Raw genomic sequence first — 461373 nt, forward strand, 5'->3', positions numbered from 1 at the left:
CTGAAAACGGAGACGTGATTGACTACCTTGTAAATAAAGCATTGAAAGAGGGAAATACAGATCCAATTTACCATGCTCTTACCAGGCCGCCCGAAGTTGAAGCGGAAGCAACAGGAAGAGCCGCACATCTTACCGGGTTAGCGGAATCGCAACTGTATGTTGTACATGTTACTTGTTCTGATGCAGCAGAAAAAATTGCCGAGGCCCGCCGGAAAGGATATCAGGTGTGGGGAGAGACATGCCAGCAGTATTTGGTCCTGGATCAAAATGATTTGGCAAAGCCCCATTTTGAAGGTGCAAAATATGCTTGCTCACCCCCTCTCAGGGAGAGCCGGCATCAAGAGGAGCTTTGGAAAGCATTAAAAATGGGGCACCTGCACACGATAGGATCTGACCAATGTTCTTTTAACTTTAAGGGTCAAAAAGAACTCGGTAAAGGTGATTTTTCAAAAATCCCCAATGGAATGCCGACGATTGAAGATCGGTTTAGCATCATTTTTTCAGAAGGTGTAAAGAAAGGCCGGATTACAATAAATGAGTTCGTCGATTTAGTTTCAACCCGTGTGGCGAAGCTGTTTGGAATGTTTCCTGAAAAAGGAACGATTGCTGTAGGCAGTGACGCTGATATCGTGATTTTTGACCCGAACATTGAGCGGACCATTTCCGCAGACACACACCATATGAATGTTGATTATAATCCGTTTGAAGGACTAAAAATAACGGGAGAACCAGTTTCTGTTCTTTCCCGGGGGGAGTTTGTCATTCGCGACAAAAAATTTGTTGGAAAGCCTGGCTCCGGACAATATTTAAAAAGGCAGAGATATTACAGCCCTTTGAAAATCAAAGAAACCATTTTCAGATAAACGTATAAAAATATATTTTTAATTGGAGGCAAAACATTGGTTAGAGAAAGAACAAGAGAAACGTCAATTTATGAAACCTTTCTTCAGGAAAAGGAGAGAATCGATTTATTAATAAAAAAAGGTTATGAGATTACGGCAGTAGAAGAGAATTTAAGCGGTGCTTTTGTAGAATTTAGCCGTATAAATGAAAATAATCAAAGGGAAAGAGAAAGACTTCATCTTACAACAGCAGACGCGAGAATATATTTCTCCAACTTATTATAGCGGGCTTTACGCCGGGCAACCTGGAGCCGCGTCAGACGAACGAAATTCGGGGACAATGCTGAAAGGCGAAGAAGTTGCAGTTATCGGCCTCGAGCTTGTTCCGGTTGCAGCAAGAATGGCCGGATTGGCAAAGCCGGAGGACGCAGCAGCCAATTGGGCGCCGGATCCCCAGACGATTACGGTATCATTATTGACGCTTGGCATTACAATCGTAAGCTGGGTAACGTTGCGCGGATTTTTAAAAATTATTCCCATTCTCATCGGAATTCTATCCGGCTACCTCATTGCGCTATCCATGAACATGGTCGATTTGACTGGATTTCATGAAGCAGATTTGATTACAGTGCCGACATTTTATGCAATGAAATTCAATTGGCCGGATATTTTTCTCATTCTGCCTGCGGCACTTGTATTGGTACCGGAGCATATCGGCCATCTGATTGTAACAGGCAATATTGTAAAAAAGGACTTGGTAAAAGATCCCGGTTTGGACCGCTCATTAATGAGTAACGGGCTATCCACCATATTATCTAGCTTTGTTGGTGCCACCCCAAATACAACGTACGGTGAAAATATCGGGGTATTGGCCATTACAAGGGTCTATTCAACCTGGATTATCGGCATCGCTGCAATCATTGCTATGATTCTCTCGTTTTGCGGAAAACTGGCCGCATTGATTTCATCGATCCCTACACCGGTAATGGGCGGAATTTCCCTTCTTCTCTTCGGAATCATCGGGGTAAGTGGAATCCGGGTGCTTGTAGAGGCGAACGTTAATTACAGCACTTCACACAATATGATTTTAACATGTATCGTCCTGCCCATCGGCCTCAGCGGCGCATCCATACACATCGGTGCCGTTTCTTTGGCCGGAATGGGATTGGCGACGGTAGTGTAGTGGCCATTTTGTTGAGCCTGTTCTTTAAACTGCTGGAAAAGCTGAATTTAATGAACGATTAAAAACTTGGGCCAACGCCCGGTTTTATTTTTGTTTGGGAAAGGTTGGGATGACGGTGGAACAGGTCCGGTACCCGGCCTGAAAACTTCTATGACATATCCCTCAATCGTTTTCACTTTTTGAAAGTGTGCATGCGTTCTGTTTTTTAAGCGGGTTTTAGTAGCCTCAATATGTTATCCCGCTAATTTTTCAACTTTACTATTCGATAGAGAGGGAATAAAATCACCTTCGTCTAATTAAATATATAAGAATATAAGAGTTAACCTCCAGACCGTTCTTCAATGGCCTTATATAAAGTAAAACTTCATTCAGTAGGAGTTTTCTTCCAGCTCCTACTGAATGTTAGTTGAATCAATCGGGCATTTAGGTGCCGTCTTCTCCCACTTAGACCTTTTGTATCTACCCAGGTCTTGATGTGGGAGTATTACGGCACCTTACATGCGGGATAAAGTGAAACTTCATTCAGTAGGAGTTTTCTTCCATCTCCTACTGAATGTTAGTTGAACCAATCGGGCATTTAGGTGCCGTTTTCTCACACTTAGACCTTTTGTATCTACCCAGGTCTTGATGTGGGAGTATTACGGCACCTTACATGCGGGATAAAGTAAAACTTCATTCAGTAGGCGTTTTCTTCCATCTCCTACTGAATGTTAGTTGAACCAATCGGGCATTTAGGTGCCGTTTTCTCACACTTAGACCTTTTGTATCTACCCAGGTCTTGATGTGGGAGTATTACGGCACCTTACATGCGGGATAAAGTAAAACTTCATTCAGTAGGCGTTTTCTTCCATCTCCTACTGAATGTTAGTTGAACCAATCGGGCATTTAGGTGCCGTTTGCTCACACTTAAACCTTTTGTATCTACCCAGGTCTTGATGTGGGAGTATTACGGCACCTTACATGGGATAAAAAGGAAGGTGATAAGTTGAGAAGAACTGTTTACCGAGGAATTAGTTATAATGAGGCGCAAACGGTCATTGCCAACCAATTCTATGAAAGGAATGAAAGGAGGGATTTTCAAAACGGCATCAAAGCAAGGTCAACCTTTGGACAGGGAATTTATTTAATAAGTGATATTGAATTGGCAGCACAGTATGCCTTTTGCCATGCTGAAGTTGAAGGTGAAAAAGCGGCGGTCCTAAAGCAGGATTTAAGTTTAGCAAATCCATATATATTAAACTATCGATCTACAGAAGAACAACTAAGAATAAAAGCACTGAGCTGGAAGTTCGGAGGCACATCGGATCCAGGAACTCATTTGGGATTAAATAATGTTGAAGAAAAACAAGGGATTGGAAGTTTAATCAAAGAGTTTTTACTTGATCATGGTTTCGATGGGATTGTCTATCATATTGACGAAGAGATTATCTATTATATTTCTTATTTTCAGAAAAGACAGATTAAAAATATAAATTTAGATTTTGTTTTTAATATTGACGATTTAAAAAGGGCATCTGTTTTAATTTTACGAGAAAAATACAAAAGGCAATTCATTTAGGCCTTCACATAAAAGGCCCGATCAAACCGCCTTTTCAAAAAAACGGTTGAAGGTTTAGCAAATGAACGAAATTCCTTCCAGTATACGGAAACCTGCGAACGATTTGAACTTGTCGACTGCAATGAACGGAGAAAATATTGGCGGAAAGCCTTTAGCTGTTATCGCGGCGATGAGGGCGATAGGAGGAAAAAATGGAGGCAGTGCCATGGGAGCAGTGCCCCTTTTTTGATGTTTCACAACTTGTTGCGGAGTTTTTGAACTTCTCCTTTTTCCAGTCCGGTGACCTCAATAACATTCGACAGATACCCCCTTTGCTTAGCAATTGTGTGGCTACTTCTTTTTTTCCTTCTAACTTTCCCTCTGTATACACAATCTCCCTTCCCCTCTCTTCATACAAAATCGGGAGTTCCAATATTTCTTCCGCTTCCGGTTAGCTTTCTCACTTCCTTCATCCAGTTTTTCCTCCTCTTCTTCATGGAGCTTTAGATAGGTAAGAAAAACCGGACAAAAACCATCCTCATTCTATTTTCAATAAACAACTCTTCAGCTGCCTATCCACGCTCCTTCTCTTCATATAATCAATTGACTGCATTTCTTCTTCTTTGATTTCCAAGGAATATCTTCCCGGGCTGATCCAGCATGCATTTTTTTCTAGCTTTCTCATCTCTCATTCGATGTTTGCAGTTGTGGTTTGGCTGTGCGTTTTTCGGGGAAATTTTCTTGTAGAAGATATGTACCGTTGAACGGCAGGGAGGAGAAAATATTGTTTGAGTCGATCAAAGAAAATTTCAAAGAACCGAATGGAATCATCGGTAAAATAGCAGGTAAAATAATGGATTTGGAAAACCGTGAGCTGAATGAATGGGCTGTAAATCAACTAAATATCAAGCCGGGAGAGCGTATTCTTGAAATCGGTTATGGGCCGGGCTATGGCATTTCTTATTTATTGAACCGCCACGAAAAAGTGGTCGTAGATGGGATCGATGTGTCAGAGGATATGAAAGAATTGGCCAGCAAAAAACTGAAAGAAGAAATGGCAGAACAGAAAGTAAATCTGTTCGTTGGCGATATAGAGGAAAGAAGTCTTCCTCCCAATCGATATGATAAAGTACTGTCTGTAAATAATTATACGCTATGGGACGCACAGCTGGAGATCCTGACCAATATTCATCGGGCAATGGTAAAGGAAGGCAGAATTGTTATTACCATGCAGCCGAGGCAGGAAGATGCTCAACTTGGCAGAACAAAAAAATTCGGGGATCAGATTAAACGGGATCTTCAATCAAGTGGCTTTCGTCACATCGAATGTTCCTATAAGAATATTCCTCCTGAACTTGCGGTTACTGTCACGGCAGTTAAATAGAACTCGCCTGAAAACTCCGCGGGCCGGAGCTCCTTGGAGTTCGACTTAAGGAATTAATAAAAGTGCAAAGGCCCGTTCAATCTGTTCTCCTCCAACCAAAGTAATTGCTGCTGTTTGAATACTATAACAGATATACCAATGCAAAACGTCAATATACTAGGGAAATAGCCAATGAATCTCACAAATATCTTATAAATTCTAAGCTAAAAATAGAATGATTCGTAAACAAAGAGCATTTGGTTAGAAAAATACTCACAACCCAATTAAAATTGCACACTAAAACCGTTGAACATATGAATGCCAGTTCCGAATCTTACAAGGTCTTTTTCTTCAAGCTCTTTAACTGCATTTTTTACTTCTTGTAAAATACTTGCATCAAGACCTACTGTATTATGTCCACCAAAAATCTTTGTTACATTGGAAATGTTGGTTATTTTCTTTAATGATTGTACTAACTCCACAGGGTCAGTTGTTGGGAAAAAAGCATACACCGGAGTTTCATCATAAAGCAGATCACCAGTAAATAAATAGCCTTTACTATGGTCAAAAATGGAAATATGTCCTGGAGAATGCCCGGGAGTATGGTAAATAATCAATTTTCTGTTTCCTATCTCTATCTCATCTCTATCAGCTAACAAACCTGTGGGATGACCCTGAAAGGGTTTATATGTATCTGGATTAAATGATTTTGGCGTTGGTTTTGTAATACCTCGACTTACATCTTTCCTGATTTGTTCGATGGGTAGTTTTTTAATGCCATTTATCAGCCAGTCTGCTTCATCTTTATGTACATAAATATCTTTAAATTCACCGTGACTTCCAATATGATCCCAATGAACATGTGTTGTCAACACAATAATTGGTAAGTTGGTCAACTGGTCTGTAATCCTTCTTATATGATCAATTCCTAACCCCGTATCAATTAATGCGGCTTTCTCCTCACCAATTAATAAATAAGAATGGACTTTTTCCCAATGTCCATACTCACTAATAGCGAATGTAGTATCATCTATTTGCTGTACTGTAAACCAGGAATCTCTTAACTCAACCATTTATTAATTCCCCTTCCTAAGATCTTCTATTAAAAGTATTTCTCTGTTTGTATGCTAAAAGCCTTTTTTCTGCCCGATTGTTCAATGAATGCTGATAGCAATAGGCAAAAAGCCACGAACGGCTTCAGTTTGTTCACCTTGTCTCCTGCATATCAACAAATCGGACCAAGATTATAGATCTTCTTGCTTTTTTACCGGAAGAATGGGCACTTTCTGGCTCGAGTGGCATTGATAGCATCATGACAATTTTTGTCACTACGTTAATATAAATTTTTAGGGACATCTTTTAAATCGGACAAAAAAATGTCTTCAAATCTGCCAGTAACAAGGATTGTTTTCATTAACTTTGACTTCATCAAAAACTGGAATTATAATGTATATTGTGTGTAATGTAACCAAACTAAGGAGGATTGTTAAAAAGCTATGGGTGGAATTATTATTTTCCGTGCTTTGAACTAGTAATTTAATACGTTCAAAGGCTCTGTTTTCGCTGACAGAGTAAGCGGGATAAGTCTGCTCATTTTTAACAATCTTTATTCACATTTTCTTCTTAATTGAGTGGGAAGACTGATTATTCAATCTTTCCCTTTTATTGTTGTGAGAAAATTGATTTAGCTTTTTTGAACGAAAAAAGGCCTATTTTGTGCTGTTTCGTTGTTTACAATATCTCTATGTCTTTTTGTCTTTCTGCTAAATTAATTGATTCCGTTTACTGGAAGCCACAGACGCCCATGTCTGTGGCTTTTTTGCGATCAGAACTTGAACGGTCAATTATTGCAAGGAAAGGATTGTTAGAATCATGACAAAAAGATGGAAAAAGCATCAACATAGAAAGTTTCCCACTGGGAAACCTCCAAACTTTAGTGGGCAACATTTGATGCATAACAAACGTTTGCTGCGTGATATTGTAAACATTGCACATATATTGGAAAGTGATCTTGTATTAGAGTTGGGAGCCGGAAAAGGAGCAATTACAAATATTTTAAGTAATCGTGCAAGAAAGGTGCTCGCTGTTGAATACGATCGAACGTTTGTAAAGAAATTAAAACAACTTAAATTGAAAAACACAGTGATCATAGAGCAAGACCTATTAAACATTTCATTACCTCGAGAGCCTTATGTAGTTGTTTCAAATATTCCATATGCCATCACAACTCCAATTATGAAAATGCTTCTGAATAAACCCTCAAGCGGTTTTCAAAGAGGTGTTATTGTGATGGAAAAAGGTGCAGCTAAAAGATTTACATCAAGTATTGTGAAAGATCCATATGTGATTGCTTGGAGAATGTGGTTTGATATTCGGTATATTAAAACGATTTCGAGAGACAACTTTTCTCCACCGCCAAGTGTAGATTCCGCTATAATTACGATAAATAGAAAGGTAAGGCCCCTTGTACCCATTACCGATTATTTAATCTTTTGGGGACTGGCCAATTATGTGCTTAGAAATCCACAATCATCTATAGATATAGCACTAGGAGGTATATTTACACCACCTCAAATAAAAAATTTAAAGAGAAATCTTCGACTAAAGAACGAGATTCCAGTTGCGGCGTTATCGGAACAGGGATGGGGATTGATATTTGAAACAATGGTAAGATATGTTCCGAAATTCAGATGGCCAAAGATAAAAAAACGCGAAATGTAACCATTTTTGAAGTCTGAAAGATTTCGTTCCCCATAAAGAACAAGAAAGTGGATTACCTGAACCTTGAGCGTAAAAGTATCGACATGAAGGAATTTGACGATGACTATTGTTTCCAGGTGGAGTCAACAACTCCACCGGATTCCCTCTGTGATATATTGCCCCATTGAATGGGAATAGTGCTTTTATTCATTTCAGCTCAACTAAGACCTCAAATGGTTGCTGACATGAACGTTTGTCCAAAAGAATGAATATTTCCCCCACCTTTTCTTCATCCAAGCCAAGGGAAATATATTTTTCCTCGACAAACATAATCTCTTCTTAACAATAAATGGAGCATATCCCCCATAAAGGCTTCCCACTTATTAAATAGCTCTTTATATGAGAGATTCATACTTTCTCCTCCCAATTTTTAGCTGAACATATTGTAAGCACTTCCAGCAGTGTCAGTGAATTTTATAGAAGAATGAGAGGTCGTGGTTTTAGTCGCCCTGGGTAAAAGTGTGTCCTTACAATCTACGCTTTCCCCCATTATGGCGTATCATTCAAGCCCTCAAACATAAACATTCCGTTTATTTAAACTTTTCGTTGACATATTGAATTTAATTCAATATAATATGATGTAACATTGAGGCACTCATTGTTACAGGATTTCTATGAAGAATTTCTCAAAAGGGGGGATGTAAAAAAGTGACCTCAAACATAGATAAAGTAATCTCAATCATTGAGCCTATTATTCAATTATAGCTCACCTTCTGCTTGCATAACGTATCAATAATGAGAAGGGTCAACAAGAACAACGAAAGCCTCTACATCTAAAGTAAAAGCTTTGCAGCAAGCGCTTAAATTCCGTTAGCAGAAATGAGTTGGGGACGGATATACCTGTCTAAAAAGAGTTGTTCGGGTGCTTCAATTTATAATAAGCACCTAGCCGTGAAAAAACAAACCACTAAAGTAGCGTAACTTTTATTGACTGAATATTCAGATCATTAATGATGGGTATTTTTAGGGAGGTGATAGACACGCGTATCTGTATCGGCCAATAACCACTGTCTCGAATGTTTATTACAAAATACGATCAGGAGGATAGATGATTATGAAAATCTTAAACCGTGTCGCAAACAAACAATTAACGCCTGCCATGAGAAAACAATTTGAAATGGTGGAGCCGGCAACGATTGGCCATCATTTGCATTATGGTTTTATGGATTGCCGGATTCGATCTATGTTACAAGATGTCAAGGTCGTAGGCACCGCTTTTACGGTGAAAACGAATTCAAACGATTCAACGATGGTCCACAAAGCGGTCAGTCTTGCACAAGAAGGAGATGTGATCGTAATTGATCGGACCGGGGATACGAAGCATGCGTGTGTTGGTGAAATGGTTGTCTATGCCGCAAATACCAGGAAAGTCGCAGGAATTATTATTGATGGGCCATGTACAGACATTCAAGCGCTCCGTGAAATCGGGCTGCCTGTTTTTGCCACCGGGCTTTCTCCCATCACGACCAAGCTTTATGGAATAAGCGGTGAAATCAACACAACCATTCAGTGTGGCGGGGTTGCAGTAAAGCCTGGGGACTTCATCATAGCAGATGATAACGGAGTACTAGTACTCCCTCAGGACTTGAATTACCAAAGCATTTTGGAAAAAGCGGAATTGAGCGAAAGAAACGAACCCAAATTCAAACAGATGCTCGACGCTGGAAAGACTTTAAGCAGTATGACGAAAGCAGATCAATTAATCGCTTTATATGATGAAGAGTTCAAGGAGAATGAAAGATGAGAATAAAAGCTTTTATGATCACTTTATTATCCTTCATGATGATAATCAGTGGCTGCGGAACTGATTCAGCCTCTACTAAAGATAAAAAGGCTTCCAATAAGCCGATAAAACTAAAGCTCGGAACGAAAATGCCGGACGAATCTGTTGAAGGAAAGGGATTTAACATCTTTGCCGATCTGGTAAAAGAAAAAAGCAATGGTGAAGTCATTATCGACATATATCCGGCCGAACTACTGGGAAAAGGAAAAACACAAATTGATAATATGTTGCTTGGTACCCAGGATATGTATGCAGAGGGAGAGACCTATTTCGATGATTTTGATTCCAGAGTGCAAGTTAGCAGCATTCCCTTTCTGTTTAGGGACTTTGAACACTTCCAAAAATTTAATACGGGAGAAATGGGACAAGACATTCAAAAAAAGCTCAACTCCGAAGGGATTCGATTTTTAAATACAGAAAGGAACTTCGTGCGGGGACCTTACAGGGTTTTATTATCAAAGAAACCTATAAAATCCGTTAATGATTTAAAAGGGCTAAAAATCCGTTCCTTTGAATCGGAATTTTATTCACAAGCCTACGAGTCTGTTGGTGCCAATCCTACTGTCGTGGCATGGACAGAAACGTATTTGGCCTTGAAGCAAAATTTAGTGGAGGCAGTTGTATCGCCCATTTCCCTCGTTTGGTCGATGAAGTTTACGGAAGTGGCTCCCTATATGACGATCATTGATGAATATCCGCAGGACATTGTCATTGCCATAAGCGAAGAAAAATTCTCTAAGCTTTCCAAAGAGCATCAAGACATCCTGATTGATGCGGCAAACGAAGCCGGAGAGGAAGCTGCAAAGCTATTGGAAGATGAAGTGGAAAAACATTTGGCATTAATGAAAGAGGAACATGGAATAGAAATTTATGAAATCGACAAAGAAGAATGGGCAGAAGCCTTTTCCGGTTTTCATCAAAAAGTGGAGGAAAGCGGAGCATTTCCCAAAGGGTATATTGAACAAATCAAATCGATTGAATAGTGAAGGTGAAACACATGGGCAAAATCATTCAATTTGTGGCTAATGTGTACTTGGCCATTGCATTTCTTTGTTTATTGGCCTTGATTGGTATTCTATCTATTGAAATAGTTTGCAGATATTTCTTCAGCAGTTCCATTATTTGGTCCCAAGAATTATTTTCTATTCTCATTTGCTGGATTACCTTTCTGGGATTTGGCAAATTGGTCGTTGACCGTCAGGATATTTCAATCACATTCTTGATTGATAAACTTGATCCTTTCAAAAGAAAAATCGTCAATGTGACGAATTATATTCTTTTAATGATGACATCCATTGTGATGTTATTCTTTTCCGTGAATCTAACGATCAACCATCTGGACAAAACGACGATTATTATGAAAGCGCCGACAGCATGGTTCTATGCGCCGTTGGTCTTGTTACTGGCACTGGTTGTTTTAGTGTCCGGTTATCAAATGATGTCAGCTCTTAAAGCAGGCAAGTTGCAGGAAGGGGGATAAGTCATGATATTGGCTGTCACATTGTTCGCCGTATTTCTCATGTTGTTGGCCATCGGCTTTCCGGTTTCTTTTTCCATGGCGTTATCCACCCTGGCGGCTTTATTATTGGGCGGCTACACATTGGATGTTCTTTCATTACAGTTAGTGGAAGGAATGAAAGGCTATACCCTTCTTTCCATTCCGTTATTTATTATCGCCGGTAACTTGATGAACTCGGCAGGTATTACGCAAAGAATTTTCGATTTTTCCAATGCTCTGATTGGCCACATACGCGGCGGACTAGCTCAAGTCAATATTTTTGCCAGCGTCATTTTTGCAGGAATATCCGGAACGGCGGTTGGAGATCAAGCAGGGCTCGGGGCTATCGAAATGAAGGCAATGGCGGAAAAAGGTTATGAAAAACCTTTCAGTGCATCACTAACCCTCGCATCATCGGTAATAGGGGCCATTATACCTCCGAGCGTACCATTAATCGTATATGCTTATTTGGCGGAAGTTTCCGTTGAGAAGTTGTTTCTTGCCGGAATTATCCCCGGGCTTCTCATAGCCGTTGTACTGGCCATTTACGTATACGCAGGCGCAATCCGGGGCTCCATTGTAGCCCCGGTGCCTGAACCTTTTTCAACGAAATCACTCGTTAGTACATTTAAAAATGGATTTTTTGCGTTGCTTGCTCCAATCGTGATCCTGGGAGGTATGTTGGGGGGCGTTGTTACTCCGACAGAAGCTGGAGCCATCGCGGTTATCTATTCGCTATTTTGCTCGGTTATATACAAAGAGTTAAAATGGCAATCGTTAAAAGAAGCACTAAATGCAAGCGTTGGTTCAACAGCGCTTATCATGTTTTTAATTGGCGTCGGAACGGCGATGGGCTGGATTATATCGGCAGAGCAGCTGCCTTACTTGCTATCCGACTTTCTGCTTTCTTTAACGGAAAATAAATATATGATGCTGTTGATCATCAATCTATTGTTACTCATTCTTGGTTGTATTATGGAAGGAATCCCGATCAAATTAATCATGCTGCCCATTTTACTGCCAATTATTGATAGTTTGGGAATTGATCGCATGCATTTTGGCATTGTTATGTCATACAACCTCTTGTTGGGAATGATTACCCCTCCAGTAGGTTTGGGGCTATACGTCATTAGCCGGGTTGGTGATGTATCCATCGAAGAAGTTGTAAAAAATCTATTGCCACTGTACGTGCCATTACTCATAACACTTGTGATCCTTACTTATTTCCCCCAACTGTCTCTTTGGTTGCCGGGTATGTTGGATTCACTCTATAGTTCGTAATTCACTAATGAAAATAACGATTTTTTAGGAGGAGCTATTCATGAAGGTTGCAGTCATTCAGTTAAATTCCAAGTCGGATAAAGAAAAAAATTTACAAACCATTTCCGGTTTTATCAGTCAAGCCGCTCAAAATGGGGCTGAGCTTGTTTCTTTACCCGAGTATTGCAATTTTTTGGGAGAAGATCATGAGAAAAACACCCATGCCGAACAGATACCTGAGGGTGAAACCACAACATTGTTCATAGAATTGGCCAAACGACACCGCCTTTATATACACGTTGGCAGCATAGTCGAAAGGTGTAATGAGGAAAAATCTTATAATACCAGTTTTGTCATTGATCCCGAAGGAAAAATCCTTAATAAATATCGAAAAATTCATTTATTTGATATTGAAATCAAAGGAATATCCTCATACAAAGAATCAAACACGATTGAAAGCGGCGAAAATCCGACAATGGTTCAGCTCCCTTTCGGAAAAGCGGGATTGAGTATTTGTTACGATCTGCGCTTTCCGGAGCTTTATAGAAATTATGCATTACATGGCGCCAAAATCTTATTTATCCCGGCAGCATTTACACGATATACAGGGATGCTCCACTGGGAAGCACTTGTAAGAGCAAGGGCCATTGAAAATCAATGCTACGTCATAGCCGCCGGTCAATTCGGAAGCTACTTGCCCGGAAAGGAAAGTTATGGGAACAGCATGATCATTGATCCGTGGGGAACAGTGATTGCCCGGGCATCAGAACAAGAAGGAGTGATCATAGCAGACATCCAAGAAGATATCGTCCAGGCTGTCAGAGAAAGCATTCCTTGCTTTGGACATCGAAGGCCGGAATACTATGACAGAATGCCTGTAATGTAAGAATGTCACCTTCCGTTTAGTGAAAGCTGTCAGACTATAACCCTCTCTTTTATTGCGATCCCCGAACATTGAGGTGACCCCAATGATTAGATGGTGGCTAATTATTGGAGCAGTTCAACATCCGGGGATTTTTTTGCATTGAGGAAGCTCTACATCAAAATGGCTTGCAAATGCGTACCGTCGTGAAAAATTGTATTTTAAATCAAAGAAAAGCGACTGGGTTTAAAAATTCGGGATATTTCAACGGTGACAATTGGCGGGATGGGCATAGAAACTATATGGAAAGAAGTATGCGGAAGCCTTTTTCACCGGCAAAGGAATCGCTCGAACTCGCCGGTTAGCCATCAAAAAAGCGACTCTTCATTTGTTTGAACAGAGGGTAAAAGAAAGCGAAAATTGACAGCGTCGTTTTACAAATCCCCCGCTTCTCAGCTGTTACCTGGCATGTTACCTATATTTTTCTTAAATACAGGTTAGTTCTGATTATTGTTTAATAAAGGACGGAGAACCTCTCCTGCTTCAGCAAGCAATCCGTTAAGCGACGCTCCTTCTTCCTGCCCTTTTTGGTAAATCTGTTGCAATGCCTCTCTTAAAAGCCTTTGTTTTTTATCACTCATATCGCCCACTCCTATGAAACAATTTCTTTTATTTGGTCTTGGATGAATTGAAAGGTTGCCAAAGAACCCGGAACCATATGGTCCCGGGATATAATCATTTACTCTCTACTAAAGCCTCTACTCTATTCATCACTGCGCTCTCCAACGCTTTCAACTTCTCATGAGCCTCGCCCATCGTTTTACCCTTCACGCCAAAATAAAACTTACATTTTGGCTCAGTTCCCGATGGCCTGACACAAAACCAAGAGCCGTCACCCAATTTAAATTTTAAAACATTGGACTTGGGAAGCTGTATGAGAGCCTTCATACCGGTTTCGACATGGAAACACTCACTCTTTTCATAATCCTCTGCCTCAATGACCGTAATGCCGTTGATACTTGTTGGCGGGTCATTCCGGAATGATTCCAGGATACGGATGATTTGCTCGGCCCCATCTTTTCCCTTTAAAGTGATCGACTGGAGTGATTCCTGATAATAGCCATATTTTTTATACAGTTCTATTAAACCGTCGTACAATGATTTTCCTTGGGCTTTGTAATAAGCTGCAACTTCTGCGACAAATACAGCGGATTGAACAGCATCTTTGTCACGGACAAAGTCGCCTATTAAATAACCATAACTTTCTTCATATCCAAATAGGAAGGTGTGCTCTCTCGACTGCTCAAACTCCTTGATCTTTTCACCAATAAACTTAAAGCCTGTCAGGACATCGAGCGTTTTTACACCAAAGCTGGAGGCAATCGCCCTGCCCATTTCCGAAGTAACAATTGTTTTGATCATGATGCCATTATCGGGCAATTTGCCCACTTTTTGTTCAAGTAAATAATGCAACATTAAGGCCCCCGTCTGGTTGCCTGTAAGGACGACATACTTTCCTTCCCCATTTTTCACGGCAACGCCAAGACGATCGGCATCCGGATCAGTTCCAAGCAAGATGTCCGCCCCAACCTCTTCACCGTAACGAATGGCCCATTCAAAAGCCGCATGTTCCTCGGGATTTGGCGACGTTACTGTTGAAAAATCAGGATCCGGCAGCTCTTGCTCCTTCACGACCGTGACATGCTGGAAACCAAAAGCGGCCAATCCGTCTCTCACCGGCCAATTGGCAGTCCCATGAAGCGGGGTAAATACAATGGACAAGTCTTTCCCCGCTTTTTCAACCACATCCCGATTGACCTGAATGGAAACAAGCTGATCCAAATAAGCCCGGTCGATATTGTCGCCTATATAAGTAAGCAAACCTTTTTCCAACAAATCTTTCTCAACGGCCACTTCCAACGTCAGTTCACATTCAATTTCACGAATATAGCCGATAATTGTTTCAGACGCCTCCGGCGGCAATTGACCGCCATCTTCGCCGTAAACTTTAAAACCATTATATTCAGGCGGGTTATGACTCGCCGTGATCATGACACCCGCATAAGCATTCAAATACCGAACAGCAAATGATAGAAACGGGGTTGGGCGCAACTCATCAAACAAATAGGCCTTTACGCCATAATGTCCAACAGTTTTCGCTACTTCCAAGGCAAATTCCGGGGACATGCGCCGACAATCATAAGAGATGACCACACCACGCCCCATAGCCTCCTCTCCTTGTTGGACGATATATCGGGCAAGGCCGGCCGCCGCTTTTCGCACGGTATACATGTTCATCCGATTCGTACCAGGCCCAAGAACACCGCGCATCCCGCCCGTACCAAATTCCAATTCCTTATAAAAGCAGTCCTCAAGATGCTTTTCATCTTCGAGAAGAGAAACCAATTGGTCCCGCAAACCTTCACCTTGTGGCAGCTTCTTTAGCCAATGGTCTACCTTTGATCTCCACGCCATAAGTTCAAAATCCTTTCCAAAAAAATAAAACTCAAGATCTATGTTCCTGAGCTATTTATAACACTTGAGTGGGAATAGAGTTTTCTAAACGCTCTTCCAATTCAGCCTTTTTTTCCTCATAACCTGGCTTGCCAAGCAGTGCGAACATATTATTCTTATACATTTCCACTCCCGGCTGGTCAAACGGGTTGACACCCAATAACTTGCCACTCATCGCACATGCTTTTTGGAAAAAATAAACGAGATAGCCAAAAGAATAGGCATCCATTTCCGGAATTTCAATCACCATATTCGGAACACCGCCATCCGTATGGGCCAGCAGTGCGCCTTCAAAGGCTTTCATATTAACGTAATCCACTGAACGCCCAGCCAAATAGTTCAACCCATCCAAATCACTTTCATCCAACTCAATCATAATATCCCGCTGAGGCTCCTTGACTTTGATAACCGTCTCAAACAAGTCACGTCTGCCTTCTTGAATATACTGTCCGATAGAATGCAAATCTGTAGTAAATTGGGCCGAAGCCGGAAAAATACCCTTTCCTTCTTTCCCTTCACTCTCTCCAAACAACTGCTTCCACCATTCAGCAAAATACTTCATCCCGGGTTCATAATGCACGAGCATCTCAACCGTTTTTCCTTTGTTGTATAATATATTGCGGATGACCGCGTACTGGTAGGCGGTATTTTGCATGAGTTCGGGCTTTCCAAGATCCTCCATGGCTTGAGCCGCACCGCTCATCATCATTCTAATGTCTATCCCGCTCACAGCTATCGGAAGCAGCCCCACAGCTGTAAGGACTGAATAACGTCCCCCGATATTATCAGGAATGACAAACGTTTCATAACCTTCCGTATCTGCCAAAGCTTTGAGCGCACCTTTTTGCCGATCCGTCGTCGCATAGATCCTTTTTCGGGCTTCTTCTTTTCCGTATCTTTCCTCAAGCAGTTTCCGGAAAATCCGAAATGCAATCGCCGGCTCAGTCGTGGTACCCGATTTCGAGATCACATTGATGGAGAAATCTTTGCCTACGAGAATATCGATGACATCTGCTAGATATGCAGAGCTGATCGTATGCCCTACAAATATAATATGAGGCGCTGATCGCTTATCACTCGAGAGGATATCACGGAAACTATGGTTCAGCATCTCAATAGCTGCACGCGCCCCCAAATACGAGCCGCCAACACCAATCACGAGCAATATATCACTATCACTTTTTATTTTTTCAGCGGCCCACAAGATGCGGTCAAACTCCACCTGATCATACTGTTGTGGCAAATCTATCCAACCTAAAAAATCCTCTGTTGGAGCTGACTGTCGGTGTAATTCATCGTGGACTTGTGCTACTGACTCCTGAAATAATACCATCTCTTGTTCTTCCAAAAAAGAAAGGCTCTTCGAATAGTCAAAGTGGATATAAGACAATTCCTCACCTCCGGCTAAAAACTATGTATCGTTAGTTAATTCGAAGCGCCAAGCGTCCCTGCACATATCAATAATATACTGCTTAGTATTACAATCCTTAATTCTTCAACCCCAACCATACCATTGGGAGACCTATTTCTTATCTAAAACTAATTGATAATGATTGTTATTTTTACTATCAATAGTTTTTAATACCTTTGATTTTGGTGCCAATTCCATGCACTTTCAATAATTTGTTTTAAATTCTTCTCTGCCTTCCACCCCAGCTCCTCGTATATCTTTCGGGAAGATGCTACTAAAATTGCTGGATCCCCCTCGCGCCTATCAGTTATTTCAACATTTGCTTTTAATCCTGTTACTGTCTCACAAGTTTCAATTATTTCCTTGACCGAATAACCAAGCCCATTCCCAAGGTTGTATATTGCCGTTTTATTTGTTCCATTAAGCAAAGAATTTAATGCGTGGATATGAGCATTTGCTATATCTGTAACATGAATATAATCCCGAATACAAGTACCGTCTGGTGTGTTGTAATCTGAACCAAAAATGGAAATTTTATCTCTTTTTCCTGCCAAATGCTGAAGAATTACGGGAATTAAATGAGTTTCCGGCTCATGGCTCTCCCCTATATGTCCAGATTCATCAGCTCCTGCTGCATTAAAATACCTTAATACGATATAGTTTAGATTATATGCTTTTGAGTAATCTTGAAGAATCTGTTCAATCATTAATTTTGATCTTCCGTACGGATTTATAGGTAAAGTTTGCATAGTTTCATTTATAATATCGACATTCGGAACTCCATATGTAGCAGCTGTCGAGGAAAAAATGAAATTGTTAACATTATGATCTAGCATTACTCTTAAAAGAGTAAGTGTAGAAGAAACATTATTTTCATAATACTTCATTGGATTGATTACTGATTCCCCTACCAAACTATTTGCCGCAAAATGCATGACCGCTTTAATTGGGTAATTTGAAAACACAAACTCTAGATTTTCCTCATCTCCCAAATCACCTTGAAAAAAAACTGCTCGATGATCAACTGCCTCACGATGACCGGTTGAAAGATTATCTAAAACGATTACTTGTTCTTTTTCCACTAGTTCTTTTACTAAATGACTTCCTATATAACCCGCTCCACCGACAACTAATATCAATTAATAGACTCCTTCCAAACAAAGTAAAGCTATTCAATTACTTTTTTGCCTAAGATTAAACCAAGGCATTTTATAAACCACATTGGAAAAATACCAAGTTAGAAAAAAGGATATTAAATAGCTTATAGCTGTACCTTGAGCCGCTCCTATAGGCCCATTAAGTTTAATTAAAGCGTAGCTTATCAAAATATTAATGACAGCAGTAATAAATGTAATAGTAGCTAGCTAAATAATACGTTCTTCCATCAAAGAAAATATAGTTTGTAACTATCTTATAGATTCCGTTAAATGCATAGCCCTTGTCCAATCCAGTGTATAAAATTAGGGCTACTAAAACAATTATAACAAAAATGCATATAGGTGAATTTAACAATTTTCTCCTATAGAAAATTATTGTTTTTTAAAAAGGGAAGCGAAGCCATTTTAACGGAATTTTTTTAATAGGTATACCTATTTGTTATCCTATAGTATATAATCTTGTTTCAGAAATTCCAAATAATGCAGTTATCAAAAACCTATAATATTCATTCCTCTACTAATATTACACTAGCCCCATTCAAATTTGAAGAAATTAAAAACCATAAATTCAAAGCAAGATATAATATGGTTTGCAAAGTGAAAGGTATTGTGTGTAAAGGCTTACATTCTTTTTGCCATATATGGGAATCCTAAACAGCCTATAGTATTTAATAAAAAAATACGATTTTGGGTTTTAAAATATAAATAAATTTGGAATGAACAACTGGCAAAAAGGTATCCCGCAGAACCTTCAAGATTTATGACGAGAAAGAAGGAGGGCAATGACTGGTTCACTTATCTATCTATTGGAGACGCGTTTGAACGAAGATCAAACCTATAAACCCACTTGCCCTCTCCAAGTTTTCCTTCAATGACGATCCGTCAATGAATCCTGATATTCTACTTGTTTTTGAGAGCTGCTTCCCTGAGGATCTTAAGAGGGCCTTCCAAACGAATGCCGAGTTTTTGGCAATATTAAACGGTTGACATGACACTCCATAAAACTAATGCTTTCCTAAAGCGAACATGGCTAGAATGTAGAGGGAAAATCGGTGAGAAGGCGACTAATAAACGCTTTAGTTAGGGGATCTTCACTTTCTTTCAAATAGAACTAATTCACGTAAATGTTCTTTGTCTTCATAAATTCCGTGAACTTGGATTGCCCGTGGGAAGACTTCGTTAATCATTACCCATAAACGATCAAAATATCTATAGAAACTCGTTGAATCAAGGTATTATATTACGCGATAGCCATGCCTGAAGTGTTTCTGCTGAATTAACAGGCTAATGGGTCGTATTGCTTGGGCATGTTATATCCCCCATACCTTTCTCGTGTTGAATTTAAAATCATCATACCTTCGAAAGAGACTCTCCTTTTTGGGAAAAGGCGTTTTATAAATAAGAATAGAAGCATGGCTAACCAGCATTCCCAATACCGGCATGCAATAACAATTCTTTGGAACGATAGATGCCACCGATAAAAAGCAATAAATGCATCGGATCACCAAAGATAGGGCCACCGTCCAATCTTCAGGTTAGTGGTGATCACGATATTCATCTTGTAAGAGTCTCTTTAGCCAATGGTCCACATTTAATCTCCATACATAAATGTAAAATCATTTCTCAAAAATGCAGAAAGATACACTTAAAGTTTAAATCTATTAATATTAATAATGTTAATCATACTTTAGATTGTTGTTCGCTTTTCTAGTTCAGCCTTTCTTTCCTCATAACCTGGCTTGCCAAGCAGTGCGAACATATTATTCTTATACATTTCCACTCCCGGCTGGTCAAACGGGTTGACACCCAATAACTTGCCACTCATCGCACATGCTTTTTGGAAAAAATAAACGAGATAGCCAAAAGAATAGGCATCCATTTCCGGAATTTCAATCACCATATTCGGAACACCGCCATCCGTATGGGCCAGCAGTGCGCCTTCAAAGGCTTTCATATTAACGTAATCCACTGAACGCCCAGCCAAATAGTTCAACCCATCCAAATCACTTTCATCCAACTCAATCATAATATCCCGCTGAGGCCCCTTGACTTTGATAACCGTCTCAAACAAGTCACGTCTGCCTTCTTGAATATACTGTCCGATAGAATGCAAATCTGTAGTAAATTGGGCCGAAGCCGGAAAAATACCCTTTCCTTCTTTCCCTTCACTCTCTCCAAACAACTGCTTCCACCATTCAGCAAAATACTTCATCCCGGGTTCATAATGCACGAGCATCTCAACCGTTTTTCCTTTGTTGTATAATATATTGCGGATGACTGCATATTGATAAGCCATATTATTTTCAAGATCTAAATGACTGCAATCCTCTAGTGCATGTCCAGCACCACGCATAATCGTATGAATGTCTATACCGCTAACAGCCATAGGAAGCAATCCCACTGCAGTCAATACAGAATAACGTCCCCCGATATTATCAGGAATGACAAATGTTTCATAACCTTCCGTATCTGCCAAAGCTTTGAGCGCACCTTTTTGCCGATCCGTTGTCGCATAGATCCTTTTTCGGGCTTCTTCTTTTCCGTATCTTTCCTCAAGCAGTTTCCGGAAAATCCGAAATGCAATCGCCGGCTCAGTCGTGGTACCCGATTTCGAGATCACATTGATGGAGAAATCTTTGCCTTCGAGAATATCAATGACATCTGCTAGATATGCAGAGCTGATCGTATGCCCTACAAATACAATATGAGGCGCTGATCGTTTGTCACTCGAGAGGATATCACGAAAACTATGGTTCAGCATTTCAATAGCTGCACGCGCCCCCAAATACGAGCCGCCAACACCAATCACGAGCAATATATCACTATCACTTTTTATTTTTTCAGCGACCCACAAGATGCGGTCAAACTCCACCTGATCATACTGTTGTGGCAAATCTATCCAACCTAAAAAATCCTCTGGAGCTGATTGACGGTGTAATTCACCGTGGACTTGTGCTACTGACTCCTGAAATAATATCATCTCTTGTTCTTCCAAAATAGAAAGGGTCTTCGAATAGTCAAAGTGGATATAAGACAATCCCTCACCTCCGGCTAAAAACTATGTATCGTTAGTTAATTCGAAGCGCCAAGCGTCCCTGCATATCAATAATATACTGCTTAGTATTACAATCCTTAATTCTCCCCTAAATTTTTCAACCCCAACCATACCGTTGGGAGACCTATTTCTTATCTAAAACTAATTGAACTAATTGATAATGATTGTTATTTTTACTATCAATAGTTTTTAATACCTTTGATTTTGGTGCTAATTCCATGCACTTTCAATAATTTGTTTTAAATTCTTCTCTGCCTTCCACCCCAGCTCCTCGTATATCTTTCGGGAAGATGCTACTAAAATTGCTGGATCTCCTTCGCGCCTACCAAACTATTTGCCGCAAAATGCATGACCGCTTTAATTGGGTACTTTGAAAACACAAACTCTAAATTTTCCTCATCTCCCAAATCACCTTGAAGAAAACTGCTCGATGATCAACTGCCTCACGATGACCGGTTGAAAGATTATCTAAAACGATTACTTGTTCTTTTTCCACCAGTTCTTTTACTAAATGGCTTCCTATATAACCCGCTCCACCGACAACTAATATCAATTAATAGACTCCTTCCAAACAAAGTAAAGCTATTTAATTATTTTTTTGACTAAGATTAAACCAAGGCATTTTATATAACACATTGGAAAAATACCAAGTTAGAAAAAAGGATATTAAATAGCTTATAGCTGTACCTTGAGCCGCTCCTATAGGCCCATTAAGTTTAATTAAAGCGTAGCTTATCAAAATATTAATGACAGCAGTAATAAATGTAATAGTAGCTAAATAATACGTTCTTCCATCAAAGAAAATATAGTTTGTAACCATCTTATACATTCCGTTAAATGCATAGCCTAATCCAAGCCATAATATAAATTGACTAGCGTTTTGATAAGCTGGTCCAGCCATAATTTGTAATATGATTGGAGACAAAGCGTATAAAATTAGGGCTGCTAAAATAATTATTACAAAATATATATAAGTGAATTTAACAATTTTTATCTTTAGAAAATCATTGTTTTGTTTAAGCTTTGAAAAAAGCCAAGGAACCCACGCCTTGTTAAAGGAATCTTGCAATATCATGATAATCATACCTATTTGGTAGCCTACCGTGTATAATCCTGTTTCAGAAATTCCAACTAATGCAGTTATCAAAAACCTATCACTGGCTGTTATAACATACATCCCGACTACATGAGGAATTAAGGGTGATCCATACGATATTATATGTTTTATATCTTGTATGCTTATCTTAAATTTTAACCACTTATTTTTTAACAAAAAGAAGAAACCCAAGATTCCAAATCCAAAGAATGCAATAGTCTCTGCTAATATTGCACCAGTCCAATTTAAATTTAAAGAAATAATAAACCATAAGTTCAAAGTGAAATTTAATGTAGTTTGTAGAATTTGAAAGGCACCATAAGTAAAAGGTTTATTTTCTACTTGCCATATAACTAAAGTAGCTTGAAATATTACTTTTCCGTAGGAAACTAGAATTACAGTCCATAACCAATTGTTAGGAATATAAGTCTTATCGCTAATAAAGTCAGTAAATAACCCAAACACAAGATACATCAGTATTGAATTTATAGTAACAAGCAAAAAGGAATTAGCTATGTATCTGGCTAATTCCCCCTTGTTTTTATCATAGTATACTCTTGTTATAGCACCGTTTATCCCAATACCTATTATTGAAAATACCAGACCCGATACAACTTTAAACATTGAATAAATACCAAACTCTTCGGGGGAGAGATACCTGGTTATTACTGGCAGTAATAAAAATGGAATTGACGCATTCAAAACTTGAGTAATCATGTATATTCCCGCGGAGCCGAATAGAGATGATTTTATTCCGTTACCTTTACTCAAAAGTCCGTCCTCCATTGAGTAACAGCTGTAAAACCTCTAAATCAAATGGTTCATCAATGTCAATATCATACTTTTTATCCATAATGTAGCCAATCTTATTGTCATTCAAACTGGTTTTCGAGTTGAAATTATCATTAATTTTATTTATATAGATTGAACCATTTACTTTATAAAATTTAGGGAAATCTTGCCTTCTTAAAGTACTATTCAATTCTAGTAAATTTTTAGTCTCTCCACTTTCATTTATTGTTCTCATTAATATAGGGTGTTCCGAAACTTCTGTAATACTCACCAAACTTTCTTCCTGTTTCTGAATAATCATCTCGATTGCCTCATCAATATGTTGACTGAGCCTTAGCGGTTGTGTTGGCTGTAAAAGAACGATGTAATCATACCTAGAACCCCTTTTTTTCAACTCTTCAACAACATGTATAAGTACATCAATTGTTTTTGAAGTATCACTTGCTAGATGTGTCGGTCTTAAAAAAGGGACTTCCGCTCCACAATTAATAGATACTTCTGCAATTAAAGAATCTTCGGTAGAGACTACAATTTTATCTATATATCTAGAATTCTTTGCTGCCTCAATTGTATACTGAATCAAAGGCTTGTTATTTACTTTGATGATGTTTTTTCCTGGAATTCCCTTACTTCCACTTCTTGCCGGAATGACTGCTAAAAAAGTTTTATGATTAAACATAAGCTTTATCACCAATAATATTAATGTCAATAAAGCGCTTCTGGATATCTAAATCCCATATGTCTTCATTTTCTAAGATATTTAAAAATCGTTCATCACTTTTACCATCACCAAATGTGTAACTAAACAACCTTGATCCTTCCCGACAATTGATTGCTCTAAGAATTTCATATTTATCTTCCTCGACATGAACAATATTTTTGGAGACCTTCGGATTATATCTTCCTAACTGTCTATTGCCTATATCAATGGAAGGGATACCATAAACCCCAGCTTCTCTTATTCCGGCACTTGAATTACCGACAATAAAATCACAATGTTTTAATAAAGTTAAAAAATACTCGAATCTCATTGAAGGGAAAACTTTAAAACGATCATTGTTGTGAAGCCTATCGTATTCATTTAAAATAATATTGCTACCCTCATCATTATTTGGATAAATGACAACATAATTTTTGTTACTTTCAATAACTGCATCTACCAAGTGTTTAATATTATCACGTAGTCGATCTACTTGAGTTGTTACAGGGTGATACATTAATATAGAAAAGTTGTCAAATTCAATTTCATATCTTTCTTTAACCTTTTCGATAGTCGGCAAATCCTCTGACATCATGACATCGATATCAGGTGAACCAATAACGAAAATGTTTTTTTCTAGTTCTCCCAATTGAACAATTCTTTTTTTCGCTTCTTCATTACTAACTAAATGGATATGAGAGAATTTTGTTATGGCATGCCTAATAGATTCATCAATAGTACCAGAAACCTCTCCACCTTCTATATGAGCAACTTTTATATTATTAAAAGCCCCCACAATCGCGCCAGCCAGAGCCTCTAGCCTATCTCCATGTACAACAATCAAATCCGGATTGAATTCATGAACATAATTGCTTAAACCTAAAATAGTATTGCTTAATGCTATATCCATTTTGGAGTTTGTTTGTTGGTTCACAAACTGGTACAGATTTCGAAAGCCGTCCTTTTCGATTTCCTTCCATGTTGAGCCATATTTTGAAAGCATATGCATACCTGTAATAAATATATGAAGTTCAAGATTGGGACTACTATCTACTTTCTTCATTAAGGATTTAATTTTCCCATAATCTGCTCTAGTTCCTGTTAAAAAGAGAATTCTTTTCATATAACCGCCTCAACAATTCTAAAATTATACTTTCAACTAAGCATTCTCTAGATCAGACCATGAAAGGTGAGTATCACATTCAACAGCTTTAGTTACCTTTTTACCTATTAACGAATTATAATGCTCAGCTTTTATCTCACCAGTCCCAGGCCTTTTAACCCAAATATTATCTTTTGTTAAGACATCGCCAGCTTTTAAATTTTTAGTAGTGACGACAGTTGCAAAAGCAAATTCAATGGTTACTTTTTCCTCTAATGCTGCTTCTTTCTTTCCACCTCTCATTTCTGCAACTTCTTTACTTGCAACTATTAAATCTTTTAACTCTGTTGGATCCATAGAACATAATATATCTGGCCCAGGTCTATCTTTCCTATCAGTAAAATGTCTTTCTAATATAGATGCCCCTAACGCTGTTGCCGCTAAAGCGGCATTGTTATTAACAGTGTGATCTGAAAGGCCGATTACTGCTCGAGGAAAAGCTTTTTGTAATTCTTGCATACCACCCAGCCTCACTAAATGGGGAGGAGTCGGATATATATTTGTACAATGTAAGAGGGCATATTGTATATTTTTTCTCTCAAGTATTTCAACTGTTTTGCTAATACTATCTAGATCATTCATACCTGTTGAAACAATCATGGGCTTTCCGAAGGAAGCTATATGTTCAATTAATGGATAATTGTTACATTCGCCAGATCCAATCTTGTAAGCCAATACCCCCATTTTTTCTAACCTATCAGCAGCCGCACGCGAAAAAGGAGTACTTATAAATAACATACCCTTAGATTCCACATATTTTTTTAAGGCTATTTCGTCTTCCTCATTAAGAGCGCATCTTTCCATCACTTCATAGATAGACACATCGGTGTTTCCAGGTATTACCTTCCTAGCCTCTTGACTCATCTCATCTTCAACCACATGAGTTTGATGTTTTACCACCTCAGCTCCTGCAGAATACGCAGCATCTACCATCTGTTTAGCGACCTCGAGACTTCCCTCATGGTTAATTCCAATTTCGGCAATTACTAGTGGTCTATAATCTTCTCCAACTTTTCTATTTCCGATTTGAATATATGGCTTTGTCATTATTTTTTCCCCTCTGCAAAAAATTCTCATCAGTATTATATTTTTCCTCGGCATTTATACCAGAAATAGCACTTGTGCAGACTCCTACTGCTTTTTTGAATCCAATATCTAGCATTGAAAAAATTTCACTAGGAAAAGAACCATCTAATTCAATAATTTCATTAATTCCATAAACGGTTCTTTCACGAGGATGCTTCTTTATTACAATCTGATACTCTTTATGCGTATCGATAATATCCTTATATAACATGATCTTCTCTTTTTCTGTTATATAACCATCTTCTGACAGAGGTTGTGTAAGAATAATAATGCTGTCTTTCTGTTTAAAATCTAATAACTTGTTTGCTTTCTTTTCTTCTAAAAACACACCGATAATAAGATCCTTTTCCATATTATTCAAGTGGTTAAACATTGGCTTTAAATCCAGATACTCAAGCTTTTCAAAAAGGTGCTTAGGATATCTTTCTGGATACTGAACCATTATTTTTTTTAGTTTTTTATCTAAGTAAAAGTCTGTACTAATTCTATAAAGATATTTTTTTACAAACAAATTTAACTTGCTTGGTTCTGGGTAGAGGAATAAGTTAGCCCCATCCTCTAAAAAAATAACACTTTTAGCTTTTTTGTAGATATAATTCGATATGGTATAAAGTGAATACGGGTTCCACGGGAAAAGAAATACCGTAGAATTATTGTTTAAGTGTTTTTTCACTCTATTAAATAAAAAGCGATCCTTACATTCCTCTATTAAAAGTCGCTCCATCAATTTGCTTCTTTTCCTAATAATAACATCTTCAACTTTTTCAAGTTTATTTAATCTTTCTTTCAAAAGAACAAATAGCTGTTCCGAATTTGAATCGTGCGTTGTCAGATAAAATACTCCTTTCCTAACATCGGAGTATAAATGACAAAGACTGATGAAAATATGATAGGGCGTAGAACAAATATAAAAGTTCATATTGATTCCTCAAATTTATTACGTATTTTGGAACAACCAGAAGAAGTGTTAATGAATTCAATATAATACTGGACTTTTAATTTGATATTTTCTCCTCCTTAATTTTAATAATAAATTCACAAAAGCAATTAGAAACAAAATACAAATTACTTCTAAAGAAAAAATAGTATGAAAATCACTATTTGAAATAAACCTAACATAAGTTATATATAACTTAGATAGTAAAATTGTATTAATAAAATTTCCCTCATTAATATATTGAATTAAAGTATTTGTTAAGACTGAAAAAAGTGCTGCTATTAAAATAGTCATTAATAATAAAGTTGGGTAGTTAAAATAGTACAATATGCTTGATTGGGTAGAAAAAGCAAATCGACTATCTTGTTGTATTTTAAATTGCACAATATTTTCAGGAGCCACTAACTTCATGATTTTAAACATCCCTAGATCAAAAGCTTTTTCATTTTCATCTGCTTTTGGTTTGAAAAATAGACTTAACTCTTCCCCAGCTTCAGCCAAGTGCATTTCATGAAACTCTTTTTCTTTATACACAGCCCACCATAGCTGACCTTGCTGTGCCAACCTTTGTTGAAGATAAGCAATATTATTTTCAATTGAAAAATCACGTACCAAAACATTTTGTATAGTCACAATACCAATAAATAACGACATTACAATTCCTACTTTGACAATGTAGCCTCTTAATTTATTTGTTGGGATATATTGATAAACCGCTAATAGACCTATTTGAAATGCCATAATAAAAATAGAGAACTTATGTCCAATCCAAATAAAATATATATTGTATAAAGCGATTACTATTAACCCTAATTTCCTATACTTTATAAGTAAAAAATAAAATATCGGCATCAAATACAAAAATAGATTCCCTAATTTAGCATCAAGTGGACTTAATATATTCTGTTGGTATGCAAATCTATCGTATTCAAATATAAAATATGGCTTATCAATTACTTTTAAAAATAAATAAAAAAGAATTGCTATGGAAAACACTGCAGCCAATATAAAAAAAGTATCTGAAAAAGATTTTCTAGTAATTAAATTTGCTTGTTTATTTTTATAAATCCCATCTACAAAAAAAAGTGTCTCCAGAAAAAGTAAATGAACTATTACAATAGGTCCTAATGAGTTAGCTTTACTAGTCCATTGTCCGACTTCAAATAAATACAAATAAGTCGATTCTATAATAAAAACTCCTAAAATATTTGTTGTTACTAGAAAAACAACATAAAAATATTTTAGAATAAACTTCTTGTCTTTAATAAAAATATAGAATAAATAAATAACGAAGGAGGCAATTGCAAGTATATTTGAATGTATCAAACATGCTAAAATACTAATAACAAATATAAATACTTTTGATAATCTAATCATTTCCTCTATGCCATCCTTCTTAGTATAAATGTAATTTCTTCTATATATTCCAGTATCCAAAACTCTATTGGCCTTTGGCTCTAATCTCTATTAAAACTTTCTTTTTAAAAAGTAATAGACTTTTGATATCCAATCAATTTTCTCGAAACTATAGATTTTCATCTCTTTAATCTTAGAAATATTTTTTTCTATCCAAACATTAAACAATCTTTCACTTATAAAGCCAAAGATCCTTTTTTGATAGTCGTCATAACTTGTTATATCTATGCGTTTTTCCAATTCAAAGAGAATATCAAAAAGCCATCGACAATAACTATCGAAACTTTCTTTTTTCATAACAAACATATTATACAGATGTAGACTCTTATCTTTCATTACATGATTAAAGCTCTCGATGTATTCTGGATACTGTTCAACTAAAATCTTTTTTGTTTCTTCTAAATCATCGATATGATGAGCGTTTTTATAATGTGACCATACTGTTTCGATAAAGTAATTTCTTTTCTTTGGTAAAATGATGTCGTATTCAGATAATAATGCCTTGACTTCATTCTCTTTAAGAATTAACTCGAACTTCTTTTTATCCGAAAGTCGTTTTAATAAATTTGCACTTGTAAAATACCTTCTATAATGTGAAAGTCCAATATACTTACAATCAAGATTTTTCCATGCCCAATATAGTGCTGTTAATTCACAGTAGTTTTGGTTTTTATAAGAGATGTGGTCTCCTGTATTATCTCCTATAAAACCTAAATCTTCCTTACCCTCTTTACCTACATGGATGGGTAAATAAATGTCGCTAATAGGCATATCATATTTCTTATGTGTAGCAACAAGAATCTTTATATCACTCATTTATTAAATTCCTCTTTAACTTTAGTCAACGCTGCCCCAATAACCTGATGCATATCATAATATTTATAGTTGGCCAATCTGCCACCAAAAATCACATTTTCTTCTTGATCGGCCAATTCCTTATATTTCCTAAATAGCTGATTATTCTTTTCATTATTGATCGGATAGTATGGCTCATCACCCTTTTTCCATTCTTTTGGATATTCTCTTGTGATAACCGTTTTATCCTGTGTTCCAAATTCAAAGTGTTTATGCTCTATTACCCTTGTATAAGGCGTCTGGCTATCTGTATAGTTTACCACGGCGTTACCTTGATAATTATCAGTTTCTAATATCTTATTTTCAAACTTTAAACTTCTATACTCTAAAACCCCAAACTTAAAATTATAAAACTCATCTACCATGCCAGTATATACAATTTTGTTTGCTTCTTTCTCTAATTGCTCTCTTTCTGCAAAAAAGTCTGTTTCTAATTGAACGTCGCAATTCTCCAGCATTCTTTCTATTATGACATTATATCCACCAATTGGTATTCCTTGATATCTATCATTAAAGTAGTTATTGTCGTATGTAAACCTTACAGGTAGTCTCTTAATAATAAATGCAGGAAGTTCCGTTGCAGGCCTTCCCCATTGCTTTTCTGTATATCCCTTTATCAATTTTTCATAAATATCTGTACCAACTAAAGAAATTGCTTGTTCTTCTAAATTTCTGGGCTTTGTGATCCCTGCTTCTCTTTTTTGTTCTTCAATTTTTTCTTTAGCTTCTTTAGGTGTCACCACTCCCCACAATTTGTTAAATGTATTCATATTAAATGGCAAATTGTAAATTTCACCGTTATAATTAGCAATTGGTGAGTTAGTATATCTATTAAATTCAACAAATTGGTTCACATAATCCCAAATTTCTTTGTTGTTAGTATGAAAAATATGTGCTCCATACTTATGAACGTTAATATCTTCTATTTTTTCAGTATAGATATTTCCTCCTATATGGTCTCGTTTATCGATAACTAAACACTTTTTCCCTCTTCTAGAAGCTTCATGAGCAAAAACAGACCCAAACAGTCCCGCCCCTACTATTAAATAATCATACATAGAACAAATGCCTCCCAAAATCAAAAACCACTGGTCTCGTTGGATGCCTTAACGACTTAATGCCTAATAAGCACCTTTTTTTAAAATGACTATCCATATGGTTAAAATTAATATTTTTATATCAAATATTAAAGACTGGTTATAAACATAATGTAATTCCAAATTTACTCTTTCGGGATATCCAACACTGCTTCTTCCACATACCTGCCAATATCCCGTAATTCCTGGCTTTACAGATAAAAAATCACTAGCTTTATTATTATATTCTCTTAATTCTTCTTGAACAACCGGTCGCGGACCCACTAAGCTCATATCTCCTTTTAATACATTAATTAACTGAGGTAACTCATCCAAACTAGTTCTTCTTAAAAACCTGCCAAGCTTTGTTATTCTTGGGTCTTCTTCCGGCTCTAATTTATAGTTGTTTTTTATATACTTTTGATAAAGCTCCTTATTTTGCTTGAGCTTGTCATCGGCGTTTACTACCATTGACCTAAACTTATAAATATTAAAAAGTTCCCCACTTTTTCCATACCTTTTTTGCTTAAAGAAGATAGGGCCTTTTGCTTCACCAAATAAATACATTATGCTAACAATTAAAAATAAAGGAAATGATAACAATAGTCCTATTATAGCACCTGCAATATCAATCAAGCGCTTAATAAATAAGTACCCCTGTGATACAGAGGTACTGGTTTCATCAATTATGACTTGGGGAATATAGGAAGATGAGCTGAAGTTTGGGTCGTTTTTACTCATTTTTTCACCTCGTAACAAACATCCCATTTAACTTGTCTTTTAAATAAGTAGTTAGCTCTTCTTTAATATCTTCATTTTGAAGAGCAAATTCTAAAGTTGTTTTGACAAACCCCAACTTTTCCCCGACATCATATCGTTTCCCTTCAAAATCATAAGCAAAAACCCTTTGAATTTTGTTAAGCTGCTGAATGGCATCGGTTAATTGAATTTCTCCACCAGCACCTTTTTCTTGCTTTTCAAGAAACATAAAGATTTCAGGTGTTAATACATAACGACCCATGATGGCCAAATTGGATGGTGCTGTTCCTGGTTTCGGTTTTTCAATAAAATTACTTACTTGATATAGACGCCCAGATTGGTTAATTGGATCGATAATACCATAACGGTGTGTAACATCTTCTGAAACTTGCTGAACCCCGATAACAGAGGAGGATGTTTCTTCATACTGATCAATTAATTGGCGCAAACATGGTATCTTGCTTTGAACTATGTCATCACCGAGCAAGACTGCAAAAGGTTCATTTCCAATGAAACTGCGAGCACACCAAACAGCGTGACCCAATCCCTTCGGTTCTTTTTGGCGTATATAATGAATATCGGCCAAGTTGGAAGAGAATCTTACCTTCTCTAACAGGTCGTATTTTTCTTTTTCAATCAAGTTTTGTTCCAATTCGAAAGCATGGTCAAAATGGTCTTCGATTGCTCGCTTGCCTTTTCCGGTCACTATAATAATATCTTCGATGCCGGAAGCAACTGCTTCTTCTACAATATATTGAATAGTTGGTTTGTCGACAATTGGCAACATTTCCTTTGGCATCGCTTTTGTTGCTGGAAGAAACCTCGTTCCCAACCCTGCAGCGGGAATAATCGCTTTTCTTACTTGTTTCAATTCGCAGACAGTCCTTTCAGAAAAAATAAATATCTAATGAAAGCGCACACATTGACTTATGCCCTTTCATTAGACATTTAACATTTACATTTTCTTAACAAAAGATATATAAAGATGTGGGCATCTAACCCACCCTCACACCATGCCCCTGACGACGGGCGTCTAAGGCAGAGCTATACTCGTACCCACGGCATGGCCGAGTGCCTCCATTGATAACGGAAAGGAGACATCACCGAATAATCCTGTTAGGTTACTGTGCTAAAGGTCTAAAAAAGGCCAAATATCCTTTTCTTCCTAACCCTTTCTGGAATCTCGCGAAAAATGTCTTTACCATCCACGATTAGTTCCGAATTATCCATCAACATAAAAAGGATATCCGAGCCAAATTTGGCATTGATCACTTCAAGGGCTTCCTCCATTTTAAAAGCTCTTGTCGTTGTGTTATGCGCGTCAGAAGCGATAAAATGTGTCAAATTTGCTTGAATCAGATCTTCGGTAAATTTTTGGATTTTTTTCCCAAAGTAGCCGACAACGCTTGCTGCCGTTACTTGAGTCGCTGCGCCGTTTTTTACAAACTGATACAATTTGTCCGGCTGCTGAATCAGCTCCGCATTTCTTTCTGGATGGACAATGACCGGTGTTACACCTTTCATTTGCAGGTCAAACAACAGTTGTTCTGTATAGCGGGGAACATTTCCGGAAGGAAATTCGACAAACACATAAGTCGATACTTCCGCAAGTGTCAGAATCTCCCCTTTTTCGTAGTCTTCAACCATTTCGCCATATATTCTCGTTTCTTGCCCGGGCAAAATCTCCACTTTTACCTGCTCGGACTGTAAGTAATCATTTAACTCTTTTGTTCTATGAATGATCTCGTCTTTATAATTATCGTAACTTCCATTTCGGTGATGCGGAGTAGCGATGATCTTTTTAATCCCCTCTTTGGCTGCGGCCTTGGCCATTTCCAAACTTTCCGTAAAGTCCGCAGCCCCATCATCTATTCCTGGTAATATATGACAATGTATATCTATTATTTGGCTCACCCCTTATAAAATAGATATAATCATCTTAAGTTTATATTACTGATGCATGATTTCCAAGTAAATACGCAGATTTACCGAATGCTATTTCGTTCCATAGTAGTAATAATTATCGTTTTTATCCATTTTTTTATTATTTAATACAACACCTAGAATTTTTGCTTGTGCTGCTTCCAGCAGATCTTTCGTTTTCTGAGCCGACTCCGTTTCCGTTTTGCCGCTAGAAATGACAAGGATCGTGCCATCGCATTGATTCGACAAAATTTGAGCATCCGTCACCGCCAATACGGGAGGCGTATCGAACATAACCAAATCGTATTCGTTTAAAGCTTCTTCAAAAAACTGCTTCATTCCGCGTGAACTCAATAGTTCTGCCGGATTGGGCGGTATGGGACCAGATGTAAGTACGAAAAGCAGTTCTTCAGATGTGGATTTTACGGCCTCTTGCAACTCCATTTGCCGCGCCAACACATTCGTCAATCCGAAAGTATTCGTTACACCAAATGTATAATGGACGGTCGGCTTTCTCATATCAGCATCCACAAGCAATATACGTTTCCCCTGCTGGGCAAAAACGATGGCCAAATTAGCCACTGTCGTAGACTTCCCTTCTCCCGGGCCGGAAGAAGTAACCATCAAGGAGCGAATTTCGTCATCGATCGAAGAAAACAAAATATTCGTCCGAATTGTCCGGTATTGCTCAGAGACCGGTGACTTTGGATTTAAACTTGTAATGAGCTGTCTTCTGGCCGGTTTCCCAGCCTTTTTCTTATTTAAAGCCAACGGTTTCACTCCTTAACCTCGTATTTCTCGTTGATCTCGAGGGTCTTTTCATGTCTTGTTCCTCAAAAGTGGCTATGGCTCCCAAGACAGGAAGGCCCAATAACTGCTCTACATCCTGCTCCGTCTTTACCGTGTTGTCCAAATATTCTAGGAGGAAGGCGATTCCTACTCCCGCCATCAGGCCAACGACTAAGGCAATAGCAATATTAAGCAAAGGCTTAGGCTTAACTGGTGTTGGATTCTCGCTTACTTCAGCAGTTGTAAGAATACTGACGTTGTCTACATTCATAATACTGGCTATTTCTTTTTGAAAAACAGTTGCAATCTTATTGGCAATTTCCGCTGCGTTGTTCGGATCGGGATCTTCCACAGTTACATTTACAACCTGCGAGTCTTTCTCACTTTCAACGGTTATTTTTTCATTCAGTTGACTCACCGTCATTTGCAAATCCAAATCGTTTATAACATCTTCCAATATTGCCGGGCTTTTGATAATGACGTTATATGTATTAATTAATTGTAAATTGGTTTGAATTTCTGCGGGATTGTATACAGGCTGGTCGCTTTTTGCCTGGTTAACAAGTAATTGTGTCGAAGATTGGTAGATGGGCGTCATAACAAAATAACTGACAGCTCCACTTAGTACGACGGCCGTTAACGTGACAAGCACGATGAGATTTATCCGCTTTCGCAGTGTTGCCATCAGTTCCTTTAAGCTTATAGTTTCTTCCATAGTTTCCTCCTGGTTAAATCTGTTATATGATATATGTAAATAGTAAAGTTTTTTGTCTAAATTCACAACTATATACGATTATATGTCGTATAATGTAAAAATGCTAGGGCATATTTTGGAAAATCTTACTATTTTTTGTAGGGGGCTTAGTATGAGAAGGTTTTTTACTTTTATAGCAGTTATCATATCCATTATATTTTTATTTGCAGGGCATACATATTGGAAACATAAGACCACTTCCATAAATGTTGAGAAAACGTCCGTAAAGGACGCAGCGTCGTCTACTTCAAAAGAAAAAAAGCAAGCTGGAGAAAGCAAGACCGATGAAGAAAAACTAGCAAAAGCTGCGAACTGGCCAGAGAATACCCAAGCCGCTTTTGAAAAAGCCATGTTGAACAAACAACCATTGAAATTGGCTATTGTCGGCTCGAAAGCACTGGGCGAGGAAGCAAATGGCTGGTCTGTTCAACTGCAAGATGTATTGGCTGATACATATGGGGATACCCTTGATGTGGAAATTTTCCAACATGAAGAGCAGTCCGATCAATTTATAGCTTCCGGCCATGACAAAGAAGTCGCCAAATTCCAACCTGATATCGTTTTATTTGAACCATTCACATTAAATGATAATGGAAGCGTTAAAGCAGAAGATAGCCATGAAAACATTCGCTCCTTTATATCCGCTGTTCAAAAGGAAAAGGAAGGGGCTGTCGTTATCTTGCAGCCACCGCACCCGATCCATAACGCCACATACTATCCATTGGAAGTAGAGGCGTTGGAAAAGTTCGCCGGGGATAACAACTTGCCATTTTTGAATCACTGGGCCAAATGGCCAGCTGTGGAAAATGAACAATTGCGCTCCTATTTATTGGAGGATCAAAGCGCTCCAAATGAAAAAGGACATGAAATATGGTTTACATACTTGAAGGAATATTTTATCGCAGATGCATAGGAAAGGGAAAGCCGGGCAGATAAATTCTGACCGGCTTTTCCACATGTACGGGAACAATGGCTTGCACCTTCTGCCCACAGTCTCTTACAAAAAGGGATTGCCTTCCACTCAGATCCATCAGAAGCTTTTTATATGCTCCTTGTTGCTTTCATTGTCCCAATTGCATTTTGTTCTGCCCTTTTTCCGTTGTTCCCCATCTCCTCCGTTGGATGGCGTCGGTAATTTCTTCTAGATTTAATAGATCGATCAAATACCACATTCGCGTCAATTTTTTTCATAACGGAAATCTTAACTGGAATTCCCGCAGCCATATATTCAAACATTTTTGTGGGCAGAGTCTGAGTAATGTATTCTGATTCTGGATGAAGCACGATTTGTCCTGCTTGACTCCTTTTCTATCCAGGATAAACCATGTTTCGATCCGCCGTAGACTCACTCTTCCATTATCCATCGGAGCTTGTATCCGCATGAGTTGTCTATCGCTGCATAACATACAACATTTCCTTTTTCAAGCCACGAAGGGTTACTTTCAATTCATCCAATTTGGGAAAATAATTAGCATTGGCTCAAAGTTTTATAAAAACAATCGTGGATATGTGGTGATCGCGGCCACAATTAAGTCGATTTTTTAGCACTCTATTTTGAAACAAGCTTTGGATTTCCCGGTCATTTACCTTGAAACGGTGGCTTAAAAAGTTATTTGCGATGTTCCCAGACAAATTTTGATTAAAGACGGGCTGTAGAAGCATAACCCGCAGAAAATTCAGCTATTTTCTCCTGATCATGGTCAGAAGCGGTTTGTAGTTTTCGCCCACAAGACCAAGGGCTTCCGCAAAAATTTGCAAGGCAATGATCAAGATGCAAAGGATGACGATGGACAGCCAGGCGGTGGCCATGGAAAAAATAATTCCTGCCAGGCTGAATAGAGCCGCTATCGCATAGATCAGAAGCACTGCTTGCCGGTGGGAAAACCCTATTAGCAGCAGGCAATGGTGTAAGTGAGCTTTGTCAGGGGCGGCAATTGGTTTTTTATGAAGAATACGTCTAATAATGGCAAATAGCGTGTCAGAAATGGGCACACCCAACATGATGATCGGAATTATGAAGGAGATAAAGGTAACGCTTTTAAATCCGAGAAGGGAGAGAACAGCGATCATGTAGCCGAGAAACAAGGCGCCGGTGTCTCCCATGAACATTTTAGCCGGATAAAAATTGTACACGAGAAAGCCGAGGGTGCTGCCAATACATATCAATCCAAGAACGAGTACAAAAAAATCACCATGAAGGAATGCCATGAAGGTGATGGCTGAAAAAGCAATGGCCGATACGCCAGCAGCCAACCCGTCCAACCCGTCGATCAAATTGATGGCGTTTGTGATACCGACCACCCACAACAGAGTGATCGGAACACTAACAAAGCCGAGCACGAACTGCCCTCCAAACGGAATGTTCAATTCGGTGATCACCAATCCGCCATAAATGACAACGCCGCCTGCCGCGATCTGCCCAAGGAGTTTCATATGTGGAGGTAATTGTAGCATGTCGTCAAGGATGCCAGTCATGACAATGATGACTCCCCCAACCACGATCGTGAACACACGCTGGTCGAATGGCAAAACGAGAATGACACCTGCCAAAAAACTGGCGAAGATGGCAAGACCGCCCAAAAGCGGCATCGGCTTTTGATGAATTTTTCGCTGATTCGGCTGATCGATAGCTCCCCAATAATAGGCCAATCGTTTCACGGCCGGAGTCAAAGCGATCGAGATGATAAAACAAATCAACGGCACTACATATATCACTGGAACCTTCCTCCTCCACCTTATCATGTGTAGCTATGAGGTGAAGTACCACAAGTTTTATCATGTAAATGATGGGAGATTATACTTGTGGCAAAAGGAATTCCTTCTGTCGTTCCATGGCCTTCTCTTTGTACATTTCCTTTTCTTCCCGTGACATTTTTTTAAAATCGTTTAAAAATGTTTCGTATTTCGGGATCATTTCATCCACGGCGCCAAAACCTTTCACCATCCCGTATTCGAGCCAAAGAATTTTTTCGCAAAACTGTCTCATCTGTCCGAGTGAATGGCTAACGAAGATGAGCGTTTTTCCCCTTTTTTTAAATTCCTTCATTTTATCGAGGCTTTTTTCAGCAAACGCCCTGTCTCCAACGGAAAGTGCCTCGTCAATGAGTAAAATATCGGGATCGATATGGACAGAGATGGAAAATCCGAGACGGGATCTCATACCGCTTGAATATGACTTCACGGGTTGATCGATGAATTTTCCCAACTCCGAGAAATCGATGATTTCCGGTTCCAATGCTTTAATTTCTTCTTTCGAAAAACCGAGCATGAGCAGCTTTAATTCAATGTTGTCCCGCCCGGACAAGTCTCCTTTGAGTCCTGCCGCTACTGCGATCAATGCCGCCTGTCCGCTTAATTCCACCGTACCCGACGTTTCGGGAACAATCCCGGCGACGATGTTCGCCAACGTTGATTTCCCTGATCCGTTCATGCCCATAAACCCGACGGATTCGCCTTTTTCAACTTCAAAACTGACATTGGCCAATGCATAGAAATCCTCGCCATAATCTTTGGGAAAAATCAAATCAAACAGACGCTCTTTCGTTCCATTGTACAATTTATATTTTTTAGTGACGTTTCTGGCGATAATTGCTTTTTCCATTTCATCACGACCTGTTATAAGTAATCAATAAAATGTCTTCTGAATTTCATATGCAGCTTTGCGCCAAATAGGAGCAATATAATGGCGACCGCCCAGAAATAAAGCGAATATCTCCAGTGTTCGGCAAAATACCAGCCCGTTCCAAACAGTGCGGCCCGATATCCTTCAATTAAATAATATAGTGGATTGATTTTCATAATGGTCGGAAGCGGGTCTTCTAAAATGGTGACTTGCCATAAAACAGGCGACAAATATAGAAGCATTCTCAATGTCGCGTTCAGCAGCATATGTACATCGCGAATGATCGTCGACAACGTGGACGTAATCAACGAAATGGCGAATACCAAGAAAAAAGTCGCGAAAATAAAGTAAAAGATTTGCAAGAAATAAATCGTCACAAGATAGCCGGATACTTGAAATATCAGGATTGTAATGCCAAGTAATATCAAGTGCGTGTAAAACTGCGAGAAAATGACGATGTTCGGTATAACGCTCATCGGAAAATTCATTTTTGACAGTATGAGCAAACGTGTATAAATAGATTTTGACCCTTGAATGACGGCTTGATAAAAAAAGGTCCATAATACAAAACCGCCCAGCAACCAATAGATAAAGGGCACTTCAAACCCGGGAACCACTTCGATATTCGCCCGTTGGCGGATACTCCCGAAAACGAACCAGTATATCAAAATTTGAATGACCGGGCTGATCACTTCCCACGCCATCCCAAGGTAGTTGCTTTTATTTTTGCTTTTTAATTCATAAAGGGACAGCCTCCGGATCAAATAGAAATGCCCGATTTGCTCTTTCAAGACGTTCCATGCAGATTTCATGAAAAAAACCCTTTCACAGCGGGCGTACGTTGAACACTTCATTGACGACCCGTTCACTGGCATTCCCTTTATCCAAATAACAAAATTTGTCATAAAAAGCTTGCAATGTGTTAGCGTCGACTTGATATTTCATGCTCTTAATTTCGTGAATTAGGTCATCAGTCGTTTTAACCAAGGGACCCGGGGCCTCTTTTTCAAAATCAAAATAAAAGCCGCGTAATTTGTCCCGGTAATCTTCAATGTCATACACGAAAAAAATCATCGGCCGCTTTAAGTTGGCAAAATCAAAAAAGACGGAAGAATAATCGGTAACAAGGATGTCCGAAATGAGATACAGGTCACGAATATCTTCATGTTGGGAAAAATCGTACATAAATCCTTCATAGCCTGACAGATCAAGATGTTCCGCAACAAGATAATGGAGCCGGAATATGATGATATATTCATCGGCAAGCTCCCTTTTTAAGGCTGCAAAATCAAGCTGAATGTCAAATTTATACCGGCCTTTGCCGTAGTACTGATTATCCCGCCATGTCGGGGCATATAAAATGACCTTTTTCTCCATTGGCAAGCCGCATGACTTCTTGATTTCCGCGATTTTTTTAGTATTGTTGTTATGGATTAAAAAATCGTTCCGGGGATAGCCCGCTTCAATCATTTTTTTTCCAAAAAGAAATGTCCGCTTAAAAATCTCCGTCGAGTATGCATTCGGTGAAATTAAAACATCCCATTTTCCGGATTCTCTTACAAAGTTTCGCTTATATTTATTCGTGTTTGTCCCCGGCATGTGCACCTCTTCCATGTCAAGTCCGAGCTTTTTTAACGGCGTGCCATGCCATGTTTGGACATAAATGGTTTTCGGGGATTTGGTCATCCAAAGCGGAAATCGGCAATTCGTCACCCAATATTTCGCTCTGGTCACCGTAAAAAGCCATTCAAGAGAAAAGCGCCTGACATATGGGATACCGTGTTTGTCAAATTTCTCCGTACAACGCTTATCAACACTCCACACCATTTTATATCCCGAATGATGGTCTCTTAAAAATTCATAAATAGCCCTTGGATTACAGCTGTACTGCTTTCCCAAAAAACTTTCAAACACAATGAGGTTCTTGTTTTTCGGCAATATTAAGGCCAACCATCTAAACGTCTTTTTGTATATTTTTAAAAGCTTTTTTTTAAGTTTTTTACTCATCACCATCACCGTGCTCCATTTGGAATGCCATATTGAAAAGTATGTCCAATGAATCGGGTAATAAACCGGGGAGAACTTATAAAATGAGGGTGTAAAGCTCATAATACGGTTAACTGATACGCTTATGGGAGGATTACCATGTTTTCATTCCTGACTCGCATGTATGCCACTTTTACAAATGGAAGATCGCGGTTTGAGTATAATCCTGAAGGTTATTACGTCCATCCAGCCAACCGGAACAGGGAATTTAAAGTTTCGGTCGTCATGCCTGTATATAACGCGGAAAAAACACTGCGAAAAACAATTGATTCCGTTATCCGGCAAACGATCGGCTTTGAAAATATCGAATTTTTGATACTGGATGATAAGTCAACAGACAATTCGCGGCCGATCATTATGGAGTACGCCCGTTCTTATTCAAATATCGTTCCCGTTTTTTTTAAAAGCAATAACGGTTCTCCTGCGAAGCCGAGAAATGTCGGAATTGATTTGGCAAAAGGCAAGTATCTCATGTTTATTGATTCAGATGACTGGCTCAGTAAAAACGGAATTGAAGTCCTACACCAATTGTTAGAAAAAACGGGAGATCCTTACGGGATTGGAAGAACGATTAAAGTGGAAGATAATAAGTTTGTCATCACTGGAGAGTACAACAGTTGCGAGTATCGAGAATCGATAAATCCCTGCACGATTCCCCATATTTTTCAGCATTTGGGGCCGACGGCGAGAATGATGAGAACGGAATTTTTAAGACAACACAACTGCCGTTTTCCGCATATGAGGTTTGCGGAAGATAAACAATTTTTCATTGATGTTTTAACCAACTGTCCGAACATATCGACTACAAAAGAGGTTATTTATTACGTCAATCGTTATCGGGACAATAAAAGCCTCGTTTCCAAAACATCTATTTTTGAAAAAACGGATACGAACTTGGAAGTCATTCGGAATGTCATCAAGAAACAGTTGCCGGAAAACATTGAGCGGATGGTTTTGAACCGTTTATACGAATTTGATTGCATCACCAGGCTGTTCAACCGCCACCACTTCTTGCGATCCCTTCGAAAAGACAAGTATTACAAGAAATTTGCGGAGGTGTTGGAAACGACGAAAGGGCTGCGGTACGACTTTACCGAAAATTTTTTCGAACCTTGGCATAAAGTGCTCGTTGATCTTTTCAAGCAAAATCGCTATGACGACATTGTCAGATTAATTGAGTGGAGCCTGAAAGATACGACAAAAGAAACAGTCATTAGGCAAGGATTGCCATACTACCGACTGCCCCTTGATGAGCCGTACCAATGGGCCCGAATCAGAATGCTCGCACTGTACCATGACCAAGTCAAGGAAGCTGATCGTTTTTTATTACGAGTCAAGATTTACGGTGACTATATGGACAAACTACATTCATTTGTCATTCGCCAGCGTCATAACGAATTGAATGAAATCGAGTTGCCCATTCGCCATGCGGGCGGAGAGCTGTATGAAATTGAAATTCCATTTGAGCGCCTGGCCGAACTCTCTTCCGCGAGCCACTTCATGTTCATTCGCTACTGTGACTATCAAAAATTGCCGATCAAAATGAACGCGCGCCGAATTTTTGATTACGATAAGCGGCAAATTGATTTTTATACAACAATCGGGGATAACATTGGAGTGAATATCAAGTAGAGTTGAAAATGAGGGCAGACACGTTTGCCGGAAGTCAAAAAATTCGCGTTCCAGAAGGCGTAACAACTGGAATTGCAGAAGAGTTCCCAACAGGTTACAGGGTACCGAAGATATCTAATATAGTGGGGGGTGTCCAAAGCTTTTTGGACACCTGTTTTCTTTATGCTGTATAACCGGGAAGATACGTCCAAATACCCGCTTGAAAGAGGGAATTGAATATCACTTCGGATTAGTTGGAAACAGCCCACCCTTTTGATAGAACCTAAAAATGAGCCTGACCTTTTGAAGGAATGGAAATTTTTAACACAAGAAAAAGCAATTCGGAGAATTACCCTCCTAAATGAGACTCCACCATTTCTTACAAATACTGCTGAAATATTGTGATATAATGGATAGTATGTAAAAGTGCAGACTTAAAAACAGGAATGGCGAACCAGTTAGCCAAACCCGTGACAGGAAACAATCCAATCATGATCTTCCGCAACAAGAGTTGTGGATTGCTTTCCTAACCTGTCTAAAACAACCAAGTTTTTCCAAAACTAGACGAATTCATAAACTGGAAGTAATGCTTGCATGGTTCAACCAAAGGACAACTGTTATAATGACTAGATTTGTAGTAACCTGCACCCTAAAGACGCTCCTTTCTTTAGGTTTAGGTATTTAGATTTGCGGAAACTCATTGAAACCAAAGGACGGAGCTTTTTTTATTTAGCAGCTTAATATTACTGTCACAATTTCAGCTTATACAATCTTCGCCAAACATCTTCAAAAATAGACTTCAGTATGCTATTCTTTTGTAGAATATTAAAATGGTGCCGATGATTTGCAAAATCGCACGAAACGATTTTGCAAACAACTGAAGAGTGCGCTGCATTCATCACTACCGGTACAAGTTGTCCTTCATATTAGACAACCATTTGAGCTGTTAATTTAATTCGAAAAGAGGTACCTGTGCATGGAACAAACCAGGTTAATAAAAAAGAAGAAAAAAAGAAAGAAACTTAAAATATTTGTCTTTTTCATAATTTTACTTTTAGTAGGGGCACCTTTAACATATGGCGGCTACTTATTTTTTACAATTAAAAATGCTGCCGGGAAGTCATATACCGAACTTGAACGCGAAAAATCAGAATATAGGATAGAAGATGTAAAATTAGGTAAAGACCCTGTATCCATTCTAATCATCGGTGTGGAGGATTATTTAGAAGACGGTCCTGGCCGCTCGGATGCCTTATTGTTAGTCACACTGAATCCAGAGACGAAAGAAGTGGCCACTTTAAGCATTCCAAGGGATACAAGGACCTACATTAAAACAGAAGGCAAAAAAGATAAAATCAACCATGCCTATGCATTTGGCGGAGTACAAGCAACTATACAAGCCGTCGAAGATTTATTTGAACTTCCTGTTGATTATTATATTGAGACAAATTTCAAAGGTTTTCAAGACATTGTCAATGAGCTGGGCGGCATAACGGTTGATGTTCCGTTTGATTTCCAACAACCAGGATTAAATGGAAATTATATTTCCTTTAAGGAAGGAAAAATGAATTTAAATGGAGATGAAGCTCTGGCGTTTGTACGGATGAGAAAAGAAGATCCGCGCGGTGATTTTGGACGGCAGGAAAGGCAACAGGTCGCACTTAGAGCCATTGCCGATAAAGCTCTTTCCATCAGCTCGTTGTCCAAAATTGATAATGCCATTAATGCAGTAGGTGACACCACAAAAACAAATATTTCATTAAACGAACTGCTTGGACTCAGAAATTTTTACAACGAGATTAAAAATCAAAAGATGAACACATTAAATCTTGAAGGCGAAGACACGATGATTAACGATGTTTATTATTTTGTTCCTCATACCGAATCGATTAATGAAGTAAGGAATGAATTAAGTCAGATCCTTGAAATAAAAGATAACGATGAAACCACTGAAGAAAGTACAAATGAATAAATGAGCAAAACGAAAGGCTGCACCGTAAGGGTATGTTATCCCTTTTTGGTGCAGCCTTCTACTTTTTATTTATATACGGGTATATCATAGATCAAGCTGTACGTATCCAATAAATTATATAGTTGCTTCATGCGGAATACTTGCTTTACAGCCCAGCCAATGTCAGTTGCATATTGGTGCCACGACTGCACCGGATTCCAGCGCATTTTGTAAAGTGTATCCTGCTTAAATGTTTTATTATGGATATATTCATTAGAAATGAATTTGGCTCCACCTATAATGGCGGCTTCAGGCGTAAACCATCCACTGTCATACGCAAACTTTGCACCGCACGTTACAGGGCATCGATCACTCGCACCAACTCCGTACATATTATAAACCTTTTTGCCATTGTACATGACACCATTTGCTAACGTCGATGTACCGTTCCCCGTTTCCAATAATGAGTGGGAAATTAAATAAACATCATTGATTTTGTGTATTCTTGCAGCTTCAATAAATGCAGATGCTTTTCCGCTTAATATGCCTTTACCAGCTAAAATTTTATTATTTACTTCTGCGGCATTAAGTCCGGCAGACTCTGATAGAACTAGAAATTGAAAATAAGCATCTGAATCTCTGCTGAAGTTATTCGGATTTAAATAATACGCGACATCACTTGGACTTGCGTTTTTCCACATCCAATCATATTCAATTTCATACCAGATTGGATTATTTCGATCATTCGAGCGGACTGTTCTCAGAATTTTAACTTGTTGTCCTTTTGGAAGTTGTCCGAGTACCCAATATGATGGGGATGGGCCACCCCTTACATGTAATGAGTCCGCGATCACTCGATTATATTGATCAATATATTTGGCACTAACAAATGCATTATACTTTTTATCCGTTTGTGGGTTATGCTTCATTTGGATATTGAGCATCTCTTGCAAAGTAAGACCGTATGCTGTTTCTTTAAAACGGGGACCAAGGCTCACCCACGGAAGATAGACATAGCCAATTCGATTCCCAATAGATACCTCTAGCCAATTCTCAGATGTTTGCCTAATGATATGATAGGATTGATTTGGCTCTAATGAAGCAAACTCTACCATTGAACCCGAAGTATTATCATAAATGGGAACAGTCCTTGCGGTTCTAAATTGAACTTTGGAATTTCTTTTACCGGGATTGGCATTTTTAATAGAATTACCTTTACTTGGATAAACTAATTGGCTTCGGACATAGGCAAAACCATTTCCATATTGAAATCTAAGGAACCCTTTAGTTCTCCCCAAAATTCGGAATGCTTGTTCCTTTGACAATTTCCCAACAACCACATTCCTGCCTCGGTCATTTACGATAATATCCACATCGCTCCCCAAAGGCTGAAAATACTTGTCTGCACCTTTAAAGTAGATATGGGCATGTGGTTTATATATGTATCCAATTCTTCCGGCTAAGTTAACTTCTAGCCAATAATTAGATGAATCCCTGACAGTAATGTATTCTTGGTCAAGGTCAATACTCCCAAATTCTACTAATCTTCCGGAAGTATTGTCATACACAGGGATATTTCTTTTTGCTTTAATAGTCCATCCAGTATTAGAAAAAGGTGCTTTACTATGGTTTTTAATAGATTTGCCCTCACTTGCCGAAACATGGCCAGTTCGTACGTAAGCATATCCATTTCCATATTGAATTCGCACGAAGCCAGATATTTGTCCAAATGATTGATACTCTTGGTTTGATTTCAAATCCCCAACTTTTACTGATTTCCCGTTCCGATTCATATACACAGGAGTATTAGAATAATAAGGCTGAAAATACCGATCATTAGAATTCATTGGGACAATGACATGTGGCTTATAAATATAGCCGAGGCGCCCGCCGAAGATAACCTGAAACCAATTTTGAGATGTTTGCATAACGGTTGTATATGATTCATTTTGTTTTAGTTCACCAAAAGCAACTAATGAACCGCTGGTATTATCATATATAATAACCGGGTTTCGCTTTGTTTGAATCGCCCTGCCTTTACTTGCCGCGCCGCGATTTACATTCTTTATGGAAGAACCGTTACTTGGGACAATATCGGCAGATGTTCGAACATAAGCAACTTGCCCCCCAAAATGAATTCTCAGGAATCCCTCTATTTGGCCAACAATCACATATTCCTGCCCATTAACCAAGTTCCCAACATGGGTTGTTTTGCCGCCCCTGTTCACATATACAGGCACACTATTTCCGACAGCTTTAAAGTATTTTTGAAATTTTGGCGTCACTGTCGCTTTCGCTATAGGTAAATTTTTTGTAGGCGGTTGTATAGTCTCTTGTTTGGTATCAGGCTGCTTAATGGGATCTTCCTTTACAGAATCGGGTGCATCTGATGATGGTGATTTATTGGAATCACCAGGTGTCCCTTCGTCATCATTCCCAGCTTCATCTTCAGGGCCGGGAGTTTTAACAGGAGCCTTTTCCGAGATTTCTTCTTCGGGAACGTCCTCTTCACTGGCCGGGTCATTTTCATTACCTGATGGTTCATTTTCTTTTTCCGTTTCATTCGCCTCATCGGATACCGAATCTTTAGCAGCTTGAACCACCCTGTTGCCAATTACAAACTGGTACACATCTTCAGTTTCATTATGAATAGGATAGCTTTGTCCCGCCACCATTCGAGCTACTTCTACCCCAGGAGCATCTGCACTGTATACCGGCATTTGCTTTTCAAAAGTAACTGTCTTCGAATTCCCTTTTGAAGCAATTTGGCTGACAGCTTCGTGGGCGATGGATACTTGTCCACTCGTAACCTCGAGTAAACGATCCCCATATTGGACTAAATAACGATCTGTTTGTCCATCCTTTTTAGTCATAAAAAAGAGACTATTCTTCTTTAAAGTAGCTACAGGTTGGGCATTCTCATATAAGACTAAATCTTCATTTAACAAGTATAATTCAGCCTGTTCTTGCTCTGCTTTGGCAGAAGAAATGCCAAACATCAACAACCATAAAAACATTGCGACTGACAGCAACCACTTTCCCAGTTTAAGTGGACTAGCATGTATAGACATTTACCTCCTCCTTCCTGCAACTATTATACTATTGAAAGGAGTAAAGTAAAAGTAGAATCATAAAGCATTTGAACTATTCCATCAAAACATTATAACAACTTGAGATCTATTTATTTGTAACCGTTTCAATATAAATGCTTTCCATAGTGTCTACGTTCTTTTCCCAAGCATAATTCTCTAATACAAACTTTCTACCGGCAGCCCCCATCTGTTTGCGCAATGATTGATCATTAACAAGAATAAGGATTTTTTCCGCCAACTGTTCCACATGTTTCGGTTCTACGATAAAACCGGTAACCTCATCTATTACAACTTCCGGCAATCCCCCCACATTTGAGACAACAACAGGAGTTTCACAAGCAGATGCCTCAATTACTGCCACACCAAAGCTTTCACTAAGACTCGGTGCACAAAAAACATCCATGCGGTTCAACCACAATGGTACTTGATCATTTGGAACAGCCCCAACAAATTCAACGTGCTTTTGTATTCCTTTTTTTCCTACCATTTGTTCTAATGCTTCCCTCTCGCTCCCATCACCTACAAACAAAAGCTTAAGGTTTATTGTATTGTTCTCATCATTGTTTCCTATGTCGGTTAAGACCTTCGCAAATGCTTCAATTAAATATTTAGCTCCATAAATAGGCTCCAAAAGTTTTATCATACCGATTGTTATACTGTTATCTAGGCTTTCCTTCTGTTCGTAACGTTTAAATTTTGTCGTATCAACCCCAAATGGTGTTACCCTGATATCAGTTTCCGGCTTGAAAAACTTCTCTGTTTGGGTTTTCATACTATAACTCGTTGAAAGGATTTGATCAGCACTCTGTAAATTCCTTTTCAAGGTTTTCTCTTTGAATCGACTTTGATAAGGAAACTCAAAAACATCGCTCCCCCACACCGACAAGATCATTGGATGAAAGTTGATTAACCGTCCCAAAGTCCCATATCCACTTGCATAGTGAACATGAAATAGATCCGGCTTTATTTTGTCTAACAGCCTTTTCCCTTGCAATGCGTTCAAATAATATCCTACAGGTGCGTGGAACAACAATTTATGAACTTTGATCTTGGGATGCAATGCTTTTATATCAAGTGTATGTATTGTCAATAAATGAACTTCATATTTTTTTGCAGCAAAAGCATTTACCCATTTGATTGTATGAATGGAATTGGCCGGCGCCAAAAAACATATTCTCATGTTTATGTCTCCCTTTAGCTTTCCTTTAAAAAACGATAAAAAAACAATAAATAGTAGGACATGCCTATTATTTATTGTTTTTTTACTTATATTTTTCAGAGCTTATAATAGTTGTCCATTTTTTCTTGTTTACTCATTGCATTCCTAGTATCAAATATTGCTTTGCTTGACCGGGCTACTAAATCGTAATCAAAGGCACTATGATCCGTCAGAATTAGAGTTAAATCCGCACTTTGGATTGCTTTTTCAGTGAGAGGAACCGTTTCAACTACTTGATGATCAAGTTTAAAACTTGCTACATGTGGGTCAATTGAAATCACTTCGGCCCCTCTTTGCTTCAACATGGAAATGATGGAAAGGGATGGCGATTCTCTTACATCATCAATATCTTTCTTATACGAAACACCAAGAACTGCTACGGTTGAACCCTTTAATGCCTTTCCAAACTCATTTAATATTTCCAAGCATTTATGCACGACAAATTCAGGCATTGAATTATTGATTTCACCCGCTAATTCAATCAATCTTGTATGATAATTGTACTCCCGCGCCTTCCAGGTTAAGTAAAATGGATCGATTGGTATACAATGGCCGCCAAGGCCAGGACCGGGATAAAATGCCATAAAACCATACGGTTTTGTTTTTGCAGCATTAATCACTTCCCAAACATCAATATCCATCTTATCACATAAAATAGCCATTTCATTTGCCAATGCGATATTGATATGCCTGAATGTGTTTTCGAATATTTTTTCCATCTCTGCAACAGCGGGGCTTGAGACTTCATGAACTTCCCCATCCAGTACAGCCCGATAAAGCGCTGAAGCTACTGCTGTACAATTTGAGGTAATCCCTCCAACAACTTTGGGAGTGTTTTTTGTATTATAAAGCTTGTTACCCGGATCGACACGTTCCGGTGAATAGGCGACAAATACGTTTTCTCCGACGACAAGCCCATTAGCTTCTAAAACCGGGCTAATAATTTCTTCCGTTGTTCCGGGATATGTGGTCGATTCCAGTACAACGAGCATGCCTTCATGTGCATATTTTGCTATTTCCTTGCTTGATTGGCGTACATAAGACGTATCGGGTTGCATATGCCGATCTAACGGTGTTGGAACACAGATGGCTACAGCATCTACTTCCTGAATACGTTGATAATCAGTTGTTGCTTCCAATCTTCCCAACTTCACCATTTTTGACAAATCTTCATCCACGACATCGCCAATATAGTTATGACCTTCATTCACAAGGTTTACACGACTTTCTTGTATATCAAAGCCAATGACTTTAAAACCAGCCTTCGCTTTTTCAACAGCTAACGGCAATCCTACATAACCAAGTCCAACGACACCAATAATGGCCTCTTTCAATTCAATCTTCTTTAATAAAGTATTTACAATGGTCAAAATTGACCTCCTCCCTGCTCTTTAAGGAATTGTTATGTGATTTTATTGAGCAAGCTAATAACTTTCCCAATCTAAATAACATACGATCAATAAATTCACGTATTATCAATGATTTCACTAAGGGTAAATGAGGACACCTAGTAAATGAAATGAAAACAAGAAATTTACGCTTGATAATCAGCCTCTACTCATTTATCGTTTTCTGAATACAGTTCAAAAATTGTGTAGCCAAAACATTATATTCATGATGTTCAAGAACATAATCTTTACCATTTTTGCCCCATTCTTGTCGCTGTTCATCACTGGTACCTAGCATTTTCAATACTGCTTCAGCAATTGCCGTAGGTTCCTCAGGCTCTATGCTTATTCCGCAGCCGGCTTCTTCTACTAAATCGTTTCCGGCATCAATTCCATGGATAATTGGCTTTGCTGCCATCATATAATCTAATAATTTATTAGGGCTGACCCCAAAGCGAAACAACGATGTTCTTCTTAGCCCAATATAAAGAGCGTCCATTTTAGATAAGAAATCGGGAATTGACTTTTTTGGAATTACAGGTAAGAAGTATATGTTATTCAAATTATGCTTTCTTGCTTCATTTATCAAACGATCTCTTTCTGGTCCTTTACCAACGAGAACGAACGATATGGGATGGTCTTGAAGTAATTTTGCCGCTTCTATTAAAGAGAGTAAGGCGTTGGCCAGTCCGTGAGTCCCGGCGTAGCCAACCAAAAACTTCCCCTCGTTTTTTAATCGAGAAATAATGTGCTCATGCTCCTCTGGGATACCCTCAAAATTTTTCCAATCATCTACCACTATTCCGTTTGGCAAATAGACAAATTTGTTTGGATCCATCCCATGCTGAATCATATGTTCTTTTGCTTTAGGCAATAACGATATGACTTTATCAGACTTTCGGTAAGCATAATTTTCAGCCCGCTGCATAACAAATATAAATGGGTGGTACGGCGACATATTACTGAGTTCCATTGGAGATAACGGCCATAAATCATGTACTTCAAAGAAAAGCTTCGCATTGGCTTGACGCGCAATTTTTGCTGCTGGATAAATATCCAAAGGATAAGTTGATGACGCAATAACTGCATCAGGCCGAAATTCATTAACGATTTTATCTTTAAATTGATACAGTCGTTTTACGAATGTAAACATGTTGAATGCCCGTTTTGCCCCGTTTCCTTCATACTCTGGAGTCTTCAACCAAACATAATTTACCCCGTTTACTTCTTCATTCGTCCAAATCTCCCTAATGTCAGGCTGATTCGTCCTTACGTGGGAATACGAAGCACCTATTATTGTTACCTTATGTCCTTGTTCCATCCATGATTTCGCCATATAATAGGGACGATATTCCATCCCGTGGAACGTTGAGCCAGCATAATGGTTAATAAGAACAATGTTCATATATTTATTCTCCATTTCTGTCCATCTAAGATCATTGGCTTCCAGCCATCACTTAGTAAAAGTATTCCCGAACTTCATCATTAGAAAATCTCACAAAAAAATTCTAAACTTTATAAGCACGCTCAACCTTTTAAAATGAGAGATTCGCGCTTCATTTACGGAAATCATTATAACATAAAAAAATAAATGGAAATAGTAACTCAATCATGTTGCAGTCGGTAATACGTTTGCATATCTATGGATAACGGGCTGCATTGCCTTTTTGACAAAATAAGGGAAATAGCACTTCAAACTATTTAAAATACAATACCAGTGAATTACTTGGACAACAATTCAACAATTTTTCTAGATGCATCCGCTTCTCCAAAATATGCTTCATAGTTCGGTGAAATTGATTTATATACCGCATCCACGATCTTTTGAGTATCCGTACCAACAAGTATGTTAGCTTCCGATTCCAGTGTCTCGACCCACTCCGTTTGCTCACGCAAAGTAACACAAGGAACTTCCATGAAATATGCTTCTTTTTGAACCCCGCCTGAATCCGTTAAAATTTTCAATGCATGATTTTCTAATTTCAACATATCTAAATATCCGACTGGTTCAATAATATGCAGATCAGGTATCTTGTTAATATCCAGTCCAAAAGAATGAAGCTTCTTTTTTGTACGTGGGTGGACTGGCCAAACTTTTGGCCCTTTTATTTGAGAAAAAGCATCAATAATCCGAGTCATTTTTTCAAAATCATCGGTATTCTCTGCTCTATGAATAGTAATTAAGTAATAATCTTTACTGCTTAATTGGTGGTCCTGCAACACAGTAGAACGTTCCTCGGCAATCTCTTTATTGTATATGACTGCGTCATACATTACATCGCCCACGTTCCAAACGTTTTCTTTAATATTTTCTTTATATAAGTTTTGCACTGCAGTCTCTGTCGGACAGAACAAATAACTCGAAACATGATCCGTCATGATCCGATTAATTTCTTCCGGCATCTTTTTGTTAAAACTCCTTAAGCCGGCTTCAATATGCAACACTGGAATATGTAGTTTTGCAGCCGCAAGGGAACCCGCCAGCGTAGAGTTTGTATCCCCATATACTAATAAGTAATCTGGTTTTTCTTTCAACAAAATTTCCTCAATCGATGCCAGCATTTTCCCAGTTTGTTCTCCATGGGAACCGGAGCCGATTCCAAGATGATAGTCCGGCTTTGGTATAGAGAGTTCCTCAAAAAAGATATCAGACATATTTTGGTCATAATGCTGCCCAGTATGAACGATAAGCTCTTGAAATTCTTTTCTGATTTCTCGAGAAACCGGAGCAGCTTTAATAAATTGAGGCCTGGCACCTAAAACGGTGATAATTTTTTTCATAATAATAAAACCTTCCTTACTAATAGATTATTTGACTCGGATGATTACCCATTGCTTCAGAAGAGCTTTATTTTTTCTCTTTTGACAAGTCTGCATATACTTTAGCAACCCTCGCATACCAGGAGTGGTTTTTAAAAGCATTTTGTAGAATATTATTTTTATACTCAATATAATTATTCTCTTGGGCAATATTTAAAATAGATTGAGCCAGCTCATCAGCCGAATCTTTTGCAACTAATCCATATCCACCTTCCCTTACTATTCTTGTTTGCGCACTACAATCCGTTACGACCAGCGGCAATCCAAAAGAGAGATATTCAAACAATTTTACGGGCACTGCAAAGTCATGATATGAATTTTTTTGTATCGGTATCATTCCTATATGTGCTTTTTTGCACACCTGTAATAATTCTTCTCCTGACAAATGCTCAATTGTAATCCAATCATTATCAGCCTTTTCTTTTAATAATTTATTTTGTTCATATTCTGCTTTTCTACATATTAAATACAAATGAACTTGTTTTTTCTTTTTTTGTAATATTTCCATTGCGTCAATCAAAGTCTTTATTCCATATCTTTCACTTATCCCTCCTATATATATTAAATTCACTCTGTCATTTATATTTGGATTACTTAATACCTTCATTCTATCTATTCCCGGAGGAAGTACCTGGACTTCCCCATCCCAACCTACATATTTATTCATTTCTAATGAGGGTAAGTAAAGTACATCAACTACGTTATAAAACCTACTCAGTTCAAACTGATATATTTTACGTATTAGAGGAGTCAATACTTTTTTAACTCCTTCTAATGAATACAATTCTTTAAATTTCCAATAAATATCCCGATAAAATAATCCGATGGGCACATGATTTCTTTTTAAGTATTTCAAGAAGTAATAGTCAATAAAAGGATGTCTTGGAATATGATCCTCATCGGTTAACCAATAAGGCATTGTACTATTTTCCATATAGCAAAACAATGTTTTTTGTACTTTACCTGAATGTATAAATTCTTTTATTTGTTCTTTTCTTTTCGAACTATTTCCCGCAACAATAATAATCTCGAGGTTTTTGTCTTGGCCAAGAGCCTGAAATGCCTCAACCATTTTTTTTGGTCTGATTCCAGATCCGCTTTTGGGGTTTGCACTCAACTTAAACGGAAAATAGACAATAATATTATCCATTGTTTGCCACCTTCACATCTTTTTTATTTACTTGTGACCCTTTGTTTCAGCAGTTTGCTCAGGTGTTCTTTTAATAGCTCTTTATACAAAATGATGAAAAAGATAAAAATCGTCATTCCAATCAGCGTATCATATATGCTCCATTTAACCAGCGTACCATAAAGAGCATAAGCTGACAGCAATGTAGTCATAGTATAAAACTTGCCTAAATGGTAATTCACCTTATAAAACTTTAAAGAAATATGGGTTCTCATTATCATAAAAGTCACATAGGCAATACCTGTAGAAATAGCAGCCCCCTTCGCTCCATAACTCGGCACTAATAGAAATGTTCCGATCACGTTGACTAAACAGGCTGTCGAAGCAATGAGAGTATGCCATCTTGTCTTTTTTACAAAATTAATGCCAATAACCGTTGTTTCAGAGATTGTATACATGATTGGCATAAAAACAAGAAAGGGCATGATGACCGCTGCCGAGCGGTATTCAGGACCAAGCAAATAAACAATCACATCTTTAAACAGCAATGTCCCCAAAGCAACTAAAAACATAAGGAACGTGATCAACTCATTCATTTTCGAAAAAAAGGCTGTGTCATCAGGATTTTTATTATAACGTTCATAACTGACCGGCACCCAGAATGTAGTAAAGGAACCTTGGATTACATTTAACACAGCAACAATTTTAAACGCAGCAGTATACAGGCCTACTTCCGTATAGGTAGACCACTCTTTTAAGGCAATTCTATCAATAGATTGAAAGAGCCAAATTATGAGCGAGGTTAAAACTAAAGGACGCCCAAACTTTAGAATATCTTTGATACTGTGAGTAACAGCTTTCCTCTCTCCAAAGAAATTCCAAAATTGAATACTGAATAAAATGGCGACAACAGTGACGATAATGGAATAGAAGACTTGAGCGTAAATGATTATTTCAAAAGAAGGACCGATTAAAAAGGCGAATAACAGTATAAATCCAAACTCAAAAACTTTTATTAACACTTGTAATATGGAGTATAGCAGCCCCTTTTGTTGCATTCTGATAACAAGCAGGGAAAAGCGGTGGATGATTTGCAGGAATACGGTAACGATGAGCAACAAAATAATTTGTAGGCTGTTCTCCCCGAACAGGTAATGTGAAATTGGCCTGTAAAAAACTAATAAAAAAATGGATACCACAAAGAACGTTGCTAGTGGAACCTTTAAGCAATTAAACAGTAAAAATTTACGCGACTGTTCTTTTTCATCATAAAAAAAACGCACGAAGCTTTGATCGGCCCCAAATAAACATAAAAGCAAAAGGATATTCATAATGAGGATAAAAAATGATGCTTTACCAAATTCCTCAGGAACGAGAATCCTCGTTATGACCGGGGTACTGACAAGTCCGATTAAAAGGGAAATCCAGCTTCCTACTGAAAAAGATAAGAACTTTTGAATCAGGCCGTCCTTTTTCATCTATAACACCTTCAATGATTTGAGATCTAAAACACTTATAAATAGCGTGCGCCATGGCACGCTATTTATAAATGCTTTTTTTTATTAATTGCTGGGGATATTGGTTTTCGACGAAATTTATCAGCCCTAATATAACTCCATATAACAACCACACCGGCCAAAAATAAAACAGGCTGCTTGGACCAATAGAGCCTAAAATAAACCCTACTAAACTTAGTAGCAAAGCAAATGCGAGCGGACTGTATTTTATATTTAAAGTGTATATACACCATAGCTTTCGAACCATAAATATAAAAAAGAGGATATACAAACAAAAAATGATAAACCCAAAGTCAGTCAGCAATTCAATCCACCAATTGTGTGGATTAATATTGCCTCCTGTGTCGAACTGTGGATGAATGTGCATTTTGAAATTGCCAGGTCCAACACCGAGAAACCATGACTCCATCACCGAATACACCCCATTTAAATAGAGATTGATTCTGTGAAGATTGGAACCTGAATAAAGTGTAAGGAGTATATTTTTAAAGGCACTCCCTACATTCGTAAACATCAATAAATTAATTAGTAACAAAAGAAAGCTGCCAAAGGAAACTAAAGCATATTTTAACTTTACTTTTTTTGAGATCAACAAGTATGCAGCCCCCTGAAAAATCAAGGCTAAAAAAGCTAATTTTGCATCATTGATGAATATGATAGCTACAATTGCAAGTAAACAAACCCCGTTTAGCACAGCAATGCCATACTTTTTGCTGAACATTCTCACCATAAAAAATGGCGCAACCAATACGAGAAAGAAAGACAAATCATTTTCATTATAAAAAACGCCTGTCGCCGCTTTATAATCGGTACCTGAAAATCTGGAAGCCTCTATCACATATCTTGATGTTCCCAAATGGCGTTCAGTCATAATCTCAAAAATACAAACGAGAATCATAATGACGCCAATACCTGAAAACGACCGGCTAATCCATTTCGTTTCAAAGTTTGAACTCATCACCCTAATAATCAATACGATAAGAAAAATGAACAGGGCCAAATAGTATAGTTCTTTTATACTTCCGACCTTATCAACTGCCCATAATGTCTGTATTGTCCCATAACAAAACCACACAAAGAAAAAAAGCAGAGGGTAACCAACACTTTGGAAATAAAAGTGCTTTTTATATACCAACTGTTCAATCAGTAAGATATACATACCTCCCAACAGAACCACCCTCAGCAAGGTCATATGGACGGGTCCTACGGGAATATTAATAAACAAAAAATCAAAGAAGCAGAGAAAAAATAATATAAGATACATTAAAACTCTAATATTCATAATGCCCCTCAGTTACGTAATATACTTCGATAAACATCATTTAATTGAGATACAATAGATTTTTCACTAAATCTATTTACACAGTCCTCCCTAAGAACTTGTGGATCGTATTGATCAATATTTTTAAACATATACACCATAGCATCTCCCAAAGCATCTATATCATCTACATTAACTAATAATCCATTTTTCTCATTCACAATGATTTCAGGACCTCCGCAACTGGTAGCGATAACCGGCTTTCCACAAGCCAGAGCCTCTATATATACAACACCGAAAGTTTCGGCATGACTGGCCAAAGCAAATACATCACATTGTTGCATCTGTTGCAAAACACCTTCTCTGTCCAATTGTCCTAAAAACTTTACTTGATTGCTTACACCCAGATCCAAGGACAGCCTTTTCAAATTCTCCATTTCCGGCCCACTGCCACCGATTATCAATTCGGCTTGGCAACCTTTAAGCTCCTTGGCAAAGGCTTTTATAAGGAGGTCCATCCCCTTCCTGAGATGTAAAAAACCTAAAGAAAAAAAGCGAAATGTTTCTCTGTCTCTTGACTGTTGGGACATTTGAAACAGATCAATATCCACAATATTGGGAATGACGGTAAGTTTGCTTTGATCATGGATGTAATCAATTAATTCATTTTTTAGTCCTAACCCAACGGATATGATTTTGTCGGCCTCCGTTAATGCCTGTTTAACCATTTTTTTCTCATGTGGCTTGAACAACTTACGCGGGAATTTTGACGAATGCTCTGTAATGACTAACGGTATATTCTCCCTGCTGGCAAGCCGTGCAGCTGCAACGCCGCCCCATAAGCACGAATGTGCATGAATGATATCAGGCTTTCCTTCGGATTGAATAATCCTGTCATATAGTCTATTTAACAATAAATAAAAAACATTACCTTGTCCTGCCGAGATTCTTAAAGGGATTGGATTGTAACTGCGATAACGATATGTCTTCAAGCCATCCTCTTTCTTATAAGATAGTCCAAGAGAGTGTCGCTGCTTCCCAAACGTCCGCATGCTCCGCAACTCAGGATAAGCCACGATCACATCATGGCCATACTTTTGTAAGGCCATTGCCTGCTCTTTGAAAAAAATGCCGTTGAGCGGAGAATCTTCTGTTGGATACCATGAAGGAACAATTAATATTTTCATTATTGACACCTTTTCATCTTGAAATCTAAAAGAAAGGCGGTAAACCCAATCTTGATTTCGTTATTTTTGTTTGGCCCGGGCATCGACAATATATTTCCAGAAAATCAGCATGACCAGAGCAACTTGTAATCCTATGACAATCCCCATAAGAATATATTTTATTGAGAGTGATTCACCCTTCACATAGGTTGTTGTAACATCAACGAGTTGGGGAGATTCACTATTTGCAAGCTCTTGTTTTACTTTTAGTACTTCGTTTTTATATTTGGACAGATTTTTCTCTTGTTGCAGCACGATCTCCGCATAACTTTCTGTTGCCTTAGGAGAAATGTTTACTTGATTTAACTTATCATTATATAGTGTGATTGCTTGCTCTATACTGTCTATCTTTGCCTGAGTATCTTCCACAAACCTTTGTTTGATGCTATGTTTCTCATCATAAGCAGTTGACAAATCTTTTACAAATAACTTTGAAGCTTGTTGTAATGCTTTTTTCACTTCTTTTTCATTTGCTCCGTGCAATTGAAAGGAAACCAACCCTTCACTTTTGACAGCTACATTAAGGTTTTCTTTTAATTCCTCCGGAATCTCTTCTTTATACTTCAAACGAACCAAATCAGGATTGGATAAGATTTTACTGCTCACCTGATTTGTAAAAATCAGTGATTCGCCTTGAAAATAAGGCTTCTGATTAGATTTCAAAAAGTATAGAGCCGCAATAATTAAAATCGGGATTACAATGAACACCCAAAACTTTTTGCGAAAAAACTTTAAATAGTCATATAATACATAACGATTATTCATATTGTCACCTTTCGTCAAAGAGATCATGCCCTATTATAAAAGCGAGAAATTTTCTCAACTACATATTGTTGCTGTTCCGGCTTTAACTCTGGAAACATAGGTAATGAAATAGCTTCTTTTGACGCTTTTTCAGCCTCAGGAAAATCCCCTTCCTGATAACCGAGGTCACGAAATACTGGCTGTAAATGAAGGGGAACAGGATAATAAATCATTGTCGCAATCCCCTGATCTTTCAAATACTGCTGAAGCTCATTCCTTTTTTTCACCCGGAGGGTATATTGATGGAAAACGTGGTAATTTCCCTCTGCTTCAACAGGTGTTGAAATAAATTCTTTTAACGGCTCCAATAGTTCTGTGTACAAACTTGCCTTTTCTCTCCTGAGACTATTCCATTCAGAAAGGCGTGGGAGTTTAACATTTAATATAGCCGCTTGCATCTCGTCCAATCGACTGTTATACCCCAATACATGATGATAATATTTCGGCTTGCTTCCATGCACACGAATGACCTTCATTTTCTCGGCAAGGTCTTCATCTTTTGTCACGACCATCCCGCCATCGCCGTATCCACCCAGGTTTTTTGTCGGAAAGAAACTAAAGCAGGCTGTATGGCCTAATTCCCCAATCATTTTACTTTTATACTTTGCCCCGATTGCCTGTGCTGCATCTTCAATAATATATAAGTGATGTTTTTTAGCGATTTCTATAATGGGATCCATATCCGCAGATTGTCCATAAATATGAACAGGAATAATGGCTTTTGTTCGCTTCGTAATTGCTCCCTCTACCTTTAAAGGATCTAAATTAAAGGTCACAGGATCAATATCAACGAATACAGGTGTGGCTCCTGCCCTTACAATGGCTCCAGCAGTAGCGAAAAATGTAAATGGTGTGGTGATGACCTCATCTCCGGAAGTAACTCCACATGCCTGTAAGGAGATATGTAACGCATCGCTGCCATTGCCTACCCCTACTCCAAAATCGGCATTCACCAACGAGGCTACATCTGCTTCTAATTTTTTTACATGGTCACCCAAAATAAAGCGGGACGAAGTCATCACTTCATCTAATGTTTTTAAAATATCATTCTTTAATTCCAAATATTGTTCAGACAAATCCAGCATAGGTATATTCATAAATAACCTCTCCTCAATCAATGCCAGCTTATAAGTAAAAACATTCTTACTGCAGCAGCTTTTCGTTATTTTAAAATTGCTATGATCGTCATAAAGATAATTTTAACATCATTTATAACCGATTGCTGATCCAAATATTTCAAGTTCAAGCTCAGTTTATCTCTCATTACTTCTTCGATATACGTTTTTTCGGGGTCTTCGCTTTTCGCCAAAACTTCATTTTCGTTCCGATATTTTATTGAGGCATAATCAGTTATACCGGGTCTGATTTCAAAGATTCTTTTTTGTTCATTTGTATAATAAGCTGTGTATTTGGGCACTTCAGGCCGAGGACCTACCAGGCTCATGTCACCTATTAGAACATTGATGAGCTGCGGAAGTTCGTCCAGCTTATATTTCCGAAGAAATTGCCCTGTTTTGGTGATCCGGGAATCTTTGCCAACAGTAATTTGTTTCCCTTTTTTCTCGGCATCTACGATCATCGTTCGAAACTTGAAAATTTGAAAAGGCTCTTCATACCGGCCTACCCTCGTTTGTTTAAAGAATACCGGACCTCTTGAATCAAGCTTTATACATATACTTATAATGAACAAGAGGGGAGAGATGATCACCAGTCCCGCCAATGATAATATGACATCCATTGTCCTTTTTAACACATCATTGAGCTTGTTGCCTTTTTCGTAATAAAGCTGTTTTTCATCCACATTGCTCACCTGCCCGCTTATCTTTTATACGTTTCGGCCAGTTCAGTTACAGATTTGATGACACGATGAATTTGATCCTCGCTCATTTTCGGATATAGAGGCAATGAGATGGCTCCTTCATATGCCGCCAATGCTTGAGGATAATCTTCAATTTTATAGCCAAGCTTTTTGTAATAAGGATGCATAGGAACAGGGATAAAATGTACACTTGTTCCGATGCCTTTCTCATTTAATTTTTCAATGAACTCTCCTCGGTTTATTGTAAACCGATCCGATTCCAATCGTAACACATACAAATGCCAGGCATGGCGATTAATTTCATCACTATAAGGCGTGATCAATCCTTCTAAGTTTTGAAATGCCTCATTGTACATTTTCGCATATTTTTCCCGAGTCTGCTGCATTTTATTAAGCTTTTTCAATTGAACAATACCAAAAGAAGCCTGAATATCTGTCATGTTGTATTTAAATCCGGGATACTCCACCTCATAATACCAGGATCCTCTTTCGGCGTAACGGTTCCAAGCGTTCTTGCTCATACCGTGGAGGCTCATAACCCTTAGTTGATCGGCAGCTTCCTCATTGTTTGTCGTTACCATGCCGCCTTCTCCTGTTGCAAGATTCTTAGTTGCATAGAAACTAAAGCAAGTGTAGTCCCCGATGCTCCCGATCATCTTGCCTTTATATTGTGTATAGACCGCATGCGCAGCATCTTCTATGACAATCAGGTTATGCTTTTTGGCAATCTCCATGAGCGGCTCCATGTCACACGGATATCCTGCAAAGTGGACAGGTATAATCGCTTTGGTTCTTTCGGTAATTTTGGCTTCAATTTGATGAACATCTATATTCATCGTGACAGGGTCAATATCAACAAATACAGGCTTGGCACCTGTATGAATAATGGTATTGGCACTTGCAACAAAAGTGTAAGGTGTGGTAATGACTTCATCACCTGTACCGATTCCTGCCGCAAGCTGTGCAATGTGAAGCCCTGCCGTACATGAATTTAAGCCAATCGCATGCTTGGCATGAACATAATCGCTAAAAGCTTTTTCAAACTGAATCGTTTTCGGACCCTTACTCAGCCAGTTTGATTGTATCGTGTCAACTACTTCTTTGATCTCTTCATCTTCGATGAAAGGTAGTGCGTAAGGGATTGTTTCCATATGTCTATCCACCTCTAAAATAAGTCCAAAAGGACTTTTGTTTAATCACTCATTATGAGCAGGAACTTCTCTGCCAGCACTTTATAATCATGGGTTGCCATGACAAAATTTTCACCATTTGGCTCAGCTTTTTACATCCAAATGTCGGCAGAATGAGAGTGTAACGCCATTCGCTCCCACTCTTTTTTATAGACCGTGCAGGCCAATTATTCCATGGATATTTGATCCTGCGTAATGGTTTATGAGTAATATGTTCATAGCATCACCAATTATTGATTCCTTAACAACTGATCCTCAGGAACGTTTCGCAGCTTTCGTGCCGGCACCCCAATAACCAGCTCTTCTTTCTGGACATCTTTACTCACTACGCTTGCCGCTGCAACTGTTCCGTCTTCATGTATCACTTTTCCAGGCAAAATCGTAGCATTCGCCCCGATCCTGCCTCCTTTTTTTACCGTCACACCTTTAAAATGCTTGAGGCGCTCCTTGGAACGGGCCATATAATTATCATTTGTCGTGACGACATACGGTGCAATAAACACATGGTCTTCTAATGTGGAATAGGCCGTAATGTAACAATTCGTTTCCAATTTACAATATTTCCCCACATTACAATCATTTTCTACAGCTACTCCCCGTCCAACTATTGTTTTTTCACCGATGGACACTCGTTCTCTAATGGTAGCCAAATCGGCAATAAAAACATCATCGCCAATTTCAGCATTGGCATAAATAATCGCGGATGTTCCGATTGTTACACCATTTCCAATCACAGTAGGCGGTAGCTTCTTTACATCCGGCAAGATGGAAGTTTTGGCTCTTGTAGGTTGTTTTCCAATGACGGCATTATCTTGGATGATAATGTTGTTTCCAAGTTTTACCCCATCATATATTACTACATTATGGCCGATCGTCACATTTTCTCCAAACTTGACATTCTTGCCAATCACTGCGTTTTCTCCCATTTGAACATTTTTCATAGTTATCAATTCCTTCGGTTATTGATTTCATTCAATGTCATGCGCTTTTATAGGCATTCTCTTCTCAGCAGACTGGTAGAGCCCGGCAACCAATCGCAATGCCCTGATGCCGTCTTCACCTGTAATGATCGGTTCGCGATCATCATTAACAGCTTGAACCATGTCTTCTATAATACACTGGTGGCCAGGAATTCCGTATGGATTTTCATTTATTTTATGTTTTAATTGCGCAACCTCTTCTTCCGGCATTCCTTCCATCACCCAGTGCTCGATGAAGTTGGCCGTTCTTCCTCCGATTTTCACCGATGCCGTTTCTCCGAAAATGCTCAAAGACTCTTCAAAGTTCTTTGGATATATGGTTGTAGCAGCTTCTATGACACCCAAGGCGCCGTTTTTAAATTTCACAGTTCCTACTGATACATCTTCGGCTTCAATTTTCCGGAGTCTTGTAGCGGACATACTGTACACTTCATCGATATCTCCCATTAGCCATAAAAGGAGATCCAAATTATGTATAGCCTGATTCATTAAAACGCCGCCATCCAGTGATTTGGTTCCTCTCCAGGGTGCTTGATCATAATATTGCTGATTACGATTCCACCGAACAGTGGCATTGGCATGGCTCAGCTTTCCAAAGCGCCCCTCATCCATCATTTTTTTCAATTCCATCATTGCGGGTCGAAAACGATTCGGATGCAGCACTGATAATTTGACTTTGTTCTTCTTGCAAGCCTCTACAATGGCATCTGCGTCTTTTATAGTTAATGCTATTGGTTTCTCAACGATGACATGTTTTTTCGCTTCTGCGGCTTTTATAGCCAAAGGGGCATGGGAGCCGCTTGGCGTACAAATGTTCACAACATCTATTTTAGGATTTTTTAACATTTCATCATAATCTTGATAAGCAACGGCCTGACATTCTTGAACATACCATTCCATATTGGAAGGAATGGTATCGCACACGGCAACCAATGTTGCTCCTGGTGTATTTTTGATTCCTTCAGCATGTTTTTTGGCAATATGGCCACAGCCTACTATTGCAAAATGAACGTTTTCCATTTTTCCACCTCGTCACATGGGAGCATAAATTATCCCGATTCAAAGAAAGAACGTCAGTACGAAATATATGGACACGTACTACGTTCTTAGTTATCAATGAGCCATTGTCAGTATTTTCTTTACGGCTTCATGATTGGGACCTTTACATTCCGTCGGATTCTTTTTATTGGTTATTGTCAGAAGCGTTTTTCTAAGTTCTTCCTTATCATTGATAATTAGCTCGATCTCTTGAAGCACCTCAGTCATATTTTCTTCTGTTGCTTTTCCAATAAATATTTTCGGATATACTTGGACGGGATCTACTTCTTCTTCATTCATGATTTCTTCATATAGTTTTTCACCTGGACGGACCCCGGTAAATTTGATTTTAATCTCGTCTTCGGTGAAGCCGGAAAGTTTAATAACTTTTTTGGCAAGATCTACAATTTTTACAGGCTCACCCATATCAAGCACAAAAATTTCGCCGCCTTTTGCCAGAGCGCCTGCTTGGATAACAAGTCTTGCCGCTTCGGGAATCGTCATAAAAAAGCGTGTCATCTCTGGATGGGTAACAGTTACTGGCCCGCCATTGGCAATTTGCTTTTTAAATAACGGAACAACACTGCCTCTGCTTCCCAACACATTTCCGAACCTTACGGAAACAAATTTGGTTTGGCTAACTTTATTTAAGTTCTGGACGATGATCTCGGCAATGCGCTTAGTCGCTCCCATTACACTTGTCGGATTGACCGCCTTGTCGGTTGAAATAAGCACAAAAGTATCAACATTCGCGGCATCGGAGGCTTCAGCAACATTTTTCGTACCATAAATATTGTTTTTGACCGCCGCTTCCGGATTTCTTTCCATAAGGGGAACATGTTTATGGGCAGCTGCATGAAATACAAAAGCAGGTTTATGCTTGCCTACTATTTCAAACATCGTATGACGGTCTTGAATATCGGCAATTTCTGTTGAAAATGCGATTTTATCTTGATGTTTGGATTTTAGTTCCATGTCAATGCTATATATACTGTTTTCGCCATGCCCAAGCAGGACCATCTTTTTCGGGGAAAAGTGGCATAATTGCCTGCAAAGTTCCGAACCAATGGAACCTCCTGCCCCGGTGATGAGTATTGTTTGTCCTTTGATTTTATTGGCGATACCTTCTATATCAAGTTCTACCGGCTCTCTCCCCAGTAAGTCTTCGATGGAGACATCCCGGATCTCAGTGATCTCGACTTTTCCTGATGCTAAATCACCGATCATCGGCAGTATTTGAACATTTTTCACATATTTTTTCGCTTCAGAAACAATATCATTCAATTTTTGTTTCTTTAATGATGGGATAGCGATCACAACATGTTCAATCTTGTAGCGTTTCATCACTTTCGGCATATCTTCGATCGTACCCGCCACTGGCAGGCCGCCGATCTCCAGTTGTTGGACACTTGAATTATCATCAAGAAACGCAACTGGCTGCAGTTCTGTATTGGGATGCTCTTTGAGCTGGCGGTGCAGCATCCGTCCTGTTGATCCAGCGCCAATGATTAAAGTCCTTACTTTCTTATTTGGGCTAATCCCCCAATTTTTAATGTCGAATAAAACAGTTTGGATAAATCTCCACCAAAACCGGACCCCACCCAACAACAGTATGTGAAACATAAATGTTAGTGACAGTCCGCGAGAATATATGTTATTAAAGGCAAGCTTTTGAACAATTGCCGTAATAATAATGGATGAGGTCACGACATAAAATACACCGGCAAGCTCTTCCATACTCGCATATCTCCATACTCTTCGGTATAAGCCAAAAAAATAGGAGAAAAGATGGTGAGTGATTAACAAAGTGATCGATGTAGTAATGATCAGTTCATTAACGACATATTTATAAAATGGGTTTAATAAAAAATGCGACATGAAAATCGATAATAAAACAATCGCTGAATCAATACAGACAAGCACAAACATTCTTGTCTTGTAATTCATGAAACTTCCCTCCCGGTGCGCTTTAGAGAAAACTGCACTCTGACACATTATAACATAAAATTTTCTAGGGACGATGAACATTCTGTTGCAAAATGAACCAGATCGCTTAGCTAGGTCAAAAATTGTCAAATCGGGCAACTTGTACGCGATGGAAACTACCGTGTTTGCCTGTTAATCAGTGTCTTAAAGACTAACCGAAAAACTTACAATCGTCAATGATAGTAGAAACGTCTGGCGGCCCGTAAAAAGCCCTAAGGAACCAGGAACTTGGCCTTGATTTTTACGTTTCCCCCACTTCACAAAAAAAGCTCCCTCCTTTGGTAAAATGAGGTTTGAGAAAAACCAACAATCCAAAAAAAAGAGCACTTTTATCGTGAAGTTTATCATAATCCCCACAAATAGAAAAGCAAATTTTCATTAAGAAGTGTTACCAATATTGCAAGATTGTTGCTGCTTTATGAATAACACTTTACTGCTTTTGAATCAAAATAAGGAAAACGAGGAGGCCGCATGATCATTTTCAAAGATCAATATACCCTTGCTTAAGATGTTGTAAACTCCCACTGGGCCGATCAACACCCCTTATAAAACTGCCTTCTACCGTTCCAAACAAATCACTTTCCAGCAGCGAAGACGGGACTGCTGACAATTTTGATCAATGAATGGAGCCGACCTTATCCGGGGTGGATTTTTATACAACCACCCTATATTCCGAAAGGATCGTGCAACGAAGTGTTGCCACCGTGGCACTTATTTCACGAAAAAAGGTTTGTAGTGTCATAGATTCAGCTCTGAATCAGTTCATAAATACTTCAAAAGATGTTGGATATATTTACTTTCTTTAAAGAAGCAAAGACTGAACGATATTGTTTCCGTAGCGAAAAGAGATGTGAAAAATGTTCAAATACTTTCCTTGGGATAAATGGCAAATTCTTGACATAACATAATAACTAACGCTTACGGAGAAGTTTGCAGATGTTTAAAACAAATTGGAGGGCTCTTCAGCATGAAGAAAATCATCACGTATGGCACTTTTGATTTGCTTCATATCGGGCACATTAATATTTTGCACCGCGCGAAGGAATATGGGGACTATTTAATCGTGGCGATTTCCACTGATGAATTTAATGCTTTAAAACAAAAAAAAGCATACTACACATTTGAACAACGAAAAGCGATTATGGAAGCGATTCGCTATGTGGATCAGGTGATTCCGGAGCATAGTTGGGAGCAGAAAGTAGAAGATATAAAGAAGTATGGCATTGATGTATTCATAATGGGTGATGACTGGAAAGGGAAGTTTGATTTTTTGCTGGAATACTGTAATGTGGTTTATCTTCCGCGCACTGTTGGGATTTCAACGACTAAAATTAAAAATGATTTACAGCTTAGTAATGCTTAGAGAAGCGGCGATTATGTTATATTTACTTGTTTTTCGCGTGTTTTTCTCAATCTTTCAATTATATCCCCAACAGGCGAAAACAACTTTCGTCGCGTCTTTTGGAGATAATGTTTTATTCACATTAAACGCGCTGGAAAAGCAAGTAAACCATTCTATTGTTATTTTAAAAACTTCCCAATGCAAAATGGATTTCGAACGGCGATGTGACTGCCTTGTGTTAGCCTTTGATCCCAAGAATGTCATTGGCTGGATTCGCTCCATTTACCATCTGGCTACATCCACCCATGTTTTTGTGGATAATTACTTCGGTTTTTTGGCGGCAACTCGGTTTAAACCGAATGTGATTTGCATTCAGTTATGGCATGCAGCGGGGGCGATTAAACGGTTTGGACTTAAAGACCCTTCCATCCAGTATCGTTCCCCGCGGGCATTGAAGCGTTTTATCAAAGTATACAGCCGCTTTGATTATGTTGTGGTTGGAAGCCGGAAGATGGCGGACATTTTTCACGAAAGCTTTGGCATTGAAACTGAAAAAATGTTACGGACAGGCATTCCCCGGACAGATTTTTTCTTCCATAATAAAGCCATGGAGAAAGCGGCAGATTTTCTGAAAACAGAAATCCCAATCATTCACGGAAAAAAAGTCCTTTTATTTGCTCCTACTTACCGTGACAATGACATTCACAACTCCAGGCTCAAATTGAATATTGATCGAATGTATCAGGAATTGAATGAAGATTATGTGCTCCTTCTACGACTTCATCCGGCTATCCAAACAACATTTTGTAACATGTATCCGGACTTTATTTGTGATGTCTCGGGATATTCTGAAGTCAATCCATTATTGGTTATTACGGATATACTCATTACCGACTACTCGTCCATTCCGTTTGAATTCTCGCTTTTGCATAAACCAATGATTTTTTTCGCTTATGATTTGGACGTTTATACTTCAGCTCGCGGCTTTTGGGAGCCTTATGAACAGCTGGTTCCGGGGCCGATCGTGAAGAATACAGAAGAACTCATAAAAGAAATTCGCAACAATCGTGATGAATACCTTGAGAGGGTTCAAACATTCGCGAATGATTGGAATGAATATTCAAGGGGAGATTCAAGTGATCGGTTAATAAAATACTTATACTGACACATGATTTCCTAACAAACTGGAGGTGGTCATTCGTCCCCTTCAGTTTTTAATGTTAAGCTCCAAAAATGTCTATCGGATGAGTTTTATCGTTTTTTTAAACGTATCGCTTGCTGTAGAACCTAATATTTTTAAAACAAACAACGGTAAACATGTCATCCTTTTCCATCTGGATGGCTGATTGCATAACCGATATAGCCATTCGATTTTCCAGCTTCTCCAGATAGTTGGTGCACGTTTTACAACACCGGCTAACACATCGAAACTACCGCCCACTCCTATAAAAATGCCCTTTTCAAATACGTTTACATTCTTTTGAATCCACCTTTCCTGCCTTGGGAAACCCATCGCAACGAAAACAAGATCGGAATTTGCTTTTTTTACCATATCAGTAATACGAGGATCATTTCCTTCAAAGTAGCCGTGATGATAGCCGCCTATTTGGACATTGGGATATTCTTGCTTCACATTACGGATCATCATTTGGATTACATTGTCTTTGGAGCCGAGGAAGAATACATTCAAGCAGTCTTGATTGGCCACCGCCAATAGTTCTGTCATCAGGTCGAAACCCGCTACCCTCTCAAGAAGCGGCCTCTTTAACATCTTCGCTCCCAGCATAATCCCGACTCCATCCGGAATGATAAAATCGGCAGACTGAAGAGTATCCTTATAGTCTTGATCTCGCTGTGCTTTCATAACAATTTCTGGATTCGCAGTAACAATAAATGTTTTCTTTTTCTGTTTGATGCGAGTCTTGATCATATCAATCATTTGTTTTTGGGTCATATTATCAAATTCTATTCCCAAAACATCCACTTTTTTTGACATATTAAGCTCCATCATAACAATTCCCTTTCACATATGCTGAATGGAAGTAACTTCGAATTCATATTCTCCATTATGGTTAATGTTGCCCATGTTCAGGTACTCTAGTCTTCGGTGAAACCAATAAATCTCCACTACCAGCGTCTTAAGAGTTCGACTTTAAAATTGAATTAAATTTAAGTGTATACCGGATTCCAATGCACGCACTCAGATAGGAATCATAGGACACGCATTCAGCTTTTCTCGGATACTTCACGGACAAACTGCAAAAATGTGTCCAACGCTTTTGTTCTATAAGGAGATGATGTAACGATTGAGAATGTTCTTGTGAAAGGCAGGCCGTTTACATCAATGATTTTTAAAGTATCCATGGAGAGCTCCTTTCTGATGGCCCACTTTGAAAGCAAGCTGACACCAAGCCCGGCCTCAACGGACTCTTTAATGATTTGAAGACTTCCGAATTCCATCATTTTTTCGGGAGATATATCCAGGGAATCAAGCATCTTATCTGCCGCTGTTCTTGTTCCGGAGCCTTCTTCCCGAACAATCCATGTTTCTTGGGCCAAGTCGGCGGGTGTCACTTTTTTCAACTTGGCAAGCTTGTGGGTCGGCGCCGTGACAATATGCATAATATCTTTAGCAAAGGGCTCAATCATAAGCTGATGGTGGCGGAAATCCCCTTCCACAATGCCGACATCCAGCTGGTGTTTCAAGACGGATTCCGCAATGTCCCGGGTGTTGCCAATGGAAATGCTTGGAGTGACAAGCGGGTATTGTTCAAGCATATCGGCAATTACATAGGGCAAAATATACTCGCCGAATGTGTAGCTTGCCCCAATCGTTAACGGTCCGCTCGTCTTGTTTGTCAAATCATCGACAAGGCGTTGCATTTTCGTATAAAGACCGAGTATTTCCACCGCATGGTCGTATACGATTTCACCAGCTTTATTGAGTTTCACATATTTATTGGTCCGATCCAATAGCCTCGTTCCGATCTCCCGCTCGAACGCCTGAATGTGCTGGCTTACCGCAGGCTGAGTCATATGCAGTTCTTCAGCTGCCCGTGAAAAATTTTTCTTTTCAGCAACAGCGACAAACACTTCCAGTAGCTGATCCATCTCGCATTCCTCCTAGTATATAAAATGCTTATTATTGCTATTATAATCATTTATTTTTCTTATATATCTTTTTCATATATCCTTACATTAGGAGATCAGCCGGAAGGATGGATACACATGAGTTTTGGAAAAACGGAACATCATAAAGAGGAAGGCGAACCCCTGCAACGGCAGAAGGAAAAAAGTTCTTTTTTCGGATTATGGGCAGGAGGAGTTGCTTTTACGTTTTTCATTGCATTGCTTGGATTTTTGCTTGCAAGAATTCCGGGTTTCAGTTTGATCGGTCAAATGGCTTCTGCCATTTTAATAGCGGTCGTTTTCCGGCAAATTTTCGGCTATCCGGAAGCATTGCGGCCGGGGGTGGCTTTTTCTTCTAAAGTGTTGCTGCGGACAGCGATTGTTCTATATGGATTGAAATTGAATATTCATACCGTTTTACAAGATGGTCTTGGGTTATTGATACGGGATGCGGGCATTATTACGATTGCCATTTTGGTGACGGTATGGGTCGCGAAGCGGCTGCGGGCAAATCCAGTCATTTCGCTTCTTCTTGGTGTTGGAACTGGAGTATGCGGGGCAGCCGCAATTGCGGCGGTAGCTCCAATTATCAAAGCAAAGGATGAAGATACCGCGATCAGCGTGGGGATCATTGCTCTTGTGGGAACGGTCTTCGGTATTGTGTATACGATTTTGCGGCCGGTTTTGCCGCTGACCGGCGCTGAGTACGGAGCGTGGACCGGGATGAGTCTGCATGAAATCGCCCACGTCGTGCTGGCAGGCGCGCCAGGGGGCCAAGAGGCACTGGCCATGGCATTGCTGGCCAAATTGGGACGGGTATTCTTGCTTATACCGCTTTGTTTCATATTGGTTTATTGGGTTAAATCAAGGTCGGGAAAAGATTCGACAGGGAATGCCAAAGTAGGCTTTCCGTTATTTCTTCTCGGCTTTATTGCGATGAGCATAATCGGAACGTATGTGCTCGGAGCTGTGATCGTGGTTCCACAAGGCTTCATGGACTTTGTTTCAAGCGGAACGACGTGGCTTCTCACGGCAGCCATGGTCGGTCTTGGACTGAATGTCAGCCTACAGGATGTAAGGACAAAGGCATTGAAGCCGCTTTTGGCGATGAGCGTGGCGTCCGTCTTGATTTCGGTATTGGCATTTTTGCTTGTGTAAAAAAGAGTTGATGTTCAGATCGTCATTTTGCAGTTCCAGATCATGACCGCACGCCGCACCACTACCGTAGCGGACAGGTCACAACTATTATTAGGTTAAGGTTAAATGGGAAATAAGCTTTGAAAGCTGCTCCTCCAATTCTCCAATCGGCACAAATCTTGCTTCTCTAATCATTTCTTTTCCGTTGGCGAAGACAAGAACGGCAGGGACGGTAAAAACAGAGTATTCCCCTGCTATTTCAGGAATTTGATCGGCATTTGCGTGAATCGGAACGATTGCTGGAAATTGTGTCAGCAGCTCTTCCACCTGCGGGAGCAGTGAGTGGCATACCGAACAACTGGGTCTGGATATATAAAGGAGTGTTACCTTGTTTTCTTCAATATTTGCCTTGATTTCTTCCAAGGAATGTACATGAATCACAGCTTTCAATCCTCCATCTAGATGTGTAGTGGGCGATACAGTGAAACTTCATTCAGTAGGCGTTTTCTTCTTTTCCTACTGAATGTTAGTTGAACCAATCGGGCATTTAGGTGCCGTTTGCTCACACTTGGACCTTTTGTATCAACTCAGGTCTTGATGTGGGAGTATTACGGCACCTTACATGCGGGATAAAGTGAAACTTCATTCAGTAGGAGTTTTTTCATCTCCTACTGAATGTTAGTTGAACCAATCGGGCATTTAGGTGCCGTTTGCTCACACTTAGACTTTTTGTATCTACTCAGGTCTTGATGTGGGAGTATTACGGCACCTTACATGCGGGATAAAGTGAAACTTCATTCAGTAGGATTTTTTTCATCTCCTACTGAATGTTAGTTGAACCAATCGGGCATTTAGGTGCCGTTTGCTCACACTTAGACCTTTTGTATCTACTCAGGTCTTGATGTGGGAGTATTACGGCACCTTACATGCGGGATAAAGTGAAACTTCATTCAGTAGGCGTTTTCTTCCTTCTCCTACTGAATGTTAGTTGAACCAATCGGGCATTTAGGTGCCGTTTGCTCACACTTGGACCTTTTGTATCAACTCAGGTCTTGATGTGGGAGTATTACGGCACCTTACATGCGGGATAAAGTGAAACTTCATTCAGTAGGCGTTTTCTCCTTTTCCTACTGAATGTTAGTTGAACCAATCGGGCATTTAGGTGCCGTTTGCTCCCGCTTGAACCTTTTGTATTCACCCAAGATTTTGAAGTGGGAGGCTTACGGCACCTTACATGCGGGATACAGTGAAACTTCATTCAGTAGGCGTTTTCTTCCTTCTCCTACTGAATGTTAGTTGAACCAATCGGGCATTTAGGTGCCGTTTGCTCACACTTGGACCTTTTGTATCAACTCAGGTCTTGATGTGGGAGTATTACGGCACCTTACATGCGGGATAAAGTGAAACTTCATTCAGTAGGCGTTTTCTCCTTTTCCTACTGAATGTTAGTTGAACCAATCGGGCATTTAGGTGCCGTTTGCTCCCGCTTGAACCTTTTGTATTCACCCAAGATTTTGAAGTGGGAGGCTTACGGCACCTTACATGCGGGATACAGTGAAACTTCATTCAGTAGGCGTTTTCTTCCTTCTCCTACTGAATGTTAGTTGAACCAATCGGGCATTTAGGTGCCGTTTGCTCACACTTGGACCTTTTGTATCAACTCAGGTCTTGATGTGGGAGTATTACGGCACCTTACATGCGGGATAAAGTGAAACTTCATTCAGTAGGCGTTTTCTCCTTTTCCTACTGAATGTTAGTTGAACCAATCGGGCATTTAGGTGCCGTTTGCTCCCGCTTGAACCTTTTGTATTCACCCAAGATTTTGAAGTGGGAGGCTTACGGCACCTTACATGCGGGATAAAATCGTAGGTTCGGATTAACCGGAACGACATTCAGACGATAGGCGCTTGGGTTCATGCTCGCGAGGGTCCGCCGTATCTTTGGAATCCAAGTGGCGGACCAGCTTACTTCCTTTTTGAGCGCATTCCCTTTAATAAAGTGATGTTTTCCAAATCGAGAAATCTATTATATGCTTCACTGTTTACACCGTATAAGGCAATTTTTCCCTGTTCATCATAATGTATTCCCCAGCCATATTTTTTCACTAAGGGGGAAGCCCGAAAACAAGCCTGTGGTTTTGAAAAAAAAATGCTCTCGCATCTCTTCTGTATGATGCAATTCCATTTGATGTTTGATTAAATAGGTTTTAAATTGCACATCTTCTTCTGTATATTTGTAGGGATTATGCTTAATGAGCTCATATTGAATAGAGGCGATCGTGGGCTTGCCGTTTCTTGGAACAGGCTCTACAGCCGAATCAACCGTTGAATCCTCGGAACTTGTAATGAATGTATTTTTGTAGCTCACCGTAATCCCCCTTCGAAAAGTTTTTTCTCATCATCGTTCATTACTTTATAATTACGTACAGAAAAATGCCCATTCATCTTTACATACCTTCCGCGATAACGGAACTGTCTTAAAAAGTATATCTTTTAAAAAAGTACCATTCAAATGTTGAAATCACAACGTATTTGAAAAGAAAAGAGTGTCCAAAGAACAAAAGACGCCTAGACCCTGATTGGACACCTTCTACTTTAAGCACAATTTTGTCGATGTCTGTTTTGCGTTTACCCCCGTAAGACGGGGACGATCTCAACAACTTGATGACTAAATTCCAGGGGATTCCTCCGCTACAAAGGCTTTGTGCTCAGCAATCCCCGCGCTTTATTCATCGTTTCTTTATATTCGAGCCGCGGTACGGAGTCGTGAACGATGCCGGCGCCGGCTTGAAGGTGCGCACGTCCCTCTTTTATAACAAGGGAGCGGATGGCAAGGGCGAAGTCGACATCGCCGTTCGCATTGACGTATCCGAGTGCTCCAGAGTATACACCGCGCTTTACATCTTCGAGTTCGTTGATGATTTGCATGGCCCGTACTTTCGGGGAGCCGGATACGGTTCCCGCAGGAAGCAAAGAGATTAAGGCATCCAACCCGGAACAGCCTTCTGTCAAGATGCCTTCGACTTCCGAGACGATGTGCATGACATGGCGATAGTACTCTATTTGCATATAGCTTCTAATGTCAAAGCTTCCGGGGACGCACACTTTTTCCATGTCTTCCCGGCTTAAATCAATCAGCATGCGGTGTTCGGACAGTTCTTTTTCATCCGTGATGAGTTCCTCCGCAAGTGCACGATCCTCTTCTTCGGTATGCCCACGTCGCCTTGTACCGGCAATCGGGTTCGTTTGGATTTTGTTGCCGTTTGATTTGATGAAGCTTTCCGGAGAGGAACCGAGAACCACATATTCTTTGAAGTCCACAAAAAACATATATGGTGAAGGGTTAGAGTTTCGCAGCACCCTGTAAAAATGAAACGGATCGGCTTTCACTTCCCCGCTCATTCTTTGTGAAAGGACGACTTGCTCCACTTCTCCTTTTAAAATGTAGCCTTTTGCTTCCTCAATACGCCTGATAAATTCCTCTTTTTCCATTTGCGGTTCAAAGTCGATCTGGCATTCTCCCAATGTTTCATCTGTATGGCCGTGGAAAACTTGCTCTTCCAGCTTTATTATTCTCTCTTCCAATTGTTCATTTGTCCGGCCTCCATCCAGGCTGATGGCCAAAATATAAATGGATTGAGCTAAGTGGTCAAAAACGATGACGTCTTCGTACACCATGAAATGAATGTCCGGCATGCCTATTTCATCTTCCAGTTCCTCGCCGATTTTGTTGTACTGGCGGATGGCATCATAGCCTACGTAGCCAACTGCGCCTCCGTAAAAAGGAAAAGGAACATCCAGCTCTATTTTGGGTACCGTACGTTGCAGAATTTGAAGCGGAAAGCCCGTTTCTTTTTTTACTACTTTCCCATTTTTTGAAACGATACTCGTTTGATCTCCCTCACCGATTATTTCCATAATCGGATTTACGCCAATAAAAGAGTAGCGCCCTTGCTCGTTATGTTTCAAGGAGCTTTCAAGCAAAAACTTCTTCTTACCCTCCAATCGTAAAAATACTGTAATTGGTGTTAAAATGTCTCCGTTCAGCTTTTTCATTTTCATTCCCGGTTGGATTGTTTTGTTCATGTCGATTCTCCTTTACTATTTTTTAAAATAAAAAAGCCCCCGAACAAGCGTATCAATGCTTATTCGAGGGCGAACATTCGCCGCGGTGCCACCTCGTATTGGAAAAAGTCTTTCCATCTCGTTTCAGACACGGGAATTTGAATTTCCGATGCCCTATCCATGTAACGGTGGAATCCCCGTGTTTCCCTACTCATATTCAGAAAACAGCTCGCAAGCCCATTCCATTCGGGATTTCGCACCGGATTTCCACCAACACCGATTCTCTGTACCGAAAGTGCCCAAACGTACTCTTCTTGCTCAACGCGATTGTCATATGCTATTGTTTATCTTCCAAAAGACAAAAAGGCCCCTCATCCAAAGGACGAGGGACCGCGGTGCCACCTTTTTTAACTGTTGAAAACAGTTCTCTTCACAGCATGAGTATCTCATGCGTTCTCCCTTGTAACGACGGGATGTTTCGCCAAAGCCTACACCCCCGCAGGGTTCGGTTTGGAAGCTCGGAAGCCCATTCCCCACCGCATTCACGCCGATTTGCACCAACCACCGGCTCTCTTCAGTGTTACGGAGGGTACTATTCTTCTTCATAGCCGTGCATTATGATTGTATTTGATATTATAAAACTTTTTTTGTATTGTCAATACTTTTTTTCTCATGCAAGGTGTGTATGATAAAATAAGGCGGGAATAGGGGGAATGCGTTGATGGGAAAAGAGCAACTGCTCATTGATATTTGCCTTTTGGCGGGGCGCATGATGGCACAAGCCGGAGCGGAAACATATCGCGTGGAAGACACAATGACACGTATGGCTGCAGCGGCCGGATTTCCGAACAGCCAAAGCTTTGTAACACCGACTGTCGTCATGTTTAACCTTGAACCAATGTATACAACGCATTTTGCACGAGTGAATGAAAGAGGTACAGATTTAGAAAAAATTGCACTCGTCAACAGCATCTCCAGACAGATGGTCAAAGGCGAGATCAACCTGAACGAAGCACAGCAAATGCTCAAACAGCTTGATGAAAAAAGCTTGTCTTTTCCTGCTTGGCTGCAAGTTGTGGCCGCCGCACTGGCAAGTGGGAGTTTTTTGCTTATGTTTAAAGGTATGTGGATCGACTATCTTCCAGCGGCATTGATTGGCGGAGCCGGATTTATTATATTACTGATTGCGCATTATCTCTCAAAGGTAAAATTGTTTGCCGAATTTTTCGCGTCATTTGTTATTGGCGGGCTGGCAGTTTTATCAGTTCAGTTCGGATTCGGAAGGAATCTTGATTTGATCATTATTGCTTCCGTCATGCCGCTCGTTCCCGGGTTGCTCATTACGAATGCAATCCGTGACTTAATGGCGGGACATTTTATGGCGGGTGTTTCGAAGGGAGCCGAAGCGTTTTTGACGGCGTTCGCCATCGGCGCGGGCGTTGCGTTGGTATTTTCGTTTTTTGTATGAGGCGAGCCCATGGCCGCCAAATTTTTCCATGTTTAGGAGTGTTTCTGATGTCGTATATGTTGACACAGATAGTGATGAGTTTTATATCAGCGGCGGGTTTTGGCATTATTTTTAACGCGCCGAGAAAATCATTGGTTTCGTGTGGAATTTGCGGAACAGTCGGGTGGATATTTTTTCGGACGATGACAGATTCTGGCATCGATGCGGTGCAGGCATCATTTGTCGGCGCTTTTGCGGTGGCGCTTGCCGGCCACGGATTGGCGAAGTATTATAAGACACCGATCATTATTTTCATCGTTGCCGGCATTATCCCGCTCGTTCCCGGCGGTGCCGCCTATGAGGCGATGCGTCATATCGTGAGCAATGATTATTCAGGTGCAATTCCGCTTGCCTCCAAAGCCTTCATCATTTCCGGAGCGATTGCGATGGGCCTTGTTTTTGCCGAGGTGTTTGTCCAGCTTGTTTCAAGAATGGGAGCCAAAAAAGCATAGCCTTCTACTGTTTCTTTCGAATCCAGCGAATCGAATCGACTCCGCAATGCGGATGAATGTTTCGGTATTCTTTTTCCAATTCCGACAAGGATAGTTGTAATAGATCCTCTTTTTTCATAATCCTAATGGCCGTCAACTGAGCGATTAATTCTTTTCGTCTGCTTTTTGCCGCTTGAGCCAACTAAGATCCTCTCCTTTTCATCCTGATAGGTTTACTCTATTTTAAACCTTATAATTCCCATTTGTAAACTAACATTTAATGCTATCGTCTCCTTTATAGGTTCGTAAGAGCGCTTTTCCACCATTTTTGAAACAAAAAACACTTACAAGGCTGGAGCTTGTGAGTGTTTCTTGTGTCATGATATAGGTCAGATTGAAACTGCTTGTTTTTCCCATTATGGAAGTACTGTGAGGCGGTTGAAGCTTGGCGTCTGGATCAATGTGCATTTTTGCATTGCTGATTGCAATAGGCGCTACTCAAAATCCGGTCGCGATCAACTTGACTTTCCCCTCATATGTACAAATATTCCCTACCTTCCTTTTTGGATAGAACATTCCAAATACTTAAACAGTAATCCAACATAATCCTTTCTTTGTGTAAACCATTGTATTCTGACTTTTTCGAAAAATGTCGAAAAACCAGGTCGATTTAAGTAACTTTTTGTCAAAGAAAGTATGTTGGCAGAGGAGATACAGAGTGATCAAAATCAGAGGCCCGATCATGATAGTAGAAATCCTGCTAAGTCGAAGTTTTGGATGATATTCAAAAAATGGATGGCCAGGGAGGGGACGCAAGAAAGTCCTCCCGTAGCCAAGCTATGATGGATTATTTTGTATGTCACAGCCCTCATCCCCGCAAGCGATCCCTTCATCTCCAAGATCCTGTAAAACAGGTGCTTGTTTTTCTTCATTCCATACCTTTTGCAGGGCATTGAGGAAGGTTTGCATCGGCTGGGCACCTGAAATCCCGTACTTTTGATTCATAACGAAAAATGGCACACCACGCACACCCATTTGCTGCGCCGCCCTTTCATCATGGCGGACCTCCTCCGCGTAAGCAGTGTCATCTTTAAGTATTGCCAACGCTTCCTCTCGGTCAAGGCCCGATGCTTCAGCGATATTCGCTAAAACAGCATGATCGCCAAGGTGTTTGGATTCTGTAAAATAGGCATACAACAATTTTTCCGCCAGTTCCTGGCCTTTCCCTTTCTTTTTGGCAAAATGGGTTAACCGGTGGGCATCAAACGTGTTGGTTGGAACCAATGTATCAAATTGAAAGTCCAGCCCCTCGTCGGCTGCCTGCTGACGAATGTTTTCCCCCATTTGCTTTGCTTTCTCCACAGTCATTCCGTATTTTTCCGCCAGCCTTTCATGATTGCTTTTTTCTGTGTCCCGCGGAGCATCGGGATCGAGTTCAAAGCTTTTAAACTCTACTTGCACTTGGTCGCGATGGGCAAATTGACTTAATGCTTTTTCCAAACGGCGCTTTCCAATATAGCAAAAAGGACAGGCATAATCCGACCACACTTCAATTTTCATAAGAGCACCTCTTTTACAGTTGTTTGGAGTTGAAACTGCCCAACACCCGGACATCATGTCCATACGTTTTTAAAATGGATATGGCCTTTTGCAAATTGATTTCGTGTGCGCCCAATTGCGCTTCAACGAAAAATCGGTACGTTCCCAACTTTTTCTTCGTCGGCCGGGATTCAATCCAAGACAAGTTGATATCAAGGGAGGAAAAGACATTTAAAATGATGGCCAGCAATCCCGGGCGGTCTTGCATCGGCGTGATTAGGAGCATTGATTTGGTGGCCTCGGGCACCTCGGTATGTTCTTTCGAAATGATGATAAATCTTGTTGAATTCCCCTCGAAATCATGAACATTTTTTTTAGCGATCTCAAGGCCGAATGTTTTGGCCGCCCATTCGGATGCGATGGCACCGGCATGTTTATCGTCTGCTTTCACAAGCGATGCGGCTGCATTCGCCGTACTGCTGTAATGTTTTATTTTCGCATTCATTTTTCTGATAAAGTTCCGGCATTGCGCAAGTGCAGGGGCTATGGACCAAACTTCGCGAATGTCGTCAACATCTGCCCCTTCGACCGTCAACAGATGAAGCGCGACAGGCAAAATCGCCTCCCCTTCAATCCAAACATTGTTTGTGACCAATCCATCGGTCGTTAATGTGATCGTACCTTCAATCGCATTTTCAATCGGGACGATTCCTTTGTCCATTTCCCCTTGCGCCACAGCTTCTATCACGTCAAAGATGCTGTCGTGCATAATCAGTTCCACGCCATTTGGTGGAAAATAACGAAGGGCGGCTTCCTCCGAAAACGTTCCCTTTGGCCCTAAATAAGCTACATTCAAAATTAACTTACCCCTTTAAGTAATTGATAAATTTGTATTTTAAGAAAAGCGCAAGCGCCTGTTGAAAAACGTACACACTCGAACACTCCACAATGAGATCAGGCCAAACTTCAAACAGCGAGAGCTTTTCCGCTGATTGTTAACTGAGCTAATCGGGCTTTGACTGGCAGTTGATTCCCACTTTACGTTTTTCAGGTACCTTGATAGTAAAGGGGCGGCGTAGTACCTGGCAGATTGCTTCAAAGTTCATGCATTTGTTTCGTTGGCATAACCTTTGTGACGAGCTGACACGATTTCCTCGAAAAAGCGGACTTTGTTGGCTTATCACGCCTCTGAATTCACTCCCTCGAAAAAACAACCGCGCAGAAAAAGCGGGGCTTTTTCAAAGAAAGCGAAGTTTACGGACGCTATAGCTGGACAGCGCCAGTCGCCGGTCACCTCGCGCGAATATTCATACAAATATTATATTTCGCACCTTGTAAAGTAAACTTGCCAGCGCAAAGCCTTTAAGAGTGCCTAATGGCACTTCTACTTTGGGATACACATTTTCATTTTTTACGCTAACCATTCATCACTGATCATTTGTGAAAAGGGCTTTGACTCGCAAAGCCCTGCTGCTGTTTTAATGTGATGCCTTTTTCAATCCCGTTCCTTATTTGCTGAGTGCTTCTGTTAAAGATGGAACGATTTGTTTTTTCCGGGACACAACGCCTTTTAACACACATTGATTTTGGTCAAGTGAGACGTTAAAGGCCTGCTCAACCGATTTAGCTGCTTTTCCAGCCGCGATAGCGGTTGAGTCGTTTGTTAAAATGTCGGTCACGACAAAAAGGAAAAGGTCGAGTTCACGCTCGGCGATCACTTTTTCGAGCGCCTCTTCAATTTCAGCTTTGCGCACAAGTACGTCTTCAACACCAACGGCATTGACTTGGGCAATTTCCACTTTTGCTTGTCCCATTTGAAACTGCTTGGCATCTTGCGACAACAATTCATCAACCGATTTTCCACTCACGTCCGCACCGGCTTTAAGCATTTCCATTCCGTATGCTTCCACATCGACACCCGCTATTGCCGCCAGTTCTTTTGCGGCTTCGATATCACGTTCCGTGCATGTTGGAGATTTGAACAACAGAGAGTCGGAAATAATCGCAGATAACATGAGACCAGCGATTTTCTTTTCAATTTCCACTCCGTGTTCTTCGTACATTTTTTTCAAAATTGTTGCCGTACAGCCGACTGGTTCTGCCCGAAAATAGAGCGGGTCGCTCGTTTCAAAGTTGGCGATCCGGTGATGGTCGATCACTTCAGCAATTTGCACTTCGGTAATGTCATCCGCACTTTGTTGACGTTCATTGTGGTCAACCAAAATAACCTTTTTGGCTTCGTTGGCCACAGTGTTGACTTCACGCGGTGCCTCAACGTTGAAGTACTTGAGCGCGTATTCCGTCTCGCCATTAATTGGCCCAAGGCGAACAGCCTCAACATTTTCGCCCAATTTCGTTTTCAGATCGGCATAGACAAGTGCAGAACAGATAGAGTCGGTGTCCGGATTTTTATGTCCAAAAATGAGTGTTTTTTCCATCGCTCTTCTCCTTACTCTCTTTATATATGATTTCGTCAATACCATTTATTTTAACATATTGAATGAATTTTTCCCTGCTTTCAACCCCCTATAATGTTAAAATAACACAATAGAGGGGGCGAATGAGCGATGAAAAAATGGATCGTTATGCTGTTTGTATTAGTGGCCGGGCTCACAATGGCCGCTTGCAATAAGGGGCCACAACCTGAAGAACGGTTTGCTGCGTATATTGATGAATGGAACGACCAGGATTTTAATAAAATGTATGATTATCTTTCGGCAGATGCCAAGGAAAAAGTCTCCAAAGAGGATTTTACGAATAGATATAAAAAGATATACGAAGACTTGAACATTAAAAATGTAAAAATAACTTTTAAAAAGCCTGAAGAAGTGAAGGAAAAAGATGGTAAAGTCCAGTTTCCTTTTTCAGTCCAAATGGACAGTATTGCGGGCAAGATTTCATTTGACCATAAAGCAGTACTCACGGAAGAGGAACAGAATGACAAAAAAAGCTGGTATGTAAACTGGGATACGACGTATATTTTTCCCGAGCTTGAAGAAGGCGATAAAATCAGCCTTTCCATGACATCTGCGAAACGCGGGGATATTGTGGACAAGAATGGCGTCGGCCTTGCCGTTACAGGAAAAGTGTCGGAAGTCGGAATCATTCCTGGAAAAATGGAAGACCAAGAAGAGGAAATCATTACGAAAGTAGCTGAGTTGCTTAGATTGGAACCTGAGAACATTAAAAAAGAATTATCTGCATCATGGGTACAGCCGGAACATTTTGTACCGTTGAAAAAAATACCGGGTGATGATACGGAGTTGCTTGAAAAAGTAACAAGCATTCCTTCCGTTAGTAACCGAAGCGTGGAGGCAAGGGTTTATCCGCTCGGGGAGGCAGCGGCCCATTTGATCGGCTATGTGGGTCCGATTACGGCAGAGGAGCTGGAAAAGGCCGGTTCCGGATACCAATCATCCGACGTAATCGGAAAAAGAGGCTTGGAGCAGGTTTTTGAAAAACAACTTAAAGGAGAAAACGGTGTCCAAGTTTTGATCAAAAAAGAAGACGGCTCTGAGGCCATGCTGGCGGAAAAACCTGTAAAAGACGGAGAAAGCGTGCAATTGACAATCGATTCAGGTTTGCAACAATCCGTTTTTAACGAGTTGAAAGACCAAACGGGATCGGCCGCCGCCTTGCATCCGGTAACGGGCGAAACGCTCGCTTTAACAAGCAGCCCAAGTTTCGATCCAAATATGCTGTCTTTAGGCGCGAGTGCCGAAGAGTGGAAAGCATTACAAGAAAACGACAAAGAGCCGCTCCTCACCCGTTTTAAAGCATCTTTCGCACCAGGTTCGGTGATGAAGCCGATCACCGCGGCGACAGCCCTTGAATCAGGGGCAATCGATTGGAAAAAAACGTACGAAATTAACGGCAAGTCCTGGAAAAAAGATTCCTCTTGGGGCGGGTATTCCGTTACCAGAGTGACAGAAGCAAATGGTCCGGTCAATTTGGAAAAAGCGCTCATTTTATCGGACAACATTTATTTTGCGATGGCGGCCCTTGACCTGGGAAAAGATAAATTTACGAAGGGGTTACAAACGTTTGGGTTTGAAGAAGACATTCCTTCCTATGGATACCCGCTTGAGCAATCGAAAATCGGAGACATCGATTCTGATATTGCATTGGCAGATTCCGCGTACGGACAAGGAAAGATCCAGATGAACATTGTTCATTTGGCCGCAACATACACTCCTTTTGCGAACAAAGGGAACATGATTCAGCCAATATTGGTAAAAGGAGAAAAAACAGGAACCGTTTGGAAAGAAAAAGTGATGAGCGAACAGACAGCCACAGCTATTCAAAATGCGCTAGTGAAAGTCGTAGCAGATCCTAGTGGAACAGCACGTTCGGCGAGAATACCTAATTATCCGCTCGCGGGTAAAACAGGAACGGCCGAGTTAAAAGCAAAACAAGGGGAGAAAGGAAAAGAAAACGGCTTTTTCGTGGCATACAACCCGGAAAATCCCGAGCTGCTTATCGCCTTGATGGTCGAGGGTGTTGAAGGCCGGGGCGGTTCAGAAATTGCCGTCAACAAAGTGAAAAAGATATTTGAGGGGAAATAAAGAAAAGGGATGGCCTTTTGGGGGTCGTCCCTTTTTGAACACATATTTTTCTTTGAAACGGTAAATAAGAATGGACTGCCCGGTTGACTACCGAGCCACACCCGCTGTCTTTTTTAAGTCTGCCTACTGGTCAAACCAGTACTAAGTCTGTTTACTAGTCAAAGTATGTCCAGCACTAAGCTTTCTCTATTTCAATTCTCCAATGAATGCCCGTTCCGATGCCATATTTTTCAGCAAAAGATTGTTGATTAATGGCAATAGCCACATTATCGAGCGAATTAATATATACGAGGGGCTCCCCTTTTTTGGTGGCCGCAAACGAGCGTCCGTAAATCATGGTTTCGTTATATACTAAAATAGAATTGTGCTTAATGGCTACATTTACATGATCATTGTAGTCGATGTTCAAATCAATGAGCGCAGGTCTGCTAATATTCGTCCAAAGATTGCCGTAACGAACATCCAACACATCGATCATTCCGTATACTTTGCCGTTTTTTCGGTATGCGTCGATATAAGGCAGTGTCACAATGAGACCCAGATCCAGCTTTGGACCCACTTCCTCAAATGTCATTTTTCCCGAAGCGAGACGCGCGCCAGTATAGGCATAAATGTCCCTGCCATGAAATGTATGGGAAGCACCAGAGTTTGGAAGCCGGTTTATCTTTTCATCGATGAGTCTTAATTCCTTGATGCCGATTTCTTTATGAACGTGAGTAAGCGTGCCGTTGTCCGGTGTCACGACCCAATGATTGGAAGCCGTTCGCGCGACGACACTCCGACGGTCTGTTCCAACCCCGGGGTCCACCACCGATACGAAAACCGAATTTTCCGGCCAGTATTCAATTGTCTGCAACAGCCGGTAAGAGCCTTCCCATATATCAAAAGGAGGAATTCTATGAGTCAAATCAAATATTCTGATGGCCGGATCAACACAATTGGCCACGCCGTACATAGCGCAGACAGCACCATCTGCCAATCCAAAATCCGATTGAAAAATTAAGGGGTTACTCACCGCTTTCTTCCTCTCCCGTGATGTATTTGGGCTTAAAAAAATGTTGCGAATAATACGCTATCTTAATACACGGCAAGCCCTTTGTCAAAAGGTCTCCGCCTATTTTACACACTTTTTTCCAATTGAAAGTGCGCGAATTTATTGCGGGAGAGATGAAAGCATAGTATCCTTCATCTATTTTTGATACAGGATGACCTTTTTGAATACAAACGAGTCAAGGTTAAATGAAAAGGATAAGCCCGGACCCAACAATTTGATCAGGCCACTCTTCATACCTTGCGCAATTTCTGATTAAGTAAAGAGAATCATTTCTGGAATAATCTAAGCTAAATGAAGGGCATGAGCCCGGACCCAATAATTTGATCGGGCCACTCTTCATACTTGCGCAATTTCTGATTAAGTAGAGAGTATCATTTCTGGAATAATCTAAGCTAAATGACAAAGGGCATGAGCCCGGGACAATTCCAGGTTCATGCCCCAACAACTTACTTCACATCCGCACCATTCTGATCAAGATCGTTCCAGCATCCGATCCAGTGCCATTTTGGCATAGGTCGCTGTTTTATCGTCAACTTGAATTACATGATGTCCTTCGCCTTCCATAATTGTATCGAGGCACCAAACCAGGTGCGGGAGATCGATCCGGTTCATCGTAAGACACGGACACATGTGAGGATTAAGCGAAATGATGTGCTTGTCCGGGTGTTCCTGTATCAAGCGATTCACAAGGTTCATTTCAGTACCGATGGCCCAGGCGGACCCCGGCTCTGCTTTTTCAATCATATTGATAATGTAGGTCGTGGAGCCCGCCATGTCTGAAAGGGCAACCACTTCACGCCTGCATTCCGGATGAACGATGATGTTCATATTCGGGTAATTTCTTCGGACTTCTTCCATATTTTTCACTGTAAAATTTTCGTGAACAGAGCAATGACCTTTCCAAAGAAGTACTTTGATATTTTCCACCGGTCCATCATACTCCAGTTCATCCGTGATCGGATTCCACACCGCCATTTCATCGAGACTGATGCCCAGACTGTAAGCTGTATTTCTCCCCAAGTGCTGGTCGGGCAAAAAGAGAATCCGCTCCTTTTGTTTGAAGGCCCACTGAACCATTTTTTCAGCATTGGAAGATGTGACCGTGGCGCCACCGTTTTGACCGACGAAAGATTTAATGGCGGCTGTTGAATTAACGTATGTGAGCGGCAAAATGGTGTCGCCAAATATGTTTGTAAGCTTTTCCCATGCCCGTTCCGTCTGATAAATATCAGCCATATCCGCCATCGAGCACCCCGCCCGCATGTCCGGTAAGTACACTTTTTGATCATCAACTGTCAATATATCGGCTGTTTCCGCCATAAAATGAACCCCGCAAAATACGATATGTTCGGCATCGCGATTTTTCTCCGCCATTTGCGCAAGCTGCAACGAATCCCCTCTCGCATCGGCGAATTGGATGACTTCATCCTTTTGATAATGGTGACCGGGAATGAACAGTTTTTTTCCAAGCTGCGCTTTTATATCACGCACTCTCTCCTCCATTTCTTGTGTGGCCATATTCCGATACTTTTCCGGAAGTATATTGGACTGCTTTTCCAACGTTTCAAAAATACTCATACTCTGTCTCCTCCTAGTCTTGATAAATGATGTGATTACAACAAAAATGAGCTTGGACGACACATCCTCCCTCAGGAGGTTTCTCTCATTACACCAATGTCCACTTTTACGCTTATGTCGAACGAGGAAATCGAGTGTGTCAAAAAACCGAGGGAAATATAGTCCACTCCTGTTTCTCCGTATTCTCTGAGGTTATCCATTGTGATACCTCCGGATGCTTCCGTTATGATCCCTTCGGGAACAAGTTTCACCCAGTAGCGTATGTCTTCGGGGGTTCTATTATCAAACATGATGACATCAGCTTTTGCTTCAACAGCTTCAATCACTTGTTTTTTTGTCTCTGTTTCTACTTCAATGTTGATCATATGGCCTGCGCTTTCCCTGATAGCTTGGACCGCTTTTTTTATTGATCCGGCGAAGGCGATGTGGTTGTCTTTGACCATTGCCCCGTCGTACAGGCCATACCTATGGTTGTAACCACCACCGCAACGGACGGCATATTTTTCAAGCATTCGCAATCCGGGTGTTGTTTTCCTCGTATCGCATACTTTTGCCTTGGTTCCGCGCAGCGTTTCAACCGCTTTACCTGTTTTGGTCGCGATACCGCTCATCCGCTGAACCAAGTTCAAGATGACACGCTCACCTTTTAACAAGCTTTCGATTGGCCCGGAAGCAATGGCCAGCCGCTGTCCCCGTTCAACGTGCTTTCCGTCCTTCACGTTTAGGTCAAGCCGAATCGCCGGGTCCAATACCGCGTACCCGGTTTGAATCACATCTTCTCCGCAAAAAATCCCCTCCTCCTTTGCAATAAAAACGACTTGGCCATGCTCCCGATGTGCGAAGATTTGACTCGAGACGTCACGGTCGCCGATATCCTCCAAAAAAAATTGTTCAAGTAGCAATCGAAGCTTCAGTTTGTTCATTTTGTCCCATCCTTTTTCTGCATTGTATAATTCTTTTTCCAATCCAAACGTGATTATTTTCACAAGGAAAGTCGAGCCGAAAATGACCTCCCCTGCTTTCAGTTCTTTTTAAAGCAGAATCCGCCACGAGCCAGGCGGTAATCCCCATGAAAACCCGCTCTATCTCTTCCGGCTTCAAGTCGTCCAAACTTGCGGACAACCATTGCCTGATTCGAGCATTTTCCAACCAGTAAATGTGTTTTTGCAAGCCGCTTTCCGTCCGGGCTATACCAACGTGATCCATCATCGACCTCTGGATGTCTTGCTTTTTCGGCAAACCCTCTGGTGGACGAACAAACTTCTGCTCTGGCTCTGCATATAAAAAAGCTTCTTCTTTAATAGGATTTGCCTGTATCCATTCGGCCAGGCTTTTCCCCATAAACAGCCCCTCCAGCAACGAATTGCTTGCAAGTCGATTCGCGCCGTGAAAGCCTGTTGAAGCGACTTCCCCTATCGCGTACAGCCCGGAAACGTTCGTCCTGCCGAGCAGATCCGTTTTGATGCCGCCCATGAGAAAGTGGCTTCCCGGTGCAACCGGAATTCCGTCATGCCAATTGACGCCATTTTTTTCACAAAGAGAGGCGACTGTCGGAAACCTTTTCGAAAAACTCTCCACACACGACACATCAAGAAATACAGGATTGCTCTCCCGCAAATGGTGATATATGGTTTGCGCTACGATATGCCTTGGCGCCAAATCGCCAAGTGGATGAGCACCGTTCATGATAGGTCGGCCAGTATCATCCACGAGTCTTCCGCCTTCTCCACGGACCGCTTCCGAAATAAGGCCGCGGGTCTGCCCGTTGATATATAAAAGTGTTGGATGGAATTGAATAAATTCCATATCGGTCAATTTGGCTCCGGCCCTGTACGCAAGCGCAATACCATCGCCAGTAACGGAATATGCGTTTGATGTATGGGTATACAACTGGCCGCAGCCGCCTGTCGCGACCACTACATGCTTGGCAAAAAAATGCACGACTTTTCCGTTGACATCCTTCGCTTTTGCTCCTGTACATTTCCCGATTACCGAATCTATTATTAATTCATAAGCAAACATATTTTCAAAGACTGTGACATTGTCTGGGAGGTTGGCGACAAAGTGCTCCATAAGCGTTGCCCCGGTAGCATCTCCGCCCCCGTGAACGATTCTTTTTTTACCATGCGCACCTTCCATGCCGAGAACGGTTTCTCCTTGTTCATCCCGATCAAAAGGACAACCTTCGTTTACAAGACCACTGATAAGCTTTGGCGCCTCTTTCGTAATAGTGCGGACGACATCAGGATTGTTATGGAAACCGCCGGCTTTCATTGTGTCAGCACCATGTCTTGATGGATGATCAGTCGGACCAACCGCAGCCGCAATTCCTCCTTGAGCCAAGTTTGAATTGCCATCTTTTAGAGAGGACTTTGTGATAATGATCACATTTATATCACTGCGAATTTCCGTCGCCAGCTTTAAAGCGGCGATCCCGCTTCCTATGATTAAGACGCTCGCTTTTTTCATGATTCTCCTCCTGTTTATTTACAGGTGTCTTGACACATATATTTACATAGATTTACACTTATGACAAGTCTCTTTTTTATAAAAAGAAGTTTTTAACAAGAAAAGCGCAAGCACCCGGCCTTAAGCGGGAAGAATAAGAAAGATTACAACGACAGCCACTGTAGGAAATTGGCCGTCTGCTCCAACTTTTGAAACTGTCTCTTGAAGATTTCAAAAAATGGGAGCCTCAAGACGATAACGTCTAGCGGCCTAACATCACTTTTTTGAAAAGATTTGCGTTTTTCCTGATGATAACTCTTTTCCCGTGAGAATAAAAACATAAGCGCAAGCGGCAACCATCTCGAAAAAACTGATTTTTTCTTTCGAATGCAGATATACTAATGAGCATTCCTTTTCCTGTCATTGCACCTGCACTGTTGGACATTCTGTCCGAAACATTCTAGAAATAATGTACTTACATGTGTAGTGCTGTATTTGTAGTCAACAACAGAAAGCGGGGGGGAAATCGTGCAATATTTTGATTATGCAGCTTCTTGTCCTCTGGATGAAGAAGCGGCCAAAGCATATGTAAAAGCTTCTGCCGAATTTTATGGCAATGCAAGCAGTCTTCATGACATTGGAGACAAAGCCAGACAGCTTTTGGAACATTGCCGGGGAGAATTTGCCCGATTGCTCCGTGTTCCTAAAGATGGCATTTATTTTACAAGTGGGGGGGCCGAAGGGAACTTCCTTGCGATTCAGGCCTTGCTATCGGCTTCTCCTAAAGAAGGAAAGCACATTGTGACCGGCATGGCCGAACATTCATCGGTTGCCAATACAATGAAACTATTAAAAAAATCCGGTTACGACATCACATTTTTGCCGCTTCAACCAGATGGGAAAATCAATCTAAGTGAATTCCAGAGCGCTCTACGTGATGACACGGTGCTTGTAAGCATCCAGCATGGAAATCCGGAGATCGGCACAATCCAGCCTATCAAGGAAATGGCCGCACTTTGCCGCAACAATGGCATTCTTGTCCATAGTGACTGTGTTCAAACGTTTGGCAAAGCAGAAATGTCAACCATTTCTCCTATGGTTGACAGCTTGACGATTTCAGGACACAAGTTTTATGGACCGAAAGGGATTGGCGTTACATACGTCAATCCATCGCTGACCTGGAAATCTTTTTTTCCTGGTACAACACACGAAAGCGGATTTCGTCCGGGAACCGTCAATGTTCCTGCGGTGGCGGCCATGTCTGTTGCGGCCAAAAGAGCAGTCGAACAACAAAGAATACGGGCAGAACACTTTACCCATGTAAAAGAAGCTTTTATTCAATCACTCTCGCCTGCTGAGTCTGCTTTCATCATTTACAATTCCGATTTGCCCTCAACGGTCGGAATGCGGGTAAAAGGGCTGGAAGGCCAATTTGTCATGCTGGAATGCAACCGCCGCGGCTTTGCAATCTCCACTGGCAGCGCCTGCTCCGTACATTTACAAACACCGTCCAAAACGATGACAGCCATGGGCATTACAGGAAAAGAAGCGAAAGAATTTATCCGTATTTCTTTCGGGCGGGAAACTACTGAGGAAGATGTCATACAGCTTGGGGAGACGCTTGTAAAAATAGCCAACCAATACTAGCCGGCTTTCGGATTTTTCCGGAACCGGTCTTTTCATTGCTGGTTTCTTATACTCTATAGCTGTTTTTCTGGGATTTCAGAAACATTCGCTCTTATTTTTTGCATTTCTTCTTATAAAATCGAACGCTTCTGGCTTTCAAATAACGATTTTAAATATATCTCCGTACAGAGAGATGAAACGCTATCCGAATTGGAAGCAGCCATGACGGAATAGCAGCATTGGATTCGAGATGTAAGAGCGTTTTTCCAAACAGCGAGCCCGGTATGTGATCAAGTAAAAAGACTCTTTTTGCTGATCCTACAAAAAGCAGAGGAATATTGTGGATAAGCCAAAATCAAGAAACTTCCCGTAAAGATAAACGATTATTCGAGGAATTAGAAAGAAACTGATTTTTCCATTCCAATCATTGCTGAAAAACCTATGGTGAGTTGAATATGGCTTTTTTAAGCGTTCATCTACTGTTACCTTTTGACAGTATGCTCAAAAAAATAGTCCAAAAGAAAAATCTGCCAATTCATACAATGAAACTGGCAGATTGTTAACATTTCAATATTTTATTCATTTGTTACTCCTCTACTTTGCTTAAACACCGCTCACACTCATTAAAATAGCATTCATGCATTTCTTGCATATCTTCTCCGCATTGGCAACATTGTTTGGCTGGAATGTTCCGGTAAAATTCGATTGGCATCATTGGACGTATCCTCCCTTTTCGTTGTTAAGCATATTGTATTATAACAGATTAAAAATGTCAACATCTGTTATATATCTGTAGTGATTTTTTGTGGAGACAAATGTTCCACTTGGTATGATCCGTTTTTCAGTTATGCATCATCGTTTATTATTTGACTGCGTCAGATAATAGGCTGGTACATAAGCAAATACGAAATAGCAAGGGGGCCACTTGGAAGCTGATTCATATTCGTAAAAAATCGCGTGAATAAAACGCGTGAAATCAAGGTTTTTAAACTTGATTCCATGCGGTTTATTTCATTTTTATAAGGTTTTGCCCCGGCACCTATTTGTGTTAAAAAGATCCCTAACATCGCTACGTCAACATATTTCGCTTTCCGCGGGATCTTCAGCTCGAGCTATTCCCGCAGGAGTCTACATATTGCGATTGGTTCACAACATTAGTAGGAGCCCTACTGAATGAAGTTTCACTTTATTGTACGTTTTTTCATTAGCTGATTTAGTTGTGTCCAGCCTCTCTGTTCGCTATCTACGCAGTAGTAATGGCAGACTTTCACCCTGAAGGTACTGTAAAAACAAAGCGCAATTTCCGGGCAAACCATTTACCTCTATTCGTTACCGATAAAGCGGCTGAGCATCCTACATTCTTAGAATGAAAGCTATTTATTGATTGCCTAACAATTGAGAAGTCGATGTTGTCAGGGGATTTCCGACGCCCCCTGACCGATTAGCGGCTCTTTTCTTTTTCCTCGCTCCCTTTCTTCCAAATGTCCCAAATCGCCTTGCCGTCACTATACTGACCTTCGCCATATTCGGTCGGCAGCAGGTCAAAGAAAATATAATAAACAGAAAAATAGACAAATTGATAAAAAAACATGTGCTTCGGCAAATATCCGGCGGAAATAGCCGAATTCACCAAAATAATGGATAACAGATTAAAAATGACTCCTCCGGCCCGAACAAGCGTCTGGGTAATCCGGTTGTTCACCTTTAAACCTTCGTAATAGCTGTAGCAATCAACGAAATATAACATCCGCATCTTAAAGATTCCCAAAGATAAGAGCAATCGGCCCTGCCCCAAGACAACTTTCGCTTTCCCGCCGAAAAGTAACGCGAAAAACAAGTGGCCCGCGGAATGGATGAATGCCACGAGCGGAAGCGTCAGGAAGAATGCCCAAACGAACGTAATCATGTCATTCCAAGTAAACATGAAAGGGTCTCCCCCATAAAAATAATCCGTGCAATCATCCCCTATCACAATCGGCCCAAGATTAAACGTAAAATGCATTTTTTTACAGAAAATGTCCATATTAACAAACATAGTCCATGTTGGCTGGAGGTACGCTCATTGAACTTCTTCAAAAAAAAGCAATTAATGAAAGCTAAACAATCAAAGGATGGGACAAAAAAGGAACAAGAGCTAGAGGTTTTCTCCAATAAAATAACGGAAAACAGAAAGCGTTTTGAACAATTATTTTACTATCCAACGAATAATGCCTTGAAATTCAGGGAGCTGTACATCTCGTCCATCAACCGGCATGCTCTCATTTTATTCGTTGCCGGAGCGGTTGATACGAAGATGATCGATCAGCAAATTATAAAGCCTCTTCTTGAACCACAATCACAATCTACTGTTCGGAATGAAATCAATATCGTAACGGATATTATGCATAATGTCCTGACGACTGCAAGCGGCAAAAAAATAACGAAAATTAAAGAAGCTGTTGAAAATATGTTGAATGGCAGCACTTTGATTTTGATAGATGGGCAAAGAGACGGAATCCTAATTGATACGAACGGTTTTGAAAGCCGTTCTGTAACGGAGCCGACAGCCGAAACCGTTGTGAAGGGGCCTAAAACGGCGTTTATCGAGTCCGCGCAAGTTAACCGTTCCCTTATTCGCCGGCAATTAAAAGATCATCACTTAATAACAGAAATTGTCACTGTAGGGACGAAGTCTCCCCAGCAAGTTTCGGTGCTATACATTCAAAACATCGTGGATAAAGAGCTTGTTGCCACGGTAAAAAAACGAATAGAGGAAGTTCAGCAGGATGCTATACTGGAAATTTCCATGCTGGAAGAAGTGATCGAAGAAAGGCCCAGCTCTTTATTTCCGTCATGCATGACGACAGAACGCCCTGATCGTGCCTGTTCTTTTTTACTCGAAGGACACGTCATTTTGCTGATGGATAACTCTCCCGTCGCATTGGTGACACCCATTACGTTTTGGTCATTGTTCCAAACGGCGGAAGATCAATTTTTGCGTATGCCTTACGGCAATTTTTCACGAATCATCCGCTTAATCGCCTTATTTATCGGCTTGTTGACTCCGGCTTTTTTTCTGGCAGTCACAACTTTTCATCCGGAAATGATTCCGACAGATCTTCTCCTTGCCATGGCTGGAACAAGAGAAAGGATCCCTTTTCCAACTCTTTGGGAGATTGTGCTGATGGAAATAACATTTGAAATTTTAAGAGAGGCCGGAATCAGGGTTCCCACCCCACTAGGCGCCACCATCGGAATTGTAGGTGCCTTAATTCTTGGCCAGGCAGCCGTAGAGGCGAATATTGTCAGTCCTATTATGGTCATTATTGTGTCGATTACAGGCCTGGCCTCTTTTGCCATTCCGGATATCGGCTTGAGTGTGATCGTCCGGATTCTTCGTTTCTGCCTGCTCTTTGCCGCCAATTTTCTTGGCTTCATCGGCATTGCTTTGGCATTGACAGCTATCATGGCCTATGCCGCTTCGCTTAAAGCTTTTGGTGTGCCATTCTTTTCGCCGCTTGCCCCTTATACTCCTTCATCAAAGGACTTGTTTTTGCGCCCGGTTTTAAAGAAACAGTGGCTGAGACCGCAAAACATGTCTCCGCAAAGAAAGATTAGAGCAGCGCCGAAAGGGGAGGCGAAAGAATGATCAAAGCTACCGATGGCAAGCTGGGGACGAGAGAATTGTTTTCCATTATTTTTTTGATGCTGGCCATTAAAGTAACGGACACAACCCCAAGCATTTTCCTAAACACTGGAATAAATGCTGGTTGGATGTTACCCATTTTTTCATTTCTTTTTTTTCTCATTCCCTTCCTTTTGTTATTGGGATTGTTTCGTAAGCATCAAGTCGGGCTGATTGAAATGGCCAATAAATTGACGGGAAAATTTTTTGGGGGCGTCATCACGTTTATATTTATCAGTTTATCTATGGCAACAACTGTAATAAACACCCGCAGTTATGCGGATATTGTCATTACCATGTATTATCCGCACACTTCGGTGTTTATGATCTTGCTGGTTGCGATGGCTACGTGCCTTCTTGTCGCCATCCGCGGCTTGGAAACAATTGGGAGTACAGCCTGGCTAATCACACCAGCTATCCTTGTTTCCGCTGTGCTTCTTATCATTTTTGTAACAAAAGATCTGGAACCGGGGTTTATTTTTCCAATTGCCGGCCCGGGGATGTGGGACCTTATAAAAGGGGGAATCAGCTACAGCTCGTTTTTGGGAGGGGATATTATTATCCTTTTCCTGCTTGCTCCCTTTGTGCGCACTTATAAATCTTTTCAAAAAGCATCCATTTGGAGCTTCAGTGTGAGTTCCGCAAAAATGGTTATTTTTATGGCGGCATTTATTATGATGTTTGACTACCCGTCAGTTGAAAGTATTGCTTATCCGTACCATCACCTGACTAGGTTGGCTGCTGTTGGAGCGTTGTCTAACCATGTGGAAGCTATTTTTCTGGGATTGTGGTTTATGGGGGCGGCTGTTCGTTTTGCCATTTATATTTATATTTGTGCATTTTTACTGGGCAAGTTGATCCGCTTCAACGAATTTGAACGGCTTTTGCTGCCATTAACAGGCCTGATCATTTCGTTGGCATTAATGCCAGACAATTATTTTCAAGGATTTGAAGCAAGGAAACTGTTATTAAAGATTGGTTCAGGCTTTTTCTTTTCTCTTCCCGTGCTTTTATGGGGAATTGACCGCTTTAAGGGGAGGAAGAAAAAATGAAGCGTTTTTTTCTGCTATTGTTTAGCGCCTTTTCGATTATATTTTTGACAACGGGCTGTGGAGATAAAGAAGAACTGGAAAGGCAGGCCTTTGTCATCGCACTGGGGCTGGACAAAGATGAAAAGGATCACTTGATATCGGTCACCTTTCAGGTTGCCAATCCTCAAGTAAATACCTCAAAAGCCGCGGAAGCACAAAACGAACAGCCGTCTAATATTATATCTGTTTCAGCTCCAGATATATTTTCTGCAAAAGAGCTTACCCAGTCTTCCCTATCCAGAAAAGTTACCTTTGCCCATTTACGGACTATTATTATCGGGGAAGAGTTGGCAAAAACCGATGAATTTCGCCACATCATTGATTCTGCTGTTATTGACCCAGAACTGCGGCGGGAAAGTATTATGATCGTATCGCAAGAAAAGGCGAGTGATTATATTCATAAAAACAAGCCGGCGCTGGAAAGCAGCCCGCATAAATATTATGAATTCATGGAGGAAAGATGGGACAGTACAGGGCTTGTTTCAAAATCCAATTTAAATAACTTTTACCATCGGTCGGAAGGAGAGCTAGCCTTGATCATCTATGCCACAACCAAAAGAAATGAGACCGTTCATACAGATGAAGATACGTATAAGGCCGGGCAAGTTCCTCAAAAAGCCGGGGACCCTGTCCAGATGATCGGTTCTGCCGTCATGCAAAACAGAAAAATGATCGGTACCCTAAACGGGGAGGAGACAAGGATGGCTTTGCTAATAAAGCGGAAATCACCGATAAACTCGTTTGTTGCTTCGTTTATAGACCCTTTAAATGAGAAGTTCAGAATCTCGGCAAGGGTCATAAAGGACGGGCATACAAAAATTAACGTATCTCCTAATCAAGACCCCTTGAAAGTTGCTGTTTCTGTTCCAATCAAATTACAAGTTAGGTCCAACCCCGGGCTCACCAACTATACGACAAATGAAAAGAACCAAACCATTTTAAAAAAGTCGATAGAAAAGCAGTTGGAAAAAGATGCGCTGAAACTGATCAAAAAAACCAAAGTGGAATATAAAGGGGAACCGTTCGCTTGGCACATTAATGCAAGAAAACATTTTTGGACAATGAAAGATTTTCAAAAATATGATTGGGAGAAGCACTATCAGCATGCAAAAGTCGATGTGCGCTTTAAAGTAACGATCGAAAACTTTGGGGCGCAAATCAAGCCGATCCCGATAAAACCGTCAGAAAAGGACTGATCGCCCGTGCAATTTTTGTTCATTGGCATCCTTACCTTATTTTTAATGTATTACACATGGGGATTGACCAAGCATGCTTGGAAAGAGGGAAATAAATTTGGAGCGGCTATCATGGCAATCATGACTGCCGCTTTCCCGATCCTTTTTTATTTTAGCGGTTGGAAATAAAGTGAAACTTCATTCAGTAGGGCTCCTACTGAATGTTAGTTGAACCAATCGGGCATTTAGGTGCCGTTTTCTCACACTTGGACCTTTTGTATTTACTCAAGATTTTGATGTGGGAGGCTTACGGCACCTTACATGCGGGATAAAGTGAAACTTCATTCAGTAGGAGGTTTCTTCGATCTCCTACTGAATGTTAGTTGAACCAATCGGGCATTTAGGTGCCGTTTTCTCACACTTAGACCTTTTGTATTCACTCAAGATTTTGATGTGGGAGCCTTACGGCACCTTACATGCGGGATAAAGTGAAACTTCATTCAGTAGGAGGGTTCTTCATCTCCTACTGAATGTTAGTTGAACCAATCGGGCATTTTAGGTGCCGTTTTCTCCCATTTAGACCTTTTGTATTTACTCAAGATTTTGATGTGGGAGCCTTATGGCACCTTACATGCGGGATAAAGTGAAACTTCATTCAGTAGGAGGGTTCTTCATCTCCTACTGAATGTTAGTTGAACCAATCGGGCATTTAGGTGCCGTTTTCTCACACTTAGACCTTTTGTATTCACTCAAGATTTTGATGTGGGAGCTTACGGCACCTTACATGCGGGATAAAGTGAAACTTCATTCAGGAGGAGGGTTCTTCATCTCCTACTGAATGTTAGTTGAACCAATCGGGCATTTAGGTGCCGTTTTCTCACACTTAGACCTTTTGTATTCACTCAAGATTTTGATGTGGGAGTCTACGGCACCTTACATGCGGGATAAAAGCGAGTCCCGGCATTACTTTTTATATCGTTTATGAATATTGTTCTTTTTATATGTTGGTCTTGTGAATTCGGCTACTTCCATCGATAGAGCAAAGTATCTTTTTTCAAATAAAGCGGCGAAATGATCTTCGATAACAGCAAATAGTTTGTCACAGGCAGCAACAAGCCGCTCTTCGGAGCGGCCTCCGCCAATTTTAAGTGTGACATGTACGAAAGCATCGTTTTCGGTTCCATCCGCAACGACATAATCCTTCAGCTCGACAGCCCTTGTTCGAATCCCCCCGATCGGGAATAAACCGTCATTTTTGAGAAGAGACTGATTGATTTTTTCCAGAAGTTCGCCAATATGCCCTTCTCCTTTTATATTGTCCGTATACTCCACTATGACGTGAGGCATGAAACCCTCCTCCTTTACAGTAAAGAAAACTTGCCTAGTTGCACTTATACTTAAAGCGAGTTACGCTTTCATTCCGTAGAATAAACTTCCAGCCAATTAACGTTTTGAAAAAACTTCATCACCAACAATGTTATTGACGAGCCTGCCCAGCCCCTCAATCTCGGTTGCGACTTCATCTCCCGGAACAACATCGACGGTTCCTTTAGGCGTACCTGTCAGGATCAGATCATTTTCATCAAGTGTCATAAAGCTGCTCAAGTATTCAATTAGAAACGGAATGTCAAAAACCATGTCCTTCGTTGATCCTTCCTGTTTGAGTTCTCCGTTTACATATGTACGGAGCGCAAGGTTCATCGGGTCTGGAATGGCCGAAGCTTCGACAAACCACGGGCCAATAGGCGTGCACGTATCACGGTTTTTCACCCGTAAATTGGGACGATAATAGTTTTCCAGGTAATCACGCAAGGCATAGTCGTTCGCAATCGTATAGCCTTTGACGTATTGATAGGCATCTTCACGCTTTACATGCTTTGCTTTTTTCCCGATAATAACGACCAACTCGCACTCATAGTGCATAAACGTAACATCTTGTGGACGGCGTGTTTGAGCGTTATGGCCAACAAATGTATTCGGTCCCTTTAAAAAGACGAGCGGTTCTTCCGGAGCTTTAAAATCAAGCTCGCTGGCATGGTCGGAATAGTTCAGGCCAAGGGCAAATACAGTTCGCGGTTCAACCGGGGGCAGCCAAACAACCTCATTATGGGAAACAAGGCGGCCGTCCAATAATTCTAGCTCGCCATTTTTTTCAGCCGCTTCATGGACAGCGCCAAAGCACGCCACTCTAGCTTTCCTCATTTCGACTCTCCCCTCTGTTCCGGAGCAATGGTATTTTCCAAGGCGCCGATTCTCGAAATCTCAATGCGGACATGGTCGCCTTTTCCGACAAGTGGTGCTCCTTCCGGAACTCCGGCAAGCAATACATCTCCCCGATTCAGCGTCATAAAGTCCGTAACATCTTCGATTAATGTTGGAATCGATCTGATCATGTTTCTCGTGTTATTTTCTTGCTTTAACTCGCCATTTATATAAACACGAATGTTGAGCTGCCCGGGGTCAACAATATCATCCTTGGAAACAATCCATGGACCAATCGGGCAAAATCCATCCCGTGCTTTTTGCTTAATCGCCGGGCGATATACACTTTCATGCGGAATGCTGACATCATTAGCGATCGTGTAGCCTTCAATATAGTCCCATGCATGCTCCGCCTTGACGTGGGTCGCCGTTTTTCCGATTACAACAGCAAGCGCTGCACCCATTTCAAGGCGTTCTTCTCCGGCAGGAAGCGGAATCGGGCAGTTACATCCCGTTAATGTATTGGCAGGTTTGATATAAAGGATCGGTGCTTTTGGTGGCTGTTTGTAAGGCGGTTGATGAAATTGTTCCCGAAATTTATCGTACTGGCCTTGATAGTTTAACAAAACGCCATAAACTGTACCACTGACAGGCGGGTTCCAGGTAATGTCTGAAATCGGCTGCTGGTCACCATGTAGTTCTACCACAAATTCGTCCAAATTAGCCCGCACATCATCCCAAGCACCAAGCCCCCGAAGGCTGGCTTTTACAAGACTCATGTTCTCACTCCTCTTTTCTGGCCTTGATTATTTCCCTTAACGTTATGCCGCGCACTTTAGCGAAGTACTCATACATTAGGTAAAATACGAATCGGATTTGAAGAATACTCGCGAGAATTTACAAATACTCGCCACATCCGCAGACTACTATCCAGTTCAAACAAAATACTCGCTACTAAGAAATATCCCGTCCGTTTCCGGAACGGGCGGGATTTCCGTTATATGACTTTTTTATACTTTCCTTCAAAGAATCCGAGCGGCTCTCCGTCCTGGACGCGCAAATCCGTCACCTCGCCGATATAGAGTGTATGGTCTCCGGCGATCATCGATTGATGGACGTCGCATGTCAGATTCACCAATGCGTCCGGAATGACCGGCATATCGTTAAATGTGTCAAATGAGATCTTCCGTTCTTCTTTGATTTGGCCTGCGAAGTAGGCAGACATGTCTTGCTGACGCTCATTCAGAACACTTACGGCGAACGTTCCGGACTCTTTAATGAGGCGGTTCATGTTTGCTTTTTCGCCAATGGAAATAAGGACAAGCTTTGGATTTAGCGAAACAGACATGAAGGCATTCGCTGTCATTCCATGAACCGCTTCGCCTACCTTTGTCGTAATAACGGTCACCCCTGTCGCAAATTTCCCCATCGCTGTTCTAAACAGACGATCATCCACGTTCACTCCCCCTTTTTCTTTACTCCCATATACATCTTTTTTATATGATAAATTCAGGCTTGCGCTTTTCAAGTTTCGGCTCTTTTGTCGGCACTTCTGCTCCACTTATTACGTCCAGAACAGTTGATGCTTCGTTGAACCAACAGTCAGGCGCCGCATGTCCCCAAAATGTTTGACGCATCGGATCGTCAACATCCCAGCGAATCGGCTTGAAGTCAGGGTCACTCGTCAAATAGTCGCCGCTGTATAACTCAATGCGATGGCCATCCGGATCCCTCAAATAGAGAAAGAAGGCATTGGATAAACCGTGGCGGCCCGGGCCCCTTTCAATGCTTTTGCTATAGCCGGAAGCGGCGAGGACGTCGCAAGCATGGATGAGCGCCAACGGATCGGGAAGCCAGAAGCCGATATGATGAACACGTGGGCCAACTCCGTTCATAAATGCTTGATCGTGAACCGTTTGCTTTCTGTGAAGCCAAGTCGCCCATACTTCCCCTTTTTTCGTATCTGTATATTCGGAGCAAGCAAATCCTAGTTCGTTCATATAGAAATGTTGGGCTTTTTCGACATCTTCGACCATGCAGTTAAAATGATCAATTCGTTGAATACGAGCCCCCCTGTACAGGTCGTACCGTTGCAACAGGCGCTCGACATGATCCATCTTGGCAAAAAACTCAAGCGGAAGTCCCGATAAGTCTTGGACCCGGAGGGTGCGGCCAAGCCCAAGCTGTTTTCCTTCCGCGATCCACTTTGTTTTATATCCCTTCTCTGTAAAAAATTCGGCAATGACATCCAGTTCAGCATCTGATGCCACTTTGTAGCTTAGTGCCTCTACCGCGGGCTTCACGGCTTTTTTCAAATGGATACTGTGGTGATTATGTTCTTCAAGTCCTCGTAAATAAAGATTCTCGGAATCTGCTTCCGTTTCAATAAATCCCAATGTATCCACATAAAATTTTCTTGATGCCTCCAGATTCGTAACGTGTAAAACAACTCTTGCACAGCGAACGATATTAAAGTTCACGATGGTTCCCCCTTATGCATTTATAAAATGAGGTTTGGCCGATTTCTCTTTTTTTAGGAAGTCCGTTACAAATTCTTTATATGGTTCTTTTTCATATCCGCTAAAATAAGTCATGCCCATTCGGATGGGATCTCCAAAGAAGTAGTATTCATAGTGTGTTTGCCTTGCACCGAACGCACTCAAAGTCAAGTCCCAGGCCAGCCTGAACAATTGTACACGCTCATAGCCATTCAAGTGCTTGCCTTGAAGTCCACGATCAAGTATGGGACCAATTTCTTCATGATTGAAGTCATCTTGCGTTGGAATGCCCATCAAGCCGGAAGCCCCCAAGATACGGACAATTTCCACAAGACGCGGGTAAATGCGCGGATACCAGTTGCGTGCCGCGTCAAGAGCTGCAAAATCTGGTGTCATGACTCCCCATTTATCAATTTTGGCATTATGTTCTGCTTTGTACATATGAGAGCGCATCGTTTCAAGAACGAGCATGATTTCTGTGCCTTTATCCTGGACATGCTGGAATTGATCAATCCCGATTGCATCCATGATGCTCAATGCGACACCGAGAATGAATTCTGTTTTGACAATATTTTTAGAAACAACCTGGTGTGACATGTGAACAACGGCATTTGTTTCTTTAAATGTCCGATTGCAGATCGCGGAATTGCCGCAAACGAAGACACGATCCCAAGGTACAAATACATGTTCAAACGATACAACCGCATCTCCTTCTTCAAAACGGGATGAAAGCGGATGATCCCAAGTGCTTTTACCATAATCAAATGCTTCACGGCTAAGGAATTTCAGGCCGGGCGTATTATTCGGGATGGCGAAAGCCAGTGAGTACGGATCATCTTGGGCTCCGGATTTGTTGACTGTAGAGGGGAAGACGATAATTTCATCTGTAATGGCGCCCTGTGTCGCGAGCAATCGTATACCATCAACGATAATGCCGTCACTCTTTTTCTCCACAAGATGCAATGCGACATTTGCGTCTTTTTGCTCAGCCTGGGCTTTGGCGCGGTTCACTTGCGGATGAATGAGCGTATGCGTCAGGCTAAGGTCGTTTTCGCGGGCGTATTCATAATATTTTCTCGCATTATCGGCAAAGGCCGGGTCCCCTTCCGCAAAAAACTCGCTCGCCGCACCGGCCGCCATAACTTCGGCATTCATATAATCCGGAGAGCGGCCCATCATGCCGCCGGAAGTACGCGCCCATTCCTGGATCGCTTCCCGGCGTGCGATGATATCATCAATTGTTTCCGGCACTTTAAACGTCATGCCCACTTGATTTCCCGTTGTCGGAGATGTATAAAGCATTTTTTCAGGCTTTTCATATTGAAGATCGTACAAATAAGCCATCGATTGCACTACATTTTTAAATGCTGGATGCTCCGTCACATCATCCACTCTCTCCCCGTGAATGTATACGTTGTTGTTTGCCTTCTTCAGTCGTTCGATATATTCTTTGCCTGTTTTAGCTGGCATAGGACTTCACGCTCCTTCATTCTATTTTCCAAATTGGGGAATACGATGGTCGCCGATGGCAACATGTATTACTTTTGGTTCTGTGTAAAATTCCAGAATGGCGTAATGTCCGCCTTCACGGCCAATTCCGCTTGCTTTCATGCCGCCGAACGGAATTCTGAGATCCCGGACGTTTTGCGCATTAATCCAAAGCATTCCGGCTTCTACTGCCTGGGCGACACGGTGGCCGCGTTTTATGTCATTTGTCCACACATAACCGGCAAGTCCGTATTTAACATCGTTGGCATAGGCAATGACTTCTTCTTCTGTTTCAAACTCTATAACCGCCATAACCGGCCCGAAAATTTCTTCTTGGGCAATTTTCATGTCGTTCGTGGCATTGAGCAGTAGTGTAGCAGGCACATAATTTCCTGTTTTCAGCTCCTCTGGAACCGTTCCTTGAAAGACCTCGCAGCCTTCTTCCTTGGCAATTTCAATATAGCCTGTTACCTTTTCAAAATGGCCTTTGTCGATAAGCGGCCCCAACTGCGTGGCAGGATCCATCGGATCACCAATCTTAATATTTTGAACCCTTTCTTTTAGCGCTTTGACGAATGTATCTTTAATGTTCTTATGAAGGAACACTCTCGAATTCGCCGTACAGCGCTCACCGTTAAAGGAGAAAATGCCCCAGACGGCCGCATCCAGAGCACGGTCAACGTCAGCATCGTCAAAAACGATGAGCGGAGACTTTCCACCCAGTTCCATGGAAGTCTTTTTCAATGTATCCGCAGCGTTTTTAATAATCGCTGAGCCAGTTACCGTTTCCCCCGTAAAAGAAATCGCTTCCACATCAGGATGTGCTACGAGCGTGGCTCCCGCTGTTTCCCCGAACCCATGCACGATGTTAAAAACACCTTCCGGAAGCTCCGCCTTATGAATGATTTCTGCCAGTTTATTCGCTGTAAGCGGTGACAATTCCGCCGGTTTTAAAATAACGGTATTACCTGTTGCGAGTGCCGGCGCCACTTTCCACGTTGTGAGCATGAACGGAGCATTCCACGGAGTAATTAATCCGACTGGACCGAGCGGACTGTAAACGGTATAGTTGACAAATTCGTTGTCTTGCATATAGGCTTCGCCGTGCATTCTCGTTTGCACCATGCGCGAGTAGAATCTAAAGTTCTCTGCCGCACGCGCCGCCATATTCCTCGTCTGCGCAATGGGCAGTCCCGTATCAAGTGATTCGAGGTATGAAAGCTCTTCTGCTTCTTCGTCGATCAGGTCGGCGATTCGTTCAATATATTTCATGCGCTCGGAAACTTTCATTTTTCCCCAAGGCCCTTCTTTAAATGCTTTTTTTGCCGCAGCCACCGCCTTGTCGATCTCCATCTTGCTTCCTTTGGAAACATGGTTGATCACTTCATTCGTGAATGGACTGTGATTGACAAACCGGGCACCGCTCTCAGACTCAACAAATCTTCCATTGATATATTGTTGAATATCAGGCTGTTTTGTATGTTTTCGGATAGCTGATTGTTCCGCTGTTTTTTGTTCCAACATGTTCACCTTCCTTAATGATGATTTAAGCTTGAGGGAACTTCCCTCCCAACTTAGGCATTGATTTCGTCTTTTAGGGAAATCCCGTAGTTTTTCAACACTTGGCGAATTTCTTTTTGCAACTCTTCAGAAGGAAGGGCCATTGGCTTGCGCAACACCGGCTTGATTTTACCCATCATGCCAAGTGCCGCTTTCGCCGGAGCCGGATTCGTATCTTTGAACAGAACGTCATTTAGCTCCATCATTTCAAAGTGCATGTCTTGCGCGCGTTGAACATCGCCTGCTGTCCACGCGTTGTAAATTTCAGCGACCTGCTTCGGTGCTACGTTGGATGTGGCGCTAATGTGGCCCGCACCGCCGATGGCCAGCATTGGATAGCAAAGCAGTTCAATTCCCGAATATAAGTTAAAATGACGTCCCGCTCTTAATAAAACACGGTTAACGTGTTCAAAGTCTTTGTTTGATTCTTTAATGCCGATAATATTCGGGCAATCTTCCGCGAGGCGCGCAATTGTTTGCACTTCAAGGTTGACTGCCGTTCTGCCCGGAATGTTGTACAAAATAATTGGAATATCCACGGAATCGGCGATTGTTTTGAAATGATTATAAAGCGCCTGCTGATTCGGACGGTTGTAATATGGCACAATGACAAGCGCTCCGTCCGCCCCCATTTCCTGTGCCGCTTTTGTCAGTTTCAATGCCTCATTATGATTGACGGAACCCGTCCCCGGAACGAATGGAACCCTCCCTGCAACCGCTTTTTTTGCGGTCTCCATAACGGTCAGGCGTTCTTCCACCGTCAATGAGCTGGGCTCCCCGCTCGTTCCCGTCACGGAAATGCCGTGGCTGCCATTTTCAATCTGCCAATCAATCAAACTTTTAAACGTTTCCAAATCAAGACTTTCATCTTCATTAAACGGAGTTACGACCGGAGCCATGGAACCTCTTAATCTTAACCTCGCTTCTTCAAACGACATTTTGTCACCCTCCTGTTATGTTAATCCCTTTAAAATTTTCTGAACAATTAAATCATATATGATTTCATATATTTTGTCAATCCCCTGATCCTTCGTGTTGTTGTTAGCGCTTTCACATTCGTGCCGACAAGCTTCATTAAACCCTTTAGACGCAACCGGCTGCTTAGTTGCGCTTGTTCCTGAAACACGAGCATTTCACGACTCAAGACGAACGTGGAAAAAAAGAGCATTCCATGCTCTTTAGTTCTCACCAGTCGATTCCATCCTCAGCGAACGTCGTCTTTCGAAATCGTCCGCTGTCTTAAATTTATGTTCACGGACAAACATTTCCAATTCCTTTAAATCGGATTTTTTCTCTAATAAAAAGATGATTCTTTCATGTTCCTCGATTGACTCTTTTACCCGAACCGAATACAGTGTTGAACCAATTCCCCTAATGGAGTCGAGCTTTTTCCAAATCCCGGCAATCGTATCGTATAATATTTTGCTTTGGCATTCCCGGGTGATCAACTGGTGAAACTCTGCATTCAGCTTGGCAAATAAGTGGATATCGAAATATTCAAGCGCCTCCTTCATTCGCTCATTTAATTCTTTTAACTTCATGATTTTGGCAGCTGAAATATAGGGGGCACTTAATGCCGCAGCGTACCCTTCAAGCACGCCAAGAATCTTTAGGTTATCGTAATATTCAGACTCATTTATTGGCGCAACGACTGGACCCACATTGTGTTTGTACTCGATCAGCCCTTCCGCTTCCAGTTGACGGATCGCCTCCCTAATTGGTATGGAGCTTGTCGCAAGTTCTCTTGACAGTTGATCAATGACAATCCTTTGACCCGGCGCATACACCTTTTCCACAATTCTCGCTTTAATGATTCGATAGGCTCTTTGTTGTTTATTTTCTTTTTTCATCATACTTTTATCATATTTAAAATCATATATGATGTCAATTAGAAAGTGGAAGCACTTTGAAAACTTCCCTTTCATGTATCATGCCCTGACTATGAATTTTTACTTGAAACGTTGTGTTTATCGGAATTTCGGAATAAACAATTGATTCTCTTCCAAGTGTTACCCTTTCTCCAAGCCCCAAGGCGTCACTATTTGCGTCTTGCAAACTATCCAGCGCGTTTTTTGCCAATTCATTGAGTTCTTTTTCCCTTTTAAAGATGTGGGATGTTGTAATGATACTGTTAAAAGACGCACTTCAAATTGTAAAAGGTTCAAATATCGGACAACCATCCACGCTGACAAGGATGGCATTATCAACACTGGAAATGGGTCAAGACCCGTAAGTATCACACAGTATTTTAAAGCATGTCCCGCAAAGGATACCGCATAGGCAATTCGCCAATGGAAAACTTTCTTCGCTATTGAAACAGGAGATGTATGCAGGGGAAGCAGCCCGCACATACGAAGACTTAAAAGAGAACATTGAGACATACATCATTACCGCTATACTAAACGCCTCAAACAGAAATGGGCTGGCATGAGTCCGGCTTAGTACCGTCTTCATTCCAGCCAATAGACTGCTTACCATATCACTTTAACTTTTAGGGGTCACCTCAGTGTGACAGGCGTTTTCCCTCCGAAATCGATTAACCTTCATTCTGGTATTGCAACGTCTCCAGTTTCGGGGCATTTTCTTTCAGAACCTCGACAATTTGGATTTGATGCCCATCCAACTCTTTTACTTTAAAGCTGAATCCGTCAAAATGAAGCACTTCCCCCTCTTGCGCATCGAATTTTTGCGATAAAATCCAACCACCGAGTGTATCCACTTCTTCATCTGACAGATTTGTTCCAAGTAAGTCATTCACCTCATGAATGAGTACTTTACCATTGAATGAATAGTGGTCGTCCGCAATTTTTGTCACATCTGGAACCTCGTCTGCGTCAAATTCATCCCGGATTTCGCCGACGATCTCCTCAACGATGTCTTCGACGGTGACCAGGCCGGAAGTTCCACCATATTCATCCAGCAGAATTGCCATATGTGTGCGTTCCCGCTGCATCTTTAAGAGCAGCTCACTGATCGGGATCGTCTCAATCACAACGATTACAGGCTTTATGAACTGTGTAATATCCGCTTTCATATCTACCTTGGGATCCTTGATCTGTGCGAGCAGCATATCTTTTATGTTTATAATTCCAATAATGTTATCCTTGTCGCCTTCATAAACGGGATAACGAGTAAATTTGGCATCCTTGATGACCCCGAGCAAATCTTCCATTTGATCTTCCGTTGAAAACGAAATCATTTCCGTTCGGGGAATCATAATTTCCTTTGCAATCCGATTATCAAATTTAAATATATTGTTCACATACGTCAGTTCCGTCTGATTGATCTCACCGCTTTTAAAACTTTCAGAAAGAATGATTCGAAGCTCTTCTTCGGAGTGGGACACTTCGTGTTCAGCCACCGGCTCCAGACCAAACATCCTCACCAGCAGTCGGGCCGAGCCATTTAACGCCCAGATAAATGGAAACATGATTTTATAAAACCATTTAATCGGTTTGGCAACAAGCAGCGTGACCATCTCGGATTTTTGGATCGCAACGGTTTTGGGCGCCAGCTCCCCCACAACGACATGCAAAAAGGTAATGATGAAAAACGCAAGCGTAACCGATAAAATATGGGAGACGGAAGCTCCGACCGCCATTTTTTGAAACAACGGATCCAATAATGATTTTACAGCCGGTTCACCAAGCCAACCTATTCCCAAAGCCGTGACCGTAATGCCGAGCTGGCATGCGGATAGATATTCATCTATGTGCGTAGTAACATGCTTGGCCACCTTCGCCCCCGGTTTGCCTTCTTCGACGAGCTGATCAACTCGTGAACTCCTAATTTTAACGATGGCAAACTCCGTCGCAACGAAAAACGCGGTTAATCCAATTAAAATGACAATCAACAATAAACTGACAACGTCCAAATGGATCACCTTTCAAAGAAAGGTGTACACCTCCTGATTAAGAAATTTTTTGTCCGGCGCGTACCCGGACATTCTTTATACATATATTATACTATTAATATGAAAAACATCTGCTTTTTTAGTGATTTATTTTGTAAAATTCTTTTTCAATTATGAAACCGCAAGCGGTCAAGGCACGTGACAACAAACGTTTCACCATCCATCGGAAAGCCATTTGTTTGTATCATCCAAAAGACGGGTACCCTACGCATTTTCGACAAAGCTCTGCCATGGCAACGCCACCATTTTCTATTTTTTTAATCAATATACCACTTTTTCTTCTTTTTACATAAAGAAACCTTTGTGAACGCAGTTTTCAGAGCAGGAAGTTGCTTTATTATACGTAGAATATTCATATTTTACTACAATTGACTGTGTACGTTCCCATTTGAAAATAAAAGGGGAAACCATAAAACGGTTTCACCCTTCTTTTTGGAAAGTGATGATGACAACTCCCAGCACAATACATGCACCACCAATAAAAAAATTGGCGTTTAATTGTTCGTTTAAAAGCAGCCAGCCGAGGAAAGACCCGACAATCGGCTGGAAAAAGAAAAACAATGAGCCGACTCCCGCATCCATCAGCTCCAAGCCTTTATTCCAAAGAAAGAAGGCCCCGGCAGTCGAAACAATGCCTAAGTACAGGATGCCGAAAATAACGAGCGGGCTTTCATAAAAAATGTCATTGGCTTGAAGCTCCCACAGCATGGCCGGCGTCGTAAAGACGAGCGCAAATAAAATGGCATAGGTTGTGGTGGTCAATGACGACAGCCGTTTTGACGCAACTTTTACGTAAACCGACAATAACGCCCACGTAACGGCCGCTCCAACAAGGATCAAACTACCCCAGAAATAGTCGCCGACATGAAAATCCCATCCGATCACAATCGTGACGCCCAATGTCGCCAGCACCATGGAAATGAGTTTTCGCGGCGTAATTTTTTCCTTTAACACCCACCTCGCAAAAATGACGATAAACGCCGGCGTAGCCGAAGTAATTAAAGATCCCGTATGGGCATCGGATAATTTTGTCCCAATAAATTGGAATGAGATGGACACAAAGTAACCGATAAATCCAATCCAGACAAGCAAAAGCCAATCTGTTTTTGCCATCATCTGGCGTTGACCACTTTTTTTCTGAACGGCAAATAAAATGGCATACAAAAAAATAAACGCAATCATGTAACGCAGCCAGACAAGTGTAAACGGCGGAATAAAATCGAGTACATATTTACTGACGACATACATACCGCCCCACATACTTGCCGCCAATGATAAACAGATCGCTCCGATGATACTTTTCTTCATAGATTGCATACCTCCGTCTTTTAATAGGAAAATGTTGTAAAAGTATTTTCCCAAGACGAGGAGGCTTAAGTTGGAAAGCGCCTATTCACCCCTCGACTCAGGATGAATAGTTGCAGGCTGGTCGTTTTCAAAAAGATCAAAATATAATCTCATCTTCTTGACACCTCCCAAACATATTGTTTCCTTCATATTACTCTGTTCATCGCGAGTTTAGCAACCTTATGGACAATTTCTCATTTTACCATCATATATTTAAATATAGAATGCTATAATGAGAGAATCCGTACAGAAAGTGAGGATTTATTTCGTGAACATTTGGGATTTAATCGTTGCATTGATACTCGGCCTTGTGGAGGGGCTGACAGAGTTTGCTCCTGTTTCATCTACGGGGCATATGATTATTGTGGATGATATGTTATTAAAATCTGCTGAATTGCTGGAATCCCAAGAAGTGGCTAATACGTTTAAAGTTGTCATCCAGTTCGGTTCGGTCATGGCGGCCGTGATCGTATTTTGGGAACGGCTATTAAGTTTGATCGGTATTAACAAGCGCAGCTCATCAAAAGTTCCGATGGAAGGGAGTCGGCTCCGTTTAACACATGTGATTGTCGGGTTGATTCCCGCAATGATTTTGGGGCTGTTGTTCGAGGATTTCATCGATACATATTTGTTTTCGGTCGAAACGGTTCTGATTGGGCTTGTCGGAGGAGCGATATTAATGATTCTTGCTGACTGGAAAGTACAGCGGGAAGTCCGGACCAAAGGCTCCCATGAAGGCGTTCCGCTAGATGGCATCAATTACAAGCAAGCTTTGCTCATTGGTTTATTTCAGTGCATCGCCTTGTGGCCCGGCTTTTCTCGTTCCGGTTCAACCATTTCGGGCGGAGTGCTACTTGGCCTACAATACAGGGCAGCCGCCGATTTTACTTTTATTATGGCCGTTCCGATCATGGCCGGAGCCAGCGCCGTTTCTTTGTTAAAGAAAATGGACGTGCTGACGGCGGATGTTATTCCTTTTTTTGCGGTCGGATTTATTAGTGCGTTCATTTTTGCCTGGATTTCTATCCGCTTCTTTTTGGCGCTCATCAACCGGATCAAACTAATTCCATTTGCGATTTACCGGATCTTGCTTGCCACCGTTATCATGGTCATATATATAAGTATCAGATAAGCTATAACATACGCGCGGCTTGAAGCCGGGCGTTTCTTTCGTTATACGCGGGTATTTTTCTCTATGCGCGGGGATTTCACTCTATACGCGGGTATTTTCCTCTATACGCGGGGATTTCACTCTATACGCGGGTATTCTCCTCTATGCGCGGGTATTTCACTCTATACGCGGGGATTTCACTCTATGCGCGGGTATTCTCCCTTATACGCGGGTATTTTCCTCTATACGCGGGGATTTCACTCTATACGCGGGTATTTTCCTCTATACGCGGATATTTCACTCTATACGCGGGTATTTTCCTCTATGCGCGGGTATTTTCCTCTATACGCGGATATTTCACTCTATACGCGGGTATTTTCCTCTATGCGCGGGGATTTCACTCTATACGCGGGTATTTTCCTCTATGCGCGGGTATTTTCCTCTATACGCGGGTATTTTCCTCTATACGCGGATATTTCACTCTATACGCGGGTATTTTCCTCTATACGCGGGTATTTCACTCTATGCGCGGGTATTTTCCTCTATGCGCGGGTATGCCCACTCATTCGCAGACATTCCCACTCACCCACGAGTATTTTCGTTTTGTACTATACAGTTTTAAGCAGCCATGGTATTCTCCCTAATTGCAACGGTTCTTTTTATTCTTGCTGAGGTTTTTTCCGCATACATTATTCATATGAACTTGTTTAGGAGTGGATATGTATGATGATTCATGTCGTTGCACGAGGAGAGACGTTAAATGAGATCGCCCGCCGCTATAGGAGCACGATTTCACAAATTGCTTCGGTGAATGAGTTGCCGGACCCGAATCGGCTTGTTGTTGGCCAGGCGCTTGTAATACCAGTTGGGGCCATCCAACACATCGTCCGGCGGGGTGAGACACTTTGGCAAATCGCTCAACGGTATCTCGTTCCGCTGGATGCGATCGTACGTGCGAATCAATTGGCCGATCCTTCTGTCATCCAAGTAGGGGATGTGCTAGTGATCCCGGCGCGGGTACACACGGTACAGACCGGTGAAACGTTATGGCAGATCGCCCAGCGGTACGGTACGACGGTGCAGCAAATTGTCACGCAAAATCAAATTGAAGATCCGAACTTGATTACTGCCGGCACAGTACTGACGATCCCTTTTCCCAAACCTGTCATTGATGTGAATGCCTATATCATTAATATGGGAGAAACGGGTGCCCGGGAGGTACGGGAAGTAGGGGAACATCTTACTTATATGTGTCCTTTTGCCTATATTATGAAGGCTGACGGGGGACTTGAACCCATTAACGATGTGCCGGCCATTCAAGCTGCTGTTGAAGAACGTGTCGTCCCGATGATGTGTGTTACAAACTTTACTTTCCGTGATCCCGGAACGACATTGGCACATACGATCTTGTCAAGCACGGAACTCCAGGACCGCCTATTAACCAATATCATTCAAATCATGAATGATAAGGGATATCGCCTCCTGAACATCGACTTTGAAAATGTAAGGCAGACAGACAGGGAGTCATACAATCAATTTTTACAAAAAGCTGTAAATCGCCTGCATCCACTCGGTTATTTCGTTTCGACTGCTCTCGCTCCCAAAACGAGCGGAACGCAAAAGGGGCTTTTGTATGAAGCACACGACTATCCAGCACACGGAAGAATTGTCGACTTTGTCATCCTCATGACCTATGAATGGGGTTATCGACTGGGACCGCCGATGGCCATATCACCTCTCAATGAAATTCGCCGTGTCATAGATTATGCCGTTACGGTCATACCAAGAAATAAAATAATGATGGGCTTCCAGCTTTATGCCAGAGACTGGCTGCTCCCCCACGTTCAAGGGCAGGAAGCAGAAACGTTTGATATGCAGGAAGCCATACGCCGCGCGGTTGCACACGGAGCCTCCATTCAATACGATGAAAGGGCTCAAAGTCCGTTTTTCCGATACACAGACCAACAAGGGCGTCGGCATGAAGTTTGGTTTGAGGACGCGAGAAGTGCCCAAGCCAAATTTAACTTGGTAAAAGAATATGGTTTGCGGGGCATTAGTTACTGGGTTCTCGGCTACCCGTTTCCGCAAAACTGGCTTCTGCTTGAAGATAACTTTATCGTAAGAAAAACGTAGGTCTTTTACACATTTCTTTCCAATCTCCGCATCAGCCAACTAATGAAGTATGCGGGGGTACGAAAGCTTCTCTCGTGCGCTTTATGGATGGAGTTGGCCTTCGCATATATTTGTTAATCCTCGGGGAAAATCTGGACGTTCGGAAAGCCAGCTAGTTAACGGTTTCGCTGAACCACTTAAACGCATTCGGCTGAGAGGGCTTTATTGACTTTACGTATGAAACAGGAAACGGAGAAGCGAAAGCTTTTTGATGCCATCGCAGTAAATTTCATGCTATATCATCTGAAAAAATCACAAAAAATGATCGCCATTGATCCTAACTTGCGCCCCTTTGCGCTTATTACATCTGGAAACTGACCGTAACCTTTTTCGCCAGCTTGTAGAGAAAAAATGGGTGTTTTTTTCTACAAGCTTTTTATTGCTGTATAGGACGCCCGTCTTACCCGTCATTATATTTGAATGCCGCCGCATTGAACTAACTCAAGCACATCCTGATACAGGGCCTCTCCTACCCAAATTCATTGGCAAGAATGAATCTTGGATTGACAATAACATAAACGGAATTTATAATTTATTTATTGACTGATAAATAAAAATCGCAAAGGATGATTCTTAGTGGCTGTTCGTGAAGATAAAAAAGAGGTCATTATTGAAAATGCCGTTGGTGTTTTCTCTGAAAGGGGGTATTATAAGGCGACCACTGCGCTTGTTGCCAAGGAAGCAGGAGTCACTCAGCCGTATGTATTTCACTTTTTTAAAAACAAGGAAGAGTTATTCAAAGCTGTCATTGACCGTGCTTTTAACCGGATTTATGATTTGTTTGCTAAAGTCGAGGCCCCAGCCGATCAACTGCTCGAAGCGATGGGTTGCGCATTTGCGGAGGTGGTCGAAACTCACCGGAAAGAAGTTTTATTGGTCATGCAGGCTTATGCTATTCCGGAAAAAGGAATCCGGGAACATGTCCGCCATTTGTTTTTGAAGATGTGGGAGTCTCTTACAGTAAAGTTTAACCAGGCAGGAATTCCCGATGCCAAAAATATAGCCTCCCATTTTATCAGTACTGGGCTGTTGATCACGGTAACGGAAGTATTGGATTTACCACAAATTGTCGCGGAATTGGAGCAATAAAAATAAACATTTGCTCTTTTTTTACCAAATCATTTATTTATTGATAAATAAAACGAGAAAAGAGGGTGTTTTCATGTCCAATCATCGGCTGTTTGAAGGTGAGAAATGGCTTGTTGTCACAAGTATGATCGGCTTTTTACTGGCAGCAGCGATAGCGGTTGTCATTTTGGCAAGAGGGCCAATCGTTTGGCCTGAAGGAAACTTACAGGATGCCTTTTCCTTTAATGCGGCTATTGGTATTTTTTTCTTGTCGGTCGCCGCCATTTTGCCTTTTACAGAATATAAAGAGCGCAAAAGAAAGATTGTACGCTGGATGTTTATCGTAGGGGCTTTATATGCATATGGAGTTGAAACAGTGCAGCATTTTCGTGGAATCAACCCCCGGTTTTCACGAGAAGGCTCGGTGATTGATCTCGTCGCCGGAGCACTATTTGGCGTTGTTTCTTTATTGCTGATCCTATTAGGCCTGATACTTACAGTACGGTTTTTTCGCATCAAATCAAATTCGTTTATCTTGGCAATCCGTTATGCTTTTCTCTCCGTTTTAATAGCCAATATGGCCGGATTAGTGATGAGTTTGCTGCAAGGCAGGCTCATAGGTGATACTGGAAATCTCATCGTCCTACATGGGATTGGATATCATGCGCTACAGACATTGCTTATACCCGGTTGGCTCCTGCAACACTCTCAAGCAAGCAGCCGTTTTAAAAAAGGAGGGACTCATATCGGCGGTATCGCCTGGATGTCGGCCATTGTGCTGATCGGATTACAAACCGGGATGGGACGATCGGTATTCGAGTTGACAATTCTGCCCGTGCTGGCTGCGATTATGCTGCTCGTTTGGTTTGGTATGGCAGTTCTTTCATTTGTTGTCTTTTTAGGTAATATGAAAGAGCGGATGGATCGCAAACATCTTTTTGATTAAGAAAAAACCGAAGAGGGGGGGCAGTCTCCCCTTTGACTTATAGATTCCATGTTTCGGAATACACTTTTCTCAGCAAAACTTGTTACAATACACCTACACCGTTTTACATAGGAGGAATTTCAGTGACATTGTTTATTCTCATGAGAATACTGCATATCGTGGGAGGTTTTACGGCTTTATTTACTTTTTGGGTTCCGGTAGTGACGAAAAAAGGTGGAAAAGTTCACGTTGTTTCCGGATGGATTTATGTGATCGGCATGAGCATCGTATCTGTTTCCGCCTTTTATATGGGCGTCTTCCGCATTTTGGATCCAAGCAGTTCACCAGAACTTATTTCCTTTTCCTTGTTTTTAATTTTTATTGCGATTTTAAGCTCTTCAACAGCCTATTACGGAATTCGGGTGCTTCGTTTTAAAAGGAGGACAGAGAGGCATCGGCATTGGCTTGATGTAGGGTTTTCTGTTACGCTGTTCGTATCGGCGATTGGAATCAGCATTTACGGTTTCGTGCATGATTTTTCCTTGCTGGCTTGGTTTCCGCTGCTCGGGATTTTTCTGGCATCCATCCAATTGAGGTATTGGCTCTCTAAACCGGCCCGAAAAATGCATTGGTGGTTTGAACATCTTAGCGGCATGCTCGGCTGTTCCATTGCAACAATTACGGCATTTACCGTTTTTGGAGCACCGCGCTTATTAAATATTGAATCTGTCAGCATATTGCTGTGGTTTCTGCCTACCATTCTATTAACGCCTGTCATTATTGGCCTTTCCGCCTATTACACTAAAAAATTTAATCAACCAAAAGCAAACGTGACTGGATAGAAAAAGTTTCCGTGGCCACAGCATACGTGGCAACGGACGTTTTTGTTTACATCCCAATCTCCCATTCTTTCATTTTTCGATAGAGCGTACTTCTAGCGATCCCCAGCCGTTTCGATGCTTCCTTGACATTTTTTGTTTCACTCAGCGCTCTTTTTATCATTTCTTTCTCAATGTCCTTTAATGAAAGTGATGAAGCAGGCTTCCTTTTCATAAAGCCTTTGAGTGCAGCAGGAAAATGATCTGCTGAAAGGCGATTTTTTCTGCCACGGGCCGATAAAAACGCTCGTTCCAACACATTTCTTAGCAACGCTTGAAAACCCTCCTTATTGTGAATAATTTCTCCTTCCGAAAGACAAGTTTGATCATCATAGGTGACTTTGTAGCTTTTCCCCATAGAGATATCTAAAGCGATGACTAATCCCAATATTTTTGCCCCTCTCTTCTTGATTATTTGAAAGATCTCCACTTATTCATTTCGATTCCAATTTCCTATACACGAGCTCTATGGCCCCAACATACTTAAACCTGATTCAAAAATGAAAGTGAAGAAGCCCAGTTTATCATTCGGATTCGCAATCCCCGAGGCTTCGGTCGGACTTTCTTTCACTTCTCACTATAACTCTAAAAAGAAATATAGTGGGCAAAGTCATCCGTCGATGACCTTACCCACTAATCTTAGCCTGTTTTTCATTTTATAAAAATCTCCCCCTTGCTTGTTCATAACAACAATCCAGCCGAATATACATGGTGTATGAGCGATTACCGATTGCAAGGAAATGGGGTGCCGTATGTTTATTTATGTCGTAAAAATAGGAGATTCTTTGTTCTCTATCGCGGCAAAGTTCCGGATTACCATGGAGAGTTTGCGAATAACGAACGGCTTGAGGACGGACCGGCTTGTTCCCGGACAGGATTTATTGATTCCCTCCAATTTGTATATCGTCCAGCCGGGGGACAGCCTCTTCTCAATTGCTCAACTGGCATTCATCCCGGCGGAAACGATACGGCTATATAATGGATTGCCATCTGATCAACTAACGATAGGTATGGAGCTATACTTGCCTCCACGGGAAAAGTATTCTGAAGAAGGACTAAGTTATTTAACGCCTTCCACCCCTGAAAGAAACCGGAGGAATGTACAAACCTTCGCGCCGCTTATCTCCAACTTCGGCATTTTTGAATACCATATTTTACCAAATGGCAGTTTAAGTACCTTGAACGATGAGCAGCTTATTAGTCTTATTTGGGAAAATAAGTCAAGGCCGATCGTCGTCATCACCAATTTGACAGAAACCGGGTTCAGCCCCGAACTGACGAGAAGAGTGTTAAACGATCCCCAACTAAGACAGCGCGTCATCGACAATATATACAACCTCGTGAAAAGCAAAAGATATGCCGGGGTCAATGTCGATTTTGAAAGGATCCTTGAGAGTGAACGGGATTTATATACAGGCTTTTTGGCAGCACTCCGAGATCGCTTAAAACCGGAAGGATACCAGCTTTCCGTCGCCGTACCCGCCAAAACATCCGATGATATTCCATGGCTGCGGGGCTTTGACTATGGAGGGATCGGCGCCGCGGTGGATTTTGTCTTTATCATGGCCTATGACTTTCATGAAGCGAGCAGCCTTCCTGGTCCGGTTGCTCCCATAACAGAGGTGCGAAAAACGCTGGATTATGCACTGACTAAAATGGGACGAGATAAAATTGTGCTCGGAGTTCCACGGTACGGATATAACTGGACCATGGCCAATGGGGATGTGATAAGCGCAAGGGCTTTTTCCGTATCCAATGCCATTGCGACTGCGATGAGATACCAGGTCCCTATCCAATACTCCGCCGAATTTGAACAGCCGCACTACACTTACTGGGATGAATCAGGCAAAAGGCATGTCGTTTGGTTTGAAGATGTAAGGGCGCGCGCCGCCAAGTTTCAACTGGCAGTCCAATACCGAATCAGAGGTGTCGGCTCATGGCAGCTTGGACTTCACTTTCCACAATCCGGGTATCTTGTACGAGAATTTTTTAAAAAGAGATAAAAGCATTACCCCAAATGGCGGACGTGAAAGCCAAGACCGGAGCCACAATAGAGATTCACACATAAAAAAACACTTCAGGCGAATGAGAGGCCTGAAGTGCTTTTTGTTGAATCTAGGTATTATTTGACTCAAAATATATTCACGTTCTTTAAACGTCATTTTTGCGTTTTTGGCCTCACTTTCTCCCTTCGGAAAAAAGCGATCATCAGCAGGAGCGCCGGAATAATCACCTGAACAAAAACCGAAAAAAACGGAAATACAACAACTAAGTAATGAGTTAAATCCATCATGCTCTCCTCTGCCCAAAAAGAAAATTGCACGACAAAGATCCCCACAGGCCATATAATCGGCCGATAATCGGAAAGATTCAGCCATTGAGCTGTTCCCAATACGCCCGCATAGTAAAACACGGATATTTTAACAAATGCGCCTACAATCCATACAGCCATCACAACAGCTTCCATATTTTCGAAAAAACCGGATAATTTTGCATAGCGGACAACATTCATCAAAGGGTACACCTTGTTGGCGGTCGTAGCTCCCAGTACAAAAAGAACAAGTAAATCAACGAACACAATTGTTATCATGACGCTTAATACCGCGGTCATTCCATACTTCATTCCTTTTTTCTTATCTGATAAAAAAGGAAGCAGAAAGGCAATTAAGAAAAATTCCGCAAACCATCCAGCCGGCGCAACTGAGCCCTTAAGAGGCGGCACTATCCCTTTATCAAGAACCGGCAATATATTCCCAAATTCAAAATCCCTAGCCAAAAACAAAATGGCGGCGAAAAGGGGCACTACCAAGAGAGGGAAAAGCAGTTGGCCAGCTCTTCCCAGTACTTCCAAACCCCCGTGTATACAAAAAGCGCAAAGTAACACCATTAATGAAATCACAACGATCTGAGGTGTTTTAAACAAAAAAGAGGAAACTATAAATTCGCTGTATGATCTCGTTATCAATCCTGTACTTTGGATATAAAAGTAAAGAATAATGAAGCCGATTACTTTTCCGGGTATTCGACCGGCGATGTCTTCACAAATTTGAATGGCTGTTTTTCCGGGATATATATTATGAAGCCGGACTGCGATATACACAGTCAAAAAACCAATAAAAGACGAAATAGTAGAGGATATCCATAAATCATTCCCTGCATATTTGGCTGTAATAGCAGGCATCGAAAGGATCGCTGTGGCAAGAATGGTAGGATAAAGCAGCATGGCCATTTGTAAAGCTGAAATTTTTCCTTTTTCCATTACGTCCACTTCCCTCACCAAAATGATGAAACAGCATGCGCTTTATAAAAACTTGCCAAGCGGTTGAAATATGACGTCCACTAGTGTGACGGGACCTTTCAAATGTTGAAGATCAAACATGGATAATAGGAGTGCAATCATGAGTAGAACGATAAAAGCCGCTTTATCTTTCTTGGAATTTTGTTTCATTTTTGGCCATTGTAGGAACATGATCACCAAAACGATCATCATTGTGCCAAAAAAACTTCCCCACGCCATCATGCTTTCACCTTTCCTCTGTTTTTATCGGTTTATGAATGTATCCCGGCCTGCGAATATGTGCTTCAATGACCAGTTCCGTTTGTACATGTGGGAACACTTCTTGCCAGCGATTTTCAACTTTTTTCCACTGTTCGGGATATTTCCGGTGGAATTCCTTCCCAAAATGAACGATATCTGCTTCCAGCTTTTGTGATTCGTTTATGGCTGCTGTCACTCTCTGTTGGATCTTTTGCCGATAGGCTTGTTGGACCTTTTTTTCCGAGCTTTTATGAGCCAGGTCCAAATCTGTATTATTTTGAACGACCATACCTTCTGTTTTGATATTTACGATTATTTTCCATTTCCCGCCTTGAATTTTTGGAGTTAAATTTACTCTAGTCAATACCGGCACGATGGATACTACCCCTTGTTCATTTTTCGGTTTGACATAAACAGTGTACTCTTCAACTTCTCCTCTCAGCCATAGTAATCCTCTTGTTGTCGATTCGGAAATTATTCCAACCATACTCTCATTTTTAAATACGGCAATTCCATGTATATTTGGTAATTTTGAAACTTTCCCCGTACTTGTTTGTTCATTTTTTAATTTTAAATAAGGGAGACCGGCACCTTGATCTTCATCCGTAATCATTTTCTCCAAATCCTGAAGTGTGATGGTCAGACCATGACCTGTATCAGCCTTCTTATGAATCGTTTCCGCCGAATAGCGTTCTATGACCGCTTTTTGTTCGATTATTTTCTTTGCTTTTCCTTCACTGACAAATACAAAAGCCCGTTCCCTTGGCTGCGGATGCCGAAGAAGGAAATCCAGATAATGTTGTATCCCATCTTTTGCGGCAGCTGTGCCAAAAATAAATACTTTACAGCTGCCCCAAAAGATCCTGCGCGGCAGCTCTGCTTCCAGCTTCGACAGAGCATCGGCCATATTCTTCCCTTTGTGAGATACGACCATCGTTGTCTGTCCACCGCCGCTCTCTGCTCCGCCTCCTCCTCCTTGACTGCTTCCACTCATTGATTTTGGAATAAAGATCTCTAGGGAAATTTCCACCTGCCCGTCATCATGTTTATCAATCGCCGTTGCTGTCACAATAGATAGTTCGTCAATTTCTATCTTGTCCCAGCAGCCGCTCAATAAAACAATCATGGCCAGCAAAATGATACAAACAATTGCCTTCGTTATATATGGGCTCCTCATGCTATTTTCCTCACTTCATTCCTTAATGTTCGCCTTCCCCTCCCCTTAGCGGCCCAGGCTTTTGGTTTGGTGCTTGCCGATATTCGTTCATGTCTTTTTCGAAATGTGGGCGCTTATCCATCTCCCATATGGGCGCCCGCCACAGGACATCTTTCAATTCGTGCTTCTTCAGCGGCGCCAGCGGTGCCAAGTAAGGTTCTCCAAAAGATCTTAATGTACATAAATGTATGATAATGGCCAATATCCCCATCATGATGCCGAGCAGGCCCAGAGTCGCCGCCAGAATGATCATTGGAAAGCGAAGAAGCCGTATAGAATATCCCAGAATATAATGGGGGTACATGAAGGATGCGATTCCTGTCGTCGCCACAACGATCACCATCGGAGCCGACACCAATCCTGCCTGAACTGCCGCTTGCCCAATGACGAGGGCCCCGACTATACTGACCGCGGCGCCAATCTGATTAGGCAGCCTGACACCCGCTTCACGCAATGCTTCCAGCATCAATTCCATGATCATCACTTCTACTAATGCAGGAAAAGGAACGCTTTCTCTCGAAGCCGCAATACTGAGCAGCAAAGGGTCCGGTATCATTTCCTGATGAAAACTCGTAATAGCTACATAAAGGGAAGGAAGCACAAGTGAAATAAACAGAAATATATAACGGAGCCAACGAATAACCGTGCCGATAATGTAACGTTCGTAATAATCGTCAGGCGCCTGCAGCATTGAAAAAAACGTAATTGGCGCAATCAAAGCAAATGGAGTCCCTTCTGCCAAAATGGCTACCCGTCCTTCCAGTATATTGGAACTGACCACATCCGGACGTTCGGTTGCCATTAGTTGAGGAAAAGGGGAGAATGGATTGTCTTCAATCATCTCTTCGACATAGTTAGTGTCAATAAAGCCATCAATATCAATTCTTTTTAACCGATTTTCAACTTCTTTAATTAATGTCGGGTTTGCAATCCCGTTAATATAAGCCAACACAACGCTGGTTTTTGAATATTTGCCTAATTTGATGGATTGTATTTTAAGTGCGGGACTTTTAATAATGCGCCTCAGCATAGCCGTATTTACCTGAAGAGATTCAATAAATCCCTCACGCGGTCCCCTTAACACTTTTTCAGCCTCGGGCTCCTCTATCGCCCGGGATTCAAACTTCGTTAAGCCTAAAGAGAGGGCTTGTTTCTCCCCCTCCATCAGCAAAATGGAGCTGCCTCCCGAAATGGATTCGATGCAATCTGCCCATAGGCTCAGTTTCTTTGTCTTAGATACGGATATGTTGTTTTCAATAAACCCAATGCTTGGTTGCTGCGGCTTTGGGTCCTTTTTCTGCATCAATGGAGAAATCACATGATTATCAATTTTTTCCGTATCGGTAAGCCCCTCAATATAGATAATCATCGCTTGCACATTGCCAAACAAACGGAACTCCCGAAATACGACATCGGAACAATTGTTGTAAATCGAACGGAATAATTCAACGTTTTTGTTGAAATCTTCAAACAGAGCCTCTTGAGGCTTGGGAATTTGCACATGATTCGCCGGTTGTTTTTTGCGTTTTTTCCTTAACAACTTCTGCACATTCCGAATCAAGCCAATTCCCCTCCATTCAACCTTTCTTTTATCTTTTTACAAATGGGATTTTTTATACAGTGATAACAGAAACTGTTATGAGGATTTTTGAAAAATGAACAGAAGGCTAGTCCATCTTTAATCTTTTTCCATTCCACATCAGTGAATCCACTCCTTGCGAGAAATGAGCGATGGGAGGATCGTTGGAAACACGAATATCGAATGTGGAAAAGAGAGTATGTTGATTGATATGAACATCTACCTTTTTCAAAGGCCATGGAAGATGATGTATGTCGCCATGATAAATATCTTTTCCGTTCCGGGTTGTATAAAAGCAATATCTTTCGGTAAGCCAATGTTCAAGTGTTCCACTCTCGGCAAAATAAGTATCGTTGGCCGGGATGCAGCTTCCATCAAACGCCAACGGATTGCCCGCTTTTCGGACACTTCTATATTGGATGGCACCGTTTCTTCCAGTCCGTACTTCTATGTTTGCCGGATTGTACGGCAAGCGATACCATCTTTTCGCTATGTTGAGGGAAGCCCAGTCGTCTACATCAAGAGAGAGAAAAAAGACACCAGGTTTCCCTTTATAAGTGACGTATGTACGGACATTCACTTCGGGAAAAGGTGGAACAACAGAGAACGACAGCCCGCGAAAATAAATCCCCTTCATTGTAAACGCCACGATCCCCATCCAGGCAAAACCTTCAAAAGTATCAATCTCCAACTCAGGCGGAAGATGCGGCCTTATCAATCGGGGCTTGATGGGCCAATGGAGAAACAATACGTTCCTCCAAACTTGGCGCATAATCCACTTATTGGAAGGCAGCGGCCAAGGCCGGTGTTCGACCTTTTTATCTATGTTCATTGTATCGCTTTGCTGTATGTTGGACTTTGTAGCCGTTGCAAGTATGCCTTTTTTATATATGCCCATTTTTCGTTTCCTTCCCATCTTGATTGAGATTAATTTGCTCGAATGACCAAGCTTCTATGCCAAGCTTTCTTATAGACATAGTTTTTTCGGTTCTGAGTCATAATAAAAGGACACATCTCCTAAAACTTGCTGGAGGACTGGAACATGCCGATTATGTTGTCCTATATAACATTTGGAATCGTCGCCTTTTTATTGATGGCATTTTTATTGCTGATCATTGGCTGGCGTTGGATAATGAAACAAATCGTAAAACAGGTCGGAAAAATCATTTTCACAGACAGCTACCAAGAAAATATTATTGAATTATTGCCTGGTCTAAAACATATGGGTATTCAAAATACGCTCGAGAATAATTTGCGAGCGGAAACGGGAGATATTCTGAACAGGCCGCTTGGATCTTCAAAAAGCTGGCCCCACTTTGATCCAATTACCTTTATTCCTGCCCAAACGACACCTTTTGCGGTATCCACCGAAGAAGAAGTCGATGTAAGTGTCACCATTGGACCAAAGGCCAAAAAGCCAATGAAGATCAAAATACCTCTCATGATTGGCGGAATGGCTTATGGAGTGGGACTTAGCGAAAAAGCAAGAATCGCTTTGGCAACAGCCGCCAACAATTCTGGAACAGCGCTTAACTCAGGTGAAGGCGGCATTTTATCAGAGGAATTAAACGAAGCCGGAAAATACATTTTACAGTTTTCCAAAACCGAATGGGGAAAAGATGAGCAGATTATTAAGCGTGCAGACATGATTGAAATTAAGCTGGGGCAAGGTGCAAAATTGGGGATGGGTTCTAAAATATCACCCGAAAATCTGACGGGAAAAGCCCGCAAAATCATGGGATTGCAAGAAGATGAAGACGCCATTATCCATGAACATTTTTTCGATGACCAAACAATAAAAGACCTCAAGGAGCTTGTTGATGAACTTCGAAGTTTAACGGGCGGTGTTCCCATAGGGGTAAAAATAGGAGCCGGCGGAAAAATTGAAGAAGATATTGATCACTTGCTGGAAATGGGTGTTGATGTTATCGCGATAGACGGGGCGCAAGCCGCCACACATTCCAGCCCGCCGATTTTGTCGGATGACTTTGGCATCCCGACGTTGCACGCGGTCGTCCGGGCATCCAATCATTTAAGAAAAAGAAAAATGCAGAAGCGGGTAAGTTTAATTATCTCGGGTGGACTTTTGGTCCCCGGCCACTTTTTAAAAGTGCTTGCCCTCGGAGCCGACGCCGTTTACTTGGGATCGGCCATCCTTTTCGCGTTATCACATACGCAGGTCACCCGGGCATTGCCTTTTGAACCGCCAACTCAAGTTGTTTGGCACGAAGGCAAGTTCAACAACCAATTTAATATGGAGGAAGGCGCTAAAACGACCGAGAAATTCTTGTCAGCCAGCACCGAAGAAATCAAAATCGCCTTAAGAGCGATGGGAAAGCGATCCTTGAGCGAGCTTTCCAGAAGTGATTTGACCTCATATGATGAGTTAACCGCGAAGATGATCGGAATTCCGTATACGTTTCGGCCATGGAACGGGGGATGAAGACGGAAGGCTGTTATGTGTGTCTCCGTTACCGGCCGGACACCCGTGAAGAAGCCGATCATGGCCGTACCTTTTTATTCCGCAAAAAGACCTCCCTGACTCAAGCGGGAGGCCTAATCTTTTATACCATTACTTTACACATATTGTTTGTAAATTCTACCGGATCTTCAATCGGCAAGCCTTCAATCAGGAGTGCCTGATTATATAACAGGTTTGTGTATAATCTTGCCTTTTCGCGGTCTTGGTCAAACGCCGATTTTAACGCTTGAAATACATCGTGATCTCCGTTGATTTCCAGAATTTTGTCTGCTTTTACTTGTTCATTGTTCGGCATAGCGCTGAGGATTTTTTCCATTTCGATGGATACTTCACCATCCGCCGCCAAACAAACAGGATGGGATTTCAACCGTTTTGATATTTTCACGTCTTTCACTTTTCCGGAAAGCACTTCTTTCATATAATCAAGCAGCTTTTTGTTTTCTTTTTCTTCCGATTCCGTCTGCTTTTTATCCTGCTCCTCTTCTATGCCCAAATCGCCGCTCGCTACGCTTTTAAACCCTTTCTCTTTATAGCTCATGAGCATTTTAATCGCAAATTCATCGACATCATCAGTGAAATACAGAATTTCATACCCTTTATCTGCAACAAGCTCGGTTTGCGGCAATTTAGCGATTCTTTCGATCGATTCACCTGTCGCATAATAAATATATTTCTGATCTTCAGCCATTCTAGATACATACTCGTCTAATGTAACAAGCTTCTTTTCCTTCGACGAGTAGAACAATAACAGGTCTTGCAGCATTTCTTTATCTTGCCCAAAGTTGTTATATACACCAAACTTAAGCTGTCTGCCGAACTCCTCGAAAAATTTTTCATATTGCTCCCGATCGTCCTTCAGAAGACTTTCCAGTTCCCTTTTGATCTTATTTTTAATATTTTTCGCGATAAACTTCAATTGCCGGTCTTGCTGTAACATTTCCCTTGAAATGTTGAGCGATAAATCTTCGGAATCGACCATCCCTTTTACAAAGCTGAAGTAGTCCGGAAGCAAATCTCCGCATTTTTCCATAATGAGGACGCCATTGGAATATAACTCCAACCCTTTTTCAAACTCTTTCGTATAGTAATCAAACGGAATTTTTTCAGGGATAAATAAAATGGCGTTATACCGGACGGTTCCATCGACTTTGATATGAATATGCTTGATCGGTTTATCAAAACCGTAGTGTTTTTCATGATAAAAATTCTCGTAGTCCTCCGCGGTCAGCTCGTTTTTGTTTTTTCTCCAAATGGGGACCATGCTGTTAATCGTTTGTTCCTCGATGTAGTCTTCGTATTCGTCCTCGCTGCCTTCTTTCAGCCTGCGTTCGGTCACGTCCATTTTAATTGGGTAGCGAATGAAATCAGAGTGCTTTTTAATGATCGCTCTTAAACGATACTCTTCAAGATACTCATCATAATTTTCATCTTCCGTATTCTCTTTTATTTTTAAAATAATCTCCGTTCCGATCGATTCTTTTTCCACCGGTTCAATCGTAAATCCATCAGCCCCGGACGATTCCCATTTGTACGCCTGGTCGCTCCCCAGCGCTTTCGTAATGACCGTCACATGATCCGCCACCATAAACGCGGAATAAAAACCGACGCCAAATTGGCCGATAATATCATGGCCGTCCCGGATTTCATTTTCGTTTTTAAACGCCAACGAACCGCTCTTCGCAATCGTTCCCAAGTTTGATTCCAGCTCGTCTTTCGTCATCCCGATGCCGGTATCCGTAACCGTTAACGTGCGCTCATCTTTGTCTGCCATTACTTTGATATAATAACTGTCCTTATCAAACACCAAAGAATCATCCGTCAACGCTTTATAATAAATCTTATCAATTGCATCACTCGCGTTCGAAATCAGCTCCCGCAGAAAAATCTCCTTGTTGGAATAAACCGAATGAATCATCATTTCCAACAGCCGCTTCGATTCCGCCTTAAACGCCTGCTTCGCCATATGTATACCCCTTTCATCGATTTGATCAATGGCTAGCACTCTTATCAGGAAAGTGCTAATCATTTATGAAATACCATAGAGAGCGAAAAGTGTCAACAGAAAGGGGGCTTCTTGTTTGGAGCAATGTCAAAACAAGACGGACTTACATCTATGGTTACTGCCTTTACTTTAGCACTAGTGACTTTTTTTATTTTCACGATCAAGCCATCATTTTCTTTCCTGCCAACCACTAGTGAATGTCCAAGGAAAAAATCCGTTTTGAAAAGTATTCTTTGAAGCCTCTATGGATTCGGCTTGCAGAAGAACTGATTGCGGAGAAAAAACAACAAGACTTGGAACATACACTTCATGATATAAGAGCCTACTCAATGGTTTTAACCACTAATCTCATCATAACTATGGCGGCATCATCATCTTTGCCGTTTAGGCTTATGTCTGAGCGTCTATTGTGTTGGATAAAGCCTTCGCTTTAGTTGCCGTGAGACTTGTGACTGCTGATACTTGGACTGTGGGCGCTTTCAAGCTTATTTGATAGGCAGATGTTCAACATGTTCTTCACATTCATGGTCGGGACGCTTTTGACTTGCGATTTGGATGAGATCGGCAGGCTCTTTGAGAACTTTGGCAATAATAAGGCCAAGCAAAAAGCCAATTAAACCGGTTACAATCCATCCGGCGCCATTTGTAAATAATGGAATGAAACCAAATACTTGATTGATCGCTTCAGGCGCGATGTTTGCTTCTTTTAAAGCATCGAGAATAGCGACAAAACCGACACCGGTTATGGTGGCAACGTAAACCGACTTATATCCGCCAAATAAATTGTTTGTAAAGATTAATACAATCAAAGCAATCGCAATCGGATATAACAATAAAAGAATAGGCGAAGCAAGCGTCAAAATTTTATTTAATCCAAAGTTCGTAATGATCAAACCAACAAGCGAAAATGGGATGAGCCACTTTTTATAAGAAACGGACGGAATGATCCTTTCGAAATATTCGGAAACGGACGCTAAGCAAGCAACATTCGTTGTGATCCCAGTTAAGAAAATGACTGCCCCAATCATATATACCCCGCCTTGCCCAAACAGCACCTTGGAGCCTTGAGCCAATATTTCTCCTCCATTTTCTTTCAAGCCGATGGAATCCACACTAGAGGCGCCAATCCAGGCCATTGAGAGTTGTAATGCCACAAGTCCAATCATCGTGATCATCCCAGCCTGAATAAAAACCCGTGACACTTCTTTTTCTGATTGGATTCCTAAAGAGCTGATCGATTTAATGAAGATTCCCCCAAATACAAAGGCGGCAAGAACATCCATTGTATAATATCCTTCTGTAAACCCTTTGATAAAAACTCCGCTCAAATATTCCTCTTGAGGCTCGCCAATCTTTCCCATTGGTGTAATCAGCGACTTGGCAATTAAAGTGATTAATAATATGGAAAAGACAGGAGTGATTATTTTTCCTAAACGATCGACAAATTTGGTCGTATTCCACGAGAGCAAAATCGTCAAGACAATGAATATTGTAGAAAAAATGAACAAGTAAAGACTGGCATTTTCCTTACTGTGCACATGTGGATTAATCGCAATTTCATAGACAACAGATGTTGTCCGGGGAATGACGTAAATGGGGCCAAGCGTTAAGAACAGCAATACTGAAAATATAACAGCAAAACGGGGACCCACTCTGCCCGCAAGTCTTTCCACTGTTCCTCCGCCGCGTGTCAACGCAATAATCGCCAATAACACCAAACCGACACCAGTAATTAAAAACCCGCCCATAGCGGTCCAGACATTTCCACCTGCCTGCTGTCCTACCATTGGCGCGAATATCACGTTTCCAGCACCTAGAAACATCGAAAAAAGCATCAAACCTATTGCGAGTATTTGTAGAAAGGGCAGTTTTTTTTGCACCTCAAGTTCCTCCTCTAATGAGAAGGGGAAGAACATCCAGGAGCTTCCCCTTCTATTTTTTTCGTGAACATGTTATCCTTCAAATCTATTTTTCCTTTCCGGTCTTGCGTGTGCTGCCCGCCGGAAATGTGCCTAAAATGAAATAACCGCGACGTTCCCCAAATGAAATGATGGAAAAAAACGCAATGTTCTATTCATAATACCCGCCACTTCCTTGAAATTGCGGACTGAGTATTGGCTCCATCATTTCGCCCGATTGTTCGAGAAAGGATGAATAGATTTATCGTAAAAGAAAGCCTTCCTTGAATGGATCGCTCACATCCAATGAGAATTTATGAATGCCGGTCACCCAAGCGGACCCCGTTATTTTCGGGATAATCGCTTTATAGTTTCCAACCTCTGTATAACCGACTACCTCGCCTTTAAATTGTGATCTAATAATACTTTCCTGGATAATATATTCACCAGGCTTAAGGTTCAATGTGGAAAGCTTTGCACATGTGCCTGTCCCACACGGTGACCGATCAATTTGTCCATCGCCAAAAACCACGGTATTCCGATAATAATGTTCATCTAATTGTAAACTAAATTCTACGAGATCAATCGTATTGATCTCGGGAATGTACGGGTGGCTGACCGTCAACTGTTCGTTTGCCGCCTTTCTGATCTTCATGCCCAATGAGGTAATTTTTTCCTGTTCTTCAGTGGTTAGTTGTAGTTGAAATGGTTCTGCATCAACAATGGCAAAAAAACTGCCGCCAAAAGCGATATCCATTTCCACATGCCCCACATTTTCAACAAAAACGCTTACACCGCGTTCATATAAAAAGGCCGGAACATTGATAAATGACACTTCCTTCACTTTATCCTGCTCATAAACAAGATGACATTCGACAATTCCGGAAGGCGTATCCAAAAATACCTTGTCTTTTCTTTCAATGAGGCCACTATGGACAGCCACTGTGACAGCCGCTATCGTTCCATGGCCACACATGTTTAAATAACCGCCGCTATCCATAAATAAAACCCCAATGTCGCATGATGGCTGGCAAGGCGTGGTCAATATGGCGCCAAACATATTCAGATGCCCTCTTGGCTCATGCATTAACAATTTTCGTATATCGTCCATATTTTTCTGCACATAACGTTTTTTGTCCATCATGGATTCACCAAGAATCTCCGGAATCCCTCCGATGACAATTCTGGCCGCTTCTCCCATCACATGCGCATCAATGGTTTCTATGTAACCTTCTATCTCAATCATTTCACCATTTCACCTCGTAAATATGTTTCTATACAATAGAGATAGCAAAAATTGTGCCAACACATTTTAATAGGTATACTTGCTACAATTGCTGTTCTGTTGATCATCTATTACAATAAGAAGTGTCCAAAAATGTTACACATTTGTTTAATACAAATGGCAGATGTTACACTATTTTAACGAAGGTGTTGGTTATGAAAGAACAATACTTTAAACATTCACACTATTTCTTACAGACGTTAATACAAACAAGTGCGGATGCCATTACCATTATTAACGCATCGGGCGAAGTACAATATTGGAATCCCCAAGCAGAAAAGATCTACGGCATACCGCTTAGAGACATTGAACATAGAAAAATAAGCAAGTTTTTTAAAAGAAAAGATTTGAAATTATTGGAAATCCTAAAAACGAAACGGCCTGTCCATAACGTCTACCACCAACCCCGGCCGGATAAGCACGTAGTCATCAGCTCGGCGCCTATTTTTGATGAAAATGGAGAGTTAATCGGAGCCATTTCCATCGACCATGATATTACCAACATCGTAAAATTAAACGAAAAGCTGACCTTGCAAACAACCCAGCTCCAAAACATAAAAAGGCAATATAAAGTACAGGAACAAAATGGTCCTTTTTCGGAAATTAAAGGGAATAGCGAAGCGATTCAACTCGTAAAAGGATTGGCGCTAAAAGTGGCTAAAACGGATGCGACAGTCCTCATTCACGGAGAAAGCGGCGTTGGGAAAGAACTGTTCGCCCAAGGCATCCATGAAGCAAGCTTCAGAAGTCGGGAGCCATTTATTGCCATTAATTGCGGAGCCATTCCCGAAGCCCTGTTTGAAAGCGAATTTTTCGGTTACGAAAAAGGCGCTTTTACAGGCGCGCACCGGGATGGCAGACCGGGGAAAGTGGAAATGGCCGAAGGAGGTACTTTATTTTTGGACGAAATTGGTCTATTGCCCCTTGACATGCAAGTCAAATTACTAAGAGTCCTCCAAGAAAGAGAAGTATATCGCATTGGGGGCAACACCTCTATTAAAGTAAACATTCGCGTTGTGGCCGCCACCAACAGCGATTTAGAAGAGATGGTGAAACAAGGCACCTTTCGGGAAGATCTGTACTACCGTCTCAATGTGGTTACATTACCCATCCCTCCCCTGCGGGAAAGATTGGAAGACATCCCGCTCTTAGCCAATAACTTCATACAAGAATTTGCAATAAAATACTATAAAGAAATCCCCTCCCTTTCTGACAGCGCCTTGGAATGCTTCATGAACTATCATTGGCCCGGAAATATTCGAGAACTGAGAAATGTGGTCGAAAGAATGATCATCTTTTCAGAAAAACCGATCATCCATGCCGAAGACATCACCCAAATCTTTCCGGCCAACACCAAAAAAGCAGAAGAAAAGGCGGGACTCGCAAAAGAAAAAGCCCTGTTAGAAAAAGAGCGCATCCAAGAAGCCCTAAACAAAACCTTTGGCAACAAAAGCGCAGCCGCCACATTACTCGGAATGTCCCGAGCAAACCTATATAGAAAAATAAAGCAATACGATATCAAAACATAAAGCCATAAAGACGACCGAAACCTCATTCATGGATCGCTTAATTCAGTGCAGATATCAAAAACGGAAAGCCATGAAGACGCCCCCAAAAGGCGGATGCTCCGATGGCTGAGACTTCTTTGACAGAACATCAGCTATCGGAGCAATAAACAGAGACAAGCTCATAGGGAAGATATAAAGTGAAACTTCATTCAGAGGAGTTTTCTTCCCTCTCCTACTGAATGTTAGTTGAACCAATCGGGCATTTAGGTGCCGTTTGCTCACACATGCACCTTTTGTATTCACTCAAGATTTTGATGTGGGAGCCTTACGGCAGCTTACATCAGACTGTCTAACAAATAAAACCAAAAAAAGGTATAATATAGGTAACTTATAAGCAGAGGAGATTCTTTAGAATGGGCAATGTTCACGGTTTTTCAAGAGATCAAATAAGTTTTCAATTACTGTGTTTAGATGAAATGATTGATAAGGAAAACCCTGTTCGAGCAATTGATGCTTTCGTAGAATCACTCTGCTTGGTCGATATGGGAATTAAAGAATATAAAAAACATAATCCTGGACAACAACCTTATGAGAGAAAAGATTTATTAAAGTTGTTCATCTATGGATACTTTAACAAGATCAGATCTTCTCGTTCTTTAGAGATAGAATGTAAAAGAAATATCGAGTTAATGTGGTTAGTAAATGGAATACGTCCTGATCATGGGACTATTTCATTATTTCTAAAGGAAAACCGTAAAGGCTTTAAGAAAGTTATGCGCACTTTTACATACTTACTTAAAGGATGGGGATTAATTGATGGCAAGCTTATTGCCATTGATGGAACAAAAATACGAGCACAAAATAGTAAGAAAAATTGCATTACTTCAAATGGATTAACAAAGAAGATGAATTATATTGATGAAAAGATTGAACACTACCTCCAACAACTAGAACAAATAGCACAGGAGAATGAATTAACAGAAGAGAACGTTTCATCTATTGAATCGAAAATTGATAAATATCAAAAGAAAAAAGAATATTTAACAGAAATAAAAAAGAAAATGAATGAAGAAGAAAAGAACCAATTGACAACGACAGATCCGGAATCTAGAGCTATGAAAAATAATGGGAAAATAGATGTAGCTTACAATATGCAATCTTCTGTAGATAATAAGCATAAACTGATTGTCACTTTAGATGTGGTAAACGATGTAAATGATCAGAGTCAACTATCCTCGATGGTTTCAAAAACAAATGAAATATTATCAAAAAACACAGACAGAGTCATAGTAGCTGATACAGGATATTATAATGCAAAAGAAATAAAAGATTGTTTAGATGACGGAAACACTTTATATTTAAAACCTCAAAAAAAGAAAAGTATGTCAGGAGATCCTACTTATTCAAAAGATAATTTTCAGTATCAAAAAGAAACAGATAGTTATCGTTGTCCTCAAGGACAAGAACTTCCTTACAAGGAAAACACGTCTAAAAATGGCTTGAAGTACAAAAGGTATATTGGAGGAGATGTTTGTTTATCTTGTCCTGTATATAGTTTATGTACAAAAGCTAAAAGAGGAAGAAATATTCAACGCTGGGAACATGAAGAACTTATCGAAAAATTGAAAGAAGATACGGAAGCCAATAATGAAATTTATAAAAAACGATCACAAATTGTGGAACATCCTTTTGGAACCATTAAGCGATCCTTTGGTTATACTTTCTTTCTAGGGAAAGGGCTGGATTCTGTGAACGCGGAAGCAGCTCTAATTGGTGTTGCCTATAATTTCAAAAGGCTAACGAAAATCAAAAAAGTTTCGGAGATTGTGGAGCTATTAGTAGCTTAACCACACCGAAACTCTTTGTTAATTTCAATATTAGAAGTTTTGCAAGCAAAAAAGTACGTTTGAGTGCTGAAAATTGAACATTTGTTAGACAGTCTGACATGCGGGATAAACGAGAAAGAGATTCGGAGAGGCAGAGCGAAAATCAAAGCACGGAGAAAAGCTCATAGGGAAGAAGGCAAGGTGAATTTTATAAAGACCGCGGCGGTTGCCAGACTCATGGGAAAGTGTAAACGCTCATTGAGCAACCGGAATCAAGAACCAATTGCAAGAGTTCCTCATAGGGAAGATGTTAACCCCGCCACCTCCATCTAATTGCGGTTCTTTTTCCACGTTTCAATTCCTTATAGGTAAGATGTTAACGACAGGGGAGCAGAATACACATCAACCACAACAGGGTTTCAATTCCTCATAGGTAAGATGTTAACACTGACTGCATGGCCTAGTTCACCGCCTTTATTTTTGTTTCAATTCCTCATAGGTAAGATACAAACGGAGCGGTTCGGAATGAAAAAGGTCAGATCGTTGGAAATTTCAATTCCTCATAGGTAAGATGTTAACAATGTTTTTACATAGAAAATTATCAAAGTGAGGTAGTTTCAATTCCTCATAGGTAAGATGTTAACCTGAATCCTCTGCCACACGTTTTTCCGATACGTCCACAGTTTCAATTCCTCATAGGTAAGATGTTAACGAAATCCAAACGGAAAATATAGATGATAGTTATGATTTGTTTCAATTCCTCATAGGTAAGATGTTAACAATAGACCGGCTACCCGTAGTTTGATAGAGTACTCGGTTTCAATTCCTCATAGGTAAGATGTTAACGGTGACTACTGTTCCGGCCATTTCTTGGGCTTTTTTCTGTTTCAATTCCTCATAGGTAAGATGTTAACCACTTACTGGATCTGTCTCCGGGTTAAAACCTTCTGCGTTTCAATTCCTCATAGGTAAGATGTTAACTGATACCTGATCCCCAAATGTACGTTGTGCTGTCATCGTTTCAATTCCTCATAGGTAAGATGTTAACTTAAAAGTGTCTTGTCCTTGCCTTTTCCTTATCTTGGTTTCAATTCCTCATAGGTAAGATGTTAACTTCGACGGGTTTGTCGAAGCGTGTGTCGAAGAATATGTTTCAATTCCTCATAGGTAAGATGTTAACTCGCTTTCACCTGAGCTGTTTTCTGCACTTACTTGGGTTTCAATTCCTCATAGGTAAGATGTTAACGGACCCGGGTAGCGGCGGGGATAATTCCATTTTGGTGTTTCAATTCCTCATAGGTAAGATGTTAACGGAATGGAGAAGCTTGCACTTGCGGGATGGAAAGCGTTTCAATTCCTCATAGGTAAGATGTTAACTCAACAACAACATTGGATAGGAAATATGATGAATATGGTTTCAATTCCTCATAGGTAAGATGTTAACGCAATGAATTTAATGGGCTATTCAGCTACGTCCATCGTTTCAATTCCTCATAGGTAAGATGTTAACAACAATTGCCGACGAACTAGCTTCTACTGAAATCGGTTTCAATTCCTCATAGGTAAGATGTTAACTTCCTTGCCCTGCTTTCTCATTACGTAAGTTAGGGGGTTTCAATTCCTCATAGGTAAGATGTTAACGTGATCCGACAGCTGTAGAGGTCAGCCCAAAAACAAAGTTTCAATTCCTCATAGGTAAGATGTTAACGGAGATACTGCCGTAGAAGCTTACAAGAATGTCCGGTTTCAATTCCTCATAGGTAAGATGTTAACGCGCCGGATTGTCTTTTGTGTACTCCTGCTTAATTGGTTTCAATTCCTCATAGGTAAGATGTTAACTAGGTAGGGAGGCGGTGAAATGTACGGCATAATTAGTTTCAATTCCTCATAGGTAAGATGTTAACTTTCTTCACCATTTGGTTTTTTTGATTCCCATTTGAGAGTTTCAATTCCTCATAGGTAAGATGTTAACGAAATTGAAGCTGACATCCACTTATGAATACTACCCCGGTTTCAATTCCTCATAGGTAAGATGTTAACAACAATATCTTCTTTTATTCTCTCATACACTTCCTCGTTTCAATTCCTCATAGGTAAGATGTTAACATCAGTAAAATCATCAAACCCAAACTGCAATTCAAGGTTTCAATTCCTCATAGGTAAGATGTTAACAGCAATGAATTTAATGGGCTATTCAGCTACGTCCATCGTTTCAATTCCTCATAGGTAAGATGTTAACAGATATACCGGTTACGTTCTTCTTCGGTCATACCTTCGTTTCAATTCCTCATAGGTAAGATGTTAACGTATGGCGGAATCTACGGTTCTTGTGTAAGAACCATCAGTTTCAATTCCTCATAGGTAAGATGTTAACTCTCGTTTCACACCCATAGCATCTTCGATTCCTTTTGGGTTTCAATTCCTCATAGGTAAGATGTTAACTGATTCTTACGAGGAATTGGATGCGCGTGCTTATATTTGTTTCAATTCCTCATAGGTAAGATGTTAACGGGAAACCTATCTCGACGTAATGGAAAAACACGGAAGTTTCAATTCCTCATAGGTAAGATGTTAACCCGTTGATATATAAAAACCAAGCAAAAAAGTCAACGGTTTCAATTCCTCATAGGTAAGATGTTAACGGGGAAAACCCTGTAGCATTTAAAAGTGATTTCATTTGTTTCAATTCCTCATAGGTAAGATGTTAACGGTTTTCTGTGGTTGGGATTGTTTGCCAATATCTTTTGAGTTTCAATTCCTCATAGGTAAGATGTTAACCACTGCTAAACCTTGCAAAAGAAATTGCAGAAAAGCCGTTTCAATTCCTCATAGGTAAGATGTTAACAAAACAATCCCCTCGGCTTTGGCATCATTAGCCGGGGTTTCAATTCCTCATAGGTAAGATGTTAACCGCACAGTTTCGAAACGCCGAATCATACGCACACGTGTTTCAATTCCTCATAGGTAAGATGTTAACGCCTCACACGGTCTACAAACGATCGCACGGTCACCGTCGTTTCAATTCCTCATAGGTAAGATGTTAACAAGTTTGAAACATAGACAGTAGTCCCCTTAGGGATAGTTTCAATTCCTCATAGGTAAGATGTTAACTGCATGGTCGAGGATTATCACAATTTTACTTTATATCTGTTTCAATTCCTCATAGGTAAGATGTTAACCAAGAGGGGAGGGTACGCTTTGTCAGGGCAAACACTGTTTCAATTCCTCATAGGTAAGATGTTAACAGACAAAATGGCTTTAGTCACATTCGCCACTTCACTGGCGTTTCAATTCCTCATAGGTAAGATGTTAACCGGCAAGTGCTGATATATCGACTTATCATCGACCGGTTTCAATTCCTCATAGGTAAGATGTTAACTCAGCTGCATGGCGATTATACTGCTCGACAATGGGTGTTTCAATTCCTCATAGGTAAGATGTTAACTGTTTGATGCGGCCGTCCTTGATAGGTGGCGCATGCCTGTTTCAATTCCTCATAGGTAAGATGTTAACTCATACGGAGTTATTGTATTACCTTCTTCAACTTGGTTTCAATTCCTCATAGGTAAGATGTTAACCGAGCACATCAAACTCCGCCAGATTTGGCGTTAGTGAGTTTCAATTCCTCATAGGTAAGATGTTAACACTGCTTTTCGAATGTTTGCTCGACTACTTGGTCGAGTTTCAATTCCTCATAGGTAAGATGTTAACATGTTTTCCCCTGTTTGATCAGTTCATAATCTGCAGGTTTCAATTCCTCATAGGTAAGATGTTAACTTCGACTTATGTTCGTATTCTTGGCGGCGGGCATAAGGGTTTCAATTCCTCATAGGTAAGATGTTAACGTTGAGCCGATACGCGACGAAGATTTCATATTCGATGTTTCAATTCCTCATAGGTAAGATGTTAACCAGCATAGAAGCTAGTGAACTATCTGACCGAGTTTTGTTTCAATTCCTCATAGGTAAGATGTTAACCGACGCCACGGTTTTGTATCGTTGCTCTGCTTCATCAGGTTTCAATTCCTCATAGGTAAGATGTTAACTCCGCCTGCGTCGTTAGTATCTTCGCGGCCATCGCCGTTTCAATTCCTCATAGGTAAGATGTTAACCATACCGAGCGCACCCGCAACCGGCGCCACATATGTTTCAATTCCTCATAGGTAAGATGTTAACGAAAATAGGCACGAGGAAATACCGTTTAGCAGCGCGTGTTTCAATTCCTCATAGGTAAGATGTTAACGTAGAGCCATCGCCGTGATTTCGCCTTCCGTAGTCTCGTTTCAATTCCTCATAGGTAAGATGTTAACCCCGAAAAATTGTCCAGCGCAATTGCGGGCAGGTTAGTTTCAATTCCTCATAGGTAAGATGTTAACGTTTAACACCTCTCAAATATCCGATTTCTTTTGCGGTTTCAATTCCTCATAGGTAAGATGTTAACCGGTGATGATGTCGCCAACTTTTCGCTCCTTGTCCTGTTTCAATTCCTCATAGGTAAGATGTTAACGGTGTGGTCCACAATTTATGTCTAGTCGTACAGCAGTTTCAATTCCTCATAGGTAAGATGTTAACGGATTTTCCCGCGCCAGTCACGCATGACCTTTTTGTGTTTCAATTCCTCATAGGTAAGATGTTAACGCTCGGTGTCCGTGATAAGTCCGAAAAGCTCATCGCGGTTTCAATTCCTCATAGGTAAGATGTTAACTTACAAGCGCCGGGCTAGGTGTGTCACAGGATGGTGGGTTTCAATTCCTCATAGGTAAGATGTTAACGTCGTAGGCTTTGGAGGTTCAGGTTCATGCTCCGAGTTTCAATTCCTCATAGGTAAGATGTTAACCCCAAAAAACATTGATTCTATCACATTATTGTATATCACATATTTTATAAAAATGAAAGTTATTTTTTCCCAAACAGGCTCATACTGGTTGCATTTTCCGCTTTTTGGATGATTTTGATTTGTCGTCGATCTCCCGGGGTTGATGTCACGAGATAGATCGACGACAAATGTTACAGGATAAAATCTATGTTTCCTTTTTCTAAGCCCATGATTTCTCTTTTAGAAAATTTTTGTGATCTGAATGTGTATAAGATGATCGAGTCTTCCTCTGGATCCATGAGTAGCTCCAGCTCTTTTTTTAATTTTACAAAATTTGCTTTTGAAATTTCTCCTTCAAAAACGGAATTTTGAACCCAGTGTAAATACTTTCGGCAAATTTTCAATGCTTTTCCGACTCTTTTTTCTCCAAAGTCATATACAAGGATTAAGAACATTCTCTAAAATCCTCCTCTACCAAAGCGATTCGAACGGTTCGTATTCTTTTTCACCTAATATATGCTTTTGAATTTTGTAAAGCTCTAGTCGGTATAAGCGTCGATATGAAACACGCCTGCCAAGGTGACGGTGATTTACAGTAGTTCTCATTCGCAACTCAGTTTGCTCTAAAAAAATTCTTCTCCCTTTATCATTTAACAAAATGCCTCCTGTATGCTGCTGTTCAAAATGCTTTTTTGTAATCATTTTCTTATTAATGAGCTGAAAAATTAACCGATCCACCATAATCGGCTTAAAAATCTCCGCTACATCCAAGTTCAACGAAAACCTTCTAAAGTTTGTCGAATGCAAGAATCCTATTCTCGGATCTAAATAGGTTTTATATATTTCACTTAAAATCATTGTATAACAAATAGAATTACCAAAACTAATCAAGGCATTAAGGGCATTTAAAGGAGGCTGTTTTGTTCTTTTATCAAACACGAAATCTTTGTTTTGGATAATATCATCAAAGCAAGAGTAATATACTTCTCTTGCATGGCCTTCTGAAGCCATTAATTCCTCTATTGTTTGCGCTTGAATGAGATGTTCCTTTATCTCCGCCATCTTTTCCGCAGAATCTTTTAAATGGATATTATTATCCTTCCGACGATTTACATAGTATTTTAGAACTTGTTGCATTTGGTGAATTGACCCATTCACAAATCGGCTGGCCAAATCAAGCCTACGTTCGAAATTCAAATATACTTCACTTTGCTTTAATAATACGTGTCCTGCATTTAAATGTTCTCTTGGATAATAGGTGCCGGAATAATAACCAAAATAATTGAAAAAGTGAACGCAAATATGCTTCTGGGACAAAAAATCAAGCAGCTTCGTATTTAAGCTTACCTCTGAAAAAATAAAAATATCGTTGATGTCTTCTATCGGAATAAACGTTCTCTTTCCTTCATCATTTATAAAATATAACGTGTTGTCTTTTCTCTTGAATTCACCGCTATTTGTAATATACAATGTTTTTTTCACTCATTCTTCACCCGCCCAGCAATATTCACGATATGCACATTTTGGACAAAACTTAATTTTCTTAGGTGAAGGGGGAACCGGCATACGTGCATACTTCTGTATCTCTTTTATTACCTTTTCCAACTGTTCCTCGTTCTTTTCCGTTAATTCAACCACTTCCTTCTTCTTTTCTTCCGCAAACAGCAACTCTCCCTTGGCTTCTATTCCCATTTTCTTTAGTTCGTATAAGTAAAATAATAACTGAAAATAACTGGATTCCCTATAGCGGGAGGTTTTCTTTATTTCCTGTACAACAAGCTGATTTCCCACCTTCTTGATTCTGTCAATTTTACCGCTGCCTATATCTACTTCTTTCTTTCCTCTTTTACTGTAGTATTCGTGAAGAAAACGGCCAATATCCACGTTTTCATCTTCTTGGTCAGGGGCAATTTTACGAATCATGAGCCAAAGCTCTCTTTTGCAGATGAAATAGTACCAAATGTCCGTACCGGTCACGTTCGGCATGTACTCATTCGGCAATTCACATTCTCCTCTTATATAAAATGATGATCGATCTCATCTTCCATAAAGGCCAATCCTTTTTCTGGGCTGTAGACTCCGTCATCTTTTAACATTGGAATTCTATCAGTAAGGAAATCCTCTTTGGAAACTACTTTTAATGCCTTCTTTGCTGGTATATTTAAAACAAATTGATGAAAAAGGATGTTGAATCTCTTCTTTTCTTCGTATGGACGATTCAGCATTTTTTTCTCTTTAAAAATACAATAAATATCTTCCGGCGACGAAGCCCCAAACTCCTCCATCAATTGCTTTAAATCTTCAGAGATGAATGGTTTATATTCCTCCCACTTAAAGGGAATAAAAACGGGCAAGCGATGGTATTCGTTACCTCCGAATACTTCATGTCTGGATAAGGCTTCCCAATTCCCTTCCATTGCCTTCTTGATATCTTGCAAAACCGATTGATAATTATTTTCATGAAACATGTTTTGGTAAAACTGTTTAATAAGATTCCCTGTTTCCTCCTCCAACCATATATCTTTCTGAAAAAGTAAATCATCTGAAATGCGCCTCAAATGATGAGCATAAATAAAGCGGGTATCTTGGTCATTTCTCATCAACTTTCCTGTCTCTATAATTCCCATGTCCTTTTCGCCGTGTCTGTTCACCCTGCCAGCGGCTTGAATTAGTGAAGGAAGAATCGGTAAGGCGCGATACATATAATGGAAACTTAAATCCGCTCCTGCTTCTATCACTTGCGTCGAGATGACAAGAATGCGTTGTGAATGTTCTTTTTTACGCTGACTGTTGAGTGCATTAAAAATTTGTTTGATTTGTATGCTTTTATGAATCGGAACCATCAGTCCATGCACCAAGTATGTATTCGTATCTGTCTGTTGATCGAGTTGTTGATAAACATCAATTGCATCATGAATCGTATTCAGGATAGCTGCTCCGCTTGGCTCCCGTAATCTTGATAGTTTTTCAGCACATTCAGCAGCGTCTATTGGCTCTATCAGTTTCAACTTATATCTGTTAAGTGAGCCTTTCGACGATACGGTCAGCCTTTTGGGTTCCTCATTGAGCCCATGATGAAAAGGGGGCATTGTCGCAGAACAAAAGATCGTAACTTGATGGTAGAGTTTGGACATTGCGTTTGTTCCTTTTAAAAATAAGTTCCAAACTGCAGCATCTATAATTTGAGGTTCGTCAATGACAACAATGGCGTCTTGAAGAAAAATTCGGCGCAACGTTTCCTGGGCACGGCTTGGAAAAATAGCTTTCATCCACTGTACTAAGCTTGTACAAATAATTGGATTGGCCCAAGCCTGGACATGTATGTCACTCATTTCATCCGTTTTTTCATTTTCATCCAACAGATGTTCATTATCAATTCGTCCACGATTTTTTAAAATAGCCATTGAATGAAATTGCAAAGGCGTAAATCCGGTTATTTTCTCAATGACATCGGCATTTTGTTCGAGGATGGACAAATAAGGAGCAATATAAATAATTTTAGAAAAACCTTTTTCTTTTGCAATTTCAGAGGCCAGTTTTAAAGCTGTAATCGTTTTTCCATATCCCGTTGGCATCTCCAGTACATAGTAAGAGCTGTTTTGCTCTTCTTTCCATTGTTTAATGATAGATTTTTGGGCATTTGAACGAATGGCTGCAAGAGGATGCCCTTTTCCCTGCAGGCAAAATAGGTTAATACGATCGCCAATCTTGTTCCAATCACTCTTTTTAATTCGACGATCAGTAGCTTCTTGAATATCAAACCGATCGGCAGCAATAAAAATCGAAGTAAAATATCGCCATCGTTGGAGTACAGCCATCATTTCATCTACGTTTTTTTCATGTTGTCTGAGGTCATCATAAATCGATTCAAATACTTCGTCTAAAATATCCATATATTCACCGAACTGCCATAGATGGATATCCTCTTCATTGACCGATATATTCATGGATTCGATCTCAGGATATAAGTAATAAATCCACTTCTCAATCCCGGGCATATCTATTTTTTCAAAACAGCCAGTATCAATCTCTTCATTCTTTGCATATCCCTTTAGAACTCCATGGTGATCAGCAATATCTCGTGTTAAAAAAAGCCAAATCATTTGATAGCGTTCATTCCATAACTTACTTTCTTTCAGAAAGTGATAGGATAAATAAGAAAAAAAGAGGGCACCATAATGGGAATGATTCGGCCCACGCCTGCTTTCTCCTTTAATATACCGTTGCCATTCAAAATTTGCTTTACCGATATCATGGCTGATAGCTGCAAATTCGATTAGTTTTTTCACAGCTGGATCAATAGCTGTTGTAAAAAAGGAGCGCGCTTTATTACGCACCCCTTCCAAGTGTTCCGTTAATAGATATTGCTTGCCATTATCATCTGGGCGAGCGATGCTCACTGAAAATGGAATTATACTAGACATACAAGGTCACCCTCTATCTCAACCAACTGATACTCTTCTTGATTCAACTTTGGCTTCATAAACATTTTTTTTCCGCTTTTCTCAAAAATAAAATCAATAGATTGACTAAATGTGCGATGTCCCTCATACCTTTTCATAAAACCACTCGCTCGTTGATAATAATGACCATCTTTGGGAACGAGCTCTTTTATAGCTGAAACAGGAATGACCGATCTTGCGCTATACGTTTTGCCTGTATCCAGCACTTCGTTCAATTCCCATGTCCCTGCATAAACCGGTGTGGTGATGGCAAAAGCCGAGCCGAGATACGTTGTATAGACAAATTGCTTTTCTTTCAGGGCGATTTCCAACTCGTTGAAAAATTGCTCCCCAGCATAGTATATTCTATAGGCAGGTTCCACTAGTAACTGGATAGTTGTTGGCCGATTAAAAGACGAACCTCCATTATGGAGCAACGATAACTGTTGGCTTACCAAGCGGACACTTGAACGTAACTCAATACCAACTTTATCAGTCGTGGTAAAGTCTTCTATTCCCAATATTGCACCAACCAGCCCCTTCGCTGCAGTTGGGGGAATGAAGGGATATGTCAATTGGGTAGCAGTTGTATCCGGCCTGCGAAAGTGAGCAACTGAACTTTTCACATCAAAGGCTAAAACTTTCAACGTTTTCCCCTCCTTTACCAGGAGATCTCTTGAATATATTCCTCTAATTTTCCATCTACTTGTAAAAGAGGGTGTTTCCAGATCCGGCAACGGTCAATTTTATCTTTATACATTTCCAAAACCTTTTCTAATTCTGTCACATCTATGGAAATTTCATGAATAGAAGAAGGCCTGCTACTGTCATCTCTCCATGTTTCTTTGTCTGGAACCAATTTGATCATTTCTTCTAAGTAGCCAATACGGAAAAAAGGGTCATTATACTCAATATGAACGAGAAATAGAGGCTCCTGCTGCCCTCTTCCCCTAGCATGACGATGCTGGGTTCCTTGCCATAGTCCTCTAAGCAACAGCTCCTGGTCGTCAATTGTCATTTTCGTATGCTCAGCACTTTTGGCATTTATAACACCTGTCATGGAAAAAACAGCAAATGGAACGGTGTAGCTTGTCCATATGGTCCCTTGGGTTTTCCCTTCTCCAGTGTCTGTACTTGGCATTGTAACTGTTCCTTGAACATATTGCGTGTCAACGGGATGCATGGAATGAGCCCATGAGAATTGCACAGGTCCCGTTAAATGAAATTTTGGTTTTTCGGAATAAACGATCCCAAACGTACGGACATCAAAAGCATGATCAACTAATACGGACTCCATATCCTCCTTTGCTTCATTTTCCTTTCCGACATTTTCAGCAATTTTTAAAGCGAGGGATTTTCTGCCTAATAATTTCCCTTTATCATTAATAATTGGTTGAACAAAAATATGATTTTTTCCTCCGCCATCTGGATACAAAGCAATAACAAAGTCACGGACGTCGCGCTTTATACTCACATCGGATAGAGAAATCCGACCGTCTTCTTCCGGAAAAATTCTTCTCGCATCGCTATCATTGAGAGGGTCTCTATTTGGAATCCCGTCCTTGACTGATTTGACAAACAGTAATTCACTATTGGAAATCGACATCATTTTTTTCCTCCTTCTTTGGAAACATTAAATAGCCAGACCAAAACATGGTCATAAACTCATCTTTTTCTTTTGTTAGAAGATTATTTTTCTCCAAGCGAATCATGGCAGGCAAAATAATAGCAAGCGCTTTACTATAATTTTCCGAAATTCCAAGATCTCTTCTCTTTCTTAGTCCTTCCATTTCAATCAGCCCATTTTTCCAAACCATCTCGGGTGTCAATTTGCTTCCAAAACGCATCACGCGGGTATCCAGATACCCTTTTCCTAGTTTTCTGAAATAAGAACGCTCAAACTGTTGAACTAAACAGCCTGCGATAAATCCAACTTTTTCAGTTGAATTAACATCGTCTTCAGTCAAAATTCCATTTTTATATCGATCAATCATTTCTTTCCATTCTCTCACATCGGTTTCCCCCTTTCCTTCATGTAAAATTTGAGAAGAATACATGCGATAAAATGCTAAAAACAAGTGATAGAACAGAAGCTCAAAACGGATGTTCCAAAAATCTCTTTTGTTTGCAAGCTCTGTCATTCGCCTAGTTGCTTGTTTTGTTACTCTTTCAATACCAATCGGCCTACCGTGCAACACCTTTTCCATGCTCGTCCACAAATAGCCCGGCCCATATGCGTTACTTAACAAAGTGGGAAGATGTTTAACTTTAAAATGAGTGTAAGCTGTTTGCTCTTCCGGAATATGTAATAAATCAGCAATATATTTCAACTGACGCCTTTCGATATCTTGGATAATTTTCTGTACCTTTTGGGCAATACTTGGGACTACATCTTCAATCTGCGCGCGGAGATGGATATCGCCCCGATTCAATATGCCCGAATAGTAGATGATGGTGATTCGATAATCATCACTTACATTGCGCATTATTTTACTCTGCAAACCGCTAATAATTTCTAGTTGCAGATCATTTGGATGAGCATCTTTACTTTCATATCTCGTCTTGAGGTTTTGGAATTTCGTATATAATTCCGTGGGATCCACATTTGTTAAAGGCAAAAAGTAAGGGATGCCAAAAATAGTTTCAAAACTTGTTGGGCGCATATTTTGTTTGGCCTCTACACTGAAAGTCGGGGCAAACATTTCTTTCAACACACCAGCACGTATGGGTGTTTGAACTTGCTTTAAAAATTGGGCTCCATAGAAGTAGGCTTCGTACTCTTTTCGATTTAAACGTATCCCCTTCGTCCATTCTTTTTTCTCCCAATAAATGGACCTAGGTGCTTCCCATGTAGGGCTTAGCCATAGCCAGGATTTATTATAAGCGGAAACAACTTCTTCAGAAGACATGTTTGAAATCGTGGATATCGCATTTTTTTTCGAACCCAATTCTTTTGCTTCTTGGAAACGAGCTTCTATAATATTAGCAGTCAATTTTTGCGGATTCATAAAATAATGATCGGCCGACCTATCATGTACCTTTATCTCCAAATAACCTTGCTTTTGTTCTGTTTCAAAAAATTCCAGTGAACAATCCAATATAAAAAGCACACCAAGCTGCTTTTCTTCTCTTACAAATTTTGTCGCTTCTTCAACTAAGCAATCAGCAATGATCTTTGACTTCTTTGCCAATTCCTCTTGGTCCGTGTCAAAATAAGGAACTGTTTTAACTAATCTATCATGGACAAGCTTAAAGGTTTTTTTGTCATCGGATATTTGCTTAATATGCTTGTCGTACAAAGGATAACATGGAATTGGGTAGATCCCTTGGGCATTTAACGGGTTTCCACCTGACGGTATCGTTATCGGCATGGCAATAGCTGCATCTAGTTGAACCGGTCCGTTTTCTTCATCTTGAAAAGTCCGATAATATAAATTAGCCTCCTGCCCATCCAACACAACAACAAACACATTTCCATAAAAATTTTTAGCCTCTTCTTTCCCGACATCTGACAGCAGTTGAATTCTTTCTTGTATAGACATATTACTGTCAATCAATGGCTTTCCAATCCGGATAATATCGGACAGCAACACATCTAACCCCTCCCCTCTATATCATTACTGAAATGGTGAGATGAATCCAAATCCACTTGAATTCCGGCTGCCAAGACCGGCATTTAAAAGGAAAGACAAATATTCAGGCTTCGCTTTTATTTCATAAATCCCAGTCCACCCGGTAATCCAAATGTTTTTATACTTAGTCACTACCTTATCTCTATTGGTGACGCGTACCGGACGAATGGACAACAGCTCCTTCTCATGTTCAAGTGATTCGTTCGTAAAAGCTTCATACTTTCGTGCAAAGTTCTCCTGAATCAAATGCTCGAATACTGGATCATGTGGTGAAAAATAATGAGTAATTTTTGAACCATCCCTTTTTTCATAAGTAGAATAAACAGTTATTGGTGAATTTGCTTTTACTTGCAAAGAATTCGTTGTCACACTGTTTTGGCTGAATTGGATCGAATCTATTGTTAGTTTTTCACCGTTTAAAAGTAAATTTTCTGTCGTTAGTATTTGATTAGTCGTTTTTTCTATTAATTCTGGTAAAATAGAACTAATAGATATAGATATTCGGTCATGAAACGTGATTTTTTTAGTACTATTATCATAGACAGTCTTTTTAGCTTTTATTTTTGAAAAACAAAATAGTTTATACGTACGGTTATTGTAATGGTACCCTTGATCATGGAGATATGAAGCTTCTTGTTGAGGGAAAATCGAATAGACGAGCGCCTGAAGCAAATGTTGGTAATTTACCGGTAGCACGAGAGGTTGGTCAAGTTGGAATTTAATATGTATAGCAGGAATGCGAAATCCTCCTTTTCTTTTTGACTCAAAAAAAGTATAACAAATGAAAAAATAGGAATCAAGGGTAAATTTATCCTCGATTCCTTATTTGTTCCTTATAGGTAAGATAAGCGTCCTTTACTTTTTGACTCTTTCAAACTTCTAACGAAGTAAGGTCGCTTTCATAGGGAAAGATTCAAACAAGTAGTAATAGATATAGAAATAATCACCAGGCTAAACCAAAGTTTCATTCCTCATAGGTAAGATACAAACGATGGAAGGACTTATATATTAGAAGTAGATGGTTAATTTCAATTCCTCATAGGTAAGATACAAACTTTTGCTTTCCCCAGACAAAAATACAGATACTCTTAAGTTTCAATTCCTCATAGGTAAGATACAAACAACTAATCGAGCATTATTTAAAATCAAAAAAACACGTTTCAATTCCTCATAGGTAAGATACAAACGAGTTAGAGACTCAAAAAGAAAAGTTGACCAGAACCAGTTTCAATTCCTTATAGGTAAGATGTTAACGACAGGGGAGCAGAATACACATCAACCACAACAGGGGTTTCAATTCCTCATAGGTAAGATACAAACGACATAGAGATTTTGCGGCTTGCTTTGAGAGAGTTGTTTCAATTCCTCATAGGTAAGATACAAACAGGTCATGGTCGGGACCAGTATGGTCAGTTCTTCCCAGTTTCAATTCCTCATAGGTAAGATACAAACATCCAATACCAGCCACTATCCAACCGATAGGGCCTGTGTTTCAATTCCTCATAGGTAAGATACAAACCTTCTTCTGGTACATCGTTTTCTAACAATGTCGCAGTTTCAATTCCTCATAGGTAAGATACAAACAATGTCCAGTGTTTGATTATAAAGCTGTTTTGGCCAAGTTTCAATTCCTCATAGGTAAGATACAAACGAAGTGCGATCTACTGAATACAAGGGTGAAGAAACTCGTTTCAATTCCTCATAGGTAAGATACAAACGTCATCTGTGCCATTTGTGCCATTTGTTTCAACTGAGTTTCAATTCCTCATAGGTAAGATACAAACTCTTTTTTTCATCATCCGGAACTAGTTTATTTCCCAGTTTCAATTCCTCATAGGTAAGATACAAACTTTGAAGATGGTTGGTATTGGGTTTGTGGATGTAAGTTTCAATTCCTCATAGGTAAGATACAAACGGCGGGGGACCACGGGGTTGCGGTGTTTCCTAGCTCGTTTCAATTCCTCATAGGTAAGATACAAACTCACCCCTCCGCACTATTTGATTTAAAATGAAAATTAGTTTCAATTCCTCATAGGTAAGATACAAACAATGCGTTTTTCCAGTTCGTTTTGCGTGAGAGTGCGGTTTCAATTCCTCATAGGTAAGATACAAACTACAGTAGCTATTTCACCAGCTTTTACTGCTTTTGGTTTCAATTCCTCATAGGTAAGATACAAACAAAGTCCGCGAAGTCTGCGGGTAGTCCTTTATCAGTGTTTCAATTCCTCATAGGTAAGATACAAACGGCTTTTGTCCAGCGCGCAACAGGATCATTTGTAGAGGTTTCAATTCCTCATAGGTAAGATACAAACGTACCTGCTTCCGCACCTTTAAATCCGCGGTTTGCCAGGTTTCAATTCCTCATAGGTAAGATACAAACAGTTACTGGCGCAAGCGAGAACTCGACCATATTCGGTTTCAATTCCTCATAGGTAAGATACAAACAGTCCTACAGGTCGAGACAATCTGCGTCGTTTATATCGGTTTCAATTCCTCATAGGTAAGATACAAACAAGTAGAAGAATTGGCCCAAGGATTACGTTTTTAAGTTTCAATTCCTCATAGGTAAGATACAAACATTGTACCGTCCGTGCCGTCCTACATTGTCGATAGTGGTTTCAATTCCTCATAGGTAAGATACAAACTCCAACGCCGTTCCAAGTTGTCATTCGAATAGTTGTCGTTTCAATTCCTCATAGGTAAGATACAAACACGGCACAAGCCGGTATAACAAATGATTGCCCTTCGGTTTCAATTCCTCATAGGTAAGATACAAACAGTCCTACAGGTCGAGACAATCTGCGTCGTTTATATCGGTTTCAATTCCTCATAGGTAAGATACAAACAAGTAGAAGAATTGGCCCAAGGATTACGTTTTTAAGTTTCAATTCCTCATAGGTAAGATACAAACTCCAACGCCGTTCCAAGTTGTCATTCGAATAGTTGTCGTTTCAATTCCTCATAGGTAAGATACAAACCGGTACCGGGGATTTGGCATCATCTTTGAGGATGTCAAGTTTCAATTCCTCATAGGTAAGATACAAACAAAAATGCGGCGCTAAAACTAGATCAGGCAAACCATGGTTTCAATTCCTCATAGGTAAGATACAAACGTGTATTCCGCCTTTGTTATTACCCCGAGAAATCTGGTTTCAATTCCTCATAGGTAAGATACAAACTGACGTGACAACTGATTATCTTTTGGGAAGAACCGAGTTTCAATTCCTCATAGGTAAGATACAAACTTGGTGCAGGTTTGGCCGCAGGTTTGGCTTGTCCTTGTTTCAATTCCTCATAGGTAAGATACAAACTTAATTTCGATGATATGCGGTTTTGTGGCTAGTTGTTGTTTCAATTCCTCATAGGTAAGATACAAACAAAAAAGTTTTTTACGGGGAAATGGTCCAATTTTCGAGTTTCAATTCCTCATAGGTAAGATACAAACGCAGGAACTGGTAATGCAATGCCTATTGGACTACGTTTCAATTCCTCATAGGTAAGATACAAACGAAATTCAGTTTGCTTGGGACAGACAAGCCACTTTTCTGTTTCAATTCCTCATAGGTAAGATACAAACCAAAGGCCGCGAGGAGTGGATCAGCAACGCAAGTGGGTTTCAATTCCTCATAGGTAAGATACAAACGAGTTTGCTGCCAGAAAAATAGATAAGCATGAGTAGTTTCAATTCCTCATAGGTAAGATACAAACGATGAAGTGCATGAAAGAAGTTTAGAAATGGCATAGTTTCAATTCCTCATAGGTAAGATACAAACGAAAGACAACTCCTGCCGAAAAGACAGATGTAGATAAGTTTCAATTCCTCATAGGTAAGATACAAACATGTTTCGCTCAAATCGGGCACGTTTATATCCGGAGTTTCAATTCCTCATAGGTAAGATACAAACTCGGCGTCGACCTTACGTGGCTACAGGCGATAGTCAGTTTCAATTCCTCATAGGTAAGATACAAACCGGAAACGTACCGGGTTATCTGGCGCTGTCCTGATGGGTTTCAATTCCTCATAGGTAAGATACAAACGCTATTCCTTTGTCAACGTTATAGATGATTCTATCCAGTTTCAATTCCTCATAGGTAAGATACAAACTGCTGGGGATGGCCGATTATTGGCGCGGGCAGTTCGGGTTTCAATTCCTCATAGGTAAGATACAAACGGGAAATCGCACGGGAAGGCGCTAAAAAATTCGGAGGGTTTCAATTCCTCATAGGTAAGATACAAACTTGGCGCGGGCAGTTCGGATATATGCCGGAAGGCGGTGTTTCAATTCCTCATAGGTAAGATACAAACCACAATACGGCCTACTGTCTCTCCATCCATTTCGACGATGTTTCAATTCCTCATAGGTAAGATACAAACCCTTACGGATGCCACTACTGTTTATGTCCTCGCCATGTTTCAATTCCTCATAGGTAAGATACAAACTAAAAAAGTTTTTTACGGGGAAATGGTCCAATTTTTGAGTTTCAATTCCTCATAGGTAAGATACAAACGAAGCTAATACTCCCCCATAATTAACCCAACCATTTAAGTTTCAATTCCTCATAGGTAAGATACAAACGTTGTCACACTTCACCACCTACCTAAATCTATTTTCATGTTTCAATTCCTCATAGGTAAGATACAAACGTTCCCTTGGATTCTTTCCTTGTATGACGCCCTTGTTGTTTCAATTCCTCATAGGTAAGATACAAACATTATCATTAATATTATTTCTAGTTTCCCTATCCCAGTTTCAATTCCTCATAGGTAAGATACAAACGAGTTAGTGTGACCGGTGAAATCATCGACGATGGAATGTTTCAATTCCTCATAGGTAAGATACAAACGCATCGGGTTGGATGCCGAAGTCCGCATTGTTGACAAGTTTCAATTCCTCATAGGTAAGATACAAACCATGATGTTTTTATCTTCACCGATTTGTTGGCGAAGTTTCAATTCCTCATAGGTAAGATACAAACCCAAAATACATGAGTCTTATCATATTTACCATATAACACATATTTCATAAAAATGGAAGGTTTTTTTCCAAATTGGCTCAAAATACTGGTGTTTTCTAGCTTTTGTACTGTTTTGATTTGTCGTCGATCTCCTGGGGTTGATGTCATGAGATGGATCGACGACAAATATTACAGGATAAAATCATGTTTCCTTTTTATAAAAAAGGCACATTGACTTTTTATCATTTTCCTCAGTCACTGCATTGTCATACGAGTCCTCTTTTTCACTCAATGACTTTTGATCTCAATCAGGCGTAAACCTCTGAACAGCGCTCCCAACAATTTAAGGTTTATTATGTTGTCCACTCCATCAAATATTCTTTCTCCCCAGTGAGTTCATCTAATTGTTCCTCACGAATTTCAAAACCATTTTTGAGATAAAAACGAATTGCTTGCTCGTTTTTCTGATACACTTTTAATTGAATACGATTTCGGTTTTCCTTTACAAACTGCAGTAGTTTTTTTCCGTAGCCTTTGCCTTGGCAATCGGCCTTCACAAATAACGCCGCTACATCATTTTCGACCATAGAAATAAAACCTGTTATCTGTTTCCCTACTGAAATAACATATGTGTCCGCCATTGGCAGATATGTTTCCCTCATTGCTTTTCGTTGTGATTTCCAATACGCTTGTTCGATAAATTCATGTGCATCTATTGATGCTTCATACCATATATCAACTAATCTATCCAATTCATTCAGTTTAATTTTTCTTATTTTCAATATAAAACCCCTTTTCCTTAAAACGCTATGAGCTCAATGTTATTTTTAAGTATTTTTATTTTGTCAACCATGACTTATAGTTCACTAAAGAAATGAACAGTGACACCTTTTTGGGTTGGATGATAGGAGAATAAAAAATTCCATACAGATCAAGCATGAGTTTAAAAATAAGTTAATAGATGAAGTTCTTAAAGCTTTTAGCATCGAGCATTCCCTGAGTCCAAAAGGAACTCCAACGGTTTCAATAGATTCAAGGGGTGATTTTCATCAGCTTACCTAAATCTTTAATCTTTATACGGATCGAACTCGTTCGCACCTGCCATACATACCCCTATAGGTCTGAGTTCATGTAGTATTTCGATCGTTTCACTATGGGCGTTCAAAACAGTACGAAGCTTTTTGTATACAAATGGGCTTTCATCTGTACCAGCTCCCCGCAACTCCACTCCATAAGCTTCGATTGCTTCTTTCATTTGCTGAGGTGTAATTTTTCCTCCTCTGCGCCTTCGGGTTTTCCAATTCATTTTACCTGCCGCTTCCGTTCTGCTCATGATTCGACCGGCTCCATGAACCGTGCTATAATAGGCGTCTTTATTCTCTTGGCTATCTTTTCCTTTTACAATAACTGAAATATCGGCCATGCTGCCACCAATAAAGCCCAGTTGGCCGGGTGCCGAAGGTGTTGCTCCTTTTCTCACTACTATATATTCACGACCATTATGAACTTCCTTCCAGGCGAAATTATGGTGATTGTGTACTTCAAATGTAGATACGGCTCCCAAAATATTTAAAACTTGTGTCATAACATAATCACGTCCGGCATAAGCATACCTTCCCGCTAATGTCATAGCCCTGAAATACATATCTCCGAGCTCATTATTTAAGTCGATCAATGTTGGTGGTTGGTCCATGCTTTCTCCCGGGGCTTTGTCTGAAAATTTTCTACCGCTCGCCAAGTTTAAAAATCCACTCGCCGTTTTATGGCCGAAACCCCGACTGCCAAAATGGTTGGCAACCCAAATGTCACCGGTCTTTTCCTCTACAAATATATCTACAAAATGATTACCGCTGCCTACAGTACCCAATTGTTTTCTTGCCAACGCCTTTAGGGTGTCATGTTCATGTATTCCGATTTGCTTGTAGACGTCCCAATCCGGATCGTCAAATAACTCGTGGTCTACTCTTTCGTTATTATTGCGCCCTAAACCAAACGATATGTTTTTTACAATTTCATCCATAATGCCGGAAATATTATGTTGAACATCTTCATATTTTAAGTTCGTTCTGACCGCTTTATTCCCGCAGGCAATATCATAGCCGACTCCAGAAGGTGAAACTTGTCCATCATACACAACTACTCCGCCGACTGGCTGCGAGTATCCTTTGTGATGATCGGCCATTAACAACGTTTGCACCACATTTCCATGCTTAGAGCAAGTTATGGCTTGTGATACCGCACTTTCTAGAGGTTCTCCCCATACTCTTACATTATCTATTACTTGATACATTTTTTACTCCTTTTTGATCAATATTTTACGAATAAGTTTTTTGCCAGTGCTGCCAAACATCTGAAGCTCTCTTATTAGTTTAATATCGAACAACATCTTTTTAAAGATATGTAAGAGAGATTTGCTCATTTTTGAAATATCTACACTATTATCATACACCATCAACGTCCCTCAGTTTCAACATGTCTAGGGCAAGATGACTCTCCTCCTGCCCTATTTCGTGATAAAAACGAACCCTACGGCTTCCAATGCAAAAAAATAGCAGGAGAGAAGTCTCCCCTGTACATCTATCTATTATTCTTTTCTACAAAATCAAATAGGCTATCGGCGTTACGATTAAGATTGTAAGAATAACCCGCTCAATCCAAATAATGATCAGTTGCGGGATCGTAATCGGAATTTCGGTTGCGACGATACAGGGAACGACAGCGGAAAAGAAGATAATTCCGGAAACGGATACAACTGCAATGACGAATTTCACGATGAGCGCCGCCTCGGTGACAAACAGTCCGGGCAGGAACATTTCCGCGATGCCTAAAGAAGCGGCTTTTGCCACAAACAACGGATCAGGTAATTGTACGATAAAAGTAAATGGGTAGAAGATATAGCCGAGCCAATCAAAGACAGGAGTATATTCGGCCAAAACGAGGCCAAGCAGTCCAATCGAAAGAATCGAAGGCAGGATAGCCATGGCCATTAGTAAGCCGTCTTTCAAATTCATCCATACGTTGTCCAGTAATTTTGGCGCCTCTTGGACTGTGTTTTTTGCTTCTTTCCAGGCTGCGGCAAAACGACTTTCTTGAATTTCCACTTCGGGCTGTGGAGTCGCACCCTCATGATATTCGTTTGCCATTTTTGAAAGCGGCCAGATTCTTACCGTAATTGCGGTAACTACAAATGTCACGATGAGCGTGATCCAGAAATACGTATTCCATATGTCCATTAAGTCGAGTGTTTTTGCAACAATAACCATAAATGTGGCTGAAACAGTTGAAAAACCTGTGGCAATAATAGACGCTTCTTTCGCGGTATATTTTCCTTCTTTATAGATTCGATTTGTAATTAAGAGACCTAGAGAGTAGCTCCCAACGAAAGACGCCACGGCGTCGATGGCAGAGCGTCCGGGTGTTTTCCAAACGGGTCGCATGATTGGCCGCATGATCACTCCAATGTATTCAAGTAGGCCGTACCCGACGAGCAAAGCCAAAAAGACGGCTCCGATCGGAACAAGCAGTCCTACAGGAATGACCAATTTCTCAAACAGGAATGGTCCCATGTCCGGATGGAACAGCCAAGTTGGTCCGAATTGAAATACAAGCATGAGACCAACGAACAACCCTATTAGTTTGAAAATTGAGAAAAAAATATCTACGCTTGATTTTTTCCATGTTCCCGAAATAAAGGGATACATGGCTCCTGCAGCAATCACCATCAATCCATAGTACGGTGTAAACGTCCCTAGGTTTGTTTGAATAAAAGAGACAATATGATCCAACATGATTGAGTTTCGTTCACCTATCGTAACAGGAATGAAAAACATAAAGACGCCGATAAAACTATAAACAAAAAATTTCCACATTTGTGTATTTGAGTCCGGTTTTATAGCTGTCTCTTCCTTTCTTCTTGCTGCATCCATGTTGATTTCCTCCTATTTGTTTTATGCTCGCACCAAATTCATCTTGACCGCCGGCCCAGCCGGCGGCACAACACTTGTGGTCTTATGTCTTCCTCGCCCCCAGCACTCTCCCTGTTACAAACTGAAGCCAGGCGTAAACACCCGTTTTCACGGTTTCAGCCACGGGAGAGTCTTTTGTCGGATCGAGGCAGACAAAATCGATATAGTGAACTTCCTTCCACTTGCCGATTTCAATGAGCGAGTCAAATAGTTCAATGGTCGTCATACCACCCGGGGTGGATGCGGGAACTCCAGGGGCTTGGGTGATATCCAATACATCCATATCCACCGTGACGTAAATACGGTCCACTTTTTCAGCCAGGCGGCGCAGCGCTTCACCAACAGCGCTGGTAACGCCTTGTTCCCTCGCTTGTTTCAAAGTCACCATGTTGATCCCATGTTCTTTGGCATAGTCGATTAAAGGACGTGCGTTAAAATAGCCATGGAGGCCAATATTGTAGATATTCTCTCCTTTGACTGCACCGTCATCCACGAGTTGCCGAATCGGGGTTCCGTTTGCCGGGCCCAATTCCGCCGGGTCACGGACATCCAAATGGGTATCGAGTTGAAGAATGCCGATTGTTTCATCAGGAAATGTTTCTTTTATTCCACGAACGGCACAGGCGGTTGTGGAATGATCCCCGCCGATCATGGAAAGGGTCGAATCGGGATAATGTCGTGAAAGATATGCCGCAGCCGTTTCAATCCGTTTGTGCGATGTTACAATATCGGTTGTGTGCATGGCGACATCCCCGGCGTCCGCCACATGAAACCCTGATAAATCGACGTTTTCATCTAAATTGTATGTGGCAAAGCTTTTCCACATTTTGCGAAATTCCAGCGGATATAAAGACGCTCCCGAAACGCTGATCGAGGAGCGTGAAATGGGCGCTCCAAACAGGATCAGGCCGGGTGTCTCCCCTTCTTTAAGGGAGCGCACCCATTGGTGAACAAAATCAAGTTCGCCATCAGCCGGATTCCAAAACCATTCGGGTTTTCTCAGCCAGTTATCTTCCATTTGCTACACCACCTGAATTCCTTTTTTCCAGACTGATTTGACGTGATTTACTCCGAATAAGTATTGCAGTTTCTGATAGTTTTCAATATCCCACATGACAACATCCGCCTGCTTGCATTGTTCCAGCGAGCCGACTTTGTCTTGGCGGTTGATGGCGCAGGCAGCGTTATACGTGGCGGCCGTCAATGCTTCTGCTGGTGTCATGCGCATTAAGATGCATGCCAAGTTCATGACGAGCGGCATTGATGTGGTCGGGGATGAACCGGGATTGCAATCGGTGGAGATGGCTACGGGGACGCCAGCGTCCACCATTTTTCGGCCGGCTGCCGCCTGTTCCCTTAAGTAAAGCGCCGTAGCGGGCAGCAGACAGGCGATAACACCAGCGTCGGCCATGGCCCTGATTCCCTGATCAGACGCTTTGAGCAAATGTTCCGCTGAAATGGCGCCAACTTTGGCAGCCAACTCTGCTCCGCCGTACGGTTCGATTTCATCGGCATGGATTTTTGGAATGAGGCCATAGTCTTTTCCCGCTTCCAGTATCCGTTCGGACTGCTCCGGAGTAAACACGCCTTTTTCACAAAAAACATCATTAAATTCAGCAAGCTTTTCCTCCGCTACTACTGGAAGCATTTCTTTGATCAAATGATCCACAAATTCATCTTCCCGTTCTTTATACTCGGGTGGAACAGCATGGGCGCCCATAAAAGTCGGAACGATATCAATCGCATGGGCTTCCTGTAGCTTTTGCATGACCCGAAGCTGCTTTAACTCAGTCTCTATATTCATTCCGTAGCCGCTTTTCCCTTCTACGGTGGTGACTCCATGAGTCAAAAATGAATCCAGGCGCCGCATCGTTTGTTCCATCAATTCTTCTTCCGTCGCTTCCCGGGTCATCCGCGTTGTCGCGTGGATGCCGCCGCCCGCGTTCATGATCTCCATATATGTCGCGCCTTCCAACCTCATCTCAAACTCACGTTCACGGCTACCGCCATACACAACATGTGTGTGCGGGTCGACAAGGCCGGGGGTGACAAGACAACCGGAAGCATCGACGACTTCCGCTTCATTTTCCCGCTCCCCATATTGTTCTTCCAGTTTTGCCGTCGTTCCAACCGCCTTAATCACGCCATCTTCAAGCCACAAGCTTCCGTCTTCAATGAGACCGAGCTCCGACATTTCCTCTTTTACCCTTGGTCCTTTTCCATTCAAAGCAAGTGTCGCCAGTTGTGAAGCATGTTTGATCCAAATAGGTTTTGTCACTCTACCGTCCCCCCAAAAGCGATTTTTTCAAGTTTTGTTCGCAAGCATCGGTATTTGAACGCCTTTTTCACGCGCTGTTTTTTCCGCTAATTCGTATCCGGCATCTGCATGTCTTACGACGCCCATGCCAGGATCAGTCGTCAATACTCGCTCCAAACGGGATTCAGCTTCTTTCGTTCCATCCGCAACGATGACCATTCCGGCATGCAGGGAATAGCCCATGCCGACTCCTCCGCCATGGTGAACCGAAACCCATGTGGCTCCTCCGACCGCATTGATAAGCGCGTTTAATATCGGCCAGTCTGCCACAACATCTGAACCATCTTTCATTGCCTCAGTCTCCCTGTTTGGCGAAGCGACAGAGCCGGAATCCAAATGGTCACGGCCAATAACGATCGGCGCTTTCAACTTTCCGCTTGCCACCATGTCATTTATGATTTTTCCGAAGCGGGCGCGCTCTCCATATCCAAGCCAGCAAATACGTGAAGGTAGTCCCTGGAATTGGATTTTCTCCCGGGCCATGCGAATCCAGTTGCATAAATGTTTGTTATAGCTAAATTCACGTAAAATGACTTCATCCGTCTGATAAATATCTTCCGGGTCACCGGATAATGCCGCCCAGCGGAAAGGCCCCTTTCCTTCGCAAAATTGTGGCCGGATATAAGCAGGGACGAAGCCAGGGAAGTCGAAGGCGTTTTCGACCCCTTCGTCTTTTGCAACTTGGCGGATGTTGTTGCCATAATCAAAGGTGACCGCGCCTTTATTCATCATCTCAAGCATTGCTCTCACGTGCGCCGCCATCGCTGCTTTTGAGCGTTTTACATAATCTTCGGGATTCGTTATCCGAAGCTTAGCCGCCTCTTCCAGTGACATGCCCGAAGGAATATATCCATTTAGCGGATCATGGGCAGATGTTTGATCCGTCAACACGTCCGGAATAAAACCGCGCTCAATCATTTCAGGCAGCAACTCCGATGCGTTACCTAATAACCCAATCGAAAGAGCCCTTCCTTCTTGTTTCGCTTCTATGGCAAGCCTGATCGTTTCGTCTAAAGAAGTCGCCTTTACATCTGTGTAACGGGTTTCAATTCTCCGGTCAATCCGTTTTTCATCGACTTCAATTGCAATGCAAACTCCGCCATTCATCGTGACTGCAAGCGGCTGGGCACCTCCCATACCACCTAGTCCCGCCGTTACCGTAATCGTGCCTTTTAATGAACAGTTAAAATGCTTTTTGGCAAGTTCTGCAAAGGTTTCGTACGTTCCTTGAACGATTCCCTGGGAACCAATGTAAATCCAGCTTCCAGCCGTCATTTGACCATACATCATCAGCCCTTTTTGATCGAGCTCATGGAATGTTTCCCAGTTGGCATAAGCTGGAACGATGTTGGAGTTGGCAATTAGGACACGCGGCGCATTTTCATGGGTACGAAAAATGGCGACCGGTTTTCCTGATTGAACGAGTAATGTTTCATCGTTTTCCAATTTTTTTAATGATTTTACGAGTGCGTCAAAACAATCCCAGCTGCGAGCAGCCTTTCCGATTCCCCCATACACGACGAGTTCATCGGGATTTTCCGCCACATCCGGATCCAAATTGTTCATAAGCATACGAAGTGCCGCCTCTTGGAGCCACCCTTTCGTATGAAGCTCTGTTCCCCGATATCGGATAACACGCTCGTTTGTAATCGGTTTCAAAATAGTCAACCTCCTTTTCTATCATTATTGTAATTGTATACTGATGTCTTTCTCTTTATAAATTAATAGTATTATTATAAAATATTTCACTTTTATTCTATTATGAGCACTTATTTTTAAATGGTTTCAAAACAAAGACATAATCTGTCAACTTAAATGACCCAGGCCCATCCGATATTCTGTCGGTGTCTTCTTTTCCATTTGCTTAAATTTCGCATTAAAATAGGTCCGGTACTGATAACCTACCAAACGGGCAATTTCATCAAGCGGTAAATTTGTCTCTTTTAAAAGTCGCTTCGCTTCGCCCATTTTGATTTCATGTAATGTTTCGCGGAATGTTTTTCCCGACTCCGCCGCAAACCTCCGGCTTAATGTACTTTTATGAATCTGGAGTGTATTGGCACAGTCCTCCAAATTCCACTGCGGGTTCCAATAATTAGACTCCATCAAGCTTTTTACTCGGTCAACGAGCGTCTTAAAATCAGCATCAATACGCCCGTCCTGTTCCGTCAGCAAACGAATCGTAAATGATAAAAGATCTTGAACAATCCGATAAACAACCGGTTCCTGAATAATTTGCCGAAATACATCGTGGTAATCCCTTTCCCAATTGGGGTGCTGCAGTTGCTGTGATTTCATATAGCGGCGAATTTGTGCCAATACGCTTGTAATCCGGATTCTAACCATTTCGGGAGACGGATAGGGTTTTTTGTAATCGAGAAACGCATGCTCCATCCATTCGCGGATCGCTTGGATGTCCCTCCTTTCAAGCATTTCTATCCATTCCCGCTGTTCCAGAGGCGTTAAAAAAGGGTCCATTGATGACCAGTGGATTTGTTCTGCCTTGGCTAAAATAATGTCATACCCTTCAAAAAAGATCATTTCGGTTAACTGTTTTGTACGTTCATACATTTCTTTTATCGATAACCCTTGCCAATGGGTATTCATGATCATGGCAAGCGGTTCATCTTGTTCCTCTTTCCATTGATCGAAAAACGCATAGTATTCCTCTTGATAACGGTTCTCTGCAGGTACTTCATCCACACATAAAACCAACTGTGAAAAGGCAAAAATGAGCTTTGATTTTGGAAAAGGAAATTCCTGCAACTTTTCATAAACGACAGGAAGCTTGTTTGGATCCTTCGTTAACAACGCTGTCATGGAATGTGGTTTCCTTATTTTTGGCCCTCCAAGGAAGATACCCGAATAATCTATGACTAATTTCTCTGGTGTTTCCCCCGGATTTATTGTTGCCTTTCGCTTATCATTCCTAATTTGAAATCGTTGCCGTTGGATGCATTTCATTAGTTCATCCGGAGCAATTGGCCTGAACAGTACATCCTGCGCCCGGAAACGCAGTCCCCTGTATGCCGTTTGAAAAATGCGTTCAGAAGAAATCCCGAGCCACCGTACCGACCGTAGCCAGCTACTGGAAGAATCGTCGTCGGGCTCCCATTTATCCATGTCAATAATGTAAAGCTCCGGCTGTTCCTTTGCGAACGCTTCCAACATGTTTTCAACACGATCAAAAGGAACAAGCTTAACGCCTGTTACATGAGATTCAACAAGCCACCTTATTCCTTTTGCTTCCAGCTCATCAGTTGTAAAAAGATGAATGATCATAAGTACCACCACCTTTCTTTATTATAACGAGATTCAAACGTAGGAATAAATCATCTTCCGTTACAAATGATAAAAATATATTCATCGTGAAGAACGTGCTTTCAAAATGGAGGGATGGCCATGAGTTCAGTTATCCAGCAAGGCGGTTCAACAACAGGTAAAATACCGCGCGAAAAAGGGTTGGATCAAACCCTTGCTTTGCTGCGGGAAGGATATGACTTTATTTCAAATAGATGCGAGCTGTTTCAGTCCGATATTTTCGAGACGCGTTTAATGGGCGAGAAAGTGATATGCATGAGTGGAGAAGAAGCGGCGAGAATATTTTACAATCCTAGGCTATTTCAGAGAAAGGGAGCTGCTCCAAAGAGAGTACAAAAAACGCTGTTTGGAGAAAGTGCAATCCAAACGAAGGACGGCGCTGCCCATGAGCATAGAAAGCAGTTGTTTATGTCGTTGATGGTCCCGGAACGAATCAGTATGTTAAAGGACTTGACTCAACAATATTTTGCAATTGCCGGTTCTGAGTGGGAAGGAAAAAAAAAAGTCATTCTCTTTGACGAAATGCAGAAAATATTATGCAAAGCGGCTTGCAAGTGGGCAGGTGTCCCGTTGAACGAAGCGGAAGTGGGGAAAAGAGCGGATGATTTCGGTAAGATGGTTGATGCTTTTGGTGCCGTGGGCCCGCGGCATTGGCAGGGACGCCGGGCGCGGAACAGAGCCGAAAAATGGATCAGAAAAGTGATTGAGTACTTTCGTTCTGGCAAAATTCAAGCTCCCGAAGGCACGGCACTGCATGCCATGGCCACTTACCGGGATACGGAAGGAAAGCCGCTCAGTGTGCAGATGGCGGCTGTGGAACTGATAAACATATTAAGACCCATTGTAGCAATCGCGACGTATTTCACTTTTTGCGCCTTGGCACTTTACGAATTTCCCAAAACACGGGAGCAAATTGTGGCTGGAAATGAAGAGGATTTGTACATGTTTGTCCAGGAAGTACGCCGCTATTACCCATTTGGCCCGTTTCTGGGAGCAAGGGTTCGCAGTGGTTTTCAATGGAATGGTGCGCCCTTTAAAAAGGGGCAACTCGTCCTGCTTGATGTGTATGGAACAAACCATGACCCAAGGCTTTGGGATGATCCATTTTTATTTTGGCCTGAACGGTTTCGCAATTGGAAAGGCGGCCTGTTTGATTTGATTCCCCAAGGAGGGGGCGATTTCCATACCGGACACAGGTGTGCCGGAGAGCTTGTCACCATTGAAGTATTGAAGACGGGTTTGTCCTTTTTAACGAAGCAACTGGAATATAATGTACCAGATACACAAAATGTATCTGTCAGCTTAACAAGGATGCCGACTTTGCCGGAAAGCCGTTTTATAATTGATCAAGTCAAATTAACGCCTTAAATGTATACGGACCCAACCTATGGCGCAAATAACCGACATTTCACAAGCCTTCCTATCCGGATTTTTATATATGACATAGACTTCGCGGCTCTGTCTTTGATAAGCCCCTTGCATCATTGCTCGTATTCTTTCATGTATGATGTAGCCCATCCAGTCACAGCTTTGAACAGCGCCAGCTCATGTCACAGTATAAAAACGAAATGTCCATGCGCAATCGACATTTAAGCGAGTTCTCGAAACATTTACCCAAAGTATACAACCGGAGCGATATGGACAAAAAAGGAATAAAAACACTGGAAGGTAATTCTCATTATGTCCTCATTCTTCAAACGACTAAAGAAAAAACAAAACAGCATACACCGTGAGGCAGTCAAAGAGAAGAAAGCCATCTCCACATCATTGTCAGCCAACCTGGAACTGGTTAAACAAAGAACAGGAAACAGTTATGATATTTCGATACGGACTTTGAAAATAGGTGAAGGATCTCCCAAATGTCTGGCGATTATCTTTATTGAAGGACTTGTTGATACAAAGGCAATCAATGAGAAGATTGTTGAATCAATCATGAGAAAGTCCTTTCCTGAACATGATTCTTCCCAGCATTTAATTCAATCGCTGACAGATGAAGGGATAGCAATCGGAAGCATTAAAACGGTGAACACGCAAGAAGAACTTTTCCTTGCTTTAATGGATGGCAACACAATCATTCTTCTTGATGGAACAGATCAGGCTATCATTGCCAATACAGCAGGCGGAGAAACACGGTCGATTCAGGAGCCGGAAAGTCAAGTCTCCGTTCGCGGGCCGAGGGATGGTTTTACTGAGTCGATCCAAACGAATATCTCCCTTGTCAGACGCCGGATCAGAAACCCGGATTTATGGGTTGAATCAATGAAAATAGGCAAAAAGACAAAAACAAACGTAGCAATCATGTATTTAAATGGCAATGCCAATGAGAAAATCGTTGCTGAAGTCCGTCAGCGATTAAAAAAAATTGATATAGAAAGCATACTTGAATCCGGATATATTGAACAATTGATTGAAGACCAAGCATTTACTACCTTTCCAACCCTGTATCATACGGAAAGGCCTGATGCAGTCGCAGGTAATATTCTGGAAGGAAGAATTGCCATCTTTGTGGATGGTACACCCTATGTTCTTTTGGCTCCCGCCGTCTTTATCCAGTTTTTTCAATCGGTTGAAGATTATTACGCACGCTTTGATATTATAACAGCTCTCCGCTTTTTGAGGATATTGACTTTTTTTATATCCATTATTGCGCCTTCAGTATATATTGCAAGCACTACTTTTCACCAGGAAATGATACCGACACAGCTTGTGATTATTATTGCGGCACAGCGGGAAAACGTTCCTTTTCCGGCATTCGTCGAAGCGCTCATCATGGAAATTACATTTGAAATTTTACGAGAAGCAGGAATTCGGATGCCCAGAGCGGTAGGATCTGCCATTTCAATTGTCGGAGCGCTTGTGATAGGACAGGCAGCTGTTCAGGCAGGCATTGTTTCCCCGGCGATGGTCATTATTGTATCTATTACTGCGATCGCCAATTTTGCAACCCCATCGTTTACCATGGCGATTTCAGCAAGATTAATTCGGTTCTTATTTATGTTCTCTGCCGCCGTATTCGGACTATACGGAGTGATCTTAGGCGTGATTTTGCTTGCGGTACATTTATGCGCTTTAAGATCGTTTGGAGTTCCTTATATGACACCCCTGGCTCCAATATCTCCTGACAATGTTGGAGGCGATACACTCGTTCGCGCACCACTATGGAAAACAAGAGAAAAGGCAAACTTGATTATGAAGCAAGGTGAAAATGTATATTCAGAAGACATGGACAAGCCAAAGCCTCCCCTCGGCCGGGGAATCATCACACGGAAAAAGAAAAAAGGTGACACAGATGAAAACTAGAGGGATGATTTGCCTGTATCTTGTGATCTATGTGCTTCTTTCAGGTTGTTGGAACCAAAGGGAATTGACAGACATGGCCATTGTTTCCGCAATTGGTATTGATATAAACGAAAACGGTTTATATGTCGGGACATTTCAGATCGTGAATCCCACCGGTGTACCAGGAACACTTCAAGGAGGAGCCACAAAAGGCTCCTCTGTTGTAACGTATACTGCAACGGGAAAAAATATGGTGGAATTGAGCAGGCGTGTGTCAAACAAAGTTTCCAGAGTCATCTTTTACTCCCATGCCAACTTGGTGGTGATAGGGGAAAAGCTGGCTAGGGAAAAGGACATTTCCAATATATTGGAAGCATTGGATAGGGATATTGAATTTCGCAAAACATCAAAGGTTGTCATTGCCCACCGTTCAACAGCAGCAGAACTATTAAAAGTAACCACTCCTCTTGATAAAGTGCCGGCAAATAAACTGACTAAGACACTGGAATTTTCGGGAGAAAATTGGGGCGACACTTTTTCGTTGAATGTCCAGGAATTAATTGAATCCTTGACGACTGAAGGAAAAGAACCAGTTATACCGGGTTTTAAAATCACAGGGAATATAGAAGCAGGAAAAAAGGATGAGAATATCCAAATGATTGATCCCGATACAGTTCTCAAGGCTGTGGGAGTAGCTGTTTTTAAAGGTGGAAGACTGGTGAGTTGGCAATATGATCAGGAAGCAAGAGGCCTCGTATGGATCTTGGATAAAATCAAGCAAACGAATATCTCTGTTGATTGGGAAAACGAAAAGAACGCGATTGCCTATCAACTACTTAGGGCAAACACAAAAGTGAATGCTGAGATGGAGAATGGAAAGCCTGTGATATCCATTAAAATTAGCGCACAGGGAGACGTAGGAGAAGTCACTGTTCCCATTAACATAAAAGATCTGCATGTACGGACAGAAATAGAAAACAAGGTAGAAAAGGACATTAAGAATCTGATACAGCACTCCATTAAGCGCATACAGTCGGAACAAACAGACGTTTTTGGCTTCGGGGAAAAAATCTACCGATCATATCCAAAAAAATGGAAGAAACTTGAACATGACTGGAATGACAAACATTTCCCGACTTTAAAGGTAAACGTAAAAGTGGATGCATCGATCATTAGATCTGGTTTAAGGAATAATCCTTTTATATTGCAAATGAAAAGCAATGAGGAATAATGTCTATCGAAATGATTCCAGTTTAATTTCTGCCGCCTATCCTTTCCTGTTTTTAAAAATTGCGATCACAAGCAGTATAAAAGGAATGATCACCTGAAAAGGAAGATGCAGATAAACCGGGATCATTTCCAACCCTTCTTCAAAATGCTCGGACATGTTACTTGCAATCACAATTGAAAATATCAAAACAACGTACCCGATGGGAAAAGCAAGACGGGAAGGCTCTTTTAGATGAAACAAGTCGGCTGTACCAATCACGACTACATAAAAGAAAATACTTATTTTGAAAAATCCAAGAATAATCATGGCCAGCATAAAAAAAATATCCAGGCGCTCCAAAAATTGCGCCAATTCAATGGCTTGAACCGTAACGAGCAGAGGGAATTGAGTCCGCGAAATATACGCTGCCCCCAGCACACTTATATTGACGACTGTACTTATCGCCAGATTAATCCCGCTTAATCCGATGGCGAATATAGCCGTCGCTTTTAACTTACTCGGATGTTTCAAATAAGGAAAGATCATACAAAAAGCGACCATTTCACCAAAAGGAAAATAGATATTTTGGGTCATGGCCATTTTTACAACGGGGATGATGCCATGCTCAAGAACCGGCCTTAATTTATCGAAATTGATCAGTCCTGATAAAACGATTAAAATAAAGCCGATAATAGCCAGTAAATAAATAAAAATGAAAAATATTTCTCCTGTTCTCGCCAACACTTCGATTCCTTTTTTGATCGTATAAATAACAACTAACAATAATAATGCTTGATTGACCGCAATAGGTGTGTTGGAATAGCCCAAGATGGCAAGCATTTCACCGAAATCCCTAAGTACCCTTGCCTCTTTCTCCAGTTACTCGCGAATTTGAAAAATTATATCCACTTTTGAGCTATTACAATCCGCTTTCGTTTCAGTGAGAAGAATCCATATTGCCGTTCATTCAAATGCCGAACGTTTGATGATCACTTTTTTCAATGCAAGTCCTACAGCGATCCCCGGGATAACGCCCAACATGGGCAACCAAAGGGGGCCCAGCAAGACGCCAAACAATTTTATCTTTGCTGAAAAAACAATACCCAAAGTGACAAAGTAGGCGGTGATCGCAAAAGGAAGAAAGGAATAAGGTTCTTTTCCTCCCCCGGCATCTTTGTAAGCGTCCCACATCGCAAAAAAATATATACAAGGATAAAACATGAGCCACTGAAAATTTGCTTCACTGACCGCTTTATGAATATCACCATGGAAACTGGAAATAATGACCACATTAAAATTGGCCATGATGTTCACTAAAAGCTCCAGCAAAAGCAGTACAATTCCTTTTACATATTTGCCGTTTAAAAATTGTCCGAAACCGGGGAAGGCAATGCTCCAAAATAACGCTTCTTTCGCTCTCACAACTTTTAACCTTTCGACAACTCTTTTCGATCTGGAGCGGAAGGCGGCTTTTCAAACCATCCATTGTCAATCATGATCTGTGTCCCATCCATCACATATTCTCCGACTTCAACCATTAAACGGCTATAGGCAGTCGCTATATCTTTCCGGGGGCTTCCTGCCAAGCTTTGCCCATAAAAGCTCATTCCGTGATTGTTTAACGCATTTGTATGAAACATCAGCAGTTTGTCAGAAAATACGTGGTCTGTAGACTCAGTCACATTTAATCCCAGTGAAACAGGTGTTAATATGTTGCTTTCGGATAAAAACTTACCAAAAACAGCACTATGGTGCTTGGCGATTTCAGATCCTCTAGTCATGAATTTGCGCACTTCTTTCGTCTGGGCAATTTGTGCAAAACCTGTCAATAGAGCCCCTCCAAGGGTATTACGGAACAAATTCAAATATAAAAAAGAAATCTCTGTACTTGTTAAAGGTCTTTGGTCTCCCATCCAGCCAGCCAAAAAATGCCGTTTTTCAACGAATTCAGTTAATGTTGGATACGGAATAAAGGGCGAACGAATGAACACGCCTTTTTCCTGCAGTACATTTGCTGAACGATTAAACAAATCAGCAGAAGAATTCAGACTAGAGGTAAAATGCTGGCGTATATCCTGCCGCGCTGATTGTGCGACTGCAAGACTGTATGAACCCATTCCCATTATGCCCAAGTTGGTGACATATTGAAGGATCATGACATCATTATAAATACGCGGAGCCTTCACATTGACGTCATGCTCTGTAAATCCTACCGGAATGTGGATTCCTTCTGCTTTATAAAAAGCTCTGGCGGTCTCAACCCGCTTTTCAGATAACTCCAAGGCGTATGCAACACAAACTCTTACATCTGGATCTTCTATATGCTCCAAAAAATAAGAAGTAACACAAACCACTAACGTATCTTTCAAGTACGACATAAAAAAAACAGACAACTCACTAGCTGTTAATTGAATGTGATCATGACTCGTCATTAGAATTTAACCTCCATTTTCATCTGACAAAGGATAGTATTTCCTATATGAAAAATCTTATGTCTATAAAGATGGAGCGATCTTTCACTTCTTGACAAATGAAAGCGATTATTCTGACGTTGAAGGTTAAACAGCATTCACTGTGATGGAAATGATGATCTTCCAAAAGAATTGGCAGCACTAATTACCGCTTTTTGGCATTACAATTTTATGTATGTTAATTTATATAACGAGGCCATTGTGTGAATCACATTTGGAAAAGTGAAGCGGAGCCACTGGGAGGCTTGCTTACGAAGAGATCTGTCACATTGAACTGAGCGCCAAAATCGGCGAAAAATGGGCATGACCTAAACTGCCATTTGGAAAAGAACAGCTTGATGTTGATGCTGATGCCGTTGATCGACGAAGAGTAAACGGGGGCTCGGAGGAGAGAAAGGTGGGACGGACATTCACTGGGCGTATACACATAGATAAAAAATATGATTCATAAAAAGGAGGGAAACAATGGAGAGAATAATCGTAATTGGCGCCGGAATACTCGGAGCTTCCACTGCATACCATTTAGCCAAAAAAGGAGCGGACGTGACAGTGATCGACCGCAGGGATAAAGGACAGGCGACAGATGCGGCTGCCGGCATCGTTTGTCCTTGGCTGTCCCAACGGCGCAACAAGGCATGGTATTCACTAGCCAAAGGAGGCGCCGCCTTTTACCCAAGCCTCATTTCCAGCCTTGAAAAGGAAGGCGAAACGGACACCGGCTATGCCCGCGTGGGAGCCATCAGTGTGCGCCCCGAACACAAAACGCTGGTGGAAATTGAAAAAGTCGCCTTAAAAAGGCGGGTAGATGCACCTGAAATCGGTGACATTCAAGTTCTTGGTCCAGCGGAAGCGCAAAAGTTGTTTCCGCCGCTTTCTGAAGGATACGGGGCGGTTTATGCAAGTGGTGCCGCGCGCGTGAACGGCCGAAAACTCCGTGATGCGCTACTGCGAGCAGCTGAAAGACATGGCGCGCGTATCATTTTTGGCGATGCCGCATTTATGCTGAATGACGATCGGCTTGACGGGGTAAAAACAGAGGAGGATTTATTTAGAGCGGATACATATATTGTGACAGCGGGGGCCTGGGCAAAAGAACTTCTAAGAACGCTCGGGATCGAGTTTCGGGTCAAAGATTTGAAAGCCCAAATCATCCATATGAAGCTCCTCCATGAAAAAACGGATGAATGGCCGGTCATTATCCCGCCCGGAAACCAATATATTGTCCCGTTTGAAAATGGAAGAATAGTGGCGGGAGCAACGTACGAGAATTTTACTCATTTTGATGTTCGTGTGACCGCCGGAGGGATGCATGAAATTTTACACAAAGCGCTTGATATCGCGCCCGGACTTGCTGACAGCACCATTCTTGAAACGAGGGTCGGATTCCGGCCATATACACCCGGCTCTCTCCCTGTCATCGGGCCGCTTCCGGGTTATGGCAATGTTTTGGTCGGAAACGGACTTGGCGCAACCGGGCTTACCGCCGGACCATTATTAGGCTCCGTCCTCGCCAAAATAGCACTGGGACAACAGCCCGGCGTTGACTTGGAACTCTATCATATTGCAGGGGCGATTCAACAATAAGATCAAAGGGGCACTCCCTCCCCCTCCGTTTACCAGAATATTCCAATCAATATAATCGCGCCCAATATAAAGCCGCCAACCTGGGAAATGACTTGTGGTGTGAGAACCGGTTTCGGTGTAAAATATTTAATATCCTCTATATCTTTTTCCAATTTTTCTATCTTCGCGTTTAATGCTTTTATTTCGTTAATCAGTTGCACATTGGTATTCTCTTGATCCGCCATAGTAATATCGGCCTCCCCTCTTCTTCAATATAACATACGGTTGAACAAGAGAGTTTGTTTCATTTTTTTCACTAAGATCGTGAACGCTCTATGCTTCTTTTTTCATTGCCATAACAGTTCGCTTTGAAGCGGTGACCATAAAATAGAATGTGAGATGGTCCGGGATGCCAATGATATTTAAACCGTTTGTATTCCACTGCTTCAAGTCATTTTTGAAGTTGATGTCTAAGAGAATAATCCAATACACACGAGGATTGGTATTTTTTTCATGAGCCATTTTTGATGCCAATTGATTTTCCAGCCCAATACATGCTCCACTTTCTGTACATGATTTTAAACATGACACTATTTTAATGGTCCTCCCCCTTCGTTTTATCCTCGGCTGTTCTCCCTTTGGTAAAACCCGTCAACATAAAGAAATCTGATTTAGCGCTAAGCCATTGGGCACGAGTTGCACTTAAGGTTGCAACATGTACATATTCACTTTTTCAACAAATGATTTTTCTTTCTAAAACATGATCAAAAACGCGATAGGCTTTTGGCATCATTAAATAGTACTAGAAACATACGCAAATGTTCCGTATGATAGAATAGAAGATAAATCGAAAGAATTATTTTACTAACGGAGGGATGATGTTGAAAGCGATTGTTCATGAAGGAAAATCGGGAATGAATGGCCTTTTGCTCCGTGATATGGAAGAAGTGCAACCGGGCGCCGGCGAAGTGAAAGTTAAATTAAAAACAGCAGGGATGAATCACCGCGACCTGTTTGTGCTTCAGCGCCACAAACCGACTGATCCGCCACTTATCATCGGGTCTGATGGGGCTGGCATTGTCGATGCAGTTGGTGAAGGCGTTACCAATGTTGAAGTGGGAGAAGAGGTCATCATCAATCCGGGGTTGGGTTGGAAAAAGACGAGTGATGCACCGCCCCAAGGTTTTGAAATTGTGGGACTTCCATTCCATGGAACTTTTGCCGAATACATAGTGATTCCGGCGGAAAACGCCGTACCGAAGCCAGAATTCTTAATTTGGGAAGAGGCTGGTGTACTGTCATTGGCAGCTCTTACCGCTTATCGCGCCCTTTTTACGAGAGGAAAAGTTACACCGGAAACAACAATACTCCTTCCCGGAGTAGGGAGCGGCGTTATTACATTTATTTTACAATTTGCCAAAGCAGTGGGCGCCACCGTGTATGTCACATCACGGTCCGAAGAAAAACGCAGACAGGCCATCGATCTTGGAGCCGACAAAGCCATTGACAGCAATGACGATTGGAACGAAGCATTGGAAGGGGAAAAGGTGGACCTAGTCATTGAATCTGTCGGAGCTGCCACATTCAACAAATCGATCGCCCAACTTCGTCCCGGCGGTACAATTGTGACGTTTGGCGCATCGGCGGGCGACGAGGTGAAATTGGATCTCCGAAACTTCTTCTACGGCCAATTCAATTTGCTCGGATCCACGATGGGAAGCGCAGAGGAATTTCAAGAAATGCTCAACTTCATTGAAAAGCATCGCATTAAACCAGTCATTGACCAAATCTTTCCGTTAAGCAAATATGAAGAAGCCTTTCAGCGGTTGGCAGACGCCGAACAATTCGGCAAGATTGGCTTTTTGATAGATTAAGAAAGTGCCAAGCTTTGGGCGCTCCCTCTCCTACTCTTTTACAAATGTTGCGGTATCACCATTTTCTACTTTACCTTTTAAGGGATATATCCTTTTTGGACGTTCCTTCCTTTGAAAAAAGCCGACACCAGGCAATATTTATAATGGGCAGTGTGAGTGCCAAAGCTTGATCATTCCAAAAGAAAACAACCCGAACCGATACCCAAGCCGGTCCGGGTTGTTTCATTATTTCCTTAATAAAGACGCTCCTGCTATGCCCGGGTTCGTCATTTCATAAGGATCAAGGATTTGATCTAATTCGCTTTCTGTCAAAACACCCAACTCAAGGCAAAGCTCCCTGACGGATCGGCCCGATTGTAACGCTTCTTTGGCAATGGCCGCCGCCGCTTCATACCCGATATGCGGATTAACAGCAGTAATGATACCGATACTCGATTCAACATAGTTTTTCATTCTTTCTTCATTTGCTTCAATGCCGGAGACACATAATTCTGTAAACACTTTGAATCCATTCGTCATGACAGTGATGGATTCAAGCAAGTTGTACACAAGGACCGGTCCCATTACGTTTAATTCAAATTGCCCCGCTTCCGACGCAAGGCCCACCGTTTGGTCATTTCCGATTACTTGGAAGGCAATTTGGTTGATGAGTTCGGCCATAACGGGGTTTACTTTCCCAGGCATGATGGACGATCCGGGCTGTCGTGCCGGCAAACGGATTTCTGCAAGGCCGGTAAGCGGTCCGGACGTCATCATTCGTAGGTCGTTCGCGATTTTGGACATATTAATCATGCATATTTTTAATGCGGCAGATACTTCTGTATAAGCATCCGTATTTTGGGTCGCATCCACCAAATCGTCGGCGGCAACGAGCGGCAACCCGGAAATGTCGCGCAAATGACTGACAGCCAATTCAATATAGCGCGGATCAGCATTTAAACCGGTTCCAACAGCGGTTGCGCCCAAATTGACTACAAACAGGTTCTCACGTGTATTCTTGATTCTTTTTATGTCTCTTTCGATGACACGGCTGTATGCGCCAAATTCCTGGCCAAGGCGAATGGGAACCGCATCCTGTAAATGTGTTCTTCCCATTTTGATCATGTGGTCGAACTCTTTTTGCTTGTTGACAAAAACGTCCCGCATCTCCTCCATTGTGCACAATAATTCGTCCAATACACGCAACACGGCAACATGTATGGCGGTCGGAACCGAGTCATTCGTTGATTGGGACATATTAACATGTGAATTGGGGCTGATGACGGAGTATTCCCCCCGCTTTTTCCCCAATATTTCAAGTGCGCGGTTGGCGATCACTTCATTGGCGTTCATGTTCATCGACGTGCCAGCACCGCCTTGAATCGGATCAACAATAAATTGGTCATGGAGCTTTCCGTCAATAATTTCTTCGGCGGCTTGCACAATCGCTTCTCCCAATGAAAAAGCAAGCAACTCTACTTCCATATTCGCAAGTGCGGAAGCCTTTTTGACAATGGCGAGTGCCCTGATTAATTCTGGATGCAGCTTGTTTCCAGTGATTGGAAAGTTCTCCACCGCTCTCATCGTTTGAATTCCGTAATAAGCAGCGGCGGGGACTTCTTTTGAGCCGAGAAAATCCGACTCAATTCTCACCTCTGTTACCGTAGTTCCCATTTTTACTGTCCTCCAAATTACATATTCCAATATAAAACGCTACCCGGATCACAATTTGATCCGGGCTAAAAAATGATTTGATAGTCCTATCTTACAACGTAAATATCTTTTTGGAAATAGAAACTGCCAGAAATAAATAAAAATAATATAAATTGAGCTAGCTTGACGAAAGTTCAATCAGAAGACTGCAGTGTCACGTCCGAGCGTTTTCTTATCCCTACTTCGGGTTTAGCGGAAGTTCAGCAAGAAGACCGCCCACTTACCCGAACTTCCTACCCCATTTTACTATGGGCTTTTAGATAATATGAGCCAAATATTTTTTCCATTTCGTTCTAAAAAATTTTGACGATATTATGTTTTTGTTTTAAAAAGTTCCCGTTCCCGCCATTTTCCGTACTTATAGTAGCCGAATGCCAGCATACTGCTGATGACAAAACTCGTGCCTATGCCATAGCCGATCCCTTTTTCCGCAAAAAATTGGGCGAATAAAAATGTGAGTGGATAACGCAGCAACCAAAAAGAAATGATGTTCAGGACGAGTACTTGAAACATCGCGCCCGAAGCCCGGACAACGCCGTTCCAGACAAAATTAAATCCAAGAAAAGGGTAGAAAAAAGCGACGATTTTCACATACTCGGTGCCAAATGCAACCGCTCCCGCATCCTGAATGAACATCCTGATTCCCCAGCGGGCAAAAATAAATATGAGCAAGGCGGCCACGAGCATCGCACCCAAGTTCAAAAATGTGGCGTAAATGGTTATTTTCCTAACCCGATCCCACTTGTTCACCGCAATATTTTGGCCGGCCATGCTATTGACAGCAGTACCGAGCGCGTGTGCGGGAAGCATGATGATGCTGTCAAGCCGTTGGGCAACACCAAATCCGGCCACAACATCCCCGCCGAATCGGGTGACAACACTCATAATGGCAGCCATGCCGGCAGAGATGACGGTCATCTGCAGTCCAGCAGGAATGCCCTGCCGCAAAATGAGCAAAGCTTCTTCTTTTTCCGGAAGCGCCGGTCTGGAAAACGGAATCATTTTTCGAGAAATACTTATGAACAAACCATAGGAAAAAGCGGAGCCCTGCGCAATGATTGTAGCCAACGCCGCCCCTTCAATCCCCCACTGAAAAACATATATGAACAAAGGATCAAGAATCGTATTGAGAATAACCGCCATCATGACAAATCGAAGTGGCGTCTTACTGTTTCCCAGCGCCCGAAAAACTGTGCCAATAAAATTATAGCCGAACAAAAAAAGAATCCCGAGAAAGTTAATTCGCAAATAGCTTGCCGCCTGTTCCAGCATTGCATCCGGAGTTCCTAAAAACAGTAGAATGTTTTTCGCAAACACGAACCCCACCATACCGAGAAGCAAGGATAACCCGCCAAGAATGACAACAAAGGCATTTACAAACATGCGAAGCCTTTGCTCATCATCTTTCCCTTTTAATTGGGAAAGTATCGTTAACGTTGCATGATTGACACCAATGATAAAGGACAGTACCGTAAAAATAACCGTGCTAGAAAGCGCCACCGCACCGAGCGCATCCGCCCCCAACAAATTTCCCACCCATAAACTATCAATAAATTGATAGGAAACTTGAAGCAGATTCGTCAATAAAATCGGAAGCGAGAAAACGAGCAGCTGCTTTCCAATCGGCCCGGTTGTAAAATCATGTTGCCTCACGAAGGATTTCATTCCTTCCCAAACGATATTTATATTTGTTCTTTGATAACTCCGTTTACCAAACCTTCTGAACGATATAAGTCTACCCTGCGATTATTAATATAATCAAGCAGCCCCTTCGCCGTGTTTGTTTGGGCAAAGTCAATGTCCACCGTGGAAATCAATTCGTTATTATATGACTGGTAAATGGTTTTTCCCGTTGGATGGATTACCTCGCTCTCTCCAAAAAAGATATGGTCGTTTTCCAATCCAACCTTATTCGCCAACGCAACAAATACATGGTTTTCCATGGCTCGCGCCCGCAAAAAGACGCTTTGGTATGTCTGATACGGCACCATATTTGCAGCCAGCACCAAAATAAGGCGCGCTCCTTTTTGGGCAAAAATGCGGGATGTTTCGGGAAACTCCATATCATAGGTAATCATGACAGCTATTCTGCCGAAGGGCGTGTCAAACACCGGACAAGAATCACCAGGAGAAAACCATTGTTTCTCGAAATCAAAAAGATGGGTTTTTCTATACTTGCCAATGATATCTCCATTTTTATCAATGACGATGGCAGTATTATATATATGGTCGTCTTCCTTTTCTGGAAGACCGACGATCATTCCCGTTGAATGTTGACTGGCTATTTCTCGCATATAATTTACACTCTCGCCTTCAATCGGCTCTGCCAGGTCCGTTACATTTTCATTTAAAGTATAACCTGTCAAGTACAGTTCGGGAAATAGCACATAGTCCGCTTCTTGTTTCCCGGCTGCTTCAGCAACAGTTTGGGCAATTCTGTAAAGATTTGTTTTCTTGTCATATAAATGACTTCTTAATTGCGCAAGCGCTAAGCGCATGACTGCCATCACGCGGCCCCCTTCTATTTATGAATATTGTACATTTTAATTTTTTTGGCGACCGTGGATTGGTCCACCCCCAAAGCTTCGGCCGCCTTATAAGTCGTTTTATATTTTTTATAAGCCCTTGAAATCAGATCTCTTTCCAACAACTGCTTTGCTTCTTTAAGCGGGATCAACTCTTTTACTTCTATACTCCGCTCAGAGGGGACGGAATGGCTTTCACCAGGAAGCCATTCATCGGAATTGGTAACGACAATTCTTTCTACTACATTTTCAAGCTCCCTGATATTCCCCGGCCACTGATAATATTGCAATCTGGATATCATTTCCGCAGACAAAGAGACATTCAGCCCATACTTTTGGTTGCATTTTTTCACAAAGTGGTTTACAAGCGATGGAATTTCTTCCTTTCTCTCTCGCAAAGGCGGGATGGCGAGCGGAACAACATTCAGACGATAATACAAATCTTCACGAAATAGTTTCTGGTCAACCATCGCTTTAATATCTTTGTTCGTTGCCGCTATGATACGCAGATCCACTGTTTGGCTTTTTGTGCTTCCTACTTTTCGAATTTTATTTTCTTGAATGACATCCAACAGCTTCACTTGGACATTCATCGGCAGTTCGGCAATTTCATCAAGAAAAACCGTACCTGTATCCGATTCTTCAAACAACCCTTTTTTTCCTCCCCGTTTGCTTCCAGTAAAAGCCCCGTCCTCATAGCCGAACAATTCGGACTCGATGAGAGATTCGGGAATTGTGCCGCAATTGATGGCCATAAACGGCTTATCTGAACGGTTGCTGATCCGATGTATCATATGGGCGAGCTTTGACTTCCCAACCCCGGATTCTCCTAGTAGCAGGATCGTAGAGTTTACACCAGCGACCTGATAAATAATATCAATGATGCGCTGCATTTTTTTGGAGCCATACAAAAGCTCATCATCCTCAATTGTTTTGTGTTCTTCGTATATTTTTGTTTGCAGCGTGTTCAGACCATCAATGCCCATCATGATCATAATCCACAAGTTATTTTCTTGGAGGTATTCAAACAGCAACATAAAATGTTGGCCATTCGTTGCCGGAAGAAGCTCTAGCTTATTTCCCCCAAATGAAGGAGTCTTCATAAAAACCTGCTCCCAATTGATATCCTTTAGATAATACCCTTTCTTAAATAAATCAGGAAAATATGTTGCTATCAAACTTTTTTCCCCATACGCCTCTTTTATTTGAGTAGATTGGTCAAAAACAATGATTGCATATTGCCTCTCCACCTCTCGTAACATGTCCCTTATCGCCTCCTCATCATGAAAAAAATCATTATAATGAAAATAATCATTAAAACTAATGAATAAAGCGCTTTCTATAGGAAGAAGGATATTCCAATAAAAAAATGATGAAAATATTCATCAATATGTTATTATTATATGACAACTTTCTTGAAATACAAGACTTTTTCTCATTGGCACACTATTTGCAATAGTAATAGCCAGGAGGGATAAACTTGAAAAGTATCAAAGTATCATTAGCCCAATTAACCCCAAAGCTGGGGGATAAAAGCCATAACCTGCAACTTTTAGAGAAAGCGATTGCACAAGCCGCGGAACAAAAATCAAACATGATTGTTTTTCCGGAATTATTTTTGACCGGCTATGCGATTGGTCATCAAGTTCCATATTTGGCCGAAACAAAAAACGGCCCAAGCTTAACCAAAGTGAAAGAGTTGTGCAAAACATTCTCTATTTATACTGTAGTCGGTTTTGCAGAGATTGATAACGGTTTTTACTATATCTCCTCCGCCTTGATTGACGATCAAGGCGAATTACGAGGAGTCTATAGAAAAACCCATTTATTTGACCGGGAAAAAGAGTTTTTCACACCCGGCACCGACATTCATGTATTTCCTACATCACTTGGAAAAATTGGTATCATGATTTGTTTTGACGTGGAGTTTCCGGAACTGGCGAGAACATTAAAAATCAAAGGGGCGGAGTTGATCGCTATCACGAACGCGAACATGGAACCGTATGAAAGACACCATCACATTTATGCCAAAAGCCGCGCGATGGAAAATGAAATACCCGTCGTGATTTGCAACCGCCTCGGTGAAGAAGGATCATTAAAGTTTTGCGGGGACAGCATGGTCATTGACACTCAGGGAATCGCCTTGCTAAGCATGGAAAAGGAAGAAGGAGTAAAAACAGCGGATTTGCCGCTACTAACAACTCTTGATCCAAAACTGGGTTATATTTCCAAACGGAGACAAGATCTTTATCTAGCATCATCTAAAGAACAATTCGTATAACAGGGAGATGAGAATAATGGATAGAGAAACGAATCATGAACTGGAAGAGATCTTGGCACAAGGAGTCGAGGTGGACGACGTAACGCAAAAAGATCATATGCTGGTCATCGCAATTGGTTTTATCCCGTTTATTGCATCCTTAATATGGTATGGAGCTTACATTTCCTGAAAGTGAATCTGGATGAAGGAGGGAATTTTTGATGAAGAAGACTGGAACAAGCATTTTGCCCATTCCTATAAAAGATCGGAATGCCGGGGGCTTTTCCCTTTTTTGGCTTTGGTGCGGTGGAAACGTTTTACTCGTTACATTCATGGTCGGCAGCGACTATGCTCCGGCAATCGGTTTCATACCCACCATATTTCTGACTATTTTTGCAAACTTGGCAGCCTATACATGCATAGCGTGGTCGTCGCAAAGGTCTGCCAAATATGGCATTGATGAAATCATCGCCTTGAGGCCAACTTACGGCATCCAAGGCTCGATTTTCGGTGTCATGATTCTCGTCGGAATTAATTTTGGCTGGGTCGGCATTTTAACCGCCTTGGCCGGAAAATCCGCCAAACACGTCATGATCACCTATGCCGGTGGATTCACGTTTGCGGGAGATTACATTATTTATTCACTGATTGGCCTATCCATTCCGATCGTATTTTTATTAATTAACCCGAAGTATGGTTTCACGCTAGCAAAAATCACATTTCCATTTTTTATTGCCTTAACCATTTATATTCTATATAAATTAATTCAGCCTGAAAATTGGAGCGCAATGGCAAGTGTAAAACCTACCTTCGAAGTGGGCGGAGCTTATGTCTTTGAACTATGTGTCGCCTTCGCTGTAGCATGGCTTCCTTATCTAGGCGCCTGGAACAAATTTGCCAAATCCCAGCGCCATGCCTACTGGACATCTTATTTAGGGCTGACTGCCATGGGGATCCTTTTTGGATTGGTTGGAGGAATGGCTACGCTATTAACCGGGGAATATGAACCTCCCGCTTGGGCAGGAAAAATCGATGTAGGCTTACCGGCTTATTTAATTATCGTATTTGGAAACATTACGACGATTGCCCTTCTGACATATGGAGGTGTCATGGCTGTTTTATCTATTTTTCCAAAATTGAGATATCAGTTGGTCACACTGGCTCTTGCCTTACCGTCAACCTTGTTTATTTTTTCAACCAGCCTTCAAGATATGTTTAACTATATCTTACTTTTCGTCGGACTTTTGGCCGGTCCTTATTGGGCGGTATCAATTGCAGACTTCTACTTTTTGAGGAAAGAAAAGATAGATGTAAGAGAATGCTATAATCCCAAAGGAATTTATAAATATTTTCACGGGTTTAACCCAGTTGCGATTGGTGCCCAACTGATTGGCATGATTGTTTGGGTGTATCTCGGAGGCTGGATGAGCGGAATGAAAACCTTTTCTTATGCAAGCGGCGAAGGATTGTTCCATCTCTTGTCCGCTACATTTCCAGCTATGGTCGTTGCAGGCTTTGTATATGTAATTGCTGGCAAAGTTGTTTTTTCAAAATACCGGCAAGGAGGCTACACTTTTTCAAAACAAAAGGACAAACAGACAGATCGCGCCGCCGGTTGAAACAAACGCTTGTAAAAGCTGTTGGCATAATGAGGGCAATTCGCCATCCGGCTTTTTCAAATAAAATGCTCTATACACTTAGGAGGAAGATAAAATGGCAAACGATACTTGGAGTACCGTATTACATGCAGGATTGGCAACTTTTATGAAAAGACCATATATGGAGCCGAACCGCCAACTCATCAAAGAAGCGGGAGTAAAGGCGGGCATTCTCGGAATTCCTTTTGACGGGACGACCATTGTCCGGACAGGTTCCACAATGGGACCGAGACGTTTTCGTGATTGTTCATCCCTGTATATTCCTTACCATCTGGATTATGATGTGGATGTCGTCGAAAAGTACAATGTACACGACTTTGGAGATATCAACGTTGTCATCGGCAATGCCTTTGAAACACTTGAAAGCGGAAAACGTGATATTCTGGAACTTCTTCACGGAGGAGCCATGCCCGTCGTCATCGGCGGTGAACACCTTGTGACAGTGGCTGCCACTCGTGCATTAGAAGAATTTAACCCGAATGCAAATTATGGATTTATCTTGTTTGATGCCCATTTGGATACAGCCCCTGACGTTGGCGGCGACAAATGGAATCACTGCTGTCCAGTCCCAAGATCAATGGAATTAAGCTGTTTCAACCCGAAAAATGCTGTTATCATCGGTCCACACGGTTCCATGAACCCGAAAGAAGAACTAGAATATGTCCGGGAAAATGACATTAGTCTCTTTACAATGAGAGATATTTATAAAAACGGAATAGAAGCTGTCGTCAAACAAGCAATTGAAATTGCTTCTGATGGAACAGACGGCGTATATATTACTTTCGATATGGACTCTTTGGAAGCTTCTCAGACTCCTGGAACATGCGCTCCAACACCTGGCGGAATTACAGTCAGGGAAATGATCCAAGCAATTGATTTGCTCGGAGAAGTCAACTTGGTAGGGTTTGATGTAGTTGAAATCGCTCCTCCTTATGATCATAGTGATATTACGGCCATTACCGCTTCCAGAATGGTTGTCGATATGCTGGCTTCCAGAGCCCGGTATTTGTAAAAAAGCCTTATGACACTCCAAAGGTTAGACACAGCTTAACATTAAAAAAGGTTGTCACAGAAGCCCGTTTTCACTGACTTTCTGGACAACCTTATTTTAAAAATGGCATCAGCAATTCATACGTTTTCAAAAGGTGGAATTACGATTCATTCCCCGCTTTCACAATCTCTCCACATACGATCCGGTCTCCCGCATTTCCAGCCGGGTCGGTTTTGTAGTCATCGGCTTTTTCATGAATGACAAGGGCGCTGCCGTCAGCATCCAAAAGGGAATTCGGCTTCCCGGTTTCTAACGTCACATCGGCTGTTTGTAACACAACATCAATCTTGCCGCTTTGCGGAACTTCAATATTGGGCAAATCCCCGGCATGATACCCTTTCGGATTGTGAAATCCATGCTGCTTGCCGAAAGGATTAAAATGGGCGCCGGCCGATTTAAAATCGGGCGGTGTGCATTTTCCCGTTTCGTGAATGTGGATGGCTTTTGTTCCAGGCTCGAGCCCTTCCGCCATGACGCGGATTACCACGCCTTTATCCGTTTCAACAAGCTCCGCTTCGCCTGTTTTCTCCCCTTCCCGGTTGATCAATGAAATATTGATCGGGGATTTACTGCTCGTCGGCACTGCCTCGTCTTTTTTATCAATTGTCTGATTATCGTCTCCACTACATCCAACCAAGGCCAAAGCCGATGTCAGCCATAACAGTAACAAAGTATTTTTCATCGCGATGGATACCTCCATATGTAAACAAGTTTTTAGCATCATTAACTTAAATATCATCATTTATACTTTTTGACCGTTTTTCTCCAGTTCGTGAAGCTTTACTTATAAACTGTCTTTCGTTAAGATAAAGGCAATATTTGAGACTTTTCGCTTCGTAAGCGTTTCACCTTTAGGAGTTGATGAAATGTATGATACTTGGGGATTGTTAAGCTCCGGCTTTAACGATGCTGCGGTAAATATGGCGATGGATGAAGCATTGTTGAATTGGCATAGCGAAGGAAAAATCCCTCCCATTCTGCGTTTTTATGGCTGGTCAAAACCTACGCTTTCCGTCGGCCACTTTCAAAGAATAGAACGGACAATCGACCTGGATGGAGTTAAGCGCCATGGCTGCGAGTTTGTCAGAAGACAAACAGGCGGCAGCGCCGTCTTGCATGATGATGAGCTGACCTACAGCGTCGTAGTCTCCGAAAAGAAGGACTATATCCCGCCTTCCATTCGGGAAGCATATTACGAGCTATCTAAAGGGATTATGGCGGGTTTCAACAATCTGGGCATCAACGCCGAATATTCCATTCCGAAAGAACGTTTTCGCGACCGTACGGCAGTATGTTTTGAAAGGCCGTCCGACTACGAAATGCTTGTGAATGGAAAAAAAATTTCCGGACACGCACAAACGAGGAAAAAAGGGGTGCTTCTCCAACACGGATCCATCCCGCTTACCATGAACAAACAATTATTGTTTGACCTTTTTCAATTTCCTGATGAGGATACCCGGTCCGCCAAACGTGAAGCTTTTTCAACAAAAGCCATTACGATTCATGAAGCATCCGGAAAAAGTATTACGTATGAAGAGGCTCAAGAAGCATTTCGCAAAGGTTTTGAAGAAAAGCTCGGTCTGACACTCGTACCTTTCGAATTGACAGATGAACAATGGGAAGAAGTACGTGAACTTGCTGATGCGAAATATCGCTCTGACGATTGGAATTTACATTTTAGAAAGAAGGTGCTGGCCAGTGGCAAAAAATGAGGAATACATAAGGAAACCGGATTGGCTTAAAATTAAAATCAATACAAACGAATCCTATACCGGACTGAAAAAATTGATGCGTGAAAAAAGCCTGAATACAGTTTGTGAAGAAGCGCGCTGTCCAAACATTCATGAATGCTGGAGCGAAAGAAAAACCGCCACATTCATGATTTTGGGTGACACTTGTACGAGAGGATGCCGTTTTTGTGCTGTTAAAACAGGCTTACCGACAGAGCTTGACTGGGGAGAGCCGGCACGCGTCGCGGAATCGGTCAAAATTATGGGACTTCAGCATGTTGTCGTTACTGCGGTGGCGCGTGACGATTTAAAAGACGGGGGTGCCGCCGTTTTTGCGGAAACGGTGCGAAGAATCCGTGAAGCAAATCCGGGATGCACGATTGAGATCCTTCCTTCAGACATGAAAGGCGATTACGAAAGTTTAACAACACTGATGTCGAGTGCCCCGGATATTTTTAACCATAATATTGAAACGGTACGGCGCTTGACTCGACGTGTCCGCGCCCGCGCAATGTATGACCGCTCACTTCAATTATTAAAACGCGTAAAAGAAATTGCACCGGACACGCCAACGAAATCCAGCATGATGGTCGGGCTCGGTGAAACAAAAGAAGAAATTCTTGAAACGATGGACGATCTGCTCGCCCATGATGTGGATATTATGACAATCGGACAGTATTTGCAGCCGACCAAGAAACATTTGAAAGTGGAACGTTATTACCATCCCGATGAGTTTGAAGAACTCAAGGAAATCGCATTGTCAAAAGGATTTAGCCATTGCGAATCCGGTCCGCTCGTCCGCTCTTCATACCATGCTGATGAGCAAGTAAACGCGGCTTCCGCCCAAAGACGCATTAAATATATGAAGGGTTATGAAGAACAAGAGAAAACAGAAGTGAACTTTACCTTTTAATCAAACAATTGATCAAGATCCATTCAACCTAAAAAGGCACGCCTCATTGGAGTCGGGCGGTGCCTTCTTCTTTTTTTGCAAGCCAGTCTTTTTTTAACATCCCATAAACGATATGGTCGACAAACTTTTCATACAGCCACTCAGCCTCGCGGATGCATCCCTCTTTTTGAAAACCGAGCCTTTCCGGAATTGCCCTGCTTTTTTTGTTTCCATCAGCCACCCTGATTTCTACGCGATTCAGCTTCAGTTGGGTAAAAGCCAGATCCGTCAGCTCACGGACAACCCTTGTCATGATCCCTTTCCCTGTATACTCTTTGCCAAGCCAGTATCCGATGGTGGCATGTTTGTTTTGCCAATCAAACTCATTAAAACCGGCTACCCCGACCACTTCGTCTTTATACACGATTACCGTATTCATGCTTTTATGTTCTTCATAGTTTTTAAGACTTTCTTTGATAAAATTTTCCGTATCCCGCACACTATACGTGTCATCCACCCAGGGGACCCATTTCCTCAAATGCATCCTCGAATCCTTCGTCAGCTGAAATACCCTTTGTGTGTCATTCAAATCTACCAACTTTAAATAAATGTCTTTATCTACGATATGCACAAACAACTCTGTCACATCCTGACATCATATTGTCACTAAAATATCATATTATTAAATAAAATGAAATAAATCTAGGGAAGTGATCATTTTAAAACATTATCTTGTATCAATTGAAGCAAGCCCGTCTTCCGCTTTGAAAGGAATATGTTGCTTCATTGTATGATGTAAGATAAAGAAAAAGCACTCAAACCCTTGAAATGTAAGGATTGAGTGCTTTTTAAGCTGATAAGGGTGACAGGGTTTGAGCCTGCGGTTTTGTCCCCAATGAAGATGTATCATGAGGCTTTTAGCCGCAACTGCCTTTTCTGCACCGTCACTATATCACATTGACATCTTCTCTTACCTCTGATGAGAAAGGAAGCTTGAGGCTGATAAACGATGCGAGGAGAAACAGAACTCCGGCTGTAAAGTACACAGCAAAGATAGATGTCGATACCATAAATACCCCCGCGCTTCCCGAACCAATCAGCAGTAACGCGATAAATATCGGGGTCATCAATCCATTCAGCCTGCCAACGAATTTCTCGTCCACCTGGCGGATCATCACCGCCATCAAAGCCGTCTCGGCCAATGCCAGAAGGAAGCCAGTCAAAAACCGCATCGTTCCGGTAAGTACAGGCCAGACAGAAAGCACCTCCACGAAGGTAGACACCCCAAGGAAGGCCAGCCCGATAAACATCAGTGTTGAGCCCTTCAGCTTTCCTGTAACCACAGCGGCAGTAATTCCTCCCACCAGCATGCCAAAGCCATCCAGCGCCGTGAACCACTGCACATCAGTCATATTCAAATCCAGCCGTTCAGTAATGACAAATATATCCAAAGGCTGAACCAAACCTGCTCCCAAAGCCAGAATGACATAGACACACATCATGATTTTCAACATCTGATGACTTCTTACATACTTCATACCATCACTCAAATCTTTCATGAAAGAGCCTGACGAATCATTGTCTGATTCGGTCACATCTACCGAAGAAGGAATCAATGCGATGAATAAAGCCGAACCGCCAAATATCACAAGCAAGCTGATGAGCGAAGCTTCAAGCCCGACCATTTGAAAAATAGCCGTGCCCACAATCGGCCCCACAATCACAAATAGCGACATCATGGTCTGGGACAATGCCGTAGCAGCAGGGACATGCTCATCCGGCAAACATCGTTTAATGATTTTCATCGAAGACGGCTGGGAAAACTGGGAAACGATCGCTGAAACGAGCGTTACCATAAAGACAGCCTGCCAATAACCCGCCAGAACGACAAACAAAATGAGCAATATGGAAAGAAAACTTAATATATCCCCCCACAACATCGTCCGTCTGGGACGCCAACGATCGGCCAGCACGCCGCCAACAATCGAAAACAGAAAAATCGGCGCATATTCAATGATCGTCAACAAAGAAACAGCTACCGGATTTCCACCACTTTTTTCCATTACAAAAAACAACAAAGCCATATTTCGAATCCAAATCCCGATGTTTTGCATCAGGTCAGATAGCATAAGAAAAACAAAAGCACGGTTGGAAAATAAATGCTTCATACGATCTCCTCTTTTCTTTCTAGAATGAAAACCGACCGGTCGGTTTAATATATGTCAAAACAAACGGTATTCCTTACGCTTTAAGAAAGGCACCGTTTGGACTGTCAACAAGCTTAATCCTTATGGTTATGAAGAACACCATGCAGGAAGTACTTTACAGCCTTTTTGTATAATACACGAAGCTCATCGCTCGACCGTTCATAAAACGAGGTGGCAAGACCATCCAGCAGTGAAGCAAAGACAATCGCTATGTCATCCAGCTCCTCTTCAGACACTAGCCCTTCTTTCGCTCCCTCGGCAAAAATGTCACGGTAGAGCTTCCGCGGCCCACGTATAATACCTAAAAGCTCTTCCAACAGCGGCTGGTTCTCCGGACTACTGATGTAAAACTCTTCGCCCACTTTAATAAGCGGGTTCTGAAAATCATCCACCATATGATCGGCGATACCGTAGACCTTCTCCTCGAAGCTGGGAAAATCAACCGATTTCTCAACCCAGGCGTTTATCCATTCCTGATTTTGTCGGATAAGAAGTTGAACAAACAAATCCTCCTTACTCTTGAAATGGTAGTATATGCTTCCCTTGCTGACCCCGATATACTGGACCAAATCCTCCATAGAGGTAGCGGCATATCCGCGCTGGATAAACAGCTCTTTTGCTTTGTCGAGGATGAGATCTCGTTTTTTCCTCCCTTTATCTGTAGCCATGATCATCCTCCTCAGAACATTCAAAAACAGCCGCTCAAAAAACCGACCGTACGGTTTAATATTAAGCGATGGATGTTGTTTTGTAAAGTAAATATAGAGCGAAAAATATCAGGCCTTTGAATTCCCGGCTTTATGTTCAAAAACATTGTGGCATCGCTACTTTTTGAATGTGACTTTTAGGGAATAGATCCTTCCTCTCTGCCGACCTTGGGTGCGATGGCATATCATTTTTTCAAATGTATTTCAGAATCCATGAGCCGCCCACCCGCCTCCTAAAAATCTCAGCGGAAAAGAAATGTCCCATTATCATTGTTTTTTATGTCTATTTTTCGTATAATGAAAATGTCGCTTTTCCCGGGATGTAGCTCAGCTTGGTAGAGCACTAGCATGGGGTGCTAGGAGTCGCAGGTTCAAATCCTGTCATCCCGATTCATCAAAACGCTTGCCCTTCAAGGGGTTGAGCGTTTTTTTCATTTGTGCAGAAAAAAGAATACCGGGGTTTATTTTTAGGAATATTGACGGAGGCTTTGAGGATTTTTTTTCATAGATTCTTCTTTTTCAAAAATAGTTCCTTACTCGTCCTCAATCTCTTATCAAATCTGTTTTTGCTACTTCAAACCTCTTGTTTTAAATTGCTTCAAATTTCGTATAATACAAAAGCGTACCAGGGTTTACCAGGTACGTAAAAATCTTATTTTTTTAAAAAAGAATAGAATCCCCAGTATAGAAAACTGCACAAGCTATAGTTATAGCTACTGTTGACAATGTTGATGGATATTTCAAGATTGGCAACTATTAGAGCCATGGGAAAATCAGAAAAAAATAAGCAAACGTCCTAACGAATAAAAAGCAATTGGCGAATTCAACAACTCGGGTTTTATACCCATAGACTGTGCCCTTGCTAGGTGCATCAACAAAAAAACCCTTCTCTTTTTTGAGAGGGGTTTTTGTTTTTCCTGTTATTAAAAGTTGATACCCAGCTCGACAAAAATCGGGTTACCCAGATCAAGAACAGCTCCACCGACAATTGTTAATTCATCCGAGGCGAGCGTACCCACACCATTTTGCTGTATCATACCATTAATAAACAAGGAGAAGTAAGCATGGTTTGGGAAAGCGGTGATGGCATCTCCATTATCATCAACAAAAGCGGTGGCAGGTATTGTTAAATCCGCTCCTGCAGTCTGGTGAAAAGGAACATTTATTATGAAAAAAACCCTCCTGCAACGAGAGGAAGGCATATTCACAAAGTATTTTAGTCTCGCAATTTTTTAAGCAACAGTAAGTTTTGCTCAGCTGTGCCAGTGTAATTGTGAATACCGTGCTGTTCTGCAAGCTTTTTCCGATTGGCGAAAGAGGAGTCAACACCAATCGACTTGAGATAATCAACGATACTGTTCGTCTTTTGGTTCCCTTGCGGCTGTTCCGGAGTTGTAGGCGGTGTACCACCAGATCTTAATGTATTAAGCAATTTGAGATTTTGATCGGCTGTACCCTTGTAATTGGAGATACCGTGCTGTGCGGCCAGCTTGGCGCGATTGGCGAAAGAAGAGTCAACACCAATCGACTTGAGATAATCAACGATACTGTTCGTCTTTTGGTTCCCTTGCGGCTGTTCCGGAGTTGTAGGCGGTGTACCACCAGATCTTAATGTATTAAGCAATTTGAGATTTTGATCGGCTGTACCCTTGTAATTGGGGATACCATGCTGTGCGGCCAACTTGGCGCGATTGGCAAAGCTGGCATCCATGCCGATACTGTTCAGGTAGTCGACAATACTGTTGCCTTTGTAACCACCAGGCTTTGGTGCTGGCTTTGGCACGCTTTCTCCACCTTTTATCATACTGATAAAGTCGCTCCAACTGATCCCTTTGTTCCCATTACTTAAATAATGTGGACAATCTTTCCCACTCCATCTATTATGCTGCACGATATTGCTTATAGCTATTTCATACGTAGCCATCAACATGTTAACCAACTCAGCTGCATTGCTAACTGCTTTTTTAAAATCTCCGTCTTTGTTGACACAAATCTCTATATGAATCGACTGAGTGTTTCCCGGTCCTTTTCCATCACCAGCCGCCCAACATTGTATATGATCAGGAAAAGATTGAATCACTTCTTTATCATCAACCTGATAATGCCAAGATGCATCTCGAGGATTTAGATTTGCTTGCAAATTGGCGTGGGTCTGGGCCCCGGCACCTATATTTTCATTCGCTGTCTCATGTATCGTAATATAATTACATGGGTTCCCTGTGCCGTAAGTTCGTTTATTGATGATGTCTTTAGATACCAATTGTCGCTTAATAGGAACCATATGAAATTCCTCCTTTTTTATATTAAATGCGCCTTGTCCATAACGGGGAAAGGCGCTAATCTTGGTGAATCTGTTTGTTTTTTTAAAATAAAAAAAGCAACGCTCTGCGTTACTCAGCTTGTAGAAAAAGTGGACGGTAATTCCCAAAGCTGCGAGTAAATGTAAAAAGTGGCGAGTAATTACCTAAAGTCGGGAGTAATTCAAAATAGCGGATCGTTTTTTCGATGAGTCGGCGACTAACTCGAAATAGTGGATCGTTTTTCCATGAGTCGGCGACTAATTATAAATAGTGGATCGTAAATGATATTGGAAACTCAAAAGGAATTTCCAATGGTCTTATGGATATGCCCCTCGGCAAAGCTCACCCAATTATACATAGCCGCATATGAAGTTCTTGTTCCGCATAACAGGGTTTGCCGCCCAATTCCTTCAAATTTCGCGTCCGTGAAAACCATTGCGTTAGACTTCTTCCTTACAGCTCGGGACTATTACCCTGTAGATTTCACCCATGTGCATCCACCCAAAAAGGGAGGTGTCCAAAAGTAATATTGGACTTGAAAAGCAAAAAAATACAACCCAAGAATGCTGTAAAATCAACATTCTTGGGTTGTAAGTTTTAACTCCTTTAATTTAGACAGCCCCGCGCCTCTCTATTAGACTTTCAACTCCTTCATATAGAGCGCGACTTATACAAAATGTATCGGCTTTATTTGAATCCACGCACTCCTCATTTGAGTTGCAGTCATGCAATTACTTTGGAAGATATATTAGTTCTTTTCGGCCTTCATAATTGTTTCCCTTGGACTTTGGCCGTACATCGCTTTGTACATTTGAGAAAATCGTCCGACATTGTAAAATCCCCAGCGCATGGCGATATCCGTTACAGTTTCACCCATATAAAAAGCATTTTCAAGCTGTTCGTGAGCACGTTGCATGCGAATATTTCGAACATACCCCATTGGGCTAGTCCCGGCATGTTGCTTAAAGCCGTTTTGCAAAGAGCGCGCACTTACTCCCGCATACGTTGTCAGTTCTGCCAATCCCGGCAGTTCATGGACATTTTCTTCTATATAATCTTTTACTTTTTGAACAAGCATTTTGCTGGGACTTTCGTTTTGATGGTGAATTCCGTAAATTTTTTCAGTATATGAGCTTTTGGCAGCCAACAGAAAGTTTGTCATGACGAGTGATTCAATATGACGCCGCGCGACAGGCGACAATATTAATGTGCTTTGTTCCTCCCATTCTGCCTGGAGAAGGATGCAGGCTCGGAGCAAACTCCTTCCCGCAGTATTTTGCAGGTCAAATGTCAGATCAAAATCTATCGGTCCATCGACTCTTTCATTGATAAGTGCGGATAAATGATTTTCCAGTTTCCCCCTCAGGAATTTCAAGGCATATTGCTTTGCATCTTTTGTCCATAACACGCTGGCCTTTTCGTCTGGAAGCAATACTGCCCCACTTTTCATACCTTCGGTATACGCTGTTTTGCCATTTCGTCTCACGCAACTATTACCTGCCAATGTAATGTTCACATGGTAGCACGGCGGTAGCGGCGGTAAAACAATTTTTGCGTCCACTCCGTATGTCAAGTATCCAAAAGTAAATTTTGTCCCTTCTACTGCATTCAACTTCGCGTCTACTTTTGTACCGTGTACCGGAACAAGTGAATGTTCGCAATATACTTCTGAAACCAAAGATTGCGAGAAATCTACATCATTTGATTGAAGCAGGTTGAAATTACTTAACGGTTCGTTTCCATGTAATAATTGCATGCCAATCCTCCTCAATGAAAGAATGTAATAAAGGGGATTCGGAAAGTTTTATTCTAAAAATTCAGTAAATTGAAAATTAGCTACTCAGAAAGGGCTTTCATCATTTTTTAATGATGTTTATTATATTATTTCTTACCATGAAATCCAACTACTTTTTTCCTCTTGGAACTTATTGGCAGGTTCGGTGCATCTCAGTTGGACGCAATGACGTATTATTCAGGAACAACGCTTACATTTCTTTGGTAATAAAGCATTGGTTTATGATCGGTTTTGTGTAAATCAATCACTTTTCCTATTAAAACGATATGATCCCCGGCTTCAATTTCTTGTACTTTTTTACATTCCAAAACGGCAAACACATCTTTCAAGATGGGAAGCTGATTCGCTGATCGTTCCCATGATGTTTTGGAAAAGCGATCACTCTCTTTGCTGTCGGCAAATATAAAACATTCTGCTTTTTGATGTCCAGATAAAATATTTACTGCAAATGTATCAGACTTATGGAACGCTTGGAGACTGCTGGATTTTTTATCAATACACCACGAAACTAGCAACGGTTCCAGTGAAACGGAAGCAAATGAATTAACCGTCAATCCTACCGGCTTATCTTGGTCCATCGTTGTTACGATAGAAACACCCGTTGGATAACTGCACATGATTTCTTTATAGGTTTTAATCACAAATGGCCACATCCTTTCCTGCGAATTCACCTTCACACCAATATTCATTTAACTTCATGGCTAATCTTCCGCTCCCGAACCTGATTCTAGTTTGTTCCTGATGACGGAAATCCGCCGCCATGAATTCCAAAAAAGCCAATATTGCATGCCGGCGCCTGGTAATATTCGTCATGCCTTTTGTGTAAAACCAACTTTCAATTGTGTTATAGACACCGCGGTTTATGCCAAAATGTTCTTTGCAAAATGTTTGGAAGGAATGATCTGTAAAATGAATGACTTTGCTGTTACAATACATCGATTGACCTCCTTCAAATAGGCACATGATCAAATACAATTAGGCCGGTACAATGATACATCGATCCGCAGCACATCCGTAAACATGATCAAAATCATGAAGTTCAACTAGGCAGCCAGAAAATAAGCTGCCCACATAGTTATTTTTTTGGCATTGATTGGCTTGTCCACATTGCTGAAGACTGTAAATCTCAAAGACATGTAGAAAACCCTTAGCTTCCCGCCTGGACGATATGCTTATATTCTTGAAACTCTGCGAGTGCAGTCCTTCCGTTTAAGCGGCCAAACCCACTTTGTTTGAACCCGCCTTCTTCAAATTGATCAAATACAACCGCCCAAGCATTGACCCATACAGTACCCGCCTCTATTTTACCCGGCATGCGCAGTGAACGATCGCGATTCGCTGTCCAAATGGATGCCGATAAGCCATAGTCAGTGGCATTGGCTCTTTCAATCGCTTCTTCTTCGCTTTCAAAAATCTCAAAGCTGGCCACTGGGCCAAATATTTCTTCCTGAATGAGCGGAGAATTCACATCTTGGGTCGCAAGTAAGGTTGGACGATAGTAAGCATCATGTTCAGAAACATCCGATCCCTCTGTTTGCCCCCGGCCTCCCCTGACAATGACTTCCGCGCCGTCGGCAATCATTTTTTCCACTGTTTGGTCGACACGAGCTGCATTGGCCGCATCGATCAGAGGACCCATCTGACTGCTCGGATCGTCTCCGGGACCTACTCGAACGGCTGATAAAACTTCTGTCAGCCGTTTGCGGACTTCACCAGCAACACCACTTTGAACGAGGATTCTGCTTCCAGTCATACAGAACTGACCAGTAAATGTTGTGATCCCCGCTACAATTGTTGGAATAACTGCATCTAAGTTGGCATCATCAAAAACGATCATCGGTGTTTTTCCACCTAATTCCAAAGACATTCGCTTTAATCGTTTGGCACAACCTTCCATTATTTTGCGCCCCACTTGTGTACTTCCCGTATAACTGATCACTTCCACTTCTTTTGCCTTAACGAGTTTTTTGGAAGCAACATTGCCTGATTCCGTTAAGATGTTCAGCACTCCTTTAGGGATTGAAGGCGTGTCGGCTATTATCTCCGCAAGCAGGCCGTTCACCAAAGCGGTTTGGGCGGGCATTTTGACCACACAAGTACAACCCGCGGCAAGCGCCGGCACAAACGAACGAACGGAAAGAATGACAGGCGAATTCCACGGTACGATGATACCGGCAACGCCGAGCGGTTCACTGACTAATGTGGAATGGAGGTCGTGCTGAATTTGCGCTGCCTGTCCTGTATCCGTCAACGCCAAGGCGGCATAATAACGAAGCTTTGGCGGTGTCAGGCTAAACTCAAATTCCGCTTCGCCCAAAACCTTGCCATTTTCTTTTGATAAAAGCTGAACCATTTCCTCGCGGCGCTTTTCAAGTTGATCTGCCAGGTCATTTAATGCTTTTGCCCGCATATGACGATTATGACGCCATTCCGAATGGACAAAAGTTTTTTTGGCCGCTTGTATAGCATCATGAACATCTGCTTCACTTGGCTCATAATAATGGCCGAGCACTTCACCATTTACCGGAGAAGTAGCAACATTCATTTGTGCAGATTTTCTCCATTCTCCATTAATCCAATTGGCCCTAACCGGTAAAGTCCCCATTTTATTCGTCATCCATATCACTCCCAAGGAATTTTTGGAAGGGCTTGCATTTTTTGTAAAGCCCCTTCCCATTCACGTAAAATTAATACCGCAACCCGGCTTGTTTCATCAATGGTAAAATGTGATCGCCAAAGAATTTCAAATCTTCGTGGTAGTCCAAGAAGCCGAGCAACATGCCATCAACACCGGCCTCTGAAATTTTTACGAGTTGATCAACAACCTGTTCAGGAGTTCCGATTAATGGATATCCGCCATAGCCAGTAATGAACCTTTCTTGCATAGCCTTAATTTGTTCGAATGACCCACTTTCCGAACCTAATCCTTTGGAAACACTTTCCGCAACACCCCAGTCACCCATGTCGAGGATTTGGTTATAAAGTTCTTGCGTTTCCTTTTCTGTTTCACGGCTAATAATATTTCCATAACTTAAAATCCCCAAATTCTTGCCATGATTACGGGCAATACCGCGAACACGCGCCGCCGTTTCTTTTGCCTCCCCGGCTGTGGCAAAAGCAATAAAGTTAAAATCACACTCTTTGGCACAAAACTCTAGTCCCGCAGGTGAGTTCCCCGCATTAACAAGTACGGGATATGGTTCTTGAATTGGCTTTGGCTCTGCTTCCAGCCGTTTTAAATCGAAGTATTTCCCTTTATAATCAAACTCCCCGTCTACCGTCCAAAGTTTTTTCATAATGTCTGTCCATTCAGAGCCATATGCATAACGCTCATCATGTTCCCGTTGTGTTACACCGAACATCCCCATCTCAGCAGCGTACCAGCCCATGGTTAAGTTCAACCCAAATCTGCCGCCTGAAATATGGTCCACAGTAACTGATTCTTTTGCTGCAACAACAGGATGTTTGGCAGGTACGTGAATGGTAGAGAACACCATTATTTTTTCTGTCGCTTGTGCCAATCCGGCAGCCCATGTGTGAGTTTCGTAGTTTTCACCGTTAAAATTACTCTCTCCGCCCATCCCTTTGTAGCGTGCAATCGGTACCATTGCTTCGAATCCAAGATCTTCCGCCTGTTTTGCAATTTTGACGGTATGATCCCACGTCACTTCATATGTGGAAGGAGCAAGCGAAGCCATGACGCCATAACTGCAGTTACTGCCAAATACGCCAAGCTTCATTTTTTGATCATTAAAAAGCGGTACCCCACTAGCAAGGCGTGCTTCATATAACTCATCGGAAGTTAATACTTTTCTCATTATTGACCACCTCATCATTTATCATTGTTTATTCCGTCTCGGGGTATTTTTTATGTTATTGAAATTCTCCGGGACAAACTACCCATAAAACGAAACCGAACAATACAGATAGCGAAACATCAACGCCCATGAACTTCAGCAAGCGGAGGCGGTCCCAATATTTTGCCCCAAGGCTTTTTGACAGGATCAATGTACTGTCCACAAGCTGTACAATTTGACTCATAACATTTGCAGGAATGCCATCATTGAGAGTCGGAGCAGTGATATAGCAAGTTGCCGGTACGTAAAGTGCGCCGAACCACGAGAGAATATCAGTGATATGCCGCTCCACGCCCAAATAATGCTCTGCTGCATTGCCCACAACATATAAACCGACCGGCTTAGAACGAAGGGCCTGAACAGGAAGAAGATCCAATAGCTCCTTGAGAATCGCGGGTATGGACCCCCGAAACACCGGAGAAGCAATTAAAATGGCATCCGCTTCCTCTATTAAACGGAGGGAATCCTCCTTCCAGAAAAAAAACTTTCCACTTTCATCCAATGAAGGACCTGTCCGTTTCACTTGGGCGCTTTGTCCAACTGCGTACTTTTCAGCTACATTCAAAACAGATGCCAAGCGCCCTGGAGGGGTGGGACTTCCATAAATGGTTACAAGTTTTATATGATTCATTAGAGAACCTCCTTCAATAAAGTGAAATTATCTCTAAAATACTCGCCCATTCTCAAATTTTCATTGGCTCCTTACATATCATTGATGGAACGAGCTATTAACCAAACAAACCAATACCTCCTCGCCATTCCAGGTCTCACAGTACCCCTAAGGAACATATCGTTACCCGAGTAATTTACATCTTATGTAAAAACAGGTTAAGCAAACTACACCTACAACGCAGGAGCACTATACAAAATCCGCAAAGCCCCCATCATGAGCAGGCGCATAATGAACTCATGCGCCTTTTCCATAAACACCCATATTGAATTTCAGAAAAGATGCAAGCTGCAACAGGCATCCTTGGGACCATTCTAAACTCTCGTGTAGAACAAAAATAACCTCCTCACCGGTTAATGCGGGGAGGAGGCTTTTTCCACATTGTTCGAGATTATGAAATATCGTAATAATACCTTCAACATATTCCTGACTATCTTGCCATTGACGATGGATCTATGACCAACTTATTGAATCCTTATTCATTTTCCTTATTGAAGAAAAGTGTTTTTAATAAGTAACCTATACCCAGGCCAATCAAAACCCCGGGTATTGCATGATCAAAAGACAAGCCAATACCAGCACCTATCATGACACATGCATAAATCAGGATATCTTCTTTTTTCACAATGAAAACCTCCAGTTAAGAGATTGAACAGCTAGTATAAGTATACAAAATGACGCGAGGTCGCTTTCAACTATGACAAATTGTTTGTTTGAAATGGTTGAGAAGGACCTTACGTCATCTTTTATACTAGATGTAAAGGAGGGTTCAGGATGGTGAAATCACTTTTATTTCCCATTATCATAATGACATTTATGATTTCAGGCTGTACAAACACCGAGAAGGACACTCAAATTCAAAAAGCTCCTATAGATGAAATTGATCAGATTTATATAGATTTTGGAAGTACGGATATGAAGTTTTTTTCGAGTGATGCCCAAGAACTTGAAGCTCGAATCACTTTATACGATCAAGGCCCGGGAGTGACTTTGGACCAGACTGGCAACAAACTATTCGTTGACGTAGAAAGGGATATGACACGCCTTTTCAAAATTGGAAAGAAGCCGAAATTTGAAGTGTATATTCCGAATGATTATAAAGGATTCATCATACTAGATGGTTCATCCGGAAATGTTTCAGGTGAAAAATTGCAACTACATGATTTAGAAATAAAAGCAAGCAGTGGCAACGTTCAGCTTGACTTTCTACAATTCCATAGTGATGTGAATATCGTTACAACTAGCGGGAATATAGAAGTGAATTTCGACGATCAAAATCCCGATCTGGACTTAGACCTAAAGACGAATAGTGGAAGACAATCAGTTGATATTTCATTGAACAAACATGAACAAACGAAAAAAGGACTAGTTGGTATTTCAGGTAATGGAAAATATAAAATGAATTTAGAAACTGCTTCAGGAAATATTACCTTACAATAAAGTGGAAAAATGATAGACAAGCTTTTTCCGAAGCAGATAATGCAGGAAACGATGACTTCCCCGCCATTTACTATTTTAGAGGCGCATAAATAACATGTGCCTCAGCGATATGAAGTCAAAAAAAAAACCTCCTTACAAGTGATTAGCAAGGAGGAGTGATATTGAATACATTTATCTACCTTCATGAAAAAGAAAAATCAGCATAATATCCGGTTCATTATAGTCCCACTCGTTCTAAATAATCTTTGGCAACCTCCTCGGGAGGCTTTCCTTTCACATTTACTTCATAATTCATTTTTCGCATTTCGTCATCCGTAATGTTTCCGGCCAACTTGTTTAGCGCTTCTATGATTTCCGGATATATTTCGGCTATTTCTTTCCTCATAAGCGGCGCCCCTTGATACGGCGGGAATAGATGTTGGTCATCCTCCAGCACTACGAGCTGATACTGCTCGATTTCACTGTCTGTCGAGTAGGCATCTACAAGGTTAATATCACCTGTTTGCACAGCATTGTAGCGCAGTTTTGGCTCCATTGTCGTTAAGTTGGAGAAAGTGAGGCCATATCGTTTCTGAATGCCTTTATATCCGTCCTCCCGATCAGAAAACTCAAGGGTGAAACCAGCCTTTACTTCGTCCGCGACTGCCTGCAAATCTGATATTCTTGCCAATTGGTGCTGATCGGCAAAAGGCTTTGAAACCGCTAGCGCGTAAGTATTGTTGTAAGCCATTGGTTTCAGCAACACAAGATCATGCTCATCAAGAAGACCCTTCCTTGCCTGCTCATACACTTCTTGTCTGTCAGTACTTGCGGCAGTTTCTTTTAGAAGTTCGGAGATGGCTGTCCCGGTGAATTCCGGATAAATGTCGATACTCTCATTTTGCAACGCATTAAATAAAAACGATGTTTTTCCAAGGCCCGGCTTTAGTTCAACTTGCAAATCGGTATTTTTTTCGATGAGCTGTTTGTACATGTTGATTAATATTTCCGGCTCCGCGCCAAGCTTTCCTGCTATCACAATTTGATCTTTTTTCCCGCCGGCAATCCATGGTGCGGCAAGTGTCATAATGGCGATCGCCGTAATCAACCCGACGGCGGCAACAGATTTTTTAAAAGAAAGTTGCTCAAACCTGCGGAGAAGTACATCGAACAATATGGCCAATAAAGCTGCTGGAACGGCACCAAGCACAATGAGAGAAGTGTTGTTACGATCAATTCCAAGCAAAATGATATCTCCCAGGCCCCCGGCGCCGATTAGGGCGGCAAGCGTAGCCGTTCCTACGATGAGCACCATCGCTGTCCGTATTCCCGCCATCATAACCGGTGTTGCAAGCGGAATTTCTACCTTGAGCAAAAGCTGGCGCTCATTCATCCCCATGGCACGGGCCGCCTCAATAAGCGATGGATCCACTTCCTTGATCCCGGTATACGTATTTCGCAAAATGGGAAGAAGCGCATAAGCGACAAGCGCAATGATGGCAGGAACTTTCCCAATGCCGAAAAGAGGGATTAAAAGACCCAGCAAAGCAAGTGATGGGATCGTCTGTAAAACAGCTGTCACCCCGATGATTCCTTCCGCGGCTTTCTTTTTCCTTGTCAAAAAGATGCCAACCGGAATGGCGATGAACACTGCAAAAAAGATGGCAATAAACGATAATTCTATATGCTGTACCAAGGCAGTCAACAAGTCGTCCCGACGATTGGAAAATACGTTGAGAAAGTCACCCATGGACGCCGCCCCTTTCAGCCAGGAAACGAATGACGGCCTTCCGGTCAATATGCCCTATGATTATACCGTTTCTTTCTACTGAAAGCTGATCGTGAGAGGCCAATTTTGACAATGTTTCCTGGAGAGAAGCCGAAACAGAAACAGGTGAACCTGATAAGCTTCTTTCTTCGGACAACGTTGGCGTCATCAATCGCTCAAGCTGAAACGCATCCTCAGCAGATCCATGCACTCCGACGAAGTCACGCACAAAATCGCTAGCGGGATTTTGAACAATATCCTCGGGTTTCCCCACTTGGACTACCGCTCCATCCTTCATCATACAGACGCGGTCAGCGATTTTAAGTGCTTCCTTCATGTCATGCGTAACAAAAACAATCGTTTTTTTGATTGTTTTTTGCAAATAAAGAATGTCATCCTGGAGTTTTTCCCGACTGATTGGATCAAGCGCGCTGAATGGTTCGTCCATTAAAATAATACCGGGGTCGGCTGCCATGGCACGAGCCACGCCAATCCGCTGCTGCTGGCCTCCTGACAGTTCTTTCGGTTTTCTGTCCCGATAAACCTTCGGTTCCAACCCCACCATTTCCAACAATTCATCCACACGCTTTTGAATCTCGGCTTTCCCACATTTTTTTAATTCGGGTACAACCGCGATATTCTCCCCAACCGTCATATGGGGAAACAGGGCAATTTGCTGCAAAACATACCCGATATTCCAGCGTAATTCATGGATGTTGTAATCATAAATATTCTTGCCATTGATGGAAATGGAACCGTGCGACACTTCAATCAAACGATTGATCATTTTCAACGTAGTCGTTTTTCCGCAGCCGCTCGGGCCAATCAATACAAAGAACTCCCCTGTATCAATATGTAGATTCAATGCATCTACTGCTTTACGATTTTCTGAATAAAGCTTTGAGACGTTTTCAAATACGATCATTTTTGGCCCCTTTTTTTAAAATGATAGGGTTATTGTCGCAAGGATTGTGGGAGAGCGCAAATGAAAGGCACTAATGAAACAGAGAAAAGCGTTCCTTTACGTTGTAGACACGCCGGACTTGCTATTGCTGGACGAACCGACAAACCACCTGGAATATGGAAGCATTCAATGGCTGGGAGAATATTTCCGAAAAAAATACGATAAGGTATTTGTTCGTCGTGTCTCGTGACCAGCTTTTTGGCTGATCTTTCTTTTTTGCAAAAAACATATAAACGGCTCCCATAGCCAGGCATATGAGAAAAAGAGAAACATGTACCACGGACCCGATTCGGATGATTACCATCTGAATGATTGCGCTCCAGGCAAATCGTAAGATATAAAAAGGATCATTGAAATGCCTGAAAGCGAAATTTATTCAAGTGACAGAAACATTTCCGTCTATGAGGTCATTCACACTTTTGATACTGTTTTTGGTCGCTTGAATCACTGCTTTTTCACCCCAACCCTGTGGCTGCAAATGGACCGCCTTATCCTCTAAGTTTCCCAACATTTCCTCTTTTAAATCGGATACGGATGGCCAGTTTTTATATGTTTTAAATAGAAACTCCACATATTCTTTTCATTCATTCACGAACTTCTCCCCTTCTTGGGATGAGCAAATCTATCACTTCTTTTGCCTCGTCCCACTTATTAACAGCTCGCACATAGGCTTGTGCCCAAATCGGTCATATGATCATATATCCGCCTTCCGCCCTGGCTCTTATTTCCCCAATAGGCATGACATTTTTTGTTTTTCCAGTCTCTTTAAGTTCATATAAAGCGAAAGCTCTTTTCATTCGAATTTGCCGCCGCTTTTTTCGAAAATTGTTTTGATCATTTCATATCATAGCTGTCGCCTTCCCATAAAATGTTCAGAATCATCGCGTCGATATGTCCGCGAATGAGATCGCTTTGATCAGAATGTTATTCCCCTCTTACATCCTCCTTAGGGTGCAAAGTAATATTTTAAAACAAGTTGAAACCAAATTATTCGTTCATTCGTACTAAATTCAAAAGGATGGTGTACATACATGAATAACCATGAAATTGATTACAAAATATATGGAGATGACATGCAATTTGTAGAAGTTGAACTGGATCCAGGAGAAACAGTCATAGCAGAGGCCGGAAGTCTCATGATGATGGATGATGGGATTGACATGGAAACGGTTTTTGGAGACGGGTCGAATCAAAGTAGCGGCCTAATGGGAAAATTGATCGGTGCAGGAAAACGGGTGCTTACGGGAGAAAGTCTGTTTATGACGACGTTTACGAACAGTAGAAACGGTAAAAAGCACGTTTCTTTCGCTTCTCCGTATCCGGGGAAAATCATTCCGATGGACTTAAGTGAGCACGGAGGAAAAATGATTTGCCAAAAGGATGCTTTTTTAGCCGCCGCAAAAGGAGTAGCGGTCGGGATTGAATTTCAAAGAAAAATTGGGACAGGGTTTTTTGGTGGTGAAGGATTCATCATGCAGAAACTGGAAGGAGACGGAATGGCGTTCGTCCATGCCGGAGGCACGATCCATCAAAAAACGTTGGAACCGGGTGAAGTGCTTCGCATTGATACAGGCTGTCTTGTGGCCATGACGAGCGGAATCGATTATAATGTGGAATTTGTCCGCGGAATCAAAACAGCCTTGTTTGGCGGAGAGGGGCTCTTTTTTGCCACATTGCGCGGTCCGGGTACCGTATGGATTCAATCTTTGCCTTTCAGCAGGCTGGCGAGCCGTGTGTTTGCCGCAATGCCGGCAAAAGGCGGTTCAAGTGATGAAGGTGGAATCGGCGGACTGTTTAATTTATTCAATGATAAATAAAACGGCGATCAGTATTATGTAACAAATCGGGATTTTCCATCTAAACTCTTTAAGGTGGAATGCGAGATAAAAGGAACCAAGCGCAAGTGATCTTTCGTTCTGGCCGCCTTTCCGAGTGGACACTATTCTTAATCCGCTTATGATCACTTTTTCGTTTGACATATTAAGAAAAAAGTCCCAAATAATTGGGCTTTCAAGTCAATGAGGTATTTTCACAACTGAGATATTGGGGTATAATGAGAGAAGAAAACAAATATATATAAATCGTTCCGGTGCTGCGAACACCGAAACGATTAGCGCAATAGCACGGTCCCTTGGGGATCGGCGCAGTTATGTCAAAGCCGCCGGAGAGGGCCATCTCAAGGGCGGCTTTAGTCTTTTTTTATTGACAAAATCGCCACAACCAACACCGCAAACGCAATCATTGTTGATATGGATTCATATATTGTCATATTGGCACCACCTCCCCTCATAAAAACTGAGAAGCGTGTGCCGACCGCCCTTGAGAAACCTGTACTATTGTATATTTATTATAACATTTTTCCCCGGAATGGGAACATATGTTTTTATTTCTGAGTATATTTTTTGGAGGTGATTCCATTGAAACATGCTTTGGTTGTTGGCGGGACAGGCATGCTGGCGGGGGTTTCTCTTTGGCTGGCAGAAAAGCGTTATCATGTCTCGGTGATCGCCCGAAACGAAAATCGAATGAATATACTTATATCCAGAGCGTCATCGCCTTTTTCGATCACCCCTTTGTTCATTGATTATTCGGATGAAAATCGGCTGCGAAAAGAAATACAACGTACGATCAAACAAAACGGGCCACTGCAACTTATCATCGCCTGGATTCACTCAACAGGAAGAAACGCTTTGGGTATCATTGCTGAAGAAGCTTCAAAAGCGGGCGGGAAAAACAGGAAGCTGTATCATGTCGTCAGCAGCAGCACAAACTTGGAAGAAGCGGTCAAGAGTGTAAAAATACCCGTTGGCTGCCTGTACCGGCAAATCCAGCTGGGCTTTGTCATCGAAAATGGCAATTCCAGATGGTTGACACATGAGGAGATTGCAAACGGTGTCATTGAAGCCATTCGTCATGACAAGCTCCTTCACATCGTGGGCACGGTTGAACCTTGGAACCGAAGACCATGATAAAAAGCCTGTCGTTGTCCTTAAAAACCGACAGGCATGAATATATTAAATCGTATAATTGATCCAGTCGCCACGTACGCCACCCATTTTTTCATAAAAACGCTTAGCACGATCATTATCAGTAGCTGTCACCCAAGACATATGGACATAACCATTGCTTTTCGAATAATGTTCACATGCTTTAAATAACTTTTGGGCGACACCTTCGCCCCTGGCTTTCTCGACGACATAAAGGTCATTCATAACTGTGATTCGATCAGCCTTCGTTGTACTGTATGTAAAGTACAATGTTGCAAACCCAAGCAATTCTCCCTCACTATCAGCCACAAACTGAATCCCTTCTTCTTTTTGAAGCAATAAGTCAAAAATGTGGTCCACTTTTTTAACAGGCGGCTTTTCCCTTTTATAAAAGTCCACAATATACTCGTACATCAATACATTCATTTGCTCTCTGTCCTTTTGTTCTGCCGGCCTCACTTCAATGGTCATGTAAAATCCCTCCCGCATATATAAAAATTTAGTGCTTTCGTTTATTATAAAGAAAACTGACTACTAAAAAAGATACAGAACCATATCATTTGACCAGTACAGATGGGAGAGAATGAGCATGAATATCATCCCCAAATTGGACAAGCACTTAAAAGAGCCGTTATATATCCAGCTTTATCAATATTTTAAAGAAGAAATACGGTCGGGAAGAATCCCTTCGTTTAAACGCCTGCCATCGATTCGACAGCTTGCGGGCGATCTTCATATCAGCAAAACAACGATTCAATGGGCCTATCAACAGCTCCTCGCAGAAGGTTATATAGAAAGTAAAGAGCGGAGCGGATTTTACGTTGTGGAAATGGAAAGCCAGCCCTTCTCGCACATATTCGGTTCATCGGAACAACCGATTCCTTTCCCTTCTGAGGAAACCGAAATTGTTTATGACTTTTATATGTCCCATATCGATGTTGATCATTTTCCTTTTCAAAAGTGGAAAACATCCCTCAATCAAACGATGCTTTCCGATCCGAAAGAACTCCTTTTTTATGGGGATCGCCAAGGGGAACTCGAACTTCGGATTGCCATCAGCAGTTACCTCCGCCAATCGCGGGCCGTAAATTGTTTTGCCGATCAACTTGTGCTTGGTGCCGGTACCCAAACGCTTGCCAGATTGTTATGCCATCTGATCGGACATGAAGAACAAAAAATAGCCATGGAAGAGCCGGGATATGAAGGCGTGCGCCATGTTTTTCAACTGTTGGGTTTTCAAGTCATTCCGATACCTCTGGAAGAAGATGGACTAAACGTGAATGAATTACACAAAAGCGGCGCAAAAGTTGTGTATATTACACCATCCCATCAGTTTCCGCTCGGCATGGTGATGCCGGTTGCCAAGCGCATGAAGTTGTTAAAATGGGCGGAGGAAAATGGCGGTTTAATTATTGAAGATGACTATGATGGCGAATTTCGCTACCATGGAAAACCGATTCCTTCATTGCAAGGTCTGGATGTAAACGGCAATGTCGTTTATGTGGGTACATTTTCCAAGTCGCTGATGCCTGCCGTTCGAATGAGTTATGCCGTTCTGCCCGAACGGTTGCTGGCCTTGTATCAGCACAGTTATCAAGGCTACGACCAAACCGTTTCCAGACTACACCAAAAAACATTGCAATTATTCATGGAAAGCGGAGAGTGGGAACGCCATCTTCGCAGAATGAAAAAAATTTACCAAAAAAAGCACGACATCCTGCTGCAAACGGTTCACCATGTGATGAACGATTCCGTACAAGTGACAGGCCAAAATGCCGGACTCCATGTTGTCATAAAAGTAAACAGCGATAAAACGGCTGATGAATTAGTTCATATTGCTAAAACATCCGGTGTCCAAGTCTACAGCACAACGAATAATTGGGTGTATAAGCAAAAAGAAGAAACCCCACTTATTCTCCTTGGATTTGGCGGGTTGTCGATCGAGGAAATACAAGAAGGAATCGAACGGCTTCATGAAGCTTGGCTTCCTTTTTATAGATAAAGTGAAGCGAGGTTAACCAGTTATGGTGGCTGAGAACCTCCGTCCCCCCGAGCCTTAAGATCAGCTCAGGCAGCGACATCCTCGAAACACCATACGCTGAACGACAATGCGATTGAAACTTTTCCGGTTTCCTCGTGATTTAACGATGTGATCAATGCTTTTACTGCTGTCTTCGTCAACCGACAATGCGATCGCAGCTTTTCCTGGTCCTGTCGCTTCACTTGCCTATATTCTGTCCTGTACCGCGCAGGCCTTTGTGTCGACATCCTAAAAAACCGTTTCCGAAGTTTTTCATGTCCTGTCGCCCCGACGAGTCGGACTTTTACTGGCAGTTGATCCCCCACTCGTTTTAAACTGGACACAATTTTTTAAAAAAGTATTGACTCTCACGTTGCGTGATCCTTTATATTTTGCTTGAAGGGAGGTCCTTTTGGAAATGAAGGTAAAAGAAGTTGCAGAACTAGCTAGAATCAGCGTACGAACGCTTCATCATTATGATGCAATCGGTTTATTGACACCTTCTCAAAAAACGGCGGCCGGTTATCGGCTATATTCCGATGAAGATCTGGGGAAGCTTCAACAAATCTTGTTTTTTAAAGAACTCGGCTTTTCTTTGAAAAAAATAAAGGAAATCATCCATAGTCCTTCCTTCGACAAGTGCGAAGCCCTTCAACTTCAGAAAAAATGCTTGCTGGAAAAGCGGGAGCGCCTTGACAAAATGATCGGTTTGATCGAAAAGACCATCAAACACGAGCAAGGAGAGATTGAAATGTCCAATAAAGAGAAATTTGCAGGCTTTGACTTCAGCCAAAATCCATACGAACAAGAAGCACGCCGACGATGGGGTAACAAAGCCGTCGATCAATCAAATGCAATGTTAAACGAGATGTCAAATGAGGAGCGAATGCAAATGGGCGAGGAGATGAATGAAATTTACCGAAAGCTTGCGCACTTGAAAGACGGCTCGCCTGAATCAAAAGAGGCGCAGGCTGCGATCGCTGAATGGTTTACCTTTTTGAACAGGAATGCGGGAAGTTATTCGCTGGAAGCGTTTAGGGGCTTGGGAGAAATGTATGTCGCCGATGAACGCTTCACAAAAAACATTGACCAGTTTGGCGACGGACTGGCAAAATTCATGCGTGATGCCATGGCTGTCTATGCGGATCAAAATAAATAAACAGAACGCCTCACATCAATTTTGAAATAGCCACTTATTTTTTGGGCGCCAAATTAGGCATGGACCCGTTATTGAATCGCGGCCCATGCCTTTTGGGTATTCCGAGTTTGTGATGCGACCGAGCACACAAACACTGCATATTTGTCATTCCTTACTGTGAAAGATTAATCATTTTGCGTTTTAAACGTGTCTTAAAATATTTCTTCGTCTTACAATTCAATAAAAATAAGTGACATATTGTTTAATATGCCACCTAGTTTTTTCCTTAGTGAATCAAACTTTTTTATCTTTAACAAGGTTGTACAGCTTCTTGACAGCACCCGTCGTTCGGATAGCTATGACATCATTTAACTGGGTAAGCGTATGTTACAAACCGATCTGGCGCATCCCCTATGTAGCTAAATGGATAACAGGTCGTTACGACGAGCACCTCTTCCCCCATTTCTCGTATGACGGTCGTGTCATCTTCCGGAACGATTTCCGTTTCCCGGATTTCATACGTGTAGGAGCCGTATGGCATCGTCAAAACAAACCGATCTCCAATTTCTATTTCCCCAAATTTGCGAAAGACAGTGTCACGATGCCCTGATAAAAGGATTTGTTCCCCTTGCCCAGGATAGACGGACTCGGATAAATGGCCCACTCCTTTTTCCAAAGCGTCAGGGTCTGTCCCTTCAACTACCGGCAACGTTTTTCCCAGCTTAGGTATCTCCAATGTGGCAAAAGCTTCACCATACTTCGCTTTAAAGTCTCTCAATGCTTGATCCGTATCTTCCGGGGAATTTTGAATTCTCTCTTTTGCTTCAACCAAAGATTCCTTTTGTGATTGATTGTGCTGAAATAGTTGGTAACCAAAAACCGCCAACAGCACAACTCCTGCGATAAGCAGTAAATTTCCGATAACTTTCAAGTGGGAATCCCTCCTAAATGAAGGCTTGATATATTTTATTATAACTGATATATCAACGTAAAAGAAGCAAATGTGCAAAGACATTTGCTTCTGTCTTTTTATTCATAACCGAAAACTCTTCCTCTATTTCAGCCATCAATAACAGGTATTTCCGCAGCAGTTTTTTTATGTTCGTATCCATTTCCAAATTTCTTTCGGTGTTGCATTTTTCCCGTACATTAAAATGCCAACTTTAAAAACTTTTCCCGCCAGCTTCATCATGAGCCAAATGCTGGCGGTAAGTATGATGAGAGCAAGGATAATTTCCATCCAGGGCCATGTTTCCAATAGTGATAATCGTATCAGCAAGACACCGGGGGCTGTAAACGGTATAAACGAACCGATCATAGCCATCGTTCCACTTGGATCGCTCAAAATGGGACCGATAAAAATGAGCGGCAAAAATGGCAGCATCATGACCATTCCCTGAAAATTGCTAGTCGCCGTCATATCTTCAACCGTAGCCCCAATACCGACAAAAATGGCTGCGAATAGTAAGTAGCCCGCCACTGCGATAAATAACAAAAGCGGCAGTTCAGGTACGAGCAAATATTTAAAAAGAGGGATATCGATTTTCCAAATAACGAGCGGGATGGCAAAGGCAATCCACACAGTAACTTGTGTAATACCCAACACAAAATAACCGATAATTTTTCCTTGCATTAAATCCCCTGGTGTTACTGAGGATAAGATGATTTCCGCGACCTTTTCCTTCTTCTCCTGAGAGGCTGAAGTAAAAATCATCATGCCGGTCATCACAATGGAAAACAAAATTATGCCGGAGAAGATGCCCGGTATAATTCGTTTAAGCGGATCGGCGCCAGCGGCACTTTCATTGGCTGGTGTCTCTTCAGCCGATATCTTTTCAGTGACCGGTTCCAATGTGATCCCCTGCGAGACAACCGTTTTTTGCTCCTCCGTCAAGTCAAGCTTTTCGATTTGCAGTTGGCGAAGAACATTTTCGATCACGGATACCTCGTATATAAACTCCTCATACACTTGATCGTTTAGGTAAACGGGAACATGTGCTTGAGCCAAGGCTTGTTCTGTCAAAGGAATGAACACTGCTTGTTCATCAGATTTCGCGATTTGCTTTCTGACCGTCTCTTCATCTTTTGCCGTTTTTATCAGGTGCCAATGCTTAAGTTCTTGCGCAGATGCCGCCTCCTTGATTTGAGTAAATACGTTCAATTCATCGTGTACGTACACTTTAACCGTATTTTCCGCCGCATCATCGCCATCATGATCATTAAATAAGGAAGGAACAAAAAAGAAAAAAGCAAATAAAAGTGGGGTCAATAATAAGGATATGACAAATGATTTGTTTTTCATATTTCTTTTAATTTCCCATTTGGCTACTTTCCAGCTGTTACGCACCGAGTCCGCCTCCTTCTCCACTGCTTGACAAAGTATGATTATCGGTTGCAATATCAATAAAAATTTCATGGAGAGAGACTCGGTCAATGGACAGTTCTTGTATATGAAGCTCTTCGGGAAGGTGTTTGATCCAGCCAGGGATATGTACATCTCGGGTTAAATACAAGACAGACACGTCTCCGTTTGTTTCAACGCGTTGTACGTCAGGAATTCTGCCAAGTCGTGCAGGTTCGTTATGGCCGCGGATCGTACATTTGAAATTGGCGTATTGATTTTTGACATCTTCAATCGCCCCGTATATGACTTTTCGCCCGCGGTGGATCATGAATAACCGATCACATACCTCTTCAACCATATTCATTTGGTGTGATGATAGGAGAATCGCCGTACCCTTTCTTGCCTGCTCCTTAATTTCCTGTTTAAAAACTTCCTGGCTAACGGGATCAAGTCCAGAAAACGGCTCATCCAGTATAAGCAAGTCAGGCTCATGAATAATCGATCCGATGAACTGGACTTTTTGCCCCATCCCTTTGGACAACTCTTCAACAGGAACTTTTTCTTTACCTTGCAGCCCAAATTTTTCCAGATATTGTAAAGCTCGTTCCCTCGCTCTTTTCAGCGGATAATCTTTCAATTCCGCTAAATATAAAATCATGTCCATAACCTTCACATTTTTGTAAAGGCCACGTTCTTCAGGAAGGTAGCCGATCGTATGCCGGGGAATTTCCCCCGCTGGATAATCACGAAACTTGACCGTGCCCTCATCCGGATACAAAATCCCCATTATGTTCCGGATCGTCGTAGATTTCCCCGCGCCATTAGGGCCCAAAACCGCCATAATTTCACCTTTATGTACCTCGAAGGAAATATTTTGGATAACACGATTTTGCTTAAACGTTTTACCAAGGTTTTCTATTGCCAAGAGAGGTTCTATAGGTCATCACCCTTTCATACTCTCTAATACGAAAAGGACGGAAAAAAGTTTCATACTAATTGATAAGGGGATAAGCCCCTGTTCGTTGTTTACATGGCTATTATAATAATGTGAGCCGAGTGGAAATCTTACGCACGATTATACTATTATAATTGTTTCGGAGTTGACAAGACTGATAATCGCATAAATCAGGGAATCCATTACCCTGTAGATGTTTTTGCGCCTATGTCCATCACGGGGTGTGCTTACTCCTTCGCCATAACAACATATACACTAAGAGGACCATCGCTTGTATTTTCGATCGACAGCATTTCTTGATCTTCACAGTGAATGACATCATGTGTTGTGATTGGGAAGCTTCTTTTGTCGATTGTACATGTGCCTTCCCCTTGAATAACGGATAAAAATACGTTGGATTGGGGATGAGGGTGGGGCGGAATAGACTGGCCAGGCAACAAGTTCAGCAAAAAGACCGTGCTTTTTCCTTTTTGAAAAAGATTTTTCCGGGTAAACTTTTTTTCGTTAAATACCAATTCTGGTGCAATATTCTTTATTTCCATTCATGTTTCCTCCCGTTTTTTTGGTAGAGCTGCCCATCTTTGGAGCTCCATCTTTTTCTTCTATTATACTGAAAATATTTATTTTTTCATGTAAGCCGTTACACTAATGAAGCCGTATCTATTGTTCCGCAGGGTTGTCTTTTTTCGCCCTTGAAGCATCGGCGGCGTAAACCTCCCACGAAGAATAAATTTTTTCGAGTATTTCAACTGACAGATTTTGCTTTTGTAAAGCCCTACCTCATGTGGTACGCGTTTTCTTATTATGGTACGATTCTGATAAGGACTAGCGAATGGAGGTGGAAACCCATAATCGTCCAAAACAGGGAAGAACCGCTTTTATTGAAAGGCATTCGTTTTACCCTAAAGCGGCTGCATCCTGACCATGAGGTATATCCTTTGCTTGAAACAAAAGAGGTTATCTTGAAAGCCGGCCTCTCTGGAGAAGAAAAGTTGGCCGAAGTTCTTCGAAAGCAAACTTTTTCGTTTGCTCACCACATTATTCACGACCTCTCCTTGGAATCATGCAGCCTTTTTCAAATCGACTCTTTGTTTCTTACTCCCTATTATGCTGTTATTTTCGAAGTGAAAAATATAAGTGGGCGCTTGAAGTTCATTGAGACGCCTCCTCAGCTAATCCGAACACGTGAAACAGGCGAGGTAGATGGATTTGAAAGCCCTGCCGCACAAGTTGAACGCAACGGCGAACTGCTTGACCTCTGGCTTAGCGATCGCGGAATTCAAATACCGCTTTACCGTGTGGTTGTTTTAGCATATCCAAAGCAAATTGTTGAAAAAGCCCCGTCAAAAACGAAAGTGCTGTTCCCCAGTTTAGTTCCCTCATTCCTGCGAAGCCTCCCCCGTGAGAAAACCATGCTTGATCAAAAAACTTTCAAATGGTTAACTGAAGCTCTTTTGAGCAGCCGCATTCAACATATTCCTAGGCCCGTCTGCGAAATGTATAATATTCCTAGGAGCGCCATTCGTACCGGTGTAATCTGTGTTGACTGTGGAATGATTGGAATGGTCAAAATCAAAAGAAGTTGGCGCTGTGAAAAATGCGGACGCTGTGATCCTAAGGCGCACGAACAGGCGATCAGAGAATGGTTTTTATTAATTGGAAGAGAAATGACCAACAGGGATTGCCGCGATTTTCTGCACGTGGATTCAGATACGGCATACAGAATGATGAAGAGCATGGGCTTGACATCAAGAGGAACTTATAAAAATCGCTCATATAGAATGGACTTTAAATAACACTTGTTGTTTTTTTCTATCCGCGGGTATTTTTTTCTATCCGCGGGTATTTTTCTCTATCCGCGGGTATTTTTCTCTATCCGCGGGTATTTTTCTCTATCCGCGGGTATTTTTCTCTATCCGCGGGTATTTTTCTCTATCCGCGGGTATTTTTCTCTATCCGCGGGTATTTTTCTCTATCCGCGGGTATTTTTCTCTATCCGCGGGTATTTTTCTCTATCCGCGGGTATTTTTCTCTATCCGCGGGTATTTTTCTCTATCCGCGGGTATTTTTCTCTATCCGCGGGTATTTTTCTCTATCCGCGGGTATTTTTCTCTATCCGCGGGTATTTTTCTCTATCCGCGGGTATTTTTCTCTATCCGCGGGTATTTTTCTCTATCCGCGGGTATTTTTCTCTATCCGCGGGTATTTTTCTCTATCCGCGGGTATTTTTCTCTATCCGCGGGTATTTTTCTCTATCCGCGGGTATTTTTCTCTATCCGCGGGTATTGGAGCGTGACAGAGCCAAGGCTCTGCACGCTCCAATACCAATCCCCCCCTTCCGCCCACGGTTAGGCGTCATCCATAATGATGTAAGTGGCTTTGACTGGACCGTGCACGCCGACGACGAGGCTCATTTCGATGTCAGCGGAGTTGCTCGGTCCGGAAATGAAGTTGACACAGGAAGCTATCGTTTCTCCTGCCGCGATTCTTCTGTCAATTTCAGCCGCGGCCTGGGTGATCCGCGGGACAATGGTGCTTTTCGGAATAACCGCAATATAATTTGTCGGAAGGAGGCTCACCGATCGGCCTTTGCCTTCACCAGAGAAAAGAACGACTGTGGCGGATTCAGCCAGCGTCATATCGCTGAAGGTGATTCCGACATCGGCCCGCTCGGCCGCGGCGATGCCCGCATCCCGATCATTCGAATCCCATTCAAACACCTCGTAGTCTGCCCCGTTTAACACCTCGTCCAAACCAAATTCAGCAAATCGGGGGTCATCCCAGGTAACCACCGTTTTGGCTTTACTTCGATCGATCGCCTCTTTTAAAGCGGCTCCCAACCCGGCTTTATTTGTTTCAATTACTTCCGTATGAACCAAAAGACACTGCTCCTTCAAAACTTCAACCAGCTCGGTACGTGAATACCCGGAAAAAACCTCCCATTGCGGCTTAGGCTTATGTCCCCAATCAGGGCGGACAGGCTTTTCCCTCACACGCGCTCTGCCAAAACTTTCAGCCAAACGATCAAGGAATCCTTCACGATTGACGATATTGCCTTGCGGTTGCGAAAGCTCTCCGCCCGAAGACTTTTCAGTGGCCCCAGCCCGCGGATGAGTTGCAACGCCTTGATCATGCAAACTCAAACTGGAAGTATTGATTTCCGATTCCGGCTGATCAGAACTTCCTTGCTTATTTGCATGTTGCAAAACAGTGTTTATGGCTTTACCCTTTTCTGTCATTGGCCCGCCCCCTTGTTTCGTTCTTTGTACAAGTCCCGGAACCTCTTTTTCCCCACTGAAGGAAGGTCCCGCGATTGCGTCCATCCCCTTATCGGCTTTGGCCCTTTTTTCGACATGCCTGAAATGATGCCCCGGAAAACCGTCGCGGACTTTGTGCTAACCCTATAAAATCGGCTAGATGAAGTCACTTTCCTGAATGTTTTCATGGCTGTCTTTTCGCCGGCTGGCGCATGGCCTCCGTCTTGAACGATCCGCTGCCGGTGTTTGTAAAGCAATTCATGCAGCGGAATACGAACCGGGCAAACTTCGGTGCAGGCCGCACACAAAGATGAGGCGTAAGGAAGCTCTTTGTATTCCTCATAGCCTCCTAAAAGCGGCGTTAAAACTGCGCCAATCGGCCCCTGGTAAATCGAGCCATAGGCATGCCCGCCAATATGTCGATAAACCGGACAAACATTGACACAGGCGGCACAACGGATGCAATGCAGAGCAGATTGGAACTCTGTTCCAAGAATCCGTGAACGCCCGTTGTCAACGATCACCAAATGGAATTCATCCGGCCCATCCGCTTCCCCTTCCATCTTTGGTCCGCTCAAAGCTGTTACATATGTGGACAGCTTTTGTCCAACAGCACTGCGGCAAAGCAAGGAAACCATCACCTCAAAATCTTCCCACGTTGGAACGAGCCGCTCCATGCCCATGACAGTGATTTGCGTCTTTGGCACCGTCGTGGAAAGCCGCGCATTCCCCTCATTCGTCACAATGCCGACCGTTCCCGAATTGGCGATCGCGAAGTTGCAGCCGGTAATGCCGACATCGGCTGATAAAAATTCCTTCCGAAGCTGTTCCCGGGCAAACCGTGTCAACTCTTCCGGCTTTTCAGATCCTGAGTAACCCCGCTTTTTTGAAAAAATATCCCGAACCTGTTCTTTCGTTTTATGAAGAGCCGGGCCTATAAAATGGGATGGATGATCGTTATCCAGTTGAATGATGTATTCGCCAAGATCCGTTTCGATCACTTCGCAGCCCGCTTTTTCCAAAACTGGATTCAAGCCAATTTCCTCCGTCACCATCGACTTCGATTTTACTACTTTCCTTGCCTGCTTCTGTCGGACAACCTGTTCAATATAATTGTTGGCTTCTTCGGCAGTCTCGGCGAAAAACACATGACCGCCTCTTTTCGCCACACTATCGCTTAGCTCTTGTAAATAATAGTCAAGATGTTCTATCGTATGCGAGCGGATTTTCTCACCAAGATCCCGCCATTGTTCCCAATCGCCCAGTTCATCGACTGCTTTCAACCGGACGGATTGCAGCCGTTCCTGGGCAGGAGGCACAGCCCTTTGCACATCAGGATCATGAAGAGCTTCGTCGGCTCGTTTGTCAAACGCAGCATTGCCAATTTTTATTCCCATTTATTTCTCCCCCCTCCTATTCAACATTTCAGCAAGATGCATCACCTTGATTGGCAGGCCTTCCCGCTTAATCCTTCCACCGATGTTCATCAGACAGCCGCAGTCACCACCAACGAGCACATCTGCACCCGTTTCCTTGATGTGCTCCACTTTTTCACCCACCATTGCTGATGAGATATCACCCATTTTCACGGAAAAAGTACCACCGAACCCGCAACAGTCCTGACTTCTGGGCAAAGATGACAGCTCCAGCCCATCCACATTTTTTAACAAAGTGAAAGGAGCCTCACTTACCCCGAGCAATCGTGTCATATGACACGATTTGTGATAAGTGGCCCGTCCTTTAAAAGAAGCACCAACATCTTCCATTCTCAGCACTTCTACAAGAAATTGGCTGAACTCATACGTCTTATTCGCCAAATCCTTTGCTTGAAGTTCCCAATGGGGATCGCCCTTAAAAATGTCAGGATATTCCTTGAACATGTAAGCGCACGAGCCGGATGGTGTTACAACGTACTCGGAATCGGCAAAAGCCTGAATCATTTGCTTCATCGCTTCTTTGGCATCTTCCACATACCCGGTGCTATATGCAGGCTGGCCACAGCATGTCTGCTCTTCCGGAAAATCAACCTCGCATCCTTCCCGTTCCAACACCTCTACGACATTCATTCCGACTTCCGGGTAAAAAACATCCGCCAAACAGGTAATAAATAATGACACTTTCATATTTTTTATCCCTCCCTTTCATCTAATGCTAAATGGCGCAATCCCGTAAATGAGTCTTCATTTTAGATTTGCACCTTCAGCCATCAAGAGGAAGCCCCGGAAAATCATTTTCGGGGCATCGCTTCAACATACCATCATTTAATGAGGAAAAAATCTATCCCCCCAAAAAAAAGAAAAAATAAATAACATTTCGCCCTACGGACGACCGAGCATTGCATAAAAAAACCTTGTAAATCTATTATAGCACTCGGAAACACTGTATCACATGGCTTTCGTCAAGAAATATTTACCGTGGAAATATGCTCATTCCCGATGGACATTAAGACGTGGATATAATGTTCGAATGCGTAACTTTTGCCTAAATGCAGTGAACACGAGAGAATAGAGGGTAAATAACATTCAGGGAGTAATCACGTTATGCGCGCGATCGTTTATGCTATTATCTTTTTTTCTTTTTTCGACTTATTTACACAACTGCCGATCATTACCCCACTAGCAGGTTCCGTCGGAGCAACGCCATTTCTAACCGGACTGGCCGTCGGCATGTATTCACTTTCCAATATGATCGGGAATGTCGCCTCGGGCTTTTTAACGGATAAAAAGGGGCCTTTTCGGCTTTTAATGGCCGGCTTGCTGTTGACAGGCGGCTCATTGCTGCTTTACCATCTGGCAGCGAATGCATATATCCTGCTTATTGTGCGCTTTATTCACGGATGTACAGCGGGACTAATCATGCCGGCTGCATTTACATTCATGGCGAATACATCTGAAAACAATAAAAAGGGCAAACGTGCCGCCATTTCAGGGGCATTTATTGGGGTTGCCGCCATCACCGGACCGGCTTTCAGCGGGATTTTGGCAAGCCGGACAAGCGAAGTCACCGTCTTCACTGTAACCGCAGCCTGTATGTTTGTTTTGGGGGCCTTGGCGTTCATTTTTTTAAGAACTGCCAATATTACTCCAAAATCTTCTGTCAGACAAACGGAACGCCCCGTTCTCGAGCTGTTTAAAACTCCTGCCGTTGTAAAAGCATTTTCGGGAGCTTTTTTTCTGATGTTCTCTCAAGGCGTACTAGCCTATATGCTTCCGCTAAAGGTGGCGGAGCTTGGAAGTGACACGAAAACAAGCGGCATGCTTCTGAGCACCTTCGGGATCATCGCTGTTCTCATTTTTATTTCGCCGACAAACCGGCTATTCGATCGAATCAAGCCGATACGTTTGCTTGTTTTTGGCATGTCCTTGATGGGAGTAAGCCTTCTGCTGATCAGCATGGGTGAAAGCTTGTCTGTCCTTTATCTATTTATGGCTTTATACGGAACGGGCTTTGCCTTTTTATTTCCATCTATCAACACACTGCTCATTGAATCGACTACAGATCAAAACCGCGGAAAAGCTTACGGCTACTTTTATGCATTTTTTTCCATTGGCGTTGTTGCCGGATCGAGCATTACCGGAATGTTGCAACTGACGGCTAACGGCGGTTTTTTATTTACAGGATGTCTGTTGTTGATCATCGCCATTCTGCTACTTATTATAAAAGGTTCCATTCAACTGCGTAAAAATGCGTGAACTCTCCTCCTCTGGGAATACTATTCACAAAGGAGGATGAAAAATGGCAAGGAAAAATAAAATTTTGGTTCCCGAAGCACGGGAAGCTTTAGATAAAATGAAGGCACGCGTGATGAAGGAAAAAGGTTATCCGGTAGACATGAAAAATCCCGACCATGTAAAGTACGAAGTCGCCGAAGAACAAGGGATACCTCTTCAAAAAGGCTACAACGGAAAAATAACGGCGGAGCAGGCCGGAAAGGTAGGCGGCCCCATTGGAGGCAGTATGGTAAAAGAAATGATCAAGATGGCTCAGGAACAATTGAAGCATAAACCCTAAAAAACATACGATTCATTAGTAAGGGCTGTCTAAAAAGTCCAATTTAGAGTAAAATTCAAAGGGGCTGGAACATAAGTTAAAAGCTGATTGATATTCGTAAAAATCGCGACAATAAAACCGCGTGAAATCAAGGGGTAACCACCCCTTTTTCAAACTTGATTTCACGCGGTTTATTCATTTTTAGAGGGTTCTGTCCCGGCCCCTTTGTTTTTTCATATTCAAGCTGGACAGCCTCTACTATTTTTTTAGAGCTAAGAAGAGCGATTTTTCAGGACTTTGGACATCCACCTCTTTAATACCTGTTATCACTTTTTTCAGCGCGCTTCATCTTATTCATTCACGTTAACTTTCCCGTTTATCGTTTTCAGCTTGATGAGGTGTTCTCCATTTCCAAACTTGACGTCTTTCGCTGTTCTTCCAAAAATTTCAGCATCGCCATTTGTAATACTAACATCAAAGGAGACATTATTCGGTTCTTGATCAGTTTCGATTCTAATCTGACCATTGATGGATGCAAAGTCGATAGAGCGTTCCAAGTTGTTCGACAGTAAAGATATGTTGCCATTCGTTATTCTGCCCTTTAACTCTCCAGTGACTTCATTCATATGAATGGAGCCGTTCTCGGAGCTCGCTTTCATACTTGAGCTTTGAATATCCTTCAAATCAATTTTTCCATTAACCGTCCGCACCGTTCCACTCTTGACATGTAACCCGCTTGCTTGAATAAGGCCATTCACGACTTCGACTGCGATCGTATCATATTCCTTTTCGGGTACGCCTATTTTCAAATAAAATTTTTCGTTAAAAAAGTTCAGATTAAATAGCTTTCGTTGTCTCTCATTTAATTTGATAATGGCAGAATTACCTTCGGTTTTGGCTTCCAATTTATATTTTTTATATTTTGCCACTTTACCCGTCAATTCAACGGTTATTTTATCTGTCGCCTGCATAGGTACAATGTCCACTTTGGCGTGGTCAACATCCACTTGTATATCAGTGATATTCTCCGTATCCAACTCTTTTTCTTCGAATACATCTTCTGCCTTTATCATGGATTTATATGTCAGTAAGCTGCCCACAACTCCCACTACTAAAAGCAGGCTTGCGATGATCGCCAATTTTTTTAATCTAGTCACGTTTTAATCCTCCTTTAACAATCCTCATATTAAATTTGAGGTAACGGATAAAACCGCTTGAGATGGCTTGTGTGGCAAAATACATTCCAATGACGATAAAAATCCCGATTCCCGCGAGTGCCAAAGATGAAAATAAATCAAAGAACACGAACGTACCGGGAAAAATGATTGTATTTGCCAAAACCAAAAGCGGGGATAAAATGAATGCCGCCCCAGTTATCCATGCGGCAACAACAATACCGGCTATCGCGATAAATGGTCCAAGTACAATGACTACATTAAAAAATCCCAAGCCAATGACCGCCCATACTGCACGCATGATATTTCCGGCCGAGGCTGTCGCTTCAACTTTTTCCAAATGGTAAGAAGCAAGCAATTCTTTGGCTATTTTCCGGGGTGAACCCAAAGATGTGGAAATTTGCTCTTCCGTCTTGCCTTCCATTTGTCCCGCATCAAAATATTCTTTAAAATCCTCAATGATATCTAATCGTTCTTCCTCTGGAAGATTTTGCAAGGATGAATTGAGTACCTTCAAAAATTCATTTCTAGTCATTTTTCACACCTTCTTTTATTAATTGGTTGACACCCTCCGTAAATTTTTCCCACTCGTTAAGCAGCTTCTGCAGATAATTTCTACCGTTCTCAGTTAGCTTATAGTACTTTCTGGAGGGCCCTTCCGTCGATTCCTTCAAATAGGTGCTAAAGTAACCTTCCTTCGTCAACCGTCTCAACAGCGGATACACCGATCCTTCAGAAATCGCTATTTGATCGGATATTTTTTGAACAAGTTCATATCCGTACCGATCTTGTTTATGAAGCAGGGCCAGGACACAAAGCTCCAATACTCCTTTTTTAAACTGAACGTTCACCTTTTGTCACCTCACTTTTTATAACCACTACTATACAACGTACAGTACCTTTCTAAAAAAAATACCAACTAAGTGAAAGATATCATATAGTACTGTTCTTTGCAAGGTACTATATAATAAAAAAGGGAGCCAAACAAATGGCTCCCCTTCCTTATTGTGATTGATCCAATCCCATTTCTTCTTTTACTACTTGGGCAATGCGGTTGACATAGCGCTCGCAGTCCTCTTCTGTAGCCGCTTCGACCATTACCCTGACAAGTGGCTCCGTCCCGGACGGGCGGACAAGAATCCGTCCGTTGCCGTTCATGTCACCTTCCACTTCTTTGATGACTTCCTTCACTTTTTCATTATCCGTCACATGGTGCTTATCTGTCACCTTGACATTCACCAATTTTTGCGGATATTTTTTCATGTCTTTAGCGAGTTCGGACAACGATTTGCCTTCGAGCTTCATAATATTTACAAGCTGAAGCCCGGTTAAAAGCCCATCCCCCGTTGTATTGTAATCGAGGAAAACAATATGGCCCGACTGTTCCCCGCCCAGGCTATAGTCGTTCTTTTTCATTTCTTCCACGACGTACCGGTCACCCACTGCGGTTTGAATGCTTTTGATTCCTTCGGCTTCCAAGGCTTTGTAAAAACCGAGGTTACTCATGACGGTGGATACGACGGTATTTTGCTTTAAACGCCCTTCACTTTTCAGATGTTTGGCACATATGTACATAATTTGGTCACCGTCTATGATATGGCCGTTTTCATCAATTGCAATAAGGCGGTCACCATCCCCGTCAAAAGCAAGACCGATATCAGCACCTTTTTCCTTCACAAAGGATGCCAATGTCTCCGGATGGGTCGATCCCACCCCTTCGTTAATATTTAGCCCATTTGGAGATGAACCCATTGTGGACGTATCCGCTTCAAGGTCGGCAAATAAATGGGTTGCCAAGGAAGATGTTGCTCCATGCGCGCAATCAAGCGCCACATGAATTCCGGAAAAGTCCTCATCCACTGTTTGCTTGAGAAATTGTAAATATTTTTGTCCGCCCTCAAAATAATCATTCACATAACCAAGATCTGCCCCAGTCGGACGCGGCAGATGATCCTCTTGCAAATCAAGAAGCTCCTCAATTTTTGCCTCCTGCTCATCGGAAAGCTTGAAACCATCCGATCCGAAAAATTTGATTCCATTATCCGGAACAGGATTGTGGGAAGCTGAAATCATGACACCTGCATGGGCTCCCAATGCTTTTGTCAAATAAGCGACCCCCGGAGTTGAAATAACACCAAGTCTCATGACTTCCGCGCCAATCGACAAAAGCCCCGCTACAAGAGCCCCTTCCAGCATGTGCCCGGATATACGAGTATCGCGTCCAATTAACACTTTTGGCTGTTCGACATTATTTGACAAGACATAACCGCCGAAACGGCCCAACTTAAACGCAAGCTCAGGAGTTAGCTCCGTATTCGCCACACCTCTTACTCCATCCGTACCAAAATATTTACCCATATGATTTCTTCGCTCCTTCTTTATCCGATGTTTGCTTAAGCATTTTCTCTTTCCTTCAGTCGGACTTTTGCTTTTTCAGTAGATAACTGCCATTTCACATCTTGAGGTCCGCTCACCTGTAAATCCAGCTCATGCTCACCCGCTTTTAAGCCTTCCATATTCATGAACACCTCAAAATCTTTTTCGACGGCTTTCTTCAGTTCCTCACTGTTGCCTTCCAACTTGATGGACACTGCCCCTTCGGCGGGTGCTAAAATCTCCATATCAAGTCCTTCTGCCAATCCTTTGCTTTCAATCGGGATATTTAGGCTTGTCTCCTCACTGTTCTTCTCCGCAACGATCTTTACTTTTACTTTTTCCGGAGTCGTCTTGTTAACGCCTGCCGGATGTGTAAGCGGGAGTTCCAATTCTGTTGTTTTGTCAATCTTGCTGACATCTACTTCCAACTCTAATTCTTTTAGTTGTTCCAAAACCTTGGTTCTTCCGTATACGATGACCTCGTTAATGTCGGTTTCGATCCGTTTGATAATCGTACTATTCAAAGGTGTTCCTGTTTGCTTGATTTTTAAAGGCACTGTTTTCCTTGGATTGTTGACAGGCACAGTGACCGTTACGAATTCCGGATCAACAAAAACATCCAATTTGTTCAAATGGCGGTCAAGAACGGTTACTTTCGTATCCTGCTTGAGCGAGTGCGTAATAAGGCCCCCTGCATCGATGGAAGCTTTGACATACGATATTTTTTCAATCGTTTCTTTCCCTCCTGTAATTTGGACCGTTTTCGGGTCAACGACCGGAGAGTCCGCTTCAAAGCCTTCTGCAAGTGTATTATTGTTAAATTCCGCCTCTACTGTAAATTCTTCAGTCACTTTCTCCTGGATGGAAACTTCAGCATAAGCTGGTTCTATTTTCACTTTCAGCTTATCTGAGAAATCTTTATATAAAATCGGTACACGGCGGTCACCAATACTGACATTGGATAAATCGACAAAAACGGTAAAATCCCTCTGCCGCTTGGCTGCTTCGACAAACCTTCTCTGCCCTTCAATGGTCACATCAACTGTATTCGGAATACCGTTTACAACCAAATTTTCAGAGTCATAATAAACTTCCACAGGCACATCTACAATCGTTTCAACCTCATTATTTTCCATTCCGTTTGGCTTGGACTGATTGTTATTTTTATTCATATCATGATTGACTGAAAAAAACAGAAGCAGGGCAAGGCTCATCGCAATAATTCTTACGAACCAGGGGTTATCCATGAATTTATCCACGTTCTTTCTTCCCCTTTCTTTTCCATAGTGAGGAGGAAGTGTATTTTACTTTAGTGCCGGTTACGAGTTCTTTTTCCAATAGTTGCTCGAATTCATCCGATGATAAATCATGGTATAGCTCGCCGTGTTGCGTGACGGATATGTTTCCCGTCTCCTCTGACACAACGATGGTGAAAGCATCCGTCACCTCACTGATTCCAACTGCCGCTCGATGCCGTGTTCCCAGGTCCTTGGAAATGAACGGACTTTCTGAAAGCGGCAAGTAACATGCCGCGGCGGTAATATGATTCTTCTGTATAACGACCGCCCCGTCATGAAGCGGTGTGTTTGGAATAAAGATGTTTATCAACAATTGGGAAGTGAGCGTGGAATTCAACGGGATACCGGTTTCAATGTAATCGCCCAAGCCCGTCTCTCTCTCAATGGAAATGAGAGCGCCGATTCTTCTCTTGGCCATATAACTGACTGCTTCCCTAATCGCCGCGACTTTACGTTTTTGTTCCTCTTCCTCCTGTATTCCACCTCTTGCAAAAATTCTCCCCCTGCCCAACTGTTCAAGCGCGCGTCTGAGTTCGGGTTGAAAAATGATAATAATTGCGAGAAAACCCCATGTAATGGCTTGCTCCATCATCCAGCCCAATGTATGTAAATTGAAAAATTCACTAAGAAAACGGACAATGATAATAACAAAGATTCCTTTTAAAAGCTGAACCGCTTTTGTGCCGCGTATGACCATAATCAGCTTATAAATAACGTACCAAACGAGGAGAATATCTACTATGCGGGACAAATAGTCCATGATCGAAAGGTCTTCAAACGGCATATTCTTTCCTCCATCTATTTATTCAACAGCACGCATCGTGCACATGATTTAAACATATATAGAACCTTTATATTATAACATAATCCGAAAGATGCTGGTACGTTGGATGCTGGGGTATTTAAAAGAAAAAGAAGCTGCTGCAGCAGCCTTGCAGCAGCACCTTATTCTTTTCCAATAAAATCAACGACTAGTTTGCCACTTTCTTTCATCTTATACCATATCCATTCAAACATTTTATCTATTTCTTTAACATCTCCTGTAACAGCACCAGCCGAAGCCAAATATTTCTCGCCATTAATCACTGTAACATTTCCATCCACTTTACCTTCTATTTTGATATTTCCATTTTTGACAGTGACATCGCCTGTGACGACTTCCCCTTGTGGAACGATTACTGTATCGTTTTCAACGATCAAGTTGGGTTGTTTTGTATAAGAGAATCTTTGGTCGTCATTCCACATATTTACCATACTTCCCGCCATTAATACAAGGAATAAAGAAACAGCAATCAGCATGGGGTGGTTTCTGAACCAGCGCTGAATCCCTATTCTGCTTTTTTCTCTCGGAAGGCGAGCCATTACTTGATTCGTAAAGTTATTTGGTGCAACAATCAGTGAAGCACTTTTAACGATGGCTTCTGTCTGTACTAACTCTTGGAAGTATGTTTGGCAGGCCGGACACGTCTGTAAATGTACCTTTAGGGTTTGCTCATCTTCTCTACTCAAGTCTCCATCCAAATACTGGTGCATATAGAGAATGATTTCCTCTGGACAAGCATTCAATTTACTTCTCACCTTTCCTACATATTGTGCAACTGTTTGCGAAGCGCTTCCCGCCCGCGGTGGATTCTTGTTTTTACAGTACCAAGTGGTAATTCAAGTACTTCTGCGATTTCATTTAATGAAAGATCATCAATATACCGTAAAACAATAACCGACCTGTACTTATCAGGCAATCGCATGATTTCCCTTTGCACAATTTCTTGAATTTCCAACGTTTCGACCGCCGCGTCAGGCGTTTTGCCCGAGGATGGCAATTGAGAATACAAGGTCAGGCCTTCCGTTCCTGCAATTTCCGCATCAAGAAAATAGTCTGGTTTTTTCTTTCTGATTCTATCTATGCAAAGATTTGTGGCGATTCGGTACAACCATGTTGAAAACTTACGGTTTTGCTGAAAGCTCTCAATATTCGTGTAGGCCCGAATAAAAGCCTCCTGGGCGATATCTTCGGCTTCATGCCGATTTCCAAGCATTCTGAAGCATAGGGAAAATATTTTGTCTTTATATATTTCCACAATCTCTCCGAAGGCTTCCTGGTCGCCCTTTATCACTTGCTTAATTCTTTGATTCACCAACTTATCCATTCAACAACCTCCCGCCAGCGCGGTATTCTTTTATACGGATATATTATCAAAAGGTTTCATTTTTTCGTCCCTATTCTATTTTATCAAACATTCATGGGTAAAAAGGTTTATTCAAGGCAAATTCGGATAAAGATAGATAAGACATAATAGTGAGGGATTGCGATGAGTATCGAAGTGAAAAATATGATCAAAAAAATTGAAGAAAAGCGCATAGAAATGATTCAGCTCGGCTTGGCCCGCTCTTTCGTTGACGAGGGCGTCATACAATTAAGCAGTCAGCTGGACAAGCTATTAAATGAATATGAGTTCCTTTTAAAAAACAAGCGGGCAGCAATATCTGACAGAACTTGCCGCCAGCATGTTTAAAGCAATTTTTCACCAAATAATGATCCTATTAAGGCAACAGCCACTTTGGCTGTTTTATTTTTTTCATCCAAGATGGGGTTTACCTCAACAAATTCAGCTGACGTAATGATGTTAGCCTCAGCGAGCATTTCCATTGCCAAATGGCTCTCCCTGTATGTAACTCCCCCCAGTACGGGTGTGCCTACACCCGGCGCATCGTGCGGGTCCAGCGCGTCTAAATCGAGCGAAAGATGAACACCATCCGTCCGCCCTTTCAGATAATGAATCGTTTCTTCCATCACTCTCGCCATGCCAAGCCGGTCAATCTCATGCATCGTGTATACCTTGATGGAATGTTCTTTTATCAGTTCCCTTTCACCGGGGTCCAAATCCCTGGCTCCGATAATGACAACATTTTGCGGCTTAATCTTTGGACTGTAATTTCCTACGTTTGTCAAGTTCTCATGCCCAATGCCAAGGCTAGCGGCGAGCGGCATGCCATGAATGTTTCCCGTCGGGGATTGCTCTACCGGATTTAAATCTCCGTGTGCATCAAACCAAATGACCCCCAAATTCTCATAGTGCTTGGAAACCCCCGCCAGCGTTCCGATCGCGATGCTGTGATCCCCACCAAGAACAAGCGGGAAGCGCCCATGCCCCACTACAGAGTCAACCACTTGAAAAAGGCGCGTTGCTGCAAAGGTAACCGCGCGCAAGTTTCGCAACTTTCCAGTGGGTTCTTCTACAACACGTTCTATTTGAATGTCTCCCAAATCCTCGACATGGATATGCAGGCGCTCCAGACGTTCAATGACATCTGCATATCGAATCGCGCTTGGTCCCATATCAACCCCACGGCGGGTTTGACCGAGATCCATCGGGACTCCAATAATGGATATGTTCTGATTCACCCAGTTCTCCCCCTTATATCAAACTGGAATCATTGTACCAATTGAGGTGGTCATGACTCAACTGGACAAAACCTTGCATATATATACAATTTTACCGAACTCAGAATGCCAGGTATCCTTCATGGAGAAGCCGCCACCCATTTATAAGCATATAAAAACCCGAAAAGCGGATAACCAGCCTTCCGGGTTGAACACAATTCAATTATGGAGCCTAGCGGGATCGAACCGCTGACCTCCTGCGTGCAAAGCAGGCGCTCTCCCAGCTGAGCTAAGGCCCCGCCAAAATAAAAAAAGAGAGTGAGCCATGCAGGAATCGAACCTGCGACCCTCTGATTAAAAGTCAGATGCTCTACCGGCTGAGCTAATGGCTCGATTGTTTGGCTGGGCTAGCTGGATTCGAACCAGCGAATCACGGAGTCAAAGTCCGTTGCCTTACCGCTTGGCTATAGCCCACTGAAACAATGTTTGTTTGAATCGTTTTACAAATGCAGCGGGTACTTCCGCTCGCAGCAAAGCCCGAGCCGATAGAGTTTGATTCAAAAAGACATTATGTATATTACCCTTTTGTAAAACGTTCTATACAGAAATGTAAAATGGTGGTGGGGGACGGATTCGAACCGCCGAACCCTGAGGGAGCGGATTTACAGTCCGCCGCGTTTAGCCACTTCGCTACCCCACCCTAAAAATGGACAAATAAAAAATGGTGCCGGCCAGAGGACTTGAACCCCCAACCTACTGATTACAAGTCAGTTGCTCTACCAATTGAGCTAGGCCGGCAAGCCATTTAATGAATGGTGGAGGATGACGGGATCGAACCGCCGACCCCCTGCTTGTAAGGCAGGTGCTCTCCCAGCTGAGCTAATCCTCCTTTTTAAATTGCGATCTAGTGGCGTATTTTCGAAAAAACGGGGCATAAGAATGTTATGCGTTATTATAGGAACATTGTCTTCCTTTGGGCGCTTCTTTCTTTTACACCAATGCGCTTGGTTTGTCCCAATTTTTCCAAAAATAAAAATGGTGACCCCTACGGGATTCGAACCCGTGTTACCGCCGTGAAAGGGCGGTGTCTTAACCGCTTGACCAAGGGGCCGCCTTATATAAAACCAAATGAAATGGACCGTCCTTGACGACCCAATAAAGAGTATAGTCGATACCCTATCCACATGTCAACATATAAATGCATTTTTTTATCTTTTATATGAAAAAACTTGTTCACAACATCATAGTATTCTTTGTAAATACCCCTTTTTCCTGCAATACGGCTGCAGCGAATGATTACCTGGCTCAAATGGACAGTACCCAGTCCAAGCTGTTTTGCATGTCAAAATGATTTTTTCAGGTGGCATCCCATATCCTCCATTGGCTTCAGTTATGGCTGGACGAAGCGTGACTGAAATGAACTCTTCTACTGTAAAAATGATGAATTAGCACATTTTTGTTATAAACACTCGCCCCTTTGCACCTAGAAAGCTGTGAAACATAGAATAAAGCATTAGAACACCAAGGAGGTGCTTTCATATGAGTGGAGTCGGATATGGTGGAGGTTTTGCCTTGATTGTCGTCTTGTTTATCCTTTTAGTAATCGTAGGTGCAGCCTTCGTTGGAGGATTTGGATTTTATTAAAAAGCGATTCCATATGCAAGCCCTTGCCGTAGACTGGTCAAGGGTCATACACAAAACTCCTTCTAGTTTCACAAGACGAAAAAAAGCCTGTTCTTCGGTAAATGAAGAGCAGGCTTTGTCACGTCTAGAGCCGCTTTGCTTTTGTATCCAAGAGGGAAGAATGGAGTGAAGCAACCATGTTCCTTCGACAGGGAAAGCAAAATGGAACCAAAACAGCCATTTTCCTTCGAACCATAACCGATAAGTTCCGAAACATTTCCAAACCTTCAGCAAACCTAAAGACCCTTTGATCATGTTGGGAATAATACGTATCAACTCCCTTTTGAAAGCCGCAAGCTGCAGGTCGTACGCGCTCTCCCGAGTTTTTGTAAAAAACGGCCGATCGTTTCCAGCTCCATCATTCCTCTATCGTAATTCATTTGTCCCCTCCATCATTTCTGAACACTCGGCTGATAGGACAATCCGGCTATTATGATTTTAACAAAAGTATGTGTATGATGGCCGGTTTAACTCATCATTCTTGGCTTAAATACATGAAATGAGATGGAATGAGACAAGCTTTACATATGGCAAATAGGCATAAAAATCATGATCGTTTTGCTTGTTCAGAAAATGTATAGGCAGAGTTAGTAAAATATAGACATGTATAATAATGAAAGGAAGTAATGAAAATGAAAAACGAACAAATGAGCATTCGGATTCCAAAAGACCTAAAAGACAAGTTCTATGCCATATGTCGGGAAGAATACATCAACCCTTCCGCACTTCTGCGTGGATGGATAGAAGATTTTATTGAAACGAGGCATAAAGCTGAGCCTGATTTATGAAAAGCCGGGTCGTTACCCGACCTATTTACATCAACTGAGGAGATTATCAAAGAAAACCTTGCGGCTCAAGCAGTTAAAATGAAGTTGGATTCTATTAATCGCGAAGGCAACTTATACTTTAGTTGCATAGTTCAAATAGATGAATCCACTTATTATAAGGCATCCAATCTTGCGCTGGTATGGCTTTTTCTAAATGGACCGCAGTACATTGAAAGCGAACTTAAGCGGCTGGATGATATCCGGGAAATAGAGAAAGCAAAATGGTTATTGGAGAGAGATGTCACATAAAGCGCAGGCGTCATTAGCTGACAGACATCTCTCTTTTTTCAAATTTTACCGGCAGAAGACACCAACAAAAAGCAACGGCCGACCTCCTCAGGAATTGCTTTATATTCCCCTTCATAACAACTTCCAGCCGGGCTTGCACTGGCGGCCTCTTCCTGACCATTTCTATTATCTAGTCCCATTCCAATCAGGACTATATGCCATAAACATTGATATTCCAACGGTTTGGATGGATGGAAAAATTCCCTGATTATTCAACTACAAAAAGCGTATCAAGCCTCTATGACTATATTAAAATACCTTCCTTCTTTATTATTACGCTGTGTTCTCAAGCCACGCACCCTTTGCCCTGTATCCTTGTGTGAAATCAAACGTCTAGCGTTATCTGACTGATCAACAGATAAACAAAGAGATGTGGTTAGACTCTCTAAACACCAGTTACTAAAAAGTACTGTAGTTTGGGTCACTAATCCACAGCTGCTTCCAGTATAAATAATTACACTGTGGAAAAGCGCCAGAGGTAGCGAACCTCTATTCATTAATATACAAGGCTGGGACAAAAGCATTTTAGGTAATGAAAAATCCGAACTATGATTCAAATTTCTTTAAGTTAGAAATCGAAACTTGTTCGGATTTTGTTGTTTAATAGATATAATATTTTATAATCATTCGCCTTTTGAGTCGGCCTTTTTAGTTATGTCCAAGCCTCTTAACGCTCGTTACCTGTCAGAATTTAGGCCACAAGCCGCATAAAGCATTTTTATTATTTCCACTGTCTACTTGACAGGGAGCACTTCATACACTGTAGTGCCCTTCCCTAAATCTATTATATAGACATTCCTTACAAAATATAGATATTTTATGAAAGCGCTTATTTAAGCCCTTTTTTACTAAACTGCCAATGCCTTCGGCGGGATTTTTACCCTTTGTCTGTACCTTGTCAATACCGTACTTTCATTTTCTTTTATGGTTAATTTTCTCATGTATGACAACGATCAAAACAAGAAGTTTTCCAAAAAGATAAGATACGAACACCATTAAGCAAGCCATAAAAACTTCCATAATAAGAGCATCGGTAAATTCATTTGACACTTGATTTATTCGAGTAACGATCCAACCGCTTAGCGAATAGATAGAGGCAACTGCCGCCATTTGAACAAAGAGCCAGTGGACATTCCACTTCTTTCTTACATGAAAAAAAATCAATAAAGGAAAAACATATATCAGAGTGAATAAAATGGACGTATCGCTTCTAAATACTCCATCCTCAATAGCCCATTGTGGAAAGACAGATAATAGAGAAAAGAAAGTAATGATCAATCCGATTGTAAACGTAATAACGCCTATTACATTAAATTTCCGCAAATCTGCCTGTTTTATTTCCTCGTTCTCCTTAACATTCGGTAACGGAGGAGACCATAATGACGACGTCCTTGCTTTAAAGGGCAACTTCAGCGGACGCTTATTTTCTACTTTTCTGACTTTCTCTACTTCAAACACGTTTGACAATAGATGATCCGGCCACATTTTCAAATCAATATTCGCTGTATACACTGGAATCTGGTCAACCGGAAATTGCTCATATAACTCATAAAAGGCATCTGATTTTTCCTCAATAAAAGAGATATATTGTTTACTCCCGTCCTCTTCCCATTCGACGATCAATTTTGGATAAATAATATACCATCTATTTGAGTCTGTCCCAACCGCCTGAGAATGTCTTGCAATATAAATTGCTGTAATCTCTTTAAAGGGAACCCACGTTTCTTCCATCTCCCCTGTTTCATCATTCTTCCATACATGGTGAACCGCCCCATCCTTTATTTCTCGTAAATCTGTCTGCAACGGCTGTGATTTCACTAGTTTAAATGAATAATGCAATACGATATATGTAATAAGTCCACTAACAAAAGGAATCAGACCGATTAATGGCTCGGAAGTAAAGAAAAAAATCCAGAAGGCCATGATCCCACATGCTAATGTCATCAAAGAAATAAAAAATATAATTCCATAAAGAAAACCTTTAGACTGTCTGGTAATTTTTTGTACATATTTGAAATCTGACCTCAATCATAATCCTCCTTGTAGTATTCTGGCTTTCATTTTTGCTATTACTTATCATGAGCATTTTGCACATTTTTTACATCAAGAACCATAAGGTTTTGAAAGGTATTAAAAAAGAACTTCACCCCTAATTTGTAGAATTTTGAAGTGACCAAACCACAAAATCCGTTAGGAGGAAGTCACATTGTATATTCTACAAGAAAGTCTATTTTCTTTTGAGGAATTGCAAATATTAGAGTCAAAAGATAAATTGCCCATCTTTTTTGGTGTTCTTGACTTGCAACCTTATGCGAAACACTTAAAAAGTTCATACCCCAAGGGGCTGAAGGGCATTCCAAGAAAGGGATATTAAGGGCCCTTATGGCTGCCCCGCTGGAAGGCATCAGTACTTTTACCGGTCTGTATCATCGATTGGACAAAGATAAACGTTTCCGTTATCAATGTGGCCTGGATATCAGTCGGCCTGCCCCTTCCATCTCTACGCTTAGCCGGGTGTTTGCGTCACTGACCAAAACTGGACTGGCGATAAAAATACCGTTTTCTTTGTCAATTATCTCACCTTTTCTGGAGAAAAAATGTCATCCTCCTCTATAAAATACGTGCATTCCTGTCACTTAGTTTCATTTTTTAACTTGTAACTATAGACGAACAACTGTTTTATTTTACTTTTGCCAATTTAAATATGACAAAGCCTGTATACTGCTTGATAGCATTACACAGGCCTTTCCTTGTGCATATATGTTTTTTTACAGTCCAAATCAATGTCCTCATGGTGGATGTTTGATTTTAACCAGCTGCAGGATCTACTTTTCAAGCTCTTTGGCTTTTTCCTCAACTCCTTAAAGAGCCTTTCAGATTCCTCCAGAGAGGACTTATATGAAGCACTATAACTGATTCCGAGCAGTTCCTTATCATCGAGATTTAGTCATCAAAGCAATCTCCCCATTTTCTCCGTTGATATCAAGAGAGATGGTCGGATCATTATTGGTATAACCTTGTCCCTTCTGATCAATGAGGGAGTGCATGCCAAAATATTTCCGAGCGCCTCGGCCACTGGGATATAAAAACAACTATGAATGTATATGGACATGCTCTCAAAATGCGACGAAAAAATTGGATGACGCACTGTCGAACCAATAAAGAACAATGAAAATCATCATGAAACAACGTTTCGCAGTCAAAATGTCGGCAAATTGGGGTTGAGGAAAGAAAAAAAGCGACTCCCGGAATACCCGGGAATCGCATTATATCCGCTATTGTAAACGAAGCTTCCAGCCGGGCTTGAACCGGCGACCTCTTCCTTACCATGGAAGCACTCTACCTACTGAGCTATGGAAGCGTGGCTCCGCAGGTAGGATTCGAACCTACGACCGATCGGTTAACAGCCGATAGCTCTACCACTGAGCTACTGCGGATTGTATACGAATAGACAATTATTATTATAACCATTTTTAAAAATTATTCAAGCGGTTTTTATTAAACAACCGCCAGGCGAACGATTTATACTTTAGCAAGCCTTCCCGGGCTTGTCAACGTTTTTTTAAAATTTACCGCTCCCGCCTTACGTTTGCTCTTGGAAGTATATATTTTATACATTCCCGATGATCCGCAACACGCTTAAAAAGGGTGAACAACGTACGATACCGCTCTTCCATCGCCCGTTTCACAATTGGTTCAAGGTGAACATTTTTAAGATCGAATAAGATTTCATCCATTTCTCTCTTTAAAAGATAAATGATTTCCTCTTTTTCCATATCATTGATTAACATACCGTGCATGATGACACCCCGTCTATATTTTTGTATTTATAGCTATATCCAAAAACATTTTGATCATACTTATTTTTCTTGCCGCTTTCAGGCATATGCCCCTTTCATTCAAGCATAGATTGTACAAGGATGAATGAAAGAGGATGATGAGATGAACTTTTTTATCACGCTGAGCGGCAAACGGGTGAAGCAAGGCTTTTTTATTATCATTATTTCTTTTTTTACAGCCCTCTTTTACTTCTCGCAAGCATCCGTGCACGTACCGGTTTTGTCGGGAAAAGATGGTCCCAAAGCCATTTACAAAGGCGACAAAGGAATTGCTTTAACTTTTAACATTGGCTGGGGCGATGTCCAGGCGGAGCCCATTCTGGAAATATTGGAAAAAGAAAAGGTCGAATCCGCCACCTTTTTCCTGTCAGGTTCATGGGCGGAAAGGCATCCGGATCTTGTTGAAAAAATAAAGAACCTGGGCTATGAAATCGGAAGTTTGGGTTACGCGTATGAGGATTACACCGAGATCGAAGAAGAAAAAATACGCAGGGATATGGATCGCTCCATAGAGGTGTTGAACAAACTCGATGTAAAAGAAGTCAAATTGCTCCGGTCTCCGACAGGCCACTTTGACAAGCGATCGTTGCAAATCGCAGATGAATTAGGTCTTACCATCGTTCATTGGAGTCTAAATTCCCAAGACTGGAAAAACCCGGGTGTTCAAGCAATCGTGAAGGAAGTACAGAAGGCGAGAAAAGGAGACATTGTTTTAATGCATGCGTCTGATTCCGCTACCCAAACAGCGAAAGCGCTCCCTGAAGTCATTTCCATTATTCGCGAAAAAGGCGAAATGGTCACGATTTCCCATCTAATCGCTAACGGAAAGGTAAAAACAACCATTATTCCATAATGGCCTAATCCTTGGGGCATAATCAGCGCTCCCCATCGATAACCGAGAAAAAGCGAACCATCACGTCCGGTTCGCTTTTTTCTTTCCCGAAGGGGCTGGCTGTGCTTTTTGCCTTTTGGCAGCACGGCTGGCAATTTCTTTTTCGGATAATCGGTTATACTTGGGCAGGATCAACAATTGGTAGGCATTACAAGGAATGAGCGTAAAAATCATTAAATATAGCCAATTTTCTTCGTTTGTCCTTAAAACAGGCAACCATTCCATGATCGTGATGACGATCATAAAAAATAAAGCGGAAACAAATGTCGTTTTTGCGGTTGTTTTTGCTTTGAAATAAGCGGTGACAAGCCCTGCAGCCAAAATAAAAATGGCTAATCCAATATATGGAAGCAAGCTCTCCCCTTCGCTTGCAAATGATGAAAAGCGCAAATATACAAGATCAAACAAGACAACAATGATCAAGAAAATTTGGACCGCGTTCCATAATGAAAGCGACCGAAAAATGCCCAGGCCAAATTGATGAATAAATAAGTAGGCGAAAAAACCAACCTGACTGACAACACTAAATATAAAGCCAACACCAACCAGCCATATAAAAGTGGATAAAATGGCACCGATATCAAATTTTGTAAAATATGGCTGAAATTCATTCCAGCGAATGACAAAGCCTAAAATGCCGGTAATGATACCACCTAAAAAAAGCGTTGTAAAGAAAAATCGTAACCAATTTCGGATCGTCACTATCGTGTTCCTCCAACAAAAATCTTTATTACACCGATTTTAACAATGTTTTATACAAAATGCCATTGCCCGGTGGAATATGCATAAATTCTTCACAAAATCCCATATTAAAACTATCGGGAACATATTAAGAAAGGAGCGTTCCTCATGAGAAAGGGAGTCTTGTTGCTCCTGGTGTGCATTATCCTTTTCATTTCTGCATGTGGCGGAAATGAAATGGAGACAGGACAATTGGATTATGACCAAACTAAAAAAATGGTCGTTGATATACTCAAAACTGATGATGGAAAAAAAGCGATTAAAGATATTATGACAGATGAACAAGTACAACAGCAGTTCGTTATGGACCAAGCCGTCGTCACCGAAACGATCGAGCAGTCCCTCGCCTCCAAAAAAGCGGAAGACTTTTGGAAAAAATCACTTCAAGATCCCAAGTTTGCGGAAGCGATGGCCAAAGGAATGCAAAAGCAACACGAAGAACTGCTGAAATCATTAATGAAAGATCCGGAATATCAAAAGATGATGATCGACATCATGAAAGATCCAGCAACGCAAAAAGAGTTGGCTGAGGGCTTTAAAAGCCAGGAATTCCGCGAACATCTCCGAGAAGTTGTAACAGAAACAATTGAAAGCCCGCTCTATCAGGCCAAAATGCAGGAAATTATGATGAAAGCGGCAGAAGAGAAGAAAGGCGGCAATAAAAAAGATAAAGAACAGGGCGGCGGGGATAGCCAATAGAAAAACAGGCTGGGAACAAATGCTATAAAAATAAATAAACCGCATGAAATCAATTGTAAAAGCCTTGATTTCACGCGGTTTCATTTTCACACTTCTATAGGTTCGTTTTCAACTTATGTTGGCCTGTTTGATTGCAATCATGTTGAACTGGAAGTGGACATTCCTGTCATTATTTCCTTAGCTGCTGATTGATTTTCTCCGCGATTTCCCGGTAGATTTTACCTACCTTGTGGGTTTCATCATAAACAGATGGGGCAAAATCATCTTCGTTCCAGTCGGGCTGCTGCAAAGGCAGTTTTCCGAGGACTTCTGTTTGGAGTTCCTCCGCCAATTTTTCTCCGCCGCCACGGCCAAAGACGTATTCTTTTTCACCAGTCAGTCTGCTTTCAAAATAGGACATGTTTTCGATGACACCAATGATTTCATGCTTCGTACGTAAAGCCATTGCCCCGGCACGAGCTGCAACAAACGCAGCCGTTGGGTGCGGCGTTGTCACAATGATTTCTTTACAGCTAGGCAACATGGTATGGACATCGAGCGCCACATCGCCTGTTCCTGGCGGCAAGTCCAACAGCAAATAATCGAGGTCTCCCCACTCCACTTCCGTAAAGAAATTGTTTAACATTTTTCCGAGCATCGGCCCGCGCCAAATGACAGGAGCATTATCTTCAACAAAGAACGCCATCGATATGACCTTCACTCCAAAGCGCTCAACCGGAATAATTTTCTTGCCCCGAACAACCGGACGCTCTTCAATACCCATCATGTCCGGAACGCTGAACCCATATATGTCTGCATCAACGAGACCGACTTTTTTCCCTAGTCTGGCCAGAGCAACCGCAAGATTCACGGAAACGGTAGATTTTCCTACCCCGCCCTTTCCACTCGCAATCGCAATAAAAGTTGTTTTACTGTTGGGAGAAAGCAATCCACCGGGCTCTTCCCCGGGCATGTTTCCCGAAGCCCGGTGTTTCTCGAGCTCTTCTTGTGGCAGCTCAGTAAATCGAATGCCGACCGTTGCAGCACCTGCTTCTTTCAATACATCAACAATTTTTGTTTGAAGCTGAAGTTGCTCCGGTGTTCCTGTTTTGGCCAAAGCGATTTTCACACTAATATGCGCCTTTTCTTCCTTTACTTTGACCTCCACAATCCCATTTGTTTCTTCAAGCGTCTTATGTAAAAGCGGATCTTCCAACTTATTCAGTATATCTACTGCTATTTGTTCAGTAATCAAAGTTCGTCACCGTCCTTTTTCGTTTTGCATTCTTGTTTTAGTATAACACATCTGTCCTTTTCTCTTAGAAAAGACGCCCGCCAACAAATAAAACGAGTCTGGCACATAAGCAAATACGAAATAGCAAAAACCGAACAATTCATTTATAATTGTTCGGTTTATTGTGTTAAAAAAATCCCTATCATCGCTATGTCAAAATATTTCGCTTTCCGCAGGTCTCTTCAGCTTCCTCGGAAAGCAAAGGCCGCTTTCCTGCGGGATCTTCAGCTCGAGCTATTCCCGCAGGAGTCTACATATGTTGACTACGCTAAATGCTTGCGTATTATATACTAGGACCATTTATCCCGCATGTAAGATGCCGTAAGACTCCCACTTCAAAACCTTGAGTGAATATAAAAGGGCTAAGTGGGAGATAACGGCACCTAAATGCCCGATTGGTTCAACTAACATTCAGTAGGAGGTGAAAGAAAATGCCTACTGAATGAAGTTTCACTTTATTGTTCGTTTTTTCACAGCTGATTTAGTTGTGTCCCAGTCTCGCTCCTTTTACACATTAGTCTTCCAGCGTTTTTTCATTTGTAAAATACCGCATGATCCCCCTATAAATAGCGACCGCCACTTTTTCCTGATAATCATCTTGTTTCAGCAATTCCCGTTCCGTCGGGTTTGATAAGAAACCGATCTCCACCAACGCTCCCGGTTTGTTGGCATGCTTGATTAAATAGACATTTTGAATGATTTTGGCGTGCCGATCTGTATTTTCCAAACTTGTAATCAGTTCATCTTGGATAAATGTGGCCGCCCGTTTATTATCAACAAGATGAGGGGAATAAAAAGTTTGCGCCCCCCTCCAACGAGGGGACGGAATTGAATTTAAATGAATGCTGATGAACAAGTCTGCATCCGATTCATTAATCAACTTCAATCTCTTTTTTAAATCAGCTGTTTTCCTTTTGCTTAAGCCTCGGATGTCCGGATCGGCAAGATCGGTATCTTCCTCTCTCGTCATTAATACGAGTGCCCCCTGCTCCTGCAAATAATCCCTTAGCTTAAACGCCACATCTAGGGCGATCTCTTTTTCAACAGCGTCAGATCTTTCCGCGCCCCCGTCCGGCCCGCCATGGCCTGGATCCAAATAAATGATTTTTCCCGTCAACGGAAGACTCCACGAGTCAAACGAATCTTTCGGAAAGAACTCGTATTGAATAATTAAAAACAACAAACCGGCCGCAATGGAAAGCAAGATAATCTTCGCCCTCTTCCTCATGGAACCTCCCCTTCCGCCATCCTTTCCTCATCAAAATATATGGGACAAGGACTGGGATTAGTACACCTTCCAGCCATGATCCGGAAAAAAATATGCGAATTTTATGATTCCTTCCATCAAAGGTAGTATAATAGCAAACACAAGCAAATACCTTTCCATAATGGAGTGATGAAAAATCAAGATCGTAATCGCCCCCGACTCATTTAAAGGCAGCGTTACAGCCATAGAGGCAGCGCTGTCCATTGAAAAAGGGATAAAGAATGTATTTCCCCAGGCGGAAACCAAGCGAATTCCCGTCGCCGATGGCGGAGAAGGCACGATGGAAACCCTTGTGGCAGCCACCAACGGCCATAAAGTGCCCGTTACGGTTACAGGCCCTTTAGGCAAACCCGTCGAGGCTTTTTTCGGTGTGCTGGGCGACAAAGAAACATGCATCATTGAAGTGGCTTGCGCATCCGGCCTAAATGTAATCCATTCTTCCGAACGAAACCCCTTGGCTGCAACAACGTTTGGCACTGGAGAATTAATTAAAAGGGCACTGGATGAAGGATACAGGAAGTTCGTATTGGCGATCGGCGGTTCCGCCACAAACGATGGCGGAGCCGGAATGCTTAAAGCACTCGGTATGCAATTATTGGACAAGTCCGGAAAGGAAATCGGCTGGGGAGGAGGAGCTTTAGGCAAAATTCACGACATTCAAATGGAGCGCTTTGACAAACGCGTATCTGAAAGCCGCTTTTTAATTGCCTCTGATGTTGAAAATCCACTTATAGGAAAGAACGGCGCCTCCCATGTGTTCGGGCCGCAAAAAGGAGCGACAGATGAAATGGTGCAAATACTCGACCAAAACTTGACCCGCTGGGCGGATGTCGTAGAACAGGCTACAGGTGTCAGGATGCATAATATGCCGGGTGCTGGTGCTGCCGGAGGAATCGGAGGCGCTTTTCAAGCTTTTTTTCCATCTATCATAAAAAGAGGAGTGGATGTCGTTCTTCACTATTCTAAACTGGGTGAACACCTGAAAGGAGCCGACCTTGTGATCACGGGGGAAGGACAGGTCGATTTTCAAACAGCATATGGAAAAACACCGATGGGAGTCGCCCAAACAGCAAAAGAGCATCATGTTCCAACCATTATTCTTGCCGGCACTGTAGGCAAAGGCATAGAGACGCTTTACCAATATGGAGTCATCGGGATTTTTAGCATTCTGAACCGGCCGATGGACTTGGAAAGTGCAATGCAGCAGGCGCGACCGTTATTGGAAATAACCGCGGAACAAGTTTGCCGCACGTATTTTTATGATAAAAGTACATAAATAGGGCGGATATAATGTCGGGTCGCTTCTTCTTACAAAAAATGGGACTATCTAAAAAATGTCTACCCGACTTTTCACTTGTAAGATTCTCATACATCTGAAGGAATAACCGAAAAAAAAGTCATCAGGCCCGATGGAAGTTAAAAGGCGTCCAATTAGGCGATTTCTCGGCTTTGGATGCCCTTCTCTTCATTTTAAAAAATACAACCTGGACATCCCCCACGACAAGAAACGAAATTTGATACAACGAGGCTGCTTATTCAGACCTGGAAAATTATGTGCTCAATCAAATGTACTTCCACACATCAACAAAATTTTTCAACACTCGTATAGACAGGCAAAAGCTTGACCAAACGCACTTATAAAATGAAGCGCCCGGGTACAATCAAAAAAGGAAAGCGAGCCACCGCCTTCCCTTTTGTATACCTTTAAACGTTTGATAACAACAATTTCCTTTCTTGTAAATACCGTTCAAACACATCGCTCGCCACCGGCTTGCTGAACAAATAACCCTGTCCTTGATTACAGCCTTCTTTTTCGAGGAAGTGAAGCTGACTTTTGCTCTCTACCCCTTCCGCCACGACGTTGATGCCCAGTGTTCTTGCCAGCACTAAAATGGCTTCAATGATAGCTTGGCTTTCCTCACTGTTTTGAATATCCCGGACAAACGTAGAATCGATTTTTACCGTATCAATGGGAAGATGTTTAATATAGCTAAAGGAATTATATCCCGTTCCAAAATCATCTATCGAAATTTGAACGCCAAAATCTCGGATTTTTTGCAAGATGTCCGCCGCATTTTCCAAGTCTGAAAGAATGGATTCAGTTACTTCTATTTCCAGCCATTGGGGATCGAGTCCCGTTTCAGCCAAAATTTGCTGAATAGTGCCAAGTAAATTTGTTTGCTCCAGCTGACGGACAGATATATTCACCGAGATGGTTAACGGAGGATAGCCCAGGTCCTGCCAACTTTTGTTTTGCTTACACGCTTCCCGAATCACCCACTCGCCAATCGGAATAATTAAACCGGTCTCTTCGGCGATTGGAATAAACTTGTTCGGCGGGATCATCCCAAGCTCGGGATGGTTCCAACGGACGAGAGCTTCCATTCCAATTAATTCATTGTTGGAAAAATCAAGTTTCGGCTGATAATCGAGATGAAATTGCTCCTCTTTCACAGCTTTCGTCAATTCATTTTCCAACATAATTCGCTCAAGCGACTTCTCTTCCATTTCATGCTTAAATAAGGCAAAACCGCTTCTTCCCCGCTCCTTGACAGTGTACAAGGCGGTATCTGCCCTCTTTAGCAAGTCATCCGCATTCCGCCCATTTTCCGGATATAAAGCGATGCCGATGCTGCACGAAAGGTACAATTGTTCCCCAGGTATTTGAATAGGTTCCTTAAACTTTTGTTGAATCTTTTCCGCGATCGCTTTTACCATTTCTACATCCTCGATTTGAGGAAGTATGACGGTAAATTCATCCCCGCCCAGGCGCGCGACCAAATCCGTTGATCTTAGGGCTTGTTTGATACGCTGGGCGGCCTCAATCAAAATATAGTCGCCCATATCATGTCCAAACGAATCATTAATATATTTAAACCGATCCAAATCAATAAATAAAATAGCGAGTTTATCCTGTTTGTTGAGACTGGAAATAGCCTTATCCAAATTGTTCATAAAGAGCCTGCGGTTTGGCAAATCCGTTAGTGTATCATGATAGGCCAAATGGTAAATCTTTTGTTCCCAGTTCTTTCGATCGGTCATATCACGCGTTGCGAATAACAGCTTCTTGATTAAACCGCCCTCATTCGTTATCGCACTTATTTTTGTCTCGGCAAAAATAACTTTACCGTTCGCGGCTTGTAAACGAAATTCCATAATGGAGGAAGATTTCTGTTTATCGACAAGCTTTCGCACCTCATTTTTAATAAGATCCCGATCTTCCGGATGAATCCAGTCATATAATTTGCCGCTTTTTTGTTGTGACCTGTCCATTCCAACTACCGCTTGGTGAGACGGCGATACATATAAAAAATTGCCTTCCGGATCAATCGTGGCAATTAGATCAAGCGAGTTTTCGGTGATTAAACGGTATCTTTCTTCACTTTTCCGAATACTTTCTTCCATCTGCTTTCGAAGCGTAATATCATTGCGAATGGCAATATAACGGTGCGGCTTTCCTTGATCGTTTAAAAAGGGAACAATCGTCGTATCAACCCAATAATACGTGCCATCCTTGGCCTTGTTTTTAATTTCCCCGTGCCAAACCTGCCCAGAACCGATCGTTCTCCACATGTCTTTAAAAAATTCCTTTGGGTGAAAGCCTGAATTGAGAATCCGGTGATCCTGCCCCATCAACTCCTCTCGTTCATATTTGGAAATTTTACAGAGCAGATCGTTAACATATATGATTGTGCCTCTTTTATCCGTTATTGCCACGATTGAAGATTGATCAAGAGCATACTTAATATCGGCGAGTTCCTTTACGACTCCATCAGTTGTTTGTCCATGCAGCATTTCGAGAATTTGAACGTTATTTTCTTGATCCATAATGACAATGCCCCAATCCTAATATTTTACTTGATTTGATTTGATCATATCACGGCAACTATGTCAAAATTTTCGTTCTTTCTGAAACGCTTTTGTCAAAGCCCAGGCAAAAGACCGCTTTTCCTTGGTAATATGCACAAGCGGCTCGTCATGAAAATATGTCCTTGGCAAAAAGGAAGCCATCGTATTCTGATGAATGAGAGCCTTCGTTTCGCTTATCCGCCATCTGTCATGGTGAATATCCCCTCTATATAAATGATTTCCTATCTCCGTAAAAAAGCAGTATCTTTCATATAGCCAAAAGGCCAAGCTGTTTTCCTGCGGAATAAAAAAATCCGTAGCCTGTTCATAACTAACAGAAAATGTCTCCTTCTTTCTGTTGCTTCGAAAATGGAGCGTATTTCCCTCTTCTTCCATTTCAATCGAAGCATGCCGATAAGGAAGAGAAGCTCCCAGCCGGCCACCCCAAACAGGAATCCGCTTATTGGCATCCAGACTAAAAAAGTAAACGCCGGGGGTCCCTTTATAAGTCACATATGTCCTTACATTCATTTCCAGAAAGGAGTGAATAAAGGGAGGTGAAGGCAAACCCCGCATCCTCGCATTTGTTACCTGAAAGGGGATGATGCCGATCCAGCCAGTTCCATTATATAAATGGATATCTAAAGTAGACGGGACATGCTTTCTCAAAATCCTTGATGAAACAGGCCAGTGGCAAAATAGCAAGTTATGCCATGTTTGTGTCATAAGCCATCGAGTTTGGGGTAAAGGAAACGGACGTTGGGACGTTTCTAAAAACTCATCATACAATCAAGAGCGCTCCTTTCCACATACTTCTGTTCTTATGTATTCCCGCGAATAGTTTGCCATACACCCTATTTGGCTGATTCATAAGGAGTAGGAATCACTTACAAATATTTCCTATCTGTTTGCGGCAACAGACAGAGTGAAAAAACGCCATAATTCAAGAGATTATTGTTGATTATGTGAGACGTTTTCCTTTCAGAGACCGATCAAACATAATTTCCATTTTTTGGTATTTTTCTTTACAAATTTCGTGTCCCTAAGTATAATGGATGCTGGTGCTGTTAGACAGCCTGTATATGAAAGGAAGTAGATAGATTGAAAAAGAAATACCGAATATGGACGAAGCCTTTTATCAGTTTATTTTGTTCAAATTTATCCGTGTTTATCATTTTTTATGGATTGGTCTCTACATTGCCACTTTACGCTGTTGGGGCCTTAAATAAAACCGATCAAGAGGCGGGCTTATTAATGTCGATCTTTTTGCTGTCCGCTATCATCGTCCGGCCGTTTACCGGAAAAATGTTGGACACTGCCGGCAAAAGAAAAATGTTATGGATGAGTCTCGGCTTCTATTTGCTTTGCACAATCGCCTATTATTTTATAAAACCATTCCAGTGGCTGCTTGTTCTCCGTTTTATACATGGAATTTGGTTCAGCGTTGTGACAACAGCGTGCGGAGCCATTGCGGCTGATCTTGTCCCTCCGGCAAGAAGAGGAACAGGTCTCGGTTATTTTACAATGTCTACGAATTTGGGCGTCGTGCTTGGCCCGCTTATTGCCCTGTTCCTCATCCAAACATACTCATTTGATGCATTATTCATCATACTCAGCCTGTTAATGATCGTTGGTGCGCTTTTGTCCTTATCGATCCCCGACAAAAGCCAGTTTAAACCAGTGAAAACGAAAAAGAAGTTTTCATTTAATGATATTTTTGAATCAAAAGCGATTCCTGTCGCATTTCTTGCATGTTTGATCGGATTATCCTATGCAAGCATTTTATCCTATTTGTCGATCTATGCTCAGAGTAAAAGCTTGCTGGGCTTAACAAGTACATTTTTCCTAGTATTTGCCGTTGTCATGTTGCTGGCAAGGCCATTTACTGGGAGATTATTTGATATAAAGGGGCCCAACTATATTCTTTTCCCGGGATTGATCTTATTTATGATGGGATTTGTTGTATTGGCCAAAATGCACTCTGGCACAATGTTTTTATTAGCGGGTGCTTTCGTTGGTCTGGGTTACGGCGCACTTATTCCAAGCTTGCAGACGCTTGCCATTCAGTCAACAAATATCAAGCGGAGCGGATATGCGACCGCCACCTTTTACACGTTTTACGATGTGGGAATTGCCGCAGGATCCTATATATTCGGTATCATCGCCGCTTCCTATAGCTATGAAGCGATTTACTTGCTTTCTGGTGCACTTGTTTGCGTTGTGCTGTTATTGACTCTGTACCTGAAGCCGAGGAAACAAACCGAAAAGGTGATGAACGAAGCAGAAAGTGTTTAAGCGCAGCGATATGAAGTGAATGGGGCAGTGGCTTCAGTGTAAGTTCCTGTTCAGAGGCCGCAATCCGGACTTTAAGGAGTGGTAGGGAAAGTGCCGGGTTCAGGCCGATCCTGACCCAAGGAAGAGCGGATGCAATGTCCCACAATACATGGTAAAAGCAGCCGTAGCCAAGAAACAAAAACATCCGAAACGTGAGCGTTTAGATCCAGCCTTTTTTTTTCGCCAAGGTGATGGCTTCAATTTTATTTTTCGTATTGAGCTTTTGAAAGATTTCAGACATGTAATTCCGTACTGTTCCCGAAGACAAAAACAACTCGCTGGAAATTTCTTTTGCCGTCTTCCCGGATGCCGCCAGCATTAATATTTCCTGTTCACGCTTCGTTAACGGATTATCTTGGCGGTATGAGTTCATGACAAGCTCATCATCAAATTCCCGCTTTCCTCGCATCACCCTCCTTATGGATTCCGCCAAATCATTGACAGAGCCATCTTTCAACAAATACCCATGTACACCGGCTTTTACCGCCCTTTCAAAATATCCGGGCCTGGCGAAAGTGGTCAAGATGATCACCTTGCAGGGCGAACCGCCTTCCTTCAACTCATCTGCTACATCGAGACCGCTTTTAAGCGGCATTTCAATATCCAGCAAACAAATATCGGGTTGTAGCTTCTCAATCAGCCGGACGGCTTCTTCCCCATTTTCCGCCTGTCCGACAATTTCCATATCGTCTTCAAAATCCAATAACGAACCGAGTGCTCCCCTGAGAATCCCCTGGTCTTCCGCAATCACAATGCGAATCATATGACTGCCCCCTCCTCATCTTGTTTCATGACAATCGGCACTTGCATTTTGACTGTCGTTCCGGCATTGGACTGAATAGTTAATTTTCCATCAATCAAACTCAACCTTTCCTTCATGCCACTCAATCCATTTCCATTCATGTTCTGTTGATCGATGCCACCCCCGTCATCCTGCACCGTAATCGTTATCTTGCCACGACCTCTTTCAATATAGACGGTGCAATGTTTCGCTTTACTATGCTTCACAATATTGGTCCCCGCTTCTTTCAGGCACATGCCCAAAATATTTTGTTGCAAAAGCGGGATGTCCGCAACATCCTCTTCCCCTTTTACGATAAATTGCATTCCGGCCGCATTGATAATCCGCTGCATATCCGCCAGCTCTTCCTTAATCGTAATGGCCCGCATACTGGAAACAAGCTCCCGTACTTGGCGCAATGCTGATCGAGACGTGATTTCTATTTCTTTCGCCTCCGCCTTCGCGCGAATCGGGTCTTTTTCAGAGAGCCGTTGTACAAGCTGGCTTTGAAGTGTAATAAGGGAAAGTGTATGACCGAGAGTATCGTGCAGGTCCCTGGCAATTCTGACCCTTTCCTCTCGCTTAATCAATACCCTTATTTGCTCATTCGCTTCGTCAAGCTGCTTCTCCAACTCCATTGACTTGTTCATGGAACGAAGGCCAAACGGCGACACGAGCATAATGGCGACAAACGGCAGAAAGTATAAAGTGTTAATCCCTTGAACGATTGATATGGCCACACCGATCGCCAAGGCTGTGGCCAGTCCTATTAAGCCTATATAAAATTCCTTTTTATGCTTAAACCATCCAATAAAATGAGCCGAAAAAAATCCCAAAAAGAGATGATATGGACTGTACCATAAGGTTAAAAAAATCATCGTAATGATTTGCACAACCAACCAAAACGTGAATGTTTTTTGCGTGTCAAGCTGGATGTATAACTGTCTGTAGGTGATGAGAAAAAGCAAAAGCAGTCCCCAGCCCAGTAGCGCTTTCCAGCCTTCCGTTCGGGATATATAATAAGCCGGCATCATCAAATATATTAAGAAAATATATGGAAAAAATCCGTACCTTTTCGGAAAAATTTCGAAGGTCCTGCTCATTTTTACACCGCTTCCTGTCTCCTTCTTATATAAGTAGATAATATCATAAACAAAACGAGGTAAGCTGCTAACATGACAATATTCATCCAATCAGGCGCATTTCCCCGAATGATGGACCAAGCGCCGTTCCCAAAGTGAAAAGCGGGAAGGGATTTACCAATCCATTGAACCACTTCCGGCATTATGTCGATCGGCATCCACATGCCGCCTGTAATCGCCAAGCCCATATAAAGGATATTGCTTACGCCAACGGCCGTATCCACTCTTTTCATCGTGCCGATTAAAACACCCAACCATAGGAAAGGAAGCGAACCAAGCAATATCCACCCGCCACTCAAAAGCCATTCTCCCACTGAAAGGGTAACTTTGTTAACCAGAGCTCCCGCTGTAAAAATCACCAGAATCGAAAACACATGAACAATTGTCTGGCCGACAATTTTAGCGGCAAAATACGTATAGCTTGATAGGGGAGTAACCCGCATAAAAGTCGTCCACCCCTGCGCTCTTTCTTCCACCAACCGGATTCCCAGCGTCATAATCGAACTTCCCATCACACTGAATGCCGTCATCGACATGAGAAAGTGGGCATTCAATACAGGGTCATCTTTTGTTACATTCATTACTTTTGTAAAGACGAAATAAAATAAAATTGGCATGGTCAGCGACCAAAAAATATAATAAGGATTACGGAACATCCGCAGCATTTCCGCCTTGCTTTGTTGTATGAATATATTCATTTAGACAGCCTCCCCTTGTGATTTAGTCAATTGTTCAAAGGCTTCTTCTAGCCTTCCTTTTTCCACTCGAATATCTTTCACATGCAGATTTTCCTTATAAATCATGGACAAAACAGAGTCCGTATCATCCGTCACGATGTGCATGCGCCCTTCTTTTTCAGTCACTTCTGTAACGAAAGACAATTTGAGAAAACGTTCTTTGGAAATATCCTCGCCAGCAACGAAAGAGACAGATTGTTTCGTCATTTTCCTTTTAATCTCTGCCGTTTTTCCGTCGGCGATAATATGGCCCTCCTTAAATAAAATCATTCTCTCCGCATAATCATCCGCTTCCTGTAAATAATGCGTTGTAAAAATAATCGTTTTCCCCTCCCGGGCAAGTTCTTTGACGGTTTCCCAAAATATCCGGCGTGACGAAGTATCCATCCCGACCGTCGGCTCATCAAAAAACAATAAATCCGGATTGCCTGCTAAGGCCAAAGCAAAAGCCACTCTCCGCTTTTGACCGCCCGACAATTTTTCCGTCCGCTTTTCCAAATCTCCCTTTTCAAGCCCCGTCAACTGAATGAGATGATTCATCGGCAGCGGGTTGGGATAATATCCTCTAAATAGCTTAATCAATTCCTTCGCCTTCAAACCATCCATCAAACTCACTTCCTGGAGCATGACACCTATTCTTTCCCGAACCGCTTTACTTTTCGGATCTTTGTGAAAAATAGCCGCTTTCCCTTCTGTCGGACGAAGCAAGCCGAGCAGCATCAGCAGCGTCGTCGTTTTACCTGCCCCATTCGGCCCCAGAATCGCCACTACCTCACCTTTTTGAATCGAAAAAGAAACCCCATTTACTGCTCTTTTCTCATTGAATTCTTTTACTAATCCATCCACTTCAACAATCGTACTCAAATCCCTCACCCCCGGTTATCTTACCTTTATTGTAATCTGTGGCTTTCAGGTTTATCAGTAGCTTCTGTCATGGCTTTAAGTGACAAATGTCATGAGAGCGCTTAACTGACTAAAGGAAAGGGATGACTTTATGTAAACGGCGACAATCTAGCTTGTCCATACTGAATGAGAAAGCCTAGCAATTCGATCACAATAGAGGTTTATAAAATGGCTCTCACTCGCATGTGTCCTTGGGAGACATAAAAAAACTCTTATTTGCTTCGCAGAACAAATAAGAGCAGATAGATCGATTTCTATTTTTATAAAGAGAAAGACTGCTAGACCTTCGATTTATCAAACAAAGATGTTGAATTAAAATGCTTTCGAGGCACATACTTTTTAGGACGATTGAATTAATGGAATCAGCTTCTGCTGTTCCACATCAATCAATCCCTTATCTGTAATTCTAATGTGCGGAGTGACTGTAAGCGCTAGAGAAGAGAGTGCCATGGCAGGCGCCCTTCTACCGACCGCAATTCCCATTTCCAATGCTTTCTTTGAAAAATAACCCACTTTTGGCGCAAGCTGCTCAACTGGTTCCGGAGCCATTAATCCTGCGACCGGAAGCTCTACCTTCGCTATTACTTCCTTCCCTCGCACAAGGCATAACCCGCCTCCGCACGCTTCCAAACTTCTTGCGGCAAGCAACATGTCAGCCGCATTTGTACCAACGACAACAAGATTGTGGCTGTCATGTGCCACAGTGGTAGCATAGGCGCCATCCTTCAGTCCCGCTCCTTTCAACACGCCCACGAATGGTTTCTTCCCTTGCCCATGGCGTCCTGTCACTGATACGAAAATATGATCAGGAGGAAGCGTCCGAACTTTCCCTTCATGCACTTCCGCCTCTACCGTCCCCTGAACAGTCGTACCGTTAGATGTGACCTCCATGGTCGTTAATGTTACGCTTCCCTGACGAATAGGAGCATGTATGACAAAGTCGTCTTCACTTAGCTGGGGAAGGCGAACAGTGTTTTTAAGCAAAGGCGGTATAGAACTGGTAATGTCGGTCGTTAGCTCTCCTTCAGACACGAATTGCTTACCTCCAACGTACACATCGCAAACATCCATTGTTTCTAATGACTCTACCAGCACCAAATCGGCCAACCTGCCTGCCGCAATCGCCCCTCGTTCCTTCAGACCAAACCGTATGGCGCCTCCAAGTGTGGCATACCGTATAGCTAATGGTGCCGGTATACCTTCCTCGATCGCGCGGCGAACCACCCGATTCATCTGTCCATTTTGGAGCATGTCATTCGGCTCGATGTCATCCGTACACATCGCAATATTCAGCGCATGTGGCACCGTTTGCCACGCTTTGGCTGCTACATCGGCAAACTTGCTGACACTCGATTCTCGAATGTAGACCATCATGCCAGAACGCAACTTCTCCAACACTTCATCATCACTGCGACATTCGTGATCCGAATTTACGCCAGCAGCAAGATAGGCCTGGAGTTGACGCCCGGTCACCCTTGGAGCATGCCCTTCATTCAGTACATTTTTCTCTAAACCGGCTTGTACGATTTGCGCCATTCTGGGGTGCTGATGAATCACGCCCGGATAATCCATTATTTCCGCCACTCCCACGACATTGGGAAGACTGAGAAGCTCAGAAATATCTTCTGCTTTGAACTCCGCTCCCGCTGTTTCCACACCTGGAACAGCCGGGACACAAGATGGGATCGTCGTCAGAATATGGACTGGCAGCCCCCGGCTCGCTTCCACCATATACTTCACACCTTCGACGCCCATCACATTGGCGATCTCATGCGGATCGACTACCGCCACTGTCGTGCCATGGCGCAGGACTGCCCGCGCAAACATGTCAGGGGGAACCATCGTACTCTCGATATGGACATGTGAGTCTATGAAGCCGGGCATCGCATATAAGCCGTCAGCATGCACTTCTTTCTTTCCTTCCATCCAAAACTGCGGCCGCCCGGCTTCATAACGGGCGACGGCCGCAAAGCGGTCAGATTTTATCCCAATATCAGCCCGATATATTTCGGCGGTAAATACGTTAATAAGTTGAACCGACCGAATAACAAGATCCATTTGTTTATCCCCTCTGGCTGCAGCAACAATTGCTTCACGTGAGTGATTCATATTTCATGTACTCCTTTCATGTTCATCCTGTTTAATCGATTATGCCCTTATGATCAAGCCAAGGTAACAAAATAAAGGATAAGCGGGATTAGCAATACGTATAGACCCGGATGGACTTCCTTGTGTCGGCCTGATAGGCTTTTTACCAATACAAACGCAATAATACCCGCGGCAATGCCATTGCCGAAGTTAAAGGTAAAAATCGTCACAACAATTGTCATGAATGCAGGCAACGATTCTGTCGCATCGCCGAAATTTACATTTTGGACGGACGATAACATCATTAACCCGATCAAAATCAGTGCTGGTGCGGTTGCTTCTTTTGGAATAATCATAATCAGCGGAGTGACAAATAATGTAGACAGAAACAACAAACCTGTTGTGACAGCCGTGAGACCGGTACGACCGCCCGCCTCCACTCCTGCGGCCGATTCCACATAAGTGGTGATAACCGGAACGGATAATAAAGAACCCAACGTAGTTCCGGATGCATCCACGAGGAACGGCCTGTCAATTTGTGGCAAATTCCCGTCTTTATCAAGCATGCCGCCTTTTGATGCCACCCCTAGCAATGTTCCCAGCGTTGAAAAAAAATCAGGTACGAAGAAAGCAAGAATGAATGGAAAATAGGCGAGCTGAATGGCATCCGATATATTTAATTGCATGACTATAGGGGCAACGCTTTCCGGCAAAGAAAAAATAGAGCTTGGAAGTTCAGTAATTCCCATCGGGATGCCGATAAGGGTCGTCACAACGATGCCAATCAGCAAGTGGCCCCTCGTTTTTCTCGCCAGCAAGACACTCATAATCAAAAACCCCAATAACGCCAAAATGGCATTCGGTGAGCCAATGTCCCCAAGGGTGAGCGAATTGGAGGATTCACTGGCCACGACCAGCCCTGCGTTTCTAAAGCCGATCAAGGCGATAAAAAGACCGACACCGGCACCAATAGATAGTTTGATCGCCGGCGGCATGAGCCTTACAATAAGCTTTCTCAACCCTAAAATTGTAAAAAGTAAAAAAAGAATACCTGAGATAAAGACCATGCCCATGGCTGTTTGCCAAGGAATATGTTCAGTAGAGACGAGCGTGACAGCGAGAAAAGCCACCGATCCGAGCCCTGGAGCCAGTGCAAAAGGACGATTACTAAAAAATCCCATGGCGATCGTTGTGAGCCCCGTCATTAAAATGACTGCAACCGTAATCGGCCCTTTGGGCATTCCTCCCTCCTCCAGTATGCCCGGTACGACCACCAACACGTACAGCATTGTCACAAATGTTGTCAATCCGGCAATTGTCTCCGTTCGCCAATCGGTATGATGTGCCGATAGCTTAAACAAACGTTCGGCAGAAGTTCTCAAGCTGCTCAAAACGATACCTCCCTATGATGTTTATCTTTGCATACTTCAAATGAATCGATTCTCCTTTCCGCGGTAAAATGAAAAAAAGCGCTCTTGTGTAGACGGTTCGTCTAACAAGAGCACTTTTTTTGTAAACAAAAAATCGTGCCACCTGTATGAAACTTTTCTTGCTCTCTCTCTTAAGAATAGATCAAAAGAGATCGATTATTGTATTTGATTGTCGTTAAGTACAACAATTGTAAAAGCTAATTGCGTTTTTGAATCATAATCCCTCAATATGGCCTCAACATGTAAACCCATCGTTTTTTCCAGCTTTTCTTTTACACAAGTCTTAAAGATATTCGACAATTGATAATCAACCTTATTCTTGAGGTGCGGCGACTCCTGCTCTAATATAATAGAGCGTTGTGCACGTCGATGCTTGGCTCGAAATATGATTGTATCATCGTCAACAACAATTTTTAATGACAGCGTTCCAACGCCCAATATTTGTTTGGAAACTTCATTATAAATATGGTAAAGCTGTTTCTTATTGTTTGCCGTATCTCCCAAATACACATTATCACCTTATATCATCAACCTTAATTAAGAGAAATATCGCGACATCCATTTATAATTGCCGTATACATGGAGGGAACAGCAAAAGTGTATATGTTAAGGTACTGCATAACGAAAAATCACCTTAAGAATGAGCCATACCCTCCGCATTTAATTGCTTTCGGTTAGTATGATACTATAAAACTAACTTTAAAAAGTCAATACTCATTTTCATGAAATGCCGATATTCCCCTTGTTGGATCAACTTTTTATTTACGATGATAGGGCAGATGAAAAATTGTTTAGAACATGCACTGGAAGTTAATCCTTTACCTGCTTCCTTGTAAGCATCATGCCATCATACCAACAAGTGATTGAATACAAAGCGAGAACAGCCGATTGTTTTAACTTTTGGATAGGTACGGAATAGATGTATGCTTTAGTGACTAAAAATGTGTTTCAAATCACTTTATTTTTTAATGGAAGATGAAGACCAGCAACACTTGTTCTGATTGAGTCTTCGCTATAAAAAACTATCAAAATGAGCATCTTTTAGCAAATGCCTGACCGACATTCATCTCGAACCTATCTTTAGGCTACATTTTTCACAAACTTGAGGAGAGAGTCTTCTGTCGGAAATTGATACATTTCATATAAGCACCTCCGAATCAACCAATAGAAGCCAAGTATATACTTGAGGTTTCTATGGAATGGGGAGTGGGAGATTTTTTGTGAAGAAAGAATATGTGAGCTGTACAAATGATACATACTATCTTGCTTCAGCACCTCGGAATTTCCCGCGGAATACCATGTCAGTCTGGTTTCCTTTTAATGGTTCGAAGTTTTCGTCCAGTCGGGTTGGACCACACGGCATCGTTTGTTCACTGGCCTACACCGGACAAACCGACCAGATACCAGTGTTTTTACCTCATGAGGAGCGGGTTTTTCCTCAACCGAGCTATTGCATATACTTTTGATTGAAAAGATTTCCCCCATCCCCGTTTTCAGACTCATCCAACCCATCAAGCATTGCCGAAAGTCCGCATTCCTCAGTCCGTAAATTTGCCAAGCGATTTTATTGAATACCACTCACCAAGACGTCCTCGGTTACTCCCGTCTTCACATACTATAAAAAACGAAAAAACGGTGGAGAAAACAAATGCGTCTTCTCCACCGTTCCCATTACAAAGAAGGGGAATGAATTTTTCTTTTGGCCATACATTTTGATAACAGGCCATGGGTTGGCGATAACACGAAAACAAGTGCAAAAATAAGTCCCCCGGCAGTAGCCATCGCGCCGGCAATGGACACATTTAATAAAGTGGCGCTGTAATAACCGATGACCGCGCTGAGAACTCCCACTAAAGCACTGAGCCATAACATGACATGCAGTTTATCTGTTAACAAATAAGCGGTTGCTCCGGGAACGATGAGCATGGCAACGACCAAGATTGCCCCGACGCTGTCAAATGAAGCAACGGTCGTCAAGGAAACCATCCCCATCATTAAGTAATGGATAAACAAGACAGGTATCCCGATCGCCAGTGCCATCTGAGGATCAAACGACGCAATTTTAAATTCTTTGTAAAACAAGAAGATGATCAAGATATTAATGAATAATACGGTTCCAAGCATCCAGACAGCTTTCGGACCGATGTTCATGCCATTAATTGTGACGGTATCCCATGGGGTGAAAGTAATCTCGCCCATGAGCGCATGATTGACATCCAAATGCACGTTGCCGGCATACATCGAGATGAGAATGACTCCAACAGCGAAAAGAGAAGTGAACACAACCCCGATCGCCGCGTCCGATTGTACGCCACTTGAATTCAAGAGCTGGACGAAAAAGGCGGTTAGCAAGCCGACAACCGTCGCGCCTATAAGCATATATATTCCGTCAAGTGATTGGCTGATAAGAAAAGCGAGTACGATACCAAGAAGCACCGTATGGCTAATAGCATCCGCAAGCATCGCCATCTTACGCAATATGAGAAAGCATCCAGTGATTCCACATGTAATGCCCACCAGAGAGCCTGTCAAAATAATCCATGCTTCATAGCTCATTTACGGCCTTCCTCTCTTTTATGTGATGTTGATTGTTCAGTAACATGGGTTCACGCCCATATTGGCTCAATTTTTCTTTGAGCTTTGTCATGATTTGAGGAGGCAACTTCTCCATGTCTGTGCGAATGTCCTCAACATCCGGAACAGCGAATTCCCGCTCATGCATTAAATATACCTCGTGCAAACGATGGTTCAATGTATATTCATGCGCCACAGTTAATCCTTTGTTTGTCAGCATATAACGGTTCTCCCCCGCCGGTTTTATATAACCCTCTTTTTCCAACCGTGTGATAGCCTGATTGAGAAAATAGGTTCCGAACGGGCGCCGCTCATTGATTTGCTCAACCGTAAATGAATAAACGTTTTTGTCATTCGTTTTTTCATATAACTCATATAAAGAAATCATGACATATTCTTTTGCTGTTTGTTTTTTAACTTGAATGTGTTTTAAAGCTTTGGAAATAAGCCCTCTTCTTGGAGCGCAAAGCAAAGAGAAGAGGAAAACAACCGTTGCGGCCACTACGATAATTGGCCCTGTAGCCATTTTTTCCGCCATGGTGCTTAACAGAGTGCCGCATATCCCGGATATTCCGCCAATCGCCCCTGATAGAAGCACCATTGTACTGAGCTTATCCGTCCAGTATCTTGCGGCAATGGCAGGTGTGATCAGCATGGCGGACATTAAAACAACCCCAACTGCCTGAATTCCGATCACCACGGCTCCAACAATGAGGACCATCAACAAGCCATTCATCCATTTGACCGGCATCCCGATGCCTTGTGCAAATTGCGGATCAAAGCTCAACAGCTTAAATTCTTTAAAGAAAAGTGCCGTAATGAACAGCAGAACAATTGCTGATATGGCAATAAAAGTTACATCACTGCCGACCAAAGAGGCTGCCTTTCCAAAAATAAAAGCATCCAATCCACTTTTGTTCCCTGCTGGAGACTGGGTAATCCGTGTTAATAGAACAATCCCGAATCCAAAGAAAACAGAAAGGATAAGCCCGATGGCAGTGTCTTCTTTAATCCGAGATTGTTTGGAGATCACTTGAATACAGTACGTCGCCAAAAGCCCAGCCAAAGCGGCGCCCAATAAAAAAATCGGCATCGACTTTTCCCCGTACAGCATAAAAGCCAAGCAGACACCGGGTAATGCGGCATGCGCCATCGCATCTCCAATTAAGCTTTGCTTTCTGAGCAATGCGAAGCTGCCTAGCACCCCGCTTGCAATTCCAAGCAGCAAGGTGCCGAAAAGCACCCACTGGGTATTGGCATCCATAAGCAATCCCAACAATTCTTGAGCCACAATTTTTCCTCCTTTATTGCTCGACTAATGCTGTCCCTTTTTTAAGAAAAGCAAGCCGGCCGCCGTATGTTTTCTGCAAATTCTCCACAGTAAACACACTTTCTGTTGGACCTGCTTCAAGTAAGCGTTTGTTGACAAGCAATGTCCAATCAAAATATTCCGGGACAGTCTGTAAGTCATGGTGGACGACGAGTACCGTCTTTCCTTGACTTTTGAGTTCGTCCAAAAGCGTAATGATCGCCTTTTCCGTCGCGGCATCAACACCAACAAACGGTTCATCCATAAAATAAATCGTTGCGTCCTGCGCCAACGCTCGAGCGAGAAACACCCGCTGTTGCTGACCGCCCGACAATTGACTGATTTGTCTGCCCGCATAAGCCGACATACCTACTTTATCGAGACATTCTTCGGCAAAAGCGGTATCTTTCTTCGAAGGTCTTTTAACCCAACCGACATGTCCGTACCGCCCCATTAACACAACGTCCAGCGCATTGGTCGGGAAGTCCCAATCCACTTCTCCGCGCTGTGGCACATACCCGACCAATTTCCTTTGACTCCGATACGGTTTGCCATAAATTTCAACTGTCCCGCTTGCTCTTGGCACAAGTCCCAAGATGGCCTTAATCAAAGTAGATTTCCCCGCGCCATTAGGGCCCACAATACTGATCAGTTTCCCTTCAGGCACCGAAAAGCCGACCTCCATTAAGACAGGCTTCTTATGATACGCAACAGTGATATTTTCAACTTTCAGCGGTTCCATCCTTTAGTCGCTCCTTTATTTTAAAGCATCCTTGATTGTGTTGATATTGTGCTTAAACATACCGATGTATGTCCCTTCCTCGGTTCCTTCCTCACCCATGGCGTCAGAATACAATTCTCCGCCGATTTCAACATCATGTCCTTTTTCTTTCGCGCCTTCCACAACGGCATTGATTGACCTTTCTGAGATGGAACTTTCAACAAATACCGCTTTTATTTCACGCTCGACCAAGACATTTACAATGTTCTGGACGTCTTTGATTCCGTATTCCGATTCTGTGCTCAATCCTTGAAGCCCTTTTACTTCCATGCCGTACGCATTTCCGAAATAAGTGAATGCATCATGCGCTGTGACAAGAACCCGGCTTTTTTCGGGAATTTCATGAAGGCTTTCTTTCGCCCAAGCATCAAGTTCCGTCAATTCTTGTTTATAATTTTCGCCGTTCTCTTTAAATTCATCAGCATGATCCTTATCCACTTCGCTTAAACCTTTCACTACTTCATCCACTGCATACTGCCAAAGTTCGATATCAAACCATACATGCGGGTCAAACGCATCTTCCCCTTCCCGGATCAAGCTCTCTTCAGGAACCCCTTCAGCGACCGCGTGGGTTGGCTTTTCTTTGTTCATCTTTTCGAAAATTTCCCCCATTTTCCCTTCCAAGTTAAGACCGTTATAGAAAATGATGTCCGCGCCATTCAACTTTCCGATATCTTGTTGTGTCGCCTGATACAGATGCGGATCTGTTCCCGGCCCCATCAAACTTTCGGCTTCAACATGCTCTCCGCCGACATTTTTAACAATATCCCCAATTTGGGCAGTCGTGGAAGTCACTTTCATTTTGTCTTGTCCCTCGCCTTTCTTTTCTGCTTCTGTTTTGGAACTGCCTTCCGAACATGCTGTCATGAAGACAAGAATAATGAATGCTGTTAATGCAAGTAATCGTCTTTTCATTTCTATCTCCTTTTCTCCATTAATTTTCCTCATCACCAAAATGTTTCCATAGGCAAAATTAAACGTTACTAAAACTTTACTTTACACTTCTGTTTCCCGTCAACAATTTTTTTGGTATAGGGAAAATTTTTATATATTTTGATATGTTGATAAGTCCAAAATGAAGTTCCTTATTATGATGAAAAAGTTATTGCGAACTGGAGTTATCCACATCTCTTTCCGAAATTTGGTGGTTCATTTCTTCCACAAATCATATTATGTAGTATAATGATAATTAGAAAAATTTCGTATTTAAATGAAGGGGGATATCAATATGGAACACATTACTCACGCCATTCAAGATGATTACCCGGATGAATTCGCCCATTGTTTCGGATGTGGGAGGTTAAATGAGGCCGGACACCATATTCGAACGGGGTGGCAAGAAACAGAAACAGTGACCATTTATGAGCCAAAAAAGGAACATATGGCTATACCCGGATTCGTGTACGGCGGCTTGATCGCCTCCCTCATTGATTGCCATGGAACAGGCTCCGCGGCGCTTGCTTTACATAGAAAAAATGGCCATGAGCCCGGGAGCGGACACGAGCCTCCCCGCTTTGTAACAGCCTCTTTGCAAGTTCAATATGTGAAACCAACACCGCAAGGCGTACCATTAAAAGCGGTCGGGAAGGTCGAAGAAATTCATCCGAAGAAATATAAAGTACATGTGGAGGTTTTTGCGAAAGATACGGTTTGTGCAACAGGCGAAGTCGTTGCTGTCGTCATGCCGGATACTTTTAAAAAATGACTGAAAAAAGCATCCTTTCCCGGGATGCTTTTTTTACAAATACAACTTAAGTTCGTAAAGGAAACTATGGGTTATCCACATGAAAAATGCGTGTTGTGGATAACAGGAACCTCATTCCAACTCCTTGAAAAAAATTGTCTTTGAGCAGTAATTTCCCACCGTTATTTTTGAATAATGCTGTAATTAATTTTTAAAAAAGGGATCCCAAAAATTTTCATGTTGTGATGTGCCGCAAGCTTACCCTCACGTGTTTCTTGAATGATGAAGTTTTCGGATAACGGCAGCTTGAAAAGTGTTTTCCCGATTGCCAAATATATACCGGGATCTCCTTCACCCTCGCTTGTGAGAATGAGCGTGCCATCGCTAGCTTTGAGCTGTAAAATACCAATCATTGACGAATGGGGCAGAGGAAGCGCTATATTCATATACGTCCTGCCCTTTGTTTCATGCTGGGAGTAAATGGCTGTAAATACGGTTTTTTCCTTCACCTGGCGAATCCACGCGCGCGGATTTTTTCTTCCATCCAACATTGGATCGACCGCACATATGTTACATGTCATTTCAGTCCATTTGCTCGAGAGCGGCAAATTTAATTGCTGCAATTGTGTACTGATCAATTTGTAACAGACGGCTAATGGCTTAAACCAGGTTGACCACTTTACCGAAGCAAATAACCGATATTGATCTGTATGTTCATAAAAATCAACGATCGTTTTCGGTAAAGTTTTGATATGTACAAAGTCGCTTAGGTTATCCACCAATCCCGCCCGCTGTCCGCCAGTACTTTCTAGTGAACCGCGTATTTGGCTAACGGGGAAACGCCAAATAGCCTAACTCGTTTTAGGTGGTGCGACCACCCAGCCAAGCACACCCAACATGCCAAAAAAGAAACAATTCGTGAAACCATGGAATATTAGCATAAAATCAATACGAGCAAACCAAAATATGTGATTCGTTACATAAAGCAGTGAAAATAAAATGGTCACACCCAGCGCACTGTAAGAGATCCGTATCAAAATAGCCTGAACCTTTAAAGGGAAATGTGTTCGGAAGGCCAGTATGATTAAGCTATAAATAGCAAATATGTATAACATAACTGAGATAAATTCAAGCAAAGGCCAAAAAGTAATGCCTATAGCAACAAGCATCGGGCCGGCCAAGATGATGGCTACAATCAGTCGATACCACCCCGACTCGTGCAGGCGCCCAAACAACCCGACAGATATAGGAAATAAAAAAGCGGAATAATGGAAATGAATAGCTGTAAGCCAAGTGATCAATGGACTAAAACCCGTATCAATTCCCGTTACATAAGCGAAAAACCAGAGGCCGCCGATCAATAAATACATCATCCGATATCAATTGACATTTCTGCCCAGTTTGTAAAACCGCGCTTAAAAAAACGCCTTAGCCCATGAAAAGCCACAAAAAAGGTGAACGCCACATACACCAAAGCGAGCAGCATCTGCCCTGTACGCGAAGGCACAACTTGCAAGAAAACGAGGGAAAGCATAACAAACCAAATGAAAATGACCTGTCTCCTCTTTAATTCAACGAGTAGCTGGAGCATCACGGGTATGAAAATCAACTGGGCAGCAGTCAACATGAACAAATATGGTTTCGGGGTCACAATGCAACTGGCTATGAAAAAGAATATACCCGCCACCGAAATGGAATTAAACAGATTGCTCCTTAAATTCTCCTTTATAAGCCATCAACCTTCCCGCAAGTTTATTTTGAATATCAACTTGAATCGTAAATACGTCCCGGGCATCGTCATATCTTTCCTCAACGGTTACCACTCCTTCTAATAAACGAGGCAATGGTATCTCGAATTTACCCATAACAAGTCGTTGAGAACCAGAACGAATGTGCATGTATCCTTCAGGAGTCACCTTAAATCGTAAATCCGAATAAAATAAGCGCGGCTCACCTACATAATCCTTCACCATTTTGCGTTTCGCATCAATCGTCATAAACGCATTAAAATGACGAGTAACTTTTTCAAAATAGAAAGTGCGCTCCCAATAGATTTCTACCTCATCCGTCGGTAATAAGCGACTTGTATTTTTGATGTCAAAAGGTATACCCTCCCCATTTTCAGGAAAAAGAAAGTGCCACCGTGTGGCCGCTTTTAACAAAGGAGTCAGCCAAGCAGCACCCTTTTCAATTTTTTCCATCGTTCCGACACCATGAAACGGTTCGCCAATCGTCAGTGCATAGCGCTCTTGCAACTTTGGATGAAGTCTATGAAAATCCTTGCCCAAAAGCTCTTTGTAAATGGGCAATTAGACCGCCTCCCTTCTTGCACGCCTGCAACTTGAAGCCGATGGCAAATCGTTGGCCAATAAAAAACCAATAATGGACAGGACCCAAAGACTGGCATTAAAAGTAACAGGATTAAACGGAGCCAACCAAAGCGAAGGACTGGCAATGAAGGAACTGATCGTTAAAATTGGAAATATGATCATTTGCAGTGCGAATAAATGTCTTTTAGTTGGATAAAGAAGCCAAACCACAGCAAATAACACTTCCAATAACCCAATGACCCATACCCATTTTACAACAACAGTCTCCTCCAAGGAGATGAAGCTGGAAAGCATGGATACTTCCTCAGGATGTTTTGCAATCATCTTCGGTACCAAGCCGTGGTATAACCATATAAAAAAAAAGAACATGGTGATGATGCCAATACTAAAAAAACGCAAATACTGTGATCGCGGCAATTCTCCCCGTTCAATCCACCGTTTTAGTACATCAAAGCTAAGAGCGGTCCCCCATCCCATGGCAGGGCGAAATAAAAGGTCGAGAAACTTGCCAAATAAACCGAACCGACCTTCATAGTCATACTGGGTGATAAAAATGGTTCCATTATTTGATGGCACATACTTCCAATAGCCCTTTCCTTCTGAAATGGGCGATATTTTTTGATCGGTCCCAAAGTGGAGGGAAGATGCTTTTGAACCGTCCTTCTTACTATGTGTGCCGACACTTTTACCCCAGCCAGTGACTTTTACGCCACACCCCAAGCGCCTTTCGTATCGAAAGGATTGCGGATCATCTTCCGACTTTTTGGGTAAATATGTAATAGAGGAAAAACGCAAATCCCATTGTTCATGAAGTTCAGGATTTTGCGTCTTTTCCCATACTTCTTCTACAGATGCGTCAATCGGTATTTCCACATAAATAGGCTTTCCTTTCACCAAATCCCCCCTTCATTTTATGAACGTAACATAAATCCCGCCCCATAATGAAAAATTCCTGTCCATCTGGTCATATTAGGTGATAAAAATGGTTTCATTATTTGATGGCAATACTTCCAATAGCCTTTTTCCCTTCTGTAATGGCCAATATTGTCCCAAAATGCAGGGAAGATGCTTATGAACCGTCATTCTTACTGGTGCCGATGCTTTTCCCCCATCAGCCAGTGACTTTTACGCCGCACCCCAGGCGCCTTTCGTATCGAAAGGATTGCCGAGCATCTTCCGACTTTTGGGTAAATATGTAATAGAGGAAACGCAAATCCTATTGCCCATGAAGCTTAGGATTTGCGTCATTTTCCATACTTCTTCTACAGGTGCCGGGAAATCAAAGAGTGGAGGGATCGCCGCCTGATTACTTAACAATTTAGACATGAAAGCCCGATAACACGGCTATGTTGGTGGGAATCGCTCTATTTCTGTTAAAGCAGTGCCAAAAACGCCCTGTTGCGAATCCCAATCTGTATCTTCTCGAACCAAAACTTGCGAGTAAAAAGATATGGCATATGATGATAAAATGCTATTCCAGCCCTCCTAATGTTTATGTTTTTACAACAGAAATGGACTGCAAAACACTGAGTAATTCGAGAATCCCATTCGTCACACTGTAACATCGCGGGAGTCTCGAATTCCCCTTCACTTTTTGGATAAGTCCTCGACTTCCTTATAATTTTTTATAAAAGTATCCTCATAGTATGGATGTTTTTCCGTCCTGCATCTGTCAAAAGCTTCAACTGGATTTTTACCATCAAGCTTTGGCACATGCTTAAAATCCCTCAGAATCTCAAAAAGGCACAGTTCACACAAGCTGAATTCCAGTAAGTCACCATCAAAAGGACTGCTATAGCCAAAATACGCATGAAAATCGTGAAACAGATTGCCTGTAAAATCAATGTCCTCGGGTTCACACTCATGATAACGACCACACCTATTACAGAAAAAACTAGTTTTTATTTTTGGTTTCATTTCCCCGCCCCTTTCATTTCATGACAAAACTTCCAGACTTCTATCCTTTTATATTGTCTGGATGGGTCGCCAACGGACCCAAGTAATTCAGTCTCAAAAGCCCAGCCATTAGCCGAACGCGCATAATCCTTCAGAACGGTACAAAATATATCGTTCCAGTTTTTTAGGTATAAAGCCAATGTTTCACATATTTATTCAACACCTATTTTACCAAATCAACTGACCGTCCATCTCCTTTTGCTCATCCGCTGTAAGCAATCTTTTTCTGTAAATGCCGACTGCCCCCAGTTGTACACGATGGCATCAACATAACAAGCGGGATCCATCTCTTTATATTTATCTATTCGCCATATCGAATTGATTGTTTGCATTGTCACCCACTGTTAAGCCCGGATGATCAAAACAATCTTTGCTTTTTTGTACATCTTTTTTTCGTGATAAATGAGTCTTTGTGTATGTCACTTTTACATTTTCCCGCATAACCTTTAACCAATCTTTTCACTTCATGACGTTGCGTTAAACGCTGAAACGATTGATTTCCCTTTATCTTCATTAAGATAACATAAATTCCGCCCAAAATGAAAAAGTTTCTGGCCAAGTTTTTGCAAGCAAAAAAATGTCTTCTAGGTAAAATTTTTTCATTGCCGCCTCTGAAAAAGCTTTCCTCTCCCGCACTCGTATACATGGTCATTCAGACGAGAGAAAGACAAATAAAAAACAGGCATTTGGGGTTCACTAATTGCTCTTGCACTCATTATTGGCGCAGTCGTATGGTATTTTAACACCGCTTCCACTGCCCCCCAATTGTTAGACACATCTAAGAATTGGAGGGTGCAGTTTATCTAGGGAAAAACTCTTGAAGAGTATTAATCCAACAATACCGGAGGAATGGAAAGGGTTGTAAAAGTATATAGCACGAATGCGAGATCATTGAACAGCATGAAGGAAAAAATGGATATCCAGGATACGGAATATGGAAGTAAAGTACTGTTTGATTTAGATGGAAAATGGTTCGTCATCTATGCAACGGTTGTGACGGAAGAAAAATAGTTTAATCAAACATTTGATTATTGAAGAAGTAATCCGTGCATACAGACTTCATCATAAGCCTCTTTCAGCTAATCAAACATTTGATTAAAACAACTTGAATTACTAAGAGGGAACTGCATTTCTCAACTTTTTTGAACTGGCTGAAAGTGTGAAATCCATGGAACAACTCCTTTTGTAAAAGTTCTTAAAACAAAAAAAGGGCATCCAACGATATTTTGGCGCCCCCCTCTGGTCATTTCGTCTATTTTATGTCAAATCCGGTGAGAAACTAGATTTCAAAGCTCTTTCATTTAGACATTTCGTCCATTTACCCTTCTCTGCTTATTTAACAAATAACCCCGCCACTTCTTCTTTATCATTAAAAGTGATGGTGAAAGTGCGTTTGTCCTTACTATATTTGGCAACGAAAATAACGATATATAAGCCGTCCTTTTCTTCAACTGAAGATTTATCAATTTTTTCAAAAGTGCCGGATTGCTCGATAATCGGAGTCAGCTCCTCCATTTGATCTTCCGGTAGCTTTTCCTTCATTGTTTCGTCAAACATGGCGCGTACTTCTTTATATTTGGCTTCATTAATTAATGAGACGACTTCTTCAGCCTTCGCCACGTACTTCTCCGCAGTCGCATCGTCAACTTTGTTGCCCCCACAGGCAACAAGCGCAAGCATGACAACAACACTCAACATAGTGAATAACATTCTCTTCATGTTAAAACTCCCTTTCTTTTAATCCATATACTATAAGAGAAAAGAGCCAACGCAATCATCGCCAGCGTAACTTCCAATACAATCATTACACTCTCTTTCGGCACATATAATGGTAAAATTCCAACTAATGAATCTACTAGACCATGGATGAAAATAGCCAGTACGACATAAAGAAATTTCTTATGCACAACTCCCTGCAACACCATAATCGAAAGCCCTATATGCAATAATATCGCAAAGAAACGCTCAATGCCGCCAAGAAAAAAAGCTTCATTGTAGGCAAGAGCAGTTGGTGAAAACAATAAGGTTAATGCTTGGATCCCTACAAATATGACTGCTTCAATACCGCCATGCCCCGCACCAAATAAAAACCCGGATTTCCAATCACGCTGCACCATAAAAAAACGCATCGCGATAAAACGAGCAAGTCCTTCCACAATCCCGGCCGATAAACCAATGACTATGGCAAATAGAACAGGCTGCGTGGCACTAAACATGGAAAAGGCTATACTATTTTCCCCCAAGTATTTCAGGATCGGAACACGAAATAAAACTTGAGATACAACAAATGCCAATACACCTAACAAAAACGGAATATATCGTTTCCGATAAAACGCGTACACAAGCGCAACAAGCGGCAACCCCACGCTTATGGCCGCGGCAAAAATAACGCTAGCCATAACAAATCACTCCCTTATAAAAGGGTATAATAACAGCCGGATAAAGTATGCAGCTTTATCATATTCGGCTCATTTTTCATCATAATTGGTCATAAAAAATAGGTAGACTCCTGCGGGAATAGCCCGAGCTGAAGATCCCGAGGAAAGCGACCTTTGCTTTCCGAGGAAGCTGAAGAGACATGCGAAAAGCGAAATATGTTGACGTACGTAGCGATGATAGGGATTTTTTTACACAAATGGGACTGGACATAAGTTGAAAGCTGATTGATCGTGAGAATAAAATTGCGTGAAATCAAGGTTTTTAAACTTGATTTCACGCGGTTTGTTTCATTATGACCGTTAAAAAATCACTCACAAAGGAAGATAGAATAATTTACAAAGCGAAAACCGGAACATTCGCACTGTTTATGGATTTCCACACATAAAGATGGCACATTGTTATGGAATGAGATTAGTTGCCTATTTTTCATCAAAAAGGGAAAGGCGACGATTGATTTTCCAAAATCCATTGCTTTAGATAAGAGCTTCTGCCTGTACCGAGGCAGAACTTTTTCACGATATGGTTAGGAATTAAACCCTTTCCCCTACTTTTTCACTATAAAAGTTTGCACAAAATATGGGGCATGAAAAGTCGTCTCTAACGTCACATTTGCTGTTTTATCAATCAAACGCTTTAACGAAAATAACCCATATCCCCGGTTCCCTTCTTTGCTGGAATAGCGTTTCTCATATATTTTCTGCAAATCTACCGCCTCGTCCCGGCAACTATTACGGACAATAAAATATTGGCGATCCTCTTTTTCAAAAAAGGCCAGTTGCAACATTTTTTCCTCGCTTTGAACCGCTTCTTCAATCGCATTATCCACTAAAATAGAAAGGGCGCGAATAAAAGCAACTTTGGGCATCGCAATCTCTTCAACCGTCTGAGGAATATCTACCATCACTTTTACTTGTTGTTGCTGGGCGGCGATCAATTTTACGCTCAACACGCTTTTCACTTCTGGAATAGCGACGCGCGATAACTTCACAATATCCAACTCGCGATTATTCATCAGCTTGGAAGTCGGAGCGATCACATCATGATAAACCTGCTCAATTTGCTTGATATCTTTCGAGCGCACGCCCGCATCCAGTGCCAATAATACATTCATATAATCATGGCGAAAACTGGCCAATTCTTCATGCAACAGCTCCAGCTTCCCCACATAATCGAGCAATTCTTTGTCTAAACGTTCCTGTTGTTCTTCCAACATTCTTTCTTTTGACAAATGCGAGCTGATCAATATGATTAATAGCAACACAAAAAATAAAATGAATGCCGCAATATAGCTTACTTGTCCATATTGTTGATGTAAGGCAGCCAATAAATTGGTGGATGGCACCGTCAAAATCAGCTCCACGATGAGTCCGGCAATAAGAAGCATATAGGTTACATAATAAAGAGGGCTATCCACCATAAATTGTGCAAGCTTTTGAATCTGCTTACGCCACAGGACAATGCCAATGAAAATGACGATCGAACTGAGGAGATGGATGATGCTAGACGTCCATAAATACAAATTAAATGGCGTTAACATAAACAGCTTCATGCCCAGCTCCATCAACACCATTTTCGCCAATGTGATAACGACGATACTCATTAATGCAAAGTAAAGATTTTGGATAAATGTTAAGTCGTCCTTCAATAAACCCAAACTTAACAGAAACAGCAGCAACATAATCAAATTAAATTCCGGATAACCCGTTGTCTGCACAACAATCCCAAGCAAAATCGTAAAGACAATGCTAACAGTGATCACCATTGTATAGGACAGGCGGTTATAGCGGATTAACCGAATGTACAATAACACATGGCTAATACCAATCAGCACGATCGCGGCAATATCATACACATACATTTACAGCTCACCCTTTAACAGTTGGCGCACTTTGCGGACTAAACGGCGCGACACCGGGATACGTTTGCCGCTTTTTAAAACGATCATCTTCTGCGTTGCGTCATAAGAGGACATCTGCACTGTATTCACAATATAAGATTGATGGCAGCGAAACAAACGGTTGTCCAGTGTTTCCATCTCTTTTAACGCCCCATAAAAATAAACCAAACGGTCCGTCGTGACCAAGGCTAAACGATGCGGCCCATCTGTCATGATATATTCTACTGTGGCAAACGGCACACGTACCGTTGCCCGGGCGTTTTCAACAATAAAATCATCAGCCGGCATATCAGCCATATTGCGGGCCTTATAATGAAGAAGACATTGTTCAAACATGCGGAAGCGCTCATCATAAGGCAATCCTTTATCAATAAACGTTAAAGCAGACACCATATATTGATAAGAGATCGGCGCAAATTCGGAATGCGTTGTGACAAATACAATAATGCCTTGGGCATCATATTCGCGAATCTCTTGCGCGACTTGCAAACCTTTGCGCTCCTCACTTTTAATTTCAATATCTAAAAAATAGATCGGCACAAAAGTCGTCAGCGGTATTTTTTCGATAATATCCGCACTTTTACTCGTCACTTCTATAAAATCATGCGGCAACTGATGTTTCTCGCAAATTTCCTCCACCAGTCGCTTTAGATGCTGCGCTTGAATCACATCATCTTCCAAAATAAAAATACTCAATGCCATCACTCGCTTTAAGGCAGTCTCTCAATAGCATAGCACGGATTTGCCCAATCGTTGAAGCGTACTGCGCCAATTGTTTTCTTGTCTAAATCTAAACCGGAGGAATACCGTTTGCTGTTAAGCGAAGACATTCGCTGAGACCTGGACTTGGCTTAACAGCACCGAAAAGCAATCTGATTGTAAAAAACAGCCCAAGAAAAAATTCTATTGCCGTAATGAACCGAGAAACATTGATGATTTTTAAAAGGGAGGAATCACTTTGGACAAGACTGCCTTTTCACACGTCCATTTTCTAAAAATGGCTATTCATACAGGCGGCGCCGCAACAAAAAACAGGAAGCTTATCTTAGAACAAGTTGCTGCAAAGACACGCCATCTGCTCAAAAGAAAAAATAGCGTGTAGAGAATAATATCTGCTTTCTCCACAAGCTAATGATTCCTTCTACGTTCATTCGACCGGATTTACTGATCCATCCATCAGTCTCACAAATGCCCCATAAAACTAATCGCTGTTTCAACCCCCTTCTCCGTAAAACTGATAAGACCTGCTAAAGATACCCTTTTTGTCATATGGGCAATTTCCTGCTTGTTCACGAAACGAATGTTCAACTTTGGAGCTATCGAAGGAACGAATAAACATCCAAGCGCCCTTCCATCTTTTCCAAGAAGCAGTGAAACAACGGCAGTCCTTTTCATTGCGAAATCGGACATTTTAGCCGAATTAAAAACCATCAATTGATATGAGTCCAAGGCCAAAATAAACACAAGCCCTGTTGTTTAAGTCGTTTGACGTGAAAATGAAACGACTCTTGTACAACAACTTTGCTCATATCCAAAATGTGGGATATTGTCGACTTTTCCGTAAGTTATTGATCGCATGAATAACGTTTGAACAAGGAACTGACAACATTCATTCATCCGGTCGACACTTCAGTCGAACACTCTTCGTTTCGGATAGCCCTTCGCACCCGGACCATTCTCCCCCACGCCTTGCAGCCCCAAGCTGCTGGCAGGCCTGGAGCTGAATCTATTTTTATATTATTAGGTAAAGCGACCTCTAATTTTACCAGATAAAAGATCAACCAGGGTGACCATCACGATGATCCCCAGTAAAATAATGCCTACCCGCTCCCAATCGCGAACACTTAAAGCGAAAATAAGTGGTGTGCCAATGCCGCCTGCACCTATGACCCCTAATACAGAAGCAGCCCGCATATTCACTTCCAACCGATACATGACGAAAGAAAAATAGTTCGGCAACACTTGCGGAACAACCGCAAACATAAACGTTTTAACCGGATTTGCCCCCGTTGCGATTAACGCTTCCCTTGCGCTCAAGTCCACATTTTCAATGCTTTCGGAAATCAGCTTCCCCAACATGCCGATTGCGCCAATCCCTAAAGCCAGTACACCAGCGAAAGCCCCGGGCCCCACCGCTTTAATAAATAGTAAAGCAAGAACGATATCGGGAAAAACGCGAATAAAACTTAAAATAAACTTGTTTGTTCCCACTAATGTTTTGCTTTTTGTAATATTGTTAGATGCCATAAACGCAAATGGAATACTGAGAATTCCCGCGATAAATGTTCCAAGAACCGCAATAGCAACGGTGTCCAACAATCCGCGAAGTAAATCTTCACCGCCAGGATCATACACATACGCCCAATCAGGCGAAAATAAACCCGCCATAATGGCCGAGACGATTTCCATAGAGGTTTCCTTTAGTTCGATGGCGGGTAATCCGGCAAAGGCCCATACATATATGGCAAGTATCACCAATCCGATGAAAAAACGGCGAATATAAACGATATTGTTGCGCTGCGTCATGTTAGTTTCTCCCTTATCCCCATACTGCAGTAATCAATTATAAGGACAACAATTAATGTATATACAATGACGGATGATGTTTGCCCATATTGAAAAAATCCAAGTGTTTTTTCATAATATAATCCGATTCCCCCCGCACCAACCAATCCTAATACAGCCGCCGCCCGAATATTGATTTCAAATGCATATAAGAAAAACGAAATAAACGAAGACATAACTTGCGGCACGACACCAAATACGATCCATTTGATTTTATTGGCGCCGACCGCTGTCATCGCTTCCATTGGTCCTGGATCAATCGATTCAATCGACTCATAAAATAACTTTGTAATGATCCCCAAAGAAAATAACATTAACGCAAAAATCCCGGGAATGGGCCCAATACCGAAAATAGCCACAAATAGTGCTGCCAATAGTAATTCGGGAAGTGTTCGGATCAGATTTAATATCAAACGGGCCGGAACAGTCACCCACCGTGAAAAAAAGATATTTCTTGCCGCCAACATCGCTAATGGGAAAGCCACTAATCCTCCCAATGTTGTACCCACAACAGCCATCCTGATTGTTTCCAGCATCGGCGCGGTCACCTCGGAAAAATACGCCCAGTCCGGGGGCACCAACTGAACAACTAACTCCCACATATTGGGAAGGCCATCCATTAATTCGGAAAAAGAAAAGCCAATCTGCCATCCGCTTGCCAGCACAATCGCCATCACGAGTATACCTGTCATGAGCGACTTCGTTTTCGATGGCGGAAGAGATGCGTCTTGCTCTAAAACATATGCTTTTTTCATTCGGCGACCCTCATCTTCGCATGTTTCTTGTCTTCTTTCGTATAGATTTGTTCAAATACTTCATCAGTCGCTTCGGATACAGCCCCATCAAATACAACTTCCCCATCACGCAATCCGATAATGCGCGTCGCATATTCCTTCGCTAATTCGACCGAATGTAAATTAACGACCATCGTTATATGCAGTTCTTGATTAATGCGGGCCAGATCATCCATTACTTGTCTCGTTGTTAACGGATCTAAAGAAGCCACTGGTTCATCCGCTAAAATAATGTTTGCTTCTTGAGCTAAGGCGCGGGCAATCGAAACCCTTTGTTGCTGACCTCCTGAAAGTTGATCCGCCCGTACATAGGCTTTTTCTCGTAAACCAACACGTTCCAACGCTTCTAACGCCAGTTCTTTATCTCGATTCGGAAACAAGCCTAACACCATTCGCAAGGTAGAATGATAACCCACTCGCCCAGACAACACATTTCGCATAACAGATGATCGGCGAACAAGATTGAAGTTTTGAAATATCATGCCAATATCCCGGCGAATTTCATAAAGCTCTTTCCCTTTTGCGCGAGTAATCGACTTTTGATTAACAATGATCTCTCCTTCCGTAATCATATGCAGTCGATTGATCGACCGTAATAACGTTGATTTTCCCGCACCAGACAAACCAACGATCACTACAAATTCCCCTTTATCAATATTTAAATGAATATCTTTTAAACCACGCGCTCCATTTGGGTATATTTTAGAAACATGTTTAAATTCAATCAAAATATTCCCTACCTTCATCATCATAAAGTGAAACTTCATTCAGTAGGCGTTTTCTTCCATCTCCTACTGAATGTTAGTTGAACGAATCGGGCATTTAGGTGCGTTTTCTCCCACTTGGACCTTTTGTATCAACTCAGGTCTTGATGTGGTGTATATGGCACCTTACATGCGAGATAAAAGGGAAATTGGCGGCCCAACCGTTTCCTGCCGGCCTTCATTTCCCTTTATCGTGCTTTTTCTCCTATATGTAGTTACGAGACAGACTTGGCATTCCCTGTTTGGTAGATAGGTTTTCTCTCCTATGTAGTTACGAGACAGTCTCCTTATTTAACTTCTTTACTCACCTTTTCTTCATATTCTCTTACAATATCAAAGTTACTATCTTGTGATTCCACATATCCTTCATGGGAGTAAATATCACGAATGATCTCTTGTCCTTCCTTATCTTTTCCAATTTCAATAAAGGCTTGTGTGATTTTTTCTTTCATTTCATCACTAATGTCTGGCCGGACCGTAACCGTATCGTTCGGAATCGGTTCTGTAAATTCGATTACCTTTGTATCATCAAAAACTGTCTTATAATCATCAACGACTACATTCCGGGCATCTTGGAATGTAACAGCCGCGTCAACATCCCCATTGAGGAGAGAAATAATCGCTTGGTCATGGCCTTTTAATGTAACTGCTTCAACATCTTCCAAAGGATGAATGCCCGCTTCCATCAAGGTGGCTGCCGGCCACACAAACCCCGCAGAGGACGTAACGTTTTGATAGCCAATTTTCTTTCCTTTTAAATCTTCTACAGAGTCAATATCAGAATCTTTTTTGACGATAAAAATAGACTTATAGGAATCAACCAATTCTTCTGTTGGTGACCCATCATCATTTACCCCATAGCGCTGTGCTTGCAAGATAACATCTGCAGCACCTTGTTCTTTAGCGAGTACATATGCTGTAGGAGGCAAGAAACCAACATCTACTTGCTTCGATTTCATGGCTTCTACAATCGTGTTATAGTCGGTAGAAACGCTTACTTTTACTGGAATTTCCAGCTGATCACTCAATAACTTTTCCAGCGGCTTTGCTTTCGCTTCTAATGTATCTGCATTTTGCGATGGAACGAACTGTACAGACAACTCTTCTATTTCTTCGCCTTCGCCATCTGTTTTTTTCGATTCCTCATCACCACTGCATGCCGATAACACCGCCAGGGACATGATTAATAAAATGAAACACGCTTGCAACCATTTCTTCATAAAAAAATGACCCCCATCATGCGTAATTTTTATAGTGAACATTCCATCACTACCGGTTTTTGCATACGCTGCATAAAATGCTATATGCTGTTGAAACTATAATGGTTAATCTTTCCATTCCCTCCTAATATATCTAGTGATTGTTGATTCCACTTTAAATGATTGTAAATTTATTGTGTATTTTTATTAATGTAAGTTTTTAGTGAACTGTTCCAGAGAACAAATTGAGAATTAATTGTGATTAGCCAACAGCCCTTGCTATCGCGATTAAACTGCGAATGTACCGAAAAGCAGTGATAAAATCATCGGTCCGGAAACAGTGGGTTTTGGGGCTTATTCTCTTTACAATCGGTAAAATCGCGGCGGCATCCGCCAGCCCTGTATGAAGATAAGTGATCTCCACTTCAAAAGGACCTTTCATTACAACCGGTTTTATTTGGGCAATATTAGAAATGGACGAAATAGTTTGTTCTTTTATGAGGTTGCGGGCTTTTTTCGGGCTTAAATGCCTTGCTGATAGCTCGTTAATAGTCCGCTTGACGATTGCTGTCTCAATCCCCGGAATAAAGTCTTTAGCTTCATCAGCAGTATGTTGACATCCAGTAACAAGAACAACTGGTACACCAAAATGTCCAGCGATTCCTGCGCTTATTGCGATTTCTCCCATATCTTTTTGATTGATTTTAATATTTTCAATCACCCCTCCATGAAAAGTATGATTCAATACTCCCTTGCTCCCCATTTTAGAATGGTAACCTAAAAGAATAGCCGCATCATAGTGAAAACCGATCCCTTCCATCATTGCGAGCGGCTTGGGAGAGCCGGTGATATAATCAGCCGCCGGATGGATCACTTCAGGGATTACATTCCGCATGGATCCATGTGAATCATTGACTACTATCTCTTTAGCTCCACAAGTTAAGACTCCTTCGATGCATGCGTTTACTTCTTCAGTCATCAGCAACCTTGCCCGCTCATGCTCCTGGCCATTGCGCGCAGTATGCTCGCGATGGACAACCCCTGCCACTCCCTCCATATCAGCCGATATAAAAACCTTCATTCTAATCCCCCCTAATAAAACCTATTTAAGTATATTCCCTTCACATAACAACAATCCCTTCCCTAAATAGGTTGAAATAGGTTTTTAATTGTATTATAATGTGACAAATGATTGCAAAAAATTTAAAAATTTACAAAAGGAGGTTGTACTTTGCAACCTATCAAACTAGTAGATGTATACCGCGGTGAAAATTTGGAAAGTTCCCACTTCGGCCATGTCGCCGTTGTGAACTCGGAAGGAGAACTGCTCTATTCAGTGGGTGATCCTCACCGGGTAACATATGCCCGTTCTTCCGTTAAGCCTCTACAAGCGATACCGATCGTAGAAACAGGGGCCGCAGATCAATACGAAATGACTGATCAAGAGCTATCGTTGTGTTGTGCTTCCCATAGCGGGGAATCCCAACATACTGATCGGGTACTTTCCATGTTGAAGCGGGTTGGAGTTGAGGTATCTTCTTTACAATGCGGCACACATATCCCCCATGCGCACGATACATATAAAAATCTCATTTCTTCAGGAAAAGATCTTACTCCTTTGTACAACAATTGTTCCGGTAAGCACGCAGGGATGCTCATAACGGCTATACACCATCATGAAACGCTAGAAGATTATTATTTGCCTACCCACCCTGTCCAACAAAGAATCATACAAGTCATTTCCGAGGTCACTGATTATCCAATGGAAAAAATCAAAACGGGAGTTGATGGATGCGGGGTGCCAGTCCATGCTTTGCCCTTGGAACGATTGGCTTATGGCTTCGCCAGAATGGCTCATCCCCATTCTTTAGGAAGTAAAAGGGCTGAAGCAGTAAAGCGAATTACAGCGGCTATGATAAAGCACCCCGAAATGGTCGGCGGAACAGGCCGTTTCTGCACACAACTTATGAGAACCGCCAAAGGACGCCTATTGGGAAAAGCAGGAGCAGAAGCTGTTTACCTAATAGGTGATAAAGAAACTGGAATGGGTATTGCGATCAAAATAGAAGACGGAAATGGGCGTGCAGTCTATCCAGCAGTATTAGAGACATTAAGACAACTCGGCATGATGAGTCAAGATCAACTCCACCATTTACAACATCACTACCGTCCCGCTTTAAAAAATGCCAGAAATGAACATGTAGGTGAGCTTGTTCCATCCTTTACGTTACAAAAGTGCAAAAGCACTATTGTAAATAAAAAATAACAAGGGGGAAAAAACATGTTTCAAAGACGATTTTTTACTGCTTTTTTAACGATTTTCGTTGCGTTAAACCTTGTGCTTGCAGGATGTTCCGGCCAATCTAGTTCAAATGCGGATCAAAAAAGCAAAACAAACAAGAACCCCGAAGAACAACCAATTGCCAAGAAAGAAGGAAATTCCATTGTCATCGCCGTCAAAGATAATCTCATCAGCATGGATCCACATGACACAAATGACACATTATCCGGATCTATTCAATCGACCATGTTGGAAGGACTTGTCGGTTTTGACAAAGACATGAACATGATTCCTGTATTAGCAGAAAGTTATGAGGCGAGCGATGATGCCAAAGTCTTTACCTTTACATTACGAAAAGGTGTCACATTTCATGATGGTACTCCCTTTAACGCCGAAGCGGTGAAAGTCAATATTGACCGTGTTGCCAATCCGGATAACAAGTTAAAGCGCTATAGCATGTTTGAACTTGTAGAAAAAACGGAAGTAATAGATGAATACACAGTCAGCGTTACTCTAAAAGAACCTTTTGGCGCCATGCTCAATCATTTTGCCCATCCCGCAGGAAGAATCATAAGTCCTGCCGCTATTGAAAAGTATGGAAAAGACATTGCTATGAACCCTGTTGGAACGGGACCTTTCAAGTTTGTTGAATGGAATCAAAGTGATCACTTAGCAGTTGAAAAAAACCCAGACTATTGGGAAGAAGGCTTGCCAAAAGTGGACGGGATAAAATTTAAGCCAGTGCCAGAAAGTGGTGCGCGTGTAGCCATGTTGCAGACTGGAGAGGCTGACTTTATTTACCCCATCCCCACTGAACAAGCCGAATCGCTCAATGGCACTGACGGCATTATTGTTGAAAATAGCCCCTCTATTGTAGCCCGCTATATGTCAATGAATACGACAAAAAAGCCCTTTAATGATATAAAAGTTCGCCAAGCGATTAATTACGCAATTAACAAAGAGGCATTTTTAAAGGTTGTTTACCGAGGATATGGAAGTGAGATGGATTCCGTCATTCCTGCCGGACTGCAATTTTATTCTAAACAAACACCCTATCCTTATGACCCAGAGAAGGCGAAGCAATTGTTACAAGAGGCAGGTTATGAAAGCGGATTCAAAACGACGGTATGGGGAGGAAACAACTCTGATGCCATTAAGGCCATGGAGTTCATCCAGCAACAATTAGGTGAAATTGGGATCGAAGTAAATGTTGTACCCATGGAGGCAGGAACGTTATCCGACAAAATTTGGTCCGTTCAAGAGGCAAAGGATGCCGAAGTTGAGCTCTTCTATGGAGGTTGGTCCTCTTCCACTGGGGATGCAGATTGGGGAATTCGTCCATTGTTGGCGGGAGATGCAATCCCCCCTAAATCTTACAATGTAGCATATTACGAAAACGAAAAAGTGGATCAACTAATTAATGAAGCCCTGCAGACAGCAGACCCGGAAAAGCGAAAAACAGCTTATGCAAAAATGCAGGAGCTGATTTGGGAAGACGCACCTTGGGCATTTCTAATGGTTGAAGACACGATGGCTGGCAAGAAGAACTATTTAGAAGGTGTTTATCTACTTCCTGACGGTTCTATGAATGCCAGAGAAGCTGAAATCAAAAGATAAAACATGGACTGGAGGCTGGGACACAACTAAATTAGCTGATGAAAAAACAAACAATAAAGTGAAACTTCATTCAAGGAATGCTTTTCTCCTTGAATGTTAGTTGAACCAATCGGGCATTTAGGTGCCGTTTCTCCCACTTAGACCTTTTGTATTCAATCAAGATTTTGATGTGGGAGTCTTACGGCACCTTACATGCGGGATAAAGTGAAACTTCATTCAAGGAGTGCTTTTCTCCTTGAATGTTAGTTGAACCAATCGGGCATTTAGGTGCCGTCAACTCACACTTAGACCTTTTGTTTCAACTCAATTCTTAAAGTGGGAGTCTTACGGCACCTTACATGCGGGATAAACTGGATGTGTGATTGACAAAGGAGTGAAAAGAAAGTGGCGGAAAAGATACTGACAATCATTTCAATTCAAGATGAATATTTGGATATGATTGCAAAGCAAATGACAGAAATCGCTGGAGATTTAATAAAGATTCGCCCCATTTCTATTAAATACCTCGCAAGAGAAACGATTTCCAAAGAAGAAACGATTTTATTGGGATCTAAATTTATATTACCGCTTGTGCGGCCTTTTTTACCAAAAGAAGTAAAATATATCATTGCCGAACGTGGATTTAACTACGTGAATATGGCAAGATTGCTTTCTGCCACGAAAGGAAAAAATATTCTTGTCGTAAATGATACAAAGCAAAACACCGAAGAGACGGTTCAAGCTCTTAAAAAAGTCGTTTTTGAACATAACTATTATGCCTATAATCCAGATACCGGGATTCCGTTAGATATCGACTTTGTCATTACTCCCGGAGAAATGCAACTTGTTCCAGAAGGGCTTTTTGAAGTAATAGACATCGGCTACCGTGTGCTGGCCTTGGAAACAGTCTTTGAAGTCGTGAAAGAAATTAGATTAGATTGCTCCCAATTTTTTTTGACGAATCGTTATATGAAATCTTTAGTGGCATTGGCAAATGAAAACCAATCAAATATTGAATCCACTTATTTTCGTAAATGGGCAAGAAATACAATCGAAAAAAACGCCAAATATTTTCTTGATGACATGATTGCAAATAGTCAAGCAATGAAAGATGTTTTGTATATCGCAAAAAGAATTTCCAAGATGAATGACCCTGTACATATTTTTGGAGAAACTGGTACAGGAAAAAGTGTGCTGGCTCAGTCTATTCATAACGACTCCTTTAACAAGGAAGGACCTTATCTAAATATTAATTGTTCGGCATGGCCAAAGGAATTATTAGAAAGAGAATTGTTCGGTATTGAAGCAAACGGGCAGACTACCCCAGGGTTGTTTGAATTGGCAAACGGCGGAACATTGTGCATTGAAGAAATAGATGAACTCTCTATTTCAATGCAAGGGAGACTTCTTCAAGTAATAGAAGAAGGGCAAGTGATTAGAATGGGAGGGCATCACCCTGTCCCCGTACGAGTAAGAATGATTACAACTAGTAATATAGATCTTTCATTGTTAGTGGATCAAGATAGCTTTCGTAAAGATTTATTCTATCAGTTGTCGGTTTTAACGTGTAAAATGCCAACTTTGTCAGAGCGGGAAGAAGATTTTGAGTCGCTCATTGAAACATATCTTCATTCTCATTTACATCGGGAAGACTTAATCATTCCCCAAAATATGATTGAACTTTTAAAGCAGTATTCATGGCCGGGAAATGTAAGAGAACTGTTTAACGCTTTATCCTACATGGCCTGTCTGGAAGAAAAAGAATTGACGTTAGAATCGTTGCCATTTTACATAAAAGGCAGGCTTCTAAATAACTCAACAGAAGAAATGAGCGAAAGTGATGTAAATGAGCTGATTAAAAGGATAGAAGAACATGGTTTTTTGGGAGAAAGTCTCGCAATTCTTAACATCTTCGCCAAAGGTAAGAAACAATGCGCTTCTTTTGGGCGCGCTATCGTTAGAAAAAAACTGCGGGAGCAAGGTATCATCCTTTCCGAACAACAGTTGCGATTACGATTGGAAGTGCTGAATCAATTGCATTTATTAAATGTTCGCCAGGGACGTTCCGGAACTACTATCTCAAGAAAAGGGGAACGTTTCTTGAAAAAGATGGCTAAGCAAAAAAGTTTTTAGCGAATAGCAGTTGGCGGTTGAAAATGGCTAAAAATGGTGGAGGTATAGATAAATGACGAGAGTTCGATTGAGAGATTTAGGCATAACCATAGGAAGATACAAAACAGGTACGCACAATTCCATTACAGATATACCAGGAGTGATGGTTGGCCATGTCACTCTTTCCGACAAGAAAGAAAATGGTTGTACAGTCCAAACAGGAGTATCTGCCATTTTGCCTCATCCTGATAATGTATTCCGAGAAAAGGTTTTAGGCGGCGCTTATGTCATTAATGGGTTTGGAAAGACAGTAGGGACGATCCAATTGCAAGAGCTGGGCCTTATAGAAAGTCCTATCCTCTTAACGAATACTTTTTCAGTACCGGCAGTCTCGGAAGGAACCCTTCGGCATCTCCTTCATCAAAATCCACAAATTGGCGATACAACAGGCACCGTGAATGTGATCGTGGGAGAATGCAATGATGGGTATTTAAATGACATTCGCGGACTCCATGTCAAGCCCCACCATGCCCGCCAAGCGATTCTATCCGCTAAATCGGGAGTGATTGAAGAAGGATGCGTGGGAGCGGGAACAGGCATGTCTTGTTTGGGGTTCAAAGGTGGTGTGGGAACAAGTTCCAGAGTCGCCTCCTTTGGAACGGAACAATTTACTGTAGGAGCATTTGTGGTTAGTAATTTTGGATTGAAAAAAGATCTTCGTCCCCCAAGGGGTGATTGGACAAGTTGCTCCGAACAGGAAGAAAAAATGCCAGACGGATCCATTATGATCATTCTGGCAACAAATGCCCCCCTCAATGAAAGACAATTAAGCCGCTTAGCAAAGCGCGCTTCTTTTGGACTTTCCAGAACGGGCTCTTATGCTGCTCACGGGAGCGGAGATATTGTCATTGCTTTCTCCACTGCCCATCGTATTCCTCATGAGTCGCCCCCTCACCCAAAAAGGATACCCTTTACATTTTTGAGAGAAGACGGCGATACTATTTCTCGATTGTTTGAAATGACTGTAGATACGGTGGAAGAGTCCATTTGGAATTCTCTTTGTAAAGCGACCACTACAGAAGGAATTCATGGACGAGTCCGGGAGGCGATACCTTATGATATGTTATTGGGTGGTACTTCTTAAAAAGGTCTTTTTCAAAAAGCAAGGCCATTAAAAATAAGAAAAAAGATCGATACATTTTGTCCATATGGCACTCCATGGCTTGGATGTGATTTATAAATAATGTCCGGGGTGCTGTATCTCATTTGGAATGAGCCTGCGCCTGATGATTCTAAATAGCTCAGCAACCTTTAAGCCACTTAATGAGCAATGAATGTCTCCAATTGCAGAGCAACAAAGGTCTAAGCCTTTTATGTCTGGACATGTATTGTTGATCATACACCGGATACATTTCTTCTTTTGCCGAATCCTGTATCTTTTTAGCATTGATCTTCAGGGCGGTGATGATGACCGTATCGAATCTTCAACCTTGCGGAAAACCGCAAGTGAAAATACCTCATTGAGTGAGCAAATCGGGGGATTTACTATGACAAAAGCGCTCCCCGGCATGCCGCACTGAGTACTCCCCTAAACAGTATGCCTCACCTACAGCTCGTGAAATGAAGGCCAAAAGAAAGCCTTGCTCCGTCCCAATATCGTGTAAGGCCTGGATGGTGCAGGCTTTTTATATCCCTCTTGCAAATCTCTCCATCTAGCATTTTGGAAACCATATTATTCCAATAACGTGAAACAAAACTACTAAAAAGGCAGTAAAAAACGGTCATTTTCCATTTAGATTTTTCCTAACGTAAATTCCCTTACGGAAAGCCGCAATAAGGATTGCGGTGAAATCTGAAAGCAGTGCGTTATAATTTAATAAAGAGTAAGAAATAGGAAATAAGGGGTGAAATCGGAAAAAAATTGTAGAATTTAGGTGCTGTAAAAGCAGTAAATGAAACGAAGGACACCATCCATTAGTCCTATCTGGCTTGTGAAAAAGCAAAACTACATGAAAAGGAGGGGGTTATTTATGAGTATCGTCATTACGGGCATGGGTGCAGTCACACATTTGGGCATTGGTCAACAGTTGCTGCGCGAGGCTATCGTCCATCATAAAGATCCCATACCTGACAGCTGGATTTCAGAAGAACTGCAACTCGCATTGACTGGGTTTCGGGTCGATGATGAACAATACAAAGAATTACTGTCACCCTATAAGACTAGAAATATGGACCGCTTCGCCAAGTTAACTATCGCCGCTGTTCACAATGGTCTCTGTGATGCAAAATTGACAGAGAAAGAAGATTTGGAAACATCTGGTTTTATCATGAGCACCACTTTTGGACCTTGGGAATCGACAAATCGTTACACAAAGCAATTAATTCAAGACGGCCCATCGAATGCAAGTCCAAGGTTATTCCCCAATACCGTGTTAAATTCTGCACAAGGCCATGTCTGTATTTCCTTTAACATAAAAGGACCTACCTCAACCCTCACAGGCTTATCTGCGATCCCTTATGCAATGAGTCTCTTAAAAAAAGGACAGGCAGAAAGAGTTATTGTAGCCGGAGCTGATGAATTGAATGAAAATATGGTCGAGGCTTATTGCCATCTCGGCAGTTCTATTCGTTTCGGTGAAGGCGTTGGGGTACTCGTGCTCGAAACATTAGAAAGCGCACAAAATAGGAATGCGATTATTTATGGTGAAATTGGTGAATATGCACTTGGATGTGAGCCATCTTTACACCTTTGGTTTGAAGATATCGATCCGAATAGTACGATTATGCTTGATTTACTTAAACAGATTCCCCTTGACGAACATGTCGATGAGTTGATCGTCGTTAAAACCTCGAACGGTTCGGAAAAGGTCGAAAAATTAGAAGCAACAATATTTCAGACGTTAAACGATACATATTCAAATATAGAATGGCATTGCCCCAAAGAAAAATTGGGAGAAACATTTGGTGCTTCTAGCATTTTACATACAATTAGCGCGGTTCACCTTCTAAATAGAAATACAAATGCGAAAGAAGCGTTGGTGTTAAACAATGAAATTGGTGGAAACCATATGGCACTTCAAATAAAAAAATGGAATGACTCATATAGTTGAAAGTTAAACCATTTGATGAGACTAAGAAGAGTTGAACAACTAAAGGAGCTAAATGATGAGCGCAAATGAAAAGGTTGCTATTGTAACGGGGGCTTCCAGGGGTATTGGAAGAGCGATATCAGTTGCACTTGCAAAAGAGGGCTATAAAGTCGTTGTTAACTATAATCGCAGTTTGGAAGATGCTGAAAAAACGGTAGAAATCATTCAAGAAAACGGAGGAGAAGCAATTCTTCATCAAGGTAGCGTCACTGATCCTGAAAAAATGAAGGAAATGGTTGATACTACTGTCAATCAACTTGGAACGGTTGATGTTTTAGTCAATAACGCGGGAATTTTAATTCCTAAATATTTAATGATGACAAAACCTGAAGAGTGGAATGCCACGATTGATACAAATTTAACAGGTACATATTACGGGATAAAAGCTGTATTACGTCCAATGATTGAAAAAAAGCAGGGAAGAATTATTAATATTAGTTCTGTTGCAAGTATTAGCGGGATTTCAGGACAAGCCGCTTACGCGGCAAGTAAATCAGGAATAAACGGAATGACGAAGGTGTTGGCAAAAGAGTTGGCCCCTTTTAATATTCTCGTCAATTCCATTGCCCCGGGATTTATCGAAACGGATATGACAGGAGATTTTCCAGATCGTATGTTAGAGGAATATCGTGACTCCATTCCACTAAAAAGATTTGGACATCCAACAGAAATTGCTGATTTTGCTTCCTTTTTAGCGTCTGAAAAAGCAAATTATATAACTGGTCAAGTCTTTGCGATTGACGGAGGCCTATCTGTCTAAATATGATTTTGACATTTTGCACAAAAATGGAGGGAATAAAAAATGAGTGAAAAAACATTAGAATACCGCGTAAAAGAATGCATTATTGACCGTTTAGATTTAGAAGTGACACCCGAGGAAATTATCGATAGTGAACCATTATTTAATGAAGGATTAGGACTCGATTCCTTAGATTCATTAGAACTCGTAATTGCTATTGGAAAAGAATTTAATGTCACAATTGGTGACGATGAATATGAAGTGTTAAATACGATTGAAACAATTTGTCATTTTATTCGCGAAAAAAATAGTCAGCTAGTCTAATTAGATAAAGTGAAACTTCATTCAGTAGGAACTCCTACTGAATGTTAGTTGAACCAATCGGGCATTTAGGTGCCGTTTTCTCACACTTAGACCTTTTGTGTCAAATCAGGTCTTGAAGTGGGAGTCTTACGGCACCTTACATGCGGGACAAAGTTTGGAGAAAAGACTGTCTATCTTGTTTTAATACGACAAAAAAGCTGGCTTTTCTCCTCATTTTTTGTAATGGAGTGTGAAAGAATGAAGCGCATTGCGATTACAGGAATTGGTGTACTCTCTTCAATCGGAAATGGGAAAGATGATTTTTTACAAGGACTACTCGCCTCACGCTCAGGTTTATCAGATGTAACGTCATTTGATGTCACAGATTATCCAATCAAAAAAGGCGCCGAAATTCTGCCGATTCCTTTACCGGAAAGTGATGCATATGAAGACGAAGTTGTAAAAAAAGCCTTTATTGCTGCAGAAGAAGCGCTTGTTGATGCGGGTTTAAACGACTGTTATGCACCGCAAGAGATCGGTGTTTCCGTAGCAACATCGTTGGGCGGCATCAATTCAAGAGTGAAATATTATACAGAACGAAAAAATAAAGGAAAAAGTGATCCCAGTTTACTGCTACATGTCCCTACTTCTAATATAGCCGGCTCGTTAAGTCGCTATTTTCATTTTCGAGGACCAAATTCAACCGTAGTAACTGCTTGTGCGGCTGGAGGAAATGCACTGGGAATTGGCGCTGATTTTATTCGTGAAGGCAGAGCGACAGCGATGCTTGTTGGAGGCGTAGATCCGTTTTCAATGATTTCATTTAGCGGCTTTACCGTTTTGCGTTCATTATCCCCTAATGTTACAAAACCATTTAACGAATATCGTGATGGACTGACATTAGGAGAAGCAGCAGCATTTTTAATATTTGAAGAAATGGAAGCCGCCATAGAACGAGACGCACCTATTTATGCAGAATTTTTAGGTTACGGAATTAGTAATGACGCTTATCACATTACCTCTCCCGACCCTAATGGCGGTGGCGCCTTGCGTTCAATGAGTGCGGCTTTAAAGGAAGCAAATGTTGCTGCGCAAGACGTTGCTTACATAAACGCTCACGGTACCGGAACACCGTATAACGACAAAATGGAAACGAAAGCCATTAAAGATTTATTGGCGGAACGTCAAACAAACGTATCAATTAGTTCATCGAAGTCTCAACTTGGACATACATTAGGTACAGCCGGCGCCATCGAAGCAATCGTTTGTACACTTGCGATCAAACATCGCTTCTATCCAGCGACGATTCATTTTGAAAATACGATGGATCATGACTTGGATTTTGTCCCTAATGAAACGAAAGAAGGAGAAATTCAATACGCGTTATCCAATTCTTTCGCTTTTGGAGGAAATACAGCATCAATCGTCATCGGAAAAGTGGATGGACCATGAGCAAGAAAAACAAGCTGAATTTAACAGATGGATTTCCGACTTCGGTCCAAGTTCAATTCCATGAAGTAGACGCGATGAAAATTGTTCACCATAGTCATTATATTTATTGGATGGAAATAGCGCGATTCCAATTTGCAAAAGCGATGATGGGGCTTTCTTTTACAGACTTTGAAAAGATGGGTGTTTTTCTGCCTGTAACAAAATTAGAAAGCAACTATCTACAATCGGCAACTCTAGATCAAGAAATCGTTATTTTTTTAAAGCTGCTAGAACGCGATGTTGCAATCGCAACGTTTTATTATGACATGCGAGATAAAAATAGCGGGCAAAAGTTATTTGAAGGAATGACAGAACACGCCTTTGTTGATCGTCTTGACAAACTCCTTTTACATTACCCGGAAAAGTGGAATGAGGCGCTGCAACTAATAAAACAAACAAACCCATCCTATATACTCTAACCATTAACGTTATTCAGTTTCCTTATACGTGCCGTGCCAAACATCTTTTGGAGGTTCCTTTATGCTTAAATATGTTTTTCAAAACATCCGTAAAAGAAAAATACGGACGGTTTTAACGGTATTCGCGATTATGGTATGTATTCAAATGTTTACCGTCATTTATTCGATTGTAGAATATACAGTCGCCGACTTAGAAGGAGAAATGGCTAAATATGCGGGGCAAATGTATGTGAAAAATATTAGTGCGTCTTCTAGTGCCGGAGAAGATTTCCCACCGATTAACAGTACGATTTCAAGTAAAACAGGTGACGACATTCTCAAGTCTGTCGATGCCAAAGTAAATACAGATTTAAGTACACCGATTATTTTTCGGCCGATTGCGGGAGCAACCGCGCCCAACATGCCGCCTCAAGCATTAGCAGTCGGTGTTTCCAGCGGAAAAGAGACGGCCTATACCGGAGAGAATGTTGACCTTAAAAAAGGTTCCATGGAACTTGCTGAAGGTGAAAAACAAGTAGTACTCGGCGCTGGCGCAGCTCAATTTTTTCAAGTAAACAATATTGGTGAAAAAATAGATATTTCCGGTGAAACATTTGAGGTAATCGGTCTTTTGAAAAAAGGAAATCGAGTTACTGATCCGATGGTGCTAGCGCCCATTGATCAATTACAAAAAGTCTTTGCATTAGAAACCACATACTCAACCTTGTTGCTAACTGCAAAATCAATCGAACAAATTGATACGTTGTCAAAAACAATCGAAACCGATTTTAAAGACGTTGAAGTAATGACACAAGGAAATATTGCCGACAATATTAACCAATCTCTTGCTGGCACTAAAATGTTCATGAACACTATTTTAGGCACTGTCATCGCCGTTGCTGTAATTGTCATTTTAATCGTTATGACGCTCGCCATTATGGAGCGGACGAAAGAAATTGGTGTCATGCGCGCAATCGGTGCTCAAAAATGGGACATCACAAAAATTATTATCCTTGAATCGCTGTGCATGAGTTTAATCGGTGGAATTCTTGGCGTCATCGGCGGATATCTTATCATGCGGTTTATATTTACAGCACCAGAATTTATTACAGTGAAAATAGCAGTAACTTCTATCGTCATGGCTGTACTTGTCGGTATTTTGTCAAGCCTCTACCCTGGAATAAAAGCCGTCAGTATTCAACCACAGGAGGCTTTGCGATATGAGTGATTGTTTAATCGAAGCAAACCAATTATCTAAAACATATCAGATGGGAAAAGTCGGAGTCTCAGCTTTGAAAAAAGCTAGCTTTACCATTCAGAAAGGTTCGTTCACGGCAATTATCGGCACATCCGGCTCCGGAAAGAGTACGTTACTCAATTTACTCGGTTTAATTGATCATCCAACCGATGGTTCTTTAACATTCAAGGGATTAAATGTGAATCAGCTATCAAACTATGAACAAACAAAAATAAGAGCGGAAAATATCGGCTTTATTTTTCAAAGTTTTCACCTTGTTCCGGTAATGAACATCCTTGATAACGTCATGTTGCAATTGTCATTTAGCAAAAAGGATAAAAAACAGCGAAAAAAAACAGCAATCGAAGCATTAAATAGCGTTGGCTTAGGTACATACCTTCAACATTATCCCGCAGACTTATCTGGCGGACAACGGCAAAGGGTATCGATTGCAAGAGCATTAAGTAAAGATCCCGACTTAATTTTAGCTGATGAACCCACCGGTAGCTTAGATAGTAAATCAGGCGCGGGAGTGTTAGACATTTTTAAAGCATTACATAAACGAGGAAAAACCATTATTATTGTCACCCACGACTTGGAAATTGCTTCCATTGCCAATCAACAACTCGTTTTAAAAGATGGAGAATTACTTGAAACGAATACAAACGACGTAGAACAATTAAAAAAATATTATTACCGTTAGGGGAAAAGAAAGATGAAAACCATTCAAGTCGGAATTATCGGTTGTGGTACGATTGCAAAAATTCGTCATCTCCCCGAATGTCGAGATAATGAGCACGTAACGATCTTTGGCGTCTGTGATGTAAATGAAGAACGAGTGCAAAAGTTTGCCAGAACATATCGCACAAAAGCATTTGCAAATTACGAGGATATGTTAAATGACCCGGCACTAGACGCAGTTATTATTTCACTGCCCCATCATTTACATGCTCCAGCCGCAATCTATGCAGCCCGTGCCGGCAAACATATTTTAGTCGAAAAACCGATTGCGACAAATCTAAATGATGCCTGCGCTATCGTTGAAACAGCCAAGGCGAATGGCGTAAAGTTAATGGTCGCTCATAATCAACGCTTCGTTCCATCACATAAGCAAGCGAAAAAACTAATAGCAGAACGAGCAATTGGACGAATATATTCGTTTCAAGCGACATTCGGCCATAGCGGACCCGAGCAATGGAGTATTGATGGAAACGATTGTTTTTACACACAACCTAAACAAGAAGGTTTTGGCGTGTTAGGTGACTTGGCCATACATAAAATTGATTTAATACAATTTTTGCTCCAGGCAAAAATAGTCGATGTCCAGTCTATGATCGGCTCCTTGTCACGAACACAAACAGAGATTGAAGATGAAGCCGTTTTGGCAGTAAAAATGGACAACGGGATCATCGGATCGATTACAGCAAGTTGGAATTATATAAAACCCGACTTTTCAACCATCATATATGGGGAAAATGGAGTCATTCGGCTAGAAGATGATCCCGATTATCCACTTATCATCCAGTATCGGGATGGTACATCAATTAAGTATGAATTGCCTGACATACTCGAATATGAAAGAAAAATGCCAGGCAGAAGTCAAGTAATTACCTCTTTTATTAACAGTATTTTATACGATGAAACACCTCCTGTAACTGGAGAAGAAGCACTCGATGCGTTATCCATAGTTGTCCAATCAATAGAACAACAACGAGTGGTCATCTAGTTAACCGGAAGTTTTAGATCAATCATCACAGGGGGAATAGTGATGTCCACATTAATTGATTTTGATACGCACCGCCTGGGACTAAACTGTGGTTCAGCACCGATCAGAGACATGCTTGAATTTTACGGCTATCCATTTTCCGAACCTATGTGTTTCGGATTAGGAAGCGGGCTGCACTTTGTTTACCATCATGGCGGCAAAGAAGTAGTTGACAGACAGTATCGTGCGCCGCTAACCGTCATTACAGGACGTACAGAAACACCTTTTGTAGAACTTTGCAGTGTACTTGGCATAAAGATTACATTTAAACGAACGCATGACCGAGAGTTTGCGTGGCAAACCGTGAAAGAACTCGTTGATCGGCACATCCCTGTCGCTTGTGATATCGATGTTTCTAAAATCCATGATACAAATCCGATTGCGGAAACATTCGGTCTTTCAATGGGTGGACATAAAGTCATTTTAATCGGTTACGATGAAGATAAAAATACAGCAACCATTATCGAAAATGTGATTGAAGAACCAGTTACAATTCCTTTAGACGTGTTTCAGCACATTCGTTCATCGGCAGAATTATACCCGTCAGAAAATGAATGGTTTTATATTGATCCACCCCGGCAAATTCAACATATGAAAAAGGCACTTAAAATGGCCATTATTAAAAATGTCCAACTAATGAAGTATCCGGCATTTTCCTTATACGGGACAGATGTTGAATGTAGCGGCTTAAGTGGTATACAACTTTGGCGTGAAGAAATAACGAAATGGCCGGAAATTCTTCATCCAGAGCGTCTAGAGTTAAGTATCTTCACCGTCCATATCCAAAATAGCATTTCAGGCGGCGGGCTGTTTAGAAAAATGTACGCGCGCTTTCTACGTGAAGCAGATGATTATTTACATGAAGAAAACTTAGTCCGCGCCTCTAATATGTATCGCAAGCTGGCAAAGCACTGGGACGAGATCATTAAAACCATGTTAGAAGCCTATAAAAAGAAAGAGTATAACGTATTTTTCACAGAAGCATTCAGTCATCTTGCTGATGAAATTGTGATGAAAGAAAAGGAAGCGATTCGATTGCTAGAGGAGGCTTCAGATAAGTGGCTATAAACAACAATCATTTGTTTGAAGTGTCTCCTATTCCCGGGGTTCATCCACATTTAAGTTTATTAACAACGATTTTTCGCTACCACCAACAACATTTTGGGAAAATGAAACAAGTAACATTATCTGAACCGCTTTTATTTGGACTCGCTTCCGGACCAGGATTTTTTTATAAAAAAAGAAGCAACCATTGTCTCGTCTTAGGCAGTCATTCCTTTGATCTTTTACAAGACCTTGCCACAAGTACCGGCACGTGGATTAATCGTCGTTTCTCTTTGTCTGGAAAGCATGCGATCAGAGAAATGAAGAACTATTTGTCAATATGGAAAGCCCCCATTTTGGTGACGGTTCCCTTGCATGTTTTTCCTCAGGCAAAATGCGACGAAGAAGAAGCGTTACGCACAACATTAGATGAACCAGCGACGAAATGTATCGTTACTGCCATTAATGATGAACTTGTCCAATGCTATATTCATACAAAAAACATACCCCTTTACCTTCGTGTAGAGTTATTTGAACGCATCTTAAACAAGTATTGCCATCGTTGGGCAGATATTATTTTCCCGAGTAACGACATTTCACTTCATTGGCTTTATGGCCATTCCATCGATCGCCATATCCAACGTTCAACAGGTTGGAGTGGGTACGGAACTCCACATGAACATATGCGCGCATTTTTTTATGATGCGGCACACCATCCGGCTGAACTCTCAATAGAAGCTGTCCTATTAAGTGCTGAAACATTAGGCGGCGACTTTGGCAGGACTTGGTATGGTCAATTTTTACAGGAAGCAAACAAACATATCGAAAGCTCCTATGTGGAAGAAGCGGCAAAACTTTATAAGTTAGCCGCTACATATTGGAAAAAGATTTTAAAAGACTTAGAGATGTCGATGGTTGATACCGATTCGATTGAAAACATGATGGAGATTGAAACATTAGCAGTAGAGAAACTAGCAAAGAGAAAAAAGAAGGCGGGTGGTTGTCATGTCTGCCAACACAAAATCTCCCTACCAACATAAAAGAGGAATTCACTGTATCACTACAGCAATGGCCAACATATTAAGTGGCGAAAATATAGATCTTTCCGAAGAACTCTGTTTTGGGATTGGTAGCGGCTTAGGATTTACGTATACACGGGGGAAAAGCATCGAGCAATATCTCGTCTTCGGTAGAAGTGATGATTTAGAACTTAATTTATGTGAAATGCTTGGAATATATGCGAAGTTATCCCATGAGCCCGATAGTGACATGGCATTGGAACATTTAATGAAAAAAAAGGCAGCCAATGAGCTGGTTATTGTTGACCTTGATATTAGTAAACTGGCTTATTTAACTGAGGCATTGAAATGGCCGGAAACATCGTCTCATGGTGGCCATAAAGCAGTATTCGGCGGTTATGATCGTAAAACAGATGAAGTCTTTTTATATGAATATCTGTGGCTAGAACCGCAACGAATGAAACGAGAAGATTTTTTTCAAGCTTGGAATTCGTTTAACGGGTTAGCACCAGCTCGTAACTTATGGTACGAGTTTATCTTCCCTAACTCTACTGTGCCTTTGGAAACAGCCATTAAAAAAGGAATTCAAATGAATGTGTACCGTATGCTTTCCCCTTGGAACAAGTTTCATGGGATGGAAGGATTGAAAGCTTTTTTACGGGCGGTTCCGAACTGGCCATATTTATTTCAAGAAGAAGATCGCAGAAAGCTCGCTTATGCTTCATATGTTTCATTAGAAATTGGCGGTACCGGTAAAGGCGCATTTCGTAAAATGTTCAGCCGTTTTCTAAAAAAAGCTGCCCATTCTATTCATGATGAGGCGTTACGAGAGGTGGCGAAAGATTATTTACAGTTAGCGACCCTATGGTCCGAACTGGCCACCCTTCTATTTGAAGGAAGTGAAGATCCAAACAGCGGAATTTTTTCTGGCAGTCGGGAAAATGAAACGTTAACAGAAGAAATTTATGCCAAAGAGAAACAAGCGATTCATCGACTATTCGCCATTTCTGAGAATTGGGGCTGAGGAAGTGTTTCGATGCTAAGTATTATTATCCCAACATTTAACCAACGTGAACGATTGGCAGTGACACTGGAAAATTTGGCAAAACAGGAACGAATAGAACATACGACCGTATATGTCGTAAATGATGGTTCGACAGACGGCACAAAACAGTGGTTAGACGAGTTGGACTATTCTTGGTTAGTTCCCATTCATCAAGAAAATAGGGGGAGAAGCGCGGCAAGAAATACAGGAATCAACCATGCACGCTCGACATATGTCCTTTTTTTAGATGACGATATGGTCGTAACCCCTCATTTTATTTGTGCCCATTTAGCAGCCCAACAGCAAAAAGAAGCGATATATATCGGCGAAATCATTAATATTCCGAATGAACATGTTGACGATCTATTCCATAGAAAGCAAACTTGTCTTACTTTCCATGAATTGGACCCATTTGAACAAGAAGATTTCCTCGTCAATTTAGGACGTTATTTTCAAAAGTGGAACAACGAAGGAAACGATATTTCATGGACATGCATGGTTGCGGCCAATGTTTCATTTCCAATCACATTATTTAAACAAGTCAACGGGTTTGATGAACGTTTTAAAGGTTGGGGTGTGGAAGATCATGAGCTCGCTTTCCGGTTTTATCAAGAAGGCGGTACATTTCAATTTTTAAAACAGGCAAAAGCGTACCATCTTGACCATCGCAAAAAAATAAATCGCACACAAATATTAGAAAATGTCTTATATTTTTATAAAAAAACAGGTCTTCACCCTGAAGTAAAAGCATATGTAGATTATGTGACTGGGAAAATTTCGATGAATGAATTATATCGCCAAACGATGAAACGTGAGCCTGCTGTGCATGAGGAGCCACTATTTTTCAAGCCCAATAAGCATTTAACCGATAAAGAAAGTAAGGGACATTTTCATGCAACACATCATTGATACATTCGTACAAAGACATAAACGCCCACAACTTGTAAACATACAAAAAGGCAAAAAAGTGCTTGTTTTAGCCCCCCATCCCGACGATGAAGTAATTGGCGCCGGCGGCAGTCTCTTAAAGCATAGGGATTATGAAAACAAAGTCCATATCGTTTTTATTACCGATGGCAGCAAAGGGCGAACGAGAGAACAGTCGATTGAAGAAACAATACGAGTAAGGGAAAAAGAGGCAATCAACCTCTGCAACGTGCTAAGTGCAGATTACTCTTTTTTAAAATGTAAAGATGGTGAGTACATTCCAGAACAAAGTAAAATTCAATGGATGAGAAAAAAGATAGAATCGTATAACCCAACCGATATATATTTGCCGCATCTTGACGATTCTCATCGCGATCATTTTATGACGAATATCTTATTTTTTGAAGCATTGAACAGTTTACCAGAACAAGGACGGAACATATGGCAATACGAAGTCTGGTCTCCTGTCTCACCGAATATCGTCATCAACATTTCTAATGAATTTGAGCGAAAAAGAGAATTAATGTTGCTTTATGAGTCCCAATTACAACTCATCCCCTATGATAAAATAATGGAAGGACTAAATAAATATCGCGTCGCAACGATACCATTGCCGGGCATTGAATATATAGAAGCTTTTCATCATTCAGATGAACAAGAATATAAGAATAATGTGCGCAGACGACAAGGAGAATGACGATGGAAATAAAAGAAATTATGACGAAACTGAATCACCGCTACCCCTTTTTACTCGTTGACCGAATTGTTGAACTAGAAGTAGATCAACGTATAAAAGGATATAAGAACATAACCTTTAACGAGCCATACTTTTCAGGACACTTCCCTGAAAATCCAATTTTTCCGGGCGTATTCATTATCGAATCGATGGCGCAAGTTGGTGGACTCATGTTCTCTAAAAGAAAGAAAGGCTTCCTCGTTGCTGTTGACAACGCAAAGTTCACGGAGTTTGTTACACCTGGTGATCGACTCATGACCGAAGCTACGTTAATGAAAGAGTTTGGTAAATATGCAAAAGTAGCTGTGACAGGGAAGGTTGAGGAAAAAATTGTGGCAAAAGCAGAAGTGACGTATTATTTTGATGAAACTGCCAATGAAAGAAGACCAGCTCAAGGAAGTAATGCCCTTTTTGAAAAATAATGATAGGATAGGCACATCAATAAATACGAAATCTAGTTGAAGCTTACTGGTCTTTCGTTAACGGATGGCAAAAATAATAGGAGTTGGCTTACGAGCGGCTGCACCAACGACTGTTCCATATTTGCTTTGCCACTTTTGATCATGCCATCGACAGTGCTGGATCATCAAAACTTACGCCACAAAAGAAGCTTGTCCTACAACACGTTAAAGACGTTGAATTGCGCATAAAGATTTAAAACGAATGAATCATCATACAAGAGGAGAAGATGAATTGCTGTGGGTTCCGAAAATTATGTCTTGAAATTATTGCTCGCTATTTTGCTTACAAGTGCAGCTTATTTTTTGGGAGATGCTATCATTGCGCACAAATTATTTATCTGGCAAACAATCGTCATTGGTGCTACTGTTGTTTTAGCGGGCGCCTTTGTAGAAAAAATCCACGCGCCAATGTGGTTAATCATTATAACACCTTTTCCAATCGGAATGACTTTACTATATGTTTTTCTAAATGAAACGACGTACACCTGGTTTATTACATATGCATTAACATTGTTTATTTATGTGATCATCCACGTTATTGCCAGTTCACTCTTTCGCTTTCATTCTTTAATTCCAGCCTGGAAGTTGCGAAAAGAATAGTAGCTAAAGAGGATAGGGTTGTTGTCAATTTATTTTATTTATGGACTCGTATCCGTACGGCAAATAACGTTTTGCGTATTATTTTTTGCGAAATGCCTTGTTCAAGGAAGCGGCTGGGACATAAGCAAATACGAAATAGCAAAAGCCGAACAATTCATTTATAATTGTTCGGTTTATTTGTGTTAAAAAAATCCCGATCATCGCTACGTCAACATATTTCGCTTTCCGCGGGCCCGGCTTCAGCTTCCTCGGAAAGCAAAGGCCGCTTTCCTGCGGGATCTTCAGCTCGAGCTATTCCCGCAGGAGTCTACCTATTTTGACTACGCTAAAAGTTTGCGTATGATACACTGGGACAATTTTTCCCGCATGTAAGGTGCCGTAAGACTCCCACTTCAAAATCTTGAGTGAATACAAAAGGGCTAAGTCGGAGATAACGGCACCTAAATGCCCGATTGGTTCAACTAACATTCAGTAGGAGATGGAAGAAAGCTCCTACTGAATGAAGTTTCACTTTATTGTTCGTTTTTTCATCAGCTGATTTAGTTGTGGCCCAGTCTCTTTTTGTCATGTGAATAGGATTTGATTTTTATTTTAAAACTCATGTGTTGACTGAGAATAACATGAATACGAATTACCTACTCCTTCCAACAGCATATCATTCACCTCAGATTGATCATACGAATGAAAATTGATTTGCTCTTGCTTCATCGGTACCCGAGAACAGAGCGCAAAATGATAGTTGTCCTGGATTTTTTCACTATAAAAATGATACGCACTACTTTTGTTCCCACCTTGGTAAAAATAAATGCTAGTTCCATCAATTGAGAACGAAAATGATTTTAAAGATACGTGCAGACCTTTTCCAATTGCTTTTACATAACTCTCTTTTAACGTCCACATTTTATAAAAAGCTTCTTCCACATTCGTGCTCTGAATGATGTAGCTATACTCTTCAGGAACGCAAAATTGTTTGGCAAGTTCCACATAGTCTAAGTTTTTATATTGTTCACAGTCGATACCTACCTCTTCCTTTGCGATTGCGATGGCAATCATGTCACCTGAATGAGAAATATTAAAGGAGCAATTAAGATGCGATACAAGGTAAGGTTTTTTATATTTACTATATGAAAATTGTACATCCTCCATCTTACAATCTAGTTCTTTTGCAAGTAAATATTTGACGAATAGATGGCTTAGCACTGTACGAACCTTATCCTTTTCCATCTTAAGGTTAGACATTGTTTCTTTTTTATTCCTGTCTAGTAATGGGAACAAACGCTTATATGGATCGATCGTTGATGTCTTGGACAGACGAATAAAATAAACTTGCAATCAGACCACTCCTTCAGCGAATAAAAAATGAGAAATCTCAACTTATATGGTTAAAATTTTCAGATGAAAGCGCTGATGATCAAGGAAGTGCTGTTGGGGACAGGATGTTGACACTGAAACCTTACATTCGGTGTCGATACTCACCAAGAGCAGCATTTTCAAAGGTAAAAACTGTTTTTTATTAGTGGTAGGTAAATAAAAAGTAACAGACCCGATTTCATATCAAAGTCACATCATTAATGCGCTTATTGATCATACCACTATAGTTTGTTCCCGCTTTATTGTGCTGCGCGACAAAATGGCCAGTCACACTGGACAACTGTGACGATTGTGCTGTTGCTTTACAAGTCATTTAATCGAGTGCGATCACAGTTCCTGTCGCATAGTCACTATCAAAATCTACTCATATAGGGTATTATATGGCAGAGGCTGGGACATAAGCAAATACGAAATAGCAAAAGCCGAACAATTCATTTATAATTGTTCGGTTTATTTGTGTTAAAAAAATCCCTATCATCGCTACGTCAATATATTTCGCTTTCCGCAGGTCTCTTCAGCTTCCTCGGAAAGCAAAGGCCGCTTTTCTGCGGGATCTTCAGCTCGAGCTACTCCCGCAGGAGTCTACCTATTTTGACTTCGCTAAAAGCTTGCGTATGATACACTAGGACAATTTATCCCTTAAGACTCCCACTTCAAGACCAGTGTTGATACAAAAGGTAAGTGGGAGATAACGGCACCTAAATGCCCGATTCGTTCAACTAACATTCAGTAGGAGCCCTACTGAAAGAAGTTTCACTTTATTGTTCGTTTTTTCATTAGCTGATTTTGTTGTGTCCCAGCCCCATATGGCAAGAGGGGCTGTTTAAACAGCCCCTCTATGAGTGAGATTTATTGTCCGCCCATCTCATTCAAATTAACTTCCTGCGCGTTTTCCAATGCTTCTTTTGGCACTTCAATGCTTTCTACTTTATTATAGTTGCTGTAAGTGGATTTCATATCGAGATTCATGTTCATTTTCTGTCCATTTACATCCGTATCCATATCTGTTACCATGTTCAACGCGGTTAAATAGAATGTTTCTTTGTCAATAAATAGCTCGTAGTCAACTTGATTGAATGTCACATCGCTCATCGCTGCTTCATCCTGCATGTCAGGAGGCATTGTGGCCTTGACATTATCTTTTAAAAACTGATCGAATTTTTCACCGGATGCTTTTAAAGTCAATATATAACTTTTTTCATCTTGTTTAAATTCAAAGTCATCAACAAATTGTTTTAATTGGTTTAATTGCTCAGAAGGGTTCGTTTGTCCTTCGGACATTTGCAAGATTTGACTTGAAAGTTCAGACGGGAGCTTCAACCACGTTTTTTGATTCGGCTCATACACGTAGAAACCGTCTTTTGTCAGATAAGCATCCAATTCCTTTTTTTCTTCCCCAATAGACATAGTCATTTTTTGATGTAATGTCATTGGTTCCATGATAAATTCCATGGCCATATCCGACTTGATTTCCTGCTTCTCCCCGCCTGCATCAACTTTTTGATTCATGGTAATATTACTTTCAAAGCTTTTGATATCCTTGTTTGCTTCCTCAACCTTCTTATAAACTTCTTCCAGTGTGAGATCTTGTTCTTTTTTTGTCGTTTCAGTCTTTCCATCTTTTTCGACTGGCTCCGCTGTTTGGTTACATGCCGACACCACCAGCATAAGCATGGCTCCTAATATGATTGTTAATGCTTTCTTCATGAAAGTCAGCTCCTTAAATGATGTTATACGCTAGGCTGCCCATTATTAAGTACGATTTAAGAGTCTTTTTGTTTCATATTTGTAAAAATTGGTTCTAATGGCATAAAAGGAAACTCGGTGCTGGTATTATATTTTTGAATTCCGCTCTTGCATAGCCCATTCCCAATATTCGTTTATTACCTTCAGCATTTCATCCAAGGAGCAGGCCAGAATTTTAACGGGTATGTTAACTTGTGTTTCCATGAGTCCTTTATTTACCTGGTTAAATAGCTTCTTAATACCCGTCGTCCGGTTGATGATCAATTCGCGGTCAAAAGTAGAAATACCAAGATAAATCTGACCCGAAAAGCTGACAAACTGAATTTCCTTTATTTCATCCCATTTTACGATCCTGGCTCCGATAAAACTAGATTGATCGACAATTCCTTCAGCAGAAATAATAACGGCCGGCTCCCGTTTGATAAATATTTTTAAGTAATAAATGAAACAAAGCCCAAAAATAACAATCGGTAGAATACTTGCAAGAGTCAGCCAGGCTGATTCTTCAGCCTTTACGCTAAAAGATATGAATAAAAGTACAATTCCAAGGACGACAAAAATCAGTGACAAAGCTGCCAGCATGAGAATCTTCTTCATTTTTGGCATAATGACAAAATGATTCATCAACATCCCTCTCTGAGCTAGCAAAAAATTCCATACTTATACAGCTTAATTGTTTTCGATAAAAACATAAATCCCCCAAAAGGACCATCCTAAAAGATCTGTTCGTTCCATCTTGTTTGTTGTATGTCTTATTGGGCATGTCGCAAGCCTGAAACTGGATTTCTACTTCGATATTTTTATGGCTTGGCTTCAATCGTGGTTTGTTTTGCAGCAACCACCGTGTTGTCATGCCGAAAAGTTGCGGACGTTCATTGCTTTTTTCAAGTTTTTCTTGAATGAACAAGGGAATACAACCGATAAAATTGGTAGGAAATGCCTAAATTGCGGAAACTCTTACGAATTGGTTATATGCCAATGACACTGAATAACATACTATTTATTCAGAATGTGAAGAGGTCGAACTTAAACATGTGGAGGCCGGAACCTTTTTAACATCATGAACCGCATGAAATCAAGCTTAAAAACCCGGTACTTACCCCCGAAAGTTAGAGTAGAAAATCTAATTTTCGGGGGTGTTTTTATGGCTAAATATAATGAGGAATTTAAAATAAAGCTTGTCACCGAGTATTTATATGGCAACCTAGGATATAAATCATTGGCAAAAAAATATAATATGGGTAGTGAAACACCAATAGTTGAATGGGTGAAAGTGTATAAATCTCAGGGAATGGATGGGTTAAAAAGAAAGCAAACTAGGGAAATGTATCCTGTCCAATTTAAATTAGATACGATACAATTTGTGTTAAAGACAGGTGCTTCTTATTTAGAAACTGCTGTTCAATTTAAGTTGAACAACCCTTCCTTAATTAGACGCTGGATGAAAGAATTTAAGGAACAAGGTGTAGAAGGCCTGAAACCAAAGGGGGAGTCTTCTATGTCCAAGAAACCCAATAAACCAAAGAAAAAGGAAGAAATAAAGTTAACACGTGAAGAAGAGCTGGAACGTGAGAATGAACTACTAAGGCTAGAAAATGCGTATCTAAAAAAGTTGCGAGCTTTTCGGGAGAATCCGAATGCCTTCCACGAAAAGCACAGGCAAAGGTGGCATTCGAACTCAAAGAAGAAGGATTCCGATTAAAACATATTCTCCTTGTTGTGGGTATTCCTGAAGCAACCTATCACTATCATGTAAAAAACTTTGGTAAAGAAGATGCTGATGCAGAAATAAAAGAACTCATTAGACACCTATTTAAGCAATTCCATGAACGCTATGGTTATAAACGAATCACAAAAGAATTAAAGAAATTAGGACATTGCGTTAATCATAAAAAAGTGTATCGACTTATGCGGGAATTAAGTCTGAAATGTGTTAAATTTATGCGGAAATCTCGGAAATACAACTCCTATAAGGGAAGGGTTGGAAAGGTAGCGAAAAACCTTCTATCCCGCCGTTTTAACACATCTATTCCTCTTCAAAAATTAGTAACTGACATTACAGAATTCAAATGTCTAGGCGAAGAGAAGTTGTATTTAAACCCTATTCTAGACCTTTATAATGGAGAAATTATTTCGTTTGGAATTAAGAAACGTCCAACATTGGATCTTGTCATGGAACCTTTAGACGAAACAATTGAGATCATAAAGAATCACGCAACCTACCGTACTACCGTCCACTCTGATCAAGGGTGGCATTACCAACACAAACAATGGGTTAAAACATTAAAGAAAAATAAAGTATTCCAAAGCATGTCACGTAAAGCAGCCTGCGCAGACAACGCCTCGATGGAGAATTTCTTTGGCATTTTAAAGCAAGAAATGTATTATGGGGAAAAACTAGTAAGCTATGAGGAGTTAAAGAGGAGAATAGAAGACTAAATCTACTGGTATAACAATGAACGATCCAAAGAAAAATTGACTGGACTAAGTCCGGTCCAATACCGAACTCAATCCAGCCAATCAGCTGCATAATAAAAACTCTAGCTTTTAGGGGTAACCACCCCCTGAGTTCATGCGGTTTTATGTTTATCAATTCAATCAGAATTTTTTGCTCCGCATGTAGAAGATTGAGGGAGCTTGCTTACCCTTCATGAAATCAAGCCGGCAGGTTACGAACAGCGGATAATGGGGTCGGCCGCTGATCACCTTTTTTCTGTTGCATCAAACAAACCTCATAATGTCCGCGAAATGCGAACTGTAAATGCCTCTGCAACTTCTGAATCGAAGCAACTATGCCATGATCCAAGCAGATTTTTGTTCATCCCATTCAACTGGTTTTTCTTCATTACAAATAACCGTTGAAATATTGGACAACGGGCAAATTTTAAAGTTGGACCTTTTATTGAATTTTGACGCATCGGCAAGTAAGATTGATTCTTTACTGCATTGGATCATCGTTTCCGAAACAAGAGATTCATCCATATCAAAGTCATAAATCGCATTGGTTGTAAAGCCTCCACAGGAGATAAACGCTCGGGTAAAATTAAATCTCTTTAAAAATTCCACTGTGGCCGTTCCTTTCACAGATGCTTGATAAGGATTTGTAATGCCTGGCAACATGATCACCTGTCCAGAAATCCGTCGCTCCTCGAGTGCTAAATTAAAGCGAATGGCGGCACTTAATGAATTGGTTACGACGGTCAACGATTGTACATCTTCAATCATATCGGCTATATGAACGGTTGTCGTGCCCAAATCCAATGCGATCGTATCTCCATGTTGTATCAGCTCAGCCGCCCGCTTTGCTATCCGTTTCTTTTCCTCAAGATATAAGGACATTTTCTTCTCATAAATCATTTCTCTTTGCGTCGGGATAAAGGGAACGGCTCCTCCGTGAATACGAGTCAGTTGTTCATTCATTTCAAGCTCCGCCAAATCTCTTCGAATCGTTTCCGGAGTAACGTTAAGTACATTTGCCAAATCCATTACTAACACTTTGTCGTGTACTTCTAGCTGTTTTACAATAAACATATGTCTTTCTTCTTTATTCAATCCAACTGGCCCCCATTCGATTTATCTCCTCTGGATACATGAACTAGCTAATTTCAATTTTTATATCTTAATTATAAAATAAGACTTCCTGAGCAAACATAAAAATCTAGCGCTATCATGAACCTTTTATGCTTGCGAACGCTTTATCATGTGAACATGGGCGAAAGGACTGCCCTTAATTAGACAGTCCCTCCCTTACATGCTTCTCCCTTTCATTACAATAGGATTTCGCGTAATTGCAGGACATCATCAAAAATATAGTCGGCATTTAGTGCTTCAAACATTGAACGTGACGCTTTACCTGATAAACAACAAGTTAAAATAGCAGCAATTTTACATCCCATCGACTGCGCCGCCATATAATCTGCCACTGAGTCACCAATGATCAGAACATCCTCGCCCTTGTGAATGGGCAATGGTATGGACAATACTTTTTCATCCGCCACTTTTCTTCCTTTATACCCTTTTACGTACGTAAATGGTTTCGGTTTGCCAAGTGGTACTTGATTGGGAAATTTACGCTCCGCCTCGCTCACATCCGTTGCCGTCACAACATGTTCTGGATGAAAGTACTCCCAGAATCCAAGCCTTTGAAACGGAATTTTACATTCCAGATAGGGTCTGCTAGTACCGATCCCCAATAAATACCCTTTTTCCCGCAAATCGCGTAAAAAGGAGCGAATGTCTTCTACATTGGCGAGTGCTATTTCATCTTCAAGAAATCCATTTTTCCCCAAAGTATATGGACGCTCTCTTTCTGACTGCTCATAATATGGATCCCCTAAATACCATTCTTGGTACACTTTCCGTCCCAATTCCCACAAAGGATTGTTTATCGGAAAAAGATCATCATCTATTCCCAGCCAATGTCTGGCCAAATCATTCACATACAATAGTAGGTCCTGTTGCTCAACATCTGTTTGCTGAAAATCCCGAACGAACTCATCATAATTTGGAATAAATGAAATGTTGCTTTCATTACATGCTTCCCCAATTTCCCGCAAACGATCTTTATCGATAGGCCGCTGTAATATCGACTCTACGAATTCACGTCGTTCTAATGAGAGCTCGTATAATAATCGCACGAGTTGATGAGAAAAAGTTAAAAACACCATATCCCAATTCGAATTAATACCACGATCTTTCACAAATTGCAATATCGCATCGTTTGATAAGACATGTTCGCGAATACGGCGGATGTTTTCCTCTGTTGGGGAGACGGTAAAGGTATCTCCCGAAAGCCCTAAATATAGTGGATTGTAAACTAATTCCCAAATGGATAATGCGGTTGCATCAAAACAACGCTCCTCACTTAAAAATACGCCATCTACATCAAACAATATTGTTTTAACCATATTGAACGCTCCTTCCTAGCCGGCTTTGCTTCTTGATGCTTCTTGCCAAGCATTCATGCGCTTTTTTATTTTCTTGGTAAAAAATTCATAACCTAATCTAACGAGTATGTTCGTGACAATCACGATGATTGACATCGCCGCGGCAGACTCCGTATTACCTTCATCCATCATCGTTACGATGGCCACAGAAGCTGGTTTTGTTTGAGAAGTATATAAGAAGATAATCGCTGATATCGTCGTCATCGAGTTAATAAAGAAGTACACGAACATTTCCACAATGGCCGCAAATGACATAGGCATGGTGACTCGCGTAAATGTCCTATAAAAAGGGACATTCATCGACTCGGAAACCGATTCAAATTCATGATCCAACTTTTTCAATGCCGTATTGGCCGTGAAAAAGTTGACCGAGTAAAAATGGACGATATTGGCCAATACAAGAATCCAGATCGTGCCGTATAACATATTAAATGGGTTCGGTATGCTCAAATCGGTAAACGGAATCGCTAACGCCGCTTGATTAAAAAAGAAAATATACGCCAGACCAATCGCCAATCCCGGCAGCGCCAAAGGAATGATCGAAAGGAAATAAGCCGTTTGCCTGATTGCCTTAAAGGACCGTGATTTTTCAATCAAATAAGCACTGAAAAAAACAATCGCTGTTCCTAAAACAGCAGTCAGAAGAGCAATCCATAAACTATTTATATATGGTTGAATTCCGGTTGTGGAGGCGCGCTTAAACAAGAAGTGATCGAATGTCAGTGATAAATTATATGGCCAATATGTACTGATTGCGGGCAATAATACTGCTGCCATCAGCAATAAAACAGACCCTGAAATGATCAAACAATATATAAAATATAAACGATCACGCAGACGGTTCGGCTTTATTTTATAAGGTACAGATTTTGCGGAAATCACCGTACTCTGTTTTCTTTGGATGATCCGGTCGGCAATAAAAGCGATGACGGCAGGGATGATCAAAATAAGACCTACAGTTGCCCCCATTGACATCTTGAACTGCCCCACTACTTGCTGGTAAATATCCGTAGCCATCACATTATACTGCCCGCCCACTACAACCGGAGCGCCAAAATCTGTAAAGCTTAAAATAAACGAAATAATAAACGAACTAAATAAGGCGTACTTTACACTAGGCAGTGTAACGGTGAATAATTTTTTGATCGGTCCCGCGCCTAATGTATCTGCCGCTTCATATAAGCGATAATCCGTTGTCGCAAGTGAAATGCTTAATAGTAAAAAAGCTTGTGGAAACGTATAAAACACTTCCCGAAATAATAATGCCGACCGGCCCGTACAGATGAATATCCACTCCTGCATTTACACCGAACATAGACTCAAATAAACCAAAAAACCCTGTTGTAACGACTCCATTATTTCCGAATAAATTAATTAACCCGATTCCGTAAGTCATGGTTGGAGCAAATAAAGGAATAAAAGCAATGTATTTAAAAATCGTTTTCCATCTCATTTCCGTTCTTGTCACCGCATAAGCAAATGTAAAGCCGAGCATGACTGAAATGACACCCGTTGTAATCGCAATAAACAACGTATTGTACATTGACTTTACTAAAGAGGGTGTGGAAAAATATTCGATAAAGTTTGCGAATCCAATAAACTGTCCTTGTTCATTCGATAATGCTTTCATAACGAGCTGTAACAGCGGCAGAACAATCGCAATGACGAGACCAAGAACCATTAAAATGATCAGTAGTTTTTGCAGGCGGTCAATCCACCCTGATTGCTGCCTTACCTTTTTATGACGAATCTTCCGTTTCATGGCTGATTGTGCAGGATAGAGCAACTGTTCTTTGTTTACCATATACTCTCTTACTCCTTAAAAAAATGAAATTCCACTGCTTGCCGGCATACTATATCCGCCCTCACTGCGCCCACTTTGGTCATATGTAATCAATCTGTCTTGAAAAAATGTAACAAACATTTCTTTACCCTTTTGCATCACTACATTTCTTGCTTGATTGATAGGCAGATCAACCACTAATAAATTTCTTTCCAATTGTATGTCGCTATTTTTCTCTAACTGTAAATAAACCCGACTTAACGAACCGCGAAACTCCACTGCTTCCACGACTGCTCTGATGCTATCTTCCGACTCTATTTCACTCATGACGATGTTTTCAGGACGAATAGCCACAACAGAGCCTGACGCGTTTTTAATGAAATTGGCTGTTCCAATGAAGTCGGCTACAAACGGTGTGATCGGCTGTTCGTAAACCTCAATGGGAGAACCAATCTGCTCAATACAAGCATCGTTCATGACAACGATTTTATCTCCCATTGATAAGGCTTCTTCCTGATCATGGGTAACCATTATCGTTGTCACTCCAAGCTGTTCTTGAAGATGTCGAATTTCCATCCTGAGATGCATTCTCACCTTCGCATCTAAAGCTGATAAAGGCTCATCCAGTAAAAGAAAGCTTGGCGACAAGGCTAACGCGCGTGCCAAAGCGACACGCTGTTGCTGTCCACCCGACAACTGTGTCGGATAATGATCACGCACACGTTCTAAATTGACTTGCGCAAGGCATTCTTGCACCTTCTCCTTTATGTCACTTTTACTCAACCTTTTGCTCTTTAATCCGTAAGCGATATTTTGGGCAACCGTCAAATTCGGAAATAACGCATAAGATTGGAAGACGATCCCGAAGTCTCTTTTATGCGGCGGCCACTTTGTTACATCCTGGCCTCCCATCACTATTTTTGAACCGGCATTCGGCTGTTCTAAGCCGGCGATTATTCTAAGCAATGTTGTTTTCCCACATCCGCTCGGACCTAGTAAACAGACAAACTCGCCTTTTTCCACTGTGAAATTGATATCATATAATGCGACAAAATTTCCATATGTTTTCGTTACATGTTGGATTTTTAAAAAATCCATCTTTTTCCCTCCTTCTATCAGGTAAGAAAAAAGAGGCATCCGGTACCTCGGAATAAAGAATTATTCTACTCCAATCCGGATAATCGGAATGCCTCTTCGCCACTGTTATTATTCTTCTTCAGGCGCGCTCTTTTCGTCGTAGCGCTTTAACCACTCATCCAGTATGCCTTCTCGGTTTTGAGCGGCCCAGCTAAAGTCGTTATCAATCATTTGGTCAATGATATTTTCCGGAAATCCTTCATTTGCTTTCGTGTCCATATTAACGGCAACTACACCGTGATATTGTTGATATCCTTCCATCGCGTTATCGCTGATTGCCCAATCTAAGAATGTTTTAGCCGCTTCCTTGATTTCAGGTTTTTTAACAAGAGCATTGGCTTCGATTTCCCAACCAGAACCCTCTGACGGTAAAACCAATTCAACAGGTGCTCCTTTTTCAATTTCGCTTATGACTGGATACGCAAACGTTAAACCGATTGGAAACTCTCCTCTAGCTACGGCTTTTGCTGGTTTTGAACCGGAATGTACATATTGATTCATGTTTTTATGTAATCCGTCCATGAACTCCCAACCGCCTTCTTCCTCAAACATTTGCAGCCAAGCATTAACCATTAAAAATCCGGTTCCTGAAGATGCGGGGTTTGGCATAACGATTAAGTCTTTATATTTTGGATCTAATAAATCTTTGTAAGACTTAGGAGCTTCTACACCTAAGCGCTCTAATTCTTGCGTATTGACAGCAATCGCTGCGACAAAAGCGTCGTTTCCGGTCCAAAGTGCGGGATCATTGACTTGGTCTTTAAACTTAGGTTCTAAACGCTCGATGCCTTTTGGATTATATCCTTCCAATAGATCATGTTCCTCTAAAAATAACAAGCTGCTTGCAGCTACTCCAAACACTACGTCAGCCACGGGATTATCTTTTTCCGCTAATAGCTTGGAGGTCGTTACACCAGTAGAGTCACGTACCAAATCTACTTCAATTTCCGGATGTGCTTCTTCAAATCTTTTCATATACTCTTCTAACTCTTCTGTTTCATAGGAAGAATAGACGGTGATTTTTTCTTTTTTCCCTGAATCGCTTGCTTCTTTTCCTGAGGTTTCTTTCGAATCTTTCGATCCTCCAGAGCATCCAGCTATGATCAATGCGAATAGCGAGACTGCAATTAGTAACAAAATTGGTTTTTTCATCGTATTAGACCTTTCTACATAAGTGTTTTGTTGAGGTGGATTCTACGAAAGTGAAATAGTCACTTTCCCCACCTTATATAACTTGGTGATGGGCATTTTGTATGGAAGAGGGGGCGACCATATATTATATGGATCGCTCGTCCCATTCCATACTTATATAGGATATTATCCTTTCAATCTCTTTCTTTTATTGGCAATATACACGCTTAATCCTCCAATACCGACGAGAAGAAATCCTGCGAGAGCCCAATGAAACATAGAAGTAGCCGTATTAGGTAATTGACTACCTTTATGCCCTTTCTCTTGTTGTTGCTTATCATATGTTTTATTTACTTTTTTATTTCCGCTCTCTTTTTCATTCGTAGTTGGTTGGTCAACTTTTGGCTTGTCAACTTTCGGCTCTTCACTGACTACTAATTGGGTCATCGCGTCTTGTAATGCTTTTAGTGCTCCGTCTACCTCAGACTGGGTAGCATTTTCCTTATGAAGCACTTCCTTGGCGGCAGATAACTTCTCCAAAAATACTTGCACACTTTCTGGTGTATACTTATCTGTATTCATTTTTTCTGACCCTTTAATGAGAGACTCAAGTGCTTTTTTGTCAACTTCTTCTGAAGGAGCTTCTTTTTCTTGTAATGCTTTTATCGCGTCCTGCAGCGCTGTTACAGCTCCATCCACTTCTGATTGTGGCGCGGATTCGTTTGCCATTACTTCTTTTGCCACCGCTAATTTTTCTGCAAAAACTTGGACACTTGCTTCTGTATACTTCTCTGTATTGACTTTGTCTGCTTCAGCAATGACAGACTCGAGAGTTGATTTATCAACTTCTTCTGAAGGAGCTTCTTTTTCTTGTAATGCTTTTATCGCGTCCTGCAGCGCTGTTACAGCTCCATCCACTTCTGATTGTGTTGCGGATTCGTTTGCCATTACTTCTTTTGCCGCCGCTAACTTTTCTGCAAAAACTTGGACACTTGCTTCTGTATACTTCTCTGTATTCACTTTGTCTGCTTCGGCAATGACAGACTCGAGCGCTGACTTGTCAACTTCTTCAGAAGGAGCTTCTTTTTCTTGTAGTGCTTTTATCGCGTCTTGCAACGCTGTTACAGCTCCATCCACTTCTGACTGTGGCGCGGATTCGTTTGCCATTACTTCTTTCGCCGCCGCTAATTTTTCTGCAAAAACTTGGACACTTGCTTCTGTATACTTCTCTGTATTGACTTTGTCTGCTTCAGCAATGACAGACTCGAGAGTTGATTTATCAACTTCTTCTGAAGGAGCTTCTTTTTCTTGTAATGCTTTTATCGCGTCCTGCAGCGCTGTTACAGCTCCATCCACTTCTGATTGTGTTGCGGATTCGTTTGCCATTACTTCTTTTGCCGCCGCTAACTTTTCCGCAAAAACTTCGACACTTGCTTCTGTATACTTCTCTGTATTGACTTTGTCGGCTTCGGCAATGACAGACTCTAGCGTTGACTTGTCAACTTCTTCCGCAGGAGCTTCTTTTTCTTGCAATGCTTTCATTGCGTCTTGCAACGCTGTTACAGCTCCATCCACTTCTGATTGTGGCGCGGATTCGTTTGCCATTACTTCTTTTGCCGCCGCTAATTTCTCTGCAAAAACTTGGACACTTGCTTCTGTATACTTCTCTGTATTGACTTTGTCGGCTTCGGCAATGACAGACTCTAGCGTTGATTTATCAACTTGCTCCACATTTTTCAAAGGAATGACATGTTGGTATTCATCTATCCAGTCTGATTTCGTAAAGTCTCGTCCTTTAATAACGACTTTATCGTCATGGACTTCTACATATAATCCTGTACTGCCTGTTCCATCAATCACTTTCTCTCCGCCTTGACCATCTGGACCATACGTATTGATTACTGCTCCAGTACTCACTTGATAAAAGCCGTCATGATTTCCAAACATATCCGGCAAACGCAAATCCCAATGCTGGTGACCCGAAAAAACAATAGCATTCGGATATTTTGAAAGGGTCTCTTTTAATTGTTTATATTGATTAATACCGTCTCGATAGTACGCAACATCCCATGTTCCGTTAATGGTAAATGGCAGTGGCTGGTGCAAGAAAACAAAAATCGGTTTATTTGGATCTTGTTTTTTCATTGTGTCTTCAAACCACTGAAGCTGTGCGTCACTAAGATTAATGGGTTCTTTTGCTTCCTCTTGACCAAGTACAATAAACGGATATCCATTTACTTCTCTTTCGTAGTACACTGTGTCAAGGCCTGTAAAATCTAAAAATCGTTTCTTGCCCATTTCAGTATTCGTGCCATAATATTCATGGTTGCCGATTGTATAGAATAAGTTATCAGGGCGCGGGTTATCAGCCATCACTTGTTTCATTTCATCATATTGATTTTGATAACTGGAATCCACAACATCTCCAACCACGACCATTGCATGCTGATTAGGATTAATTAAATTTAAATCCCATAAAGCACGTTCTGTTTTCTTTATATTGGTATGGGTATCACTAATAACAGACATAGACATCTTTAATCCTTCATTAGCATTTGTGCCTGTTACCATTACTTCTCGAGTGACAGATTCAGTAAATCCGGTACTATTCGTAACACTATAAGTCACTTCATATATTCCTGGGTTAGATGTATCAATTTCATGCTCCACTACCACTTTATCGGTTAAATCCCCATCTAACTGATCAAATGCTGTAACTCCTGGATCAATAAACTCACTTCCGAGTTCGATTACTAAAGGATTTTCACCTTGTAATGTTAATTCTGGCAATGAGGCTTTTTCCAATAATCGGATATTATCAATTGCCCAGAAATAATTATTGACAGCATTAAATAATCTAAATTCAAGTGTCATCGATGTTGCCTGATCAGGCACTTTAATCTTTTTGATTTCTGTTTTATTTAAAACATCGATGCCTTTATTATCTGAGTTCTCATTGTGATCATAGCGTAATACCTGTTGCTCTTCCCCAGTATCAAATTTGGCCGTGATTAATGCCGTTTGAACTCCCTCTTGGCGATAATGAGTATCAAGGCTTAAATCAAGCGTATCTCCGCCATTAACATTCATCTTTGGAGACACTAAAGTACTATCGTACTGCCCTTGAGAAGCAGGGCTTCCTTGATCATCCCATTCGTCTGGATCAGCTATAGCTATGACACCAGATCCTTTTGAGAATTCTTCACGCAGTTGCGTATCAGCAGATATCCAAAAATCTCTCGTTGCAAAACTCCAACCTTGCCATTCTGTTACACCTTGAGGCATATTAGACGCATTTATTTTTTCCCATCCTTCTGGTGTTTCATGTGTCCAGCCTAGAACAGATGGATCAATGCTTTCATCTTTGGCAGGCTGTAGTTTTGCTTCTAGTCCATCAAAATTTTCTGAAAGGATATCAGTGACTAAAATAGCTTCACCAAAACCATATGTATCATTCCAGAAAGAGGATCTTTCAAATGCGCTCCATGCACTTACAGAAGAATCGTCTTCAGATTTGTTATCACGGTCAACAGCATGTACTTCGATTCCTAATTTCTTAGAAGTATTAGGATCAAAATCAAGCATTTCCCACGGTACGGCTATTTCTACAGACCAACCTTTTTCTGTTGTTTGAATAGCTCTTTTAATCTTGCTTTCATTTGCCGGATCATGATTGGCAATAGGTGCGCCACCAAAGTAAAAGTCTGGCTCATTTGAGTTGGGTTTATAAACAAGCCCAATTTGCAAATCATTATCTACATATGGACTGGATTGATGTAATGTCGGGTCTAAAAACAAGCCAATATTATCTTGTTGATACCAGTATCCACTACCATCATGAACGAGTGTGTCGTCGACCATGTCCATTGCCACATAAAGATATTCTTGATCCCAAAGAAGTCCAAATGTAGCTTCGGGAGCTTCTCCTTCTCCTATGTGTTTTGTTAATGGTTCACTAACCTTCCACATTGGCTCATCAATGGAACCATCAATCGTTGGGGCTTCGAGTGTTCTTTTCAAATCGATTGTAGGCCTTTTCTGATCCGCAGCCGATGCGTTTAGTACATGTAGATTCAATGTACTGAAGATCATCAAGAGAATCATCATCATCATGAACATCGATTGTTTTTTGATCACGTTTTGTTACTCTCCCTTATTGAGTGTGATTTGGAATTGCTTGGATGACCTTCTAAACAAATGTGTGGGTGTAATGGTCTTATTTGTTTTTTACTCATTTTTCGCATTGGCTGTTGTTATTAATTTTCACTGCTCTTTTTAACAGATCATTCAAGTAGTTCAATGAATTGCCAAAGCACGAAAGCTGAGTAACTGCAGTTTCCTCCTCTCTAACCTACTAAAAACCAAACATAAACGGACATTTATATTTTTTGTTTAATGTTTGTTTATGAATTAAAACTAGCAAACAAATGTAAAACAAATATTTACTTTATGTAAATTTCATGTAATTTTTCATATAAAAATGTGGTGAAAATTAATTTTTATTGAGAACATCCCTATTAAACCAAGCGTTTCGAAGTCATCAATAAGAAACACAGCCAAATATTCAAATGGTCGCTCATGTCTAAAGCAAACTAAGATATTAGCGTTAAGAGAATGGGTAAAATAACATTGCTGGTGAATCGCTCACTTTGATCAAAAAATGATGTAACAATGAAAAAAATGAGTATGGGACACAACTAAATCAACTGATGAAAAAACGAACAATAAAGTGAAACTTCATTCAGTAGGCGTTTTCTTCCATCTCCTACTGAATGTTAGTTGAACCAATCGGGCATTTAGGTGCCGTTTTCTCCCACTCAGATTTTGAAGTGGGAGTCTTACGGCACCTTACATGCGGGATAAATTGTCCTGGTGTCTAACCCGCAAGCTTTTAGCGTAGTCAAAATAGGTAGACTCCTGTGGGAATAGCTTGAGCTGAAGATCCCGCAGGAAAGCGACCTTTGCTTTCCGAGGAAGCTGAAGAGACCTGCGGAAAGCGAAATATGTTGACGTAGAGATGATAGGAATTTTTTTACACAAATAAACCGGCAAACGACATTTTTAGAATGCTATAAACACATTGGTTTCACCGCATCTTCTTTTGGATGTGGAAATCACTTACATTCTTCCTTAAATCCCCTTGATTAACCGTTCTAACTCTATCATTTCTGATAAATCTGTTTCGTTCATCTTTTATCCGATCATCGTATGTTCTTGTGGCGACCGTACGATTCAGGGCATTTTATTTCTTCGATCCCCTTCTTCTATTGAATAAGCTGTCTGCTGTCGATATTGGTTAACTGTGCTCTCTAGTTGGCTTTTCTTGGTACATATTGTGGTGACAAAACCTCTTCCATTTTTACAAAACTTTACAATTTTTTAACCGCTTACTAATAGTTGATACTTATACTTAATATTACATTGTAAAAAGGAGGAAAAATGATGAAAAAAAGGAATTTACGTACGCTATTAGCAGGAATAACTGCCATCATGCTAGTTATTACAAACTTATTACATACCAGCTCGATTGCGTATGCCACTGTTTCTCATCCACAGCAACAAACAGAACAAGCAACTGAAAGTTCTGGTTCATCTGAACAAGATGCGAAACAACAGTTGGAAATTCAACATGTAGCACCCGAATCATTTAATGCTTTAGAAAACCAGCAAGTAACCGCAACCATTCCAAATGCGGCAAAAGCAACCTTATACTATCAGTCTACACCCCTTTCCAAGCCGGTTGCCGTGATTATGAATAAGGCAGAAAATCATACTTTTACTGCTTCTATCCCGGCCACTTCAGTTTGGTCAAATAAAATGAACTATTGGATTGTAGCTGATGATGGGCAAACCGAAAGAACGTCAGATACTTTTACAGTGCCTATTAAAAATCAAGCGAAAACGGATCCACAAGCCGCTCCTCATCTGATGATAACGGAAGTGAATCTTGGTAAAGAGCCGTTTATCGAAGTGTATAACAATACGACAGAAGCCGTACCGTTAAAAGATTATTCATTGTTGATTCAGGATAAAAAAATTGAATTTAATGATTCAAACATTATTCCAGCTGGAGAAACCAAAATCATTTGGTTCACCAACAAAACGAATCATATAGAAACCTTTCATAACCATTACGGTACAAATGTAAAAAAAGAACAAGTCATCGTGATTGATCATGCCGCTGTATCAGCCAAAGATTCAACCATTAAATTTATCAAGCAAGATGACAATAAAAGTGTATCCGAAATTGCTTACATCTATGATGAAACCAGTGCTAGTCAGCTTTTTTATTTTTATAATAACCAAATGAATGACGGAGGTTTAGCGAAAACAGCTACACCTGGCACATTCACTCATGGACAAGTTCCAGATCAACAAGTGGAAATAGAAGTTTCTCAAGAAGCTCCTCAAGATAACAGCCAACAAGAAAAGACAGCCGATTCTACAAAGCCGGCTCAAAAAGAAGTACAAAAAAACGTTACGAATAAAGCAGAAACGACAAAGGAAGAATCGATTATTAAGCACGAGCCAACGGAACAGATTTCCAATGAAAAAGATCTAACCATACATGCAACTGCCCCTAATGTGAAAAGTTTGACACTAACATTTAAAACAGGGAAGCAAATGATGAAGCAAGAGCTTCCTTTCACGAAATCGGAGGGTACAGATGCATTTACAGTAACAGTGCCAAAAGAATTCCTTTGGTCACCTAGTTTCAGCTATCAAATCGTGGCGGAAACTACTGAAGGTGGAACAGTTGTATACCCTAAAGAGAATGATATACAAGTTACCGTCGATCAAGTAACGAATGTGGATACGCAAAAACTTCCCAGGCTATTGATTACTGAAATCACTCCTGACACTGCAAATGTGAATAAAGCTGATGGTTATGAGTTCATTGAGATCTATAATAATTCAAACCAATCTATTAATATGAAAGACTATCAATTACTTTACCGTTACCCTGACGGTACAGCCGATCAAGTATGGAAGCTATCTGATAATAAAGTCATTGCGCCGCAAGAAAGCTTTATTGTCTGGATTAAAAATAGCGGCAACCAAGACAAAACACTTGCTGACTTCAACCAACAATATGGGTTAAATCTGCCAGAAAGTCATGTCACAGAAGTTCATAGCGATGGAATGGCGAATGGCAGTCAGCGCACCCTCGTCGTTGCAGATAAGTTTAATAACGAAATTGTGCAAGCAACCTATAATGATACAGCAGCAGATGATACACTCCCAGATCAAGGCATTGTGTACAGTTACCCTAAACAAGGAACAAAGATGCTGAAGGTTGGTATTGGTGAAACGATTACACCATTAACCATCGTCCCTGGGCAAGCTCCGGAAAAGCCCGTTATGATTGATGAAGACGAAAGCGGAAGCATCGCTAAACCGGTCATTAAAAATCCTGCGGTTACCGTTGACAACGATCAAATCAAGATAAATGTAACTATTTCATCGGAGCAGAAATTAGTAGGAGCAACTATTTCAATCTCACAAAGTGACAAAGCGGATTATCAAACTTGGCAATTGGAACCTTCTAAAGATGACCCGACTAACTATTCCGTGACGATTCCGCGGGATGCGATATGGAGCAATAAAATAAACTATTATTTTACAGCTTCCAATGAAGCGGGTGAGACAAAAACGGAAGTTCAAGAATACAAATTTCCAGCAGAAGATATTGATTATCAAAAGGTGCCGCCTCTTTTAATTACTGAACTTGTTCCAGATACGACAAATAGCAATGGCGCTGATGCCTATGAGTTTATCGAAGTCTATAACAATTCAACAGAACCGATTAATTTTAAAGACTATTCGATTCGTTATCGTTATCCGAATACAGGTGCGGGAAATGACTTAATTTGGGGCCCTAAAGATGACCAAGAAGTGATAATTGCTCCTGGAGAAACAATCGTATTCTGGATAATAAATCATGCAAACACGGATAAAACAGCTGCTGATTTTAATGCGAATTTTAAAACAAATTTAATGGAAGGGAAAAACCTTTTTAAGATTTATAATACATCAATGGCGAACAGCGGCCAGCGCACACTAGTTATTGCGACCAAAACAGGAAAAGAACTCTCCTATGCAAGCTATAATGATGAAGTTGATGTAGATGATACGGTAGCTAACAAAGGTATCTTTTATCGTTATCCAACCGACGGAGGCCTTTATTCGAAAAAAATCAGTGCCGGAAAATCGCCGGCAACTCCAGGATCTGTATTAACGGAACAAGTGCCGGCAGAAAAAGTCAACATACCGAAAGACACAGAAAAACCAGTCATTACAGATACAACAAATAAAAAAGAAATTACTTCAAAAGAACCGGTGACACTTTCAGCAACAGTGACAGATAATCTCGATGTTAAATCCGTTACTGTCTATTATCGTAACGATAAAACAGCCGACTTCAGAAAAGTCAACTTAGTAACACAAGCTGATCATAAATATGAACATATTGTTTATGAACCAGAGTTAATTGGCAAAAGTGAATTAGAATACTATTTTGTCGCGAGCGATGGAAGAAATGAAGCGGTTTCTAACGCCAGTACGATCAGCATTGAAAACCCTAATTTGCAAGAAGGTTTGCGTCTGAATGTCAGCGATAATGAGCTGATTTCCGGCGAAAAAGTAATGAAGGCGACCACAGATGATGGGAAAGCCGCGCCTCAACTATTTATTGATAACAATGAAGTAACAAACACCTTTAAAGCAATGGAATCCGAGGCATATTTTGCCTTTGAGGTAAAAGATACAAATATTTATTTCCAAAACGGCGTAACGATGGGAGATGAAATTCTCCATATCTTCGATGACACGCATACGAACTTTACGACATTTACAATTCCGATCCCTGCGGATAAACTGAAACAAGGTGAAAATACGGTTACGATTCGCGCCGGTAACAAAGTAGGGCCATTTGATGAAACTTCTCAAGAAAACCGAGATGACTTTACGATTAAAAACATCCGCTTGGTTTTATCTGATGGAACAACGATATATGATCCGAAATTCAGTGATCCGAATCAGGATTACTGGATCGGCGACAGCCCGGGAAAAGATCCCATTTATGACTTCACGTTTAATCTCGGGGAAGAAGAATTTGCTTCAACCGCTTATTTATTTGATACAACGAAAGTGCCTGATGGCAAGCATCACATAAAAGCTGTCTCAGGAAATGAAGAAGTTGCCGCTACGGTTATAACGGATAATACGAAACCGATTATTCTTCCTTCTATGAAAGATGGGGAAACGTATAAGGGAGAATTTACAATTGACGCAGAAGCAAAAGATGAAACGAGTGAAGTGACTTCATTAACCGCACAACTAGATGGAGAATATATTTCACTTCCTTACAAAACATCTTCCGCCCTTTTAAAACCGGGAAAACATGAGCTCGTCTATCAAGCTACCGATGCTGCCAACAATACAATGGAAAAAAAGCTGACGTTCCATGTAGTTGAGGAACATCCGTTTTTACCTGACTGGCTATCAAACGATCCGGATAGCACGAGCGCGAATCTATCCGTTACGGTAAAAGATCCGACAAGCGATGAAATGGATGTCGATTTTTACCAAGCATATCAATATACTGCTGAAGACAAAAATATGACCATTTCTCAGAATGCTGTCGACACCGAGCCTCCTAACGAGCATCTTCCTGAAGGAGAAGAGCGGATAACAGATGATGAGCGCAAACCATTGCAAGCTCTGGATGGAAACAAACTAGAAACGGAATCGGATTATCAGTTTCCTTACCACCGTTTTGATGTTACGGTTGATCAGAAAGTAGATGAAAACGACGAAATTGAAATTGTTTGGAATGGTTCTTCCTTAGAAGGCAGAAAAGTAACGATGTATGCTTGGAACTACCAAACTAGTAAATGGGATGCTCTTGTAACGACGATTGCCGGAAAAGAAGACTTTGAACTTGTGGGAACAGTTCAAGGACTGGAATATGTTCAAGATCAAAAAATTAGCGTCATTGTCCAAGACCAAATTGCGTCTATTGGGGAAGATTTCAGTTTTGTCTGGATGTCAGATACACAATATTATACGGAAAGCTATCCATATATTTATGAAAAGCAAACAGACTGGATCGTAAAAAATAGAGAAAAGCTAAACATTGAATATGTTTTCCACACGGGAGACATCGTAAATGTTTACGATGATTTAAACCAATGGAATGTTGCGGATAAAGCGATGAAGACGTTAGATGATGCCGGTGTTCCATATGGCGTTCTTGCCGGAAACCATGATGTCAACAACAAAGACCATGATTATAGTTACTATAGTCGTTTCTTTGGAGAAGACCGTTTTAAAGACAACGATTACTATGGAGGTTCTTTCCAAAATAATCGTGGACATTACGATTTACTGTCTGTCAACGGTATGGACTTTATCATGATCTATCTTGGTTGGGGTATTGAAGAAGAGGGCATTGCCTGGGTAAATCAATTGCTCGAAGCTCATCCCAACAGAAAAGCTGTTCTGAATGTACATGAATATTTATTAGCAACGGGTAATAGAAGTCCTATCGGGGATGCGCTTTTTGAACAAGTGGTTGTGCCAAATGAAAATGTCTTTGCCGTATTGTCTGGCCATTATCATAACGCCCAAACATTGGTAGACGACATTGATGATAATGGGGACGGCATTGCTGATCGGACCGTTTATCAAATGTTGGCTGATTATCAAGGCGGCCCTGAAGGTGGTCAAGGATATTTACGGATTTTAAATGTCAAAATGAAAGATAATCAAATCTATGTCCAAACATATTCTCCTTACCTGGATGATTATAATTATTATGATCCAGCGGAGTATCCTGGAAAAGATGAATTTTCATTTGATTTTGATACAGCGGCACAAACGAAAAAGGTTGCTACGGATTACATTGAAGTCAATGTGTATACAGACGAAAAAATTGGCACAGTAAACAATGTTCCTAGCGGGGAAAAAGCCTCTGTTGTATGGAATGATTTAGATCCGAACCATGAATATTTCTGGTATACGGTAGCGACTGATAAGTTCGGTGGTCAAACACGCTCTGACATTTGGAGTTTTCTAACGGTTGATGGAGAAGTTATTGAACCAGAAAAACCAGAGAAACCGGAAAAACCGGAAAAACCAAGCGATGGCGGCCAACCAGGTGGAAAGCCAAATGATGGTAAAAACAAGCCAGGCAATTCCAATGGAAACGGTCAAGATTCTGAAAAGCCTCGTATAGAACGACCAGCAGCCAAGAATGGCAAAAACCAACCGAAAGTAAGTCAAACAAAGGATGATGGCCAAGCGCCCATTATTAAAAATACATCCAATCATAATGGTACAGGATCATCTTCTTTACCGAATACAGCAACAAATCTATATAATTGGATGTTGCTCGGCGCATTCTTACTATTAATGGGTACGAGCTTATGGCTCATTCAACACTATCGTAAAAAGAAAACGATCAACTAAGACAAAAAACGGACCGGCTGAAACTTAAATTCAAGGAACACTCTTCTTCTTGAAATTGTACTATTGAAGGAGCCGGGACATAAGTTGAAAGCTGATTCATATTCGTAAAAATCGCGAGAATAAAGCCGCGTGAAATCAAGTTTTTTAAACTTGATTCCATGCGGTTTATTTCATTTTTACAGGGTTTTTTCCGGCCCCTATTTGTGTTAAAAAATCCCGATCATCGCTACGTCAACATATTTCGCTTTCCGCAGGTCTCTTCAGCTTCCACGGAAACATAGGTCGCTTCTGCGGGATCTTCAAAAAGCTTGTCGATACTCCGTATCTAACTAATAAGAACGTTCTTTCATCAATGCTTTTCCAAAATAAAGAAAGAGCGAACCTTCATTGACACCTGCTTGTTTCGCTTTCCTTTAGTAGCACCCCTTATTGCAAAGAATGACAGCTGTCAAAATACGATCTTTTGCCTGTTTCGTTGTATATCCACAAGCATCACCTGATTGATGAAGATGAGACAACAAAACGTTCGTAAGCCGCCGGATCATGACTCGGAATACAAATGAGGTCTGGATGGTTCTGTTCCAATTGCTTAAACAGTGAGAACCATGAAATCATTTGCTTGTAATTGAAATGGGCCAGACGACTCCACCAACTGCCCGTCGTCAGCGTACGATAATTTTCATTCAGATAAACCGCATCAGCTAAGAGAAAAAACCGTTTCCCGCTCGGTTGGTTTAAGAGGAGACCGTATTGACCAATCGAATGTCCTGGCAGTGAGATCAATATAATGGAACCATCTTGAAATAAATCAATTGTATGTTTAAAGGGACCGTATGGAGTGCCATTTTTCTCGAAATGGAGGAGCGTCCGTTTACTCAATGGAATCTGATCATATAGCTTTTTAATATAACCGTTTAGCAAAAGCCGCCATGCGGCGCGCTGACCAAATTCCCACTCTTTACAATCCACGAAAAACCGCGCGTGTTTAAAATCTTGCACTCCCCCACTATGATCAACATGCAAATGCGACAGCAAGACATGCCGAATCTCTTCTGGGGCGATCCCGATTGCTTTCAGTTGAGTAGCTGCATTTTCTTGATCGGTAATGTGAACAGGTGTAATGGCGCTCATAAGTGAAAATGGAAAGGTGGCAGTATAGGCGTAAAAGCGAGTAGAATAACCGGTATCAAATAACAGATTCCCTGCAACGGGATGTTGTATTAAAAAGAACAACGCAGGGATTTTCATTGTTGTCTTTGGCTTATTTTTTACAAGATGATGGTGTTTCGCTCTACAAAAACCTGCATTGAATACCTGAAGTTCACATGGGGGAGTATCTGGGTGGATGTCCGGTAATGTAAAAGTATCCCTCACTCGCTTTTACTCTCCTCACATATATCTGCCCTTTGTCCCCATCTCGAATGTTGGAGAGCAGGCAGCTGACGCGGAACAAATTGTGTCAATGTACCGAGTCGATCAAATGTAATCGAAATACGATCCCCTGGACGAATCCATTCATCACGATCGAACCCGCAACAATCTGGAATGGTTCCCATCCCAATCACCGTTCCAGCTGCAGGTTGAAAAATCTTTTGCACATAAGCCAGGACATCATTAGGATGCACCGTGTATTCAGATGTACTTCCTTCCCATCTCCATCTATCCGCAATTTGAACAGATACATGCAAAGCGAGAGGGTTTTCGACTTCATCAGGTGTCACAAGATAAGGGCCAAATCCATTACTTCGTTCAAAATCCTTACTTGTGCTGGGACCACATAAGCTACGAAAATCTTCCCACTGGACATCCCGCGCTGACACATCATTATAAATAACGTAACCTGCAATTGTTGGCACAACACCTGCGGCATCCAGCTGATGGCCAATGACAATGCCAAGTTCCGGTTCAATATCCAAGTAAGATGTATACGCTGGCCATACCAACTCCTCATCTGGTCCACTTACTTGTAGATGATTACATTTGTAATACCGATAAACTGTTTTCTTTTTCTCTTTTTGAAAAGAACGCTTTAAAAACCACTTCAATAAAGAGCGAAGAGGCCACTGAAATTCATGGTTGATGAGTGTCTCACCTGCATTTGCCAAATGCCTCGGACTAAAACCAAAATCTAGTAAAGCCGAAACAGTGTCGAGCGGTGATAACAATTGAACTTCATGTAAAGGATAGATGGCATCATCAGTCGCAAATTGCTCGTACTGCCTGCCAAACTCGACTAAACTTTTTGCTTGCTGTTCACTTGCTGGTAAGTTCTGAAGATACGTCTCACAATCTGTTAACAATGAAGCCGACCTGCCACTTATGTGGTGAAGAGTTTCAAATGAAACGACTCGTTCATTTAATAGTACACCAAAATGAATGTCTTGCTGACCCTTCATGCGAAAACGTAACAGTTTCAAGAAAGCCCCCCTCCTTCTCGTTACTCATATTGTACAGATCGCCCAGTATGAATGCAAGTACTTGCTTGCAAATATAATTCAATTGCTTTTTACTCAATAAAAAGTGTTGTTCTGATCGAAAACAATTGTAAATCCTGCGCTCGTAAAAACGATGAGCCCACGCTTGCACTTGGCCTTCGTCCAAATATCGACAGCAATACAACTGGCGCCTCCATCCTGACCTAAAAAAAATATATGTGGCTTTGCGAAAGGCTCACTTGAACCTCCATTGAATGGAATATCTATCTGCAAGTATACTGCGAAAGCAAGTTAAACTTTTCTGTAGTAAGCGTAAAAAATGGCGAATAAAAAAAAGCCCGAATGAATGGTAATCAAGACCACTTCATCACGAGCCATTGCTGTATTAAATTCCCTTCAAACGGTCTTCATGAAGATAGAAAACCGATCATCCATCTCGAGCGAATTTGTTCAAACGACACAAATCCGTGTAAAATACTTCAAAATACCCTCGCAAAATGAATGCGCAATTCATCATCCACTTCATAAACTTGTCGACTTTCCGTGACTGCAGTACTGTCGTTGCTTGGATCAACTCAATTATAATTCATTTAAGTGATTAAAAGGAACTTTATTTTCTAGCACTCTCTTTATATTTTCAATAAAGAATTGAAACCTTTTTTGATGAAACTTCATTCCGTCAGGCATTCCTGCCGTATGCGGTGTTAAAATGACATTTTCCAATTGTCTAAGTTCGCTCTCTAAACTGAGTGGCTCATTTTCAAAAACATCTAAACAAGCGCCACCAATCTCTCTATTTTTGAGTGCAGCGATTAAATCGGGTTCACATACAATCGGTCCTCTAGCTGTATTAATGAAAAGAGCATCTTTCTTCATCTTACTTAAAAATTGACGGTCTACTAAATGTCTAGTCGATTCATTTAGAAAAATATTGACGGTAATCACATCAGACTTTTCGATCAGTTCTTCTAATTCAACAAGAGTGGCTATTTTATGATCGATATTTTTATTAATATCATAAGCTAACACATTCATTCCAAATGCGTTTGCCAACTCTGCAACTCTTTTACCGATTGCACCTAGCCCGATTGTGCCGATTGTTTTCCCAAACAATTCTCCACCTGTATAACTCAATTGCGTTTCATCTTTTTTATTTTTCATAAAGTGGTCTAAGTAAGGGATATTTTTAAAGTAACTGAGCATAAAAGCGATAATATGCTCGGCTACTGCATTGGCGTTAACCCCGGCAGCATTGCTCACCCAAATATGGTTTTTTGAACAAGCATCAATATCAACATTATCGTAACCTGCTCCTGTTTGCACAAACTTCAATTTTTTTGCTTTTTGAAGCAACTGACTATTGACTTGAATATGTTCCGGGATTAAAACGTCAGCTTCACTAATATATTCTTCAATGAGTTCAGGTTCGATCACTTTCACGGACCACTCATTTGGAAAAGCTTGAATGACTCTCCGTTTTGAACCCTCACTATAATAACCTGTTATTAAAATATTCATATATGCACCACCTAGGCCATTTCCCATGCTTCTAAAAATGTACGTTTCACATTAGCAATAACCAATTGCGAGGATTCCTGCTCCAAACGTCCTACTTCAAATGTGACGACAGGCTTTCTCGTCGGTTTTGGACTTTTAAAAAAGTCGATTTCATGTAGTGTCCGAATAAATTGTGCCAGCTCTTCCACACCTACTTCGGAATCTTGAATACCAAATGGAATATGCTTATCACCAAAATATGGTACATTTCTATCTTTGATATAACTGTTTCCGAGATGAATATGTGTTAAATAATCTTTTGCTAACCAAAGCGACTTTACCGGATTTTCTTGCATGATTGGTAAATGACTTTGATCCAGTAACAAACCAAAGTTCTGATATTCACTGCGAATCTTTTGGGCTACACTTACCGCTTCATGTGTTGGTCCTAGTAAATATTGACGATCAACATGCCGATCACCAATCTCTAACGATATACAGAGTTCATAATGTGCCGCTTTTTTTCTAGCCTCATGACAAATCTCCATCGCCGACTGTATAAATGCTTCGATATTCTGTTTTCGATACGCTTCGCCTTCATATTTTCCAGTGACGATATGCATCACTTTGGCGTTCATTTCATAGCAATGTTCGATGAGCATTTTACATTTTTCAACAGACGCTTCTCTCTGTTTTGAATCTAAAGAGCTCAAATCAATCTGTAACGCTCTAAAAGCATCCCCACCGTTAAAAATGACTTCTACTCCGCTATATTCTGTATATTTCTTCACTGCTTGTCTAGCTTTTTCATCCGCGATATAAGACACTTCAACAGCTGTAAAAAATGGGTCTTCTAAAATAGACAGTAAATTCGAGATGAATTTTTCAGGTTCTTCTTGAGAAAATGGATACAGCTTTGGTAATACAATGCCGATACTTGCGAGACTTCTAAAACTTTTCATTAGACAATCTTGCCCGATTTCATTAATTCTGGTAAATCGGCTACTGTATTTAAAACATGGGTATGCCAATATTTTCCCCATACTTCAATGGGTGTAGAACCTTGCATAACACCAATTACCGCTCTACAACCTGCATTATAGCCTTCCAACATATCCGCTGGTGTATCGCCTAATTTAATGACTTTCCGCGCATTTTGTACATTCAAATATTCCATTGCTTTAAAAATCATAAATGGCGCGGGTCTCCCTTTCCCTTCTGGAACCATATCTAAATCGACAGCACAGTCAATTAAACCATTTTTCACCCAACCGAGCTTTTCCATAATGACCTGATTGATATCACTATGGAAACCTGTACCCGTCGCTACTTTAATACCATTTTCTTGACACCACTTTAATGTTTCAGTAGCACCTTCGATTTCTTCACAATTTTCTTCATAATAAGAGATCATATATTTAGTATAATCGTGATAAATGTCTGTTGCTTGTTCACGTGTGGAATCGTCGATGTCCACTTCAAAGTTCTTGAAATCTATCATATTGCCGTTTTTACGAGCAATTAAAAATTGATATAAGTGGATTTTATTTGTGCCCATATGTGTGCTAATTTCGTCTTTTGTAACATCCAAACCATGAGCGATTGCCGCTTTATGTAAGCAATCTCTCACCCCATTATTATCTTTTACAAGTGTTCCGGCCAAATCAAAAACAGCAAGTTCTATTTTTCCATTCATGTTATAGCGCTCCTTTTTCATTCAGTCTATTTTATTTTTTCAATACTTTATCTAGTTCTTTTTGGGCTTTCTTTTGTGCTTCTTCTAACGCTTCTTTTGCCGGTATGTTTTGAATTAACACTTTGTCTTTTGCTAATTCAATTTCGGTATAAATTTTTCCGCCTGTTGGATCGACATATGGTGGAATACCTTTTGTTTTTGCTTGTTCTAATGGAACTGCCAAATAGGGATTTTCTTTTAACTTTTCTTGGTAAATATCTGTCTCAACAGCACTGTCCCTGACAGGAATATAGCCTGTTTCAACTGCCCAATAAGCTGTTTGTTCCGCTGCTGTGTAAAATTTGACAAATTCCCACGCGCCTTCTTGTTGTTCTTTAGGCGCATCTTTAAATAAATTAAACATAACAGAAACAGCTACTGGTCTCGGTTCACTGTCTTTAAAACCTTTTTGCATACCTGTGGCGACTTTTGTGAAGTCTAAATCTCCACCATCGCCAGACGAACCGGTATAACCTGCTGAACGATCATTCATCACGTTGTCAATGGTTTTATACCACCATTCCCATCCGTTTCCTCCGTGGACAGTATCCATTATTTTATCTTCATGAATCCATTTTCTAATACTATCCCAAGCATAGACCCATTCTTCTGAATCAATTGTGACCGTTTTTCCATCCTCACTTACAATATCTCCACCTGCGGAGCGGGCATAATCAATCATGTGCTCGGTATACCACATAACAGACCAACACTAATGCCTTCCTTTTCTTTGATTAATTTCGCTGCTTCGGCAAGTTCTTCAAAATTTTCTAACTCATCGTAGTTAATGTTATGCTTTTCAAAAATATCTTTTCGATAATACATCATTTGTGAAGCGACAAATGCTGGAACACCTAACGTTTTTTCATCGTACAACCCTTGATCAAGTAAAAGCATGTCGTCTTTGTTAAACTCAGGCTCATTCATATATTCATCTAACGGCAGTAAGACATCACTATTTGCTAACTTCATAAATTCCGGGTATCTATTAATGGCTAATGCCGGCGGTTTTCCAGCAGCTAACGATGCTTGCAAAGCTTGTAATGTTTCACCATATTCACCTTGCACAACTGGTACAATTTCATATTTGTCATTTGATTTATTAAAATCTTCGATTAATTTATTCATCGTTTCGCCGAGCTTTCCACCTAAGCCATAGTAAAATTCGAGCTTAATTTTTTCTCCATTGGCACTTTCAGTCTCTTTCGTCGTTGATCCTTTCGAATCTCCATTCGAACAACCTACTAATACAGCTATAAGTAAAGCGAAACTGGCGATGAAGAAACTAAGATGCTTCCATCTTTTGTTGTGACTCTTCATGTACACTTCCTCCTTTATTTTCTTGCTTCCTTGAAAGATTTGTAGTACCTTGTCCAAATTCTTTATTGATCACCTCCCTATTTGTTCACATACAAGTTGGACATAGACCGGATAATTCTTTTGTTAAAAATGATGAGCAAGAGTAACATTGGTAAAAGTGAAATCGCACTTGCTGCCATTGCAAAAGGAAAGTCCATGCCATACCCGGCCTGTGTCATAAATAAACGCCTCATGCCAATTGTCACTAACATGTTTTCTTCGGACTTCATTAATAGAGACGGCCACATGTAGTTGTTGTAACTATATATAAAAGTAATCAAAATAAGAGAAGCAATCGCACTTTTTGTATAGGGGATATAAACAGTAAAAATCAGCCTTAAATGTCCTGCTCCATCTAATTTTGCCGCTTGTACAACTTCTTTCGGAACCTTCGAGAAAGATTGCCTGAGAAAAAAGATGGCAAATATGCTAATTGCTTCACTCAAAATATAGCCCAGATGTGTATCCAGCAAATTCATATTGGAGATTAATATAAACGACGGAATGTAGGTTACCGCAGAAGGCAACATATAAGTCGCTAAAATCAAAACAAAACAAAATTGCACCCATTTTTTCTTAATCGCCACAAATGAATAGGCTGCAAAAATAGCGGATAATATTTGTACAATAATAATCACAGCACTGACAAAAATACTGTTCCATAAATACTGCCCCATATTTGATTCAGTAAAAACTCTTACATAGTTCTCAAACTGAAAGGTCGAGGGAAGGATATTGCCGCTATACAATTCATCTTTCGGTTTAACCGAAATCATCAACATCCATAAATACGGAAAGGCCATTAGTAGACTTAGCAACACTAATGTTGAATAGATGGTTACTTCCTTCCACTTTTTGGTGTACAATCATTTCACCTCAATTTTTAAACGTCATTTTCGTGACCATATAATTGATTGCGCTAATGAGTAAACAAATGACTAAAAAGATCATGGCGAGCGCAGAAGCAGGGCCCGTTTCATACCATTCAAAGGCAAGCACATAGAAATAATACAAAATCGTAGATGTCGCTCCAGATGGTCCTCCTTGTGTTAAGATGTAAATTTGATCGTAAGCTTTCAATGAATCTAAAGTAAATAAGACCAATAAGAAAATAAGAATTGGAGAAATAGCTGGCAACGTAATTCTGAACAATTTCCTAAAACCTCTTCCGCCATCTAAACTATTTGCTTTCTCAACATCTGGATCTAATTGAGCCATGGAAGAAGTAAGCAATAAGATCGATAAACCCGCATAGCGCCATATTGTTACAATGATGACAACGAGCATCGCCGTCGTTTCACCAGCCAACCATCCGATTCGTTCAACACCAAACTTGGATAAGATCGCATTAACGATACCAGTATCTTTGTCAAAAATACTTACCCAAACCATTGAAACGACAACAGTTGGCGTAATCCATGATGAAAAAATAGAAGCAACGAAGAAGTTCCGTACTGCTTTTATTTTGTTTAACAACACCGCTCCAAATATACCGATAATAATGGGAGGAACGACTGTGAAAAATGTAAAAACAAAAGTATTTAGTAATACTTTTAGAAAAAAGGAATCTGTCACTAACCCTTGATAATTATCAAATTGGACATAATCATAATCGGGTGAAATATAGTTCCAATCTGTAAAGCTAATATAAAATGTTTTCAACAAGGGATATAACCAAAATACCGTCAATGGAATTAAAGTAGGCAATAACAATAAAAACGGCCACGAATGACTCTTGAAACTTTTTATTAATTTAGGCATTTACCCATGCTCCTTCAAAAAACCTTTCATTACTTCCCCGTCGCTACCATGAGATGTTTTGAATAATTTCGCTATAGTAGGTGCAAGATGGATTAAGTTACTTTCTGGAACAATTTTGTTCTCTACAATTTGGTCTCCTTTGCAAATCATAAAGCCATTCATCTCTTCTATTTTTAATGGGTCGTAACCATGTAAACTTTTTAAATTGCGGTAACGAGGTTGCTCGGGAGGAATGAAGTCCTCACCACAAACATTCATTTGTAAATCTAAAATGCCGTAAGGCGCAAATGGTGAATGATTTACCCCTTCTAATATATGAAAAGCTCTCACTTCTTCCATTGCAGTAAAGTCATCCATTATCTTTTGATTGCTTTCTTCATCTAATAAGCTGTAAAACAACAGAGAACCACTTCCGTCACCGATAAATCGAACTTTGTTTGTCAATAACGCTTCTTTCCATTCACTTGTAAATAACCTTTCATTCGGATAGAAGAATGATTTCACATCACTTTGTCCATGATCTGAAAAAATAATGATGTTGAATGGTTTCTTCTGCTCAACCAATGTTTGTTCCAATTTATCGACGCTATCAAATAAAAACGTCAAGCTTTCCATTGCTTCTTTAGAATCTTTTCCAAATTGGTGAGAAAGTGAATCATAAGCCACAAATCTAGTTGCGATAAAATCAAACTGATTTGATCGAATACAAGCAATCGTTTCTTCTAAAGCAATGGTGTCCAAATTGTAAACAGCATGACTTTCATCAATTGAATTATTCTTTTTACTACTTGATTCTGTCACTAAATGTTGTACAAATGGATTATCCGTTGTTAAGGGCCAATGAATGCAGCTACTCTTAAAGGATTGCCTCGCTAAAGTAGAAAATAACGTTTGTTCATGCAGCTGCTGATTACAAAGAGCTTGATGATCACCATATAACACTACTTTTTCTAATGTCTTTGAATGACTAACGATGTTGTCAAAGACAGAATGTTTCTTATCTTCATTTCCAGTTAGAGCTGTTGCATGTGCATTGAATGTAACGGATGGAAATGTCGTCATCATTTTTTTACAATATGAATATCCTCGATTCAAAAAGGAATCTGCATACTTTTCGAACGTTTGATAACCAATCCCATCCAGCGAAATTAATATATTCATTCGTACACCCTCAAGTTCTTTTCAGTACTTTTATGAAATAAATTGAATTTATCGGCATGAATGCCTACTTTGATTTTTTGCCCCTTTTCATATAACTGATCTAGATTTTTCTTTAGAAGAAAAGATTGATTTTTATATTGCAAATGTAAAAGTACATCAGTACCGATAATTTCAGTAAATAATACTTCCATTAAAAGTCCATGTTCATTTTCGTTGGCGATGAAACAATGTTCAGGCCTGATCCCGGCAATCACTTCATCTCCAAATGACATCCCTGTTAACTGTAAAGGCATTGTTATTTCCCATGACGCGCCATCTATCTCTACAAAGACGCTTCCGTCTTCTTTCGTTAGTTTTGCATTTACATAATTGATTGGTGGAGAGCTTATGAAACTTGCAACAAACATATCTGCCGGACAATCAATGATCTCCAGCGGTGTGCCAATTTGTCTAAACTCGCCATCTTTCATAATCGCGATACGATCTCCTAAAGTAACGGCTTCTACTTGATCATGTGTCACATAAATAAATGTGGAATTAAGTCTTTCATGTAGCTTCTTAATTTCAATTCTCATTTCATTTCTTAGTTTTGCATCCAAATTGGATAATGGCTCATCCATTAAAAAAACTTTAGGCTCTTTCACAATGGCTCTACCAATTGCTACCCTTTGTTTTTGACCACCAGATAACTGATTCGGATAACGTTTGAGCAAAGGAGTGATTTGTAAAATCTCCGCAGCTGCTTCAATTCTTTTTTTTCTCTCTTCTTTTTTCACTTTTTGTATTTTCAAGCCGTAAGCCATATTTTCAAATACGGTCATATGAGGATATAAGGCATAGTTTTGAAATACCATCGCCACGCCTCTATCCTTCGGTTCAACATCGTTGACACACGTCTGTCCAATGAATACTTCACCTTCTGTTACTTCTTCAATCCCCGCAATCATTTGAAGCAAAGTGGATTTTCCACAACCGGATGGACCTAGCAAAACTAAAAATTCTTTATCCTCAATCTCTAGATTTAATTGATTTAATATATTTCTATCTTTCGCATATTTTTTTGTTAAACTCTTCAGTGTAATACTGGACATACTTACATCCCCTTACGCTTTGTTGTTATTACCAGAAATTGACCGATGGTATTGGATTTCATCCTGATCCGTACCACTGATCAAACTCCTATGTTGTAATATCCCCGGTTTATCACAGAGGTTACATTCGATCCTTTGATAAATCATGGTCTTGAAAAGCTCCATCGGCAGATATTTGATCGGTGGATGGACTGAACCATTTACCAAATGACGTGATAGTGTATGCTTGTCCAGGCAATCACCTCTCCGGCGGCTATTTTAAAGGAGAGCTTTTCCGAGTTTTTAAAAATAATATAGAACATACTAGAGAGATGATAGACCGACTTTTCATCATATAACTGAACGCGAAATTATTATTTTAGAATACTATAATCACCCTTCGATAACTTGACTATTGTTCAATATATATTTAATATTTAATCATAAAGTGCTTTTTAATAACTTTTTTAATATGTATTCAATTTTTATTGAACGATCTCAGTGTACTCCTAGATTATTAAATATATATGTAGATAAAATTAAATTTTTGTAAATTCATTTTTACAATGACTGCGTCTAATTTCAAAATAAGTTCTTCAAAGACGGGTCCTCAGCTAAAACAATTTGATTTACAAGTAAGGCCGGGTGTGGACATACAGAAATGAAATTATTATTCTAAATATAGTGAAGTATGAAGTATTTTTATAAAGAGGTATTTAATCGTTGTGTCAATTCGATCTAGCACATCGACGAAATGATAAAAGGAGCGTTCAATTGTGGAAAAACAAAAAGAAGAATCAAGCGTCCAAAATGAGTTAAGAGAAAAAGTGATAGACGCGATTGCTCAAACAATGGATTTATATGGTGTCAATTACTCATTTGGAAAATTATACGGTATCATGTTTTTTGAAGAGAAACCGTTAACACTTGAAGAGATGAAAGGCTACATGAATATGAGCAAAAGTAATATGAGCTATGCAGTTCGATCATTAGTCGATTCAGGGATGGTTACGCAACTAGAGGAAAAAAAAGATCGAAAAAATCAATATGTAGCTGAAACTGATTTCTTTAAGACTTTTCGTAACTTTTTCACTGTGAAATTACAAAGAGAAATCGATGTCATGTTAACAGCAATTAACGAAGCCATAACAACACTTTCAGAAATTGTATTATCTGAAGAAACCACGGAGGAAGAAAGACAAGCTTGTTTGAAAGACTTACATAAACTAAAACATAGTGCCAAATACTATAATTGGCTTCAACAATTTGTTGAGCTATTAAGAAATAATGATTTAAGTCTTTTTGATCTTAAAAAGATAGAAAAATCTTAACTCATACAAGAACGAATGAAGTTTCAGGAAAAGAATGTGAGTCATATGCGCGATTGTCTAGTAATGAGTAAGGAGTCAAAATAAAGACTTATAGCTAACTTTAATTCAAATCAAAATCGAGTTTGCTCGTCCATTATGACCGCAAAACCCATATATATAAAATGGCACAATCTTTGGAGATAAGTTGAAAGCGATTTGATATTCCTACAAATGATGAAAAATAGAACCGCGTGAAATCAAGTTTTAAAAGTTGATTTTACGCGGTTTATTCATTTCCTTTCACATACAAGCCTTTAAGGAGGGGAACACCCTCTAATATAAGGAGCCATTTAGTTTTTGCTTAGAAAATGCTTAGAAAAAATTTACCTTTTTGTTGTATATTGGTCTATGTTCACCGAACTATTTAGTATTCATAAAAATAAATGTATATAAATCTAGATAAAAATATGCGATTTTTTATAAAATTTTTATAGGGGGGGAAATATTGTGAAGACATATATTATTATAGATGATAACCAAAAGGATGTGGAGTTATTATTTCGAATATTAAATTCTACAAAACAATTAAAATTAGTAAAAAAATACACGGGTGCAATACAACTAGAAAAAGAACTAACTGATTTACACTTAGATTTTGAAATAGCTTTTATAAAAACATGGGTGTTTGGACAAAACGGTATTACAATTGCTAAACGCTTAAAAAAAATACGTCCTAATATACAGATCGTTTTTATTTCCAAAGAAAAGGAGTTTGCAGTAGATGCATTTGAATTAGGCGCTATTGACTATATCTTGCAACCATATAATAAGAATAGGATTTATAAAACAGTAAACCGTCTTTTGAAAAATAAGAACACTTCTTTACCCAGAGAGAGAGTAGATATGGTTTGCTGTTTTAAGCATTTACATTTTAAAGATCAGAAACAAGAGATTATACCAGTTAGATGGAGAACAACGAAAACAAAGGAATTGTTCGCTTTCCTTATTCAAAATAGAAACGAATTAATGGTGAGAAAAGATGTTTTGATTGAATTACTTTGGCCAGAAGAAGATGTCAATAAAGCCTTTGAGAATTTATATAGTTGCATCTACGAAATTAGAAAATTATTAAAGCAAATTGGAGCAAACATTCAAATTATCAGCATAGATAGTGCTTATGAAGTAATTTTAAATGATGTCAAGTGTGATGTTGATGAATGGGTGGCAGGAATTAATGAGCTTCCTTTCATTTCAGAGGAAACACTGCCTAAAGCGTTAACATTAATAAATCAGTATACAGGTGACTATTTGGCAGATGAAACGTATATATGGAAAGAGAATGAACAAGAAAGTCTAAGAATGTTATATCAAGCCTTTTCAAATAAGGTACTTCGATATTTAATTGCCAACGAGCAGTATACAAAAGCTACTTTACTAGCATTGAGAAACCAAAGACTTAACCCTTATTTAGCGGATTCATATTATTTTTTAATGAAAATATACGATAAACTTGGAGACATTTATAATGTTGAAAAACAATTTTCCAAATTGGTAGAAATGTTTAGAACCGAATTCAACACTGTTCCTCCAACTCATATTAAAGATTGGTATAGGAAATGGATCGAAAAACAAGTGAAAACTCCTGAAATATAAATAGACGGGCCACAACTAAATCAGCTGATGAAAAAACGAACAATAAAGTGAAACTTCATTCAGTAGGAGGTTTCTTTCATCTCCTACTGAATGTTAGTTGAACCAATCGGGCATTTAGGTGCCGTTTTTTCCTTTTGTATCAACTCAGGTCTTGAAGTGGGAGTCTTACGGCACCTTACATGCCGGATAAATCGTCCTAGTGTATAGCAAGCATTTAGCGTAGTCAACATATGTAGACTCCTGCGGGAATAGCTCGAGCTGAAGATCCCGCAGGAAAGCGATCTTTTGCTTTCCGAGGAAGCTGAAGAGACCTGCGATAAGCGAAATATTTTGACGTAGCGATGATTGGGATTTTTTATAACAGAAATAGGGGCTGGAACATAAGTTAAAAGCTGATTGATATTCGTAAAAATCGTGAGCATAAAACCGCGTGAAATCAAATTTAAAACCTTGATTTCACGCGGTTTATTCATTTTTACAGGGTTCTGTCCCCGCCCCTTTTGCTGTTTCGTATTTGCTTATGTTCCAGCCCCGTTTTATATCTAAAATTCAGTTTGTTGCGCTAAATTACTTTTGCTTAGTTATTGCTTAGTTTTTTCATATAAATAGGCAGGTTTTTGATGAGTATTTTCACAAGTACAACTTGTTAAAATATTTTCGAATTAGTTATTGAAAGGAGTAAAAGCGCGCGTATATTGTTTGGAGCTTGGCAGAAGTGAAAGAGTTGTCCACCTAAATGGAAAAAAAAGGAGGCTCATTAGTAATAATCAATCTATTATTTTGGCACTTATCATCGTAAATACCCATTTTATCCGGCAAATGTAATGGCTTCCACACCAGAAGTTCCACCTTTTTCATTTCGTATTACCGATGAAAAAGTAGATGAGAAACATTTTAAATATGGCTTTTTTCTAGGGTTAGAAAAGTGGAAACCATAAGGATCGCAAATTAGTGACTGGTTCGGTTGAGGTTAACAGTGGCTAATCGTGATCCAATGGAGCTGAATTACCTTGAATGATGTGTTGCACGATAAGTTAAATGCGGCAAATTGATCTTTTCATTTGAAAAACGGCCCATTCCATCATCAGTAAAACAGGAGATGGAAAGGTTAGCTATTCTACAAAAAATCCAGCTTCATAAGATTTTTCCGGCAGATTTAAATGGAAAAAAGCGGATGATATATTCCCAAATGGAAATGGTAAGAAAATCTCTACGGTACAGATAATCGCACCTCTTTATCCATTTCATAACAAGAAATTTCTTTAGTGAAGTGATGATGCAGTATATGCCCGAAACGTTTGCACAGCCAAGTAATTAATCATGTCTACTGTGAGGAGATAGAACTAAATGAGGAAGTCAAACATAGATTACAAAAAACAAATGAATAAAAACCATAAAAGAAATTTCAAGAAAAAATCTTCTATGGTTGCCGTTGCCTTATTAGCCACGACTCAGGCAATGAATCCTGTTAATGCTATGGCGTCTATGCCCGCTGCACCAAATTCTGTCATTCAGCCTTTTTCATCTAGTATTTATGATGAAGAAATTGACTACAAATATATTAAATATGGTCATCTAGAAGTTAGAAACCATCATGTGAAAAAATCGGAAGTAAATCTAACTTATTATACTCACTATTCATTAAATATGGCTTTTAAATTAAAGCATGCAACCTTTAATTTAACAATTGATGAGGATTTAAAAGATTACATCTCAGATGTACGGGTGAGAGTCGGTAGGGAATGGATATCAGCGCATAAATTAGCAGATGGTACATACAGCATCAATCACCGCGATGTGCTAAGTACAGCCCTTATTGGTGTCAATCAACAATTTGATATTAAAATTGTGCTGAATAAAGAAATTCAACATTTAGATAAGGATTTTTATACTGCTGATATTGCCCTTTTTGATAAAGAGAATAGAGTCGTTGTCAATACGACAGACAGTGCTTATTTTAAAACAAAAGATAGTGGCATGAGTCGAGAGAATAATAATCTCGTAACTGGTTCCGGTTATACCGTTGCTGATAACGATCCTCATGGTACAGAAATAACGTTAAGATATACAATGCATTATAAGTTAAATGCAACCAAGCACAATGACGGTCAATTTAGATTCAAGCTTGATGAAAAATTAATCCCGTTTATTAGTGATGTATTAGTTCAAACAAGAGATGGAAAATTCAAGTCTGTTATCTATGATAAGAATGGAAATTTTAGTTATGCATCAAATGAATTAGTATCACACGCGCTTATAGGGATTCGTCAAGGCTTTTCGGTAAAGATTAAATTAAAAGAAACTGTTGAGAATTTACCTAGCGGAATATACTTATTTGATGTTTATCAAACAACTGGTGACGGTAAGAGGATTTTAGACGGTACAGATAATACTACATATTTCCTACATGAAAATCCAAATGATGATGCGGACGCAGATGCGGACGCTGACGCAGATGCCGATGCCGATGCGGACGCGGATGCCGATGCCGACGCGGATGCCGATGCCGACGCGGATGCGGATGCTGACGCTGATGCGGATGCCGATGCGGATGCCGATGCCGATGCGGATGCCGACGCGGATGCCGACGCGGATGCCGACGCGGATGCCGATGCCGACGCGGACGCGGATGCCGATGCTGACGCGGATGCGGACGCAGATGCCGATGCCGACGCTGACGCGGATGCTGATGCCGACGCGGATGCCGACGCAGATGCCGATGCGGATGCCGACGCGGATGCCGACGCGGATGCCGATGCCGACGCGGATGCGGATGCCGACGCTGATGCGGATGCGGATGCCGACGCGGATGCGGATGCCGATGCCGACGCGGATGCCGACGCGGATGCCGACGCAGATGCCGATGCCGACGCCGACGCCGATGCGGATGCCGACGCAGATGCCGATGCCGACGCCGACGCCGATGCGGATGCCGACGCTGATGCCGATGCGGATGCCGATGCGGATGCCGACGCTGACGCAGATGCCGACGCAGATGCCGATGCTGACGCTGACGCAGATGCTGACGCTGATGCGGATGCCGACGCGGATGCCGATGCCGACGCGGACGCGGATGCCGACGCGGATGCCGACGCGGATGCCGATGCCGATGCGGATGCCGACGCAGATGCCGATGCAGATGCGGATGCGGATGCCGATGCCGACGCAGATGCCGACGCTGACGCGGATGCCGACGCTGATGCGGATGCCGATGCCGACGCAGATGCCGACGCTGATGCTGACGCGGATGCCGACGCGGATGCTGATGCGGATGCCGATGCGGATGCCGACGCGGACGCAGATGCCGACGCTGATGCTGATGCCGACGCGGACGCGGATGCCGACGCAGATGCCGATGCGGATGCCGATGCGGATGCCGACGCGGATGCTGATGCCGACGCGGACGCGGATGCCGACGCAGATGCCGACGCGGACGCGGATGCCGATGCCGACGCGGATGCCGACGCCGACGCAGATGCGGACGCCGACGCGGATGCCGATGCCGACGCAGATGCCGATGCAGATGCCGACGCAGATGCGGATGCCGATGCCGACGCAGATGCGGATGGACGCCGACGCGGATGCCGATGCCGATGCGGACGCCGATGCCGACGCCGACGCAGATGCGGATGCCGATGCGGATGCCGATGCCGACGCGGATGCCGACGCGGATGCCGATGCCGATGCCGACGCGGATGCCGATGCTGACGATTCTAATGGGAAAGAAAGAGTTGGCACTGAAGAGCGTTTAGCTGATAAGGACAATAACGAAGGTGGAAAAAAGCTACCAAATACTGCTACATCTATTTTTAACACAGGCTTAGCAGGATTAACTGCGCTGCTGGCAGGTATTGCTGGATTATTTGCTCGTAATAGAAGAAAGAATAGTAAAGCGGCAAAATGAATTAGATAATTAGTATCTTTATGTAAGTCAGCCTATATTTCACTTGAAATGTAGGCTGACTCATTTATAAAGGGAAGGAAAAGATAATGGGACAGATCTCAAATCTTACATATATCAACCAAGCAATGGATCAGTATGAAGTATATTTTAACAAGCAAATGGCCAATGAAAATATCCAAAGTGTTTACATTCATAATGATGAGTTTTACATTCTCTTCTTGTCAATAGGAAATCAGCACATTCGTTCACGAGTTCTAAAAGCAATGGATACAAGTTTTCATAAAGCATTCAAAAAAATAAAACGAAAGGCCATTCAACTTGTTCAGAAAAGTGGTGTCGATCCACAATGGTTAAAAGTGGATATCGTATCAGAAGTTAAAAAAGTACCTTTTGAAGTTTTAGAAGAAAAGGTTAAAAAAGCGCGTAAAAATTATTTTCGTTGGGGGATTTCTTTTGATTCAGAGTTTCGTTTAGCTTTTTTAGAACAAGAAATTAACGGTAATGCGATGATTAGGAGTACTAACAAACAGCCCTTATCCTTAGATGAAGTAAATATCAATCATTATTTGAAATATAATGAAGGATTACGATTTCCTTTTATAAAAAAACTATACATAAATAAAGACGTCTATCTTTTTAAAACAACAGCTACTTTTAAAAATAAACTTGATGATGAAATTCACGAATTATATAATGGCGAGCTAACAAATGGCATCAGAAAAGTAACGAATATTAAAAAAGAAACAAAACAACTTATAAATAAATCGACATTATTTCTAATGAAGCAAATGACAGATAACGGTCAGTTCGAATACGGCTATTTCTCCGCATTTGCTAAGAAAATAGGAACATATAATATTTTGCGGCATTCTAGCTCTCTTTATGCGCTGGCAGAAGGATATGAAATTTTGCAAGAACCGAAGATATTGGAAGCCATTGAACGTGGGCTGAATTACTTGATAAAAGAAGCGATTGTTTATAAGGAGGATGCCGAGGAACAGACAGCTTTTGTTGTGGATTATTCGAATGAAAACGAAATAAAACTGGGCTCTAATGCTACAGCCATCTTGGCTATGACGAAATATATGGAGGTTGCACAAAGTGACAAATATGTAGAAGTCGCCCAAGCATTAGCTCGAGGCATTATTCATATGAAGCTTCCTGATGAAGGATTCATTCATGTATTGACATACCCCACTTTTCGTGTAAAAGCACTAAATCGAATTATCTATTATGAAGGCGAAGCCATTTTTTCACTGTTGCGTTTATATGCGATTGATAAAAATGATTACTGGTTAGAAGAAGTAAAGAAGACATTCGATTATTTTATTAAATATGATTATTGGAAATACCATGATCACTGGTTAAGTTATGCAGCAAATGAATTAACGATTTACGAGCCAGAGGATAAATACTTTATTTTCGGATTAAAAAACTGCAATCATCGGTTGAATTTTATCTATCATCGTGAGACAACTTATCCTACTTTTCTCGAATTGACAATGGCTGTTTATAAAATGGTAGGTAAAATAAAAGAACTACAAAAAGATTACTTACTCAAATTAATTGATGAAACGTATTTAGTGCAAACGATCAAGCGCCGCGCCGAATACCAACGTGTTGGATTTTTCTATCCAGAGTTAGCCATGTATATGAAAAATCCTGGATTAATCTTGCATGGTTTTTTTATTCGTCATCATTCTTTCCGTGTAAGAATCGATGATGTTGAACACTATTTATCAGGATACTGTCAATTTTTTCATTATTTTATTCCGGATTTAATAGATTATAATCTAACGATTTCAGATTCACAGGAAGATGAATAGGAAATGAGGGTAAGAAATGGCAGCAGGTTTTACTTATCAAGAAATAGCAGACATATTAGATGGTTACTTCTTCAATGAATTGGAACAAAGTTCACCAATCATTGATTTCGAATTTGACCCTGCCCAGCTTCAGAAAGGGGTATCAGGTAATTGCTTTATTTCTATTTCAAGAGAAAGATGGAATCAATTTCATAAGAAAGAATTACCGTGGATAGATGGTAATGTTCGCATTTTAGAATACTATAAAAACTGTGATTTAATCATTACGGAAGAGCCGATTAAAGAACTAGCCCCGTTTGTAGCCCAGATTATTGTAAAGAATAGTATCAAGTCTATGCAAATTTTAGCAAAACAGGCTAGAAATAAAATGAAAAATCCGGTTATCGGGATTACTGGTTCCGTGGGAAAGAGTTCTACTCGCCTAATACTGGAACACCTTCTAAAAGAGATTAGTAATGTTGTTGCAACCCGCGGCAATCACAATACACAAACAGGGGTCCCGTTATATGGCGCGAAATTATGTCGGAATCCCGATATGGGAATTGTAGAAATATCATTAAATGCGCTGAATAATCGTGGAAATCAAGCCTTAACAATAAGACCTGATGTGTGTATGGTTACTTCTATTGGAGAAGCGCATCTTTCCACATTACATTCAACCATGAATGTAGCTGCATTTAAGGCGAGAATATTCGATGGTTTAACAACAGGTGGTTTAGCAATCATCAATAAGGATATTGGCAAAGAAGAGTTTAGGATTTTATATGAACAGGCCAAAAAAAGAACGAATCGGATTAAAACATATAGTTTGATAGATAAATCCGCTGATTTATTTCTTGAAAAACGGATCTATGAAAAATATATAACAACGGTCATTTTTCAATATAAAAAAACGGCTTATACGTTTGATATGATCATGCCGAGTGATGGCATCATGATGAACACGTTAGGGGCGCTCCTCTGCCTGGCAGAATTAGGATATGATATTGATTCAATGGCAAGAAAAGTATATGATTTTAAATCACTCGACAGAGTGATGGAATTAAAACGGCTTAACTCAAAGGACCAAAGAAGAATAGACATTATTGATGATTCGCATAATGCCGCAATTCCATCCATGATCAATGCGATAAAAACATTTAAGGAAAAACAGTTTTTTTACAAAGGGAAGAAGATTTTAGTTTTAGGGCAAGTAGCCGACCTCGGTGATCAAAGTGAATACCTGCATGATAAATTAGTTCCTTATATTCTTCAATCGGATGCCGACTATGTCTTTGGCCATGGAAAATACATGAGGGATGTGATTAAAAAACTACCTGCAAACATGGTAGGTGGGTGGTTTAACAATGCGCTAGAACTATCAACTCGTATTCCCTATTATTGTTCTGACGATTCATTCATTCTTTTAAAAGGTTCTGTATCCGGCAGTGACTTTAGAAAAACGAGCCATTATCTCCCTGCACAGATTAAACGTTCGACTAAAGAAATAAAGGACATTACACCACAAGTATTGGTTGATCATATTCAACCTATGTGGGGCATCGTTGGATACGATTTAAAAGAAAACAAAGAAATTTTTCATAAAGGATATCTCCAAACCAAATCGATTGAAGGAATAGGTCCGATCATCTTATTACTGCTACTCTTTCAGATGGGAATCCAAGACCAGAAAGTGAGTCGTTTGAAAAGGTGGCCCACAAATGAAGGGATAAGTATCAATCAAAAACCTTTTCATTTTGGTCAGACATTCACACATCGTGAATTAGCAGAAGAAGTGATGCTAACCCAACATCCGAGCGCTGTTTTTGAACTGGCCTATTTATATTTTTCTAACAGAAACAAGGCAATGAAAGAGATTACGAAGTTGATAGAAATGCTGGACATTACGCCGTCCGCCGCTCTTAATTTGACAGGACGGTATCGTGTGAAAGAACAGCAATCATTTCAATTAAGTGACTTAATAAAAGTTGGAAAAGCACTGAAGCAATATCAATCAGAGTTACCCATCATCATGAACTGTAATGGAATGAATATGAGAGGAATCGCATTTGGAACCCTTCGATCACATTGTATCCTTTTTAATGAGGATGTATTATATTGTGGCAGCGGAATGACCAGTGTTGAAGACCTGAAGCGCAACTTGACTCTTAGCATGGAATTGACACGAATGAAAAGCTAAAGGGCTGATTCGATTGGATAAAAAAAATGCTAAGAGCGAGGACTTAGAAAAAATAAACGAAGAAATAGAAGAAGAGTTATTACAGTACTTGGAGACTGGTGAATTACCGGATGACCAGCCTGAACAATCAGGGAAGAAATCTTCATTTCAGTCGCCATTTCAAGTTTTCGTGACAGGCGCTTTCATTGTCGTTATAATTACTAAGCTCATACAACTTGTTTATGGTTTATTTTAGGAAAGGTCCTGCCCTGCCCGGATTTTAGCAAACGGGAAATAAGAAATGGGAAACTTGAATGGAATTGGTGATTAACCAAAAGAACAGTTCCCTGGAACGTTTTCTAGTAGCTCAATGTTCAGAGTATAATCATAACCCCAAGTTCAGCATCCGATGCCATTTAGGAATAAAAGCAAATATCTTGTAGTAGTTAGTTTTTTTGTATACTGACCTTGCGGAGGGCGAAAAGCTCCATCGCCAAATGATTGATTGGGGATAAGCTTAACCCTTTTACCAACTTGCATACTAGACGGAGAGGTAATTGTCTGTCCAAATCTACTACAAAGAAAGATCCCTATGGACCTTTTTTGACGTGTCTAGATAATTGTATGCAACATTAGTGATTAGTTGCCATGTTTGAAACACTGGGGAATCATGCTTATAACCCGCTATCCTTGACGTTGTTAGCGGTCATGGTTATGTAACTCCTGAATGAGGAAGTACAGTCATGCTACCACGACCGCTCTCTTCTATGTTTGGCTCTTTTCATTTTCAAGCTGATATATTACTTTTCGGTCAGCTCCTAAAAATAATTAGGTAAATTACTTTTTTGATTTAAGGGCGAATAGTGCATATATACATAGGAATACTCCTAAAGCTAGCCCCAATGCACTCGTATAATTGACCGGTTGATAATATAAATCGTTCACGATATTATTGATAAAAAAAACAAGCATTGATACCGATAAGACTAACATGATCCATATAATTAGTTTGGTACCCCTTGAATATTTCGAATGTTTTTCTTTTTTCATTAAATCCTGCACCTTGGCCCTGGAATTTTATCAAATGCTTTTACTGCTTTGTCGTAAATATAAACATTTATCACCGAATAAAATTGTACCAATACCAGGTATTTAAAAAACACCTTCCTTCACTTACATCCCTCCTTTTTCCTTATAATATCATTATTACAAATATTATGTAATATTTAATAATTTGATTTCTTTTAAACAAACTCTGTCAAAAAAAGAATGATCATTATCATTGGGTTGTTCGCGTTTGCTTTTATTGCCACCAGTCTTCTTCCCAGACTTTGGAGTAAGTACTTAGATCAACAATGGCTTAAAATTGTTATCTTACTTCCAATTGGTTTCTGTTTATTATGGTTTTGGTTTAAAGCTGAATATACAATAATAAAGATTAACATTCACATCATTAGAGAAGCCAGAAGTCCATTTATGCTTTATGTTCTATGAAAGATTTAACCACAAAACTAAGTTAAGTATGTTTACAGCCAAATCCATCATTTTGAGGATATAAAGAAGGTGGGAAATAGGCTGAAAACGAATCAATATTCGTACAAACCATGAAAAATAGCACCGCGTAAAATCAAATTTGATTTTACGCGGTTTATTCGTTTTTACATGCTATTCATCATCTTCCTCCGCACGGGCTGGCAGGATCAATCGAATTTGAGTACCCTTATTCGGAGTGCTTTTCACTCGAATGGACCCATTATGAAGCTGTACCAATTGTTTCGTAATAGCCATCCCAAGGCCCGTTCCACTGCCGGAGTCGCTTGTGTTCGTGCCTCGATAGTAACGCTGGAACAATTTATCAAGGGTTTCACTATCCATCCCTATCCCGTTATCTTCCATTTTGATAATGATCAAATGTTGTTCTATCAAAGAGGTGGATACTGTGATGGTAGTGCCTGGTGGATTATATTTAATAGCATTTGCGATTAAATTATCGAGAATCCGTTGAAACCACTTTTGGTCAATATAGGCATAAATGATTTCATGATAAGGATGGAAATCGAATTGTATTTCGTTATGAGCCGTTTCATTAATAAAATGTATAATGGTCCGACGTATAAATTCGTTGAGATCAACTTTTTCTTTGACAATCGGCAAGGCTTGATTTTTCAAACGATAGGTTAACGTTAAGTCCTCAAGTAATTGCATCATATAAACAGACTTCTCGGAAATCACTTTGGCAAACTCTCTTGTTTCCTTTTCACTCCACGAATAATTTTCAGACTCCAGCATTTGTGAATAACCTGTTATAGAAGCAAGCGGCGTTTTTAAGTCATGAGAAATACCCGTTATCCATTCTTCCCTTATTTGCGTCATTTTCTGCCGCTCCGATTCGTTTTGCTTTAAGGTTTTTGTTAATTGAACAAGTGTGGTAATGAAATCCTTATATAATCGGTATTTCTTTTTCAGTTTTCCTTTTTTATTTAACAAGATAGGACGTTGATGGATATCTTGTGGCTGTTCGTATACTCCTTCACCCAGGTTCTTAATCCATTTCATCATCATAATTAAGGGAACTCCGAATTTACGCGCATACCAAAATGTCCCTATGAAAAGAAAAAGGATCAATAAGATAAAGATGATAAAAAGACTATGACTAACTGTTTTATAAATACCTTCTTCTAAGCTAGAGTTTGAATCTGCTTTATACGTCCCCACAATTATGGATTGCTCGGTCTCCTCATCAAAATAAGCGGTCGTTACATGATACTGATCTTGTGATAATGTCATGAGATCTTGATTGGAGTACTTAGTCGGCTGTTTCTTCGTACCATATTCATCTACTACTTGTCCTGTTGCATCGATCAATTGGACCCAGCCGTTTTCTTCATTGATTTTTTGATAAGCCCTATCTGAAAGGTTAAGCTGATGATTTTTCCAATCAATCTCTGGCTTTATCTCATTTACTATGTCTGTGCCGGAATTTTTTTTACCAAATAATAGGATATACGGCCGTTTATACCCTTCTTCTAATTTCCAATACGAGTATTCCGCGGGAGTTCCCAAAATCAATGAAGCAACTTCACTCTCATTCATATGAGCGGGTACTTTTTCAGCAGTATTGTAAGAGCCGATCACAGCACCTTTCTCCGTTAGAACGATCAGTTGGCCATTCTGATTTTTCACCATTTTTTTTAGTTTCTTATCGAATGTGACCTTTTCATCTTTGATTGAAATCTTATCAATAAAAAACAACTCGTCTGCTTTTGACAAATCTTTTGCAACATCCGAATTCATGATGGAAAAGCCAATAATGGCCCACATGATTATTAAAATAAGAGATAACAAAAAGAAAGCCAGGATGATTTGGATGAAAAACTGTACGATAAAACGTTTATGAATGTTCATGTTTGTCACCATCGGGAACAAATTTATACCCGAGGCCTCTAACTGTTATAATGTGACTCGGTTTGCTTGGGTTTTCCTCGATTTTTTCACGCAGCTTTCTTATATGAACCATAATCGTATTATCCTCGCCTAGAAAATCCCCGCCCCATACCTGCTCATACAGTTGGCTTTTGCTAAATAGTTGATTTGGATGTTTACAGAAGAAGAGCAGCAGTTGGTACACTTGAGCAGGCAAATCCACCATTTTACCATTTACTTTTACTTCGCCGGAAAGTGTATTTACATGGATGTTTCCATATTGATAAGTTGTTTGTGAAGTTGGTGTCATATGGACCATTTTCCTGCGCAAATGCGCTTTGATCCTCGCGACAACTTCCAGGGGATTGAAGGGTTTTGTAATATAGTCATCCGCTCCCAAGGCAAAACCGGAGAGCTTATCCAAATCGGAAGATCTGGCAGTTAAAAAGAAAATAGGAGCATCGGTGGTTTCCCTGATCATGGGACAAATATCAAAACCGCTCCGGTTGGGGAGCATCACATCCAACAAAATCAAGTCATATCGTTTTGTTTTACAAAGTGCAAGCGCGTCCTCGGCTGTAGCGGCTGTATCGATATGTTTGAACGCCTCTCTTTTTAAAATCGTCTCTAACATCTGTAAAATGGCTTTTTCATCATCTACAATTAATATATGTGCTTCTTGCATCAAGATCACCTAATCGTCGTTAATTTATATGAGTATCATATCATCCAAAAAACCAAAGTTGCGAATAATTAAGGGAGAATTAAGGTAGTGTTTCGGCTAAATTAATGTAGGCAACTTATAATAGCTTTCGTAAACAAGAAAGGGGAAGCAACATATGTATGTCATCGGTAAGCGAGAGTTTTTCAACATGTTTAAAAGCATTAAATCCATTTTAATCATTTGCGTTTTATTATTGACCGCCTATTATTCAGCCAAATTTTCAAACGTATTAACGAATATGATAGAGTTTACCCCCAAAGAGATGAAGCATATCCACACGCTTGGCCTGTTAACGTTACTTTTTTTATTTGGGCAATTATTTGTCATGGGGTTATCCCATGATTGTATGAATAGGGAAACCCATGAACGAACGATGCGCTTTTTAGTTAGCAGGACATCAAGATCATCCATTTTATATGGGAAATTTTTTGGCATTGCGCTCTTTTGGTTTGTTTGTGTGGCTATCTCTTTTTTGATTATTAGCTTCTTTGCAAAACAATTTGATTTCTTTATTTTTTCTCAGACCATGAGTTTATTATTCTACCAAATTGCCTTGACCCTTTTACTGTCCGTTCTCATCCCGAAACCAGGCATTACGATGTTTCTTGGCATTATGATTGGTCTTGCTTTTCCGGTTTTTGGTTTATGGATCTCCTTCACAACCAATGAATGGATCAGCTGGTTGAAGTTTATCATGCCTTTTTATTATTTGGAACGTGAGGACTTTTCTTTATTAGTGATCATCATATTTTCAGGTTTGATGCTTTTGATCGCAAATCTGATTTTTAAAAGGAGGGATTGTTAATTGTTTGCCATTGAAACGAAGCAGCTTCAGAAAGTCTATGGAGCGACTCAAGTCGTAAAAGGTATTGATCTAACTGTAGAAAAAGGGGAAGTATTTGGTTTTCTTGGCCGGAACGGTGCCGGAAAGTCTACCTTTATCAATATGCTGACGGGAATTATTCAACCAAGCTCCGGCACTTATTCACTTTTAGGGGTAAAGGGGCCAAATGACCAAGTTAAGAAAAGAATTGGTGTAATGCCCGACTACTCTACTTTTTATGGTTCATTAACAGCGCTGGATCATTTAAAATTCTTGTCTGCTCTCTCGGGAAAGCCCACAGGAAAGCACGGTTGTTTGGAAGTCTTGCGTTTAGTAGGTTTAGAGGACCACGCCCAGTTGAAAACTGCCAAATTTTCATTCGGTATGAAAAAGAAGCTTGGCATTGCACAAGCGATTATCCACGATCCGGAGTTAATTTTTCTTGATGAACCCACTTCCGGGTTGGATGCAGAGTCCGCTATTCATATTCATAAACTAATTCACCATTTACAAAAAGAAGGAAAAACAATCTTTATGACATCCCATAATTTAGACGAAGTAGAGAAAATTTGCACGAGAATCGCCATTATGAAAGAGGGCAAAGTGGCTAAAATTGGAACAATGTCTGAGCTTAGGTCATTCTATCGCTCAACGCTTACAGTAAGAATTAAGCATTCTCCAATTCCTAAAACAGAGGAGTTGACGCTAAACCAATGGCTGCAAACGGTTGGGACGGATTTGGAGAGAAAAGAATCATTTATAACGATTACGATTGATCATGAGAGAAAAATTGCTGAAATCATACGGGCTTTTAATCAGTATAAAGTGGATATCTACCGCGTTGAAGTGGACGAACCATCACTCGAAGAAATATTTTTAGATGAATAGTTGTATATTGGCGGTGACTTTATGAATAACTCCTTAGATTTACCAAAGAAACGTTTATCAAAAGATGCAATTAAAGTATGGATCATTACTGAAGCGATTGGGAATATCATCGCATTCACGATCTTGGGCATCTTATTTTACCTTGATGATCGCTTTTCATGGAAAGAGTGGATCGGGTGGATTTTAATCGGAATAACAGTACTATTGATCATCGCGTTTATTTGGTCATTGATTGAGCCCTTTTTTCTTTATAAAAACTGGCGTTACGATGTTAATGAAGAGTTTCTGCAATTAAAATCAGGCGCAATCAATGAAACGCATGAGCTGATCCCCATGACTAAAATCCAATCGGTCGCCACCGAGCAAGGACCGATTCTTAGAAAATATGGACTGTACTCCGTGTCGGTTGAAACAATGGGATCTTCTCACACAATACCTGCCCTGCCGAAAGATGTAGCTGTTGAATTGAGAAATCAAATTGCTCAATACGCCAAAATTAAGGAAGTGGAGCAATGATGAAAATGAAACGTTATTCTCCACTCGTAATGCTTTTTCATATAGCGAAATTATTAAAAAATGCCATTTTCTTCGCATTCTTTTTGTATGTGGTGAAGGCTGGCTCGGAATCGCTCTTCATAAAGTATGGAAGGATTGTTTTCCTGATTGTAGTTGGGTGGTCTTTGTTGTCTATCATTTATGAATGGTTCACCCACAAATACAAACTTGACGAAAAGTCGTTTCACCTTTACAAAGGACTGTTCAACAAATCTGAACAAACGATTCCTTTTTCTAAAATTCAAAACATTAATCGCCATACTTCCTTCTTCCATAAGATCTTTCATATGACCTCCATTTATTTTGAAACTGGGATGAAAGGCGAGAATGCGACGGTAAAGTTCGAAGTGATCTCGCCAATGGAAGCCGATCAAATGGAAGCTCGTGTACAAAAAACAGAGCAGAGGGAAGCGACGGATCGGATTCCTCAATCTGCTCATTCAGAGGTTCAAATGGAACAGCAAAACCCGTGTCAATTTGATAATGAGGGCGAGAATACGACTGTAAAATTTGAAGTGGACTCGCCAACAATGGAAGCCGATCAAATGGAAGCTCGTATACAAAATACAGAGCAGAGGGAAGCGACGGATCAGATCCCTGAATCCGATGATGCAAAGGTTGAAATAAAGCAGCAAAACCCGAGTCGAACGATTCATTTTCAACCAACGAAAGAAGACATTTTAAAAGCATCGTTTACATCATTAAGCTTTTTAGTTCTTTTCTCTTTGATTGGCTCACTTTATTTCAAAGTCAATGATGTTTTTCATCTGGAAGATATAACAGGGGAACTGATGAAAAAGATCACAAGCACATGGTGGGTTGTGACACTCATTGTGATTGTACTCGTCATTACTTCCATAGCCTTTGGAATCGTGAGAACCTATGTAAAGTATGGAAATTATGAAATATCTTCAGATGCAAATCACATTTATATCAGGAAGGGCGTCATTGATGAAGCGGTCTTATCCATTTCAAAAGAAAAGGTGCAAGCAATTGAAGTGGAGCAATCGATGCTGAAAAGATTACTCGGGCTCGCCGAAGTGAAGTTGACAAGTGCCGGCGGTTTTAGTTCAGGCGATGAATCGCTTGAAATCAATACGCTCTATCCTTTTCTGCCGGTAAAGAAAGCATACGCGATGATATCGGACATTCTGCCATCTTATACGATCACAGAAGACATGACTCGCCTGCCAAAAAAGTCGTTTTGGGTGCGCATATTGTGGCCAAGCTGGTTCTGGTTCATTGCGACAGGTGCTTTATTTTATTTCAAGCCGGCCATCTTGGGGTTGGAACAGGCTTGGATAATTGTATCAGCCGCCCTCTTACTTTGTATTCTAATAGCAAGATCGTTAGATTTTTTCCATACCCGCTATGTCATAAATGGCCAATTTATTCAATTTCAAAAAGGAGCGCTTACCACCTCTTTATTTATCTCAAAACGAGAAAAGGTCATAGAAGTGAAGGCAACACGAAACTTCATTCAAAAAATGCTGGGTCTTGCTTCAATTGAGACTATCAACAGAGGAAAACCCGTACATCATTCAGGTTTGGACGATGTGCCAGTTGAACTGGCGAATTCCTTTTTCCAGTGGTATGTAGACCGGAAAAAGGAAATCAGAGTTGAATAAAGTTAACAACTTGCCTTGAATTAAAGTCATCACATGCCCAACTTGAAAAGAAGGAGACTAGAAAGCGAGACAAAAACTAGGATAGCTAGTTTAGAATATTGAATGTACCATTAACTTTGTTGCTAGCAAGTGAGGGATATTGTATCTACCGCCCTTTCTAAGGGCGGCTGTTCCATGGCCGGCAGTTCACACTTCGTACGCCCTCATCACCTTCAAGACAACGGTTATTTCCAGATGCTTTTTCGTTCAGTCCGTTTGACAAACTTCTCTGACATCGCTTGAACTCGGGCTTTTAACAATAGCTTTCTCCCTTCCACATTTCTTGTGAAAATGGCATATGCCTGTCCAAGTTTCTTTTGCCACTTATCTTCAAAAAGCTGAACGTATTCTTTTTTGCGTCCGATTTCATCAGGGATCGCATGATAATCATGACGGGTATACCACTTTTTCCCGGATGTCCGATGAAGAATATATCTCGGATTATCTATCGGATCAAGAAACTGCTGTAAAGATTGCAAAAACAGCTTTTGTTCGTAGGGAGTCCCCCTTTCAAGCGAACAGCAGACCATGCCATTTGATAACTCCTCTACTACTACTTTATTTCGCTTTAGCGGGGTCTCGATACTGCCAATCTCAACTAAAACATCATAAATGATCTGCCCTGCCGTTTGTAAACTTGATTCTATCGATGAATTGCCAACAAAAATCCGAATAGCCTTCCACCAAAAAGGTGCAGAAACAATCCCGCCCACAACAAGGGCAAAAGTTAACATGGGCAAAAGGCTATCAAACCCTCTATACCTGCTTCCTTCAGCAACATAATACACTGTGCCTATTATAATGGAGGCAGTCATAATGAGCAGTGACTTAAATGTATGCGCAAATAAAAATGGCCTTGGTACAAATGACTTACCTACATCCAGTTGTTCTCTTTTCTTTTCCCCTAGATTTGTTGCTTCCCGCCACCTTTCAAACAAGTTTGCCTTATTTGTAGCTCGTTTCATCATGAGGTGATTTACTTCCTCTGGTGTTTTGGCTGAGAATGGCGGAGACGGAAGGCGGAGACGCTCTATCCCGGAAACAATAATCGGCAATTCCTCATCTAATCCGCTTAATGATTTAAACCGTCTTGATAATGAAAGGTAGTCATATCCTCCATCCAATGTGTTGACATCGACACATACCAAGTGCCAAATATTTGCGCATTTTCGAGAATTATCCTTGTCTGACCGGATGGCTCTCCCTCTCATTTGATTGGTTAACATGAATGATCCGACATAAGAAGCTAAAATAAGCGTGTTTACGCTTGGCGCATCCCAGCCTTCTCCAAGCAAGGCTGTTGTTCCTACCAGCGTATCAATGTGCCCTTCTGAAAAGATGGACGTTATGACTTTGACTATCTCTTGCTTGGATGCTCCAGTAACAATCACTTCACTGTACACGGGATCATGCCGTAAGGGCTGGACTGAAAAATTCAAACCGAATGAATGCAAATGAGGAACTGCATTTGTTGGGATGATGACGATCGAGCCAGTTAAAACACCAAGCCGGCAACGATTTTTTAATTGCCTTCTTAACACTTCAAAGATTGGAATAACACCGATCCGATTGAGTGTTTTTATATCTTGTTCTGCCTTTGGCAAGTCATTTTTATAAATGTAGTCCGCCAACACAACAAGCCGGAGATCATCTCCTTGTGCTTGCTTTTCTAGTGAAACGATATGCGTTATACTTTGTAACTTCGAAGCACTCTGCAATAAAGTTCGTTGCATCGTCTTCTTTGCTGTTAGACGGATGTTTTTTCGTTCAAGTGCTCCGATTCCTGATAACTTCTTTCTGATGCTTTTGATCGGCTCATTTTTCACATTCACATGTTGGTCGCGATAGAGAAGCCCACTAAGCAATTCTTCCATCCACTCGACAGTAAACTTCGGCAAATCAGCATGTTTTTCATCCATTTGTTGAAAAGGCCATTGCCACCGGTCGCTGCCCACCTCTTTTAAAAACAAAAGAATGGAAATGAAATACCCATATTTCGCCAGCTTTTCTTCAAGATATTCTTCCGATTTAATCCACGGATGATTTTCTAACAAGCGTATCAAGTCTTTATTTTGTTTGATCTCTTGAATGAACTCTTGTACCTCATCGCGAAATGCACGGATTGGGCCAGCTTCCTTCGGGACCGGGACAGACATCCAGACATAGTCTTGGTGTGGACACAAATCCCCTTCTCTGACTAATGCGGCAATATCAATTTCTTCATCGATCGGTCCGCATAATTCCATATATTTTTCCCATTCCGCCGAGCTTACATCGTAGGGCGGGGTTGCGGTTAACGCAACTACAGTCGGTTGATCCATTTGGTCGCGGAACCTTATTGTTGTTTCCCACCAGCTTGTCCTTAAATGATGTGCTTCGTCCAAAATCAACGTTTGGAAACTTTGCTGAAGCAACTTTTCCAACGCCTTTTCTTTCATGCAAACATCAAATTCATTCTGTTCTTGTTCGACATCATCTCCATCAGAGCCGCTGTCTACCTCTTTCACTTTGCTTTCTAATAAAGCATGTAGCCCTTGATAAGTGGTCACCGTCACAAACGCCGGGTTCCTTAAGTCCGTTGAAATCCAATCAGGTGGCTCTGACTGTTGTAAGAACAACTCTGTAAAACGATCCACCCACTGGTTTCGTATCGCCAGTGTCGGCGACACAATAAGAGTTGGTTTGTTTAACCGTAGCATGACTTCTAAACCAAGTACCGTTTTTCCTGAACCTGGCGGGGCGACAAGATGCAAATGATTGTTTTCTAAATGGGCATCCAAATGTGCCAATACCTCGCGTTGATAACTTCGCCAAGGATAACAAAATTTGATCCCCTCAGGAAATTGCTTCACTTGCTTCACCAACCTACATGTAATCTACTAGCTATTTTTCTTGATAAACCTTATCAGCATCTTCTTTATCTATACACTACTATATTCCATTAAACTCAAATGATCGAATGTTTTCAATATATTTTAAGCGGATCGGAACGTCTCAATAAAAAAAGATACTCGTTGTAATAAAACGACAATTTGGTATGCCTATCCTCATTTGATCGGCCCCCTTGTTCGCATCTTGTTATGCAGCTCTTCTGGACCTTCCACGTGCGAAATTTTTACCATATGAAAGTATTTGGACTAAGGGTTGCCCACGCTTCGAATGAAAAATGTCCCAAAGCGATTCATTTATATTCATACGATTATAAGATTTGATGAAATACATGAAACATTTTTCCAGTCTATATAATGACCTGAAAATGACTAATTTTATTTTCGGTTAAAAACGGCTTTTTATAGAAAACATACTAAGATTAGTGGGTAAGATCATCGACGGATGATTTTACCCACTAATCTTAGTATGTTTTTTGCCTAGTATCTATAACATTAACTTATTAGATAGTTGTTTGATAAATGTACATATCATCGTTGACATGTATACCTTGGATAGATTGCTTTCAAATGATCCCCTGGTTTCTACCATACTCTATTAAGCTTTCATAAGGATCGCCACTTAATTTCAATAAATAGGCAAAGGCAGGTTCTGTTTTATAACCCTGCTTTTTTAACTTAATTACCTTTTCTTTAAGACCATTCACATTTTTTATTAGAAAATATTCTATAACCATGTGCAAATAAGCGTTTTGCTCTTGCACTGGAATTGATTGTCCAAAAAGTTCGATTTCCACCCCTTTATAAAAAAAACTGGATTTAACAACTTTATTATTTTTTATTACTTTTACTTTTATGTGAAAAGAATCATAAAAACTATACTTTTCTTTTAACATATTTTTATAAACTTTGAAATCCTTTACTTCCATAATGATATCAAGGTCTGAATCTGGAAGGCTGATATCGAGCGGAACGGTTCCACAAAGAACTGGATTGAATATTTTTAACTCTTCAAATATATTTAATTCACGCAAATGGTAGTATGCTTGTTTTTGTTTCGCACTTCCTACTTTAAGGTAATTAATATCTGTAAAATCCAATCCTATCCCTCCATTTTATACTTCTCTCAAAGGATCATAACAAATCAAAAAATAAATTTCAAAATGAACAATGAGAGCTTTCGGAGTATATTTTTATTTCGATTTGTTTTGTATAAGTTAATATGGTTAAGGTATAGATGAAAAACATCTATGTTCGAATTAAGAAAAAATGGGAAAACCCAACCATAAACATTCTCACCCTTATAAACAATCGTATTATAAGAGACAAAAAAGAAAAGCATTTTTAACCTAAAGTCAAAAATGCTTTACCTGCAAGGCCAATATTTATAAAGCGCTAGTGCAGAACCATACCCGCATTTCCATGAGAGAATCCGATGTATGGGTCGTTATTTGTATTACCGGAGCGCCGAGCGATACCCTGCTTTTGATGCGTTGCATTTCGTGATGACAAATGAATTTAATTTCGCCAGCCAGCGTATTGGAAAGGAAACTATTATGCAAACATTAAAATGCTGTAAGTAGGTTCTTAATAATGAAAGCTAATCCTTCACATTCAATGGGTCCACTCTTTTTGTAGCCACTCTCTTTTTATAGATAACATAGCTTCTATTTAAATAGCGAATGGGGAAACTAAATGCGTGTACAAGCCTTGTAAACGGCCAGACAACAAATAAGCTAAAAGTAGCATATATATGAATCTTAAACCAAATTGGAACTGTCACCATCAATTCCGGTTGTACGTGAAAAGTGAGTATACCTCGAAGCCATGGAGAAATAGTCGTTCGATAATCAAATCCTTGTGAATCGATATTGAAGCTCGTAGCCAGCATCCCCGTCGTAATTGCCAATAATACAAACAGTAAACTAACCCAATCGCTCCATGAAGTTGTTGCTTTAATTCGTTTGACACTAATCCTTCGATATAATAAAAGAAAAGCTCCCAATAGAGCAACGAATCCAGCTGGTAATCCAAAACTAATAGCAACTATATGATACATTTTTTCCGTTATACCAAGGGAATTATAAAACTCAACTGGGACTATGATGCCTAAAAAATGTCCACCTAATACAATAAAAATGCCGAAATGAAATAGTAAAGACCCTACTCGCAAGCGCTTTTTTTCTAAGAACTCACTGGATTTCGATGTCCAGCCAAGCTGATCTTTTTGATAGCGGTAAATATGTCCACCAATAAATATAGTTAAAACAATATATGGGAAAATTCCCCATAATAATAGATTTAACATGTTCATCTACCTCTTTTCAATAAGCGCATTTGATTGTTTGCATTCGTCTATATTGACTCCATTTACGTCCATTTGGATAAAAAGCGCATCTAATAACAATCCATAATCGTCATTCATAGAATGTAGCTTTTCACGTAGTAACCAAATCGCTCCTCCATAATTTGCAAGTAACTCATTACTTTGTTTAGTAGGAACTTGTGCGCAAAACTCCAGCACGGCAGGTAAATAGTCAGGAAGTTCTTTATCAGTAACGGTAAAGCCAGCTTGTTGATAGATTTTTTTTAATTGCAGTAGCTCCATACCTCTTTCCCGTTTTTCTCCTTGTTTTAAATACGTAACATACAAATTCGTTGCTCTGCCAAAATCAAATGTTTCAATGTATCTATCGATCCAATCTGTAGAACTACTGTTATTGACTGCTTCTACAAACTTGACTAGTTTTTCTTTCAGTGGTTCATAAGTAATCTGCTCTATTTCAAGCTTTACGTCGGGCAACCCCTCTTCCCAACTACGATCAGGGTACTGCAAAAGAAAAGATATCAGTTGATAATTCAACGCTGGATTCATAAAAAGCCGTCCTTTCATGGTTTCAAATGATATTTATAATAGGATACAGCGCCTCATCTATTAGATGAATCTACAATCAGTAGGCTGTTCTTTTATCTCCTACTGATTGTGTACCTCTTTGGTGTGTCATAAAGACATCTGAACAAATCAGACATTTGGGTGCTAATTAGACGCTTTGGAAAAAAATCATTCTGAAGTTTACATGGACCTTATATTCAACATCTCCGCTATTTAAAAACACGATCACGAAAATACGCCACAACTTCCTGGGCCGCCTTCAAAGTCTAAGCCACACATCCCCTGTTCACTATAAAGATCAGCTATTTCTTCTTTGTGACTCATCGGAATAACAAAACGATCATTGTATTTGGCAATTGCCAATAACCGATACATCTCTTGGATATCTTCTTTTTTTAGCCCGAGTTCTGTAATCAAATCAAGATGAAATGCTTTACCAGTTACTTCCGCCCGCATATAACTTCGCATCACTGCCATCTTTTTCAACACTTTGCGAATTACATCCGTATCTCCGGCGGTTAATAAATTCGCTAAATATTCAATTGGGATACGCATATGATCAATTGCAGGAAAAATATCATCTGTAGCCACTCCGCTTTCCTTTCCTTCAATCGTATTCATGATTGGACTAAGCGGAGGAATGTACCATACCATTGGCAATGTTCGATACTCTGGATGTAAAGGTAACGCAATCTCCCAATCTATAACCATCTTGTATAGGGGAGATTTTTGGGCAGCTTCTATCCAATCCATAGGAATGCCCTCTTTTTTTGCTTCAGCAATCACTTCCGGATCGTGGGGATCCAAAAAAATAGTTTTTTGTGCTTCATATAGTTCTTTTTCATTTTCTATAGACGCCGCCTCAAGCACTTTATCCGCATCGTACAGCATGACCCCGATATAACGAATTCTTCCTACACAAGTTTCGGAACAAATGGTAGGTTGGCCATTTTCTAATCTTGGAAAGCATAGGTTACATTTTTCCGCTTTATGTGTTTTCCAATTAAAATATACTTTTTTATACGGACAAGAGGTGACACAATGTCTCCAAGCTCGACATGCATTTTGGTCAACAAGTACAATTCCATCCTCTTCACGCTTGTACATGGCTCCAGATGGGCAAGCAGAAACGCATGCCGGATTCATGCAATGTTCACAAATCCGCGGTAAATACATCATAAATACGTCTTCAAACTCTGTCTTAATCCCTTCTTCCATTTGTACAACGTTTGGGTCACTTAACCCAGTGACATGGCTACCAGCTAGATCATCTTCCCAGTTTGGCCCCCATATCAAGTCCATGTACTCTCCAGTAAGTGCTGATTTTGCTCTGGCTACTGGCTGATGTTGTTTTTCTGGTGCATTCGTTAATGTTTCATAATCATAATTCCAGGGCTCATAATAATCATCTAATTCAGGCTGATATGGGTTGTAAAACAAATCGACAAGCCGCTTTGCTTTTGACCCAGATTGCAATGTCAATTTTCCATCCTTTAACTTCCAGCCGCCTTTATATTTTTCTTGATCTTCCCAATGCTTTGGGTACCCAATACCAGGCTTCGTTTCGACATTATTAAAATACATATATTCTGCTCCAGGGCGATTTGTCCACGTGTTTTTACATGTAACACTACAAGTATGGCAACCAATACATTTGTCGAGATTCATTACCATCCCTGTTTGTGCTTTAATTTTCAAGCCAATCTACCTCCTTCAACTTTCTAATCACGACATTTAAATCTCGCTGATTTCCAGTTGGTCCGTAGTAATTAAATCCGTAACTAAGCTGCGCATATCCACCAATCATATGAGTTGGTTTTACATGAATACGCGTAGGGCTATTGTGTGTTCCACCACGGTTATCTGTTAGTTTGGTACCAGGAGTGTGGATATGACGATCTTGTGCATGGTGCATAAACGCCATAGTTTTTGGAATACGGTGAGAAACAACTGCTCGCGCTACAACAACGCCATTTTGGTTAAAACATTCAATCCAATCATTGTCTTGCACATCTATTTCTTGTGCATCATCTTTATTTAACCAAATCGTTGGACCTCCTCTAAATAGCGTCAACATTGGTTGCGAATCAAAAAACATGCTATGAATAGACCATTTATTGTGAGGTGTTAAATAGTTCAGTACAATCTCTTTCCCTTCTATTTCTGGACGCTTGTTCCGAAATGGTTGATGATTCAAGATCGGTTTATACACCGCCATCTGTTCTCCAAATTCCTTCATCAGTTCATGATCCAAAAAGAATGATTGTCGCCCAGTTAACGTTCGAAACGGTATTTTTCTTTCTATATTCGTCGTAAATGGCGAATATCTTCTGCCGCCTTTTTCTGAACCAGTAAATGCCGGAGAAGTGATTACAGTCTTTGGCTGTGCTGTAATTTGGTCAAATGTAAATAATTCTTCTGCTCTATCAGCCGCCAAATCCTTAAGCTGAAGGTTTGTTTGTTTCTCTAATGCTTCCCAAGCTTTCACTGCAACCTTTCCATTTGTCGTAGAAGAAAGCTTGAGAATTGCTTCACAAGCATCTTTCGCATTTGTAATATCCGGACACCCGTTTGCTATACTCCCATCCTTTATCGTTCCTATTTTCCGTTTAATTTGTTCATACTCTTTTTCCATCTTCCAGTTAATCCCTTTTCCGCCATAGGGCTTGCTCACAATATTCGGACCAAGGGCTGTCATCTTCGTATAGATTTCCTTATAATCTCTTTCTACCACATGAATTTGTGGCATTGTTTTACCAGGAATCGGTTCACATTCTCCTTTAGACCAGTCCTTAATTTCTCCAAATGGTTGGGCTATTTCTTCGGTTGTGTCATGGTTTAATGGAGTCGCTACAATTTCTTTGGTTGGTTGCATATTTATTGTTTTTGCCAAATCCGAAACGGCTTTCGCCAATGCTTTGAAAATATCCCAATCCGATTTCGACTCCCACGGTGAAGCGATAGCAGGGTTAAAGGGATGCACAAAAGGATGCATATCCGTGCTGGATAAATCATATTTTTCATACCAAGTAGCTGCCGGCAAAATTACATCGGAATATAACGCTGTACCAGCCATTCGAAAGTCCAAATTAATTAACAAATCCAATTTACCTTCAGGAGCTTCTTCTCTCCAGTTAATCTCTTCTGGACGTACCGTGCCTTCATCCGTATTTAACAACCCGTGTGAGGTGCCTAACAAATATTTCAGAAAGTATTCATGTCCCTTTCCCGAACTGGAAATTAAATTTGCTCTCCATACAAATAAATTTCTCGGAAAATTCTTTGGGTCATCAGGGTCTTCAATCGCAAATGTAAGTTTCTTTTGTTTTAGTTGTTCAGCTACATATTCTCTTATTTCCTCTATTGTCTCACTTCCGTTTTCAACGGCTTCCTGATATAAATCGATCCCATTCTGATTAAACGTAGGATATGATGGAAGCCATCCCAGCCTTGCGGCTAAGACATTATAATCTCCATGATGATCGTATCTTGCTTTCTCCACATTAGCTCCGGTGAGCTGACTGACTGCCGTTTCCTCAAATCTCCACTGAGAGGTGGCAAAGTAAAAGAAAGAAGTTCCATTTTGCAACTTTGGCGGACCTCCCCAATCTTTGGCAGTTGCTATTTGTGTCCATCCTTCAACAGGGCGTAATTTCTCTTGTCCTACATAGTGCGCCCAGCCGCCTCCGTTGACACCTTGAGCTCCTACCATCATGACAAGGTTTACCACCGCGCGATAAATGGTGTCAGAATTGAACCAGTGATTTATCCCGGCGCCCATAATGATCATCGATCGTCCTTTTGTATCAATCGCATTTTGAGCAAATTCGCGCGCGATTTTAATGACTGATTCTCGATCAATACCAGTAATTTTTTCTTGCCATGCAGGTGTAAAGGGAGCCTCTTCATCATAAGACTTGGCAACATTACCACCTATTCCTCGATTTATGCCATAATTTGCCAGCATCAAATCATAAACAGTGGTGACATACTCTTTCTTTCCACTTATAATTATTTCTTTTGCTGGCACTGCTCGTCGCATTAATTTATGCTCTTCATTGTCAAAGTAAGGCAAATCAACTTCTACTACTTTGTCTTCTTGCCCTAGAAAACTGAGAACAGGTTCTATTTCTTCTCCTGTTTTTTCATCAATTAATAACAGATTCCACTTTCCTTCTTCATCCCACCTAGAACCAATCGTACCTTGTGGGATCGCAAATTCTCCCGTTTTTTCATTACACATTGCTGGTTTCCATTCACTATGTTCACAATCTATGCTAAGATCTTTAGCCTGCAAAAATCGGTCAGCTACATAGTTTTGTTTACCTTTTTTTAATCGAACGATAAAAGGGAAGTCGGTATATTCCTTAGCGTATGATTCAAAATAAGGCGTCTTTTGCTTGTCATAAAATTCATTTAAAATCACATGCCCCATTGCCATTGCAACAGCACCGTCTGTTCCTTGTTTCACTGACAACCAATCATCCGAAAATTTCGTCGATTCCGCGTAATCCGGACTAACTGATACTACTTTTGTTCCTTTATATCGCGCCTCAGCTAAAAAATGCGCATCAGGAGTACGGGTTAAAGGCACGTTTGACCCCCAAGTAATAATATATCCCGCATTAAACCAATCCGAGCTTTCTGGCACATCCGTTTGATCCCCCCAAATTTGCGGTGAAGCTGGCGGCAAATCTGCATACCAGTCATAAAAGCTTAGCATCGGTCCGCCAATCAAAGACATAAACCGGCTGCCGGCAGCATGACTAATCATTGACATCGCAGGAATTGGTGAAAAACCAATATTGCGATCAGGGCCATATTTAATCACTGTATACAGTACAGAGGCTGCAACGAGTTGCGTTATTTCCTCCCACTCTACTCGTACTAATCCACCTTTTCCTCTTGCAGTTTTATATCTCCTTGCTTTTTCTTTATTTTCCACAATACTTTTCCAAGCTTCTAAAGGATGCTCATGCTCTGTTAAAGCTTCTCGCCATAATTCTAATAATTTTTTTCGAACATATGGATATTTAACTCTAAGTGGACTATATAAATACCACGAAAAACTGGCCCCTCTCGGGCAACCTCTTGGTTCAAATTCAGGCATATCTGGTCCTGTTGTCGGATAATCTAAATGCTGCCCTTCCCAAGTGACGATTCCATCCTTAACATAAATATTCCAGCTGCATGATCCAGTACAATTCACTCCATGAGTAGAGCGAACCACTTTATCATGTTGCCACCTTCTCCGATACACATTTTCCCATTCTCTATTTCCTGCTTGTAATTGACTATGTTGATTTGAATAATTTTCTATTGGCTTCACATAATTTAAACGGCGCCATAGCGGTGAGCGTTTCTTCTTCATCGAAATCCCTCCAATAAGTTGCTTTAACCCCATTTAAACACCAGCCTAAAAAGAAAGGTGTGATCTGGATCACACCCCCATTTTTTAATTATTTATATGATGAACATAACTTAGTACGAGAGGGATGAAGAGATGATGACAAAAAAGCCAAGTATTCAGGTTTCCCTGCAAACATCTAGTCTTATTGCCGGCTTTATGATTTGGGTATTAATATCTTCCTTGATGCCAAGCATTAAAGAAGACATTGCATTAACAGCTGGACAAGTGTCATTGGTTACAGCTATCCCGGTTATTTTAGGTTCCGTTCTTCGTGTTCCTGTAGGTTTTTTCACAAATAGATTTGGTGCCAGAATGATAAACATCATCAGCTTTCTCATATTGTTACCGCCAGTATTTTATATAAGCAGGGCTGATTCGTTTTTGGATTTAGTATTAGGAGGATTTTTCATTGGAGTAGGCGGGGCTACTTTTTCCATTGGAGTAACTTCATTGCCAAAATATTATCCAAAAGAAAAACATGGACTCATTAATGGCATATATGGGATTGGTAATATCGGCACTGCCGTATCTACTTTCTTAGCACCTATTGTTGCACAACACTTAGGATGGCAAAAAACCGTTCAGCTTTATCTCATACTTATTTTAGCCTTTCTAGTATTGAATCTCGTGTTTGGCGATAAGAAAGAGGCTAAAATAAACACCTCTATGTCAGAACAAATTAAAAAAGTATACAACAATTCAACGTTGTGGTTCCTATGCTTATTTTATTTTATAACTTTTGGAGCGTTTGTTGCGTTTACTGTATTTCTACCAAACTTCCTAGTAACCAATTTCGATTTAACTTCTGTCGATGCCGGTATACGGACAGCCATCTTTATTGCAGTTGCTACAGCACTTAGACCAATAGGTGGATGGTTAGCAGATAAATGTAATGCTTACATTATTCTCATATTTGTATTTGTTGGTGTAGGGTTATCAGGGATTCTATTATCATTTTCTCCAAATATAGAGTGGTATACGATCGGTTCCCTCTCTGTTGCCGTTAGTGTTGGTATAGGAAACGGAACAGTCTTCAAACTTGTACCACTTTATTTTTCCAAACAAGCTGGGATTGTAAACGGTGTTGTGGCCGCAATGGGAGGATTGGGAGGATTCTTTCCACCACTTATATTATCTATCGTATTTAATATAACTGGTCACTATGCCATTGGATTCATGGCACTTTCCCAATTTGCTTTCATAAGCTTGATTATTGTTATCTTTATGTATTATAAAGATCAAAAAAATATAGAAAGAAAAATTTTAGAAGGTACTGTAGAAGGTATAATGGTAACAAATAAACATGGTGAGATTGAATATGTAAATACGGCATTTAGTAACATCACCGGCTATTCGAAAGATGATGTGATCGGGAACAAGCCTAGTATTTTACATTCTGGAAAGCAGGATAAGGCTTATTATGAAAAAATGTGGGATGACATAAATAACCAGGGATTTTGGCAAGGAGAAATATGGAATAAACGAAAGAATGACGAAATTTATAAAGAATGGTTACATATCACTTGTATTAAAAATGATTCTGGATCGGTGCAATACTATGTAGGTATGTTTAACGATCTATCAATGAATCATAAATAAAGTGGAAGTTCGTAGCGGAAGTTGGCTTTTACAGGCATTAGAATAGGCATGCAAAACGATGATATTGTTGCATTGCGTCTTACACTTCTGTGTTCACAACCCAGCTGATAGGAACAAATGAGATAGTGAGGTTGAGGTACCGTTATTCCTCAGTGGAATTTTTGTTGCTAATTCCATTAGGTAGCCACGGCACCTTTGTAGTTAGGAAAGAGTTTTAACTTAGCTGATCGAAATAATTATATGCAGATGTCAAGAAATCATTTTAAAATTTTGTGTAAAAATACGAGCGATAACGGGGTTTTTTGCTGAATCTCATTGCAAAACAAAAAAAGAAAAGCCCGTTATCGCTTAATTAATATTGCAAATATCAATAGAACAGTACTCACAACCTATTTCATCCCTAAGAAACTTGGAGTTTTTAATTAATATTCTTCCATCTTTTTCAATTGAAATAACATCCCATTTTTTTAACTGACTAAGCATCCGGTTAATGCTTTCTCTTGTTGCTGCGCAGAAACGGGCTAATTCTCTATTGGTGAATGCCATATTAATAAGAATTCCTTTCGGATGAATGACGCCATAACTGTTTGATAACCGAATTAGGGTGGAGTACAGCGCGCCTTTTTTGCCGTTTAAAAGCAAATCTCTAATCTTCGTTTGGAATTTGCGCATATGGTCAGCTTCCCATTTCATGAATTCAAGAGCTAAAGACGGATTAGAGAGTAATTCTTTTTCTATTCTCTCTTTATTTAGCATGATGACTTCACCGGAGTGAATAATTTCAGCACTTAAAAAGTAAGTGGCGTTATCACTGAATAAAATAAGCTCACCAACTATATCGCCACTATTACATACCCTTAGCAACAACTCTTTACCATCAGCAGTCAGTTTGGAAATTTGAATTTGACCAGATTTAATTAGATATATTTCATTTGCGTCATCACCTTCATGAAACAAATGGCTTCCTTCATGAATTGGTTTTACTGTACCTATTTCATTTAACATGATGGCTAAGGCTGAGGGCTCTTTCTCTGTTACTTTTGGTAACTTATTTATGAATTCATTATCCATGGAATACTCCTTTCTCTTTCTGTTGAAAAGCAGTTTTCCTATTGCAAGGGGTTTATTTTTTCTGCGGATTGCTAGTACCGTAAAAATATCACTTAAAAACGTTTGAAAGAAAATGTTGTGTTCTTTCATTTAGGCTCTATTGTATTACCCAGATCCCGCAAAAGTAGGAATCTTTCCGGCATCTTGCGTACAAATGATTAGGTGTTAAGTTAATCATCTATATCAATTGTAACATGCAATGATATTCATTCATTGTTGGGTGTATCAATAATTTTGTGTCTATATCCATTTTAATGCACCTCGGGAACAACCTCCTTAAGAACAATTTATGAAATTTGGAGAAAATCCTGTTTGGTAGAATGGGGAGGAGGTATTTAATGAAAGTTCTAACGGACCATTAGGCCGTCCCTTGCACGATTTAAGGATTTCTGTAACTGCCCGCTGTAATCTTGGTGCCTAAAGAGATATTTGGTACAGATTTTAAATTTATGCTAAGAGAGGAGCTTCTTTATTTTGAAGAGATAGAAAGAATGGTGAAAATTTTGGTGCCACTTGGCGTCAGGAAGATTCGTTTGACTAGTGAGAGCCATTATTGCGCAACGATTTACCTATATGATTGAAAAGTTATTTCATATAGAAGGAACAGAAGATATTGCTGTAACGCCCCATGCTTCCTTTAAAACTTTGCTGATTTCAACTTAACTGAGGCATTCCTATCTATTACATGGAGATTAACAAAGTAAACCGTAAAAGAATACAAATCACCCACTAGTCTTTTGACTGCCCCCTGTCAAGTAGACAGTGAAATAATAAAAATGATGTAAGCGGCTTTAATTCTAGATTCTATAGGGATGAGTTCGTTTAATCATGATTATAAAAATATATATATACTCATCCACCGCTTTAGATAGCTCCTCAAATGTCTCATACTTATGTAAATAATGCTTTTCGCTTTTAAGTATTTTAATAATTTAGGGGATGGTTTCGAAGAAAGGATTTCTATAAAAGACAGATTTTTTCAAGCCCCTATCCTACTATGATTTAAACTCTTAGTATGTAGACTGCGGCTATTATCATTATATAACCAGTTTTACGACTCTCTTTCCAAAATGCAAAAATTAAGTAAACCGAAACACTTAATAGAGGATCATAAATAGATTAGTAACAATATAAATTACCTTCGACGGGTGCTTAGTACCTTATAAGTACAAAAACATCAAATGGTATCTTGTTTTGAAAAAAACTGTCAATCCACTGAAATGAAACTGATTGCAAGTTCTTTACATATTAGAAGCAATACTACTGTTCATGAGGCTACCAATCCATTGTGTCGTCACTTATTGTTCTGGATGCTTCCTTTTGGCGCACTCGTAACTTCTCGGTTAGCCAATACACCTTTGTATGTTCACTATGGCATTGTGTAGGTGTAATAATTTTCAACCCATCGTGCAGATAGATTTCAAAGCAAAAAGCTTGCTCCGGCCACTTCGTGCATCCTCCAAGGAGGCAAAGCTTTTGTAGAGACTTCCAATCTGATTTAGGCGTCTGAAACATCTCGCCTATATAAGGATTATCATTGCTTAACCATGAACTAGAAAGTGAACTTTGAATGGCCACACAAAATTGGCTATTCAAAATGATTTAGGAAATAGCCTTCTAAACTATTATCTTGATCGCTTTCACGTTGAATCCTGTCTAAATAGAGGTCAATGGTTTCATGTTTTTTTATGTAACGGTCTGTTTGGTGAATTAATGTGATCAATTCCTGCTGAATCTTGTTTATTTTAGTAATCTACTATGAATGGCCTTCTTACAGCTTTTTATATCGCTAAAAGTTTTATGAAAAAAACTTTTAACATTGTTTCCTTTGATAGCCTTACATTAACATCGCTTTCAACTTCTTTAAAAAATGCTTCTCCCCCAGGATTCGTATAGTGAAAACCCTTAGTTCTTGCCTCTTTTTCTTTTGATTTAGCTGGAAAATATACACCGAAACTATGCACACCCTCTATCCATCTTCTAGTAAGGTTACTATATAGAGCATCATTATGACAAATACCTATATGACTATAGATAGTGGAAACGTAATGATCCATTCCAGACTTCATTAGTAATCTTCATCTAAACCGACTTTTTAATCAAATTTTGAACTCTCCTTATACTTTGAAACGGAACACAAGCTTTAATTAATGTTTCGCGAAACTCATCTTCAAGATCTGATGCTTCTACAATAGCCCCACCTATTCCAAAAGTTGCGACTTGATCTTTAATGACGATCGTTCTAATGACAATACTTAAATCGGTATAACCGTTAAAGCCAACCCAACCTATAGATCCTGAATATACACCTCTATGCGACTCTTCAAGTTCATCTATTATGCTCATGGTTCGAAGTTTCGGAGCTCCAGTCATAGAGCCTCCCGGAAAGCATTTTCCTATAGATTTAAAAATACCATTTTCCCAATTTAATTCTCCTACGACTGTAGAAACTAACTGGTGTACAGATGAATATGTTTCTACAACAAAAGCTTCTGGTACTCTCACTGTATCAGGATAGCAAACTTCATTAAAATCATGCCTGACTAAGTCGACAATCATTAAATTCTCCGCTCTATCCTTTGAGGAGTTCATTAAACTTTCTTTCTCCAAACTATCTTGTTTTTCAGTAATGCCTCTTGCTCTAGTTCCCTTAATTGGTTTAGATACCATTTTTCCATTTTCATCAATACTTATAAACATTTCTGGAGAAGAGCTTAATATTGAAAAATCTTCAGTATTGAAAAAAGCGCTATATCTCACTGGGCTCAAAAGTCTCATTTCTTTGTAAAGCAATAATGGATCAAAGCTATAAGGCATAGACGCGCGATTCGTTAAACATATTTCGTAGGATTCACCTTCAGCAATGTATTTTTTACACAATTTGATCTTTTCTTTATAATCATCACGTGTAATTTCTAAATCAATCTCATCTTCCGTTGGGGGTATTAAATGTTCTGGTGTTCTTTTTTGTATATACTTTTCGCTCTTATTAAGCATACTTTCTGTTACATTTAAAGTTTCACCCCAAAAGTTACACACATAACTCTTCTGATCTTTATGATCAAGCACTAAGATATTTTTAGGTAAATAAAGAACAGCATCCGGCATATCTGATGTATGTTTATTTGTTACCCCTCTAAGGGCTTTTAATTCATATCCTAAATAGCCAACGACCCCTCCTTTAAACGGGTGAAGAACATCTTTGGAGTTTTCATTGTCTATTAAAGAAAATATACAATCCATCATTTCGTAAAAATCTCCATAAATTGACTCTTGCCCTTTAGGGCCAGTTATATCCAACCTTGAATCTTTCACATAATAAATGAAGGAAATGGCAGAATCCCGATCACAATTTCCCATAACTGAAAACCTACTGCCGAACTCACTTGATAATTCTCCATCTAACCAAAAACTATCTTTTGAACCATAAAACAAACTCTCATATACTTCAATAGTAGAGAAGTCTATATCTTTTTCAACATTCTTTGGAGTCACACTCATTGGACATCCTACACACTCTAACTTTTCTTTAAGCAAAATCTCGTACATTTAATTGCCTCCCATAGAAATTTCTATAAAATTTCTAATTAATTCAACCCCAAACTCTGAATCAATTGATTCGGGATGAAATTGCACGCCATAAATAGGCAACTCTTTGTGTGAAATACCCATTATCAAACCATCTTGAGTGTAAGCAGTTACTTTAAGTGAAGGAGCGAGTTTAGTACAGATCAAAGAATGGTATCTAACTGCGAAAAAACTATTTGGCAAGCCTTTAAATATATTTTCGCCATTATTGAGAATAAGCTCCCTATAACCGTGTACTGGTTTAGGAGCCTTTCCGACCTCTCCACCTAAATAATAATTAATACCTTGGTGACCCAAGCAGATGCCTAAAATAGGAATATTCACTTCGTTAATGATCCTTTTACATATACCAAAATCTTTATCTTTTTCTGGAGTTCCTGGTCCGGGAGACAAAATAATATTTTTAAACTCGGAAAAATTAATTTTATGGAAAGGATAATCGTTAGTTATTACTACAGGAGAGACCTTCGTTACTTTATAAACATATTGCGCAATATTATTGGTAAAGGAATCATAATTGTCTATTATTAATGTTTTCATTTATTATCTTTCATCCTTTGATACCTTGCCTTCTACCTCACACGTTTCATTCTTATAACTAGGTTCTAATGGATAACTAAAAAATATTATATGAACAAGGTTTTCTTGTTCGATAGAAATGTAGGAAACGGCAGCTACTTTATGTATAAAAAAGCCACTTGCCAACATCCGAAAAAATACATACACTCCTGTTGTTCGGGCATTACGTTCACGGGAGGTATATAGGAGATGTTGGCAATGGCTGAAATTAATTATATCAGATACGAAACCAATACAAAAGGACGCAACTATTCTGAAGTTGCGAGACAGATGGGAGTAGACAGGCGGATGTAAAGAAGTATTCCGACATGGAATCGCTTCCTCGAAAACGTCCTGACACGATAGTCATACTAGGTATCGGCTCTTGATCTCATATTAAGATAACGAGCTCCTTTACAAAGCTCACCATCAAGAAAAGTACATTTCTGTTATGTTAATTCCCTTCCAACCAAGCTGGAAGCTCTTCCTCTGCAATTAGTTTCATATATTCCTTCATTTCCACAGGATATACATCGATTTCATTTGCTTCCATCACAAAGCTATAATCTAGAAACCACACACACGACTTTCCTCTTAAAAATAGATATACTGGCTCATCGCCCTGCGCCTCTTCCACTTCTTCTCCGAACATAAACGTAATTGAATCAAAAACGGCATGACGTTCTTGAAAGTCTCTTAAAAAGGAGCGGAAAGAGATTGGATGGTCCTCATCCTTACAAATTGCGTCCATTTCTTCATCTGTATATGTACCCATGGAGTCAAACAGTTCTCTTTCGATCTTAAAAGGTGCAATCCCCTCTTTTGGCTCTTCCTCAGGTAAACCATAAAAGTCGATCAGATGCTCAACATAATCAAGATTACCATTCATCATCGTAAATATATGATCCATGCCTTCGAAACGTTGGACAATCCTGCCTCCATCTGCTAGGTGATGAAATATCAATGCATACTGTCCATATACGCAACGAACCTTTTTCGGCGCCTTCATCACAGCATGAATCAGGTCTTCTACTTCTTGGACTAGTTGTGTTGAACGGGCTTCATCCCAATAACCGCGATGCTTTAACAGCCTTTCTACGTGATACGCGAAAGCGCCTAGCTGTTGCTCTGTCATATCCCGCTTTAGCAATGAGGCTTCACGTGCAACATCCTCATAACCACACAAGGCGAGCACCCCAATCAATTCATCTGTCGATAAGGCAATCTTCTTTTCTTTTAACAAATTCATCATCCATCCCTCCATAAGCACATCCGCTCTTGTTTAAAAACCAAACCACATTTTTATCCGTGTCATGATCATCTGTATCAATGAGGATGCTTCTGTAGGATAGAAGTATACTTGACTTTGCGTATCTACTTCCGTGTAATCGATATACCAAATGCACGATTTTGACGGTAAAAACAAATGTATTTCTGGAATTTCATTCTCATCTGTGATGTAGTCAGACTTGATCAATGAAAAATTATTAAGGAAACATCCATTCTTCACAAACGCTTTCATAAATGCCTGCATAGCTGGAGGATGCTCTCCTTCAGAAAGCAATTCATTGATTTGTTTTGCGGTCTTTGCAACAGAAAAAGATTGGAACATCTCACTCGACATTATAAAGGGCTCCATGTCGATCCGTTCTTCGGAGGGAAACTGATAAAAGTCTTGTATTGTATCTTCACCTTGTTTATTTTTTGTCATATCCATGTCGTAAAAGCTATGCATGCCATCTTCACATTTTTGCACAAGCACTTTCCGAGACCCCATGTTATGTAAAAGCATCACCGTTTTATCGTGCACGCAACGTACTTTTTTCTCTGCTCTCATCAATAGATGAATCAAACTTTCGAGTCCATGATCTATTTCACCTTTTTCATTTTGATAGCCGCGACGCCATAATAACAATTCCGCTTCTCCGACAACTTCTTGTAGTTGTTCGTCACTTTTCCAATCCCGTGTGTTCTTCAACGCATCAGCCGCCGCTTGCTCGTATCCACACAACAGCATCGCTACGCTTAGTTCTTCTGTCGATAACGAAAATGCTTTTTTCTCCTGAATCATTGTCCATCCCTCCACTAGGTTTATTCATTATCGCAATCAGAGGTACAACTGAATGTGCCTATCCAATTTTTTCTTGATCTATAAACTGCTCAACAAATTCCAACACTGCCTCTAACGGAACATCACTTGCATTTTGTGGGATACTGATAGGAATCTCTTTTTTCTTGTTCATACTTAAAAGGGCACGTTTCACACCTCTTTGTCGCTCCAGAAATGGCTCAAAATCTTTTGGAATGATGCCAATCATTTTTTGGCCCATCATCGAATACATCACAATCCGTTCAATTTCATCCCAACGGATCTGGCCTACACCTACAAAAGAAGCATTTTCGTAAATTCCTTCTTTATCAACTCGTAATGACGGTTTCGGTTTGACAAGACGGTACAATAAATACACAGTACAAAGACTAAAAAATGGGATGGCTACCGCGACCACTACAGGTAAAATTGGAGCGGTTACTGATGTGATGCCTCGTGCTTCTTCTAAAATAGATTCCCGATTTAATGCTGCCCATATTGAACCAGCAACAAATGCTAGAGATAAGATAGAAAGTAACAACATTCTCCCTTTCCCTGGATAAACAATCATACTGTCTTTACTGACTTGTGTTCGTTTTGTTTCACTCATCTAAGATTCCTCCTTCAAACTATTTTTTCATGACAATGAAAAAAGAGCATCAATACTCTCTATACGAATACTCATTCTTCAAACTCTTGCTATTCATACCTTTCGATCCTAGATTCGTCAATGTCATCTGGCAATTCCACAAAATATGGAACTTCTAAACGCTCTCTGATCGCCCGCTTTAAATATGCACGTTTATCGTCTTCAAATTCATGTAATTCCTCTTCTCTTTGAATCGTCCATTCCGGTAGTAACACTGGTTCTGGTTCTTGCCCAGATGTTTGACAATACCATTGCCCGTTCTCTTTGTACAAAATCATTTCTTTTGGCGGATCAAATTTCATTCGACTAAAATGACGCACACCATTTTCCACATATAAAAATAGCACATTTTCAAATGTCTTCGATCCTTTTTCTCGATAACTCTCATCCGGATATTCTAGCTCACCATATTCCAAATAACGCCCACTTGACAGCATTTCCTCTGATACTTTTCGTATTGACGCCTCTTCGCGTGCTTTTTCTTCTGCCATCATTTGCGCTCGTTCTTCTGGGGTAATATATAAATCGATACCCGCTACCATCATCACACGTGTCCAAAACAAGGAAAAGAAAAGAGCCCAGCCTGGCCAGATAAGAGCCACCGCAGCATCCTCCCCAAATAAAAACACATAAATACCCGCGCCTTTCGTCGAGTTAAAGGACCCTAACAGATGGAACAAGAAAAAAGCGCCTAGCGTAATCGTCACTGCCTTTCCTACAAGCTCACGTGTACGAGTGGGAATCCACTTGATCCATGAGAATAAAATTAAAAAAATTTGGTTCCAAAGAAGATTGATATAGACTTCTTGATAAAATGGATGATCGACTAGCGCCTGGATACCATATAAGTTAATTGCCACCAATGACCATAAACATAATGGAATACCTTGAAGATACGTTTTGAGTCGCTCATAACTTGAAAGGTGGTAACTGACAACATACGCAAAACCTACACTAATAATGAGATAACTCACGTAGAGGACAATCGCAAACAAGCGCCACGTATTGTTAATGTATACAAAAAAGATATTTGCAATACTGTAAAGATGAACAAACAGCCCAAACACAAGATACATGCCTAAATTTGATCCGTAACTTTCCTTCTCCTCTCTTTGATCAGACAAAGAATCGATGTTTCTCACAGCCACACCTCAACCCAATTTCCAAAATCACTTGCGGCATTCCAAGCAGCTTTTCCTGCATCCCCTGCAGCCTTCCAACCTTTTTAGCTGCAACTCCAATTTTCTCTCCAACTTGCCGTACAGGCTCTCCTAAAGCCATTTTTTATCGGACCAAAACATTCTCTACAACAGCTGACAGCTTTTGCAAAAATATAAAAATACAATTTTATCCACCCCTGTCAATCTCGGACTCATCAATGTCACTCGGAATCTCTACAAAGTACGGGACTATACGTCTGTATTCAATTGCTTGTTCCAAATACTCACGTTTATCGATTTCAAGTTCGTCCTTTTCCTCTTCTAAATGCTCTGGCAACAACACTCGTTCACGTTCTTGCCCTGTTGTCTGACAGTACCATTGCCCGTTCTCTTTGTACAAAATCATTTCTTTTGGCGGAGTCCAATTCAAGCGATTAAAATAACGAACACCATTCTCTACATATAAAAACTCTACATATTCAAACGTCTTCGATCCCTTTTCCCGATAGTTGCTTATTCCCTCTGTAATGTAATAATCCAACTCTCCATACTCCAAGTAACGTCCACTTGACAGCATTTCCTCCGATACTTTTCGTATTGACGCCTCTTCGCGTGCTTTCTCTTCTGCCATCCTTCTGGCCCGCTCTTCTGGCGTAATGTCTAAATCTATGCCCGCCCCCATAATCAAACGTGTCCAAAATCCAGAGAAAAAAAGGGCAATGCCTGGCCATGTGAGAGCTACCGCTACCTCTTTACCGAACAAAAATGCATAAATACCCATACCTTTAGTGGAAGCAAAAATCCCCAACAAATGAAACATAAAAAAAGCGCCAAGGATAATGGTTACGATACGAGCTATCCTTTCTCGTGTACGAACCGGGATCCACTTGATCCATGAAAATAAAATAAACAACAATTGAATTCATAGAAGATTAATATAAAGCTCTTGGTAAAATGGTTGATCCACCAGCGCCTGTATTCCATATAAATTAATCGCCACCATTGACCATAAGCACCCAGTGAATACAATCGAATAAGTTCCCAATCGAGTCTGTTCTTGAAAACGATAGTACACATATGCAGGAATGACACTCACAATCAAATAACTTCCCCACAGCAAAATGGCGAATAGACGCGATGCATCATTTATATACACAAAGAAGATATTGGGAATACTATAGAGATGAACCAACAACCCGAAAAAAAAATGATACCCACTATAAATAAAGAGAAAGCTTTCCTTTTTTTCGTAGGTATGAGTAGAAGGGTTAACATTTACCATCATTTGCACCTCAATTCCACAAAAATTATGAGGAAAGGAATATTCCCCATCACCTACATTAACCAAACAGGCTTCCAAGAGCTTTGGCGCCGCTTGATAGTAAATTCTTCGCTCCTTCTTTGACCTCATTTCCAAAATCACTTGCGGCATTCCAAGCAGCTTTTCCTGCTTCCCCTGCAGCCTTCCAACCTTTTTAGCTGCAACTCCAATTTTCTCTCCAACTTGCCGTACAGGCTCTCCTAAAGCCGTTTTTTGTCGGACCAAAACATTCTCTACAACAGCTGACAGCTTTTGCAAAAATAAAATTTTATCCACCCCTGTCAATCTCGGACTCATCAATGTCACTCGGAATCTCTACAAAGTACGGGACTATACGTCTGTATTCAATTGCTTGTTCCAAATACTCACGTTTATCGATTTCAAGTTCGTCCTTTTCCTCTTCTAAATGCTCTGGCAACAACACTCGTTCACGTTCTTGCCCTGTTGTCTGACAGTACCATTGCCCGTTCTCTTTGTACAAAATCATTTCTTTTGGCGGAGTCCAATTCAAGCGATTAAAATAACGAACACCATTCTCTACATATAAAAACTCTACGTATTCAAACGTCTTCGATCCCTTTTCCCGATAGTTGCTTATTCCCTCTGTAATATAATAGTCCAACTCTCCATACTCTAAGTAACGTCCACTTGACAGCATTTCTTCCGATGGTTTTCTTTTCTGCGCCTCTTCGCGTGCTTTCTCTTCTGCCATCCTTCTGGCCCGCTCTTCTGGCGTAATGTCTAAGTCTATGCCCGCCCCCATAATCAAACGTGTCCAAAATCCAGAGAAAAAAAGGGCAATGCCTGGCCATATAAGAGCTACCGCTACCTCTTTACCGAACAAAAATACATAAATACCCATACCTTTAGTGGAAGCAAAAATCCCCAACAAATGAAACATAAAAAAAGCGCCAAGGATAATGGTTACGATACGAGCTATCCTTTCTCGTGTACGAACCGGGATCCACTTGATCCATGAAAATAAAATAAACAACAATTGAATCCATAGAAGATTAATATAAAGCTCTTGGTAAAATGGTTGATCCACCAGCGCCTGTATTCCATATAAATTAATCGCCACCATTGACCATAAGCAAACCATGAAAAAAAGCAGGTTTGTCTCGAGTCGCTCATAACTTGGAAAGCGGTAAACAATATATGCAGCAACTGCGCTCATCACAAAATAACTTAAACAGAGTAAAACCGCAAACAAACGCGATGTACCATTTATATACACAAAAAAGATATTGGGAATACTATAGAGATAAACAAACACCCCACCCAAGAGATAATTGATTAAAATTGACCGGTAACTTTCCTTCTCCTCACATCTATCATAAAAAGAATCGATGTTTCTCACAGCCACACCTCAATCCTCGATTTCAACACAATTTAAAAAATAGTAAATATAGGCAAGTGGAGATCCCCCCATCACCTACATTAACCAAACAGGCTTCCAAGAGCTTTGGCACCGCTTCATAGTAAATTCTTCGCTCCTTCTTTGACCTCACTTCCAAAATCACTAAGTTTATAAAATTCCCTCTAATATCATCTCCACGCCTGACGTAATTTACAAACCGCTGTCCATTTTTATAAATCACCGTTGGACCTGAAGCTCTGTTCAACAGACCTCCAACTCCTACATTAGGCAGATTCCTTAATCCCGCTATTTCTTTTGGAAGATTGCTAGGCATATATCCATAACGTCGAACAATATAATTCCCTTTTGGATGTTTCATATTTTAGAAGCCAGCTTTGAAAAGTTTATTCATTCCCTGTCAATCTCGGACTCATCAATGTCACTCGGAATCTCTACAAAGTAGGGGACTATACGTCTGTATTCAATTGCTTGTTCCAAATACTCACGTTTATCGATTTCAAGTTCGTCCTTTTCCTCTTCTAAATGCTCTGGCAACAACACTCGTTCACGTTCTTGCCCTGTTGTCTGACAGTACCATTGCCCGTTCTCTTTGTACAAAATCATTTCTTTTGGCGGAGTCCAATTCAAGCGATTAAAATAACGAACACCATTCTCTACATATAAAAACTCTACATATTCAAACGTCTTCGATCCCTTTTCCCGATAGTTGCTTATTCCCTCTGTAATGTAATAATCCAACTCTCCATACTCTAAGTAACGTCCACTTGACAGCATTTCTTCCGATGGTTTTCTTTTCTGCGCCTCTTCGCGTGCTTTCTCTTCTGCCATCCTTCTGGCCCGCTCTTCTGGCGTAATGTCTAAATCTATGCCCGCCCCCATAATCAAACGTGTCCAAAATCCAGAGAAAAAAAGGGCAATGCCTGGCCATGTGAGAGCTACCGCTACCTCTTTACCGAACAAAAATGCATAAATACCCATACCTTTGGTGGAAGCAAAAATCCCCAACAAATGAAACATAAAAAAAGCGCCAAGGATAATGGTTACGATACGAGCTATCCTTTCTCGTGTACGAACCGGGATCCACTTGATCCATGAAAATAAAATAAACAACAATTGAATTCATAGAAGATTAATATAAAGCTCTTGGTAAAATGGTTGATCCACCAGCGCCTGTATTCCATATAAATTAATCGCCACCATTGACCATAAGCACCCAGTGAATACAATCGAATAAGTTCCCAATCGAGTCTGTTCTTGAAAACGATAGTACACATATGCAGGAATGACACTCACAACCAAATGACTTCCCCACAGTAAAATGGCGAATAAACGCGATGTATCATTTATATACACAAAAAAGATATTGGGAATACTATAGAGATGAACCAACAACCCAAAAAGAAAGCAATACCCGTTATAAGCAAGGAAGAAATTTCTTTTTTCACTGTTTGTATCAGGAGAAGGATTAACATTTATCACAATTTTTCACCTCAATTCCGCAAAGATATTGGGAAGCTATAAAGATAAACAAACACCCCACCTAAGGGATAATTGATTAAAATTGATCGGTAACTTTCCTTCTCCTCACATCTATCATAAAAAGAATCGATGTTTCTCACAGCCACACCTCAACCCACGATTTCAAAGTGAATATTCCCCATCACCTACATTAACCAAACAGGCTTCCAAGAGCTTTGGCGCCGCTTGATAGTAAATTCTTCGCTCCTTCTTTGACCTCATTTCCAAAATCACTTGCGGCATTCCAAGCAGCTTTTCCTGCTTCCCCTGCAACCTTCCAACCTTTTTTAGCTGCAACCCCAATTTTCTCTCCAACTTGCCGTACAGGCTCTCCTAAAATTTTGTTCGCTGAGATACCGCCAATTGCCGCGCCAACAAATCCACCAACAACCGTACCAACGCCAGGGAAAATCATCGTACCTATAGCCGCCCCTCCGGTTGCACCCGCATATGCAGCACCAATATCCAACGCTGTTCCGGCAAGCGCGCGACCCGTTCTTTGTGCCGTACTTTTATCTTTATGTGCATCCGAAAATGCCTCCATAAAGTTGAGTCCCACCGCCAATACATTTCCTGCGCGGGCGAGATTCTTTTGCCAACCGCCGCCACCTGGTTTTATATTTTTAAGTGATTTTTTCACATCAACGCTCTTTATTGTTGGTATGAAATTATGGCGAAAATTTTTCAATAAGTTTATAAAATTCCCTCTAATACCATCCCCACGCCGGATGTAATTTACAAACCGCTGTCCATTTTTATAAATCACCGTTGGACCGGAAGCTCTGTTCAACAGACCTCCAACTCCTACATTAGGCAGATTCCTTAATCCCGCTATTTCTTTTGGAAGATTGCTAGGTATATATCCATAACGTCGAACAATATATTTCCCTTTTGGATGTTTCATCAACTCATGTATTTTAGAAGCCTGCTTTAAAAAGTTTATTCATTCCCTGTCAATCTCGGACTCATCAATGTCACTCGGAATCTCCACAAAGTAGGGGACTATACGTCTGTATTCAATTGCTTGTTCCAAATATTCACGTTTATCGATTTCAAATTCTTGCTTTTCTTCTTCTAGATGCTCTGACAACAACACTCGTTCAGGTTCTTGCCCAGTTGTTTGACAATACCATTGCCCGTTCTCTTTGTACAAAATCATTTCTTTTGTTGGAGTCCAATCCAAGCGATTAAAATAACGGATACGGTTCTCTACATATAAAAACTCCACATCTTCAAACATCTTCGATCCTTTTTCTCGATAACTCACATCCGGATATTCTAGCTCACCATATTCCAAATAACGCCCACTTGACAGCATTTCTTCCGATACTTTTCGTATTGACGCCTCTTCGCGTGTTTTTTCTTCTGCAATCATTCGCGCTCGTTCTTCTGGCGTGATATCTAAGTCAATCACCGTTCCCATAATAAATCGCGTCCACAAACCAGAGAAGAAAAGAGCCCAGCCCGGCCATCCAAGAGCCGTTGCGACATCCCCAAACAAAAAGACATAAATTCCTGCACCTCTCGTTGAATTGAAATCAGCTAACAAATGGAATAAACAAAACGCTCCTAGCGCGATCGTCACTGCCCGTGCCACTATTTTACGTGTGCGAACTGGAATCCATTTGATCCATGAGAATAAGATTAAAAACAATTGACCCCAAAGAAGATGAATATAGACTCCTTGAAAAATTGGATGATCGGCTAGAGCTTGGATTCCATATAAGTTAATTGCTGCCATTGACCATAAATATACTGTAAAAGAGAACAGAAGTGTCCCACGTTGCTCAGGATTCAAAAAACGACATTCAACGTATGCCGCACCAGCACTCATAATAAAATAACTTACACATAGTATCATTGCAAACAAGCGCCACATATCGTTTGTGTACACAAAAAAGATATTTGGAATACTGTAAAGATAAACAAAAACCCCACACACAAGATAGAGGCCTAAAATTGATCGGTAGCTTCCCTTCTCCTCACTTTGATCAGGAAAAGATTCGATGTTTCTCACAACTGTACCCCCAGTTCCACCATCAGACGCTTAGGAAATGAGGACGCCCCCATTTCCAACTTTAACCAAACAGACTTCCTAGCGCTTTTGCGCCTCCTGATAGTAAATTCTTTGCCCCTTCTTTTACATCATTGACCACATTTGAAACTGTTTCTTTCGCTTTGTTCCAACCTTTTTCAACCGTGCTACCGATTCTCTCGCCTGCTTTCCTCACAGATTCGCCTAAATGCTTATTCGCTAGGTATCCTCCTGCTGCTGCACCAACAATCCCACCAACGACCGTACCGACGCCAGGGAAAATCATCGTGCCAAAGGCTGCTCCTGAGGCAGCTCCTGCAGTTCCAGCACCGATATCTAAGGCGGAGCCAGTAAGCGCACGACCGGTTCTTTCAGCTACACTTTTATCCTTATGTTTATCCGAAAATGCTTCCATAAAGTTGAGTCCGACAGCCAATACATTTGCTCCTCGGACAAGATTCTTTTGCCAACCAGCCTTACGAGGGTTGAGTTTTTTTAGCGATTCTTTTACATCAATGTTCTTTAGGTTCTTTAGATTTTTCAAAGACTTGTTCACATCGATGCTCTTTATCGTTGGAATGAAATTTTGCTTCAAATTGTTACCAAGACTTTTAAAGAATTTCCCACTAGGATTGCTATTAAAGTTATTCACAAACTCCTGTCCATTTCTATAACTTACAATCGGCCCAGAAGTTCTGTTTAAAAGTTCCCCAATTCCTATTTTAGACACATTTCTTAATCCGGCTATACCTTTCAGGAGTTCACTAGGTTTATATGCATAAGGATTAATAAAACTCTTCCTGGTCGGATCATGTAAATTACGTAGTTTAGAAGCCCATTTCGACTCATAAACCCCTCCATTAGATTTCCATGTTGATTTGACATCCAATTTCTTTGTATGAGGGTTATATTCCAGCATTTTCGTTCCAAACATAATTGCTGTCGCCGCACCACGCGCACCATCCCTAATAACAGTTCCCCAATCATAAACATTTTTAAAGTCCTGACCGAGGAAATTCACTACTCCCTGCACTAACGAACGGTCATCTCCACGATTCAAACGAGCCATATCCACGCCTGGAGCTTCCTTATGTAATGTCATCTCTTTGAAGTGCGACTTCACGTCTTGAATATTCACCCCTTGTAAAAGAGGTCCGCCTGCATTGGTCCACTCTACCGCTTTTTGCACAATGGCATCTAGTTCGGTACGGCTCGCTTGTACGTCAGCCATTAAATCGACTCCGTCATTGTCAAGCATATACAATTCATCAACGACTTCGCTTGCGAATTTACGCGAACTCTCAATGCCGTTTAATACTTGGTCTATGTCTAGCTTTCCAAGATTCATAATATGGCTAACCGACGCCGCATACTCATCCACTTTTTGTTTGGACTGCTCCGTTGACTGCTCAACTTTATCTAGCCCTCGAGTCATTTGCGTATCCCAAAAGTCTTCGGTCACTACCCCATTTTCAGAGGGTTCAAATTCAAGGATATACGCCTTCATTTTTTTAATTTTTTCAATCGTAGTGGTGATGTGGGCGCGAAATGCCCGGATCGTTGGGAGCTGTAACTCCGCATGATTCAAGATGATTGCTTCCCCACCTTCTCCAGTGAATGCACCGTCCATATTCAGTACTCTTTCAATTCCTACATCTATCAAATCCAAAAAATCCAAGCGACGTTGCAATTGATCTATGTCTTTATCAAGCTTCGTGATCGCTTGACTGACATCTAAGATTTTCATTATTTTCACCTCATTTTCCCTGCAAGTTCATGGTCCACATTCTCATATTCTTGCACCAAGGTTTGGAATTGCCGTTCCATTTGACTCAACGTCTGAAAATACATGCTTAATTTATCCTCTATTTCTTCTACTTCTCCAGTTTCAGCCAGCAACATGTCTAGCCCTTCAGTTGAATCAACCGCTTCTTTTTGAAAACTGCCAGCAAGCTCTCCGACCGCTTGAAGGATTGCCAGGGCTTCCTCTACGTTTACTTTGATTTCCATCTTCTATCACCCCTTCTTTTCCCTTGCCAGTTTATCAAGCTTTCTTAAATGGTTAATTCGATTGTTTCGGTATTGAATTTGTAGTCTTCCACTCTCGATTTTTTCCTGGAGTCGATCTCGCTTACTATCAATGGCATCGATCATTTCTTGGACTTGCTCTGGTAACTTCACATGCTCCAGTTTAAGCTTATCACGCTCTGCCCTTTCGAAGTCAGATGCAATGGTCCCACGCGCTGCGTCATTTCCTAATTCCGGATGATCGATATGACTTTTATCTGATACTAACGTGCTTTTTTCAGTTACTAACTTACTTCGGACATCAAGCAACTCTTGACGATGCTCTCCTGCTATATCCATTCCTTTCCTAATCGTTCGGATCTCATGATTCAGCATATTAATTTGATTTAAATAATAGCTCATCACCTATACACCCTTCTTCGTTTTTATCACGCAGTTTCATCCTTCTTCACTGAATAAAACCATCCTTACTATCAAGTTTTATTTAGCCCTCGCCAGACGACAAAACCAAAAACAGCGATAACTGGTTAACATATTATACAAGGACAAGTAGATCTTCTTTTATCACTTCTGGGATTTTGATTTTCACATCTTGCCCATTGACGATATGGTAACCAAATCCCTCTCCTAATGTCTCTGTACGATCCATTGGAAAGCTTATCACGCTCTGCCCTGATTTTTTCATCAGAAGTATATGTTGACGGACAGACTTTAATTGTTCAATAACTGGGCTGCGCCCCAAACTAATTTCTCGATGATTTGCTGCGGCTATGACTTGGAACTGTAAATGCCCAAACGTTTTCATCATATCCGCAAAAGCAGTTTCTTTCGTCATGCCAAGTGCCTGTTTAAAGTCTGCAACATTATCAATAACAAAGAGATAAGGAGGGAAAGCGGGAAACTCCATCCCCTGACTTAACGCCTCTTCATATTGAACCTTTCTTAATTCCATAACTCGTGTCGCCTCTTCGATCTCTTGATGCATACCTTCCATTGTCATGACATAGGACACTTTTTCATGGCGGTTGAAATCAAATAACGGGCGATCGACTCCATCAAATACGATAATCTTTTCTATGTTAACGTACTTAAGGTAGAACGAAAGCATGACTTTTAACATATTTGACTTTCCACGCTGTGGTTCACCAACAACCAATGTGTGCGCCCCTGCATCCTCAGCCATATAGACTGGCAGCACAGTCTCTTCGTTCAGGCCGAGTGGGATTCCTGGTCGAGGAACTTCTTCCAAGCGTTCTCGGAACCCAGCGAGTGTCAAGCTCTTCGGCAACATGACCATCGATTTTGGCAGTGCCGATCCTTGATAGCGGCTATTGATCGTTTGGATACGCGCTTTCACGTTTTCAATTATTTCAAAGTCCGTTTCCCCTTCTGCTGGTAAGTACGTATGGGCAAGCCAGTTTTTACCTTTTGCGACAATCATTCGACCCGGAACAGACTCAATCGCAAATGGAACCCTTCCAAGTAATGATGTGACATCGGTTTTATCAATCATGTAATGACAAATCTTCATATTCATGCTGTTTAACAGCACAGGCTTCACTGCGTTTCTTGCAGTTACGGTTGCAAAGACATAAATGCCGCGTGATTGACCATCTCGGGCGAACCGAGTGAAGGCCGGCACTAGGTCTGAAAACTCTTCCGGCAAGATGTCATAGTTATCAATGACAATGAAAATCGATGGCATTGGCTCGTCACTCACCTCATTGTAAACGGAGATGTTGCTCACTTCTTTTTCCATAAACAGCTCACTCCTGCATTCCATTTCTTTTTCAATGTAGTCAATGAGCTTTTCTAACTTACGTCCTTCATCCAATTTAATATAATCCCCGGTATGACGAAGCTGGCGCAATGGCAGAAGGGCACCGTTCCCAAAGTCGAGCAAATAATAGTTTGCTTGCTCAGGTGATTGTTTCTCCGCAAATGCTAAGAGTAACGTTAGGAGCGTCATCGACTTTCCGTATCCGCTTATACCAAAGATCATTAAATTGCCGCTCTTGCCCCAATCATAACAAATGGGGAATTGCCGTTGATTCTCTGGGTCATCGGCAAGCGCAAATGGGAATGCTTGTGGATCATCTTCTTCGTAACTCTCAGCATCATAGAAGATCCGTTCTTCTAATGGGTCAAGCCACGGGCTTTTCGCTGGAACAATCGCCAATTCGTTTGTTGTTGTTATAATTTCTTCGACAATCGCCTCAATCTCGGTGATGCTTTCTTGTTTATTGTCCTTTTCCATCTCCGCTCGTGAAACAAGTTTTAAACCGAGATCTGTCACATAAGCAATCTCCTCTTCCCCCTCGTGAGCTGACCTCATATACTGCGCACCGCTCCATGCGCTTTGGAACAAGTCGTATTGCTCGTTACTACCAATTTGTAAATAGCCTCGTCCCGTTTCTTTAATATAAGCGGCATCTTCGTTTTTTAGAATTTCTCTTGAATCCGTGGCGTTTTGTACTTTCAAGGCGATCCGAAAACGGGAGTTACTCCAGATTTGTCCGTCTACCACTCCGCTCGGCTTTTGTGTCGCTAGGAGAAGATGTACACCAAGAGAGCGCCCAATGCGCGCCGCAGATACAAGTTCTTTAATAAATTCTGGTTCCTCATTTTTTAGCTCGGCAAATTCATCGGAAATAATAAAGAGGTGCGGCATCGGCTCTTTAGCGATACCTGATTTATACAGTTCCGTGTAGTCGTTAATATGGTTAACGGTATGTTCATCGAATAAGCGTTGACGCTTCTTTAATTCTGATCGAATGGAGGCTAGGGCACGTAAACTAAAGTTTTCACTCTCAGCAATATTAGTGATCACACCAAGTAGATGCGGCATCCCTTTAAATGGCTGCGCCATTCCGCCCCCTTTGTAGTCAATGAGCAAGAAGGCAACTTCATGGGGGTGGTAGTTGACGGCTAAAGACAAAATATAGGTTTGTAAGAACTCTGATTTCCCTGACCCCGTTGTTCCTGCAAGCAATCCGTGGGGACCATGCATCTTTTCATGTGCATCTAGCTCAAGCAGCTCATCTTTTGCCTTAAAGCCGATTGGCACTGCAAGGGATTTCGTGCTGTCATTGATTTGCCAACGTTTATTGATTTTTAAATCTTTCGCCCGCTTAATCCCTGGGAACATTTCCATAAAGGACACCATGTCAGGGATTGACCGTGTCATACCCTGTTGGTGATACAAAGAAGCGAGCATGCGCGCAAAGTTTTCGTTTGACGGATCGTATGGATCAAACTGGAAGCGTTTATGAATCGAAATGTTCCTTAGTAGCACGATTTCCCCTTCGTTTCGGTTTACTGCTTTCACAATTGTATGCACATGTTCATTTAAGTTTTGAGCCACGTCTGTTAAAAAGATGACGGTGAAGCCAAGCTGTTTATCTTTTCCTTCCAAATATTCCATAATACTGTGTTCTGCAATCAGTGAACGATTTGCGACAAGGAAAACGATGTGCGGGAGAAATTTTTTCGCTTCTCGTTTCTTCTCAAATGCTTCTTTTTGTGCCAATTCTCGCTGACGCAACATGTGATACAACGGATTTAAAATGTAGTCGCACGCCTTTTCATCATAGATGAAGCCTTTTGCCTCTGAACCAGGCAATTGAAAATGTGGTAACCAGCGCATCCACTCCCATTTTCTGCGCTGTCCTTCATGTAAAATCGCGACAAACCGTAAGTCATGATAACTGTGTGCAAAAGCGAGTTGCCCAATAATTTGCGATACTTCACGTTCCACAATGGAAGGCTTTCCAACATATCCGAGCGCACCGCGGGCGACACTTAAACGTAGTGGTGCATCCTCTAGGTGTGAATACTTGTCACGTAACCGCTCAAAATCCTCCAACAGCTCATCCCGATCACGATTCGATAACTCATCACTCGGTTGATTTAATTCAAAGCTGGCGGGCACAGACGAGCGTCCAATTCGAATATCTAAAAAATCTTCGTTGTCAATGGTTCTCTCCCAAATACGGCTACTGACACGACGCGTCTCATCCTTCATTTGTTCAAACGTCGGGAAATGATATGAAAGCGCATGCCTTTGCGCCTCCGCTAGCTCCTGCAATTCATCCCGCTTTACCTCTAAATAGCGAGTGTACACACGTTTACGCTTTTCTTCTTTTTGCTTCCGCTTTTTCTTCTCGCGAAAAAACATCATTGTCGCCACAAACGCCATAACCGTCATAATTGGGACAGACATGAACAACATCCACGTGCGTTTCAATGTAATCGAAATCGTGACCATGATCACGATAATGGAAAGCGGCGGCAGCAAAACCAACCACAGTGGCCGGCTCGTATCATCCACTTCTTCAGACGGCATAGAAAAATCCACTTTATCCGTCGGTTGTTCATAGATCATACGTGGCGTACGGCGGTAAATAGGATACTGTTGTTGCATGAGGGACGTTGGCGTTTCTACCTGGGTCAACGTCGTTTTATAATGCTCACTGCTTTCAACGACCAAAATAACACCATCTAAAATTTTCAAAAGCACGCGTCCAAAAAGAAGCTCATCACCGTCTAATATACGGGTCGGCGTGGATACTGTCACTCCGTTCACATATGGGGCCTGTGTCCCTTCTTTCGGATACAGCGTCCATTTCTTCTTTTCATATAGCAATAGGCAATCCACCTGAATATCCAGTGGTAAAACTACATTGGCAGAAGATTTATTGGAAATGGTCACAAGATTCGAATGACCCATATAATATTTTTTTTTACTTGGAGCCTCTTTTATGTATAGGAAAAAATAAGGTTGACCATCTATGTTCAAATTGCATGATTCACCAGAAGAAAGGGTAAGCAGTTCTTCGTCTCCACACGTAATCAAGCACTGACCATCTTGATCACGAACTTGTATGTCTTTTTGTAAAAAAGAAATACGTACCTTTACATGTTCCCCCGGGCCAATAACAGCAGGGAGTCCATCCACCGCCACCCTTTGCACATACTGATCGTAAAAGACCCACAATGTCGAGGACATTATTTGTCACCTCCACCCTTTTCCTTCTTATAATCCTTTTGATTCCTATCCTTTTCTTTTTCGTCTTTTCCTTCTTGTTTGTCTGGATTACCTTCATCATTCGGCTGGGATGGTTCCTCTTCCTCCGCTAACTCTTCAAGTTCATGCATATAATTATCAATCTCCGCTTCAATCTCCTTGATTAAGTCTTCCCGCTCTTTTCCTGACAGCTTATTATCATTTTTGACTTCTTCTCGACGCTTCAAATTGGCGTATACAAGCCACTCTTTATCTTGAAGCCCGCGGGCAATATCAATGGCTTCTTCATTTTCGCCCCGTCCAATCGCAATCCAGTAATCGAAGTAAGGCTCTGCAGCTTGCAGTACGAGCACATTTTTAAGGTTTTTCCGATGATAGTCTTGCAATGGTTCTACTGCGACATAAGATTGCGCGAGTTCATATTTCACAACACGGGGCATGCTGCTTGGTGAATACGGTTCAAGGGTATCAATCACTTCACTATAGTTTTCATTTAAGAAAGCGGAATGGCTAGCGGTAAATGCTTCTTGCCTTGGTTGTAAAAAGGCAAGGACGTACACAATATACACAATCGCTGGTACAAGCACGGAAATGAGCCCGATGCCTACCCACTTTTGTAGGATCCACCTTGTTTTCGGTACTTTATGTAATTGCTTTTCTTGTTGTTCCTGTTCTCGAATCCAATCACAAACAAGTTCACGTAATCCTTCTAACGTTGTTTGTTGGATGAGAGCTTCTGCTCTATGTGATAGTTTTAATGTGTCATGATGATTCATATATTCATTAAATCGATAATTCCCATCTAAAAGCACTAGTAATGTGGTACGTAATTCAAGAAATAATCTATCGGGGGTTTTTTCATATGGGGGGATACTGTCTTTCACACCATAATGGATAAATGTCACCTCCAGCCCATCACTGACAAGCACGTTCTCCGGGCTGACAATCAAATGAAGTAGATCGTGATTATGTTGGATGACTTTTTGGATCAATGCGTGGGCAACAAAGAGTTTCACACTTTCTTCTTTATTTTTAAGCGTACCAAACGACTTCAATGGGATCACTGGTCTCACTTTAATGACAAAGTCGTCTTCATTTTGTTCGATTTCTCTCGTAGTGTACGGATCACAACCGTCTAGTACTCTTGCTTCTAACGTATCATTTAATTGAATCTCTTCATTTTGAAATGTAATAGTATAATAGCCGTTTTCATCTTTCCCTAACTGCATACCTAGTCGCTCTTCTAAATAAAGTCGTTTTCTCTCACTCATTTTCCCAACTCTGCCCCTCTCCTATGAGCGAATGTTCACAGTATCACTAAACGATCACCATTTGTGACACCATGGTCTGCCAAGATCTGATCTCCTCCAAGTATCCGCGCTTTATTTTCAATCCGGATATAATCCCCCTCTCGTCGCTGTTGGTTCAGCTTTTCAATTTCCCACACAATGTCGATGAACTTGCGCACAGTGTATTGGTCGGATAAACGCAAATCTATCTCCTTTTCTAAATAATTACGCAAATCAACTGTTACTTTTATGTACACAAAAACACCTCTTCCCAGAGAAAAAGCAATCACAATCCACAATAACATGAATCGCGATTGCGCTCCGTAAAATGATTTAGTATCCAATGCGGCTACGGATTTCTTGGTCTGTTGTTTCCACAACGTTCGCAATATCATCCGTTTGTGCTCCAAGCTCTTCGTACAACTGGATGAGCTCTTCTACGTGCCTCCGTTTGTCTTGCCACTGTTCAGCAAATCCTTGGAATGCCTCCCCTTCCCAAGTAGAGCCCAACTTCATAATACGTGCATCTCCTCTTTGCAGTAACTCTTGGTACGATGCTGCATCTGCACGGGTCTCATTTGCCTCCGTGCGTAATTCATCAGGTGTCATACGAATTTGTGCCATGAAAAATCTCCTCCTGAAAATTATGATTTTTCTTTAATACATAATTATTGTAAGAGTGAAATTATTATGATGTCAACCTTTTTGGATATATTTTACAATCATCCTGTTTGTATCTCTTCTTCCTCAAGCACTAACTACCTTAGAAACCCGCTTTGTGGAAGTACAATCTTTTTCGAAGACTGAAACGGGAAGTTAATGATAGTTGAAGGTGTAATACCGTAACTTATCTCTCTTGTGTCTTCATCTTTCCCCAATCTGGTTGATGTGTTCCCCAAAAGTCTTATGTTATCGTTAATGATCAAACATAATTTTTCCATTTATTTATACTTTACACAAAATTATGTTTTTATCAATCATTGTTTCTGATACGATAATAAGTAAATCGTGACACGTATGGATAATCATTGAAAGAAGGAGGATTTAATAGACTGTGAGAAGCAAGAAAAACAGTGTCATCAGCCTATTCATCGCCATTCTAATCATCGCTTCGATCCCCATCGGCTTTTTTAATTACATTGGGCCCGAACCAACGTTTCGTCCAAAAAACACGACAGCACAAATCGCAATTGTTAACGAAGATGATGGTTTTCTTCAAGCAAAAGATAATCTCGTCACGTTAGGACAAGACTCGATTTTAACGATTGAAAGCGGTGAATCTGAGTACGAATGGCCTGTTGTCAGCCGGAGCGCCGCACAAACAGGGCTAGAAAACAAAGAATACGATGCTGTCATTTATATTCCTTCCTCGTTTTCACGCGACATTATGTCATTTAAAGAGGAAGTACCGAGAATCACTAACATTCGCTTTGAGATATCACCCCACCTAAACGCGAAAAACCAAGAACGTGTCCAAAAAGAGCTCGAAGCTGCCCAACAAAAGCTGAACGGGCAAGTCACAGCCATGTATTGGCGTTATGTAAGTGAAGAAATTAACGAAGTTCAAACGAACTTTGGTGAAATACTGGACAAAGAGATCGATTTCTTAAATGAAATGTATTCGTTTTACGCTCCCAGCTCACAAGAACTTGGGGAGGAAATTGATCGCCAGCGTGAGCGCTTAAGACAGCTATTTTCCCACTCGAAAGAGGCGGCGGGTATTGCAGGAAATTCACAAAGCAGTCTTACAGAAGCAGAAAAAGCTTTTGAAACGCTCACGAACAATATCGACACGTACCTAGCTTATCAAGCAGATGTAGTAGATTCCTTACAATTAATCGATCTTGAAAATGAACAGCTGATAAATGAAGCATCCGCAGAGTTCAACTCATTATTAGAAGATGGTGAGAGACGGATCAGAGAAGGCCAAGAACCCTTTCAGCCGCGATTAGAAAATGAAGGAAACAACGTATACGACTATTTGCAAGCGATTCGTGCTGGAGTAGGTACTCTCGATCAACAAATGCAAGGCTTTGAAACGAATATGAACACCTCTTTTCAGGCATTACATCGAGAGATTGACCTTCTGCCGCAATCACACAGGGATGTCATTAGAAATTACAATCAGCAAGACGCTTTGAATGCCTTTTTATCTACAATGGAATCCACTCTCGTCATACGTAAGAACCTGACTCAAAAAACTCCCGATGAGCAACAGCGGCCAGGTGCACCACAAGATGATTTGAAGGGGCTGACACCAAGTACACTTGACGAGATCCAGGAGCAAGCCAAAACCATAAAAGAATTGCTTACCAAGCTTGAACCGGAAAAAGAGAAGCCTGAGCCTAATCCAATACCCGATCCGGAGCCAGACACTAAACCGGGATCATCGGGTGAACAAAACAACGATCTCGAACAAGAAAACACGATGGGGAAGTCAGAAGAACAACCTGATCCAACACCAGATACTGAACCAGGATCACCGAGTGAATCGGACAACGATCTCGGCCAAGAAGACACTTTAGGGAAATCAGAAGATAATGACCTAGACAATAAAAGAGATTCAGAAGAACAACCGGAACAACCAGGAGAACCACCGCAACCAGATACGCCTCAAGATGAACGTTCCCCGTATACGATCTGGGAAGAAGCAATGGCGATTATTGAGCAGCTAGAAAATGAATTGAACAGCCAAAAGACAAACATCAAAAACAACCACGATCTCGTATCCAGTTATGTCGACTACTTAGAAAAACTGCAGCGCTACCTAGATCAATTAGAAGAAAGAACAGAGGCGCTACCGAGCTCACTGATAGACAAAATTCAGGAGCGCGAAAAGCTGATTTTATCATCCGAACCAGCAAGTGAATTTGCGCCCCGTTTTAGTGATCCAATTCAAAATCGTGACCCTGGCTTATTGATGGACTATTACGGATTACTTTCTGAGCTTGAACTGACCATGCGAAACTATAGTTCTAGCAGTACTTTAAATCGGGAACATGCAGATGCGGCGATTAAGCAATTTGCTCGTATGGGAGAGTTAAGGGAACAAATCCTTGGATCACAAGAAAACGTGACATCCTTCATGTTCTTAACCGAGGATATTAAACAATTCCAGAAATTCTCTACAGACGCACGTACCGAAATGGATACTCTCCTTGAAGATACGAATACCGTGCTCGCCGACCTAAGTGATGAAATCAAAGAGGAACAACAGCTTATTTTATCATTGGTTAATGAAACACATGTACATGCGGGCAACGCTGTAGAGCAAATAAAGAGTAACCGCAAACCAATCGAAATTGAAGCTGGGCCAATCGAAGGCCTTAATGGCCACCTTGTGCAGATGAGTCATCAAGCGTCTTTAATGGAGGTCGAACAACTTGGCGATGTCGTATCCTCTCTTAGCAAGCACCAAGACGGTTTGATTGGGTCAACAGAAGAAATGTTTGGCCAAGTCTCAAGTGTCCAAAGCAAATCTGATGATCTAAATAACCGATGGAAAAAGAGTGTGGATACAACAAAACTTGTACATGACAATATGAATGATATTCTTCATAATGCGATTAACGATGGCTATTACAACGACTACGTATACAAACACTTGTCCAACCCTGTCAACGTTGCTGGAGAACAAGTGGTAGAACCTGCCGAACCGTTTACGCCACCAGTTGTCATGCTTGTGATTATCTTGCTTGTCAGCCTACTGATTGGATATTTGGCTCACCATTATGGGAATTTGCCTATCCTTGTGCATCTATCACTATATGTCATTTTATCGGTTGCTCTTGGATTAATTATTAGCATATACGGACTCAATATCTATAAAATGTCGGAGGCACAAGCCATTCAATGGTCCATTATTACGGTATTGCTTGTCCTGGCTACATCAGGATTAATGTGCTTAATACTCATAATCGGACCATGGATAGGAGCACTCGGGAGCGTTTTAATCATTTTCCTATTTACCACTCCGCTCCTTGATATGGCGATGCCAAACTTTCGTTCCAGTAACCCGATAGCTGAACTATTCATATCTATTCAACATCAAGAACAAAAACTATTCGTACCAGGTGCCACGGTACTATTCGCCATTACCTGCTTTTCAATCGCAATAATAGTGGCTAAACACATTTACAAAAATCAACAATTACGTCATTCAGCAGAGGAAGAGGAATATGAAATTTAAACGTTTGACTGTTTGTTGTGGTGTAGTAGTAGTGCTTCTTACAGGATTTTCTCCCCTCTCTTTTGGGGCGAAAGAACCTACACGTACGGATCCCGCCGAGTATCAAGAGCATGAAATCCGGTCCAATCTACGAAAAGATCACACTTCAGAAGAGGCACAAGAGCCGGTGCGTGTACCTGAAGAAGTGCGTAAGTTACAATTCGATCAACCACGAGAACAAGAATACGATAAAATGATTCGTACCCTCTCCTTCACAGGAGAAGATAAATTCACCACTGAAACGATTGCAAGTCATATTGGACTGTTTGATACAGAAAACCCTTTGCCGCAACAGACACCGAACAATGATAATTCATCCGTTGCTTGGCTCCCTTGGGCACTGGGAGGTGTTGTAATAGCACTCTTTTTAACGCTGTTTGTGTATATCTTGCCTAAAGGGTTTAATCAAATGGAGCAGTAAAATCATGAGACTGGGACATAAGTTAAAAGCTGATTGATATTCGTAATAATCGTGAGAATAAAACCGCGGGAAATCAAGGTTTTCAAACTTGATTTCCCGCGGTTTACTCATTTTTACAGGGTTATGTCCCAGCCATTATTTTTGTTAAAAAAATCCCTACCATCGCTACGTCAAAATATTTCGCTTTCCTCAGGTCTCTTCAGCTTCCTCGGAAAGCAAAGATCGCTTTCTGTTTACTGGGATAAGAATAGGTGCATTAGGAGTACTTCTTGAGAGCGACGTCAATAGCTTAGTGATCCCCAAAAAATACGGTAGAGAATGTAATTAAAATAATTCCAGTCACTCTCCATTTTTTGTACCTTTTTTTAATGGTTCTATGTCAAATGTTGGGGTGAAGTGAGATGGAATCTCACCTACCCAACATGACTTCCAATTTTTTTATACTTATGTAAAAGAAGTATTCTTGCCCTTGCCCTTAGGAAGTTCCTAAATCCAAAGGCGTTCCTCTTCATGACTTTCGTCAGGTTATTAATTCCCTCCAAAAAACCATTTGAGTAATCAAATAAAAAGCTGTTTAGTACCTCTGTCTGCCAGTTCTTGAATGTACGGATAGCCTTCACAAATTCAGGGATGCCCTCTTGTTCTACCTTCCTATAAAAATCCATTAATCCTTGCTTGGTTTCTTGGATCTTAGCCTGTCCATTTTCCTTGGCTTGCTTAAACCAACAGCAGTAGGACTCTTTCAACTCGTAAGCCCTGCGAAGCTCTTCGTCCATCCAAGGTACCTGTCCAAATACCAGCGATCCTCTTCGGTCAGCTTTGCACTGTCTTTGTAAAACACATAGCGCATCCTTTTACATTTCTTCCGATCATAATCATTCCAATCAGACTGGATTCTTCTTCTGACCCCGTCAAGAGCCCAATAAATATAACGGCAAAAATGAAAACGATCTGCTACAATAACTGGCTTCCCCAACGCCTTTCGGACAGCTGCTTTAAAAGAAGGGCTCATATCCATAATGACCACTTCCACATTGGTTCCATGTTTTTGGAGATAATCCTTGATGGTCTTCTTTTTTCGGTTTGGCAAGATATCAATCGGTTCCTTTGTCTCCCCGTCAGCAATAATCAATTGATATTTTCCTTCCTTTGTATCTCCCTTGTACTCATCGATGGCGATCACCCTGGGCAGTTCTTGAACCTCTGTCATTTCCTTTACGGCCAAACGATCAAACCTGCGCATGACAGTTGATACGGAGACACCAAACTGCTGGGCAGTTTCCTTAAATGTCTTCGCTTGCACGATCCGAACGGATACTGCCTGATTCCACTCGATAGAAAGCCGTTGATATCGATGAACAAAAGGATTGTCCTCCGCAAATCTCTTCCCGCACGAACAGGCATAGCGGCGCTTTTTGTAGAAGAGGTACGTCAACCGTTCAAACCACTTTAAATGTTTGATCTTTTGGATCCGGTAATCATGAATTTTCTTAGTCCTTTCCCCACAGCTGGGACACTTATGTACCTTGACAGCCATTTCTACATGAAGCGCAATACGATCTTCCATTTTCTCCACTTTTGTGATCCATACATCTTCAAGGCCGGGGATTTTTATGGTAAAATTCACTTGCACGCAACTCCAATCTTTTCTTGTTTCTAGGCAATTCAAGTATAAAAGAATTGGATGTTTGCGTGTATATTTTTATGTGCAAATTATGTGGAAACCCCAACATTTAGTATAGAGCCTTTTTAATGAAAAAGCCTTCTTGGAATCGACATCCAAGAAGGCCATGGGTTTTAACGTTTTGAGAATTGCGGTGCACGACGAGCAGCTTTAAGACCGTATTTTTTACGTTCTTTCATGCGCGGGTCGCGTGTTAAGAGTCCGGCGCTTTTCAGAGGTGCACGGAATTCTGGATCAGCTTGAAGCAGCGCACGGGCGATGCCGTGACGAATGGCTCCTGCTTGACCAGTGTATCCGCCGCCGTTTACATTGACCAATACGTCGTAGTTGCCCAATGTTTCAGTAGCCGCCAACGGCTGTTTAATGACTTCGCGCAATGCTGCGAATGGAATGTAGTCTTCTACTTCACGATTATTAATAACGATACGGCCTTCGCCGGGTACTAAGCGTACGCGGGCGACTGAGCTTTTACGTCGGCCTGTACCATAGTATTGAACTTGTGCCAAAATAATTGCCCTCCCTTTCAAATTATCCGCGAAGCTCGTAAGTTTGCGGTTGTTGTGCGTGATGTGGATGTTCAGGTCCTGCGTAGACATGAAGCTTTCTGTACATTTGACGTCCTAAAGGTCCTTTTGGAAGCATGCCTTTGATGGCGAGTTCAAGCATTTTTTGTGGTTGCTTTTCCTTCATTTCCTGTGCGGTTCTTTGCTTGATGCCTCCGAGGAAGCCTGTATGGCGGTAGTAAATTTTGTCGCTCCATTTATTACCAGTTAGTTCGATTTTTTCAGCATTTACGATAATCACGTGATCGCCTGTGTCAATATGAGGTGTGTAAGTTGGTTTATGTTTGCCGCGCAAAATGCTCGCCACTTCAGATGCAAGACGGCCAAGCGTTTTGCCTTCAGCGTCAACAACGTACCATTTACGATCGATTTCTCCGGCTTTAGCCATATACGTAGTACGCATTTGTTACCCTCCAATTTTGCAAAAATTAGCTGTTGTTATTTTCATCACAATAAGTTTCCGGGGCTTATCGTGGAATTGAAAAAATAATACCATAGGATATTTTATCGGTTTTGGCAAGTGAAGTCAAGAACAATTTGTACACCTGGGCAGGTTGTTATTATCAACATGGCCGTTTTCCGTAATAGACTTCCCACAAATAGAGTCCTTCGGGGGGAGCAGTCTTCCCTGCCAAGCGGCGATCTTTCGCCGCCAAAATGTCTTTCATTTCCTCCGGGGCCCTTTTTCCTGCTCCCACTTCCAACAGCGTTCCCACTATAATTCTCACCATATTATATAAAAATCCGTTCCCGGTAAAGGTGAATATGATTTCCTCATGACGCTCTTCAATGTCAAGACGCGAAATGGTTCTCACTTTGTTCGCCATTTCTGTTTTTGCCGAACAGAAACTTGTAAAATCATGGGTTCCTTCCACAAATCGTGCCGCGCTTCTCATTCTTCCAATATCCAGGTTTCGAGATACATGAGCATAATAATGGCGTTTAAAAGGGTCTCGTGTCTCACGATTGTACAGATAGTACTTGTACGTTTTTCCGACTGCGTCGAAACGGGCGTGAAAGTCGGGCTCTGCCGCTTCCACATTCAAAAAAGATATATCTTGCGGCAGGAGGCCGTTCAACGCCTTCACCCATCGTTCTGGAGGCAGGGACAGCCCAGAGTCGAAGTGAATGACTTGTCCGCGCGCATGGACCCCTGCATCGGTACGTCCTGAAGCCGTAACCGCAATATGGCGTCCCTTATGCATTTTTGCGAGCACTTTTTCAATTTCGGCTTGGATCGTCCGTCCCTTCGGCTGGATTTGGTAGCCGGAGAAGCCTGAACCGTCATATTCAATCGTTCCTTTATAACGCTGCATGTACTGTAACCCTCTTTTTTAAGATCTCCATAAAATTAGCAGTATGGCCAGTATGATGAAGGCACATCCCGCGAAAACATCGCGCCGAGCCCATTTCAATAAACGGTATTTTGTCCTGCCTTCTCCCCCGCGGTATCCCCGCGCTTCCATGGCGGTCGCAAGTTCTTCAGCCCGTTTAAAGGAACTGACGAACAGGGGAATCAACAGCGGAACGATCGATTTCAGCCTGTCCTTTATGGGACCGCTGGAAAATTCAACGCCCCTGGCCATTTGCGCTTTCATGATTTTATCCGTCTCATCCATAAGCGTTGGAATAAAACGCAATGAGATGGACATCATGAGCGCCAATTCATGAACTGGAAACTTGATTTTCTTGAGAGGTTTCATCAAGCTTTCAAGCCCGTCTGTCAATGTAATCGGCGTTGTTGTCAACGTAAGCAACGTCGTGACAAACACGAGCAGGAAGAAGCGAAGCGAAATAAAGATCGCCTGGCGAAGCCCTTCTTCGTATATGTTAACATTGCCGATACTGTAGATGACATCCCCTTCTTTGTTGAAAAAAAGTTGCAGGAAGAAAGTAAAAATGATCAGTATGAGAACGGGTTTTAAACCATTGATTAAAAACTTCACATTCATTTTGGACAAAATAATCAATAAAAAGACAAACAGAACAAGCAAACTATATGTCAGCGTATTATTCGCCAAGAATACAATAGCGATAAATCCGAACACAAACAGCAGTTTTGTTCTCGGATCCAATAAGTGAATGACCGATTCACCGGGAATATAACGCCCAAAAATCATTTTTTCCATCATGGGAGCATGCCGCCTCCCTCTTTTAGCTCTGCCAGCAGGTCGGACAGTTCTTTGATGGAAAGACATGTTTTTCCAAGCTTTTTATTTATTTTTTGCTCTAGCCGATATTGAAATTTGACGACTTGGGGTACATCCAGCCCCAGTTCAAGAAGTTCTTCCGGATTGGAAAAGATTGTTCTCGGATCGCCGGTTTTTTGTATCCGGCCTCTATGCATGATAACAATTTCATCGGCATATTTCGCCGCATCTTCCATGCTGTGCGTTACTAGAATGGTAGACAGGCCCTTTTCCTGATGCAAGCGGTAAAACATCTCCATAATTTCCGTTCGGCCGCGCGGATCAAGCCCCGCTGTTGGTTCGTCCAACACTAATACTTCCGGTTCCATCGCCAGCACTCCGGCAATGGCAACCCGGCGCATTTGTCCGCCGGAGAGATCAAACGGGGATTTTTGCAATATGTCTTCATCCAGACCTACTTCTTTTATTAGTCTTCTTGCCCTTTTTTTAGCTTCTTCTTCAGAAATGCCGAAATTCATCGGTCCAAAACAAATGTCTTTTTCAACAGTTTCATCGAAGAGTTGATGTTCAGGAAATTGGAATACGATGCCGACTTTTTGCCGGATGCTGCGCAGGTTCTTCTCTTTCTTTCCCGCTGTAATCGTTCTGTCGCCGATTGTAATTTGCCCTTTTGTCGGCTGCAGCAGAGCGTTTAAATGTTGGAGAATGGTAGACTTTCCGGAACCGGTATGGCCGATCAAGGCGATGAATGAGCCTTCCTTGATACGGAGGTTGATGTCTTGGATGGCTAGGCGTTCAAACGGTGTATTGGCTGAATACTTATATTCTACTTCTTGAAGTGTAATTTCCATAGATCATTCACCAACTCTTCATCTGTCAAATACAATTTCGGCAAGCCAAGCCCCACTTTCCTAAGCGTATGGCTCATTTTAACTGGGAAAGGAATATCAAGCCCAAGAGTAATCAACTCTTCCTCCAGTTCAAAAATCTCTTCCGGTTTGCCGTCTTTATACACCTGGCCCTGGTTCAGAATGATCATTCTATCTGCCTTGGCGGCTTCTTCCAGATCATGCGTAATCGATATGACTGTCAATCCTTGTTCATCTTTTAATTCTCTTACCGTCTGAAGCACTTCCTCACGCCCCAGCGGATCGAGCATGGATGTCGCCTCATCCAGAATGATAACATCCGGCCTGAGTGCAATAACACCTGCTATAGCCACGCGCTGCTTCTGGCCTCCTGAAAGATGATGTGGCTCCTGGTTGAGAAAATCATACATATGCACCCGTTCGAGTGCCTCTTTTACACGTACGGTCATTTCTTCATGTGGAACACCGTTATTCTCCATCCCAAAAGCCACATCATCTTGTACGGTCGTACCGACAAACTGATTATCCGGACTTTGAAAAACCATTCCGACCATTCTGCGGATATCCCAAACCGTCTCTTCGTTTAAAGGAAGATTCTGAACTTTGATCATCCCGTGTTCAGGAAATTGGAGTCCATTCAAAATTTTGGCCAATGTCGACTTTCCTGAACCGTTATGGCCCACAATAGCCAGCCATTCGCCCTCTTCTATAGAAAACGATACATCTTTTAAGGCGTAGGATTCCTGTTCTTCATACCGAAAAGAAATATTTTCTATGGAAATGATCGGTTTAGCCATCCTTTGCCCCTCCTCCAGCAAGCATTGACGTTTGCTGATTCGTCCATAAACAGAAAAAAGCCTGCACCTTTCTCCAGGTCACCGGCTGAACCGGCGCCTCACCCTTGCGGATGACCGTGGGAGAAGGTGCATGAAGCTAGACAGGGTCACAAACATTGTGCCTATCGTAACGCTCTTTTAAGCTTTAAAGAAAAGTGCAAGCGCCTGGACCAGCCCCCACTAGCAGAAGACGAGGCTGCTGATTTTAATTCTTGTGAAGCTTCATAAAATAAGCCTCATGCGAGCTTGCCACAAAGTAAGCAACCCTAGGAATAATAGCTTTGGGTAGTCTGCTTCCCTGCAAGTTTCTGCTAGCGACCTCCAGGGGCTAGGCGCTGGATCTGGACATCATCCAGCATATGAAATGACACATTATTTAAAGAAAAAGGGCATTAGACGTACGCCCTGCCCTGTAGTTTTTCTTTTGAATTACACTAATTCAATAATAACCATTGGAGCTCCGTCTCCACGGCGTGGTCCGAGCTTCATGATTCTAGTATAGCCGCCTTGACGTTCTTCATATCTAGGGGCAATATCGGAAAACAATTTTTGTAATGCATCTTGGTTCGCTTCGGCATCTGCCACTTCTTTACGAATGAAGGCGGCTGCCTGGCGGCGGGCATGTAGATCTCCACGTTTTCCAAGAGTGATCATTTTTTCCACAACAGAGCGAAGTTCTTTTGCACGCGCTTCTGTTGTTTCAATCCGTTCGCTGATAATTAAGTCAGTAGCCAAGTCGCGAAGCATGGCTTTGCGTTGCGCGCTTGTACGTCCTAATTTACGATAAGACATTTCGTTTCCCTCCTTTGTTGTGGCAAATTCATTATGTCGTTTCTCTTTTTAATCGTCTTTTCGAAGTTCCAGCCCAAGCTCTTCCAGCTTGCCTTTTACTTCTTCCAGCGATTTTCTTCCCAAGTTTCTTACTTTCATCATGTCTTCTTCGGTCTTATTGGCCAACTCCTGAACCGTGTTAATGCCGGCCCGCTTGAGGCAGTTGTAAGACCTGACGGAGAGATCAAGTTCTTCTATCGTCATTTCAAGGACTTTCTCTTTTTGATCTTCTTCTTTTTCGACCATGATTTCAGCATGCTGGGCTTCGTCCGTCAACCCAACGAAAATATTTAAATGCTCTGTTAAAATTTTGGCTCCAAGTGAAATAGCCTCTTCCGGACTGATGCTTCCGTTTGTCCATACATCCAATGACAGCTTATCGAAGTTTGTCATTTGGCCGACACGTGTGTTTTCCACTTGATAATTGACGCGCGATACAGGTGTATAAATTGAGTCGATCGGTATAACGCCAATCGGTAAATCATCGCGCTTGTTCATATCAGCGGGCGTATATCCGCGGCCTCTTTTGGCTGTCATGCGAACTCGAAAGTTGCCGTTTTCGGCTAATGTGGCAATATGCAGATCCGGATTTAGTATTTCTACATCACTGTCATGCATAATGTCCGATGCTTTCACTGCGCCTTCGCCTTGTGCATCTATTTCCAACGTTTTTTCTTCGTCAGAATAAATCTTGAGAGCTAGTTTCTTAAGATTAAGGATGATAGAGGTAACATCTTCGACGACACCTTCTATGGTTGAAAATTCATGCTGTACCCCTTCGACCTGAATCGAGGTGATCGCTGCACCTGGGAGTGAGGATAATAGAATACGACGCAAGGAGTTACCCAATGTTGTACCATACCCACGCTCAAGCGGTTCGACAACGAACTTTCCATAATTAGCATCATCGCTGATCTCAATCGTTTCTATTTTCGGCTTTTCAATCTCGATCATTCACATATACCCTCCTTCAAAACGTCGAAATTCCGGCGGCCCGAAATTCCCCATGCTACATTTGTCTGTGCAACAACTTGATGAGGAACAAATTGAATGTAACCATAAATTCATATATTACCCCATTATAGACAGGTAATACCGAATTTATACAAATTCATTATACACGACGACGTTTTGGCGGACGGCATCCGTTATGAGGAACAGGTGTTACATCACGGATTGCTGTTACCTCAAGTCCTGCGGCTTGAAGAGCACGAATTGCCGCTTCACGGCCTGCACCTGGTCCTTTTACAGTAACTTCCAAAGACCTCATGCCATGCTCCATCGAAACTTTCGCAGCTGTTTCTGCAGCCATCTGGGCAGCAAATGGAGTAGATTTACGGGAACCTTTAAATCCAAGCGCACCAGCTGAAGACCAGGAAACGGCATTTCCTTGCGCATCTGTAATCGTTACGATTGTATTGTTAAATGTAGAGCGAATATGCGCGATCCCTGTTTCTATATTTTTTTTCACACGACGTTTACGAGTATTCGTTTTACGTGCCATTGTATATAACCTCCTTTACCTATTATTTTTTCTTGCCCGCTACAGTTTTACGAGGGCCTTTTCGAGTCCGTGCGTTATTTTTCGTGTTTTGTCCACGCACCGGCAGTCCGCGGCGATGGCGAAGCCCCCGATAAGAGCCGATTTCCATCAAACGTTTAATGTTTAAAGACACTTCACGGCGAAGGTCTCCTTCAACTTTTAAACCGTCAACGATATTACGGATTTTATCCAATTCGTCATCCGTCAAGTCTCTAACGCGTGTATCTTCGGACACACCCGCTTCCTTGAGAACTTCGATAGCTGTATTTTTTCCGATTCCGTAAATATATGTGAGCGCAATGACGACGCGCTTTTCACGTGGAATGTCCACTCCGGCTATACGTGCCATAAGTTTTGCACCTCCTTATTATCCTTGTTTTTGTTTATGTTTCGGATTTTCACAGATTATCATAACTTTGCCTTTTCTACGGATAATTTTGCACTTCTCGCAGATCGGCTTTACTGATGGCCTTACTTTCATTTTTTTAAAACCTCCTTAACAGCCTGAAGTGCACTACTTAAAGCGGTATGTGATTCTTCCCCGTGTCAAATCATATGGAGAAAGCTCTACAGTTACTTTATCACCAGGCAAAATACGGATGAAGTGCATACGGATTTTACCCGATACATGCGCAAGTACCGTATGGCCATTTTCTAATTCTACCTTAAACATGGCATTTGGCAAAGTGTCTACTACCTTGCCTTCAACTTCAATGACGTCTTCTTTCGCCATCCAACTCGTCTCCCTTCTCTAAGTCTTCCAAAACTTCTTCCACAAATTTTCCAAGAGCCCATCGTAACTTCCCATTGGTGACCCGCCCAGTTTCCAACAAGCTTCTGCGTACTTCTTCATTCATGTAGTCTTGGCACTGAAGATGTTGAATGTTTTTCTTTTTGGGACTGTCAAATTTTCTTTTTTCCCCATCCGCGATGAATACAAACTTATCATCCAACCGCTGGATTACAACCGCGTATTGTCCCGCATCCCGTCCTTTTTGGATCTGGACAATCTGGCCTATTTGGGGATTCGAATCAGACTCTTTCAACGAGATCACCTGCGCTCACAGTTTTGTCAAAATCTCAAAACCGGTTTCCGTAATGGCTATTGTATGTTCAAAATGCGCACACATTTTCCCGTCAACTGTCACGACAGTCCAATTGTCCGGAAGCGTCTTTACATAGCGGCTCCCCGCATTGACCATCGGCTCAATAGCCAGTGCCATTCCGGGCTTCAAGCGCGGTCCTTTATCAGGTGGACCATAATTGGGAATTTGCGGATCTTCATGTAAGCTTTGACCAATCCCATGCCCTACATACTCACGGACAATGGAAAAACCTTCTGCTTCCACAAATGTTTGTATCGCATGAGAAATATTTGAAAGACGAGCGCCCGGCTTGGCTTGTTCCAATCCCATATAGAGGGATTTTTCCGTAACATCGAGCAGCTTTTGCGTTTCATCATCGATCTTGCCCACTGCATAGGTCCATGCCGAATCACCGTGGTACCCGCTATATTCGGCTCCAATGTCCAGGCTGACGATGTCACCCTCGTTCAGAACACGGTCTCCGGGTATGCCATGGACAAGCTCCTCGTTGACCGAAACACAGATGCTCCCGCTAAATCCGTTATAGCCTAAAAAAGAAGGATGTGCACCTTGTTGCCTGATAAAGCTTTCAGCAATGCTATCTAATTGTTTCGTCGTAATACCAGGCTGAATATGCTTCTTCAACTCTTGATGAGTCATGGCAACAATTCGTCCGGCTTCTCTCATTAATTTAATTTCTCGGGGTGTTTTTGTAATAATCATTATTTCAAATCCTTTAAAAGAGCATCAATGTCAGAGAATACTTGATCAATATGCTGCTGGCCATTGATGTTTTTTAAATAGCCTTTCCCGCGATAGAAATCCAGAAGCGGCTGCACCTGTTTCATGTTAACGTCGAGTCTGTTTTGGACCGTTTCTTCGTTGTCATCTTTGCGCTGATACAATTCTCCGCCGCAACGGTCACATACACCAGGCTCTTTTGGCGGATTAAAGATCAGATGGTAGGTGGTGCCGCATTCCTTACAGATTCGGCGGCCTGTTAACCGCTCTACCAATATATCTGCATCTACATCAATGTTAAAGACATAGTCGATTTTTTTTCCAAGCTCAGACAATATATTTTCAAGGGCTTCTGCTTGTGGCACTGTTCTGGGAAAACCGTCAAGAAGGAAGCCATGTTCGCAATCTGTTTTGCCTAAACGTTCACGAACGATACCAATTGTTACTTCATCGGGAACGAGCTCCCCTTTATCCATAAAGGATTTCGCCTTAAGTCCCAATTCCGTTCCCTCATTCATTGCTGCGCGGAACATATCTCCTGTTGAAATATGAGGAATTTGATATTTGTCAACAATCTTATCGGCCTGTGTACCTTTTCCAGCACCAGGAAGTCCCATTAACACTAAATTCATTCAAATCTCGCCCCTCTGCAACCACTCGGGCTTAACCGCCCGCATGTTATTTAATGAAACCTTTGTAATGGCGCTTTACTAGCTGAGCTTCCAGTTGTTTCATCGTTTCAAGCGCAACACCGACCACAATGAGCAATCCTGTACCGCCGATTTGGGCTGCCTCCGGCAAGCCGGCAAATTTAATAAAAAATACAGGCAGAATGGAAATTACCGCAAGAAACAGCGCTCCGACAAATGTCAGTCTATATAGTACACGCGTCAGGTATTCTTGCGTATTTTTCCCTGGACGTATACCAGGTATATAACCGCCTTGCTTTTTCAGGTTTTCGGAGACTTTTTCCGGATTCACCTGAACAAAGGCGTAAAAATAAGTAAAGGCGATAATCAAAACGACAAAAATAGTCATGCCGATAGGCTTTGTATGATCAAAATAAGATTGGATCGTACTGGCCGTATCACCTGAACCAAAAAATGTCACGACTGTTTGTGGTGCTACTAAAAACGCGCTTGCGAAGATAACTGGAATAACTCCAGCGGCATTCACCTTTAACGGCAAATGTGTATTTTGTCCGCCGACAGGGTTGCGTCCATCCATGCGCTTTGCATATTGGATTGGAATTTTACGCAATGCCTGCTGGACAAATACGACGCCAACAATGATTGCGACGACTGCGAGCAGGATAAGCAGCATGACGACAATTCGAATGAATAGTTGTTCTCCTGCACCTTCAAATTGCGTTGCATAGATCTGGTTTACTGCATTAGGAATGCCCGCGACAATTCCGGCAAAAATAAGAATGGAAATTCCGTTGCCGGCGCCATTTGCCGTAATTTGCTCGCCCAGCCACATCAGGAATGCTGTTCCTGCTGTCAGGACGACGGCAATCGTAACATACGTGCCAAATCCAGGATCCTTTATCAGTTGAAGCTGTGTCATTCGGTTAAAGCCAAAAGACATGCCTATTGCTTGTATAAATGCTAATACAATGGTGAAATAGCGGGTGAATTGTGCCAGTTTACGGCGCCCGACTTCACCTTGCTTGGACCACTCCGTAAATTTTGGCACAACATCCATTTGCAACAGTTGCACGATGATGGATGCTGTAATATATGGCATAATGCCCATCGCAAAAATAGAGAAATTTTGAAGGGCACCTCCACCAAAAATATTCATGAAACCAAACAAACTCGCCTGATCCTGCAATTTAAGCACATCGGCATCTACATTCGGTACGGGGATAAAAGCCCCGATTCGAAACACAACCAGCATTAACAGCGTAAAAATGATCTTTTTTCTAATATCCTTTACACGCAACAGGTTGGAGATTGTCTGGAACATTAAATCACCTCAGTAGTACCGCCTGCTGCTTCAATTGCTTCTTTGGCGGCAGAGGAGAATTTATTTGCTTTTACAGTCAACTTTTTCTCGATATTGCCTTTTGCAAGGATTTTAACTCCAGACTTTTCGTTGCGGACGACTCCTGTTTCAATGAGGAGCTCCGGCGTCACTTCCGTGCCTTCTTCGAAACGATTGAGTACATCAAGATTCACAATCGCATATTCCTTGCGGTTAATATTTGTGAAACCGCGCTTTGGTAAACGTTGGAATAAAGGTGTTTGGCCACCCTCAAATCCCGGCCGTACTCCGCCGCCTGAACGGGCATTTTGTCCTTTATGTCCTCTGCCGGCTGTTTTTCCGTTGCCAGAGCCAATTCCGCGCCCAACCCGGTTGCGTTCTTTGCGGGCTCCTTCAGCAGGTTTTAACTCATGCAATTTCATTCTGGACACCTCCTTCTTCCTTTTGCTCTTACTGTTCTTTGACCGTTACAAGATGGGAAACTTTGTTAATCATTCCCCTGATCGCCGGATTGTCATTATGCTCTACTGTTTGATTGATTTTGCGCAAACCGAGCGCTTCGACAGTGTCACGCTGATCTTTCGTACGGCCGATCAAGCTGCGAGTGAGGGTGATTGTTAATTTTTGAGCCATGATCTTCCCCTCCTTAACCTAACAATTCTTCGACTGATTTGTTACGTAACTTCGCTACGTCTTCAGCTCGTTTTAGATTTTTAATTCCTTCGATTGTTGCTCGAACCATATTAATCGGCGTGCTGGAACCAAGAGATTTTGAAGTGATATCAGCAATGCCGGACAATTCTAATACCGCACGAACCGGTCCGCCGGCAATTACTCCCGTACCTTCGTTGGCAGGTTTGAGAAGAATTTGTCCTCCGCCGTAACGTCCGATAATTTCATGTGGAATCGTAGAACCAACGAGAGGCACTTCGATCATATTCTTTTTCGCATCTTCGATCGCTTTGCGGATTGCTTCAGGAACTTCCTGGGCTTTACCAGTACCGAATCCAACGTGACCATTTTTGTCACCGACAACAACAAGCGCGGTAAAGCGGAAGCGCCGTCCACCTTTCACAACTTTTGCGACACGGTTTACTGTAACTACACGTTCTTCTAAATCAAGTTTGTTCGCATCAATTTGACGCATGTAGTTCGTCCCTCCTTTTAATTAGAATTCTAGGCCATTTTCACGAGCAGAATCAGCCAAGGCTTTTACACGTCCATGGTACAAATAACCACCGCGGTCGAATACGACTGACTTGATGCCCTTTTCAACTGCGCGTTTGGCAATGAGCTCTCCTACTTTTTGCGCGGCTTCCACGTTACCCGCCGCTTCGAGGCCGAGGTCTTTTTCTTGCGTAGAAGCACTGGCAATTGTTACTCCCTTTTCATCATCGATCAATTGGGCATAAATATTTTTATTGGAACGATACACGCTTAAGCGCGGGCGCTCTGCTGTACCGCTTAATTTCACACGGACACGCGCATGTCTTTTCTTGCGTACTTTATTCTTATCGAGCTTGGTAATCATGCGAGTCACTCCTTTCAGTACCTAGCGGCTTTATTTACCTGTTTTTCCTTCTTTGCGGCGGACGTATTCACCTTCGTAACGAATACCTTTGCCTTTGTACGGCTCAGGCGGGCGTACCGCACGGATGTCAGCAGCCAAGGCTCCTACTCTTTCTTTATTGTAACCTTTAACGACTACTTTTGTGTTGGATGGAACATCAATTTCGATGCCATCTTCCGGATTGAATTCAACAGGATGTGAATAACCTACGTTTAATACGAGCTTTTTACCTTGTTTTTGGGCACGGTATCCAACTCCGACCAGTTCAAGCGACTTTTCAAAGCCCTTTGATACTCCTTCCACCATGTTCGCAAGCAAAGAACGGGTTGTTCCGTGCATGGAGCGATGGTCTTTTGCATCAGATGGACGGGAAACCGTGATCGTATTATCTTCAATGTTGATGTTCATTTCGGAATGAAAGTTATTTGTAAGCTCACCTTTTGGACCTTTGACAGTAACTTTATTTCCGTCCTTTGTCACTGTTACGCCAGAAGGGATTTCAATTGGTTTGTTACCAATACGGGACATTTTTACACCTCCGTTCTTGTATGAGAAATTACCAGACGTATGCGAGTACCTCGCCGCCAACTTGTTTTGCTCTCGCATCTTTATCGGACAATACGCCTTGAGACGTAGAAACAATCGCAATTCCAAGGCCGTTTAATACTTTTGGCACTTCATTCGCTTTTGCATATACGCGAAGGCCTGGCTTGCTGATGCGTTTTAGTCCGGTAATAACGCGCTCGTTATTAGCTCCGTATTTAAGGAAAATGCGAAGGATACCTTGCTTGTTATCTTCTATAAACTCAACGTCACGAATGAAACCTTCTTTTTTCAATATTTCTGCGATTTCTTTCTTGATGTTGGAAGCAGGAACCTCCAAAGTTTCGTGACGAACCATATTCGCATTGCGAATTCTTGTCAGTAAATCTGCTATCGGATCAGTCATTACCATTTATATTTACCTCCTTCCCAGTTTCGGTCTTACCAGCTGGCTTTTTTGACGCCAGGAATTTGACCTTTGTAGGCCAACTCGCGGAAACAAATCCGGCATAGTTTAAATTTGCGAAGGACAGAGTGCGGACGGCCGCATCGTTCGCAACGAGTGTATTCTTGCACTTTGAATTTTGGTGTGCGTTTTTGCTTCACAACCATAGATTTTTTAGCCACTATTTCGCCTCCCTTTTATTTTGATTACTTTTGAAACGGCATTCCGAATCCGGCAAGAAGTTCACGAGCTTCTTCGTCCGTTTTAGCCGTAGTGACGATCACAATATCCATACCACGAACTTTGCTGACTTTATCGTAATCAATTTCTGGGAAAATGAGTTGTTCTTTAATGCCTAATGTATAGTTGCCGCGTCCGTCAAATGCTTTTTTGGAAATTCCACGGAAGTCGCGTACACGCGGAAGCGAAACGGAAACGAGTTTGTCGAAAAAGTCATACATGCGTTTGCCACGAAGCGTAACCTTCGCGCCGATCGGCATGCCTTCCCGTAGGCGGAAGCCCGCAATAGATTTTTTTGCTCTTGTGACAACCGGCTTTTGTCCTGTGATCAAAGCCAATTCTTCAACGGCGTTATCGAGCAATTTTGCATTCTGAACAGCATCGCCAACACCCATGTTCACAACGATCTTTTCAATTTTAGGTACTTCCATTACAGATTTATAGTTAAACTTGCTCATGAGAGCAGGAGTGATTTCTTTTTGAAATTTTTCCTTTAGGCGGCTCATGTCGTGTACCTCCCTTCACTAAACAGTTTTTACGTCATCTAATATTTCGCCTGATTTTTTGGCTACACGAACACTTTTTTCTTTTTCGCTGCCATCTTTCATTTTAATTGTTACTCTTTTATAGCCGACTCTTGTCGGTTCATTCGTTTTTGGATCAATGACCATTACGTTAGACACATGGATTGCTGCTTCTTTTTCAAAGATCCCGCCTTGAGGATTGTCTTGGGAAGGTTTGGCGTGTTTTTTCACAATGTTGACGCCTTCTACAAGTACACGTTCCTTTTTAGGGAATGCGGCAAGCACGGTACCTGTTTTTCCTTTGTCTTTTCCAGTAATAATCATTACTTTATCGCCTTTTTTGACATGCATTCAAGCGCACCTCCTTATGACCTAAATGTAATTCCTTAAAGAACTTCAGGAGCCAAAGATATGATTTTCATGAAGTTTTTATCGCGAAGTTCGCGGGCAACCGGTCCGAAGATACGAGTTCCTCGAGGCGCTTTATCATCACGGATAATGACACATGCATTTTCGTCGAATTTGATGTAAGAACCATCCGGACGACGGGCTCCACTTTTTGTCCGTACAATAACAGCTTTTACGACGTCGCCTTTTTTGACAACGCCCCCAGGTGTTGCATTTTTCACTGTGCACACGATGACATCCCCAATATTAGCCGTTTTACGGCCGGATCCGCCAAGCACTTTAATGGTTAATACTTCACGGGCGCCAGAGTTGTCAGCCACCTTTAAACGGGATTCTTGTTGAATCATCTCAATTTACCTCCCTTCGGAAATCGTATATATCCGAAAAAAATGTTGATTATATAATGACGGCTTTTTCTACGACCTCTACGAGGCGGAAGCGTTTTGTAGCCGATAGCGGGCGAGTTTCCATAATCCGGACGATGTCCCCTACTTTTGCTTCGTTTTGCTCATCATGAGCCTTAAGCTTTTTCGAGTACTTCACGCGTTTGCCGTACAAAGAGTGCTTTTTATACGTTTCGACCATTACTGTGATGGTTTTATCCATCTTGTCGGAAACAACCCGGCCAGTATACACTTTACGTTGGTTGCGTTCACTCATATCGCAAACCTCCTATCATTATCGATTGTTAACCCCAATCTCTCTTTCGCGGACGATTGTTTTCATCCGAGCGATATCTTTGCGTACTTCTCTGATGCGGGCGGTATTTTCAAGTTGCCCAGTCGCCAGTTGAAAGCGAAGGTTAAATAGTTCTTCTTTTAAAGACTTAATATTTTGTTCTATTTCGGCAGTGGTTAATTCACGTATTTCATTAGCCTTCATCTCGTTCACCACCAATTTCTTCTCGTTTAACAAACTTGCACTTTACTGGAAGTTTGTGAGACGCCAGACGAAGTGCTTCACGCGCAACTTCTTCAGGTACCCCGGCAATTTCAAACATGATCTTTCCTGGTTTTACAACAGCTACCCAGCCTTCTGGAGCCCCTTTACCGGAACCCATGCGGACCTCCAATGGCTTTGCAGTATAAGGTTTGTGCGGGAAAATTTTAATCCATACTTTACCGCCACGTTTCATGTAACGGGTCATGGCAATCCTGGCAGCTTCAATTTGGCGGTTTGTGATCCAAGAAGCTTCCAAAGCCTGTAATCCATATTCGCCAAAGCTTACTTCCGTGCCGCCTTTTGCCTGGCCACGCATTTTTCCGCGATGCTCGCGGCGATACTTTACACGTTTAGGCATTAACATGATTATTTTCCTCCTTCCTCGGACTTTTTCTTTTCTGGAAGGACCTCTCCACGGTAAATCCATACTTTTACGCCAAGCTTGCCGTAAGTTGTGTCGGCTTCCGCATGTGCATAATCGATATCTGCGCGAAGTGTATGAAGTGGGACTGTTCCTTCGCTATAATGTTCAGAACGGGCAATATCTGCTCCGCCCAAGCGCCCGGAAACCATTGTTTTGACTCCTTGTGCGCCTGCACGCATTGTCCGTTGAATCGCTTGTTTTTGAGCACGGCGAAACGAAATCCGGCTTTCAAGCTGACGAGCGATGTTCTCTGCGACAAGTTTTGCATCCAAGTCCGCTTTTTTAATTTCAACAATATTGATGTGTACCCGTTTGTTTGTTAATTTGTTTAATGCTTTACGAAGTGCTTCTACTTCACTTCCACCTTTACCAATCACCATTCCAGGTTTGGCAGTGTGGACCGTAATATTGAGGCGGTTTGCAGCGCGCTCGATTTCAACACTGGAAACAGATGCATCCGCAAGCCGATTTTCGATATACTCACGCACCTTTATATCTTCGTGCAATAAAGTTGCGAATTCCTTGTCAGCGTACCATTTAGATTCCCAATCACGAATGATGCCAATTCGCATTCCGATCGGATTAACTTTTTGACCCACGATTTATCCCTCCTTCTTTTCTGATACCACAATCGTAATGTGGCTTGTGCGCTTATTGATCTGGCTTGCCCGTCCTTGCGCACGCGGTCTGAAGCGTTTCATTGTCGGACCTTCGTCTACGTAAGCTTCGGATATTAAAAGATTGTCAATGTCCATATCATAGTTATGCTCTGCATTTGCTACAGCGGATTTCAAAAGCTTTTCCACGATGGGAGAGGCGGCTTTTGGTGTCAGCTTCAAAATGGCAACTGCTTCGCCTACTTGCTTTCCTCGAATTAAATCGACGACAAGGCGTGCTTTACGAGGAGCAATACGAACTGTTCTGGCAACAGCTTTTGCTTGCATCAGGGGGTTCCCTCCTCTCATTAGCGTCTAGTTTTTTTGTCATCTGCGGCATGGCCCCGATAAGTTCTTGACGGAGCAAATTCACCCAATTTATGGCCTACCATATCTTCACTGATATAGACCGGAACATGCTTGCGTCCATCATATACCGCAATGGTATGTCCGATGAATGATGGAAAAATGGTAGAACGGCGTGACCACGTTTTAATGACTTGCTTTTTATTATCTTCATTTAGCTTTTCGATTTTTTTCAATAAATGATCATCTGCAAAAGGCCCTTTTTTCAGGCTGCGTCCCATGCTAGTACCTCCCTTCGTGATTGCGCTACGGTCCGGCGATTGAACCGTAGGACAATCCCGTTACTTTTTGCGTCGGCGTACAATGAATTTATCCGACTTGTTTGTTTTCTTCCGTGTTTTGTAACCGATCGTTGGTTTGCCCCAAGGTGTAACCGGAGATTTAAGTCCGATTGGCGTTTTGCCTTCACCACCGCCATGCGGGTGATCGTTAGGGTTCTTAACGGAACCGCGAACGTGAGGTCTTTTGCCCAACCAGCGGGAACGGCCGGCTTTACCTACTGTTACGAGCTCGTGCTGTTCATTTCCCACTTGACCGATTGTTGCGCGACAAGCGGCTAAAATCATGCGTACTTCACCTGAATTCAAACGGACAAGAACGTATTTTGTTCCTTCTTTACCAAGAACCTGCGCAGAAGTGCCCGCTGAACGTACCAACTGCCCGCCTTTGCCAGGCTTCATTTCAATGTTGTGAACGACCGTACCGACAGGAATATTTGCCAAAGGCAAAGCATTTCCGACTTTAATGTCTGCATCCGGTCCGGACATGACTTCCATGCCCACCTGTAAATTTTTTGGTGCTAAGATGTAGCGTTTTTCACCATCAACATAGTGGATCAACGCGATGTTTGCGGAACGGTTCGGATCATATTCGATTGTAGCAACGCGTCCAGGTATACCATCTTTGTTGCGTTTAAAGTCGATGACCCTGTATTGACGCTTATGACCGCCGCCGCGATGACGAACTGTAGTCCTACCTTGATTATTGCGGCCGCCTTTTCTATTAAGAGGCGCAAGCAATGATTTTTCCGGGGTATCTGTTGTGATCTCGGAAAAATCCAAACTTGTCATCCCGCGACGTCCGTTGGAGGTAGGTTTGTATTTTTTGATCGCCATGTTTTTCCCTCCTCTTCTATTATTGGAAAAGCTCTATTAGGCTTCGAAAAAGTCGATTTCTTTGCTGTCTGGTGTTAACGTGACAATTGCTTTGCGACGTTTTTTCGTATAGCCCGCAAATCGGCCTACACGCTTGTATTTGCCTTTATAATTCATTACGTTCACTTTTGCCACTTTTACGTCAAAAATGTTTTCTACCGCATCTTTTACTTGCGTTTTATTCGCTTTGACGTCTACTTCAAAAGTATATTTTTTGTCTGCCGTCAAATCCATAGAACGTTCAGTGATGATGGGGCGCTTAACTATATCACGTGCATCCATTACCCAAGCACCTCCTCCACTTTTTCAACTGCAGCTTTCGTCAAGACCAATGAGTTATGGCCAACGACATCGAGTACGTTGAGACTGTCTGCATCAATCACTGTTACTCCTGGAATATTCCGCGCTGATAAAGCTACGTTCTCTTCTGTGCTTTCCGTTACGAACAATGCTTTTTTGCCAACTGGAAGATTATTGAGCACTTTTACAAATTCTTTTGTTTTCGGCGCGTCAAACGATAACGCCTCGACAACGAGTACATTTTCTTCCTGTGCTTTCGCGGATAAAGCCGACTTGATCGCTAGGCGGCGCATCTTTTTAGGCAATTTATAGCTGTAGCTGCGTGGAGCAGGACCAAATACAGTTCCGCCTCCGCGCCATTGTGGCGAACGAATCGATCCCTGGCGTGCCCGCCCGGTTCCTTTTTGGCGCCATGGCTTTCTTCCTCCGCCTCGCACTTCCGAACGTGTTTTTACTTTTGCAGTTCCTTGTCTTAATGAAGCTCTTTGCATGATGATTGCTTCGAACAAGACATGATTGTTTGGTTCGATTCCAAAGATGGCATCGTTGAGATCAACCTCCCCAACCTTGGAACCTTCTTGATTAAAAAGGCTTGCTTTTGGCATGCTTTATTCCTCCTTTCTTCCAATTTAGCTTTATTTCGCTTTTACTCCGGATTTAACTTCCAACATCGCTTTTTTCGGACCTGGAACGTTTCCTTTGACTAAAATCAAGTTGCGTTCAGCATCTACTTTAACGATTGGAAGGTTTTGAACTGTAACTTTTTCGCCACCCATACGGCCAGGGAGCGCTTTTTGTTTAAATACTTTAGCGGGGTCAACAGGACCCATTGATCCCGGACGGCGATGGAAACGGGAACCGTGCGTCATTGGCCCGCGGGCCTGCCCGTGGCGTTTGATGACACCTTGGAAACCTTTCCCTTTAGAAATTCCTGTTACATCTACCAAATCGCCTTCTGCGAATATATCAACTTTAATCTCCTGACCAACTTCGAACTCACTTATATTAACTCCGTTCAACTCACGGATGAAGCGCTTAGGTGCAGTATTTGCTTTTGCAACATGCCCCTTCTCAGGTTTGTTGGCAAGCTTTTCACGCTTATCTTCAAAGCCGATCTGAATGGCTTCGTAACCGTCTGATTCAACCGTTTTCTTTTGAAGAACCACATTTGGAGCCGCCTCAATTACTGTTACAGGGATCAAACGTCCATCTTCAGCAAAAATCTGCGTCATACCAATTTTTCTTCCTAAGATTCCTTTGCCCATGAGTCACACCTCCTGTATGAATTTCAATTTTTTCCTTATAATTTAATTTCAATGTCCACTCCGGACGGCAAATCAAGTCTCATCAGTGAATCTACCGTTTGTGGTGTAGGACTGATAATATCGATTAAACGCTTATGTGTGCGCATTTCAAATTGCTCGCGGGAATCTTTATATTTGTGTACCGCGCGCAAGATTGTGTAGACAGATTTCTCAGTTGGAAGCGGGATAGGCCCCGAAACATTCGCACCTGAACGTTTTGCCGTTTCTACAATCTTCTCTGCTGACTGGTCCAAAATTCTATGATCATATGCTTTTAATCTGATTCTGATCTTTTGTTTTGCCATTACTTTCCCTCCTTTTCGCCTATTTTTCAAAAATAGACTTGCTCCATGAAAATTTCCCCATACACTCGCCATGGCAAAGCGGCCGGGTGTATCGGCAACCTTCCACATCATTGCAGTCAAAAACCAACATTATACATTATACATATAATAATTGGTCAATGCAATATGAAATTAAAAAACAGCCACTTAAAATAAGAACTGTTTCATTATACAGGTGTTCAAAGCATTTTTCAAACACCCGGGCATTTTAAAAAGTAAGGAATATATCTCAAGACTGTTTTATTAAAATGTATAAGGTGTTTACAAAAGAGCAGAGTTTGTATATGCTGGTTAATAAGTTTACCAAGAGAAACTTTTTTTACCGAACGAACAATTCTGGCGCTATTTATAAATATCAATACAAAGGAAGGTGAAGGTTATGGCGGATCAAGTTGTATCCGTGCGTAATCTGTCTGTATCTTATTACGGGAAGGAGGTTCTCAAAAATATTAATTTTACGTGCGAACGCGGAAAGCTCATAGGTATTATCGGACCAAACGGCGCGGGAAAATCAACGTTGATCAAAGCATCTCTGGGCTTGATTCCCAAAAGCAGTGGACAAGTCACCATTGGCGGGAGGCCGCTGAAGGAAGTGAGAAATAAAATTGCCTATGTTCCACAGCGGGCAAATATTGACTGGGATTTCCCAATCATTGTCAAAGATACCGTTCTATTAGGAACATATCCAAATCTGGGACTTTTCCGCCGTCCGTCGAAAGCGGACAAAAAATGGGCTTTGGAATGCCTGGAAAAAGTGGGGATGGAAGACTTTACAAAAAACCAGATCGGAGAACTGTCAGGAGGTCAACAACAACGGGTATTTCTGGCACGGGCGCTCGCACAGCGCGCTGAATACTTCTTCCTTGACGAGCCCTTTGTCGGGGTTGATGTGGCAAGTGAGGAAGTCATTGTCAATATCTTAAAATCATTGAGGGATGAAGGAAAAACCGTATTCGTCGTTCACCACGATTTGACAAAAGTGGAAAGCTACTTTGATGACCTTATTCTCATTAATAAAGAATTAATTGGCGCTGGGCCTGTTGATCGGATCTTCCGACCCGAGTTGATGCAGGCAGCTTACAAGTCTCCTGTCCATATGTTTGAAAGTTTGGGGGTCGGCATGTAATGGCGTTTATTCAAGATTTAATGACGTATGAATTTTTACAGAAGGCCTTTATTACTTCCATTATAGTGGGCATCATTTGTGGAGTAATTGGAAGTTTCATTGTTTTGCGCGGAATGGCATTAATGGGTGATGCCATTGCGCACGCTGTTTTACCTGGAGTCGCGATTTCGTACATGCTTGGTATCAATTTTTTCTACGGTGCCGTAGCAACTGGCGCTTTGACATCACTAGGCATCGGACTGATAAGCCAAAACAGCCGTATTAAAAATGACTCTTCGATCGGCCTTGTCTTTTCAGCCGCATTTGCCTTGGGAATTATTTTAATCACTTTAGCCCAAAGTGCGACGGACTTGACACAGATCCTGTTCGGAAATGTATTGTCGGTCAGAGCTTCTGACATGTGGGTCACACTCATTATCGGAGCCGTGGTCGTTCTTGTTGTTGTTTTGTTTTACAAAGAATTGCTTGTCTCAAGCTTTGATGAAACGATGGCTGCTGCTTATGGGCTCAAAACGAGACTGATCCATTATTTGATCATGGTACTTCTTACACTTGTCACTGTCGCTTCCTTGCAGACCGTAGGTGTCGTTCTTGTTGTATCCATGTTAATTACTCCGGCATCTACTGCCTATCTGCTGACAAACCGGCTGTCAACCATGATTCTACTTGCCGCAATATTTGGAGCACTGTCTTCGATTATCGGATTATATTTTAGTTTTGTTTATAACCTGCCTTCCGGACCCGTGATCGCACTGGCGACAACAGCGATTTTTCTTGTTGCATTTCTGTTGTCTCCCAAGCAAGGAATTCTGTGGAGGAAGATAAAGTGAAACTTCATTCAGTAGGAGTTTTCTTCCATCTCCTACTGAATGTTAGTTGAACCAATCGGGCATTTAGGTGCCGTTTTCTCACACTTGGACCTTTTGTATTCACTCAAGATTTTGAAGTGGGAGTCTTACGGCACCTTATATGCGGGATAAAGTGAAACTTCATTCAGTAGGAGTCCTACTGAATGTTAGTTGAACCGATCGGGCATTTAGGTGCCGTTTTCTCACACTTGGATCTTTTGATATTCACTCGAGATTTTGAAGTGGCAGCCTTACGGCACCTTATATGCGGGAAAAAAATGAACAGGCAGAAAGCTTCGCTAGGCTATTGCATGGGAGCAACCGGAAACAGGTATCACATAAGAAATATTTTATTTGAAAAGGAGTTTTGCAGATTGAGGAAATTATTGAAATGGATTGGACTGGCGAGCATAGCGGCTTTGTTGCTTACGGCTTGTGGAAATGAAAAACCGGCATCAGAGGCGGGCGGAAAACCGGCATCCAAAAAGGACGAACCCTTAAAGATTGTCACTTCCTTTACAATAATTCAAGACCTTGCAAAGGAAATTGGCGGAGAGGATGTCGAGGTGCACAATTTAGTTCCAACAGGCACGGATCCCCATGAATATGAGCCGCTGCCGGAGGACATTAAAAAGGCTACTGATGCGGATGTGCTCTTCTATAACGGTTTGAATCTGGAAGGAGGCAAGGACGGCTGGTTCTATAAAATGGTAGATTCTGTTGGGCAGAAGGAGGAAAATGTGTTCAATTTGACAGAAAGCATAGAACCGATGTATATCAGCAGTAAAGATGGCAAAGAAGAGGAAATGAATCCACATGCCTTTATCGATCCCAATGTAGGAATCCAAATGGCTGAGGCGATGAGGGACGCTTTAATCGAAGTAGACTCTGATAATAAGGAGAAATATGAAAAACGCGGGAATGAGTACATTGAAAAGTTGAAGGAGATTGAACAGAAGTACTCAGAGGAAATTGAAAAGATCCCTGAAGAAGATCGCATTTTAGTAACGAGTGAGCGCGCATTCCAATATATGGCCAAACGTTACGGGTTAAAAGAGGCCTATATATGGGCAATTGACACAGAGGAAAACGGCTCGCCCTCACAGATTAAGTCACTTGTTCAATTCATTAAAGAGCATAATGTGCCTGTTCTCTTCCTTGAATCTAACGTTGACCCGCGTCCGATGGAGACTGTTTCAAAAGAATCCGGAATCCCTATTTATGAAAAACCAATCTATTCCGATGAGATTGGCAAGCCTGGTGATGAAGTTGATACTTATATCAAGTATTTGGAATACAATATTAACATCATTGCTGATGGCCTGAGCAGATCATAAGTGATGAAAAAAGCAAAGCGCTAAAGTCGATTCGCACTGGCATAACTCAAATATTGAGGCGGCTACCTCGTTGAGCCGCCTCAACAAAACTGCTTCCTTTCTTTGTTAAAAAGCTCCCAAGTTTCATCAAGGGAGTGTGGGTGATGACCGTTTTTTCGTTTATCTGCGCTGACCAGGCGCGATACTACTGGTCTAATGACGATCTTTTTTCATTTGTCTCCGCTGTTCGAACACGACTCCAGCGGTCTGATGACCGTTTTTCATTTATCCCCGCTGTCTTTTGAACAGATGATCTTCCACTGGAATTCAGTACGTAAGAAATACAAAGGCAAAGCACCCCTTGAATATGAAAAACACACAAAGTCAATGCCTACGATTAATTGTTCCGCAGGATCTGAAGGTGAGCCTGAGAAATTCCGTGTGGAGTTTGGGGCCGTGGCTATGGATCACAAGCGGGCATCCGTCAATACTTTCGAGAGCGGATTTCATAAATAAAAATCAGATGGGTGACCTATGGGTCGGTTTTTCGGCCCATAGGTCACCTCTTCTTCTATGTAAAAACGTTGTGCTACCAACATTTGTGAATTTCATTTTTTTAGACAGCTCTTAATAAGTCTTGGCCGGGTTAATGATGAAAAGGGACAACACCCATTTTTTTGCACAAAAAAGAGCAGGGAGTGATCAGTTCCCTGCTCTATATTTGTTTTTTATTTGCCCTTTAGGCAATGCATTACTTTTCGATAGATGCAACGACGCCCGCGCCTACAGTACGCCCACCTTCACGAATTGAGAATTTGGTTCCTTCTTCAATCGCGATTGGGGAGATAAGCTCAACAGTCATTTCGACGTTATCGCCAGGCATAACCATTTCTACTCCATCAGGAAGGTTGATGATTCCAGTTACGTCCGTTGTACGGAAGTAGAACTGTGGACGGTAGTTCGAGAAGAATGGAGTGTGACGTCCACCCTCTTCTTTAGAAAGAACATAAACTTCCGCTTTAAATTTTGTATGGGGAGTAATGGAACCTGGTTGAGCCAACACTTGGCCACGCTGAATTTCGTCACGGGAAACACCGCGAAGAAGGGCACCGATGTTGTCTCCAGCTTCAGCATAGTCAAGAAGCTTACGGAACATTTCAACTCCGGTAACAATTGTTTTCTTGGATTCATCAGCAAGACCAATGATCTCTACTTCATCGCCAACTTTTACTTGACCGCGCTCTACACGACCCGTTGCAACTGTTCCACGTCCAGTAATAGAGAATACGTCCTCAATCGGCATCATGAACGGTTTGTCAGTTTCACGCTCTGGAGTTGGGATATAAGAGTCAACTGCATCCATTAATTCAACAATTTTATCTTCCCACTCAGCTTCGCCTTCAAGAGCTTTAAGAGCTGAACCTTTGATAACAGGAACGTCATCGCCAGGGAAATCATATTCGGAAAGAAGATCGCGGATCTCCATTTCTACCAATTCTAATAGTTCTTCATCGTCAACCATGTCACATTTGTTCATGAATACAACGATGTAAGGAACGCCAACTTGACGGGAAAGAAGGATATGCTCACGAGTTTGCGGCATTGGACCATCCGCTGCAGACACAACAAGAATTGCGCCGTCCATTTGGGCAGCACCAGTGATCATGTTTTTAACATAGTCAGCGTGTCCTGGGCAGTCTACGTGTGCATAGTGGCGTTTGTCAGTTTCATACTCCACGTGGGATGTAGAGATAGTAATTCCACGCTCGCGCTCTTCAGGAGCGTTGTCGATCATGTCATAACCTTTTGCTTCACCGCCGCCGCGTTTAGACATAACAGTTGTAATTGCAGCAGTCAAAGTTGTTTTACCATGGTCAACGTGTCCGATTGTACCAATATTCGCATGTTCTTTGGAACGATCAAATTTTTCCTTAGCCATTAGGAAATCCTCCTTTATAATTAAAAAATATTAAGTATGATAGAGCGCCTTAAAGCCGGGAGGATTCCCGTCTTTAAAGCTGCCCGGACATCTATAAGTAGTTATACTTGATAGACGTTGTAAAATCAATTATTCACCGCTATTTTTTTTGATAATCTCTTCAGCAATTGATTTAGGTACTTCTTCATAGTGATCAAAGTGCATTGTATACGTTCCACGCCCTTGTGTGTTAGAACGAAGGGTTGTCGCATATCCGAACATTTCGGAAAGAGGGACAAATGCTCTTACAACCTGTGCATTTCCTCTTGCTTCCATTCCTTCAACACGGCCGCGGCGGGAAGTAACGTCACCCATAATATCACCTAGATATTCTTCAGGTACAATGACTTCAACTTTCATGATTGGTTCCAAGATAACCGGGTTACATTTTTTCGCAGCATTTCTTAAAGCGAGTGAAGCTGCGATTTTAAAGGCCATTTCACTTGAGTCAACATCGTGGTATGAACCATCGTACAATTTGGCTTTTATGTCGATGAGCGGGTATCCCGCCAAAATTCCGTTGCTCATCGCATCTTCCAGGCCGGCCTGAACCGCTGGAATATATTCACGAGGAACAACACCCCCGACGATGGCATTTTCAAATTCAAAGCCTTCGCCTTCTTCAAGCGGTGAAAACTCGATCCAGACGTGCCCGTACTGGCCGCGTCCACCAGATTGGCGTACAAATTTTCCTTCCACTTGAGCTGTGGAACGGAAAGTTTCACGATAAGAAACTTGCGGCGCACCAACATTTGCTTCAACTTTAAACTCCCGCTTTAAGCGGTCAACGATAATGTCAAGGTGAAGCTCACCCATTCCGGCAATAATAACTTGGCCTGTCTCAGGGTTCGTTTCTGCACGGAAAGTCGGGTCCTCTTCTTGAAGTTTGGCAAGAGCAGCGCCCATTTTGTCTTGATCGGCCTTTGACTTGGGTTCGATCGCAACTTCAATGACCGGCTCTGGGAATTCCATGGACTCCAAGATAACGAGGTTTTTCTCGTCACAAAGAGTGTCGCCTGTGCTCGTATCTTTTAAGCCTACTGCCGCGGCAATATCACCGCTGTAAGCAGTTGAAATTTCTTCACGGTGGTTCGCATGCATTTGCAGGATGCGTCCGATCCGTTCGCGTTTGCCTTTTGTTGAGTTTTGAACGTAAGAGCCGGACTCAAGCGTTCCGGAATATACCCGGAAGAATGTAAGGCGTCCTACATATGGGTCTGTCATGACTTTAAATGCAAGAGCGGAAAAAGGTTCGTTGTCATCGGCATGACGCTCTACCTCTTCCTCCGTTCCCGGCACAATTCCTTTAATGGACTCGATATCCGTAGGAGCTGGCAAGTAGTCAATAACTGCATCAAGAACTGGCTGAACGCCCTTATTTTTGAAGGCTGTTCCGCAAAGAACAGGATAGAATTCAACTTTTAGTGTTGCAGCACGAATAGCTGCTTTCAACTCTTCAGTCGTAATTTCTTCGCCCTCAAGATATTTCATCATGAGTTCTTCATCAAAATCGGATACGGCTTCTATTAAGTTGGCGCGCATTTCCTCTGCTTTATCTTTCAAGTCATCAGGAATTTCAGATTCGGTTGCATCTAGCACGTCGCCTTCATAAATCCACGCCTTCATTTCCACAAGGTCCACTATACCCCTAAAATTGTCTTCTGCACCTATAGGAAGCTGAATTGCATGGGCATTTGCCTGTAATCGGTCATGGATTGTTTTGATCGCATACTCAAAGTCAGCGCCAATTTTGTCCATTTTATTTACAAAGACGATACGTGGTACACCGTAAGTTGTCGCCTGCCGCCAAACTGTTTCTGTTTGCGGCTCGACACCTGACTGGGCGTCAAGAACAGTTACGGCGCCATCAAGGACCCGCAAAGAACGTTCAACTTCAACTGTGAAGTCTACGTGGCCAGGAGTATCGATAATGTTGACACGGTAACCTTTCCACTCTGCCGTTGTAGCAGCGGATGTAATCGTAATACCGCGTTCCTGTTCCTGCTCCATCCAGTCCATTTGCGAGGCACCTTCGTGAGTCTCACCCACTTTATGAATGCGTCCCGTATAGAAAAGTATGCGCTCTGTTGTTGTTGTTTTACCGGCATCAATGTGAGCCATGATTCCGATATTACGAGTCTTTTCTAAGGAGAACTCTCTAGGCATCTCGTATTTCTCCTTCCTGGAATGTATAAATGATTAGTGGTAAAAATCTTTTTATGCTTACCAGCGATAATGAGCAAACGCTCTGTTCGCTTCCGCCATTTTATGAGTGTCTTCACGCTTTTTAACTGAAGCGCCGCTGTTGTTGGCAGCATCAAGAATTTCATTCGCCAAACGCTCTTCCATTGTTTTTTCTCCACGAAGGCGGGCGTAGTTTACTAACCAGCGCAATCCAAGCGTAGATCGGCGCTCTGGGCGTACTTCTATCGGCACTTGGTAGTTGGCGCCACCAACACGGCGAGCTCTTACTTCCAATACAGGCATGATGTTTTTAAGCGCCTGTTCAAACACTTCCATTGGGTCTTTGCCGGATTTTTCTTGAACAATATCGAATGCTGAATATAGGATAGACTGTGCTTTTCCTCTTTTTCCGTCTATCATAAGTTTGTTGATCAAACGAGTAACAAGCTTAGAGTTATAGATCGGATCAGGGAGAACATCCCTCTTGGGAACAGATCCTTTACGTGGCATTGAGTTTCCTCCTTTCGCGATTCGTTAAAACATTGTAGAATGATCGATTATTTTTTGTCTTTAGGGCGTTTTGTTCCGTATTTCGAACGGCTTTGTGCACGGTTTTCCACGCCAGCAGTGTCAAGAGCACCGCGTACAATATGGTAACGTACACCTGGCAAGTCTTTAACACGTCCGCCGCGGATCAACACAACGCTGTGTTCTTGCAGGTTATGCCCTATTCCAGGAATGTATGCAGTTACCTCAATTCCATTAGTCAAACGGACACGGGCATATTTACGAAGTGCAGAGTTCGGCTTTTTAGGCGTCATTGTTCCTACACGAGTACATACACCGCGTTTTTGAGGGGATGATACGTCAGTCGTTGTTTTCTTAAAGCTGTTGTATCCTTTATTCAGCGCAGGAGAGTCAGAAGTAGTTACTTTAGACTTTCTTGGCTTACGAACCAATTGATTGATTGTAGGCACTGTTTGCTCCTCCTTTCATGATTTTACTAGTCCCACACATCCAGGTGGTTCTTTTTTAGGCAAAAAACAAGTTTTTGCAGATATTGGTTTCCTGCAAAAACACCATTAGTGAGTAATAGCAACGGTTGCCGCTCCCACTTCAATTCCGCACGCTTTGCCCAACCGTTTCATCGAGTCGACTTTTGTAACGGGCACATTCGCTTCGTTGGCGGTTTGAATGATGTTTCCGATGATGCGCGGATCTGCATCCTCGGCGACAATTACTTCAATCACGTGTCCGGACTTCAGAGCTCTCAACGTTTGCTTTGTTCCTATAATTACATTTGTAGCCTGTGACACTTTTTCATAAGACAATGTGTATATCCTCCAAAGTAACAGGTTAATGATAGGATCACCTTGAATATATTATCATCTGATATTTTCAATGTCAACATAAATCAGAGAAATTTATTGATATAACCCGCCAGCCTGAAAGCTGGCGGATTGTTGTTATTGATTATTGTGATTCCACGTTTACTGTTTCTTCCCGCTCCTCAACTACGGCTCTTGCTTTCCTGTAACGCTGCATGCCTGTTCCTGCAGGAACGAGTTTTCCAATAATGACATTTTCTTTTAACCCGAGCAGTTCATCCCGCTTGCCTTTGATGGCGGCATCGGTCAGGACTCGTGTCGTTTCCTGGAAGGAAGCGGCAGACAAGAATGAATCAGTTTCAAGTGATGCTTTCGTAATACCAAGCAAAATCGGACGGCCGATTGCCGGCGTTTTCCCTTCCAAGAGGGCTTTTTCATTTGCATCTGTAAACTGATGAATGTCAAGAAGCGTTCCAGGCAGTACGTCTGTATCCCCTGCGTCGGTTACTCTGACTTTGCGGAGCATTTGCCGCACCATTACCTCAATATGCTTATCCCCAATTTCAACACCTTGCATACGGTAAACCTTTTGTACTTCAAGCAACAGATATTCTTGTACTGCGGCAACATCGCGCGCGCGCAGAAGTTCTTTAGGATCAATCGACCCTTCAGTCAATTCCTGCCCTCGCTCCACGCGATCATTGACGGCAACACTCAAGCGGGCCGTATAAGGAGCATTGTACGTTTTGCTTTCGATTTCGCCTTGGACGACGATTTCGTGCTGACGGTCACGACCTTCGTTAATGGCAGTAACAACGCCGCTGATTTCCGAGATAACCGCCTGCCCTTTCGGATTTCTCGCTTCAAACAACTCTTGAATACGAGGAAGACCTTGCGTGATATCGTCCCCCGCCACACCCCCGGTATGGAATGTTCTCATTGTTAGCTGGGTACCAGGCTCACCAATCGATTGGGCAGCGATGATTCCGACCGCTTCTCCCACATCAACAACAGAACCGGTGGCCAGGTTGCGGCCATAACATTTTTTACATACACCGTGGCGCGTGTTACACGTAAATGCAGAGCGAATCCATACTTTTTCAATGCCTGCGTTGACGATTTCCTTGGCCGAATCCTCGGTAATCAACGTATTTTCTCTCATGATGACTTCTCCTGTTTCAGGATGAACGATCTTCTTGCGAGAAAAGCGGCCAATCAACCTCTCTTCCAGGGACTCAATTTCTTCGGATCCGTCTTTTAGTGCCCCTACGAGAAGTCCGCGGTCTGTTCCACAGTCATCCTCACGAACAATGACGTCTTGAGCTACATCGACGAGACGCCTTGTCAAGTATCCGGAGTCGGCAGTCTTAAGCGCTGTATCCGCCAAACCTTTACGAGCTCCGTGTGTTGAAATAAAGTACTCGAGTACCGTCAATCCTTCACGGAAGCTTGATTTGATCGGAAGTTCAATGATTCGTCCAGCCGGGTTCGCCATCAGCCCGCGCATTCCTGCCAGCTGGGTAAAGTTGGACGGGTTACCACGGGCACCGGAATCACTCATCATGTAGATCGGGTTCAGGTTATCAAGAGATTCCATCAATTTATCTTGTATATCGTCTTTCGCTGCGCTCCAAATGGAAATAACACGGTCATAGCGCTCTTCATCTGTAATCAAACCACGCTTGAATTGCTTCATGACATTATCGACTTTCTTTTGAGCCTCTTCCAAAATCGTCTCTTTTTCTGCCAAAACAACAATGTCAGAAACACCAACAGTAATTCCGGCTTTTGTAGAATATCTGAAGCCGAGATTCTTCATCCGGTCAAGCATTTTGGAGGTTTCGGTAATCTTGAATCTCTTAAAGATTTCCGAAATGATGTTACCGAGTATTTTTTTCTTGAACGGCTGCACGATCGGTTGCTTTTTAATATATTCACGAACGTTCTCTGTTGGAGAAACAAAGTATTTGTCAGGGGTATTTCCTTCCAAATTCTCGATCGTCGGTTCGTTAATGAACGGGAACGAAGGTGGTAAAATCTCGTTGAAAATGACTTTCCCGACAGTTGTAATAAGCAATTTCTTACGCTGTTCGTCTGTAAACCTTTCGTTCTTCAGCGCCTCGGCATGAATGGCGATCCGGGAATGAAGATGTACGTAACCGTTATGGTACGCAAGAAGCGCCTCATTCTGATCGGTAAAAATCATTCCTTCGCCCATGGCACCTTCACGCTCAAGTGTCAAATAATAGTTGCCGAGAACCATGTCTTGTGATGGCGTAACGACCGGTTTTCCGTCCCTTGGATTCAGGATGTTTTGGGCCGCGAGCATCAGCAACCTTGCTTCAGCCTGCGCTTCAGCCGAAAGCGGCACGTGTACAGCCATTTGGTCGCCATCAAAGTCCGCATTGTAAGCCGTACAAACAAGTGGGTGAAGGCGAATAGCTCTGCCTTCTACAAGTGTCGGCTCAAATGCTTGGATTCCAAGTCTGTGTAATGTCGGCGCGCGGTTCAATAGAACCGGATGTTCCCGAATTACTTCCTCAAGTACATCCCAAACCTCGGGATGAACTCGTTCGATTTTGCGTTTTGCGCTTTTTATATTGTGTGCAAGACCTTTTTCCACAAGCTCTTTCATGACAAAAGGTTTGAACAGTTCAAGAGCCATTTCTTTCGGAAGCCCGCACTGGTACATTTTCAGGTTCGGGCCTACAACAATAACCGAACGTCCTGAGTAGTCAACACGCTTACCGAGCAAGTTTTGACGAAAACGTCCTTGCTTTCCTTTCAACATGTGGGAAAGTGATTTAAGCGGGCGGTTTCCAGGCCCCGTTACCGGGCGCCCTCTTCGGCCGTTGTCAATCAAAGCATCTACCGCTTCTTGAAGCATCCGCTTTTCATTTTGTACGATAATACCCGGAGCGCCCAAATCTAATAGCCGTTTTAGGCGATTATTTCGGTTAATAACCCGCCGGTATAAATCGTTCAAATCTGAAGTTGCAAAGCGGCCGCCCTCCAGCTGCACCATGGGGCGCAGTTCAGGAGGAATAACCGGTAGCACATCGAGCACCATCCAGTCCGGATGATTTCCGGAATGTCGAAAAGCTTCCAGTACCTCAAGACGCCTGATGGCGCGCGTACGACGCTGGCCCTGCGCCGTTTTCAGCTCTTCTTTTAGTTGATCCACTTCTTTGTCAAGATCGATATCCTGCAAAAGCTTTTTGATCGCTTCTGCGCCCATGGATGCATGGAATTGCGTTCCATATTTTTCACGGTACGCACGGTATTCCCTTTCAGATAAAAGTTGTTTCTTTTCTAGAGTCGTATCTCCCGGATCTGTCACAACATAAGATGCGAAGTAAATAATTTCTTCCAACGCTCTTGGTGACATATCAAGGAGAAGCCCCATTCGGCTCGGAATCCCTTTAAAATACCAAATGTGAGAGACGGGAGCGGCGAGCTCAATATGGCCCATGCGCTCGCGGCGAACTTTCGCCCTTGTTACTTCAACGCCGCACCGATCACAAACAACGCCTTTGTAACGTACACGCTTGTATTTACCGCAATGACACTCCCAATCCTTCGTCGGTCCGAAAATACGCTCACAGAAAAGGCCGTCTTTTTCTGGCTTAAGTGTTCTATAGTTGATCGTTTCCGGCTTTTTCACTTCCCCATACGACCATGAACGAATCTTATCTGGTGAAGCAAGGCCTATTTTCATATACTCAAAATTGTTTACATCCAACAAGGGGCCTACCTCCCTTTTCCTATCAGGTTTAACCCTTATTGCCTTGACGAATTGATTATTCCTTTGTCGCAGCTGTTTCTTCCACTTTGGTTTCCGGGGCAATGTTTAACGTATCTGCTTGATGAACGTCATCTTCATCCTCAAGCTCGCGCATTTCAATCTCCTGTTCGTCACCCGATAAAATTTTGACGTCCATTCCGAGGCTTTGCAATTCTTTGATCAATACTTTGAATGATTCAGGGACGCCCGGTTCCGGTACATTCTCCCCCTTAACAATTGCCTCATATGTTTTAACGCGACCGACAACATCGTCGGACTTGACTGTCAAGATTTCCTGAAGCGTATAAGCAGCTCCATATGCTTCCAGTGCCCATACTTCCATCTCGCCGAAACGCTGGCCGCCAAATTGGGCCTTACCGCCGAGCGGCTGCTGTGTAACGAGTGAGTATGGCCCGGTGGAACGGGCATGCAGTTTGTCGTCAACCATGTGAGCCAATTTCAGCATATACATGACACCGACGGAAACTCTCGTATCAAACGGTTCTCCCGTCCTTCCATCGTATAGGACTGTTTTTGCGTCAGAAGCCATACCGGCTTCTTCAATCGTATCCCAAACGTCTTCTTCAGTGGCTCCATCAAAAACGGGTGAAGCCATGTGCAGGCCGAGATTTCTTGCCGCCATTCCCAGGTGTAGTTCCAATACTTGCCCGATGTTCATCCTTGATGGAACTCCGAGCGGGTTAAGCATGACATCCACTGGGGTGCCGTCAGGCATAAACGGCATATCCTCTTCAGGCAATATTCGGGAAATGACCCCTTTGTTTCCGTGGCGTCCAGCCATTTTATCTCCTTCGGAGATCTTTCTCTTCTGGACAATGTACACTCTAACAAGCTGGTTTACTCCAGGAGCCAATTCGTCACCGTCTTCACGGTTGAAAACTTTTACATCAAGAACAATCCCGCCTCCGCCGTGCGGTACTCTGAGTGACGTATCGCGGACTTCACGCGCTTTCTCCCCAAAAATGGCATGAAGGAGGCGTTCCTCAGCGGTTAATTCGGTAACGCCTTTTGGGGTCACCTTGCCGACGAGCAAATCGCCGTCTTTGACTTCCGCACCAATGCGGATAATACCGCGTTCATCGAGATTTTTAAGAGCCTCTTCCCCAACATTTGGAATGTCTCTTGTCATTTCTTCGGGGCCAAGTTTCGTATCGCGGGCCTCGGATTCATATTCTTCAATATGAATGGATGTATATACATCGTCTTTTACAAGACGTTCACTCATAATAATGGCATCCTCATAGTTGTAGCCTTCCCATGTCATGAATGCGACTAGGACGTTGCGGCCAAGGGCGAGTTCCCCTTGATCCATGGAAGGTCCGTCTGCAAGGATTTCGCCTTTCGTTACATGATCGCCGACACTTACAATTGGGCGCTGATTGTAACAAGTTCCCTGGTTGGAACGGATAAACTTAAGCAGGCGATATTTATCAAGGTCGCCTTTGACTTCTACGCCGTCGAGTGTTTGAATGCGACGCACCCAGATTTCCCGCGCTTCAATATGTTCGACAACGCCGTCATGTTTACAAATAACGGCCGCGCCCGAATCTTTTGCTGAAACATATTCCATTCCAGTTCCGACAAGCGGAGCTTCCGGCTTCATAAGCGGAACAGCTTGCCTCTGCATGTTCGCACCCATCAACGCGCGGTTGGAGTCATCGTTTTCCAAGAACGGGATACACGCTGTTGCAGCAGATACAACTTGTTTTGGAGAGACGTCCATATAGTCGACACGCTCTCTTTTAACAACTGTATTTTCTCCACGGAAACGGGCAATCACTTCCTCATTGACAAAGGCGCCATTTTCATCCAGTAGAGCATTTGCTTGTGCAACAACGTAGTTGTCCTCTTCATCGGCTGTCAAATAATCAATGCGATCCGTGACAAGCCCCGTCTCGGGATCGATCCGGCGGTACGGTGTTTCAATAAAACCGAAGCGGTTGACTTTCGCATAAGTGGAGAGCGAGTTGATTAAGCCGATGTTCGGGCCCTCAGGCGTTTCAATCGGACACATGCGTCCATAGTGGGAATAGTGGACATCTCGGACTTCCATGCCCGCACGCTCACGGGTTAAACCACCTGGTCCAAGTGCCGACAGCCTGCGCTTATGCGTTAATTCCGCAAGCGGATTCGTCTGGTCCATGAATTGTGATAACTGGGAGCTTCCGAAAAATTCTTTAATAGAAGCAATGACCGGGCGTATATTGATTAATTGCTGTGGGGTGATCGTATTAATGTCCTGTATGGACATACGCTCGCGTACAACTCGCTCCATACGGGACAAACCGATTCTGAATTGGTTTTGAAGCAATTCTCCGACAGACCTTAAACGCCGGTTTCCCAAATGGTCAATATCGTCCGTATCGCCGACACCATACAGCAAATCAAAGAAATAGCTGATGGATGCAATAATATCGGCAGGCGTAATATTTTTGATTTCTTCTTCAATAAAGGCATTTCCTATTACATTAATGACTTTTTCTTCGTCATCGTTAGGAGCATATATTTTAACTGTTTGCACGATGATATCATCTTCCACTACGCCGCCATGACTATTGTATGTTTTAAATCCTGCTCCCTTTTCAAGGAATGGGATCAATTTATCCAACGTGCGGCGGTCAAGGATCGCTCCTTTTTCCGCGATGATTTCACCTGTTTCCGGATCGGCAAGCGTTTCGGCGAGCCGTTGTCCGAACAATCGGTTCTTTATATGGAGTTTTTTATTGATTTTATAACGTCCAACATTCGCCAAGTCGTATCTTTTTGGATCAAAGAAACGGGAGATCAGCAAGCTTTTGGCATTTTCCACTGTTGGGGGCTCGCCTGGACGAAGGCGTTCATAAATTTCGAGAAGCGCTTTTTCCACGCTCTCCGTATTGTCTTTTTCAAGCGTATTTCTTAAATAGTCATTATCTCCGATTAGTTCGATGATTTCTTGATCAGAACCAAAACCAAGTGCGCGCAAAAGAACCGTTACCGGCAATTTTCTTGTCCGATCAATCCGGACATACACTACATCTTTTGCATCTGTTTCATACTCGAGCCATGCTCCGCGGTTTGGTATGACCGTGGCCGTAAACCCTTTTTTGCCGTTTTTGTCAATTTTGGCGCTATAATAAACGCTCGGTGACCGAACGAGCTGAGAAACAATGACACGTTCTGCTCCATTGATGATAAATGTTCCCATTTCTGTCATCAACGGAAAGTCACCCATGAAGACATCCTGGTCTTTTACTTCGCCTGTTTCTTTATTTAAAAGGCGCAATTTGACCCGAAGCGGCGCAGAGTATGTGGCATCACGCTCTTTTGCTTCCTCTACGGAGTATTTCTGTTCGCCGAGACTATAATCAATAAATTCCAAAGATAAGTTCCCGGCAAAGTCTTCGATTGGGGAGATGTCTTGAAACATTTCCTTTAAGCCCTCATCAAGAAACCATTGATAGGATGAAGATTGGATTTCAATTAGATTTGGCAGCTCCAATACTTCACTAATGCGGGCAAAGCTTCTGCGTTTGCGGTGCCGTCCGTACTGAACAAGTTGACCTGTCAACTGTTTCACCCCTCAAATCATGCATTTTAATGATTGATTTCCAACCAAAAAGACTGGAAGATACAAATCATCAGACAAAAAGAAAAATGGTTTTGCTTTGAAAACCACAATTTACCCGAGACAAACTTATATTTATTCATTTTTTCCATAAAAGCCATTGATTATACGTCAAAATTATCTTTTTGGCCATTTTATGGAGAACAGTATATTGGCATTTTACAATGCTATCATAAAAGTGGTGAAGAATCAAATTTTTATTGCTTTAAAAATAAAATATCCTTTTTTCTTGGCGACAACTTCCACAGCGCCAAAAAGCTCTTCTAATTTTACTTTTGTGGAAGGTGCGCCTTGCTTCTTTTGGATCACGACCCACAGCTCCCCGCCTGGCGCCAAATGAGAGAAACTGCCTTCAAATATGGCAAACACGACTTGCTTTCCGGCCCTAATAGGCGGATTCGTCAAAATGGCGGCAAAGTTTTTTTCCTGTATACTTTGAAAACCGGAGCTCTCATATATTTTCACATTTTCAATGTGATTTGCTTGGGCATTCTCTTTGGCTAATCTGAGCGCCCGCTCGTTTACATCAATCATGTGAACATGTCTTCCGGGATACTCCTTTGCGATGCTCAATCCAATCGGACCATAGCCGCAACCGACATCAAGCAAAGGCCCTTCTATTTCAGGCATGGAAAAAGAATCGACGAGCAACCTGGAACCAAAATCGACTTCATTTTTGGAAAAAACACCCCGGTCTGTTTGGAAGTGAAATTTATGCCCTCGCAATACCGCTGTCCAAACGGTTGGTTCACTCTCCGTTTCCGGCGTGCGCGAATAATAATGATCCGTCATTTGGCTACCTCCGTGAACGTGCGAAAAAAGCCCGCCTTAAATGGACGAGCTTTTCCCCAACACAATCATTACTTAACTTCCACTTCAGCTCCAGCTTCTTCAAGCTTCGCTTTCAGTTCTTCTGCTTCTTCTTTAGATGCACCTTCTTTGACTGGTTTAGGCGCGTTATCAACAAGCTCTTTCGCTTCTTTCAGGCCAAGACCTGTAATTTCACGAACCGCTTTGATTACTTTGATTTTTTGTCCTCCAGCGTTTGCTAGGATTACATCAAACTCAGTTTGTTCAGCAGCAGCTTCACCAGCAGCAGCTCCACCCGCTACAGCAACTGGAGCAGCGGCTGTTACACCAAACTCTTCTTCAATGGCTTTTACTAATTCATTTAATTCAAGAACTGTCATTTCTTTGACAGCTTCAATAATTTGTTCTTTCGTCATGATTTTTTTCCTCCATCATTTGATTTAAATCGTTTGTATTCCGTACCCATTTCTTGGCGCTATCAGCGGTTCCATTCATGAGGTTCCTAATGATAACCTCTCTGGTTGACGCAAAATGCTTCGCCGATCGCAAAGCGCCCTTACTTTTTTACGCACCTTGCTCTTCTTTTTGCTCCGCAACAGCTTTTGTAGCAAGCGCGAGGTTGCGAACCGGAGCTTGAAGAACGCTAAGCAACATAGAAAGTAAGCCTTCGCGGGAAGGAAGATTTGCAAGTGCCTTAATGTCTTCGACAGTAGCAATGTTTCCTTCTATGACCCCTGCTTTGATTTCCAGAGCTTCATGGTCTTTTGCGAAATTATTTAAAATTTTCGCAGGTGTTACAACATCTTCTGTACTGAACGCAATTGCATTCGGACCAACCAATGTTTCATTTAGCTCAGCCAGACCGGCAGCTTCTGCGGCACGACGAGTCATTGAGTTTTTATAAACTTTATATTCGACTCCAGCATCACGCAACTGTTTGCGAAGTTCTGTTACTTCGGCAACGTTCAATCCGCGGTAGTCAACAATGACTGTAGATACACTCGCTTTTAATTTCTCGGTAATTTCATCAACTATTTGTTTCTTTTGTTCAATTACTTTGCTCACCTTTACACCTCCCAAAGTTCAGATGAACATTTATACCATAAAAAAACCTCCAAGCGGCAGACTGGAGGTTTCAATGCGTTCAATCATTTCGGACAGATTGAAAAAATATATCGCAATGACCTCGGCAGGAAATTAAGCTTATCGGCACCTGCTGTCTACGGTACAAATGTTTTCATTCAATTTTTCAGCAAAAATATTCTACCAAATTCACTGTTTATTGTCAACTTATGCTTTGACAGAAACAGATGTCGGGTCAATTTTAATGCCAGGGCCCATTGTCGAAGTGATCGTTACATTTTTCATGTAAGTGCCTTTGGCGGCAGCCGGCTTCGCTTTTAAGAGCGTGTCAAAAATGGTAACGAAGTTTTCTTCCAATTTGGCGGAATCAAAGGACACTTTGCCGATTGGAACGTGGATAATCCCAGCTTTATCCAAACGATACTCTACTTTACCCGCTTTGATTTCATTAACCGCTTTGCCTACATCAAATGTAACAGTTCCTGTTTTCGGGTTAGGCATTAAGCCTTTGGGACCGAGTGTGCGTCCAAGTTTGCCCACTTCACCCATCATATCAGGCGTTGCGACAACGACATCAAAGTCGAGCCAGCCTTGGTTGATTTTATTGATGTATTCTGCGTCTCCGACATAGTCAGCTCCAGCAGCTTCTGCTTCCTTCGCTTTTTCGCCTTTGGCAAAGACGAGCACACGTTGCGTTTTACCAGTGCCGTTAGGCAGTACAACAGCACCGCGAATTTGCTGATCCGCTTTTTTCGGGTCTACCCCGAGGCGGAATGCCACTTCTACTGTCGCGTCAAATTTTGCATGATCTGTTTTTTTGACGAGTTCAATCGCTTCGGAAACTGCATAAGCTTTTGAACGGTCGACAAGCTTTAAAGCTTCAATATATTTCTTGCCTTTTTTAGCCATTATAATATCCTCCTATATTGTGGTTATAGCGGAATAACCTCCCACGAAGAAGGTTGCAGATTGATATAAAATCCTGCAACCACCAACAATCAGTCTTCTATCTTGATTCCCATGCTGCGCGCAGTGCCTTCAACCATGAGCATTGCCGCTTCCACATTCGCCGCATTTAAATCCGGCATTTTTAATTCAGCGATTTCTCTCACTTTATCACGTTTAATGACAGCCACCGTATTCTTGTTTGGTTCACCGGAACCAGAGTCGATACCTGCTGCTTTTTTAAGCAAAACAGCCGCCGGTGGAGTTTTTGTAATGAATGTAAAAGAACGATCCTCAAACACTGTGATTTCAACAGGAATAATAAGTCCTGCTTGATCTTGTGTACGGGCGTTAAACTCTTTACAGAAGCCCATGATGTTCACACCTGCCTGACCGAGCGCCGGTCCGACTGGCGGTGCGGGATTCGCTTTTCCAGCAGGGATTTGCAATTTAACAACCTTAATGACTTTTTTAGCCACGAGACACACCTCCTTAAGTCCGTGATGTGGTAATAGGGTTTTCCCCTCCCACTCATAAAGCTGTCTTTTTAAAGACAGACTAACCTAAAGAATATTACCACTTTTAACAGCAAAATTCAAGCTGTTGAAAATCATATTTTTTCAATTTGGGTAAAATCGAGTTCCACGGGCGTTTCCCTGCCAAACATGTTGACAAGAACTCTCGCTTTCCCCTTATCTTGATCCAATGACTCTATCTTTCCAGTATAACTGGCAAACGGGCCTTCTTTTACCGTAACCGTTTCCCCTTGTTCAAACTGGACATCAACCTGGGTCTTTTCGAGGCCCATTCTCTTTAATATATAGTTGATTTCTTCAGGCAACAGCGGCGTCGGCTTTGATCCTGAACCAGCAGAACCGACAAACCCCGTCACACCCGGAGTGTTCCGAACAACATACCATGAGTCATCCGTCATAATAATTTCCACGAGCACATAACCGGGAAAAACTTTTTTCTTGACTGTTTTCTTTTTGCCGTTTTTCATGGCCGTTTCTTCATCTTCGGGAACGATGACACGGAAAATCTTGTCTTGCATCCCCATAGATTCTACCCTTTTTTCCAAATTTGCCTTTACCTTATTCTCGTATCCCGAATAAGTGTGGACAACATACCAATTTTTTTCCATGGATTAGGACTGTTCGTCCTTCCCTCCCTATTAATTGTAAAATGTAAGCCAAATGAAAAAACCCGTCGATCGGGCTTTGATGTACGGTGCAATATAGGATTGATAACATTATACCATGCGGTGTTTGCTTATATACAGTTTATCGATTAATTATTTATAAATCGAGAATAAGGCGAATCGATTTGGAAATGACTAGATCAATACCGGCAAAAAATAAGGCAAGTATAATAACAGTTGAAATAACGGTGATGGTATATCCCGTAAGTTCTTTCCGCTTCGGCCAGCTTACTTTTCTCATCTCTGAGCTGACGTTACGGAAAAATTGAGTTATGCTTGACATGGATCAAACCTCCAACATGAAATGCGACGGATTACTTCGTTTCTTGATGAAGCGTGTGGGCGTTGCAATGCCGGCAATGCTTCTTCAATGTTAACCGCTTGTCTGAACCGTCTTTTGAATTGTCCGTGGTATAGTTTCGCAAGCCGCACTCGGTGCAGGCCAATGTGATTTTTTTCTTCATGTATGATAGCACCTATAATCTCGATATATCTCATAAAAAATACCATAGAGAAATAAGGCTGTCAACATGACAGCCGGGTTTTACATAGTTTTTACAGAGTTTTTACAGACTAATTTCACGCAATTCCATATAGCGTTCCAGCTTCCGTTTGACTCTTTGAAGAGCATTGTCTATCGACTTTACGTGACGGTCGAGTTCATCAGAGATTTCCTGATATGTCCTTCCATCCAAATAAAGCGCCAGCACTTTTCTCTCAAGATCGCTTAAAAGCTCGGTCATTTTATCTTCAATACTATTAAACTTCTCCCGATGAATGAGCAACTCTTCGGGATCCATATTTTTGGCGCCAGAAATAACGTCCATCAGCGTACGGTCAGAATCTTCATCATAAATTGGCTTGTCCAAGGAAACGTAGGAGTTAAGTGGAATATGTTTTTGACGAGTGGCAGTTTTGATAGCGGTAATAATTTGCCGTGTAATACATAGCTCCGCAAAAGCTTTAAACGAGGTGAGCTTTTCTTCCTTATAATCCCTAATTGCTTTGTAAAGACCGATCATACCTTCCTGAATAATATCTTCACTGTCCGCTCCTATTAGAAAATAAGAGCGCGCTTTAGCCCTTACGAAGTTACGATATTTTTTGATAAGGTAATCAAGTGCTTCGCTTTCTCCTTTGTGGACTAATTCTATTAAAGCCTCATCTTCTAGCAAATCGAACCCGACATCTTGATCAATTTTCATGTATGAGATCACTCTTATCCCCCGTCCTTTAAACCGTCGATTAGAAATATTATACATGACTGAAAATTCTAACGTCAACTGGTCATTTTTTTCCCCGCCGCCACTTTTCGAAGATTTCTGTCAGATCTTGACTAAGAATGATTTTTCCAGTTGGTGCTTGAACTCGAGTTTTTTCGATTCTGCTTTCTATTTTTCGCTCGGTATCTTCTATTTCTTTTAACAGTTCCCTAGCGGAAATGCGCAAGGCTCCCTGACCAAAAATCACCCATTGCTCTGTAAAATCGGACGTCGCCACGTAAATTTTATTGCGGATATGATGTAGCTCCATCGCCAGCTTTTCTATTCTCTCATCTGCGGTTTCTTCCGATTTTGTATAAATGACCTCCACCTTATGGTTCAAGTATTTCTTTTCATTGCCGCGTACATGGTAGGCATCAAAGACGACAATGACTTTCAAACCGGTAAACCCCTGATAATCAGCCAGCAATTCAATAAGCCGGTCCCGGGCCGCTGCAAGATCCTTCTTTTTTAATTCAATGAGTTCAGGCCATGCTCCGATCATGTTGTAACCGTCAACAATAAGGATGTCCATTCCTTCACCCCCGCAGCGGCTGTCGCTTCCGGTATACTTCATACATTAGCAAAGCGGCCGCCACTGAAGCATTCAATGAAGTGACATGCCCAGCCATTGGCAAATGAATGAAAAAGTCACATTTTTCCTTTACAAGGCGGCCTATTCCTCTTCCTTCACTTCCAATGACGAGCGCAAGAGGAAGAGAGGCATCCATCATGCGGTAATCTTGACTCTTCTTTGCTTCTGTTCCAAACACCCAAACCCCGCGGTCTTTCAACTCATCAATCGTACGAGCGATATTCGTTACACGGGCGACCGGCACATGCTCAATCGCACCAGTTGAGAGCTTGGCCACCGTGGCGGTCAAGCCAACCGCCCGCCTTTTCGGAATGATGATGCCGTGGACCCCCGTTGCATCGGCTGTCCTTAAAATGGACCCCAAATTATGTGGATCCTCCAGTTCATCCAAGATGAGAAAAAAAGGATCTTCACCTTTTTCTTCCGCACGCTTAAACAAGTCGTCAATCTCCGCATATTGATAAGCGGCCACTTCAGCGATGACACCTTGGTGATTTTCTTTTGTCATTTGATCTAGTTTTTGTTTTGGAACAAATTGAATCTGGACCTTTTTTTCATTTGCTAGTTGGATGATTGGCCTCATCTGCCCTTTTTGGGAGCCTTCGGCAATCCAAATTTTATGCATATCGCGACCGGATTTTAAAGCTTCCAAAACTGGGTTTTTTCCGGCAATCCATTGCCCGCTCATGACAGGCCGCCTCCTTTTTTCTCTTTTTCAACGCTCTTGATGGCCATTTGGACAATTTCAAAAAGCCGCTCCCGCTCATCCGCCAAATACAGCCATCCGATTAGCGCTTCAAAAGCCGTGCTGTGCCTGTATGTTTGGACATCGGTGTTTTTCGGGATTGTTCCAGACTTGGCGTTTCGGCCGCGTCTGATGATCTCTAATTCCTGTTCCCTCAGGCATCCATTATCGACCAAGGTTTTCAACGTGGCGGCCTGCGCTTTTGCTGACACGAAGCGGGTGGCTTCTGAATGAAGCCGATGAGGCCTTGTTTTTCCGCTTGCAATCAAGTGCCGTCTGATAAATACGTCGTAAATAGCATCCCCCATATAGGCAAGAGCCAGGCTGTTTAGTTGTTTATAATCTATATTTAGCTGCGGGAGCTGCATCATGTTATCCTCGCTTCCATCTAGTACCTTGTGCGGTATCTTCCAAAATAATGTTCATATCCTTTAAACGGTCGCGTATTTCATCGGCGAGCTTGAAATTGCGTTCTTTCCGCGCCTCATTTCGCTGCTTAATCAACTGTTCAATTTCCTCATCCAGCAATTCTTCGGTTTCCAGTTCCAATCCGAGCACGGAAAAAAGTTCCTCAAATTCCTTCATGAAGGCCTCTATGACAGTTGTTGAGGTGTTTTTCTCCCTCAAATAGTAATTGGCGTGTTTGGCCAGTTCAAACAGGACAGAAATACCATCTGCCGTGTTAAAGTCGTCGTCCATCTTTTCGATAAACTCATCATGGAGCGCTTTGATCTGATCAAGCCACTTCTGATCGCCATCCGCCAAATTGGCGCTGACCCCATGGCGGTGCTTCAAGTTTTGATACGCTGTTTTCAGCCTTTCCAATCCTGCTCCCGCATTGGCAAACAATTCTTCGGAGTAGTTAATAGGGTTGCGGTAATGGACAGACAGCATGAAAAACCGTAAGACTTGTGGATCATGTTCCCTAATAATATCATTGACGAGGACAAAGTTGCCGAGAGATTTTGACATTTTTTCATTCTCGATATTAATATACCCGTTATGCATCCAGTAGCGAGCAAACATTTTCCCCGTCAGCGCTTCGGATTGGGCGATTTCATTTTCATGGTGAGGGAATGTCAAGTCCTGGCCGCCGGCATGAATATCAATCGTATCTCCCAAATACTTTCTCGCCATGGCGGAACACTCGATATGCCAGCCCGGACGGCCTTTTCCCCATGGACTATCCCAACTGATTTCCCCTTCTTTTGCCGCTTTCCATAACGCAAAATCAAGTGGATCCTCTTTTAACTCCCCCGGTTGAATACGCGCGCCAACTTTTAAATCGTCAACCGATTGGTGGGAAAGCTTCCCGTATCCATCAAACTCTCTTGTTCTAAAATATACATCGCCGCCGGACTCATAAGCATATCCCTTTTCGATAAGCGCCTCAATAAACTGGATAATCTCATCCATATTTTCGGTTACGCGCGGATGAGCATCCGCTTTCTTGCAACCGAGCGCTGATGTATCTGCAAAAAATGCCTCGATAAAACGCTCGGCCACCGTTATAGCGTCCACCCCAAGCTCCTTGGCGGCCTTGATAATTTTGTCATCGACGTCCGTAAAATTCGATACGAAGTGTACTTCATAGCCGCGGTATTCCAAGTAGCGGCGAACTGTGTCGAAAACTATTGCAGGCCGGGCATTCCCGATATGAATATAGTTGTAAACGGTCGGCCCGCAAACGTACATTTTTACTTTTCCTTCTTCTAACGGAATGAATGTTTCTTTCTTTCGTGTTAGTGTATTATAAATTTTAATTGTCATCCCGAATGGCTCCTCTCCCGTTTCATTGCAGCAATTTCGGACTGCAGGCGTTCAATTTCCTTTTCCATGGCTGAACAGCGGTCCGCAATGGGATCCGGCAAATCACTGTGGTTAAGATCCCTTTTCAGCCTTACCCCATCCTGTATGACGACCCGTCCAGGTATTCCGACAACCGTTGAGTTGGGCGGCACGTCTTTCAACACGACCGATCCGGCTCCCACTTTTGAATACTCTCCAATTGTAATATTCCCCAGCACCTTCGCTCCAGTCGCAATTAAGGCATGATCTTTGATCGTCGGGTGCCGCTTTCCTTTTTCCTTCCCTGTTCCTCCAAGCGTTACTCCTTGATATACCGTTACATCATCACCAATTTCACAAGTTTCCCCAATGACAACCCCCATGCCATGGTCTATAAAAAATCTGCGGCCTATTTTCGCTCCCGGATGTATTTCAATCCCTGTAAAAAATCGGTTGATTTGAGAAATGAGCCGCGCGATAAAAAACATCTTTCTTTTGAAGAACATGTGGGCGATCCTATGCGCCCAAACAGCATGCAAACCGGAATATGTTAACACAACCTCCACGACCGACCGGGCAGCCGGATCTTGATCAAACACCGTATTAATATCTTCCTTCATTCGCTTGAACATCGACTTCACTCCTCTCTATAAGTGCGTGTATTGAACCCTTGCCATCGACAATGAAACTTGCTCCCATACCCAATCGCACTCTATTGATAAGCTTGCCGCTAAGAAACACAAAAAACGCCTCCGATCAATCAGAGACGCTTTTTTCGCGCGGTTCCACTCTGGTTGGATTCCAGCAATCAAATTGCTTTACACCCCAGCTCTTCCTTTATAACGGCAAGGGGACCCGCTTGGACCTACTGGGAATTTCCGTTCGGCACAAGGCTCAGAGGGGCATTTTCAAAAATCGAGTGGCTTGAACCGTTCTCAGCCGGCGGCGGTTCTCTCTGATCAGCATCGACTTTTTACTTTTCCTCTTCAACGCTTTTTTCTATAACTTTAATATATTACATTTTGAGCATTTTGTTAAAAAATCAAACGCTCCAACCGTCTTTTTACTTTTTCCTTTCCTAAAAGCTCAATGGCATTCGGTAATTCAGGGCCGCGGGTAGCACCCGTAACGGCGACCCGAATCGGCATAAATAGCTTTTTCCCTTTATGGCCAGTTGCTTTTTGGACGTTCTTCATTGCCTGTTTAATCCCGGCCGCTTCAAATGGTTCCAGAACCGAAATTTGATCATAAAATGCTTGGAGAACTTCCGGCACCTGCTCTTCTTCCAACACAGCTTTGGCATCATCATCAAACTCTATGTCATTTTGGAAAAATTGTTTAGACAGTTCAACAATTTCTGCACCATAGCTCATTTGCTCCTGATACAGGGCAACCAGTTTTCTTGCCCAATCCATTTCTTCTTTAGTAGGCTTTTCGCTTATAAAGCCTGCTTTTTGAAGATGTGGCAAAGATAATTCGACTACTTTCTCCAAATCCAGCTTTTTCATATATTGGTTATTCATCCAGGCAAGTTTGTGCTTGTCGAATAATGCTGGAGATTTCGACAATCGACTAGCGTCAAAAATGTCGATAAATTCTTCTTTCGAAAAGATTTCCTCTTCCCCTTCGGGAGACCAGCCAAGCATCGCAATAAAATTAAATAATGCTTCCGGCAAATAACCTAATTCGGCGTATTGTTCAATAAACTGGATGATCGACTCATCCCGCTTGCTTAATTTTCTCCGGCTTTCATTAACGATCAACGTCATATGCCCAAATACCGGAGGTTCCCAGCCAAATGCTTCGTAAACCATCAACTGCTTCGGAGTATTGGAAATATGGTCGTCTCCGCGCAACACATGACTGATTTCCATTAAATGATCATCAACAGCAACCGCGAAGTTATAAGTCGGAATGCCATCTTTTTTCACAATGACGAAATCACCGATTCCATCAGAATCGAAAGAAACCTCGTCTTTTACCATATCTTTAAAAGTATACGTTTTTCCGGGTAGAACTTTAAAGCGGACACTCGGCTTTCGCCCCTCGGCTTCAAGCTGTTTCCGTTGTTCATCTGTTAAATGGCGACATTTCCCGGAATAGCGCGGCATCTCTTTGCGGGCGATTTGCGCTTCGCGCTCCGCTTCCAATTCTTCTTCCGTACAGTAGCATTTATAAACCAAGCCCTGTTCCAAAAGAGTATTATAATATTCTTCGTATATGTGATTCCTCTCGGACTGCCGATAGGGACCATATCCCCCGTCTTTATCAATGCTTTCGTCCCAGTCAATGCCTAACCATTTTAAATATGTAAGCTGGCTTTGCTCGCCACCTTCTATATTTCTTTTCTGGTCCGTATCCTCAATTCTGATAATAAATTTTCCGCCCTTGTTGCGGGCAAACAAATAATTAAATAATGCTGTACGCGCGTTTCCGATATGAAGATGTCCCGTCGGACTCGGCGCATAGCGTACCCGTATGTCATTTGACATCACTTGCTGCCTCCTCAAAGTTCCAAATCAAGTTTGAAACTCTTCATTCTTCTTATATTTTACAACAGTTTAGCCTTTGTTGAAAGGTGGCGTGCTTTAATTGTTTTTTTGAATCAATAAAACAGCCATGGCGGCAATTCCTTCCCCGCGCCCTACAAAACCAAGCTTTTCCGTCGTCGTTGCTTTTACATTGACACGGGCTTTGTCCGCCTCCAACAAACCGGCGATCCGCTCTCTCATCTGTTCAATATAGGGCGCCATTTTCGGTTTTTGCGCCATAATGGTACAGTCAACATTTACAAGATCGTAACCCTTTTGTTTGACAAGCCGCCAAACATCTTCAAGCAGAAGGGCGGAATCCAAATCTTTATTCGCCATATCAGTGTCCGGAAAATGCCTGCCAATATCTCCTTCTCCAATGGCTCCCAGTGCTGCATCCGCAATCGTATGGAGAAGAACATCTGCATCTGAGTGGCCAATTAACCCTTTTTCATAAGGAATTTCAATTCCGCCAATGATGAGCGGCCGTTTGTCGGCAAATTGATGTACATCAAAACCTTGTCCAATTCTTAACATATAAGCCTCTCCCTATCCATCAAGTTGTGCGCGTTTTTCTAAAATGGCTCTGGCAAAATATAAATCCTCAGGGGTCGTAATTTTTATATTATCGTAATCACTTTTAATGATTTTAATCGAAATATCCCCTTTTTTTTCAACAAGCGATGCTTCATCCGTGCCCAAGTACCCTTCAGCTCTCGCCCATTCGTGAGCCTGCTGCAAAATGGGCAAACGAAAAGCTTGTGGTGTTTGTACTTGCCACAAGCTGCTACGGTCAATGGTTTGAACAACTTCATGGTCAACCGCTTGTTTAATCGTATCTTTTACAGGCACCGCTGCGATGGCCGCGCCGGAACGCACCGCCTCACTCACAAGTTGTTTAATGACCGGGCGGCGGATAAATGGGCGGGCGCCGTCATGGACTAAAACAATGCCCGTCGATACAGCTTTTAAACCATTATAAACGCTATGCTGCCGCTCTGCCCCACCATACACAAACGCCAGTTTTTTTTCATAAGGCGAACCCACTGTCATTTCCCGAAAAATCTTTTCTTCCTTGGGTTGTATCACTACAATCATTTTGGAACAATCCGGTTCTCCTGCAAACACCTCGAGTGTATGCAAAATAATCGGACGCTCATTTAATTCCAACAATAATTTGTTTTTCCCCGCTCCCATTCTTGTACCCGATCCGGCAGCGGGGATGATGACATCATACTCCACCTAGTCCAAACCCCTGTCTATAGCGCTTTTTCCAGTAATTTAGGCTTCGCAAAAATCATTCGCCCAGCCGATGTTTGCAATACGCTTGTTACAACCACGTCAATTCTTTTGCCAATGTAGTCTCTTCCTTCTTCTACGACAATCATCGTTCCGTCGTCAAGATAGGCCACACCCTGGTTATACTCTTTTCCGTCCTTGATGACCTGAACATTGAGTTCTTCTCCTGGCAAGACGACTGGTTTTACCGCGTTTGCCAAATCATTTATGTTCAAAACAGAAACGTTTTGAATCTCACATACTTTATTTAAGTTAAAATCGTTTGTTACAACGATGCCGTTCAATAATTTTGCCAGTTTGACAAGCTTGCTGTCCACTTCCTGAACATCTTCAAAGTCGCCTTCATACATCTCGACCTCAATTTCGACTTCCTTTTGTATCCGATTCAGGGTATCTAAACCGCGCCTTCCCCTATTTCTTTTCAAAGCATCGGATGAATCGGCTATATGCTGAAGCTCCGCCAACACAAAATGGGGGATAACAAGAGTTCCTTCCAAAAATCCTGTTTGGCAAATATCGGCGATTCTCCCATCAATAATGACACTCGTATCGAGGATTTTCAACCTTTTTGATGCATGTTCTTGATCTTCACCCAGGTCACCGGCAGCTTTCTTTTTGCCGGATCGGTTGAACGAAAATAAGTTCGTCAGTTCATCGCGCTTTTTAAACCCGACTTGAAATCCGAGATAGCCGAGCAACAGCGTAAGTAAAATCGGAACAAACTCGTTCACAATGGGTATCTCAATATGATTGATGGCCAGTCCGGCCAAAAATGCAACGATCAATCCGAAAGTAAGACCCAAACTTCCAAACAATATATCAGTGACCGGAGCCTTTACAATCCGGTCTTCAAACCATTTGACCAAGTTGACCACATGGTCAACTGCCCAAAATGTAATGATATAAAAAATAATAGCACCCAAAATAGCAGTAACAAACGTATTATTTATCCAAATAATTTCGTCAAGAGATGCCAATTTTAAAAGTTCGGGAACTAGAAAAATGCCAAGCATTCCTCCAAAAAGCAAAAAACATGCCTGGACAATTCGCTTTAACATGCTTTCACCTCCTTGTTTTAATTATAAGCAAATTAAGCGATTTAAAAACGTGACGAATTGATTATTTTACGAATTCAAAAGCAAAATGGTTTCAAATATTATACTTAAATAGCTTTAAGACCTATCTTTTCTTCATTTTTACTTTAACAAAAGTATGGTACATCTCCATTTCAGACATATGACAATTAGGTAAATTATGAAGGTAGAAATGCTTGCTGTAATGCTTCCTCCACCGTATCTACCCCAATAAGCCGAATCCCTTCCGGAACCTTCCAGCCTCCGATATTTTTGGCGGGAACCAATATCCGGGTGAATCCCAGCTTTGCAGCTTCCTGTACCCGCTGCTCAATTCGGGATACGCGCCTTACCTCCCCTGTTAAACCAACTTCTCCAATCAGGCAATCCGCGGGTCTGGTAGGCTGATCGCGAAAACTCGATGCAATACTAACCGCTACCGCCAGGTCAATTGCCGGCTCGTCTAGTTTTACTCCTCCAGCCACTTTGAGATAAGCATCCTGGTTTTGCAATAAAAGGCCTACCCGCTTTTCCAAAACGGCCATCAGCAGCGAAACGCGATTATGGTCAATACCTGTTGCCATTCGGCGGGGATTTCCATAGCTTGTAGGAGAAATCAGGGCTTGAACCTCTACAAGGACAGGCCTTGTCCCCTCCATCGAAGCAACTACGGTTGAACCAGATGCTCCTTTTGAACGTTCTTCCAGGAAAATTTCCGAAGGATTTTCCACTTGCTCTAATCCCGACTCTTTCATTTCAAAAATCCCTATTTCATTCGTAGAACCGAACCTGTTTTTGACGGCCCGCAAAATCCTGTATGTGTGGTGGCGTTCTCCTTCAAAATAGAGAACAGTATCAACCATATGCTCCAAAAGACGCGGCCCCGCAATCGCTCCTTCTTTCGTTACATGTCCAACGATAAAAATCGCGATTCCTTTCGTTTTTGCTATTTTCATTAATTCGCCGGTACACTCACGGACTTGCGAAACGCTGCCTGGTGCAGAAGTTACTTCAGGATGATAGACGGTTTGAATCGAATCCACCACTACAAAATCTGGAGATAAATTTAAAATGGTTTGATGAATCAACTCCAAATTCGTTTCAGCAAAAAGGTAAAGCTCTGATGAAGTGACATGTAGCCGGTTGGCTCGCAATTTTGTTTGTTTCACCGATTCCTCTCCGGATATATATAGAACTTTTTTATTCAATTCAGCCAGTTGGGAAGAAGTTTGGAGCAGAAGGGTCGATTTGCCAATTCCTGGATCTCCCCCGATCAGGACGAGCGAGCCGGGAACGACACCTCCGCCCAAAACGCGGTTGAATTCTGTTGACTTTGTCTCAACGCGGGGCTCTATGTCTGTTTGAATGGAGGTAATAGGCGAAGGTTGAGAAGTCGTATCCGAGGCAGTATGATGGAGTGCTCCCCGTCTCGTTTTTCCGGTTATATTGACTTCTTCCACCATTTGGTTCCACTCGCCACAGCCTGGGCAGCGGCCCATCCATTTCGGTGATTCATAGCCGCAACTTTGGCACATGAACTTTGTTTTTCTTTTCGCCATAGTTTCTTCCTCCCTAGCAGTCATACAAAAGATGGGGTACAAGATTGATCTCTATGTACCCCCGTTTCATTAAGACAATGATTCTTCTTTTGTTTTAACGACAAATTCGTCGTCCTCAACATCAATCAGTACATGTTGACCTATTTTAATTGTTCCTTTCAACAGTTCTTCTGAGAGACGGTCTTCAACGAACTTTTGAATTGCTCTTCTAAGCGGCCTTGCACCATATTCTGGATCAAACCCTTCTTCGGCAATTTTTTCCTGGGCCCGTTCAGTTAATTCAAGATCCATTTCCTGTTCCTTCAAACGCTTGATAAGCTGATTAACCATGAGAGTGGCAATTTTCTTCAAGTGTGTTTTCTCCAAAGCATGGAATACAATCATTTCGTCGATCCGGTTTAAAAATTCGGGGCGGAACGCTTTTTTCAATTCCTCTAACACTTGGCCTTTCATGTCCTTGTAGCTTTGCTCCCCATCTTGGACTGCGAAACCGACATATTTATTCCGCTGCAAAGCCTGTGCTCCGACGTTTGACGTTAGGATGAGCACTGTATTCCGGAAGTCGACTGTCCTACCTTTGGAATCGGTCAACCGCCCATCTTCCAGAACTTGAAGCAAAATATTAAAAACATCAGGATGTGCTTTTTCTATTTCATCGAGCAAGATAACCGAGTACGGCTTTCTTCGAACTTTTTCTGTCAACTGTCCGCCCTCTTCAAAGCCGACATATCCCGGAGGCGAACCAACAAGCCTAGAGGTGGAATGTTTCTCCATATATTCGGACATATCCAGACGGATGATGGCATCCTCATCACCGAACATAGCTTCCGCCAATGCGCGGGCCAGTTCCGTCTTTCCGACACCTGTTGGGCCAAGGAAGATAAAAGATCCAATCGGCCTTTTGGGATCTTTCAATCCTGCACGCGCTCTTCTAACCGCTTTGGCAACCGCTTTTACAGCCTCTTCCTGGCCAATCACACGAGAATGGAGGATTTCCTCTAAATTAAGCAATCTTTCCGTCTCGGTAGAAGCAAGCTTCGATACAGGAACCCCCGTCCAGCTTGATACGACTTGGGCAATGTCTTCCACCGTGACTTCTGTATTTTCCTGTCCTTGTTTTTCTTTCCAAGACTTCTTCGTTTCCTCCAATTCTTCGCGGAGTCTTTGTTCTGTATCCCGCAATGATGCAGCCTTTTCAAATTCCTGGCTTTGGACAGCCGCATCTTTCTCTTTACGGATCATTTCAAGCTTTTGCTCGAGCTCTTTTAAATTGGGAGGTGTCGTATAGGAACGAAGTCGCACTTTTGAACCGGCTTCATCGATCAGATCGATGGCTTTATCCGGCAGAAAACGGTCTGAAATATAGCGGTCAGACAATTTTACCGCGGCTTCAATCGCTTCGTCTGTAATAGAAACACGGTGATGCGCTTCATAACGGTCGCGTAGGCCTTCCAAAATTTGAATGGATTCTTCGACTGTTGGTTCATCAACCTGTATTGGCTGAAAGCGCCGCTCAAGTGCTGCATCTTTTTCAATATACTTTCGGTATTCATCCAATGTTGTAGCACCAATGCACTGCAACTCTCCGCGAGCCAAAGAAGGTTTCAAAATATTGGAAGCGTCTATCGCTCCTTCAGCTCCACCGGCACCAATCAATGTATGAAGTTCGTCAATAAATAAAATAATATTGCCTGCCTGCCTAATTTCATCCATCACTTTTTTCAAGCGGTCTTCAAACTCGCCACGATATTTTGTCCCCGCAACAACTGTTCCCATATCCAGTGTCATGACTCTCTTGTCACGGAGCGTTTCAGGCACTTCGTTATTGATAATTTGCTGAGCAAGACCTTCAGCGATCGCTGTTTTCCCTACGCCTGGCTCTCCGATAAGAACCGGGTTATTTTTTGTCCGCCTGCTGAGTACCTCAATGACGCGTTGGATCTCCTTGTTCCGGCCGATCACCGGGTCCAGGCTCCCTTCCCTGGCTATTGCTGTTAAATCGCGGGCCAAACTGTCCAGTGTCGGCGTATTGGCGCTAGAAGCATTTCCACCGCCATGTGTGCTGGCCTCATTGCTCCCTAAAAGTTGGAGAACTTGCTGTCGCGCTTTGTTGAGGCTGACACCCAGATTATTTAAGACTCGCGCCGCTACACCTTCACCTTCACGAATTAGTCCAAGCAAAACATGTTCCGTGCCCACATATGAATGGCCGAGTTTTCTTGCTTCATCCATCGAAAGCTCCATTACTTTTTTGGCCCGTGGGGTATAGTGGATCGTCTGAGACGTATCTTTTCCGCGTCCAATCAAGTTTTCAACTTCTTTTTGAATTTTTTCTGGACCGAGACCAAGTCCGTATAACGCCTTGGCTGCAATTCCTTCCCCTTCTCTGACAAGACCGAGTAAAATATGCTCAGTGCCAATATTTCCATGGCCCAAGCGAACTGCCTCTTCCTGGGAAAGGGCCAATACTTTTTGTGCTCTCTCTGTAAAACGACCAAACATCATGCTAATCTCCTCCTGTCCGTTTCTCTTCAAGCTTTAAACGTTCCCTGATTAACGCCGCTCTTTTTATATCCCGTTCAACAGGTCGAAGCGGCCCTCCTGCATATTGTTGTAAAAATCCTGGTTGTGTCAAAATCATGAGTTCATTTAATATGTTTCTTGAAAGATGAGTAATATATCCTGTATCTATGCCCAATCTGACGTCAGATAAACATTCTGCCGCCTCTTTTGTTTCAATAATTCTGCAATTGGCCAAGATCCCGTATGATCGGAACACTTTGTCTTCTAATTGTATGTTTGATGTTTTCACTAATGCTTCACGGGCTGCCCTTTCTTGGGCCACAATTTGATGAACAACACCTATTAGGTCGCCCACAATATCCTCTTCAGACTTCCCTAATGTAATTTGGTTGGAGATCTGGAATATGTTTCCCAGAGCCTCACTGCCCTCTCCATATATTCCCCTCACGACAAGTCCCAACTGGTTGATGGCTGGGATAATCTGATTCATTTGACGAGTAAGAATCAGAGCAGGCAAATGAACCATGACGGATGCGCGCAATCCAGTTCCAACATTAGTCGGACATGTAGTTAAGTAGCCAAACTGCTCATCAAACGCATAATCAACATGTTCTTCCAACAGGTCATCAATTTTACTTGCGCGTTCCAATGCCTCCATAATTTGCAAGCCCGGATAGAGGCATTGTATCCTGATGTGATCTTCCTCATTGATCATAACGCTGACGTCTTCTTTTTCGGAAAGGAAGACTGCTCCATGGGTTGCTTGCTCCGCCAACCTTGGACTAATCAAATACTTTTCCACGAGCACTCTTTTTTGCAAATCTTTTAATCCGTCAATTTCCAAAAATTCCAATGCACCGTAGTCGCGGAAAGCATGTACTTGGATCGTTTCATTTATTTTATGAATAATTTCCCTCGCTTCCTCATTGCTAAACAACGTAGGAAACTTATAATTTCGCAGATTTCGGGCCAATCTGATGCGGGAGCTTAAAATAATATCCGAATCAGGGCCTTCCGAACTCATCCAAGAACTGAGAGCTTGATTAAGAAACTTTTCGAGACTCATTCGCTTTTATCCTCCCCTTCATGCAATTTTTTTTCAAGGGAGCGAATTTGATCGCGTACTTCTGCGGCTTTTTCAAATTCTTCCTGCCGAACCAAAAAACCGAGTTTCTCTTTTAACAACTCTATTTCTTTTTTCAAATGCAAAGATCCGCCAATCCTTGTAGGCACTTTCCCTCCATGTGCCATATTCCCACTGTGCAGTCTTTTAATGATGGGGGCAAGCTGGTGCCGAAATGTTTTATAACAGTTTGCACATCCGAATCGCCCAACCTTGGCAAATTGCGGGTAAGTCATCTTGCAAACTTCACACTGAAGCACTCCTCCGGAAATCGATTCCGGAGCCGCTTGCTGATAAGCGGGATCAATATTCAATAGTCCGGCAAGCATATCGTTGATCGAAAAGCCGGTCCCTCCTTGAAGCAAATAAAGTTCCCCTTTTTCCTGTGCACAGCGCTCACACAGCTGAATAACGGTTTTCTCCCCATTCACAACTTTCGTAAAATGCAGGGAGGCCGGCCTTTCTTTACACTCTTGACAAACCATAATAGCCATCCTCCTTTTCCCCTAATCATATTTAATCGACAACAGCATCGCTTTTAACATACGAGCGCGCAGCTCGTCTCTTTCCGGTAAATCGATGTGTAATACTGTCCGGTCAATCACGTTTAGCATTAATTTTGCCTCGCGTTCGTTCAGTATTTTTTCCTCCAATAGTCGCATAATAACATCTTCCGCTCTTGTTTGAGAGATCTTTTTCCCAATCAGCACTTTTAATTGATCAATTAGATGGGCCTGATTATGAATTTTCACCCTGGAAATTCGGATATAACCGCCTCCCCCCCGCTTGCTCTCTACCATATATCCTCTTTCCATCGTAAAACGGGTGTTAATCACATAATTAATTTGCGAGGGAACACATTGAAACTTATCAGCCACCTCGCTTCTCTTTATTTCTACGATTTCGCCTTCACTAAGTTCCAATACTTTTTTTAAATATTCCTCGATAATATCTGACACATTCCGCATCATCAAGCCGCCTCCCTGACTTTATGCTTGACTTTGACTATATTTGACTTAAATTATACACGAAAAAAAGCCTCTTTTGCAATCAGATCGGTCATCTATATTTTTGCCTTTTTCCGACAAAATAAAACCAAAGCAAAAAAATGGCTATTTCGGAATAAAACAGAAAAAACATAGAGCGTATCCACTCTATGTTTTCGCTTGCCCGGCAACGTCCTGCTCTCACAAGGGGAAGCCCCTCATTACCATCGGCGCGCGAACTTAACTTCCGTGTTCGGGCTGCGGATCATGATGACCGGCGAATCTCTTCGTCATCTGCACTCGCTCGATTCTCATGGGCATTGCCCATTGCGAGTCTCTCTCCCTTGATTCCTCGATCTTCTTGGTCCTTCTGATCCTCGCTTACATTGAGTTTCTTTCAATACTTTCTTAAACATTCCGCATCATCAAGCCGGCTCCCTGACTTTATGCTTGACTTTGACTATATCCTTTCGGCTCTCAATGCTTTTTAAAAATCAAAAAGACACCCATTAATATGGATGTCCTGTTTGCCCGGCAACGTCCTGCTCTCACAAGGGGAAGCCCCTCATTACCATCGGCGCTGAAGAACTTAACTTCCGTGTTCGGGATGGGAACGGGTGTTGCCTCTTCGCTATCGTCACCAGACATATGTTGTTGTGAGATTCATTCTCTCAAAACCAGGATACATGAGAAGATTTCCGAGAACCGTTTTTGTTCAATCCAGCTCCGGACGCTATCGCTTTGCGTCACTTCGCTTCTTCTGGCAAAGTCGATTGACTTTTCCGCCAGAAGCTCCAGTGAGCTACAGCGATGGACGAGCGTCCTACGCTTTTTCGTTTGATTAAGTCCTCGATCGATTAGTATCCGTCAGCTCCATGTGTCGCCACACTTCCACACCGGACCTATCTACCTGATCATCTTTCAGGGATCTTACGTTGCCTGGCAAGCCAGACAATGGGAAATCTCATCTTGAGGGGGGCTTCATGCTTAGATGCTTTCAGCACTTATCCCTTCCGCACATAGCTACCCAGCTATGCCTCTGGCGAGACAACTGGTACACCAGCGGTGCGTCCATCCCGGTCCTCTCGTACTAAGGACAGCTCCTCTCAAATTTCCTGCGCCCGCGACGGATAGGGACCGAACTGTCTCACGACGTTCTGAACCCAGCTCGCGTACCGCTTTAATGGGCGAACAGCCCAACCCTTGGGACCGACTACAGCCCCAGGATGCGATGAGCCGACATCGAGGTGCCAAACCTCCCCGTCGATGTGAACTCTTGGGGGAGATAAGCCTGTTATCCCCGGGGTAGCTTTTATCCGTTGAGCGATGGCCCTTCCATGCGGAACCACCGGATCACTAAGCCCGACTTTCGTCCCTGCTCGACTTGTAGGTCTCGCAGTCAAGCTCCCTTCTGCCTTTACACTCTGCGAATGATTTCCAACCATTCTGAGGGAACCTTTGGGCGCCTCCGTTACCTTTTAGGAGGCGACCGCCCCAGTCAAACTGCCTGCCTGACACTGTCTCCCAACCCGATCAGGGTCGCGGGTTAGACGGTCCATACAGCCAGGGTAGTATCCCACCGTTGCCTCCACGGAAGCTGGCGCTCCCGTTTCCATGGCTCCTACCTATCCTGTACAAGCTGCACAGACAGTCAATATCAAGCTACAGTAAAGCTCCACGGGGTCTTTCCGTCCTGTCGCGGGTAACCTGCATCTTCACAGGTACTATAATTTCACCGAGTCTCTCGTTGAGACAGTGCCCAGATCGTTGCGCCTTTCGTGCGGGTCGGAACTTACCCGACAAGGAATTTCGCTACCTTAGGACCGTTATAGTTACGGCCGCCGTTTACTGGGGCTTCAATTCGAAGCTTCGCCTAAGCTGACCTCTCCTCTTAACCTTCCAGCACCGGGCAGGCGTCAGCCCCTATACTTCGCCTTACGGCTTCGCAGAGACCTGTGTTTTTGCTAAACAGTCGCCTGGGCCTATTCACTGCGGCTTCTCAGGGCTATTCACCCTAAAAAGCACCCCTTCTCCCGAAGTTACGGGGTCATTTTGCCGAGTTCCTTAACGAGAGTTCTCTCGCTCACCTTAGGATTCTCTCCTCGCCTACCTGTGTCGGTTTGCGGTACGGGCGCCTATTGCCTCGCTAGAAGCTTTTCTCGGCAGTGTGGAATCAGGAACTTCGGTACTTTTTTTCCCTCGCCATCACAGCTCAGCCTACACGGTAAGCGGATTTGCCTACTTACCGGCCTTACTGCTTGGACGCGCTTTTCCAGCTGCGCGCTTGCCTTATCCTCCTGCGTCCCTCCATCACTCAAACGGCAATGAGGCGGTACAGGAATCTCAACCTGTTATCCATCGCCTACGCCTTTCGGCCTCGGCTTAGGTCCCGACTTACCCTGAGCGGACGAGCCTTCCTCAGGAAACCTTAGGCTTTCGGTGGAAGGGATTCTCACCCTTCTTTCGCTACTCATACCGGCATTCTCACTTCCAAGCACTCCACCGCCTCTTTCAAGACGACTTCGCCGCGCTTGGAACGCTCTCCTACCATTGCTATTGCAATCCACAGCTTCGGTGATACGTTTAGCCCCGGTACATTTTCGGCGCAGAGTCACTCGACCAGTGAGCTATTACGCACTCTTTGAATGGTGGCTGCTTCTAAGCCAACATCCTGGTTGTCTAAGCAACTCCACATCCTTTTCCACTTAACGTATACTTGGGGACCTTAGCTGGTGGTCTGGGTTGTTTCCCTCTCGACTACGGATCTTATCACTCGCAGTCTGACTCCCAAGGATAAGTATTTGGCATTCGGAGTTTGTCTGAAGTCGGTAACCCGATGAGGGCCCCTCGTCCAAACAGTGCTCTACCTCCAATACTCTCACCTTGAGGCTAGCCCTAAAGCTATTTCGGAGAGAACCAGCTATCTCCAGGTTCGATTGGAATTTCACCCCTACCCACACCTCATCCCCGCATTTTTCAACATACGTGGGTTCGGGCCTCCAGTCAGTGTTACCTGACCTTCACCCTGGACATGGGTAGATCACCTGGTTTCGGGTCTGCGACCTCATACTCTTGCGCCCTATTCAGACTCGCTTTCGCTGCGGCTCCGTCTTTTCAACTTAACCTTGCATGAAATCGCAACTCGCCGGTTCATTCTACAAAAGGCACGCCATCACACTTATTGTGCTCTGACTACTTGTAGGCACACGGTTTCAGGTTCTATTTCACTCCCCTCCCGGGGTGCTTTTCACCTTTCCCTCACGGTACTGGTTCACTATCGGTCACTAGGGAGTATTTAGCCTTGGGAGATGGTCCTCCCGGATTCCGACGGGATTTCTCGTGTCCCGCCGTACTCAGGATCCACTCGGGAGGGAACGACGTTTCAACTACAGGGCTGTTACCTTCTTTGGCCGGCCTTTCCAGGCCGCTTCGTCTACGCCGTTCCTTTATCACTCCACTTTGAGTGTCCTACAACCCCGAAAGGCAAGCCTTTCGGTTTGGGCTCTTCCCGTTTCGCTCGCCGCTACTGGGGGAATCGATTTTTCTTTCTCTTCCTCCGGGTACTTAGATGTTTCAGTTCCCCGGGTATGCCTTCCATTCCCTATGGATTCAGAAATGGATACTGCCTCATTACTGGCAGTGGGTTTCCCCATTCGGAAATCTCCGGATCAGCTTGCTTACAGCTCCCCGAAGCATATCGGTGTTCGTCCCGTCCTTCATCGGCTCCTAGTGCCAAGGCATTCACCGTGCGCCCTTATTAACTTAATCTTTTTCGGTCAACGATTAGCATCGAATCTCTGTGTCAGCTCCCTCATTCACGTCATCACGCACTCGTAGTGCGCTCTGGCGCTCATTCGGTCGCTTCCTTGATCTTCTCGCTTCTCGTTGCCCTTGGTTGAGTGATACTGACACTCAAACCTAAAGGTTTTACACTTCTTATGGTTGCTCCATAATGGATCATCCATAAGGTGAACGATTCTCGGTTTGTTTCTTCTCATGTTATCCGGTTTTCAAAGAACGAAGTTGCTGACTTCCATCACATCATGTGATTCATCAGCGCTAATGCTTCATGCAGCTTTGCGACGAGGTGAAGTTCCTCGAACACGCTGTACCGCAAGAGCACATGTTTTGAGAGTTGTTTCTCATAAAGAGAGAAAGGTTTGACCTCTCAAAACTAAACGAAACGAAAGCGTCAAGTTGTATCTATTTGGAAATGTCCAGTTGCGGCTCCTGGCTGCTCGAGGTCGCTTCGCTTCTTCTGTAAAGTCCTGCGGACTTTTCGTCAGAAGTTCCAGCGCTGGTCGCAGCCGAGCAGTCGCCTCCACATTTCAATTATCCTTAGAAAGGAGGTGATCCAGCCGCACCTTCCGATACGGCTACCTTGTTACGACTTCACCCCAATCATCTGTCCCACCTTCGGCGGCTGGCTCCAAATGGTTACCCCACCGACTTCGGGTGTTACAAACTCTCGTGGTGTGACGGGCGGTGTGTACAAGGCCCGGGAACGTATTCACCGCGGCATGCTGATCCGCGATTACTAGCGATTCCGGCTTCATGCAGGCGAGTTGCAGCCTGCAATCCGAACTGAGAATGGTTTTATGGGATTCGCTCCACCTCGCGGTCTCGCGGCCCTTTGTACCATCCATTGTAGCACGTGTGTAGCCCAGGTCATAAGGGGCATGATGATTTGACGTCATCCCCACCTTCCTCCGGTTTGTCACCGGCAGTCACCTTAGAGTGCCCAACTTAATGCTGGCAACTAAGATCAAGGGTTGCGCTCGTTGCGGGACTTAACCCAACATCTCACGACACGAGCTGACGACAACCATGCACCACCTGTCACCGATGTCCCCGAAGGGAAAACTTTATCTCTAAAGCGGTCATCGGGATGTCAAGACCTGGTAAGGTTCTTCGCGTTGCTTCGAATTAAACCACATGCTCCACCGCTTGTGCGGGCCCCCGTCAATTCCTTTGAGTTTCAGCCTTGCGGCCGTACTCCCCAGGCGGAGTGCTTAATGCGTTTGCTGCAGCACTAAGGGGCGGAAACCCCCTAACACTTAGCACTCATCGTTTACGGCGTGGACTACCAGGGTATCTAATCCTGTTCGCTACCCACGCTTTCGCGCCTCAGCGTCAGTTACAGACCAGAGAGCCGCCTTCGCCACTGGTGTTCCTCCACATCTCTACGCATTTCACCGCTACACGTGGAATTCCGCTCTCCTCTTCTGCACTCAAGCCTCCCAGTTTCCAATGACCCTCCACGGTTGAGCCGTGGGCTTTCACATCAGACTTAAGAAGCCGCCTGCGCGCGCTTTACGCCCAATAATTCCGGACAACGCTTGCCACCTACGTATTACCGCGGCTGCTGGCACGTAGTTAGCCGTGGCTTTCTGGTCAGGTACCGTCAACGCACCGGCAGTTACTCCGATGCGGGTTCTTCCCTGATAACAGAGTTTTACGATCCGAAGACCTTCATCACTCACGCGGCGTTGCTCCGTCAGACTTGCGTCCATTGCGGAAGATTCCCTACTGCTGCCTCCCGTAGGAGTCTGGGCCGTGTCTCAGTCCCAGTGTGGCCGATCACCCTCTCAGGTCGGCTACGCATCGTTGCCTTGGTAGGCCGTTACCCCACCAACTAGCTAATGCGCCGCGGGCCCATCTGTAAGTGACAGCAGAGCCGTCTTTTATCCTTTCTCCATGCGGAAAAAGAAATTATCCGGTATTAGCCCCGGTTTCCCGGAGTTATCCCAGTCTTACAGGCAGGTTGCCCACGTGTTACTCACCCGTCCGCCGCTGACTAAAAAGGAGCAAGCTCCTATTAGTCCGCTCGACTTGCATGTATTAGGCACGCCGCCAGCGTTCGTCCTGAGCCAGGATCAAACTCTCATGTAAAAGTTTGGTTAGCTCATAATTAAAGCTGACTAATCAATTATTGATTGACGTTTCGTTTCGTTCAGTTTTCAAAGATCAAACTTGGCGCCGCTCTTTTGAGCGACTTTATTAGTATATCAATCTGACGAGAAGATGTCAACAACTTTTTAAAATCTTTTTTATCGCGACGCTCTCGCTCGTTCAGACAACGATTATTAATATAACACCTTTTCACTTGCTTGGCAATAGGTTTTTTGAAATTTTATTTTAAAAATGATATGAAGAGGAAAGAACCCTAACGTATAGGGTTCTTTCACAAGGCCATCTTAATCTCTCTGTCTCATTAAAGGGAAGAGCAGAACATCTCTGATAGAGGGAGAGTTCGTTAATAGCATGACCAGCCGATCAATTCCTATTCCGAGACCACCTGTCGGCGGCATTCCATATTCAAGCGCTTCTAGGAAGTCTTCATCCATTTCATGCGCTTCATCATTTCCAAGTTCACGCTCCTGAAGCTGAGCTTCAAACCGCTGCCGTTGATCAATCGGATCATTCAGCTCTGTAAAGGCATTTGCATGTTCACGGCCTACGATAAATAATTCAAAGCGGTCTGTAAATCTCGGGTCTTCTTCGTTTTTCTTCGCAAGTGGTGAAATTTCTACCGGATGCCCGTATATAAATGTTGGTTGGATTAATTTTTCTTCTACGAGTTGCTCGAAAAATTCATTGACAATATGCCCATAAGTCATATGATCCGTAATTTCCACATTATGCTCTTTTGCAAGTCGAATGGCTTCCTCATCCGTCATTTCACGCCAAAAATCCACGCCTGTATATTCTTTGACCGCATCCACCATATGGAGACGCCGCCATTTCGGTTCCAAATTTACATCGTGATCGCCGTATTTTATGGATACTGTTCCCAAAACTTCCTTGGCGATAGAGGCAATCATATTTTCAGTAAGCTCCATAATATCATTGAAGTCGGCATACGCTTCGTATAATTCTATCATCGTAAACTCCGGGTTATGCCTTGTAGAAATTCCTTCATTCCGAAATACCCGGCCAATTTCATATACTTTTTCCATTCCGCCGACAATAAGGCGCTTTAAGTGAAGTTCAATAGCGATCCTTAAGTAAAAAGGCATGTCCAGTGCGTTATGATGTGTTTTAAAAGGACGTGCCGCTGCTCCGCCTGCTATGGCATGAAGCATAGGCGTCTCCACTTCCAAGAACCCTTGACCATCTAAATAGCGCCGCATCGCCTGAATGATCTTACTTCTGGCAATAAATGTTTCTTTGCTTTCTTCATTGGTGATTAAATCTAGATAACGCTGGCGGTACCGCTGTTCCACGTCTTTTAAGCCATGGAATTTTTCAGGAAGCGGGCGGAGCGCTTTTGTTAGGAATATAAATTGCTGTGCTTTAATCGACAACTCGCCAACTTTTGTTTTAAATACAGTGCCAGTTACGCCAACAATATCACCAAGGTCGGCAGATAAAAATAGATCGTATTGTTCTTCTCCTACCGCATCTTTTCGTACATATATTTGAATTTGTCCGGCAAGATCTTGAATATGTGCAAAGCCTGCTTTTCCTTTTCCGCGCTTTGTCATAATGCGGCCGGCAATCGTAACCGACTTGGCAAGCTCGTCCAGCTCTTCTTTCGTTTTTTCCCCATATAATTCTATAACTTCGTCTGTCAGCCCCGTACGCTCAAATCGTTTGCCAAACGGATCTATTCCTTTTTCCCGCAAAGCGCCCATTTTATCGCGCCGGACTTGAATTTGATCATTCAACTCTTCATGGCTCATTTTTTCCACTCCATTCTCCATAATACCCTCATTTTACATAAAATTAATGTCAGGAACACCCTCTATGAAAAAAACTGCCATTAGCTGGCAGTAAAAATAAGGTCCATTCTTTATCCCGCTTTTCTCTCTCTGCCTTCCACTTCGTCCACAAGTGTGTCAAGCAAGCGGACAAGCTCGTCTCTTTTATTGCATTCATTTACTGCATTTCTCACTTTGCCGCTCCCACGGATGCCTTTCAGATACCACGCAGCGTGTTTGCGCATTTCCCGCACTGCTACCTCTTCTCCTTTTAACGCTATCAGGCGATCGAGATGGAGTTTGCATACATCAATCTTTTCTTTAACCGTCGGATCTCCCATAAGTTCGCCCGTTTCCAAATACTTGACCGTCCGGTATATCATCCAGGGATTACCCAATGCCGCGCGGCCGATCATAACCCCGTCCACTCCAGTCTCTTCCAACATTCTCTTGGCATCTTGCGGGGTTTTTACATCTCCGTTTCCAATCAACGGAATGTTAATGGACTGCTTCACTTCTCGTATAATGTCCCAATTCGCTTCCCCTTCGTACATTTGAACGCGGGTTCGCCCATGCATGGATACGGCGGCGCCCCCTGCCCGCTCGACGGCTTGGGCATTTTCCACGGCAAAAATATGTTCATCATCCCAGCCGATCCGCATCTTTACTGTAACAGGTTTTTCAACTGCATCTACTACGGCTGCAACCATATCATAAATTTTATTGGGTTCCAAAAGCCATCTGGCTCCTGCTTCGCAACGAATAATTTTATTGACGGGGCATCCCATATTGATGTCGATAATATCCGCATTCGTATTTTTATCAACAAATTTGGCTGCTTCAACAAGGGTTTCTTTCTCACCGCCAAATATTTGCAGGGATAGCGGCTTTTCCCTTTCATCAATATAAAGCATATTCATCGTTTTTTCATTTTTAAATACAATTCCTTTGTCACTGATCATTTCAGCGCAAACAAGTCCGGCTCCAAATTCTTTCACCGTCAGACGAAAAGCGGAGTTACAAACTCCTGCCATTGGTGCCAGCACAACAGGATTCTTCATTTTAATATTTCCAATCTTTAACATTACATACATCCTCCTTTCTTTAGTTTTCATCGCCCAATTCATCTGGAGGCGTTAATTCCTCGACAGAAACGTTCAGTAACTCTGAAATTTGGACAAGTATATGATCGGAAGGCAAACGGCTGCCTCTTTCAATTTCTCCCAATACCGAAACGGAAACACCGATATCTTTCGCAAGACCCTCTTGCGTGTAACCTTTTAATTTTCGAAAAGCGCGGATGCGCCTTCCCCATTTATCTGTTTCCATAAGCGAACACCTTCTTTGTCAGGTATTTCGTCCAATCGTTTAGCTAAAGAAACATCGTTGTTTGGAAGTTCTAATGTTCCATCAATCTCCAATAACGGAACGAGGACAAATGCTCTTTCCGTCATTCGAGGGTGAGGGATTTGTAAAACCTCCATCTCAATATTTTCGGTATTATATAATAAAATGTCAAGGTCGATTTTTCTGGGACCCCATTTGTATTTACGCACCCGTCCCAGCGTTTTCTCTATGAAAAGACACTTGGATAACAACTCCTCTGGCGAAAGGGACGTCGCGATTTTGACGGCCATGTTTAAAAAAGGGGCTTGGTCTGTGTAGCCAACCGGATCGGTTTCATAGATGGAAGAAACTTGCTTAACACAAATGCCTTCCGTATTCTTTAATTCCCTTACAGCATCCAGAAGGAATTTTTCCCTTTCACCTATATTTGAACCCAAGGATAAATAAGCGATGTTATCCATGGCGCCTCCTTGTAATTTCCACGGCAACTGATTCGTAAATCCCCGGGATGGGCGGATTTGGCTTGATGACTTTAATAGTTGTGCTATGCGCCATTGTGAAACTGTCCAGGATTGCAGCAGCAATCTGTTCCGCAACAGCTTCAATTAATTGGTATCGTTTGCCTTCCACAATCTCCTTGCACAAGTCATATACTTCAGCATAATTAATCGTTTTTTCCAAAGCGTCCGACAATCCAGCGGGCTGCAAGTCCGTTTCAATCACCACGCTGACCCTAAATCGCTGTCCAAGCTTGGCTTCCTCCGGAAAAACACCATGGTATCCATAAAGCTCCATTTCATTCATGAAGATTTTATCCATTCCACTCTCCCTTTCCGACAAGTGCGTCCATCATGGCCGCCATCCGGCTCATCTCTTTTACATCATGAACCCGCATGATGTGGCACCCTTTTTGAATTCCGTAACAAACTGTAGCGCCCGTTCCTTCCATACGTTCCCCTACAGGCAGATCTAAAACCGTTCCGATCATCCGTTTACGCGAAGTTCCAAGGAGAACAGGAAAGCCGAGGCCAACAAGCTTATCCAAATTGCGCATCATTTCTATATTTTCGTGGATGTCTTTGGCAAATCCGATCCCCGGATCAAGAATAATGTGCGAGTCAGGGACCCCCGCTTTTTTAGCAATAGAAATACTTTCATAAATGTCGGTCAAAACATCTCTTACAAAGTTTGTATATTGTCGATTGTCCCGGTTATGCATCAAGATGATCGGGACATTTTCTTCAGCAGCAACCGCCGCTATTTCCGGGTCCTTTTTGGCTCCCCATATATCATTGATCATATGAGCGCCAGCCAGAACAGCCGCTTGAGCTGTTTCCGCTTTGTACGTATCAATTGAAACTGGAACTGGAACACTTGAAGCAATAGCTGTAACGGTCGGTATGACACGCGAAATTTCTTCCTCTGCGGAAACAGGTTCATGACCCGGACGCGTCGATTCCCCGCCAATGTCGATGATATCGGCACCGTTCCTTACCATTTCCTTGGCATGCTCTACCGCCAAGGTGGAATTCTCATAGCGGCCGCCATCCGAAAACGAATCCGGCGTTACATTTAATATTCCCATTATGTATGTTTTTTTTGTAAAATCCAGTGTATATGGTCCACATTCCATCACTGCCACTCACATCCCCTTGGTTAACTGTCTCATTTTAGTTTACCGTTTTATTTGTAAAATGAAAAATAAAAGACAAGCCCATTTGGGCTTGCCGGATGTCATTATAAAAAATGTATTCTAGTTCCTATTCGAAGTATTAATCTTCAAATTGATAAAGAGCCGTACTCAAATAGCGCTCGCCATTACTTGGAATAATCGCTAACACTTTCTTGCCCTTTCCAAGTTTCTTAGCCACGGACAAAGCAGCTGAAATGGCTGCCCCTGAAGAAATCCCGCCAAGAATTCCTTCCTCTTTAGCTGCTCTCCTTGCCTGTTCAAATGCTTCTTCCGTCGTCACTTGAATGATTTCTTCATAAACTTCCGTATTAAGAATAGATGGAACAAAACCGGCTCCGATCCCTTGAATTTTATGCGGGCCAGGCTTTCCACCCGATAAAACTGGTGAATCTTTCGGTTCAACAGCATAAATTTTAATGTCGGGGTATTTTTCTTTCAGGACTTCTCCGGCTCCTGTAATCGTTCCGCCCGTTCCTATTCCGGAAATGAATGCGTCCAACTGATCTCCCATTTGCTCCACAATTTCTTTTCCGGTAGTTTCTCTGTGAACTTTTGGATTTGCTTCGTTTTCAAATTGTTGCGGTAAGAAGTAGCCATGTTCTTTTGCAAGCTCGAAAGCTTTTGTTATCGCTCCGTTCATGCCCTCCGCTCCGGGAGTCAATACGAGTTCCGCACCGTATGCGCGCAACAAGTTGCGCCGCTCTAAACTCATCGTATCCGGCATGACAAGAATGGCCTTATATCCTTTGGCGGCCGCCACCATCGCCAAGCCAATTCCTGTATTGCCGCTTGTCGGCTCGATGAGTGTATCTCCTTCTTTTAATTTCCCTTGGGCTTCAGCTTCTTCAATCATCGCTAAAGCAATCCGGTCTTTCACACTGCTTCCCGGGTTCATATATTCCAATTTCAAGTAAACTTCTGCGCTGTCTTCTTCAACTATTCGATTTAGCTTGACGATCGGGGTGTTGCCAATAAGTTCCGTAATCGAGTTCGCTATTTGCGCCATTTCTCTCCACCTCTAATTCCGAGTAATTGTATTGGTTTATTTAAACTTACCATGTTGTTTCCCCAGTGTCAATGATGACATGCGCCTTTTCACCTATGCTTCAAGAAGTTTTCTTATTTCGTTGCCTCATGTAAAATGTCTTCCAAATCGGCTTTTGTAAAATGGTATTCGGCGTTGCAAAAATGGCATTGTGTATCCGCTTTGCCGTCTTCCTCTATCATATCTTGTATTTCCTCTTTACCGAGGCTGATAATTGCCCGGGCGAACCGCTCTTTAGAGCAATTGCATTCAAATTGAATGGGCAATTTTTCAAGGACTTTAACATGTTCTTTGCCAATTAAGCGAAAAAGTAATTCCTCGGGGGTCAATCCCTGTTGAATCAATTTGGAAACAGGAGGAGTTTGTTGGAGCCGCTCCTCAAGCTCTGAAATAATCTCTTCATCCGTTCCGGGCATCAACTGGATAATGAAGCCGCCAGCAGCCAAAATGGAGTTGTCGGGATTCACAAGAACACCCACTCCGACAGAAGAAGGAGTTTGTTCCGACGTGGCAAAATAATAAGTAAAATCCTCTCCAAGCTCCCCTGAAACGAGCGGCACCTGACCGGAAAAATGATCACGCAGCCCGATATCCTTTACAACCGTAAGTGTCCCGCTTGTTCCCACGGCGCGGCGAACATCCAGCTTGCCCAGCTCGTTTAAGTCAAAGTGGATTTGCGGGTTTGCCACATAGCCCCTTACATGGCCCTTTGCATTAGCATCAATGATGATGGGTCCAAGCGGGCCATCACCTTCCACCTTGATGGTCAGCTTCTCTTCCCCTTTTAACATTGTTCCCATCATCACTCCGGCAGTCATTGCCCGCCCTAGCGCTGCTGAAGCGGTTGGCCACGTATGATGCCGGGATTGGGCTTCGTTGACTGTTTCCGTACTGGCAGCAGCATAAGCCCTTACTTGACCATCATAAGCCAAGGCTTTCACGACATAGTCATTCATGAGAAGCTCTCCTTTTCAATCCAATAAATTTCTTTTGTAAATGAGATGTAAACCTTTTAAGGTTAAATCATGGTCAATGATATCGATCATATTCGTTTCTGAAGCAATTAGATTTGCCAATCCGCCAGTAGCAATGACCGTTGGCCTCTTTTTACTTTTCTCAATAATCCGCTTAACGATACCCTCTACTTGTCCAACAAAACCAAAAAGAATCCCTGCCTGCATCGCTGCGACGGTGTTTTTCCCAATGATTTCATCAACATGGGTAATTTCAATTCTGGGAAGCTTTGCGGCTTTCGAATACAAGGCCTCAGTCGAGATTCCTATGCCGGGGGCAATCACCCCGCCCGTATATTCAGCTTTATCATTAATATAGCAAAAGGTCGTGGCTGTTCCGAAATCCACAATTACAAGCGGACTGCCGTACACGTGAATTCCGGCAACGGCATTGACAATCCGGTCCGCTCCAACCTCCCGGGGATTTTCGTATTTAATGTTCAGGCCTGTTTTAATACCCGGGCCGACGATTAACGGTTTGACATTAAAATACTTTTCGCACATTTTCTCCAAAGTAAACATGAGTGGCGGTACTACGGATGAAATAATAATACCGTTAATATGCTCAAAACGAAGGCCGACATGTTCAAATAAAGACTTGATGACCATGCCGACTTCGTCTTCTGTTTTATGGCGGCTTGTTTCTATTCGCCAATGATATTTTAAATGGTCGTTTTCATAAACGCCAAGGACAGTATTCGTATTTCCCACATCCAAGACAAAAATCAACACTCTCACCACTTTTATGACAGACTTTTTTCTCACACATCATACCATAATTGTGATTTGGATGTAGATAGAGAATCACATTTTTCAGAAAAAAACTTCCCCTCTTACATTTCCGATCACATCCGCTCATCATGGTGATGAGAGTTGCTTTGGGCTCAACACGAATACGACCACTCGTTGCACAAAAAGACACCGAACCCAATCGGTGTCTTTTGTATTATTAGTCATCTTTGCGTGATGGTGGATCTTTAGGATCATTATGATCAGGCGGAGCAATCGGATCATCCGGCCGTTGTTCCTCAATGGCCAATGAATCCGTTGAATCGTCTTTCGGCTGGATCGTCACTTTTGGCTCCTCGCCTTCGGATTCAACTTTCTGGTCATCACTTTCCGGATCAATTGTCTTTTTCGTTGCTTCAGGCAATTTTCCGGTATCAAACAAGCTCCTGATTTGTTCCGCATCAAGCGTTTCTACTTTCAATAACGTTTGTGCGATCAGCTCAAGCTTATCTCGATGCTCAGTGAGAATGGCTCGCGCCCGCTCGTAGCATTCTTTAATAATCCTTTGAATTTCCTTATCAATTTCATAAGCGATTTCATCAGAATAGTTTTGCTCATTATGCAAATCACGACCAAGGAACACTTGGCCTTGCGGCTGGCCGAATTGAAGGGGGCCAAGCTTTTCGCTCATCCCAAATTCAGTGACCATCCGGCGGGCAATGTTCGTGGCACGTTGAAAGTCGTTATGCGCTCCTGTAGAAACTTCTCCGAACACAATTTCTTCCGCCACACGTCCGCCTAACAAGCCGACGATCTTATCTAAAAGTTCCGGTTTCGTCATAAAGTAACGATCTTCCTTCGGCAGCATAACCGCATAGCCGCCCGCTTGGCCTCGAGGTACAATGGTCACTTTATGGACCATCTCCGCTTCATCAAGGACAAGACCGATCACCGTATGGCCGCCTTCATGATACGCCACAATGTTTCGCTCTTTTTCCGAAATCACCCTGCTCTTTTTAGCAGGTCCGGCTATGACGCGGTCCGTTGCTTCATCCACATCGGTCATGTCAATTTTCTTCTTGTTGCGCCGTGCGGCTATAAGCGCAGCCTCGTTAAGCAGGTTTTCCAGATCGGCACCTGAAAACCCGGGTGTCCGCATGGCAATTGCTTTTAGATCAACCGAATCATCTAAAGGCTTATTGCGGGCATGGACTTTAAGTACAGCTTCCCGGCCGTTCACATCAGGGCGGTCTACCGTAATTTGCCGGTCAAAACGTCCTGGCCGGAGTAAAGCTGGATCCAGGATATCCGGCCGGTTCGTCGCTGCAATGATGATAATTCCTTCATTTGCGCCAAAACCGTCCATTTCAACGAGTAATTGGTTGAGCGTCTGCTCCCGTTCATCATGGCCGCCGCCTAGTCCGGCGCCACGCTGACGTCCGACAGCGTCAATTTCGTCGATGAAAATCATACAAGGTGCATTTTTCTTCGCATTTTCAAATAAATCACGTACACGGGACGCACCAACCCCGACAAACATTTCAACAAAATCAGATCCACTGATGGAGAAAAAAGGAACTCCCGCTTCTCCGGCAACTGCCCTTGCAAGAAGCGTTTTACCTGTTCCCGGCGGTCCTACAAGCAAAATCCCTTTTGGGATACGGGCTCCCAGTTCCGAGAACTTGCGCGGATCTTTTAAGAAATCAACAACCTCAACAAGCTCTTGCTTCTCTTCGTCGGCCCCAGCAACATCCTTAAAACGGACTTTCTTCTTTTCTTCCGTGTAAAGCCTTGCCTTGCTTTTCCCAAAATTCATTACACGGCTTCCCCCGCCTTGCGCTTGGTTGAGAAGGAAGAAGAACAAAATAAAGATGATGATAAATGGAATAATCGTCGTAAAGAACGAGACCCATCCGCTCGTTTCCTTGGCAGGCAATACTTCAACGTTGGCCGCTGCTTTATCAATGCGGTCAAGCATAGCCGGGCTGTTCATCACATACGTCGTGAACTGTTTATCTTTTTCAGTGCCTTTTAAATGGCCGATTATTTCATAAACGCCTCTTTCAGGCTGGATGGAAAACTTATCTATGTCCCCGTTTTCTAAATGATTGACAAATTTGTTATACGATATATTTTCTGTCGTCTCATTGGTATTGTTGAACCAACTGACAATTCCAATCAGAACGAGAAAGATGAGTAAATAAAAGATCGTATTTTTAAAGATCCGGTTCATCCCTAGCCTCCTCCCACGGTAAAAAAACTATATTCAATAGTATCATAGACATTTCAGACTTTACAACCACATTGGCTCGCCAAATTGCATCCTTATTCATTCTTTAACATTATTGCCATATACCTCTCTTTTCAAAACCCCTATATAAGGAAGGTTCCGGTATTTCTCTGCATAATCGAGTCCATAGCCGACAACAAACGAGTTTGGAACAACAAAACCAACGTAATCTGCATGTATGTCTGCTTTGCGGCCCGATGGCTTATCTAATAAAGTGACAATTTTGATCGAGTTTGCCTTTCTGTACCTGAATAGTTCCACAAGATAACTCAATGTCAATCCACTGTCAATAATATCTTCAATAATTAAAATATCCCTGCCTTCAACGGGTGTGTTCAAGTCTTTCAAGATTTTTACTTCTCCGGAAGAAGTGGTCGATCTGCCATAACTGGACACGTCCATAAAGTCCATCTCCAAATATGTATCCACTCTTTTTAACAGGTCCGCCATAAATGGCATAGCCCCTTTTAACACACCGATGGCCAACGGAAAACGGCCATCATACTCTTTTGTCAGTTGACTGGCAATTTCTTTAATTTTCGCCTCAATTTCTTCTTCGGTAATGAGTATTTTTTCAATGTCATTTTTCATGTACTTTGCTGCCTCCCAGGCTTTTTGCAATGCATATGTAATAGGATTCGTTCATTTGAGGAGAGAGATCATAGCAAGATTTTTTCACTCCGGGCACCCATAAAATACGGCCTGCGGCATCCGAGACAATCGGCCAACTGTCCCGCTTTGCCAAGGGAACCTTTTCATCAATAAAAATATCTTTGATTTTTTTGCTCCCATTCATGCCTTTCAGTCTCATTCGATCACCGGGAACCCGTGTCCTGACCATGAGCGGAAGTTGGATAGAAGCCGGATCCAGAATGACAAAGTCGTCCTTTTCCTGAGTACGCTGGCCGCTGACTTTATCCAATTGAATGGTGAATTGGCTCGGGATGTAAACCTTATCCCCGGCATGTAGATGATAGTGATATTCCAAGGGCAGTTCCTTTTTGTCAAATGTAAACCGGCACTTTTCGTAAGACCGGATGATATGCAACCCAAGGGGAAGTTGTAGCGTTGCAGATGGGTGATCTCCTTTTAATAAACGGTCTATTGACGATAAATGGCGAGTTGTAATCAGGCCGATTTTTTTCTTGTAAAGATAGCTTAATATTAGATGAATACCTCTTCTTTGTAAAGGCAAAGGCACTTTTAAAAAAGCAGGAATATTGACAAGAATTTCTCTTTTATCTTTTTTTAAAACGGTCTCCATTTCCCGTTTTGCAAGCTCTTCCAGAAATTTCTCATCTTGTAACACTTCTTCGCTGAATCGCTGAAAATGTTCATGCGCTTTTTCGTTTTCTCTTTTCAAAACGGGGAGCACATCCAGTCGAAAGCGGTTCCTCGTATAATCGGGGTGGTTATTGCTTGGGTCCCTCCTGGGCTCCAACTGGTAAAAAATACAATATTCTTCAATTTGTTCTTTCGTTACACCGAGGAGCGGACGTATGAGCATTCCCGGCGAAAAGGGGCGCATAGCTTGAATCCCTGCGCGAGCTTTGCCGCTGCTTCCCCGTGTCAATCGCATCAAAATGGTTTCCATCTGATCGTCAGCATGTTGTCCAACAGCCAACTTATTGGCCTGGATTTGCTTCATGACATCCGCCAAAAACAGATAACGATATTTCCTGGCCGTCTCTTGCATGCCTGCGCGATCTTGCTCCATTTTTTGTTTAATATCGATAGAGGCTGAAAAAAAAGGGATGTTGTTCTTTTCGCAATACGAGCGCACATATTCAAGGTCCGCCTTGGATTCCTTGCCGCGAAGCATATGGTCTACATGGGTTGCTGCAAGTTCAATTTGAAACTTGTTTCTTCTTTTTACCAAAAAGTGAAGGAGCGCCATCGAATCGGGACCGCCCGAAACAGCAGCACACACTTTGTCACCATATGTGATCAATCCATGTTTTTCAATAAAAGCGAGCGTTTTCCTTTCAAATTCCAGCATATTACCTATTCCCTTATTTAGATTCAAAAAACAATTCCCTCTGCACATAGTTTAACACTTTTGGCCAAAATAAGGTATGAAACTGCTGTTATAATAAAAATAAATATATGTACAATCCGTAGAGAAAAGAAGTGACAAAAATAACTGCCGCTGTCTCCATGAGGGAGCCCTTTTTTCGACTTCTCTTCTGTTTGACACGCCTGTTTTTCATGGCGGTCCGGCTCATGATGGATAACATTTCCTTCTTCATTTGTTCGGCTGACGCATATTGCCCCGTTAATGCTTTTTCCAATATCTCTTGGTAGCGGGACAGTTCCGCCGACTTTTGAATGTATGCTCTTAGCTGGTGAATCCCGCCGCTATTTTTCTGGAAGCGATTTGGGTAAAATAAATTAATCATCACCATCGCTGTTGAAAAAAGATCGTAAGACGGTTCGGCCTTTCTTGATCCCAGACCCCAATATCCCCGGTCAAAAAATTCAGTGAACTCTTTTACAGCACGCCCCCTTCTAGTCGTTCCTCCAACATCGATACAGCGGATTTTTACCGGGTTGACGGATACGATTAAATTTTCCGGTTTTATATCACAAAAGATCCAACCTAGACGATGCAGCTGCTCCAAATGATGCAGTAGTTGAACAATCATCACGCCTGCCCAAGAAGTCCCCTTTTGCCGAATAAATGATAGCAAATTTGGGCCGTTTATGTATTCCATCGCATAAAAAGGAATGCTTTTTTCACGCGGCTGTTCCCAATCATCAACATCCAAAAGGGAAGGTCCAAGGACAGATCCCTGGACCTTTGCAAGTTCCTTTAAGACATTGACCTCCGATATGATTGACATACTATCGTCACTCATCTTTATGGCGGTATAACCGCCTGCGCCTTCAGCAAGATAGACAATTCCGTTGGCACCGCTCCCCAGTTTTTTTATAATGACGTATCTGTTGTGATGCCACTTCCCTCGTATGACCGTGCCCGGAAGGACATTACATCGATTCGTCCAGGATTTGTTCGTCATCATCTCTGGCGAACAGCCCCCTTAATGAGCGTTTTTTCTTGAACATGCCAATCGCTTCTCGGACGGCTGGACCTGTGGGTGTGATGCCGCCAGCCGTTAATTTTGGAAACACACTCGTCAGCGCATCCAGCTTTGGCGTCCAATCCACCAATTGTTCTGTGTCAACTCGTTTCCCGGGAAATATACAGACAGAAAATTGATTATTTCCTGTCCGGGCATTCAAACTTAAAGATAAATCGAGCAGTGCTTCCTTTACGGTTGGCAATTTGAATTTCATGCTTGCACTCGTATCAATAAGAACAGCCACTTGCAGTTCGGCAGTTTCACCAAGCTCATCAACCACATCCATGACTTCTCCTCTTTGCTCCGGAGGAAGCTCTTCAAGGGAAGTTTCTTTGCTCAATATTTGTCGCAGTTCCCGATTTACTACTCCTTGCAATGTTTGTGTCATCGCTTTTCTTGTTACCATTTGAACGGTTTCGGATAGGTTTTCCGAATAAACGATTTGGCTGATGCCCCCACCTGCTTGGGCAATGCCTTCAATTTCCGTAATCCCTTTTTCATCGATCGAGTCATTTTCAAGCACGCCGATCACATTGACAGTGATCCCATGCTCTTGGGCCAAGGCTGCCATGGCAACCGGATCCTCGCCCTTATTGGAACAGCCGTCCGTGATCAAAAGTATTTGTTTTAAAGTGCCTGCTTTCACAATTATTACCTCCATTTTCGGCTCTTATCATGCCTGATAACTTTTACCAGCGTCGCCGGAAATAGGGGTTTTTATACTAGCTGACACTTGAAATCTTTCTTGTTGCCTTGTTGATTGGAATGGCTGCCCATTTTGGTGTGTTATGCTTAATTTTTGCAGTGATAATCGTCATATCATCCGGAATGGCACCGGAGCGGGTTCTGATCACCTCTTCCATGATTAAATCTGCAATTGCCTGCGGTTCATCAGTCTGGATCTCCCGCAACTTCCTTTTCATCCATAATTCATAATTTTCTACATGCTTTGGCCCTTCAAAGACACCATCACTCATCATGACGAGCAAGTCGCCCGGCTTCAATTGTTCATTGACAATATCAACATCAAAGTCATCCAGAATCCCTATCGGCAAGTTCCCGGCCTCTATTTTTTTAATTTTATTCCCCCTTTTGACAAAGCTTGGAGCAGAACCTACTTTAATGAATTTTGCTTCTATCGTCTGTAAGTCGATCATGGCCAAATCAAGAGTGGAAAACATTTCGTCATCTGTCCGTAAAGAAAGGACAGAGTTGATTGATTTGATCGCCACTTTTTCTTCGATTCCGGACTGCAATATCTTTTGAAGTAATTTCAATGTTTCATTGCTTTCCTGATGGGCTCTTTCGCCATTGCCCATTCCATCGCTGATCGCAAGGGCAAATTTTCCCGAACCAAGCTCAATTGTTGAGTAGCTGTCTCCTGATAAGAACCCACCGCCCTTTGCCGCATGGGCCACACCAGTTTCAACCGCATAGGCTTTTGCGGACCTAAGCGTTACGTAATGAAACCCTTGCGGGAAGTCAGCCGTTTCCCGATGTTTCACGATAATGGTCTCGTTAAAAATATCTGACAAAAGTGGGGCGATGATTTTCTCCGCCTCCCCGTTTCCGTACCAGCCGGGGATCATAAGATCAATATCAATCCCACCCGGTTCCAAACTGTATATTTCAACTTGTTCAATATCGATCCCAAAGTCCTGAAGAGATTCCAAAAGAAGTTCTTCCTGTCGATGATGATTGTTTTGCTCGCGTTTCATCTCTTTTGCAAAATCAATCATCACCTCTGAAACGCCCATTAGCTGCTCGGCCACAAGCTTCCGGCTCTCCTGCACCTGCTTTTGCAACCTCTTATTCGCTTGATAAAACACAAGTTCCTGATGGATCACATCCCTTACCTTTCCAGCCTTGCTGCAATGCTTTTCCAGCGGCCGATACACTTGTACGGGGATAAAACCGGTTTTATCGTCCATTTCATGCATAACTTGCTTCATTAATTCATATGTTTTATCAAACTGCGCTCCCCAGCATTGGGATTTTTTATGACAAGTTTGGCATGTCTTTTCTGTCACCTTGCTTAAAAACAGGTCATACTCTTGTTCTTCCTTTTCAGGATCAGCCCATTTCTCGGGTTGCGAAAAACTGGTTGACAGCGCTTTGAACACAGAGGAAAATTGCTCCACCCTGCGAACAGTTATGTCCCTTACCTTTCGGG

402 protein-coding genes, 10 tRNA genes, 3 rRNA genes, 8 pseudogenes, 2 CRISPR repeat arrays and 3 other annotated features (2 of these 428 only partly in view) are annotated in these 461373 nt (G+C 41.7%); of the genes and pseudogenes, 105 read left to right on the plus strand and 318 right to left on the minus strand.

Annotation, left to right across the window (positions count from 1 at the left end; translation table 11 throughout):
• The 6 genes and pseudogenes from hydA to MHB50_RS17615 form a co-directional block, all read left to right on the plus strand.
• Positions 1 to 863, plus strand: partial view of a dihydropyrimidinase gene (gene hydA / locus MHB50_RS17590; RefSeq protein ID WP_340084350.1) — the 3' portion only. It extends 550 nt beyond the left edge of the window; only the last 863 of its 1413 coding nucleotides appear in the window; its start codon lies off the left edge, out of view; it ends in the stop codon at positions 861 to 863.
• 36 nt (positions 864 to 899) lie between these two features.
• Entirely contained in the window at positions 900 to 1127 is a 228-nt protein-coding gene (locus MHB50_RS17595; protein WP_339164994.1) for a hypothetical protein, read from the plus strand.
• A 73-nt stretch (positions 1128 to 1200) separates the two neighbouring features.
• A pseudogene (locus MHB50_RS17600) lies at positions 1201 to 2087 on the plus strand (solute carrier family 23 protein); the annotation flags it as partial.
• Between the two features lie 923 nt (positions 2088 to 3010).
• Positions 3011 to 3583: a hypothetical protein gene (locus MHB50_RS17605; protein WP_340084351.1), complete on the plus strand. Its 573-nt coding sequence runs from the start codon at positions 3011 to 3013 to the stop codon at positions 3581 to 3583.
• A 61-nt stretch (positions 3584 to 3644) separates the two neighbouring features.
• Positions 3645 to 3812 carry a hypothetical protein gene (locus MHB50_RS17610; protein WP_340084352.1) on the plus strand — a complete coding sequence of 56 codons (168 nt, stop codon included), beginning with the start codon at positions 3645 to 3647 and terminating at the stop codon, positions 3810 to 3812.
• 534 nt (positions 3813 to 4346) lie between these two features.
• Positions 4347 to 4946 carry a class I SAM-dependent methyltransferase gene (locus tag MHB50_RS17615; protein ID WP_339164997.1) on the plus strand — a complete coding sequence of 200 codons (600 nt, stop codon included), beginning with the start codon at positions 4347 to 4349 and terminating at the stop codon, positions 4944 to 4946.
• Positions 4947 to 5209: 263 nt separating this feature from the next.
• Here the strand turns inward: MHB50_RS17615 and MHB50_RS17620 are convergent, their stop codons facing one another.
• A complete protein-coding gene (locus tag MHB50_RS17620; RefSeq protein WP_339164999.1) occupies positions 5210 to 5998 on the minus strand; it encodes an MBL fold metallo-hydrolase in 789 nt (262 codons plus the stop codon).
• A gap of 799 nt (positions 5999 to 6797) precedes the next feature.
• On the opposite strand from MHB50_RS17620, the gene erm reads away from it, so the two are divergent.
• Entirely contained in the window at positions 6798 to 7646 is an 849-nt protein-coding gene (gene erm, locus MHB50_RS17625) for a 23S ribosomal RNA methyltransferase Erm (RefSeq protein WP_340084354.1), read from the plus strand.
• A 268-nt stretch (positions 7647 to 7914) separates the two neighbouring features.
• Here the strand turns inward: erm and MHB50_RS17630 are convergent, their stop codons facing one another.
• The gene (locus tag MHB50_RS17630; RefSeq protein ID WP_340084355.1) at positions 7915 to 8037 is read right to left on the minus strand and encodes a hypothetical protein; all 123 of its coding nucleotides are present in this window, start codon (positions 8035 to 8037) and stop codon (positions 7915 to 7917) included.
• A 702-nt stretch (positions 8038 to 8739) separates the two neighbouring features.
• Between MHB50_RS17630 and MHB50_RS17635 the strand changes: the two genes are divergently transcribed.
• The 5 genes from MHB50_RS17635 to MHB50_RS17655 are packed head-to-tail and all read left to right on the plus strand — an operon-like array spanning position 8740 to position 13112.
• Positions 8740 to 9429 (plus strand): RraA family protein, encoded by a 690-nt coding sequence (locus MHB50_RS17635; RefSeq protein WP_340084356.1) that lies wholly within the window; start codon positions 8740 to 8742, stop codon positions 9427 to 9429.
• Positions 9426 to 10451 carry a TRAP transporter substrate-binding protein gene (locus MHB50_RS17640; RefSeq protein ID WP_339165006.1) on the plus strand — a complete coding sequence of 342 codons (1026 nt, stop codon included), beginning with the start codon at positions 9426 to 9428 and terminating at the stop codon, positions 10449 to 10451. The genes MHB50_RS17635 and MHB50_RS17640 overlap by 4 nt, the downstream gene beginning before the upstream one ends.
• A gap of 14 nt (positions 10452 to 10465) precedes the next feature.
• Complete coding sequence (locus MHB50_RS17645) at positions 10466 to 10948, plus strand: TRAP transporter small permease subunit (protein WP_339165008.1); 483 nt, start codon at positions 10466 to 10468, stop codon at positions 10946 to 10948.
• 3 nt (positions 10949 to 10951) lie between these two features.
• Positions 10952 to 12247 (plus strand): TRAP transporter large permease, encoded by a 1296-nt coding sequence (locus MHB50_RS17650; protein WP_339165010.1) that lies wholly within the window; start codon positions 10952 to 10954, stop codon positions 12245 to 12247.
• A gap of 40 nt (positions 12248 to 12287) precedes the next feature.
• Entirely contained in the window at positions 12288 to 13112 is an 825-nt protein-coding gene (locus MHB50_RS17655) for a carbon-nitrogen hydrolase family protein (protein ID WP_339165012.1), read from the plus strand.
• 473 nt (positions 13113 to 13585) lie between these two features.
• On the opposite strand, the gene MHB50_RS17660 is transcribed toward MHB50_RS17655, so the two are convergent.
• The 19 genes and pseudogenes from MHB50_RS17660 to MHB50_RS17750 all read right to left on the minus strand — a co-directional run bounded on the left by MHB50_RS17660 (position 13586) and on the right by MHB50_RS17750 (position 34531).
• Entirely contained in the window at positions 13586 to 13729 is a 144-nt protein-coding gene (locus MHB50_RS17660) for a hypothetical protein (RefSeq protein ID WP_339165013.1), read from the minus strand.
• Between the two features lie 94 nt (positions 13730 to 13823).
• Positions 13824 to 15563 (minus strand): phospho-sugar mutase, encoded by a 1740-nt coding sequence (locus MHB50_RS17665; protein WP_339165015.1) that lies wholly within the window; start codon positions 15561 to 15563, stop codon positions 13824 to 13826.
• A gap of 55 nt (positions 15564 to 15618) precedes the next feature.
• Positions 15619 to 16935 carry a glucose-6-phosphate isomerase gene (locus MHB50_RS17670; RefSeq protein ID WP_340085360.1) on the minus strand — a complete coding sequence of 439 codons (1317 nt, stop codon included), beginning with the start codon at positions 16933 to 16935 and terminating at the stop codon, positions 15619 to 15621.
• A 245-nt stretch (positions 16936 to 17180) separates the two neighbouring features.
• Entirely contained in the window at positions 17181 to 18152 is a 972-nt protein-coding gene (gene galE, locus MHB50_RS17675) for a UDP-glucose 4-epimerase GalE (protein WP_340084357.1), read from the minus strand.
• Between the two features lie 1705 nt (positions 18153 to 19857).
• Entirely contained in the window at positions 19858 to 21150 is a 1293-nt protein-coding gene (locus MHB50_RS17680) for a glucose-6-phosphate isomerase (RefSeq protein ID WP_340085361.1), read from the minus strand.
• Between the two features lie 395 nt (positions 21151 to 21545).
• Positions 21546 to 21778: pseudogene (locus MHB50_RS17685) on the minus strand (NAD-dependent epimerase/dehydratase family protein); the annotation flags it as partial.
• Between the two features lie 33 nt (positions 21779 to 21811).
• Positions 21812 to 23092 (minus strand): oligosaccharide flippase family protein, encoded by a 1281-nt coding sequence (locus MHB50_RS17690; RefSeq protein ID WP_340084358.1) that lies wholly within the window; start codon positions 23090 to 23092, stop codon positions 21812 to 21814.
• Complete coding sequence (locus tag MHB50_RS17695; RefSeq protein ID WP_339165019.1) at positions 23085 to 23792, minus strand: acylneuraminate cytidylyltransferase family protein; 708 nt, start codon at positions 23790 to 23792, stop codon at positions 23085 to 23087. The genes MHB50_RS17690 and MHB50_RS17695 overlap by 8 nt, the downstream gene beginning before the upstream one ends.
• On the minus strand, positions 23785 to 24936 hold the full coding sequence (neuC, locus tag MHB50_RS17700; protein ID WP_340084360.1) for a UDP-N-acetylglucosamine 2-epimerase: 1152 nt from the start codon (positions 24934 to 24936) through the stop codon (positions 23785 to 23787). Before neuC ends, MHB50_RS17695 begins: the two co-directional genes overlap by 8 nt.
• Before the next feature lie 36 nt (positions 24937 to 24972).
• Positions 24973 to 26022: an N-acetylneuraminate synthase gene (gene neuB / locus MHB50_RS17705; protein WP_339165022.1), complete on the minus strand. Its 1050-nt coding sequence runs from the start codon at positions 26020 to 26022 to the stop codon at positions 24973 to 24975.
• On the minus strand, positions 25991 to 26980 hold the full coding sequence (locus MHB50_RS17710; RefSeq protein WP_340084361.1) for a polysialyltransferase family glycosyltransferase: 990 nt from the start codon (positions 26978 to 26980) through the stop codon (positions 25991 to 25993). Before MHB50_RS17710 ends, neuB begins: the two co-directional genes overlap by 32 nt.
• Positions 26981 to 27037: 57 nt before the next feature.
• The gene (locus MHB50_RS17715; protein WP_340084363.1) at positions 27038 to 28375 is read right to left on the minus strand and encodes a DUF6418 domain-containing protein; all 1338 of its coding nucleotides are present in this window, start codon (positions 28373 to 28375) and stop codon (positions 27038 to 27040) included.
• A 90-nt stretch (positions 28376 to 28465) separates the two neighbouring features.
• Positions 28466 to 29230, minus strand: coding sequence for a DUF4422 domain-containing protein (locus MHB50_RS17720; protein ID WP_340084364.1), 765 nt, complete (start codon positions 29228 to 29230; stop codon positions 28466 to 28468).
• Complete coding sequence (gene glf, locus MHB50_RS17725) at positions 29227 to 30327, minus strand: UDP-galactopyranose mutase (protein WP_340084365.1); 1101 nt, start codon at positions 30325 to 30327, stop codon at positions 29227 to 29229. The genes MHB50_RS17720 and glf overlap by 4 nt, the downstream gene beginning before the upstream one ends.
• 63 nt (positions 30328 to 30390) lie before the next feature.
• Entirely contained in the window at positions 30391 to 31086 is a 696-nt protein-coding gene (locus tag MHB50_RS17730; protein ID WP_340084366.1) for a sugar transferase, read from the minus strand.
• Positions 31087 to 31090: 4 nt separating this feature from the next.
• Positions 31091 to 31975, minus strand: coding sequence for a UTP--glucose-1-phosphate uridylyltransferase GalU (gene galU, locus MHB50_RS17735; RefSeq protein ID WP_340084367.1), 885 nt, complete (start codon positions 31973 to 31975; stop codon positions 31091 to 31093).
• A gap of 266 nt (positions 31976 to 32241) precedes the next feature.
• Complete coding sequence (locus MHB50_RS17740) at positions 32242 to 33009, minus strand: CpsB/CapC family capsule biosynthesis tyrosine phosphatase (RefSeq protein ID WP_339165506.1); 768 nt, start codon at positions 33007 to 33009, stop codon at positions 32242 to 32244.
• Between the two features lie 90 nt (positions 33010 to 33099).
• The gene (locus MHB50_RS17745; protein ID WP_339165032.1) at positions 33100 to 33798 is read right to left on the minus strand and encodes a CpsD/CapB family tyrosine-protein kinase; all 699 of its coding nucleotides are present in this window, start codon (positions 33796 to 33798) and stop codon (positions 33100 to 33102) included.
• Entirely contained in the window at positions 33785 to 34531 is a 747-nt protein-coding gene (locus MHB50_RS17750) for a YveK family protein (RefSeq protein WP_339165034.1), read from the minus strand. Before MHB50_RS17750 ends, MHB50_RS17745 begins: the two co-directional genes overlap by 14 nt.
• Before the next feature lie 151 nt (positions 34532 to 34682).
• Between MHB50_RS17750 and MHB50_RS17755 the strand changes: the two genes are divergently transcribed.
• A complete protein-coding gene (locus tag MHB50_RS17755) occupies positions 34683 to 35483 on the plus strand; it encodes an SGNH/GDSL hydrolase family protein (protein ID WP_340084369.1) in 801 nt (266 codons plus the stop codon).
• A 128-nt stretch (positions 35484 to 35611) separates the two neighbouring features.
• Here the strand turns inward: MHB50_RS17755 and MHB50_RS17760 are convergent, their stop codons facing one another.
• From MHB50_RS17760 to MHB50_RS17780, 5 genes and pseudogenes are all read right to left on the minus strand, one after another.
• Complete coding sequence (locus MHB50_RS17760; RefSeq protein ID WP_340084370.1) at positions 35612 to 35854, minus strand: hypothetical protein; 243 nt, start codon at positions 35852 to 35854, stop codon at positions 35612 to 35614.
• A 396-nt stretch (positions 35855 to 36250) separates the two neighbouring features.
• Positions 36251 to 37285 (minus strand): MraY family glycosyltransferase, encoded by a 1035-nt coding sequence (locus tag MHB50_RS17765; protein ID WP_083717781.1) that lies wholly within the window; start codon positions 37283 to 37285, stop codon positions 36251 to 36253.
• A gap of 79 nt (positions 37286 to 37364) precedes the next feature.
• Positions 37365 to 38171, minus strand: a complete 807-nt coding sequence (tagH, locus tag MHB50_RS17770; RefSeq protein WP_340084373.1) for a teichoic acids export ABC transporter ATP-binding subunit TagH — start codon at positions 38169 to 38171, stop codon at positions 37365 to 37367.
• Between the two features lie 14 nt (positions 38172 to 38185).
• Complete coding sequence (locus tag MHB50_RS17775) at positions 38186 to 39004, minus strand: ABC transporter permease (protein ID WP_340084374.1); 819 nt, start codon at positions 39002 to 39004, stop codon at positions 38186 to 38188.
• Positions 39005 to 39017: 13 nt separating this feature from the next.
• Positions 39018 to 40109, minus strand: a pseudogene (locus MHB50_RS17780) (CDP-glycerol glycerophosphotransferase family protein); the annotation flags it as partial.
• A gap of 228 nt (positions 40110 to 40337) precedes the next feature.
• Here MHB50_RS17780 and MHB50_RS17785 point away from each other — a divergent pair.
• Together MHB50_RS17785 and MHB50_RS17790 are read left to right on the plus strand one after the other, a co-directional pair.
• Positions 40338 to 41870 (plus strand): glycosyltransferase, encoded by a 1533-nt coding sequence (locus tag MHB50_RS17785; protein ID WP_339165043.1) that lies wholly within the window; start codon positions 40338 to 40340, stop codon positions 41868 to 41870.
• A gap of 955 nt (positions 41871 to 42825) precedes the next feature.
• Positions 42826 to 43821: an LCP family protein gene (locus MHB50_RS17790; protein WP_340084375.1), complete on the plus strand. Its 996-nt coding sequence runs from the start codon at positions 42826 to 42828 to the stop codon at positions 43819 to 43821.
• Positions 43822 to 43886: 65 nt separating this feature from the next.
• Here MHB50_RS17790 and MHB50_RS17795 read toward each other — a convergent pair whose 3' ends face one another.
• The 16 genes from MHB50_RS17795 to MHB50_RS17870 form a co-directional block, all read right to left on the minus strand.
• Positions 43887 to 46871, minus strand: a complete 2985-nt coding sequence (locus MHB50_RS17795) for an SH3 domain-containing protein (RefSeq protein WP_340084376.1) — start codon at positions 46869 to 46871, stop codon at positions 43887 to 43889.
• Positions 46872 to 46977: 106 nt separating this feature from the next.
• The gene (locus MHB50_RS17800; protein ID WP_340084377.1) at positions 46978 to 48072 is read right to left on the minus strand and encodes a glycosyltransferase; all 1095 of its coding nucleotides are present in this window, start codon (positions 48070 to 48072) and stop codon (positions 46978 to 46980) included.
• A gap of 95 nt (positions 48073 to 48167) precedes the next feature.
• Positions 48168 to 49481 carry a nucleotide sugar dehydrogenase gene (locus MHB50_RS17805; RefSeq protein WP_077114438.1) on the minus strand — a complete coding sequence of 438 codons (1314 nt, stop codon included), beginning with the start codon at positions 49479 to 49481 and terminating at the stop codon, positions 48168 to 48170.
• 184 nt (positions 49482 to 49665) lie between these two features.
• Positions 49666 to 50820, minus strand: coding sequence for a glycosyltransferase family 4 protein (locus tag MHB50_RS17810; RefSeq protein ID WP_340084379.1), 1155 nt, complete (start codon positions 50818 to 50820; stop codon positions 49666 to 49668).
• A gap of 401 nt (positions 50821 to 51221) precedes the next feature.
• Positions 51222 to 52280, minus strand: coding sequence for a UDP-N-acetylglucosamine 2-epimerase (non-hydrolyzing) (wecB, locus tag MHB50_RS17815; protein ID WP_340084380.1), 1059 nt, complete (start codon positions 52278 to 52280; stop codon positions 51222 to 51224).
• Between the two features lie 67 nt (positions 52281 to 52347).
• The gene (locus tag MHB50_RS17820; protein ID WP_340084382.1) at positions 52348 to 53469 is read right to left on the minus strand and encodes a glycosyltransferase family 4 protein; all 1122 of its coding nucleotides are present in this window, start codon (positions 53467 to 53469) and stop codon (positions 52348 to 52350) included.
• Positions 53470 to 53492: 23 nt separating this feature from the next.
• Positions 53493 to 54926 carry an oligosaccharide flippase family protein gene (locus MHB50_RS17825; RefSeq protein ID WP_340084384.1) on the minus strand — a complete coding sequence of 478 codons (1434 nt, stop codon included), beginning with the start codon at positions 54924 to 54926 and terminating at the stop codon, positions 53493 to 53495.
• A 61-nt stretch (positions 54927 to 54987) separates the two neighbouring features.
• Positions 54988 to 56124: an O-antigen ligase family protein gene (locus MHB50_RS17830; protein ID WP_340084386.1), complete on the minus strand. Its 1137-nt coding sequence runs from the start codon at positions 56122 to 56124 to the stop codon at positions 54988 to 54990.
• A 131-nt stretch (positions 56125 to 56255) separates the two neighbouring features.
• Positions 56256 to 57413, minus strand: coding sequence for a glycosyltransferase family 4 protein (locus tag MHB50_RS17835; protein ID WP_340084388.1), 1158 nt, complete (start codon positions 57411 to 57413; stop codon positions 56256 to 56258).
• A 60-nt stretch (positions 57414 to 57473) separates the two neighbouring features.
• Positions 57474 to 58217, minus strand: coding sequence for a hypothetical protein (locus tag MHB50_RS17840; RefSeq protein WP_340084389.1), 744 nt, complete (start codon positions 58215 to 58217; stop codon positions 57474 to 57476).
• A 23-nt stretch (positions 58218 to 58240) separates the two neighbouring features.
• The gene (locus tag MHB50_RS17845; RefSeq protein ID WP_340084390.1) at positions 58241 to 59353 is read right to left on the minus strand and encodes a DegT/DnrJ/EryC1/StrS family aminotransferase; all 1113 of its coding nucleotides are present in this window, start codon (positions 59351 to 59353) and stop codon (positions 58241 to 58243) included.
• A 65-nt stretch (positions 59354 to 59418) separates the two neighbouring features.
• Positions 59419 to 60057 (minus strand): sugar transferase, encoded by a 639-nt coding sequence (locus tag MHB50_RS17850; protein WP_340084391.1) that lies wholly within the window; start codon positions 60055 to 60057, stop codon positions 59419 to 59421.
• Positions 60058 to 60074: 17 nt separating this feature from the next.
• Positions 60075 to 61226 (minus strand): DegT/DnrJ/EryC1/StrS family aminotransferase, encoded by a 1152-nt coding sequence (locus tag MHB50_RS17855; RefSeq protein WP_340084392.1) that lies wholly within the window; start codon positions 61224 to 61226, stop codon positions 60075 to 60077.
• Positions 61227 to 61495: 269 nt separating this feature from the next.
• The gene (locus MHB50_RS17860) at positions 61496 to 62206 is read right to left on the minus strand and encodes an N-acetyltransferase (protein ID WP_205179185.1); all 711 of its coding nucleotides are present in this window, start codon (positions 62204 to 62206) and stop codon (positions 61496 to 61498) included.
• A 27-nt stretch (positions 62207 to 62233) separates the two neighbouring features.
• Positions 62234 to 63265: a Gfo/Idh/MocA family oxidoreductase gene (locus tag MHB50_RS17865; protein ID WP_205179183.1), complete on the minus strand. Its 1032-nt coding sequence runs from the start codon at positions 63263 to 63265 to the stop codon at positions 62234 to 62236.
• Positions 63266 to 63358: 93 nt separating this feature from the next.
• Positions 63359 to 65230: a nucleoside-diphosphate sugar epimerase/dehydratase gene (locus MHB50_RS17870; RefSeq protein WP_340084394.1), complete on the minus strand. Its 1872-nt coding sequence runs from the start codon at positions 65228 to 65230 to the stop codon at positions 63359 to 63361.
• Between the two features lie 1006 nt (positions 65231 to 66236).
• Here MHB50_RS17870 and tagD point away from each other — a divergent pair.
• Positions 66237 to 66632, plus strand: a complete 396-nt coding sequence (gene tagD, locus MHB50_RS17875; RefSeq protein WP_205179178.1) for a glycerol-3-phosphate cytidylyltransferase — start codon at positions 66237 to 66239, stop codon at positions 66630 to 66632.
• A gap of 13 nt (positions 66633 to 66645) precedes the next feature.
• Complete coding sequence (locus MHB50_RS17880) at positions 66646 to 67776, plus strand: CDP-glycerol glycerophosphotransferase family protein (RefSeq protein WP_340084395.1); 1131 nt, start codon at positions 66646 to 66648, stop codon at positions 67774 to 67776.
• 72 nt (positions 67777 to 67848) lie between these two features.
• On the opposite strand, the gene MHB50_RS17885 is transcribed toward MHB50_RS17880, so the two are convergent.
• Both MHB50_RS17885 and MHB50_RS17890 read right to left on the minus strand, forming a co-directional pair.
• Positions 67849 to 68607 carry a WecB/TagA/CpsF family glycosyltransferase gene (locus MHB50_RS17885; RefSeq protein WP_340084396.1) on the minus strand — a complete coding sequence of 253 codons (759 nt, stop codon included), beginning with the start codon at positions 68605 to 68607 and terminating at the stop codon, positions 67849 to 67851.
• 230 nt (positions 68608 to 68837) lie between these two features.
• Positions 68838 to 69722 carry a LysR family transcriptional regulator gene (locus MHB50_RS17890; protein ID WP_205179172.1) on the minus strand — a complete coding sequence of 295 codons (885 nt, stop codon included), beginning with the start codon at positions 69720 to 69722 and terminating at the stop codon, positions 68838 to 68840.
• 117 nt (positions 69723 to 69839) lie between these two features.
• On the opposite strand from MHB50_RS17890, the gene MHB50_RS17895 reads away from it, so the two are divergent.
• The gene (locus MHB50_RS17895) at positions 69840 to 70898 is read left to right on the plus strand and encodes a putative sulfate exporter family transporter (RefSeq protein ID WP_083717783.1); all 1059 of its coding nucleotides are present in this window, start codon (positions 69840 to 69842) and stop codon (positions 70896 to 70898) included.
• A 90-nt stretch (positions 70899 to 70988) separates the two neighbouring features.
• Here MHB50_RS17895 and MHB50_RS17900 read toward each other — a convergent pair whose 3' ends face one another.
• From MHB50_RS17900 to trpE, 4 genes are all read right to left on the minus strand, one after another.
• Positions 70989 to 71318, minus strand: a complete 330-nt coding sequence (locus tag MHB50_RS17900; protein ID WP_205179167.1) for a thioredoxin family protein — start codon at positions 71316 to 71318, stop codon at positions 70989 to 70991.
• A gap of 1523 nt (positions 71319 to 72841) precedes the next feature.
• A complete protein-coding gene (locus tag MHB50_RS17905; protein ID WP_340084398.1) occupies positions 72842 to 72982 on the minus strand; it encodes a DUF6157 family protein in 141 nt (46 codons plus the stop codon).
• The gene (locus MHB50_RS17910) at positions 72951 to 73244 is read right to left on the minus strand and encodes a DUF6157 family protein (RefSeq protein WP_340084399.1); all 294 of its coding nucleotides are present in this window, start codon (positions 73242 to 73244) and stop codon (positions 72951 to 72953) included. The genes MHB50_RS17905 and MHB50_RS17910 overlap by 32 nt, the downstream gene beginning before the upstream one ends.
• Positions 73245 to 73567: 323 nt before the next feature.
• Entirely contained in the window at positions 73568 to 74962 is a 1395-nt protein-coding gene (gene trpE / locus MHB50_RS17915; RefSeq protein WP_339165063.1) for an anthranilate synthase component I, read from the minus strand.
• 62 nt (positions 74963 to 75024) lie between these two features.
• Positions 75025 to 75272: a binding site (T-box leader), on the minus strand.
• Between the two features lie 44 nt (positions 75273 to 75316).
• Positions 75317 to 75556, minus strand: a binding site (T-box leader).
• Between the two features lie 106 nt (positions 75557 to 75662).
• Between trpE and MHB50_RS17920 the strand changes: the two genes are divergently transcribed.
• On the plus strand, positions 75663 to 76409 hold the full coding sequence (locus MHB50_RS17920; protein ID WP_077113218.1) for a threonine/serine exporter family protein: 747 nt from the start codon (positions 75663 to 75665) through the stop codon (positions 76407 to 76409).
• Positions 76410 to 76456: 47 nt separating this feature from the next.
• Positions 76457 to 76900: a threonine/serine exporter family protein gene (locus MHB50_RS17925; RefSeq protein WP_077113217.1), complete on the plus strand. Its 444-nt coding sequence runs from the start codon at positions 76457 to 76459 to the stop codon at positions 76898 to 76900.
• Between the two features lie 4 nt (positions 76901 to 76904).
• On the opposite strand, the gene fbpA is transcribed toward MHB50_RS17925, so the two are convergent.
• The 5 genes and pseudogenes from fbpA to MHB50_RS17950 form a co-directional block, all read right to left on the minus strand.
• Entirely contained in the window at positions 76905 to 77081 is a 177-nt protein-coding gene (fbpA, locus tag MHB50_RS17930; protein ID WP_077113216.1) for a Fur-regulated basic protein FbpA, read from the minus strand.
• Positions 77082 to 77296: 215 nt separating this feature from the next.
• Positions 77297 to 77431: pseudogene (locus MHB50_RS17935) on the minus strand (ferredoxin--NADP(+) reductase); the annotation flags it as partial.
• A 285-nt stretch (positions 77432 to 77716) separates the two neighbouring features.
• Positions 77717 to 78439 (minus strand): DsbA family oxidoreductase, encoded by a 723-nt coding sequence (locus tag MHB50_RS17940; protein WP_340084400.1) that lies wholly within the window; start codon positions 78437 to 78439, stop codon positions 77717 to 77719.
• Positions 78440 to 78452: 13 nt separating this feature from the next.
• Positions 78453 to 79274, minus strand: a complete 822-nt coding sequence (pheA, locus tag MHB50_RS17945) for a prephenate dehydratase (protein ID WP_077113214.1) — start codon at positions 79272 to 79274, stop codon at positions 78453 to 78455.
• Positions 79275 to 79926: 652 nt separating this feature from the next.
• The gene (locus MHB50_RS17950; RefSeq protein WP_340084401.1) at positions 79927 to 80856 is read right to left on the minus strand and encodes a manganese-dependent inorganic pyrophosphatase; all 930 of its coding nucleotides are present in this window, start codon (positions 80854 to 80856) and stop codon (positions 79927 to 79929) included.
• Between the two features lie 129 nt (positions 80857 to 80985).
• Here MHB50_RS17950 and MHB50_RS17955 point away from each other — a divergent pair, with 129 nt between their 5' ends.
• Complete coding sequence (locus tag MHB50_RS17955) at positions 80986 to 82983, plus strand: penicillin-binding transpeptidase domain-containing protein (RefSeq protein WP_340084402.1); 1998 nt, start codon at positions 80986 to 80988, stop codon at positions 82981 to 82983.
• A gap of 175 nt (positions 82984 to 83158) precedes the next feature.
• On the opposite strand, the gene MHB50_RS17960 is transcribed toward MHB50_RS17955, so the two are convergent.
• From MHB50_RS17960 to nadB, 4 genes are all read right to left on the minus strand, one after another.
• Positions 83159 to 83938 (minus strand): S-adenosyl-l-methionine hydroxide adenosyltransferase family protein, encoded by a 780-nt coding sequence (locus MHB50_RS17960; protein ID WP_340085363.1) that lies wholly within the window; start codon positions 83936 to 83938, stop codon positions 83159 to 83161.
• A 570-nt stretch (positions 83939 to 84508) separates the two neighbouring features.
• On the minus strand, positions 84509 to 85615 hold the full coding sequence (nadA, locus tag MHB50_RS17965; protein WP_339165072.1) for a quinolinate synthase NadA: 1107 nt from the start codon (positions 85613 to 85615) through the stop codon (positions 84509 to 84511).
• A gap of 71 nt (positions 85616 to 85686) precedes the next feature.
• Entirely contained in the window at positions 85687 to 86538 is an 852-nt protein-coding gene (gene nadC / locus MHB50_RS17970) for a carboxylating nicotinate-nucleotide diphosphorylase (protein WP_340084404.1), read from the minus strand.
• Positions 86507 to 88084 carry an L-aspartate oxidase gene (nadB, locus tag MHB50_RS17975; RefSeq protein WP_340084406.1) on the minus strand — a complete coding sequence of 526 codons (1578 nt, stop codon included), beginning with the start codon at positions 88082 to 88084 and terminating at the stop codon, positions 86507 to 86509. The genes nadC and nadB overlap by 32 nt, the downstream gene beginning before the upstream one ends.
• Positions 88085 to 88591: 507 nt before the next feature.
• Here nadB and MHB50_RS17980 point away from each other — a divergent pair.
• Positions 88592 to 89710, plus strand: a complete 1119-nt coding sequence (locus tag MHB50_RS17980) for an IscS subfamily cysteine desulfurase (RefSeq protein WP_340084407.1) — start codon at positions 88592 to 88594, stop codon at positions 89708 to 89710.
• A gap of 565 nt (positions 89711 to 90275) precedes the next feature.
• Here the strand turns inward: MHB50_RS17980 and yhfH are convergent.
• Together yhfH and MHB50_RS17990 are read right to left on the minus strand one after the other, a co-directional pair.
• On the minus strand, positions 90276 to 90404 hold the full coding sequence (yhfH, locus tag MHB50_RS17985) for a protein YhfH (protein ID WP_077113204.1): 129 nt from the start codon (positions 90402 to 90404) through the stop codon (positions 90276 to 90278).
• Positions 90405 to 91130: 726 nt separating this feature from the next.
• A complete protein-coding gene (locus tag MHB50_RS17990) occupies positions 91131 to 91613 on the minus strand; it encodes a hypothetical protein (protein ID WP_077113203.1) in 483 nt (160 codons plus the stop codon).
• A 138-nt stretch (positions 91614 to 91751) separates the two neighbouring features.
• Here MHB50_RS17990 and MHB50_RS17995 point away from each other — a divergent pair, with 138 nt between their 5' ends.
• Genes MHB50_RS17995 through MHB50_RS18005 form a run of 3 tightly spaced genes read left to right on the plus strand, consistent with a single transcriptional unit; the run spans position 91752 to position 95640 of the window.
• Entirely contained in the window at positions 91752 to 93317 is a 1566-nt protein-coding gene (locus MHB50_RS17995) for a spore germination protein (RefSeq protein ID WP_236017178.1), read from the plus strand.
• Positions 93314 to 94405: a GerAB/ArcD/ProY family transporter gene (locus tag MHB50_RS18000; protein ID WP_340084408.1), complete on the plus strand. Its 1092-nt coding sequence runs from the start codon at positions 93314 to 93316 to the stop codon at positions 94403 to 94405. The genes MHB50_RS17995 and MHB50_RS18000 overlap by 4 nt, the downstream gene beginning before the upstream one ends.
• The gene (locus tag MHB50_RS18005) at positions 94402 to 95640 is read left to right on the plus strand and encodes a Ger(x)C family spore germination protein (RefSeq protein WP_077113201.1); all 1239 of its coding nucleotides are present in this window, start codon (positions 94402 to 94404) and stop codon (positions 95638 to 95640) included. The genes MHB50_RS18000 and MHB50_RS18005 overlap by 4 nt, the downstream gene beginning before the upstream one ends.
• 942 nt (positions 95641 to 96582) lie before the next feature.
• Here the strand turns inward: MHB50_RS18005 and MHB50_RS18010 are convergent.
• The 12 genes from MHB50_RS18010 to MHB50_RS18065 all read right to left on the minus strand — a co-directional run bounded on the left by MHB50_RS18010 (position 96583) and on the right by MHB50_RS18065 (position 108588).
• Positions 96583 to 96966 (minus strand): 5-carboxymethyl-2-hydroxymuconate Delta-isomerase, encoded by a 384-nt coding sequence (locus tag MHB50_RS18010; RefSeq protein WP_077114552.1) that lies wholly within the window; start codon positions 96964 to 96966, stop codon positions 96583 to 96585.
• 96 nt (positions 96967 to 97062) lie between these two features.
• A complete protein-coding gene (locus MHB50_RS18015; RefSeq protein WP_077114550.1) occupies positions 97063 to 97821 on the minus strand; it encodes a fumarylacetoacetate hydrolase family protein in 759 nt (252 codons plus the stop codon).
• Positions 97818 to 98600: a fumarylacetoacetate hydrolase family protein gene (locus MHB50_RS18020; protein ID WP_077114548.1), complete on the minus strand. Its 783-nt coding sequence runs from the start codon at positions 98598 to 98600 to the stop codon at positions 97818 to 97820. Before MHB50_RS18020 ends, MHB50_RS18015 begins: the two co-directional genes overlap by 4 nt.
• A gap of 218 nt (positions 98601 to 98818) precedes the next feature.
• Entirely contained in the window at positions 98819 to 99277 is a 459-nt protein-coding gene (locus tag MHB50_RS18025; RefSeq protein WP_077114567.1) for a flavin reductase family protein, read from the minus strand.
• Between the two features lie 40 nt (positions 99278 to 99317).
• On the minus strand, positions 99318 to 100301 hold the full coding sequence (hpaD, locus tag MHB50_RS18030; protein WP_077114546.1) for a 3,4-dihydroxyphenylacetate 2,3-dioxygenase: 984 nt from the start codon (positions 100299 to 100301) through the stop codon (positions 99318 to 99320).
• Between the two features lie 12 nt (positions 100302 to 100313).
• A complete protein-coding gene (gene hpaB / locus MHB50_RS18035; RefSeq protein WP_077114544.1) occupies positions 100314 to 101789 on the minus strand; it encodes a 4-hydroxyphenylacetate 3-monooxygenase, oxygenase component in 1476 nt (491 codons plus the stop codon).
• A gap of 21 nt (positions 101790 to 101810) precedes the next feature.
• The gene (gene hpaE, locus MHB50_RS18040; RefSeq protein ID WP_077114542.1) at positions 101811 to 103331 is read right to left on the minus strand and encodes a 5-carboxymethyl-2-hydroxymuconate semialdehyde dehydrogenase; all 1521 of its coding nucleotides are present in this window, start codon (positions 103329 to 103331) and stop codon (positions 101811 to 101813) included.
• Positions 103332 to 103381: 50 nt separating this feature from the next.
• The gene (hpaI, locus tag MHB50_RS18045) at positions 103382 to 104305 is read right to left on the minus strand and encodes a 2,4-dihydroxyhept-2-ene-1,7-dioic acid aldolase (RefSeq protein ID WP_077114540.1); all 924 of its coding nucleotides are present in this window, start codon (positions 104303 to 104305) and stop codon (positions 103382 to 103384) included.
• A gap of 47 nt (positions 104306 to 104352) precedes the next feature.
• Positions 104353 to 104556, minus strand: a complete 204-nt coding sequence (locus MHB50_RS18050; RefSeq protein WP_077114538.1) for a hypothetical protein — start codon at positions 104554 to 104556, stop codon at positions 104353 to 104355.
• Complete coding sequence (locus MHB50_RS18055; RefSeq protein WP_340084410.1) at positions 104546 to 105292, minus strand: GntR family transcriptional regulator; 747 nt, start codon at positions 105290 to 105292, stop codon at positions 104546 to 104548. Before MHB50_RS18055 ends, MHB50_RS18050 begins: the two co-directional genes overlap by 11 nt.
• A 611-nt stretch (positions 105293 to 105903) precedes the next feature.
• The gene (locus tag MHB50_RS18060) at positions 105904 to 107241 is read right to left on the minus strand and encodes a hemolysin family protein (protein WP_077114563.1); all 1338 of its coding nucleotides are present in this window, start codon (positions 107239 to 107241) and stop codon (positions 105904 to 105906) included.
• A 459-nt stretch (positions 107242 to 107700) separates the two neighbouring features.
• Complete coding sequence (locus MHB50_RS18065) at positions 107701 to 108588, minus strand: DMT family transporter (protein WP_077114536.1); 888 nt, start codon at positions 108586 to 108588, stop codon at positions 107701 to 107703.
• Between the two features lie 307 nt (positions 108589 to 108895).
• Here MHB50_RS18065 and MHB50_RS18070 point away from each other — a divergent pair, with 307 nt between their 5' ends.
• The 5 genes from MHB50_RS18070 to MHB50_RS18090 all read left to right on the plus strand — a co-directional run bounded on the left by MHB50_RS18070 (position 108896) and on the right by MHB50_RS18090 (position 114745).
• On the plus strand, positions 108896 to 109759 hold the full coding sequence (locus tag MHB50_RS18070) for an undecaprenyl-diphosphate phosphatase (RefSeq protein WP_077114561.1): 864 nt from the start codon (positions 108896 to 108898) through the stop codon (positions 109757 to 109759).
• 702 nt (positions 109760 to 110461) lie between these two features.
• Positions 110462 to 111871, plus strand: coding sequence for a LysM peptidoglycan-binding domain-containing protein (locus MHB50_RS18075; protein WP_077114534.1), 1410 nt, complete (start codon positions 110462 to 110464; stop codon positions 111869 to 111871).
• 615 nt (positions 111872 to 112486) lie between these two features.
• Positions 112487 to 112999 (plus strand): TetR/AcrR family transcriptional regulator, encoded by a 513-nt coding sequence (locus MHB50_RS18080; RefSeq protein ID WP_339165106.1) that lies wholly within the window; start codon positions 112487 to 112489, stop codon positions 112997 to 112999.
• A 73-nt stretch (positions 113000 to 113072) separates the two neighbouring features.
• Positions 113073 to 113924 (plus strand): hypothetical protein, encoded by an 852-nt coding sequence (locus MHB50_RS18085; RefSeq protein WP_340084413.1) that lies wholly within the window; start codon positions 113073 to 113075, stop codon positions 113922 to 113924.
• Positions 113925 to 114046: 122 nt separating this feature from the next.
• Positions 114047 to 114745 (plus strand): DUF2306 domain-containing protein, encoded by a 699-nt coding sequence (locus tag MHB50_RS18090; protein WP_339165110.1) that lies wholly within the window; start codon positions 114047 to 114049, stop codon positions 114743 to 114745.
• A gap of 46 nt (positions 114746 to 114791) precedes the next feature.
• Here the strand turns inward: MHB50_RS18090 and MHB50_RS18095 are convergent, their stop codons facing one another.
• Positions 114792 to 115169, minus strand: coding sequence for a helix-turn-helix domain-containing protein (locus MHB50_RS18095; RefSeq protein WP_340084415.1), 378 nt, complete (start codon positions 115167 to 115169; stop codon positions 114792 to 114794).
• Between the two features lie 364 nt (positions 115170 to 115533).
• On the opposite strand from MHB50_RS18095, the gene MHB50_RS18100 reads away from it, so the two are divergent.
• On the plus strand, positions 115534 to 116784 hold the full coding sequence (locus MHB50_RS18100; protein WP_340084417.1) for a glycosyl hydrolase family 18 protein: 1251 nt from the start codon (positions 115534 to 115536) through the stop codon (positions 116782 to 116784).
• Positions 116785 to 116939: 155 nt separating this feature from the next.
• On the opposite strand, the gene MHB50_RS18105 is transcribed toward MHB50_RS18100, so the two are convergent.
• The 5 genes from MHB50_RS18105 to MHB50_RS18125 form a co-directional block, all read right to left on the minus strand.
• Positions 116940 to 118040, minus strand: a complete 1101-nt coding sequence (locus MHB50_RS18105) for an endospore germination permease (RefSeq protein ID WP_340084418.1) — start codon at positions 118038 to 118040, stop codon at positions 116940 to 116942.
• Positions 118041 to 118082: 42 nt separating this feature from the next.
• Positions 118083 to 118301, minus strand: coding sequence for a hypothetical protein (locus tag MHB50_RS18110; protein WP_340084419.1), 219 nt, complete (start codon positions 118299 to 118301; stop codon positions 118083 to 118085).
• Positions 118302 to 118305: 4 nt separating this feature from the next.
• The gene (locus tag MHB50_RS18115) at positions 118306 to 119496 is read right to left on the minus strand and encodes a Ger(x)C family spore germination protein (protein WP_340084420.1); all 1191 of its coding nucleotides are present in this window, start codon (positions 119494 to 119496) and stop codon (positions 118306 to 118308) included.
• 22 nt (positions 119497 to 119518) lie between these two features.
• Positions 119519 to 121096, minus strand: a complete 1578-nt coding sequence (locus MHB50_RS18120; protein WP_340084421.1) for a spore germination protein — start codon at positions 121094 to 121096, stop codon at positions 119519 to 119521.
• A gap of 106 nt (positions 121097 to 121202) precedes the next feature.
• Entirely contained in the window at positions 121203 to 122012 is an 810-nt protein-coding gene (locus MHB50_RS18125; RefSeq protein WP_340084422.1) for a DUF2071 domain-containing protein, read from the minus strand.
• 144 nt (positions 122013 to 122156) lie between these two features.
• Between MHB50_RS18125 and MHB50_RS18130 the strand changes: the two genes are divergently transcribed.
• On the plus strand, positions 122157 to 123557 hold the full coding sequence (locus MHB50_RS18130) for an FMN-binding glutamate synthase family protein (RefSeq protein ID WP_339165121.1): 1401 nt from the start codon (positions 122157 to 122159) through the stop codon (positions 123555 to 123557).
• 121 nt (positions 123558 to 123678) lie between these two features.
• Here MHB50_RS18130 and htpG read toward each other — a convergent pair whose 3' ends face one another.
• The 3 genes from htpG to MHB50_RS18145 all read right to left on the minus strand — a co-directional run bounded on the left by htpG (position 123679) and on the right by MHB50_RS18145 (position 128742).
• The gene (gene htpG / locus MHB50_RS18135; protein ID WP_340084423.1) at positions 123679 to 125559 is read right to left on the minus strand and encodes a molecular chaperone HtpG; all 1881 of its coding nucleotides are present in this window, start codon (positions 125557 to 125559) and stop codon (positions 123679 to 123681) included.
• A gap of 524 nt (positions 125560 to 126083) precedes the next feature.
• Complete coding sequence (gene brnQ / locus MHB50_RS18140) at positions 126084 to 127478, minus strand: branched-chain amino acid transport system II carrier protein (RefSeq protein ID WP_340084424.1); 1395 nt, start codon at positions 127476 to 127478, stop codon at positions 126084 to 126086.
• A 280-nt stretch (positions 127479 to 127758) separates the two neighbouring features.
• Positions 127759 to 128742, minus strand: coding sequence for a proline racemase family protein (locus MHB50_RS18145; RefSeq protein ID WP_340084426.1), 984 nt, complete (start codon positions 128740 to 128742; stop codon positions 127759 to 127761).
• A gap of 194 nt (positions 128743 to 128936) precedes the next feature.
• On the opposite strand from MHB50_RS18145, the gene MHB50_RS18150 reads away from it, so the two are divergent.
• Both MHB50_RS18150 and MHB50_RS18155 read left to right on the plus strand, forming a co-directional pair.
• A complete protein-coding gene (locus MHB50_RS18150; protein WP_340084428.1) occupies positions 128937 to 130310 on the plus strand; it encodes a sigma 54-interacting transcriptional regulator in 1374 nt (457 codons plus the stop codon).
• A 392-nt stretch (positions 130311 to 130702) separates the two neighbouring features.
• On the plus strand, positions 130703 to 132136 hold the full coding sequence (locus MHB50_RS18155) for an IS1182 family transposase (protein ID WP_340084261.1): 1434 nt from the start codon (positions 130703 to 130705) through the stop codon (positions 132134 to 132136).
• Positions 132137 to 132400: 264 nt separating this feature from the next.
• Positions 132401 to 136951: direct repeats of the CRISPR family, unit length 30 nt; unit sequence GTTTCAATTCCTCATAGGTAAGATGTTAAC.
• A gap of 170 nt (positions 136952 to 137121) precedes the next feature.
• Here MHB50_RS18155 and cas2 read toward each other — a convergent pair.
• From cas2 to MHB50_RS18230, 15 genes are all read right to left on the minus strand, one after another.
• On the minus strand, positions 137122 to 137385 hold the full coding sequence (gene cas2 / locus MHB50_RS18160; RefSeq protein ID WP_077113802.1) for a CRISPR-associated endonuclease Cas2: 264 nt from the start codon (positions 137383 to 137385) through the stop codon (positions 137122 to 137124).
• 16 nt (positions 137386 to 137401) lie between these two features.
• Complete coding sequence (gene cas1b / locus MHB50_RS18165; RefSeq protein WP_340084429.1) at positions 137402 to 138412, minus strand: type I-B CRISPR-associated endonuclease Cas1b; 1011 nt, start codon at positions 138410 to 138412, stop codon at positions 137402 to 137404.
• Positions 138413 to 138916: a CRISPR-associated protein Cas4 gene (gene cas4 / locus MHB50_RS18170; protein WP_340085365.1), complete on the minus strand. Its 504-nt coding sequence runs from the start codon at positions 138914 to 138916 to the stop codon at positions 138413 to 138415.
• A 29-nt stretch (positions 138917 to 138945) separates the two neighbouring features.
• The gene (cas3, locus tag MHB50_RS18175; protein WP_340084430.1) at positions 138946 to 141354 is read right to left on the minus strand and encodes a CRISPR-associated helicase Cas3'; all 2409 of its coding nucleotides are present in this window, start codon (positions 141352 to 141354) and stop codon (positions 138946 to 138948) included.
• Positions 141342 to 142019 carry a CRISPR-associated protein Cas5 gene (cas5, locus tag MHB50_RS18180; protein WP_340084431.1) on the minus strand — a complete coding sequence of 226 codons (678 nt, stop codon included), beginning with the start codon at positions 142017 to 142019 and terminating at the stop codon, positions 141342 to 141344. The genes cas3 and cas5 overlap by 13 nt, the downstream gene beginning before the upstream one ends.
• 14 nt (positions 142020 to 142033) lie before the next feature.
• Complete coding sequence (locus MHB50_RS18185) at positions 142034 to 142981, minus strand: type I CRISPR-associated protein Cas7 (protein ID WP_340084432.1); 948 nt, start codon at positions 142979 to 142981, stop codon at positions 142034 to 142036.
• Positions 142962 to 144965: a hypothetical protein gene (locus MHB50_RS18190; RefSeq protein ID WP_340084433.1), complete on the minus strand. Its 2004-nt coding sequence runs from the start codon at positions 144963 to 144965 to the stop codon at positions 142962 to 142964. The genes MHB50_RS18185 and MHB50_RS18190 overlap by 20 nt, the downstream gene beginning before the upstream one ends.
• Positions 144966 to 144989: 24 nt before the next feature.
• Entirely contained in the window at positions 144990 to 145700 is a 711-nt protein-coding gene (cas6, locus tag MHB50_RS18195; protein ID WP_340084434.1) for a CRISPR-associated endoribonuclease Cas6, read from the minus strand.
• A 265-nt stretch (positions 145701 to 145965) separates the two neighbouring features.
• Positions 145966 to 149981: direct repeats of the CRISPR family, unit length 29 nt; unit sequence TTTCAATTCCTCATAGGTAAGATACAAAC.
• Positions 149982 to 150313: 332 nt separating this feature from the next.
• Positions 150314 to 150742: an N-acetyltransferase gene (locus tag MHB50_RS18200; RefSeq protein WP_339165131.1), complete on the minus strand. Its 429-nt coding sequence runs from the start codon at positions 150740 to 150742 to the stop codon at positions 150314 to 150316.
• A gap of 284 nt (positions 150743 to 151026) precedes the next feature.
• Positions 151027 to 152250: an RtcB family protein gene (locus MHB50_RS18205; protein ID WP_340084435.1), complete on the minus strand. Its 1224-nt coding sequence runs from the start codon at positions 152248 to 152250 to the stop codon at positions 151027 to 151029.
• A gap of 304 nt (positions 152251 to 152554) precedes the next feature.
• On the minus strand, positions 152555 to 153886 hold the full coding sequence (locus MHB50_RS18210; RefSeq protein WP_340084437.1) for a YjiH family protein: 1332 nt from the start codon (positions 153884 to 153886) through the stop codon (positions 152555 to 152557).
• A gap of 82 nt (positions 153887 to 153968) precedes the next feature.
• Positions 153969 to 154943, minus strand: coding sequence for an agmatinase family protein (locus tag MHB50_RS18215; protein WP_340084438.1), 975 nt, complete (start codon positions 154941 to 154943; stop codon positions 153969 to 153971).
• 3 nt (positions 154944 to 154946) lie between these two features.
• Entirely contained in the window at positions 154947 to 156203 is a 1257-nt protein-coding gene (gene hutI, locus MHB50_RS18220; protein WP_340084439.1) for an imidazolonepropionase, read from the minus strand.
• Positions 156204 to 156230: 27 nt separating this feature from the next.
• Positions 156231 to 157901: a urocanate hydratase gene (gene hutU / locus MHB50_RS18225; RefSeq protein ID WP_340084441.1), complete on the minus strand. Its 1671-nt coding sequence runs from the start codon at positions 157899 to 157901 to the stop codon at positions 156231 to 156233.
• A gap of 147 nt (positions 157902 to 158048) precedes the next feature.
• On the minus strand, positions 158049 to 159524 hold the full coding sequence (locus tag MHB50_RS18230) for an AraC family transcriptional regulator (RefSeq protein ID WP_340084442.1): 1476 nt from the start codon (positions 159522 to 159524) through the stop codon (positions 158049 to 158051).
• Between the two features lie 120 nt (positions 159525 to 159644).
• Between MHB50_RS18230 and MHB50_RS18235 the strand changes: the two genes are divergently transcribed.
• The 3 genes from MHB50_RS18235 (at position 159645) to MHB50_RS18245 (ending at position 164073) form a co-directional block, all read left to right on the plus strand.
• Positions 159645 to 160931, plus strand: a complete 1287-nt coding sequence (locus MHB50_RS18235) for a cytochrome P450 (protein ID WP_340084443.1) — start codon at positions 159645 to 159647, stop codon at positions 160929 to 160931.
• Positions 160932 to 161243: 312 nt separating this feature from the next.
• On the plus strand, positions 161244 to 162863 hold the full coding sequence (locus tag MHB50_RS18240; protein ID WP_340084445.1) for a spore germination protein: 1620 nt from the start codon (positions 161244 to 161246) through the stop codon (positions 162861 to 162863).
• Positions 162853 to 164073: a Ger(x)C family spore germination protein gene (locus tag MHB50_RS18245; protein WP_340084447.1), complete on the plus strand. Its 1221-nt coding sequence runs from the start codon at positions 162853 to 162855 to the stop codon at positions 164071 to 164073. The genes MHB50_RS18240 and MHB50_RS18245 overlap by 11 nt, the downstream gene beginning before the upstream one ends.
• Before the next feature lie 36 nt (positions 164074 to 164109).
• Here the strand turns inward: MHB50_RS18245 and MHB50_RS18250 are convergent, their stop codons facing one another.
• The 3 genes from MHB50_RS18250 to MHB50_RS18260 form a co-directional block, all read right to left on the minus strand.
• Complete coding sequence (locus MHB50_RS18250) at positions 164110 to 164892, minus strand: endospore germination permease (RefSeq protein WP_340084448.1); 783 nt, start codon at positions 164890 to 164892, stop codon at positions 164110 to 164112.
• A gap of 123 nt (positions 164893 to 165015) precedes the next feature.
• Positions 165016 to 165474, minus strand: coding sequence for a hypothetical protein (locus MHB50_RS18255; protein WP_340084449.1), 459 nt, complete (start codon positions 165472 to 165474; stop codon positions 165016 to 165018).
• A gap of 5 nt (positions 165475 to 165479) precedes the next feature.
• Positions 165480 to 166484 (minus strand): DUF3231 family protein, encoded by a 1005-nt coding sequence (locus MHB50_RS18260; RefSeq protein WP_339165155.1) that lies wholly within the window; start codon positions 166482 to 166484, stop codon positions 165480 to 165482.
• 504 nt (positions 166485 to 166988) lie between these two features.
• On the opposite strand from MHB50_RS18260, the gene MHB50_RS18265 reads away from it, so the two are divergent.
• Entirely contained in the window at positions 166989 to 168107 is a 1119-nt protein-coding gene (locus MHB50_RS18265; protein ID WP_339165156.1) for an FAD-binding oxidoreductase, read from the plus strand.
• A gap of 29 nt (positions 168108 to 168136) precedes the next feature.
• Here the strand turns inward: MHB50_RS18265 and MHB50_RS18270 are convergent, their stop codons facing one another.
• On the minus strand, positions 168137 to 168331 hold the full coding sequence (locus MHB50_RS18270; protein WP_339165158.1) for a hypothetical protein: 195 nt from the start codon (positions 168329 to 168331) through the stop codon (positions 168137 to 168139).
• 88 nt (positions 168332 to 168419) lie between these two features.
• Positions 168420 to 168677: a hypothetical protein gene (locus MHB50_RS18275; protein ID WP_340084451.1), complete on the minus strand. Its 258-nt coding sequence runs from the start codon at positions 168675 to 168677 to the stop codon at positions 168420 to 168422.
• Positions 168678 to 168967: 290 nt separating this feature from the next.
• Here MHB50_RS18275 and MHB50_RS18280 point away from each other — a divergent pair, with 290 nt between their 5' ends.
• Entirely contained in the window at positions 168968 to 169960 is a 993-nt protein-coding gene (locus MHB50_RS18280) for a zinc-binding dehydrogenase (protein WP_339165507.1), read from the plus strand.
• A gap of 225 nt (positions 169961 to 170185) precedes the next feature.
• On the opposite strand, the gene aspA is transcribed toward MHB50_RS18280, so the two are convergent.
• The 4 genes from aspA to MHB50_RS18300 form a co-directional block, all read right to left on the minus strand.
• Positions 170186 to 171613 (minus strand): aspartate ammonia-lyase, encoded by a 1428-nt coding sequence (aspA, locus tag MHB50_RS18285; RefSeq protein WP_340084452.1) that lies wholly within the window; start codon positions 171611 to 171613, stop codon positions 170186 to 170188.
• Between the two features lie 351 nt (positions 171614 to 171964).
• Entirely contained in the window at positions 171965 to 173305 is a 1341-nt protein-coding gene (locus MHB50_RS18290) for an MATE family efflux transporter (protein ID WP_340084454.1), read from the minus strand.
• 29 nt (positions 173306 to 173334) lie between these two features.
• Positions 173335 to 174159 carry a carbon-nitrogen hydrolase family protein gene (locus tag MHB50_RS18295; protein ID WP_077113830.1) on the minus strand — a complete coding sequence of 275 codons (825 nt, stop codon included), beginning with the start codon at positions 174157 to 174159 and terminating at the stop codon, positions 173335 to 173337.
• Between the two features lie 14 nt (positions 174160 to 174173).
• Entirely contained in the window at positions 174174 to 175439 is a 1266-nt protein-coding gene (locus MHB50_RS18300) for a sigma 54-interacting transcriptional regulator (RefSeq protein ID WP_077113831.1), read from the minus strand.
• A 218-nt stretch (positions 175440 to 175657) separates the two neighbouring features.
• On the opposite strand from MHB50_RS18300, the gene MHB50_RS18305 reads away from it, so the two are divergent.
• The 4 genes from MHB50_RS18305 to speB all read left to right on the plus strand — a co-directional run bounded on the left by MHB50_RS18305 (position 175658) and on the right by speB (position 179107).
• Positions 175658 to 176458, plus strand: coding sequence for a carbon-nitrogen hydrolase family protein (locus tag MHB50_RS18305; protein WP_083717719.1), 801 nt, complete (start codon positions 175658 to 175660; stop codon positions 176456 to 176458).
• A 16-nt stretch (positions 176459 to 176474) separates the two neighbouring features.
• Complete coding sequence (locus MHB50_RS18310; RefSeq protein WP_171974031.1) at positions 176475 to 176627, plus strand: hypothetical protein; 153 nt, start codon at positions 176475 to 176477, stop codon at positions 176625 to 176627.
• Positions 176628 to 176658: 31 nt separating this feature from the next.
• Entirely contained in the window at positions 176659 to 178056 is a 1398-nt protein-coding gene (locus MHB50_RS18315; RefSeq protein ID WP_340084458.1) for a cytosine permease, read from the plus strand.
• A 94-nt stretch (positions 178057 to 178150) separates the two neighbouring features.
• Positions 178151 to 179107, plus strand: coding sequence for an agmatinase (gene speB / locus MHB50_RS18320; protein WP_077113833.1), 957 nt, complete (start codon positions 178151 to 178153; stop codon positions 179105 to 179107).
• 139 nt (positions 179108 to 179246) lie between these two features.
• Here speB and MHB50_RS18325 read toward each other — a convergent pair whose 3' ends face one another.
• Positions 179247 to 179828, minus strand: a complete 582-nt coding sequence (locus MHB50_RS18325) for a superoxide dismutase family protein (RefSeq protein WP_139345726.1) — start codon at positions 179826 to 179828, stop codon at positions 179247 to 179249.
• Between the two features lie 184 nt (positions 179829 to 180012).
• Here MHB50_RS18325 and MHB50_RS18330 point away from each other — a divergent pair, with 184 nt between their 5' ends.
• Both MHB50_RS18330 and lipA read left to right on the plus strand, forming a co-directional pair.
• The gene (locus MHB50_RS18330; RefSeq protein WP_340084461.1) at positions 180013 to 180858 is read left to right on the plus strand and encodes a lipoate--protein ligase family protein; all 846 of its coding nucleotides are present in this window, start codon (positions 180013 to 180015) and stop codon (positions 180856 to 180858) included.
• Positions 180845 to 181789 carry a lipoyl synthase gene (gene lipA / locus MHB50_RS18335; protein WP_077113835.1) on the plus strand — a complete coding sequence of 315 codons (945 nt, stop codon included), beginning with the start codon at positions 180845 to 180847 and terminating at the stop codon, positions 181787 to 181789. Before MHB50_RS18330 ends, lipA begins: the two co-directional genes overlap by 14 nt.
• Positions 181790 to 181832: 43 nt before the next feature.
• On the opposite strand, the gene MHB50_RS18340 is transcribed toward lipA, so the two are convergent.
• The 3 genes from MHB50_RS18340 to MHB50_RS18350 all read right to left on the minus strand — a co-directional run bounded on the left by MHB50_RS18340 (position 181833) and on the right by MHB50_RS18350 (position 184643).
• Positions 181833 to 182405 (minus strand): GNAT family protein, encoded by a 573-nt coding sequence (locus MHB50_RS18340; protein WP_340084463.1) that lies wholly within the window; start codon positions 182403 to 182405, stop codon positions 181833 to 181835.
• 310 nt (positions 182406 to 182715) lie between these two features.
• The gene (locus MHB50_RS18345; RefSeq protein ID WP_340084465.1) at positions 182716 to 183936 is read right to left on the minus strand and encodes an MFS transporter; all 1221 of its coding nucleotides are present in this window, start codon (positions 183934 to 183936) and stop codon (positions 182716 to 182718) included.
• Positions 183937 to 184049: 113 nt separating this feature from the next.
• Complete coding sequence (locus MHB50_RS18350) at positions 184050 to 184643, minus strand: TetR family transcriptional regulator C-terminal domain-containing protein (RefSeq protein ID WP_340084467.1); 594 nt, start codon at positions 184641 to 184643, stop codon at positions 184050 to 184052.
• Positions 184644 to 184998: 355 nt separating this feature from the next.
• Between MHB50_RS18350 and MHB50_RS18355 the strand changes: the two genes are divergently transcribed.
• Positions 184999 to 185072 (plus strand) — tRNA-Pro (locus MHB50_RS18355).
• 533 nt (positions 185073 to 185605) lie between these two features.
• Here the strand turns inward: MHB50_RS18355 and MHB50_RS18360 are convergent.
• The 9 genes from MHB50_RS18360 to MHB50_RS18400 form a co-directional block, all read right to left on the minus strand.
• The gene (locus MHB50_RS18360) at positions 185606 to 185884 is read right to left on the minus strand and encodes a DUF4183 domain-containing protein (RefSeq protein ID WP_340085366.1); all 279 of its coding nucleotides are present in this window, start codon (positions 185882 to 185884) and stop codon (positions 185606 to 185608) included.
• A 14-nt stretch (positions 185885 to 185898) separates the two neighbouring features.
• Positions 185899 to 186963, minus strand: a complete 1065-nt coding sequence (locus MHB50_RS18365) for a DUF3597 family protein (protein ID WP_340084469.1) — start codon at positions 186961 to 186963, stop codon at positions 185899 to 185901.
• A gap of 767 nt (positions 186964 to 187730) precedes the next feature.
• The gene (locus MHB50_RS18370) at positions 187731 to 188738 is read right to left on the minus strand and encodes an AraC family transcriptional regulator (RefSeq protein WP_340084471.1); all 1008 of its coding nucleotides are present in this window, start codon (positions 188736 to 188738) and stop codon (positions 187731 to 187733) included.
• 212 nt (positions 188739 to 188950) lie between these two features.
• The gene (locus tag MHB50_RS18375) at positions 188951 to 189418 is read right to left on the minus strand and encodes a flavin reductase family protein (RefSeq protein ID WP_339165179.1); all 468 of its coding nucleotides are present in this window, start codon (positions 189416 to 189418) and stop codon (positions 188951 to 188953) included.
• A complete protein-coding gene (locus tag MHB50_RS18380) occupies positions 189411 to 189713 on the minus strand; it encodes a hypothetical protein (RefSeq protein ID WP_340084473.1) in 303 nt (100 codons plus the stop codon). Before MHB50_RS18380 ends, MHB50_RS18375 begins: the two co-directional genes overlap by 8 nt.
• Before the next feature lie 211 nt (positions 189714 to 189924).
• Positions 189925 to 191394 (minus strand): aldehyde dehydrogenase family protein, encoded by a 1470-nt coding sequence (locus MHB50_RS18385; protein WP_340084475.1) that lies wholly within the window; start codon positions 191392 to 191394, stop codon positions 189925 to 189927.
• Positions 191395 to 191464: 70 nt separating this feature from the next.
• A complete protein-coding gene (locus tag MHB50_RS18390) occupies positions 191465 to 192595 on the minus strand; it encodes an LLM class flavin-dependent oxidoreductase (protein ID WP_339165182.1) in 1131 nt (376 codons plus the stop codon).
• Between the two features lie 55 nt (positions 192596 to 192650).
• Entirely contained in the window at positions 192651 to 193265 is a 615-nt protein-coding gene (locus tag MHB50_RS18395; RefSeq protein ID WP_340084478.1) for an NADPH-dependent FMN reductase, read from the minus strand.
• 514 nt (positions 193266 to 193779) lie between these two features.
• Positions 193780 to 193929, minus strand: coding sequence for a hypothetical protein (locus MHB50_RS18400; RefSeq protein WP_339165184.1), 150 nt, complete (start codon positions 193927 to 193929; stop codon positions 193780 to 193782).
• 149 nt (positions 193930 to 194078) lie between these two features.
• Here MHB50_RS18400 and MHB50_RS18405 point away from each other — a divergent pair, with 149 nt between their 5' ends.
• Positions 194079 to 194744, plus strand: a complete 666-nt coding sequence (locus MHB50_RS18405) for a DUF4097 family beta strand repeat-containing protein (protein WP_340084480.1) — start codon at positions 194079 to 194081, stop codon at positions 194742 to 194744.
• A 217-nt stretch (positions 194745 to 194961) separates the two neighbouring features.
• Here MHB50_RS18405 and opuFB read toward each other — a convergent pair whose 3' ends face one another.
• Both opuFB and MHB50_RS18415 read right to left on the minus strand, forming a co-directional pair.
• Positions 194962 to 196473, minus strand: coding sequence for an osmoprotectant update ABC transporter permease/substrate-binding subunit OpuFB (opuFB, locus tag MHB50_RS18410; protein WP_340084482.1), 1512 nt, complete (start codon positions 196471 to 196473; stop codon positions 194962 to 194964).
• On the minus strand, positions 196466 to 197416 hold the full coding sequence (locus tag MHB50_RS18415) for an ABC transporter ATP-binding protein (RefSeq protein WP_340084484.1): 951 nt from the start codon (positions 197414 to 197416) through the stop codon (positions 196466 to 196468). Before MHB50_RS18415 ends, opuFB begins: the two co-directional genes overlap by 8 nt.
• Before the next feature lie 73 nt (positions 197417 to 197489).
• Here MHB50_RS18415 and MHB50_RS18420 point away from each other — a divergent pair, with 73 nt between their 5' ends.
• The gene (locus MHB50_RS18420) at positions 197490 to 197645 is read left to right on the plus strand and encodes a hypothetical protein (RefSeq protein ID WP_339165188.1); all 156 of its coding nucleotides are present in this window, start codon (positions 197490 to 197492) and stop codon (positions 197643 to 197645) included.
• A gap of 186 nt (positions 197646 to 197831) precedes the next feature.
• Here the strand turns inward: MHB50_RS18420 and MHB50_RS18425 are convergent, their stop codons facing one another.
• A complete protein-coding gene (locus MHB50_RS18425; protein ID WP_340084487.1) occupies positions 197832 to 198026 on the minus strand; it encodes a hypothetical protein in 195 nt (64 codons plus the stop codon).
• Positions 198027 to 198486: 460 nt separating this feature from the next.
• Here MHB50_RS18425 and MHB50_RS18430 point away from each other — a divergent pair, with 460 nt between their 5' ends.
• Positions 198487 to 199272: a TIGR00266 family protein gene (locus MHB50_RS18430; protein WP_339165191.1), complete on the plus strand. Its 786-nt coding sequence runs from the start codon at positions 198487 to 198489 to the stop codon at positions 199270 to 199272.
• A 591-nt stretch (positions 199273 to 199863) separates the two neighbouring features.
• Entirely contained in the window at positions 199864 to 200424 is a 561-nt protein-coding gene (locus MHB50_RS18435; protein WP_339165509.1) for a short-chain dehydrogenase, read from the plus strand.
• A gap of 45 nt (positions 200425 to 200469) precedes the next feature.
• On the opposite strand, the gene MHB50_RS18440 is transcribed toward MHB50_RS18435, so the two are convergent.
• Positions 200470 to 200913 carry a GNAT family N-acetyltransferase gene (locus MHB50_RS18440; protein WP_339165192.1) on the minus strand — a complete coding sequence of 148 codons (444 nt, stop codon included), beginning with the start codon at positions 200911 to 200913 and terminating at the stop codon, positions 200470 to 200472.
• A 118-nt stretch (positions 200914 to 201031) separates the two neighbouring features.
• On the opposite strand from MHB50_RS18440, the gene MHB50_RS18445 reads away from it, so the two are divergent.
• A complete protein-coding gene (locus tag MHB50_RS18445; protein WP_340084489.1) occupies positions 201032 to 202444 on the plus strand; it encodes a PLP-dependent aminotransferase family protein in 1413 nt (470 codons plus the stop codon).
• Positions 202445 to 202874: 430 nt separating this feature from the next.
• Positions 202875 to 203621: a MerR family transcriptional regulator gene (locus MHB50_RS18450; RefSeq protein ID WP_340084491.1), complete on the plus strand. Its 747-nt coding sequence runs from the start codon at positions 202875 to 202877 to the stop codon at positions 203619 to 203621.
• A 343-nt stretch (positions 203622 to 203964) separates the two neighbouring features.
• Here MHB50_RS18450 and MHB50_RS18455 read toward each other — a convergent pair whose 3' ends face one another.
• The 5 genes from MHB50_RS18455 to MHB50_RS18475 all read right to left on the minus strand — a co-directional run bounded on the left by MHB50_RS18455 (position 203965) and on the right by MHB50_RS18475 (position 207441).
• Positions 203965 to 204531 carry a class D sortase gene (locus MHB50_RS18455; protein ID WP_339165196.1) on the minus strand — a complete coding sequence of 189 codons (567 nt, stop codon included), beginning with the start codon at positions 204529 to 204531 and terminating at the stop codon, positions 203965 to 203967.
• 52 nt (positions 204532 to 204583) lie between these two features.
• Entirely contained in the window at positions 204584 to 204712 is a 129-nt protein-coding gene (locus tag MHB50_RS18460) for a hypothetical protein (RefSeq protein WP_340084493.1), read from the minus strand.
• Complete coding sequence (locus MHB50_RS18465) at positions 204697 to 205947, minus strand: ABC transporter permease (RefSeq protein WP_340084495.1); 1251 nt, start codon at positions 205945 to 205947, stop codon at positions 204697 to 204699. The genes MHB50_RS18460 and MHB50_RS18465 overlap by 16 nt, the downstream gene beginning before the upstream one ends.
• Complete coding sequence (locus tag MHB50_RS18470; RefSeq protein WP_340085367.1) at positions 205940 to 206881, minus strand: ATP-binding cassette domain-containing protein; 942 nt, start codon at positions 206879 to 206881, stop codon at positions 205940 to 205942. The genes MHB50_RS18465 and MHB50_RS18470 overlap by 8 nt, the downstream gene beginning before the upstream one ends.
• Before the next feature lie 245 nt (positions 206882 to 207126).
• The gene (locus tag MHB50_RS18475) at positions 207127 to 207441 is read right to left on the minus strand and encodes a cupin domain-containing protein (RefSeq protein ID WP_339165199.1); all 315 of its coding nucleotides are present in this window, start codon (positions 207439 to 207441) and stop codon (positions 207127 to 207129) included.
• 396 nt (positions 207442 to 207837) lie between these two features.
• On the opposite strand from MHB50_RS18475, the gene MHB50_RS18480 reads away from it, so the two are divergent.
• Positions 207838 to 208695, plus strand: a complete 858-nt coding sequence (locus MHB50_RS18480; protein ID WP_339165200.1) for a nuclease-related domain-containing protein — start codon at positions 207838 to 207840, stop codon at positions 208693 to 208695.
• A gap of 552 nt (positions 208696 to 209247) precedes the next feature.
• Here the strand turns inward: MHB50_RS18480 and MHB50_RS18485 are convergent.
• From MHB50_RS18485 to MHB50_RS18495, 3 genes are read right to left on the minus strand one after another with little or no spacing between them, the layout of a single operon-like run.
• The gene (locus MHB50_RS18485; protein WP_340084498.1) at positions 209248 to 210138 is read right to left on the minus strand and encodes a lactate utilization protein C; all 891 of its coding nucleotides are present in this window, start codon (positions 210136 to 210138) and stop codon (positions 209248 to 209250) included.
• Positions 210135 to 211553: a LutB/LldF family L-lactate oxidation iron-sulfur protein gene (locus MHB50_RS18490; RefSeq protein WP_339165205.1), complete on the minus strand. Its 1419-nt coding sequence runs from the start codon at positions 211551 to 211553 to the stop codon at positions 210135 to 210137. The genes MHB50_RS18485 and MHB50_RS18490 overlap by 4 nt, the downstream gene beginning before the upstream one ends.
• The gene (locus MHB50_RS18495; protein ID WP_339165207.1) at positions 211554 to 212279 is read right to left on the minus strand and encodes a (Fe-S)-binding protein; all 726 of its coding nucleotides are present in this window, start codon (positions 212277 to 212279) and stop codon (positions 211554 to 211556) included.
• Between the two features lie 417 nt (positions 212280 to 212696).
• On the opposite strand from MHB50_RS18495, the gene MHB50_RS18500 reads away from it, so the two are divergent.
• A complete protein-coding gene (locus tag MHB50_RS18500; RefSeq protein ID WP_340084501.1) occupies positions 212697 to 213848 on the plus strand; it encodes an MFS transporter in 1152 nt (383 codons plus the stop codon).
• 43 nt (positions 213849 to 213891) lie between these two features.
• The gene (locus tag MHB50_RS18505; RefSeq protein ID WP_340084503.1) at positions 213892 to 214167 is read left to right on the plus strand and encodes an alpha/beta-type small acid-soluble spore protein; all 276 of its coding nucleotides are present in this window, start codon (positions 213892 to 213894) and stop codon (positions 214165 to 214167) included.
• A gap of 329 nt (positions 214168 to 214496) precedes the next feature.
• Here MHB50_RS18505 and MHB50_RS18510 read toward each other — a convergent pair whose 3' ends face one another.
• The 8 genes from MHB50_RS18510 to sigW all read right to left on the minus strand — a co-directional run bounded on the left by MHB50_RS18510 (position 214497) and on the right by sigW (position 221142).
• Positions 214497 to 215303, minus strand: a complete 807-nt coding sequence (locus tag MHB50_RS18510) for a DUF4097 family beta strand repeat-containing protein (protein WP_340084505.1) — start codon at positions 215301 to 215303, stop codon at positions 214497 to 214499.
• On the minus strand, positions 215296 to 215856 hold the full coding sequence (locus MHB50_RS18515) for a DUF1700 domain-containing protein (protein ID WP_339165214.1): 561 nt from the start codon (positions 215854 to 215856) through the stop codon (positions 215296 to 215298). The genes MHB50_RS18510 and MHB50_RS18515 overlap by 8 nt, the downstream gene beginning before the upstream one ends.
• The gene (locus MHB50_RS18520; protein WP_339165216.1) at positions 215849 to 216172 is read right to left on the minus strand and encodes a PadR family transcriptional regulator; all 324 of its coding nucleotides are present in this window, start codon (positions 216170 to 216172) and stop codon (positions 215849 to 215851) included. Before MHB50_RS18520 ends, MHB50_RS18515 begins: the two co-directional genes overlap by 8 nt.
• 151 nt (positions 216173 to 216323) lie before the next feature.
• Positions 216324 to 217679, minus strand: a complete 1356-nt coding sequence (gene glmM, locus MHB50_RS18525; protein WP_077113867.1) for a phosphoglucosamine mutase — start codon at positions 217677 to 217679, stop codon at positions 216324 to 216326.
• A gap of 35 nt (positions 217680 to 217714) precedes the next feature.
• The gene (locus MHB50_RS18530) at positions 217715 to 218956 is read right to left on the minus strand and encodes a CdaR family protein (protein WP_083717725.1); all 1242 of its coding nucleotides are present in this window, start codon (positions 218954 to 218956) and stop codon (positions 217715 to 217717) included.
• On the minus strand, positions 218949 to 219779 hold the full coding sequence (gene cdaA / locus MHB50_RS18535; protein ID WP_077113868.1) for a diadenylate cyclase CdaA: 831 nt from the start codon (positions 219777 to 219779) through the stop codon (positions 218949 to 218951). Before cdaA ends, MHB50_RS18530 begins: the two co-directional genes overlap by 8 nt.
• A gap of 161 nt (positions 219780 to 219940) precedes the next feature.
• The gene (locus tag MHB50_RS18540; RefSeq protein WP_236017119.1) at positions 219941 to 220528 is read right to left on the minus strand and encodes an anti-sigma factor; all 588 of its coding nucleotides are present in this window, start codon (positions 220526 to 220528) and stop codon (positions 219941 to 219943) included.
• A 50-nt stretch (positions 220529 to 220578) separates the two neighbouring features.
• Entirely contained in the window at positions 220579 to 221142 is a 564-nt protein-coding gene (gene sigW / locus MHB50_RS18545; RefSeq protein WP_077113870.1) for an RNA polymerase sigma factor SigW, read from the minus strand.
• A 162-nt stretch (positions 221143 to 221304) separates the two neighbouring features.
• Between sigW and MHB50_RS18550 the strand changes: the two genes are divergently transcribed.
• Positions 221305 to 221508, plus strand: coding sequence for an aspartyl-phosphate phosphatase Spo0E family protein (locus tag MHB50_RS18550; RefSeq protein ID WP_077113871.1), 204 nt, complete (start codon positions 221305 to 221307; stop codon positions 221506 to 221508).
• Here MHB50_RS18550 and rocF read toward each other — a convergent pair.
• The 8 genes from rocF to MHB50_RS18590 form a co-directional block, all read right to left on the minus strand.
• Complete coding sequence (gene rocF / locus MHB50_RS18555; protein ID WP_213089078.1) at positions 221505 to 222365, minus strand: arginase; 861 nt, start codon at positions 222363 to 222365, stop codon at positions 221505 to 221507. The two genes, MHB50_RS18550 and rocF, sit on opposite strands and share 4 nt — an antisense overlap.
• A 238-nt stretch (positions 222366 to 222603) precedes the next feature.
• A tRNA-Ala gene (locus MHB50_RS18560) sits at positions 222604 to 222676 on the minus strand.
• Between the two features lie 20 nt (positions 222677 to 222696).
• A tRNA-Lys gene (locus MHB50_RS18565) sits at positions 222697 to 222769 on the minus strand.
• Between the two features lie 7 nt (positions 222770 to 222776).
• Positions 222777 to 222851 (minus strand) — tRNA-Gln (locus MHB50_RS18570).
• A 141-nt stretch (positions 222852 to 222992) separates the two neighbouring features.
• Positions 222993 to 223077: transfer RNA gene (locus tag MHB50_RS18575), tRNA-Tyr, on the minus strand.
• Positions 223078 to 223099: 22 nt separating this feature from the next.
• Positions 223100 to 223175: transfer RNA gene (locus tag MHB50_RS18580), tRNA-Thr, on the minus strand.
• A 15-nt stretch (positions 223176 to 223190) separates the two neighbouring features.
• Positions 223191 to 223266 (minus strand) — tRNA-Val (locus tag MHB50_RS18585).
• Between the two features lie 147 nt (positions 223267 to 223413).
• Positions 223414 to 223488 (minus strand) — tRNA-Glu (locus MHB50_RS18590).
• Between the two features lie 428 nt (positions 223489 to 223916).
• On the opposite strand from MHB50_RS18590, the gene MHB50_RS18595 reads away from it, so the two are divergent.
• Both MHB50_RS18595 and MHB50_RS18600 read left to right on the plus strand, forming a co-directional pair.
• Positions 223917 to 224021 (plus strand): YjcZ family sporulation protein, encoded by a 105-nt coding sequence (locus MHB50_RS18595; RefSeq protein WP_077113873.1) that lies wholly within the window; start codon positions 223917 to 223919, stop codon positions 224019 to 224021.
• A gap of 671 nt (positions 224022 to 224692) precedes the next feature.
• Entirely contained in the window at positions 224693 to 224848 is a 156-nt protein-coding gene (locus MHB50_RS18600; RefSeq protein ID WP_171974033.1) for a hypothetical protein, read from the plus strand.
• A gap of 1239 nt (positions 224849 to 226087) precedes the next feature.
• Here MHB50_RS18600 and MHB50_RS18605 read toward each other — a convergent pair.
• The gene (locus MHB50_RS18605) at positions 226088 to 227203 is read right to left on the minus strand and encodes a hypothetical protein (protein WP_077113876.1); all 1116 of its coding nucleotides are present in this window, start codon (positions 227201 to 227203) and stop codon (positions 226088 to 226090) included.
• A 178-nt stretch (positions 227204 to 227381) separates the two neighbouring features.
• On the opposite strand from MHB50_RS18605, the gene MHB50_RS18610 reads away from it, so the two are divergent.
• Both MHB50_RS18610 and MHB50_RS18615 read left to right on the plus strand, forming a co-directional pair.
• Positions 227382 to 227549 (plus strand): hypothetical protein, encoded by a 168-nt coding sequence (locus tag MHB50_RS18610; RefSeq protein WP_321189701.1) that lies wholly within the window; start codon positions 227382 to 227384, stop codon positions 227547 to 227549.
• Positions 227550 to 227557: 8 nt separating this feature from the next.
• The gene (locus tag MHB50_RS18615) at positions 227558 to 227791 is read left to right on the plus strand and encodes a transposase (RefSeq protein ID WP_321189702.1); all 234 of its coding nucleotides are present in this window, start codon (positions 227558 to 227560) and stop codon (positions 227789 to 227791) included.
• Between the two features lie 672 nt (positions 227792 to 228463).
• Here the strand turns inward: MHB50_RS18615 and MHB50_RS18620 are convergent.
• The 3 genes from MHB50_RS18620 to MHB50_RS18630 form a co-directional block, all read right to left on the minus strand.
• Positions 228464 to 228536 (minus strand) — tRNA-Thr (locus MHB50_RS18620).
• A 1-nt stretch (position 228537) separates the two neighbouring features.
• A tRNA-Asn gene (locus MHB50_RS18625) sits at positions 228538 to 228612 on the minus strand.
• 132 nt (positions 228613 to 228744) lie between these two features.
• Positions 228745 to 228975, minus strand: a complete 231-nt coding sequence (locus tag MHB50_RS18630; RefSeq protein ID WP_077113877.1) for a hypothetical protein — start codon at positions 228973 to 228975, stop codon at positions 228745 to 228747.
• A 142-nt stretch (positions 228976 to 229117) separates the two neighbouring features.
• Here MHB50_RS18630 and MHB50_RS18635 point away from each other — a divergent pair, with 142 nt between their 5' ends.
• Entirely contained in the window at positions 229118 to 229867 is a 750-nt protein-coding gene (locus MHB50_RS18635; protein WP_077113878.1) for a polysaccharide deacetylase family protein, read from the plus strand.
• A 60-nt stretch (positions 229868 to 229927) separates the two neighbouring features.
• Here the strand turns inward: MHB50_RS18635 and MHB50_RS18640 are convergent, their stop codons facing one another.
• Positions 229928 to 230608, minus strand: a complete 681-nt coding sequence (locus MHB50_RS18640; RefSeq protein WP_077113879.1) for a KinB-signaling pathway activation protein — start codon at positions 230606 to 230608, stop codon at positions 229928 to 229930.
• A 147-nt stretch (positions 230609 to 230755) separates the two neighbouring features.
• Between MHB50_RS18640 and gerD the strand changes: the two genes are divergently transcribed.
• Positions 230756 to 231346: a spore germination lipoprotein GerD gene (gene gerD, locus MHB50_RS18645; RefSeq protein WP_077113880.1), complete on the plus strand. Its 591-nt coding sequence runs from the start codon at positions 230756 to 230758 to the stop codon at positions 231344 to 231346.
• Between the two features lie 169 nt (positions 231347 to 231515).
• Here gerD and MHB50_RS18650 read toward each other — a convergent pair whose 3' ends face one another.
• From MHB50_RS18650 to MHB50_RS18660, 3 genes are all read right to left on the minus strand, one after another.
• The gene (locus MHB50_RS18650) at positions 231516 to 232580 is read right to left on the minus strand and encodes an Mrp/NBP35 family ATP-binding protein (protein ID WP_077113881.1); all 1065 of its coding nucleotides are present in this window, start codon (positions 232578 to 232580) and stop codon (positions 231516 to 231518) included.
• A 553-nt stretch (positions 232581 to 233133) separates the two neighbouring features.
• Entirely contained in the window at positions 233134 to 233847 is a 714-nt protein-coding gene (gene cwlD, locus MHB50_RS18655; RefSeq protein WP_340084516.1) for an N-acetylmuramoyl-L-alanine amidase CwlD, read from the minus strand.
• Between the two features lie 57 nt (positions 233848 to 233904).
• Positions 233905 to 234165 carry a hypothetical protein gene (locus MHB50_RS18660; protein WP_340084518.1) on the minus strand — a complete coding sequence of 87 codons (261 nt, stop codon included), beginning with the start codon at positions 234163 to 234165 and terminating at the stop codon, positions 233905 to 233907.
• Between MHB50_RS18660 and MHB50_RS18665 the strand changes: the two genes are divergently transcribed.
• Positions 234071 to 235162 (plus strand): glycerate kinase, encoded by a 1092-nt coding sequence (locus tag MHB50_RS18665; RefSeq protein ID WP_340085368.1) that lies wholly within the window; start codon positions 234071 to 234073, stop codon positions 235160 to 235162. The two genes, MHB50_RS18660 and MHB50_RS18665, sit on opposite strands and share 95 nt — an antisense overlap.
• A gap of 428 nt (positions 235163 to 235590) precedes the next feature.
• Here MHB50_RS18665 and MHB50_RS18670 read toward each other — a convergent pair whose 3' ends face one another.
• Together MHB50_RS18670 and MHB50_RS18675 are read right to left on the minus strand one after the other, a co-directional pair.
• Positions 235591 to 237714: an EAL domain-containing protein gene (locus MHB50_RS18670; protein ID WP_340084520.1), complete on the minus strand. Its 2124-nt coding sequence runs from the start codon at positions 237712 to 237714 to the stop codon at positions 235591 to 235593.
• A 63-nt stretch (positions 237715 to 237777) separates the two neighbouring features.
• On the minus strand, positions 237778 to 238404 hold the full coding sequence (locus MHB50_RS18675) for a DUF2071 domain-containing protein (protein ID WP_340084522.1): 627 nt from the start codon (positions 238402 to 238404) through the stop codon (positions 237778 to 237780).
• Positions 238405 to 238836: 432 nt separating this feature from the next.
• Here MHB50_RS18675 and MHB50_RS18680 point away from each other — a divergent pair, with 432 nt between their 5' ends.
• Positions 238837 to 240030, plus strand: coding sequence for an MFS transporter (locus tag MHB50_RS18680; protein ID WP_339165229.1), 1194 nt, complete (start codon positions 238837 to 238839; stop codon positions 240028 to 240030).
• Between the two features lie 199 nt (positions 240031 to 240229).
• Here the strand turns inward: MHB50_RS18680 and MHB50_RS18685 are convergent, their stop codons facing one another.
• From MHB50_RS18685 to MHB50_RS18735, 11 genes are all read right to left on the minus strand, one after another.
• Positions 240230 to 240832, minus strand: a complete 603-nt coding sequence (locus MHB50_RS18685; protein WP_339165230.1) for a response regulator transcription factor — start codon at positions 240830 to 240832, stop codon at positions 240230 to 240232.
• Positions 240829 to 241953, minus strand: a complete 1125-nt coding sequence (locus MHB50_RS18690) for a sensor histidine kinase (protein WP_077113888.1) — start codon at positions 241951 to 241953, stop codon at positions 240829 to 240831. The genes MHB50_RS18685 and MHB50_RS18690 overlap by 4 nt, the downstream gene beginning before the upstream one ends.
• A 2-nt stretch (positions 241954 to 241955) precedes the next feature.
• Positions 241956 to 242690 (minus strand): ABC transporter permease, encoded by a 735-nt coding sequence (locus MHB50_RS18695; protein ID WP_077113889.1) that lies wholly within the window; start codon positions 242688 to 242690, stop codon positions 241956 to 241958.
• Positions 242691 to 243593 carry an ABC transporter ATP-binding protein gene (locus MHB50_RS18700; RefSeq protein ID WP_077113890.1) on the minus strand — a complete coding sequence of 301 codons (903 nt, stop codon included), beginning with the start codon at positions 243591 to 243593 and terminating at the stop codon, positions 242691 to 242693.
• Between the two features lie 378 nt (positions 243594 to 243971).
• Positions 243972 to 245741: an adenine deaminase gene (gene ade, locus MHB50_RS18705; protein ID WP_077113891.1), complete on the minus strand. Its 1770-nt coding sequence runs from the start codon at positions 245739 to 245741 to the stop codon at positions 243972 to 243974.
• A gap of 53 nt (positions 245742 to 245794) precedes the next feature.
• Complete coding sequence (locus tag MHB50_RS18710) at positions 245795 to 247111, minus strand: NCS2 family permease (RefSeq protein WP_205179785.1); 1317 nt, start codon at positions 247109 to 247111, stop codon at positions 245795 to 245797.
• 195 nt (positions 247112 to 247306) lie between these two features.
• On the minus strand, positions 247307 to 247660 hold the full coding sequence (locus MHB50_RS18715) for a Na-translocating system protein MpsC family protein (RefSeq protein ID WP_077113892.1): 354 nt from the start codon (positions 247658 to 247660) through the stop codon (positions 247307 to 247309).
• A gap of 1161 nt (positions 247661 to 248821) precedes the next feature.
• Positions 248822 to 249706, minus strand: coding sequence for a metal ABC transporter permease (locus MHB50_RS18720; protein WP_077113893.1), 885 nt, complete (start codon positions 249704 to 249706; stop codon positions 248822 to 248824).
• Complete coding sequence (locus tag MHB50_RS18725) at positions 249696 to 251015, minus strand: iron chelate uptake ABC transporter family permease subunit (RefSeq protein ID WP_253191945.1); 1320 nt, start codon at positions 251013 to 251015, stop codon at positions 249696 to 249698. Before MHB50_RS18725 ends, MHB50_RS18720 begins: the two co-directional genes overlap by 11 nt.
• 13 nt (positions 251016 to 251028) lie before the next feature.
• Complete coding sequence (locus MHB50_RS18730) at positions 251029 to 251775, minus strand: metal ABC transporter ATP-binding protein (protein WP_077113894.1); 747 nt, start codon at positions 251773 to 251775, stop codon at positions 251029 to 251031.
• Between the two features lie 15 nt (positions 251776 to 251790).
• Positions 251791 to 252729 carry a zinc ABC transporter substrate-binding protein gene (locus MHB50_RS18735; protein ID WP_077113895.1) on the minus strand — a complete coding sequence of 313 codons (939 nt, stop codon included), beginning with the start codon at positions 252727 to 252729 and terminating at the stop codon, positions 251791 to 251793.
• A gap of 313 nt (positions 252730 to 253042) precedes the next feature.
• On the opposite strand from MHB50_RS18735, the gene MHB50_RS18740 reads away from it, so the two are divergent.
• Positions 253043 to 253519 (plus strand): PaaI family thioesterase, encoded by a 477-nt coding sequence (locus MHB50_RS18740; protein ID WP_077113896.1) that lies wholly within the window; start codon positions 253043 to 253045, stop codon positions 253517 to 253519.
• Between the two features lie 161 nt (positions 253520 to 253680).
• Here the strand turns inward: MHB50_RS18740 and MHB50_RS18745 are convergent, their stop codons facing one another.
• The 5 genes and pseudogenes from MHB50_RS18745 to MHB50_RS18765 all read right to left on the minus strand — a co-directional run bounded on the left by MHB50_RS18745 (position 253681) and on the right by MHB50_RS18765 (position 257745).
• Positions 253681 to 254277, minus strand: coding sequence for a hypothetical protein (locus MHB50_RS18745; protein WP_340084526.1), 597 nt, complete (start codon positions 254275 to 254277; stop codon positions 253681 to 253683).
• Positions 254278 to 254349: 72 nt separating this feature from the next.
• A pseudogene (locus tag MHB50_RS18750) lies at positions 254350 to 255125 on the minus strand (YndJ family protein).
• 70 nt (positions 255126 to 255195) lie between these two features.
• Positions 255196 to 255807, minus strand: coding sequence for a DUF4166 domain-containing protein (locus MHB50_RS18755; protein ID WP_077113898.1), 612 nt, complete (start codon positions 255805 to 255807; stop codon positions 255196 to 255198).
• Positions 255808 to 256722 carry a DoxX-like family protein gene (locus MHB50_RS18760; RefSeq protein WP_077113899.1) on the minus strand — a complete coding sequence of 305 codons (915 nt, stop codon included), beginning with the start codon at positions 256720 to 256722 and terminating at the stop codon, positions 255808 to 255810. It lies immediately after the preceding gene.
• 693 nt (positions 256723 to 257415) lie between these two features.
• Positions 257416 to 257745, minus strand: a complete 330-nt coding sequence (locus MHB50_RS18765; protein WP_077113900.1) for a hypothetical protein — start codon at positions 257743 to 257745, stop codon at positions 257416 to 257418.
• An 888-nt stretch (positions 257746 to 258633) separates the two neighbouring features.
• On the opposite strand from MHB50_RS18765, the gene MHB50_RS18770 reads away from it, so the two are divergent.
• On the plus strand, positions 258634 to 258795 hold the full coding sequence (locus MHB50_RS18770) for a hypothetical protein (protein ID WP_213089074.1): 162 nt from the start codon (positions 258634 to 258636) through the stop codon (positions 258793 to 258795).
• Positions 258796 to 259116: 321 nt separating this feature from the next.
• On the opposite strand, the gene MHB50_RS18775 is transcribed toward MHB50_RS18770, so the two are convergent.
• The 4 genes from MHB50_RS18775 to MHB50_RS18790 all read right to left on the minus strand — a co-directional run bounded on the left by MHB50_RS18775 (position 259117) and on the right by MHB50_RS18790 (position 262816).
• Positions 259117 to 259503: a DUF3887 domain-containing protein gene (locus tag MHB50_RS18775; protein WP_077113903.1), complete on the minus strand. Its 387-nt coding sequence runs from the start codon at positions 259501 to 259503 to the stop codon at positions 259117 to 259119.
• The gene (locus MHB50_RS18780) at positions 259500 to 260183 is read right to left on the minus strand and encodes a YhfC family glutamic-type intramembrane protease (protein WP_340084529.1); all 684 of its coding nucleotides are present in this window, start codon (positions 260181 to 260183) and stop codon (positions 259500 to 259502) included. Before MHB50_RS18780 ends, MHB50_RS18775 begins: the two co-directional genes overlap by 4 nt.
• Positions 260184 to 260767: 584 nt before the next feature.
• A complete protein-coding gene (locus tag MHB50_RS18785; RefSeq protein ID WP_339165246.1) occupies positions 260768 to 262081 on the minus strand; it encodes a GHKL domain-containing protein in 1314 nt (437 codons plus the stop codon).
• Positions 262082 to 262816, minus strand: coding sequence for a response regulator transcription factor (locus MHB50_RS18790; RefSeq protein ID WP_339165248.1), 735 nt, complete (start codon positions 262814 to 262816; stop codon positions 262082 to 262084).
• A 262-nt stretch (positions 262817 to 263078) separates the two neighbouring features.
• On the opposite strand from MHB50_RS18790, the gene MHB50_RS18795 reads away from it, so the two are divergent.
• Positions 263079 to 263222, plus strand: a complete 144-nt coding sequence (locus tag MHB50_RS18795) for a hypothetical protein (RefSeq protein WP_340084531.1) — start codon at positions 263079 to 263081, stop codon at positions 263220 to 263222.
• Positions 263223 to 263302: 80 nt separating this feature from the next.
• On the opposite strand, the gene MHB50_RS18800 is transcribed toward MHB50_RS18795, so the two are convergent.
• From MHB50_RS18800 to MHB50_RS18825, 6 genes are all read right to left on the minus strand, one after another.
• The gene (locus tag MHB50_RS18800) at positions 263303 to 263554 is read right to left on the minus strand and encodes a hypothetical protein (protein ID WP_139345729.1); all 252 of its coding nucleotides are present in this window, start codon (positions 263552 to 263554) and stop codon (positions 263303 to 263305) included.
• 306 nt (positions 263555 to 263860) lie between these two features.
• A complete protein-coding gene (phnE, locus tag MHB50_RS18805; protein ID WP_340084534.1) occupies positions 263861 to 264646 on the minus strand; it encodes a phosphonate ABC transporter, permease protein PhnE in 786 nt (261 codons plus the stop codon).
• Positions 264643 to 265440, minus strand: a complete 798-nt coding sequence (gene phnE, locus MHB50_RS18810; protein WP_340084535.1) for a phosphonate ABC transporter, permease protein PhnE — start codon at positions 265438 to 265440, stop codon at positions 264643 to 264645. The genes phnE (MHB50_RS18805) and phnE (MHB50_RS18810) overlap by 4 nt, the downstream gene beginning before the upstream one ends.
• Positions 265437 to 266225, minus strand: coding sequence for a phosphonate ABC transporter ATP-binding protein (phnC, locus tag MHB50_RS18815; RefSeq protein WP_340085369.1), 789 nt, complete (start codon positions 266223 to 266225; stop codon positions 265437 to 265439). Before phnC ends, phnE (MHB50_RS18810) begins: the two co-directional genes overlap by 4 nt.
• 305 nt (positions 266226 to 266530) lie before the next feature.
• Positions 266531 to 267463 carry a phosphate/phosphite/phosphonate ABC transporter substrate-binding protein gene (locus tag MHB50_RS18820; RefSeq protein WP_339165253.1) on the minus strand — a complete coding sequence of 311 codons (933 nt, stop codon included), beginning with the start codon at positions 267461 to 267463 and terminating at the stop codon, positions 266531 to 266533.
• A gap of 241 nt (positions 267464 to 267704) precedes the next feature.
• The gene (locus MHB50_RS18825) at positions 267705 to 268523 is read right to left on the minus strand and encodes a M55 family metallopeptidase (RefSeq protein WP_339165255.1); all 819 of its coding nucleotides are present in this window, start codon (positions 268521 to 268523) and stop codon (positions 267705 to 267707) included.
• Positions 268524 to 268682: 159 nt separating this feature from the next.
• On the opposite strand from MHB50_RS18825, the gene MHB50_RS18830 reads away from it, so the two are divergent.
• The 19 genes from MHB50_RS18830 to MHB50_RS18920 all read left to right on the plus strand — a co-directional run bounded on the left by MHB50_RS18830 (position 268683) and on the right by MHB50_RS18920 (position 288345).
• On the plus strand, positions 268683 to 269708 hold the full coding sequence (locus tag MHB50_RS18830) for an asparaginase (RefSeq protein WP_340085371.1): 1026 nt from the start codon (positions 268683 to 268685) through the stop codon (positions 269706 to 269708).
• A 15-nt stretch (positions 269709 to 269723) separates the two neighbouring features.
• Positions 269724 to 271340: a glutathione ABC transporter substrate-binding protein gene (locus MHB50_RS18835; RefSeq protein ID WP_340084537.1), complete on the plus strand. Its 1617-nt coding sequence runs from the start codon at positions 269724 to 269726 to the stop codon at positions 271338 to 271340.
• 384 nt (positions 271341 to 271724) lie between these two features.
• A complete protein-coding gene (locus tag MHB50_RS18840; RefSeq protein ID WP_083717727.1) occupies positions 271725 to 273452 on the plus strand; it encodes a sigma 54-interacting transcriptional regulator in 1728 nt (575 codons plus the stop codon).
• Between the two features lie 52 nt (positions 273453 to 273504).
• Positions 273505 to 274575, plus strand: coding sequence for a P1 family peptidase (locus MHB50_RS18845; protein WP_077113916.1), 1071 nt, complete (start codon positions 273505 to 273507; stop codon positions 274573 to 274575).
• An 886-nt stretch (positions 274576 to 275461) separates the two neighbouring features.
• Complete coding sequence (locus tag MHB50_RS18850; protein WP_339165264.1) at positions 275462 to 276541, plus strand: beta-ketoacyl synthase N-terminal-like domain-containing protein; 1080 nt, start codon at positions 275462 to 275464, stop codon at positions 276539 to 276541.
• 52 nt (positions 276542 to 276593) lie between these two features.
• Positions 276594 to 277340 carry a 3-oxoacyl-ACP reductase family protein gene (locus tag MHB50_RS18855; protein WP_340084540.1) on the plus strand — a complete coding sequence of 249 codons (747 nt, stop codon included), beginning with the start codon at positions 276594 to 276596 and terminating at the stop codon, positions 277338 to 277340.
• Between the two features lie 42 nt (positions 277341 to 277382).
• The gene (locus tag MHB50_RS18860; protein WP_340084542.1) at positions 277383 to 277643 is read left to right on the plus strand and encodes a phosphopantetheine-binding protein; all 261 of its coding nucleotides are present in this window, start codon (positions 277383 to 277385) and stop codon (positions 277641 to 277643) included.
• Positions 277644 to 277880: 237 nt separating this feature from the next.
• Entirely contained in the window at positions 277881 to 279074 is a 1194-nt protein-coding gene (locus tag MHB50_RS18865; RefSeq protein WP_205179981.1) for a beta-ketoacyl-[acyl-carrier-protein] synthase family protein, read from the plus strand.
• Positions 279071 to 279532: an acyl-CoA thioesterase gene (locus tag MHB50_RS18870; RefSeq protein ID WP_339165268.1), complete on the plus strand. Its 462-nt coding sequence runs from the start codon at positions 279071 to 279073 to the stop codon at positions 279530 to 279532. Before MHB50_RS18865 ends, MHB50_RS18870 begins: the two co-directional genes overlap by 4 nt.
• A gap of 61 nt (positions 279533 to 279593) precedes the next feature.
• Entirely contained in the window at positions 279594 to 280739 is a 1146-nt protein-coding gene (locus tag MHB50_RS18875; protein WP_339165270.1) for an FtsX-like permease family protein, read from the plus strand.
• Entirely contained in the window at positions 280732 to 281451 is a 720-nt protein-coding gene (locus MHB50_RS18880) for an ABC transporter ATP-binding protein (RefSeq protein WP_077113923.1), read from the plus strand. Before MHB50_RS18875 ends, MHB50_RS18880 begins: the two co-directional genes overlap by 8 nt.
• Positions 281452 to 281463: 12 nt before the next feature.
• Positions 281464 to 282474, plus strand: a complete 1011-nt coding sequence (locus MHB50_RS18885; RefSeq protein ID WP_077113924.1) for a Gfo/Idh/MocA family oxidoreductase — start codon at positions 281464 to 281466, stop codon at positions 282472 to 282474.
• A gap of 42 nt (positions 282475 to 282516) precedes the next feature.
• Entirely contained in the window at positions 282517 to 283581 is a 1065-nt protein-coding gene (locus tag MHB50_RS18890; protein ID WP_077113925.1) for a BtrH N-terminal domain-containing protein, read from the plus strand.
• Entirely contained in the window at positions 283572 to 284597 is a 1026-nt protein-coding gene (locus tag MHB50_RS18895; RefSeq protein ID WP_077113926.1) for a hypothetical protein, read from the plus strand. The genes MHB50_RS18890 and MHB50_RS18895 overlap by 10 nt, the downstream gene beginning before the upstream one ends.
• Positions 284563 to 285600, plus strand: coding sequence for a BtrH N-terminal domain-containing protein (locus MHB50_RS18900; RefSeq protein WP_340084546.1), 1038 nt, complete (start codon positions 284563 to 284565; stop codon positions 285598 to 285600). The genes MHB50_RS18895 and MHB50_RS18900 overlap by 35 nt, the downstream gene beginning before the upstream one ends.
• A gap of 12 nt (positions 285601 to 285612) precedes the next feature.
• A complete protein-coding gene (locus MHB50_RS18905; protein ID WP_077113928.1) occupies positions 285613 to 286530 on the plus strand; it encodes a glycosyltransferase in 918 nt (305 codons plus the stop codon).
• Positions 286514 to 287245, plus strand: coding sequence for a PIG-L family deacetylase (locus MHB50_RS18910; RefSeq protein ID WP_340084549.1), 732 nt, complete (start codon positions 286514 to 286516; stop codon positions 287243 to 287245). The genes MHB50_RS18905 and MHB50_RS18910 overlap by 17 nt, the downstream gene beginning before the upstream one ends.
• Before the next feature lie 2 nt (positions 287246 to 287247).
• Positions 287248 to 287706 carry a 3-hydroxyacyl-ACP dehydratase FabZ gene (fabZ, locus tag MHB50_RS18915; protein ID WP_339165277.1) on the plus strand — a complete coding sequence of 153 codons (459 nt, stop codon included), beginning with the start codon at positions 287248 to 287250 and terminating at the stop codon, positions 287704 to 287706.
• A 276-nt stretch (positions 287707 to 287982) separates the two neighbouring features.
• A complete protein-coding gene (locus MHB50_RS18920; protein WP_077113931.1) occupies positions 287983 to 288345 on the plus strand; it encodes a hypothetical protein in 363 nt (120 codons plus the stop codon).
• A 591-nt stretch (positions 288346 to 288936) separates the two neighbouring features.
• On the opposite strand, the gene MHB50_RS18925 is transcribed toward MHB50_RS18920, so the two are convergent.
• From MHB50_RS18925 to MHB50_RS18935, 3 genes are all read right to left on the minus strand, one after another.
• Positions 288937 to 289677, minus strand: a complete 741-nt coding sequence (locus MHB50_RS18925) for a 4'-phosphopantetheinyl transferase superfamily protein (protein WP_077109953.1) — start codon at positions 289675 to 289677, stop codon at positions 288937 to 288939.
• A gap of 888 nt (positions 289678 to 290565) precedes the next feature.
• The gene (locus MHB50_RS18930) at positions 290566 to 291423 is read right to left on the minus strand and encodes a DUF6612 family protein (RefSeq protein ID WP_077109952.1); all 858 of its coding nucleotides are present in this window, start codon (positions 291421 to 291423) and stop codon (positions 290566 to 290568) included.
• Positions 291424 to 291549: 126 nt separating this feature from the next.
• A complete protein-coding gene (locus tag MHB50_RS18935; protein WP_340084553.1) occupies positions 291550 to 292086 on the minus strand; it encodes an STM3941 family protein in 537 nt (178 codons plus the stop codon).
• A 520-nt stretch (positions 292087 to 292606) separates the two neighbouring features.
• On the opposite strand from MHB50_RS18935, the gene MHB50_RS18940 reads away from it, so the two are divergent.
• Entirely contained in the window at positions 292607 to 293164 is a 558-nt protein-coding gene (locus MHB50_RS18940) for a transposase (RefSeq protein ID WP_340084555.1), read from the plus strand.
• Positions 293128 to 293994 (plus strand): annotated as a pseudogene (locus tag MHB50_RS18945) (IS3 family transposase). Before MHB50_RS18940 ends, MHB50_RS18945 begins: the two are co-directional and overlap by 37 nt.
• A 258-nt stretch (positions 293995 to 294252) precedes the next feature.
• Here MHB50_RS18945 and MHB50_RS18950 read toward each other — a convergent pair.
• The 6 genes and pseudogenes from MHB50_RS18950 to MHB50_RS18975 form a co-directional block, all read right to left on the minus strand.
• Positions 294253 to 295014, minus strand: a complete 762-nt coding sequence (locus tag MHB50_RS18950) for a DeoR/GlpR family DNA-binding transcription regulator (RefSeq protein WP_253191859.1) — start codon at positions 295012 to 295014, stop codon at positions 294253 to 294255.
• Between the two features lie 215 nt (positions 295015 to 295229).
• Positions 295230 to 296369, minus strand: coding sequence for an HAD family hydrolase (locus tag MHB50_RS18955; protein WP_077110335.1), 1140 nt, complete (start codon positions 296367 to 296369; stop codon positions 295230 to 295232).
• A gap of 15 nt (positions 296370 to 296384) precedes the next feature.
• Positions 296385 to 298170: pseudogene (locus MHB50_RS18960) on the minus strand (putative 2-aminoethylphosphonate ABC transporter permease subunit).
• 57 nt (positions 298171 to 298227) lie between these two features.
• Complete coding sequence (locus MHB50_RS18965) at positions 298228 to 299289, minus strand: ATP-binding cassette domain-containing protein (protein ID WP_077110336.1); 1062 nt, start codon at positions 299287 to 299289, stop codon at positions 298228 to 298230.
• A gap of 108 nt (positions 299290 to 299397) precedes the next feature.
• Positions 299398 to 300480 carry a putative 2-aminoethylphosphonate ABC transporter substrate-binding protein gene (locus tag MHB50_RS18970; protein ID WP_340084557.1) on the minus strand — a complete coding sequence of 361 codons (1083 nt, stop codon included), beginning with the start codon at positions 300478 to 300480 and terminating at the stop codon, positions 299398 to 299400.
• Between the two features lie 165 nt (positions 300481 to 300645).
• Positions 300646 to 304596 (minus strand): immunoglobulin-like domain-containing protein, encoded by a 3951-nt coding sequence (locus MHB50_RS18975; RefSeq protein WP_340084559.1) that lies wholly within the window; start codon positions 304594 to 304596, stop codon positions 300646 to 300648.
• Between the two features lie 1302 nt (positions 304597 to 305898).
• On the opposite strand from MHB50_RS18975, the gene MHB50_RS18980 reads away from it, so the two are divergent.
• Positions 305899 to 311931 (plus strand): lamin tail domain-containing protein, encoded by a 6033-nt coding sequence (locus tag MHB50_RS18980; protein ID WP_340084561.1) that lies wholly within the window; start codon positions 305899 to 305901, stop codon positions 311929 to 311931.
• A 492-nt stretch (positions 311932 to 312423) separates the two neighbouring features.
• Here MHB50_RS18980 and MHB50_RS18985 read toward each other — a convergent pair whose 3' ends face one another.
• The 11 genes from MHB50_RS18985 to ugpC form a co-directional block, all read right to left on the minus strand.
• A complete protein-coding gene (locus MHB50_RS18985) occupies positions 312424 to 313305 on the minus strand; it encodes an MBL fold metallo-hydrolase (protein WP_340084563.1) in 882 nt (293 codons plus the stop codon).
• Positions 313302 to 314348, minus strand: coding sequence for a fumarylacetoacetate hydrolase family protein (locus tag MHB50_RS18990; protein ID WP_077113982.1), 1047 nt, complete (start codon positions 314346 to 314348; stop codon positions 313302 to 313304). Before MHB50_RS18990 ends, MHB50_RS18985 begins: the two co-directional genes overlap by 4 nt.
• A 597-nt stretch (positions 314349 to 314945) precedes the next feature.
• Positions 314946 to 315884, minus strand: a complete 939-nt coding sequence (locus MHB50_RS18995) for an NAD(P)-dependent oxidoreductase (protein ID WP_077113983.1) — start codon at positions 315882 to 315884, stop codon at positions 314946 to 314948.
• Between the two features lie 11 nt (positions 315885 to 315895).
• Positions 315896 to 316825: a TIM barrel protein gene (locus tag MHB50_RS19000; RefSeq protein WP_077113984.1), complete on the minus strand. Its 930-nt coding sequence runs from the start codon at positions 316823 to 316825 to the stop codon at positions 315896 to 315898.
• Positions 316825 to 317559 (minus strand): HAD hydrolase-like protein, encoded by a 735-nt coding sequence (locus tag MHB50_RS19005; protein WP_077113985.1) that lies wholly within the window; start codon positions 317557 to 317559, stop codon positions 316825 to 316827. Before MHB50_RS19005 ends, MHB50_RS19000 begins: the two co-directional genes overlap by 1 nt.
• 31 nt (positions 317560 to 317590) lie before the next feature.
• Entirely contained in the window at positions 317591 to 318280 is a 690-nt protein-coding gene (locus MHB50_RS19010) for an extracellular solute-binding protein (RefSeq protein ID WP_340084567.1), read from the minus strand.
• Positions 318277 to 318918, minus strand: a complete 642-nt coding sequence (locus tag MHB50_RS19015) for an extracellular solute-binding protein (protein ID WP_340084569.1) — start codon at positions 318916 to 318918, stop codon at positions 318277 to 318279. Before MHB50_RS19015 ends, MHB50_RS19010 begins: the two co-directional genes overlap by 4 nt.
• A gap of 77 nt (positions 318919 to 318995) precedes the next feature.
• The gene (locus MHB50_RS19020) at positions 318996 to 319823 is read right to left on the minus strand and encodes a carbohydrate ABC transporter permease (RefSeq protein ID WP_077113987.1); all 828 of its coding nucleotides are present in this window, start codon (positions 319821 to 319823) and stop codon (positions 318996 to 318998) included.
• Between the two features lie 10 nt (positions 319824 to 319833).
• The gene (locus tag MHB50_RS19025; RefSeq protein WP_340084571.1) at positions 319834 to 320718 is read right to left on the minus strand and encodes a sugar ABC transporter permease; all 885 of its coding nucleotides are present in this window, start codon (positions 320716 to 320718) and stop codon (positions 319834 to 319836) included.
• Entirely contained in the window at positions 320719 to 321879 is a 1161-nt protein-coding gene (locus tag MHB50_RS19030; RefSeq protein WP_340084573.1) for an alkaline phosphatase family protein, read from the minus strand.
• Entirely contained in the window at positions 321876 to 322970 is a 1095-nt protein-coding gene (ugpC, locus tag MHB50_RS19035; RefSeq protein WP_077113990.1) for a sn-glycerol-3-phosphate ABC transporter ATP-binding protein UgpC, read from the minus strand. Before ugpC ends, MHB50_RS19030 begins: the two co-directional genes overlap by 4 nt.
• A gap of 755 nt (positions 322971 to 323725) precedes the next feature.
• Here ugpC and MHB50_RS19040 point away from each other — a divergent pair.
• Together MHB50_RS19040 and MHB50_RS19045 are read left to right on the plus strand one after the other, a co-directional pair.
• Positions 323726 to 324280, plus strand: coding sequence for a winged helix DNA-binding protein (locus MHB50_RS19040; protein ID WP_253191956.1), 555 nt, complete (start codon positions 323726 to 323728; stop codon positions 324278 to 324280).
• Between the two features lie 486 nt (positions 324281 to 324766).
• Positions 324767 to 325912, plus strand: a complete 1146-nt coding sequence (locus MHB50_RS19045) for a response regulator (protein ID WP_077113992.1) — start codon at positions 324767 to 324769, stop codon at positions 325910 to 325912.
• 2403 nt (positions 325913 to 328315) lie between these two features.
• Here the strand turns inward: MHB50_RS19045 and MHB50_RS19050 are convergent.
• Complete coding sequence (locus tag MHB50_RS19050; RefSeq protein WP_340084577.1) at positions 328316 to 329650, minus strand: hypothetical protein; 1335 nt, start codon at positions 329648 to 329650, stop codon at positions 328316 to 328318.
• A gap of 252 nt (positions 329651 to 329902) precedes the next feature.
• On the opposite strand from MHB50_RS19050, the gene MHB50_RS19055 reads away from it, so the two are divergent.
• From MHB50_RS19055 to MHB50_RS19065, 3 genes are read left to right on the plus strand one after another with little or no spacing between them, the layout of a single operon-like run.
• The gene (locus MHB50_RS19055) at positions 329903 to 331642 is read left to right on the plus strand and encodes a hypothetical protein (RefSeq protein ID WP_340084579.1); all 1740 of its coding nucleotides are present in this window, start codon (positions 329903 to 329905) and stop codon (positions 331640 to 331642) included.
• 16 nt (positions 331643 to 331658) lie between these two features.
• Positions 331659 to 333821: a UDP-N-acetylmuramoyl-tripeptide--D-alanyl-D-alanine ligase gene (gene murF / locus MHB50_RS19060; RefSeq protein ID WP_340084581.1), complete on the plus strand. Its 2163-nt coding sequence runs from the start codon at positions 331659 to 331661 to the stop codon at positions 333819 to 333821.
• A 13-nt stretch (positions 333822 to 333834) separates the two neighbouring features.
• A complete protein-coding gene (locus MHB50_RS19065) occupies positions 333835 to 334056 on the plus strand; it encodes a hypothetical protein (protein WP_340084583.1) in 222 nt (73 codons plus the stop codon).
• A 1409-nt stretch (positions 334057 to 335465) separates the two neighbouring features.
• Here MHB50_RS19065 and MHB50_RS19070 read toward each other — a convergent pair.
• Both MHB50_RS19070 and MHB50_RS19075 read right to left on the minus strand, forming a co-directional pair.
• Positions 335466 to 337205: a HAMP domain-containing sensor histidine kinase gene (locus MHB50_RS19070; protein WP_340084585.1), complete on the minus strand. Its 1740-nt coding sequence runs from the start codon at positions 337203 to 337205 to the stop codon at positions 335466 to 335468.
• On the minus strand, positions 337192 to 337908 hold the full coding sequence (locus MHB50_RS19075; protein ID WP_077113997.1) for a response regulator transcription factor: 717 nt from the start codon (positions 337906 to 337908) through the stop codon (positions 337192 to 337194). The genes MHB50_RS19070 and MHB50_RS19075 overlap by 14 nt, the downstream gene beginning before the upstream one ends.
• Before the next feature lie 154 nt (positions 337909 to 338062).
• Between MHB50_RS19075 and MHB50_RS19080 the strand changes: the two genes are divergently transcribed.
• From MHB50_RS19080 to MHB50_RS19095, 4 genes are read left to right on the plus strand one after another with little or no spacing between them, the layout of a single operon-like run.
• On the plus strand, positions 338063 to 338752 hold the full coding sequence (locus tag MHB50_RS19080; protein ID WP_077113998.1) for an ABC transporter permease subunit: 690 nt from the start codon (positions 338063 to 338065) through the stop codon (positions 338750 to 338752).
• Positions 338753 to 339658: an ABC transporter ATP-binding protein gene (locus MHB50_RS19085; protein ID WP_340084587.1), complete on the plus strand. Its 906-nt coding sequence runs from the start codon at positions 338753 to 338755 to the stop codon at positions 339656 to 339658. It begins immediately after the preceding gene.
• A gap of 21 nt (positions 339659 to 339679) precedes the next feature.
• A complete protein-coding gene (locus tag MHB50_RS19090) occupies positions 339680 to 340174 on the plus strand; it encodes a PH domain-containing protein (RefSeq protein WP_205179951.1) in 495 nt (164 codons plus the stop codon).
• Entirely contained in the window at positions 340171 to 341841 is a 1671-nt protein-coding gene (locus MHB50_RS19095; protein WP_340084590.1) for a PH domain-containing protein, read from the plus strand. Before MHB50_RS19090 ends, MHB50_RS19095 begins: the two co-directional genes overlap by 4 nt.
• Positions 341842 to 342065: 224 nt before the next feature.
• Here the strand turns inward: MHB50_RS19095 and MHB50_RS19100 are convergent, their stop codons facing one another.
• The 6 genes from MHB50_RS19100 to MHB50_RS19125 all read right to left on the minus strand — a co-directional run bounded on the left by MHB50_RS19100 (position 342066) and on the right by MHB50_RS19125 (position 353032).
• The gene (locus MHB50_RS19100) at positions 342066 to 344732 is read right to left on the minus strand and encodes a DEAD/DEAH box helicase family protein (RefSeq protein ID WP_340084592.1); all 2667 of its coding nucleotides are present in this window, start codon (positions 344730 to 344732) and stop codon (positions 342066 to 342068) included.
• Between the two features lie 602 nt (positions 344733 to 345334).
• Positions 345335 to 345868: a DUF4269 domain-containing protein gene (locus MHB50_RS19105; protein WP_077111598.1), complete on the minus strand. Its 534-nt coding sequence runs from the start codon at positions 345866 to 345868 to the stop codon at positions 345335 to 345337.
• A gap of 500 nt (positions 345869 to 346368) precedes the next feature.
• A complete protein-coding gene (gene narI / locus MHB50_RS19110; RefSeq protein ID WP_340084594.1) occupies positions 346369 to 347076 on the minus strand; it encodes a respiratory nitrate reductase subunit gamma in 708 nt (235 codons plus the stop codon).
• Positions 347077 to 347082: 6 nt separating this feature from the next.
• Positions 347083 to 347643, minus strand: coding sequence for a nitrate reductase molybdenum cofactor assembly chaperone (gene narJ / locus MHB50_RS19115; RefSeq protein WP_340084596.1), 561 nt, complete (start codon positions 347641 to 347643; stop codon positions 347083 to 347085).
• A gap of 243 nt (positions 347644 to 347886) precedes the next feature.
• A complete protein-coding gene (narH, locus tag MHB50_RS19120; protein WP_340084598.1) occupies positions 347887 to 349359 on the minus strand; it encodes a nitrate reductase subunit beta in 1473 nt (490 codons plus the stop codon).
• Positions 349349 to 353032 (minus strand): nitrate reductase subunit alpha, encoded by a 3684-nt coding sequence (locus tag MHB50_RS19125; RefSeq protein WP_340084600.1) that lies wholly within the window; start codon positions 353030 to 353032, stop codon positions 349349 to 349351. The genes narH and MHB50_RS19125 overlap by 11 nt, the downstream gene beginning before the upstream one ends.
• 135 nt (positions 353033 to 353167) lie before the next feature.
• On the opposite strand from MHB50_RS19125, the gene MHB50_RS19130 reads away from it, so the two are divergent.
• Complete coding sequence (locus tag MHB50_RS19130) at positions 353168 to 354670, plus strand: nitrate/nitrite transporter (protein ID WP_077111609.1); 1503 nt, start codon at positions 353168 to 353170, stop codon at positions 354668 to 354670.
• 348 nt (positions 354671 to 355018) lie between these two features.
• Here the strand turns inward: MHB50_RS19130 and MHB50_RS19135 are convergent, their stop codons facing one another.
• A complete protein-coding gene (locus MHB50_RS19135; RefSeq protein ID WP_339165517.1) occupies positions 355019 to 355675 on the minus strand; it encodes a Crp/Fnr family transcriptional regulator in 657 nt (218 codons plus the stop codon).
• A 645-nt stretch (positions 355676 to 356320) separates the two neighbouring features.
• Here MHB50_RS19135 and MHB50_RS19140 point away from each other — a divergent pair.
• The gene (locus MHB50_RS19140) at positions 356321 to 356443 is read left to right on the plus strand and encodes a hypothetical protein (RefSeq protein ID WP_339165310.1); all 123 of its coding nucleotides are present in this window, start codon (positions 356321 to 356323) and stop codon (positions 356441 to 356443) included.
• A gap of 1118 nt (positions 356444 to 357561) precedes the next feature.
• Here MHB50_RS19140 and MHB50_RS19145 read toward each other — a convergent pair.
• The 21 genes from MHB50_RS19145 to MHB50_RS19245 all read right to left on the minus strand — a co-directional run bounded on the left by MHB50_RS19145 (position 357562) and on the right by MHB50_RS19245 (position 379046).
• A complete protein-coding gene (locus tag MHB50_RS19145; protein ID WP_339165312.1) occupies positions 357562 to 357849 on the minus strand; it encodes a hypothetical protein in 288 nt (95 codons plus the stop codon).
• Positions 357850 to 357862: 13 nt separating this feature from the next.
• Positions 357863 to 359329, minus strand: coding sequence for an aminodeoxychorismate synthase component I (gene pabB, locus MHB50_RS19150; protein ID WP_339165314.1), 1467 nt, complete (start codon positions 359327 to 359329; stop codon positions 357863 to 357865).
• The gene (locus MHB50_RS19155; RefSeq protein WP_339165316.1) at positions 359330 to 359908 is read right to left on the minus strand and encodes an aminodeoxychorismate/anthranilate synthase component II; all 579 of its coding nucleotides are present in this window, start codon (positions 359906 to 359908) and stop codon (positions 359330 to 359332) included.
• Between the two features lie 472 nt (positions 359909 to 360380).
• The gene (locus tag MHB50_RS19160; RefSeq protein WP_339165318.1) at positions 360381 to 361178 is read right to left on the minus strand and encodes a hypothetical protein; all 798 of its coding nucleotides are present in this window, start codon (positions 361176 to 361178) and stop codon (positions 360381 to 360383) included.
• Positions 361179 to 361208: 30 nt separating this feature from the next.
• Positions 361209 to 361997 (minus strand): hypothetical protein, encoded by a 789-nt coding sequence (locus MHB50_RS19165; RefSeq protein ID WP_339165319.1) that lies wholly within the window; start codon positions 361995 to 361997, stop codon positions 361209 to 361211.
• Positions 361998 to 362055: 58 nt separating this feature from the next.
• Positions 362056 to 362625, minus strand: a complete 570-nt coding sequence (locus MHB50_RS19170; RefSeq protein ID WP_339165320.1) for an STM3941 family protein — start codon at positions 362623 to 362625, stop codon at positions 362056 to 362058.
• A gap of 89 nt (positions 362626 to 362714) precedes the next feature.
• Positions 362715 to 363806 (minus strand): hypothetical protein, encoded by a 1092-nt coding sequence (locus tag MHB50_RS19175; protein ID WP_339165322.1) that lies wholly within the window; start codon positions 363804 to 363806, stop codon positions 362715 to 362717.
• Between the two features lie 205 nt (positions 363807 to 364011).
• The gene (locus MHB50_RS19180; protein WP_340084603.1) at positions 364012 to 364644 is read right to left on the minus strand and encodes a hypothetical protein; all 633 of its coding nucleotides are present in this window, start codon (positions 364642 to 364644) and stop codon (positions 364012 to 364014) included.
• 102 nt (positions 364645 to 364746) lie between these two features.
• Positions 364747 to 365421, minus strand: a complete 675-nt coding sequence (locus MHB50_RS19185) for a hypothetical protein (protein WP_340084605.1) — start codon at positions 365419 to 365421, stop codon at positions 364747 to 364749.
• Positions 365414 to 366505 carry a hypothetical protein gene (locus MHB50_RS19190; RefSeq protein WP_339165325.1) on the minus strand — a complete coding sequence of 364 codons (1092 nt, stop codon included), beginning with the start codon at positions 366503 to 366505 and terminating at the stop codon, positions 365414 to 365416. The genes MHB50_RS19185 and MHB50_RS19190 overlap by 8 nt, the downstream gene beginning before the upstream one ends.
• A 408-nt stretch (positions 366506 to 366913) precedes the next feature.
• On the minus strand, positions 366914 to 367543 hold the full coding sequence (locus tag MHB50_RS19195; protein ID WP_340084606.1) for a hypothetical protein: 630 nt from the start codon (positions 367541 to 367543) through the stop codon (positions 366914 to 366916).
• 102 nt (positions 367544 to 367645) lie between these two features.
• Entirely contained in the window at positions 367646 to 368005 is a 360-nt protein-coding gene (locus tag MHB50_RS19200) for a hypothetical protein (RefSeq protein ID WP_340084607.1), read from the minus strand.
• A 190-nt stretch (positions 368006 to 368195) separates the two neighbouring features.
• Positions 368196 to 368834, minus strand: coding sequence for a hypothetical protein (locus tag MHB50_RS19205; RefSeq protein ID WP_340084608.1), 639 nt, complete (start codon positions 368832 to 368834; stop codon positions 368196 to 368198).
• A gap of 153 nt (positions 368835 to 368987) precedes the next feature.
• Entirely contained in the window at positions 368988 to 370061 is a 1074-nt protein-coding gene (locus MHB50_RS19210) for a hypothetical protein (protein WP_339165331.1), read from the minus strand.
• 61 nt (positions 370062 to 370122) lie between these two features.
• Positions 370123 to 371826 (minus strand): T7SS effector LXG polymorphic toxin, encoded by a 1704-nt coding sequence (locus MHB50_RS19215; RefSeq protein WP_340084609.1) that lies wholly within the window; start codon positions 371824 to 371826, stop codon positions 370123 to 370125.
• Between the two features lie 5 nt (positions 371827 to 371831).
• Positions 371832 to 372089 (minus strand): hypothetical protein, encoded by a 258-nt coding sequence (locus MHB50_RS19220; RefSeq protein WP_339165334.1) that lies wholly within the window; start codon positions 372087 to 372089, stop codon positions 371832 to 371834.
• Between the two features lie 6 nt (positions 372090 to 372095).
• The gene (locus MHB50_RS19225; protein ID WP_139345629.1) at positions 372096 to 372509 is read right to left on the minus strand and encodes a DUF5082 family protein; all 414 of its coding nucleotides are present in this window, start codon (positions 372507 to 372509) and stop codon (positions 372096 to 372098) included.
• Positions 372510 to 372642: 133 nt separating this feature from the next.
• Positions 372643 to 377115, minus strand: a complete 4473-nt coding sequence (essC, locus tag MHB50_RS19230) for a type VII secretion protein EssC (RefSeq protein ID WP_339165336.1) — start codon at positions 377113 to 377115, stop codon at positions 372643 to 372645.
• Positions 377115 to 378404, minus strand: coding sequence for a type VII secretion protein EssB (essB, locus tag MHB50_RS19235; protein ID WP_339165338.1), 1290 nt, complete (start codon positions 378402 to 378404; stop codon positions 377115 to 377117). The genes essC and essB overlap by 1 nt, the downstream gene beginning before the upstream one ends.
• A 35-nt stretch (positions 378405 to 378439) precedes the next feature.
• Positions 378440 to 378679, minus strand: a complete 240-nt coding sequence (locus MHB50_RS19240; RefSeq protein WP_018709244.1) for an EsaB/YukD family protein — start codon at positions 378677 to 378679, stop codon at positions 378440 to 378442.
• A 76-nt stretch (positions 378680 to 378755) separates the two neighbouring features.
• Positions 378756 to 379046, minus strand: a complete 291-nt coding sequence (locus MHB50_RS19245) for a WXG100 family type VII secretion target (RefSeq protein ID WP_077111584.1) — start codon at positions 379044 to 379046, stop codon at positions 378756 to 378758.
• Positions 379047 to 379476: 430 nt separating this feature from the next.
• Between MHB50_RS19245 and esaA the strand changes: the two genes are divergently transcribed.
• Together esaA and MHB50_RS19255 are read left to right on the plus strand one after the other, a co-directional pair.
• Positions 379477 to 382611 (plus strand): type VII secretion protein EsaA, encoded by a 3135-nt coding sequence (esaA, locus tag MHB50_RS19250; protein ID WP_339165341.1) that lies wholly within the window; start codon positions 379477 to 379479, stop codon positions 382609 to 382611.
• Complete coding sequence (locus MHB50_RS19255) at positions 382601 to 383071, plus strand: YueC family protein (RefSeq protein WP_339165343.1); 471 nt, start codon at positions 382601 to 382603, stop codon at positions 383069 to 383071. The genes esaA and MHB50_RS19255 overlap by 11 nt, the downstream gene beginning before the upstream one ends.
• Positions 383072 to 383484: 413 nt before the next feature.
• Here the strand turns inward: MHB50_RS19255 and MHB50_RS19260 are convergent.
• From MHB50_RS19260 to rpsJ, 38 genes and pseudogenes are all read right to left on the minus strand, one after another.
• Positions 383485 to 384638: pseudogene (locus MHB50_RS19260) on the minus strand (ISL3 family transposase).
• A 230-nt stretch (positions 384639 to 384868) separates the two neighbouring features.
• Positions 384869 to 385261 (minus strand): 30S ribosomal protein S9, encoded by a 393-nt coding sequence (gene rpsI / locus MHB50_RS19265; RefSeq protein ID WP_077111582.1) that lies wholly within the window; start codon positions 385259 to 385261, stop codon positions 384869 to 384871.
• Positions 385262 to 385283: 22 nt separating this feature from the next.
• Entirely contained in the window at positions 385284 to 385721 is a 438-nt protein-coding gene (rplM, locus tag MHB50_RS19270; protein WP_077111581.1) for a 50S ribosomal protein L13, read from the minus strand.
• A gap of 160 nt (positions 385722 to 385881) precedes the next feature.
• Positions 385882 to 386634 carry a tRNA pseudouridine(38-40) synthase TruA gene (truA, locus tag MHB50_RS19275; protein WP_077111580.1) on the minus strand — a complete coding sequence of 251 codons (753 nt, stop codon included), beginning with the start codon at positions 386632 to 386634 and terminating at the stop codon, positions 385882 to 385884.
• A gap of 18 nt (positions 386635 to 386652) precedes the next feature.
• On the minus strand, positions 386653 to 387450 hold the full coding sequence (locus MHB50_RS19280; protein WP_077111579.1) for an energy-coupling factor transporter transmembrane protein EcfT: 798 nt from the start codon (positions 387448 to 387450) through the stop codon (positions 386653 to 386655).
• Positions 387447 to 388319, minus strand: a complete 873-nt coding sequence (locus MHB50_RS19285; protein ID WP_077111578.1) for an energy-coupling factor ABC transporter ATP-binding protein — start codon at positions 388317 to 388319, stop codon at positions 387447 to 387449. The genes MHB50_RS19280 and MHB50_RS19285 overlap by 4 nt, the downstream gene beginning before the upstream one ends.
• Positions 388295 to 389134: an energy-coupling factor ABC transporter ATP-binding protein gene (locus MHB50_RS19290; RefSeq protein ID WP_077111577.1), complete on the minus strand. Its 840-nt coding sequence runs from the start codon at positions 389132 to 389134 to the stop codon at positions 388295 to 388297. The genes MHB50_RS19285 and MHB50_RS19290 overlap by 25 nt, the downstream gene beginning before the upstream one ends.
• 468 nt (positions 389135 to 389602) lie before the next feature.
• A complete protein-coding gene (gene rplQ, locus MHB50_RS19295; RefSeq protein ID WP_077111576.1) occupies positions 389603 to 389965 on the minus strand; it encodes a 50S ribosomal protein L17 in 363 nt (120 codons plus the stop codon).
• 48 nt (positions 389966 to 390013) lie between these two features.
• Positions 390014 to 390958, minus strand: coding sequence for a DNA-directed RNA polymerase subunit alpha (locus MHB50_RS19300; RefSeq protein ID WP_077111575.1), 945 nt, complete (start codon positions 390956 to 390958; stop codon positions 390014 to 390016).
• Between the two features lie 160 nt (positions 390959 to 391118).
• Entirely contained in the window at positions 391119 to 391508 is a 390-nt protein-coding gene (gene rpsK, locus MHB50_RS19305) for a 30S ribosomal protein S11 (RefSeq protein WP_077111574.1), read from the minus strand.
• A 22-nt stretch (positions 391509 to 391530) separates the two neighbouring features.
• Positions 391531 to 391896 (minus strand): 30S ribosomal protein S13, encoded by a 366-nt coding sequence (gene rpsM, locus MHB50_RS19310; protein WP_077111573.1) that lies wholly within the window; start codon positions 391894 to 391896, stop codon positions 391531 to 391533.
• Between the two features lie 18 nt (positions 391897 to 391914).
• Positions 391915 to 392028, minus strand: coding sequence for a 50S ribosomal protein L36 (rpmJ, locus tag MHB50_RS19315; protein WP_048601043.1), 114 nt, complete (start codon positions 392026 to 392028; stop codon positions 391915 to 391917).
• A gap of 33 nt (positions 392029 to 392061) precedes the next feature.
• Positions 392062 to 392280: a translation initiation factor IF-1 gene (infA, locus tag MHB50_RS19320; protein WP_077111572.1), complete on the minus strand. Its 219-nt coding sequence runs from the start codon at positions 392278 to 392280 to the stop codon at positions 392062 to 392064.
• Entirely contained in the window at positions 392258 to 392593 is a 336-nt protein-coding gene (locus tag MHB50_RS19325; RefSeq protein ID WP_077111571.1) for a KOW domain-containing RNA-binding protein, read from the minus strand. The genes infA and MHB50_RS19325 overlap by 23 nt, the downstream gene beginning before the upstream one ends.
• A gap of 15 nt (positions 392594 to 392608) precedes the next feature.
• A complete protein-coding gene (gene map / locus MHB50_RS19330; RefSeq protein WP_077111570.1) occupies positions 392609 to 393355 on the minus strand; it encodes a type I methionyl aminopeptidase in 747 nt (248 codons plus the stop codon).
• Complete coding sequence (locus tag MHB50_RS19335) at positions 393355 to 394005, minus strand: adenylate kinase (protein ID WP_077111569.1); 651 nt, start codon at positions 394003 to 394005, stop codon at positions 393355 to 393357. Before MHB50_RS19335 ends, map begins: the two co-directional genes overlap by 1 nt.
• 46 nt (positions 394006 to 394051) lie before the next feature.
• Positions 394052 to 395344: a preprotein translocase subunit SecY gene (gene secY, locus MHB50_RS19340; RefSeq protein ID WP_077111568.1), complete on the minus strand. Its 1293-nt coding sequence runs from the start codon at positions 395342 to 395344 to the stop codon at positions 394052 to 394054.
• Positions 395344 to 395784, minus strand: a complete 441-nt coding sequence (rplO, locus tag MHB50_RS19345) for a 50S ribosomal protein L15 (protein ID WP_077111567.1) — start codon at positions 395782 to 395784, stop codon at positions 395344 to 395346. The genes secY and rplO overlap by 1 nt, the downstream gene beginning before the upstream one ends.
• Positions 395785 to 395812: 28 nt before the next feature.
• Positions 395813 to 395995, minus strand: a complete 183-nt coding sequence (rpmD, locus tag MHB50_RS19350) for a 50S ribosomal protein L30 (RefSeq protein ID WP_077111566.1) — start codon at positions 395993 to 395995, stop codon at positions 395813 to 395815.
• A gap of 13 nt (positions 395996 to 396008) precedes the next feature.
• Entirely contained in the window at positions 396009 to 396509 is a 501-nt protein-coding gene (gene rpsE, locus MHB50_RS19355) for a 30S ribosomal protein S5 (protein ID WP_077111565.1), read from the minus strand.
• 21 nt (positions 396510 to 396530) lie between these two features.
• Positions 396531 to 396893: a 50S ribosomal protein L18 gene (gene rplR / locus MHB50_RS19360; RefSeq protein ID WP_077111564.1), complete on the minus strand. Its 363-nt coding sequence runs from the start codon at positions 396891 to 396893 to the stop codon at positions 396531 to 396533.
• A 30-nt stretch (positions 396894 to 396923) separates the two neighbouring features.
• On the minus strand, positions 396924 to 397460 hold the full coding sequence (gene rplF, locus MHB50_RS19365) for a 50S ribosomal protein L6 (RefSeq protein ID WP_077111563.1): 537 nt from the start codon (positions 397458 to 397460) through the stop codon (positions 396924 to 396926).
• Between the two features lie 28 nt (positions 397461 to 397488).
• On the minus strand, positions 397489 to 397887 hold the full coding sequence (gene rpsH, locus MHB50_RS19370) for a 30S ribosomal protein S8 (protein ID WP_077111562.1): 399 nt from the start codon (positions 397885 to 397887) through the stop codon (positions 397489 to 397491).
• Between the two features lie 29 nt (positions 397888 to 397916).
• Complete coding sequence (locus tag MHB50_RS19375) at positions 397917 to 398102, minus strand: type Z 30S ribosomal protein S14 (protein WP_077111561.1); 186 nt, start codon at positions 398100 to 398102, stop codon at positions 397917 to 397919.
• A gap of 24 nt (positions 398103 to 398126) precedes the next feature.
• Positions 398127 to 398666, minus strand: a complete 540-nt coding sequence (rplE, locus tag MHB50_RS19380) for a 50S ribosomal protein L5 (RefSeq protein WP_077111560.1) — start codon at positions 398664 to 398666, stop codon at positions 398127 to 398129.
• Between the two features lie 18 nt (positions 398667 to 398684).
• The gene (rplX, locus tag MHB50_RS19385; protein ID WP_077111559.1) at positions 398685 to 399035 is read right to left on the minus strand and encodes a 50S ribosomal protein L24; all 351 of its coding nucleotides are present in this window, start codon (positions 399033 to 399035) and stop codon (positions 398685 to 398687) included.
• A gap of 35 nt (positions 399036 to 399070) precedes the next feature.
• Positions 399071 to 399439 (minus strand): 50S ribosomal protein L14, encoded by a 369-nt coding sequence (gene rplN, locus MHB50_RS19390; protein ID WP_077111558.1) that lies wholly within the window; start codon positions 399437 to 399439, stop codon positions 399071 to 399073.
• 49 nt (positions 399440 to 399488) lie between these two features.
• Complete coding sequence (gene rpsQ / locus MHB50_RS19395) at positions 399489 to 399752, minus strand: 30S ribosomal protein S17 (protein WP_077111557.1); 264 nt, start codon at positions 399750 to 399752, stop codon at positions 399489 to 399491.
• A gap of 18 nt (positions 399753 to 399770) precedes the next feature.
• Positions 399771 to 399974, minus strand: a complete 204-nt coding sequence (gene rpmC, locus MHB50_RS19400) for a 50S ribosomal protein L29 (RefSeq protein WP_077111556.1) — start codon at positions 399972 to 399974, stop codon at positions 399771 to 399773.
• The gene (rplP, locus tag MHB50_RS19405; protein WP_077111555.1) at positions 399964 to 400398 is read right to left on the minus strand and encodes a 50S ribosomal protein L16; all 435 of its coding nucleotides are present in this window, start codon (positions 400396 to 400398) and stop codon (positions 399964 to 399966) included. Before rplP ends, rpmC begins: the two co-directional genes overlap by 11 nt.
• 2 nt (positions 400399 to 400400) lie before the next feature.
• The gene (gene rpsC / locus MHB50_RS19410; protein WP_077111554.1) at positions 400401 to 401057 is read right to left on the minus strand and encodes a 30S ribosomal protein S3; all 657 of its coding nucleotides are present in this window, start codon (positions 401055 to 401057) and stop codon (positions 400401 to 400403) included.
• Positions 401058 to 401060: 3 nt separating this feature from the next.
• Positions 401061 to 401402 (minus strand): 50S ribosomal protein L22, encoded by a 342-nt coding sequence (rplV, locus tag MHB50_RS19415; protein WP_077111553.1) that lies wholly within the window; start codon positions 401400 to 401402, stop codon positions 401061 to 401063.
• Positions 401403 to 401422: 20 nt separating this feature from the next.
• Positions 401423 to 401701, minus strand: coding sequence for a 30S ribosomal protein S19 (gene rpsS / locus MHB50_RS19420; protein WP_077111552.1), 279 nt, complete (start codon positions 401699 to 401701; stop codon positions 401423 to 401425).
• Positions 401702 to 401761: 60 nt separating this feature from the next.
• Positions 401762 to 402595 (minus strand): 50S ribosomal protein L2, encoded by an 834-nt coding sequence (rplB, locus tag MHB50_RS19425; RefSeq protein ID WP_077111551.1) that lies wholly within the window; start codon positions 402593 to 402595, stop codon positions 401762 to 401764.
• A gap of 36 nt (positions 402596 to 402631) precedes the next feature.
• A complete protein-coding gene (gene rplW / locus MHB50_RS19430; protein ID WP_077111550.1) occupies positions 402632 to 402916 on the minus strand; it encodes a 50S ribosomal protein L23 in 285 nt (94 codons plus the stop codon).
• Positions 402916 to 403539, minus strand: coding sequence for a 50S ribosomal protein L4 (gene rplD, locus MHB50_RS19435; RefSeq protein WP_077111549.1), 624 nt, complete (start codon positions 403537 to 403539; stop codon positions 402916 to 402918). Before rplD ends, rplW begins: the two co-directional genes overlap by 1 nt.
• 30 nt (positions 403540 to 403569) lie before the next feature.
• Positions 403570 to 404199: a 50S ribosomal protein L3 gene (rplC, locus tag MHB50_RS19440; RefSeq protein ID WP_077111548.1), complete on the minus strand. Its 630-nt coding sequence runs from the start codon at positions 404197 to 404199 to the stop codon at positions 403570 to 403572.
• A 35-nt stretch (positions 404200 to 404234) separates the two neighbouring features.
• Entirely contained in the window at positions 404235 to 404543 is a 309-nt protein-coding gene (gene rpsJ, locus MHB50_RS19445; RefSeq protein ID WP_018708729.1) for a 30S ribosomal protein S10, read from the minus strand.
• Between the two features lie 418 nt (positions 404544 to 404961).
• Here rpsJ and MHB50_RS19450 point away from each other — a divergent pair, with 418 nt between their 5' ends.
• From MHB50_RS19450 to MHB50_RS19460, 3 genes are all read left to right on the plus strand, one after another.
• On the plus strand, positions 404962 to 405708 hold the full coding sequence (locus MHB50_RS19450; protein ID WP_339165442.1) for a metal ABC transporter ATP-binding protein: 747 nt from the start codon (positions 404962 to 404964) through the stop codon (positions 405706 to 405708).
• Positions 405708 to 406538, plus strand: coding sequence for a metal ABC transporter permease (locus tag MHB50_RS19455; RefSeq protein ID WP_339165444.1), 831 nt, complete (start codon positions 405708 to 405710; stop codon positions 406536 to 406538). Before MHB50_RS19450 ends, MHB50_RS19455 begins: the two co-directional genes overlap by 1 nt.
• A gap of 392 nt (positions 406539 to 406930) precedes the next feature.
• Entirely contained in the window at positions 406931 to 407893 is a 963-nt protein-coding gene (locus MHB50_RS19460; RefSeq protein WP_339165446.1) for a zinc ABC transporter substrate-binding protein, read from the plus strand.
• A 730-nt stretch (positions 407894 to 408623) separates the two neighbouring features.
• Here MHB50_RS19460 and tuf read toward each other — a convergent pair.
• From tuf to spoIIE, 48 genes are all read right to left on the minus strand, one after another.
• Positions 408624 to 409811, minus strand: a complete 1188-nt coding sequence (gene tuf, locus MHB50_RS19465; RefSeq protein ID WP_077111543.1) for an elongation factor Tu — start codon at positions 409809 to 409811, stop codon at positions 408624 to 408626.
• Between the two features lie 129 nt (positions 409812 to 409940).
• Positions 409941 to 412016: an elongation factor G gene (fusA, locus tag MHB50_RS19470; RefSeq protein WP_077111542.1), complete on the minus strand. Its 2076-nt coding sequence runs from the start codon at positions 412014 to 412016 to the stop codon at positions 409941 to 409943.
• A 57-nt stretch (positions 412017 to 412073) separates the two neighbouring features.
• Positions 412074 to 412544 carry a 30S ribosomal protein S7 gene (gene rpsG, locus MHB50_RS19475; protein WP_077111541.1) on the minus strand — a complete coding sequence of 157 codons (471 nt, stop codon included), beginning with the start codon at positions 412542 to 412544 and terminating at the stop codon, positions 412074 to 412076.
• A gap of 47 nt (positions 412545 to 412591) precedes the next feature.
• Positions 412592 to 413011 carry a 30S ribosomal protein S12 gene (gene rpsL, locus MHB50_RS19480; RefSeq protein WP_077111540.1) on the minus strand — a complete coding sequence of 140 codons (420 nt, stop codon included), beginning with the start codon at positions 413009 to 413011 and terminating at the stop codon, positions 412592 to 412594.
• Positions 413012 to 413116: 105 nt separating this feature from the next.
• Entirely contained in the window at positions 413117 to 413365 is a 249-nt protein-coding gene (locus MHB50_RS19485; protein ID WP_077111539.1) for a 50S ribosomal protein L7ae-like protein, read from the minus strand.
• A 142-nt stretch (positions 413366 to 413507) separates the two neighbouring features.
• Positions 413508 to 417107, minus strand: coding sequence for a DNA-directed RNA polymerase subunit beta' (rpoC, locus tag MHB50_RS19490; protein WP_205180088.1), 3600 nt, complete (start codon positions 417105 to 417107; stop codon positions 413508 to 413510).
• Positions 417108 to 417162: 55 nt separating this feature from the next.
• Complete coding sequence (gene rpoB / locus MHB50_RS19495) at positions 417163 to 420717, minus strand: DNA-directed RNA polymerase subunit beta (protein WP_077111537.1); 3555 nt, start codon at positions 420715 to 420717, stop codon at positions 417163 to 417165.
• A gap of 246 nt (positions 420718 to 420963) precedes the next feature.
• A complete protein-coding gene (locus MHB50_RS19500; protein ID WP_077111536.1) occupies positions 420964 to 421566 on the minus strand; it encodes a class I SAM-dependent methyltransferase in 603 nt (200 codons plus the stop codon).
• Positions 421567 to 421634: 68 nt separating this feature from the next.
• Positions 421635 to 422000: a 50S ribosomal protein L7/L12 gene (gene rplL, locus MHB50_RS19505; protein ID WP_077111535.1), complete on the minus strand. Its 366-nt coding sequence runs from the start codon at positions 421998 to 422000 to the stop codon at positions 421635 to 421637.
• Positions 422001 to 422148: 148 nt separating this feature from the next.
• Positions 422149 to 422649 (minus strand): 50S ribosomal protein L10, encoded by a 501-nt coding sequence (rplJ, locus tag MHB50_RS19510; RefSeq protein WP_077111534.1) that lies wholly within the window; start codon positions 422647 to 422649, stop codon positions 422149 to 422151.
• A gap of 31 nt (positions 422650 to 422680) precedes the next feature.
• Positions 422681 to 422828: a sequence feature (ribosomal protein L10 leader region), on the minus strand.
• 46 nt (positions 422829 to 422874) lie between these two features.
• On the minus strand, positions 422875 to 423576 hold the full coding sequence (rplA, locus tag MHB50_RS19515; protein WP_077111533.1) for a 50S ribosomal protein L1: 702 nt from the start codon (positions 423574 to 423576) through the stop codon (positions 422875 to 422877).
• A gap of 89 nt (positions 423577 to 423665) precedes the next feature.
• Positions 423666 to 424091 carry a 50S ribosomal protein L11 gene (rplK, locus tag MHB50_RS19520; protein ID WP_139345628.1) on the minus strand — a complete coding sequence of 142 codons (426 nt, stop codon included), beginning with the start codon at positions 424089 to 424091 and terminating at the stop codon, positions 423666 to 423668.
• 131 nt (positions 424092 to 424222) lie between these two features.
• Positions 424223 to 424756: a transcription termination/antitermination protein NusG gene (gene nusG, locus MHB50_RS19525; RefSeq protein WP_077111531.1), complete on the minus strand. Its 534-nt coding sequence runs from the start codon at positions 424754 to 424756 to the stop codon at positions 424223 to 424225.
• 154 nt (positions 424757 to 424910) lie between these two features.
• A complete protein-coding gene (gene secE, locus MHB50_RS19530; RefSeq protein ID WP_077111530.1) occupies positions 424911 to 425096 on the minus strand; it encodes a preprotein translocase subunit SecE in 186 nt (61 codons plus the stop codon).
• A gap of 31 nt (positions 425097 to 425127) precedes the next feature.
• Complete coding sequence (rpmG, locus tag MHB50_RS19535; protein WP_077111529.1) at positions 425128 to 425277, minus strand: 50S ribosomal protein L33; 150 nt, start codon at positions 425275 to 425277, stop codon at positions 425128 to 425130.
• 102 nt (positions 425278 to 425379) lie between these two features.
• A complete protein-coding gene (gene sigH, locus MHB50_RS19540) occupies positions 425380 to 426018 on the minus strand; it encodes an RNA polymerase sporulation sigma factor SigH (RefSeq protein ID WP_077111528.1) in 639 nt (212 codons plus the stop codon).
• Between the two features lie 82 nt (positions 426019 to 426100).
• The gene (locus MHB50_RS19545; RefSeq protein ID WP_077111527.1) at positions 426101 to 426610 is read right to left on the minus strand and encodes an NYN domain-containing protein; all 510 of its coding nucleotides are present in this window, start codon (positions 426608 to 426610) and stop codon (positions 426101 to 426103) included.
• A 4-nt stretch (positions 426611 to 426614) separates the two neighbouring features.
• Positions 426615 to 427358 carry a 23S rRNA (guanosine(2251)-2'-O)-methyltransferase RlmB gene (gene rlmB / locus MHB50_RS19550; RefSeq protein ID WP_077111526.1) on the minus strand — a complete coding sequence of 248 codons (744 nt, stop codon included), beginning with the start codon at positions 427356 to 427358 and terminating at the stop codon, positions 426615 to 426617.
• Positions 427355 to 427783, minus strand: coding sequence for a Mini-ribonuclease 3 (locus MHB50_RS19555; RefSeq protein WP_077111606.1), 429 nt, complete (start codon positions 427781 to 427783; stop codon positions 427355 to 427357). The genes rlmB and MHB50_RS19555 overlap by 4 nt, the downstream gene beginning before the upstream one ends.
• Before the next feature lie 4 nt (positions 427784 to 427787).
• Positions 427788 to 429185: a cysteine--tRNA ligase gene (gene cysS, locus MHB50_RS19560; RefSeq protein WP_077111525.1), complete on the minus strand. Its 1398-nt coding sequence runs from the start codon at positions 429183 to 429185 to the stop codon at positions 427788 to 427790.
• Positions 429182 to 429835: a serine O-acetyltransferase gene (gene cysE / locus MHB50_RS19565; RefSeq protein WP_077111524.1), complete on the minus strand. Its 654-nt coding sequence runs from the start codon at positions 429833 to 429835 to the stop codon at positions 429182 to 429184. The genes cysS and cysE overlap by 4 nt, the downstream gene beginning before the upstream one ends.
• A gap of 402 nt (positions 429836 to 430237) precedes the next feature.
• Positions 430238 to 431695 carry a glutamate--tRNA ligase gene (gltX, locus tag MHB50_RS19570; RefSeq protein WP_077111523.1) on the minus strand — a complete coding sequence of 486 codons (1458 nt, stop codon included), beginning with the start codon at positions 431693 to 431695 and terminating at the stop codon, positions 430238 to 430240.
• A 96-nt stretch (positions 431696 to 431791) separates the two neighbouring features.
• Positions 431792 to 432271: a 2-C-methyl-D-erythritol 2,4-cyclodiphosphate synthase gene (ispF, locus tag MHB50_RS19575; RefSeq protein ID WP_077111522.1), complete on the minus strand. Its 480-nt coding sequence runs from the start codon at positions 432269 to 432271 to the stop codon at positions 431792 to 431794.
• Between the two features lie 12 nt (positions 432272 to 432283).
• Positions 432284 to 432976 carry a 2-C-methyl-D-erythritol 4-phosphate cytidylyltransferase gene (ispD, locus tag MHB50_RS19580; RefSeq protein ID WP_077111521.1) on the minus strand — a complete coding sequence of 231 codons (693 nt, stop codon included), beginning with the start codon at positions 432974 to 432976 and terminating at the stop codon, positions 432284 to 432286.
• Between the two features lie 17 nt (positions 432977 to 432993).
• Positions 432994 to 434091, minus strand: a complete 1098-nt coding sequence (locus tag MHB50_RS19585; protein WP_339160572.1) for a PIN/TRAM domain-containing protein — start codon at positions 434089 to 434091, stop codon at positions 432994 to 432996.
• Positions 434092 to 434285: 194 nt separating this feature from the next.
• Positions 434286 to 435665, minus strand: a complete 1380-nt coding sequence (gene radA, locus MHB50_RS19590; RefSeq protein WP_077111519.1) for a DNA repair protein RadA — start codon at positions 435663 to 435665, stop codon at positions 434286 to 434288.
• Positions 435666 to 435734: 69 nt separating this feature from the next.
• Entirely contained in the window at positions 435735 to 438170 is a 2436-nt protein-coding gene (gene clpC / locus MHB50_RS19595; RefSeq protein ID WP_077111518.1) for an ATP-dependent protease ATP-binding subunit ClpC, read from the minus strand.
• Between the two features lies 1 nt (position 438171).
• Positions 438172 to 439254: a protein arginine kinase gene (locus tag MHB50_RS19600; RefSeq protein WP_077111517.1), complete on the minus strand. Its 1083-nt coding sequence runs from the start codon at positions 439252 to 439254 to the stop codon at positions 438172 to 438174.
• The gene (locus tag MHB50_RS19605) at positions 439251 to 439796 is read right to left on the minus strand and encodes a UvrB/UvrC motif-containing protein (protein WP_077111516.1); all 546 of its coding nucleotides are present in this window, start codon (positions 439794 to 439796) and stop codon (positions 439251 to 439253) included. Before MHB50_RS19605 ends, MHB50_RS19600 begins: the two co-directional genes overlap by 4 nt.
• A gap of 21 nt (positions 439797 to 439817) precedes the next feature.
• Positions 439818 to 440279: a CtsR family transcriptional regulator gene (locus MHB50_RS19610; protein ID WP_077111605.1), complete on the minus strand. Its 462-nt coding sequence runs from the start codon at positions 440277 to 440279 to the stop codon at positions 439818 to 439820.
• 547 nt (positions 440280 to 440826) lie between these two features.
• Positions 440827 to 440942, minus strand: a 5S ribosomal RNA gene (gene rrf / locus MHB50_RS19615).
• Between the two features lie 192 nt (positions 440943 to 441134).
• Positions 441135 to 444065: ribosomal RNA gene (locus MHB50_RS19620) — 23S ribosomal RNA — on the minus strand.
• Between the two features lie 574 nt (positions 444066 to 444639).
• Positions 444640 to 446189: ribosomal RNA gene (locus tag MHB50_RS19625) — 16S ribosomal RNA — on the minus strand.
• Together the 16S, 23S and 5S rRNA genes form the textbook arrangement of a ribosomal RNA operon.
• A 305-nt stretch (positions 446190 to 446494) precedes the next feature.
• Positions 446495 to 447982 carry a lysine--tRNA ligase gene (gene lysS, locus MHB50_RS19630; RefSeq protein WP_213089110.1) on the minus strand — a complete coding sequence of 496 codons (1488 nt, stop codon included), beginning with the start codon at positions 447980 to 447982 and terminating at the stop codon, positions 446495 to 446497.
• Between the two features lie 110 nt (positions 447983 to 448092).
• On the minus strand, positions 448093 to 449085 hold the full coding sequence (dusB, locus tag MHB50_RS19635; RefSeq protein ID WP_077111842.1) for a tRNA dihydrouridine synthase DusB: 993 nt from the start codon (positions 449083 to 449085) through the stop codon (positions 448093 to 448095).
• A gap of 19 nt (positions 449086 to 449104) precedes the next feature.
• Entirely contained in the window at positions 449105 to 449329 is a 225-nt protein-coding gene (locus MHB50_RS19640; protein ID WP_077111843.1) for a helix-turn-helix transcriptional regulator, read from the minus strand.
• Complete coding sequence (folK, locus tag MHB50_RS19645) at positions 449281 to 449808, minus strand: 2-amino-4-hydroxy-6-hydroxymethyldihydropteridine diphosphokinase (RefSeq protein ID WP_077111844.1); 528 nt, start codon at positions 449806 to 449808, stop codon at positions 449281 to 449283. The genes MHB50_RS19640 and folK overlap by 49 nt, the downstream gene beginning before the upstream one ends.
• On the minus strand, positions 449801 to 450166 hold the full coding sequence (gene folB, locus MHB50_RS19650) for a dihydroneopterin aldolase (protein ID WP_077111845.1): 366 nt from the start codon (positions 450164 to 450166) through the stop codon (positions 449801 to 449803). Before folB ends, folK begins: the two co-directional genes overlap by 8 nt.
• A complete protein-coding gene (gene folP, locus MHB50_RS19655) occupies positions 450159 to 450980 on the minus strand; it encodes a dihydropteroate synthase (protein ID WP_077111901.1) in 822 nt (273 codons plus the stop codon). Before folP ends, folB begins: the two co-directional genes overlap by 8 nt.
• A gap of 139 nt (positions 450981 to 451119) precedes the next feature.
• The gene (cysK, locus tag MHB50_RS19660) at positions 451120 to 452046 is read right to left on the minus strand and encodes a cysteine synthase A (protein WP_077111846.1); all 927 of its coding nucleotides are present in this window, start codon (positions 452044 to 452046) and stop codon (positions 451120 to 451122) included.
• Positions 452047 to 452159: 113 nt separating this feature from the next.
• Positions 452160 to 453041, minus strand: coding sequence for an Hsp33 family molecular chaperone HslO (gene hslO, locus MHB50_RS19665; RefSeq protein ID WP_077111847.1), 882 nt, complete (start codon positions 453039 to 453041; stop codon positions 452160 to 452162).
• 15 nt (positions 453042 to 453056) lie between these two features.
• Complete coding sequence (locus MHB50_RS19670) at positions 453057 to 453827, minus strand: type III pantothenate kinase (RefSeq protein WP_171973905.1); 771 nt, start codon at positions 453825 to 453827, stop codon at positions 453057 to 453059.
• Positions 453828 to 454047: 220 nt separating this feature from the next.
• The gene (gene ftsH, locus MHB50_RS19675; protein WP_077111849.1) at positions 454048 to 456060 is read right to left on the minus strand and encodes an ATP-dependent zinc metalloprotease FtsH; all 2013 of its coding nucleotides are present in this window, start codon (positions 456058 to 456060) and stop codon (positions 454048 to 454050) included.
• A gap of 96 nt (positions 456061 to 456156) precedes the next feature.
• Positions 456157 to 456708, minus strand: a complete 552-nt coding sequence (gene hpt, locus MHB50_RS19680) for a hypoxanthine phosphoribosyltransferase (protein ID WP_339160577.1) — start codon at positions 456706 to 456708, stop codon at positions 456157 to 456159.
• A complete protein-coding gene (tilS, locus tag MHB50_RS19685; protein ID WP_236017143.1) occupies positions 456698 to 458143 on the minus strand; it encodes a tRNA lysidine(34) synthetase TilS in 1446 nt (481 codons plus the stop codon). The genes hpt and tilS overlap by 11 nt, the downstream gene beginning before the upstream one ends.
• Before the next feature lie 61 nt (positions 458144 to 458204).
• Positions 458205 to 459137, minus strand: coding sequence for a protein kinase family protein (locus MHB50_RS19690; RefSeq protein WP_340085373.1), 933 nt, complete (start codon positions 459135 to 459137; stop codon positions 458205 to 458207).
• On the minus strand, positions 459106 to 459846 hold the full coding sequence (locus MHB50_RS19695) for a VWA domain-containing protein (RefSeq protein ID WP_077111852.1): 741 nt from the start codon (positions 459844 to 459846) through the stop codon (positions 459106 to 459108). The genes MHB50_RS19690 and MHB50_RS19695 overlap by 32 nt, the downstream gene beginning before the upstream one ends.
• Before the next feature lie 76 nt (positions 459847 to 459922).
• A protein-coding gene (gene spoIIE / locus MHB50_RS19700) for a stage II sporulation protein E (protein WP_077111853.1) crosses the window boundary here: on the minus strand, positions 459923 to 461373 show its 3' portion. Its footprint extends 1039 nt past the window's final position; 1451 of the gene's 2490 nt are visible here — the last part of the coding sequence; its start codon lies off the right edge, out of view; the stop codon is at positions 459923 to 459925.

It is taken from the genome of Siminovitchia sp. FSL H7-0308 (assembly GCF_037980985.1).
Taxonomy (GTDB): domain Bacteria; phylum Bacillota; class Bacilli; order Bacillales; family Bacillaceae_C; genus Siminovitchia; species Siminovitchia thermophila.

Excerpts from the sequence above, each read along its gene's own strand:
- MHB50_RS17610 (WP_340084352.1), top strand. The coding sequence starts at position 3,645 with ATGAACGAAATTCCTTCCAGTATACGGAAACCTGCGAACGATTTGAAC.
- MHB50_RS17620 (WP_339164999.1), bottom strand. The coding sequence starts at position 5,998 with ATGGTTGAGTTAAGAGATTCCTGGTTTACAGTACAGCAAATAGATGAT.
- erm (WP_340084354.1), top strand. The coding sequence starts at position 6,798 with ATGACAAAAAGATGGAAAAAGCATCAACATAGAAAGTTTCCCACTGGG.
- MHB50_RS17630 (WP_340084355.1), bottom strand. The coding sequence starts at position 8,037 with ATGAATCTCTCATATAAAGAGCTATTTAATAAGTGGGAAGCCTTTATG.
- MHB50_RS17635 (WP_340084356.1), top strand. The coding sequence starts at position 8,740 with ATGAAAATCTTAAACCGTGTCGCAAACAAACAATTAACGCCTGCCATG.
- MHB50_RS17640 (WP_339165006.1), top strand. The coding sequence starts at position 9,426 with ATGAGAATAAAAGCTTTTATGATCACTTTATTATCCTTCATGATGATA.
- MHB50_RS17645 (WP_339165008.1), top strand. The coding sequence starts at position 10,466 with ATGGGCAAAATCATTCAATTTGTGGCTAATGTGTACTTGGCCATTGCA.
- MHB50_RS17650 (WP_339165010.1), top strand. The coding sequence starts at position 10,952 with ATGATATTGGCTGTCACATTGTTCGCCGTATTTCTCATGTTGTTGGCC.
- MHB50_RS17655 (WP_339165012.1), top strand. The coding sequence starts at position 12,288 with ATGAAGGTTGCAGTCATTCAGTTAAATTCCAAGTCGGATAAAGAAAAA.
- MHB50_RS17660 (WP_339165013.1), bottom strand. The coding sequence starts at position 13,729 with ATGAGTGATAAAAAACAAAGGCTTTTAAGAGAGGCATTGCAACAGATT.
- MHB50_RS17665 (WP_339165015.1), bottom strand. The coding sequence starts at position 15,563 with ATGGCGTGGAGATCAAAGGTAGACCATTGGCTAAAGAAGCTGCCACAA.
- MHB50_RS17670 (WP_340085360.1), bottom strand. The coding sequence starts at position 16,935 with ATGGTATTATTTCAGGAGTCAGTAGCACAAGTCCACGATGAATTACAC.
- MHB50_RS17680 (WP_340085361.1), bottom strand. The coding sequence starts at position 21,150 with ATGATATTATTTCAGGAGTCAGTAGCACAAGTCCACGGTGAATTACAC.
- MHB50_RS17695 (WP_339165019.1), bottom strand. The coding sequence starts at position 23,792 with ATGTTTAATCATAAAACTTTTTTAGCAGTCATTCCGGCAAGAAGTGGA.
- neuC (WP_340084360.1), bottom strand. The coding sequence starts at position 24,936 with ATGAAAAGAATTCTCTTTTTAACAGGAACTAGAGCAGATTATGGGAAA.
- neuB (WP_339165022.1), bottom strand. The coding sequence starts at position 26,022 with ATGACAAAGCCATATATTCAAATCGGAAATAGAAAAGTTGGAGAAGAT.
- MHB50_RS17710 (WP_340084361.1), bottom strand. The coding sequence starts at position 26,980 with ATGAACTTTTATATTTGTTCTACGCCCTATCATATTTTCATCAGTCTT.
- MHB50_RS17715 (WP_340084363.1), bottom strand. The coding sequence starts at position 28,375 with ATGATTAGATTATCAAAAGTATTTATATTTGTTATTAGTATTTTAGCA.
- MHB50_RS17720 (WP_340084364.1), bottom strand. The coding sequence starts at position 29,230 with ATGAGTGATATAAAGATTCTTGTTGCTACACATAAGAAATATGATATG.
- glf (WP_340084365.1), bottom strand. The coding sequence starts at position 30,327 with ATGTATGATTATTTAATAGTAGGGGCGGGACTGTTTGGGTCTGTTTTT.
- MHB50_RS17730 (WP_340084366.1), bottom strand. The coding sequence starts at position 31,086 with ATGAGTAAAAACGACCCAAACTTCAGCTCATCTTCCTATATTCCCCAA.
- MHB50_RS17750 (WP_339165034.1), bottom strand. The coding sequence starts at position 34,531 with ATGGAAGAAACTATAAGCTTAAAGGAACTGATGGCAACACTGCGAAAG.
- MHB50_RS17755 (WP_340084369.1), top strand. The coding sequence starts at position 34,683 with ATGAGAAGGTTTTTTACTTTTATAGCAGTTATCATATCCATTATATTT.
- tagH (WP_340084373.1), bottom strand. The coding sequence starts at position 38,171 with ATGGAAAAAGCAATTATCGCCAGAAACGTCACTAAAAAATATAAATTG.
- MHB50_RS17775 (WP_340084374.1), bottom strand. The coding sequence starts at position 39,004 with ATGAAATCTGCATGGAACGTCTTGAAAGAGCAAATCGGGCATTTCTAT.
- MHB50_RS17785 (WP_339165043.1), top strand. The coding sequence starts at position 40,338 with ATGTTTTCATTCCTGACTCGCATGTATGCCACTTTTACAAATGGAAGA.
- MHB50_RS17790 (WP_340084375.1), top strand. The coding sequence starts at position 42,826 with ATGGAACAAACCAGGTTAATAAAAAAGAAGAAAAAAAGAAAGAAACTT.
- MHB50_RS17795 (WP_340084376.1), bottom strand. The coding sequence starts at position 46,871 with ATGTCTATACATGCTAGTCCACTTAAACTGGGAAAGTGGTTGCTGTCA.
- MHB50_RS17800 (WP_340084377.1), bottom strand. The coding sequence starts at position 48,072 with ATGAGAATATGTTTTTTGGCGCCGGCCAATTCCATTCATACAATCAAA.
- MHB50_RS17810 (WP_340084379.1), bottom strand. The coding sequence starts at position 50,820 with ATGGAACAAGGACATAAGGTAACAATAATAGGTGCTTCGTATTCCCAC.
- wecB (WP_340084380.1), bottom strand. The coding sequence starts at position 52,280 with ATGAAAAAAATTATCACCGTTTTAGGTGCCAGGCCTCAATTTATTAAA.
- MHB50_RS17820 (WP_340084382.1), bottom strand. The coding sequence starts at position 53,469 with ATGGATAATATTATTGTCTATTTTCCGTTTAAGTTGAGTGCAAACCCC.
- MHB50_RS17825 (WP_340084384.1), bottom strand. The coding sequence starts at position 54,926 with ATGAAAAAGGACGGCCTGATTCAAAAGTTCTTATCTTTTTCAGTAGGA.
- MHB50_RS17830 (WP_340084386.1), bottom strand. The coding sequence starts at position 56,124 with ATGTATATCTTACTGATTGAACAGTTGGTATATAAAAAGCACTTTTAT.
- MHB50_RS17835 (WP_340084388.1), bottom strand. The coding sequence starts at position 57,413 with ATGAAAATATTAATTGTTCCTTCATGGTATCCAACAGAAGATTCTCCG.
- MHB50_RS17840 (WP_340084389.1), bottom strand. The coding sequence starts at position 58,217 with ATGAATAATCGTTATGTATTATATGACTATTTAAAGTTTTTTCGCAAA.
- MHB50_RS17845 (WP_340084390.1), bottom strand. The coding sequence starts at position 59,353 with ATGAATATACCTATGCTGGATTTGTCTGAACAATATTTGGAATTAAAG.
- MHB50_RS17855 (WP_340084392.1), bottom strand. The coding sequence starts at position 61,226 with ATGGAAACAATCCCTTACGCACTACCTTTCATCGAAGATGAAGAGATC.
- MHB50_RS17860 (WP_205179185.1), bottom strand. The coding sequence starts at position 62,206 with ATGAAAAATGTTCAAATGGGAGAAAACGCAGTGATTGGCAAGAATGTC.
- MHB50_RS17865 (WP_205179183.1), bottom strand. The coding sequence starts at position 63,265 with ATGGAAAACGTTCATTTTGCAATAGTAGGCTGTGGCCATATTGCCAAA.
- MHB50_RS17870 (WP_340084394.1), bottom strand. The coding sequence starts at position 65,230 with ATGAATTACAAGACAAGAATGTTTGTGCTTGTCTGTATTGATTCAGCG.
- tagD (WP_205179178.1), top strand. The coding sequence starts at position 66,237 with ATGAAGAAAATCATCACGTATGGCACTTTTGATTTGCTTCATATCGGG.
- MHB50_RS17880 (WP_340084395.1), top strand. The coding sequence starts at position 66,646 with ATGTTATATTTACTTGTTTTTCGCGTGTTTTTCTCAATCTTTCAATTA.
- MHB50_RS17885 (WP_340084396.1), bottom strand. The coding sequence starts at position 68,607 with ATGTCAAAAAAAGTGGATGTTTTGGGAATAGAATTTGATAATATGACC.
- MHB50_RS17890 (WP_205179172.1), bottom strand. The coding sequence starts at position 69,722 with ATGGATCAGCTACTGGAAGTGTTTGTCGCTGTTGCTGAAAAGAAAAAT.
- MHB50_RS17895 (WP_083717783.1), top strand. The coding sequence starts at position 69,840 with ATGAGTTTTGGAAAAACGGAACATCATAAAGAGGAAGGCGAACCCCTG.
- trpE (WP_339165063.1), bottom strand. The coding sequence starts at position 74,962 with ATGAACAAAACAATCCAACCGGGAATGAAAATGAAAAAGCTGAACGGA.
- MHB50_RS17920 (WP_077113218.1), top strand. The coding sequence starts at position 75,663 with ATGGGAAAAGAGCAACTGCTCATTGATATTTGCCTTTTGGCGGGGCGC.
- MHB50_RS17925 (WP_077113217.1), top strand. The coding sequence starts at position 76,457 with ATGTCGTATATGTTGACACAGATAGTGATGAGTTTTATATCAGCGGCG.
- MHB50_RS17940 (WP_340084400.1), bottom strand. The coding sequence starts at position 78,439 with ATGAAAATTGAAGTGTGGTCGGATTATGCCTGTCCTTTTTGCTATATT.
- MHB50_RS17950 (WP_340084401.1), bottom strand. The coding sequence starts at position 80,856 with ATGGAAAAAACACTCATTTTTGGACATAAAAATCCGGACACCGACTCT.
- MHB50_RS17955 (WP_340084402.1), top strand. The coding sequence starts at position 80,986 with ATGAAAAAATGGATCGTTATGCTGTTTGTATTAGTGGCCGGGCTCACA.
- MHB50_RS17960 (WP_340085363.1), bottom strand. The coding sequence starts at position 83,938 with ATGTACGGCGTGGCCAATTGTGTTGATCCGGCCATCAGAATATTTGAT.
- nadA (WP_339165072.1), bottom strand. The coding sequence starts at position 85,615 with ATGAGTATTTTTGAAACGTTGGAAAAGCAGTCCAATATACTTCCGGAA.
- nadC (WP_340084404.1), bottom strand. The coding sequence starts at position 86,538 with ATGAACAAACTGAAGCTTCGATTGCTACTTGAACAATTTTTTTTGGAG.
- nadB (WP_340084406.1), bottom strand. The coding sequence starts at position 88,084 with ATGAAAAAAGCGAGCGTCTTAATCATAGGAAGCGGGATCGCCGCTTTA.
- yhfH (WP_077113204.1), bottom strand. The coding sequence starts at position 90,404 with ATGATGCCAATCGAATTTTACCGGAACATTCCAGCCAAACAATGTTGC.
- MHB50_RS17990 (WP_077113203.1), bottom strand. The coding sequence starts at position 91,613 with ATGTTTACTTGGAATGACATGATTACGTTCGTTTGGGCATTCTTCCTG.
- MHB50_RS18000 (WP_340084408.1), top strand. The coding sequence starts at position 93,314 with ATGATCAAAGCTACCGATGGCAAGCTGGGGACGAGAGAATTGTTTTCC.
- MHB50_RS18005 (WP_077113201.1), top strand. The coding sequence starts at position 94,402 with ATGAAGCGTTTTTTTCTGCTATTGTTTAGCGCCTTTTCGATTATATTT.
- MHB50_RS18010 (WP_077114552.1), bottom strand. The coding sequence starts at position 96,966 with ATGCCTCACGTCATAGTGGAGTATACGGACAATATAAAAGGAGAAGGG.
- MHB50_RS18015 (WP_077114550.1), bottom strand. The coding sequence starts at position 97,821 with ATGAGGAAAGCTAGAGTGGCGTGCTTTGGCGCTGTCCATGAAGCGGCT.
- MHB50_RS18020 (WP_077114548.1), bottom strand. The coding sequence starts at position 98,600 with ATGAGTCTTGTAAAAGCCAGCCTTCGGGGGCTTGGTGCTTGGGATGAT.
- hpaB (WP_077114544.1), bottom strand. The coding sequence starts at position 101,789 with ATGCCAGCTAAAACAGGCAAAGAATATATCGAACGACTGAAGAAGGCA.
- hpaE (WP_077114542.1), bottom strand. The coding sequence starts at position 103,331 with ATGTTGGAACAAAAAACAGCGGAACAATCAGCTATCCGAAAACATACA.
- hpaI (WP_077114540.1), bottom strand. The coding sequence starts at position 104,305 with ATGTCGTTTGAAGAAGCGAGGTTAAGATTAAGAGGTTCCATGGCTCCG.
- MHB50_RS18055 (WP_340084410.1), bottom strand. The coding sequence starts at position 105,292 with ATGAAAGGGAAGTTTTCAAAGTGCTTCCACTTTCTAATTGACATCATA.
- MHB50_RS18065 (WP_077114536.1), bottom strand. The coding sequence starts at position 108,588 with ATGAAGAAAAGTATCATCGGAGCGATCTGTTTATCATTGGCGGCAAGT.
- MHB50_RS18075 (WP_077114534.1), top strand. The coding sequence starts at position 110,462 with ATGATGATTCATGTCGTTGCACGAGGAGAGACGTTAAATGAGATCGCC.
- MHB50_RS18085 (WP_340084413.1), top strand. The coding sequence starts at position 113,073 with ATGTCCAATCATCGGCTGTTTGAAGGTGAGAAATGGCTTGTTGTCACA.
- MHB50_RS18100 (WP_340084417.1), top strand. The coding sequence starts at position 115,534 with ATGTTTATTTATGTCGTAAAAATAGGAGATTCTTTGTTCTCTATCGCG.
- MHB50_RS18105 (WP_340084418.1), bottom strand. The coding sequence starts at position 118,040 with ATGGAAAAAGGAAAAATTTCAGCTTTACAAATGGCCATGCTGCTTTAT.
- MHB50_RS18110 (WP_340084419.1), bottom strand. The coding sequence starts at position 118,301 with ATGATGGCGTGGGGAAGTTTTTTTGGCACAATGATGATCGTTTTGGTG.
- MHB50_RS18115 (WP_340084420.1), bottom strand. The coding sequence starts at position 119,496 with ATGAGGAGCCCATATATAACGAAGGCAATTGTTTGTATCATTTTGCTG.
- MHB50_RS18125 (WP_340084422.1), bottom strand. The coding sequence starts at position 122,012 with ATGGGCATATATAAAAAAGGCATACTTGCAACGGCTACAAAGTCCAAC.
- MHB50_RS18130 (WP_339165121.1), top strand. The coding sequence starts at position 122,157 with ATGCCGATTATGTTGTCCTATATAACATTTGGAATCGTCGCCTTTTTA.
- htpG (WP_340084423.1), bottom strand. The coding sequence starts at position 125,559 with ATGGCGAAGCAGGCGTTTAAGGCGGAATCGAAGCGGCTGTTGGAAATG.
- MHB50_RS18145 (WP_340084426.1), bottom strand. The coding sequence starts at position 128,742 with ATGATTGAGATAGAAGGTTACATAGAAACCATTGATGCGCATGTGATG.
- MHB50_RS18150 (WP_340084428.1), top strand. The coding sequence starts at position 128,937 with ATGAAAGAACAATACTTTAAACATTCACACTATTTCTTACAGACGTTA.
- MHB50_RS18155 (WP_340084261.1), top strand. The coding sequence starts at position 130,703 with ATGGGCAATGTTCACGGTTTTTCAAGAGATCAAATAAGTTTTCAATTA.
- cas2 (WP_077113802.1), bottom strand. The coding sequence starts at position 137,385 with ATGTTCTTAATCCTTGTATATGACTTTGGAGAAAAAAGAGTCGGAAAA.
- cas4 (WP_340085365.1), bottom strand. The coding sequence starts at position 138,916 with ATGCCGAACGTGACCGGTACGGACATTTGGTACTATTTCATCTGCAAA.
- cas3 (WP_340084430.1), bottom strand. The coding sequence starts at position 141,354 with ATGTCTAGTATAATTCCATTTTCAGTGAGCATCGCTCGCCCAGATGAT.
- MHB50_RS18185 (WP_340084432.1), bottom strand. The coding sequence starts at position 142,981 with ATGATGTCGATTTCCAATAGTGAATTACTGTTTGTCAAATCAGTCAAG.
- MHB50_RS18205 (WP_340084435.1), bottom strand. The coding sequence starts at position 152,250 with ATGTATCAAGTAATAGATAATGTAAGAGTATGGGGAGAACCTCTAGAA.
- MHB50_RS18210 (WP_340084437.1), bottom strand. The coding sequence starts at position 153,886 with ATGGATGCAGCAAGAAGAAAGGAAGAGACAGCTATAAAACCGGACTCA.
- MHB50_RS18215 (WP_340084438.1), bottom strand. The coding sequence starts at position 154,943 with ATGGAAGATAACTGGCTGAGAAAACCCGAATGGTTTTGGAATCCGGCT.
- MHB50_RS18230 (WP_340084442.1), bottom strand. The coding sequence starts at position 159,524 with ATGATCATTCATCTTTTTACAACTGATGAGCTGGAAGCAAAAGGAATA.
- MHB50_RS18235 (WP_340084443.1), top strand. The coding sequence starts at position 159,645 with ATGAGTTCAGTTATCCAGCAAGGCGGTTCAACAACAGGTAAAATACCG.
- MHB50_RS18240 (WP_340084445.1), top strand. The coding sequence starts at position 161,244 with ATGTCCTCATTCTTCAAACGACTAAAGAAAAAACAAAACAGCATACAC.
- MHB50_RS18245 (WP_340084447.1), top strand. The coding sequence starts at position 162,853 with ATGAAAACTAGAGGGATGATTTGCCTGTATCTTGTGATCTATGTGCTT.
- MHB50_RS18250 (WP_340084448.1), bottom strand. The coding sequence starts at position 164,892 with ATGCTTGCCATCTTGGGCTATTCCAACACACCTATTGCGGTCAATCAA.
- MHB50_RS18260 (WP_339165155.1), bottom strand. The coding sequence starts at position 166,484 with ATGACGAGTCATGATCACATTCAATTAACAGCTAGTGAGTTGTCTGTT.
- MHB50_RS18265 (WP_339165156.1), top strand. The coding sequence starts at position 166,989 with ATGGAGAGAATAATCGTAATTGGCGCCGGAATACTCGGAGCTTCCACT.
- MHB50_RS18270 (WP_339165158.1), bottom strand. The coding sequence starts at position 168,331 with ATGGCGGATCAAGAGAATACCAATGTGCAACTGATTAACGAAATAAAA.
- aspA (WP_340084452.1), bottom strand. The coding sequence starts at position 171,613 with ATGGGAACTACGGTAACAGAGGTGAGAATTGAGTCGGATTTTCTCGGC.
- MHB50_RS18295 (WP_077113830.1), bottom strand. The coding sequence starts at position 174,159 with ATGGCAGTCATGCGCTTAGCGCTTGCGCAATTAAGAAGTCATTTATAT.
- MHB50_RS18300 (WP_077113831.1), bottom strand. The coding sequence starts at position 175,439 with ATGTTACGAGAGGTGGAGAGGCAATATGCAATCATTGTTTTTGACCAA.
- MHB50_RS18310 (WP_171974031.1), top strand. The coding sequence starts at position 176,475 with ATGGATAGAGAAACGAATCATGAACTGGAAGAGATCTTGGCACAAGGA.
- MHB50_RS18315 (WP_340084458.1), top strand. The coding sequence starts at position 176,659 with ATGAAGAAGACTGGAACAAGCATTTTGCCCATTCCTATAAAAGATCGG.
- speB (WP_077113833.1), top strand. The coding sequence starts at position 178,151 with ATGGCAAACGATACTTGGAGTACCGTATTACATGCAGGATTGGCAACT.
- MHB50_RS18325 (WP_139345726.1), bottom strand. The coding sequence starts at position 179,828 with ATGAAAAATACTTTGTTACTGTTATGGCTGACATCGGCTTTGGCCTTG.
- MHB50_RS18330 (WP_340084461.1), top strand. The coding sequence starts at position 180,013 with ATGTATGATACTTGGGGATTGTTAAGCTCCGGCTTTAACGATGCTGCG.
- MHB50_RS18345 (WP_340084465.1), bottom strand. The coding sequence starts at position 183,936 with ATGAAGCATTTATTTTCCAACCGTGCTTTTGTTTTTCTTATGCTATCT.
- MHB50_RS18350 (WP_340084467.1), bottom strand. The coding sequence starts at position 184,643 with ATGGCTACAGATAAAGGGAGGAAAAAACGAGATCTCATCCTCGACAAA.
- MHB50_RS18360 (WP_340085366.1), bottom strand. The coding sequence starts at position 185,884 with ATGCCTTCCTCTCGTTGCAGGAGGGTTTTTTTCATAATAAATGTTCCT.
- MHB50_RS18365 (WP_340084469.1), bottom strand. The coding sequence starts at position 186,963 with ATGGTTCCTATTAAGCGACAATTGGTATCTAAAGACATCATCAATAAA.
- MHB50_RS18370 (WP_340084471.1), bottom strand. The coding sequence starts at position 188,738 with ATGCAATTATTACATGGAAACGAACCGTTAAGTAATTTCAACCTGCTT.
- MHB50_RS18380 (WP_340084473.1), bottom strand. The coding sequence starts at position 189,713 with ATGTATTGTAACAGCAAAGTCATTCATTTTACAGATCATTCCTTCCAA.
- MHB50_RS18385 (WP_340084475.1), bottom strand. The coding sequence starts at position 191,394 with ATGACGAATAAAATGGGGACTTTACCGGTTAGGGCCAATTGGATTAAT.
- MHB50_RS18390 (WP_339165182.1), bottom strand. The coding sequence starts at position 192,595 with ATGAGAAAAGTATTAACTTCCGATGAGTTATATGAAGCACGCCTTGCT.
- MHB50_RS18395 (WP_340084478.1), bottom strand. The coding sequence starts at position 193,265 with ATGAATCATATAAAACTTGTAACCATTTATGGAAGTCCCACCCCTCCA.
- MHB50_RS18405 (WP_340084480.1), top strand. The coding sequence starts at position 194,079 with ATGGTGAAATCACTTTTATTTCCCATTATCATAATGACATTTATGATT.
- opuFB (WP_340084482.1), bottom strand. The coding sequence starts at position 196,473 with ATGGGTGACTTTCTCAACGTATTTTCCAATCGTCGGGACGACTTGTTG.
- MHB50_RS18415 (WP_340084484.1), bottom strand. The coding sequence starts at position 197,416 with ATGATCGTATTTGAAAACGTCTCAAAGCTTTATTCAGAAAATCGTAAA.
- MHB50_RS18420 (WP_339165188.1), top strand. The coding sequence starts at position 197,490 with ATGAAACAGAGAAAAGCGTTCCTTTACGTTGTAGACACGCCGGACTTG.
- MHB50_RS18430 (WP_339165191.1), top strand. The coding sequence starts at position 198,487 with ATGAATAACCATGAAATTGATTACAAAATATATGGAGATGACATGCAA.
- MHB50_RS18440 (WP_339165192.1), bottom strand. The coding sequence starts at position 200,913 with ATGACCATTGAAGTGAGGCCGGCAGAACAAAAGGACAGAGAGCAAATG.
- MHB50_RS18445 (WP_340084489.1), top strand. The coding sequence starts at position 201,032 with ATGAATATCATCCCCAAATTGGACAAGCACTTAAAAGAGCCGTTATAT.
- MHB50_RS18460 (WP_340084493.1), bottom strand. The coding sequence starts at position 204,712 with ATGGATACGAACATAAAAAAACTGCTGCGGAAATACCTGTTATTGATG.
- MHB50_RS18475 (WP_339165199.1), bottom strand. The coding sequence starts at position 207,441 with ATGGAAATAAAGAATATTGCACCAGAATTGGTATTTAACGAAAAAAAG.
- MHB50_RS18485 (WP_340084498.1), bottom strand. The coding sequence starts at position 210,138 with ATGACAGAAAAGGGTAAAGCCATAAACACTGTTTTGCAACATGCAAAT.
- MHB50_RS18490 (WP_339165205.1), bottom strand. The coding sequence starts at position 211,553 with ATGGGAATAAAAATTGGCAATGCTGCGTTTGACAAACGAGCCGACGAA.
- MHB50_RS18495 (WP_339165207.1), bottom strand. The coding sequence starts at position 212,279 with ATGAAAGTGTCATTATTTATTACCTGTTTGGCGGATGTTTTTTACCCG.
- MHB50_RS18500 (WP_340084501.1), top strand. The coding sequence starts at position 212,697 with ATGCGCGCGATCGTTTATGCTATTATCTTTTTTTCTTTTTTCGACTTA.
- MHB50_RS18505 (WP_340084503.1), top strand. The coding sequence starts at position 213,892 with ATGGCAAGGAAAAATAAAATTTTGGTTCCCGAAGCACGGGAAGCTTTA.
- MHB50_RS18515 (WP_339165214.1), bottom strand. The coding sequence starts at position 215,856 with ATGACTAGAAATGAATTTTTGAAGGTACTCAATTCATCCTTGCAAAAT.
- glmM (WP_077113867.1), bottom strand. The coding sequence starts at position 217,679 with ATGGGTAAATATTTTGGTACGGATGGAGTAAGAGGTGTGGCGAATACG.
- cdaA (WP_077113868.1), bottom strand. The coding sequence starts at position 219,779 with ATGCCGTTTGAAGACCTTTCGATCATGGACTATTTGTCCCGCATAGTA.
- MHB50_RS18540 (WP_236017119.1), bottom strand. The coding sequence starts at position 220,528 with ATGCACCAGTATTTGGATGGAGACTTGAGTAGAGAAGATGAGCAAACC.
- sigW (WP_077113870.1), bottom strand. The coding sequence starts at position 221,142 with ATGGATAAGTTGGTGAATCAAAGAATTAAGCAAGTGATAAAGGGCGAC.
- MHB50_RS18550 (WP_077113871.1), top strand. The coding sequence starts at position 221,305 with ATGAGTATCGAAGTGAAAAATATGATCAAAAAAATTGAAGAAAAGCGC.
- rocF (WP_213089078.1), bottom strand. The coding sequence starts at position 222,365 with ATGGATCTCGGTCAAACCCGCCGTGGGGTTGATATGGGACCAAGCGCG.
- MHB50_RS18595 (WP_077113873.1), top strand. The coding sequence starts at position 223,917 with ATGAGTGGAGTCGGATATGGTGGAGGTTTTGCCTTGATTGTCGTCTTG.
- MHB50_RS18600 (WP_171974033.1), top strand. The coding sequence starts at position 224,693 with ATGAAAAACGAACAAATGAGCATTCGGATTCCAAAAGACCTAAAAGAC.
- MHB50_RS18615 (WP_321189702.1), top strand. The coding sequence starts at position 227,558 with ATGGCTGCCCCGCTGGAAGGCATCAGTACTTTTACCGGTCTGTATCAT.
- MHB50_RS18630 (WP_077113877.1), bottom strand. The coding sequence starts at position 228,975 with ATGCACGGTATGTTAATCAATGATATGGAAAAAGAGGAAATCATTTAT.
- MHB50_RS18635 (WP_077113878.1), top strand. The coding sequence starts at position 229,118 with ATGAACTTTTTTATCACGCTGAGCGGCAAACGGGTGAAGCAAGGCTTT.
- gerD (WP_077113880.1), top strand. The coding sequence starts at position 230,756 with ATGAGAAAGGGAGTCTTGTTGCTCCTGGTGTGCATTATCCTTTTCATT.
- cwlD (WP_340084516.1), bottom strand. The coding sequence starts at position 233,847 with ATGAGGAAGAGGGCGAAGATTATCTTGCTTTCCATTGCGGCCGGTTTG.
- MHB50_RS18670 (WP_340084520.1), bottom strand. The coding sequence starts at position 237,714 with ATGGATCAAGAAAATAACGTTCAAATTCTCGAAATGCTGCATGGACAA.
- MHB50_RS18685 (WP_339165230.1), bottom strand. The coding sequence starts at position 240,832 with ATGATTCGCATTGTGATTGCGGAAGACCAGGGGATTCTCAGGGGAGCA.
- MHB50_RS18690 (WP_077113888.1), bottom strand. The coding sequence starts at position 241,953 with ATGAGCAGGACCTTCGAAATTTTTCCGAAAAGGTACGGATTTTTTCCA.
- MHB50_RS18695 (WP_077113889.1), bottom strand. The coding sequence starts at position 242,690 with ATGAATATATTCATACAACAAAGCAAGGCGGAAATGCTGCGGATGTTC.
- ade (WP_077113891.1), bottom strand. The coding sequence starts at position 245,741 with ATGAATCACTCACGTGAAGCAATTGTTGCTGCAGCCAGAGGGGATAAA.
- MHB50_RS18720 (WP_077113893.1), bottom strand. The coding sequence starts at position 249,706 with ATGAGCTATGAAGCATGGATTATTTTGACAGGCTCTCTGGTGGGCATT.
- MHB50_RS18730 (WP_077113894.1), bottom strand. The coding sequence starts at position 251,775 with ATGGAACCGCTGAAAGTTGAAAATATCACTGTTGCGTATCATAAGAAG.
- MHB50_RS18735 (WP_077113895.1), bottom strand. The coding sequence starts at position 252,729 with ATGAAAAGACGATTACTTGCATTAACAGCATTCATTATTCTTGTCTTC.
- MHB50_RS18740 (WP_077113896.1), top strand. The coding sequence starts at position 253,043 with ATGGAACACATTACTCACGCCATTCAAGATGATTACCCGGATGAATTC.
- MHB50_RS18765 (WP_077113900.1), bottom strand. The coding sequence starts at position 257,745 with ATGAAACCAAAAATAAAAACTAGTTTTTTCTGTAATAGGTGTGGTCGT.
- MHB50_RS18770 (WP_213089074.1), top strand. The coding sequence starts at position 258,634 with ATGGAAAGGGTTGTAAAAGTATATAGCACGAATGCGAGATCATTGAAC.
- MHB50_RS18775 (WP_077113903.1), bottom strand. The coding sequence starts at position 259,503 with ATGAAGAGAATGTTATTCACTATGTTGAGTGTTGTTGTCATGCTTGCG.
- MHB50_RS18780 (WP_340084529.1), bottom strand. The coding sequence starts at position 260,183 with ATGGCTAGCGTTATTTTTGCCGCGGCCATAAGCGTGGGGTTGCCGCTT.
- MHB50_RS18785 (WP_339165246.1), bottom strand. The coding sequence starts at position 262,081 with ATGTATGTGTATGATATTGCCGCGATCGTGCTGATTGGTATTAGCCAT.
- phnE (WP_340084534.1), bottom strand. The coding sequence starts at position 264,646 with ATGACGCAGCGCAACAATATCGTTTATATTCGCCGTTTTTTCATCGGA.
- phnE (WP_340084535.1), bottom strand. The coding sequence starts at position 265,440 with ATGAAAAAAGCATATGTTTTAGAGCAAGACGCATCTCTTCCGCCATCG.
- phnC (WP_340085369.1), bottom strand. The coding sequence starts at position 266,225 with ATGAAGGTAGGGAATATTTTGATTGAATTTAAACATGTTTCTAAAATA.
- MHB50_RS18820 (WP_339165253.1), bottom strand. The coding sequence starts at position 267,463 with ATGAAGAAATGGTTGCAAGCGTGTTTCATTTTATTAATCATGTCCCTG.
- MHB50_RS18825 (WP_339165255.1), bottom strand. The coding sequence starts at position 268,523 with ATGAAGGTTTTTATATCGGCTGATATGGAGGGAGTGGCAGGGGTTGTC.
- MHB50_RS18835 (WP_340084537.1), top strand. The coding sequence starts at position 269,724 with ATGTTTCAAAGACGATTTTTTACTGCTTTTTTAACGATTTTCGTTGCG.
- MHB50_RS18845 (WP_077113916.1), top strand. The coding sequence starts at position 273,505 with ATGACGAGAGTTCGATTGAGAGATTTAGGCATAACCATAGGAAGATAC.
- MHB50_RS18850 (WP_339165264.1), top strand. The coding sequence starts at position 275,462 with ATGAGTATCGTCATTACGGGCATGGGTGCAGTCACACATTTGGGCATT.
- MHB50_RS18855 (WP_340084540.1), top strand. The coding sequence starts at position 276,594 with ATGATGAGCGCAAATGAAAAGGTTGCTATTGTAACGGGGGCTTCCAGG.
- MHB50_RS18860 (WP_340084542.1), top strand. The coding sequence starts at position 277,383 with ATGAGTGAAAAAACATTAGAATACCGCGTAAAAGAATGCATTATTGAC.
- MHB50_RS18865 (WP_205179981.1), top strand. The coding sequence starts at position 277,881 with ATGAAGCGCATTGCGATTACAGGAATTGGTGTACTCTCTTCAATCGGA.
- MHB50_RS18870 (WP_339165268.1), top strand. The coding sequence starts at position 279,071 with ATGAGCAAGAAAAACAAGCTGAATTTAACAGATGGATTTCCGACTTCG.
- MHB50_RS18875 (WP_339165270.1), top strand. The coding sequence starts at position 279,594 with ATGCTTAAATATGTTTTTCAAAACATCCGTAAAAGAAAAATACGGACG.
- MHB50_RS18880 (WP_077113923.1), top strand. The coding sequence starts at position 280,732 with ATGAGTGATTGTTTAATCGAAGCAAACCAATTATCTAAAACATATCAG.
- MHB50_RS18885 (WP_077113924.1), top strand. The coding sequence starts at position 281,464 with ATGAAAACCATTCAAGTCGGAATTATCGGTTGTGGTACGATTGCAAAA.
- MHB50_RS18890 (WP_077113925.1), top strand. The coding sequence starts at position 282,517 with ATGTCCACATTAATTGATTTTGATACGCACCGCCTGGGACTAAACTGT.
- MHB50_RS18900 (WP_340084546.1), top strand. The coding sequence starts at position 284,563 with ATGTCTGCCAACACAAAATCTCCCTACCAACATAAAAGAGGAATTCAC.
- MHB50_RS18905 (WP_077113928.1), top strand. The coding sequence starts at position 285,613 with ATGCTAAGTATTATTATCCCAACATTTAACCAACGTGAACGATTGGCA.
- MHB50_RS18910 (WP_340084549.1), top strand. The coding sequence starts at position 286,514 with ATGCAACACATCATTGATACATTCGTACAAAGACATAAACGCCCACAA.
- fabZ (WP_339165277.1), top strand. The coding sequence starts at position 287,248 with ATGGAAATAAAAGAAATTATGACGAAACTGAATCACCGCTACCCCTTT.
- MHB50_RS18930 (WP_077109952.1), bottom strand. The coding sequence starts at position 291,423 with ATGAAGAAAGCATTAACAATCATATTAGGAGCCATGCTTATGCTGGTG.
- MHB50_RS18935 (WP_340084553.1), bottom strand. The coding sequence starts at position 292,086 with ATGAATCATTTTGTCATTATGCCAAAAATGAAGAAGATTCTCATGCTG.
- MHB50_RS18940 (WP_340084555.1), top strand. The coding sequence starts at position 292,607 with ATGGCTAAATATAATGAGGAATTTAAAATAAAGCTTGTCACCGAGTAT.
- MHB50_RS18955 (WP_077110335.1), bottom strand. The coding sequence starts at position 296,369 with ATGGTTAAAACAATATTGTTTGATGTAGATGGCGTATTTTTAAGTGAG.
- MHB50_RS18965 (WP_077110336.1), bottom strand. The coding sequence starts at position 299,289 with ATGGATTTTTTAAAAATCCAACATGTAACGAAAACATATGGAAATTTT.
- MHB50_RS18970 (WP_340084557.1), bottom strand. The coding sequence starts at position 300,480 with ATGAAAAAACCAATTTTGTTACTAATTGCAGTCTCGCTATTCGCATTG.
- MHB50_RS18980 (WP_340084561.1), top strand. The coding sequence starts at position 305,899 with ATGATGAAAAAAAGGAATTTACGTACGCTATTAGCAGGAATAACTGCC.
- MHB50_RS18995 (WP_077113983.1), bottom strand. The coding sequence starts at position 315,884 with ATGAATATTTTAATAACAGGTTATTATAGTGAGGGTTCAAAACGGAGA.
- MHB50_RS19000 (WP_077113984.1), bottom strand. The coding sequence starts at position 316,825 with ATGAAAAGTTTTAGAAGTCTCGCAAGTATCGGCATTGTATTACCAAAG.
- MHB50_RS19005 (WP_077113985.1), bottom strand. The coding sequence starts at position 317,559 with ATGAATGGAAAAATAGAACTTGCTGTTTTTGATTTGGCCGGAACACTT.
- MHB50_RS19010 (WP_340084567.1), bottom strand. The coding sequence starts at position 318,280 with ATGATTGATTATGCCCGCTCCGCAGGTGGAGATATTGTAAGTGAGGAT.
- MHB50_RS19015 (WP_340084569.1), bottom strand. The coding sequence starts at position 318,918 with ATGAAGAGTCACAACAAAAGATGGAAGCATCTTAGTTTCTTCATCGCC.
- MHB50_RS19025 (WP_340084571.1), bottom strand. The coding sequence starts at position 320,718 with ATGCCTAAATTAATAAAAAGTTTCAAGAGTCATTCGTGGCCGTTTTTA.
- MHB50_RS19030 (WP_340084573.1), bottom strand. The coding sequence starts at position 321,879 with ATGAATATATTAATTTCGCTGGATGGGATTGGTTATCAAACGTTCGAA.
- ugpC (WP_077113990.1), bottom strand. The coding sequence starts at position 322,970 with ATGTCCAGTATTACACTGAAGAGTTTAACAAAAAAATATGCGAAAGAT.
- MHB50_RS19055 (WP_340084579.1), top strand. The coding sequence starts at position 329,903 with ATGGGACAGATCTCAAATCTTACATATATCAACCAAGCAATGGATCAG.
- murF (WP_340084581.1), top strand. The coding sequence starts at position 331,659 with ATGGCAGCAGGTTTTACTTATCAAGAAATAGCAGACATATTAGATGGT.
- MHB50_RS19070 (WP_340084585.1), bottom strand. The coding sequence starts at position 337,205 with ATGAACATTCATAAACGTTTTATCGTACAGTTTTTCATCCAAATCATC.
- MHB50_RS19075 (WP_077113997.1), bottom strand. The coding sequence starts at position 337,908 with ATGCAAGAAGCACATATATTAATTGTAGATGATGAAAAAGCCATTTTA.
- MHB50_RS19080 (WP_077113998.1), top strand. The coding sequence starts at position 338,063 with ATGTATGTCATCGGTAAGCGAGAGTTTTTCAACATGTTTAAAAGCATT.
- MHB50_RS19090 (WP_205179951.1), top strand. The coding sequence starts at position 339,680 with ATGAATAACTCCTTAGATTTACCAAAGAAACGTTTATCAAAAGATGCA.
- MHB50_RS19095 (WP_340084590.1), top strand. The coding sequence starts at position 340,171 with ATGATGAAAATGAAACGTTATTCTCCACTCGTAATGCTTTTTCATATA.
- narI (WP_340084594.1), bottom strand. The coding sequence starts at position 347,076 with ATGTTAAATCTATTATTATGGGGAATTTTCCCATATATTGTTTTAACT.
- narJ (WP_340084596.1), bottom strand. The coding sequence starts at position 347,643 with ATGAATCCAGCGTTGAATTATCAACTGATATCTTTTCTTTTGCAGTAC.
- MHB50_RS19125 (WP_340084600.1), bottom strand. The coding sequence starts at position 353,032 with ATGAAGAAGAAACGCTCACCGCTATGGCGCCGTTTAAATTATGTGAAG.
- MHB50_RS19130 (WP_077111609.1), top strand. The coding sequence starts at position 353,168 with ATGACAAAAAAGCCAAGTATTCAGGTTTCCCTGCAAACATCTAGTCTT.
- MHB50_RS19135 (WP_339165517.1), bottom strand. The coding sequence starts at position 355,675 with ATGTTAAATGAAATAGGTACAGTAAAACCAATTCATGAAGGAAGCCAT.
- MHB50_RS19145 (WP_339165312.1), bottom strand. The coding sequence starts at position 357,849 with ATGAAGTCTGGAATGGATCATTACGTTTCCACTATCTATAGTCATATA.
- pabB (WP_339165314.1), bottom strand. The coding sequence starts at position 359,329 with ATGTACGAGATTTTGCTTAAAGAAAAGTTAGAGTGTGTAGGATGTCCA.
- MHB50_RS19155 (WP_339165316.1), bottom strand. The coding sequence starts at position 359,908 with ATGAAAACATTAATAATAGACAATTATGATTCCTTTACCAATAATATT.
- MHB50_RS19160 (WP_339165318.1), bottom strand. The coding sequence starts at position 361,178 with ATGATGAATTTGTTAAAAGAAAAGAAGATTGCCTTATCGACAGATGAA.
- MHB50_RS19165 (WP_339165319.1), bottom strand. The coding sequence starts at position 361,997 with ATGATTCAGGAGAAAAAAGCATTTTCGTTATCGACAGAAGAACTAAGC.
- MHB50_RS19170 (WP_339165320.1), bottom strand. The coding sequence starts at position 362,625 with ATGAGTGAAACAAAACGAACACAAGTCAGTAAAGACAGTATGATTGTT.
- MHB50_RS19180 (WP_340084603.1), bottom strand. The coding sequence starts at position 364,644 with ATGTTTCATTTGTTGGGGATTTTTGCTTCCACTAAAGGTATGGGTATT.
- MHB50_RS19195 (WP_340084606.1), bottom strand. The coding sequence starts at position 367,543 with ATGTTTCATTTGTTGGGGATTTTTGCTTCCACCAAAGGTATGGGTATT.
- MHB50_RS19215 (WP_340084609.1), bottom strand. The coding sequence starts at position 371,826 with ATGAAAATCTTAGATGTCAGTCAAGCGATCACGAAGCTTGATAAAGAC.
- MHB50_RS19220 (WP_339165334.1), bottom strand. The coding sequence starts at position 372,089 with ATGGAAATCAAAGTAAACGTAGAGGAAGCCCTGGCAATCCTTCAAGCG.
- MHB50_RS19225 (WP_139345629.1), bottom strand. The coding sequence starts at position 372,509 with ATGAGCTATTATTTAAATCAAATTAATATGCTGAATCATGAGATCCGA.
- essC (WP_339165336.1), bottom strand. The coding sequence starts at position 377,115 with ATGTCCTCGACATTGTGGGTCTTTTACGATCAGTATGTGCAAAGGGTG.
- essB (WP_339165338.1), bottom strand. The coding sequence starts at position 378,404 with ATGAGTGAGAGAAAACGACTTTATTTAGAAGAGCGACTAGGTATGCAG.
- MHB50_RS19245 (WP_077111584.1), bottom strand. The coding sequence starts at position 379,046 with ATGGCACAAATTCGTATGACACCTGATGAATTACGCACGGAGGCAAAT.
- MHB50_RS19255 (WP_339165343.1), top strand. The coding sequence starts at position 382,601 with ATGAAATTTAAACGTTTGACTGTTTGTTGTGGTGTAGTAGTAGTGCTT.
- rplM (WP_077111581.1), bottom strand. The coding sequence starts at position 385,721 with ATGCGTACTACGTATATGGCTAAAGCCGGAGAAATCGATCGTAAATGG.
- truA (WP_077111580.1), bottom strand. The coding sequence starts at position 386,634 with ATGCAGCGTTATAAAGGAACGATTGAATATGACGGTTCAGGCTTCTCC.
- MHB50_RS19280 (WP_077111579.1), bottom strand. The coding sequence starts at position 387,450 with ATGATGGAAAAAATGATTTTTGGGCGTTATATTCCCGGTGAATCGGTC.
- MHB50_RS19285 (WP_077111578.1), bottom strand. The coding sequence starts at position 388,319 with ATGGAAATTACACTTCAAGAAGTAGAATATAAGTATTCAGCCAATACA.
- MHB50_RS19290 (WP_077111577.1), bottom strand. The coding sequence starts at position 389,134 with ATGGCTAAACCGATCATTTCCATAGAAAATATTTCTTTTCGGTATGAA.
- rplQ (WP_077111576.1), bottom strand. The coding sequence starts at position 389,965 with ATGTCTTATCGTAAATTAGGACGTACAAGCGCGCAACGCAAAGCCATG.
- MHB50_RS19300 (WP_077111575.1), bottom strand. The coding sequence starts at position 390,958 with ATGATCGAGATTGAAAAGCCGAAAATAGAAACGATTGAGATCAGCGAT.
- rpsK (WP_077111574.1), bottom strand. The coding sequence starts at position 391,508 with ATGGCACGTAAAACGAATACTCGTAAACGTCGTGTGAAAAAAAATATA.
- rpsM (WP_077111573.1), bottom strand. The coding sequence starts at position 391,896 with ATGGCACGTATAGCCGGAGTGGACATTCCACGTGAAAAGCGCGTCGTC.
- rpmJ (WP_048601043.1), bottom strand. The coding sequence starts at position 392,028 with ATGAAAGTAAGGCCATCAGTAAAGCCGATCTGCGAGAAGTGCAAAATT.
- infA (WP_077111572.1), bottom strand. The coding sequence starts at position 392,280 with ATGGCGAAAGAAGACGTCATTGAAGTTGAAGGCAAGGTAGTAGACACT.
- map (WP_077111570.1), bottom strand. The coding sequence starts at position 393,355 with ATGATTATTACAAAAACACCCCGAGAAATTAAATTAATGAGAGAAGCC.
- MHB50_RS19335 (WP_077111569.1), bottom strand. The coding sequence starts at position 394,005 with ATGAATTTAGTGTTAATGGGACTTCCTGGTGCTGGAAAAGGTACACAG.
- secY (WP_077111568.1), bottom strand. The coding sequence starts at position 395,344 with ATGTTCCAGACAATCTCCAACCTGTTGCGTGTAAAGGATATTAGAAAA.
- rplO (WP_077111567.1), bottom strand. The coding sequence starts at position 395,784 with ATGAAATTGCATGAGTTAAAACCTGCTGAAGGAGCCCGCAAAGAACGC.
- rpmD (WP_077111566.1), bottom strand. The coding sequence starts at position 395,995 with ATGGCTCAAAAATTAACAATCACCCTCACTCGCAGCTTGATCGGCCGT.
- rpsE (WP_077111565.1), bottom strand. The coding sequence starts at position 396,509 with ATGCGTCAAATTGATGCGAACAAACTTGATTTAGAAGAACGTGTAGTT.
- rplR (WP_077111564.1), bottom strand. The coding sequence starts at position 396,893 with ATGATTACCAAGCTCGATAAGAATAAAGTACGCAAGAAAAGACATGCG.
- rplF (WP_077111563.1), bottom strand. The coding sequence starts at position 397,460 with ATGTCCCGTATTGGTAACAAACCAATTGAAATCCCTTCTGGCGTAACA.
- rpsH (WP_077111562.1), bottom strand. The coding sequence starts at position 397,887 with ATGGTAATGACTGATCCGATAGCAGATTTACTGACAAGAATTCGCAAT.
- rplE (WP_077111560.1), bottom strand. The coding sequence starts at position 398,666 with ATGAGCCGCCTAAAGGAAAAATTTCAAAAAGAAATCACTCCTGCTCTC.
- rplX (WP_077111559.1), bottom strand. The coding sequence starts at position 399,035 with ATGCATGTCAAAAAAGGCGATAAAGTAATGATTATTACTGGAAAAGAC.
- rplN (WP_077111558.1), bottom strand. The coding sequence starts at position 399,439 with ATGATTCAACAAGAATCCCGTTTAAAGGTGGCTGACAACTCTGGCGCC.
- rpsQ (WP_077111557.1), bottom strand. The coding sequence starts at position 399,752 with ATGAGTGAACGCAACCAACGTAAAGTGTATACTGGCCGGGTTGTTTCC.
- rpmC (WP_077111556.1), bottom strand. The coding sequence starts at position 399,974 with ATGAAGGCTAATGAAATACGTGAATTAACCACTGCCGAAATAGAACAA.
- rplP (WP_077111555.1), bottom strand. The coding sequence starts at position 400,398 with ATGTTAATGCCTAAACGTGTAAAGTATCGCCGCGAGCATCGCGGAAAA.
- rplV (WP_077111553.1), bottom strand. The coding sequence starts at position 401,402 with ATGCAAGCAAAAGCTGTTGCCAGAACAGTTCGTATTGCTCCTCGTAAA.
- rpsS (WP_077111552.1), bottom strand. The coding sequence starts at position 401,701 with ATGGGACGCAGCCTGAAAAAAGGGCCTTTTGCAGATGATCATTTATTG.
- rplB (WP_077111551.1), bottom strand. The coding sequence starts at position 402,595 with ATGGCGATCAAAAAATACAAACCTACCTCCAACGGACGTCGCGGGATG.
- rplW (WP_077111550.1), bottom strand. The coding sequence starts at position 402,916 with ATGGATGCACGTGATATAGTTAAGCGCCCCATCATCACTGAACGTTCT.
- rplD (WP_077111549.1), bottom strand. The coding sequence starts at position 403,539 with ATGCCAAAAGCAAGCCTTTTTAATCAAGAAGGTTCCAAGGTTGGGGAG.
- rplC (WP_077111548.1), bottom strand. The coding sequence starts at position 404,199 with ATGGGCAAAGGAATCTTAGGAAGAAAAATTGGTATGACGCAGATTTTT.
- rpsJ (WP_018708729.1), bottom strand. The coding sequence starts at position 404,543 with ATGGCAAAACAAAAGATCAGAATCAGATTAAAAGCATATGATCATAGA.
- MHB50_RS19450 (WP_339165442.1), top strand. The coding sequence starts at position 404,962 with ATGGCGGATCAAGTTGTATCCGTGCGTAATCTGTCTGTATCTTATTAC.
- MHB50_RS19455 (WP_339165444.1), top strand. The coding sequence starts at position 405,708 with ATGGCGTTTATTCAAGATTTAATGACGTATGAATTTTTACAGAAGGCC.
- tuf (WP_077111543.1), bottom strand. The coding sequence starts at position 409,811 with ATGGCTAAGGAAAAATTTGATCGTTCCAAAGAACATGCGAATATTGGT.
- fusA (WP_077111542.1), bottom strand. The coding sequence starts at position 412,016 with ATGCCTAGAGAGTTCTCCTTAGAAAAGACTCGTAATATCGGAATCATG.
- rpsG (WP_077111541.1), bottom strand. The coding sequence starts at position 412,544 with ATGCCACGTAAAGGATCTGTTCCCAAGAGGGATGTTCTCCCTGATCCG.
- MHB50_RS19500 (WP_077111536.1), bottom strand. The coding sequence starts at position 421,566 with ATGACGGATCATTATTATTCGCGCACGCCGGAAACGGAGAGTGAACCA.
- rplL (WP_077111535.1), bottom strand. The coding sequence starts at position 422,000 with ATGACGAAAGAACAAATTATTGAAGCTGTCAAAGAAATGACAGTTCTT.
- rplA (WP_077111533.1), bottom strand. The coding sequence starts at position 423,576 with ATGGCTAAAAAAGGCAAGAAATATATTGAAGCTTTAAAGCTTGTCGAC.
- nusG (WP_077111531.1), bottom strand. The coding sequence starts at position 424,756 with ATGGAAAAAAATTGGTATGTTGTCCACACTTATTCGGGATACGAGAAT.
- secE (WP_077111530.1), bottom strand. The coding sequence starts at position 425,096 with ATGTCAAGCATAACTCAATTTTTCCGTAACGTCAGCTCAGAGATGAGA.
- rpmG (WP_077111529.1), bottom strand. The coding sequence starts at position 425,277 with ATGAAGAAAAAAATCACATTGGCCTGCACCGAGTGCGGCTTGCGAAAC.
- sigH (WP_077111528.1), bottom strand. The coding sequence starts at position 426,018 with ATGAAAATTGATCAAGATGTCGGGTTCGATTTGCTAGAAGATGAGGCT.
- MHB50_RS19545 (WP_077111527.1), bottom strand. The coding sequence starts at position 426,610 with ATGGACATCCTTATTGTTGACGGTTACAACATGATCGGAGCATGGCCT.
- rlmB (WP_077111526.1), bottom strand. The coding sequence starts at position 427,358 with ATGAGCGGGCAATGGATTGCCGGAAAAAACCCAGTTTTGGAAGCTTTA.
- MHB50_RS19555 (WP_077111606.1), bottom strand. The coding sequence starts at position 427,783 with ATGCAGCTCCCGCAGCTAAATATAGATTATAAACAACTAAACAGCCTG.
- cysS (WP_077111525.1), bottom strand. The coding sequence starts at position 429,185 with ATGACAATTAAAATTTATAATACACTAACACGAAAGAAAGAAACATTC.
- cysE (WP_077111524.1), bottom strand. The coding sequence starts at position 429,835 with ATGTTCAAGCGAATGAAGGAAGATATTAATACGGTGTTTGATCAAGAT.
- gltX (WP_077111523.1), bottom strand. The coding sequence starts at position 431,695 with ATGTCAAATGACATACGGGTACGCTATGCGCCGAGTCCGACGGGACAT.
- ispF (WP_077111522.1), bottom strand. The coding sequence starts at position 432,271 with ATGTTAAGAATTGGACAAGGTTTTGATGTACATCAATTTGCCGACAAA.
- MHB50_RS19585 (WP_339160572.1), bottom strand. The coding sequence starts at position 434,091 with ATGTTAAAGCGAATTGTCCAGGCATGTTTTTTGCTTTTTGGAGGAATG.
- radA (WP_077111519.1), bottom strand. The coding sequence starts at position 435,665 with ATGGCGAAAAGAAAAACAAAGTTCATGTGCCAAAGTTGCGGCTATGAA.
- clpC (WP_077111518.1), bottom strand. The coding sequence starts at position 438,170 with ATGATGTTTGGTCGTTTTACAGAGAGAGCACAAAAAGTATTGGCCCTT.
- MHB50_RS19600 (WP_077111517.1), bottom strand. The coding sequence starts at position 439,254 with ATGAGTCTCGAAAAGTTTCTTAATCAAGCTCTCAGTTCTTGGATGAGT.
- MHB50_RS19605 (WP_077111516.1), bottom strand. The coding sequence starts at position 439,796 with ATGGTTTGTCAAGAGTGTAAAGAAAGGCCGGCCTCCCTGCATTTTACG.
- MHB50_RS19610 (WP_077111605.1), bottom strand. The coding sequence starts at position 440,279 with ATGCGGAATGTGTCAGATATTATCGAGGAATATTTAAAAAAAGTATTG.
- lysS (WP_213089110.1), bottom strand. The coding sequence starts at position 447,982 with ATGAGCCATGAAGAGTTGAATGATCAAATTCAAGTCCGGCGCGATAAA.
- dusB (WP_077111842.1), bottom strand. The coding sequence starts at position 449,085 with ATGTTAAAGATTGGAAATATTAAAATGAAGAATCCTGTTGTGCTGGCA.
- MHB50_RS19640 (WP_077111843.1), bottom strand. The coding sequence starts at position 449,329 with ATGGAAACAGATAAATGGGGAAGGCGCATCCGCGCTTTTCGAAAATTA.
- folK (WP_077111844.1), bottom strand. The coding sequence starts at position 449,808 with ATGGATAACATCGCTTATTTATCCTTGGGTTCAAATATAGGTGAAAGG.
- folB (WP_077111845.1), bottom strand. The coding sequence starts at position 450,166 with ATGGATAAAATCTTCATGAATGAAATGGAGCTTTATGGATACCATGGT.
- folP (WP_077111901.1), bottom strand. The coding sequence starts at position 450,980 with ATGGAATGTGGACCATATACACTGGATTTTACAAAAAAAACATACATA.
- cysK (WP_077111846.1), bottom strand. The coding sequence starts at position 452,046 with ATGGCGCAAATAGCGAACTCGATTACGGAACTTATTGGCAACACCCCG.
- hslO (WP_077111847.1), bottom strand. The coding sequence starts at position 453,041 with ATGAATGACTATGTCGTGAAAGCCTTGGCTTATGATGGTCAAGTAAGG.
- ftsH (WP_077111849.1), bottom strand. The coding sequence starts at position 456,060 with ATGAACCGGATCTTTAAAAATACGATCTTTTATTTACTCATCTTTCTC.
- hpt (WP_339160577.1), bottom strand. The coding sequence starts at position 456,708 with ATGAAAAATGACATTGAAAAAATACTCATTACCGAAGAAGAAATTGAG.
- MHB50_RS19690 (WP_340085373.1), bottom strand. The coding sequence starts at position 459,137 with ATGACGAACAAATCCTGGACGAATCGATGTAATGTCCTTCCGGGCACG.